General features: G+C 44.8%; 325 protein-coding genes, 5 tRNA genes, 2 rRNA genes, 2 pseudogenes and 1 riboswitch. Of the genes and pseudogenes, 198 read left to right on the top strand and 136 right to left on the bottom strand.

All coding sequences use genetic code 11. The annotated features are described in order from the left end of the window. Together R7Z41_RS05275 and rrf are read left to right on the top strand one after the other, a co-directional pair. A 23S ribosomal RNA gene (locus R7Z41_RS05275) occupies positions 1-354 on the top strand; the annotation flags it as partial. A 92-nt stretch (positions 355-446) separates the two neighbouring features. Next, a 5S ribosomal RNA gene (rrf, locus tag R7Z41_RS05270) occupies positions 447-563 on the top strand. A gap of 86 nt (positions 564-649) precedes the next feature. Here rrf and ilvY read toward each other — a convergent pair. Next, a complete protein-coding gene (gene ilvY / locus R7Z41_RS05265) occupies positions 650-1,540 on the bottom strand; it encodes an HTH-type transcriptional activator IlvY (protein ID WP_065274984.1) in 891 nt (296 codons plus the stop codon). A 143-nt stretch (positions 1,541-1,683) separates the two neighbouring features. Between ilvY and ilvC the strand changes: the two genes are divergently transcribed. Next, entirely contained in the window at positions 1,684-3,168 is a 1,485-nt protein-coding gene (gene ilvC, locus R7Z41_RS05260) for a ketol-acid reductoisomerase (RefSeq protein WP_005379098.1), read from the top strand. 266 nt (positions 3,169-3,434) lie between these two features. Here the strand turns inward: ilvC and ubiK are convergent, their stop codons facing one another. The 4 genes from ubiK to R7Z41_RS05240 form a co-directional block, all read right to left on the bottom strand. Next, a complete protein-coding gene (gene ubiK / locus R7Z41_RS05255) occupies positions 3,435-3,686 on the bottom strand; it encodes a ubiquinone biosynthesis accessory factor UbiK (protein ID WP_005379099.1) in 252 nt (83 codons plus the stop codon). Between the two features lie 131 nt (positions 3,687-3,817). Then, positions 3,818-6,940 carry a multidrug efflux RND transporter permease subunit VmeD gene (gene vmeD, locus R7Z41_RS05250; RefSeq protein ID WP_065274985.1) on the bottom strand — a complete coding sequence of 1,041 codons (3,123 nt, stop codon included), beginning with the start codon at positions 6,938-6,940 and terminating at the stop codon, positions 3,818-3,820. A gap of 12 nt (positions 6,941-6,952) precedes the next feature. Further along, the gene (gene vmeC / locus R7Z41_RS05245) at positions 6,953-8,059 is read right to left on the bottom strand and encodes a multidrug efflux RND transporter periplasmic adaptor subunit VmeC (protein WP_005379101.1); all 1,107 of its coding nucleotides are present in this window, start codon (positions 8,057-8,059) and stop codon (positions 6,953-6,955) included. 18 nt (positions 8,060-8,077) lie between these two features. Then, positions 8,078-8,659 carry a TetR/AcrR family transcriptional regulator gene (locus tag R7Z41_RS05240; RefSeq protein ID WP_005384254.1) on the bottom strand — a complete coding sequence of 194 codons (582 nt, stop codon included), beginning with the start codon at positions 8,657-8,659 and terminating at the stop codon, positions 8,078-8,080. A gap of 170 nt (positions 8,660-8,829) precedes the next feature. Here R7Z41_RS05240 and rep point away from each other — a divergent pair, with 170 nt between their 5' ends. Continuing rightward, positions 8,830-10,845 carry a DNA helicase Rep gene (gene rep, locus R7Z41_RS05235; protein WP_318136312.1) on the top strand — a complete coding sequence of 672 codons (2,016 nt, stop codon included), beginning with the start codon at positions 8,830-8,832 and terminating at the stop codon, positions 10,843-10,845. Between the two features lie 73 nt (positions 10,846-10,918). On the opposite strand, the gene R7Z41_RS05230 is transcribed toward rep, so the two are convergent. Next, the gene (locus R7Z41_RS05230) at positions 10,919-11,332 is read right to left on the bottom strand and encodes a c-type cytochrome (protein WP_005384252.1); all 414 of its coding nucleotides are present in this window, start codon (positions 11,330-11,332) and stop codon (positions 10,919-10,921) included. Positions 11,333-11,667: 335 nt separating this feature from the next. On the opposite strand from R7Z41_RS05230, the gene R7Z41_RS05225 reads away from it, so the two are divergent. The 5 genes from R7Z41_RS05225 to R7Z41_RS05205 all read left to right on the top strand — a co-directional run bounded on the left by R7Z41_RS05225 (position 11,668) and on the right by R7Z41_RS05205 (position 12,263). Next, positions 11,668-11,744, top strand: a tRNA-Arg gene (locus R7Z41_RS05225). A 33-nt stretch (positions 11,745-11,777) separates the two neighbouring features. Then, a tRNA-His gene (locus tag R7Z41_RS05220) sits at positions 11,778-11,853 on the top strand. Between the two features lie 69 nt (positions 11,854-11,922). Continuing rightward, positions 11,923-11,999, top strand: a tRNA-Pro gene (locus R7Z41_RS05215). A gap of 47 nt (positions 12,000-12,046) precedes the next feature. After that, positions 12,047-12,122, top strand: a tRNA-His gene (locus tag R7Z41_RS05210). Positions 12,123-12,186: 64 nt separating this feature from the next. Beyond that, positions 12,187-12,263: transfer RNA gene (locus R7Z41_RS05205), tRNA-Pro, on the top strand. Positions 12,264-12,601: 338 nt separating this feature from the next. Here the strand turns inward: R7Z41_RS05205 and R7Z41_RS05200 are convergent. Beyond that, a complete protein-coding gene (locus R7Z41_RS05200; protein WP_005379107.1) occupies positions 12,602-13,327 on the bottom strand; it encodes an HAD family hydrolase in 726 nt (241 codons plus the stop codon). A 662-nt stretch (positions 13,328-13,989) separates the two neighbouring features. Between R7Z41_RS05200 and R7Z41_RS05195 the strand changes: the two genes are divergently transcribed. The 5 genes from R7Z41_RS05195 (at position 13,990) to R7Z41_RS05175 (ending at position 20,606) form a co-directional block, all read left to right on the top strand. After that, positions 13,990-15,705, top strand: a complete 1,716-nt coding sequence (locus tag R7Z41_RS05195) for a dipeptide ABC transporter ATP-binding protein (protein WP_005379108.1) — start codon at positions 13,990-13,992, stop codon at positions 15,703-15,705. 92 nt (positions 15,706-15,797) lie between these two features. Continuing rightward, the gene (locus R7Z41_RS05190) at positions 15,798-17,351 is read left to right on the top strand and encodes an ABC transporter substrate-binding protein (protein WP_065274986.1); all 1,554 of its coding nucleotides are present in this window, start codon (positions 15,798-15,800) and stop codon (positions 17,349-17,351) included. A 147-nt stretch (positions 17,352-17,498) separates the two neighbouring features. Next, on the top strand, positions 17,499-18,476 hold the full coding sequence (locus R7Z41_RS05185) for an ABC transporter permease (RefSeq protein ID WP_005379110.1): 978 nt from the start codon (positions 17,499-17,501) through the stop codon (positions 18,474-18,476). Between the two features lie 2 nt (positions 18,477-18,478). After that, on the top strand, positions 18,479-19,429 hold the full coding sequence (locus R7Z41_RS05180) for an ABC transporter permease (protein ID WP_005384239.1): 951 nt from the start codon (positions 18,479-18,481) through the stop codon (positions 19,427-19,429). A 157-nt stretch (positions 19,430-19,586) separates the two neighbouring features. Further along, positions 19,587-20,606, top strand: coding sequence for an SPOR domain-containing protein (locus R7Z41_RS05175; RefSeq protein WP_065274987.1), 1,020 nt, complete (start codon positions 19,587-19,589; stop codon positions 20,604-20,606). A gap of 208 nt (positions 20,607-20,814) precedes the next feature. Here the strand turns inward: R7Z41_RS05175 and R7Z41_RS05170 are convergent, their stop codons facing one another. The 5 genes from R7Z41_RS05170 to R7Z41_RS05150 all read right to left on the bottom strand — a co-directional run bounded on the left by R7Z41_RS05170 (position 20,815) and on the right by R7Z41_RS05150 (position 28,375). Continuing rightward, entirely contained in the window at positions 20,815-23,136 is a 2,322-nt protein-coding gene (locus R7Z41_RS05170) for an acid phosphatase (protein ID WP_065274988.1), read from the bottom strand. A 263-nt stretch (positions 23,137-23,399) separates the two neighbouring features. Continuing rightward, entirely contained in the window at positions 23,400-24,959 is a 1,560-nt protein-coding gene (locus R7Z41_RS05165) for a hypothetical protein (protein WP_065274989.1), read from the bottom strand. Between the two features lie 2 nt (positions 24,960-24,961). After that, positions 24,962-25,534 (bottom strand): sigma-70 family RNA polymerase sigma factor, encoded by a 573-nt coding sequence (locus R7Z41_RS05160; protein ID WP_065274990.1) that lies wholly within the window; start codon positions 25,532-25,534, stop codon positions 24,962-24,964. Between the two features lie 2 nt (positions 25,535-25,536). Beyond that, positions 25,537-27,009, bottom strand: a complete 1,473-nt coding sequence (locus tag R7Z41_RS05155; protein ID WP_065274991.1) for a chromosome partitioning protein ParA — start codon at positions 27,007-27,009, stop codon at positions 25,537-25,539. Between the two features lie 13 nt (positions 27,010-27,022). Continuing rightward, positions 27,023-28,375, bottom strand: coding sequence for a serine/threonine-protein kinase (locus R7Z41_RS05150; protein ID WP_054575415.1), 1,353 nt, complete (start codon positions 28,373-28,375; stop codon positions 27,023-27,025). A gap of 219 nt (positions 28,376-28,594) precedes the next feature. Here R7Z41_RS05150 and R7Z41_RS05145 point away from each other — a divergent pair, with 219 nt between their 5' ends. From R7Z41_RS05145 to R7Z41_RS05130, 4 genes are all read left to right on the top strand, one after another. Further along, positions 28,595-29,602, top strand: a complete 1,008-nt coding sequence (locus R7Z41_RS05145; protein WP_047103689.1) for a substrate-binding domain-containing protein — start codon at positions 28,595-28,597, stop codon at positions 29,600-29,602. A gap of 55 nt (positions 29,603-29,657) precedes the next feature. Further along, positions 29,658-30,593: a LysR family transcriptional regulator gene (locus R7Z41_RS05140; protein WP_005379132.1), complete on the top strand. Its 936-nt coding sequence runs from the start codon at positions 29,658-29,660 to the stop codon at positions 30,591-30,593. Between the two features lie 269 nt (positions 30,594-30,862). Next, a complete protein-coding gene (locus R7Z41_RS05135; RefSeq protein WP_005379135.1) occupies positions 30,863-31,267 on the top strand; it encodes an SMR family transporter in 405 nt (134 codons plus the stop codon). Further along, positions 31,264-31,593, top strand: a complete 330-nt coding sequence (locus R7Z41_RS05130; RefSeq protein WP_005478614.1) for an SMR family transporter — start codon at positions 31,264-31,266, stop codon at positions 31,591-31,593. Before R7Z41_RS05135 ends, R7Z41_RS05130 begins: the two co-directional genes overlap by 4 nt. Before the next feature lie 1,246 nt (positions 31,594-32,839). Here the strand turns inward: R7Z41_RS05130 and edd are convergent. Together edd and R7Z41_RS05120 are read right to left on the bottom strand one after the other, a co-directional pair. After that, the gene (gene edd / locus R7Z41_RS05125) at positions 32,840-34,636 is read right to left on the bottom strand and encodes a phosphogluconate dehydratase (protein WP_065274992.1); all 1,797 of its coding nucleotides are present in this window, start codon (positions 34,634-34,636) and stop codon (positions 32,840-32,842) included. Continuing rightward, positions 34,636-35,160, bottom strand: a complete 525-nt coding sequence (locus R7Z41_RS05120; RefSeq protein ID WP_005478642.1) for a gluconokinase — start codon at positions 35,158-35,160, stop codon at positions 34,636-34,638. Before R7Z41_RS05120 ends, edd begins: the two co-directional genes overlap by 1 nt. A gap of 153 nt (positions 35,161-35,313) precedes the next feature. Between R7Z41_RS05120 and R7Z41_RS05115 the strand changes: the two genes are divergently transcribed. Further along, the gene (locus R7Z41_RS05115; protein WP_012841240.1) at positions 35,314-36,690 is read left to right on the top strand and encodes a GntP family permease; all 1,377 of its coding nucleotides are present in this window, start codon (positions 35,314-35,316) and stop codon (positions 36,688-36,690) included. A gap of 9 nt (positions 36,691-36,699) precedes the next feature. After that, positions 36,700-37,311, top strand: coding sequence for a bifunctional 4-hydroxy-2-oxoglutarate aldolase/2-dehydro-3-deoxy-phosphogluconate aldolase (locus R7Z41_RS05110; RefSeq protein WP_005394384.1), 612 nt, complete (start codon positions 36,700-36,702; stop codon positions 37,309-37,311). A gap of 105 nt (positions 37,312-37,416) precedes the next feature. Here the strand turns inward: R7Z41_RS05110 and xapA are convergent, their stop codons facing one another. Next, on the bottom strand, positions 37,417-38,241 hold the full coding sequence (gene xapA, locus R7Z41_RS05105) for a xanthosine phosphorylase (protein ID WP_025793785.1): 825 nt from the start codon (positions 38,239-38,241) through the stop codon (positions 37,417-37,419). Positions 38,242-38,362: 121 nt separating this feature from the next. Between xapA and R7Z41_RS05100 the strand changes: the two genes are divergently transcribed. Beyond that, the gene (locus tag R7Z41_RS05100) at positions 38,363-39,268 is read left to right on the top strand and encodes a LysR family transcriptional regulator (protein WP_005379156.1); all 906 of its coding nucleotides are present in this window, start codon (positions 38,363-38,365) and stop codon (positions 39,266-39,268) included. Between the two features lie 80 nt (positions 39,269-39,348). On the opposite strand, the gene gorA is transcribed toward R7Z41_RS05100, so the two are convergent. Together gorA and R7Z41_RS05090 are read right to left on the bottom strand one after the other, a co-directional pair. Beyond that, on the bottom strand, positions 39,349-40,704 hold the full coding sequence (gene gorA, locus R7Z41_RS05095) for a glutathione-disulfide reductase (protein WP_318136313.1): 1,356 nt from the start codon (positions 40,702-40,704) through the stop codon (positions 39,349-39,351). A gap of 259 nt (positions 40,705-40,963) precedes the next feature. After that, positions 40,964-41,803 (bottom strand): 23S rRNA (adenine(2030)-N(6))-methyltransferase RlmJ, encoded by an 840-nt coding sequence (locus R7Z41_RS05090; protein ID WP_225477617.1) that lies wholly within the window; start codon positions 41,801-41,803, stop codon positions 40,964-40,966. A 399-nt stretch (positions 41,804-42,202) separates the two neighbouring features. On the opposite strand from R7Z41_RS05090, the gene prlC reads away from it, so the two are divergent. Further along, complete coding sequence (prlC, locus tag R7Z41_RS05085) at positions 42,203-44,245, top strand: oligopeptidase A (protein ID WP_017635033.1); 2,043 nt, start codon at positions 42,203-42,205, stop codon at positions 44,243-44,245. Positions 44,246-44,311: 66 nt separating this feature from the next. Here the strand turns inward: prlC and asnC are convergent, their stop codons facing one another. Next, positions 44,312-44,776, bottom strand: coding sequence for a transcriptional regulator AsnC (asnC, locus tag R7Z41_RS05080; RefSeq protein WP_005389595.1), 465 nt, complete (start codon positions 44,774-44,776; stop codon positions 44,312-44,314). 113 nt (positions 44,777-44,889) lie between these two features. On the opposite strand from asnC, the gene R7Z41_RS05075 reads away from it, so the two are divergent. The 3 genes from R7Z41_RS05075 to R7Z41_RS05065 all read left to right on the top strand — a co-directional run bounded on the left by R7Z41_RS05075 (position 44,890) and on the right by R7Z41_RS05065 (position 49,643). Next, positions 44,890-48,015: an EAL domain-containing protein gene (locus tag R7Z41_RS05075; protein WP_005379161.1), complete on the top strand. Its 3,126-nt coding sequence runs from the start codon at positions 44,890-44,892 to the stop codon at positions 48,013-48,015. An 89-nt stretch (positions 48,016-48,104) separates the two neighbouring features. Then, positions 48,105-48,884, top strand: coding sequence for a class I SAM-dependent methyltransferase (locus R7Z41_RS05070; protein ID WP_005379162.1), 780 nt, complete (start codon positions 48,105-48,107; stop codon positions 48,882-48,884). A 186-nt stretch (positions 48,885-49,070) separates the two neighbouring features. Then, positions 49,071-49,643, top strand: coding sequence for a hypothetical protein (locus R7Z41_RS05065; protein ID WP_053349764.1), 573 nt, complete (start codon positions 49,071-49,073; stop codon positions 49,641-49,643). A gap of 68 nt (positions 49,644-49,711) precedes the next feature. On the opposite strand, the gene R7Z41_RS05060 is transcribed toward R7Z41_RS05065, so the two are convergent. Then, complete coding sequence (locus tag R7Z41_RS05060; RefSeq protein ID WP_065274996.1) at positions 49,712-50,590, bottom strand: carboxylate/amino acid/amine transporter; 879 nt, start codon at positions 50,588-50,590, stop codon at positions 49,712-49,714. 64 nt (positions 50,591-50,654) lie between these two features. Beyond that, a complete protein-coding gene (gene uspA, locus R7Z41_RS05055) occupies positions 50,655-51,080 on the bottom strand; it encodes a universal stress protein UspA (protein ID WP_005379165.1) in 426 nt (141 codons plus the stop codon). 282 nt (positions 51,081-51,362) lie between these two features. Here uspA and ftnA point away from each other — a divergent pair, with 282 nt between their 5' ends. The 3 genes from ftnA (at position 51,363) to R7Z41_RS05040 (ending at position 53,678) form a co-directional block, all read left to right on the top strand. Further along, entirely contained in the window at positions 51,363-51,890 is a 528-nt protein-coding gene (ftnA, locus tag R7Z41_RS05050; RefSeq protein ID WP_005379167.1) for a non-heme ferritin, read from the top strand. A gap of 91 nt (positions 51,891-51,981) precedes the next feature. Then, positions 51,982-52,305, top strand: coding sequence for a universal stress protein UspB (gene uspB / locus R7Z41_RS05045; RefSeq protein WP_005379169.1), 324 nt, complete (start codon positions 51,982-51,984; stop codon positions 52,303-52,305). Positions 52,306-52,484: 179 nt separating this feature from the next. Continuing rightward, the gene (locus tag R7Z41_RS05040; RefSeq protein ID WP_065274997.1) at positions 52,485-53,678 is read left to right on the top strand and encodes an NAD(P)/FAD-dependent oxidoreductase; all 1,194 of its coding nucleotides are present in this window, start codon (positions 52,485-52,487) and stop codon (positions 53,676-53,678) included. A 93-nt stretch (positions 53,679-53,771) separates the two neighbouring features. On the opposite strand, the gene R7Z41_RS05035 is transcribed toward R7Z41_RS05040, so the two are convergent. Further along, on the bottom strand, positions 53,772-55,115 hold the full coding sequence (locus R7Z41_RS05035; protein ID WP_005382945.1) for a sigma-54 interaction domain-containing protein: 1,344 nt from the start codon (positions 55,113-55,115) through the stop codon (positions 53,772-53,774). Positions 55,116-55,551: 436 nt separating this feature from the next. Between R7Z41_RS05035 and R7Z41_RS05030 the strand changes: the two genes are divergently transcribed. The 5 genes from R7Z41_RS05030 (at position 55,552) to R7Z41_RS05010 (ending at position 58,876) form a co-directional block, all read left to right on the top strand. Beyond that, positions 55,552-56,103: a BON domain-containing protein gene (locus R7Z41_RS05030; protein WP_005379174.1), complete on the top strand. Its 552-nt coding sequence runs from the start codon at positions 55,552-55,554 to the stop codon at positions 56,101-56,103. 45 nt (positions 56,104-56,148) lie between these two features. Beyond that, positions 56,149-56,325, top strand: coding sequence for a DUF1328 family protein (locus tag R7Z41_RS05025; RefSeq protein WP_005379177.1), 177 nt, complete (start codon positions 56,149-56,151; stop codon positions 56,323-56,325). 8 nt (positions 56,326-56,333) lie between these two features. Beyond that, positions 56,334-56,531, top strand: a complete 198-nt coding sequence (locus R7Z41_RS05020) for a hypothetical protein (protein ID WP_005379178.1) — start codon at positions 56,334-56,336, stop codon at positions 56,529-56,531. 104 nt (positions 56,532-56,635) lie between these two features. Beyond that, the gene (locus R7Z41_RS05015) at positions 56,636-57,067 is read left to right on the top strand and encodes a hemerythrin domain-containing protein (RefSeq protein ID WP_017821107.1); all 432 of its coding nucleotides are present in this window, start codon (positions 56,636-56,638) and stop codon (positions 57,065-57,067) included. A 144-nt stretch (positions 57,068-57,211) separates the two neighbouring features. Beyond that, a complete protein-coding gene (locus tag R7Z41_RS05010; RefSeq protein ID WP_053307270.1) occupies positions 57,212-58,876 on the top strand; it encodes a diacylglycerol kinase family protein in 1,665 nt (554 codons plus the stop codon). Positions 58,877-59,078: 202 nt separating this feature from the next. On the opposite strand, the gene R7Z41_RS05005 is transcribed toward R7Z41_RS05010, so the two are convergent. Beyond that, positions 59,079-59,477, bottom strand: a complete 399-nt coding sequence (locus R7Z41_RS05005; protein ID WP_005379193.1) for a hypothetical protein — start codon at positions 59,475-59,477, stop codon at positions 59,079-59,081. Between the two features lie 148 nt (positions 59,478-59,625). Beyond that, positions 59,626-60,063 carry a DUF2383 domain-containing protein gene (locus R7Z41_RS05000; protein ID WP_065274999.1) on the bottom strand — a complete coding sequence of 146 codons (438 nt, stop codon included), beginning with the start codon at positions 60,061-60,063 and terminating at the stop codon, positions 59,626-59,628. Between the two features lie 361 nt (positions 60,064-60,424). Here R7Z41_RS05000 and R7Z41_RS04995 point away from each other — a divergent pair, with 361 nt between their 5' ends. From R7Z41_RS04995 to R7Z41_RS04980, 4 genes are read left to right on the top strand one after another with little or no spacing between them, the layout of a single operon-like run. Next, entirely contained in the window at positions 60,425-60,673 is a 249-nt protein-coding gene (locus R7Z41_RS04995) for a hypothetical protein (RefSeq protein WP_005379196.1), read from the top strand. A gap of 48 nt (positions 60,674-60,721) precedes the next feature. Next, entirely contained in the window at positions 60,722-61,234 is a 513-nt protein-coding gene (locus R7Z41_RS04990) for a hypothetical protein (protein ID WP_033905884.1), read from the top strand. Continuing rightward, positions 61,224-61,550, top strand: a complete 327-nt coding sequence (locus R7Z41_RS04985; RefSeq protein ID WP_005379200.1) for a hypothetical protein — start codon at positions 61,224-61,226, stop codon at positions 61,548-61,550. The genes R7Z41_RS04990 and R7Z41_RS04985 overlap by 11 nt, the downstream gene beginning before the upstream one ends. Positions 61,551-61,595: 45 nt before the next feature. After that, entirely contained in the window at positions 61,596-62,666 is a 1,071-nt protein-coding gene (locus tag R7Z41_RS04980; RefSeq protein ID WP_065275000.1) for an AI-2E family transporter, read from the top strand. A gap of 18 nt (positions 62,667-62,684) precedes the next feature. On the opposite strand, the gene R7Z41_RS04975 is transcribed toward R7Z41_RS04980, so the two are convergent. Continuing rightward, positions 62,685-65,132, bottom strand: a complete 2,448-nt coding sequence (locus R7Z41_RS04975) for an EAL domain-containing protein (RefSeq protein ID WP_225477621.1) — start codon at positions 65,130-65,132, stop codon at positions 62,685-62,687. Positions 65,133-65,326: 194 nt separating this feature from the next. Next, positions 65,327-66,232 carry a DMT family transporter gene (locus R7Z41_RS04970; RefSeq protein ID WP_064368891.1) on the bottom strand — a complete coding sequence of 302 codons (906 nt, stop codon included), beginning with the start codon at positions 66,230-66,232 and terminating at the stop codon, positions 65,327-65,329. Positions 66,233-66,400: 168 nt separating this feature from the next. Here R7Z41_RS04970 and rmuC point away from each other — a divergent pair, with 168 nt between their 5' ends. The 7 genes from rmuC (at position 66,401) to tatC (ending at position 72,589) form a co-directional block, all read left to right on the top strand. Beyond that, positions 66,401-67,933: a DNA recombination protein RmuC gene (gene rmuC / locus R7Z41_RS04965; RefSeq protein ID WP_064368892.1), complete on the top strand. Its 1,533-nt coding sequence runs from the start codon at positions 66,401-66,403 to the stop codon at positions 67,931-67,933. Between the two features lie 77 nt (positions 67,934-68,010). Then, a complete protein-coding gene (gene ubiE, locus R7Z41_RS04960; RefSeq protein ID WP_017635022.1) occupies positions 68,011-68,790 on the top strand; it encodes a bifunctional demethylmenaquinone methyltransferase/2-methoxy-6-polyprenyl-1,4-benzoquinol methylase UbiE in 780 nt (259 codons plus the stop codon). A gap of 11 nt (positions 68,791-68,801) precedes the next feature. Further along, positions 68,802-69,437 (top strand): SCP2 domain-containing protein, encoded by a 636-nt coding sequence (locus tag R7Z41_RS04955; RefSeq protein WP_005379213.1) that lies wholly within the window; start codon positions 68,802-68,804, stop codon positions 69,435-69,437. Then, positions 69,434-71,068: a ubiquinone biosynthesis regulatory protein kinase UbiB gene (ubiB, locus tag R7Z41_RS04950; RefSeq protein WP_005379226.1), complete on the top strand. Its 1,635-nt coding sequence runs from the start codon at positions 69,434-69,436 to the stop codon at positions 71,066-71,068. The genes R7Z41_RS04955 and ubiB overlap by 4 nt, the downstream gene beginning before the upstream one ends. A 52-nt stretch (positions 71,069-71,120) precedes the next feature. Beyond that, positions 71,121-71,366 carry a Sec-independent protein translocase subunit TatA gene (gene tatA, locus R7Z41_RS04945; RefSeq protein WP_005382958.1) on the top strand — a complete coding sequence of 82 codons (246 nt, stop codon included), beginning with the start codon at positions 71,121-71,123 and terminating at the stop codon, positions 71,364-71,366. 3 nt (positions 71,367-71,369) lie between these two features. Beyond that, positions 71,370-71,768 carry a Sec-independent protein translocase protein TatB gene (gene tatB, locus R7Z41_RS04940; protein WP_033905892.1) on the top strand — a complete coding sequence of 133 codons (399 nt, stop codon included), beginning with the start codon at positions 71,370-71,372 and terminating at the stop codon, positions 71,766-71,768. 68 nt (positions 71,769-71,836) lie between these two features. After that, positions 71,837-72,589 (top strand): twin-arginine translocase subunit TatC, encoded by a 753-nt coding sequence (gene tatC, locus R7Z41_RS04935; RefSeq protein WP_005379234.1) that lies wholly within the window; start codon positions 71,837-71,839, stop codon positions 72,587-72,589. A gap of 459 nt (positions 72,590-73,048) precedes the next feature. Here tatC and R7Z41_RS04930 read toward each other — a convergent pair whose 3' ends face one another. Beyond that, positions 73,049-73,810, bottom strand: coding sequence for a TatD family hydrolase (locus R7Z41_RS04930; RefSeq protein WP_065275002.1), 762 nt, complete (start codon positions 73,808-73,810; stop codon positions 73,049-73,051). 184 nt (positions 73,811-73,994) lie between these two features. Between R7Z41_RS04930 and hemB the strand changes: the two genes are divergently transcribed. From hemB to polA, 3 genes are all read left to right on the top strand, one after another. After that, entirely contained in the window at positions 73,995-75,056 is a 1,062-nt protein-coding gene (gene hemB / locus R7Z41_RS04925; RefSeq protein ID WP_031777176.1) for a porphobilinogen synthase, read from the top strand. Positions 75,057-75,183: 127 nt separating this feature from the next. Beyond that, the gene (locus R7Z41_RS04920; protein WP_005379245.1) at positions 75,184-75,618 is read left to right on the top strand and encodes a GNAT family N-acetyltransferase; all 435 of its coding nucleotides are present in this window, start codon (positions 75,184-75,186) and stop codon (positions 75,616-75,618) included. Between the two features lie 619 nt (positions 75,619-76,237). Continuing rightward, the gene (polA, locus tag R7Z41_RS04915; protein WP_225477623.1) at positions 76,238-79,024 is read left to right on the top strand and encodes a DNA polymerase I; all 2,787 of its coding nucleotides are present in this window, start codon (positions 76,238-76,240) and stop codon (positions 79,022-79,024) included. 747 nt (positions 79,025-79,771) lie between these two features. Here the strand turns inward: polA and yihA are convergent. Next, the gene (gene yihA, locus R7Z41_RS04910) at positions 79,772-80,431 is read right to left on the bottom strand and encodes a ribosome biogenesis GTP-binding protein YihA/YsxC (RefSeq protein WP_017635019.1); all 660 of its coding nucleotides are present in this window, start codon (positions 80,429-80,431) and stop codon (positions 79,772-79,774) included. A 159-nt stretch (positions 80,432-80,590) separates the two neighbouring features. On the opposite strand from yihA, the gene R7Z41_RS04905 reads away from it, so the two are divergent. The 5 genes from R7Z41_RS04905 (at position 80,591) to hemN (ending at position 85,299) form a co-directional block, all read left to right on the top strand. After that, positions 80,591-81,208, top strand: a complete 618-nt coding sequence (locus R7Z41_RS04905) for a c-type cytochrome (RefSeq protein ID WP_005379248.1) — start codon at positions 80,591-80,593, stop codon at positions 81,206-81,208. Between the two features lie 838 nt (positions 81,209-82,046). Then, the gene (locus R7Z41_RS04900) at positions 82,047-82,685 is read left to right on the top strand and encodes a class I SAM-dependent methyltransferase (RefSeq protein ID WP_005379250.1); all 639 of its coding nucleotides are present in this window, start codon (positions 82,047-82,049) and stop codon (positions 82,683-82,685) included. Then, positions 82,685-83,227, top strand: coding sequence for a Der GTPase-activating protein YihI (yihI, locus tag R7Z41_RS04895; RefSeq protein ID WP_005379252.1), 543 nt, complete (start codon positions 82,685-82,687; stop codon positions 83,225-83,227). Before R7Z41_RS04900 ends, yihI begins: the two co-directional genes overlap by 1 nt. Positions 83,228-83,234: 7 nt before the next feature. Next, entirely contained in the window at positions 83,235-83,723 is a 489-nt protein-coding gene (locus R7Z41_RS04890) for a DUF2489 domain-containing protein (protein ID WP_005379254.1), read from the top strand. 184 nt (positions 83,724-83,907) lie between these two features. Then, positions 83,908-85,299: an oxygen-independent coproporphyrinogen III oxidase gene (gene hemN / locus R7Z41_RS04885; protein ID WP_065275004.1), complete on the top strand. Its 1,392-nt coding sequence runs from the start codon at positions 83,908-83,910 to the stop codon at positions 85,297-85,299. Positions 85,300-85,368: 69 nt separating this feature from the next. Here hemN and add read toward each other — a convergent pair whose 3' ends face one another. The 6 genes from add to glnA form a co-directional block, all read right to left on the bottom strand. Beyond that, on the bottom strand, positions 85,369-86,373 hold the full coding sequence (gene add, locus R7Z41_RS04880) for an adenosine deaminase (RefSeq protein WP_017821942.1): 1,005 nt from the start codon (positions 86,371-86,373) through the stop codon (positions 85,369-85,371). Positions 86,374-86,520: 147 nt separating this feature from the next. After that, entirely contained in the window at positions 86,521-89,067 is a 2,547-nt protein-coding gene (locus tag R7Z41_RS04875; protein ID WP_065275005.1) for an EAL domain-containing protein, read from the bottom strand. Positions 89,068-89,169: 102 nt separating this feature from the next. Further along, positions 89,170-90,573 (bottom strand): nitrogen regulation protein NR(I), encoded by a 1,404-nt coding sequence (gene glnG, locus R7Z41_RS04870; protein WP_005379267.1) that lies wholly within the window; start codon positions 90,571-90,573, stop codon positions 89,170-89,172. 57 nt (positions 90,574-90,630) lie between these two features. Next, a complete protein-coding gene (gene glnL, locus R7Z41_RS04865) occupies positions 90,631-91,677 on the bottom strand; it encodes a nitrogen regulation protein NR(II) (protein ID WP_065275006.1) in 1,047 nt (348 codons plus the stop codon). Positions 91,678-91,809: 132 nt separating this feature from the next. After that, positions 91,810-92,391 (bottom strand): DUF4124 domain-containing protein, encoded by a 582-nt coding sequence (locus tag R7Z41_RS04860; RefSeq protein WP_042522597.1) that lies wholly within the window; start codon positions 92,389-92,391, stop codon positions 91,810-91,812. A gap of 195 nt (positions 92,392-92,586) precedes the next feature. After that, positions 92,587-93,996, bottom strand: coding sequence for a glutamate--ammonia ligase (gene glnA / locus R7Z41_RS04855; RefSeq protein WP_005379275.1), 1,410 nt, complete (start codon positions 93,994-93,996; stop codon positions 92,587-92,589). A gap of 530 nt (positions 93,997-94,526) precedes the next feature. Here glnA and typA point away from each other — a divergent pair. Both typA and R7Z41_RS04845 read left to right on the top strand, forming a co-directional pair. Then, complete coding sequence (gene typA / locus R7Z41_RS04850; protein ID WP_005379276.1) at positions 94,527-96,356, top strand: translational GTPase TypA; 1,830 nt, start codon at positions 94,527-94,529, stop codon at positions 96,354-96,356. Positions 96,357-96,428: 72 nt separating this feature from the next. Next, positions 96,429-96,971, top strand: coding sequence for an AAA family ATPase (locus tag R7Z41_RS04845; protein ID WP_065275007.1), 543 nt, complete (start codon positions 96,429-96,431; stop codon positions 96,969-96,971). 31 nt (positions 96,972-97,002) lie between these two features. Here the strand turns inward: R7Z41_RS04845 and R7Z41_RS04840 are convergent, their stop codons facing one another. Further along, positions 97,003-97,644 carry a DUF2959 domain-containing protein gene (locus tag R7Z41_RS04840; protein WP_005382972.1) on the bottom strand — a complete coding sequence of 214 codons (642 nt, stop codon included), beginning with the start codon at positions 97,642-97,644 and terminating at the stop codon, positions 97,003-97,005. Between the two features lie 34 nt (positions 97,645-97,678). Between R7Z41_RS04840 and R7Z41_RS04835 the strand changes: the two genes are divergently transcribed. The 3 genes from R7Z41_RS04835 to R7Z41_RS04825 all read left to right on the top strand — a co-directional run bounded on the left by R7Z41_RS04835 (position 97,679) and on the right by R7Z41_RS04825 (position 100,053). After that, positions 97,679-98,623 carry a virulence factor BrkB family protein gene (locus R7Z41_RS04835; protein WP_005379281.1) on the top strand — a complete coding sequence of 315 codons (945 nt, stop codon included), beginning with the start codon at positions 97,679-97,681 and terminating at the stop codon, positions 98,621-98,623. Further along, positions 98,595-99,029: a D-aminoacyl-tRNA deacylase gene (gene dtd / locus R7Z41_RS04830; protein WP_005379282.1), complete on the top strand. Its 435-nt coding sequence runs from the start codon at positions 98,595-98,597 to the stop codon at positions 99,027-99,029. The genes R7Z41_RS04835 and dtd overlap by 29 nt, the downstream gene beginning before the upstream one ends. A 106-nt stretch (positions 99,030-99,135) precedes the next feature. Continuing rightward, positions 99,136-100,053, top strand: a complete 918-nt coding sequence (locus R7Z41_RS04825; protein WP_005379283.1) for a bifunctional GNAT family N-acetyltransferase/hotdog fold thioesterase — start codon at positions 99,136-99,138, stop codon at positions 100,051-100,053. Here R7Z41_RS04825 and R7Z41_RS04820 read toward each other — a convergent pair. The 4 genes from R7Z41_RS04820 to hslR form a co-directional block, all read right to left on the bottom strand. Continuing rightward, positions 100,039-102,156 carry an AsmA family protein gene (locus tag R7Z41_RS04820; RefSeq protein ID WP_065275008.1) on the bottom strand — a complete coding sequence of 706 codons (2,118 nt, stop codon included), beginning with the start codon at positions 102,154-102,156 and terminating at the stop codon, positions 100,039-100,041. The two genes, R7Z41_RS04825 and R7Z41_RS04820, sit on opposite strands and share 15 nt — an antisense overlap. A gap of 190 nt (positions 102,157-102,346) precedes the next feature. Further along, on the bottom strand, positions 102,347-103,975 hold the full coding sequence (gene pckA / locus R7Z41_RS04815; protein ID WP_005379288.1) for a phosphoenolpyruvate carboxykinase (ATP): 1,629 nt from the start codon (positions 103,973-103,975) through the stop codon (positions 102,347-102,349). 336 nt (positions 103,976-104,311) lie between these two features. After that, complete coding sequence (gene hslO / locus R7Z41_RS04810; protein WP_005379290.1) at positions 104,312-105,187, bottom strand: Hsp33 family molecular chaperone HslO; 876 nt, start codon at positions 105,185-105,187, stop codon at positions 104,312-104,314. Between the two features lie 31 nt (positions 105,188-105,218). Next, positions 105,219-105,605, bottom strand: coding sequence for a ribosome-associated heat shock protein Hsp15 (gene hslR, locus R7Z41_RS04805; RefSeq protein ID WP_005379292.1), 387 nt, complete (start codon positions 105,603-105,605; stop codon positions 105,219-105,221). Between the two features lie 253 nt (positions 105,606-105,858). On the opposite strand from hslR, the gene gspC reads away from it, so the two are divergent. Genes gspC through R7Z41_RS04745 form a run of 12 tightly spaced genes read left to right on the top strand, consistent with a single transcriptional unit; the run spans position 105,859 to position 117,167 of the window. Then, complete coding sequence (gene gspC, locus R7Z41_RS04800; protein ID WP_065275009.1) at positions 105,859-106,785, top strand: type II secretion system protein GspC; 927 nt, start codon at positions 105,859-105,861, stop codon at positions 106,783-106,785. 36 nt (positions 106,786-106,821) lie between these two features. Continuing rightward, positions 106,822-108,840 carry a type II secretion system secretin GspD gene (gene gspD, locus R7Z41_RS04795; RefSeq protein WP_065275010.1) on the top strand — a complete coding sequence of 673 codons (2,019 nt, stop codon included), beginning with the start codon at positions 106,822-106,824 and terminating at the stop codon, positions 108,838-108,840. Further along, on the top strand, positions 108,840-110,342 hold the full coding sequence (gspE, locus tag R7Z41_RS04790; protein ID WP_005379296.1) for a type II secretion system ATPase GspE: 1,503 nt from the start codon (positions 108,840-108,842) through the stop codon (positions 110,340-110,342). Before gspD ends, gspE begins: the two co-directional genes overlap by 1 nt. Continuing rightward, entirely contained in the window at positions 110,342-111,559 is a 1,218-nt protein-coding gene (gspF, locus tag R7Z41_RS04785) for a type II secretion system inner membrane protein GspF (RefSeq protein ID WP_005382993.1), read from the top strand. The genes gspE and gspF overlap by 1 nt, the downstream gene beginning before the upstream one ends. A gap of 59 nt (positions 111,560-111,618) precedes the next feature. Further along, positions 111,619-112,062, top strand: a complete 444-nt coding sequence (gspG, locus tag R7Z41_RS04780; RefSeq protein ID WP_005379298.1) for a type II secretion system major pseudopilin GspG — start codon at positions 111,619-111,621, stop codon at positions 112,060-112,062. A gap of 29 nt (positions 112,063-112,091) precedes the next feature. After that, positions 112,092-112,691 (top strand): prepilin-type N-terminal cleavage/methylation domain-containing protein, encoded by a 600-nt coding sequence (locus R7Z41_RS04775; protein ID WP_206970517.1) that lies wholly within the window; start codon positions 112,092-112,094, stop codon positions 112,689-112,691. Continuing rightward, positions 112,678-113,067, top strand: coding sequence for a type II secretion system minor pseudopilin GspI (gspI, locus tag R7Z41_RS04770; protein ID WP_017635009.1), 390 nt, complete (start codon positions 112,678-112,680; stop codon positions 113,065-113,067). The genes R7Z41_RS04775 and gspI overlap by 14 nt, the downstream gene beginning before the upstream one ends. Then, positions 113,054-113,731, top strand: coding sequence for a type II secretion system minor pseudopilin GspJ (gspJ, locus tag R7Z41_RS04765; protein WP_054574181.1), 678 nt, complete (start codon positions 113,054-113,056; stop codon positions 113,729-113,731). Before gspI ends, gspJ begins: the two co-directional genes overlap by 14 nt. Next, entirely contained in the window at positions 113,724-114,734 is a 1,011-nt protein-coding gene (gene gspK, locus R7Z41_RS04760; RefSeq protein WP_005379302.1) for a type II secretion system minor pseudopilin GspK, read from the top strand. The genes gspJ and gspK overlap by 8 nt, the downstream gene beginning before the upstream one ends. Beyond that, positions 114,703-115,905 (top strand): type II secretion system protein GspL, encoded by a 1,203-nt coding sequence (gspL, locus tag R7Z41_RS04755; protein ID WP_225477629.1) that lies wholly within the window; start codon positions 114,703-114,705, stop codon positions 115,903-115,905. The genes gspK and gspL overlap by 32 nt, the downstream gene beginning before the upstream one ends. 7 nt (positions 115,906-115,912) lie before the next feature. Beyond that, complete coding sequence (locus R7Z41_RS04750) at positions 115,913-116,404, top strand: type II secretion system protein M (protein ID WP_005383002.1); 492 nt, start codon at positions 115,913-115,915, stop codon at positions 116,402-116,404. Between the two features lies 1 nt (position 116,405). After that, positions 116,406-117,167 (top strand): type II secretion system protein N, encoded by a 762-nt coding sequence (locus R7Z41_RS04745; protein ID WP_017635007.1) that lies wholly within the window; start codon positions 116,406-116,408, stop codon positions 117,165-117,167. Positions 117,168-117,470: 303 nt separating this feature from the next. Here the strand turns inward: R7Z41_RS04745 and cysQ are convergent, their stop codons facing one another. The 4 genes from cysQ to R7Z41_RS04725 form a co-directional block, all read right to left on the bottom strand. Beyond that, positions 117,471-118,298, bottom strand: coding sequence for a 3'(2'),5'-bisphosphate nucleotidase CysQ (gene cysQ, locus R7Z41_RS04740; protein WP_005379308.1), 828 nt, complete (start codon positions 118,296-118,298; stop codon positions 117,471-117,473). 44 nt (positions 118,299-118,342) lie between these two features. Beyond that, complete coding sequence (gene nudE / locus R7Z41_RS04735) at positions 118,343-118,912, bottom strand: ADP compounds hydrolase NudE (protein ID WP_065275013.1); 570 nt, start codon at positions 118,910-118,912, stop codon at positions 118,343-118,345. Positions 118,913-119,088: 176 nt separating this feature from the next. Next, positions 119,089-119,673, bottom strand: a complete 585-nt coding sequence (gene nfuA / locus R7Z41_RS04730; protein ID WP_005379313.1) for a Fe-S biogenesis protein NfuA — start codon at positions 119,671-119,673, stop codon at positions 119,089-119,091. A gap of 97 nt (positions 119,674-119,770) precedes the next feature. Further along, the gene (locus tag R7Z41_RS04725) at positions 119,771-120,496 is read right to left on the bottom strand and encodes a phosphoribosyltransferase family protein (protein WP_065275014.1); all 726 of its coding nucleotides are present in this window, start codon (positions 120,494-120,496) and stop codon (positions 119,771-119,773) included. Positions 120,497-120,580: 84 nt separating this feature from the next. Between R7Z41_RS04725 and bioH the strand changes: the two genes are divergently transcribed. Both bioH and R7Z41_RS04715 read left to right on the top strand, forming a co-directional pair. Then, positions 120,581-121,348 (top strand): pimeloyl-ACP methyl ester esterase BioH, encoded by a 768-nt coding sequence (bioH, locus tag R7Z41_RS04720; protein ID WP_021707605.1) that lies wholly within the window; start codon positions 120,581-120,583, stop codon positions 121,346-121,348. Between the two features lie 124 nt (positions 121,349-121,472). Then, a complete protein-coding gene (locus R7Z41_RS04715) occupies positions 121,473-121,937 on the top strand; it encodes a hypothetical protein (protein ID WP_005379316.1) in 465 nt (154 codons plus the stop codon). Between the two features lie 104 nt (positions 121,938-122,041). On the opposite strand, the gene R7Z41_RS04710 is transcribed toward R7Z41_RS04715, so the two are convergent. After that, complete coding sequence (locus R7Z41_RS04710; protein WP_225477631.1) at positions 122,042-124,363, bottom strand: Tex family protein; 2,322 nt, start codon at positions 124,361-124,363, stop codon at positions 122,042-122,044. A gap of 229 nt (positions 124,364-124,592) precedes the next feature. Here R7Z41_RS04710 and R7Z41_RS04705 point away from each other — a divergent pair, with 229 nt between their 5' ends. The 5 genes from R7Z41_RS04705 to envZ all read left to right on the top strand — a co-directional run bounded on the left by R7Z41_RS04705 (position 124,593) and on the right by envZ (position 129,827). Further along, entirely contained in the window at positions 124,593-126,473 is a 1,881-nt protein-coding gene (locus R7Z41_RS04705) for a RimK/LysX family protein (protein ID WP_225477633.1), read from the top strand. 117 nt (positions 126,474-126,590) lie between these two features. Beyond that, positions 126,591-127,082: a transcription elongation factor GreB gene (gene greB / locus R7Z41_RS04700; RefSeq protein ID WP_005379321.1), complete on the top strand. Its 492-nt coding sequence runs from the start codon at positions 126,591-126,593 to the stop codon at positions 127,080-127,082. Between the two features lie 105 nt (positions 127,083-127,187). After that, the gene (locus tag R7Z41_RS04695) at positions 127,188-127,583 is read left to right on the top strand and encodes a DUF1090 domain-containing protein (protein WP_017635004.1); all 396 of its coding nucleotides are present in this window, start codon (positions 127,188-127,190) and stop codon (positions 127,581-127,583) included. A 129-nt stretch (positions 127,584-127,712) separates the two neighbouring features. Beyond that, positions 127,713-128,432, top strand: a complete 720-nt coding sequence (ompR, locus tag R7Z41_RS04690; RefSeq protein WP_005379333.1) for a two-component system response regulator OmpR — start codon at positions 127,713-127,715, stop codon at positions 128,430-128,432. Positions 128,433-128,534: 102 nt separating this feature from the next. Further along, entirely contained in the window at positions 128,535-129,827 is a 1,293-nt protein-coding gene (gene envZ, locus R7Z41_RS04685; RefSeq protein WP_017820700.1) for a two-component system sensor histidine kinase EnvZ, read from the top strand. Positions 129,828-129,899: 72 nt separating this feature from the next. Here the strand turns inward: envZ and R7Z41_RS04680 are convergent, their stop codons facing one another. The 13 genes from R7Z41_RS04680 to R7Z41_RS04620 form a co-directional block, all read right to left on the bottom strand. Continuing rightward, complete coding sequence (locus R7Z41_RS04680; protein WP_047103752.1) at positions 129,900-131,288, bottom strand: uracil-xanthine permease family protein; 1,389 nt, start codon at positions 131,286-131,288, stop codon at positions 129,900-129,902. A 232-nt stretch (positions 131,289-131,520) separates the two neighbouring features. Beyond that, on the bottom strand, positions 131,521-133,602 hold the full coding sequence (recG, locus tag R7Z41_RS04675) for an ATP-dependent DNA helicase RecG (protein WP_225477635.1): 2,082 nt from the start codon (positions 133,600-133,602) through the stop codon (positions 131,521-131,523). A gap of 253 nt (positions 133,603-133,855) precedes the next feature. Continuing rightward, the gene (trmH, locus tag R7Z41_RS04670; RefSeq protein ID WP_017635001.1) at positions 133,856-134,539 is read right to left on the bottom strand and encodes a tRNA (guanosine(18)-2'-O)-methyltransferase TrmH; all 684 of its coding nucleotides are present in this window, start codon (positions 134,537-134,539) and stop codon (positions 133,856-133,858) included. 52 nt (positions 134,540-134,591) lie between these two features. After that, on the bottom strand, positions 134,592-136,712 hold the full coding sequence (gene spoT / locus R7Z41_RS04665; RefSeq protein WP_005379340.1) for a bifunctional GTP diphosphokinase/guanosine-3',5'-bis pyrophosphate 3'-pyrophosphohydrolase: 2,121 nt from the start codon (positions 136,710-136,712) through the stop codon (positions 134,592-134,594). A gap of 39 nt (positions 136,713-136,751) precedes the next feature. Beyond that, on the bottom strand, positions 136,752-137,024 hold the full coding sequence (gene rpoZ, locus R7Z41_RS04660; protein WP_005379346.1) for a DNA-directed RNA polymerase subunit omega: 273 nt from the start codon (positions 137,022-137,024) through the stop codon (positions 136,752-136,754). A 182-nt stretch (positions 137,025-137,206) separates the two neighbouring features. Then, positions 137,207-137,830, bottom strand: a complete 624-nt coding sequence (gene gmk / locus R7Z41_RS04655) for a guanylate kinase (protein ID WP_005379347.1) — start codon at positions 137,828-137,830, stop codon at positions 137,207-137,209. Positions 137,831-138,278: 448 nt separating this feature from the next. After that, complete coding sequence (locus R7Z41_RS04650) at positions 138,279-139,502, bottom strand: tetratricopeptide repeat protein (RefSeq protein WP_005379348.1); 1,224 nt, start codon at positions 139,500-139,502, stop codon at positions 138,279-138,281. Positions 139,503-139,511: 9 nt separating this feature from the next. Further along, complete coding sequence (locus R7Z41_RS04645; protein WP_005379353.1) at positions 139,512-140,144, bottom strand: energy transducer TonB; 633 nt, start codon at positions 140,142-140,144, stop codon at positions 139,512-139,514. A 4-nt stretch (positions 140,145-140,148) separates the two neighbouring features. Next, a complete protein-coding gene (locus tag R7Z41_RS04640) occupies positions 140,149-140,556 on the bottom strand; it encodes an ExbD/TolR family protein (RefSeq protein ID WP_005379359.1) in 408 nt (135 codons plus the stop codon). Between the two features lie 25 nt (positions 140,557-140,581). Next, complete coding sequence (locus tag R7Z41_RS04635) at positions 140,582-141,109, bottom strand: MotA/TolQ/ExbB proton channel family protein (protein WP_005379363.1); 528 nt, start codon at positions 141,107-141,109, stop codon at positions 140,582-140,584. A 9-nt stretch (positions 141,110-141,118) separates the two neighbouring features. Continuing rightward, on the bottom strand, positions 141,119-142,480 hold the full coding sequence (locus R7Z41_RS04630; protein WP_065275018.1) for a MotA/TolQ/ExbB proton channel family protein: 1,362 nt from the start codon (positions 142,478-142,480) through the stop codon (positions 141,119-141,121). Between the two features lie 3 nt (positions 142,481-142,483). Further along, positions 142,484-143,248 (bottom strand): DUF3450 domain-containing protein, encoded by a 765-nt coding sequence (locus R7Z41_RS04625; RefSeq protein WP_065275019.1) that lies wholly within the window; start codon positions 143,246-143,248, stop codon positions 142,484-142,486. A gap of 65 nt (positions 143,249-143,313) precedes the next feature. Further along, a complete protein-coding gene (locus tag R7Z41_RS04620; RefSeq protein ID WP_033905922.1) occupies positions 143,314-145,914 on the bottom strand; it encodes a TonB-dependent receptor plug domain-containing protein in 2,601 nt (866 codons plus the stop codon). An 820-nt stretch (positions 145,915-146,734) separates the two neighbouring features. Between R7Z41_RS04620 and R7Z41_RS04615 the strand changes: the two genes are divergently transcribed. The 9 genes from R7Z41_RS04615 to R7Z41_RS04575 all read left to right on the top strand — a co-directional run bounded on the left by R7Z41_RS04615 (position 146,735) and on the right by R7Z41_RS04575 (position 156,180). Further along, a complete protein-coding gene (locus tag R7Z41_RS04615; protein ID WP_005384771.1) occupies positions 146,735-147,760 on the top strand; it encodes an ABC transporter permease subunit in 1,026 nt (341 codons plus the stop codon). A 1-nt stretch (position 147,761) separates the two neighbouring features. Further along, on the top strand, positions 147,762-148,805 hold the full coding sequence (locus R7Z41_RS04610; protein ID WP_005379369.1) for an ABC transporter permease: 1,044 nt from the start codon (positions 147,762-147,764) through the stop codon (positions 148,803-148,805). A gap of 37 nt (positions 148,806-148,842) precedes the next feature. Then, positions 148,843-150,669 carry an extracellular solute-binding protein gene (locus tag R7Z41_RS04605; RefSeq protein ID WP_017634997.1) on the top strand — a complete coding sequence of 609 codons (1,827 nt, stop codon included), beginning with the start codon at positions 148,843-148,845 and terminating at the stop codon, positions 150,667-150,669. Positions 150,670-150,678: 9 nt separating this feature from the next. After that, positions 150,679-151,536, top strand: coding sequence for an ABC transporter ATP-binding protein (locus R7Z41_RS04600; protein ID WP_005379371.1), 858 nt, complete (start codon positions 150,679-150,681; stop codon positions 151,534-151,536). Positions 151,537-151,571: 35 nt separating this feature from the next. Next, positions 151,572-152,411: an ABC transporter ATP-binding protein gene (locus tag R7Z41_RS04595; protein WP_005379372.1), complete on the top strand. Its 840-nt coding sequence runs from the start codon at positions 151,572-151,574 to the stop codon at positions 152,409-152,411. 168 nt (positions 152,412-152,579) lie between these two features. Further along, positions 152,580-153,005, top strand: a complete 426-nt coding sequence (locus tag R7Z41_RS04590) for a phosphate-starvation-inducible protein PsiE (RefSeq protein ID WP_025768316.1) — start codon at positions 152,580-152,582, stop codon at positions 153,003-153,005. Between the two features lie 378 nt (positions 153,006-153,383). After that, entirely contained in the window at positions 153,384-153,674 is a 291-nt protein-coding gene (locus R7Z41_RS04585) for a helix-turn-helix transcriptional regulator (RefSeq protein WP_318136314.1), read from the top strand. After that, positions 153,664-155,013: a type II toxin-antitoxin system HipA family toxin gene (locus R7Z41_RS04580; protein WP_318136315.1), complete on the top strand. Its 1,350-nt coding sequence runs from the start codon at positions 153,664-153,666 to the stop codon at positions 155,011-155,013. Before R7Z41_RS04585 ends, R7Z41_RS04580 begins: the two co-directional genes overlap by 11 nt. A 48-nt stretch (positions 155,014-155,061) precedes the next feature. After that, on the top strand, positions 155,062-156,180 hold the full coding sequence (locus tag R7Z41_RS04575; protein WP_318136316.1) for a hypothetical protein: 1,119 nt from the start codon (positions 155,062-155,064) through the stop codon (positions 156,178-156,180). A gap of 143 nt (positions 156,181-156,323) precedes the next feature. Here R7Z41_RS04575 and R7Z41_RS04570 read toward each other — a convergent pair whose 3' ends face one another. Beyond that, the gene (locus R7Z41_RS04570; RefSeq protein ID WP_318136317.1) at positions 156,324-157,637 is read right to left on the bottom strand and encodes an ATP-binding protein; all 1,314 of its coding nucleotides are present in this window, start codon (positions 157,635-157,637) and stop codon (positions 156,324-156,326) included. Between the two features lie 393 nt (positions 157,638-158,030). On the opposite strand from R7Z41_RS04570, the gene R7Z41_RS04565 reads away from it, so the two are divergent. Next, complete coding sequence (locus R7Z41_RS04565) at positions 158,031-158,273, top strand: AlpA family transcriptional regulator (protein ID WP_318136318.1); 243 nt, start codon at positions 158,031-158,033, stop codon at positions 158,271-158,273. Beyond that, positions 158,260-160,002 carry a DUF927 domain-containing protein gene (locus R7Z41_RS04560; protein WP_318136319.1) on the top strand — a complete coding sequence of 581 codons (1,743 nt, stop codon included), beginning with the start codon at positions 158,260-158,262 and terminating at the stop codon, positions 160,000-160,002. Before R7Z41_RS04565 ends, R7Z41_RS04560 begins: the two co-directional genes overlap by 14 nt. 142 nt (positions 160,003-160,144) lie before the next feature. Here the strand turns inward: R7Z41_RS04560 and R7Z41_RS04555 are convergent, their stop codons facing one another. From R7Z41_RS04555 to R7Z41_RS04480, 16 genes are all read right to left on the bottom strand, one after another. After that, complete coding sequence (locus R7Z41_RS04555) at positions 160,145-160,894, bottom strand: SprT family zinc-dependent metalloprotease (protein ID WP_318136320.1); 750 nt, start codon at positions 160,892-160,894, stop codon at positions 160,145-160,147. Beyond that, positions 160,891-164,154 carry an HsdR family type I site-specific deoxyribonuclease gene (locus tag R7Z41_RS04550; protein ID WP_318136321.1) on the bottom strand — a complete coding sequence of 1,088 codons (3,264 nt, stop codon included), beginning with the start codon at positions 164,152-164,154 and terminating at the stop codon, positions 160,891-160,893. Before R7Z41_RS04550 ends, R7Z41_RS04555 begins: the two co-directional genes overlap by 4 nt. Continuing rightward, positions 164,151-165,389: a restriction endonuclease subunit S gene (locus R7Z41_RS04545; protein WP_318136322.1), complete on the bottom strand. Its 1,239-nt coding sequence runs from the start codon at positions 165,387-165,389 to the stop codon at positions 164,151-164,153. Before R7Z41_RS04545 ends, R7Z41_RS04550 begins: the two co-directional genes overlap by 4 nt. Further along, positions 165,386-166,228: a DNA damage-inducible protein D gene (gene dinD, locus R7Z41_RS04540; protein WP_318136323.1), complete on the bottom strand. Its 843-nt coding sequence runs from the start codon at positions 166,226-166,228 to the stop codon at positions 165,386-165,388. Before dinD ends, R7Z41_RS04545 begins: the two co-directional genes overlap by 4 nt. Positions 166,229-166,337: 109 nt before the next feature. Further along, positions 166,338-167,972, bottom strand: coding sequence for a type I restriction-modification system subunit M (locus R7Z41_RS04535; RefSeq protein ID WP_318136324.1), 1,635 nt, complete (start codon positions 167,970-167,972; stop codon positions 166,338-166,340). A gap of 82 nt (positions 167,973-168,054) precedes the next feature. Continuing rightward, positions 168,055-168,285, bottom strand: a complete 231-nt coding sequence (locus R7Z41_RS04530) for a hypothetical protein (protein ID WP_005085357.1) — start codon at positions 168,283-168,285, stop codon at positions 168,055-168,057. A gap of 8 nt (positions 168,286-168,293) precedes the next feature. Then, the gene (locus tag R7Z41_RS04525; RefSeq protein ID WP_318136325.1) at positions 168,294-168,539 is read right to left on the bottom strand and encodes a DUF2188 domain-containing protein; all 246 of its coding nucleotides are present in this window, start codon (positions 168,537-168,539) and stop codon (positions 168,294-168,296) included. Between the two features lie 94 nt (positions 168,540-168,633). Next, positions 168,634-169,413 carry a restriction endonuclease subunit S gene (locus R7Z41_RS04520; protein ID WP_318136326.1) on the bottom strand — a complete coding sequence of 260 codons (780 nt, stop codon included), beginning with the start codon at positions 169,411-169,413 and terminating at the stop codon, positions 168,634-168,636. Between the two features lie 264 nt (positions 169,414-169,677). Beyond that, positions 169,678-170,379: a hypothetical protein gene (locus R7Z41_RS04515; protein ID WP_318136327.1), complete on the bottom strand. Its 702-nt coding sequence runs from the start codon at positions 170,377-170,379 to the stop codon at positions 169,678-169,680. A gap of 282 nt (positions 170,380-170,661) precedes the next feature. Continuing rightward, on the bottom strand, positions 170,662-170,820 hold the full coding sequence (locus R7Z41_RS04510; RefSeq protein ID WP_318136328.1) for a hypothetical protein: 159 nt from the start codon (positions 170,818-170,820) through the stop codon (positions 170,662-170,664). Between the two features lie 28 nt (positions 170,821-170,848). Further along, positions 170,849-173,257: a TOTE conflict system archaeo-eukaryotic primase domain-containing protein gene (locus tag R7Z41_RS04505; protein WP_318136329.1), complete on the bottom strand. Its 2,409-nt coding sequence runs from the start codon at positions 173,255-173,257 to the stop codon at positions 170,849-170,851. Positions 173,258-173,282: 25 nt separating this feature from the next. Beyond that, a complete protein-coding gene (locus R7Z41_RS04500) occupies positions 173,283-173,654 on the bottom strand; it encodes a type II toxin-antitoxin system HigA family antitoxin (protein WP_000354813.1) in 372 nt (123 codons plus the stop codon). Positions 173,655-173,685: 31 nt separating this feature from the next. Next, positions 173,686-173,988, bottom strand: a complete 303-nt coding sequence (locus R7Z41_RS04495; protein WP_129765263.1) for a type II toxin-antitoxin system HigB family toxin — start codon at positions 173,986-173,988, stop codon at positions 173,686-173,688. Between the two features lie 196 nt (positions 173,989-174,184). Then, complete coding sequence (locus tag R7Z41_RS04490) at positions 174,185-174,523, bottom strand: hypothetical protein (RefSeq protein ID WP_318136330.1); 339 nt, start codon at positions 174,521-174,523, stop codon at positions 174,185-174,187. 1 nt (position 174,524) lies between these two features. Next, complete coding sequence (locus R7Z41_RS04485) at positions 174,525-175,781, bottom strand: tyrosine-type recombinase/integrase (RefSeq protein ID WP_318136331.1); 1,257 nt, start codon at positions 175,779-175,781, stop codon at positions 174,525-174,527. 351 nt (positions 175,782-176,132) lie between these two features. Next, on the bottom strand, positions 176,133-176,999 hold the full coding sequence (locus R7Z41_RS04480) for a YicC/YloC family endoribonuclease (RefSeq protein ID WP_005384776.1): 867 nt from the start codon (positions 176,997-176,999) through the stop codon (positions 176,133-176,135). A 184-nt stretch (positions 177,000-177,183) separates the two neighbouring features. On the opposite strand from R7Z41_RS04480, the gene rph reads away from it, so the two are divergent. Then, positions 177,184-177,900: a ribonuclease PH gene (gene rph / locus R7Z41_RS04475; RefSeq protein WP_031780917.1), complete on the top strand. Its 717-nt coding sequence runs from the start codon at positions 177,184-177,186 to the stop codon at positions 177,898-177,900. Positions 177,901-178,004: 104 nt separating this feature from the next. Further along, positions 178,005-178,646, top strand: coding sequence for an orotate phosphoribosyltransferase (gene pyrE, locus R7Z41_RS04470; RefSeq protein WP_026000307.1), 642 nt, complete (start codon positions 178,005-178,007; stop codon positions 178,644-178,646). A gap of 84 nt (positions 178,647-178,730) precedes the next feature. Here the strand turns inward: pyrE and R7Z41_RS04465 are convergent, their stop codons facing one another. The 3 genes from R7Z41_RS04465 to coaBC form a co-directional block, all read right to left on the bottom strand. Continuing rightward, on the bottom strand, positions 178,731-179,681 hold the full coding sequence (locus tag R7Z41_RS04465; RefSeq protein WP_033905948.1) for a Kdo(2)-lipid IV(A) acyltransferase: 951 nt from the start codon (positions 179,679-179,681) through the stop codon (positions 178,731-178,733). Between the two features lie 6 nt (positions 179,682-179,687). Continuing rightward, on the bottom strand, positions 179,688-180,278 hold the full coding sequence (gene slmA / locus R7Z41_RS04460) for a nucleoid occlusion factor SlmA (RefSeq protein ID WP_005379386.1): 591 nt from the start codon (positions 180,276-180,278) through the stop codon (positions 179,688-179,690). Between the two features lie 171 nt (positions 180,279-180,449). Next, the gene (gene coaBC / locus R7Z41_RS04455; protein WP_017820705.1) at positions 180,450-181,649 is read right to left on the bottom strand and encodes a bifunctional phosphopantothenoylcysteine decarboxylase/phosphopantothenate--cysteine ligase CoaBC; all 1,200 of its coding nucleotides are present in this window, start codon (positions 181,647-181,649) and stop codon (positions 180,450-180,452) included. A gap of 193 nt (positions 181,650-181,842) precedes the next feature. Here coaBC and R7Z41_RS04450 point away from each other — a divergent pair, with 193 nt between their 5' ends. The 8 genes from R7Z41_RS04450 (at position 181,843) to R7Z41_RS04415 (ending at position 188,180) form a co-directional block, all read left to right on the top strand. Further along, complete coding sequence (locus tag R7Z41_RS04450; RefSeq protein ID WP_033905951.1) at positions 181,843-183,516, top strand: methyl-accepting chemotaxis protein; 1,674 nt, start codon at positions 181,843-181,845, stop codon at positions 183,514-183,516. A 114-nt stretch (positions 183,517-183,630) separates the two neighbouring features. Continuing rightward, positions 183,631-184,305 carry a RadC family protein gene (radC, locus tag R7Z41_RS04445; protein ID WP_017820707.1) on the top strand — a complete coding sequence of 225 codons (675 nt, stop codon included), beginning with the start codon at positions 183,631-183,633 and terminating at the stop codon, positions 184,303-184,305. A 302-nt stretch (positions 184,306-184,607) separates the two neighbouring features. Beyond that, complete coding sequence (gene rpmB / locus R7Z41_RS04440) at positions 184,608-184,844, top strand: 50S ribosomal protein L28 (protein WP_005384783.1); 237 nt, start codon at positions 184,608-184,610, stop codon at positions 184,842-184,844. 13 nt (positions 184,845-184,857) lie between these two features. After that, complete coding sequence (rpmG, locus tag R7Z41_RS04435) at positions 184,858-185,028, top strand: 50S ribosomal protein L33 (RefSeq protein WP_004410866.1); 171 nt, start codon at positions 184,858-184,860, stop codon at positions 185,026-185,028. Positions 185,029-185,300: 272 nt separating this feature from the next. Beyond that, positions 185,301-185,777: a hypothetical protein gene (locus tag R7Z41_RS04430; protein WP_025998646.1), complete on the top strand. Its 477-nt coding sequence runs from the start codon at positions 185,301-185,303 to the stop codon at positions 185,775-185,777. Between the two features lie 102 nt (positions 185,778-185,879). Continuing rightward, a complete protein-coding gene (gene mutM / locus R7Z41_RS04425; protein ID WP_053349744.1) occupies positions 185,880-186,689 on the top strand; it encodes a bifunctional DNA-formamidopyrimidine glycosylase/DNA-(apurinic or apyrimidinic site) lyase in 810 nt (269 codons plus the stop codon). A gap of 86 nt (positions 186,690-186,775) precedes the next feature. Then, positions 186,776-187,258: a pantetheine-phosphate adenylyltransferase gene (gene coaD, locus R7Z41_RS04420; RefSeq protein ID WP_017820709.1), complete on the top strand. Its 483-nt coding sequence runs from the start codon at positions 186,776-186,778 to the stop codon at positions 187,256-187,258. Beyond that, positions 187,245-188,180: a glycosyl transferase family 90 gene (locus R7Z41_RS04415; protein WP_065275023.1), complete on the top strand. Its 936-nt coding sequence runs from the start codon at positions 187,245-187,247 to the stop codon at positions 188,178-188,180. The genes coaD and R7Z41_RS04415 overlap by 14 nt, the downstream gene beginning before the upstream one ends. Before the next feature lie 31 nt (positions 188,181-188,211). On the opposite strand, the gene R7Z41_RS04410 is transcribed toward R7Z41_RS04415, so the two are convergent. From R7Z41_RS04410 to R7Z41_RS04400, 3 genes are read right to left on the bottom strand one after another with little or no spacing between them, the layout of a single operon-like run. Continuing rightward, on the bottom strand, positions 188,212-189,000 hold the full coding sequence (locus R7Z41_RS04410) for a glycosyltransferase family 2 protein (protein WP_053808663.1): 789 nt from the start codon (positions 188,998-189,000) through the stop codon (positions 188,212-188,214). Next, positions 188,997-189,764, bottom strand: a complete 768-nt coding sequence (locus tag R7Z41_RS04405) for a glycosyltransferase family 2 protein (RefSeq protein ID WP_054867810.1) — start codon at positions 189,762-189,764, stop codon at positions 188,997-188,999. The genes R7Z41_RS04410 and R7Z41_RS04405 overlap by 4 nt, the downstream gene beginning before the upstream one ends. 35 nt (positions 189,765-189,799) lie before the next feature. Beyond that, positions 189,800-190,855, bottom strand: coding sequence for a glycosyltransferase family 9 protein (locus tag R7Z41_RS04400; RefSeq protein WP_065275024.1), 1,056 nt, complete (start codon positions 190,853-190,855; stop codon positions 189,800-189,802). 107 nt (positions 190,856-190,962) lie between these two features. Here R7Z41_RS04400 and R7Z41_RS04395 point away from each other — a divergent pair, with 107 nt between their 5' ends. From R7Z41_RS04395 to pseI, 7 genes are all read left to right on the top strand, one after another. Then, positions 190,963-191,370, top strand: coding sequence for a diacylglycerol kinase (locus R7Z41_RS04395; protein ID WP_065275025.1), 408 nt, complete (start codon positions 190,963-190,965; stop codon positions 191,368-191,370). 11 nt (positions 191,371-191,381) lie between these two features. Continuing rightward, positions 191,382-192,089, top strand: coding sequence for a 3-deoxy-D-manno-octulosonic acid kinase (locus R7Z41_RS04390; RefSeq protein WP_065275026.1), 708 nt, complete (start codon positions 191,382-191,384; stop codon positions 192,087-192,089). A gap of 133 nt (positions 192,090-192,222) precedes the next feature. After that, entirely contained in the window at positions 192,223-193,236 is a 1,014-nt protein-coding gene (gene pseB, locus R7Z41_RS04385) for a UDP-N-acetylglucosamine 4,6-dehydratase (inverting) (protein WP_065275027.1), read from the top strand. Continuing rightward, entirely contained in the window at positions 193,233-194,408 is a 1,176-nt protein-coding gene (pseC, locus tag R7Z41_RS04380) for a UDP-4-amino-4,6-dideoxy-N-acetyl-beta-L-altrosamine transaminase (protein WP_186584530.1), read from the top strand. Before pseB ends, pseC begins: the two co-directional genes overlap by 4 nt. Continuing rightward, entirely contained in the window at positions 194,408-195,100 is a 693-nt protein-coding gene (gene pseF / locus R7Z41_RS04375) for a pseudaminic acid cytidylyltransferase (protein WP_065275029.1), read from the top strand. Before pseC ends, pseF begins: the two co-directional genes overlap by 1 nt. Before the next feature lie 15 nt (positions 195,101-195,115). Next, entirely contained in the window at positions 195,116-196,618 is a 1,503-nt protein-coding gene (gene pseG / locus R7Z41_RS04370) for a UDP-2,4-diacetamido-2,4,6-trideoxy-beta-L-altropyranose hydrolase (protein ID WP_065275030.1), read from the top strand. A 7-nt stretch (positions 196,619-196,625) separates the two neighbouring features. Further along, complete coding sequence (gene pseI / locus R7Z41_RS04365; RefSeq protein WP_065275031.1) at positions 196,626-197,672, top strand: pseudaminic acid synthase; 1,047 nt, start codon at positions 196,626-196,628, stop codon at positions 197,670-197,672. Positions 197,673-197,900: 228 nt separating this feature from the next. Here pseI and R7Z41_RS04360 read toward each other — a convergent pair whose 3' ends face one another. The 10 genes from R7Z41_RS04360 to R7Z41_RS04315 form a co-directional block, all read right to left on the bottom strand. Further along, positions 197,901-199,325: a hypothetical protein gene (locus R7Z41_RS04360; RefSeq protein WP_318136332.1), complete on the bottom strand. Its 1,425-nt coding sequence runs from the start codon at positions 199,323-199,325 to the stop codon at positions 197,901-197,903. Between the two features lie 75 nt (positions 199,326-199,400). Next, positions 199,401-200,657, bottom strand: coding sequence for a lipid IV(A) 3-deoxy-D-manno-octulosonic acid transferase (gene waaA / locus R7Z41_RS04355; RefSeq protein WP_065275033.1), 1,257 nt, complete (start codon positions 200,655-200,657; stop codon positions 199,401-199,403). Further along, positions 200,651-201,706, bottom strand: a complete 1,056-nt coding sequence (waaF, locus tag R7Z41_RS04350) for a lipopolysaccharide heptosyltransferase II (RefSeq protein WP_053303377.1) — start codon at positions 201,704-201,706, stop codon at positions 200,651-200,653. Before waaF ends, waaA begins: the two co-directional genes overlap by 7 nt. Continuing rightward, complete coding sequence (locus R7Z41_RS04345) at positions 201,703-202,425, bottom strand: glycosyltransferase family 25 protein (RefSeq protein ID WP_053307407.1); 723 nt, start codon at positions 202,423-202,425, stop codon at positions 201,703-201,705. Before R7Z41_RS04345 ends, waaF begins: the two co-directional genes overlap by 4 nt. After that, positions 202,422-203,408, bottom strand: a complete 987-nt coding sequence (gene lpxM / locus R7Z41_RS04340; RefSeq protein WP_065275034.1) for a lauroyl-Kdo(2)-lipid IV(A) myristoyltransferase — start codon at positions 203,406-203,408, stop codon at positions 202,422-202,424. The genes R7Z41_RS04345 and lpxM overlap by 4 nt, the downstream gene beginning before the upstream one ends. Before the next feature lie 126 nt (positions 203,409-203,534). Continuing rightward, positions 203,535-204,476, bottom strand: coding sequence for an ADP-glyceromanno-heptose 6-epimerase (gene rfaD, locus R7Z41_RS04335; RefSeq protein WP_005379462.1), 942 nt, complete (start codon positions 204,474-204,476; stop codon positions 203,535-203,537). A gap of 148 nt (positions 204,477-204,624) precedes the next feature. Beyond that, positions 204,625-206,817, bottom strand: a complete 2,193-nt coding sequence (locus R7Z41_RS04330) for a YjbH domain-containing protein (protein WP_225477637.1) — start codon at positions 206,815-206,817, stop codon at positions 204,625-204,627. Further along, entirely contained in the window at positions 206,814-207,572 is a 759-nt protein-coding gene (locus R7Z41_RS04325; protein ID WP_186584523.1) for a capsule biosynthesis GfcC family protein, read from the bottom strand. The genes R7Z41_RS04330 and R7Z41_RS04325 overlap by 4 nt, the downstream gene beginning before the upstream one ends. After that, positions 207,569-208,249 carry a YjbF family lipoprotein gene (locus tag R7Z41_RS04320; protein ID WP_186584521.1) on the bottom strand — a complete coding sequence of 227 codons (681 nt, stop codon included), beginning with the start codon at positions 208,247-208,249 and terminating at the stop codon, positions 207,569-207,571. Before R7Z41_RS04320 ends, R7Z41_RS04325 begins: the two co-directional genes overlap by 4 nt. 68 nt (positions 208,250-208,317) lie before the next feature. Beyond that, on the bottom strand, positions 208,318-208,539 hold the full coding sequence (locus tag R7Z41_RS04315) for a hypothetical protein (RefSeq protein ID WP_005535462.1): 222 nt from the start codon (positions 208,537-208,539) through the stop codon (positions 208,318-208,320). A gap of 404 nt (positions 208,540-208,943) precedes the next feature. Here R7Z41_RS04315 and R7Z41_RS04310 point away from each other — a divergent pair, with 404 nt between their 5' ends. The 10 genes and pseudogenes from R7Z41_RS04310 (at position 208,944) to R7Z41_RS04265 (ending at position 221,022) form a co-directional block, all read left to right on the top strand. Continuing rightward, the gene (locus tag R7Z41_RS04310) at positions 208,944-209,462 is read left to right on the top strand and encodes an outer membrane beta-barrel protein (RefSeq protein WP_047103814.1); all 519 of its coding nucleotides are present in this window, start codon (positions 208,944-208,946) and stop codon (positions 209,460-209,462) included. 64 nt (positions 209,463-209,526) lie between these two features. Continuing rightward, on the top strand, positions 209,527-212,229 hold the full coding sequence (locus R7Z41_RS04305; protein ID WP_225477639.1) for an SLBB domain-containing protein: 2,703 nt from the start codon (positions 209,527-209,529) through the stop codon (positions 212,227-212,229). A 172-nt stretch (positions 212,230-212,401) separates the two neighbouring features. Continuing rightward, positions 212,402-213,358: a Wzz/FepE/Etk N-terminal domain-containing protein gene (locus R7Z41_RS04300; RefSeq protein WP_186584519.1), complete on the top strand. Its 957-nt coding sequence runs from the start codon at positions 212,402-212,404 to the stop codon at positions 213,356-213,358. Positions 213,359-213,402: 44 nt separating this feature from the next. Next, a pseudogene (locus R7Z41_RS04295) lies at positions 213,403-214,258 on the top strand (polysaccharide biosynthesis protein); the annotation flags it as partial. Between the two features lie 158 nt (positions 214,259-214,416). Then, positions 214,417-215,664: a lipopolysaccharide biosynthesis protein gene (locus R7Z41_RS04290; RefSeq protein ID WP_213905884.1), complete on the top strand. Its 1,248-nt coding sequence runs from the start codon at positions 214,417-214,419 to the stop codon at positions 215,662-215,664. A gap of 1 nt (position 215,665) precedes the next feature. Further along, positions 215,666-217,048, top strand: coding sequence for a hypothetical protein (locus tag R7Z41_RS04285; protein ID WP_225477641.1), 1,383 nt, complete (start codon positions 215,666-215,668; stop codon positions 217,046-217,048). Then, entirely contained in the window at positions 217,049-218,146 is a 1,098-nt protein-coding gene (locus tag R7Z41_RS04280; RefSeq protein WP_186584516.1) for a glycosyltransferase family 4 protein, read from the top strand. Beyond that, positions 218,122-219,216 (top strand): hypothetical protein, encoded by a 1,095-nt coding sequence (locus R7Z41_RS04275; protein WP_225477643.1) that lies wholly within the window; start codon positions 218,122-218,124, stop codon positions 219,214-219,216. The genes R7Z41_RS04280 and R7Z41_RS04275 overlap by 25 nt, the downstream gene beginning before the upstream one ends. Position 219,217: 1 nt before the next feature. After that, positions 219,218-220,000, top strand: a complete 783-nt coding sequence (locus R7Z41_RS04270) for a glycosyltransferase family 2 protein (protein ID WP_318141603.1) — start codon at positions 219,218-219,220, stop codon at positions 219,998-220,000. A 346-nt stretch (positions 220,001-220,346) separates the two neighbouring features. Beyond that, positions 220,347-221,022, top strand: a pseudogene (locus R7Z41_RS04265) (transposase). 377 nt (positions 221,023-221,399) lie between these two features. Here the strand turns inward: R7Z41_RS04265 and R7Z41_RS04260 are convergent. Then, positions 221,400-222,335 carry a sugar transferase gene (locus R7Z41_RS04260; protein WP_263856709.1) on the bottom strand — a complete coding sequence of 312 codons (936 nt, stop codon included), beginning with the start codon at positions 222,333-222,335 and terminating at the stop codon, positions 221,400-221,402. Positions 222,336-222,646: 311 nt separating this feature from the next. Then, positions 222,647-223,963, bottom strand: a complete 1,317-nt coding sequence (locus tag R7Z41_RS04255; protein WP_213986423.1) for an MBL fold metallo-hydrolase — start codon at positions 223,961-223,963, stop codon at positions 222,647-222,649. A 1,147-nt stretch (positions 223,964-225,110) separates the two neighbouring features. Between R7Z41_RS04255 and wecA the strand changes: the two genes are divergently transcribed. The 14 genes from wecA to galU all read left to right on the top strand — a co-directional run bounded on the left by wecA (position 225,111) and on the right by galU (position 242,123). After that, positions 225,111-226,190, top strand: coding sequence for a UDP-N-acetylglucosamine--undecaprenyl-phosphate N-acetylglucosaminephosphotransferase (gene wecA, locus R7Z41_RS04250; RefSeq protein ID WP_225478088.1), 1,080 nt, complete (start codon positions 225,111-225,113; stop codon positions 226,188-226,190). 381 nt (positions 226,191-226,571) lie between these two features. Continuing rightward, entirely contained in the window at positions 226,572-227,699 is a 1,128-nt protein-coding gene (wecB, locus tag R7Z41_RS04245) for a non-hydrolyzing UDP-N-acetylglucosamine 2-epimerase (protein WP_193286116.1), read from the top strand. 37 nt (positions 227,700-227,736) lie between these two features. Next, positions 227,737-228,996: a UDP-N-acetyl-D-mannosamine dehydrogenase gene (wecC, locus tag R7Z41_RS04240; protein ID WP_193286117.1), complete on the top strand. Its 1,260-nt coding sequence runs from the start codon at positions 227,737-227,739 to the stop codon at positions 228,994-228,996. 343 nt (positions 228,997-229,339) lie between these two features. After that, positions 229,340-230,560 (top strand): oligosaccharide flippase family protein, encoded by a 1,221-nt coding sequence (locus R7Z41_RS04235; protein ID WP_318136333.1) that lies wholly within the window; start codon positions 229,340-229,342, stop codon positions 230,558-230,560. Then, positions 230,532-231,731, top strand: a complete 1,200-nt coding sequence (locus R7Z41_RS04230) for an O-antigen ligase family protein (protein WP_318141602.1) — start codon at positions 230,532-230,534, stop codon at positions 231,729-231,731. The genes R7Z41_RS04235 and R7Z41_RS04230 overlap by 29 nt, the downstream gene beginning before the upstream one ends. After that, positions 231,724-232,881: a hypothetical protein gene (locus R7Z41_RS04225; RefSeq protein ID WP_225478090.1), complete on the top strand. Its 1,158-nt coding sequence runs from the start codon at positions 231,724-231,726 to the stop codon at positions 232,879-232,881. The genes R7Z41_RS04230 and R7Z41_RS04225 overlap by 8 nt, the downstream gene beginning before the upstream one ends. Continuing rightward, a complete protein-coding gene (locus tag R7Z41_RS04220) occupies positions 232,865-233,962 on the top strand; it encodes a hypothetical protein (RefSeq protein WP_225481791.1) in 1,098 nt (365 codons plus the stop codon). Before R7Z41_RS04225 ends, R7Z41_RS04220 begins: the two co-directional genes overlap by 17 nt. An 11-nt stretch (positions 233,963-233,973) precedes the next feature. Further along, positions 233,974-235,071, top strand: coding sequence for a glycosyltransferase family 4 protein (locus tag R7Z41_RS04215; RefSeq protein WP_225478092.1), 1,098 nt, complete (start codon positions 233,974-233,976; stop codon positions 235,069-235,071). Between the two features lie 9 nt (positions 235,072-235,080). Beyond that, positions 235,081-235,878: a 3-deoxy-8-phosphooctulonate synthase gene (gene kdsA / locus R7Z41_RS04210; protein WP_225478093.1), complete on the top strand. Its 798-nt coding sequence runs from the start codon at positions 235,081-235,083 to the stop codon at positions 235,876-235,878. A 66-nt stretch (positions 235,879-235,944) separates the two neighbouring features. Beyond that, a complete protein-coding gene (gene kdsB, locus R7Z41_RS04205) occupies positions 235,945-236,694 on the top strand; it encodes a 3-deoxy-manno-octulosonate cytidylyltransferase (protein ID WP_225478094.1) in 750 nt (249 codons plus the stop codon). Between the two features lies 1 nt (position 236,695). After that, positions 236,696-237,622: an SIS domain-containing protein gene (locus tag R7Z41_RS04200; RefSeq protein ID WP_225478095.1), complete on the top strand. Its 927-nt coding sequence runs from the start codon at positions 236,696-236,698 to the stop codon at positions 237,620-237,622. 249 nt (positions 237,623-237,871) lie between these two features. Then, entirely contained in the window at positions 237,872-239,914 is a 2,043-nt protein-coding gene (locus tag R7Z41_RS04195; protein WP_258661409.1) for a YjbH domain-containing protein, read from the top strand. A 97-nt stretch (positions 239,915-240,011) separates the two neighbouring features. Then, complete coding sequence (locus R7Z41_RS04190; RefSeq protein ID WP_225478097.1) at positions 240,012-241,178, top strand: nucleotide sugar dehydrogenase; 1,167 nt, start codon at positions 240,012-240,014, stop codon at positions 241,176-241,178. A gap of 66 nt (positions 241,179-241,244) precedes the next feature. After that, on the top strand, positions 241,245-242,123 hold the full coding sequence (gene galU / locus R7Z41_RS04185) for a UTP--glucose-1-phosphate uridylyltransferase GalU (protein ID WP_021487153.1): 879 nt from the start codon (positions 241,245-241,247) through the stop codon (positions 242,121-242,123). 97 nt (positions 242,124-242,220) lie between these two features. Here galU and tpiA read toward each other — a convergent pair whose 3' ends face one another. Beyond that, a complete protein-coding gene (gene tpiA / locus R7Z41_RS04180; protein WP_005384863.1) occupies positions 242,221-242,991 on the bottom strand; it encodes a triose-phosphate isomerase in 771 nt (256 codons plus the stop codon). A gap of 269 nt (positions 242,992-243,260) precedes the next feature. On the opposite strand from tpiA, the gene R7Z41_RS04175 reads away from it, so the two are divergent. From R7Z41_RS04175 to R7Z41_RS04165, 3 genes are all read left to right on the top strand, one after another. Further along, a complete protein-coding gene (locus R7Z41_RS04175) occupies positions 243,261-243,608 on the top strand; it encodes a 5-carboxymethyl-2-hydroxymuconate Delta-isomerase (RefSeq protein WP_017820736.1) in 348 nt (115 codons plus the stop codon). Positions 243,609-243,770: 162 nt separating this feature from the next. Then, positions 243,771-244,193, top strand: coding sequence for a DUF805 domain-containing protein (locus tag R7Z41_RS04170; protein ID WP_005379526.1), 423 nt, complete (start codon positions 243,771-243,773; stop codon positions 244,191-244,193). 1,394 nt (positions 244,194-245,587) lie between these two features. Continuing rightward, a complete protein-coding gene (locus R7Z41_RS04165) occupies positions 245,588-245,881 on the top strand; it encodes a GIY-YIG nuclease family protein (protein ID WP_025768346.1) in 294 nt (97 codons plus the stop codon). On the opposite strand, the gene R7Z41_RS04160 is transcribed toward R7Z41_RS04165, so the two are convergent. The 3 genes from R7Z41_RS04160 to glpX form a co-directional block, all read right to left on the bottom strand. Further along, on the bottom strand, positions 245,875-246,225 hold the full coding sequence (locus R7Z41_RS04160) for a DUF3135 domain-containing protein (protein ID WP_054701041.1): 351 nt from the start codon (positions 246,223-246,225) through the stop codon (positions 245,875-245,877). The two genes, R7Z41_RS04165 and R7Z41_RS04160, sit on opposite strands and share 7 nt — an antisense overlap. A gap of 160 nt (positions 246,226-246,385) precedes the next feature. After that, the gene (locus R7Z41_RS04155; protein WP_005379532.1) at positions 246,386-247,006 is read right to left on the bottom strand and encodes a helix-turn-helix transcriptional regulator; all 621 of its coding nucleotides are present in this window, start codon (positions 247,004-247,006) and stop codon (positions 246,386-246,388) included. Positions 247,007-247,724: 718 nt separating this feature from the next. Beyond that, positions 247,725-248,732, bottom strand: a complete 1,008-nt coding sequence (glpX, locus tag R7Z41_RS04150) for a class II fructose-bisphosphatase (protein WP_005383180.1) — start codon at positions 248,730-248,732, stop codon at positions 247,725-247,727. A gap of 348 nt (positions 248,733-249,080) precedes the next feature. Between glpX and zapB the strand changes: the two genes are divergently transcribed. After that, a complete protein-coding gene (zapB, locus tag R7Z41_RS04145; RefSeq protein WP_005379536.1) occupies positions 249,081-249,323 on the top strand; it encodes a cell division protein ZapB in 243 nt (80 codons plus the stop codon). A gap of 135 nt (positions 249,324-249,458) precedes the next feature. Here zapB and rraA read toward each other — a convergent pair whose 3' ends face one another. From rraA to priA, 7 genes are all read right to left on the bottom strand, one after another. Continuing rightward, positions 249,459-249,965 carry a ribonuclease E activity regulator RraA gene (rraA, locus tag R7Z41_RS04140; RefSeq protein ID WP_005379537.1) on the bottom strand — a complete coding sequence of 169 codons (507 nt, stop codon included), beginning with the start codon at positions 249,963-249,965 and terminating at the stop codon, positions 249,459-249,461. Between the two features lie 76 nt (positions 249,966-250,041). Next, a complete protein-coding gene (locus R7Z41_RS04135) occupies positions 250,042-250,959 on the bottom strand; it encodes a 1,4-dihydroxy-2-naphthoate polyprenyltransferase (RefSeq protein WP_005383178.1) in 918 nt (305 codons plus the stop codon). Positions 250,960-252,236: 1,277 nt separating this feature from the next. After that, positions 252,237-253,568 carry an HslU--HslV peptidase ATPase subunit gene (gene hslU, locus R7Z41_RS04130; RefSeq protein ID WP_025768349.1) on the bottom strand — a complete coding sequence of 444 codons (1,332 nt, stop codon included), beginning with the start codon at positions 253,566-253,568 and terminating at the stop codon, positions 252,237-252,239. Positions 253,569-253,591: 23 nt separating this feature from the next. Then, positions 253,592-254,143: an ATP-dependent protease subunit HslV gene (gene hslV, locus R7Z41_RS04125; protein WP_005383176.1), complete on the bottom strand. Its 552-nt coding sequence runs from the start codon at positions 254,141-254,143 to the stop codon at positions 253,592-253,594. 115 nt (positions 254,144-254,258) lie between these two features. Beyond that, positions 254,259-254,807 (bottom strand): cell division protein FtsN, encoded by a 549-nt coding sequence (gene ftsN / locus R7Z41_RS04120; RefSeq protein ID WP_017820300.1) that lies wholly within the window; start codon positions 254,805-254,807, stop codon positions 254,259-254,261. A gap of 225 nt (positions 254,808-255,032) precedes the next feature. Next, positions 255,033-256,061 carry a DNA-binding transcriptional regulator CytR gene (gene cytR, locus R7Z41_RS04115; protein ID WP_254901949.1) on the bottom strand — a complete coding sequence of 343 codons (1,029 nt, stop codon included), beginning with the start codon at positions 256,059-256,061 and terminating at the stop codon, positions 255,033-255,035. A gap of 303 nt (positions 256,062-256,364) precedes the next feature. Beyond that, positions 256,365-258,569, bottom strand: a complete 2,205-nt coding sequence (gene priA / locus R7Z41_RS04110; RefSeq protein WP_186584494.1) for a primosomal protein N' — start codon at positions 258,567-258,569, stop codon at positions 256,365-256,367. A 296-nt stretch (positions 258,570-258,865) separates the two neighbouring features. Here priA and rpmE point away from each other — a divergent pair, with 296 nt between their 5' ends. The 29 genes from rpmE (at position 258,866) to rplQ (ending at position 273,203) form a co-directional block, all read left to right on the top strand. Continuing rightward, the gene (rpmE, locus tag R7Z41_RS04105; RefSeq protein ID WP_005379546.1) at positions 258,866-259,087 is read left to right on the top strand and encodes a 50S ribosomal protein L31; all 222 of its coding nucleotides are present in this window, start codon (positions 258,866-258,868) and stop codon (positions 259,085-259,087) included. A gap of 456 nt (positions 259,088-259,543) precedes the next feature. Then, positions 259,544-259,855, top strand: coding sequence for a 30S ribosomal protein S10 (gene rpsJ, locus R7Z41_RS04100; RefSeq protein ID WP_004410492.1), 312 nt, complete (start codon positions 259,544-259,546; stop codon positions 259,853-259,855). Positions 259,856-259,869: 14 nt separating this feature from the next. Then, a complete protein-coding gene (gene rplC, locus R7Z41_RS04095) occupies positions 259,870-260,499 on the top strand; it encodes a 50S ribosomal protein L3 (RefSeq protein ID WP_005379555.1) in 630 nt (209 codons plus the stop codon). Between the two features lie 17 nt (positions 260,500-260,516). Further along, the gene (gene rplD, locus R7Z41_RS04090; protein ID WP_005379556.1) at positions 260,517-261,119 is read left to right on the top strand and encodes a 50S ribosomal protein L4; all 603 of its coding nucleotides are present in this window, start codon (positions 260,517-260,519) and stop codon (positions 261,117-261,119) included. Beyond that, entirely contained in the window at positions 261,116-261,418 is a 303-nt protein-coding gene (rplW, locus tag R7Z41_RS04085) for a 50S ribosomal protein L23 (RefSeq protein ID WP_004398471.1), read from the top strand. The genes rplD and rplW overlap by 4 nt, the downstream gene beginning before the upstream one ends. Positions 261,419-261,433: 15 nt before the next feature. Beyond that, the gene (gene rplB / locus R7Z41_RS04080) at positions 261,434-262,258 is read left to right on the top strand and encodes a 50S ribosomal protein L2 (RefSeq protein WP_005383168.1); all 825 of its coding nucleotides are present in this window, start codon (positions 261,434-261,436) and stop codon (positions 262,256-262,258) included. Positions 262,259-262,279: 21 nt separating this feature from the next. Further along, positions 262,280-262,558: a 30S ribosomal protein S19 gene (gene rpsS / locus R7Z41_RS04075; RefSeq protein WP_004394525.1), complete on the top strand. Its 279-nt coding sequence runs from the start codon at positions 262,280-262,282 to the stop codon at positions 262,556-262,558. Between the two features lie 10 nt (positions 262,559-262,568). Beyond that, positions 262,569-262,901: a 50S ribosomal protein L22 gene (rplV, locus tag R7Z41_RS04070; protein ID WP_005383164.1), complete on the top strand. Its 333-nt coding sequence runs from the start codon at positions 262,569-262,571 to the stop codon at positions 262,899-262,901. 18 nt (positions 262,902-262,919) lie between these two features. Then, positions 262,920-263,618, top strand: a complete 699-nt coding sequence (gene rpsC, locus R7Z41_RS04065; RefSeq protein WP_005383161.1) for a 30S ribosomal protein S3 — start codon at positions 262,920-262,922, stop codon at positions 263,616-263,618. A gap of 11 nt (positions 263,619-263,629) precedes the next feature. Further along, on the top strand, positions 263,630-264,040 hold the full coding sequence (gene rplP, locus R7Z41_RS04060; RefSeq protein ID WP_005379577.1) for a 50S ribosomal protein L16: 411 nt from the start codon (positions 263,630-263,632) through the stop codon (positions 264,038-264,040). After that, entirely contained in the window at positions 264,040-264,231 is a 192-nt protein-coding gene (gene rpmC, locus R7Z41_RS04055; RefSeq protein ID WP_005379576.1) for a 50S ribosomal protein L29, read from the top strand. Before rplP ends, rpmC begins: the two co-directional genes overlap by 1 nt. After that, the gene (rpsQ, locus tag R7Z41_RS04050; protein WP_005379575.1) at positions 264,231-264,485 is read left to right on the top strand and encodes a 30S ribosomal protein S17; all 255 of its coding nucleotides are present in this window, start codon (positions 264,231-264,233) and stop codon (positions 264,483-264,485) included. Before rpmC ends, rpsQ begins: the two co-directional genes overlap by 1 nt. A 162-nt stretch (positions 264,486-264,647) precedes the next feature. Then, positions 264,648-265,019, top strand: coding sequence for a 50S ribosomal protein L14 (gene rplN, locus R7Z41_RS04045; RefSeq protein ID WP_004410450.1), 372 nt, complete (start codon positions 264,648-264,650; stop codon positions 265,017-265,019). 13 nt (positions 265,020-265,032) lie between these two features. After that, positions 265,033-265,350, top strand: a complete 318-nt coding sequence (gene rplX, locus R7Z41_RS04040) for a 50S ribosomal protein L24 (protein WP_005379574.1) — start codon at positions 265,033-265,035, stop codon at positions 265,348-265,350. Between the two features lie 23 nt (positions 265,351-265,373). After that, positions 265,374-265,913: a 50S ribosomal protein L5 gene (gene rplE / locus R7Z41_RS04035; protein WP_005379573.1), complete on the top strand. Its 540-nt coding sequence runs from the start codon at positions 265,374-265,376 to the stop codon at positions 265,911-265,913. A gap of 17 nt (positions 265,914-265,930) precedes the next feature. Then, a complete protein-coding gene (gene rpsN / locus R7Z41_RS04030; RefSeq protein WP_004410442.1) occupies positions 265,931-266,236 on the top strand; it encodes a 30S ribosomal protein S14 in 306 nt (101 codons plus the stop codon). Between the two features lie 29 nt (positions 266,237-266,265). Beyond that, positions 266,266-266,658 (top strand): 30S ribosomal protein S8, encoded by a 393-nt coding sequence (gene rpsH / locus R7Z41_RS04025; protein ID WP_005379572.1) that lies wholly within the window; start codon positions 266,266-266,268, stop codon positions 266,656-266,658. 13 nt (positions 266,659-266,671) lie between these two features. After that, positions 266,672-267,205, top strand: a complete 534-nt coding sequence (gene rplF / locus R7Z41_RS04020) for a 50S ribosomal protein L6 (RefSeq protein WP_005379570.1) — start codon at positions 266,672-266,674, stop codon at positions 267,203-267,205. Between the two features lie 9 nt (positions 267,206-267,214). Continuing rightward, positions 267,215-267,568, top strand: a complete 354-nt coding sequence (rplR, locus tag R7Z41_RS04015; protein ID WP_005379568.1) for a 50S ribosomal protein L18 — start codon at positions 267,215-267,217, stop codon at positions 267,566-267,568. 14 nt (positions 267,569-267,582) lie between these two features. Continuing rightward, on the top strand, positions 267,583-268,086 hold the full coding sequence (rpsE, locus tag R7Z41_RS04010) for a 30S ribosomal protein S5 (RefSeq protein ID WP_004745894.1): 504 nt from the start codon (positions 267,583-267,585) through the stop codon (positions 268,084-268,086). A 7-nt stretch (positions 268,087-268,093) separates the two neighbouring features. Beyond that, positions 268,094-268,270: a 50S ribosomal protein L30 gene (gene rpmD / locus R7Z41_RS04005; protein ID WP_005379565.1), complete on the top strand. Its 177-nt coding sequence runs from the start codon at positions 268,094-268,096 to the stop codon at positions 268,268-268,270. A 5-nt stretch (positions 268,271-268,275) separates the two neighbouring features. Continuing rightward, positions 268,276-268,710, top strand: a complete 435-nt coding sequence (gene rplO, locus R7Z41_RS04000; RefSeq protein ID WP_005383155.1) for a 50S ribosomal protein L15 — start codon at positions 268,276-268,278, stop codon at positions 268,708-268,710. 20 nt (positions 268,711-268,730) lie between these two features. Beyond that, positions 268,731-270,065 carry a preprotein translocase subunit SecY gene (gene secY, locus R7Z41_RS03995; protein ID WP_005379562.1) on the top strand — a complete coding sequence of 445 codons (1,335 nt, stop codon included), beginning with the start codon at positions 268,731-268,733 and terminating at the stop codon, positions 270,063-270,065. 38 nt (positions 270,066-270,103) lie between these two features. Continuing rightward, positions 270,104-270,217, top strand: coding sequence for a 50S ribosomal protein L36 (rpmJ, locus tag R7Z41_RS03990; RefSeq protein ID WP_000868186.1), 114 nt, complete (start codon positions 270,104-270,106; stop codon positions 270,215-270,217). Positions 270,218-270,366: 149 nt separating this feature from the next. Next, on the top strand, positions 270,367-270,723 hold the full coding sequence (gene rpsM, locus R7Z41_RS03985) for a 30S ribosomal protein S13 (RefSeq protein ID WP_005383154.1): 357 nt from the start codon (positions 270,367-270,369) through the stop codon (positions 270,721-270,723). An 18-nt stretch (positions 270,724-270,741) separates the two neighbouring features. Continuing rightward, on the top strand, positions 270,742-271,131 hold the full coding sequence (gene rpsK, locus R7Z41_RS03980) for a 30S ribosomal protein S11 (protein WP_001118870.1): 390 nt from the start codon (positions 270,742-270,744) through the stop codon (positions 271,129-271,131). A gap of 27 nt (positions 271,132-271,158) precedes the next feature. Then, a complete protein-coding gene (gene rpsD / locus R7Z41_RS03975; protein WP_005383146.1) occupies positions 271,159-271,779 on the top strand; it encodes a 30S ribosomal protein S4 in 621 nt (206 codons plus the stop codon). A 24-nt stretch (positions 271,780-271,803) separates the two neighbouring features. Continuing rightward, entirely contained in the window at positions 271,804-272,796 is a 993-nt protein-coding gene (locus tag R7Z41_RS03970; protein WP_005383143.1) for a DNA-directed RNA polymerase subunit alpha, read from the top strand. Between the two features lie 26 nt (positions 272,797-272,822). After that, positions 272,823-273,203, top strand: coding sequence for a 50S ribosomal protein L17 (rplQ, locus tag R7Z41_RS03965; RefSeq protein WP_005383141.1), 381 nt, complete (start codon positions 272,823-272,825; stop codon positions 273,201-273,203). 135 nt (positions 273,204-273,338) lie between these two features. Here rplQ and R7Z41_RS03960 read toward each other — a convergent pair whose 3' ends face one another. Beyond that, a complete protein-coding gene (locus R7Z41_RS03960) occupies positions 273,339-273,818 on the bottom strand; it encodes a DUF2780 domain-containing protein (protein ID WP_017820297.1) in 480 nt (159 codons plus the stop codon). A gap of 153 nt (positions 273,819-273,971) precedes the next feature. Further along, positions 273,972-274,592 carry an FKBP-type peptidyl-prolyl cis-trans isomerase gene (locus R7Z41_RS03955; protein WP_005383137.1) on the bottom strand — a complete coding sequence of 207 codons (621 nt, stop codon included), beginning with the start codon at positions 274,590-274,592 and terminating at the stop codon, positions 273,972-273,974. A 232-nt stretch (positions 274,593-274,824) separates the two neighbouring features. Between R7Z41_RS03955 and R7Z41_RS03950 the strand changes: the two genes are divergently transcribed. Further along, positions 274,825-275,421 (top strand): LysM-like peptidoglycan-binding domain-containing protein, encoded by a 597-nt coding sequence (locus R7Z41_RS03950; protein ID WP_033906006.1) that lies wholly within the window; start codon positions 274,825-274,827, stop codon positions 275,419-275,421. Positions 275,422-275,510: 89 nt separating this feature from the next. Here R7Z41_RS03950 and R7Z41_RS03945 read toward each other — a convergent pair whose 3' ends face one another. Further along, entirely contained in the window at positions 275,511-275,972 is a 462-nt protein-coding gene (locus R7Z41_RS03945; RefSeq protein ID WP_033906124.1) for a GNAT family N-acetyltransferase, read from the bottom strand. 142 nt (positions 275,973-276,114) lie between these two features. On the opposite strand from R7Z41_RS03945, the gene dbpA reads away from it, so the two are divergent. Next, positions 276,115-277,494 carry an ATP-dependent RNA helicase DbpA gene (dbpA, locus tag R7Z41_RS03940; RefSeq protein ID WP_213916451.1) on the top strand — a complete coding sequence of 460 codons (1,380 nt, stop codon included), beginning with the start codon at positions 276,115-276,117 and terminating at the stop codon, positions 277,492-277,494. Between the two features lie 54 nt (positions 277,495-277,548). Here the strand turns inward: dbpA and R7Z41_RS03935 are convergent, their stop codons facing one another. Both R7Z41_RS03935 and cpdB read right to left on the bottom strand, forming a co-directional pair. Continuing rightward, positions 277,549-278,127 carry a Crp/Fnr family transcriptional regulator gene (locus R7Z41_RS03935; RefSeq protein WP_033906009.1) on the bottom strand — a complete coding sequence of 193 codons (579 nt, stop codon included), beginning with the start codon at positions 278,125-278,127 and terminating at the stop codon, positions 277,549-277,551. 97 nt (positions 278,128-278,224) lie between these two features. Next, positions 278,225-280,186, bottom strand: a complete 1,962-nt coding sequence (gene cpdB, locus R7Z41_RS03930) for a 2',3'-cyclic-nucleotide 2'-phosphodiesterase (protein ID WP_225478099.1) — start codon at positions 280,184-280,186, stop codon at positions 278,225-278,227. 275 nt (positions 280,187-280,461) lie between these two features. Between cpdB and cobA the strand changes: the two genes are divergently transcribed. The 5 genes from cobA (at position 280,462) to cysC (ending at position 286,372) form a co-directional block, all read left to right on the top strand. Beyond that, positions 280,462-281,337: a uroporphyrinogen-III C-methyltransferase gene (gene cobA / locus R7Z41_RS03925; RefSeq protein WP_213964172.1), complete on the top strand. Its 876-nt coding sequence runs from the start codon at positions 280,462-280,464 to the stop codon at positions 281,335-281,337. A 59-nt stretch (positions 281,338-281,396) separates the two neighbouring features. Next, the gene (gene cysD / locus R7Z41_RS03920; RefSeq protein ID WP_005379592.1) at positions 281,397-282,305 is read left to right on the top strand and encodes a sulfate adenylyltransferase subunit CysD; all 909 of its coding nucleotides are present in this window, start codon (positions 281,397-281,399) and stop codon (positions 282,303-282,305) included. An 18-nt stretch (positions 282,306-282,323) separates the two neighbouring features. Continuing rightward, complete coding sequence (gene cysN / locus R7Z41_RS03915; protein WP_318136334.1) at positions 282,324-283,754, top strand: sulfate adenylyltransferase subunit CysN; 1,431 nt, start codon at positions 282,324-282,326, stop codon at positions 283,752-283,754. Between the two features lie 251 nt (positions 283,755-284,005). Next, a complete protein-coding gene (locus tag R7Z41_RS03910; protein WP_005379596.1) occupies positions 284,006-285,730 on the top strand; it encodes an SLC13 family permease in 1,725 nt (574 codons plus the stop codon). Positions 285,731-285,754: 24 nt separating this feature from the next. Further along, the gene (gene cysC / locus R7Z41_RS03905; RefSeq protein WP_005379598.1) at positions 285,755-286,372 is read left to right on the top strand and encodes an adenylyl-sulfate kinase; all 618 of its coding nucleotides are present in this window, start codon (positions 285,755-285,757) and stop codon (positions 286,370-286,372) included. A gap of 89 nt (positions 286,373-286,461) precedes the next feature. Here cysC and R7Z41_RS03900 read toward each other — a convergent pair whose 3' ends face one another. The 7 genes from R7Z41_RS03900 to R7Z41_RS03870 form a co-directional block, all read right to left on the bottom strand. After that, positions 286,462-287,367 carry a TIGR03899 family protein gene (locus R7Z41_RS03900; protein ID WP_005379599.1) on the bottom strand — a complete coding sequence of 302 codons (906 nt, stop codon included), beginning with the start codon at positions 287,365-287,367 and terminating at the stop codon, positions 286,462-286,464. A gap of 322 nt (positions 287,368-287,689) precedes the next feature. Further along, positions 287,690-288,184, bottom strand: coding sequence for a DUF3299 domain-containing protein (locus R7Z41_RS03895; protein WP_005379600.1), 495 nt, complete (start codon positions 288,182-288,184; stop codon positions 287,690-287,692). A gap of 4 nt (positions 288,185-288,188) precedes the next feature. Beyond that, complete coding sequence (locus R7Z41_RS03890; RefSeq protein ID WP_047101909.1) at positions 288,189-289,448, bottom strand: ABC transporter permease; 1,260 nt, start codon at positions 289,446-289,448, stop codon at positions 288,189-288,191. Further along, positions 289,445-290,173 (bottom strand): ABC transporter ATP-binding protein, encoded by a 729-nt coding sequence (locus R7Z41_RS03885; RefSeq protein ID WP_005379603.1) that lies wholly within the window; start codon positions 290,171-290,173, stop codon positions 289,445-289,447. Before R7Z41_RS03885 ends, R7Z41_RS03890 begins: the two co-directional genes overlap by 4 nt. 52 nt (positions 290,174-290,225) lie before the next feature. After that, a complete protein-coding gene (gene zrgA, locus R7Z41_RS03880) occupies positions 290,226-290,879 on the bottom strand; it encodes a zinc uptake protein ZrgA (RefSeq protein WP_025768357.1) in 654 nt (217 codons plus the stop codon). Between the two features lie 133 nt (positions 290,880-291,012). After that, positions 291,013-291,312: a DUF2607 family protein gene (locus R7Z41_RS03875; protein WP_005379608.1), complete on the bottom strand. Its 300-nt coding sequence runs from the start codon at positions 291,310-291,312 to the stop codon at positions 291,013-291,015. Positions 291,313-291,538: 226 nt separating this feature from the next. Then, entirely contained in the window at positions 291,539-292,090 is a 552-nt protein-coding gene (locus tag R7Z41_RS03870; protein WP_005383122.1) for a YtfJ family protein, read from the bottom strand. 215 nt (positions 292,091-292,305) lie between these two features. On the opposite strand from R7Z41_RS03870, the gene R7Z41_RS03865 reads away from it, so the two are divergent. Beyond that, positions 292,306-292,506 (top strand): DUF1107 domain-containing protein, encoded by a 201-nt coding sequence (locus R7Z41_RS03865; protein ID WP_005379612.1) that lies wholly within the window; start codon positions 292,306-292,308, stop codon positions 292,504-292,506. 70 nt (positions 292,507-292,576) lie between these two features. On the opposite strand, the gene msrA is transcribed toward R7Z41_RS03865, so the two are convergent. Then, a complete protein-coding gene (msrA, locus tag R7Z41_RS03860) occupies positions 292,577-293,215 on the bottom strand; it encodes a peptide-methionine (S)-S-oxide reductase MsrA (RefSeq protein WP_017633451.1) in 639 nt (212 codons plus the stop codon). A gap of 167 nt (positions 293,216-293,382) precedes the next feature. On the opposite strand from msrA, the gene R7Z41_RS03855 reads away from it, so the two are divergent. The 4 genes from R7Z41_RS03855 to R7Z41_RS03840 are packed head-to-tail and all read left to right on the top strand — an operon-like array spanning position 293,383 to position 299,660. Beyond that, positions 293,383-295,095, top strand: a complete 1,713-nt coding sequence (locus tag R7Z41_RS03855; RefSeq protein WP_005383121.1) for an autotransporter assembly complex protein TamA — start codon at positions 293,383-293,385, stop codon at positions 295,093-295,095. Next, positions 295,092-298,856 (top strand): translocation/assembly module TamB domain-containing protein, encoded by a 3,765-nt coding sequence (locus R7Z41_RS03850; RefSeq protein WP_225478106.1) that lies wholly within the window; start codon positions 295,092-295,094, stop codon positions 298,854-298,856. The genes R7Z41_RS03855 and R7Z41_RS03850 overlap by 4 nt, the downstream gene beginning before the upstream one ends. Before the next feature lie 44 nt (positions 298,857-298,900). After that, positions 298,901-299,248 (top strand): gamma-glutamylcyclotransferase, encoded by a 348-nt coding sequence (locus R7Z41_RS03845; protein ID WP_005379626.1) that lies wholly within the window; start codon positions 298,901-298,903, stop codon positions 299,246-299,248. 49 nt (positions 299,249-299,297) lie between these two features. Further along, a complete protein-coding gene (locus tag R7Z41_RS03840; RefSeq protein WP_005379633.1) occupies positions 299,298-299,660 on the top strand; it encodes a DUF2799 domain-containing protein in 363 nt (120 codons plus the stop codon). Between the two features lie 73 nt (positions 299,661-299,733). Here R7Z41_RS03840 and ppa read toward each other — a convergent pair whose 3' ends face one another. Both ppa and fbp read right to left on the bottom strand, forming a co-directional pair. Next, positions 299,734-300,264 (bottom strand): inorganic diphosphatase, encoded by a 531-nt coding sequence (ppa, locus tag R7Z41_RS03835; RefSeq protein ID WP_225478107.1) that lies wholly within the window; start codon positions 300,262-300,264, stop codon positions 299,734-299,736. 127 nt (positions 300,265-300,391) lie between these two features. Continuing rightward, positions 300,392-301,408 carry a class 1 fructose-bisphosphatase gene (gene fbp, locus R7Z41_RS03830; RefSeq protein WP_005383114.1) on the bottom strand — a complete coding sequence of 339 codons (1,017 nt, stop codon included), beginning with the start codon at positions 301,406-301,408 and terminating at the stop codon, positions 300,392-300,394. A gap of 312 nt (positions 301,409-301,720) precedes the next feature. Between fbp and mpl the strand changes: the two genes are divergently transcribed. From mpl to thiQ, 5 genes are all read left to right on the top strand, one after another. After that, positions 301,721-303,079: a UDP-N-acetylmuramate:L-alanyl-gamma-D-glutamyl-meso-diaminopimelate ligase gene (mpl, locus tag R7Z41_RS03825; protein ID WP_005379638.1), complete on the top strand. Its 1,359-nt coding sequence runs from the start codon at positions 301,721-301,723 to the stop codon at positions 303,077-303,079. A 5-nt stretch (positions 303,080-303,084) separates the two neighbouring features. Further along, on the top strand, positions 303,085-303,723 hold the full coding sequence (locus R7Z41_RS03820) for a flavin prenyltransferase UbiX (RefSeq protein ID WP_005379640.1): 639 nt from the start codon (positions 303,085-303,087) through the stop codon (positions 303,721-303,723). Between the two features lie 37 nt (positions 303,724-303,760). Continuing rightward, a riboswitch (TPP riboswitch) is annotated at positions 303,761-303,897 on the top strand. Positions 303,898-303,969: 72 nt separating this feature from the next. Continuing rightward, positions 303,970-304,962 (top strand): thiamine ABC transporter substrate binding subunit, encoded by a 993-nt coding sequence (gene thiB, locus R7Z41_RS03815; RefSeq protein WP_318136335.1) that lies wholly within the window; start codon positions 303,970-303,972, stop codon positions 304,960-304,962. 41 nt (positions 304,963-305,003) lie between these two features. Next, positions 305,004-306,590: a thiamine/thiamine pyrophosphate ABC transporter permease ThiP gene (thiP, locus tag R7Z41_RS03810; RefSeq protein WP_213964166.1), complete on the top strand. Its 1,587-nt coding sequence runs from the start codon at positions 305,004-305,006 to the stop codon at positions 306,588-306,590. Further along, positions 306,590-307,294: a thiamine ABC transporter ATP-binding protein gene (thiQ, locus tag R7Z41_RS03805; protein WP_005379648.1), complete on the top strand. Its 705-nt coding sequence runs from the start codon at positions 306,590-306,592 to the stop codon at positions 307,292-307,294. Before thiP ends, thiQ begins: the two co-directional genes overlap by 1 nt. 18 nt (positions 307,295-307,312) lie before the next feature. On the opposite strand, the gene R7Z41_RS03800 is transcribed toward thiQ, so the two are convergent. Beyond that, positions 307,313-308,260, bottom strand: coding sequence for a LysR family transcriptional regulator (locus R7Z41_RS03800; RefSeq protein WP_005379650.1), 948 nt, complete (start codon positions 308,258-308,260; stop codon positions 307,313-307,315). A gap of 92 nt (positions 308,261-308,352) precedes the next feature. On the opposite strand from R7Z41_RS03800, the gene R7Z41_RS03795 reads away from it, so the two are divergent. Further along, positions 308,353-309,429, top strand: coding sequence for an alkene reductase (locus R7Z41_RS03795; RefSeq protein WP_047101924.1), 1,077 nt, complete (start codon positions 308,353-308,355; stop codon positions 309,427-309,429). Positions 309,430-309,492: 63 nt separating this feature from the next. Here R7Z41_RS03795 and R7Z41_RS03790 read toward each other — a convergent pair whose 3' ends face one another. The 4 genes from R7Z41_RS03790 to argR all read right to left on the bottom strand — a co-directional run bounded on the left by R7Z41_RS03790 (position 309,493) and on the right by argR (position 314,691). Beyond that, a complete protein-coding gene (locus R7Z41_RS03790) occupies positions 309,493-309,930 on the bottom strand; it encodes a universal stress protein (protein ID WP_005379654.1) in 438 nt (145 codons plus the stop codon). Between the two features lie 45 nt (positions 309,931-309,975). Next, positions 309,976-312,555 carry a TRAP transporter permease gene (locus tag R7Z41_RS03785; protein ID WP_005383099.1) on the bottom strand — a complete coding sequence of 860 codons (2,580 nt, stop codon included), beginning with the start codon at positions 312,553-312,555 and terminating at the stop codon, positions 309,976-309,978. 291 nt (positions 312,556-312,846) lie between these two features. Further along, positions 312,847-313,815 (bottom strand): TAXI family TRAP transporter solute-binding subunit, encoded by a 969-nt coding sequence (locus R7Z41_RS03780; RefSeq protein WP_005379657.1) that lies wholly within the window; start codon positions 313,813-313,815, stop codon positions 312,847-312,849. A gap of 405 nt (positions 313,816-314,220) precedes the next feature. Then, positions 314,221-314,691 (bottom strand): transcriptional regulator ArgR, encoded by a 471-nt coding sequence (argR, locus tag R7Z41_RS03775; protein WP_005379659.1) that lies wholly within the window; start codon positions 314,689-314,691, stop codon positions 314,221-314,223. Positions 314,692-315,050: 359 nt separating this feature from the next. Between argR and mdh the strand changes: the two genes are divergently transcribed. Both mdh and R7Z41_RS03765 read left to right on the top strand, forming a co-directional pair. Then, on the top strand, positions 315,051-315,986 hold the full coding sequence (mdh, locus tag R7Z41_RS03770) for a malate dehydrogenase (RefSeq protein WP_005379660.1): 936 nt from the start codon (positions 315,051-315,053) through the stop codon (positions 315,984-315,986). 113 nt (positions 315,987-316,099) lie between these two features. Continuing rightward, the gene (locus R7Z41_RS03765; protein WP_005379661.1) at positions 316,100-316,291 is read left to right on the top strand and encodes a hypothetical protein; all 192 of its coding nucleotides are present in this window, start codon (positions 316,100-316,102) and stop codon (positions 316,289-316,291) included. A 93-nt stretch (positions 316,292-316,384) separates the two neighbouring features. Here R7Z41_RS03765 and ispB read toward each other — a convergent pair whose 3' ends face one another. Further along, positions 316,385-317,356, bottom strand: coding sequence for an octaprenyl diphosphate synthase (ispB, locus tag R7Z41_RS03760; protein WP_047101929.1), 972 nt, complete (start codon positions 317,354-317,356; stop codon positions 316,385-316,387). 256 nt (positions 317,357-317,612) lie between these two features. Here ispB and rplU point away from each other — a divergent pair, with 256 nt between their 5' ends. The 6 genes from rplU to folA all read left to right on the top strand — a co-directional run bounded on the left by rplU (position 317,613) and on the right by folA (position 321,548). After that, positions 317,613-317,924 (top strand): 50S ribosomal protein L21, encoded by a 312-nt coding sequence (gene rplU / locus R7Z41_RS03755; protein ID WP_005383096.1) that lies wholly within the window; start codon positions 317,613-317,615, stop codon positions 317,922-317,924. 20 nt (positions 317,925-317,944) lie between these two features. Then, the gene (rpmA, locus tag R7Z41_RS03750) at positions 317,945-318,202 is read left to right on the top strand and encodes a 50S ribosomal protein L27 (RefSeq protein WP_005383095.1); all 258 of its coding nucleotides are present in this window, start codon (positions 317,945-317,947) and stop codon (positions 318,200-318,202) included. Between the two features lie 212 nt (positions 318,203-318,414). Continuing rightward, positions 318,415-319,590 carry an Obg family GTPase CgtA gene (gene cgtA, locus R7Z41_RS03745; protein ID WP_005383091.1) on the top strand — a complete coding sequence of 392 codons (1,176 nt, stop codon included), beginning with the start codon at positions 318,415-318,417 and terminating at the stop codon, positions 319,588-319,590. Positions 319,591-319,785: 195 nt separating this feature from the next. After that, positions 319,786-320,586 carry a threonine/serine exporter family protein gene (locus R7Z41_RS03740; protein ID WP_065274127.1) on the top strand — a complete coding sequence of 267 codons (801 nt, stop codon included), beginning with the start codon at positions 319,786-319,788 and terminating at the stop codon, positions 320,584-320,586. Continuing rightward, positions 320,586-321,059 (top strand): threonine/serine exporter family protein, encoded by a 474-nt coding sequence (locus tag R7Z41_RS03735; RefSeq protein ID WP_005379665.1) that lies wholly within the window; start codon positions 320,586-320,588, stop codon positions 321,057-321,059. Before R7Z41_RS03740 ends, R7Z41_RS03735 begins: the two co-directional genes overlap by 1 nt. A 9-nt stretch (positions 321,060-321,068) precedes the next feature. Beyond that, positions 321,069-321,548, top strand: coding sequence for a type 3 dihydrofolate reductase (folA, locus tag R7Z41_RS03730; protein WP_005379666.1), 480 nt, complete (start codon positions 321,069-321,071; stop codon positions 321,546-321,548). A 269-nt stretch (positions 321,549-321,817) separates the two neighbouring features. Here folA and apaH read toward each other — a convergent pair whose 3' ends face one another. The 6 genes from apaH to lptD all read right to left on the bottom strand — a co-directional run bounded on the left by apaH (position 321,818) and on the right by lptD (position 328,578). Continuing rightward, positions 321,818-322,624: a bis(5'-nucleosyl)-tetraphosphatase (symmetrical) ApaH gene (gene apaH, locus R7Z41_RS03725; protein WP_047101938.1), complete on the bottom strand. Its 807-nt coding sequence runs from the start codon at positions 322,622-322,624 to the stop codon at positions 321,818-321,820. Between the two features lie 15 nt (positions 322,625-322,639). Then, the gene (apaG, locus tag R7Z41_RS03720) at positions 322,640-323,020 is read right to left on the bottom strand and encodes a Co2+/Mg2+ efflux protein ApaG (RefSeq protein WP_005379668.1); all 381 of its coding nucleotides are present in this window, start codon (positions 323,018-323,020) and stop codon (positions 322,640-322,642) included. 75 nt (positions 323,021-323,095) lie between these two features. Continuing rightward, the gene (rsmA, locus tag R7Z41_RS03715; RefSeq protein ID WP_005379669.1) at positions 323,096-323,905 is read right to left on the bottom strand and encodes a 16S rRNA (adenine(1518)-N(6)/adenine(1519)-N(6))-dimethyltransferase RsmA; all 810 of its coding nucleotides are present in this window, start codon (positions 323,903-323,905) and stop codon (positions 323,096-323,098) included. Continuing rightward, positions 323,902-324,900, bottom strand: coding sequence for a 4-hydroxythreonine-4-phosphate dehydrogenase PdxA (gene pdxA / locus R7Z41_RS03710; protein WP_225478109.1), 999 nt, complete (start codon positions 324,898-324,900; stop codon positions 323,902-323,904). The genes rsmA and pdxA overlap by 4 nt, the downstream gene beginning before the upstream one ends. Beyond that, the gene (gene surA, locus R7Z41_RS03705) at positions 324,890-326,173 is read right to left on the bottom strand and encodes a peptidylprolyl isomerase SurA (protein ID WP_206970486.1); all 1,284 of its coding nucleotides are present in this window, start codon (positions 326,171-326,173) and stop codon (positions 324,890-324,892) included. Before surA ends, pdxA begins: the two co-directional genes overlap by 11 nt. 59 nt (positions 326,174-326,232) lie before the next feature. Next, on the bottom strand, positions 326,233-328,578 hold the full coding sequence (gene lptD / locus R7Z41_RS03700; protein ID WP_206970485.1) for an LPS assembly protein LptD: 2,346 nt from the start codon (positions 328,576-328,578) through the stop codon (positions 326,233-326,235). 266 nt (positions 328,579-328,844) lie between these two features. Between lptD and djlA the strand changes: the two genes are divergently transcribed. Further along, a complete protein-coding gene (gene djlA, locus R7Z41_RS03695; protein ID WP_005383076.1) occupies positions 328,845-329,699 on the top strand; it encodes a co-chaperone DjlA in 855 nt (284 codons plus the stop codon). A 141-nt stretch (positions 329,700-329,840) separates the two neighbouring features. Here the strand turns inward: djlA and R7Z41_RS03690 are convergent, their stop codons facing one another. The 5 genes from R7Z41_RS03690 to leuA all read right to left on the bottom strand — a co-directional run bounded on the left by R7Z41_RS03690 (position 329,841) and on the right by leuA (position 335,579). Then, the gene (locus R7Z41_RS03690; protein ID WP_206970484.1) at positions 329,841-330,623 is read right to left on the bottom strand and encodes a DUF547 domain-containing protein; all 783 of its coding nucleotides are present in this window, start codon (positions 330,621-330,623) and stop codon (positions 329,841-329,843) included. 135 nt (positions 330,624-330,758) lie between these two features. Then, positions 330,759-331,361: a 3-isopropylmalate dehydratase small subunit gene (leuD, locus tag R7Z41_RS03685; RefSeq protein ID WP_005430484.1), complete on the bottom strand. Its 603-nt coding sequence runs from the start codon at positions 331,359-331,361 to the stop codon at positions 330,759-330,761. Between the two features lie 11 nt (positions 331,362-331,372). Beyond that, positions 331,373-332,773: a 3-isopropylmalate dehydratase large subunit gene (gene leuC, locus R7Z41_RS03680; RefSeq protein WP_206970483.1), complete on the bottom strand. Its 1,401-nt coding sequence runs from the start codon at positions 332,771-332,773 to the stop codon at positions 331,373-331,375. A 73-nt stretch (positions 332,774-332,846) separates the two neighbouring features. Continuing rightward, entirely contained in the window at positions 332,847-333,938 is a 1,092-nt protein-coding gene (leuB, locus tag R7Z41_RS03675; protein ID WP_005430431.1) for a 3-isopropylmalate dehydrogenase, read from the bottom strand. A 93-nt stretch (positions 333,939-334,031) separates the two neighbouring features. Continuing rightward, positions 334,032-335,579 (bottom strand): 2-isopropylmalate synthase, encoded by a 1,548-nt coding sequence (gene leuA / locus R7Z41_RS03670; protein WP_206970482.1) that lies wholly within the window; start codon positions 335,577-335,579, stop codon positions 334,032-334,034. 519 nt (positions 335,580-336,098) lie between these two features. Between leuA and R7Z41_RS03665 the strand changes: the two genes are divergently transcribed. From R7Z41_RS03665 to R7Z41_RS03630, 8 genes are all read left to right on the top strand, one after another. After that, positions 336,099-336,896, top strand: a complete 798-nt coding sequence (locus tag R7Z41_RS03665; RefSeq protein WP_042522418.1) for an SH3 domain-containing protein — start codon at positions 336,099-336,101, stop codon at positions 336,894-336,896. Positions 336,897-337,048: 152 nt separating this feature from the next. Then, positions 337,049-337,597 carry a phosphatase PAP2 family protein gene (locus tag R7Z41_RS03660; RefSeq protein ID WP_042522417.1) on the top strand — a complete coding sequence of 183 codons (549 nt, stop codon included), beginning with the start codon at positions 337,049-337,051 and terminating at the stop codon, positions 337,595-337,597. Positions 337,598-337,600: 3 nt separating this feature from the next. Next, the gene (locus R7Z41_RS03655) at positions 337,601-338,647 is read left to right on the top strand and encodes an MJ1255/VC2487 family glycosyltransferase (protein ID WP_042522415.1); all 1,047 of its coding nucleotides are present in this window, start codon (positions 337,601-337,603) and stop codon (positions 338,645-338,647) included. A 555-nt stretch (positions 338,648-339,202) separates the two neighbouring features. Next, on the top strand, positions 339,203-340,162 hold the full coding sequence (calR, locus tag R7Z41_RS03650; protein ID WP_005379693.1) for a LysR family transcriptional regulator CalR: 960 nt from the start codon (positions 339,203-339,205) through the stop codon (positions 340,160-340,162). 293 nt (positions 340,163-340,455) lie between these two features. Next, on the top strand, positions 340,456-342,264 hold the full coding sequence (locus R7Z41_RS03645; RefSeq protein WP_005383062.1) for an AMP-dependent synthetase/ligase: 1,809 nt from the start codon (positions 340,456-340,458) through the stop codon (positions 342,262-342,264). Between the two features lie 449 nt (positions 342,265-342,713). Further along, positions 342,714-344,438 (top strand): acetolactate synthase 3 large subunit, encoded by a 1,725-nt coding sequence (locus tag R7Z41_RS03640; protein WP_005383061.1) that lies wholly within the window; start codon positions 342,714-342,716, stop codon positions 344,436-344,438. A gap of 1 nt (position 344,439) precedes the next feature. Further along, complete coding sequence (ilvN, locus tag R7Z41_RS03635; protein WP_005379697.1) at positions 344,440-344,934, top strand: acetolactate synthase small subunit; 495 nt, start codon at positions 344,440-344,442, stop codon at positions 344,932-344,934. 110 nt (positions 344,935-345,044) lie between these two features. Then, entirely contained in the window at positions 345,045-346,925 is a 1,881-nt protein-coding gene (locus tag R7Z41_RS03630; RefSeq protein ID WP_206953635.1) for a GGDEF domain-containing protein, read from the top strand. A 54-nt stretch (positions 346,926-346,979) separates the two neighbouring features. On the opposite strand, the gene R7Z41_RS03625 is transcribed toward R7Z41_RS03630, so the two are convergent. Together R7Z41_RS03625 and pykF are read right to left on the bottom strand one after the other, a co-directional pair. Next, a complete protein-coding gene (locus tag R7Z41_RS03625; RefSeq protein ID WP_080659233.1) occupies positions 346,980-347,666 on the bottom strand; it encodes a GntR family transcriptional regulator in 687 nt (228 codons plus the stop codon). Positions 347,667-347,826: 160 nt separating this feature from the next. After that, the gene (gene pykF / locus R7Z41_RS03620; protein ID WP_005392243.1) at positions 347,827-349,239 is read right to left on the bottom strand and encodes a pyruvate kinase PykF; all 1,413 of its coding nucleotides are present in this window, start codon (positions 349,237-349,239) and stop codon (positions 347,827-347,829) included. A 433-nt stretch (positions 349,240-349,672) separates the two neighbouring features. Here pykF and R7Z41_RS03615 point away from each other — a divergent pair, with 433 nt between their 5' ends. Further along, on the top strand, positions 349,673-350,434 hold the full coding sequence (locus tag R7Z41_RS03615; protein ID WP_005379701.1) for a DeoR/GlpR family DNA-binding transcription regulator: 762 nt from the start codon (positions 349,673-349,675) through the stop codon (positions 350,432-350,434). 110 nt (positions 350,435-350,544) lie between these two features. Continuing rightward, entirely contained in the window at positions 350,545-352,377 is a 1,833-nt protein-coding gene (gene glmS / locus R7Z41_RS03610; protein WP_225478110.1) for a glutamine--fructose-6-phosphate transaminase (isomerizing), read from the top strand. Positions 352,378-352,532 lie beyond the last annotated feature (155 nt).

Genomic DNA, 352,532 nt, shown 5'->3' with positions numbered 1-352,532 from the left:
CTGTTCGCCATTTAAAGTGGTACGCGAGCTGGGTTTAGAACGTCGTGAGACAGTTCGGTCCCTATCTGCCGTGGGCGTTGGAGAATTGAAAGGGGCTGCTCCTAGTACGAGAGGACCGGAGTGGACGAACCTCTGGTGTTCGGGTTGTGTCGCCAGACGCATTGCCCGGTAGCTAAGTTCGGGATCGATAACCGCTGAAAGCATCTAAGCGGGAAGCGAGCCTTGAGATGAGTTCTCCCTGATACTTTAAGTATCCTAAAGGGTTGTCGTAGACTACGACGTTGATAGGCAGGGTGTGTAAGCGTTGTGAGGCGTTGAGCTAACCTGTACTAATTGCCCGTGAGGCTTAACCATACAACACCCAAGGGGTTTTGATGGACTCAATGAAAGAACATTGAATGTGTAAGAACGAGAATTAAAAACAGCTTTCCAGATTAAAGAATTTGCTTGGCGACCATAGCGTTTTGGACCCACCTGATTTCCATGCCGAACTCAGAAGTGAAACGAAATAGCGCCGATGGTAGTGTGGGGCTTCCCCATGTGAGAGTAGGACATCGCCAGGCTTTAAATTTAAGAAGCCCGCTCGAAAGAGCGGGCTTTTTTGCATCTATAGAGTTTTAAAATTAGCTCACTTTATACCTATGTTCATCTAAGGTGCGATATACTTGCTCTCTGCAACCTTCCAAAAGGCTTTAACAAGCGGATTCTCCAGCTGAGTTTTGTTGCAGCAAACACCAAGTTTAAAAGGTTTAATTGGTAAGACTTTTAAACGATTTATCTTTTCTCTTACCGGACTGTTGTTGATTACAACATCAGGTGCGATACCTACTCCACACCCCAATGCAACCATACTTACGATGGCTTCATGTCCGGAAGTTTGTGCGTAAATCTTTGGCTTTATTTTCATTTGTTTGAGCCAAGTATTGGCCCTGTCCCTTGCCGTCCCTGCTTCTGGGAGTATGAATGGAATGACCGACCAGTCTGGTTTTTCTTTTTGTAGCTCTTCAGCAAACGCACTAACCCCAACAGGTGCGATGACAGAAAGTGGGATTTCACTGATCGTTTCAAATACGATTTTATTTGGCATCTGTTCTGACTTGGCTGATATGGCAATATCGGCTTCATCTGCTAGTATTTTGTCGATCGCTTGAGCTGGATCGCCGGTTGATAGTTTGAACTCAATGAAAGGGTTCTGAATACGAAAGTCAGAGATTAGCTCCGGAAGATGGCTGTAGCTTGCAGTAACAGAACAAAAGAGACGGATTTCTCCTTTCAATTCATCCTCGGTTCCCTTCAGATGACTCTGATACTGCTGCCATTCGCCAAGAATCTTTAAGGCGACTGGGACTAGCTTTTTACCTTGGATAGTTAAATCAACGCTACGGTTGTCGCGTAAAAACAATTGTTGGCTGGTTTCCTCCTCTAATTTTTGTATCTGTCGGCTTAAGGCTGAAGGGCTAATATGCATTGCCGCTGCGGTCTTGGCGAAACTTTTACTCTCACAGAGATGAATGAAAAGTTGCAGGCTTTTGATATTCATTAAATTTTCATTTCCATGTTGCATAAATTGCAATAACTAATTGTGAATATATCACTTTAAGCAATCTCATGTCTGTTTTAGTATGAAGTTATTCGGTAAGGCAATTACTGACCTCAATGGAAGAATCTCAAAGGAGCACCCTGATGGCTAATTATTTCAATACCCTAAACTTGCGCGAGCAGTTGGACCAATTAGGTCGTTGTCGTTTTATGGACCGCAGTGAGTTCGCTTCAGAAGCGGATTATCTGAAAGGTAAGAAAGTAGTCATTGTAGGTTGTGGTGCTCAAGGTCTTAACCAAGGTCTGAACATGCGCGACTCTGGTCTAGACGTTGCTTATGCGCTTCGCCAAGCCGCGATTGATGAGCAACGCCAGTCATTCAAAAACGCAAAAGACAACGGTTTTGAGGTAGGTAGCTACGAAACGCTAATTCCACAAGCTGATCTAGTAGTAAACCTTACTCCAGATAAGCAGCACACAAACGTTGTTGAGACGGTAATGCCGTTAATGAAAGAAGGCGCAGCACTAGGTTACTCTCACGGTTTCAACGTTGTTGAAGAAGGCATGCAAATCCGTAAAGACCTAACGGTAGTAATGGTTGCACCTAAATGTCCAGGTACGGAAGTTCGTGAAGAATACAAGCGCGGTTTCGGTGTACCGACTCTTATCGCTGTTCACCCAGAGAACGACCCAAAAGGTGAAGGTTGGGATATCGCGAAAGCTTGGGCTGCAGCAACAGGTGGTCACCGTGCAGGCTGTCTAGAGTCTTCTTTTGTTGCTGAGGTGAAATCTGACCTAATGGGTGAGCAAACTATCCTTTGTGGCATGCTACAGGCTGGCTCTATCGTATGTTACGAGAAGATGATTGCTGATGGTATCGATCCTGGCTACGCTGGTAAGCTTCTTCAATACGGTTGGGAAACCATCACTGAAGCACTGAAGTTTGGTGGTATCACTCACATGATGGATCGCCTAACTAACCCTGCAAAAGTGAAAGCATTTGAGCTTTCTGAAGAGCTAAAAGAACTGATGCGTCCGCTATACAACAAGCACATGGATGACATCATCACCGGTCACTTCTCTAGCACTATGATGGCTGACTGGGCAAACGACGATGCAAATCTACTAGGCTGGCGTGCAGAAACAGGTGAAACTGCTTTCGAAAACTACCCAGAAACTGACGTAGAAATCTCTGAGCAAGAGTACTTCGATAACGGTATCTTGATGGTTGCTATGGTTCGTGCGGGTGTTGAGCTAGCATTCGAAGCGATGACGGCATCTGGCATCATCGATGAGTCTGCTTACTACGAGTCTCTACACGAGCTGCCACTTATCGCAAACACTATCGCACGTAAGCGTTTATACGAGATGAACGTGGTTATCTCAGACACTGCGGAATACGGTAACTACCTGTTCGCTAACGTAGCAACGCCGCTTCTACGTGAGAAGTTTATGCCAGCCGTAAATACTGACGTAATTGGTAAAGGTTTAGGTGAAACGTCTAACCAAGTGGATAACGCGACTCTTATCGCTGTGAATGAAACAATCCGTAACCACCCTGTAGAGTACATCGGTGAAGAGCTACGTGGTTACATGACTGATATGAAGCGTATCGCGGTGGGCGGCTAAATGACTCCATTTCGGTGTCGAAGGTGCTCGTTTACTATCGTAAAGTCCGCGCCTTCTCCTAGAAATGAAACCTTAATACAGCGTAATTTACTTAGTCTCAAGTAACGCAGTAGATAAACTCCAGGCAGACTGGAGTGATAAATACAAAATAAAACACAACATCTAATCAAAAGGCTTGGTCGCCGTTGACCAAGCCTTTTTGTTTTTAGCCGATTTATCTGCGCGCCGATAAGAAAAACGCTCCTTTGTGAGGAGCGCTTTGATACTTATTTTTCAGCAAGCTTTTCTTCAAGTTGCGCCAACTTCTGTTCCATTTCTGTTAGCTTTTGACGTGTACGTAGTAAAACTTGAGTTTGAACATCAAACTCTTCGCGACTTACAACATCTAGCTTGTTTAGCTGGCCTTGGATTACTTGACGAACTTTCTGATCGACATCAGAGCCCAATTCTTTTACAGGTTGAGGCATTGAGTCGTGAATCTGTTTAGCAATTTGCTCTAATTTCTTTGGGTCAAACATAGTGGCTAAAACTCCTTTTGATTTGTCCTCATTTTAAGTAAATGATACGTGAAAGTCGCCACTTAGATGGCAAAAAAGAGAGCGGCAATAAAAAAGGCCACCGAAGTGACCTTTTTGAATGCCTTAATAGCTTATCTGTTATCCGCTAATTCACGATGAGCTGCTTTCGCTTCGTCAACTCGCGCTAACTTCTCCAAGTCTTTGTCTTCAACAAATACTGGCAGAGGTTTGTGTTTTTCAGCTAGGTAGCTGTAAATCACAGGTAGTACGAATAGTGTGAACAGTGTACCGATTGCAAGGCCTGCAACGATGACGATACCGATACTGAAACGTTGCGCGGCACCTGCACCTGTTGCGTACATCAGCGGGATCAGACCTGCGATCATCGCTGCAGTGGTCATTAGGATAGGGCGAAGACGCACTTTCGCAGCTTCCATCACCGCATCAATACGAGACGGTTTATTATGTAACTGCTCTTCTTTGGCTACTTCACAGATCAAGATACCGTGCTTGGTTATTAGGCCGACCAGCGTGATCAAACCAACCTGCGAGTAGATGTTCATCGAGGCTGTACCCCAGGCCAATGCGATCAAGGCACCACAGATTGCCAGAGGTACAGATACCATGATGACAATAGGGTCGCGGAGTGATTCAAATTGAATCGCCAGAACGAGGAAGATGATCGCAAGTGCAAGACCGAAGGTTGCATACAAGGCACTACCTTCCGTTACAAACTGACGAGATTCGCCCATGTAATCGTGGTTATAGCCTGCAGGCAGCTTGGTTTGTGCAATATTCTCAAACCAGTCGATTGCGTCACCCATAGCAACACTAGGCGATGGTACTGCACCCACAGTCGCTGAGTTTAGCTGGTTGAAGTGTGGCAAAGAGCGAGGCTCAGCCACCACATCGATAGTAATCAGACTGCCTAATGGAACCGCTTTACCATCTACAGAGCGTACATAGTAGTTCTTCATCGATTCTGGGTTTAGACGCCATTTACGCTCAACTTGAGGAATCACCTCATACGAGCGACCATTCAGGTCGATTCGGTTTACATAACCATCTGCCATCATGGTGCTGAGAGTGATGCCAATGTCTTGCATCGTCACACCGTAGGCACCCGCTTTGTCTTTATCGATCTTGATCTTCATCGTTGCTGAATCGTAGTTCAAATCAAGGTCGGAATAGACAAACATTGGGCTACTTGCAACATCGGTTAGAATATCGCTAGCGATAGTAAACAAGCTCTCGAAGCTATTTGGTGTTGTAATTACAAACTGAACAGGTAGACCTGAGCCTGCACCTGGAAGCTCTGGCATTTGGAATGCAGTGACAGACATACCAGGCACACTTGATACTAGGCCACCCACACGTTTCGTGATTTCAGATTGGCTTGCCTCTCGTTCACTCCAAGGCTTCAATGTTGCTAGGCCAAACGCTTGGTTTGAGTTTGGTACACCATTAAAGACCTGCGCGTATTCCACCTCCGGTTGATCTGAGAGTATTTGGTTTACGTCATCCATGGTATTTTGGATATAGTCCAAGTTCGCGTTTGATGGGGCGGTACCCATCAGCATGACCACACCTTTATCTTCAGATGGTGCTAGTTCGCTAGGAATAAACTTGAACAAGACCGGTAAGCTTGCAAATACAATGATTGCAAACGCAATAACAACCGGACGATGAGCCATTACCGCTTTCAACATGCCTTCGTAACGAGTGGTCATGCCATCAAGGATATGGTGAACTTTTTGCTCAAACTTGCTTGGCTTCTCGTTCGCCTTCAGCATCTTCGAACACATCATTGGTGATAGTGTCAAAGCGATGATGCCGGATACGAATACTGAACCTGCCAGTGTCAAAGCGAACTCTTTGAACAATGAACCGGTGATACCACCCATCAATGCGATCGGTGCGTACACTGCACCTAGCGTCAATGTCATCGCGATAACTGGAACCGCAATTTCACGTGTACCAATGATTGCAGCTCGGAATGGTGATTCCCCTTCTTTGATGTGACGGTCAACGTTTTCTAGTACAACGATCGCGTCATCCACCACCAGACCGATGGCAAGCACCATCGCCAGTAGCGTCATCAAGTTCCAAGAGAAACCCATTGCCTGCATCACCATTGCCACACCAATCAATGAAAGTGGAATGGTCACGATAGGAATGATTACCGCGCGGAATGAACCTAGGAACAGTGTGATAACCACAAGTACGATTACTGCTGCTTCAAGAATCGTTTTCACTACTTCGTGAATCGATTCGTTGATGGCGATAGTTGAGTCGTACATTACGTTCATTTTGATGTTACTTGGTAGGTTGCGCTCAAGCTGAGGCAACAGTTCAAGTACGTCTGCTGCAATGTTGATTGGGTTAGCACTTGGCGCTGCGTTGATCGCCGCAACCACAGCTTCTTGACCGTTTGCACTTGCGCGATAAACGTCGTGACTCTTCTCTAGCGTTACTTTAGCGATATCACCTAGGCGGATGACATCCCCTTCACCAGTTTTCACGACCAATGCTTCAAGTTCAGCAACGTTTGATACCTGAGTATCTGCGCTACCGTTATAAAGCACGAACTCACCCGTCGCTTGACCGGTTGCAGATTGGTAGTTGTTGGCGTTAAGAACGCTCATCACATCGGTTGCGGTCAGCTTCAAAGCGCCCATTTTGGCAGGATCTAACCATACGCGCAGTGCGTACTTCATACCACCATACAGGTCAACTTTGGACACACCGTTTACGGTGAACAACTGCGGGTTGATTACACGCTCAAGGTAGTCAGTGATCTGGCTTGAAGATAACTCGTCACTCGTAAAGCCGATGTACAGTACCGCCGTTGTCGAACCTGTCGACATGGTTACGGTTGGGTCTTCGGCTTCTTTTGGTAGCTGTGAACGTACCGAGTTGGTTTTCGCCAGAATGTCAGACAACGCCGCATTTGGATCAGTATTCAACTTCATGTTGACAGTAATGGTCGATTTACCCAGTACCGATTGCGAAGTCATGTAATCAATATTATCGGCTTGCGCTACCGCTTGCTCCAATGGCTGAGTAATAAAGCCTTGGATCAAGTTGGCACTTGCACCGTAGTAACTGGTGGTCACGGTGACCACCGTATTCGTCATTTCAGGGTATTCACGAACCTGCATTTTGAACACCGCTTGCAAACCAAGCAATGCAATCAAAAAGCTGATCGATACCGCTAAAACTGGACGTTTTATAAAAACATCTGTAAAGCGCATGATGCCTCCAACTTAAAGCATTGGTGTTTCAGCAGGTGGGGTAGTTGCATCGCTTTCGACAATGCTTACTTTCGCATGGTTACTCAAACGGACTTGACCCGATGTCACCACTACATCACCTGGCTTCACGCCTTCTAGAATGTGTGCGATATCTTTAGAGCGTTCGCCAACTTTTACCACATGCTGCTTAACGCGTTTTTCGCCATCTTCTTCTGTTACGATATAAACATTGTCGCCATACAGCGTAAATGTGATCGCGGTTTGAGGTAGCGTGACCTGATTTTCTAATTTAGGCAGAATGATGTTTGCACGCGCGAACATACCACTACGTAGTTTGCCGTCACTGTTAGGGATATCCGCTTGAACTTGAATCAAACCACTTTGTACGTTTACAGCTGGTTCAATCGCAGAAATAGACCCTTTGAAAGGTTGGTCTGGATAAGCGTCAACAAAGATATCCACTTCTTGATCGATATTGATACGTGAAATATCGGTTTGTGGCACGGTGAATCGCAAGCGCATCACGCTGGTATCTTCAAGGCGAACAATATCGGTGCCCGCCTGTAGGTACTGACCGAGGTACACGTTACGAATACCTACCACACCATCAAATGGCGCTTTGATTTCACGTCGGTCGATGGTTGCTTTCAGGCTTTCAATATCCGCTTTTAAGGAGAAGTAGTTTGCTTCTGCTTCGTCATACGCTTCTTTAGAAATAGAGCCTTTTTTGAATAGGCCTTGGTAGCGTTTGTATTTCGCTTCTGCCGCTGGCAACTTAGCTTGCGAGCTCTTCAAATTTGCTTTTTCGACTTCAGAATCAAGCAACACTAATGGCTGACCCGATTTAACTTGAGTACCGGAATCAAACGCGATTTTATCGATAACACCGCTCGTTTCGTTCGCTACCGTCACGCCTTGGTTTGGCTCGATAAAACCAATTGCCTCGATGACTGGTACCCAATCCACCGCTTGCACTTCTGTCACGGTTACTGGGAACTCAGGTTCAGGACGGTTTGCCATGTATTCAGCGATCTTTTGTTGCTTAAATAAATTGAAACCTATCACGCTGCCGAACAAGAGAACGGCGATAAGTAACATAAAGAAAGTCCACTTTTTCATTCTATTAAGAACTCCAAGTTAGTGTTTAATAATTGCATCCCAACTGGCTTCAATAGCGGCCTCTAATGCCGTCTTATCCAGTTGATAAAATCCCAAAGCGTGTTTCCGAGCAAGTGCAACACTTGCCTCAAAACTTAATCCAGAAAGTACTTCGTTATCGAGAAGCTTGAATACTCCCTCGTCTTTACCCTGATTAAAAAGAAGATCTACTTGGGCAAACATTTGTCTCTCAAGTTCCCGAGCTTTGCTACTATTTGAACAGGGTAAAGACTCATATTGGACTCGGTTGCTGATCGCACTTAAGTTCGAGCTCGCTAAATTCCAAATATTGAGCCACATGGTTCGATAACGCTGTTTTAAAGGCATCTCTTCACTAACACCTAGTTGCACCGCAGTAGCAACACGCTTAGCAACGTTAAGGCGTAGTTCCTCTAAAAGATGTTCTTTATCTGAGAAATAACGGTAAATCGTCCCTGCTGCGACACCTGCCTCATTGGCGAGCTTTTGCATGGAAAGCCCTTGAAAACCAGATTCAGCAATGAGTTGTTCAGCAGCGACTAAGATTTGTTCTCGTTTATCTACAGCAGGGTTATCCTTCATAATGTCACCCTTTAGTGAATGAACGTTCATTCATTATAGCTTAAATACCCGCCATTTATGCAACAGAATATTGCACTTAATTGGTGTAAAAATTACAAGAAATCAGCATAGCTTTCACGAGGCCACCCCTTTATCATAGGCGCCACATTCATCACCCGCAGAGAATTTCTATGAAGCTGAACCCTAGTCAAGATGAAGCCGTGAAATACGTGTCTGGTCCATGCCTAGTGCTAGCTGGTGCTGGCTCGGGCAAAACTCGTGTTATTACCAATAAAATCGCTTATCTGGTTCAGCAATGTGGTTACAAAGCGCGTAACATTGCGGCGGTGACGTTTACCAACAAAGCAGCACGTGAAATGAAGGAGCGTGTAGGTCAAACGCTAGGGAAAGGTGAGTCTAAAGGTTTGATGGTATCAACATTCCACACTTTAGGATTGAACATCATCAAGCGTGAGTACAAGCATTTAGGGTTGAAAGCGGGCTTCTCACTGTTTGATGACCAAGACCAGCTAGCTCTGCTCAAAGAGCTTACTGAAAAGCAGCTTGATGGTGATAAAGATCTGCTACGTCAGCTTCTGAGTTGTATTTCCAACTGGAAAAACGACATGTTGACGCCAGAGCAAGCCAAAGCGCGTGCGCAAGGTGAACAGCAACAATTGTTTGCGTTCTGTTTTGATATGTACCAAAAGCAAATGAAAGCCTATAACGCGCTTGATTTTGATGACCTAATTTTGATGCCCGTTTTACTCTTACGTAATCATGAAGACGTTCGTCAGCGTTGGCAGAATCGTATCCGTTACCTACTGGTTGACGAGTATCAAGATACCAACACGAGTCAGTATGAGCTGGTCAAATTATTTGTCGGAGAACGTGGACGATTGACGGTTGTAGGGGATGACGATCAGTCTATTTATTCATGGCGTGGTGCGAAACCTCAGAACCTCGTGTTGCTGGGTGAAGATTATCCGAATTTGCGTTTGATTAAGCTAGAGCAAAACTACCGTTCAACGAGTCGAATCCTGCGCGCGGCCAACATTTTGATAGCTAACAACCCTCACGTCTATGAGAAGTCCTTGTTCTCTGAAATTCCTGACGGTGAAAAACTCAAAGTGTTGTTGGCTAAAAATGAAGAGCACGAAGCAGAGCGCGTAACGGGTGAACTAATTGCGCATAAGTTCCTAAACCGTACCGAATATAAAGATTATGCGATTCTATATCGTGGTAACCACCAATCACGTTTGATTGAAAAGTCTCTGATGCAAAACCGTGTACCGTATAAAATTTCTGGCGGCACCTCGTTTTTTGCGCGCGCAGAGATTAAAGACATCATGGCGTATTTGCGCGTTTTGGTTAATCCGGATGACGACAATGCATTTTTGCGCATTGTGAATACTCCACGACGTGAAATTGGCCCAGTGACGTTAGAGAAGTTAGGCAGTTATGCCAATATGCGAGGCAAGAGCCTGTTTGAGTCGAGCTTTGAAATGGGGCTCGAACAGCACCTAACGGGACGTGGCCTAGAAAACCTGCGTCGTTTCACCCAATGGCTAGTGGCGATTGCTGATCAAGCTGAGCGTGGTGATACCGTCGAAGCGGTTCGTTCGCTAGTTCGTGATATCCATTATGAAGATTGGCTATACGAAACTTCAGCAAGTCCGAAAGCCGCTGAAATGAGAATGAAGAACGTTTCTGACCTTTATTCCTGGATAGTGGCGGACCTAGAGGGTGACAACTACGATCAAGAAGAGAAAACGTTAAAAGAAGTCGTTCAACGTTTGACCTTGCGTGACATGATGGAGCGCGGTGAAGAAGATGAAGACAGTGATGCAGTACAACTGATGACCTTGCACGCATCAAAAGGCCTTGAGTTCCCATATGTATACTTAATTGGGTCCGAAGAAGGTATTTTACCGCACCAAACCAGTATTGATGAAGATAACGTGGAAGAAGAGCGTCGCCTGATGTACGTTGGTATTACTCGAGCGCAACGTGAACTGACTTTCACTATGTGCAAAGAGCGTCGGCAGTTTGGCGAGTTGATCAAACCTACTCAAAGCCGCTTTTTGGATGAGTTGCCATTTGATGACGTTGAATGGGAAGTAAACAAAAAGCCAGTATCAGCAGAAGAGCGTATGGCGAAAGGTCAAGCACACATTGCCAATATTCGAGCAATGTTTAAGAAGTAAAGTAACCTTGTTCTCACTGACTAAAAACAAAAAGACTTGCCAACTGGCAAGCCTTTTTCGTTGATGTCTTTACTTATAGACCTTCAATCATGTGGTCAATTGCTGCGATGATTTCATCGTCAGAACAGTCCATACAGGTTCCTTTGGCTGGCATCGCATTGAAGCCTTCTAATGCGTGCTTCACTAACGTATCTTTGCCTTGTGCAATACGTGGTGCCCAATCATCGGCATTACCTGTTTTAGGTGCGCCGTTTACACCAGATGCGTGACAAGCAATACAAAAAGTACCATAAACTGTGGCGCCATCACGTGGACCGGTTGGTTCTTCTTTCACTGGCTCAGAACCTGCTAGATAAACATCACCGACAGGTTGGATGCGTTCTGCGATCGCATCGTATTCAGTTTGGCTGATGTCAGAAGCTAAAGCTGCCGTAGAAAACGTTAAGGCAGCGAACAAAACGCTAATCATTTGTCGAGACATATCCATTAAACCCACTTCACATTCCCGAGGTAAGTGACTTACCTATTTATATAGTTAGAGTATTAATGCCGAGCAGAGAAATCATTAAATTCCACTGAATGGCATAGAATGATTAGACAACTTGGTTGCAGCTGTTAAATCAATGTAAATAATGGGTGATTATATCCCGATAACTTGTTGCAATAAACAACAAGTTATCCATGACAGGGCGTGAATCACATCAAAAATCCACTTTAACGGAAGATAACTGTCGAAAAAGAGACCAAACGATAAAAAAAGTAAAAAAAGTACTAGACGGCATAGTGTGATATCCGTATTATTCCACTCCGCCGATAGGGCATGCGCCCGTAGCTCAGTTGGATAGAGCGTTGGCCTCCGGAGCCAAAGGTCGAAGGTTCGAATCCTTTCGGGCGTACCATTGCCTCGGAGGATACATCGGTAAAAATCAGTGGTGGCTATAGCTCAGTTGGTAGAGCCCCGGATTGTGATTCCGGTTGTCGCGAGTTCAAGTCTCGTTAGCCACCCCATTCTTTCTTTTTTAGATTGAATGCGGTAGCATTGCTCCCAATCTTGATTTAATCAAGATAAAACATCGTCGGTGAATAGCGCAGCTTGGTAGCGCATCTGGTTTGGGACCAGAGGGTCGGGGGTTCGAATCCCTCTTCACCGACCACTATTTAGTTTATGGCTATATAGAGCGGTAAACAGAAAAAATTGATGGTGGCTATAGCTCAGTTGGTAGAGCCCTGGATTGTGATTCCGGTGGTCGCGAGTTCGAATCTCGTTAGCCACCCCATTAATTAAGGTGATTTCTTAGTTGAAGTGTCCTGTCTGATTTGAGAAAATCAGCAAATACAGTTCGGTGAATAGCGCAGCTTGGTAGCGCATCTGGTTTGGGACCAGAGGGTCGGGGGTTCGAATCCCTCTTCACCGACCACTATTAGAAAGCCTGCTTTTTAGCAGGCTTTCGTCGTTTTAGAGTTTATGATCTCGCTTGGACTGTATTAGTCGGTAATGTATCAATGGATTTGAACCCAAGTGGGGTTCGCCTGAAGTTAGAATTCGGCTCTTCACCGACCGCTATTTAGAGCCTCAGTCGAAAGACTGGGGCTTTTTTGCATCTCTCCTGAAAAGAATCGGCATTCCATTTCAATTTTTCCCCAAAGTGTACAGCTCTAGGGGCTTTTGACCACCTATGATCCAAATGCTTTTCGAGCTGACAAAATAAACCCCAGAGCAGTGTCTGGGGTTTTGTAGTTTTCTAATCCGCTGCTTTTATTGGGCGAGTGTTTTAAGGATTTCTTTCAGTTCTACCGTTTCTTGGATTTCAAAACTTGGCGTTATATCCGTTGAGTTACTTGCGCCTGTCGCATTCACCCACACACTCAAAATGCCCATATTGTTAGCGCCAGCAATGTCAGCAGGTAAAGAGTCGCCCACGTGTAGAGCCTCTTCTGGTTTTACTTCGACCAAGTCGAGCGCTTTTTGGAAAATACTTGTAGCAGGTTTCTCTTCTGGCTCTTCTCCTCCCACAATAATATGGTCCACCCAGTTGCTCATTTGTGTCGCGTTTAATTTAGGGTGTTGAGAAAAAATCGGGCCGTTAGTGATCACGACGAGTTTGTAATGTTGACGAAGGTCGCTGAGCATTTCTTTTACACCAGGGAAGAAGGTGAACGCGCCCATACGTGCAGAGTCAAAGTAGTCTTGAGCTTGTTGAGCCTCTTTTGCAGTGATGCTGACGCCTTGCTCCGCCAAGATGTTTTGGATCAGGCCACAACGGAAGGCATTTTCATCGGGTAGCAGAGCCACAAGGTGAGGGAACTCAGCATTCAGCTTTTTGTATACACCCTGTAAGTAGCGCTGCAAAAACGCTTTTGGCTCGGTAACTTGTGGGTAGGTCTTATGAATCCAAGTTGTAAACGCTTGTCCTGCAACTTTATCGGCTTGTGACGTTGCACATAAAGTCTCGTCCATATCAAAAAAAATCGCTTTAAGCACAGGGGCTCCTTTTATTTACGGCTTGGCTTTGACACTGTTCATCTATTATCCCACTCTCAATTGTGTCGTAAAGGGTTAAAACCGGCGAGTTTTCTTATGACGTACGAATGAGGATAGCGGTACTTTCCTTTTGCTTAGTCAATAAACCGCTTAAGTGACGCATATTCTGCGTTGGAGCAGGATTTGTGTGGTTTTGCTGTTTTGTTCACGTTTTGACCTATCCTTTCTCTTCCTAAGTTTGGCTTTTTGTATTTGCCGACTATTTTATTAATAGTTTTTTATGTTGAAAAAACACTTTTTGCATATGATATTGTTTGTTAAATGTTAATAAATACACATGAATAATGCGGTTAATGATTTTGTTTAGTTCATGTTTACTTTTAGAGCATTTTTCTAGTTTTATTGGTGCATGACGCACAAAAATAGTGTGATATGAAAATGGTTAAATACTTGTTAATGCATTTTTATTCGCTAATTGTGCGTTTATTTAATGTTTTTTCGGCGGAATATACTTTAATTGTTGCTTTTTTGTGTGATTTTTGCCAAATTATTTCCGCATTAAGATTTCAGAGTATTATTCTGAATTTGAACGGATTCATTCAGGTTATGAATGGTGCCTTTGGCATGATTCGATACCACAGACAAGGCAGTAGAGGTCTGAAATGTCACTATTAGAAGTGAAAAACCTTCGTATTGAATACCCATCCCGACACGGCGTTCACGCTGCCGTGAAGTCACTTTCTTTTCATATTGAACGTGGTGAAATCGTGGGTGTTGTTGGCGAATCAGGTGCGGGTAAATCCACCGTTGGTAACGCTGTTATCGATTTGCTTAGTCCCCCAGGTCGCGTTGCTAGCGGTGATGTATTCTTGGATGGAGAAAAAATTTCTGGCCTATCACCAGAAGCGATGCGTAAGGTTCGCGGCTCGAAAATAGGTTTTATTTTCCAAGATCCGATGACCTCGCTCAATCCACTTTTTACTGTTGAGCAACAGCTGAAAGAGACGATCCACGCTAACATGAAGGTCTCTGATGAAGAGGCGTATCAGCGCGCGCTTTCTCTTATGCAGCAGGTTGGTATTCCGCAACCAGAAAACCGCTTAAAACAGTACCCGCACCAATTCTCTGGTGGTATGCGTCAGCGTGTTGTCATTGCTATTGCTTTGGCTGGTGAGCCTGATCTCATCATCGCGGACGAACCAACTACGGCGTTAGACGTTTCTATCCAAGACCAAATCCTCAACTTGATCCGCGAGCTGTGTATCAAGAACAATGTCGGCTGTATGTTGGTTACTCACGATATGGGTGTCGTCTCCAACGTCACCGATCGCGTGGCGGTAATGTATCGTGGTGACTTGGTGGAGTTTGGACCAACAGCCAAAGTATTGGGTGATCCTGATCACTCTTACACTCGCAGTCTAATTTCAGCGGTACCACGTTCAGACAGAAAGCTAGATCGTTTCCCGTTAGTAAGCTATATCGAAGAAGCGGCGGAAATGGAGCCACTCGATATCAAGAACCACTGGTTAGGACAAAGCCAAGATGAGCGTGAGTACACTGGCCCGCTTTTGGACGTGAAGAACGTCAATCTTCGCTTTGTGACCAAAGACTCTTTGTTCGAGAGCCGCCGAGAATACGTGCAAGCATCTAATAATGTGAGCTTTGAAGTGCACGAAGGCGAAACCTTTGGTTTGGTGGGCGAGTCTGGTTCAGGTAAATCGACCATTGCACGTGTGATTGCTGGTTTATACCAACCTAACTCTGGTCAGGTGAAATTCGAGGGCATTGACCTGACCGCTTTAACCTCTGAGAAAGAGCGCCGCCCGATGCGTCGTCAAATGCAGATGGTGTTCCAAAACCCGTATACTTCAATGAACCCTCGTATGAAGGTATTCGATATTATTGCTGAGCCAATCCGTTTCCATAAATTGACGAAAAACGAGTCGGAAACTCGCCAAATCGTGAATGACCTATTGGATCATGTTGGTTTGGGTCGAATGGCTGGGCTTAAGTACCCTCATGAATTCTCCGGTGGTCAGCGTCAGCGTATTTCTATTGCGCGTGCGTTGGCGACTCGTCCTCGACTTTTGATTTGTGATGAACCGACCTCAGCACTGGACGTATCGGTACAGGCACAAATTCTAAACTTGCTGAAAGATCTGCAAAGTGAGCTGAACTTGACTATGTTGTTTATCAGCCACGATTTACCTGTTATTCGTCAGATGTGTGACCGAGTAGGTGTGATGCAAATGGGTACACTTTTAGAAGTGGCACCAACAGAACAGTTATTCACGGCACCTCAACACGAATACAGCAAAAAATTGATTTCTCTGATGCCGGAGTTTACTGGCTTGCGAGAAGAGATCGAAACGGCATAAACCAAGCAATTCGCTTGGCTAACCTTTAGTCATAACAAAGACGCAAACACAACAACAAGGGATCCGTATCCCCGCATGAAGGAGTTATGCAAATGAAAACCATGAAAAGCAAATTAGCAGTGGCGCTAATGGCTGCGGGCCTAAGCTTTAACGCAATGGCAGCAGATATCAAAGTTGGCTATGCAGCTGACCCAGTATCGCTTGACCCACATGAGCAGCTATCAGGTGGCACACTGCAAATGTCACACATGGTATTTGATCCGTTGGTTCGCTTTACTCAAAAAATGGATTTCGAGCCTCGCCTAGCAGAAAGCTGGGAACGTATTAACGATACGACTGTTCGTTTCAAACTGCGTGAAGGTGTGAAATTCCATTCTGGCAATACTCTAACGGCTGACGACGTCGTGTGGACGTTCCAGCGTTTACAAAGCTCTCCTGACTTTAAAAACATCTTCGACCCGTACGAAAAAATCGTCAAAATTGACGACAACACGTTCGATTTGGTTACTAAAGGTCCATACCCACTTATTCTGCAAACGGCGACGTACATCTTCCCTATGGACAGCAAGTTCTACACGGGTAAAACCGCAGACGGCAAAGACAAGTCTGAACTAGTGAAGCACGGTAACTCATTTGCATCGACTAACGTATCTGGCACGGGTCCGTTCATCGTGACATCACGTGAGCAGGGCGTAAAAGTGGAATTTGAACGCTTTAAAGATTACTGGGACAAAGAGTCGAAAGGTAACGTTGATAAGCTAACACTTGTTCCAATCAAAGAAGACGCGACTCGTGTAGCAGCGCTGCTTTCTGGCGGTGTTGACATGATTCACCCTGTAGCGCCAAACGACCACAAACGCGTTGAAGATGCTGACGGCATCGACCTAGTTACGCTACCTGGTACTCGTATCATCACGTTCCAACTAAACCAAAACAGCAACGAAGCATTGAAAGACGTTCGCGTTCGCCAAGCGATTGTTCACGCAATCAATAACGAAGGTATCGTGAAGAAAATCATGAAAGGCTTCGCAACGGCCGCTGGTCAGCAAAGCCCGGCAGGTTACGTGGGTCACGATGACAAACTGGTTCCTCGCTACGATCTGAAGAAAGCGAAAGAGCTGATGAAAGAAGCGGGTTACGAAAATGGCCTGACGCTAACGATGATCGCACCAAACAACCGTTACGTGAATGATGCGAAAGTAGCACAAGCGGCGGCGGCAATGTTGTCTAAGATCGGTATCAAGGTTGATCTGAAGACCATGCCAAAAGCGCAGTACTGGCCTGAGTTCGACAAGTGTGCGGCAGACATGCTGATGATCGGTTGGCACTCAGATACAGAAGACTCAGCGAACTTCAACGAGTTCCTAACTATGACTCGTAACGAAGAAACCGGTCGTGGTCAGTACAACTGTGGTTACTACTCAAACCCAGAAATGGACAAAGTGGTTGAAGCTGCGAACGTAGAGACGGACCCTGCGAAACGTGCAGAAATGCTGAAGGGCGTAGAAGCGACACTATACAACGACGCAGCATTCGTACCGCTACACTGGCAAAGTGAAGCATGGGGCGCGAAGTCTAACGTGAAAGCGGCAGATATCGTTAACCCAATGGTAATGCCTTACTTCGGTGACCTAGTGGTTGAATAATCACGGTTAGTCTACTTTGAGGAGGGATGGATTTCCCTCCTCAACTTAAAGCACTCGACTCAATTTTGTTTCAGTCGGATTGAGTTGGTTATTTAGACTGAATTTTCTCTCTAATTTAGAGATCTATGGATAGTTAAGGGGCAAGGAATGTTTTCGTTTCTGGTCAAGCGCCTGTTTCAGGCACTGATAGTGATGTTTGTGATCAGTTTGGTGGCGTTTGCCATTCAGGACAACCTGGGTGATCCGCTGCGTGAGCTTGTAGGTCAGTCGGTTTCGGAATCGGAGCGTCAAGCGCTACGCGACGACTTAGGCCTGAACGATCCCTTTATCACAAAGTATACGCGCTTTGTGGGTAATGCACTGCAAGGTGATTTGGGTACCTCATATTTTTTCAAGCGACCTGCGGTTGAGGTGATTCTCGACAAGCTGGTGGCTACATTAGAGCTCGTGTTTGGCGCGACGCTTATCATCATTGTTTTCTCTATTCCGCTTGGGGTGTACTCTGCGATTCATCCTAAGAGTGTTTTTACCAAATTTGTCATGGCGATGAGCAGTGTCGGTATCTCGATTCCGGTGTTCTTAACCGCAATCATGCTGATGTATGTCTTCTCCATAGAACTCGGTTGGCTGCCTTCCTACGGGCGGGGCGAGACCGCTAATGTGCTCGGTTGGGAATCTGGCTTCTTTACCATTGATGGTATCAAGCACCTCATCCTACCTTGTATTGCGCTAGCGTCTATCATGTTGCCGTTGTTCATCCGCTTGGTGCGTTCAGAAATGCTGGAAGTTCTGAGTTCGGAATACATTAAGTTCGCCAAAGCAAAAGGTTTGAACTTACAAAAGATTTATTACCAACATGCACTTAAGAACACCATGCTACCAGTATTGACAGTAGGTGGTGTGCAGATTGGTACCATGGTGGCCTACACCATTCTTACTGAAACCGTGTTCCAATGGCCGGGCACTGGCTTCCTTTTCCTAGAGGCAATCAACCGTGTAGATACACCGCTGATCACTGCCTACGTTATCTTTGTTGGTCTGATCTTCGTGGTAACCAATACCATCGTTGACTTGCTGTACGGCATCATCAACCCAACTGTGAACCTAACTGGAAAAGGAGCTTAATCATGAGCCAATCAAATTTAACACCAGCTCCTGCTCCATCAGCGTGGCAGCGTTTCAAAGAGTCAGATTTTCTGTATTACTTCAAACGCGACAAAGTGGCGATGGCGAGTTTTACCGTCTTTATGATGTTCTTAGTATTGGCATTGGCTGCACCGATTCTTGCGCCAACAGACCCGTACGATCTGACGTCTATCGACATCATGGATTCTGAGTTGCCACCTTCGTGGATGGAAGATGGCGATGAGCGTTTTGTTCTTGGTACTGATGAGCAAGGCCGTGATATTTTATCGACCATTCTTTACGGTTCTCGTTTGTCTTTGACGATCGGCTTTTTAGCCGTCGGTCTTCAGTTGATTCTGGGTATCATCATTGGTTTGTCGGCGGGTTACTTCGGTGGTCGTATCGATAGCTTCTTGATGCGCTTTGCGGATGTTCAACTATCGTTCTCGACCATGATGGTGGCGATCATCGTCTCTGCAATCTTTAAAGCCAGCTTTGGCAGTGATTTTTACAGCCAATATGCGGTGGTCATGCTGGTGGTGATCATCGGTGTGGCAGAATGGCCGCAATACGCACGGACTATTCGTGCCTCGGTATTGGCAGAGAAGAAGAAAGAATACGTCGAAGCGGCGCGTGTGATGGGCTTTAAAGCTCCGCGAATCATGTTCCGTCACATTCTGCCAAACTGTCTATCGCCAATCTTGGTTATCTCGACGGTACAGGTAGCGAACGCGATCATGTCGGAAGCGGCGCTGTCATTCCTAGGTTTGGGTCTGCCAGTCGATCAGCCGTCACTGGGTGCGCTAATCAGCATCGGCTTTAACTACATCTTCTCTGGTGCATGGTGGATTACTGCTTTCCCTGGCATCGTGCTAGTAACATTGGTTTTGGTTATCAACCTGTTGGGCGACTGGCTACGTGATGTATTCAACCCGAAACTGTACAAAGGATAAGAATTTTCCCACCAAGCGTTGTAAATTCACTTAATTCCTTCCTAAACTGAGAGCCGGATGCAAATTCCGGCTCTTTTTTTGCTAGTTATTCTTTGTTCACATTTTTTTGGCGCTTTTCCGCCATGATGACCTTACCCACTAATTTAGAGTGAAGTGTATGGAAATGAAGAAGGCCCAACGCCCATCTAACGTCTTCCAAGCAAGCCTGGCTTTGGGTTTGTTGCTGGTATGCGCCCAGTTTTCTAATCCAGTTGAGGCGGAGGAGTTCCTTTGCCAAGCCACTCAAGCCAGCGAGAAAGAATTACCGATGCTTGAGAAAACGTGCCCAATTGGTAACGGAGTATGGGGAAAGAAAGTGCCGCAGGGGGGCAACTACCTTTACTGGATTCAATGCGGATTGCTACCCAAGCCTATGTCTCTCGCGAAAGCTAAGCCTCTCTATAGTAAAATCACGACCGACGTATGGATGAAGCCTGAATCCAGAGGCTATCGCTGTTTGATTGGACCTTACAAGGCATTGTCTGATGCGAGGGATGACTTACGAGGAGTCAAAACCTTGTCGAATTACAAAGAGGCGTTCATCCGAGTAGTTGGGAAAGGGACGAAGCAACCAGTAACACCACCTACACCTAAATCTACTGTATCGTCGAAATCAGCCGCATCTTCGGTTAAGCCAACACCGATGGTGACCCCGAAACCCGCACCAGTTCCTGCAGTGCGATCTGATACCGACGCCTTTAAAGCGCGGGCAGAGAAGCCAGATACCAAGGCAAAAAGTTCACGTGATAGCTCTTCGTCTACGCCTGTTGCTAAGACCAAAGCGAAGCCAATTGTCACTGGAAATGATGACATTGAAGTTCGGTTGAGAACTTCAGTACAGGGCAAAACGTACGTGGTCCCATATTTACTCGATCACCATAATCAGTTTTACATGGAACATGGTAAGCCGTGGAACCGCCTCAACTACGAAAACTCGCACAAAGTATGTCAGCAACTGGGTATGAACTTAGCTAACCCTGCAGAGTTTAAAGCGCTGAGGGCGTCTGGGGTGATGGAAAAAAATCAATGGCCACTGCAACTGCCGTATTGGGGCAAAGATAAGAAAGGTTTGTTCGCCGATCGTGAGCCCAATCAGCTCACCGGAACCTCATTATTGAACGTGGTGTGCGTGAAATAACGACTCAGATATTGCGGTCAAAATATAGAAGAAAGCCCCGAGTTCGGGGCTTTTTTGCGGTCTCAAATATTATCGCTATTTGAGTGGCGTTTCTTTGTGACAGTTAGAGCAGATATACACTTCTTTGATGCCGACCAATCGTTCCCAAAATGTTCTGCGTCTTCTACGCAAATGCACGCTATCACAGCAAGGGTTAACGATGGTTGCTTTAGTCATCATCACCAGGCTCCAAAATCGGTAGTGAACTCGCGATGCTTGTCATGGCTTCTTTGCTGTTAGAGTACAGACCATATTCCGGTGCGGATTCATGACCGTTTTGTTCTTTACTCCAACGAATACCAATATAAAAGTCACCAAAATCGCGGTTGATGTAACGATGACGAGTTTTGTAATCTGACTCTGAGCCTGTTTCTTCTAGAATCAGCAGTTCACGGTCTTCATCATTCTGGATTTCCCAATTACCTGGAGTTTGGAATCCTGTTGGCATGAACGAAGTGTAGTTGTAAGTATCAGTGTCGTATTCGTACGCACCTGACGAGTATTTCAGGACTGTGTCGTCGCCTGTGCCATTACTTTCTACCATCAAGTCATGCTCTAACGTGCCGTGTTTGATGTGTTCTGCAACCGAAAGTGATTCTGCAAATGGGGTATTGCTTGAGTCCATCCAGAACAGCTCATCATCTGAGATTTTAACGATCATTTGAGTGCCGTTATGCTCGGTTTTGTGCTGGTACAACATTTCATACTCGTCGCCGTAGCTGTTGTATAGCTTACCGTCTTTCAGCTCAACGTCGTTACAGTCTTTATTGTTGTATTCCGTGTAACCAGTTTGTTGGTCCAGATCGGCAAGAATGGCGTAAGCATCGTGTTCCCATGTGTCTTTTAGGAAGTCACTGATGTTCGCTTTGTACTCTTGATTCATCTCATCGTGGTTTGAACCCCAGCAGAATAGTAGGCCTTCAGAATCTTGCATCAGCATGGCGTAGCCGATTTCACCGTCTTTTTGAGCGAAGCTACCCATTTTCCATTCTTGACCGTTGAAGTGCTCGTGAGTGAAGCCCAAAGTCGGTACTACTGGTGGTGGCGTGACGCCTTCGATAACCGTTGGCATGCTGAGCGCAATTTGTACCGCGGTATGGCCATCTGTTGCGCTAATCGCCAGTACTGCTCCAGCTTCACCTGCTTTTGTTGGTGTGCCTTTAATGGTGATAATTGCATTACCATCCTCAGATACTGTTAAACCTTCAATGTCTACATAGTCCGCTGAGTAGTCGGTAATTTGACCGTCTTTATCTTGGAACAAACCAGAAATATCGAGTGTTTGTTCAAACACTTCACCTTGTTGTAGGTACCAACCATCAACGATGGACTGCAGACGCGCTTGTTCTGTTTCTACAACCATTGGTGGTAAGTTTGCCGATTCGATTTCGAACTGAAATACGGTGCTTACCGTACCCAAAACCTTACCTGACGAATCAATGTCTTGCGCCGTTAGAACAATCTCAAAATCACCAGCTTTCTCTACGATTGCAGTTGGATGTAGAACAATCAGGTTGCCAGTTTGCACAACTTCAATGCCTGTGCCTGCAAAGCTGTGCGTCAGTTTGGTTGTCACAAGGTTTTGGTCTTTGTCTGCAAATAGACCTTCAATGTCTAGCTCTAAGCCATCAAAGTCCACGCCTTGTACGATTTTTGGTAGTTTTTCTAGCTTATCTTTAGCTGCCTTTTCGACGATTTTGTTTATGGTTAGCTTGTTATTAACTACCGTTTCAGGTGCTAAGGTGTCGCTGTCTGGGGTCGCGTCAGTGATGATTGGACGTAGATTTGGGTCATTGATGTTTTCGCCAGATGCAACAAGACGTTCCACTTCTTGGTTTGCCGCTTGAGCAAACTCCGTGGCTTTTTTCTCGTAGTTCGTTGGGTTTTGTGCTTTCGAGTCGGTCAGAATCTGAGCGGTTTTATGTAGTTCGGCGTTTTTTGTCGCACCTTCAACAAAATCACTGTACAGATCAATTGGTGCTTCTTCTGAGCCTCCTAGCGCTTGGTTTACTTTCGCTTTCGCATCTTCTTCACTAATGGCTGGATCTTTTGCCATTTCAATCGCCACAAGATCCGTGATAGGTGAAATCACGTTTGACGATGTTGGTGCACGGAATACGATTTCGTGCGCCATAGCTTGGCCTGGATGATCCATATCAACCGTGTATTTGCCAGCGTACTCTTTCGCATCCAAGGCGATGAGCTGTTTCTGCTTTGAACCGTTTGGTGTGATGGTCTGTAGCGCTAGAGTGCTTTCTGGTTTTGCATCCAATTTCAGTTGACCTTTCTCATCGGTCAGACCAAGGAATGTTTCTTGAGTGTCCCATTGGCCGTTGTTGTTCGTATCTTCAAAAACAACGGCATGCTTGAAGTAGCCGTCAAAACCTGTGATCACAACGCCGTCGTTAGCACTGTTTGAACCACCATCTGAACCGCCACAGCCTGTAAGAGCGATAGCCACTGACGCTGCTAGTAAACTCACCTTATTCATTATTTATTTGTCCTTGTTTCGTTTCCGAATGAGAAAGTCGCTTTTTTTATTATTTTTTTCTTTATATCTCACTAGTGAGATATAAGAGAGTGGTGTCTTTTTAATGACTATTGAGCTTAGGTTCAAGACACGAAAATCCGCACAAAACCCGTAAAATTTATTTCTATTTTTTGTCTATGGTGGAAAATTGATAATTTGATCACGGTTCCAGTTTTGTTTTTGGGATGATTGTTTTGTCAAAATAACCATCTGTAAATAAAGGTTTATTGGGTTTTGGTAAGGGCTGGGGCGTGATAAATCATGTTGATCTTAAACTCCTCAACGCGATCAGCAAATTGAGGGTGAGGTTTAAGCACATAACTGTAGACTTCGCCTGGAATGAATATGTCGTAATCTGTGTATTCAAGGTTGTAAAACATAAATGTTCGTTGCCAGTAATCATCTGGCCATTCAGCACAATGTATTGGAGTTACGCCGTCAAAATCCATTGAACTAGAGATAATATCGGCAAACTCGCCTCGCCCAGCTACGATAGAGCTGTACCAGTAAAATAAATAATCATGACAAAAGAGGTCATGTTGATTTGATTTCATATTGAGATCAGAGTCCAGTTTGTGCACTGGTTCGTTACCCTGAACACTTCTATCAAATATGTAGTTGCTAGCAGTCCCGTTTATGTAACCTCCTCCTGAAATTGGGAAGAGGTAGTCAAACGACGTTCCTTGATATTCGTACTCGCCAGTGTGGACATTGATGCGCTTTTCCATGGACTGCTTGTTCTTTTGCATGGTATAGCTTTCGAATTGTTTACCATCAAACACGGTGGTGAAGTAGTTCCGAGTATCTTCATGAACCTGAGATGGGTATTCTTTTTTGATGGTCCAAATTTGGCGTACACCTTGGACATAAACGATCAACGAGTCATCACTGATTTTGTACTTGCCCACTTTTTTCAAGTCTCCCTTTTCAGGACACTGGCGTTTGTTGTGTGAGGCGGCATAACTTACTTCGCTCCCCTCAAACTGAAAGGCCTCGCAATACACCACTTCATACGCGTACGCGATACCTGCAAGATTTTGTGTCGTCTCTAGGCGATAAACTACATCGCCAACTAACGAGTGTTCTGTGTCATTTTGATCGGGTGTGATAACGGGTAACTCAAAGCGCGTTGTGACCCATGCATGATCGTTATTACCGTGATAATCATCGCGCGCTGCTACCGCCAAATATGTGGTGGTTTTTATTTCCTCAGGCGCTCCTTGCACCATCATTTGTCCTTGGTTGAGGACTCTTAACCCATTGGCGTTTTCAAGCCAAATCTGAGTGGTGAGGAGATCGCCATCTGGGTCTTCAAAAAGCTGGTTAAGGTTGAGCGAATAACTCACCGGAGAGTTTTGTTTCAGCTCCCAAGCATAAATAATGGTTTGTAGCTGCTGTTCCACAGTGAGGTTGATGATGGGTTTATTATTCTCTGATGGGTCCTCTTGTGGTCGGCTGTTCTTATCACCCAATGCTGACTCGTAAAACGTGTTGTCTTCTGTGGTATGAAATGGATTCGTAACAGGGCCTGGTTGTCCTAAAAGGGCGGAGTTAAATGCGTCATCTCCCGCTTTTTTATGAGTGCGATCCAACGCAGAACCTGTCAACGCTTGCTTTACTTCAACTAAAGATGTGCGCTCATATTGACGATGTGCTTGCTGGGTTGACTTGTCGGCGTTGTCTGACGAGCCTTCCACAGATGCCAAATTGTGTTTGTTTGAAATGAAGTAAATACCGAACAAACCGACACATACTGCGCCGATTATCCAAAGCTTTTTGTTCATGATTACGTGTGCGCCATTCGTGATTGTAGCCAACTGCGAGAGAATTTGAGGTCTTTCTCTATCAGGCTTGCGCTGCATTCGAGTAGCTCACTGATTTCTTGGTTTTTCATGCCCATTAAATACTTGAGTTTGAGTGCGCTCGATTGGCGTGGATAGCGGCTACTGAAACTATCCAGAGCTTTATCCATGATAATCAATTGCTCGAAACGATCTTCTTCATCTCTCATCAATGTAATGTGTTGACGCTTTTGTGCTTGGTGCGAGCGTGCGTTGTCGATCAAAATTTGACGCATCACTTTGGCGGCCATCAAAAAGAAATCGCGCTTTGTTTCAATTTCACTCATGTCGCAGTTGGACATTTTCAGGTAAGCATCATGAATTAATGCCGTGGTGCTGTTGACGCTGTCTGCCAGTACTTTGTTGTCGGTGCCGTACTTTTCTGCATTTCGTTCACGCTCATGTTGGGCGATCTTACGCAACTGTAAATAAGCAAACTGATAGAGCTCGCTCTCAGCTCGTTTATCACCAGATTGCCATTGTTGAATGATTTGTGTCAGTGCTACTGCTGTTGTCATGGTTATACATCCTCGCTCACTTTGACAAATTCAGAAATGGTGTGGGTTTCAATGCGATCGGAACCGTCTTGGTTGCGCAGAACATTTTGTTGATAGCGATATAAAATGCCTTGCTCCCAAGTTGCACCAGCTGGCAAGTATTCCCAGGTGGTGTAATTGATTTCAGATGGGGTTGTTGACCAACGTACCATGACGTTCATTTGCGCGAGTTCGGCTTTGGGGGCGCTATTGTTGACCCACCACATGTCGGCAAATTCGCGGGTAACATCTTGGGTGTACAGGCTTGTATCGGTTGGGCAGGTGTCCGTATTTTGCGGCAGTCGCATGACTTGTTGATGGCGCATCAATAGGCACGATTGTGTCATGGACTGTTGGTGGTATTCGGTTTGCTGCCACACGCCGAGGTAGTCAATGTCGTGTTCGCTAGTATTGGGATACGTAAACCAGAGCATTTCTGTGCGGTTATTGTGTTGGATGTTTTTTTTACGCCCGAGACCTTGTACTTTTTCCATCAATAACTCGGTGCTCGGATCAAAATTGAGGGCAACGGAGCGGTACTTCCAGTCGCCTTCATCATCGAAGTCTTCGAGAGAGAAGCCATTCAAGTCGTTGCGGGTGCACCCTGTGATTGAACAACCAACAATATTAAACCAATCCGCAAACTTGCTTATCGGTTCGACGACATCTTCCGTGATAGGGCGCTTCATCGAGAGGAAGCAGCCTTGAAAATGGTCGCCAATGCTTGGGTGTTCAATCAATGAGTCTTTGGTGATGGTGAATCGAGTTTCACCAATAGGAGGACGATATTTGGGATGATGCTGATAGCGTAGATCGTAAGAACAAGCGCGGCCTTGCCAATCCTTCTTTTTGATGACGATGTTTTTGAACGTCACGTCGCGAGGTTCAAAAATGATCTCATCAGAGGAAAAGTTTTTTTCAATGTACTGCTGGCTTTCGTTTAGGTGCTCAATCGCCTCATTGACAGATACCCAATCGAGATTGAGGTAGCGTTTAGCGTCATCCAGGTAATTGAGATCAAGGCCTTTGAGCTGGCTTTGAAAGTGAGGATCAGACAGCACACGGTTTGCTAGGACAATTTCCTCACGATTCTCAGGCGTGCTGTCGAGAGAAAGCAGCAGACGCGTCATATTGATGCTGCGGCTAGGTTTGGTTGTCGCCATCGTCGGCGTCAGCACTTCTTGGCTTGATAAGGTCGTCAGCAGATAACCTTTATCATCGTTACCAAGGAAGAAGCTAATTACATCACCGGGTTGGTAATGAAATGCTCCTTGCTGAGTGACGCCAGTGATATTGGAACTGGTTTTGTAATACAGGCCAGTCACTGGGGCGTCGATAAAGTAGCCTTGCTTCAAGGTTGAAGCTGGTGGGTGTGAAGTGGCAACTGAAACGTCTGCTGCCAACGTGGACGTAGCCGTCAATGCAGACAGCCAAAATACCACTGAACGTGTATACATCTTGTTTTAAGCCTTATTGGTTGGTGCTGTTCTTAGACGCACAATTTGGCTGACAACTCATTGGTGTAGTTAGGTGCTTCTCTGGCACCGGTGTCATCATCGCCAACAACATTTTTTGTTTTATATGTTTGGGGATATCTGGGTTAGAGAGTATCCGCCTTCGTGTTAACTCCATCATGGAGTTCACTGAGAGATGTTCGACATTTTGCCCCTTCGCGTGGAAGATGAGGCGAGTCATTTCGTACATCATATCTTCTGCAATCTTCTTCTCTTGTTGCAGCTGGATATTCTTTTGCATCATGGCGCTGCCAAATAACACACCAGAGAGCACAATGATGCCTGACAATACCGAAGCAAGGGGACGTCGCTGTACCAAGCGAAAGGCGCTATACAATGGCCAGTTTTTTTTCTGCTCGATTGGACGGCGTTCGATAATTCGTTCGATATCAATGCGCAATGCTCTAACATTGGTATATCGCATTTGAGTGGCAGGACGCGTTGCGCGTCTTATCACCCAGTAAGCATCAGACCAAATTGTTGGTGATGGAAACATCAAAGCGAGAATTTTGCCCAAGGAGTACACGTCGCTTTGCTCTGTTAGAACCAGTCCTGCTTGCTGCTCTGGGCTGGCAAAATTTTGGCTAAACGCAATCAGCGCTGAGGGTGAATCTTCTCGGTTGGAGTGCGCTTTTTGAGTCAAGTTGAAGTCAAGCAGCTTGGGACGCTTGCTACGATCAATCAGTATATTTTCTGGTTTTAGATCGGCATGCAAAACCTGGTGCTGGTGGGCGTGCTCCATCGCCTGGCAGATCTGCTTAAACAACAGCAGCTTCTCCGTTTTTTCTAGCTTATTTTCAGATAGATACTCATCCAAAGTTTGACCAAACACCCGCTCCATCACGATGTAAACCGAATCTTGATGGAGACCGCCGTCAAACACTTTCGCGATGTAAGGATGGTTTAGACGCGCGAGAAGTTGAGCTTCATCGAAGAGTGCGCGTTGCCCTAACACATTGCTCAAATTGCTTTGAATAAACTTGATAGCCAGATCTTGCTCGAACGTTTCATCTGCACGTAGAGCTGCGTATACGACACCCATGCCACCACGCCCCAACTCATGAGTTAGGCGGTACTTACTGATGATTTCTCCGCTTAGATCGACGTCTTGGTTCGTAGCCTGATGAGCACCAAAATAAAGTAACTGCGTTAGTTGTTCTTCCGGTGTCTCGTCGGCTAAAAGAGGAACGAGTTGTCGATACAGCTCAGGTTGACTTCGTTGCAATGCTTGGAGGTATTGCTGCTTTTGGGAGTCGTCCAGATCAAGCAGGTGGTAGTAAATCTGGGTTTCGCTAGAGCCTAACTGCACTGTGACTAATGTCTTATTCTTTTAGGTACGGCATTTTATAAGAACTTTGATATAAATGTCATTTATTTATTCGGTTTTGATTCACAATCCATGAAACGCAATTTGATGGCTAGTGGAGTAATAACGTCATGATTTTGCGAATTATTTTTACTGAGCTTGTCGGCAGAGAGTCTATTCGTCATAATGTTACTTGTAACATTACTGATAAATCACATATTTATGGCTCAACAGAATAAGAAAACTCGTACGACATTGCAGGATGTCGCAGACCAGGTTGGCGTCACGAAGATGACCGTTTCACGCTACATGCGTAACCCTGAATCGGTGGCGGAAAAGACTCGGGCCAAGATTGCGACTGCGATTGAAGAGATGGGTTACATCGAAAACCGTGCACCGGCGATGTTGTCAAAGTCCTCCAGTAAAGCCATTGGTATTTTACTGCCGTCTTTGTCCAACCAAATTTTTGCTTCCTTTGTTCAGGGCATAGAGATGGTGACCAAAGCCAATGGCTATGAGACGCTTTTAGCGCATTTTAGCTACGATGAGCTTGAAGAAGAGCGCAAGATCGCGTCATTACTCTCTTATCAAGTCGATGGGCTTATTCTAACTGAAAGCCATCACACGCCGCGTACATTACAGATGATCAAAAATGCGGGCATTCCGGTGGTCGAAACCATGGAACTGCCATCGGAGCCGATTGATATGGCGGTTGGACTCGATCATGAAGATGCGTCGTACACCGTGGTTAAGCAGATGCTAGATACGGGGAAGCGTACAATCGTCTATTTTGGCGCGCGTCTGGATACGCGAACCAAATTGCGGATGCAAGGTTACGATCGCGCGATGACAGAAGCAGGGCTAGAACCCAAACATGTATTAACTGGTGATCATTCTAGTTTTTCTTTAGCGCATGATTTGCTCGAACGCGCACTGGAAACGCACCCAACGCTCGATGGGGTGTTCTGTACCAACGATGACATCGCAATTGGCACCATGCTGAGTGCGCAGCAACGTGGCATTCAAGTTCCACAGCAATTGGCAGTGGCGGGCTATAACGCGCTGGATATCGGTCAAACTATCAGCCCGAAACTGATCAGCGTTGATACGCCGCGTTTCCAAATTGGTGTAAAGAGCGCAGAGCTATTAATTGCGCGCCTGAAAGGCGAAACGCAAGAAGAAAAAGTCTTCGATATGGGGTATCAGATCACGTCGGGAGAGAGTGTTTAACTAATTGTTAACTGCTCTTTGTATTCGCTCATCAATGGTATTGGTAGGTTAGGGTATGGCACATCAGCTGGATGCATTGGATCTCAACTTAATGCGTTTATTAAAAGCCGTGGTGGAAAACCGCAGCATCAAGCTGGCCGCAATGCAGCTTGGCATTTCTCAACCGAGCGCCAGCCGCGGCGTGATGAAGTTGAAGCAAGTGTTTGATGACCCGCTTTTTGTGCGTAAAGCACATGGGGTAGAGCCATCACCCATGGCGATTCGTCTCGCCGCCGAGTTCGACAATATGGTTGCACCACTGGAAAAAGTGGTGCAAGAATTTGAAGTGTTCGACCCACTGCAATACCAAGGGCAGATTGCGATTGTAACTGACCCTTATTTGATGGATGAACAAGGGCAGCGACTGCTCACTGGCTGTCATCGAGCCTTTCCCAAAGCGCACTTTGCCTTTTCCAGCTGGAATACTTACTCGCACGATGAAATGTTAGAAGGCGAGCACGATTACTGCATTCTTGACCAAGAGACCGAGCTGTCGAAAGACATTTACATGCGCCCGTTATTCGTTGAAAAACGAGTGATTTTGGCGCGCAAAAACCACCCAACGTTGTCGAAAGTCAGCAATGATTGGGACACGGTGTCCAAACTACCACTCGTCTCTTTGCCTGCGCCTGCATCATATAAACCGCTTTGTACCGTGGAGTCCGAGTATCGACGTATGGGTTATGAGCCAGTAGTGTTACTGAAGTCCTATAATTTGCGTTTGGCTTGCCAAATGTTGCAAGAAACCGACGCGATTATGTATGCCAGTCAAAGCTCGGCATTGTTGATGCCAGAACTCGCCTCTTACGCAATGCCACCCGTTAATCGTGAGTTCAGTCAGTTTGTGGTCTCTGGCGGTTTCCTTCAAACCAACCGCAACCATCCTTTGCACAGACACCTACATAAAGTGGTGCGACAAACCCTCAATACGCCGCTGATTTTTACGCAGTGACGTCACCTGATGGCATCAGCTGAATGAGAGAGCAGATGCTTTAACCTTATCAATGTTGTGTGATTACATAGACAACTTATTTCTTAAGATATTCAAAAATGAATATCTCAATTACCTGTCTCTTTTTCCTACCCAGCGCTAACCTTATCTCAAATAGTCAGGAGAAGTGGCTCATTTTTATCTTTTTAACTTTTTGAATGTCGATACAGGTACGTGGCATTCACCATTCTCCGTTATGCATTTTTTTAATTTCTGATGGAGGATTAATCATGCTAGTTGCACGTCTATTTTTATTGCTCGCCATCGTTGCCGAAGTGGCTGGCACCAGCACTATGTCTCTTATCGGACAAGGGCACGGGTGGTGGGGCTACATCGTAATGTATGTGCTGATCGCAATCTCTTACTACTTTCTCGCGTTTGCCGCGAAGAAAATATCTATCGGTGTGGCATACGCTGTCTGGGAAGGGTTAGGTATCTCGTTGATCACCGTGGTGTCGATCATCGCCTTTGATGCCAACTTAAACCATCAAGAGTTGTTTGGTTTGATGTTAGCCGTTGTTGGCATTGTGTGTGTGACCTTAGGGGAATCACATGGTCAACCTAACGCCAAGAAAAATGCCGATAAACCGGCAAAAGAACGTTCATTTTCTACTAGTACAAGGTGCGAATCATGAGTCAATTTTTTACGATGTCATTTGGATTTGTCGTGATGGCTGCCTTGGTCGATATCATGGCCAATATGGCGCTGACACGCTCAAAAGGTTTTAAATATAAAGGCTGGGGCATTGCGGCGATTGTGTTGGTACTGACAGCATTCACGCTGTTGGCACAAGCGGTGAAAGAGATCGACTTAGCCATTGCTTATGCCTCTTGGGGTGCGATCGGTATCTTGGGTACCGCAGTGGGTGGAGCCTTGCTGTTTAAGCAGAAACTCAAGCCAATCGGCTGGTTTGGTATCTTTGTGGTGATTGCTGCCGTCGTGGTGATGAAGACCGCTTGATGTAATTTAATGAATGCTAGATATCGTCATTCTGAGTAGCAAGAGACGAGTGTGATTCAGAATCTACCAACAAAAAGTGCTGTGGAAGAGGGGTTTTCTCTGGCTTCACAGCACCTTGATATTAGATTCCTGATCTCGCCTAGGCTCGTCGGAATGACGGACTCATTCATTTTTAAAAAGAACAGAGGCCAATCCTAAAGTTCGTCATTTTGAACAGCAAGAGACGAGCGTGATTCAGAATCTACCAACAAAAAGTGCTGTGGAAGAGGGGTTTTCTCTGGCTTCACAGCATTTTGCTATTAGATTCCTGATCTCGCCTAGGCTCGTCGGAATGACGGATTCATTCGTTTTTTGGAAAGAACTGAGGCTAATCCCAAAGCTCGTCATTCTGAACAGCGAGGGACGAGCGTGATTCAGAATCTACCAACAAAAAGTGCTGTGGAAGAGGGGTTTTCTCTAGCTTCACAACACGTTGATAGTAGATTCCTGATCTCGCCTAGGCTCGTCGGAATGACGGATTCATTTGTTTAAAAAGAACCGAGGCCAATCCTAAAGCTTGCCATTCTGAACAGCGAGGGACGGGCGTGATTTAGAATCTACCAACAAAAAGTGCTGTGGCAGAGGTGTTTTCTCTGGCTTCACAGCTCGTTGATATTAGATTCCCGATCTCGCTTAGGCTCGTCGGAATGACGGATTCATTCGTTTTTAGAAAGAGCGGTGGCCAATCCCAAAGCTCGTCATTCTGAACTGCGAGGGACGAGCGTGATTCAGAATCTACTAACAAAAAAGTGCTGTGGCAGAGGAGTTTTCTCTGACGTCATAGCATGTCGAGATTAGATTCCTGATCTCGCCTAGGCTCGTCGGAATGACGGATTCATTCGTTTTTAGAAATAGCGGTGGCCAATCTCAAAGCTCGTCATTCTGAATAGTGAGGGACGAGTGTGATTCAGAATCTACCAACAAAAAGTGCTGTAACAGAGGGGGATTTTCTCTTGCTTCACAGCACGTTGATAGTAGATTCCTAATCTTGCTTAGGCTCGTCGGAATGACGGACTCATTCATTTTTAAAAAGAACCGAGGCCAATCCCAACGCTCGTCATTCTGAACAGCGAGGGACGAGCGTGATTCAGAATCTACCAACAAAAAGTGCTGTGGCAGAGGAGTTTTCTCTGGCTTCACAGCACGTTGATATTAAATTCCTGATCTTGCTTGGGCTCGTCGGAACGACGAGGTCTTTCTTCTCGCCTTAAACAATAAAGCTTGCGCCTTCTTCTGCACTCGATACGTTTTGGCGGATCACGCTAAACAGACCTCGTCCCCAAGTTTGTTGGGTCGATTCGGTATCGAAATGAATCAACTCGCGACCAGTGGTGTCGCTTAAGTTGTTCAGTTCACCCGTTTGGCAATCCAGACGAATCAAATCACCGTTGCGCACCAAACCAATCGCGCCACCACGAATGGCTTCTGGAGAAACGTGAATCGCAGACGGAATTTTACCTGATGCGCCAGATAAACGACCGTCAGTAACTAGCGCGACTTTAAAGCCCGCTTTCTGCACGTTGCCGAGGATTGGCATCAGTTTATGCAGTTCAGGCATGCCGTTTGCCGCTGGGCCGTTGTGTGTGACCACAACGATGCAGTCTTTGTTCAGCTCGCCACGTTTGTATGCGGCTTCCACTTCGTGTTGGCATTGGAATACGATCGCTGGTGCCACAATCACGCGTTGCTCTTCTTTCACCGCAGACACTTTCACCACGGCTTTGCCTAAGTTGCCAGTCAATACGCGAGTGCCGCCAGTATTTTGGAAAGTGGCATCCGGTTTGGCGATCACGTCACCGTCTTGGCTGCCTTGGCACGGTGTCCAAGTCAGTTGTCCATCGACAAGACTCGGTAGCGTTATCTGGTCTTCAAATTCACCAAACACGGGTTTCACATCGCGATGCAAAAGCTCGGATTCGTTCAAGCGGTGCAATAACGCTGGCACGCCCCCCGCGTCTTGGAACGCGTTCATATCGGCTGGGCCGTTCGGGTAAACGCGCGCTAATAAAGGAACCACATCCGACAGATCGCTGATGTCTTGCCACGTGAGCAAGATGCCAGCAGCACGCGCCACGGCGATCATATGAATGGTGTGATTGGTACTGCCGCCAGATGCGAGTAGAGCGATGATGCCGTTGACCAAGCTCTTTTCTGTGACCACTTCTGCCAACGGACGGAAGTGTGCAGAACCCGCCGTCATTGAGGCGATTTTCAGAGCCGCGTGATCGGTTAACGCTTTACGCAGTTGGGTATGGGGATGAATGAATGCTGAACCTGGCAGCATCAAGCCCATGGCTTCGAACACCAACTGGTTGGTATTGGCGGTGCCGTAAAACGTACACGTACCCGCAGAGTGGTAAGCGCGACACTCCATATCCAGCAGAGCGTCTTTGCCGACTTCTCCCGCTGCGTATTTTTGGCGCACGTCGACTTTCTCTTCGTTGCTGATGCCTGTTGCCATCAGACCCGCTGGCACAAACGCCGTTGGTAGGTGAGCGTAAGACAGCGCGCCCATCAGTTGCCCCGGTGCGATTTTGTCACAGATGCCAAGCAGTAATGTGGCATCAAAGACATTGTGACTCAAAGACAACGCCGTTGATTGAGCAATTAAGTCACGCGAAAACAGCGACATATCCATGCCTGCTTGACCTTGAGTCACCCCATCGCACATCGCTGGCACACAACCTGCGACTTGCGCTGTATGGCCGTAGTCCGCCAGCACTTGTTTGATTTGCGTTGGGTAGTCTTGGTACGGCTGGTGGGCGCTCAACATGTCGTTGTAGGCGCTGATCAGCGCGACATTGGCATGAGTAAAATCGAGAATATTTTTCTTTTCAGAAGAGCAAGAAGCGGCGACTGCATGGGCTAAGTTACCACAAGATAAACCAACACGGCCTTTGCCAGCTTCGGTTTGCACTTCGGTGCGAGCAAGAAACGCAGCGCGCGCTTCACGGCTGCGCTCGGTCAAACGTTGTGTGACCTCAAGAACAACAGAGTGAGTCATTACGCCACCTCGATCGCTTGCATTTTGATTAGCTCAGCGGCAGAGCGTTCCACCACGTCGCTGATGTCTCCGTCGATACTGATGATCAGAGTTTGAGGCTCGTTGTCTGGGCGCTCTAGCGTCTCGAATTGGCTCTTCACCATGTTTTCTTTCATGAAGTGGCCTTTGCGCATACGCATGCGATTAAGGATCAACTCCATATCGCCATCAAGGAACAGGAAGGTCACGTTGTCGTTGCCTTCGCGGATCTGATCGCGGTAAATCTTTTTCAGTGCTGAACAGACAATAATGCCGTGTTCGTTTTTGCTTTCTAGGCTGTACGCCGCATCACGAATGCGTTCTAGCCATGGCTTGCGATCATCATCGTTCAGAGGCTGGCCCGATGCCATTTTCTGAATGTTCGCTCGTGGATGAAGATCATCACCATCAATGAATTTACGCCCTAGCTTTTTCGCTAGATGCTCACCAATTGTGCTTTTACCACTAGCACAAACGCCCATAACGATGACACTACTACCAGCCATAACTTATCCTCATAACCAAATTTGCGCGTGATCTCAATTTTTGAATTCACTTTAAAATATGGGTTTATCTTATTAATGTTATCGGTAACATGTTACCGGTAACTGAAATAAATGTGAACCATAACACAAACAATAATTCTTAAAGGTGAACCTATGGAGCAATTAACCCAAGCCCCAGATCCTACGTTCCTACTGACGATTGCAGGCCTTGCCATTGCAGCGTTACTCGTTCTGATCATTAAACTGAAAGTCCATGCTTTTGCTTCTCTTACTATGGTGAGTTTAGGTACGGCAATCGCCACTGGCGTTCCTTCAGAGAAAGTCGTATCGACCATGATGGGCGGCTTCGGCGGCACGCTGGCTTCCGTGGCATTGCTGGTTGGTCTTGGTGCGATGATCGGTAAAATTCTTGAAGTGACTGGCGGTGCGAAAGTGCTGGCAGACACTTTGATTGGTCGCTTTGGTAAAGAGCGCGCACCATTTGCTTTGGGCGTCGCTTCATTACTGTTTGGCTTCCCAATCTTCTTCGATGCAGGCCTTGTAGTGATGATGCCAATCATCCTAAGTGTGGCGGCTCGTTTTGGTGGCTCACCAATTAAATACGCGTTGCCTGCTGCCGGTGCTTTTGCGGTTATGCACGCGTTTGTTCCACCACACCCAGGTCCGGTTGCAGCGGCAGAATTCCTTGGCGCAAACATCGGTCTGCTATTGGTGGTGGGTATTCTGGTTGCTATTCCAACTTGGTACCTTGGCGCTTACCTATTTGGTTTGTACGCGGGCAAAAAATTCGATATCCCACTATCTAAAGCCTTCTTTAATGGCGAAGCGATGGTGGATGAGCGCAACGCACCAAAATTTGGCACGGTTATGACCATCCTTGTGCTGCCAGTCCTGCTAATCTGTTTGGATACGGTATTGAACACACTGGCGGTTGCGGGTGTGATTGATGGTAAAACGGCACTGGTTGAGTTCCTACGTATGCTAGGTAAAACCCCAGTTGCGTTGCTGATCACTTTGATTGTCTGTCTGGCTGTGTTTGCCAAAGACTACGGCATGGCAAAACTAGAAAAATTATGTGGTGAGTCATTGGCTCCTATCTGTGGTGTTATCCTAGTAACGGGTGCAGGTGGCATGTTTGGCGGCGTACTGCGCTCAAGCGGTATTGGTGATGCACTGGCTGACGTTCTTACAGACACAGGTATGCCTGTGATTGTGGCGGCGTTTGTGATTTCAACTTGTCTGCGTGTTGCTCAAGGCTCGGCAACCGTAGCGCTAACCACTACGGCGGCTCTTATCGCGCCAGTTGTGGCAGCATCAACAGGTTTGAGTGAGCTCGACCTTTGCTTTATCGTAATCGCGATTGCGGGTGGTGCAACGGTACTGTCTCACTTCAATGACTCTGGTTTCTGGTTGGTATCTCGTCTGCTTGAGATGGATGAGAAAACCACATTAAAAACTTGGACGGTAATGGAAACGTTACTTGGCGGTATCGCGTTTATTATCGTCGCAACATTAAGCTTTATTCTTTAGAGGTTCCCCATGACAACACTTGAACAACGATTAAGAGAAATAAAAATCGTCCCAGTTATCGCAATCAACGACGTAGCACACGCTCTGCCACTGGCAAAAGTGTTGGTAGAAAACGGTTTACCATGTGCGGAAGTGACATTCCGCACCGAAGCGGCGGCGGAGTCGATTCGCATCATGCGTGAAGCGTACCCAGAATTGTTGATTGGCGCGGGCACCGTTCTGACCACAGAACAAGTGGATATCGCGATCGAAGCGGGCGTGGACTTTATCGTTAGCCCAGGCTTCAACCCAACCACAGTGAAATACTGTCAGCAACGTGGTGTGACTATCGTACCGGGTGTAAACAACCCAAGCTTGGTTGAGCAAGCGATGGAAATGGGTCTGCGTACGTTGAAGTTCTTCCCTGCTGAGCCATCAGGCGGCGTAAACATGCTGAAAGCACTCACGGCGGTTTACCCAGTGGAATTCATGCCAACAGGTGGCGTGAGCCCATCCAACGTGGAAGATTACCTAGCGCTGAAATCGGTTGTAGCTTGTGGCGGTACGTGGATGGTGCCAACCGCAATGATGGACAACGGCGATTGGGAAGGCATTGCTGAATTGGTTCGCGCAGTTAAGTAAAACGCACAAACGGCTCCGAAATACCCCCGAACGTTAGAAAAAGTGATACGAAAAAGGGTCATCAAGTTACTTGATGACCCTTTTGCTTTTTGGAATGAAACAGCTTTAGAAGTGATGCTTAATAAAGCGCTTAATAAAGCGAATGAAATCTGCTTCGGCTAGCTTCGCGCACTTCAATGTTTGGGCGTGAGACAATTCTACATCTCCCAAGCCTTCTGCCATGTTGGTGATCGCACACACTGCCAATACGGGTAAGCCGCAATGCGCCGCAGAAATCACTTCTGGCACGACCGACATACCCACCACATCACCACCGATGATTTGCATCATGCGGATTTCGGCTGCGGTCTCAAAGTTGGGGCCTGTGTAAGAGACAAACACACCTTCATTCAGGTGAATGCCATTGGCTTTTCCGACTTCAAACGCTTCTGCGCGCAGGTCTTTGTCGTACGCATTGGCGAGGCTGAAGAACCTCGGGCCGTACTCTTCATCATTCGGACCGATCATTGGCGATTCAGGCATGGTATTGATGTGATCATGAAATACCACCAGAGAGCCGACATCAATACGCTCAGGGCGAAGTGAGCCTGCCGCGTTGGTGACGAGCAGAAACTCACAGCCCAGCTTTTTAAAGGTGCGTACGGGCGTGGTCATGACCTTCATTGAGCCGTGTTCGTAGTAGTGACCGCGACCTTTCATGCACACTACGTCTACGCCGCCCATGGTGCCAAGTACCAACTCACCAGAGTGGCCTTGCACGGTGCTAACCGGAAAGCCTTCGAGCTCTTCGTATGGAATGACCACTTTGTCTTGTAGTTCGTCTGCCAATACGCCTAAGCCAGAGCCTAAAATAAACGCCGCTTTAGGTTGGAAGTTTGGTTTGCGTTCGCGAATGGTTTGTAGCGCGCCGATTACTGGATCGTGATTCATGTTAGTCACCTTCTGGTTGTGTGTTGATTCCATTGTGTGACTTTCTGCGCTGGTTATCTTTGCTTTATTCGCTACTATCATCCTTAAAAAGAGGATGATGAAATTCGCTAGGACTCAATGCATGAAGTCAGAACCATTTGAGCGCGTGACGCTGAAGATGCTGCGTTACTTTTACGAGGTCGCACAAACCAAGCATTTCACTAAGGCGGCCGAGAACCTCAATATCACCAATTCGCCGTTGAGCAATCGCATCAAAGAGTTGGAAGAGGTACTTAACGTCAAACTGTTTGAGCGTGATTCAAGAAACGTCATGCTAACGGAGGCCGGACGATTGTTGGAGTCCAAATGCCAACTGATTTTTCAGACCTTGGATGTCTCGCTCAATCAAGTGCAGCAAGTGGGGTTGAACCAGAGAAATATCCTGCGAGTTGGTGTGGTAAGTAGCGCATTTTGGGGCGGATTTGATCGTCTGTTACAGCGCTTCCATGCTGAGCATGACACTTATCACGCCGACATTTTTGACCTTAACCCAGAGACGCAAAAGAAGCACCTTAGCGAGAAGAAAATCGATGTGGGCATTGTGCGTTTTGCTGATGCACTCAACATTTATCCGTATCAGTCGGTATCTTTGGGCAAAGATGTGTTTGTGGTGGCGGTGTCGGAGCAACATGAGTTAGCCAGCAAATCTTTGCTGCGGCTCCAAGATTTAAAGACGTGTGAGTTTGCGTTTATGAGTTTGGCGAATTCAGCCTCGGCAAACTTCATCATCAATGCCTGTCTGCAAGAAGGCTTTTCACCCCATATTGGCAAACAAGTGGTGGAGCCAAGCACCTTGATGGCGTATGTGGCAAACAGCAATACCGTGACGTTGGTGCCGTCGACGTTTTCTCAGCATCATTGGCATGGGATTCGTTTTATCAAGCTGAAAGAGTCACTGCGTGCAGACTTGTGTCTGATTCATGATGGTAAGCAGGAGAGTGCTATTAAAGCCGAGTTTATTCGCACATTATTAGAGAATGCGAGTTAAGCATGGGATAACAAAAAAGGTCATCCTAAGATGACCTTTTCAAATGATTCGCTGAAATCAGCAATGCGATTAGCGCGTAATTAACGCATCGTTACGAACTCTTCTGAGCCCGTTGGGTGGATAGCCACAACAGAGTCGAAGTCTGCTTTGGTTGCGCCCATCTTCATTGCTACGCCGAAGCCTTGGATCATTTCATCTACCGTGAAACCGATGCCGTGCAGACCAACAACCGTTTCTTCTTCGCCCGCACATACAAGCTTCATCTTACATGGTTGACGGTGCTTAGTAACGGCGGTGTACATCGCCGTAAAGCCAGACGTGTAGACTTTGATATTGTCTTTGCCGTACTTCTCTTCCGCTTCTTGCGTTGTAAGACCGATAGTGCCGATTGGTGGGTGGCTAAATACCACAGTTGGTACCAAATCGTAGTCCATCTTCGCGTTTGGTTTGTTGTTGAAAAGACGCTCAGAAAGTTGACGACCCGCTTTCACTGCTACTGGTGTTAGCTCGATACCGCCTTCCATGATGTCACCCACACAGTAGATGCCTTTCACGTTAGTTTCTTGGTATTCGTCTACCTTGATGTAGCCTTTTTCGTTCGTTGCCACACCGGTTGACGCTAGGTTGATTGCGTCTGTCGCTGGGTGACGACCGATTGCCCAAATCAGTTGGTCAACGTTTTGGCTTTCACCGTTTTCTAGGTGCAGAGTTAGGCTGCCATTGGCTTCTTTTACCACTTCTTTTGGTACAGAGTGGGTGTGCAGTTTTGGACCTTCTGCGTCCATCACTTCAACCAATGTATCGATGATCATTGGATCGAAGCTACGCAGTGGTGACTCTTTACGTACGAACAGGTGCGTTTCTGTACCTAGCGCGTGCAGTACGCCAGCAATTTCAACTGCGATGTAGCCTGCGCCCACAACCGCAACGCGTTTTGGTTGCTCTGCTAGGTCGAAGAAGCCGTTTGAATCGATGCCGTATTCAGCGCCTGGAATGTTTGGAATAGTAGGACGACCACCAACCGCGATCAGTATGTGATCTGCTGTGTAGTGTTCACCGTTTACTTCGACAGTTTTTTCGTCAACAAACTTAGCAAAGCCTTTAATCACGTTTACTTTGTTGTTGCCAAGAACGCGATCGTAAGATTGGTGAATACGACCGATGTATGCCTGACGGCTCTCAACCAGTTTGCTCCAGTCGAAACCTTTCACGTCGACATCAAAACCGTAATCTTCTGCGTACAGGTTCATTGCTTCTGCGATTTGCGCGCCATGCCACATCACTTTTTTCGGTACACAACCTACGTTTACACAGGTACCGCCAAGGTCTTGAGCTTCGATTAGCGCAACTTTCGCGCCGTACATCGCCGCACGGTTTGCAGATGCGATGCCGCCACTGCCGCCACCGATACAGATATAGTCAAAATGAGTCGCCATTACTTTCTCCAAGAGCTTATAAATTTTATCTGGTACATAGATAGATTGGGATGACCTTGCCCGAACTCAATGCCACCGTTATCCCACTATCATAAATCGAATTCGACTAATTCCTAAATGGGAAAAAGCGACAATACTTATGACAAATAGCGATGAGAGGCACAAAAAGAAGAATAAGCACGATTGGAGGGAGAAGGTGAGAGCATAAAAAAGCGCAACGAGAATATCGTTGCGCTTGAAGATATCAGTACTGAAGTGCTTACTCTGGCACAATCCAGTCCACTTTCCAGTGGCCAGTTGCTGGTGAGATCGCGTCTTGCAGGAATGGCAGAATCTCTTTCATCTGGCTTTCCAGTTTCCATGGCGGGTTAATCACAATCATGCCGGATGCCGTCATGCCGCGCTCGTTGGTATCTGGTGCAACACCTAACTCGATTTGCAGAATTTTACGAATGCCCAGTGCTTCCAAGCCTTCGATCATATCTTCGATGTCGTGACGGTTTACCACTGGGTACCAAATCGCGTAGATACCGGTTGCCCAACGTTTATGGCTCTGATGAATCGCTCGCACCACATCGCGGTACTCTTTCGCGAGTTCGTATGGTGGGTCAATCAGCACCAAACCACGACGTTCTTGTGGCGGTAAGCTTGCTTTGAGGCGTTGGAATCCGTCTTCTTTGAAGATGCTCACTTGGCGATCACGATGGAATTCTTGCTCTAACAATGGGTGATCGGCCGGGTGCAACTCGGTCAGCACCATGCGATCTTGTGGGCGGATTTGCGCGCGCGCCACACGTGGTGAGCCTGGGTAGTAACGCAGCTTCTCGCCATTGTTGAGCACTTTAATGGCATCGATGTAGCTTTTGATGTCTTCGGGAATGCTTGGGTTATCCCAAATACGTGCGATGCCTTGTTTGTATTCGCCCGTTTTTTCAGACCATTCGTGAGTCAGATCGTAACGGCCCACACCCGAGTGGGTATCGTGATAAACGAATGGCTTATCTTTTTGTTTCAGCGCATCAAGAATGAGGCTTTGAACGATGTGTTTGACCACGTCGGCATGGTTGCCAGCGTGGAAGCTGTGGCGGTAACTTAACAAATTAAACTCTCGAAACACTCTTTGGTTGAGTGTGGTCTGTGATTTTCACTCTATGGCGGTATTATACTCAAGTAACTTAAAGATGTAGAACTTCCAATCAAATCTGTTCCTCTGATAAGGGGACGCTATTGAAATTTCTTTAAGTCACCCACACTTACTATTGGTAATCGAATTGAACTAGGTGAGTTTCTCGCACTCAAAAGGGTGTGAAATTTCATTTAGGTATAACAAGACTCAAGGACAGAGTAGCGCTGGTTGACTATATGATGGTCATCGCGGCATAGAGAAAGGGAACGGAGCTCCCCCAATCCATGTTGCTGGCTCGTCTGTACATTGAGTTGGCCTATCTACACAAAATAGACAGGCAATCACAGAGTCAAAACACAAAAGGAATTATTCATGTCTAATCCTCTTCTGACGTTTACGGACCTACCTCCGTTTTCTCAAATTAAACCAGAACACATCAAGCCTGCCGTTGAGCAAGCGATTGCTGACTGCCGAGCAAAAATCGATGAAGTTCTACAAGACAACGCTCACCCAACCTGGGACAGTGTGATTGCGCCAATTGAAGAAGCGGATGATCGCTTAAGCCGCATCTGGTCGCCAGTGGGTCACATGAACTCGGTAGTGAACAGCGAAGAGCTACGTGAAGCTTACGAAAGTTGCCTACCAATTTTGTCAGAGTACGGCACTTGGGTTGGTCAGCATAAAGGGTTGTACGAAGCGTACAAAACCATCAAAGCGAGCGAAGAATTTGCAACGTTAACTCGTGCACAGCAGAAAACCATCACTGATGCACTGCGTGATTTCGAGTTATCAGGCATTGGTTTGCCATCCGATGAGCAGCACCGTTACGGCGAGATCAGCAAACGTATGTCTGAGCTGAGCTCTAAATTCTCTAACAATGTGCTGGATGCCACCATGGGTTGGACCAAGCACATCACAGACGAGAAAGACCTAGCAGGTATGCCAGAATCGGCGCTGGCAGCAGCGAAAGCTGCCGCAGAAGCAAAAGAGTTAGATGGTTACCTCATTACGCTAGATATCCCATCTTACCTACCTGTCATGACGTACTGCGATAACCAAGAGTTGCGTAAAGAAGTGTACGAAGCGTACGTGACGCGCGCTTCTGATCGAGGTCCAAACGCAGGCAAATGGGATAACTCAGAAATCATTACTGAGCAGCTAAAACTGCGCCATGAAATTTCACGTATGCTAGGTTTCAATACTTACAGTGAAAAGTCGTTAGCAACAAAGATGGCTGAAACGCCAGATCAAGTGCTGGGCTTCCTGAATGACCTAGCGACACGAGCGAAACCGCAAGGTGAACGTGAAGTCGAAGAGTTACGTCAGTTTGCGAAAAGTGAGTTTGGTGTTGAAGAGCTGAACGTTTGGGATATCGCTTACTACAGCGAGAAACAAAAGCAGCACCTGTTCCAAATTTCGGATGAAGAACTGCGCCCATACTTCCCAGAGTCAAAAGTCGTGAGCGGTCTATTTGAAGTGCTAAACCGCGTGTTTGGCATGACCGTTACTGAGCGCGAAGGCGTAGACACTTGGCATGAGTCCGTGCGCTTTTTCGATATCTTTGATGCTGAAGGCACACTCCGTGGCAGTTTCTACCTAGATCTCTACGCTCGTGAACACAAACGTGGCGGCGCGTGGATGGATGATTGTCGTGGTCGTCGCGTTACGCTATCTGGCGAGCTGCAAACGCCGGTTGCGTATCTAACGTGTAACTTCAACCGTCCAGTGGGCGACAAACCAGCACTGTTCACGCACGATGAAGTCGTGACGCTATTCCATGAATTTGGTCATGGAATCCACCACATGTTGACGCAAGTTGATACAGGTGCTGTTTCAGGTATTAATGGCGTGCCTTGGGATGCGGTTGAGCTACCAAGTCAGTTCCTAGAAAACTGGTGTTGGGAAGAGGACGCTCTGGCGTTCATTTCTGGTCACTATGAGACAGGTGAGCCGCTACCGAAAGCGATGCTAGACAAAATGCTCGCAGCGAAAAACTTCCAATCTGCGATGGGTATTTTGCGTCAGCTAGAATTCGGCTTGTTCGATTTCACGCTTCACACTGAATATGACCCAGAAGTGGGTGCGCGTGTACTGGAAACTCTGGCGAAAGTGAAAGAGAAAGTCGCGGTAGTTCCTGCGGTTGAGTGGGCGCGTTTCTCACACAGCTTCGGCCATATTTTTGCTGGTGGCTACAGTGCGGGTTACTACAGCTACCTATGGGCTGAAGTGCTGTCGTCAGACGCGTATTCTCGCTTTGAAGAAGAAGGCATCTTCAACAAAGAGACGGGTCTAAGCTTCCTGAACAACATCCTAGAAATGGGGGGCAGTGAAGAGCCAATGGAGCTGTTTAAGCGCTTCCGTGGCCGCGAGCCACAAATCGATGCACTGTTGCGCCATTCGGGTATTGCGGCGTAAATTGAGCAAAAAACATCAAGGCCAACCGAACGGTTGGTCTTTTTTGTACATTTTTTATAAAAAATTTTACGGATTTACGTTGCGGTTTATCGGGTTCTGCAACGATATCAATGTCTCCGTGGACTGAACCTCATCAATGGCTTGCAGCTTGTCGATCAGTACAAATTGCAGCTCTTCAATCGATTTGCACATCAATTTGACGAATATGTTATACGCGCCCGTGGTGTAGTAAGCTTCAACGACTTCGTCGAGCGCGTTGAGTTTTTCTAACGCGGAGTGGTAATCACGAGCTGCATTGAGGTTAATACCAATAAAGCAGCACACATCGTAGCCAAGCTTTTTAGTATTGATGATCACCTCCGTTCCTTCGATGATGTCAGCCGACTTCATCTTCTCGATACGCACATGGATAGTGGCAGGGCTGACATCGAACTGCTTTGCCATTTCTGCGTAGGGCGTTCTGGCGTCAGCCATCAGTGTTTTTAATATTGCGCGGTCAAGGTCGTCGAGTTTCGGCAGGCTCGCATTCATACTATGATTTCCGTTAGGGATAGAGTTTTACCTCCCTTTTATACTCATAGCGGATAGGATTCACAAGGTTTGGCAGGAGTAACTGCGGGTTAACTCCGAGCTATGGAGATAATGTGCAGCGTTTTCTGGTTATTGCCGCGCTATGTTGGAGCGCGTTTGCTACGGCCTCAGATCCGAAGGTGTTGGTCGTGCACTCCTATCATCAGGGTTTTTTCTGGACGGACTCCATACAGCGAGGCATCGAGCAACAGCTGGGCGATCGAGCGCTGGACATGCGTGTGCTCTATCTAGACTCGAAACGTAACCAGAGTGAGCAGTTTTTTGCACAACTAAAATCCTTATATCTTACGAAATTACGCAAAGAGCGATTCGATGCCATTTTAGTGAGCGATAACAATGCGCTTGAACTCATGCAGCGTTTAGCCCCAATCATCAAAGACACCCCAGTTATATTTAACGGCATTAATAACTACCATCCTTCTTTACATCGTTCTCTGAATGCAACCGGAGTCATGGAAGATGTCGATTTGGAAGCGAATCTCGCTCTTATTGAGCGCTTACATCCGAACTACACACAAGTTCTCATCGTCAGTGACCACTCGGTGACCGGTGAGGTGTTGCGTTATCAAATCGACAATTTTGTCCTCAAGTTCCCGCAATATCGAGACAAAATCGTACAACTTGTCCCAGACAGCATCATCGATCTAAAACAACAAGTCGCAAAACTGAGTTCCGATAAAGTCGTCTTGTTCTGGACCTATTACCGAGATAAACAAGGTATGGTTGGCAGCGAGCGTGACTGGGTTGGTGTCAACAAAGTCTCAAACGCGCCGCTGTTTATGGTGCATGACATTGGTTTGGGTCATGGCGCAGTTGGAGGGGTTATTCAAAGTGGTTATCGGCATGGTATTGAGAGCGCAGAGATGCTTGAATTCGTTTTGGATAACCCTGATCAGCCTCTGCCTGCGGTGAAAAAAAGTGATTCTGAAATAAAGCTCGATTACCAAGCGGTAGCGCGTTGGGGATTGGGGGCTGAGCAAGAGGTTTCTGCGGTATTTTTTAATAAGCCAATGAAGCTTTCTGAACGTTTTGCCAAGGAAATTCGCCTGTTTGGTAGCCTGTTTGTGGTGATGTCGGTGGTCATTTTGCTGATGGGTTATTATTTACAGCGGATGCGTCGAAGTGAGAGCGCTGCGCGAGAAAGCCAGGCTATTCTAGAATCGATTTTCGATCAGAGCATGCAGTATATGGGTATTTTGGATGCCAACGGTGTGCTTAAATCGGGCAACGATCACCTTCAATCCTTACTTTATCACCAAGGACTGCGTTTAGACCGACCACTTTGGTTTCATCCCAACTGGAGTGAGAAAGCCCAAGCGCTGCTAGAGGAGTATTTCCATGCGCCTCACCATCAAGTGTCGACGTTTGAAGCTGAAATTTGGAGTAAAGAACACGGCGCCTTGGTATTAGAAGTTTCGCTCAAGCCTTTTTCTCAGCAAGTAGGGAATCATAAGCAATACTTGTTTGAAGCGCGCGATATTACCAGTCGTAAATTGATGGAGGACAAGCTCTACCAACGTGAGTCAACCCTACGCAACTATTATGAGCAGCAGCCCGTGATGATGGTGACGCTTGATAGTAATAACCGAATTCAAGAAGTGAATCGATTTGCTCAACTACTTCTTGGCTACAAACCGATGGACATGCTCGGACATCGCCTGAGGGAGTTCTATTTTGATGACAAAGTGCTGTTCCCTCGCCAAGTGTTATTGCAACCCAACCAGCAAGTGCATGGTGTTTGGCGACGTGAAGTCGAGTATCGTCATGCAAATGGTCATCGTGTTTGGGTGCGCGAGAATATTCGTCCGCTGAGTGAATCTGAGCAACTACTGATTGTGGGCGAAGATATTACCGAAACCAAACTGCTTTCCGAGAAATTGGAATACCAAGCTCGCTATGACTTACTGACGGGGACTTACAACAGAAACCATTTTGAACTAGAGCTTAAGACCGCACTGTGCGAAGTGGACAGCCATCGTCGAGTCCACGCCATGTTGTACCTCGACTTAGATCAACTAAAAGTCCTCAATGATACGGTTGGGCATGATGCAGGTGATGCGGCGATTCAATTCTGCGCCAGTATGCTGGAAGGCGTTCTGCCGTACAATTCCATCTTGGCTCGAATGGGAGGCGATGAGTTTGCGGTGTTACTCAAAGACTGTGACGAATATGGCGCCATCAATATTGCCAAACTGATCATCTCGACACTAAGCGAACATCTCTTTATTTGGGAAGACACACGCCTGTTCATCAGTTGCTCAATTGGTATCCGTATCATCGATCATACCGCTGATACGCCACAAATGGTGCACGCTCAAGCAGACTCTGCTTGTCACGCCGCTAAAGAGCAAGGCCGTAACCGCTATAATCTATTCAGCTTAGATAACGAAGAGTTGCAGCGTCGTCAGATGGAAATGCAGAGCGTCAATTTGGTGCATGAGGCATTGTCGAATCAACGTTTAGAACTGTTTGCTCAACCGATAAAAAGCTTACAAAAGCACGAGACTCAAATGTATTTTGAGATTTTGGTGCGTATTCGCAATGGGTACGGTGATTATGTTTCTCCTGCGCTGTTTATCCCTGCTTCCGAGCGTTACAACATTGCCCATTGGATTGATAAGCAGGTTATTACTCAAACACTAGAGTGGTTTGAACAGCGTCCTGAGGTGGTTGAACAGCTTGGTCGCTGTTCGATAAACCTTTCAGGTCAATCTATGGGGAATCAAGAGTTTATTGACTTCTTATTGGAGCGATTGGAAAGTTCGACTCTGCCGTGTGAAAAAATCTGCTTAGAAATCACCGAGACAGCGGCGATGAGCAATCTGGATCAAGCCATTGAGCTGTTTACCAAGCTAAAGGCTTTGGGTTGTATGATTGCATTGGATGATTTCGGATCTGGATTGTCTTCATTTGGCTACTTAAAGAAACTTCCTGTCGATATCGTGAAAATTGATGGTCTTTTCGTGCAAGATATCAACGTAAATGAAATGGACCGCGTGATGGTTCGTTCAATCAATGACTTGGCGAAGCAACTAGGTAAAGTGACGGTGGCGGAGTTTGTCGAAAATGACCAGGTTATGCAGCATTTGATAGACCTCGGTGTGGACTACGGTCAAGGCTACGGTATTGGTCATCCTAAGCCGCTTTCTGAGCTAGTGGAGCAACTGACGGTTGTATAACCTCTGCGTAGCAAGCTCAACCTAGCATTAATAGGTAACTTAGGTATACACTCAGCGCCAGTTACCTCGATTTTTATTGGAGCCTCCTTTTGCAACTGCAATTGATCTGTGAAAACCCGTCTCAACAATCTCATCTTGATGAACTCGCTGCGCGTTGGCAGCTTTCTCACACTGACGATAGCGATTTTGCTTTGGTGCTAACCACCGAGCGTTTGGAGCTACGTAAAGTGGATGAGCCAAAGCTGGGTGCAATCTTTGTGGATTTGATTGGTGGTGCGGTAGGTCATCGTCGCAAGTTCGGTGGTGGTAAAGGCCAAGCAATTGCGAAAGCTGCGGGGTTGAACAAAGGGGCAACGCCAACCGTGTTAGACGGCACGGCAGGTCTTGGTCGTGATGCGTTTGTGCTCGCCTCGCTAGGTTGTAAAGTGCAGATGGTCGAGCGTCATCCAGTCGTAGCGGCTTTGTTAGATGATGGCTTGGATCGAGCGAAACAAGACCCAGAAATCGGCACCTGGGTATCTGAGCGCATGTCGCTAATCCATGCTTCTAGCCATGATGCGCTGGAACAATTGGCGCAAGATAAAGACTTTGTCCAGCCTGATGTGGTGTATCTTGACCCGATGTATCCGCACCCAGAAAATAAAAAGAAGTCGGCGCTCGTAAAAAAAGAAATGCGCGTTTTCCAATCGTTGGTTGGCGCCGATTTGGACGCCGATGGCCTACTAGAACCAGCCATGGCGTTAGCCACAAAGCGTGTAGTAGTTAAACGCCCAGACTATGCTAACTGGCTGAACGAGAAAAAACCGACCATGGCGATTGAAACGAAAAAAAATCGCTTCGATGTCTACGTTAAAGCATCGATGGCATAACTTCCTGACGGCTCAACTTTTCTTGTCACAGTATGGTGTATCGTGCTGTGACTCAGCCTCTCTTTCCTCGTCTCTATTGATAGTTTTCTCTTGCTAATTCCCTTCCCTGACTGTATATCTAACTAAGAATTATTATTATTTCACTTGTTGTGATGCGGTCGATAACTGGGAAGCTGGAGTAGTAGAATGGCTAAACGTTTATGTAAAATGAGTCGCAAACAGATCGCGGCAGAACTTGGTGATATCCATCGTTTAGTTGTCGCACCAAAATTCGTTTGTCGTTCTTGCGCACGCTCTTCATCGGCCAAAGATACCCTTTGTAAGCCAGCCGCAATTCCTCCACAAAAATGCCAAGACAAGCCATTGAGTGAGCAACAAGCATGTGGCTTATTGGTTGAAGCTCTGCCATCACAAGCGATTCCAGTGACCACTAAACAAAGCAACGAAAAAGCCGCGATTGTGAAGCGTGTTGTTGAGCGTGTGAAAGAGAAAAAACAAGCCGAAAAATCTCCGGAGCCAGTAAGAGCCGACGCACCAGTATGGTTTGATTTAGCGGATAAAAAATCGCTCAAGAAAGCGAAAAAAGCACTGAAAAAGCACTATAAGCAGCAAAAGAAGTTGCTAAAAGTGGCGAAAAAACAACAAAAGTTACTTAAGCGTCAGCGCAAGCTTGAAGCGCGCAATGCGAAACTAGAAGTGCTGCTGCCAACGCCACCTAATGCTTTGATGAACGCAATCTCACAAGCCAAAGTGCATTAATCAAACAAAAAACGCTCTCCAGTCGGAGAGCGTTTTTTATTGTCGAAATGTTTATAGGATTAGCTGCGTTACTTATTGGCGTAACTCATCTCTACGCGCTTTTTCACCCAGGTTTCGTTAATCCATAGGGATAGCATGATGATCGCACCGCCAATGGCGAGTCGCATGACATCAACATCGCGGTTCCAAATCACAATGTTTACAATCAAGCCCGCCGGAACCAATGCATTGTTCATTACTGCCAGTGCCCCTGCGTTCACCATAGTCGCGCCTTTGTTCCAAGCAAAGTAACCAAAACCAGAAGCAATCAACCCAAGGTATGTCAGAATGCCCCATTGCGTTGTAGTGGTTGGTAGTTTGTCGAGGTTACCCATGAGCGCGAAAGCCACGGTTGCTACACAAAGTGCACCTAAGTAGAAGTAGCCAAACACGGTGTGTTGTGGCAAATCGACGGGCTCACTCTCCATGATATATTTGTAGCCCACCTGACCGATGGCAAAGCAGAGGTTTGCTCCTTGTACGACCAAAAAGCCCAGTAGGAAATCTTCATTAATGCCTGCAAATTTAATCCAGGCGGCACCAAATACGGCTATTGCAGCGGTAACTAAGTACCAAGGTGAAAAGCGACCTTTCAAGAAGTCATAGATTAGCGTGACGTAAATGGGTGTGAATACGGTGAACAGCAATACTTCTGGCACGGAAAGGAGCAAAAAAGATTGGTAGTAGAAGCAATACATCAAGCCGAGCTGGAAGCCACCGACGGTCATCAGTTTCGCGATCAGGGGTTTGCTAACGCCACGGAATTTCAAAAAGGGAATGAAAACCAGGCTCGCCAGTGCCACGCGCATGAACACCGAGAACCAAGAATCAACCTGACCGGCGAGGTAAACGCCGATCAGGCTAAATGAGAATGCCCAAAGTAGGGTAACTGCGGATAGATAAGCCATGGATGAGAATCTTTATCAACAACAAATGTGCCCGCAGTCTAACCAAGTTTTATCGCTGCGCCAATCAGTCTTTTAGCGGTACGACCAGCATATCGACTGGTGAGCAGTTAATCAGCTGTCGAGTCGAAGATAGAATCTTGCTCCAGAAATCTTGGTGATGACCACAAACCACCAAATCGATACTGTAGTCTTGAATAGTATCGCACAGCTCATTACTCAAATCGCCACTACCGACTAAAGTATGGGCAATTGGGTATTGCGCATATTCTGCGAAGTTTGCCAATTGTGTGCGCGATGCTTCCATTGCTTGATGTTGCGCTTCTGCCATATTGATATCGATAAGCCCGGTGTAGAGTTCTGCGTAGTTCACGTCGATGTGAATAAAAGAGACTTTCGCATCCAGAGGTTTAGCCAGTGATACGGCTTTCTTAATCAACACTTTACTGTCGTCTGAAAGGTCGACTGCCACAAGTATGTGTTTGTAACTCATATTGCTATCTCCTTGTAAGGTCATAGTTTTAGATTAGCACCAACCCCAAAAAAAATTTGCTGAAGTGATCTCATATCGGTGCCGTAGGTACAAAGTCTTGTCTCAGTAATCATGTTATAGTGGCGTTATACCCAAGTGACTTTGATATGCTGAAATAAGCGTAGTGTTACTGACTAGAGTTGAAGTGAAACTTCGCCGTGTCTGCCGGACCAAGCTATTCTCGCAGCGTCACTTATTTCGAGGTTACTTGGGTATATTGCATGCACAATAATAGGAGTTAACATGCTGTCTCAAACTATGGTCGAACAATTGAATGAGCAAATTAACCTAGAATTTTTCTCATCCAATCTATACTTACAAATGAGTGCTTGGTGTGAAGACAAAGGTTTTGAAGGTGCGGCTGAATTTTTACGCGCTCACGCCGTAGAAGAAATGGAGCACATGCAACGCCTATTCACTTACGTGAGTGAAACTGGCTCAATGCCAATCTTAGGCGCTATTGATGCGCCAAAGCATGACTTTGCGAGCCTAGGTGACGTTTTCCGCGAGACATTTGAACATGAGCAAATGATAACGGAAAAAATCAACAAACTGGCGCACGTTGCATTTACTAGCCAAGACTACTCAACGTTTAACTTCCTACAGTGGTACGTGTCAGAACAGCACGAAGAAGAGAAGTTGTTTAAAGGGATTTTAGATAAGATCGAACTGGTAGGTGAAGACGGTAAAGCGTTGTTCTTCATCGACAAAGATCTAGCACAAATGGCGAAAGAAGGTTCATCTTCAATCATGGATGCTCCAGCTGCGTAAACGCGTTTTGGGACGTTGTAAGTAGCGGGTAAAGACGAAGTGTTGGTCGTCTTTTTCTCTTGAGCATTGTTGAAGATGTAGGGAGGAAAAGATGATCAGTGGAGACACAATCTTATTTGCGCTAATGGTGGTAACTGGAGTTAATATGGTCCGGTATCTCACCGCTCTTCGTTCTCTAATTTATATCATGCGTGAAGCTCATCCGCTGTTATATCAGCAAGTTGATGGTAATGGTTTTTTTACCACTCATGGAAACGTCACCAAGCAGGTGAGGTTGTATCACTACATTAAAAGTAAAGAATATCATCATCACCACGATGAAATTTTTACTGGTAAGTGTGAAAGAGTGCGTGAACTGTTTGTTCTATCGACTGCGTTGCTCGGCGTGACGCTACTTGCGGCCTTCATTCTTTAAGAGTCAATAATCCAGAAGTTGTTCTGTCTGAGATTTTGCGGACATACAGAGCGCTTAGAGTTTAAGCGCTTTTCCCTTTCGGTATTTGTCGGTAGAATGTCGCGCCTAGAAAGCAAGGATGTGCAATGTGCACATCCTTTTTTATTTTGATTCGATACCAATCAGTCTAAGAGCTACCGATGAGTAAGAAATTTGATGTTGTTGTAATTGGCGCAGGCGCAGCAGGTTTAATGTGTGCTGCAGAAGCAGGCAAGCGAGGCCGCCGTGTTTTGGTGCTCGATCATGCTAAAAAGCCAGGACGTAAAATCCTTATCTCGGGCGGTGGTCGTTGTAACTTCACTAACTACGACGTTTCAGCTAATCACTATTTGTGTCAAAACCCGCACTTTGTTAAGTCGGCGCTCTCCCAATACACTAACTGGGATTTCATCTCGATGGTGTGTAAACATGGCATTGAGTTCGAAGAGCGTGATCACGGCCAGTTGTTTTGTGTCGATGCATTTACGGCCAAAGATATCGTGAAGATGTTGTTAGCTGAGTGTGACATGCCGAACATCGAGCAGCGTTACCAATGCGATGTTCATTCGATTGAAAAAATTGATGGAGGCTTTCGTTTGCATGCTGGTACTGAGATTGTCGAATGTGAGTCTTTAGTTATAGCAACAGGTGGCTTGTCGATGCCAAAACTGGGAGCGACACCATTTGGTTATAAAGTCGCGGAACAATTTGGTCTTCGAGTTATCCCAACCACGGCAGGTCTTGTACCATTTACTCTGCATAAAGAAGACAAAGAAGACTTTGCTGAGTTATCTGGTATCGCGGTACCTGCGGAAATTACGGCTGAAGATGGCACCATGTTCAAAGAAGCCCTGTTGTTCACACATCGTGGGTTATCTGGTCCAGCAGTGTTACAGATTTCTTCATTCTGGCGGGCCGGACAAAAGGTGTTGATCAATCTTGTGCCAAACGATGATGTTGCTGAGTTATTAGAACGCAGTCGTGAGAAGCATCCAAATCAGTCACTCAAGAATACGCTTGCCAAAGTGCTGCCTAAGCGTCTGGTTGAAGTCTTAATTGAACGTAAAGAGCTAGTCGATAAACCGCTAAAACAGTTCAATCAAAAGGAGCTTGCGGCGATTGTGGAGCGTCTAGAGCATTGGGATATCGCCCCGAATGGCACTGAAGGCTACCGAACCGCGGAAGTGACACTCGGCGGTGTCGATACTGATCACTTATCCTCGAAAACCATGGAATGCAAAGACATTAAAGGGCTTTATTTTATTGGTGAAGTGATGGATGTGACTGGTTGGCTAGGGGGCTACAATTTTCAGTGGTGCTGGTCGAGCGGCTTTGTTGCGGGGCAGTGGGTTTAATCAAACACCAAACGCAGCCTAACTGCATAAAAGATAAGATACAAAAAGAGCACTGAATAAAAGTCAGTGCTCTTTTTGTATTCCCATAGCGAGTTACTCGTCTTGATACTTTTCGAGTTTGTTATAGAGCGTTTTCACGCTAATGCCTAACTCCTGCGCTGATTCCGTTTTATTTCCTTGATTCTCTTCAAGGGTATTGAGAATGGCGGCTTTTTCTAGCTCTTCTAGCGAAACGCCCGCCGGAACAAGGTCTTCGATGCTGGTGCCTGTTTCCAATGGTGGTGTGTCGAAGATAAGGTGTTCATCTCGGATGGTGTCATCAGCCAAAATGAATGCACGCTCGATCGTGTGTTTGAGCTCACGGACATTACCTGGCCAGTCGTGTGCAGCGATTTTTTGGATCGCAGAGTCAAGAATCGTTTTGGTTTTTGCCTCATTGGCGTTGCGGTGCGCAATAAAGTGCTTGGCCAGACCTACGATATCACCGCCTCGTTCTCGCAGTGGCGGTATCGTTAATGGGAAATGCGATAAGCGGAAAAACAGATCTTCACGCAGGAACTGCTCCTCAATGGCGATTTTAGGATCACGGTTTGTAGCAGCAATGATGCGAGTATTAGCGATATGAACCGTATTACTGCCAACTGGGCGATACTCTCCGGTTTCTAGCACCCGCAATAGCTTCACTTGATGCTCGATAGGCATCTCGGTGATTTCATCTAAAAATAGGGTGCCGCCCTCTGCCTGCTTAAATACACCTTGGTGAGTTTTATTTGCTCCGGTAAAAGCGCCTTTCTCATGGCCAAACAGTTCACTATCAACCAATTCAGGGCTAATGGCACCACAGTTAATCGCTATAAAGGGCTGTTGTTTACGCTCACTCGCTAAGTGGATGGTCTGCGCCACCAGTTCTTTGCCTGATCCACTTTCACCGACAATAAGGACGTTGGCTTCTGTTTTAGCAACGCGCCTGATCATACGATAGAGCTGATGCATCGGAGAGGAAGAGCCGACCAAAAGACCAAATTGGTCAAGATCGCTGGTGGACACTTTACGCCCTTGATCTTGTTTGTGTTGATAGTACTGGCTGACTTCGCTCAGGGTGTCCGTCAGAATGGCAATATCAACGGGCTTTCTGTAGTGAAAAATAGCACCCAAGTTCATCAGCTTATCCAAGTTCTCGTTTGGAGCGCCTGAGCTAATGATGATCAAGTCCATATCGTAGATGTCTTCGATATTAGAAAGACGTTGATAATCTGCACTAGTAAAGTGGGCGACTTCAACAATCGCAACTTCCGGTTTGAGTTGTAGGAAATCTTCAATCCATTGGTCTGCGGCATCGATGTCATGCAGACGAAATTTGTTCAGTTCCTGGCAAGAAGCGATGGCATTTTTAAGTGATGGATCTTGTATTCTTAGAAACAGGCTTGGCATCGACATAGAAATGTCCTCTTTACTATGACAGAAACAATGTACGTGGATTATTCTCACTTCACAAGACAAAATATTGTCAGCATAGATTTAAGGATTTGTTCGGTATTTTTATGTTGTTAGCCCCTTTTTGATATATATCGGTGAGAGCCATCAGTAGATATTTCCTTTTGTTCAGATTTTTATTTTTAAAATAATAATTTTGCTATTAATTGATTCTGGAGAAATAGCCTTTCTGTTTTATCAGGTTATTTCTGCACAAGTGGCGGAGGCTTTATCACCGATTAAAAATTACATTTTTTACGTGTAAATAATTCATGCTTATACTTTATTGCTCATCTCATTTTTACCTCTTTCCTTTATTAGTCACTTAAAAACAATGAGTTATAAAGTTGGCACATGGTTTGCTCCTAGGGAAGTGCAACGTCAATAAAGGAGAATTACCATGAATAACATCGCAGCTAAAATTGTACTTACGTCAGTTCTTGCTACTTCATCTACAGCAGTCTTAGCGAGTGATAAATGGGAAAAAGAATCCATGGACGCTTGGCTAGATGGTAAAGCTGAAACCACACTACTGCTAAACAGCAATCTCAACTCTTTTGATATCAATACCGATGTAGAGAATCAGGTCGTTACCCTTTCTGGTTCGGTAAACAATGATCTTGAAAAATCACTTGCCGAAGAGCTTGTTACTGGTCTTGATGGTGTGAAAAAAGTAAACAACGAATTGTCAGTAGTGAATGAAGGCAAGAAAGAAACTGATTCAGAAGCTTTAGCTACACTGACCGATTCTAAAATCACGACTATAGTTAAAACGCGCCTACTAATGGATACCAATGTGAGTGGTACGGATATTGATGTAACGACAGAACGCAAAACGGTAACGTTGGCAGGTAAAGTTAATTCAGATGCGGAGCATGATCTTGCAATTTCAATTGCAAATAACACCAATGACGTAAATAAGGTGATTGATAAGCTAGAAGTGGTTCAATAATAGCGAGCCGAGTGATTTAACCCACTTTTATTAGGAGGTAACACTATGGTTCGTTGGATGTTTATTTTTCTGGCACTGGCACTAATTTCTGCACTATTAGGCTTTACCGGTATTGCAGGAGCTGCTGCCTCTATCGCGCAAGTGATATTTTACCTATTCCTACTGTCATTAATTGTATCAATAGTGATTGTTCTACTGGGAAGAAAAAACGTAAATAGATAGGAGATTCCATGCGACTTACGTCATTTATTTACCGTATCGCCGCAGTATTCGGTTTGGTGTTTGCGTTGGCAGCTTGTAGTGAAGAAGGGCCAATGGAACAGGCCGGCAAAAAGATAGATGAAGCCGCCGAAGAAACCCAAAATGCGATTGAAGATGAATGTGAAAACATTAAAGAAAACCTAAACGCTGAAGACCAAGACTGTTAGCCGAATTAGGTTAGGTTTTTTACGCATAGCTATGTAAGAGAGGGGCGGTCAATCACCGCCCTTCCTTTTGTCCCAATTGTTTACAATCAGATAAGGAGTCAAAGATGAAAAACATATTTGATGTACTGAAAGAGAGTCATGAAAAGCAACGCCTTTTACTCGATGCTCTGATGGAAACGTCTGGAGATTCCCCCGCTCGTGAAGAGTTTTATCACAACCTTAAAGAGGAACTCGAACAGCACGCAGCGGCAGAAGAGCGGTTTTTCTACGCGCCTTTAATAGATAGTGATAAGACCATTGATCTCACTCGCCATGGCATCGCAGAGCATCATGAAATTGATAAAGTGATTGCACAGCTTGATGCAACCGATATGAGCTCGCCAGCGTGGCTCAACCTAATGAAAACCTTGCGTCACAAAGTGTTGCACCATCTTGAGGAAGAAGAGCAGCGTTTCTTCCAGTTAGCCGGTAAGGTAATGACCGATAAGCAGAAAATGAAACTAGCGGATGGTTATGTTGAAGAGATGGTAAGCTAGGTAGAGTGTTGGACCTTTTCGTGCCATTTCGGCACGGGAAGGCACTCAATCAAGGCGTTTACTAAAGTTCATGTATCCAAGCTCAATCCCCCGCGTATTCTAACTTCCACTAAAAAGTGTACTCGCTGAAGGCAAGGAGAGCGAATGTTTATCATCAAATATTATATTCTTGGCGCTCTGATCAGTTTATTGGCCGCTATCTATACGCCTCAAATTATCGTTAGTTTGCTGTTCTTATGGATATCGCTTTCTTTAGCGTTGGTCAGCGTAGCCTACGTATTCGACATTCCCTCTATTTTTAGAAAAAACCAAGATGGCAAGATTGTCAGGTGGATTCGCTGGGCATTCATCCCATTTCTATTGGGGGCTAGAGCGTATAACGCCTGGGAAAGACGGCGTGATACAGTGCCTCCAATCCAAAAAGTCAGCGACAATTTATACCTATCTCGCCGTTTGTTTCAGAGTGACTTAGATTTTCTCGAATCCAATGAAATCTCTTGTATTGTCGATGTCACCGCAGAATTTGCAGGCCTTGAAAGTGCGATGACCGACAAGCAGTTTCATTACCTTTCGATTCCGGTACTCGACCACAAAGCCCCAACGCTAGAGCGCCTTCGCCATGCGATTAACTGGATTGATACTCAAATCTCGTGCTCGCGGGCAGTGGTTGTGCATTGTGCGTTAGGGCGTGGTCGTTCAGTGTTTGTTGTGGCGGCGTATTTACTGAGCAAAGACCCGTCACTGACGGTTGAATCCGTGATGAAAAAAATCAATGACGTACGCAGTACCGCGAGATTGAATAAATTACAGATTAGAACGTTACGAGCGATCAGTGAAAAAGGCGTACTAGGGCTGGATCAATCCACTTGGATGGTGGTTAACCCTGTTGCAGGTGGCGGAAAATGGGAGGAAAACGAACAGCACCTGATTCGTGAACTAACCAAAAAATATCGCTTGAGTATTCATCAAACCACCACAAACCTCAGCGCCGAGCAGCTAACACAACAGGCAAAAGAAAGTGGAGCTAAGCAAATCATCGTAGCTGGTGGCGATGGCACAGTAACAGAGGTGGCGAGCCAATTGGTGGATACCGACCTAAAACTCGGTATTGTTCCGCTCGGAACTGCCAATGCGTTATGTCATGTGCTCTATGGCGTTGGCGCAAAATTCTCACCGGTCGAAAAAGCGTGTGAAGCGTTGCTTGGCGGACACTGCCAACGTATTGATACTGCGGAATGTAATCAGCGGCTTATTTTATTGGTCTTAGGCATTGGGCTAGAACAGAAAATGATCGAGCACGCTCAGCGAGAAGAGAAAAATGTTTTTGGACAACTCGCTTACCTCACCGGCTTTTTTAATGCTGTAGTGGCGGAAGAAACGCAAGCTTTAACCGTATCGTTAGACGCTCCAACTGAAGATGGAAACCACGACAAGAATACACAAACGCTTGACGTCCATAGTTTTGTCGTTGCGAATATCGCTCCATTTAGTACGTTGCTTGCCCAAGGTGGTGATGCGCCGCAGCCTGATGATGGCAAGCTGCATATCACATATTTAGATAACACCGAGTCTTTAGGCGGACGTCTTATCGCCTTGTCGGATCTGACATTAACGAGCGTAGGCGCACAGGAAGAATCGACACATTTTCAATACGCGACGGCTCAGAGCGTCACTATTTCTGCGAATAAACCGATTGAATATGTGATTGATGGTGAACTGTATTCTGATGAGCAACTGGCAATCAAGCTGCGTCCAAAGTCATTGAACGTATTTGTTCCAAGCCAGAGACGTAAATCAGCTTCGCTTTAACACAGATAATCCGCGGATAACGCGCCATTTGCTTCGTATTCTACATGGCGCTTTTTCTGTGCTGTTTGATGATTTGGTGTGCGTCGTAAAAAGGCTATCAAGGTCGCTGCGTAGATGCAGCGGCTTTTGTCTATCTGCACCTTTTTATTAGGTTGATTGGGGATGAGGGTTAAACAAAGTGAAGAAAGAAGGGCGAGTATAATTACTCACCCTGAGGTAAGTGCTTTTCAATTTCATCGTTTTCAACTTGTAAAGCAGCTAACCAATAAGAAACAAGTGCGGTTAAGTTGGTGTCGTCAATGGCTCTAAGCAGGGCTTTTAAATCATCTAACAGTAATTTATTCATAAAATGCATTTCTTTGTAATTACCTAGCTCGGCAACGCCGTATTCGGTGGCATTTTCTGCAATGAATTGTTCACCATCTTGGTCGAAAAACAGCTTCGCCATCTTTTTGATCATCACTTTTTCTATTTTCACGAATCGATATGCCGCTCTTGCGAGTGTCATATGTGATTGCGGGTTAACGAGAGGCAAACACGTTTGGCGATGGTGTGTCATTTTTACGAGTAGCTCCCTTACTCGATTGTTATCCAATGTCATAGTGACCTCTTTATTTGTGATTATTGTCGTGGGACATTTCTCGTGACGGTTATGTTAATGCGCCTGTGGGCTTGTCAGAAATGGCCAAAGCAAGTTGGCCATTTCTTTGCTCAATACCGAGCTTTATTGCAAGGGCGACCACCAGGTTTTAGCTAATAAGGCTGATGCTGCTGAGTTTTTCTTTGCAACTTTTTATATCGCTACGAACTTTCAGCAGAACCGAGTTATCCGCCTGCTCTGGGTGGGAAGTAATCAAATTCTCAATCTCTTTGAGTACCTTGCTTTCGACACCTTCAAGCTGTTCTAAATACATTGACTCTTTGTCAGAGGACACTTCCTTCATCACGTCGCTGTAGACCTCACGCGCCTTGATGGTGTAGGAAACCGGAGTGTCGTCGGCAGATTCTTCATTGTTACTTCCTAGAGAGTAGGGAGTGAGCTCAATGACTGCATGCTCACGTACTCTGAGCAGTTCTACCAACACATTATTCAAAGAAGTGTTGTCAATGTTCTCGATGGCCTTGTTGTAAATTTCATTTCCGCTTTCGATAAGCTCAATGATTGAGGCGATGTTTTCATTTTTCATATGCCACTCCTTATTTACTGGTGATAGGGGTGTTTGAGCGTTTGGAATACAAACACGATGTTTCGTCTTCAGTTGCAGGTTGTATGCCAATGAATTTTAAGTCTTATTAATCAGTGACTTAATATCTTGTTTTGCAATAACTTGCTAACAGTCGGTAAGGCGCTAAGAAAAAATTACAAGAATGGCGTGGAAAGCCTGGAAAGAATTACACGTACAGATACGGCTTTTTATCGAAATAAAAATAAAATCAATAAAAAACAATAACTTAAAATTCTGGCATGGATATGGCTTTGTAGGGAGTAAGTGAGGTCAAACATTGTTTCACTTGATTCACTACTCAACTCATTAATGGAGGCTAGTTATGGCTACTACAAAAGAAAGCACAGTAAAACCTCAAGAGCAGTTAGAAGAAGCATATCACTTAGCGGAGCAAGCCACGACGGAAGCTGTTGGCGCGATGAAAGACCAAGCCAAAGAGAAGCTGGATGTAGGTGCGCAGCAAGTTCAGCAGGCGACTAAGTCGGCAGAAAATGTAATCAAGGAGCGCCCATTGCTGAGCATAGGTTGTGCCTTCCTTGCTGGTTGGGCGGTTTCGAAGCTGATCAAATAATAGTGGTCACCAAGGATTAAGGCACACAACAGAAAGGCGAGGCTTCACATGAATAACTCAGGGCAAGTTACCAATCAGCAATCAGGCTCGGCGGCTTCAGACAGCGGCCGAGCCCCTGATGGGGCAGAAGAACAGGATATCCAACAAACCATTAATGGTTTGAGCAGCATTCTTGCGCAATTGGACCAACTGACGAAATCGCTAAAAGTATGGTCAGGTTCAACGTTGGATTTGTTCCTCTTGGAGATGAAAGTTAACGTGTCCGCAGTGCGTCAGATTTTGCTGTGTACCGTTGTTTTTACTCTATTGTCGGTATTGTTCGTATTCAGTTTGTGCCTTGCCTCTGGGGTGGTGGCTTATCAGTTAACTGCCAACGTGTATGTTGCCGTGGGTGTATTTATCACATCATTAGGCTTGGCATTATTTGCTTTAGCCTGGTGGCAGAAGCGTTTAGTTGGATTTCTTGGATTCAAAAATACGACAGAACAATTACAGGAGGGGTGGGATGCGCTCGCTACAAAAGCTCAATCGAGCCATGCGGATCAAGCGGATGGAAGGTAAAGCGTCTCTAGAGCAATGCTGTTTGTCGATGGAAATGTTCACGTTTACCACCAAGAAGTTTGTGAGAGAAAACCCTTGGACGACATTAGGCATTAGTGCTGTCGTTGCCGTTACCGCTGCAAAAGCAGGTCGATTGTCTCGACTGACTTCTTCTATTTCGTCAATGGGGCTATTGGTTAGCAGCGTGTCTGATATTACCGATTCGCTCACAAAGCCGGTCGCGGCAGCTTCTCTGGATGAGTCAGATGCGGAGCAAAATGGAAATGCAGCAACACAAGTAAGCAACGCTGCGACGACAGAGGGCGAACCACTCTAATAGCGGATTTCACCGCAAAATTTTCTTACCGATTCTGAGCTTATTATGACAGCGAAATTGAACATTCCTGCCAACACTGCGATTGGTACAACGCTTCTCGTCCTGTTACTCGTCCCAGGGCTGTATTTTGCCAAGCCAATATTGTTACCTATTGTGCTTAGCACCTTTATTTCTCTGCTGTGCAGTCCTTTCATTAATTATCTTGAAGACAAAGGCTTACCACGTGCTATTACCGTCGTGTTGACGCTGTCATTCCTCGTTGGCGCCTCAATTATTGGTCTTGCCGCCATGTCGGAGCCCGCCAAGCAATGGTGGTCTGAGCTGCCCAGTATCGTGAAAAATGTGTCGCAAGAAGTAAGCGAAGTTACTAAAGCTTCGGCTGATCACCTTAATACTCCATTGAATATCGCCAACGATATGAGTATGGATGAGGTCGGGAACAACACCGTATTTTCTTTGGTAAAAACGCTCGCGACCACTACGCCGACGATTTTGACACAAGCGATGATCGTGCTGTTTATGGTTTACTTTATGCTCAATCATGGACGAAGCTTATTTCGAAAGTCAGTGTCTTACTTACATGGGTTCGCCAAACAGCGCCAAGCGATTGAGTTGGTCAAAGCGCTACAGAAAGACCTATCTCGATACATTGGCACCATCACTTTAGTGAATGCTGGGCTGGGGTTGAGTGTCGGGGCCGTGTTTTTTGTTCTAGGCCTTGAAGATCCATTTCTATGGGGCGCATTTGCAGGCGTGATGAATTTTGCGCCGTACCTCGGCCCTGTCATATCCATGATGAGCTTTGGCTTTGTTGCTTATCTTCAGTTGGAGTCGGTCAGTTTTATGCTGACGGTGGTGTCTATCTATTTACTGCTCAATTTGATTGAAAGTCAGTTTGTTACACCAACACTATTGGGGAAAAGGTTTAACTTAAACCCGTTAGTGATTTTTGTTTGGCTTGTTTTTTGGGGCTGGCTTTGGGGCGGAATGGGACTATTGATCGGTGTGCCGTTGCTGGTTTGTATCAATATTTTGGTTGATCGTCTAGAGCTATGCCAATCAACCCAAAATCAAGCAAAACAAATCACCTCCGCGGACGTGGCACCGCGAGAGTGACTTGAGGATCAAGCTGGTTCAACGAAACAGTTTTTCAGCGCTCACTGGCTGACTAAACAAATATCCCTGACCATAAATACAGCCTTTTTCGAATAAATAATCGGCTTGTTCCCGAGTTTCTATCCCTTCCGCGACGACTTTCAACGACAGCGTTTTTCCCATGGCAATAATGGCATTCACAATCGCGTTGCTGTCGCTATTACTTGGGACATCACTGACAAATGAGCGGTCAATTTTCAGTTTGTTGATTGGCAAACCTTTCAAGTAAGACAAAGACGAATAGCCAGTTCCAAAGTCATCCAGAGAAATCTCAATACCCAGTTCTCGTAATTGATTTAACGATGAAATGGCTTGTTGAGGGTCGATCAGTAAAAAGCTCTCTGTGATCTCTAAATCTAACCGTTGGGCAGGGTATCCGGTGTTATCGAGGATAGTACTTAATCGCTGAATGAAATTTGACTGCTGAAGCTGCAACGCAGAAACATTGACGGCGATTTTGCCAAACTCGATGCCTTGGTCCAGCCAAGCATTACCTTGCAAACAAGCTTGTTGTAACACCCACTCACCAATGCTTTGAATCAGCCCTGTTTTTTCTGCAATTGGAATAAAGTCTGCTGGTGGTACAAGGCCAAACTCTGGATGCTGCCAGCGTAATAAAGCTTCCACGCCGACAATCGTATTTTGTTCCAAATTGTATTGCGGTTGGAATTCTAACCGGAGTTGTTGTTTTTCTATTGCTTGATGCAAAGCGGATTGAATGCGTACATGGGATACGGATTTATCGGTCAAATTCGGTGAGTAAAACGCGTAGCCGTTGCGTCCATTTTTCTTCGCTAAGTACATCGCGGTGTCTGCGTTTTTCAGTAAGGTTTCACTGTCTTGACCATCTCTTGGGTACAAGGCAATACCAATACTGGTTGAGACACGAAGTGAGTCGTGGTTTGCCAAGTCGAATGGTTGCTGGAATACGCTTAGAATATCGCCGACGGTTTCCAGTAAGGCAACATCACTATGGATGTCTGGCAAAATAATCACAAATTCATCGCCGCCAATACGAGCCACATGCGCATTGAGGTGAAGCACATCTTGCAGACGAATCGCTAACTTAGACAGCAATTGGTCACCACAGAAGTGGCCCATGCTATCGTTGATGTGTTTGAAATGGTCGATATCTAAGAATAGGGTGGCAAACGTCTGCTGGTTTTTGTGTCCGGTTTCGATGTGTTGTTCGAGTAAGCTGAGTAAATGGGTGCGATTAGGTAGATTGGTTAATGGATCGTAAAAAGCCATGCGCTGCAGCTTTTCTTCGTGTGCCTTACGCACAGAGATATCTTCAAACACACAAATGTAGTTAATAAGGTGGTTTTTATCGTCCATTACGGCGCTAATGGTCGCTAATTGCGGATAAATGCTGCCATCTTTCTTTCTGTTGATGAATTCGCCTTTCCATTGGCCTTTGTTTTCGAGTTGATGCCACAACTGTTGATAGAAACCTTGATCATGATGGCCTGAGCGCAGAATTCGTGGGTTTTTTCCTATCACCTCTTCAGAGCGGTAGCCTGTAATTTGGGTAAAAGCCGTGTTTACATCAATGATGTTGGCATTGCGGTCTGTAATGACCATGCCTTCTTGCGAATTGTTGAAAATTTGGGACGCTAAGGAGAGCTGCGTTTCTACCATTTTTCGGCGGGTGATGTTACGTGTCATCCCCAGAATGCCGATTAAGTTTCCCGCATGATCACGGACAGGAGACTTAATGGTTTCTAGCCAAGTGGGGTTATTGTTTTCATCAATTTGACGGCATTCTTCAACAATATTTTGCGTGCCCGTGGCTACCACCAATTTATCGGCATCAATGAATTTTTCCGCACGTTCATGGCTAAACAGAGCAAAATCGTCTTTTCCAATGATTTCACTGTTGGTTTTTTGCCACGCATTTTCTACGCTTCGGTTGGTCATCGAATAAAGACCATCCATGCCTTTTATCCATACGTGGTCTTCAAGGCAGTCGATAAACTCTTGTAGTGTTGGTGTTGGCTTTATTTCCGCGCTTTGATGTCGCGTTTGTTCTTGCTGCCAGTGCAAGTTGATATCAAAGCTGATCCGCCCCGCCATTGCGCTTAGCCATGCCGAAACAACCGTTGATTGATCATTAGGGTGAGTCAGTGTCAGTACGGCAAGCAATTCGCCATTAGGTAGCCAAATCGGTCCAATGCTCAAGGTTTGCTCTTCAAAGGGGGTATGGCTAACTGTAAAATCTGTCGGCGTAAAGTGATCGACAACTTGCGTTATCACATCGACGATAGCACGATGATTTTGGGTTGAGGTGGACACCTCAGTCGATAGCCACTGCTGAGTATCGCTCAGAGTATAAAGCTGTCCCTGAGCTTGAGTTACATTACAGCATTGTCGCAGAACGTGTTGCCAGTCTGCCATCAAAGGCGAAGGAATAGCGAAGCGAAACATAATTAATAACGAGTCCTAAATCGCCCAAAGGTAATTATATTAGAATCTAGCGTAAGCTATTGGGCTTTGTGAGTATCGTATCCAACGCGTAGCTAAATCCTAGCAGCGTAAAGTGCTTTCTATCATTAAAATGTTATCTATATCTCTTTTTTATCCAACTTATTGCATCGTTTTTTAGGGCTTTTGATAGGTGATTAAGAAGCGTTTACCGCTTTGGTTTTCTTGCCCCATGAGACTTGCTGAATGACTAAGCCACTGATGATCAATACCAGGCCAATCAAGGTTGAAGGGTGAATTTCTTCGCCGATGATGGTAGCTAACAACATGAGTGAGATAAATGGAGAAGCAAAGATCAGATTACTGATACGCGCGGTGTTTTGCGTTGATTTGAGTGCGCTCAGCCACAAAACGAAAGTGATCCCCATTTCAAACAGTCCGACATACGTCACCGCTGCCCAGCCTTTAGCTGAGATTGCCTGCCAGTCAGCACCTTCATAAAGACTTAAACCAATGGCGAATGGAATAGCGACCAAAAAGCCGAGCAGAACGCCAACCACAGGGTCGGCCTTATTTTTGGTATTTAAAATCCAGTAACCGGCCCACAGCAGCGTTGATAGCAGCGCAAGACCAACACCCAACGGGCTCTCAAATTCCATGCCTAAAAGATTGCCTTGTGTGGCAATCACTATCACGCCGACATAACTAAAACCGCAAGCCAGCCAGTCCTTACCACGGATCTTTTGTCCTAAGAAAACAGCAGCCATTAGCGTTAAGGTGATGGCCCAGCTGTAGTTGATCGCTTGAGCCTGAGATGCGGGCAGCAAGTCATATGCTTTGAACAGAATAACGTAATACGCCAAAGGGTTAATCAACCCAAGCAGTAGGTAATACCAAGGGTTTGAGAAAAATGTAGCGCTTAACTGGCCCAATTTACCTTGCACACCACAGATTACTGTTAGTGCAATCGCAGAGACGATGCTGGCAATGCATAGCATTTGAATCGGCGTAAATTCTGCCAGCGTGAGTTTAAATGCGGTTGCAACGGTAGACCAAAGTAATACTGCTGAGAGCCCAAATCCTAGGGCGCGACGCTCGTTCATGATGCCTCTGCGTGATGATGTGCCGCTCGGTTTGGATAATTTGAGCGGAAGAAAGAATATTATAGGAAGGCCTAGTGTATGCGAGGATTTTTCATCCAACAAACTGGACATTTATCCAGTGTCTAAATACCATTGTTATAGATACAAAACACAGGCTAACTCGCTATTATGCAATGGATTCTTGAGTACCAATCTCTCATTCTCTCTTCTCTTTGTGCTGCCACGCTTAGTGGTGTCGCTGCCGGTTGGTGGGTGAAACAGCGTTTTATCACCCAAACTCAGCTTCTCGAGCAACAACTTGTTTCAGAAAAACAGCTTCATCAACAGCAACTTGAACAGGTCAAGCAAAGCCTTGCCGATGCTCAGCAAGAGTTGGATGAGTTAGATGATGAGCGCGATAAAGCCGCGTTTGAAGTGCGTCAAACGCACGGAAAGCTGATGGCAGCTATGGAAAAACTGCGTTACTTCGAGGCTGTAAAGCAAGAGCGCCAGCAATACTTTGATGAGCTTGGTCAAATGCGTGAACACAAATCACGTCTAGAAACGCAGCTGCGTGAACAGCAAGCTCGCCATGAGCAAATTAACCAAGCTAATGCCGAAAAACTGCAAATTTTAGAACAAGCGGAAGTACGCTTGAAACAACAATTTGAGCACTTGGCCAACCAATTGTTTGAAGAAAAAACCGCGAAGGTCGATTTGCAAAACCGTCAGAGTTTAGAAGGCTTGTTGTCACCGCTTAGAGAACAGTTAGAAGGGTTCAAAAAGCACGTTAATGACAGCTTTAGCCAAGAAGCTAAAGAGCGCCATACCTTAGTGCATGAGCTGAAAAACCTGCAACGTTTGAACGAGCAAATGACGCGCGAAGCGGTTAATTTGACCCAAGCGTTGAAAGGGGACAACAAACAGCAAGGTAACTGGGGCGAAGTGGTGCTCGCTAGGGTACTTGCCGAATCTGGCTTGCGTGAAGGGCACGAATATCAGACTCAGGTGAACTTACAAAATGAAGCAGGCAAGCGTTACCAACCTGATGTCATTGTGCATCTCCCACAAAACAAACAAGTGGTTGTGGATTCTAAAATGGCGCTGGTTGCCTATGAGCGCTACTTCAACGCCGAAACTGATGCTGAGCGCGATCAGGCTTTGAATGCGCACTTAGCTGCTCTACGTGCACATATCAAAGGGTTAAGCATGAAGGACTACCACAAACTCAAAGGTATTCAGAGTTTGGACTATGTTCTGATGTTTATCCCGGTTGAGCCGGCGTTCCAAGTCGCGATTCAAGCCGATCCGAGCTTGATTAAAGACGCGATGGAGCAAAACATCATTTTGGTGAGCCCAACAACGTTGCTGGTGGCATTGCGCACCATTGATAATCTATGGCGCAATGAACGCCAAAATGAAAACGCCAAAATGATTGCGCAGCGTGCGACAAAACTCTACGACAAATTACGATTGTTTGTAGACGACATGGAGGGGCTCGGCGGTGCGCTGGATAAGGCGAATCAAAGCTATCAAGGTGCGATGAACAAGCTTGCCACAGGGCGCGGAAATGTGATTCGCCAAGCCGAAAGCTTTAAACACTTGGGAGTTGAAATTAAACGACCGATTTCTTCCGACCTCGCGCAGTTAGCGCAGAGTGATGCATTTTCAGAAAATGACCCGTTAGTAGAAAGACATCCGGCTGAGGATAAAGTAAACTAATCGCCCGCAGTGCAGTGGGCGATTTTATTTGTCAACAAACGCCCCGTAGAGGAAAGCGCTGCCTAAGAGGAATTAGAATGACGGACACAAGTTTGCAATCCAATACAGCGTTAGAGAATGAAACCACTCACTTTGGTTTCTCTACAGTGGCAAAAGACGAAAAAGTGACTAAGGTTGCCGAAGTATTCCACTCCGTGGCAACAAAATACGACATCATGAATGACCTGATGTCTGGTGGTATTCACCGCCTTTGGAAGCGCTTCACTATCGATTGTAGTGGTGCTCGCCCTGGCCAACGTATTCTTGACCTAGGTGGTGGTACGGGTGATTTGACGGCGAAATTCTCGCGCATTGTTGGCGATGAAGGCCATGTCATCCTTGCCGATATCAATAACTCAATGCTTAACGTTGGTCGCGATAAACTGCGTGATAACGGTATTGTGGGTAACGTGCACTACGTTCAAGCCAACGCAGAAGAACTGCCGTTCCCAGATGATTATTTTGATGTCATCACCATCAGTTTTTGTTTGCGTAATGTGACTGACAAAGACAAAGCGCTTCGTTCAATGTTCCGCGTACTGAAGCCAGGCGGCCGTCTATTGGTGTTGGAATTTTCAAAACCAGTGCTAGAGCCGTTATCGAAAGTATACGACGCATATTCATTCCACTTGTTGCCGAGAATCGGTGAGCTAGTTGCGAATGACTCAGAGAGTTACCGCTACCTAGCGGAGTCAATCCGTATGCATCCAGACCAAGAAACGCTGGAAGGCATGATGCAAGAAGCAGGTTTTGAAAACACCAAATACTACAACTTAACTGGTGGTATTGTGGCTTTGCATCGCGGTTATAAATTCTAAGGGTTAACGGCATGCCATTTGAACCACTTATCACCGCTGTGATTGAAACGTCACTGAATACACTGATCAAAGACGACCCAGCATTGGGCCGTCGTTTAGCGCGTCTAAAAGGTCAAGTTATTCAAGTTCACCTGAAAGAGATCAATAAAACACTGACATTCGTTTTTAGTCAGCAAATTGATGTGCTTGGTCATTACGAAGGGCAGCCTAACTGCTATCTATCGCTCAACTTGAGTGTGTTACCAGAGCTGCGCGATCAGGCCAACATCACTCGTCTTATTAAACAAGATAAACTTGAACTCGAAGGCGATATTCAATTGGCGCAGAAATTCTCTCAGTTGATGGTGGATTGCAAACCAGATGTTGAAGAGTGGTTGTCTCGCGTGACTGGCGATGTCGCCGCACATACCTTTGTGCAAGGTTCAAAAAACATCGGCAACTTTCTTGCGTCTCAAGCAGAAAAACACCAGCGTCATCTTGCGCAAGTAGTGACTGAAGAATGGAAACTGGCTCCCGCTCCGTTAGAAGTGGCCTATTTCTGCGACCAAGTTGATGAGGTTCGCAGCCAGGCTTCTCGCATTGAAGCTCGTTTAACGGCTTTGCTGAATAAGCTGGATGCAGATAAGCCTGCATTGGAGAAACCATGACGCCAGCAGAACTAAAGCGCTTATACCACATCGCCAAAGTACAACTGGAATACGGCTTAGATGAGCTGCTTCCCGATCACCAACTGACCAAAGCTCCGCTTTTACTGCGCAAAAGCTTGTTTTGGATTAAGAACAAGCACCCAGAAAAACCACTCGGTGAACGTCTGCGTTTAGCACTGCAAGAGCTGGGGCCGGTTTGGATTAAGTTCGGTCAGATGATGTCGACGCGCCGTGACTTATTTCCTCCGCATATCGCTGATCCCCTAGCTTTACTTCAAGACCAAGTCGCTCCTTTTGATGGCGAGTTGGCAAAAAAGCAGATGGAGCAAGCATTAGGTGGTCCGTTAGAAAAATGGTTTACCGAGTTTGATATCAAACCACTGGCGTCTGCGTCGATTGCTCAGGTACATACTGCGCGCATAAAAGACACTAACCAAGAAGTGGTATTAAAGGTTATCCGCCCAGATATTCGCCCAGTCATTGATTCAGATCTAAAACTGATGCACCGAATGGCGCGTATAGTCGCCGGAGCGATGCCTGAAGCACGTCGTTTAAAACCAGTTGAAGTCGTGCGTGAGTACGAGAAAACCCTGCTTGATGAACTCGACTTGCGACGTGAGGCGGCGAATGCCATTCAGTTGCGCCGCAACTTTGAGGGCAGCGAAGAATTGTATGTTCCTGAAGTTTTTCCCGACTTCAGTAATGAAACTGTCATGGTTTCTGAGCGAATATATGGCATTCAAGTCTCTGATATTGAAGGCTTGAAAGCAAATGGCACCAATATGAAATTGCTCGCGGAACGCGGTGTGAGTGTGTTCTTCACTCAGGTGTTCCGAGACAGCTTTTTCCATGCCGATATGCATCCGGGTAATGTGTTCGTCAAACCCGAACATCCAGAGAACCCAATGTGGATAGGGCTAGATTGCGGAATCGTTGGTACACTTAATAGCGAAGACAAGCGTTATCTGGCGGAAAACTTCCTGGCGTTTTTCAATCGTGACTACCGCCGAGTGGCGGAGTTACATGTGGATTCAGGGTGGGTGCCTGCGGATACCAATGTCGATGAGTTTGAGTTCGCGATTCGCATTGTGTGTGAGCCTATTTTTGCTAAGCCATTGTGCGAAATCTCCTTTGGTCATGTGTTGTTGAATTTGTTCAACACGGCACGTCGATTCAATATGGAGGTTCAGCCACAGCTTGTACTGTTGCAAAAAACGCTATTGTACGTGGAAGGGCTTGGTAGGCAGCTATATCCTCAACTCGATTTGTGGGAGACCGCAAAACCATTCCTGGAGGAATGGATGATGAATCAAGTTGGGCCGCAAGCTCTAGTGAATGCGATTAAAGACCGCGCACCATTTTGGGCAGAGAAATTACCTGAACTGCCAGAGCTACTTTACGATAGCCTGAAACAAGGTAAAGCGATGAATCAACGTATGGATCAGCTTTATCAAGGGTATCGCCAGAGCAAGCGCCAGCAGGCGACAGGAAAGTTTTTGTTTGGCGTTGGCGCGACTTTAGTCGTATGCTCGGCAATATTGGTGAACGATGCTTTTGAGCAGCTTTCGTTGGCCTGCGGTATCGCAGGTGTCACATTTTGGCTGCTTAGTTGGCGAGCTTATCGTCAATAGACGTTAAACTCTTGAAATATTTTTGTTTGTTTAAAGACCCGAGGTAAAGAGAATGGGTGGTATCAGTGTTTGGCAACTTCTAATCATTGCTGTAATTGTTGTATTGCTATTCGGAACAAAGAAACTACGCGGTATCGGTGGCGATCTGGGTGGTGCCGTTAAGGGCTTCAAAAAAGCGATGAGCGAAGATGAACCTGCGAAAAATGACAAAGACGCAGACTTCGAACCAAAAAGTCTAGAAGAGCAGCAGAAAAAAGAAGCTGCTCCTGAAACGAAAAAAGACAAAGAGCAGGCGTAAAACGTGTTTGATATCGGTTTTTGGGAACTGGTATTAATATCTGTTGTTGGTCTGGTCGTTCTTGGGCCGGAGCGTTTGCCTCATGCTATTCGCAGCGTGTCTCGCTTTATCGGTGCCGCTAAGAGTATGGCAAATAGCGTCAAAGACGAATTGTCACACGAGCTGAAAGTCCAAGAGCTGCAAGAAAACTTGCGCAAAGCAGAACAAATGGGGATGGATGATTTGTCCCCTGAGTTGAAATCTTCAGTTGAAGAGTTGAAGAAGGCAGCGCAATCTGTAAATCGTCCTTACGCAAAGAACACCGATTCAGAGGCTGAGCCTGTAAAAACAGAGCCAGCAGCAGAAAAGGTAGAGAAAGCGCAAGAGAGCAAGGTTACAGCGGCAGATAAGAAAGCCGAATAGTCTCATTAGGAGGAGCTACTAGTGATTGGTAGCTCCTTTTTGATCTGGTTTTTAATAAGAGGTTTGCCATGTCTACCGTCGAGCAGACACAACCTTTAATTAGTCATTTGTTGGAGCTTCGCAACCGACTACTGCGCTCAATCCTCGCAGTGTTGGTCGTGTTTGTCGGACTAATTTATTTCTCTAACCACATTTACGAGTTTGTTTCCGCACCTTTAGTAGAACGTCTACCTGAAGGCGCGACCATGATTGCTACGGATGTAGCGTCACCTTTTTTTACGCCACTTAAGCTGACGTTAATTGCTTCGGTATTTATTGCGGTGCCGTTTATCTTGTATCAAGTGTGGGCATTTGTAGCGCCAGGTTTGTACAAGCATGAACGTCGATTGATCATGCCACTGCTGTTCTCTAGTTCGCTATTGTTCTACTGTGGAGTGGCATTTGCCTACTTCGTGGTATTTCCATTGGTGTTTGGCTTCTTTACCGCCATCTCTCTTGGTGGAGTAGAGTTTGCAACTGATATCTCGAGTTATCTCGACTTTGTGCTGGCGCTATTTATGGCGTTTGGTATCGCATTCGAGGTGCCTGTTGCGATTATTTTGTTGTGTTGGACTGGGGCCACTACACCAGAAGATTTAAGACAGAAACGTCCTTATATTATAGTGGCTGCGTTTGTCGTAGGTATGGTGTTAACGCCACCAGACATGATCTCGCAAACCTTACTCGCTATTCCGATGTGTTTACTGTTTGAAGTCGGTTTGTTCTTCGCGCGTTTTTATACTCGTCGAAGCGAAGAAGTAGAAGCGGAAACCGAAGAATAAGGCTAATCTAGATGTGAAAAGCGGCTCAATTGAGCCGCTTTTTTTGCGGTTGGTTTTTTCTTGGGCTAATTACTTAACTTTCATGACGTAACCACATTTTGTGCATACGTATACTTCCTTGATGCCCAGCAGCTTTTGAAAAAAACTGCGCGGTACGCGTTGTAAGTAAGCACCATGTGTACACACTTCAACTTCCATATTCATGCTGTTTTACATTTGTGCTAATTAATGGGCGTAAATCAGTATAGAAAAATAATGTGTCGAGTTGTCGACAGTTTTGCAAAGCGGACGAAGTAAAGTGACGATATGAGAAGTAAGTAGAGTTGCTAGTTAATTATTATGTTTATCAATAATTTTGTATGGATTGTTCTACTATTTCAACAGGTTGAATCGTTCATTCAATAGTTTAGGTGATAAAAAAGCGACGTTGATTTCGTCGCTTTTTTCAATTCTCGTGAATTAAATATTAAACAGCTTTTTGGCATTCTCAGTCGTTATGGCATCGATGGTTGCGATGTCGACATCACGCAAGTCGGCAACACGTTGTGCAACGAGAGAAGTGTAGGCTGGTTCATTACGTTTACCACGGTGTGGCACAGGCGCTAAATATGGACAGTCGGTTTCTAAAATGACCCACTGCATATCCAAATGTGGAATGACTTTATCCATTCCGCCATTCTTAAAGGTTGATACGCCACCTAAGCCTAAGTGGAAGCCTAGCTCATTGATTGCTTGTGCTTCTTCTAAGCTGCCTCCAAAACAGTGGAATACACCACGCAGACGACCATCTTGCTCTTGTCGTAGCAAAGTGAGTGTTTCTTCAATCGAATCACGAGTGTGGATAACGACCGGTAAATCCATCTCTTTTGCCCAGTTAAGTTGAGCTACGAACGTTATTTCTTGCTCAGCACGATAGGTTTTATCCCAATATAGGTCGATACCGATTTCGCCCACCGCAATAAACTTGTGTTTCTCAAACCAGCCGCGGATGATCTCCAACGTTTGCTCAACGTTGTTATCCACATAGCAAGGGTGCAGCCCCATCATTGAGTGGCATACGTCAGGATATGCCGCTTCGGTTTTTAGCATGGGCTCAATTGAGTCCAGATCGATGTTTGGCAACAGGATTTTATTAATGCCTTGCGTTAAGGCGCGTTGTACTACTTCATCGCGGTCGTTATCAAATTCGCTGGCATAGATGTGCGCGTGGGTATCGATCATCGTTACTCTCTGTGCTTCATGGTTGGTTTCGTATTCGAAGTATACTTGAGTGTGAGTGCTGGGTCATTTTCAGTTTTTTTCATTACCTTTTTCCAGATTGTCACTCGCAACATGCATCAAGAGTGATATGATTTTGTTCACCAGATGATTTGATCATCATAACCGTCCAGACAAGGAGAAAATGGTGTCTGTATCAATTCAAGGTCCATTCCCTGCACGCCGTATGCGTCGTTTACGTAAGCACGATTTTAGTCGTCGTTTGATGGCTGAGAACCAACTTTCTGTTAATGATCTGATTTACCCAATGTTCATTCTTATGGGTAAAGATCGTCGTGAGAGCGTGGAGTCCATGCCGGGTGTAGAGCGTTTGTCGATTGATTTAATGCTAGAAGAAGCACAATACCTTGCAAATCTAGGCGTTCCAGCAATCGCGCTTTTTCCTGTCGTAAACCAAGACGCTAAAAGCTTATGTGCTACTGAAGCCTACAACCCAGAAGGTTTGGTTCAGCGAGCAGTACGAGCGCTTAAAGAACACATTCCTCAAATTGGTGTAATCACAGACGTGGCACTCGACCCATTCACGACACATGGCCAAGACGGCATCATCGATGAAGATGGCTACGTAATGAATGATGAAACCACAGAAGTATTGGTTAAGCAGGCTTTGTCTCATGCAGAAGCGGGTGCTGACGTAGTCGCGCCTTCAGACATGATGGATGGCCGAATTGGTAAGATCCGCGAAGCATTAGAAAACGCGGGCTACATTCATACTCAAATCATGGCTTACTCGGCTAAGTACGCATCGAACTACTACGGACCATTCCGTGATGCGGTTGGCTCTTCTTCAAATCTAAAAGGCGGCAACAAGAAAAACTACCAAATGGACCCAGCAAACATTGATGAAGCGATTCACGAAGTGGCGCTAGACATCAATGAAGGTGCGGACATGGTGATGGTTAAACCTGGTATGCCATACTTAGATGTAGTTCGCCGAGTAAAAACTGAACTTCAAGTACCGACATTTGCTTATCAAGTCTCTGGCGAGTACGCGATGCATAAAGCGGCGATCATGAATGGCTGGCTCAAAGAGCGTGAAATTGTGATGGAATCACTATTGTGCTTCAAACGTGCAGGTGCAGATGGCATCTTAACGTACTTTGCGAAAGACGTTGCTGAGTGGTTGGCAGAAGAGAATGCACAAACTGCTCAACACCTAAATCGTACTCCGGAAGCGACAGAAGAGTAATTATCGCTCAGTGAGAAATACCAGACCAACAAGAGTTGTTCGTCTGTATATACCCAAGTAACCTCAGGCGGATTACAACAGTAACAATCCAAGGTGCTTGGGTATTTTTATTTTGGAGAAGAGAACAATGACAATGCTGATTCGTGAAGGCACATTGGAAGAAGCACTTCAAGTTGTGGCGCGTGTTACCGAGTTTTCGAAAGGAGAAACGGTAGACTCCATGACTCAACGTTTAGAAGAGAAAAACAGTTTAATCCTCGTTGCAGAAAAAAATGGCACGATTGTCGGCTTCAAAATAGGTTACGAATTAGAGGATGGTGTTTTCTATAGCTGGTTAGGTGGTGTTGTCCCTGAAGCTCGAAATGAAGGCGTGGCACAACTGCTTTTGGAAGCTCAAGAGGATTGGGTGGCAGAACAAGGCTACAACACATTAAAAGTGAAATCTCGAAACCAGTTTCCGGCTATGCTTCGCTTGTTATTGAGAAATGGCTATATCATTGAAAAGTTTGAAGAAAAAGTAAATCTTCGAGAATCTAGAGTGCATTTCATTAAAGCAATGTGAAAATAAATGAGATTTTTTCTCATTTAACTGTTGACTACGAAATGAGAATCATTATTATTAAACCTGTCTTAGGGAATGAGGAAAGTTCACAAGGACGTTGAGTGACTTATTAACAGAAGTTAATTAACTGAAAGTTGAGAAGTGATGAAACATTTTTCCGAGAACTTGCACGAATTCTTTTTGACACGACATTGCTCACATTGCTTCCAGTGTAATTTATAGCTTCTTGGTTAAGCTGCTCTATTTACAGAATTTGCTTTACCACTTCTGCTAGGCGACCCCATTCGGGTCGCTTTTTTCTTTTCTACGATTTCTATTTGACGTCACTATTAATATCTTTTCCACATGCGATGATCATTTTAGGATCGTTGATCTTCTCGCCGTTATGCGAATTTATTGTTATTAATCAATGGTTTGGGTTGGTGTTTTCTTGTGTTTTTTGTTATTGGATAACCAGTGGATAATTTCTATAAACAGAGTTATCCACAGGAGGTGGTGTTTTCGTGAATAAAGTCGGAAAAATTTACGCGACCTAGATCGAGCGAACAAGATAGATTCAGATCAGCAGTCATGGCATCCTAGGCAGATCTCTCAAGTACTGAATTGGATACAGACAATTATGGCAAGTATTCCTGAAAATCCGTTGATCCTTATCGACGGCTCTTCTTACCTATATCGCGCTTTTCACGCCTACCCGGGCACCATGAGCAATGGTGAAATTCCAACTAATGCCGTTTACGGCGTCGTGAACATGTTACGCAGCATGATGCGTCAGTTTGCGTCTGAGCGCATCGCGGTGGTTTTCGATGCAAAGGGAAAAACCTTTCGTGATGATATGTATGCAGAATACAAAGCGAATCGTCCGCCAATGCCGGATGACCTGCGTTGTCAAATTGAACCATTACACAATGTTATTCGTGCAATGGGTTTGCCGCTGATCTGTGTTCCTGGCGTCGAGGCGGATGACGTCATCGGTACGTTAGCATACCAAGCATCACAAAAGGGCATGCCTGTATTGATCAGTACTGGTGATAAAGACATGGCGCAGCTAGTGGATGATAACATTACCTTGATCAACACCATGACGAACGTCGTAATGGATCGTGAAGGTGTGGTTGAAAAGTTTGGCATTCCACCTGAGTTGATCATCGACTACTTAGCACTGATGGGCGATAAAGTAGATAACATTCCTGGTGTACCGGGTGTCGGTGATAAAACAGCGACCGCACTACTGCAAGGTATTGGTGGTCTGACGAAGTTGTATGAAAACCTCGATGATATTGCAGGGCTTGGTTTCCGTGGTTCTAAAACCATGGCGAAAAAGCTCATCGACAACAAAGAAAATGCCATGCTTTCGTATGAGCTCGCGACCATCAAATTGGATGTTGAGCTTGAGGAAACGCCAGAATCATTGCTGAAAGCGGAACCAAATAAAGACGAATTAGTGAAGCTGTATGGCCAACTGACGTTTAAATCTTGGTTGAATGAACTACTTGAAGGCGGTTCTGGATCTGTGGAGGCCGTAGAGCTTGCAGGATCTTCACAAGCTTCCTCTTCTCAAGCCGAGATGGAAACTTCTGCGGTAACAATCGATCGCAGCCAATATGAAACAATTCTGGATAAAGAAACCTTCAATGCTTGGCTAGATAAACTTCAAACGGCTGAGCTGTTTGCATTTGATACGGAGACCGATAACCTAGATTACATGCTAGCGAATCTAGTTGGTTTGTCATTCGCTGTCGATGAAGGTATTGCGGCTTATGTGCCAGTTGCACATGACTATTTAGATGCGCCTGAACAGCTTGATCGTGATTGGGTACTAGAACAGCTGAAGCCAATTCTTGAAGATGCAGCGAAAGCAAAAGTCGGTCAAAACTTAAAGTATGATGCGTCTGTACTCGCTCGTTACGACATTGAGCTAAAAGGTATTAAGCACGACACGATGTTGGAATCGTATATCTACAACAGTGTCGGCGGTAAACACGATATGGACAGCTTGGCGCTTCGCTTCCTACAGCACAGCTGCATTTCTTTTGAGCAAATTGCAGGTAAAGGCAAAAATCAGCTTACGTTTAACCAAATCAAACTGGAACAAGCATCGCCATACGCGGCAGAAGATGCGGATGTGACCCTTCGTCTGCACAATCGCTTGTTTGCTAATATCGAGCAGGATGAAAGCCTGAAGACAGTTTACGAAGAGATTGAAATGCCGTTGGTGCCAGTTCTTTCGCGCATTGAACGCACTGGGGTCTTTATCGATGAAATGAAGCTGAGTGCGCAGTCGGTCGAGATTACCGCTCGCCTTGATGAGCTTGAAAAGAAAGCGTACGAAATTGCAGAGCAAGAGTTTAACATGAACTCGCCAAAGCAATTACAAGCCATCCTATTTGAAAAAATGGGTTTACCGGTTGTGAAGAAAACGCCATCAGGCACACCATCGACGAATGAAGAAGTTCTGCAAGAACTCGCGCTAGACTACCCACTACCAAAACTGATTTTGGAATACCGTGGTTTGGCGAAGCTAAAATCAACTTACACCGACAAACTGCCGAAGATGATCAACCCATCAACGGGGCGCGTGCATACTTCTTACCACCAAGCAGTGACTGCAACGGGTCGTCTATCTTCTACTGATCCGAACTTACAGAACATTCCAATTCGTAACGAAGCTGGCCGTCGTATTCGTCAAGCGTTTGTCGCGCCATCAGGGCATAAAATCTTAGCGGTCGACTACTCGCAAATCGAACTTCGCATCATGGCGCACCTTTCTGGTGACCAAGCGTTATTGGATGCATTCCGTGATGGCAAAGATATCCACGCGGCAACCGCAGCAGAAATCATGGGTGTTTCTATTGAAGACGTTTCAAGTGAGCAACGTCGTCGTGCGAAAGCGGTTAATTTCGGTCTTATTTACGGCATGAGTGCGTTTGGTTTGGCGAAGCAATTAGGCATTCCTCGTGGTGAGGCTCAAGCGTACATGGATACATACTTTGAACGTTACCCAGGCGTGATGCAGTACATGGAAGACACACGCAGCACGGCAGCAGATAAAGGGTATGTTGAAACGATTTTTGGTCGACGTTTGCATTTACCAGAAATCAAATCACGCAACGGGATGCGTCGTAAAGCTGCTGAACGTGCGGCAATCAACGCACCAATGCAAGGTACGGCTGCGGACATCATTAAGAAAGCGATGCTGTTGGTTGATCAGTGGATTCAGGAAGAAGGCAATGGTCGTGTGAAGTTATTAATGCAAGTACACGATGAATTGGTCTTTGAAGTTGAAGAGTCATCATTGTCCGAAATTGAAAGTAAAGTACAGAAATTGATGGAATCTGCAGCAGAGCTAAAAGTACCGTTGGTTGCAGAAGCAGGTCACGGTGATAACTGGGATCAAGCTCATTAGTCACTTTTATACCAAAATAACCAATTAATTATGAGCCAGCGCACAAACGCTGGCTTTTTTTTGAGATTAAAAAAGCTAGCGCAAAGTTAACTTTGATGTTGCTTAATAAAAATTTCATGAAAAAAAACTACAAAAATTCTTTGCAATTCTGACCAATTGTTGTACATTAATACTCGTAGGGTACAGAGGTAAGATGTTCTATCTTTCAGACCTTTTGTTTCACGTTATTGGATTAGGCTGATTCAGCCGCCCCAGTCAGTTTTTGACTGGGGCGTTTTTTATTGGGCGAAAGAAAATTATTCTTTTGGATCAGCAGCTTAAAGTTAGCCTTCAAAAACCTTCTTTTTTGACCTTTCTAAGTCACTGCAAAATCTCGATTTTTCCTTCAAATTTATTGCGTTATTCATCCTGTAAATTTACGCCAGTCACACTATTATTTTTTCTTGAAAGAAACTAAGTTACATCTTTTTGAAGATTTGCTTGGCTTAACTGTCTGAATTGTAACGCTATTGGGTGTTTTTGGAGTGAATGTTTGGTGATACACAGGAAACAAGAGCGCTTTTTAACCTATTGAAATCGAATCTCAGTTCAGCAATGCTTCGTCACATAACAATAATTACCAATTTTTCTCTCCCGTTATCCCTGCCAGGAAGGCGGGGATTTTTATTGCCTGTTATTTAGTTCAGATAAACAAAAGCCCCACCAAATGGCAGGGCCGTGTCGAAGAAATTTAACAAATATTGTTAATTATTCTTCATCGCTCGCTGGTATCTCTTGTTCGTCTTCTTCTATCAGGTGTGCTAGTGCTGGTGCAAACCAGGTATCCAGTTTTGCACGTAGCTGATCGACACCTAATCCTTTCAGTGAAGAGAACACATCAACAGAAACGTCACCACCGAAAGTTTCTACTTGCTTACGAACTTTCAGTAGAGTTTGTTTGCGTGCACCACTTTTTAGTTTATCTGCTTTGGTTAGCAAAACTTGCACAGGAATGTGGCTATCGATGGCCCAGAAAATCATTTGTTGGTCGAGATCTTTCATTGGATGACGAATGTCCATTAGAACCACTAAGCCTTTTAGGCACTCGCGTTTCTGTAGGTATTCACCCAAAGATTTCTGCCATTTGTTTTTCATCTCTACCGGTACTTGAGCAAAACCGTATCCAGGTAGATCGACAATGTGACAACCTTCTTCTACTTTGAAAAGGTTGATTAATTGCGTACGACCAGGTGTCTTTGATGTCTTGGCTAAGCTTTTTTGATTAGTTAGACGGTTAAGTGCACTCGATTTACCAGCGTTTGAGCGTCCTGCAAACGCAATTTCGACACCTTCGTCTTCCGGCAGGTGACGAATATCGGGTGCGCTGGTGATGAAATGCGTATTTTGGTAATGAATTTTTACGCTCACTGTTAACTCCATCTCGACTTTGTGTAGTCGATTGATTACTTTTTTGTGAAAATGTGTAAAATAACCGTGCTCGGCATAAGGTCGCCTATTGTACCATGAGTGTACGCGGTATGTTCACATTCCGTGGTACTGGAAGCTTGATAATTATAATGGAATGTCATGAAGAAATTAGCGCTAATTTTGAGTCTTTTAGCCAGTTGCTCAGTATGGGCCCAAGGTAATATTGAGGCTGGTAAAGCAAAATCACAAACCTGTGTCGCCTGTCACGGAGCAGATGGCAACAGTGCAATAACAACGTACCCGAAACTCGCAGGCCAACACGCTAAGTATCTTGAGAAGCAGTTAAAAGAACTTAAGCTAGGCATGACAAGTGGTGGTAAACAAGGTCGTTACGATCCTGTAATGAGTGGTATGGCAATGCCACTGAGCGATGAAGATATCGCAGACCTATCTGCTTACTACGCTTCGCTACCAGTTTCAGAAAACTCAACACCTGAAGATGTAGTAGCAAAAGGCAAAACGCTTTATACCGCTGGTGATGCCGAGCGTGGCCTAACCGCATGTATTGCATGTCATGGTCCTCGTGGCAATGGTACTGAGCTTTCAGGTTTCCCGAAAATTTCTGGTCAGCATGCTGACTACATCAAAGCTCAGCTAGAAAAATTCCGTGATGGCGACCGTGGCAATGATATGAATGCCATGATGCGCGACATCGCGAAGAAAATGACAGACGAAGATATCGAAGTGCTGTCTAAATACGTTGGCGGTCTGCACTAATATACCTAAATCGCTCAAGATCCTGCATCTTGAGCTGGTTGGGTAGATGTCCCTACATCGTTCGAGCAACTTGTACAAAAATGCCCTAGTGAATCCACTAGGGCATTTTTGTTCGTGACAGATATCACAGTCGAGTTTGGATGCGAAAGCGATAGTTGGCTCGGCAGTTTGTGAGACATTTGCCATACTTGATGTTGGCTTTTTCTTGTTAGTGTTTTTAAGCTTTTGATTAAATGATAATTTTGATTTTTTAGAAAAATAGGCGGATTATTTTTTCAACCCATTACTTGTGAGCATAACGGGATGGCGTAAAGTAGAAGTCGTTCACAGGGAGTGAATGTAAGGATTTAAGACCACGGTTTAGGTCTCCAAGGATGTAGCTCGGATGCTTGGTGATTTAGAAAGGGATTTAGATAGGTAGGGAGCCTATCAGATAAGGATGGTCATCTCGTCTGACGGTTAAGACAGTGAAACGGATCAGGCACAGGAAGTTGCTCAGTAGACAGGAAGTAAACGGATAGCCAAAACTCATCAGGAAGATGAAAAACAACTCTTTTTGGCAGGGAAAGCTCTAAAAACAAAGGGATCATTGGTGCACCAAATGTGTGCAACACAGTTTCGCCAATTGATGGCACTTAGAAAGCGACAGTCTGACTGTCGCTTTTTTTATATCCGTTGACTTGCTCAGTCGTAACTTGAATTGAGATTACTGCACTTATTTAGCTTTATAGGTTGTAAACAAAGTTTTTTAATAAAAATTGCTGAAAAAATACTCAACAACACTCCAATCCGAGTTCACTTTCTGGTATGTTTCGCATCCCTGTTTGAGGAAGTCAGCATGCATACCTGTCCTTTATGCCAAAATCAGCGCACTCACCATTATTTTGAAGATAAGCGTCGTGAATATCTTCAATGTGAGCAGTGCAGCTTGGTATTCGTAAATCCAGACCAACGTTTGGATGCGGAAAGCGAAAAAGCTCACTATGATTTGCATGAGAACAACCCCGATGATTTGGGTTACCGACGCTTTTTGTCGCGTATTGCTGACCCGATCACAGAGCGAATTTCTCCACAATCAAATGGTATCGACTTTGGTTGTGGTCCTGGCCCAACGCTCTCCTTGATGCTGGAAGAGGCGGGGCACAACATGGCGTTGTACGATCTCTACTACCACCCTGATACGTCGGTTTTAGAAAAAACGTACGACTTCATGACAGCAACAGAGGTGATAGAGCACCTCTACCACCCAGATTTGGTGTGGAAGCAATGGTTGAATTTAGTTAAGCCAGGGGGCTGGATAGGCCTGATGACGAAAATGGTCATCGACGTGGAGGCTTTCAAATCATGGCATTATAAGAACGATCTCACTCACGTAGTGTTCTTTAGTCGTGACACGTTCCAGTTCCTAGCAGAGCGGGATAAGCTCGAACTCGAATTTATTGGTAATGATGTAATTTTACTGAGGAAACCCCAGTAATGAGCCGTAGTAAAAAATCTAGAAAACCAGGTGCCGCTGGTGCACCTGAGTTTGTTGTAACTCGTAACCGTACAGAATCTGATGTGGAAGGCCGCTTACGCAAGCGTGCTAAAAAGCGTAAAGGTCTGAAAACGGGTAACCGTAACTCAGAAGTTAACGAGCAGAAAAAGCAAGCTGCTGCACAAAATCGCGACCCGCGCTTAGGCAGCAAAAAGAAAATACCTCTGATTGTTGAACCTGCGAAGAAAATGACGAAGCAAGAGCGTCGTTTGTCGGCAGAGCAAGAACTAGAGATGCTAGAAAATGACGCGCAATTGAACGTGTTGCTAGACCGTATTGAAGCGGGTGAAAACCTGGGCACAGGTCTACAGAAATTCGTCGATGAGAAACTCGATCGCATTGAGAAGCTAATGGACCAACTAGGTTTGTTGGAACCTGAAGAAGAGGAAGACTTCACTGCACCTGCTGAGAAAAGCACGCGCAACGATGATGACTTGCTGGCAGATTTCGACGACATTAATTTCGACGACTATAAAGGATAATTAAGCTATGAATGTAACCTTATTAGCTATTGCTGGTGTTGTGATTATCATCGCACTCGCTTCTTATGCAGGTTACCTTCTGCTTCAATTGAAAAAGCAAAAGGAATTGCAGCTGAAGCATCAAAAATTGGCGATAGACAAACGTAACGCCAACATTTTTGAGAATGTGCATACCTTGTGTCAGGCGGGCATTCAAGGCCAGTGCGATTTATCTGAAATCAGTATCCGTGTGTATAACATCATGGATTATGTACAAGGTGAAGACCGCGTTGATTTCGATAAAACGTACCCTGCGATTTCTGAGCTTTACCACATCGTGAAAGATATGGCGCGTGGCGAAGAACGCCAACAACTTGCCAAGAAAGAGCGTATGCAACAGAACTTGACGCGTCATAAAGCGGAAAGCCGCCTCACTGATGCGATTATTGAGGAGCTCAAAGTGTTGCAGAAAAACGTCCAGCCACTGAATAATCAAATCAATATTCAGATGATTTAAGCGCGACCCCCAATAGTCTCCTTATGACTAATGGGGGTATCGTGATCACGCTAGCACTTCTTTAGTTTTATACTTAAAAAGCCAGTCGGCGTTGCCACGCTTGTCATCGTCGTATGGCAAAATAGCGGCTCTGAATATCGGGTGACGGCTTTCGTTGCCCTAGCATTTAACGGAAAGTACCACCATGTCGAATCAACACACTGAATCGAAACAGCAAATCGTCTGGGATCAAGCGGTATTGGATAAGTACAACTATTCCGGGCCTCGTTATACGTCGTACCCAACGGCGCTGGAGTTTCATGAAGCGTTCACCATTTCTGATTATGATATGGCATGCACCCAATACCCAGAACGCCCATTATCGCTGTACGTACACATTCCGTTCTGTCACAAGCTTTGTTACTACTGTGGATGTAATAAAGTCATTACACGCCACTCGCACAAAGCGGATGAATACCTCGACGTGCTTGAACACGAAATTCGTCAACGTGCTGCATTACTTGTTGGTCGCACCGTGACGCAATTGCATTTTGGTGGTGGTACACCGACGTTTCTCTCTGAAAAGCAAATCACGCGTGTGATGAGCCTGCTACGCCAAGAGTTTACTTTTAGTAGCGATGCTGAAATCAGTATCGAGGTTGACCCGCGTGAAATCGAGCTGACCATGCTGGATCATCTGCGTAGTGAAGGCTTCAATCGCTTGAGCATCGGTGTTCAGGACTTCAACAAAGAAGTGCAAAAGCTGGTGAATCGTGAGCAAGATGAAGAGTTCATCGTTGCGATGGTTGCGCGCGCAAAAGAGTTAGGCTTTCGTTCGACGAACCTAGATTTAATTTACGGTTTACCGAAGCAGACCAAAGAATCTTTTGCCAAGACTCTAGAACAAGTGCTAGAGATGCAGCCGGGCCGTCTATCCGTGTTTAACTACGCGCACATGCCACAGCTATTTGCAGCGCAGCGTAAGATTAAAGACGAAGACCTGCCAAAGGCAGAAGAGAAGATGGCGATTCTGCAAGATACCATCGCGACACTGACTGATGCTGGCTACCAATTTATCGGTATGGACCACTTTGCTTTGCCGGACGATGAACTTGCTGCTGCCCAGCGCGAAGGTATTTTGCATCGCAATTTCCAAGGCTACACCACACAAGGTGAATGTGACTTGGTTGGCTTTGGTGTTTCTGCAATCTCGATGATCGGCGATGCGTACGCGCAAAACCAGAAAGAGCTGAAGAAATACTACGCTCAAGTCAACGAACTTCGTCACGCTCTATGGAAAGGGGTCTCTCTGGACTCCGATGATTTGCTCCGTCGCGAAGTGATTAAGCAGCTGATTTGTAACTTCAAGTTAGACAAGAAAGCCATTGAGTCTGAGTTTAAAGTGAGGTTTGAACAGTACTTTAAAGAAGATTTGCAGCTACTTCAGACCTTTATTAACGATGAGCTGGTGGAAGTGGATGACAATGAAATTCGTGTGACGCTGCGAGGTCGTTTGTTGATCCGTAATATTTGTATGAGCTTTGATAAATACCTACGAGCAAAGGCACGTCAGCAACAGTTCTCTCGTGTTATTTAATCAGAGATACAGATTCAAGATATAAAAAATGCCAGCAGATGCTGGCATTTTTTTATGTTTTCGCTGGATTTAAGCGCGATCTTTTACTTTTTCTCTCAGTTCCGATTTTTCTGCTTCTGAAAGGAACGCAATCTCAAGGCCATTGATTTGCGCTTGGCGAATCTGGTCTTGGCTCAGGCCAGCGGCTGGTGCCGCTACTTCGTATTCGTATGGCAGTTCGATACCTTCAACCGCTGGATCGTCAGTGTTCAGACACGCAAGAACGCCATGCTCTAGGAACTGCTTGAGAGGGTGGTTTTCTAGCGTTTCTACCGTACTTGTTTGGTAGTTTGACGTCAGGCAAGATTCAATACCAATGCGGTTTTCTGCTAGGTAATCCATCAGTTTTGGATCGTGAATCGCTTTTACGCCGTGACCGATACGAGTTGCGCCCAGCTCATTGATTGCTTGCCACATGCTCTCTGCACCTGCTGCTTCACCAGCATGGACCGTTACCCCAAGGCCAGCATCGCGTACTTGCTTGAAGTGAGACACAAAGCGATCACCCGGTTGGCCTAGCTCGTCACCCGCAAGGTCGACGGCAACGATGTGATCTTTCTGGCTCAGAATGCCGTCCAGTTCTTGTTGACATGCGTCAGTGCCAAATGTGCGACTCATGATACCGATCAGGTTGGCTTTCACGCCAAAATCGCGCATACCCGCTTGCACACCGTCCACGACGGCTTCAACAACCCCCGTTACTGGTAGTTTGTGTTTCATCGCCATGTAGTAAGGAGAGAAACGCAGCTCTGCGTAATCGATTTGTGCGTTTAGCGCGTCTTCTACGTTTTCGTACGCGACACGACGACACGCATCTAGATCGCCCAGTACAGCAACACCCCAGTCGAGCTTAGAAAGGAAAGCAACAAGAGAGGGTTCCGCTTCGACAATTTGAACGTGAGGAGTGAGAGACTCAATATCGTACGCTGGTAGGGCAATGCCAAACTTTTGGCCTAGCTCAAGAATCGTTTTAGTACGAATGTTACCGTCGAGGTGACGGTGCAAATCAGTAAGAGGAAGGTTCTTCGTTATCATTTTGTCGATCCGGATAGTTATGAACTGGAATAGGGCCCAAACATCATCTGTGACAATACATGGGTAAGATTTGCAGTTAAGTATAAATAACAGTTGGGTAGATTGTCAGTAGAGGATGACTAGGAAATCAACGATTCTCGCTCTTTTCTACTTCATGTTCACCAAATGTGTTGGCCATTCTTCTAGTGGCATAGGGCGGCTGTAGTAGAAGCCTTGCACCTGATTACAGCCTAAAGAGCGCAGTAATTGTGCTTGATTGCTATCCTCGACACCTTCCGCGACGACATTAGTTTTGAGACCTGCTGTGATATTGATGACGGCAGCGACGACTGAACTGTTTAAGTTTTCTTGTGTGAGTTGATTGATGAAGGTGCGATCAATCTTCAAGCAGGTAAACGGCAGAGAGTGGAGGTAACCCAGTGATGAGTAGCCGGTGCCAAAGTCATCTATCGCGATACCAATACCCATTTCACGCAGTTTAGTCATATTTTCTAGTGTGGTCGGTGCGCTATCAATGATACGTGATTCTGTGATCTCTAGTGTGAGGTTACTTGCTGGTAATTTCGTGATATCCAATACACTTGTCACCGTATCAACAAAACTTGGGCAGGATAGTTGATTAACAGAGATATTCACATGCAGTTGGAAGTCCGACGGCCACTGTTTGCTTTCGATCGCTTGGTAAGTGTCGCGACAAGCTTGTAACAGAATCTGTTGGCCGATGGCTTTGATCATGCCGCTTTCTTCCGCGATTGGGATAAAATCTAATGGTGACACCATACCTGAGTCGCTATGCCAGCGCGCAAGTGCTTCGGCGCCACACACTGTGCCACTGACGAGATCCACAATCGGTTGGTAATGAGGAATAAACTCTCGGTTTTCAATGCCAGTTTGGATCTTGGTCAGCATTTGCGTACGAAACTTTGAAGCGCTCGCTAGTTCTGGGCTGTAGTGACATACACCAGTCAGTGAGTCTTGTTTAGCGTAACTTAATGCGATGCTGGCGTTGCGTAACCATAAAGGCATGGTTTCGTTTGGCTGGGTTTGTACAATACCAAGTGAAATCTTCATCACTACATTCTCGCCTTCCACCATAAATGGGGTGGAAAAGAGATGCTGTAATCGACGCTCGGTTTGTTTAATTTTGGTTTCAGTGTCGACATTTGAGAGAAACACCGCGAACTCATCACCACCAATCCGAGCCAATAATGCGTTGTCACGAAACTGCTGTTTTAGCCTTTCAGCGATGCTGACCAACAACTGGTCGCCGTTGTGATGACCCACACTGTCGTTGATATCTCTAAATTTGTTGATGCCAAGTAAAAATAAACTGCCGTGACAAAGATGAGACTGATTTTCACAGATTTCGACCAAACCCTGACGGCTATATAAGCGTGTTAGAGAGTCATAAACTAACTGTTCACGCAATGCTTTGAATGAAGCTCTTAGATTGTTCGCCATTTCATTAAAAGCATGAACCAGTACGGTTGTCTCATACACATAACCAGGCTTTGGCATGCCGCTATCCCAATCCCCATTTGCCAGGTGCTGAGCGGCGGCGGCCGTCGCGTTAATTGGTCTGGTAACTCGGTTGAAAATGATCCAACTGATGGCGATCCCAAATAGGCTTACAATAATGCCAACGAGCCAACTCTCTTGCTGGCTTTTTGGTAACAGGCCGAGAAGCTCAGACTCCGAAATGGAGGTGCCGATAAACCATGTTAAGCCGTCTTGGTCTCGATACGGGGTTAGCCGACTGAAAATACGTTGGCCATCATGTTCAAATGAAAAAGTATAAGGTTGCTTGGTGTTGTTGAGATCGAAAGACCGGACGCGGCTCGCACTGATTTTGATGATCGGGTCTGCGTTTTCAGCGGCAAGCAAACGCTGCCCTTTATCCGAAAATTTTGTGCCCCATGAGATGACGCTTCCCGGGCCTGAGTGAGCGATTAAACGATGATCTGGGTCCATGATGTAGACCGACGCTTTAGTGTTGTATTTTAACTCGCGCAGGAACTCGTTGAATGTATTGATACGAATGTCTGTCACCAAAACACCAGCAAATTGGTCGTGTTTGTACACCGGCGTCATGGCTGATAGCGTAATATCCTGGCGTTCATCAGCGTTGGTATAAATTTCAGACCAAGTGGCGTTTTGGCTCTCTGCAACGGGCTTATACCATGGGCGAGTGCGAGGATCGTATTGGGAGATAACCGTTCGAATGTTGTTACTCACATGGTTGGTTCCATAAATAACCAGATCACCATCGGTGTAGCGATCTTGCACCATTAAGGTGTAATCGTCGGAAAGCTCGCGGCGAAAGCCTGCAAAGTCGCCGTTTTCTGAACCAAATGCGATTACATCCAACTGCGGTATCGATTGGTAAAGATTTTTGAATGCACTCAGCAGGTAGTTTTGAATGTCTGAGGTATCGTGAGGGCGATAAAGGTTGTGATAGCTGACGTTGTGCGCGAGAGCCATAACCGCAGTAAAAGGCTTACGTAGATAGCTATTGAGGTGGTCGTGGACACTTTCGGTTAACACGGAAAGTTGCTTGTCACTGATATCCGTGACCACTTCTTCGTAACTTTGTTTTTGGACGTAGACAATGACACCGATCGCCAGTAAGAAGATCATGACAAATGGAATCAGAACAGCAGTACGCAGTGTAATTTGAGTCGTAGCAGTAGACATCGCCTAATCACATAGATGGTGGTGCGCCACAATTGTACTGATGTTTTTATTAATATCGAGTGACAAACGACGCTCGTTGTTAACGCACCACGTAAGTGATTGTCAGTACAATTCTTTTAATTTTCTGGTGAGTGTATTTCGCCCCCAGCCTAATACTTTAGCGGCATCTTGCTTATGACCTTTAGTGTGCTCTAAGGCTGCTTCTAATAAAATGCGTTCAAATTCTGGTAAAGCGTAAGAAAGTAGTTCTTTATCTCCTGCTGCGAGTGAATGCCGTGCCCAATCCGCCAATTGTTCTTGCCAACTACCATGTGCAGAGTCTGAAATGGATTTTTTCTCTTCGAGTAGTTCGCTTGGCAAGTCATTTGGTAACACTTCGCTACCACTGGCCATAACGGTTAACCAACGGCAAATATTCTCTAATTGACGAACGTTGCCAGGCCAATCAAGGCGGTTAAGAATCTCCACGGTCGACGGGTGGAGAGTTTTTGTTTCCACACCAAGCTCATCAGCCGCACGGATAAGAAAATGCTGTGTAAGCTTTTCAATGTCTTGCTTACGCTCACGCAGTGCCGGGATCTGAACGCGAATCACGTTTAAGCGATGAAATAGGTCCTCACGGAAGTCACCTTCGTGCACCAGCTTTTCTAAGTTCTGGTGTGTTGCCGCAACAATTCGTACATCGACACTGATCGGAGAGTGACCGCCCACTCGATAAAACTGCCCGTCAGCTAGAACGCGTAGTAAACGAGTTTGAATGTCTAATGGCATGTCGCCGATTTCGTCTAAAAATAGAGTGCCGCCATTGGCTTGTTCGAATCGTCCTTGACGAACATTGTTTGCTCCCGTAAATGCGCCTTTTTCGTGGCCAAACAGTTCTGATTCAATCAAGTCTTTGGGAATCGCCGCCATATTGAGCGCAATGAAAGGTTTGTTAGCACGTGGACTGTGACGGTGCAGTGCATGAGCAACGAGTTCTTTACCCGTGCCCGATTCACCGTTAATCAAGACTGAAATAGAGGAGCGAGAAAGACGACCAATGGCGCGAAACACCTCTTGCATCGCTGGTGCTTCACCGATAATTTCAGGCGTTTCTGCTGGAATGTCTTCTGGAGAGAGCTGCTCGCGTTTGTTTTCGTGGCTGTGTGCAATGGCTCGTTCAACCAGAGTTAAAGTTTCATCAATATCAAAAGGTTTTGGTAAATATTCAAAAGCACCTTTTTGGTACGCATTCACTGCCGCATCTAAATCTGAATGCGCGGTCATGATAATCACGGGAAGGTCTGGGTAATCGCGCTGTACTTGTTTTAGTAGCTCCAACCCATCAATACCTGGCATGCGAATGTCTGATACTAGAACATCCGGCACTTCGCGTTCGAGCGCCATTAACACGCTTTCTCCATCGGCATAGGTTTCACATTTGATGTTGGCAGAGGAGAGCGTTTTCTCCATTACCCAGCGAATTGAACTGTCGTCATCAACGACCCAAACATATCCTTTACTCATGTAGTAATCCTTGCAGCAAACCGAAAAACTGACGCGACTTGAAGTCCATTAGCGCAATCAGATCGGCAGATAAATAGTAAATGTTGTGTGACCAGGCCAGCTTTCTACGTCTATTTTTCCATTGTGCTGGTCGATCAAATTTTGCGAAATAGATAGCCCTAATCCAGTTCCTCCCTCGCGGCCACTGACCATGGGATAGAACAGCGTGTCTTGTAGTTCCGGTGGAATACCTGGGCCGTTGTCTGTGATTTCGACACGAGCAGCGAGTTTACAGCGTTTGCCGTGAATATTGGCTTGGTGCACCGTTCTGGTGCGAATGGTTATTTTCCCGTGTTTTTGATGGCTAAGAATTTGTGCGGCGTTGCTGACGATATTAAGCATTGCCTGTTCGATTTGGTCTGTATCCATCAAAATCTCTGGCAAGCTTGGGTCATAATCTCGTTCAATGATGATTGAGCGTTGTGACTCTAATTCAACCAGTTGGCGAACCTTTTCAAGAATTTGGTGCAGATTCTCTTGTGTCTTCTTACCTGGCTTTTGCGGTCCTAGTAATCGATCCACGAGCGCCCTTAAACGGTCTGCTTGCTCAATGATGATGTGTGTATATTCGGTGAGAGAGGGCTCTGGCAGCATTTTTTCTAGCAATTGCGCCGCACCGCGTAAGCCGCCAAGCGGATTTTTAATCTCATGTGCAAGCCCTCGGACTAACAGCTTCGCTGCTTGTTGTTGGGCGTGTTGGTTCAGTTCTTGAGAGAGTCGGCGCTGCTGATCAATTTTGCGCATCTCGACCAGAAGCATTAACTGCTTTTGCCAAGTGATAGGGCTAACCGTCACCTCTAGCATTAAAGGGCGGCCATCAACAACGAAAGTGACGTCACTGTCGGTGATGCTTTGGCCACTTTGCAACGGTTGAGTGAGCAGCGCGAGATCCAGCGACGCATGCTGAATCAATTGAGAAAGTGATTGTTCAATAATTCGTTTGGCGCTTTGAGAAAACAGCAATTCGGCAGCCGGATTGGCATAACGGATGGCCAATCCATCATCAAGAATCAGCGTTGCTGTCACCATATTGTTGAGAATGGCACTAGGAAGACTGGTATCCACATTACGTCCTTGTTTTGCTTTAAGATTGTGCGATGCACAATAATGGTGCAATTGAACGTTAAGTATGGCGAATAAATCTTAGAAGAAAAAGTGAAAAGCATCGCTGTGATGTGATTTTTTTCACCAGATATTCTATTTTGCCCCTTTTACGGTCGGCTTAACACTTGCTCTATGTAAATGCACCGTTATAGGGCTAGTAGATGCAATAAGCTTGCCGCTTCTTTTCGCGTGCACAGCAAGTGTGTGAGTGCCTCGGTCAATATTGTTTAACTGCCACACTATATGGTTTTGTGGTGCACCATAAGGTTTTCCATCGAGTAACAATTGCAATTGCTCACCGATACCAAGCTTGCGATTGGTTTCTAATTGAATATTGATGATGCCTCGATTGCTGCGGATGGTCTCGTTGTGCTTGGGAGTCAGCATCGAGAGTTGTAATGGGAGAGGCTGATCGGTTGTTTTCTCTGGCTTGTTTTGTGATGCAGTAGATGGCGTAGTCTGAGGTGCGAGCGATTCAGTACTTTCTACCTCAGGAGCTGGTGCGCTGGCTTCAAGGTTTGGCAGTGCGATCGCTTTTGCTCCTTTGTTTGGCGTATCACTAAAGTGAACCACGCCATTTTCATCTACCCACGTATACGCGACCTGCGCGAAGGCGATAGAGGCGATTAACAATCCGCTGAGTGCACACAGTGATGGAATAAGCTGAACTTTCATTGCTCACCTTCTCTTGTTCGATGATTTCACGTTTCAATGGCTTAGCTCTTTGACCTGTAAGGAAAAATTCTAAGTGTATTTTTATTATCCTCTCATGTTAAACGTCGAAGCTTGACTGGCGAATACAAAAAAGGCCCGCCTGCGAGGCGAGCCTAATATTTTATTGCTGTGTTTACATTTTACACAGTGTCGACCTTACACAGAGTAGTAAAGTTCGAACTCAACAGGGTGAGTTGTCATGTTCACACGCTCTACGTCCTGAGACTTAAGGTCGATGTATGAATCGATGAAGTCGTCAGAGAATACGCCGCCCGCTGTTAAGAACTCACGATCAGCATCTAGCTCTGCTAGCGCGTCTTTTAGTGAGTATGCAACAGTTGGGATTTCTGCTGCTTCTTCAGCTGGAAGATCGTAAAGGTCTTTATCCATCGCTTCGCCTGGGTGGATCTTATTCTTGATACCGTCAAGACCAGCCATAAGCATTGCTGCGAAACATAGGTATGGGTTCGCCGCTGGGTCACCGAAACGAACTTCGATACGACGTGCTTTCGGGCTTGGTACCACTGGGATACGGATTGAAGCAGAGCGGTTACGCGCTGAGTAAGCTAGCATTACTGGTGCTTCGAAGCCTGGTACAAGACGTTTGTACGAGTTGGTTGATGGGTTAGCGAATGCGTTGATTGCACGAGCGTGTTTGATGATACCACCGATGTAGTAAAGCGCCATTTCAGATAGACCGCCGTACTTGTCACCAGCAAATAGGTTTACGCCATCTTTTGCTAGAGACTGGTGAACGTGCATACCGCTGCCGTTGTCGCCAACAAGTGGTTTAGGCATAAACGTCGCTGTTTTACCAAACGCGTGAGCAACGTTGTGTACAACGTACTTGTAGATTTGGATTTCGTCAGCTTTGGTTGTTAGCGTGTTGAAACGAGTTGCGATTTCGTTTTGACCCGCCGTTGCCACTTCGTGGTGGTGCGCTTCAACAACAAGACCCATTTCTTCCATTACTAGACACATAGCAGAACGGATGTCTTGAGATGAATCTACTGGAGCTACTGGGAAGTAACCACCTTTAACGCCTGGACGGTGACCTTTGTTACCTTCTTCGTAGTCAGAACCTGTGTTCCATGCCGCTTCTACGTCGTCGATTTTGAAGAAAGAGCCTGACATGTCTGTCGAGAACTTCACGTCATCAAATAGGAAGAATTCTGGCTCAGGACCGATAAGTACAGTATCTGCAACACCAGTAGAACGCATGAAGTCTTCAGCGCGTTTTGCGATAGAGCGTGGGTCACGGTCGTAGCCTTGCATTGTTGCAGGCTCTAAGATGTCACAACGGATATTTAGTGTTGCGTCTTCCGTGAATGGGTCAAGCACAGCAGAAGATGCGTCAGGCATCATTACCATGTCTGATTCGTTGATACCTTTCCAGCCAGCAACTGATGAACCATCGAACATTTTACCTTCTTCGAAGAAGTCTGCGTCGATTTGGTGAGCAGGGATCGAAATGTGCTGCTCTTTACCTTTTGTATCAGTGAAGCGTAGGTCAACAAACTTAACTTCGTTTTCTTGGATCAGCGATAGAACGTTTTCTACTGACATCTTGGATAACCTCCAGTGTTAATAAGCGGTAAAAGCTCGATTTATGAATTATTCATGAAACCTGGCATTGATTAATCAATTTGACTTTTCATTAATCGATGCTGTTTTAACTAAAGCCAAAACCGTGCCAAAAAAAATATTCCATTAATTTCAAGCAATTGTGTTTTTGAATGCTAGTTTGGTGCAGTTGCTTGCACCAAAATGATCTTTGATTGCACTATTATGGTGCTAAAAATCATTGTTGCACCATAATGTGACAGGTACATTGCGTATTCAGCCCAGTTTTTGAGCAAGAGTCAATTTGAATTATGCATCGATTAGAATAAAGTTGCGTTTAATCAATTCGTTCTGAGGAAGAAAATGGGCATTAAGCGTAAAAATCGCAGAAATGCTCGGGAGTAGATCACATATTTCTAGGATTTTTGCTAAAATCTGGTACATTATGGCCGTTTTTTTAATCAGCAAATGTCGCCAGAGAGCACCCGTTCTCAGCGTGGGGGCATTTCATCTATCTAAGTGAATCAATATCCATGGCTACTCCACAGATTGATAAATTAAGAAATATCGCGATCATCGCGCACGTTGACCACGGTAAAACCACGTTGGTTGACAAGCTGCTACAACAATCAGGCACGCTTGAGTCTCGCGGTGAAGCTGAAGAGCGAGTCATGGACTCGAACGACATCGAGAAAGAGCGCGGTATTACCATTCTTGCTAAAAACACAGCAATCGACTGGAACGATTACCGTATCAACATCGTAGATACTCCGGGACACGCGGACTTCGGTGGTGAAGTTGAGCGTATCATGTCGATGGTAGACTCTGTACTACTTATCGTTGACGCAGTTGATGGTCCAATGCCTCAAACGCGTTTCGTAACACAAAAAGCGTTTGCTCACGGTCTAAAACCAATCGTTGTAATCAACAAGATTGACCGCCCTGGCGCACGTCCTGATTGGGTTATGGACCAAGTGTTCGACCTGTTCGACAACCTAGGTGCAACTGATGACCAGCTAGACTTTAAAGTAGTTTACGCATCAGCACTTAACGGTTGGGCTTCTCTAGAAGAAGGCGAAACTGGCGAGAACATGGAACCACTATTCCAAACTATCGTTGATGTTGTTGACGCGCCAAATGTTGACCTTGATGGTCCACTACAGATGCAAGTTTCTCAGCTAGACTACAGCTCTTACGTTGGTGTTATCGGCGTGGCTCGCGTAACTCGTGGTAGCGTTAAACCAAACCAGCAGGTAACCATTATTGGTGCTGATGGTAAAACTCGCAACGGTAAAGTGGGTACAGTAATGGGCTACCTTGGCCTAGAGCGTCACGAAGTTGAACAAGCTAACGCGGGTGATATCATCGCAATCACTGGTCTTGGCGAGCTGAAAATTTCTGACACTATCTGTGCACAAAACGCAGTAGAAGCATTACCACCATTGTCTGTTGATGAACCAACAGTAACAATGACGTTCCAAGTAAACACGTCTCCATTCGCGGGTAAAGAAGGTAAGTTCGTAACGTCACGTAACATCCTTGAGCGTCTTGAGAAGGAACTGGTACACAACGTTGCACTACGCGTTGAGCAAACAGACGATCCAGATAAATTCCGCGTATCAGGTCGTGGTGAACTTCACCTTTCTATCCTGATCGAAAACATGCGTCGTGAAGGCTTCGAGCTTGCGGTATCTCGTCCAGAAGTAATCATCAAAGAAGAAGATGGTCAGTTGATGGAACCGTTCGAAACGGTAACTATCGACGTAATGGAAGAGCACCAAGGCGGCATCATGGAGAACATTGGCCTACGTAAAGGTGAGCTGAAAGACATGTCTCCAGACGGTAAAGGTCGTGTGCGTATGGACTTCGTTATGCCATCACGTGGTCTGATCGGTTTCCAAACGGAATTCATGACACTGACTTCAGGTTCAGGTCTTCTTTACCATACGTTTGATCACTACGGCCCTCACAAAGGCGGTAACATCGGTCAACGTGTAAACGGTGTACTAATCGCGAACGCGATGGGTAAAGCGCTAACTAACGCACTGTTCAACCTTCAAGAGCGTGGTCGTCTATTTATCGGTCACGGTGTTGAAGTTTACGAAGGTATGGTTATCGGTATTCACAGCCGTGACAACGACCTAACGGTAAACGCACTGAAAGGTAAGCAGCTAACCAACGTTCGTGCATCAGGTACAGATGACGCACAGGTTCTTACTCCGCCAATCAAGATGACTCTTGAGCAAGCACTAGAATTCATCGATGACGACGAGCTAGTAGAAGTAACGCCTGAAAGCATCCGTATCCGTAAGAAGTTCCTAACGGAAAGCGACCGTAAGCGTGCTTCTCGTGGCGCGAAATAATTTTCGTTAAGCGATTCAATTAAGAAGAAGCCTCGAGTTATGCTCGGGGCTTTTTGTTTTCTGGAGTTGAATATGAACCCGATTATTATCACCGGTGGGCCTGGTGCGGGAAAAACAACACTGCTGAATGCGCTAGACGCGTGTGGTTACGCCACGTTTCCTGAAGGGTCTCGCGACTTGATTGAGCAGCAAAGCCAGTTAGAAAATGGTATTTTGCCGTGGACGAATTTACCTGAGTTTGCCAAGTTATGCCTTGGGTTGATGGACAAACAAAAGAGTGATGCGCGTTGTCATGATGTTGCGTTTGTTGATCGCGCCATCCCCGACATCATTGCATACCTACAAGTGGGCGGCTGTAAGGTTGACCAAGCTTTCTTAACCGAAAGCGCTGGGTACCATAGTCAGGTGTTTACTTGTCGACCTGAAGCATCCATTTACGTACAAGATGAAGTGCGTCCGCACAGCTTTGAAGAAGCATTGGAGATTCATCAGTCGTTAGTGAGTGTCTATACTGAGTTGGGTTATGAAGTGGTAGAAGTGCCATGGGGAACTGTGCCAGAGAGGGTAGGCTTTGTTCGAAGAGTCATCGGTTTACTCGGTAAGGTCGCCGACTAAAACCTCCTCGCTAGGAGGAGGTCTGAATCATTTACTTTTGATTGAGCTTTTGTAGGAATTTATCGGACTCTGCAATCGCTTCGTTCATTTGTTTGATCGCAAACTGAATGTCCTTCTCTAAGCTAGAGAACTCACCTTGCAAAGAACCAATCGCACTGGCGTTAAGGTTGTGTTTTAAGTACAACGTGTTGTCACGCAGCGTGTCCAGTACCGGTGTCATCTTTTTCTCTGCACGCTTCATAGCGCTAAGCATGGTTTTGTACGAGGCTTTGGTTTCACGTAGTTTTTGCTCGCTTGAACGACGCAGTTTCGCACTCGAGTACAGCTCTAGCTCATCTTGCCACTCATCAAACAGTGCGCCGGATACGTCTTCAATCGCAGCAATACGGTCACGTACGTCTTGAGCCGCTTTTTCGCTATCTTCGTATTTGTCATTGATGTTGTTGTAGACATTTTCTAGCTCACCACCATCAAAGTTGGTGATCGCAGACAAGGCTTCAAGTGCACTGGTGAATTCTTCTTGTGCATCTTGTTGAGATTCTTTGGCATCTTCGACGCGGTCGACCATAATATCTCGTTTATGATACCCAACCTGCTCCATTGCTGAGTAATAAGCAGATTGACACCCTGTTAAAGTGAAAATTGATAGTACAATTGCTAATAAATAAGGCATTCTTATGTCCTCGGCGCTAATTATGGGATGAACTATGAACCAGTTATCAGAGAGTTACAAGGCGAGATTAATCAATCTACTGCCAAGTTGCGTCGCGTTTTTTAAGTATCTTCTTAAGCGATTAACGCATGACCGTGTGAATGTGAACGCGGGCTATCTTGCCTACATTACCTTGTTATCCATCGTGCCAATGCTGACGGTATTGTTATCAATATTGTCGAAATTTCCCGTTTTTGCGAACGTTGGTGAGGTGCTGCAAGGCTACATTATTGAGAATTTTGTGCCAGCTTCTGGAGAAGCTGTACATACGGCATTACAGGAATTTGTGGCGAATACGGGCAAAATGAGCGCGGTTGGCGGTGGGTTTTTATTCATCGCAGCGGTCATGCTGATTTCCAACATTGATAAGAACTTAAACTACATTTGGCGAGTTAAAGACAAGCGCCGTTTAGTCTTTTCATTCTCTATGTATTGGATGGTACTCACGTTAGGGCCGATCATGGTCGGTGCGAGTATTGCGGCGACGTCGTACGTGACTTCGCTGCAAATTTTAGAGAACGAGACATTATCTGGTGCGTTTAATTTATTTCTGCGTTGGCTACCGTTGTTGCTGTCCTTTTTTGCTTTTCTTGGCTTGTATATTCTAGTGCCGAATAAAAAAGTACACCTCGCTCATGGTGCCATGGGGGCAGCAGTCGCCGCGATACTGTTCGAGTTGAGTAAAAAAGGCTTTGCGCTTTACATCACTCAGTTTCCGTCTTATCAGCTCATCTACGGCGCGTTAGCGGCGATTCCTATCTTATTTGTTTGGGTGTATTTATGCTGGATGATCGTGTTATTGGGGGCGGAAGTTACGGCTGCGCTTGGTGAGCGAGAGCACTGGAGTGAAGATTTAGACATGATACACTCGACCGCTGAATCTCAGTTAACAGATGAAGGAAGCGAGAGTAGTGATAGCGCTAATTCAACGAGTCAGTGAAGCAGCCGTCCGCGTGGATGGTGAAGTCGTAGGAGAAATTGATCGTGGTCTGCTGGTCTTATTGGGCGTAGAGAAGGACGACGATGAAGCTAAAGCAAAGCGTTTAATGGAGCGTGTTACAACCTACCGTGTGTTCGAAGATGACGAAGGCAAGATGAACCTGAACGTTAAACAGGTGGAAGGTAAAGTGCTGGTGGTTTCTCAATTTACGCTGCCTGCGGATACAAAAAAAGGCACGCGAGCTGGCTTTTCTCGCGGTGCGCATCCTGTTGATGCAGAGCGCTTGTATGATTACTTTTCTGACTTGTGTGAAGAAGTCTTACCCACACAGCGTGGCCGCTTCGCTGCCGATATGAAAGTGTCCTTGGTGAATGACGGTCCTGTGACGTTTTGGTTGCAGGTCTAATCTGGTAACACAGGCGCCATAGTCTAAGCTTTAACTCCAAGCTCATGGAATTGGCTTGGAGTAATTTTTCCGACACTGATTAGTGTTGTGCTTTCAAAGGATTGATATGTTCAAACTCATTACTCCCAAAACCGATAATCAGATAAACAAGTATTATCAGTTTCGCTGGCAACTGCTTCGTGAGCCATGGCGTATGCCGATCGGCTCAGAGCGCGATGAATACGACGAAATGAGTCATCACCGCATGATTGTTGATGGTCGAGGTCGTCCTATGGCGATTGGCCGTTTATACATTACGCCGGACAATGATGGCCAGATCCGCTATATGGCGGTTAAAAATAATCGCCGTAGCAAAGGGATGGGTTCGCTGGTTTTGGTTGCACTAGAGTCGTTAGCACGCCAGGAAGGAGCGAAACGCTTGGTGTGTAATGCCCGTGAAGATGCCATCGCCTTTTATGAAAAAAATGGCTTTGAGCGTCGAGGTGAGCTGACCGATGAGCGTGGCCCTGTGCGCCATCAGCAAATGGTGAAGCAACTGGATCCGATGGCCAATGTGTTACGTCGCCCTGAATGGTGTACTGAGCTTCAACAGCGCTGGGAGCAACAAATCCCAATTAGCGACAAAATGGGGATCAAGATTAACCAGTACACGGGTTACCAGTTTGAATGCTGTGCGCAGCTTAATCCTAACCTTAATCCGCATAACACCATGTTCGCTGGGTCAGCTTTTACCTTAGCAACCCTGACAGGGTGGGGGATGACGTGGCTGCTGCTTAAAGAGCGTGGGCTGCACGGTGATATTGTGTTGGCCGACAGCTCGATTCGCTATCGTCAACCAGTCGAACAAAACCCCGTGGCGAGTACTTCGTTGGATGGGATCAGTGGTGACCTAGACCGATTGGAGTCGGGACGCAAAGCACGCATCGTTATTCACGTAGTGATTTATAGTGGTGACACGCCAGCTGTTGATTTTGTCGGTACCTATATGCTGATACCGAACTACTCGCAGTTACTCAGTTGCTGATGGGGTAAGCGCCGACTGATCTGCTGGGCGCTTATCTGTTTCACCTTCTTGCTCTGTCGGTGAGAGGGTTTGTTCTGCTGCGGAATTCGTGTCGGGTACTTCATCTTCTTCGATAACTTCTTCGTAAAGCTCTTCCTCTTGAGTCTCCAAATTGATGTTATCAATTACGATTGGCTGCTCGATGGAAGGTTCATTTTTCTGTGGAGTCTCAATATCAGTAGGCTCGGCCAGTTTTGATGCGTTCACGCACTCATTACGGTGGGTTTCGCCACTTAGTAGATCGCCTTCAATGTTTCCGCACGACTCTTCCAATTGATAAGTAATGCCACTTAGCGGGTTGTTGGCCATATCAAATGTTCCCCAAACCTTACCACTTATGGCTTTTCCTGAGATGGTGACCGGCTTTATGGCAACTTCCCCTCGTTGCGCGCTTAAACGCAGTGGACTTAAGGTAATGGCTTTGAGCGAATGATCCGCTTGGGACTTCAAGCGGGTATCTCGGAGATTGGCTTCCACTTCACCCGATAAGCTGTAGGCCAGCATGTTGCGATCACCTGATAACCCTTGTAGATCGAGGCTAAGATCGGAAAAACCATCAATAGCCAGTGTGTCGGGTAAAAAATAATCGTGGAAGAGCGATAAGGGAATACCATCAGCATTGACGTTGAGCGCCCAAGGTTGGCTTGGGGTACTCAAATCTATCTGTCCGATGCCTTCTACGTAGCCTTCCTCGAGTGGCGCAAAAAGGCGAGTCAATTGCCAAAAGCCATCTTTGCTTTGCATGGCAAGTGCTGCGTGAGACGTGAGTATTTGGTCATAGCTGGCGTTGACAACGCTGACTTCCAATTCGCCTTGCCAAAGGCCCCAACGTTGAGCCGACTGTTTAATATCAAGCTGTTGTCCTTCGATATTTAAACCGGAAAGTTGCCAATAAGGTTCGTGAGATAGCTGGATAATTTGGCTGCGCTCAATGTCGAGTCGTTCGATTGCAACATGCTCTAACTCGCTGGTGGCGGCGTGCCACCAATTTAGGTTGTCTTCTGGCTGTGTTGCCCACTTGAGGCCTTGAATAGAGGCTTCTTTGAGCTTCCATTGTGTTGGCGTGAACAATCCAGAAACTTGCACTCGACCTTGCTGCCAATCTAAGCTGAGCTCGTTGAGCTGGATTACTCCTGGCTCGATAGCGGCACTCAAACGTGGCTCTATTGCGGTTTGCTGCTGGAATCGAACGCTATCCGCCTGCAATGACACTTGAGCTTTTGTCTTCCAGAGAGACAGTGGCAGTGTGGCGTTTTCCACAGAAAGATCCAAGTTCTGCCAGTGCCAGTCGCCCCATTCAATATCGGCGTTAAGCAAATCTAAGCTATTAATATGATTAATGCTAAATGGTAGATCGTGCCAAGGTTTTGCAAGCAGTGATTGGCGCTGCGTATTACTCAGTTTCAGCTTGTTGATGGTCACATTTACTAAAGACCAGCCTTGAGGATACTGCTCCCCTTGCCCAGATATTTGACTGTTACGCCAGTTAAAAGAGGTGCCATAAAGCGTACTGTCTTGCGGTTTGTAGTCTATATCGACTAAGACTTGATTAAAGGCTTCGCCATTCCAATAGAGTTGGTCGGCCGCAAGTTGAACTTCGCCATATGGTATTAATTGACCATTCCATTGTGGTGATTGAATTTGAAGGTCAATGCCATTGGCAGAGAACTGCTCGTCGGCGTAATCAATATTTTTGAGCGCGATTTGATGGAATAAAACGTTGTCTAAAGGTGGGAGCTTTGGTGCGCCATACTGCAAGCTCATACCATCAATCAATAAACTATCAACGATCCATTTACCATCGCGATAAACATCGGGATTCATCCATAAATCGACTTGCTCGATGTAAGACGCATCGTCTCCGCTGGTGTTCACGCGTTGTAAAGTTAGGTGATAGGGAAAGCCATAACGCACGCTTCCGGCCCGGAAGGGAAGAGAAAAGGTGTTTGACAGCAAGCGCCAGGTTGCGTCCGCGTAAGATGTTGTTAGCAGCGCAATCGTAGCGGCTGGAATGGCAACTAAGATAACCAGTAACAGAAGTAGAACTCGACGCGCTGTTTTCATCTTTGCTAGAACCTACGTGTGTTATGAAATAAAACTAGATAGGCTTTAGCTTGTATCAATATTCTGTGGTATTCAATAAAAAGCCCCTCAAAAGAGGGGCTTGAAGCAATTTTTGTAACTTGGCCTACGTAAAGGTGATAAGTTAATGCCAACTTTTCACTGCGTTTACGCGACGTCGCGGTTACTCGATTTAATCAATCTGAGGACCAGCCGCAACCAGGGATTTACCTTCAGCGTTGTCTGTGTACTTATCAAAGTTATTGATAAAGCGCGCTGCTAAATCTTTCGCTTTGCTTTCCCACTGAAGTGGGTCAACGTACGTGTCGCGAGGGTCTAGAATGCTAGGATCCACACCTGGTAGTGACGTTGGTACTTCAAGGTTGAAGATTGGAATGTGCTTAGTTGGTGCTTCTTCAATCGAACCATCAAGAATGGCATCAATAATTCCGCGTGTATCTTGAATAGAGATACGTTTGCCAGTGCCGTTCCAACCAGTATTCACTAGGTAAGCCTCAGCGCCTGCTGCTTCCATGCGTTTAACCAGTACTTCTGCGTATTTAGTTGGGTGAAGCGTTAGGAACGCCGCGCCGAAACAAGCAGAGAAAGTTGGTGTTGGCTCAGTAATACCGCGCTCTGTTCCCGCTAGTTTGGCGGTAAAGCCAGACAGGAAGTGGTACTTAGTTTGCTCGGGTGTCAATTTAGATACTGGAGGCAGTACGCCAAATGCATCGGCTGATAGGAAGATCACTTTATTCGCGTGACCGCCTTTTGATACTGGCTTAACGATATTATCGATATGGTAGATAGGGTAAGAAACACGTGTGTTTTCTGTTTTCGAACCATCATCAAAGTCGATAGAACCATCGCCACGTACTGTTACGTTTTCTAGCAGTGCATCACGACGAATTGCATTGTAGATGTCCGGCTCTGCTTCTTTCGAAAGTTTGATGGTTTTTGCGTAACAACCACCTTCGAAGTTGAAGACACCGTCATCATCCCAGCCGTGCTCATCATCACCAATTAGCGCGCGTTTAGGATCAGTCGACAGGGTCGTTTTACCTGTACCAGATAGACCGAAGAATACCGCTACATCGCCATCTTTGCCCATGTTAGCGCTACAGTGCATTGATGCGATGTCTTTTAGTGGAAGGAAGTAGTTCATCATGGCGAACATACCTTTCTTCATTTCACCGCCGTACCAAGTACCACCGATAAGTTGCATGCGCTCGGTTAGGTTAAATACGGTGAAGTTTTCTGAGTTCAGGCCTTGCTCTTCCCATTTTGGATTAGTGCATTTTGCGCCATTCATTACTACGAAGTCTGGTTCAAATGTCGCTAACTCTTCTTCTGTCGGGCGAATAAACATGTTTTTAACGAAGTGCGCTTGCCATGCGACTTCTGTGATAACACGAATGCTCAAACGTGTATCTGGGTTTGCACCACAGTAACCGTCAACAACAAACAAGCGTTTGTTAGAAAGCTGGTTTGTGACCAGTTCTTTTAGCTCGTCCCACACTTCAGGAGTGATTGGCTTGTTATCATTTTTCACTTGATCAGACGTCCACCACATATGTTCTTCTGTCGTAGCGTCTTTGACGATGTATTTATCTTTTGGTGAGCGACCAGTAAAGATGCCAGTGTCAACGGCAACCGCACCTAGTTCAGTAACCACGCCGCGCTCATAACCGGTTAGGTCTTCACGCGTTTCTTCCTCAAACAACATTTCGTAGCTTGGGTTGCGAATAACCTCTTTTACGTTATGCAGTCCGTGCTTGGTTAGATCAAGTGTTGCAGCCTTAGTATGTTCCATAACGGTCATAGGTGCTCCTTATAAGGATTTTGTAGGGATTTTGTAAGAATGTTTTAATTTTAATCTGCTCACCATGCTAGCAACGGGGCGGGGAGAAAACAGGGAGATAGCTCAAAATTTACCCATGATTTCAATAAGGTTTTAGGTAACCCGTCACATATTGGTGGGAATAGTCTATCGTGCACGCAATCCTTTGCGCTAGGGCAAAATCATTATTAATTGTTTAAAATTAAGCAGTTGTTTTATTACGCTTGAGGCTAGTTATTACGAGGGGTTGATCACAAAAAGGCCAGCATTAAGCTGGCCTTTTGTAGGGTAAATTACGTGCTTGATAAGCTATGTAAATTAATGCAGGGTTTTCTTGTCTGTAGAAGCTTGTGCATACAGTTCAGTGACTTCAGATTCGTCGAACGTATAAGTTGTGCCACAGTAATCACAATGTAAAGAAACTGATCCAACTTCTGCCAAAATGTCATAAATTTCAGCTTTCTCAACGGTGATGATTGCGGCACCGCTACGCTCACGAGAACAGCCACAATGGAACTCGACAGGTTGCGGCTCGTACAGACGTACTTTGTCTTGGTTATATAGTCGATACAATAACTCGTTCGCTTCTAAACCAAACAATTCTTCATCTTTTACTGTATCAGTGAGCTGCTCTAGATGTTCGAAATCATCTGGAGAGCCAGTGCCGTCAGGGATCACTTGAATCAACATACCTGCTGCGTGTGCTTTGCCTTCATGCTCACCAGTGCGGATCCATAGGCGCGTTTTTAACTGCTCTGAGTTTGCAAAGTAGCCTTCTAGCACTTCTGCTAAAGTGTCACCTTCTAATCCAACGACGCCTTGGTAACGCTCGCCGTTTTTCGGTTCGATGGTGATCACAAGGTAGCCCTTACCCATTAGATCGTGAATGTTTGCGTCATCGGCAACATCGCCTTCCCAGCGAGCTACGCCACGAACACGTTGGTTATGGTCACCGTTGATAACGGCAAGAGACACAGGACCGTCGCCTTGTAGCTGGATGGTGATCGAACCTTCGAACTTAAGAGTGGCAGTTAAAAGAGTAGTTGAAACGAGTAGCTCACCCAGCAGTTTCTCTATTGCTGCCGGATATTCCTTGCTGGAGATAACACGTTGGTACGCTTCATCCAATTGTACCAACTCGCCACGTACTGAAAGATCTTCGAATAGGTAGCGGTTTAAAACATTATTTGCCATGGAGTGCTTTCCTCGTTGGTAATTCCGGCTTTTATTGGTGTTTGAACTTAATGATGTCTCTGCGCTGCTTTTTATCTGGGCGGCGTTCCGGACTTGGGTTGTGGGCATTAAGCTTACGTTGAGTCGCGTGTTCCTCACGTTTCGCGATACTCTCATTGGTTTCGCGATATAAGGTTTGTGCGATGGGAGCGCCTCGGCGTTGATCTGAGATTTGTTCGATGATCACGATTTTTTCTTCGTTGCCTTGACGAAGTCTGACTTCAGCGCCCACTTCAACGATTTTACTCGGCTTGCTTCGTTGGCCATTATAGTGGACTTTACCGCCATCGACCATGTTACGCGCGATGGAGCGGGTTTTGTAAAATCTTGCGGCCCATAGCCATTTATCTAGCCTAACGGCTTCATTTAGGGAACTCATAGAACACTACGCTATCTAATCACTGCCCGAATACGGCAATGAGTGATGGATTATTCACCTACAGATGGAGTCAAGGCGTATTTTTTTCAAGGGAGTTGGCAAAAACTGCATAAGAAAAAGGTATGAAAGACAACTTGTGATATAGTTCACTGCTCTTTGTTGAGTAATAATTTTATTGCAAATTTAGCAATTTAAAGTCGATAGCTATCGTTATAGCTTAAATGACGGACGTTAGAATAAAGGAATCCATTCAGTGAAACGTTTAGAGCTAAGTGCAGGATTATCAAGCAGACCGCTACTGGCTCAGATCAAGTCCAATCATTATACCATTCAAGCCAAACTTAGCTTGTTGCTTACCTGTCTGTTTATTGCGATAACCGGATGGATACTTGGCAAAATTGTGTGGTTAGCCATACCTCAATCGTCGGAAGTGCCGCAATGGCGTCCATCGGCGAGTAGCGTTGCTGCGAGCAATAAAGGCGACGCGATAGATTTTAATGCCCTTCAGAATGCCAACCTATTCGGTAAATACACTGAGCAAAAAGCGGCGGTTGTAGAACAGCCTATTGTTAAAGACGCCCCTAAGACGCGCCTTAACCTTACGCTGGTCGGTGCGGTTGCAAGTAGTGATGCCAACACCAGCCTTGCTGTTATTGCTAACCGAGGTAAGCAAGCTACGTACGGTTTGGGTGAAGAAATCGAAGGGACACGTGCGACACTAAAAGCGGTATTGGTGGATCGCGTCATCATTAATAACCAAGGTCGAGACGAGACCTTAATGATGGAAGGTATAGAATATAAGAAGCTATCTGAATCGCCGCAGGTAGCTAGGGCGCAAGCTCAGCGAGCAGAAGCAGCGACGTCTGACGTTGGAGAGAAATTAGAGCAAATCCGCGAGGAAATTGCGAAAGATCCACAAAGCGTTTTTAAATACATCACCATTTCACCCGTCAAAAAAGACGGAGACATTGTTGGTTATCGAGTATCACCTGGTCGTGATGCCGCATTATTTAATGATGTAGGGCTACAACCTGGCGATATTGCGGTTCAACTGAACGGGATCGATTTAAGTGACCCGTCTTCTTCAGTACAACTGATGCAAGTGATGAGCGATCCGCAAGAATTAAATTTAACTGTTGAGCGAGACGGCCAACAGTACGATATCTATATCCAATTGTAAGACTTAGGCAACCGGCGTAAGTTCAGGGAGACATACGTGAAACATTGGTTCAGCAAAAGTGCTTGGCTACTAGCAGGAAGTTTACTCTGCGTACCAGGTGCAATGGCAAACGAATTTAGTGCGAGCTTTAAAGGCACTGATATTCAAGAATTCATCAACATAGTGGGTCGTAACCTCGAAAAGACCATCATTGTTGATCCTTCAGTACGCGGTAAAATCGATGTCCGCAGCTATGACGTTCTTAACGAAGAGCAATACTACAGCTTTTTCCTTAATGTCCTTGAAGTATACGGTTACGCAGTCGTAGAGATGGACAATGGGGTACTTAAGGTTATCAAAGCAAAAGACTCAAAAACCTCAGCAATCCCTGTGTTAGGTGATGGCAGCGCGCAAGGCGATAGTGTTATCACTCGAGTTGTCGCGGTGCGTAATGTGTCGGTTCGAGAGTTGTCTCCTCTACTTCGTCAGCTGATTGATAACGCCGGTGCCGGTAACGTGGTTCATTATGATCCAGCGAATATTATCTTGATCACAGGTCGTGCGGCAGTAGTGAATCGCTTAGCAGAGATCATCAAGCGTGTTGACCAAGCCGGTGATAAAGAAATTGAATTGGTGGAGCTGCGTAATGCATCTGCTGCTGAAATGGTACGCATTGTCGAAGCACTGAATAAAAGTGCGAATCAGAAAAGCACGCCAGAGTTCCTTGAACCTAAAATTGTGGCCGATGAACGTACTAACGCGATTTTAATTTCTGGTGATCCAAAAGTAAGAGCCCGCTTGAAACGTTTGATTCGTCAACTTGATGTTGAAATGGCGACAAAAGGTAACAACCGAGTTGTGTACCTGAAAAATGCGAAAGCTGAAGACTTGGTGGATGTATTGAAAGGTGTTTCCGATAACCTGCAAGCTGAAAAGCAAGCCGGTCAGAAAGCATCAGGTGCATCGCGTGGTGAGGTCGTCATTGCTGCTCACGCTGCAACTAACTCGTTAGTTTTAACAGCGCCACCAGATATTATGATGGCATTACAAGACGTCATTTCTCAACTCGATATTCGTCGTGCTCAGGTTCTTATTGAAGCGTTAATTGTCGAAATGTCTGAAGGTGATGGTATTAACCTAGGTGTTCAGTGGGGTTCATTAGAAACGGGTGCTGTAATTCAGTACGGTAACTCAGGAGCCCCGATTGGTCAGGTGATGGTTGGTCTAGAAGAAGCAAAAGATCAAACCCGCACTGAATACTATACCAACTCTAATGGCGAACGAACGCCATATGATGTTACTGAATCAGGTGACTACTCTACGCTAGCGTCAGCGCTTAGCGGAGTAAATGGTGCGGCAATGAGTATTGTCATGGGTGACTGGACAGCGCTAATTAGTGCTGTTGCTTCTGACTCCAACTCAAACATTCTATCTTCTCCAAGTATCACTGTAATGGATAATGGTGAAGCATCATTTATTGTGGGTGAAGAGGTTCCGGTTATTACGGGCTCTACGGCTGGCTCAAACAACGACAACCCATTCCAAACGGTTGACCGTAAAGAAGTCGGTATCAAACTCAAAGTAGTGCCACAAATTAACGAAGGTGACTCTGTACAGTTAAACATTGAACAAGAAGTTTCCAACGTATTAGGCGCAAACGGTGCGGTTGACGTTCGCTTTGCTAAACGACAGTTAAACACCTCTGTCATGATCCAAGATGGTCAGATGTTGGTTCTTGGTGGTTTGGTCGATGAACGCGCACTTGAAAGTGAGTCTAAAGTGCCGCTATTGGGTGACATTCCGGTACTTGGCCATCTGTTCAAGTCAACTAGCACGCAAACAGAAAAACGTAACTTGATGGTGTTCATCAAGCCGACGATTATTCGCGATGGTGTGACGGCCGACGGTATTACGCAGCGTAAATACAACTTTATTCGCGCAGAACAGCTTTACAAAGCGGATCAAGGTTTGAAGTTGATGGCTGACGAGAAGATCCCGGTTATGCCTGCCTTTGGCCAGGAGCGTCAGCACCCAACAGAGATTCAAGCGTTTATTGATCAAATGGAAAACAACTAATGGTTGATATGTTAGACACAGCGCCAAGTATGCGTCGTCTGCCATTCAGTTTTGCCAACCGCTTTAAACTGGTGCTGGAGACAGAGCATCCTGAGCGTCCACCTATTCTTTACTATGTCGAGCCGCTTAACCCTGCGGCTCTGGTTGAAGTCCGTCGTGTATTAAAGAAAAGCTTCGTACCGCAACCTATCGATAAAGAAGCCTTTGATAAAAAGCTGACTGAAGCATATCAACGCGACTCGTCTGAAGCGCGTCAGTTGATGGAAGATATTGGTGCTGATAGCGATGATTTCTTCTCTTTGGCTGAAGAACTGCCGCATGATGAAGACTTATTAGAATCGGAAGACGATGCGCCAATCATCAAATTGATCAACGCCATGTTGGGCGAAGCGATCAAAGAAGGTGCGTCGGATATTCATATTGAGACGTTCGAGAAAACCCTTTCGATTCGTTTCCGTGTCGATGGCGTATTGCGTGAAGTTCTGACCCCAAGTCGTAAGCTAGCGCCTTTGCTGGTTTCTCGTGTGAAGGTTATGGCTAAACTAGATATCGCAGAAAAGCGTGTGCCTCAAGATGGCCGTATTTCGTTGCGTATCGGTGGTCGTGCGGTGGACGTGCGTGTATCGACGATGCCGTCCTCTCATGGGGAGCGCGTGGTAATGCGTCTGTTGGATAAAAACGCGACTCGTCTTGATTTACATAGTTTGGGCATGACCCCTTCAGTGCATGACAACTTCCGTCACTTGATTGGCCGCCCTCACGGTATCATCTTGGTGACGGGCCCGACAGGTTCTGGTAAATCCACCACCTTGTACGCTGGCTTGCAAGAGATCAATAGCAACGAACGCAACATTCTAACGGTTGAAGACCCGATCGAATTTGATATTGATGGCATCGGTCAAACTCAGGTGAACCCAAAGGTCGACATGACGTTTGCGCGCGGCTTGCGTGCCATTCTGCGTCAGGACCCGGATGTGGTGATGGTCGGTGAGATCCGTGACTTAGAAACCGCACAAATTGCAGTGCAAGCGTCCTTAACGGGTCACTTGGTAATGTCGACTCTCCACACCAACACCGCAGTGGGTGCGATTACGCGTCTACGTGATATGGGTATTGAGCCATTCCTTATTTCTTCTTCGTTATTAGGGGTGCTAGCGCAGCGCTTAGTTCGAACGCTTTGTCCAAGCTGTAAAGAGCCGTATGAAGCCGATGCGGAACAGAAAAAACTGTTTGGTATGGAAGCGCATGAACCGTTAGAACTGCACCGAGCAAAAGGCTGTGAAGCGTGTAACCAAAAAGGCTACCGAGGTCGAACAGGTATCCACGAGCTCATTATGGTTGATGAGCAAGTGCAAGAGTTGATTCATCGAGAGTCTGGTGAACAAGAAATTGAGAGAGCCGTTCGCGCCCATACGCCAAGTATTCGCAGTGATGGTTTAAGCAAAGTACGTCGTGGTATTACGTCACTTGAAGAAGTGATGCGAGTGACGAAGGAAACCTAATGGCGGCATTTGAGTACAAAGCGCTAGATGCAAAAGGCAAGCATAAAAAAGGCACGATAGAAGGGGACAACGCCCGACAAGTGCGCCAGCGACTCAAAGAGCAAGGGATGATCCCGATTGAAGTGGTTGAGACGAAAGCTAAATCGGCTAAGTCTTCAGGCTCAGTCAGCTTTAAGCGCGGCATCTCAACATCTGAGCTGGCACTCATCACACGTCAATTGTCCACGTTAGTCCAATCAGGCATGCCTCTGGAAGAATGTTTGCGCGCGGTCTCTGAGCAGGCTGAAAAGCCGAGAATTCGTTCTATGCTGGCTGCGGTTCGCTCGAAAGTAACCGAGGGTTATCCGCTCGCCGACAGTTTTGCTGATTACCCACACGTGTTTGATGAACTGTACCGCTCTATGGTTGCGGCGGGCGAAAAATCAGGTCACCTCGATACCGTATTAGAGCGTTTGGCAGACTATGTCGAAAACCGCCAAAAGATGCGATCTAAATTGCTTCAAGCCATGATTTATCCTGTAGTTTTGGTGGTATTCGCGGTTGTCATCGTTTCGTTCTTATTGGCGACAGTGGTTCCTAAAATCATTGAACCCATCATTCAGATGGGCCAAGAGTTACCTCAATCGACGCAATTTTTACTGGCAGCCAGTGAGTTTGTGCAAGATTGGGGGCTGATTATTTTCGTTGTGCTGGTGGCGCTTTTCTATGGCCTCAAACTGGCGTTGCAAAAGCCAGACTTTCGCTTAGCTTGGGACAGAAAAATCTTGAGCTTACCGCTAATAGGTAAGATCTCTCGAGGTTTGAATACCGCACGATTCGCACGAACACTTTCGATCTGTACTTCCAGTGCGATTCCAATTCTCGAGGGTATGCGCGTTGCGGTAGATGTTATGTCTAACCGTTATGTGAAGCAGCAAGTCTTGCTTGCAGCGGATAACGTCCGAGAGGGCGCTAGTTTGCGTAAGGCGTTGGACCAAACTCGCTTGTTTCCACCAATGATGCTACACATGATCGCCAGTGGTGAGCAAAGTGGTGAATTAGAGAGCATGTTGACGCGGGCAGCCGATAACCAAGATCAAAACTTTGAATCAACAGTCAATATTGCTCTGGGTGTGTTTACTCCTGCGCTGATTGCATTAATGGCTGGATTAGTGTTGTTCATTGTGATGGCGACCTTGATGCCAATGCTAGAAATGAATAACTTGATGAGCGGATAATTTCGAATTAAGACGTGTCTACTAACGGCATGGCTTTAATCTAACTTTCGGAGAAAAAAATGAAGTTTAAGCGTAGTAAACAACAGGGTTTTACACTTTTAGAAGTGATGGTTGTTGTCGTTATCCTTGGTATTTTGGCAAGTTTCGTTGTTCCAAACCTATTGGGTAACAAAGAGAAGGCTGACCAACAAAAAGCGATTACGGACATCGTAGCGCTGGAAAATGCCCTAGATATGTACAAGTTGGATAACAGCGTTTACCCAACAACGGACCAAGGTCTAGAAGCATTGGTTAGCAAGCCATCTAACCCAGAGCCACGCAACTACCGTGATGGTGGTTACATCAAACGTCTTCCTAATGACCCTTGGGGCAACCAGTACCAATACTTAAGCCCAGGTGATAACGGTACAATCGATATCTTCACTCTAGGCGCAGATGGCCAAGAGGGTGGAGAAGGTCCAGCTGCAGATATTGGCAACTGGAACATGCAAGACTTCCAATAATTGAGCCTAAGCCAGCACTAATGAAACAAATGCGAAAACATAACGGTTTTACATTGATAGAAATTCTATTGGTGCTGGTTTTGCTATCTCTTACGGCTGTGGCCGTGATCTCGACGTTACCGACTAGCCAAAAAGATCTTTCCAAACAGTATGCTCAAAGCTTTTTTCAGCGTTTACAGTTGCTCAATGAAGAAGCGGTGCTGAGCGGTAAAGATTTTGGCGTTCGAGTGGATGATGCCAAATCGACCTACGTTTTACTGAGTTTAACCTCAGAAGGTTGGCAGCCTCTGAAATTAAAGCAGATTCCGAGCAAAACCAAGCTAGAAGAAGATATTGCGCTACAACTCGAGCTCGGAGGTGGTGCTTGGGATAATGATGAGCGCTTATTCAAACCAGGTTCTCTTTTTGATGAAGACATGTTCGCAGAAGAAGAGGACGAAAAGAAAATTGAGCCACCGCAAGTGTTTATCTTTTCCAGCGCTGAAGTCACGCCATTCACCCTGTCTTTTTTTCCGCAAAATGGTGATACCTTTAATGACGGTTGGCAAGTCATTGGCAAAGAAAGTGGACAAATTTTGTTATTAGCTCCGGGCGAAGAAGTGAAAGAGGATGAGAATGCGCAATTTTAAGCAAGCTCGCCCAAATTTGAGTCATCGCCGGACGAGAGGCATGACCTTACTGGAAGTATTGGTCGCACTGGCAATTTTCGCCACCGCTGCCATCAGTGTCATTCGCTCCGTGAGCCAGCATATTAATACAATCAGTTATTTAGAAGAAAAAATGTTTGCAGCCATGGTTGTGGATAATCAGATGGCAAATGTGATGTTGAATACCGGAGAACTCAAAGCGAAAAACGGCACAGAAGAGCTGGCAGGACGCACTTGGTTCTGGAAAGTCACGCCAGTCGCCACGACGCAGCCATTGCTGAAAGCATTTGATGTGAGCGTCTCGGTAGAGAAAAGCGCGAGCCCTGTAGTAACGGTACGAAGCTATGTGGCGCAATAATCATCCCCGCGCAAACACGCGCCAAAGGGTAAAAGGTTTTACACTTATTGAAGTGTTGGTATCGATTGCCATCTTTGCCAGTTTAAGTGTCGCTGCGTACCAAGTGGTATCGCAAGTACAGCGTAGCAATGCGCTATCACAAGAACGAACCCAACGCTTAAACGAAATTCAGCGTGCCATGGTGATGATGGATAACGATTTTCGTCAAATGGCGATGCGTCAAACACGTACTAATGGTGAAGAGCCTGCTAGCCGGCTAATTTTTTGGTCCGATTACCTGTTGGACTCCGATACTAAAGGGCTGATGTTTGCCCGTTTAGGTTGGCACAACCCTCAGCAGCAGTTCCCTCGTGGAGAAGTAACCAAGGTTGGCTATCGCTTAAAAGAAGAAACACTGCAGCGAGTATGGTGGCGCTATCCTGATACGCCGGTTGGGCAACAAGGTACTGTTACTCCATTGCTAACGCAGGTCGAGTCATTTGATATGCGTTTCTATGATGGTAAGCAATGGAAAAAAGAGTGGGCTGAAGAAAAAGCGCTGCCGAAAGCGGTTTCTGTTGTTCTAACTCTCAAAGACTATGGAGAAATTACCCGCACTTATCTCACTCCTGATGGCACATTGAGTCAGAAAGAGGAAAGTTCAGGAGACAGCAATAATGGTTAACCGTCAGCGCGGTGTTGCTTTGATTATAGTGTTGATGTTGCTGGCGATTATGGCGACGGTTGCCGCCAGCATGTCGGAACGTTTGTTCTTGCAGTTTCAGCGAGGCGCTAATCAAATCAATTACCAGCAAGCGTACTGGTACAGCCTTGGCGTCGAGGCGCTAGCAAAAGTGGGTATCGAACAAAGTTATAAAGACACCGACACGATTAATATGAGTCAACCGTGGGCGATAAAAGAGCAAGTCTATCCGTTAGATTATGGTCAAGCGGCGGGACGAATTAGAGACAAGCAAGCGTGCTTTAATCTAAATGTATTGAGTCGTGTGCAACCAACGGGTCAGCAAATTACAAGACCATATTTAGTGAATGTATTGCAGCGCCTATTAGAAGAGTTGGATGTCGAGCCATATCAAGCAGAAATCATTGCAGACTCTACTTGGGAATACATTGATGCTGACGACTCTGTCCGTTCGACTACTGGGGTTGAAGACAGCACATATGAAGCGATGAAGCCTTCCTATTTAGCATCAAATGGTTGGATGGCAGATGCTTCCGAGTTACGGGCTGTCTATCAGGTGAGTGGTGAAATTTTCCAAAAATTGGAGCCGTTGGTCTGTGCATTACCAAGTGATGACTGGCGTTTAAACGTGAATACGATTGATGTTGAGCAAGCTCCGATTTTGGTGGCAATGTTCTCACCAAACTTAAGCAGTAGTGATGCGATTCAGCTAATTGAAAAACGCCCATTTGATGGGTGGGATAGCATTGATGAATTTTTAGCAGAGTCAGAAATGGCTGGCTTAAGTGAAGATGTAAAGAAAAACGCCAAAGGCTATTTGGGTGTGGATAGCGCCTTTTTTGAATTGGATGCACAAGTGTTGGTGGATGAATCACGTGTACGTATCCGAAGCCTTTTGCAAAGTACAAATAGAGAAACGGTGACCGTAGTTCGCCGTCGTTTTGGAGGGATCAGTGAGCGAGTTTCTGACCGTTCGGCTGAGTAGCGAACAACAAAGTACCATTCCTTGGGGGGTGTGGTCGACAGATCAACAGGAAGTGATTGCTAGCGGTGAAATCGCCGGGTGGGAACACTTAGATGAATTGGTCTCATATGCTGGTCAGCGCCAAGTTGTGGCGCTGTTGGCGAGTAATGATGTGGTCCTGACGCAAGTGGATATACCGCCTGGTGCAACACGCCAATTCGAGGCGATGTTACCGTACTTAGTGGAAGACGAAGTTGCTCAGGACGTTGATGGCCTGCACTTTAGCGTGTTGGGTAAACAAGCGGACAAAGCGCAGATTTGCGCAGTTGAACGTGCTTGGATTCAGACTGTACTGCAACGTTTTTCAAGCCAAGGTATCGCCATTAAACGCATTTTACCCGATGTGCTTGCATTACCGGTTCGTGGAGAGCACAGCAGTGCTGCAATGATTGGCGAGCAATGGCTAATTCGTCACTCTGCGACAGAGGGCGCGGTTGTCGACGCTTCTTGGTTAGACCTTTACCTCTCTTCTTATCTACAAAATAATGAAGGTTGGAAGCTCGATTGCTTTAGCTCGGTCCCGGAATCTGCGTTACCTGAAATATGGGAGCCGCAACCAGAAGAAATGACGATGGCTTTACTGGCGAAGGGGGTGACAGAAAGCAAAGTCAATTTGCTGACTGGGATCTTCAAGCCGAAATCTTCTTGGGGTAAATACTGGAAGCTCTGGCAAAAAGCCACCATTGCTGCGGGGGTGCTTATTGTCGTCATGGTTGCGCAGCAGTTGCTCGTGGTCCACAAGTACGAAGCACAAGCTCAAGCGTATCGTGAGGAGAGTGAGCGTATTTTCCGCCAGGTGTTCCCAAATAAACGACGCATTCCTACCGTTAGTTACCTCAAACGACAAATGGATGATGAAGAGCGCCGCTTATCTGGTGGAAGTGGTCAGCAGGCAATGTTGTCATGGTTGGCGGCATTACCCGCGACGCTTGGTCAGGTCAGCGACTTGGAGATCACTAGCTTTAAATACGACGGACAACGTGGCGAAGTACGTATTCAGGCTCGTAGTTCAGACTTCCAACCTTTTGAGCAGGCTCGTGTGAAATTGGCAGAGAAGTTTAATGTTGAGCAAGGTCAGTTGAACCGTAGCGATAACGTTGTGGTTGGCAGCTTTGTTTTGAAGCGTTTGTGAGGTGATGATGAAAAATTTAATTTCTCAAGCTCAGGTTTGGTGGAGCAGCATCTCGCAGCGTGAGCAGCGTTTGGTCATGGGATGTGGCGCTATTGCCGTTATCGGTATTATTTATTGGGGTTTATTACAACCAATGAGTCAACGTGCGGAGCTAGCTCAGTCACGTATTCAAAGTGAAAAGCAGTTGCTAGCTTGGGTACAAGATAAAGCGGATGGCATCACTGCACTGCGAAAAAGCAGCGGTGTGAGCTACTCTAGTCAACCGTTGAATCAGTTAGTTTCTTCTTCAGCTCGTCGTTATAAAGTTGAGTTGATTCGAGTACAACCTCGTAATGAGAGCGTTCAAGTGTGGATCAAACCACTCGCGTTTAATCAACTAGTGGATTGGTTACGTTACTTGAAAGAGCAACAGGGTATTGAAGTCGAATTTTTAGATATCGACCGAACAGAGCAAGCGGGCATGATCGATGTAAACCGCCTTCAGTTTAAGCGAGGTTAAGGTGAAGCGAGCAGTACTTTACGTTGTTATCTTTATCGTCTTTTTTTCAGTCAGTCTTTTAATGGGATTACCAGTCTCTTGGGTGTTACAACAAGCACCAACAGTGAGAGGCCTGGACATTCAAGGAGCCAACGGTTCGGTATGGCAAGGTCAAGCTGCTAGTATTCGTTGGCAGCGCCAGAACCTTGGAGAAGTTAATTGGGATTTCCAATGGTCGAGTCTACTGACAGGTAAAGCTGAGTTTGCTGTGCGCTTTGGTCGTGGTAGTGAAATGGACGTTCGTGGGCGCGGTTTTGTCGGCTATAGCTTAAGTGATGGCCCTTATGCCAAAAACTTAGTTGCCTCGATTCCGGCGGTAAAAGTTGTTGAGCAAGCGCGCCTCCCTGTGCCTGTTGGTGTTGATGGGCAGCTTGAGCTGAATATTCGTCATGCGACTTATGCTGCGCCTTGGTGTAAGAACGGTGAAGGCACTTTAGTATGGAATGCCAGTGGTATTCAAAGCCCCGTTGGCAGCTTAGATCTCGGTCCTGTGATTGCCGATATAAACTGTCAGGATAGTGTATTGACGGCAACTGGTGAGCAGAGCAGCAAACAAGTCTCTGCGGCGTTTTCCGCTGAACTGATGCCTAATCAACGGTACTCAACCAAAGCGTGGTTCAAACCTGGTGCAGAGTTCCCATCCAGCATGGGGGAGCAACTGAAATGGTTGGGTAAGCCGAATGCTCAAGGTCAATATGAGTTTAACTACCAAGGGCGCTTCTAACCTATCGTGACAAAATCCAATATCTTAAAAGAGCTGCTATTGTGCAGCTCTTTTTGCTTTTGGATCATCGTAAGCTAAAACCTCTATTCGCTGTACATTCGATCTTGATTGGGAGTGAATGAAAGTTTAAAGTCATGATTTTTTAAGCGATTTGTTTCTTTTGTTCAGCTTTGCAAGTAACTGGAACATGGTAGGCCAAATACTCCAAGTGCTGTACAGAAGGTCAAAAAGAAAAGGCCACGAAGATATTCGTGGCCTTTCTATTGCTAGAATTTTGTGCTCTAAATTTTACCGATAGGGCGCTTAATCTTTGCGTTGTAAAATCTCATTCCAAGGTAAATCCGCATCACCAAGAACAATAAAATTCGGGTTTTCTAGTGTTTCCCGCTCGTTATATGACAGCGGTTCTAATTGCGTGCTGAGAATACGTCCGCCAGCTTCTTCAACAATGCATTGTGTCGCAGCGGTGTCCCACTCACCTGTTGGACCTAGTCGGAGATAGCAATCTACCGCCCCTTCCGCGACGAGGCATGCTTTCAATGCCGCAGAACCGAGCGGTATTAAGTCGTAATTCCAGGCGCTGCTCATACGGTTAGTAATACGATTGATGTCTTGGCGACGACTAATAGCAATTGCGATGCTTTGCTCTGGCTGTTCGTGTTTGTGTGTATGGATTTTGACGCTGTCCGACATGTCGGGAATTTTCCAGGCGCCTTTGCCATTATAAGCGTAGTAAGTCACGCCAGATACAGGACCGTAAACGACGCCCATGGTTGGTCGATTGTTGTCGACCAACGCGATAATAGTGGCAAAGTCACCACTGCGAGCGATGAATTCTTGAGTACCATCAAGAGGGTCGACTAACCAATAACGTTCCCACTGAGCGCGTTGCTCTAAGCTTATGTCTGCGTCTTCTTCTGACAACACGGGAATGTCAGGCGTCAGATCACTCAAGCGTTCAGTGATGAACTTGTGAGCTGCAATATCTGCACTTGTTACGGGAGTTTCGTCACTTTTGGTGTAGGCCTCGTATTGCTTCTTTTCATATATTTCGAGGATCATTTGCCCAGCACTGCGGGCAATCTCGATGACTTGAGGAAGTAGGTGAGATAGATCTTTTGTCATTGGCATAAGTGATAGTCCTTACTCACAGTGTTATTCGGTTCTAATGACCGTTATTGGTTATGATTGTGAGTGGTGTTTGGTAAGTGTTTCAGTGCCAACATTAGCGCTGTGATGCTTCGTGCTTCACAGAAATCCATGTGAGTTAATAACTCTTCGGCTTGCGCAAGTGGCCAACGCACAATTTCCAGTGGTTCAGGCTCATCGCCTTCTTGCTTCTCTGGATAAAGCGCCTGTCCTAAAAATAGAGTCATTTTGCTCGAAAAGTAAGATGGCGCGAGGATAACTTGTTTCAACGGGGTTAACTGATTGCAGCCAAAGCCGATTTCTTCTTTTAACTCACGATCCGCAGCTTGGTGTGGTGTTTCTCCTGGGTCAATCAGCCCTTTTGGGAAACCTAGCTCGTAACGTTCAGTTCCAGCGGCGTATTCACGCACCAGTAATAAATCGCCTTGTTCTGTTACAGGGACTACCATTACAGCATCTCGTCCACTTGGCTTCATACGCTCATAAGTACGGTGCTCACCATTGGAAAAACGAAGGTCGAGCGCTTCCACAGCAAACAGTTTGGATTTTGCAACCGTCTGGCATGAGAGTATCTCTGGTGGGGTTCGTTTCGGCATGACGCTGGCTCCTTGGTGTCGTTGGCGTTTACGAGATGCGTAAGATTCTTAATATATGAGAACTCCGCCTGAGTTTCTAGCGGATTTTACGAGTCGAGCTAAGCATCTCAGCATCACCTCAGTATCGATACAAAAATGGGAGACCGAAGCCTCCCATTTTCTGACAGTGTTTACTCTTAGTAGTAAGAGTGATCACCACGGTCATGTTCTGTAGCATCACGAACTGCGGTTAGTTCACCAATGAACTGGTTTAGCAGCTCTTTCTCGATGCCTTCTTTTAGTGTTACGTCAACCATAGAACAGCCATTACAACCGCCACCAAATGCAACAATCGCAACACCGTCTTCAGTGATCTCAACCAAGTTTACGTGACCACCGTGGCCAGCAAGTTGTGGGTTCACTTGAGTTTGGATAACGTACTCAACGCGCTCAACCAGTGGTGCGTCGTCCGCAACTTTACGCATTTTAGCGTTAGGTGCTTTTAGCGTTAGCTGAGAGCCCATTTTATCGGTAACAAAATCGATTTCAGCGTCTTCAAGGAATGGCAGGCTTAGCTCATCCACGTAAGCTGAAAAACCGCTGTAAGAGAGTTCAGTGTCGGTCGATTCTACTGCTTCTGGTGGGCAGTAAGACACGCCACACTCAGCGTTTTGTGTACCTGGGTTCACAACGAAAATACGAATGTTAGTGCCTTCAGGTTGTTGACCTAAAAGGTTAGCGAAATGCGTTTGCGCAGTTTCTGTAATAGTAATATTTGACACGACGAATACCCGAGTAAATTTGTAGGTTACTGCTGCTATTCTACTCTTGTTGACGTATGGGTCTAGTCTTTTTGATGCTAAGGCATGGCGAAGCGATCTAGAGAGAACGAGGAGCAGGTGTTCTGCAGATGCAGTAAATATCGATGCTTTCTACGCCAACTTCAAGTAGTAAATGACATAATTGTCGGACGGTACTGCCTGTGGTGACTACATCATCGACGATGGCAACATGGGAAGAGTGAGGGCGCTTATTGAGAATAAACGCGCCTTTTAAGTTTTGTTCACGGCTTGTTTTGGTATTACCACGCTGTGATTGGGCGAGCTTTACTCGACGAAAGACCTTCGCATCAAAATTAGTCTGCAATTGCTTGGCGAGGTGTCGGGCTAAAACATCACTTTGATTAAAACCCCGGCGCAGGTAACGCTGCCAGTGCAATGGCACACTGGTAATGATTGGAGCTGGCGTGGTGATGCGCAGTGCCAGTTGCTCGGTTAATGCTTTTACATGCCAAGACTCTCCGTGATCTTTAAAGCGTTGTACTTCCCGTGAAAGGGGAAAGTCGTAATCGCCTAACGTGTATAGCCTTTGCCATGGCGGTGGCTCTGAAAGACATTCACCACAAATACTATCCGTACTCATTTCTTCTTTCTGTAATGATAAACCGCAGCGTTGACATCGTTTTACTGGAGTTAGGTATTTTAAACAGTGCTCGCACCAGCGCAGAGTATTTGTGTGGCTTGGTGTTTGAATAGGGAGCCGACACAGGCCGCATTGACTGCTCAATACACGATGCATGATGTTTTGCCAGTGATGAGATAACATAGCGTTTATTCATGGTGATATTTTACTCAGCCTAACTCTTGGCTGAAGCCGTAGGGAATAAAATAAGTGGGAGAGATTGAGAGCATGAGCACGAAATTACACTGGCAGTCATTTGGTCAGGGACCAGATTTGGTGTTACTTCATGGGTGGGGCATGAATGGTGCGGTATGGCAGCAGACAGTCGAGTCTCTTCAACCTTATTTCCGAGTTCATGTGGTTGACCTTCCGGGGTACGGACATAGCGCCGAATCTCATGCTGAAGATTTAGACCATATTGCTAACTTGGTGGTGCAAGGTGCGCCAGAGAAAGCGATTTGGCTTGGTTGGTCCCTCGGAGGTTTAGTGGCGACGCATGTGGCATTAAATATGCCCGAGCGCGTGGCTAAGTTGATTACGGTTGCCAGCTCACCAAAATTTGCCGCAGAAAAACCGTGGCGCGGCATTCAACCGAATGTACTGAGTGCGTTCACCTCTCAGTTGCTAGAAGATTTCTCACTGACCATTGAGCGCTTTATGGCGTTGCAAGCGATGGGCAGCCCATCAGCGCGTAAAGACGTTAAACAGCTCAAGCAAGCGATACTATCGCGCCCTCAGCCAAACCCTGAATCGCTGTTGGTTGGGCTAAACATCCTTGCTGATGTGGATCTGCGCGATGCGTTGACGTCTCTTTCTGTTCCAATGTTGCGTCTTTATGGCCGTTTAGATGGGTTGGTGCCAATTAAAGTAGCTAACGATTTAAGTGAACAGTTGCCTCATACCCAGCAGTTTGTTTTTAATCAGTCCTCTCATGCGCCTTTTATCACCGAACATGACGAATTTTGTGTTCAAATCCGAGAGTTTGCTCACGATTGAGCAAGTGCGAGCGGAAACACCTCAAGTTGTTTAAAAAGTGGTCGATATAAAGGCTGGTGAGGTTTTATTAGCCAATAAAGCTAAGCCATATTGACGAGTTGGGCGACTCTGAGGAGGGTTCGCAATGATTGTGTCACCGACCAACGTAAGTGTGCCACTGATCGCCCCATCCGTGAATGTGCAGACGGAACAAGCAGCTCGCGACAATAAAGTCCGAGAGCCTGTAACGCCAACGGTCGCATTGGCCAAAACCAATGCAGAGCGAAAAGTAAAAGGTGATGACAAGCGCCGACGTCAGTCTTCTTGGGATCCTTCAGAGCATCCTGATTATGATATGGAAACGGAAGTCGACACGCGTTATCAAGAAGAGCCGGAAGATACACTAGAACGGCTTTTTAGTTTGCTTGCGCTCAAATCGTATAGTGAAGACCAGGGGAAAGGCTACGCGATCCGCTTTCGCTTACCAAAGCGCATTTTGGATGCTGCGATCAATGAAGGATTAATGGAAAAGCGCAGGAAGGTGATCAAGTTTCATTATGGTCATGCAGTCGCTCCCCATACCCCGTCAGAAGTGATAGCAGTATTATGACGACTCAATATCCTACTCAAACAAAAACGCTCCAAGCAGGTTGACTGATTGGAGCGTTTTCTTTTTAGTTATGAAAGCTCGTTAGCGGTGAAGCCTAGGTAAGGTTACTTTTTCGCTTTAGCAAACGCTGCAGCAAACGCACCGCCCATCGCGCTGTTCGATGACGAATCATCACGGCGAGGCTGACGACGCTGCGGTTGGTCATTACGACGTGGCGCTGCTGATGAGCGTTGGCTGCGGTTGTCTTGACCCGGTTCGTCGTTCATACGCATCGATAGACCAATACGCTTACGCTGCACGTCAACTTCCATCACTTTCACTTTGACGATGTCGCCCGCTTTCACCACTTCACGTGGGTCAGACACGTAACGATCTGTCAGTGCAGAAATATGCACAAGACCATCTTGGTGAACGCCGATATTAACGAAGGCACCGAAGTTGGCTACGTTAGACACCACGCCTTCTAGAATCATGCCCGGTTCCAAGTCAGATACCGAGTTTACACCTTCTGCAAAGGTCGCCGTTTTGAATTCTGGACGTGGGTCACGACCCGGCTTGTCTAACTCTTTGATGATGTCTGTAATGGTTGGAACGCCGAAGTTATCGTCGGTGTAATCGACCGCATGCAGACCTTTAAGGAAGCTTGAATCACCAATCAGTGCTTTGATATCTTTGTTGTTCTTCTCAGAAATCGCTTTGACCACTGGGTACGCTTCTGGGTGAACCGCAGACGCATCAAGTGGGTTCTTACCATCCATAATACGCAGGAAGCCCGCACACTGCTCGAACGCCTTAGGACCTAAACGAGGTACTTTCTTCAAGGTTGTACGTGCTTCGAAGCGGCCGTTCTCATCGCGGAAGTCGACAATGTTCTGCGCGATGGTGCTTGATAAGCCTGCTACGCGCGTCAGTAGCGCCGCAGAAGCAGTGTTCACATCAACACCAACCGCGTTTACACAGTCTTCCACAATCGCATCTAGGCGTTTTGCCAACATAGATTGGCTTACATCGTGCTGGTATTGACCCACACCAATAGATTTAGGATCAATTTTCACGAGTTCAGCCAATGGATCTTGCAAACGACGTGCAATCGACACTGCACCACGCAGTGATACGTCCATATTCGGGAACTCTTTTGCTGCAAGCTCAGACGCTGAGTAAACCGATGCACCCGCTTCACTTACGATGATCTTCTGAACTTTCAGGTTGCCACGTTTGATGACGTCTGCGACAAAGCTGTCGGTTTCACGTGAAGCCGTACCGTTACCAATCGCAATCAAATCCACGTTGTACTTACGCACCAACTGCTCAACGATTTGTGCTGACTTGTCGTATTGTTTTTGTGGTGGGTGAGGGTAGATGGTTTCGGTTGCAAGCACTTTACCTGTTGAGTCGACAACCGCGATTTTTGAACCTGTACGCAGACCCGGATCGAGACCAAGTGTTGCACGAGGGCCAGCAGGTGCTGCCATCAACAAGTCTTTTAGGTTAGTGGCGAATACTTCAATCGCTTCGATTTCAGCGCGCTCTTTCATTGCGCCCATTAGCTCGGTTTCCATGTGCATCGATACTTTGATGCGCCATGCCCAGCTGATCACTTGCTTACGCCAGGTATCCGCCGGTGCGCTGCTTAGCGTCACGCCATAATGGTCGGCGATAATCGTTTCGCAGTAAGACTGACGAGCGCCTTCTTCCTGTTCTGGATCAGCATTCATTGCCAATGTCAGGAAGCCTTCGTTACGGCCGCGTAGCATCGCCAGTGCGCGGTGCGATGGCACTTTGCTTAGGGGCTCGTTGTGGTTGAAGTAATCTTTAAACTTCTCGCCTTCTTGCTCTTTGCCTTCAACGACTCGTGAAACCAGTTCCGCATTGCGATTTAAGTGGTTGCGAATTTTTTCCAGTAAGTTTGCGTCTTCTGCGATGCGCTCCATGATGATCGCGCGAGCGCCATCCAATGCAGCTTTGGTGTCTGCGATGCCTTTGTCTGCATCAAGGTATTTGCTTGCTTCGCTTTCTGGCTCGGTTTGTGGATGATTCCAAAGCTGATCTGCGAGTGGTTCAAGACCAGCTTCAATCGCGATCTGACCTTTCGTACGACGCTTGGGTTTGTAAGGTAGGTATAAGTCTTCAAGACGAGTTTTGCTGTCTGCCTGCGCGATCTCTTGTTCTAGCTCTGGCGTCAGTTTGCCTTGCTCTTGGATTGATTTGAGGATGGTTTGACGGCGATCATCCATTTCACGAAGGTAAGACAGACGGCTGTCCAAAGTACGAAGCTGGGTATCATCAAGGCCCCCCGTCACCTCTTTGCGGTAACGTGCAATAAAAGGGACAGTGTTGCCATCATCAATTAGGGTGACAGCGGCGTTGACTTGCTCTGGGCGAACATTCAGTTCTTGAGCAATCATGCGACAGATAGCTTGGCTCATCCGTGTTTTCTCTTTTAATTCAGTTTTGGTTGTATAGAACATTGGGGTCGTTCGAAGAATTTGCAATGTTTTAAATTAACGAGGCAAAAATTTACCGGGCGCTGGTGGACATCAGTCATATTTATGTCAAAACTGTAATTAAATTGAGAACTTATATCCGCAGTTATCGACTAACCTAATTCCACGGTTGTTGATATCACTAAATGTACCTCGGCTTATACGGATAATCATGATGAAAAAAATGTCTTTGGCGTTAGCGCTTACGAGTGCCTTACTTGCCGCCCCGCTTAGTTGGGCGCAGTCTATCTCAGGAACCACACAAGCTCCCGTTTATCAGCTCGATAACAAATTGGTACTAGGGCGTGTGGAGAGCGTCTACTACAGTGACATTCCGGAACTAAAAGCAGTGCCATTTATTGGCAAGATTGATACTGGTGCAGATACGACATCGATGCATGCGGAGAATATCCATGTCAGTAGCTCACACCCAGATTACCAAGATTTGAAAGATAACGAGTTACTTTGGGCGATTGTCGATGACTTAGGTGGTACGAAGGCAAAGTGGGACGCCGACAGCTTTAAGCCATATCAAGTAAAGGTTAGCTTTACGGTTCCTCACCCTTATACAGGGAAGGAAATACAGATTACCGATGATCTGGAAAGAGTGAGCGCGATTCGCAGTCGAACAAGCAAAAAGCCCATCCTACGCCCGACAATAAAAATGCCGATGACAATCGCTGGTCACACCGTTGATACGGAAGTGAACCTGACCAAGCGTACGCAATTCTCTTCTCCTATCTTGATTGGTAAAACTTATCTCGATGATAACGCATGGGTCTTCGCTGGTTACGATTATCTTCAAGAACAGCCAAGCGCAAAAATGATTGGCAAAAAAGAGACGGTTGAAGTCGAAGGTGTGCCATATAAGATCAGCATCTCAACTTCTAGCCGTTATACCAACGTCCATGCACTGGACATCAAGGTAGACAAAAAGCATAACGAAGTCTCTTTTATGTTAGAGGGCGAGAATGGCAAGCGTCATCCAATGACATTACCCTTGGTACGAATGCTGAAAACGACCAAAAGCGATCGCCCTTTAGTCTATTTACCCGTCAAAGTCGGCGAAAATGAAACTCAACGTTGGTTGGTGTATCTGCGTGATCGCAGTAAGTTCAGTTCGCAAATTCGCTTAGGTCGGGACGTCGCGAGTCAGCACTTTGTTATTGATACGGACAGAGAAAATCTACTGGGTGGCGTAGAAAAAACGTTCAAAAGCGCACTCAAATCAAAACCTCTTGTCGTTTCACCAGAAGAACAGGTCACCATTGATGGTTATACCGTCCCTGCTTACCCCACTTTTACTGTGAAAACGCCATTACTGCGTGTAAATGGGTTTGAAGTAACAGAAAAAGGTAAGGATGAATCCGTCACGTTTTATTTAATGAACGATGAGGGGAAAGAAGAAAAAATCACCAAACCAGTGTTGAAAAAGCTCAAGGTTGGCAGCGCGGTTCGCCCTGTTGTCGAAGGAGACTTTCTTCTCGGTAGAAAAGACACATCAATGAAGTTTGCGCTCGATGTGCTTGATGAGGGTGACACTCAACCCTTTTTCGTCTTTGGTCATGACATAGCCAAGGGTGGTGTGTTGCTGAACACTCGCGTAGACCATCTACTAGATGCAAGGCCACTTTTCAAAGCTGGCCATATCGAAGTAGCTGAAGTTGAGGGGATGTCTTTCCCTGTGAAGTTAGACACGGGTGCAGATGTAAGCTCAATCAATGCTAAGAACATCAAGCAGTTTAAGAAAGACGGCAAAGACATGGTGAGCTTTACCTATGAGAACGATCTTGGCATGAAACAGGCGTTTACCAAGCCTGTTGTGGATGTCATGCGTATTAAAGCTAAGAAAGGCGAGAAAGCGAACGTACGCCCTGTGGTTGAAATGCATGTTAAGCTTGGCGAATTAGAGAATAAGATCCGAGTCAACTTACAGGACCGAGGTCGCTTCCATTACAGCATGATTTTAGGTAAAAACTTCCTAAAACATGGCGCGGTTGTTTCGAGTGATACGAATTACATCGTGACGCAAAAACCGGATTACGAAAAGTAACACTCTGGCCGCCTTATCACCTTGATACCCAAAGCCTGAACAACATTGGATCTTTGGGTATATCATCTCCTTAATGCTGCCAAAGAGCAGCATTTTTTAGTTGAGATAGGAGTTAATTTGAAAACTAAGCTGATTACACGAGAAGGTTACAACAAACTCAAACAAGAGCATGATTACCTTTGGAATGAAAAGCGCCCGGAAATCACCAAGATCGTCACTTGGGCTGCGAGCCTGGGCGATCGCTCAGAAAATGCGGATTACACCTTCAATAAACGTTTACTCCGTCAGATCGACCGTCGTGTCCGCTTCCTTCGTAAATTCCTGCCAGAAGTCACGATCGTTGACTATTCTCCGCAACAAGAAGGCAAAGTCTTTTTTGGTGCATGGGTGGAAATAGAAAATGAGGCAGGAGAAGTGAAAAAGTTTCGTATTGTCGGGCCTGAAGAGATTTATGGCGATGCGAAAGACTACATCTCTATCGATTCACCTATGGCGCGAGCGATGTTGAAAAAACAAGTGGATGAAGAGTTCACGGTACGCACCCCAGAAGGTGAAAAAGAGTGGTTCATCAACTCAATTGAATACACTCAACCGGCCTCAGAAGACTGAGGCTTTATCACCGATTCAAGTCTCATGAAGTTCACTAGAAGTGACTTGGGTCTCAACGTCAGAATATTTGGTATAAAGGCATGGTGCCTTTCTCGGAGAAGTAAAATGAACAAAGCAGTCATGTGTAGTGCTGCACTAACAATAGGTTTCTCACTTTCAGTTTTTGCTCAAGATGAAGTGAAAGGCTGTGACGCTAAAGAGTTAGCGGTAGAGCAGCAGCTTGAGTATGCAAAAGCGCAAGGTAATGAGCATCGCATTAAAGGCTTGGAGCAAGCACTTTCCGCTATCCAGAATGAATGCTCGGAAGGTGAGCTGCGCCAAGAGCTGCAAGCAGAAGTGGAAGAAAAGACTAAAGAAGTTGAGGAGCGAGAGGAAGAATTAGTCGAAGCTCAGCATTCAGGGAAAGCAGACAAAATTGAGAAAAAACGTCACAAGCTGGCTGAGGCACAGCAAGAGCTGCTTGAGGCCAAACGTGAACTGGAATGGAATTATGGTCAATAGTAGGTGCTGAAAATACCTGCTAGAGAGAGAATAAAGCGCTTAAGATAAAAAGAGTAACAATTTGCTTGAGCACGTTAGGAAAAACAGTGATACATTTTCGACAATAGACGCTTCTGAAAGGATGTTTCAATGCAAGAAAATCATAAAATTTTAGTGGTTGATGACGATGCTCGTTTACGTGCTCTATTGGAGCGTTACCTTTCTGAGCAAGGTTTTCAGGTACGAAGTGTCGCCAATGGCGAACAGATGGATCGCCTACTAACGCGCGAAAACTTTCACTTAATGGTGCTGGACCTAATGTTGCCAGGTGAAGACGGTTTGTCAATTTGTCGTCGTCTACGCCACGCGAACAATATGTTGCCAATCTTAATGCTCACCGCGAAAGGTGATGAAGTGGACCGCATCGTAGGTCTTGAGGTAGGGGCGGATGATTATTTGCCAAAACCGTTTAACCCACGCGAATTATTGGCTCGCATCAAGGCCGTATTACGACGCCAAACCGTAGAGTTGCCGGGTGCACCAAGCACGGAAGAAAAAGTGGTGGAGTTCGGGGAATTCCGACTCAATCTAGGCACTCGCGAGATGTTCCGCGGTGATGAGGCAATGCCACTCACCTCTGGAGAGTTTGCTGTTCTAAAGGCGCTCGTGATGAATGCACGTGAGCCAATGTCACGAGACAAATTGATGAACATGGCGCGTGGCCGTGAATATTCTGCAATGGAACGTTCTATTGACGTACAAATCTCACGTTTACGTCGCATGTTAGAAGACGATCCGAGCAAGCCGCGCTACATTCAAACCGTATGGGGCCTAGGTTATGTTTTCGTCCCAGACGGCAAAGAGGTGTAACCTCTTCACTCCATAGCCAGCACTTGGCTATAGCAACTTCAGCCTTCATTACCTTCCCTTTGAAGGCTGAAATTTCGCGATTAGGACCACTAGGAACGTTCCATGCGCATCCGAAGTTCACTGACACAATCTATTCTGCTGTTCATCTCTTTGCTTCTCGCGAGCCAAGTTTTCTCTTACTACGCCGTTTTTAACTACGCGTTGATGCCGAGTTTGCAGCAGTTCAATAAAATTCTCGCCCATGAGCTCAATTTGGTGCTTGATGATGAAGGACCTTTAAAGTCTGATGCACCGTTAAGGCGTCAATTGTTAGAAAGATTAGGGGTGACGGTTCATAGTCTCGATAGCGATAAGGCGATTGAATTTCATCACGCAATGTCGATTGATTTGATGTCTGAAGAAATGAGCCAAGAGCTGGGTTCGCCCACAGAAGTGCGCTTATTGCTTGGCGATGAAAGTTACATTTTGTGGATGCACATCGAAAAGTTGCCGAACTCCATCATTCGTATTCCGTTATCTGAGCTGCAAGAAGAAGATTTTGCCCCGCTGTTTCGTAACAGCTTGATTATGGCGCTGCTGATCATTGCAGGTGGTTGGTTGTTTATTCGTTTGCAAAACCGTCCACTTTTGGCTTTAGAGAGAGCCGCGAAAGACGTCGGTCGAGGTGAGATCCCGCCCCCCTTAGCAGAGAAAGGCGCATCGGAGATTCGCTCTGTAACTCGAGCCTTTAATCAAATGTCGAAAGGTATTCAAGAGCTAGAAGAAGACCGAGCCTTATTAATGGCAGGGATTAGCCATGACTTACGAACACCTCTGACGCGTATTCGCCTAGCGACAGAAATGATGTCTCCTGAGGACAGCTATCTTGCGGAGGGGATCATTAGCGATACGGAAGAATGTAATGAGATCATCAGTCAGTTTATGGATTACCTCAAACCGGTGAACCAAGAATCGTTTGAAGCGGTTGATATCAGTACGATTGCCAGTGACGTCGCCAGTTCTGAAGGTGGTTATGAGGTTGAAATTGAAACAGATCTTAATCTTAACTTGCCGCCAGCCAAAGGAAGCGCGATTGCGATTAAGCGGGCGATCAGTAACTTAGTTGTGAATGCGCTACGCTATGGCAATGGCTGGGTCAAAATCAGCACTGGTGTGACAGCAGATAAGCAGCTAGTGTGGATTTCAGTAGAGGACAACGGACCGGGTATCGAGCATTCCCAAATCGCGAGGTTATTTGAACCCTTTACGCGTGGTGACACCGCTCGCGGTAGTGAAGGCACTGGGCTCGGGTTGGCGATTGTGAAGCGTATAATCAGCCAGCATTCAGGTTCTGTGGTGATGCGTAATCGCAGTGAAGGCGGTTTAATCGCTCAAATCAGCTTTCCTACCAAGTAAGTCGATGGCCCGCACCCTTTAAAACAAAAAGCCCAACCTAAATAGGTTGGGCTTTTCTTATTCTCAATAATCTTAAGACTCTTTCACTTCCTGAGGAAGTTCATCTTCGTCTTCCAGTTTCTCTGGCAGAAGTAGATTTAAAATGATCGCTGTGATGCCACCTGCTGCAACACCAGTTGAGAAAATACTCTTAATAAATTCTGGCATAAATTGCAGGATCTCTGGTTTTTGTGCGATACCAAGTCCCATTGAGAAGGATAAGGCCATGATCAGAATTGCGCGGCGATCGAGCTCAACACGAGAGATAATACGCACACCAGCGGCAGCAATCGTACCAAACATGACAATCGTTGCGCCGCCAAGTACTGGCTCAGGAATCAGCTGAACAAAGCTAGCGACGCCAGGAAACAAGCCAAGAATCACTAACATGCCAGAAATAAAGTAACCCACGTAGCGGCTCGCGACTCCTGTTAGCATGATGATGCCGTTATTCTGGCTAAACGTTGAGTTCGGGAAGCTGTTGAAAACGGCTGCGATTGCAGAGTTTAAGCCGTCTGCTAACACACCGCCCTTAATGCGTTTCATGTACACTGGGCCTTTTACTGGCTCACCAGACACTTCAGATGTTGCGGTAATATCACCGATGGCTTCTAGTGCGGTAATAAAGAAAATCAGTACCAGCGGAATGAACAGAGACCAGTCAAACGATAAGCCATATTGCATTGGTACGGGCAGTGCTACGATCTCGGTTGCGCCTAGCTGAGAAGTATCTACCATCCCCATAAAATACGCCATGATGTAACCCACTAGCATCGCAATCACGATTGAAGCCACACGGATGTATGGATTTTTCGAGCGGTTTAAAATCACAATTAATCCAAGTACCGTCCCAGCCAGAGCAAGTTTGTCTAAGCTGCCGAAGGTTCCTTCATTTAATGCTGCGTAGCCACCGCCCATTGATACTAAGCCGACTTGAATCAGTGTGAGACCGATAAGAGTGACGACGATGCCTGAAACGAGCGGAGTGATGATTCGGCGGGCATGCTCCAATACGCGAGATAGGAAAATTTCTGCAAATGATGCGACTAAAATCGTACCAAAAATGGCAGCCATCATGGTGCTGATGTCTGCTCCACCGGCTTTCAGCGATAGGCCTGCACCAATAATAGGACCTAAAAAGTTAAAGCTGGTACCTTGAACAGAGAGTAAACCAGAGCCAATTGGGCCAATGGTGCGAATTTGAATAAACGAAGACACGCCTGACGCAAACAAAGACATGCTGATGATGGTGTTCGTTTGGTCTGCTGGTACACCCAAAGACTGACAGATGATCAGTGAAGGAGTGATAACCGCGACGAACATCGCCAATAAGTGCTGAAGTGCGGCAAAAATGGTTTGAGGCAAAGGTGGTCGATCGTTGAGTTGATAGACCAGTTCCGAAGATCGGTTTGAAGTTGTCATTGTTTGTCTCGCTAGTCGAAATATGTCCCTAGTTCTCGCTGAATGGGAGAGCAGGGTGGAGTTGACGTCGTTACCTGTGATTGCTGTTAATCAGAGTCAACTCAGGTTGGTGGAGTGTGATCTAACACACTTAAAAATTTGTGCGCGATTATAGAGAGATTTACTCAAAAAGCAAACGTTTGCTTTGTTTTTGACGCATTAAAAAACGAGCCATTTGGCTCGCTTTCAATCATTACGCTTTGGAGTAAATATCCCGCTCACCCAACCAGCGATCGATAATCGCTGTTGCGTTAGACGGGTAATTGTCATGAATATGACGCGCAATGCGCTGAACTTCGGGAATCAGACGTTGATCTCGAACTAGGTCTGCGATTTTGAAATCAGCAAGACCTGTCTGCTTTGTACCCAATAGTTCTCCAGGGCCACGAATTTCTAGGTCTTTCTGCGCAATGACGAAGCCATCGTTACTTTCACGTAGTACTCCGAGGCGTTTTTGCGCGGTTTTTGACAGCGGAGAGTGGTACAGCAGCACACAATGGCTAGCAACGGAACCTCGGCCCACGCGACCTCTTAACTGGTGTAATTGTGCCAAACCAAGACGTTCAGGGTTTTCTATGATCATCAAGCTAGAGTTTGGCACATCCACACCAACTTCAATTACTGTCGTTGCGACCAGCAAATGCAGTTTATTGTCTTTGAAATCTTGCATCACCGCTTGTTTCTCTGCCGGCTTCATTCGTCCGTGTACTAGACCAATTTTTACGTCCGGCAGTTTACGTTGAAGCTCTTCTGCGGTATCTGCCGCGGCTTGCGCTTCTAGTACTTCCGATTCATCAATCAGGGTACACACCCAATATGCCTGCTTGCCTTCGTTTAAGCAGGCATTTCGGACACGCTCGACGATGTCGTCACGTTTTGTATCAGGAATGGCAACGGTTTGAATCGGCGTTCGACCCGGTGGTAGCTCGTCAATCACGGAAGTTTCCAGATCGGCGTAAGCGGTCATCGCTAAGGTTCGAGGAATAGGCGTCGCCGTCATGATCAACTGATGAGGATAAGCGCCTTGTTTTGCGCCTTTTTCACGCAATTCTAATCGCTGATGGACACCGAAGCGGTGTTGTTCATCAATGATGACCAAAGCAAGGTGATGAAATTCAACGTGCTCTTGGAATAGCGCGTGAGTACCCACTACCATTTGCGCTTCACCACTGGCAATACGAGCCAGCTCGGCTTCCTTTGCCTTACCTTTGAGTTTGCCCGCTAACCAACCGACTTGAATGCCCATTCTCTCAAACCAGTTTGCGAAGTTGATAGCGTGTTGCTCGGCCAATAGTTCGGTTGGCGCCATGAGTGCCACCTGATGGCCATGCTCAATGGCTCTAACTGCGGCCAAAGCGGCAACCAACGTTTTCCCTGAACCAACATCGCCTTGCACTAATCGCATCATTGGGTGCGGTTTTTCTAGATCGGCTTCAATCTCTTGTGCGACTCGGGTTTGAGCGTTTGTAGGAGAGAAAGGCAGTTGGGCTAAAAGCTGCGTTTTTAGTTTATTACAAGGACCGAGAGGTAGCGCTGAATCCTTCTGACCTTTGCTACGCACCGCCAGCATCGATAAGTTTTGTGCGAGCAATTCTTCCATGATCAAGCGGATTTGGGCAGGATGTTTGCCTTCGTCAAACTCATCTAAATTAATGGTTGGTGGTGGGCGATGAATGGTGTGCAGCGCTTGCGACATCGTGATTTGATGGTCATACAACCCCGCTGGAAGTAATTCCTGCACTGCGGTTTTATCAAGCAGGGCTAAAGCTTGTTCGGTAAGGTTGCGTAATGTGATTTGACGCAATCCATCGGTGGCGGGATAAACAGGGGTTAAGCTCTGTTCTACATCGGGCTTTTGCTCGCTGACGTAAAACTTGTAGTCAGGATGAACAATTTCCAAACCCATGCCACCGCGCTTAATTTCACCGTAAGCATGCACTAACTTACCTTGCGTGAAATTGTTCTTCATGGCTGCGGTAAAGTTGAAAAAGCGCAGCGTGATAGTGCCATTACCGTCGCTGATTTTTACCGTTAGCATTTTGCGCTTACCGAAGATAGTGTCGACTGTCATGACCTTACCTTGCACGGCCGCCCAAAGGCCAGCATGCAGTTTGGCAATAGGGTAAATACGAGTACGATCTTCGTAGCGTAACGGAAGGTGAAACAGCAAATCTTGAACGCTATGTAAGCCAACTTTGGCGAGTTTTTCTGCGACTTTCGCGCCAACTCCAGAAAGGGAGGTTAATGGGACGGCAGATAACATTTGGGCGGACATAGAGGGCTCAAGAAAATGGTTAACATTGCAGTATGTTAACCATGGAGCTGTGTTTTTGTACAGGAAAAAATAGTCATGCTTTAGTTAGTGTCATGATTTGACTGATAAACTATAGTTCCGAGGAACTTTAGCGACATCAGGAGCCTATTTCCAACAAGTATGTCGCTGAAGTTAACACTATCAGCATCTGTATATTTGAGAATTAGATCCTGAACCACGCTCCTTCGCCACCGTTCAGGATGACGAAAGTCTGTTACTTGCTTTGCATCTCTTGCCACCACGCGTCATCGGCGATGATTTGACCTTCTTCATCGAGTGGTGGGTAAACGAGCCCTTTTCGTTTCGCGACTTTTGCCAGAACAGGGTGACCACGTTCAAAGAGAATACGGTTGATTGTCTCTTTAGGCAGAGCGCTTTCTTCTCGGTCGTACATGCCTGCGGCTTCACGTTGACGTTGCGCTTCATACAAAATTACGGCACTGGCAACCGATACGTTTAGTGACTGCACCATGCCCACCATCGGGATAATAATGTCTTGATCGGCAAGCTGTTTGGCTTGCTCCGAAGCGCCAACTTTTTCACTGCCTAAAATGATTGCCGTTGGTCTGGTGTAGTCGATCTCGCGAAAATCGACGGCGGTGTCCGAAAGATTGGTCACCAAAACCTGCATACCTTGCGCTTTGAGTTCGGTAATCGCAGTTTCAATCGAATCGTGAGTATCCACTTCAACCCAGTTACGCGCGCCAGCTGAGGTATGGCTCAGCGTACGCATTTTGTCTGGCCAAATTGCGTGAACTTTGTGTAAGCCTGTCGCGTCAGCGGTGCGGATCACAGCAGAGACGTTGTTTGGCTTATGTACTTCTTCGAGACAAAGTGTCAGATCAGTTTGGCGAGTTTTTAGGACTTGGTGAATACGGTTGTAACGTTCTAGGTTCATATTTATTGAGGTATAAAAAATCGCCACCTAACAGAGTAGGTGGCGATAGAGGTTAGTTCTTTCTGCGTCTGACTCGGGTTGCTTGAGGCATTGCCTTAATCTTACGCATGATACCAGCAAGGTGGACACGATCTTTCGTCGTCAACAGCACTGTCACAGTGTATAAACGACCATCACGTTCTTCCGTTGAAAGACCATGAATGTTTGACCCTGTTTTCGAGATCACGTTGGTCAGTTCTGCAAGAGCACCTTGGTTGTTAAGCATGTCGACTTTAAGTTCAGCAATGAACTCTTTATCGTAGTCTTCAGACCAAGCGACAGCCATATAACGGTCTGGCTCTTTCTGATAACCACGAACGTTCGGACATGTTTCTCGGTGAACAACCAAACCACGACCAGGCGATACGTGAGCAATGATGTGATCATCTGGGATAGGATGACAACAATTTGCAAACGTCAGCAATAAGCCTTCTGCGCCACGAATCGGAAGCTTCTTCTTCGAGTCCGTTGGGATTGAACTTGTTGTTGTGAGCTCTTCGGTGTCACCAAGGAGACGACGTGCGATCACAATGCTCATCAACTCACCCAATCCAATAGCAGCCAATAAATCATCGATGCTTTCTAGGCGAAGATCATTCAAGACTTCTTGGATATTTTCTGGATAAATTGAATCAATCGAGTGACGGCCAAGTGCGTGATTAAGTAGGCGACGACCTAAAGTAATCGACTCTTCACGACGCATCGTTTTCAGTACTTGTCGAATCTTAGTGCGGGCACGAGAAGTCACGACATAGTTTAGCCATGCCGCATTCGGACGCGCACCAGGGGCACTGATAATTTCCACCGTCTGACCGTTTTTCAATGCCTTACTCAATGGGTAAGGGTTACGATCAACACGAGCACCAACACAAGAGTTGCCTACATCGGTATGTACGGCATAGGCAAAGTCGACAGCCGTTGCGCCTAAAGGTAATTCAACGATACGACCTTTTGGTGTGAAGACGTAAATCTCATCTGGGAAAAGATCGGATTTTACGTTTTCAATGAATTCGAATGAGTTACCCGCGCTTTGTTGTAGCTCTAACAGGCTTTGCATCCAACGCTGAGCTTTTACTTGCGCAGTGGTGCCAGACTTGTCGCCTTTGTCTTTGTAAGACCAGTGTGCCGCGACACCTTTGTCCGCCATTTGATCCATATCTTCAGTACGGATCTGAACTTCAACAGGTACGCCGTGTGGACCAACCATGGAAGTGTGTAGCGATTGGTAGCCGTTCGCCTTTGGTACCGCGATGTAATCTTTCATGCGACCAGGACGTGGCTTATACAAGCTGTGTACTTGGCCTAAAACGCGATAACAAGTATCAGCGGTATCAACAACGACTCGGAACGCATAGATATCCATGATGGTGTGAAAGCGCTGTTCTTTGGTTTTCATCTTGTTATAGATAGAGAACAGGTTTTTCTCACGACCAACGACGCGAGCATTCAAGCCGAAATCTTGCAGACGGCCTTCTATTTCGCTGTGAATGCGTTGGATCATCTCTTTACGATTACCACGTGCGGCTTTAACCACTTCTTTCAGTACGCGGTAGCGGTTGGGATATAGCGCCTCAAAGCCCAACTCTTCGAGTTCGGTTTTGATATTGTGAATACCAAGACGATGAGCGAGGGGCGCGTAAATTTCTAATGTTTCACGAGCAATACGACGCTTTTTATCTGGTCGAAGCGCGCCAAGCGTACGCATGTTGTGCGTGCGGTCAGCAAGTTTGATCAGAATGACGCGGATATCTTGCACCATGGCCAGAACCATCTTACGAAAGTTCTCAGCCTGAGCCTCTTTCCTATCGCGGAATTTGAGTTTGTCCAGTTTAGATACACCATCAACCAATTCTGCGACAGTGTTGCCGAATTTCTCTTCGAGATCTTCTTTAGTTACATCACAGTCTTCAATGACGTCATGCAGCAAAGCAGCTTGGAGGGTTTCGATATCAAGGCGCATTTCGGCCAAGATACGAGCCACTGCGACAGGGTGGATGATGTATGGTTCACCGCTAGAGCGGGTTTGCCCTTCATGGGCATCTCTCGCTACCACATAAGATTGACGCAGAGCCTCAATCTGAGGCTCTGTTAGGTATTCTTGGGCAACGTCTTTGAGGCTATCGAATAGATACAAATTATAGGCCCGGGAGGTTGTTGAATTCTAAAGTCAGAATTAACGGTTGTGAGCGATGCTGCTTACTGCCGCTAGCTCTGCCGCTTCTTGCTCTTGCTGTTCTTGACGTTCACGAGCGTCTAGAACTTCTTTAGTAATTAAACCTTCTTCGATTTCGCGTAGAGCGATAACCGTTGGCTTATCGTTCTCTTCTGGCACTAGTGCATCTTTACCGCCAGTTTGCATTTGACGAGCGCGGCGAGCCGCAATCAGTACTAGGTCGAAACGGTTGCCAACTTTTTCAACAGCGTCTTGAACAGTTACGCGTGCCATGAGGACTCCAAATAGTTAACTAAAATTTTAGAATGACGAGAAAGTATACAACCTAACTACTTTATTTACTAGCAATTAGACAAGCCACCGTTTGTGGACTTTCTCAGGTAGTTTATTGTGTTTTTCGCACTGGGCAAAAAACGGGAAATTCTTTTATGTTTTACAGCGTGACTTTTTTGAAGTTACTCTGCTAACAACGCGTCAAGCATACCTTTATATTTAGCAGCTTGCTTTTCTTCCTTCAATCTTTCAGCACGCAAGATAGCTTTAAAATCCATCAAAGCGGTATCAAAATCGTCGTTTACGATCACGTAGTCGTACTCGTTGTAATGAGAGATTTCCGACTTGGCTTCAGCCATACGCTTTGCGATCACTTCATCGCTATCTTGACCACGAGTGTTCAAGCGGCGCTCTAACTCACCGTTTGATGGTGGCAGGATGAAGATGCTTTTGGCTTCTGGCATTTGTTCACGGATTTGGCGTGCGCCTTGCCAGTCGATATCTAGAAAAACGTCGATACCTTTATTTAGTGTTTCTTCAATCCATACACGAGATGTGCCGTAATAATTACCAAACACTTCTGCGTATTCTAGGAAGTCACCTTTAGCGATCAGGGCTTCAAACTCATCTTTCGCTACAAAATGGTAGTGGACACCATTTTCTTCACCAGGTCGCATGTTGCGCGTGGTGTGAGACACAGACACTTTCATTGCGTAGGTTGGGTTGCGTTCCAACATCGCTGAGATCAAGCTAGATTTACCTGCGCCGCTAGGTGCAGATACGATATAGAGAGTACCTTTGCCCATTGTACTGTTCCACTTTTGATTGGATTGATTGAGTGCCGAAGGAAAGTTCGACATTCTTATAACGATAGCACTGGCATTGAGAAATCAACCACCAAAGGGGTGGATATTGGTGATAATCCCGCCAGAAAAATGGAGGCGAAGAGTATCATGATCTCTATTTTGTTACCAGTTGATCTTTCTGTCTGTGATCGTCTTTGATGAAATAGTTACTTACGCCAGAGTGTTCCTAAACAGCGAAGAAGGAGCGTGATACAGGACTTACCATCCGCGCACTCTGTTATTAAAACCATTTCTACAACCGTTTAGTGTGCTGATTTTAGGTTTAGAGTCCCGATTTGGCTTGCGTGAGTGACTCTGGTTAAAAATAGGGGTTAATAATGATAAGACGGAAAAAAGGGGAAGCTTTCACTTCCCCAGGCGTGCGACTGACTCACACTTAATCTTCGAATTATCCTTGAGACTCTAGGAAATTTATCCAAGGGCTAACGGTTGACCTGAATTTTGGCGATTGAGCAGCGCCTTTCATCGCCTGCAAGGCCTTTTGTGGCTGCTTAAGCTCGAAATAGGCCATCCCGCGAATGTATTCAAGTTCTGCCTTTTGCTCTTTAGAGGCACTGGATGCCGCGCTTTCTACAAAACGAGTTGCTTCAGAATATTGCTTGTCTTGTATCATTAAGCGAGCAATCTGAATTTGCGTTTTAGCAGAAGGAGCGAGGTTATATGACTTTTTATAAGCGAGAATTGATTTATCTAGCTCTTTAGCTTGCTGCCAGAAACTGGCTAGGCGGTCATAGTTTTCCTTCGTCTTTTCAATGTTTCCAGCTGCCATTTCCTTTTCAAGAGTTTTGGCTGCTTTATATGGAATACCTTGGTAAGCCAAGAAGTTTACAAAGCGTAAATATTCCTTCTCTCCTTCTAGTTTCCCCATTTTGTAAACCATTTCTAGGGTGGCTAGAGAGTTGCGCTCTTGACCTAGCTCCATGTAGACACCAGAAAGTTGCATCCAGTAACGCTTTTTCTGAGGGTACTTTGAAGTCAGAGTTTTGAGTACACTGGCAACGCTTTTCAGCTGGCCTAACTCGTAGTGAGATGCAACGAGAATTAAGTACCAAGACTCACTTGGGCTCTTGCTCATCGCGATGGCTTTTTTGGTTGGCGGGATTGCATTTTTGTAATCTTCCAACTGAACATAAGCGCTCGCTAACGTGATATAAGCATGAGCTTGAGGCTTCTCTTTGGTTGTTTCTGCAACCTTGAACCATTCCTTCATCGTTTTTACAGACAACGTATACTTTTCTTCAGCTAGGTAAAGCTGAGCCAAGCTGTAGCGAACTTGTTGAGCAACAGGAACGGGAAGTGCGTCGAGCTGTAATGCTTCGGCAAAGTATTTTGCTGCTTGCACATAATTGTCTTGTAGCGAATACAAAAAGCCAGTCTGCTGAAGTAAAACTGCTCGGTCGTATTTTTTCGAACTTGTGCTTTCTAAAGCGCTTGCTAGTTTTTCTTTCGCTGCTGAATATTTTTCAGTTGCGATCAACTCTTGCACTTTGTTAACGGTTCGAAATGTCCGATCTGATAACTGAGGAGCTTCTTTTGCCATCGTAGGAGCGGCCATTGCCACTCCTGCGAAGAGAATTAAAGAAGCCACTTTGCTTTTCCATAAACTTTTCATCGTGACTCCTTAATTGGTTGAGAACTCTATTTCTTGCGATAGGCGCGAGCTAACAGGTTTCCCGTCAACCAATTTTGGTTTAAATGTCCATTTAGAGACTGTTTTTCTTGCCGCTCGACCGAGGCCTAAGCGTCGTGGTTGCTCTTTAAGAACTTTGATGTCCTCTACGGCACCACGTGCGTTGACAGTAAACTCTAATAAGACGACCCCTTTTTCTATTCCTGCTTTCGCAGCCTTCCTAGGCATTTGAGGTTGGAATGTCGCTAGAGGTGTTGGACCTCCGCTACCCGCGAGTTGCGCACCTCCACCCTGGCTATAATGTCCAAGCACCGAACCACCTGTAACATTTACGGGTAGGTCAAGCTTTGGCATATCCATTGGGGTCTGCTCCATCACCGGTTTTACTGTCGCTGTCACTTTCATTTCTGGCGGTGGCGGCGGACGCTTAGGCGGTGGTGGTTTTGGAAGTTCGCGTTTTTTCTCCTGTATTTTTTCGTCTGGTTTAATGCGAATAAACTCGACCATACGCAGGTCATCATTCGACACTAACTCGTGGCGCTCTTTGTTTACTAGCTTGTCCATCCCCCAGAACAACCCGAGGGAGACAATGAGCGCCAGTGCAATTGAGGCCAGATACCGCATAAGCTTAATCCTTATTGGTTGCGGCAATGGAGATGCTTTCTACACCTGCCATTTTGATCTGGTCCATAACCTTCACGACTACGCCAGCATTTGCTTCAGTGTCGGCTTGGATAACAACTGCGCCATCAGGGCTTTCTGCACGAAGACGTTCAATATTCGCGCGAACCGCGTCCACTTCGATGCGGCGTTTATCAACCCAAACATCACCCGCCGCACCAACTGCGACCATGATGTTACCTTTTTTCACGGTTTGCGCAGAGCTTGCTGTCGGGCGGTTTACTTCTAGACCAGCTTCTTTTACGAACGATGTTGTTACGATAAAGAAGATCAACATGATGAATACGATGTCGAGCATCGGTGTCATATCGATAGCGGTTTCATCACTGCTATCACTGCTATAGCGTCTTTTCATGACCTATACCTCTAATTCCATTTACTCAGGCAATATGCTTTAGCTTATCTTCCAGCTTTTGCGTTGTGACTTTGGCTAAATGATCAAGACGTGAACTAAAGAACAGTCCTGATAGAGAAGCCACCATCCCGGCTAAAGTTGGGATTGTTGCCTTTGAGATCCCCGAGGCCATTGCTCGAGGGCTTCCTGTTCCTGTTACCGCTAAGATGTCGAATACTTGGATCATGCCAACAACGGTGCCGAGCAAACCCAGTAAGGGACAAAGCGCAATCAACACTTTCACGATTGGCAGGCCCTTTTTATTCTCAATGTCCTGACGAGAAACAATTTCTTGTCGGATCATCTTAGCGTTCCAGCTCTGGTGCTCTGATCGCCCCTGCCATGAGCCAACGGCTTTTTTCATGGCTTTTGGAGCGACGGCAGCAAAATAGAACCAACGTTCTAACAATACTGCCCAAAGCATAAAGCTGAGGATGAAGATGGCGACGAGTACATCGCCACCCATTCCCAAGAAGCGCCTAATTGATTCAAGTTCTCCAACTAACCACCACATAACGCCTCCTTAGCTTTCGGCTTTATGTAGTTTTTCCTGATAGCGAGCGATGAAGCCTGCACTCTGTTCTTCAAGAGTTTGAACCAAACGACGACCTTTACTGTGTACGATGGTGTACAGGAACAGTAGAGGAATTGCGACAACCAGACCAAGCATCGTAGTAACAAGTGCTTCAGAGATACCGCCAGCCATTAGCTTAGGATCACCTGTACCAAATAGTGTGATTGCTTGGAACGTACCGATCATACCCATTACCGTACCCAGTAGACCTAGAAGTGGTGCTACAGAAGCGAACAGTTTGATTGAGCTGATAAAGCGTTCAATGCTCGGTGCGTTACGTAGGATGATTTCGTCCAGTTTCGCTTCAAGATCTTCAAGGTTGTCACCTTTGTGTTCTTGGTAAGCTTGGATAACTTCACCCAGAGGGTTACCAGGAATCACGGTTTCTGATTTCGCTTGCTTACGCATTTTACCGCCAATCACTTGAAGGCGTAGGAAGCAAACTAGAGCAATGATAGCGCCAACTGCACCCATACCAAGGATGACGTAACCTACAATGCCACCTTGATCAATACGTTCTTGAACGGTAGGGCTTTGTACAAGTAGAGACAGAATTACACCACGGGATGGGTCAATAAACAGTGGCTCATAGCTGTTTGACGCTGACTCAAAGCCTGCAACATGACGTGTAATATTGGTGCGAGGTTGTCGAGAGAGTTCTTCGAACTTACCTGTTTGAGGTACATAAGTAACGTACTTACCATCGGCAATCGCGTTAAATTCACCGACAAGAGTAACATCGCGAACCGCTTCTTTACCTTCGCCATAAACAACCGTTGCTTGGGTTGTTGCTGTCTCGCCTGAGGCAACCACTTGTTGAAGAATGGTATGCCAGAATGCTTCTAGCTCTTGTGTTGATGGCAGTTCTTTGCTTTCAGCCAGTTTCGTTAGTAGAGCGTCACGCTCTGGGAACTGAACAGCGTTTTGAGAGGCTGCAAATAAGCCCTTAAACTCTCCCGCATACTGGCGGACCACACCAAACATTTCGCCCAAAGTACCAGAGCGAACACGTAGGGTTTCTGTTAGTTCAGTTAGCTGCTTATCGTTTTCATCAAATGTTGCTTTAAGTTGATCGCCCAGTGCTTGCTGCGCAGCTAACTCTTCGCGAGCTTGTTGCAATAATGCCGCTTGCTTATCGCGATTGTTCTTGAACTCAGCTTCACGGGCTTTGTTCTCTTTCGACTCAACGATGCTTTCTGATTTTACGTTTTTAAGTAGTTCAGATAAGTTTTTAGGCGCTTCTGCTTGTACGCCAGAAACCATAAATAAGCTCGCTAGTAGGCCAGCGGCTAGAGTTTTGAATCCTTTCATCTCTTATTCCTCCCCAGCATATACAGGCAATTTGATTAGCGCTGGTGGCGCTTGCTTCTTCGCGATACGAAGGCCTTGCTGTACCGCTATGCGGTAGCTTTCCGGTAATGTTTCCCATTGACGTGTTTGTTGGTTCCACATACCTGTCTCACCACCGTCTGGAGATTGGAATAAAAGCGCCGTGCGACCAATACGTAGGAAGTCGTAAGTCACGATTTCCCCATTTCTATCTAGGCTAGCTTTGTAAGATTCAATTGAGCGAGAGAAGCCTTCTTCAATTTGGTAGGCTTCCATCACTTTACGGAATTTCTCAGAAGTCGTTACGTCGGCGCGATCCATGAGACGACGCAGTTCTTGGACACGTTTATTACGTTCTTTTTTCTGGAAAGGCAGATCGAGAGTCACAAACTCATCGAGTGCATCGATCATTTTAAGTGTTAGTGGCACTACTTCTGTTGCCGTTTGATCGATCTGAGCAATTTGGTTATTTAATGAGTCCAATTCACCTTGCTGTGATTGAACCATACGGTTAATTTGCTCGTTGTAGACTTTCATGCTGTCGATTTGACGTAGTAAGCCTTTGTATTCTGCCAACATGCCTTCAGTACTTTCGGCATAATTGTCGATTTTTTGTTGTGAAGCTTCTGAAGATTGATTTGCTTTTGCTTGTGTGGAAACGACAGCACCAGAGTTGGCCGCTATAGAGCTACTACTGATAGTAAGCAATGCTGCAGCTATGGCACTGAGACCAAATTCCTTGAATTTCATGGTTGCATCCTTGTCAGTGTTTTAGTCAGTCGAAAAGGGCGCGGAAAACCCGCGCCAAATATTTTTTAGAAGTCGTATGATGCCTCGACGTATAGCTGACGTCCGATTGGATCGTCATACCCAGTTGCATAGAATGGAGAGGTATCGCTTAGAGGATCTGCAGGCGGTACTTTGTCAAACATGTTGATAGCACCAAGAGTTACACGACCACTCTCGTTGAATTGGTAAGAAGCCGTTAGGTTCCACGTTGTCATACTAGCGATTTCTGCTTTGTAACCCGCTTTTTTAGCAGAATCACAGTCATCAAAGTAGTAACGGTTTGCGTAGCTTGAACACATACGGTCGCGGTATTTACCAAATAGGTTGATAGCGACATCTTCATATGCCCAGCCAAGATTTAACGTTGCGGTGTATTCAGGCATGAAATCTCTTTCATCCGTTACAGGCTCGCTGTCGTTTTCTTGATATTCAGCAATCAAGATCTTCGTTACAGCAACACGCGTGTTAAATGAACCGAACTCATTAGTGTCGTATGCGTATTTGATCGCTAGGTCAATACCAGAACGCTCTTCATACGACTGGTTCACTGGACCATAGGATACCGACTTGATGGTGCCATCTGGGTTACGAACGACTTCAGTACCTGGGTATTTACCTGGATCGTTAATTACATCTTGGTAAGTTGGTGCAGTTACGACGTCTTCCATCTTGATGTGGTACCAGTCAACAGTTACACCAAGATCATCCACAGGCTCCCACGCTAGGCCCAAGTTAATGTTTGTACTTGTTTCTTCTTTCAGCTCAGAGTTAGGGCCATTAAGCGTATCGAAGTACTGAGTATCACACTCTGGGTACTTATCTTTATCTTGTGGGCCGCTACCACCAGCGTTGGCACAAAGCTCTGGGTCAAAGCCAGAACCAAAGCCTCGAGTTTGATCACCAAATAGTCGCTTCAAGTCTGGAGCTCGGAAGCCTAGACCGTAGCTACCACGTAGCAATAGGGTGTCAGTAGGACGGTATGCTAGGGCTACTTTAGGAGTGAATGCGCCACCAGTTGCCGAGTCGTCGAAGTAGTGGTCGTAACGACCAGCGACAGTCATTTCTAAATCTTCAATGATAGGAATAAGAGCTTCAACACCAAGACCAATCTGATCACGGTCACCGCCGCCTGATGTTCCACCTAGGCCAGAGAAACCACCAGCTGCTGTTGTAGCATCAATCGTCTCATTGTAGTCAGTACGGTTCCATTCACCATAAACAGCAAAGCCAGACATACCTGCAGGAAGTTCAACCAAATCACCAGCCAGTGAGCCGTTAACAGAGTAAAGCTTTGAGTAAGCTTCTTTGCTTGAAGTGCCGCTGTATTTGTCTACAACGTCTTGAGAGATAGGCCCCAGAAGATCGACATCACCATTTTGTACAGCTTGGTCGAGAGTTAGGAAGATTGCTGGGTTGCTTGTTTCAACGCTTTGCTCAGAGTAACCAGCGGATAGGTCCCAATCATACGTATCAGCAAGCAGGCCGTTCAAGCCTAAGGTTAAGCCAAAAGAATCGGCTTCAGTGTTACTTTCGCGTGGTCCAAATTCGACCATACGGCGAGTGTATTCGCCTTCGCCGCGGAAGTGAGTGGCATCAACTTCAACGCTGTAAGGGTTAGGTTCGAATTCAGATTCTGTAGACTTGTAGCCAAAACGGGCTTCTGCCATGGCAGTGACATTGTCGTTAATGTCCATTTCACCACGTAAAAGTAGGTCTACTTGTTTGTTTTCTGGTTTTAATGTTCGGTATGCAGAGCGGTTAACACCACACTTTCCATCCGCTCGTTCAATCGCGGCATCACCAACGACTTCTTTACATGAAGAACCAGCATCAGCTGGTGTTAGAAGTGTTCCGTTTGCGCCTTCAAAGTTTGCACCGTAGCTAGAGTAGCCACTTAGCTGAGAACGGCTAGAACCGTCATCGCCAGCCCAATCATCTCGGTCAGATTGCTTTAGCATTTCGTTGCCCGCAAATTGGCCAACGAAGAGAATACGTTTGTCGTCAAAGTTTTTGCCAGCCACAACGTCTAAACGGCCGTTTTGGTAACCACCATCCGTCGCGTCACCCGCGCGTACTTTTACAGAAACGCCATCAAAGTCTTTCTTTAAAATGAAGTTTACGACACCACCGATTGCGTCGGAGCCGTAGATAGCAGAACCTGAGTCGGTCATTACTTCAACACGCTCAATAGCGGCGACAGGGATTTGGCCTATATCTTGGAAGTTAGATGTACCATCTTGTGCTAGCGGGTATTGAGGAAGACGACGGCCATCAATAAGAATCAATGTGCGTGACGCGCCAAGGCCACGTAAGTTGACTGACTGCGCTGCTGGTGTAAACGAGAAAGAGTCTGTTTGAGCCATTACACCACCTGTGTTTTGGGTCAAACTGTTCAATACGTCTTGCGCGCTGTTAAAGCCTTTAGACTCAATGTCTTTACTATTAATAACAGTAACTGGTGAAGGACCTTCCATATCCGTCGTGGAGATACGCGAACCAGTAACTTTCATCTTTTGAAGTTTTTCAACTTGCTGCTCTTCTGCCAGTGCTGTTGCTGGGGCTGCAACTGCTGCTGTCCCCAAAGCAAGGCTTATCGCAACAGATAAAGCGGTTGTGTTTTTATACATCCTTGTTGCTCCGATTATTATTATTTCCTATGTCTGGCCGCATAGCGGCCAAATGTGACGTTAATATTTCGTTAACGTTCGGCCAATGTATAACCGAGATGAAAAAAGGAAGTCAAACCAGTGGTAAACGGGGATGCTTAAATGTAAAAAAGATGTAAATAACCAGGCTTTATTTAAAAGGCGGAATAAAAAACCGAATAATGTTTATGAATCGATATTAAATTTCAATAAAACACCGTATTTTGTGTTTCTTATAAACTTTAATGACTTATCTTGCCTATGGTTTTTTAGTGGGTAATTGAATCTGGAAAAAGATATTTTTCCAGTGAATTGTTCTGAGATGAGTTTTATATCGAATCCATACTTTGTTAGCTCGAACTTATTAGGTGGTATCAAAATATGATACCCATTGCGGTTAAAGGGCTCACTCGTATTTTTAGGTCAAATATAACCTTGGATTATGTGTCTATTTATGTGTGTAGGGTGCATTTTTATGTAGGGTTTTGGCTCTAAACAGCCTAGATTGATATTCTGTATGAATTATTTTTGTGGTTTTTTATAATTTTTTACAAAAACATTTCTGTTTTTCGACATCGAAGGAAGTTTGTCATGTTTTGGTTTCAAACACTTGAAGCTGATGTGGATTCAAGATAAATATGACGCTGAAATTATTGCAGTAGTAGAAAAGTCTAGCTCTTGAGGCGCAGGGAGTGTGCTTCAACAGTTTTAGTTACTACGAGATAAATATGCACCATTTTGGGCGGAAAATATCCTCTTTCACTCCGTTTGAACTGGACAGTAGACAAGGAGCAAGTTGTATATGCTGTCGTACTTTTTACGCCGTTTGGCGTTGGTTATCCCAACGTTTCTCGGGATAACTATTCTCATCTTTGCTATCACTCGTTTCGTGCCTGGCGGACCTGTTGAACGCATGTTGTCACAAATGCAGTCTCAGGGAGATGGCGCCGCATCAATGACGTCTGCGGGTGGTAATACGGCCCTTTCTGACGATCAAATCGCGGAGCTGAATGCGTTTTATGGCCTGGATAAACCTGTAACGGAAGCGTACGTCGAGTGGTTAAGTCGTTTGGTAATGCTAGATCTTGGCGAGTCGACGCGTTACTACGAGCCTGTCTCGGACATGATCGCAGAGCGTTTGCCAGTGTCGTTGTTTTATGGCGGCATGACCTTCTTTATTAGTTATTTTATCTCGATTCCTCTTGGTTACTATAAGGCGCTCAAGCACGGTTCTGTGTTTGATTCCGCTTCTTCAGTACTCATTTTCGTAGGCTACGCGCTACCAGGTTATGTGGTGGGTGTATTGCTGATCACGTTATTTAGTTATCACTTGGAATGGTTTCCGATGGGAGGCTTTGTCGGCGATGACTTCGACGATTACGAAACCTTCTTTGAACGCGCTAAAGACATTATGTGGCATGCGGTGTTGCCTTTGATCTGTTACCTCATTGGTGATTTTGCCACGCTGACGATGACAATGAAAAATAACCTGATGGAAAACCTTTCCTCAGATTACATCCGCACCGCAATTGCGAAAGGATTACCTTTCAAAAAAGCAGTTCGTAAGCACGCGTTGCGTAACAGCTTAATTCCGATCGCGAGTCACTTTGGTAACTCTTTGTTGTTCTTCATGACCGGTGCCTTCCTGATTGAAGTTATCTTCAATATTGATGGCATTGGCTTATTGGGTTACGAATCAATCATGGAGCGTGATTACCCTGTTGTTATGGGTATTGTCGCCATTAATGCGTTGTTACTGCTCATTGGTAACATCATTTCAGATATTTGTGTTGCTTTAGTCGACCCACGTGTGAAGTTTGGAGCGTAACATGATTAAAGTTAGTCCATTAACTCAAAAGAAAATTCGTCACTTTAAAGAGATCAAACGAGGCTATTGGTCGTTTGTTGCTCTTTCTATCATGTTGATCCTTTCTCTATTCGCCGAACTTTTGATCAACAGTAAAGCGCTAGTCGTCAAGTACGATGGTAGCTACTATTTTCCTGTTGTCAGTGACGTACGTTTAGGTAGCGAATTCGGCCAAGAGTCATCCAGTGAAGCCGATTATCGTGTACTGCAAAAAGCGTTTGAGGCTGAAGGGGGCGACAACTTTGTTATTTTGCCGCTTGTGCCGTGGAACCCATACGAACAAGATTTTAGTGGTGATTTCCCGCCAACAGCGCCTAGTGCCGAAAATAAGCATTATTTAGGTACAGATGTGATAGGTCGCGATATTTTGGCGCGACTCGTCTACGGATTCAGAACGGCGATGGGATTTGCGTTGCTTACGATGGCCATTTCCTACGCGATCGGTACTGCAGTCGGTTGTGCTATGGGTTTTTGGGGCGGTAAATTTGACTTGTTTGTACAGCGACTTATCGAAATCTGGTCAATGGTCCCGTTTTTGTACGTCATTATGATTCTTGTCTCAATCGTTCAGCCGACGTTCGCTCTCTTTGTCGCTATTAACGTGCTTTTCACTTGGATGGGGATGACATGGTACATGCGGACCATGACCTATAAAGAAGCGGCACGAGAATATGTAATGGCGGCTCGTGCTTTAGGGGCATCGACCGGACGTATCTTGTTTAATCACATCTTGCCAAATACGATGGTGATGATTGTAACCCTAGCGCCTTTCACTATTGCAGCTAACATCACAGCACTGACTGCTCTCGATTACCTAGGATTAGGCTTGATGCCACCAACGCCAAGTTGGGGTGAACTACTGCAACAAGGTAAGTCAAACTTAGATTCGCCATGGATTGTTGCGTCAGTAGTGACTTCTATTGTTCTGGTTCTGGTAATGGTGACCTTTATTGGTGAAGCCATTCGAGCGGCTTTCGACCCGAAAAAATTCACACGCTATGTTTAAGCGAGCATTGTGAGCAAAACATAAAAAGGGAAGTTTTATGAAGAAATTATTTTTAGCGTCTACGCTGAGCGCCCTGAGTTTTGGTGCAATGTCAGCAACGCTTCCGACTGACTTAAACTGGCAAACAAACTGGGATGAGCCTCAATATGGTTCGCCAGAAGCGAAACGTGGAGGGACTTATCGCACCTTTATGTCAAGTTTCCCACAGACGTTACGTAGTGTTGGTCCAGACGCTAATGCAGGGCTACGTTCTTTTATCTTAGATGAAACACCAGGCTTGGTGGTCCGCCACCCAGATACTTTAGAGTTCATCCCTGAGCTTGCTAACGAGTGGGCGTTAGCAGGTGACAACAAAACGGTCTATTTCAAACTCAACCCTGAAGCCAAATGGTCGGACGGCAAACCTGTGACTGCCGACGATTTCGTGTTCATGCTGAAGTTTTATCGTTCCAAAGATATCTTGGAACCTTGGTACAACGATTACTACAACAAAACGATTGCGGATGTTATCAAGTACGACACTCACACGTTTGCTGTTAAGGCGGCGAAAGAGTTCAATCCGGAAGAATTGCTGTTACGAATGGGGGCTCTGCGCCCACGTCCCGCACATTTTTATGCTAACCCTTCAAAAGATGAAAATGGTGACGGTATACATGACAACTTTGTCCGCTACTACAATTTTAAAAGTGAACCAACGACCAGTGCATACTACCTAGATGACATTAAAAAAGGTAAAAGTGTTACCTTCAAACATGTCGGTGAAGACTGGTGGGGTTACAGCAATAAGTATTATCAACATCGTTATAATGTCGACAAAATCCGCATCACAGTGATTCGCGACAGTGATATCGCGATGAAGCACTTTGAGAAAGGGAAGCTGGACGCATTTGGTCTTGTTTTACCAAGCTTATGGCATGATAAATCGAATACGGAACCTTACCAAAAGGGATACATTCAAAAGTTCTGGGGTTACAACCAATTCCCAGTTGGGGCTGGTGGTGTATGGATGAACACCGCGATGCCTTTGCTGGATGATTTAAACATTCGCAAGGGCATTACTTACGCGATTGACTTTGATGGCATGATAGAGAATGTCATGCGTGGCGACTACTCCCGTAAACCGAACCCGACCGGTTATGGTCATGGTAAATACACCCTACCAGATGCTAAGGCACCGAAGTTTGATCCCGCAAAAGCGGCCGAGGCATTCGAAGCCGCAGGCTTTAACAAAATTGGTTCTGATGGTATTCGTGTTAATGATAAAGGTGAGCGCTTAAGCTTCGAGCTGACCTACGGAACACCTGTTCATACTCCTCGTATTGCATTTTTGCGTGAGCAAGCCAAGCTAGCAGGGCTGGATATTGAGCTCAAGTTAGTTGATGGCTCATCCATGTTCAAATACGTACGTGAGAAAAAGCACGATTTGGCTTTCTTAGATATGGGTACGTCTGAGATCCCAACGTATTGGGAGTACTTCCATTCAGTCAATGCGAACAAGCCGCAAACTAACTCTTTCACAAACTACAGCACGCCTGAACTGGATGAAAAGATCATCGAGTATCGTTTTGGCATGGATATGGATAAAAAGATCCAGCTAGGTCATGAGATTCAGCGTGACATCATTGATGCTCACGTTATCGTCCCAGGCTACATGGTTCCTTATGTCCGCTATGGTCACTGGCGCTGGTTAAAGTTTCCAGATAAACCAATGAATCGCATGACAGAGGCGCTGTTCAGTGGTGCAATCATAGGCGATGGCACTTACTGGATTGATAGTGATATCAAAAAAGAAACGAAACAAGCGATGAAGTCAGGCAAAGCTTTTGAACCTGTTGTTGTCGTAGATGACACTTATAAGCTGTAAGGATTGGTTATGGAAAACGATGTAATCCTAAGTGTTAAAGATCTCGAAGTTGAATTTACCACCGATGATGGGCCAGTGAAGGTTCTGCATGGTGTGAACTTTGATGTGAGAGCTGGACGTACACTCGGTCTGGTAGGAGAGTCAGGTAGTGGTAAGAGCGTAACCTCAATGTCGATCATGGGGCTATTACCTAAGCCATATGGCAACATTATCAAAGGTGAAGTGAATTATCGCGGCACCAACCTAGTTGATTTGCCTGCGGAAGAGATGTACGCCATGCGTGGCGATCGCATTTCGATCATCTTCCAAGACCCGATGACGGCGCTCAACCCAGTGCACACCATTGGTCGTCAAATATGTGAAGTGCTTGAGCTCCATCGACCTGAGCTCGACAAAAAGGAGCGGGAGGCGTACTCGATTGAAATGCTGGCAAAAGTAAAAATTCCAATGCCAGAGAAGCGATTGAATGAGTATCCCCATAACCTATCTGGTGGTATGCGCCAGCGTGTCATGATCGCGATGGCATTGGCCTGTAAGCCGGATATTCTGATTTGTGATGAACCGACTACAGCGTTGGATGTTACGGTTCAGGCGTCTATCCTTGAACTGATGAACGAGCTTCAGGAAGAAACGGGCATGGCGATGATCTTCATCACTCACGATCTCGGGGTTGTGGCAGAAGTGTGTGATGATGTTGCCGTGATGTATGGCGGACGTATTGTCGAAAAAGCAGAAATTTTTGAGTTGTTTGATAACCCGCAGCACCCATACACAGAGCGTTTAATGGGATTGATGCCGAGCTTAGATAATGAGCCGAAGCAGATGATCGATATCAAGCCTATTGATGCCAGTATGTTTGCCAGTTAACTGGGCAAAGTGAACCAGTCATAAAAGAGGATGTTATGGCAAAAGAAGTATTAAGAATTGAAAATCTTAAGCAGCACTTTGTTTCTGGTAAAGGGCTGTTCAAGAAAGGCTACACCATCAAAGCGGTAGACGGGGTTTCACTGTCTGTTTCTGAAGGTGAAACACTGGGGCTAGTTGGTGAGTCAGGTTGTGGTAAAAGCACCCTTGGTCGCACGATCTTAAAGTTATACGAGCCAACAGAAGGTAAGATTTTCTTTGAAGGTAAAGACATCACTAAACTGTCTGTTAAAGAGATGCGCTCGCTGCGTAAAGACATGCAAATCGTCTTTCAAGACCCAATGGAGTCACTCAATCAGCGTCATACCATCGGTATGATTCTGGAAGAACCGTTTGTTATTCATAAAATTGGCACGCCAACAGAGCGTAAACAATGGGTAAAAGAGCTTTTAATCAAAGTGGGATTACCAGAAACGGCAGTAAACCGTTATCCACATGAATTTTCAGGCGGACAACGGCAGCGTATCGGTATTGCTCGCGCGATTGCATTGAAGCCTAAACTACTGATTTGTGATGAATCGGTATCTGCGTTAGATGTGTCGGTACAGGCGCAAATCTTGAACCTATTGCTACAACTGCAACAAGAAATGAATTTGGCGATCATATTTATCTCTCACGACCTCTCGGTGGTGAAACATGTCTCTGACAAAGTTGCCGTGATGTATTTTGGTAAAGTGGTAGAAGCAGGCAGCGCTAAAGAAATTTATGCAAACCCGCAAAACGAATACACCAAAAAACTCCTATCTGCGATTCCGATCACTCACCCTAAATATCGGAAGAAAAAGCGCGTAGCTGAAAAAAAGCAGCAAGTGGCGTAAGTGATGCCACAGGTCCTATAACACAAAAGCGCTCCGCCAAATAAGCGGAGCGTTTTTATAAGCAAATGCCAGGACTTGGAGTCGATTCGCACTGATGTTTATTCTGATTGATTGAAGATCGTTGCATGCTAAACTCAAGGCCTATTTTCTTTGTTTGGATAATGGACCATGCCGTCGAATTTACCGAAATCCTTTAGTCGACCTTTCCTGAAAATCTTCCATATTTTGGAGGCGGTGTTATTAGTCTCTATTACCTTGGCGACGTTGTACGCCATGATGCAAGAGTTTGTGCACGTATTTGTAGAGAAGCGTGTCTTACTCACAGATATTCTTTTGATGTTTATCTATCTGGAAGTGCTCGCCATGGTGCAGCAGTTCGTGATGAACGGTAAAATTCCGGTACGCTATCCTATCTACATCGCGATGATGGCGATCGCCCGCTATATCACTCTCGGAATGAAAGAGCTGGATGCAGTTTTGGTTGTGTGGTTATCTCTGGCTGCGTTTATTTTGGCTGCGGCTACTTTGCTGATCAGAATTGGACATCATTATTGGCCCTACGTTGATAACAGTACCTTGGAAAAAGACGAATAAAAGAAAGCCCCGTATTAGCGGGGCTTTTTTGTTTCAATACTCGATGACTTTTAGATCATTCAATGTTTTGGATCTGCTCATTGAGTAGCGGTATAGAACCTAACAAACTCAATGATTTACCGAAAAGAAACCGTTCAGAAATGCCTGTTTGCCCACCAAACTGCCCACCACTTGCCTATGGCTTTTACTAAATCTTAGTGGTTAGCAATGGAAAAACAGTGCCGTTTTTATGCTGCTGTTAGGGTCTAAAAATAGCAGTTTTGAAGGGCTTTATCGAGTAATTTTTTCAACACTCTACGCACTGATGGATATTATAGTGTCCAAGTTCTGTTTTATTTCGCTATAATGGATATAACTGTATCCATTTGGTCTTTGCGGATGAATTTTACCTTACTTGATGATACCGATGTAAGCCAAGCTTATGCGGCCTATTTACGTGAGTTACGCAAGCAGGCAAAGCTGTCGCGCGCTGCATTGGCTGAGCGAAGCTGCGTACCTGCGGCCACCATTAAGAAATTTGAGCTGACCGGGCAAATTTCATTTCGTCAATTGCTGTTGCTATGGCAGACACTTGATTCGCTAGATAGGCTTTATCAGCTCACGCAACTTAGCAAAGAACGCGCTGCTATGCCCACGAGTATTGATGAGGTGCTAAAAGATGAGTTTTAAACCCATTCAGAAACTCACTGTAACCCGTACGTTAAGCTCAGGTGAACAGATATCTGTTGGAGTCTTGGCGCAGAATCGGCAAGGCGTTTTTTTTCAGTATACTGACGACTATTTGCAGCAGTTTGGCAATTTATCACCGTTTACCTTGCAAGCGAATACGCTAGTTCAAGCCGCACCTAAAGCGCCGCACCAAGGTGTACATGGCGTATTTGGAGATTGTTTGCCCGATGGCTGGGGCATGTTGTTACAAGATCGTATTTTCCGGCAAAAGGGTATCCTACCTAATCAATTAACGGCGATGGATAGACTGGCCTTTGTCGGTGATAAAGGCATGGGAGCGCTGCTTTTTTCTCCGGTGTCTGAGTTTTCAGCCACCACGCACGCGGATATTGATTTAGCGACGTTAGGCTTAGAAGCACAAACGCTGTTCGATGCTTCATTGTCAGATTATATGGATGATAATCATGATGAGTTAGATGGGCATACGCAACAGGTGTTGGCCGCATTAGTCGCCGGTGGTAGTTCGGGTGGAGCAAGGCCCAAGGCGCAGATTTATATGCCTGCAGGGGAAACTCAGCATTGTCGAACCTTTGCTCAGCCTGGAGATGAGGCTTGGCTGATTAAGTTTACCTCGAAAAATCTCGCGCTCGGGCATGAAGAAGGGTTGTGTGAAGCGGTTTATTTGCAAATGGCCGAGCTTGCCAAGTGCCAACCACCAGTCTGGCAACTCATTGAAGCACCAACTACAAGCGGTGCGTCTGCCTGGTTGGCGCTTAAGCGTTTTGATTATGTCACGGAGCAGGCCCGTTTAAGCGGTAATCGCAGTTCAGGTCGCCTACATATGCACAGCGCTTGCGGGCTGCTGGATGCAGACTTTCGAACGCCAAGTTTAGATTATATTGACTTGATCAAAGCCAGCCGTCAGTTGTGTAAATCCCCCGCTGCTGGGCAGCTGCAATTTCGCCGTGCCGTTTTTAACCTGCTGTCGTCTAATCAAGACGACCACAGTAAAAACTGGGCGTTTTTGCAAGCGGATGACGGTCAATGGGATCCTGCCCCTTTTTACGATGTTACCTACAGCCCGCATCCATTCAACGAACACGCCACTGCTTTCGGCGGTTATGGCAAAGCGCCACCGCTTAAGGTGATGCAAAAACTTGCTACTAGTGCTGGCTTTGCGAATTGGCATGATGCAAAGCAAGTTATTGAAGAAGTCGCAGAAGCCATCAGCCAATTTACGTATCTTGCCAAGCAACAAGGGATCAGTAAAACAACAGTGTCTGCGATTGCTAAGACATTGGCTCAGCGCAAACAGGAAAATGCAGCGCTTTTTCAATGACAGTAAAACACACTTTTCAATTCACAAAAAATAGATAGCAAGGTCATCGTGAGCGAATATCAATACTATAAATTTGAGCGTCTGGATGGGTATTTAGATGCTAAAGCACGTCAAGCACTCAGAGCCATTTCAAGCCGTGCCGAGATCAGCGCTACGTCCTTTCAGGTGTATTACACCTACAGTGATCTAAAGGCAGAGCCTTTTAATCTGATGTTAAAATACTTTGATATCGGTTTTTACTATGCCGATTGGGGCTCAATCGATGCCTACATCAAGCTACCAGCAGGAACGCTCCCTGAAGCGTTACTTGGCTTTTCAAGTGATGGGCTTCATGTTCACGAAAACGATGAGTGGCAGTTGCTGATATTTTCCCTTGAGGAGTATTACGAGTATTTTGACGATGAAGATGCTGACGACTTTTTCCAGCATTTAGCTGCTTTACGCAGCGGTTTAATGCAAGGGGATTGGCGCCTTGTGTACTTCATGTGGCTAAAAGCGTTTGATTTTAATGATGACGTTGAGCGAATGCCGTTGATTCAATTCGATTTTGAGCACCTCAGTGAAGAGTTGCAGGCCTTTGCAGCGCTGTATGAGATTTCCTTAGCCTTAGTTAAGGCGCTCGCCATGGTGCTGACCGAACAACCCAGTCATCAAGCCAAACAAACCCAGTTTCAGTTTGACAAGTGGCTAAACAACCTCTCGGAAGCCGAGAAAGACACGCTATTACGCGCGCTGTTTGAGCAAGGCCAGTTAACCCGTCACCAAGCCTTAGCGCTGACGCGAAAAGAACCAGGCAACACAGACGAGATCTATCAATATTGGTTAACACCCGCCGTCATTTCTCCTTTCATTGAGCAAGCGCAAAGTCTGTTACAGCAAGAGCAAGCCGCAGCACTCGCAAAAAAATTAGCCATCGAAAAAGCGGAAAAAGAAAAAGCGTTGACGGATATCTACAATCAGCGTGAGCACTACTGGCAGCAATCACAAGAGCAAGCGGATCGCACTTGTGCGAGTGGTTATGATGCGGCATCACGCAATTTGCATCAGCTGTGTGAGGCCTATCAGTTCAAAGCTGATGAAGCGGCGTTTGAACAACGTTTTAAGCGCTTTGTTGTGGCGAATAATAGCCGTAAAGCGCTGTTAAATCGCTTGAGTGATTTCCTTTAAACGATGAGGCAAGAGGCTGGCCAAATGACGTTAGCAAAAAACTGATTGAGGGTTAATTGAAGGTTGTAAGCCCGCCAAAAGGTCTACAAATTGTTACCTATGAAGTCACTTTGTGTAGACCTCGGGGTCTAAGCAACGCGCTTTTACCATCTCTGTGGTAAATACTGCGTGAAATACAAAGGCATCACGATATTGGTTTGCTCTAATGCGGATGAGCCTTGTGTACCCGTTAACTTAAAGGTTTTACTTGGAGTACATTTTTCAACGTAGGATGCCAACGATTTTGCTCTTGTACGTTTACCACTTTTGACCTCCACAGGGACGATATCGCCTTCATCGGTCGCCAAAATAAATTCGATTTCGGCGCGGGCGTCATTCCATGAATAGCTTGGGTCAACGCCAATGGCAGTGAGCTCTTGTTGCACAAAGTTTTCAGCCACATAACCTTTGTATTCATAGTTTTGTTGCTTAATTTCTTTATAACTGCTGCCGAGCATATGATTAAGCAGGCCCACATCAAACAGAAACAGTTTCACCATATTTTCTTTTTTATAGGCCGCTAACGGAGATTTCGGCAATCCTTCAATAGGGTAGTTTGGCAAAGCTAAGCGGCAGCAGTTAAGCCAATGGATCGCGGTTTCAAAATCGCTATAACGAGATTTACGCTCATGCACATGCTTAAATTTAAAGCGTTTAACCGACTCATCGCTGACAAGTGATAGCTGGGCTGGAATGCTATTAAATACCGATTCAATCAGTGTGGCGTCGACCTTGCCCGCGTACTTACCAAAATCGCGGCGATAACCTTCAACTAAATCGGCATGAATTTTTGTGACTTTTTCAACACGCTCTAGAATGCTTGAATCCTTAAACTGATACCAAGCAGAAACGGCTTCCGGCATACCACCGGTAAAAAAATAGTCGGTTAGTTTATCCATCAATTTAGTGTGCACCGCCGGTGTGCTTGCTTGACTATCAAATGCTTTGATCAGTGCTTGCTCGTTGGATGCGTAAATAAATTCTTGGAAGGTCAGTGGTCGTAAATCGTATTGTTCTACCTTGCCCACAGGGAAGGTGTTGAGCAAACCAATATTTGAACCGCTGGCTGCGACAAAATAGGACGGTGCTTTTTCGGCAAAATACTTCAGCGAAGTTACGGCTCGTTCACATTCGCCAATTTCATCTAATATCAGCAAGTCGGTGTCTGGATTGAACGCTTGGTTGGTTAACAACTCAATGTTCATTACTAGCTCGTCAGGTGACAACGAGCCATCGAACGCTTCTTTGTAAGCTGGGTTTTCAAGGAAGTCGATACGAAGGATGTTGGCAAAGGTATTCCCAAACAACTCTTGCAGTAGATAGGTTTTACCTGTTTGTCTTGCGCCATCGATCAATAATGGCTTGCGCACAGGTTGACTTTTCCATGCTATTAGGGCGTTGAGTAAGTTGCGCTGCATTGTCATTTCCCGCCAATTAAGACTGTTAACTGCCTGTAGTATAACTCATTCTACACTTTTACGCGCATAAAAGTGTGATATTTTACATTTTTATGCGCGTAAAAGTGTTATGGTGTTCTAATTGAGCAAGACTATCCCTTTTTGAGAAAGCTTTTGGCACTCATCCCTTGGGCTTTTGGGGCAGTTTGGGCAAAGCCTTAATTCACGCTATTTAGCAACACGCCAACCCTGCCCACAGGGTATTTATCACCTGGGGCATTATGTAAATTCTGGGGCAGGTAGCTACCTGCACCCTCAGAAAGCTGCACGATCTGGGCATTTATCTACCTACTGCGTCCGTTTAGTACTGGCAAACTCCTAACTGAACTTAACAGATCAGTGAGGAAGCAAACGATGAACCCAACGACACAATCATCCACCACATCAACACACCCAGCGCGTCAGCAGCGGATTTTGCGCTTGCCCGAGGTAAAGGCCAAAACCGGCTTTGGCCGCAGCACCATTTATGCCTTGATGGCCCACGGTGAATTTCCGCGATCTATTCGCATTGGCGCGCGTGCAGTGGGCTGGTTAGAAAGCGATATCGACCAGTGGATTGAAACCCGCCGTATCGGTGCTGCTTATGGCCGTGGATAAACCATCAGCATCAACCCCGTTACTTGCCAATGAGATGCATAACAACGCTCCAACATTACCGGCTGGTTTTGCCTATAACGCGCAAAACTGGCTGGTGATGCAACCAGCAGGGCAAGATAGCCCAGTTAAAATCTGCTCTTGGCTGCAAGTGGCCGCCCGTACTCGCGATCCGCAAGGGGACAACTACGGCTATTTATTGCACTGGTTAGACGATGACAATCGCCATCGCTACTGGGCCATGCCCGCAGAACTATTGGCCGGAGACGGCAGCGAGTACCGTCGAATCCTACTCAGCCGAGGCATGCGGCTAAGTAACAGTATCAAAGCGCGGCAGTTGCTCTCCCTGTTTATTCAACAAATGGGTGAACTGGCCACGCAAAAGGCCATTAGCGTGAACTGCATTGGCTGGCATCACCACGCTTATGTGCATCCGCGCTTCACCTTTTACCCAAGCGAACACAGCAACAACCCGCGCATGGTGCTGCAAACCATGCATCCGATAGAAGGCTTTATTCAACAAGGTAGTAGCGATAGTTGGCGGCAGCACGTTGGCCGTTATTGTCTGGATAACCCGCTATTAATCATTGGTGTCTGCGCTGCGCTGGCCGCGCCTTTGTTGTACTTGTGTGGGGTGGATGGTTTTGGTTTACACCTCTACGGTGCCAGCAGTACCGGTAAAACCGCGGCGTTGTATCCGGCATTATCGGTTTGGGGAGAGCCTAATCAGCTACGTCACAGTTGGCGTGCCACGGCCAACGGTTTAGAAGGCACAGCGCTTGCGCATAACGATGCCTTACTGGCGCTTGATGAAATGGGCGAAGTTGACCCCAAGGAGGCGGGCGATGTCGCTTATATGCTTGCCAATGGCCAAGGTAAAACCCGTGCAGGCAAATACGGTGAAATGCGCTTACCCGCTCGTTGGCGCTTGGTGTTTTTATCTACTGGCGAAGTGACGCTTGAAAGCCACCTTGCCAGTATTGGCAAGCGTGTAAAAGCAGGGCAGCAAGTGCGCGTGATTGATCTCAGTGCCGATGCCGGCGCGCAAATGGGCGTGTTCAACCATAGTCATGGCATGAACGCCGCCGATTTAGCCGACCACCTAAAACAACAAAGTCGCCAATATTACGGTAGCTTGGCCTTGGACTGGTTACGGTATTTAACGCAGCACAGCGCGCAGGTGCGCCCCGTTTTTCAAAATGTACGCCAACGCTTTTTAGCCAGCCTGCCTCCCGAGGCAGACGGCCAAGTGCGTCGAGTTGCCGAAAAATTTGCCTTACTGGCCAGTGCAGGCCTGTTAGCCATTCAAGCCAAAGTACTTGATTGGCCAGCTCAAAGTGTCGAAGCCGCCTGTTTAAGCCAGCTTAACCAATGGATACTTGCTCGCGGTGGTGTGGCCGCCAATGAAGACCAACAAGCTATTCGTCAGGTACGCAGTTTTATTGAACAGCATGGCGAAAGCCGTTTTACGCCCAAGCAAACCGGTTACAGCAGCCAAGTACGCCAGCGTGCGGGTTGGCTTGATACTACTGGCCCACAAACTCTCTACCTGTTTTACCCAACCGGCTGGCGTGAAGCCACCGAAGGCCTCAGCCCAGATCGCGCCGCCAAAGCACTGATGGCCGCAGGCTACCTAATCCCCGATGGCAACCGACCACAGCGCAAAGTCAGCCTGCCCGACAACACCCGCCCACGTATGTACTGCGTTAAAGGCAGTATTTTGGATGACTAACGAGGCGATAAATCCTGTGTAGGCTTGTCGCCTTGCAGTGCACCGACAGTCGACATAAGGGCTGGGCGAGGATTAAAGGCTAAGGCGGACAAGACTGCTAGTGCACTGGTTGTGTATTTAGCTATTCGATATAGCGTATTGACTATATCAGTGCCATTTCCAGTTTATGTTTTCGCTTCACCCAATCTGGTAAAGATCGTTCGAGTAAGCGATAAAACTCTGGGCCGTGGTTGTGGTGCTCTAGGTGACACAGTTCATGAATGATCACGTACTCAATACACTCTTTCGGTGCCTTAATTAAGTCGCGGTTTAAGGTCAGCGTTCCGCTTTTTGATAGACTGCCCCAGCGTTTTTTGAGTTGCATGATTTTAATTTTTGGCTTGTTGTCATCTGAATGTTTGAACTTGTCCCAACAATCCGAAAACACCTTATTTAAATGAAAATCGGCTTTTTCTCGATACCAATCACTGACTAGCGACTCCACATGGTCTGGTTTACAATTGGCTGACGTTACACAAAAAAAGCCCGCTTTCAGCGCTACACCGTTGTCAGTGCCTACTTCAATTTTTAGCCGATACTTTTTGCCTAGATACAAATGGCTTTCACCACTGACGTATTTGCGAGAAGGGGTTCTTGGGTCAAACTGGTCAAAGTAGCGAATTTGACGCTTGATCCACCGAGCGCGCTTCTTCACCTTGGCTTCAATGGCCTCACGATCGGTGCCTTCAGGAGCTTTCACAAAAACTGATTTATCAGGGTGCACTGATATTTCCAGCGACTTGCGTTTAGAAAAAGCCAGCTGGAAGGGGATTTCTCCCCCTCCGTATACGACCGCTAGCCTTTCAGCACTTGCCGCTGGTGCCTCGGTTTGCTTGATGGTTGACGATATCAAGAATGCCTCCGGTGCTTCGCAACCTGCATCGTTTTCTCAATGATTTCGTCCATTTGCTCTAAGCTTAGCGTCACGCCGTACTGCTCTTTGACTTCGTCATAAAGAAAATCGTCAATATCATTCATCGCTGTTTTTTGAACGTCGGCATCGTCCCAAAAATCGACTTTCCAATGAGCATCAATGATTTTTTGTATCGCTAACGATGTTTGTGCCGCAATGGCATCAAGCTGAGCATCCTCTAACTCATTGAGGGTTGTCACTTGCTGAAACTGCGGCTTAATCAAGCCAAAGTAGGCACACGCTTCGTCGTTTTCACGAATGCAATCAGGCATATCATCATGCTGCTTCGTGGCCACTTTGTTACGAATATCAATCACTCGGTTGAGATATTCTAAGTCTGAGATGCGCTTGGCCTTAAAGTCATCAATAGCAGCTTGGATCAGCTTCGAAAACTTCTCATAAAACGCAGGGTCTTCGTCCATATTCTCCGAAATACTGCGCTTTGTAGCGTGAGCGATGGTGTCCGCTTTTGACGCGGTAGTTTTGGTTTGATAAACCCCTTGCTCTTCTTTCACGGCGGTAAACATTTTTTCATCAAAAATATTCACTGACTCGTTAAGCTGAGTCACCTCATTAGCCTGAATATGGGTATCCAGCAGCTTTTTAATTTTCGGCTCGTAGTCGCGATAATCAATCGCCTCGGCGTAACGCAACTTAACCGCTGCCTTTAAGTTCTGAAAACGTTTTAAATCGTTTTTATAGGTTTGTAGCTTCTTCTCATCAGAGTTCATGATGAACTGCTCAGACGATAAAGCGATGGCTAAAGATTTACTGTATGCCGATAAACATTCGTAAAACTCTTCACGCAACTCGTCATCGGCCAACAACACCTCATAGGCTTCTTCGTCTTTTGAGTTTTTAACGGCTTTAAACAAATCCCATAAGTCAGAGTAACGCTGTGGCAGCTTAAACACTTCTTCGTTGATAGAGGTGAGCGTGCCCGCTAGGTCATCTTCGTCAAACCCTTCAAAAGCTTCGTACATGGTTAGGGCTTTATCCAGCTCGCCCAACACGCTGGCATAGTCGATGATATAGCCAAACTCTTTGCCTTCGTACAGGCGGTTAACCCGTGCGATAGCCTGTAATAGCGTGTGCTCTCGCAGGGTTCGGCATAGATACAGCACGGTGTTGCGCGGAGCATCAAAACCGGTTAATAGCTTATCCACCACAATAAGTATTTCAGGGTCATCACCATGCTTAAACTGATTGATGATTTGCTTGGTGTACTCTTCTTCAGAGCCAAAGCGCTTCATCATTTTTTCCCAGAACTTACCTACCTCATCGGTTGGCCCTTCGTCCACTTCGTCATGGCCTTCACGGGTATCAGGGCCAGAAATCACCACTTCAGTGGAGACGATGCCAATATCCTGTAGAAACTCTTGGTACTTTAATGCGGCCTGTTTACCTGGGGCAACCAACTGAGCCTTAAAGCCGGTGCCTTGCCAGTTCGCACGAAAATGCTCGCTGACATCAAAGGCGCGCATGTAAATCACTTGATCAGCTTTGTTTAGCATTTCAGCGCGGGCGTATTTCTTTTTAAGGTCAGCCTTTTGCTCTTTGCTTAAATCGGCGGTGTGGCGCTCAAACCAGAGGTCGATAGCCGACTGATTCTGCTCCATCTCAATATGTCGGCCTTCGTACAGCAATGGCAATACTGCTTCGTCGGCAACCGCTTGTTTAATGGTATAGTGCGGCTCAATCAGGCCACCAAACTTGGCAAAGTTATTCTTTTCTTTTTTCAGTAGTGGCGTACCGGTAAAGCCAAGAAAACAGGCATTGGGCAACATTTGGCGCATTCGGGCCGCCAATGAGCCAAAGTTAGTGCGGTGACTTTCATCGACCAATACAAAAATATCGTGCGACTCATCCACAAACTTCTCGGCCACCCAGCCTTTATCAAATTTATGAATAAGCGTGGTGATCAGGCCCACTTTGTTTTTCAGGTGCTTAACTAAGTTTCGGCCAGACGTAGCACGCTCGCGGCTTAAACCACAGGCCGCAAAGGTATTACCCAGTTGTTTATCAAGATCATCCCGGTCGGTAACCAAAATGATTCTTGGATTGATAAGCTGCGGCTCTAGTGCCATAGCACGGGTGAGCATCACCATGGTGAGCGACTTACCCGAGCCTTGGGTATGCCAAATAACACCGCCTTGGCGGTTTTCTTTAGCGCCATTGCCTTTATTGGTCAGGCGTTTAATTCGGGCGATGGTCGCTTTAATCACAAAATATTGTTGATAGCGCGCCACTTTTTTAATGCCACCATCAAACAGGGTAAAGCGATACACCAGATCTAATAAACGCTCCGGGCGGCACAGGCTGTGAATGGCATTGTCTTGTTCGGTCACCAAGCGTTTACCTTCCGCCTCTAGCGCATCAAAAAATGGCCGTGCGGCGGCAAACTCACCACTGAATAACTGTGCTTTAGTGTCTTCGTCTAAAGTGGTATTTACGGCTTTATCGACATCAGCGGGTTTATCTTCCTGCTCCTTCCATACGCCCCAAAACTTCTTAGGTGTGCCAGCTGTGGCGTATTGGGCGGCGTTTTTATTCACTGCCAATACTTGCTGCACATAAGTAAACAGGCGCGGAATATAGTCATCACCCTGGTTACGAATGTTTTGTGATACGGCTTGCTCTACATCCACTTTTGGTGATTTACATTCAATCACGCTAAAGGGAATACCATTTACAAACAGGACGATATCGGGGCGCACGGTATCGGTGCTGCGTGCGCGCTCAACCGAGAACTCAGCGACTACATGAAAGCTGTTGTTCGACGGCGTTTTCCAGTCGATAAAGTTTAAAGTGAAACTTTTCGAGTCCCCCTCAATGGTTTGCTCCATGGCTGAGCCTAAGGTGATTAAATCGTAAATCGACTCATTGGTTTTTTGCAGGCCATCAAACTTAATATTTTTCAGTTTTTGGATCGCGGTTTGAATGTTCTCCTCGCTAAACAGATACTCGCCACCTTTATAATTAATGCGATTAATCTTTTTTAGCTGCTGGCGAAGTACCCCTTCCAAAATCACATTCGCACTGCGCCCACCCCGTTCAACCAAGGCCTGCTCTGGGGTGAGGTACTGGTAACCTAAATTGATCAACTGTTGCAGGGCAGGGATTTGCGACAAGTACTTTTCGTTAAACTCAAAGCCCGAAGGCTCCGAGTTTGCTGCGCAATTGACTGGAGGTGTGCTCATGCGACGTTCTCCTTTGTTCGATCCTGAAGTTCACCCTCAGCACCAACCTGCGCACTGGTCACTTGCCACTCACCTGTAAGCAGTTTTTGCATCAGACCGCGTTTCTGGCTGCGGTATTTTCCAAGGAGTCCTTTTAGTAAATCAATTTCCTGTCTTGCCGTGTCTAGTTGGGAGGCTATTTTTACTTGTTCATCCATATCAGGATAAGGGATTTTAACGGTCTCGAAATCAGTAGAACTAATTTGTTTGCCGTCACGAATACCAATAACCGCAACCGACAAGTACTTTTCAATAAAAATATATGACTTGAAAAAATGTCGGTAGAAGCCGGAATGTATTTCTTTCCTTGAGCTAAGTACTGTATAAGCTGGGCTAACAATTCCACGGTAATCAGAATATTCGAGACCACCTTGGAATGAACGTAGACTAATTACAAAATTCCCCTTTTCCACTAACTTATAACCTGCTGTGCTGCCCGCAGGTGACATTACTCGGCCACTTAACATTGACCTTGGCACGACGCCTTGGTCTTGAGTTACCGATAAAAGTTCTTCGTCTGGATGCCCTTTAGAAGAAACTCCAGTAAAAAGTTCTCTTGCAAGATAATGATTCCAATCAGGACATTTTTTACTAATAAGGGATTGCGTTAACCACTCAAACTGCTTTTCCTTGACCGCAATTAACGCCTCCGTTTTTTCGATAGCGTTGTCCCAAAGAGCTAGCGCACTAGCGATCCTCTTCTGTTCACCTTTAGGCGGTATAAGGATTGGAACCTTATTGAGGTCCTTCTGGCCTATGTTTGCCCTTACCACACCTTGTGAACGCCGGATCATCTCTCTCCTAATACTGCTATTGTTGAAGCAGTAACCAGCAAATAAAGGATCTAGAAGCTCCTTTTTCTGTCTACCACGAATAACGAAACCGCCAAATGTTATTTTTGCTTCATCAAGATAAACGGATGAAAATGCAATTTCATCTGGTACTTCTGATGTACGGTTAAATAGAATGTCGCCGTATTCTACTGAGTACTCTGTTTTTTGTTTTTCAGTAATTTCCACCTTTCCAAGAATATTACACTTTTTCATGAAATTTCTTTTGAAGATGTCCATTACATTTACGAACTCAGTACCAGAGCCGTAGGCATTTTTATCTGCATTAACGCCATTTTTAAACTCCATAAAGGTGCCAAGAGTTGTTAATTCCCAACCTGAAGGCGTCGTTTGTAATTTACTCATTTATCACCCTCCAACTTCTTCTGCGCACGCGCTAACTGGGGAATGCCTTTTTCCGGTGTTGGCAAATCCTCAGGCATAGTGCCGCCCAGCTCTTCAATGGTGGCGCGCACTTTGGCACCCACTTCAAAATGGGTTTGATTGGCATGAGCTTTATTGCTGACCTGATCACGCTTTAGCTTTTCTTCCGTTTGCGTGGCACGGAACAGGTTAGCGGCAAGCTCGGTACTGCCCATATGGTCGAGGATTTTCTGGCTCTTTTTTAAGCCCTTGTGCTGGTGAATGGCTTTGTTGTCTAAGCCACCATACAAGCCTTTGTAGCCATGGTTTTGGAAAATGGCGTAGTCCAAACCAGACTCAACACCTGCATCTTTAGCAGCAGCGGCCAGTTGCTTGTTGTGGTCGGCCAATTCATTGCGCAGCATTAAGCGTTTTTGGTCTTCATTTAGTTGCTGAAAGCCAGTGTCATCCTGTAGCTCTTGGCGACGAGTCTGAATGGCAAAATAGGTCTGGCCATTGGCGATCACCGGCTTGCTGGCATCACCGTTTTGCACAATGAGGTAACAGGCGTAACGGGAAAGCTGATAATCACGGGTAGTTCGCTTAGCCCCCGAGCCAATATCGACCATTTTTCCCACCTGGGAAAAATGGTCTTCACTCGACTGGCCGGAGCCCTCACAAGCTGTGATCGCTTTTTTGATAACACGCTCAAACTTGTCCCAAGTACTGTAGTCAAGAACAGTCTGTAACTCTCTGGCATACCAAAACTCGGCACCTTCAGATTCATGCTTTAAGCTTTCAAAGCTGGTGTGTTCTGGTTGGGTAAGCTGCTTGTCACTCATAGCATACCTCCTACCATTTTCGTGACGTCACGCAATTGGTTTGTAGTGCCGTACTCACACTTAGACACCATTTTTTTGGCGTCAACAAAATGGTTGTTGTTCGTCATATTCATTCAGCCACCTCCGTTGTGTTGCTTTGCGCCTCGTTAGGCACGAGATCCTTTAACAGTGCCGCCATTTTGCCGCGAACCTCGGCAAGTTCGCTTTCAAGGGTGGTGATCTCAGCCTGTACCGCCACAATATCGACCTCAATTTCCTCTTCGAAGGTATCGACGTATCGCGGGATGTTCAGGTTAAAGTCGTTCTCTTTGATCTCGTCAAAAGTGGCTAAATGGGCGTATTTTTCTACCTCTTGACGGGCTGTTACCGCTGCAACAATTTTGTCTAAGTGCTCATCCAGCAGGACGTTTTGGTTTTTCCCTGCTTGGTAATGGTCTTTACCGCTGGCATCGACAAACAGTACGTCTTTGCGGTTTTCATTGGCGCCGCCTTTTTCACGTGAGCGGTCAAATATCAGAATTGCCACGGGAATGCCGGTACTTGGGAACAGGTTGCCGGGCAAGCCGATCACGGCATCTAATAGGTTTTCTTCAATCAGTTGTTGACGAATACGGCCTTCGGCTGCGCCTCTAAACAGCACACCATGAGGGACTACTACGGCAATGCGGCCTTCTTTTTCAACGGCAGCTTCAACCATATGGCTGATAAAGGCAAAGTCGGCCTTTGATTTAGGCGGTAGCCCGCGCCAGTAGCGGTTATATCTGTCGGATTCCACGTCTTCTGAACCCCATTTGTCGAGTGAAAACGGTGGGTTGGCAACCACGTTATCAAACTTCATCAGCCTGTCATTTTCGACCAGCGCTGGTGAGGTGAGGGTGTTACACCATTCGATACGAGCAGAGTCGGAGCCGTGCAAGAACATATTCATACGCGCAAGCGCCCAAGTGCTGCCGTTGACTTCCATGCCATAGAGTGAGTAATTGCGGTCGCCCACTTGGCGTGCGGCTTCAATCAATAGCCCGGCTGAACCACAGGCAGGGTCACAAATACGAGCCCCCGATTTTGGTGCAGACAGACGCGCAACCAGCTCAGATACTTTATGGGGAGTGTAGAATTCACCGGCTTTTTTACCTGCATCGGAGCCAAAGCGCTCAATAAGGTAGATGTAAGTGTTACCAATGACATCTTCAGACACGCGCGACGGGCTCATGTCGAGTGCGGGCTTGTTGAAGTCGTCCAGCAAGGTTTTTAGGCGGCGGTTGCGGTCTTTGGTTTTACCCAAATTGGCTTCGCTGTTGAAGTCGATGTTACGGAATACGCCTTCTAACTTGGCTTTGTTCGCGGTTTCAATATGCTCTAAAACAATGTTGATCAGCTCGCCAATGTTGGGTTCGTTTTTACGCTCTAACAATGAATAGTAGTTGGCCAAAAATGTGTCGGTAACAACGGTTTTCTTCTCTTTGGTTGCTTTGTCTTCTACTTCTTCTGTGAGTTCTACTATTGGCAGCACAAAACGCTCGCGCTCAAGTTTACGTCTGATACGGACATCGTCGTCACCGTACTGTTTTTTATATTCTGCGTAGTGGTCATTCCATACATCGGAGATGTATTTTACGAACAGCATTACTAGGATGTAATCTTTATATTGCGCAGGGTCTACCGCGCCTCGGAAAGTATCGCATGCAGCCCATGCTGCATTGTTGATGTCTTTTTGTTGAATCTTGTCGTTCATATCATTAGTCATATAAATTCCTCAAATTTGGTCAGTGTCATAAAGCGGGGCAGGCTGTCTACCTGTAGCGCCCCGCTAGCTGTAAGTTAAAAGGTTAAGAATCGAGTACGGCTGATTGAGTCCAGGTAATCGACCGCCCAAATGGAGGGTAAATCGATGTACTGTCCTTTATGGTGTACCGTGCAATGACTTCACCTTGCTCGTTTAGCTCTTCACATTCATAGGTATCAGTGTCTTGGCCTTTTCGTTGCGACCACTGACTACTTACGATGTTGAGGGTATGCGATTCAGGTACACCTATTTTCTTTTTGTATTCATCACTCATAAGGGCTCCTATCCTTTAATGCCTTTTGGGTCGTTACCGTGGCTATCTTTGCGTTGTATCTGGCCGTCTTTGCCATGAATAAACAGCTCAGTGCCTTCACGCTTGCTTTGTTCGCGCGCCGCAGCTTCGGCTTCTTTTTTGGTGCTGTGTACGCTTGAAGCGCGTTCTGCACCGCCTTTTTTGTTCGCCCATCCGTCAGAATGTGGTACGACATGTCGGGTATTGCCCTTGCTTGATGATGTATTCTTTGCCATAATTTCGGCTCCTGTTTTTTGAAATGAAACGTGGATTAAAGTTTTGCTAAAAGTGCTGTCACACTTTCGGCTCGTCTAAACCCAGTAACTGTCATTACTGGGTATTCATTGCTAAATTCATTAGTACTGCGTCAGTTAACACCTCCTTTTTCTTTGCTAATGCTTTCATTAGCTTCTGCTCGTTGGTGGATAATTGGTAAATCGCAATGATCTTTTTTTGCACATCGAGACTAGGGACTACTATCTCCAGCTCCTCAAGTGCAGGTTTGCCAATCATTCTTACTGCCGTGCCTGTTGCCTTACTTTGTAATACTGCTTGTGAAGTCGGTTGATTGATAAACCAGCATAAATACGCAGGCAAAACCGAATCACTTTCAACTCGAATTCGCAACAGTGGCGCAGCGATAACAGCATCGCTCAACTCTTGGTCAATCAACGCTGCCGTATTAGTTTGACCTCTAGAGCGAAATGCTAAGTCGTTATGTTTAACTCTGTGATGCTCCTTTAAGTCCTGCATAGCAATCTGCACTAGTTCTTGGGCATTTAGTCGGTTATCTTCAGTAAGATCCTTCATCTGGATAACAGAGATATTTCCATTAGCGTCTGGCTCAAGCTTTGACCTAAAAGAGTGTCCCATCTGTACAGAGGCAATTTTTTTCAAATTAACTTTCATTGTCACCTCAAATGCGTTGTAATGGCGTTTCTGCAGCTTGTGAATAAGCTTAAGCTGAGATTCATAAGCTGTCAACCATTTAAATTGCAAAAACGCCGTTACTGTAGATTTATTTTTTTGAGTGGCGTTTGGAAATGCTTGAATTGACCGGATACCTGGCTGTATTGAGAGGGAAGAGTGGTTATTGTCTGGTGCCGACATTTATGTCGGTACCAGGTATCTTTCTGATAAAAAAGAGTTAATTATTAAGAGTCATATAACCAAGCTGGTAGAGCTGTACAAAACGCAACCATCTGGAAATTCCGAATAGTTCAAAGTGAAGCCTGAGTAAAAACCTAACAGAGAACGCTCTAGCCAAAAACATCGAGCTATTTGGCGCTTTTGATATTAAAATCGCACCAACAACACCCCTCCCGCTACCCGTCAGATCAGCGCCCTGTGAGGGGTTACTCTTTTTTCAGGCTTCTAATTTTTGGTACCGTAATGAGTTACGGCACCAAAATTCGCTTTCAACCACACATCATTCTCCGGCCTACAAAGGTGGTGCAGCAACGCTAGGTTAATTTGGTGGCTGATCACGTTGCCGTTTCGTTTTTGGCTTTCTTTTTTCAAACCTCTCAGTAATAACCCTGTGCATGATTTTCCTATTTGCTCCGGCGAACTGGGCAGGCAAAAGGCGCGATTTTGCTGTTTGGGGTGCAAGGTAGCGCGCTTTCCTGTTTTAGATAAAGGCGTTATGCACCAAAAGATACAGGCGTTGGCAGGTGTGTTTGCTTGCAATGTGTTGGTTTGACTTGTGCCATTCCTGTCTGTCGGTAATAAATGTGCCGGTAACAAATGAGCTGGCAACAAAACTAGCCCGCCTTGCGCGTGGCCATCAATCTCAGGTAAAGGCAACCAATACAGGTTTGGCCGTTGCTCGGGGCTTTGCCACTTTTCTACGATCACTTGTGCACCAATGCTGTTTAGCCATTGATGAATCGGGCAGCCTGGGTGCGCTTGTTTAACCCGCGGTAACTGATAGGCCAGCCATCGGGTTAAACGTTCGGCGGCATTATCACATTGGCTCAATGCTGGGTAGAGGGTAAACGCGCCATGCCCAACGAGTAAATCGACCACCTGCTTTATCCATTCTCCATCCCAATCGTTACCACTTGCCCATAACACGTCACTTATCACCTTATTGGTTTTTCATGCCGTCTATTTTCAGTGGTCGGGTGCAGACTCGGTGGTGAATTAGATGAAAGAAATGGCCATCAAACTAACCAGTCAAATCAGTTTTTTCTGATGACCTGTGCGCTGCTAAATGTTTGATATACATAGTCCAATACGGCGCTGTTTGGCGTCATTCAACTAGTGCAAAAAAATCGAGACGCCAAACGATCGTTTGCATTCTGGGTTTAAAAAATCAAACGGTTTGCACTTTGGGTTCGAGGTTGGTTTAGGGTGTTAAAAATGCCAAACCTTGCTTTGAGCCAGTACTGGCAAGGCCTGCCAGCGTTGGATTTCAATCGAGAAGCCAAACAGTAAATGGGCAAATTTCCCTGTTTGGCGTTTCGATCCAAAAGCCAAACGGATAGTGGTTTTGGCGTATGGGTATAAAGGCATGGGGAAGTGTTTAATGAAGTGCTGCTGTTTATTTTGGCTTGGTATTTGGTGAAGGGATGTTTTCTAACTTCAATGAAGGTTGCTTGTTACTGTTGTCATCAATGTACTCAAGGGCATACCCCATTGCCTTGTAGCTTTTCTCGCGTTTTTTAAACATGCGTTGCAGCATAGGGAGGGCGCAGTCTACATAGTCGTGAATGGTCACTTGTGTTTTTCCTTCCGATTCACGATGAATACGACCGGCATATTGGGCCAATGTGCCTTTCCATGCGATTGGCATGGCCAAAAACAACGTATCCAATCTTGGTAGGTCAAATCCTTCGCCTACATATTTTCCTGTTGCGACGACAACTTGAGCCGATTGCAGATGATTGTCAGCGTTCTTGCGTTCGGTAGCTTTCATGGCGCCTTTAAGTACGACAGTGCTTATACCCATCTCGGTAAGTCGTGAGTGTATGTACTCTGCGTGCTCTCTACGCTCTGTAAGGACTAACGGGTGTCCACCATTTTGAACACACTGAGAGGCGTCTGAGACAATTTTTGAAGTACGCTGTTGGTTATCGACGAGCCAGCGGTAGGCATCGCTTATTTTGGGGCGCTCATCTGTTTTTATTAGCTCTGCTGCTGGTACATCGTAGAGCTGATGAATCATCACGGTTTGAGTAAATTGCTCATCAGGGCTTTGTTTCACTTTGTAGCGAATTGGCCCTGCTGTCATAAAAATGATCTTTTGATGACCATCTTGTCGTTCTGGTGTTGCTGTTAGGCCCAATACATATTTTGCTCTTACCTCGTTGAGTACCATTTCAAACCTAGGCGCAGATAGATGGTGGCATTCGTCAACAATAATGTGGCCGTAGTCTTGGATGAGAGGGGAGATAGAGTTGTCTTTTTTATCGACCAAGCTTTGGTAGGTGGCTATGTCGATAGTGCCACTCGGCTTTCTTTTCCCCCCGCCTATACTGCCAATGTTTATTTCGGGTAGGAACGTGCGTAATCGCTCTTGCCATTGTTCGAGCAGTTGCCGGCTATGAACCAGTATTAGGGTATTTACTTTGCGTTTTACGATCATACCAATGGCAGTAACCGTTTTTCCAAATGCGGTCGGCGCATGCAAAATACCGAAGTCATGTTTAGATATTGCGGCCACTGCGTCTCGCTGGTTCTTTCGCAAAGTGAACTCGGGTGTAAGTTTTAATAATGGTTTGCCGGTTTCACGCTTATCGTCAAATAGTGGCGAAATATTGTGCTCTTGTAGCAAAGCAATCGCGTCATAAAGACAGCCTCGCGGTAGTGCTAGATAACCGTTTTCAATACGAGCACAGGAAATAAACCTTGGAATGCCATGGGTTGAAAAGCGCAACGCTTGTGTTTTAAAAAACACAGGATTAGAAAAACTCGCTAATCGCTTTAGTCCTGCCAGTAGTGGCCCAGGTAACTCGCTCATCAAAAAGTAGATATGGTTGGCCAAGGTAATGGTCACGTTTTTCGGCAAAGACTCTAATTTTATTGGTGCGGCTTTGGCCGTGATTTCCCAAGGAGGGCGGTTGTCTGTTAGCCCTTGTTCGGACAGCAATAGGGTATTGGGTGAAATGGTTGTTATGAGTTGATCAATACTCGACTGAGTGAGCGTTTTAAGCCCAGCAAGGTACTGCCATTGATCATCGATGGCATTCAGATCACTGTCAACAAAGCAACTACGGCCTGAAAGGCGAGCCTCCTTTTGAAGTGGTAGCGCAATGAGATTGCCAAACCCGCCTTCAGGAAGTACATCTTGGTTAGGAAAGAGCCTGTCATAGGAGTCAAACGAAAGATTTGGAAATATTTCCATGGCTTTATCAAGCAAAGCGAAACCCAGTGCCCGAGCCTGGTTAGCGGGGATATTGGTTTCAAAAAATATCCATAAGTGCGCCCCGTTGCCAGAGCGCGAGATTTCTATCGCGTGGGGAATATTAAACGCTTGGCACGCTTTGGACATTGCTTTGACTTCTTCTTGCCAACAGCCTTTGTCAAAATCGGCTGCCAACAAATAGCACGTATTATCTTTCAGTAAGGGATACAGCCCCACCACTTGATGACCGGTAAGGTGCCTGTAAATAATGCGCTCGTTTAGTTCGCTAAACTTTCGGTGTGAACAGTCTTGGCATTTAATGCGGGGTTTGTTGCAAACCCCGTTTACCCATTCATTATCACAGGCTACGGAGTAGCCACTTCGGCCCTGTTGGTTTTGCCAACGATTGGCAAAGATATCCTCTCGTCCACGAAATCGTTGTCTGAACAGGGTGACCTTTTGTGCTGGCGTGAATGTCTGTACTGAACGCTCGTTTTGAGCGCTACGCAAAGCCTCTCTTAATGCGAGAAGCTGCTGCTTTTCGTTTTCAAGCTCAGCTAGCCTGTTATCAATAGCAGAAATGTTTGGGTAGCGAGCGTCATTCATAACAAACTAATTTTGATTCGAAGCACTATGAAGCGCGAACTTGCGGTGGCTTGATCAGCGACTCTGCTGGAATACCTAACCCTTCATGAAGTTTCCAAATCATTTTTAGCGTGAGTGATCGCTTATGGTTTAGGATTTCATAAACACGATTGCTTTTACCTATCATGGGTTCAAGATCTTTAACCGTTAAGCCTTTGCGCTCCATCTCAAACTTTATTGCCTCAACAGGGTCTGGCAAATCCATTGGAAAATGCTTTGCTTCGTACGCCTCGACTAACGTAACCAAAATGTCCAGCTTTTCGCCTTCAATGGTATCTGGCTCCGCCATCATTAGGTTTTCGATGTCGTTTAATGCCGCGCGGTAGTCGGCATCTGTTTTAATAGGTCTGATGTCCATTATATTTACCTCTTGTTACTACCTTTTGGCTTTAAATCGTTTGCACATCAATTTGATCGTATTGTGCATGGCTGCCTATAAACCTTATGTAAACCACCTTGTAGGCATAATTGATCCAAACGACTAATCGGTATTTATTACCGGCAATGTTAAACACGACACGCCCATCTTTGAGGATGCTGGCATTTCTAAAGTCCTGTTTCACATCCGCCGGTGCTCCCCAATCAGCGTTTAATGCATGCCTATACCACGCTAACGTTGGCTCTTTAGCGTCAATGTATTCTGGGCTGTCTTCCCAAAATGTTTTTAAGGTTGATAGTGCGATAATTCTCATAAACAGATGTTAGTCCCAAATTGGGACTTTTGCAAGTTTGGTATTCTTGATGCGGTTAGGAGTTGTTACCGCATCCCCAACTGCCCCATTCCTTGGGGCGGTTCAAATCCCTCTTATTCACAGTCTAAAGCTTGTGGTATCAAATGTTGCCCCATTGTCCCAACTGCCCACAGTAAGTGAGCAAATGGGTGGTTTGTTAGTTTCTCCTGATTGGCTTTTTCGGCATACGGCTGCGTTTGCCATCGAAGAACGCCAATACTCTGAACCAATAGAGGGATTCTTCATAACCTAGGCTATACGTTGGGCGTGCAGGCGGGATGAGCCCCAGTTTGCGTCCTAGGCCGACAATCACGTAGAACGTGAGTTTTAGCGTCAGCCACGGGGCGAGAACCACCAATGTCGTCAGGCAATATCGAGTAAGTGCGTAGCCTATGCCATAAGTTTGTTCGAGTAAGGCAATGCCAATACACCAACCAAGCCCTGCCAGCATGGCTATTGGAAAGGTAATGGGGGCGAGTCGCATCATCAGTCGCATGTTAACGCCCTCCTGTGTGGTGTTGTGAAGCTGGCTCAAAGTTCACCAGCGGTTCGATCACATCAGCCACGGTTTGGTGGGCAATTCGGCGCTCTTCAAAGTAATCGTGGCGGTCGTAGATGCCCTCAACGCCTTTTAGTTTATGGTTAAGACAGCGTTCGGCCACATTGCCTGCAATGCCTAAAGAGGCAGCAAGGCTGCGAAAGGTGCGGCGTAAATCGTGTACGGTGAAGTGTTCAAGTTTGCCCATTTTATTGGGTGGCTGCTTTTTGCGCCCAGGCTCGCGACCAAACAGCTTAGAAATGGCACGGTTCAGTGTATCTGGCCCCATATGTGGACGATGGCTTGCTCGTCTGGCTGGGAAAACATAAGGCGATCCACAAGCACGGATTTGCAGCTCGTTAAACCAGGTAATGGCTTGGCGCGGTAAGGGGATGCTGATTGGCACGCCTGTTTTACTTCGTTCTTTGGGAAGATCCCATACGCCCGTGGTTAAGTCCATTTCACGCCACATGGCTTCACATAGTTCGCTTTTACGTACGCCCAACACCAAAAACAGGCAGCAAGCGAGGTAATTGTCGCGGCCAAAGCTATTGATATGGGTATGAAACACGCTAAAGGCGTAGTGAATTTCATCTTTGCTGAGCATCCTGTCTTTACTGGACTCCACGCCACCTGCATCGTCCACGGTAAAGGCTGCGGCTGGGTTGTTCAGCGTTAAGTCGAGCTTTATCGCATGTCGAAACAACTGCTTCATGTACATTAATGTGTCGTTGGCAATGGTAGGGCGGTTACTTTCTCGAATGCGTTCTAATACTTCACGTACATGTGTTGGCCGCACGGCTTGGATAGGAAGTTGGCCAATCACGGGTGCAATTTCTTTGGTAAAAACACGTTTGGGTATATTCGGGTGCTTTAATCGGCGACTTAAGTCTTTGGCATACCAGTCTTGAAACAGCTGACTGACATTTTGGATCTCTGGGATGGTTTCAATAGCACGGATTGCTAATGGGTCTTCACCTTGCTGAAGTTGTAGCTGCATTTTAGACGATTCAAGTCGAGCCTCTGCTAAGGTCATGCTTGGATATTGACCGAGCGTGGCTTCTCGTCGTCCGTTTAGGCTGGTATACCTTAGCATCCAATACGGCATGCCAGATTTTCTTACGCAAAAATATAGGCCATTCCCATCACTGTATTTTTTGTTTGCTGTTGCGGTGCGAGCATAAGACTGCACCTGAGTTGCGGTTAGTTTTGCCATCGTTTGTTACTCTATATTCCTAAGAAATCGTTAAAATTTGCTCACCATTGCCCACCACTGTTTGTTTATCGATTGGTTCGATAGTTGAGTGATTGAACAATCTGCAAGCAGCACGATAAGTGGAGATGGCATAAGGCGGTGGTGAGATAGATGCAAAAATCTGCTCACCAGATACCTTGACTTTTTGCTTATTGAGTCAAAAAAACAGGTCTTGCCCACCATTTTGCCCACCACTTAAACAGCAACTGGTAACGGACATCTGCAAACCGATTTGGACGGGGAAAATAAAAAAGCCCTGTATTTACAAGCAAATAGCAGGGCTTTTAAGACATTCTTGGACGGGTAAAAAAACTATTCGATGTTTTGGATCTGCTCACGCATCTGTTCAATTAGAACTTTCAGTTCAACGCCCGATGCGGTGATGTCGGTGCTGATGGATTTCGACGCTAGCGTGTTCGATTCACGGTTGAACTCTTGCATCATGAAGTCCAGACGACGACCGACTGCGCCACCTTTTTTCAGAATGTTTGTGGTTTCTTTTACGTGAGAATCAAGACGGTCTAGCTCTTCTGCTACGTCTGATTTCTGTGCCAGAAGGATTAGCTCTTGCTCAACGCGAGATGGGTCTAGCTCTACTTTCGCATCTTCAAATTTAGAGAACAGACGCTCACGTTGCCACTCTAGTATTTCTGGCATGCGTGCGCGCACCTTCACAACTTCTGATGTGATCGCTTCTAGGCGTTGCTCAATCAGCGCCTTCATGTTCTCGCCTTCACGAGCGCGCGCTTCAATAAATTCATCCATTGCGCCATCAAATGCTTCTAGTAGCACTTTATTTACCGCATCCATGTCTTGCTCTGGCGTTTCCATTACCCCCGGCCATTGCATGACTTGAAATGGATTGATTCGGCTCAGTTCACCAGTCATGTGCATGACTTGTTCAGCGGCTTTAATTACCTGGCTAGCAAGCGCTTCATTGATGCTAAGCTCACCTTTTGCGGCAGGGTTTGCTTCAAAACGCAGATTACATTCTACTTTGCCTCGCGCTAAGCGCTTACGAAAGCGCTCACGTAAAACGGGCTCTAACCCGCGAAATTGCTCTGGCATGCGGAAGTATGTTTCTAAATAACGCTGGTTCACGCTGCGGATTTCCCATACCGCAGAGCCCCAATCGCCTTTTACTTCTTTGCGTGCATACGCTGTCATACTGTAAATCATCGAATTTTCCTGTCTTCATTTTTTGAAAATTACTTCAAGAGTGTATCATGCTGCGTCGATAGGTGCGCGGGATGTATGGATTGTTTATGTTGTGCCAGCGGCGTAACCTATGAATCCGGAATCGATTCCGTTATAATCTTCGCCCAACCAAATCGTCTTCTCCTCATATTTAAGGTAGATGCCCATGCGTCCAAACGATCGCAAGGCGGATCAAGTTCGCCCTATCAAAATTACTCGTAACTACACAGCTTACGCTGAAGGGTCAGTGCTAGTTGAGTTCGGTAACACCAAAGTGTTGTGTAATGCGACCGTCGAAGAATCTGTGCCACGTTGGCTAAAAGGTCAAGGTAAAGGCTGGGTTACAGCTGAATACGGCATGCTACCTCGAGCAACACATTCGCGTACTCGTCGTGAAGCGGCAAGTGGCAAACAAGGCGGCCGTACGATGGAAATTCAGCGTCTTATCGCGCGAAGCCTACGCGCTGTTGTCGACCTAAAAGCCATGGGTGAGTTCATGATCACCGTTGACTGTGACGTTATCCAAGCAGACGGCGGCACTCGCACTGCATCTATCAGCGGCGCAAGTGTTGCAATGGCCGATGCATTCCAACACCTAGTGGATAGCGGCAAGCTAAAAGCGAATCCAATGAAAGGCCACGTAGCGGCAGTTTCTGTCGGCTTACTAGGCGACGAAGTATTGTGTGATCTTGAATACGTTGAAGATTCAGCGGCAGACACAGACATGAACGTGGTAATGACCGAAGAAGGCAAGATGATTGAAATTCAGGGCACCGCAGAAGGTGAACCGTTCAGTCACGAACAGCTGATGGCATTGCTCGAGTCGGCGAAAGTCGGCATTACAGAAATTGTCGCAGCGCAGAAGGCGGCGTTAGCCAATTGATTTAGATAGCTCCCATTATGGGGGCTATTTTTTTATCTCGACAATAGAGAAATGAATGATTGTCGAGAAGAGACACGAGAAACCAAGGACATAGAGAGAAAATAATGAAAGCATACCAGCGTGAATTTATTGAGTTTGCACTTGAGAAAGAAGTTCTTAAGTTTGGTGAGTTTACTTTGAAATCTGGCCGTAAAAGCCCGTACTTCTTTAACGCTGGTCTTTTCAATACAGGCCGTGACCTAGCGCGTCTTGGTCGTTTTTACGCAGCCGCGCTCGCTGATTCAGGCATTGAGTTTGATGTGCTGTTTGGCCCTGCGTACAAAGGGATTCCAATCGCGACGACAACAGCAGTCGCGCTGGCGGATCATCATGACGTCGACACGCCTTACTGCTTCAACCGTAAAGAAGCGAAAGATCACGGCGAAGGCGGTAACCTTGTAGGCTCTGCGCTTGAAGGCCGTATCATGCTAGTAGATGACGTAATCACAGCAGGTACTGCGATTCGTGAATCGATGGAAATCATTCAAGCAAATGGCGCAGACCTTGCTGGTGTGTTGGTTGCGATTGACCGCCAAGAAAAAGGCAAAGGTGAGTTGTCTGCGATCCAAGAAGTGGAGCGTGATTTTGGTTGTGCAATCATCTCGATCGTTAGCCTGACTGACCTTGTGACTTTCCTTGAAGAGAAAGGCACAGACAAAGAGCATCTAGAAGCAGTCAAAGCGTACCGCGCAGAATACGGCATTTAATTCGTTACTTTTTCTGAAAAAGTAAAAAGGGCAGATGGATATTCATCTGCCCTTTTTTGTTTTTGGATTTATCGCCTTGACCACTTACTTATAGCGAATGCCTTTCTCGACATGCTCATCTTGCATGGTTTTATAGCGTTTATGGAGCCACATCCATTGCTCTGGAGCGCGTAGAATGACTTCTTCCACATACTTGTTCATATAAGCGGCAGCGGCGACTTCGTCTTTTTGTGGATAATCGGCTTCAATGCACTTATCGGCGATGATGTCGTATTTTCCTTCGTCATTGCGAAACCCTGAGCCTGGGATGATCGCACATTTTGAGGTATACGCCAGAATGCTCGTGCCTGTTGTTGTACACGCATCGTCTACGGCAAAGAAGGGCACAAATACTGATTTTTTGCGACCGTAATCGTGATCCGGTAAATAGAACAGACGCTCACCACTGCGTAATACACGAATCATCTTTTTTACATCTTTACGATCAATCAGTTTATTGCCGTTATGTGTCCGTCCCCAATACTGGATAAAGTTATAAGCAGGATTATTATGCGGACGAAACGCGCCGTACCCGGCCACGCCTAACACGGCGAAAGCACGCGCAGTGATCTCTAGATTAAGAGCGTGGACACAACAAAGTAGGACGCCTTTACCTTCTTTGGCTTTTTCACGCAGTGCGCCGAGATCTTTCTCGACGATCAGGTTTTTAAAGCGCCAAGTCGGCCAGAACCAAGTGATTCCGGTTTCTATCAGTGCCATACCGGTATTTTTGAAGTTCTCTTCAACAATATGTTGAATCTCTTCAGGTGTTTTGTCTGGAAAGGCCAATTCTAAGTTACGCTGAGCAACGTGGACACGCTTTTTACCGTAGCGCATGCCAAGTTTACCGAGTGAACGACCTAATGAAAGCAGCAGCCGATAAGGAAGAATATTGACGAGGATGGCCAACAGACCAAAACCAAGCCATACGCCCCAGTTACGAGGGTGAAGAAGTGAAAGAGAAAACTCGGGCTGCGTGTATTTGTCTTTACTCATAGTCTTTTACTTTATTTGTGCACTCAAAAGCGCCCAGTACTCGTCAAAGTTTGCAGTCGGCTGGTATTTAAAGTCGCTACGCACAAAGCGGTTTAGGCTCCCCTCAACTTGTCCCAGAATTTGCGCGGCTAGGATGCGCTCTTCGACAGGGAAAGACTTCCCTTCACGAATCTTACGTTCACGCAGGATTTGGCGCAATTGTGTTTCTATACGCTCAAAGAGTTGATTGATGCGTTCACGTAGACGTTCATTTTCAAACATTAGAGCATGACCCGACAAAATGCGTGTCAGACCTGGGTTACGTTCAGAGAACGCCAAAATAAGGTGCATCACCATACGAATACGCTCTAATGTATCTTTTTCGTCGTCTAGAATACGGTTGATACGTGTCATCAAGGCTTCTTCAATGAACTCAATCAACCCTTCGAACATGCGCGCTTTACTTGGGAAATGACGATACAGCGCGGCTTCTGAAACGCCGACTTGCTTGGCCAGTTTTGCCGTAGTAATGCGTGAAGCGCCATCTGTTGATTCAAGCATTTCTGCCAATGCTTGTAAGATCTCTTCACGACGGTTGGATTTTTTACTGCCGGCCATTAGTTACTTCCTTTCAAAATACAAAGTTGAGCGGAGGGGATTATAAGACGCTATTTCGCCTCAAACTAGACCACTAAGGGTGGAATGGGAGATTTAACACCCTTAGTTGTCATTTTTGTACCAAATTTATGCCAGCTTTTGTAAAAAATTGGCAGGGTTTTCAAACGTTAGTTACATCAATTGATGCATTTTTTCGAGAATTTTAAAGCTCAATGCTTCTTTTGATTCTAAAGCGAGCGCAAGTTCACCTTCAGGCCAGTAAAGGGTAATTGCGTTGTCGTTGCTGTTAAATCCTTGCCCTGCAACCGAAACGTCGTTTGCACAGATCATATCGAGGTTTTTCTTTGTTAACTTGCCTCGAGCATAGGTCTCTACATCATTGGTTTCAGCCGCAAAACCGACGGTAAACGGACGCTTCTCCGTCATTGCTGCCACAGATGCAACAATATCAGGATTTTTAACCATATTAATGACCATTTCGTCGTTGTCTTCTGTCTTTTTCAACTTTTGAGACGCGATCGTTTGTGGGCGGTAGTCGGCAACGGCAGCGCAGCTAATAAAGGCATCATGCTGGTTTGCATGTGTCATAACGGCTTCGTGCATCTCTTGTGCACTGGAAACATTTATGCGCTCAACACCTACGGGCGTATTTAAACTGACAGGACCGCTCACGAGGGTGACTTTTGCTCCCATCTGCGCTGCGGCGCTCGCCAATGCATAGCCCATTTTCCCGGAGCTATGGTTTGTAATGTAACGCACTGGATCAATCGCTTCGCGAGTTGGTCCGGCGGTAATGAGTATCGACTTACCTTCTAGCAATTTTGGTTGAAAGAACTGTTCACATAGATGTACTAGCTGCATTGGTTCCAGCATTCGACCTGGTCCTACATCACCACAGGCTTGCTCTCCTGCCGCAGGGCCCCAGATGTGCATACCACGACGCGCTAACGTAGCGATGTTCTCTTGGGTTGCGATATTGCGATACATCTGTTGATTCATCGCAGGAGAAACAGCAACAGGGGAATCCGTCGCGAGCACGAGCGTAGTAAGTAAATCGTTCCCCATGCCTGCGGACATGCGCGCGATTAAGTCCGCGGTCGCGGGCGCTAATAGCACTAAATCTGCCCATTTGGCCAATTCAATATGGCCCATAGAGGCTTCCGCTGCTGGGTCTAGTAAACTGTCCGAGACAGGACGGCCCGAAACGGCTTGCATGGTTAAAGGGGTAATGAACTCTTTTGCGGCTTTCGTCATTACAACTTGAACTTGCGCTCCTCTCTCTATGAGGCGACGGGTTAGCTCCGCACATTTATACGCGGCAATACCGCCACTGATGCCGAGTAGAATTTTCTTTCCTGCTAGTGTTTGCATGTGAGATCTCCAATTTGATGACCGGATTTTAACACAATTCAAAGTCTGACCGCCCGAGCATATATAACGAGAAGATAATTCACATCAAACTCCAGAGTATTAATCTGACCGAGGAAGGGAAAATTCTCGCCTACCTCACAGACAAGTTGCGCGGAGTTTGCAAGTCTGAAAAGAAAAAGAGGTAGTGGAAACCATGGTGTTGAAAAGTCGAAACAAATTGCTGCTGATAACCCTAATTCCGCTGTTGTTGATCACCACGTTGATCTCAGTGGTGTATTACATCAACAGCAGTAAAAGTTTGGAAGCAGAGCTGGCAAGAGACAGGCAAGAGCTCATCGAAACGAAAAAGAAAGAGTTACAAGCCTATATGATGATGGGCGTGACGGCGATAAAACCGTTATACGACACGGATGTAAATGGAAGTAATAAAGAGGCAGCAAAAGAAATTCTGAAAGCCATGCGCTTTGAAAGCGATGGTTACTTTTTTGCCTACGACTCTCAAGGTGTGAATACGTTGCACGCCATCAAACCTGCATTAGAGGGTAAAAACCTTTACGACTTAAAAGATGAAAATGGGGTCGCAGTTATTGCGGGCTTGATTGACGCTTCTCAAAAAGGGGATGGGTTCCTCTATTTCTCGTGGCACAAACCGACCATTGACGCACAAGCGCCTAAGTTGGGCTATGCAGAATATCTATCGAAATGGGACTGGGTTTTAGGTACTGGCGTTTATATTGATGACATCGACCAGCAAGTTGCGATGCACAGAGAGTTAAAGACTCAAGAGCTAAAAGAGCATACATTATCTGCCGTGTTGATTTCCGCTATTGGATTGATCATTACCAGTGTTCTCACCAGTATCGTGGTGTCTAAAGGCATTCAGCCATTACAACATGTCGCGGCTTCATTAAAAGATGTTGCCGCAGGCGGCGGTGACTTAACGGCTCGTTTAAAAGTCGAAAGTCAGGATGAAGTCGGTGAAGTGGCAGCGGCGTTTAATGAGTTTATGGATAAGCTGCACCCACTGATGCAGGATATCCACCGCTCTGCGACGACAGTACAAACCGTTTCCCAAAGCCTGAACACTCAGACCAGCCAAGCGAGCGGCCAAATGCAGGACCACTGTTTAGAGACGGACAAAGTCGTGACTGCGGTGACACAAATGAGCATGACTGCCAAAGAAGTAGCCAGCAATACTAATGCGACCGCGCAGGCAATTGACGATGCCAACAGTCAAGTCACCGCCGCTCAGCATGAGGTCGAGCAAGCAATAGAAGGCATTACCGAACTCGTGACGGAGATAGACAGCACGTCAGATGCAATTTCTGAGTTGAGTTTACAGACCGAAAAAATAACCAAAGTGCTGGATGTGATTGGCGAGATAGCCGAGCAAACGAATTTGTTGGCCCTAAATGCGGCGATTGAAGCGGCTAGAGCCGGTGAGCAAGGTCGAGGGTTTGCCGTCGTTGCGGATGAAGTGCGCTCGTTAGCCAGTCGTACGCAAAATAGTACTCATGAAATTGGCGACATGCTCAAGCAGCTACAAAATGGTGTATCAAGAGCGGTCAGTACGATGTCGGTGAGCCAAAAACGAGGTGTCAAAACGGCGGAAGAATCTGCGCTCATTCAGCAATCTCTTTCTGGTGTTCATCATTCTATCGGAACAATTCGAGATATGGGTATTCAAACCGCGTCTGCCGCAGAAGAACAAAGCGCGGTTGCAGAAGACATCAACCAAAACTTAGTGGCTATTCAACAGATCGTGAACAACATTAATGAGACGTTGCAGCATGCCGAGTCAATCAGCACGCAGCTATCACAGTCTGGAACAGAAATTCACGGCTTGGTTGGCAACTTTAAACTCTGATGAACTGTTAAGTTGCATGGAAAACACTGATAGTACGAAGAAAGCGAAAGTCATACTCGACTTTCGCTTTTTGTTTTGTGGAATAGGGACACTTTCCATATAAAGAGACATCAGATGATACTGAAAGCTTTGCCAAATGAGTCCATGCCCAGAGAGAAGCTACTGCAACGAGGGCCGCAAGCTTTGACCGATGCTGAGCTACTGGCCATCTTCTTGCGCACAGGCACCCGCGGAATGAACGTGATTGAGCTTGCAGACTTCCTTATTCAAGACTTTGGTTCGCTCAGACAACTATTTTCAGCATCAGAAGAAGAGTTTTGTCGTCACAAAGGATTAGGGCAAGCCAAGTATGTTCAATTGCAAGCTGTACTAGAAATGACACAACGTTACTTGGCGGAGACGCTAAAGCGTGGTGATGCCTTAACCAGCCCCGACCAAACTAAGTTATATCTGTCTTCTATTTTGAGGGATCGGCAAAGAGAGGCTTTTTATATTCTTTTTCTCGATAACCAGCACCGAGTGATAAAAGATGAAATTTTATTTGAAGGAACGTTGGATGCAGCGTCGGTGTATCCGAGAGAAGTTGTTAAGCGTGCTCTGCATCATAACGCGGCGGCTTTGATTTTGGCGCACAATCATCCTTCAGGGGTTGCTGAGCCGAGCCAAGCTGACAGAAGGATTACAAGGCGTCTCATTGACGCATTAGCATTGGTGGATATTCGTATTTTGGACCATTTCGTCATCGGAGATGGGGAAAGTGTCTCTTTTGCTGAAAGAGGCTGGATATAACTGTGCGTTTTTTAGGTTGTTAGTTGCTAAAAATCTGCTATCATCCACGCCACTAAATTTTTAACTGAATTCAGCTTGGACTGCTAAAAAAATCTGCTGTCTAAAAAAAGATCACGAAAACCTGTAAAAAGGATCTGTTCGGGTCTTGAGCAATGCATATCAAGTTAGTATAATGCGCGACCTTTGATAGCCTTGTATGGATTTTCCATAGCGGTTCTTAACCTCTAACTTCTTTTCGAGAGATAGAGAGGTTCGGCCACCAAGGTTGATATCGAGCTGAAACGATTTTGGAGAAGACATTCATGTCACGAGTATGCCAAGTAACTGGTAAGCGTCCAGTAACGGGTAACAACCGTTCACACGCACGAAATGCTACTAAGCGTCGTTTTCTGCCGAACCTACAAACTCATCGTTTCTGGGTAGAGAGCGAAAAACGTTTTGTTAAACTACGTCTATCTGCTAAAGGTATGCGCATCATCGACAAGAAAGGTATTGATACTGTTCTTGCAGACATGCGTGCACGTGGCGAAAACGTTTAAGAGGAAATAAGCAATGGCAAAGAAAGGCGTTCGTGAGAAAATCCGTCTAGTATCTTCTGCAGGTACAGGCCACTTCTACACAACTGATAAGAACAAGCGTAACATGCCAGGCAAATTTGAGATCAAAAAGTTTGATCCAGTAGTTCGCCAGCACGTTATGTACAAAGAAGCAAAAATCAAATAATTGGTTTCAGTCTCTTTGAGGAATTGAAAAACCCAACTTTCGAGTTGGGTTTTTTATTACGTGAATAAAAGTGCTGAAGAAAAGGTTCAGTACGTCATCGGGTTATAAGGCACTGCTGAAGTTATTCTACTGGTCCGACTCTATACTCGAATTTTTGATTGATCGCCTCTGCCGCTTAGTCACCACTCCCTACACACTTGCACACCGTTGTTCTAGTCAAGCTCAATACTCTTTGGTAATTTACTCATAACGATAAGAGAGTAGAGATGGTTATGCGTGTGAGTCCGGCTCGTCGCCGCCGATGGAACAATATTCTTATTCTGGGCATTATCGCATTTATAGTGATCTTAAATGCGCCGATGTGGATCAAAACTTACCTATTAACAGATCAAGCAGACCCTTACCCAAATGTACTTCGCTCCGACTATACGGTGGAGTCTTTGTACTATAGTGGCTGGGAGTTCGAGCTGCATGATGGACGGTGGCAATCCAACATCAAAGTTGATGCACCGATCAGTGAACTTGTATCACGCTGGCAATCATTGGAAGGGACCGAGCTCACCTCAGAACAGTACGATCATTTAAAACCTAACCTGGCGGTACCTGAAACGGTAGAAGTTTGGTATCAGGATCTCGAAGAGCCGCAGCGGGTGACTTTCTTTCGTTTACCTGATTTTTGGCTATTTAAAACCTGGCAAGACAAATGGGTCGCTATCTCCGTCGATGAAAACTACCTTATGCCAGAGTAGAGCCTTTTTTCGCCTATACCCCTAATAAGCTTCCCTATTTATCGTTTTTCTTTTCGATTATGCTAGCAGCGAGAACTATTAGCCGGTGAATTGGAGAATCTAATGCCTGAGTTGCCAGAAGTTGAAGTCAGCCGTATGGGGATTAGCCCCCACATGGTTGGACAAACGATCCAGTCGTTTACTTTTCGAACGCCTAAATTGCGCTGGGATATTCCTACAGAGCTTAAAAAATTGGAAGGGCAGGTGATCCGTGCGATTAGCCGTCGTGCGAAATACTTACTGATCGAGACAAACACAGGTACAGCCATTGTTCACTTGGGCATGTCTGGGTCTTTACGTGTCCTAGATGCTGACTTTCCGCCAGCAAAGCACGATCATGTGGATCTCAAACTAAGCAGTGGAAAAATACTGCGTTATAACGATCCGCGTCGTTTTGGGGCATGGCTGTGGTGTGCTCCTGGCGAGTCACATGCTGTGCTAGCAAACATGGGGCCTGAGCCTTTAACTGAAGAGTTCAATGCGGAATATGTAGCGGAGAAAGCTAAAAATAAGCGTGTCGCCGTCAAGCAGTTCATCATGGACAACAAAGTCGTGGTTGGTGTTGGGAACATCTACGCGAATGAGTCGTTGTTTAAGTCTCGAATTCACCCTTCAAGGCCCGCAGGTAAGTTGACTTCTCAAGAGTGGGGGTTACTTGTTGAAAATATCAAAATGACACTTGAGATTGCCATTACGCAAGGTGGGACTACGCTGAAAGACTTTGCGCAAGCCGATGGAAAGCCGGGTTACTTTGCACAAGAGTTATTGGTTTACGGAAAAGCCGGAGAGCCATGCCCAGAGTGCGGCGAACGACTTCAAGAGCTAAAGATTGGCCAACGTAATACCTTCTTTTGTAGTGAGTGTCAGAAGTAAGTCGAGCTATTATTGAGCTTAAGTTGTTGTAATCTTGCGTTCGAGCCTCAATAATTCAATCAGTTTCGAATAACTTAGTAAATTATATGAAAGTCATTTATCCGGGCACTTTTGATCCAGTGACTAATGGTCACCTCAATCTAATAGAACGTACTCACGAAATGTTTGATGAGGTTGTGATTGGCGTAGCCGCAAGCCCATCGAAGAACACTATGTTTTCATTGGAAGAGCGCGTTGCACTGATGCAGGACGTTGTAGCGCATTTACCTGGTGTGACGGTAAAGGGGTTCTCCGGGTTATTAGTGGATTTCGCGAGAAATGAGAAAGCTAAGGTTCTTATTCGTGGTTTACGAACAACGGTAGACTTTGAATACGAGTTTGGACTGACCAACATGTACCGAAAGCTATTACCAGGAATCGAGAGCGTATTTTTAACTCCTGAAGAAGAGTTTGCGTTTTTATCGTCGACTATCGTGAGAGAAGTAGCGATTCATGGCGGAAGTATCGAACAATTCGTTCCCAAGCCAGTAGCCATCGCGATTGGGGAAAAACTGAATGAAAGACAGTAAGTTCCCTTATTATTTCTCAAACGCTCTCTCGATACTTATCCCTCGCTTTGTATATCGAGCACAAGCCAAGCGTTTACTTTCGAATCTGACCGAAGCAGAGCAGCAACGCTGTCTTGAGCGGGTGAACTATTACAATAAGTGTGAAACGCCGTTTTCAGTTGATAGCCGAGAACAAAGTTACTCGACCATCGATACATTCAAAAAAACGAAAGGCTGGACGTATTTTTTCGATCTTCGCCAAGTTGTACGCTATTTCCCTTCCAGTTTTGCGTTTAACTACATCAACGGCGATGTTACACACATCCCCAATGTACCGAGCTTTATAAAAAGCCGCCCTATTTTTGGTAACAACCAAAATTCAGTGGTGTTGAAACTTAATCAAGTTCGTCATTTTAAATTTATTGATGATCCTGTTCGCTATCAAGATAAAAAGGACATGGTAGCGTGGCGCGGCGTGGGTTTTCAGCCGCATCGTAAAAAGGTGATTCATGCGTTTTACAACCATCCGCAATGCAATATTGGCCAGACCCGCCCGGTAGAAGGGAAACCATGGGAAAAGGGCTTTATGAGTATTGAAGAGCAACTGCAGTATAAGTTTTTGCTCTGTATAGAAGGCAATGATGTGGCCACCAACCTTAAGTGGGCTATGTCGTCTAACTCCTTGGTTATTATGTCAAAGCCAAAATATGAGACTTGGTTTATGGAAGGTAAGTTAGAGGCAGGCGTCCACTATGTTGAAGTGAAGGATGACTATTCTGATTTACCCGAAAAGATGGATTATTACCTAGCGAATGAGCAAGAAGCATTAGCGATCATTGAAAATGCGCACCAGTGGGTTGAGCAGTTCAAAGATAAACGTAAAGAGCGTTTGATCTCATTGATGGTTGCCGATAAGTACTTCGCTTTATCTCAGCAACAATAAAAAAGGGGCGAAACGCCCCTTTTTTATAATCTTAAGCTTCTAGAAATTGATCAACACCATTCTCACAGCGTTTAAGCTTGTTTTTAATGGTGTTCTCTAAAATCTCATCATTTTGTCCGAGTGACGCACGAGAGTTTTCTACGTGGTACAAGTGGTAGCCTACACCTGCGAATTTTAGGTAAAGACGTGACTTACCCGCATTCAACATGCGATGAACAAACTCGCTGTCTTCGCGTCCCCATCCAACAAAATCTTGGTTGAAGCCATTCACCTCGATGACATCTTGTCGCCAAAATGCCATGTTGCAACCGCGAGTGGCTTTATCGTTATTCCGCTCGTAAGAGAACCATTTCGATAGCAAGGCGTTGGTGATGCAGTTTTTACGATTGCGAATGCCTTTGCTGAAAATGGAAGGCACTAAGCCGTTTTCCATGATGGCCTTGCTGCAGTTTTCATCCGTTAATACACGTCCACCCTGCACAAACCAATTTGGCTTTGCGACTTGCTTATGTGATTCAATAAACGTTTGAGACAATACCATGTCGCCATCAATCATGATGAGGTAGTCACCTGATGCTTTTGCGATAGCACGGTTGCGGCTCATCGAAAGTTGAAAGCCATTATCTTCGTGCCAGCTATGGATAAGTGGCACGGGAAAGCCGTCACGAAGTTGGTCGATCATTGCTTTGGTATCGTCTCGAGAACCGTCATCTGCAACTATGACTTCATCAGGCAAAACGGTTTGACGTTTCACGCTTTCTAACACCGCTTTTAATGCTTCTTTCCAGTTGTAAGTGGTGATAATTAAAGTCGTTTTCATGATTTTTTTGCCTGTTCACGTAAGTAGAGATCGATATATTTTACAAAAGTAGAGTGCATGCTTAGCCAAGCTAGAATGAAACCATGTTTGCCATCAAGGAAGCCTCGTTTGAGAACATACATCTTCAAAAAGCTAGCAAGAGCGTGAACAATTGCAGTGGTTAAGCCGGATTTCTTTTTACCTTCACGTTCATCCGTCCAAGCCTTGAGGTAGCCAGTGGTTTTATTGATGTAATGATGAAGGTGCTCGTAAGTGTAGTGATGCAGTCGACCATCCAGTTTTTCAGTTTGATAGTTTTTCTCATCAACTTTTTCATGAACGAGCGAATCATTATATTGTGTATATTCGGTGCGATATAAGCGCACAATCCAGTCTGGAGACCAACCAGAATGGTAGATGAACTTACCAAACGCTGAGCTTAGTCGATTAAGTTTGTATAAAACGTTCGGCTTATTGGCTGATACCGCGTGTAAGATACTTTCTTTTAGCTCTGGAGTGACTTGTTCGTCCGCATCAAGCCACAAAACGTAGTCTGCCGTAACGTATTGCTGCGCAAGTTGGCGTTGTTTACCGAAACCTGGCCAATCTAGGTTGGTGTAAAACTTATCCGTGTATTGTCGGGCGATTTCTTCGGTGCGATCGGTGCTGCCCGAGTCTAGAAGGACAATCTCATCGACCCAATCTTTTACTGTGTCTAGACAAGCTTGTAAGTGCTTCTCTTCATTTTTTACAATTAAGGCAACGGCTAAGGTTGGTTTGGACAAGGTCATTTCCTTCTTAACAAATCAAGACAGTAAGTTTACTGGTATTGAGGATACAAATCTTCTAAGACTTGATCGAACATGCTCATTACTTGAGTGCTGGTAATGCGGTTCATTGCCGTTTCATCTTTTGCGCGAGTTCGCCAGTTTAACTCGTGACTGTTTTTACCTGTTTCTGCAAAGATCGTTTCTTCATAAACAGAGACAACGTATTTTAGGTAGCGGTAAGGTCCCACTCGAAGCGGATTATGGTGTGCATAGAGCCCGATGATTGGCGTTTTCATGGCATTTGCCATGTGTGCTGGTCCGGTATCGGGGGCGATGACCATTTCAACCTTATCTATTAACGCAAGCATTTGCAGAATTGAGCTTTGTCCAACTAAATTTAGACACGGTTCTTCCAAGCGAGATTGAATGGCTTCAGCCAAATCCAGTTCAACTTGAGCTGGGCTACCTGCCAGAATCACGTTCCAGCCTTTTGCTCTGGCGTGATGAATCACATCCACATAACTTTCCGCGTTCCAGTTTTTATAAGCTTTGCTCGCACCAGGCACAATCAGCAGGTTAGGTTTACTACGAGAAATATGAGACTCTGCCCAAGCTTGGTCGTGGTCTGAATAAGAAAGTACCCAGTCTAGTTCTGCCTTTGGTACCCCAATTTGATGGGCAAAGGCCATTAAGCCATCTGCGACATGCAGAGATTGCGGGGAAGGCACTTTGATATTGGTAAATAGTGTTTGAAAGTCCTGGCTTCTATCAGAAGAGAAACCAAGTTTGTATTTTGCTTTAATGCCCAACGTTGCGACACTCGCTCTAATCGCGTACTGCATATGCAATAGCGCATCAAACTCTCTGCCTTTCAGCTGTCGCCAAAGTGATTTGTAGCCATCAAGTCCCGCTTTTTTATCAAAAACAATCACTTCTACACCATCGATGGCGGCTAATAACTGGGCTTCAAGTTTACCCGTTATCCAAGTAATCTGGGTCGAAGGCCAGTGTTTCTGAATAGCTTGAATGCTGGCGATAGTATTGCAAACGTCTCCGATAGCGGACAAACGCAAGACGCATAGTGACGATGGGGCAGAAGTGAACATAATTATTGTCTGATTCGATGAATAGAAGCAGGTAAATTATGCAGACATCCACAATAAATGTAAAATACACGGCTCGAATATAGCTAAGTACTGATAAGTGTTCTGCAATGTCAAAGATAACACCGCATCAATCGCAAGAATCTGGCAAGCCGGGTAATACCGGGCTACAGCGCATCGTTAAAGCGACGGGTTATTCGATCCAAGGATTAAAAGCGGCTTTTAAGCATGAAGCCGCCATTCGACAAGAGTTGGCTCTGTTGAGTATTGCTGTGATTTTGTCTTGGCTAGTGGATGTCGGCATGGTTGAGCGTATCTTAATGATCGGGGTCGTGGTATTAGTCTTGATTGTAGAGCTTGTAAACTCAGCGATTGAGGCAGTGGTTGATCGTATCGGTATTGAACGGCATGAACTCAGTGGTCGAGCTAAAGATATAGGCTCTGCTGCCGTTATGGTTGCTTTGGCGTTTGCTGCATTTACTTGGTTGTATATATTAGCCAGCCGGTATTTAGGCTAGAGGGTGAGCGTATGATTCAACAGTATAAAAACAACAACCAAGTGATCTGGTTTGATGACGAGAACATTACAGACCCTAGCCAACCGATATTTGATGCGGAATACTGGCAGTCCTCCGACAAGGTGGTTGGCAGTGCGACGGGGCGAGGCACGACATGGTTTATCCAACTAGAGAACATGCAAGCGGCACTACGTCATTACCGTCGTGGCGGTTTGTTTGGGAAGTTAGTTAACGATCATTATTGGTTCTCTGGCTGGGATAACACCCGTTGTGCGCAAGAGTTTCAGCTTTTGTTGGCGCTAATTGAGGCTGGGGTGCACGTTCCTCGTCCTATTGCAGCAAGAGCCTTAAAGTCAGGACTCTTCTATCAAGCTGATTTATTAAGTGAGCGAATCCCAAACGCCAGAGATCTGGTTAGTATCTTGCAAGAACAGTCTTTATCGGTAGAAATGTATCAGAAAATAGGGCAAGAAATTGCCAAGATGCATCAGGTTGGCGTTAACCATACTGATTTGAATATCCACAATATCTTGATCGACGACAAAGATAAGGTATGGATTATCGATTTTGATAAGTGTCGTTTTGAAACTTCTGGTGACTGGAAGCAACAAAACTTAGATAGATTAAAGCGCTCTTTTGAGAAAGAATTAAAAAGTAAGAATATTATTTGGTCTAAAACGGACTTTGATGAACTCGTAAGTGCCGTTGTGAATTTTTAGGATATGTAAAGTGAGGACATTGCTAAGAGTTTATACCTAGTGCAACACATTTGTCTAAGTGCTAAAATATCGCAATTAGCATTCTAAATTATTTGAGGTACAGGTTTCGAACCTGAACAAGAAAGAGCATATTATGTTGAATTCAAAAACAGTCTTAATTACAGGTGGCACCGGTTCGTTCGGTAAACAGTTCATTAAAACCATTCTTGGACGCTATCCAGAAGTTAAAAAAATCATCATTTTTTCTCGTGATGAACTAAAACAGTTTGAGCTGAAACAAAAGTATCCTGCAAAAGACTTTCCTCAACTTCGCTTCTTTATTGGCGATGTGCGTGACCAAAATCGTATGATTCAAGCTTGTGAAGGCGTTGATGTCATCATCCATGCCGCGGCGATAAAGCAAGTTGATACTGCAGAATATAACCCAACTGAGTGTATACGAACTAATATTACGGGCGCAGAGAACGTTATTAATGCGGCGTTACATTGCGGTGTAAAAGATGTTGTAGCTCTTTCCACAGACAAAGCGTGCGCTCCCATAAACCTTTATGGTGCAACGAAACTGGCGTCTGATAAGTTGTTCACTGCTGCCAATAACATCAAAGGCTCTAAAGATATCCGTTTCAGCGTTGTACGTTATGGTAATGTCATGGGCTCTCGTGGTTCAGTGATCCCATTCTTTTTGAGCAAACGCGAAGAAGGTATTCTACCAATCACTCATGAAGATATGACGCGTTTCAATATCTCATTGCAAGATGGTGTGAACATGGTGATGTACGCTCTGGAAAATCACTTAGGTGGTGAGATTTTTGTACCGAAAATCCCATCTTACAAAATCTTAGATATCGCTGAAGCTATTGCTCCTGAGTGTGAAACTAAAGTTGTAGGTATTCGCCCAGGTGAAAAGCTCCATGAAGAGATGATCACCGATACTGATTCGCTAAATACGATCGACCTTGGCAAATACTACGCAATTCTTCCTTCTGTTTCGTTCACCTATACAGAGCAAGAATACCTCGAACACCACAAAGCGAAAAAAGTACCGTTTGGTTTCAAATACAATTCAGGTACGAATACAGAGTGGGAAAGTATTGAAGGCCTACGTGAGCTAATCAAAGAGCACGTTGATCCAAACTTTACAGTGTGAGAATAGTAGTGATTCCTTACGGTAAGCAAGATATTAACCAGCAAGACATTGACAGTGTTATTGACGTTTTGAAGTCGGATTTTCTGACGCAGGGCCCCCAAGTTCCTGCATTTGAGCAAGCACTTATCGATCATACAGGTGCAAGCTATGCCCTGGCTGTAAATAGCGCTACATCAGCATTACACATTGCTTGTCTTGCGCTGGGATTAGGTGAGGGGGATTGGCTTTGGACGTCGCCTATTACCTTCGTCGCGTCAGCAAACTGCGGTTTATACTGTGGTGCACAAGTCGACTTCGTAGATATTGACCCTGATACTTACAATATGTGTCCAAAACGCCTTGAGGAAAAGTTAATCAAAGCGAAAGCAGAAGGTCAGCTTCCGAAAGTTGTTGTGCCGGTGCACTTATGTGGTCAACCATGCGATATGGTGGCGATCGCCAAACTGGCGAAAGAGTACGACTTCAAAGTCATTGAAGATGCTTCACATGCAATTGGCGGCAAATATCAAGGCTTGCCGATAGGGAATTGCGAATACTCGGATATCACTGTCTTTAGCTTCCATCCCGTTAAAATTGTTACGACGGCTGAAGGTGGCGCAGCAATGACCAACCAAAAGGCTTTGTCTGACAAGATGACTTTGCTTCGAAGTCACGGTATTACTCGTGACCCTGAGCAAATGGAGGGTGAAAGCCATGGTGGTTGGTATTATCAACAGGTTGATTTAGGTTTTAACTACCGTATGACCGAGCTTCAGGCGGCACTGGGTGTATCTCAGATGCATCGTTTAGACGCTTTTATTACCGCTCGTCATCACCTTGCAGATCGTTACAATCAGCTATTGAAGTCTTTACCAGTGGTATTGCCATATCAATTGGAGAATACCTACTCGGGCCTTCACCTTTATGTAATTCGTTTGCGGTTGGACAAGATCTCTTTGACACACAAAGAGGTATTTGACGCACTGAGAGGCAAAGGTATCGGAGTCAACCTGCACTACATTCCAGTCCATACTCAACCTTACTATGAAAAAATGGGCTTCAGTGAAGGTGATTTCCCAGAATCTGAACGCTATTACCGTGAAGCTATTTCTCTTCCTATGTTCCACGCGATGAGTGAAGAGCAGCAGGATACTGTCGTTCAAGTTCTCACTGAAATATTGCAGGGGCGCTAATGAAAGTCGCGATTATTCCAGCTCGTGGTGGTAGTAAGCGCATACCAAGAAAAAATATCAAAGCATTTCATGGTAAACCTATGATTGCCTACTCTATTGAAGCAGCCATTGCCTCTGGCTGCTTTGATAAAGTGATCGTTTCGACCGACGATACAGAAATTGCAGCCGTTGCCGAGGCTCATGGTGCGCATGTTCCATTTCTCCGTCCAGCAGATATCTCCGATGACTATGCTACAACAATGGATGTCATGGCTCATGCTATCCATTGGTGTCAAGATGAAGGTTGGGATATTGACGCTGTATGTTGTTTATATGCAACGGCTCCATTTGTATTGCCGAAGGATTTACAACAAGGCTATGCACTTTTGCAAGGCGAAGGTGTGCAATTTGCTTTTAGTGCTACTTCATTTCCATTCCCAATTCAACGCGCGATTAAACTTGATTCAGACGGCTCTGTTTCGATGTTTTCCCCTGAAAATGAACAGGTAAGGTCTCAAGATCTCGAAGAGGCTTATCACGATGCAGGACAGTTTTATTGGGGGAAAACCAGAGCATTTTTAGAAAAGTACTCTATTTTTTCTCCTCATTCGAAAGCGGTACTTTTACCTCGTAATCGAGTTCAAGATATTGATACCCCCGAAGATTGGGAGCTTGCTGAATCTTTATTTTCTGTGCTAAAGCTCACCAATTAACATTTAGGATGAAGTATGAAGGTTGTTTTTCGAGTCGATGCATCTTTGTTGGTTGGTAGTGGGCATGTTATGCGTTGTCTCGTCTTGGCTGAAGAGTTTGCGCACAAAGGACATGACGTCGAATTTGCTTGTTCTCCATTAGAAGGAGACATGCGTGCGTTTATTCGTGAACGTGGATTTCAGGTGACAACTCTTGCCAAACCAAGGGAAGTTATAGAACCGCTTCACGATGCCGATTATGCAGCTTGGCTTCAAAAGAGCATATCTGAAGATGTGCAAGATTTCCTAACAGAAATCACTTATGCAGACCTTGTTGTCACTGATCACTATGCAATCGGGATTGAATGGCAAGAGCAAGTTATCGCTTCATTAGATTGTCGAATGCTTGCTATTGATGATCTCGGGCGATGCCATAAAGCTGACTTGATCTTGGATCAAACGTTAGGGCGTGATGAAGCTGCTTACTCTGCATCCCAATCTAAGGTCTTAGCGGGCAGTGAGTTTGCTTTATTGAGATCAGATTTCGCGAGCAAGCGAGAATCAGCGCTTTCTAGAGATATTTCTAACAATCCTCTGAAAGTGCTGGTATCGATGGGTGGGATTGATGCTCCTAACGCAACTTTCAAAGTATTAGAATCTTTATGTGGCAAAGTAGAGGCCAAGTTTACTGTATTGTTGTCGCCTAGAGCGCCTCACTTTGACCAAGTTAAAGAGTTGTGTGCATCTAGAGCTGACGTTTCGCATCTCGACTTTGTCTCTGATATGGCAAGTTTAATGCTAGAGCATGACATCGCTATAGGGGCTCCAGGTACCACAAGTTGGGAAAGAGCTTGTCTTGGGCTACCCAACGTAATCGTTCCTTTAGCAGAGAACCAGCAACTAATCTGTAAGCAGTTAGTAAAGCATTCAGCATCATTAAAAGTTGATATCGAGGATATCCCTAGTCGATTGCTAAGTGAGTTCTTGACAGTTCTGAAGCAGTGGCCCCAATTCAAAGATGCTAATCTTTCCCTTTGCGACGGGCGGGGGGCGCGACGAGTCTCTTATGAGGTTGAGTTGTTACTTGATGAGACGACTGATGGATTATCTCTCAAGCCTGCTTCGCAAGAAGATATCGCATTGATTTATGAATGGCAGTGTCACCCAGAGACGAGAAAGTACGCATTGACTCCTGAGGTCCCTACATGGGTTGAGCACCAAGCTTGGATGTTTAAAAAACTGAAATCAGCCTCTGACTACTTTTACATGATTGTTAGTAGGGATGACGGCAATAAAGTTGGAGCAGTACGCTTAGATAGAACAGAACCTGGACATTATTTGGTATCAATATTTCTTGACCCTAAAAGCTATGGAAAAGGGATTGCGTTTAAAGCTCTAAGTATTGTGGATGCAATTCATCCTGATGTCACTCTACATGCTACGGTATTGAAAGCAAATAGTGCATCTCAACGACTCTTCCAAAAATGTTGCTACCAACAAATCGACGAAGAAACTTACATTCGACGACCAATCGATTGAGGCAAAAATGAAACCATTTATTACCATTGACGGCCGTAAAGTTGGGCCAGACTTCCCTCCTTATATCATCGCAGAATTATCCGCTAACCATAATGGGGATATTAATCGTGCTTTCCAAATCATGGAAGAAGCGAAGAAGGCGGGTGCAGACGCGATAAAATTACAAACCTATACTCATGAAACTATTACTATGGATTGTGACTCTGAAGAGTTTCAAATTCATGGTGGTTTATGGGATGGGCAGACTTTGTATGAGTTATATAAAGGTGCTCATATGCCATGGGAATGGCATAAGCCGTTATTCGAAAAAGCTCAAGAGTTAGGTATTACTATCTTTAGTTCTCCTTTCGATTTTAGCGCAGTAGAGCTTTTGGAAGAACTCGATGCTCCGGCTTATAAGATTGCTTCGTTTGAAGTGATTGATCTACCTCTTATTAAACGCGTTGCCCAAACAGGCAAGCCAATGATCATTTCAACGGGAATGGCGAATCAAGAAGAGATTGCTGAAGCTATTAAGACAGCAAAAGATAATGGTTGTCAGGAGTTGGTTGTGCTTCATTGTGTCAGTGGTTACCCTGCACCTGCAGACCAATACAATCTAAGAACGATTGCAGATATTGCCGAGCGTTTTGATGTTCTTTCAGGTTTATCTGACCACACTATTGATAACGCGACAGCAGTGACATCTATCGCCCTTGGTGCTTGCTTAATTGAGAAGCATGTAACAATGGATCGCAATGGTGGTGGCGCTGATGATAGCTTCTCACTGGAGCCTCTAGAGTTACAGGCATTGTGTAAAGATACGAAAACAGCGTGGCAAGCTCTTGGTAAGGTTAATTATGAAAGAACTGAAGCGGAAAAAGGTAATGTGAAGTTTCGTCGCTCTCTTTACATTGTGAAAGATATTAAAGAGGGCGAAATATTAACGCCAGAACATGTTCGTAGTATTCGTCCCGGATTTGGTCTAGCACCAAAGTATTATGATGAAGTGATTGGAAAAACTGTAAAAAAGAATATTAGTCGTGGAACTCCAGTCTCTTTTGAACTTATCTAACGGTTATAACTAAGTTCAATCCTCTTTTTATATTCTAATAGCGAGTAAAAAATCACACACTCCTATCTATACTTTAAAAGTAGTGTGTGATTTTTAGAAAGTAGTAATAGATTGAAAGGTAAGACGATTAAAGAGGATTTAAGTGCTTTAATGATGAGTTTTTATTTTCTAGTCTAGACATAAGCAATACCTAGCTGAGCATTGCTTATGTTTGGTTAAAAAGTAGAACTACGATTTTATTGATTTTAAGTAATATTTTGTATATTTACTCTCTATTTTTTGTAGTAGAGACTTCTTCCTTTTTATTTCTTTGCCATTTATATAGCCTTTCTTGTTATTAAACGAATATCCGTGAACCTTGAATCCTGGATTTATCATATGGCTTGCCATTTTTAGGCAACCTAATTTATTATCTATTGGCTCCAAATCGCTTTCTATTAAGGTAATTAGTTCTTTGGTTGATGTTGGGTTGTAAGTTATATTTAAATGTCGATAGAAACAGTTACCTAATAGGATTGATGGTTTGCTCCAGTATGTCGCCTCTACACCAATACTACTACCAAATGTTATAATTGCATCGCAATTATACATTAGATTATAAGTTGAAATTTTACTTTCAGGTGGAATTACAACAAAGTTATCACTTTTTAGTGCCAATAGTTTTTCTAGGTAAGATTTTTGAGTGCCACGAAGATTTGGGTGAATCCTAAGATAGAAAATAATATTATGATCCTTCGCGTAATTAGAAATAAACGTAAGGCCTTCATATTGGTTTTTAAATAATCTGTTTTCTTCCCAGCTTCCTCCAATGGCCATAAATTCATCTTCTGAACTATTGAATATAGCGATCTTCTTTTTTTTTGGATCCCAGTTGTCAGGTAAGAGGTCTTTATTCTGCTGTTTGGTATAAGACTCTTCATTGCTAAATAGTGATTTTGCTCTATTATTGAAGAATTCTATCGCTCTTTGTTCAGTCTTTGCATAGCCCAGATTTTTAAACAAGCTTTCTACTAAATATCCATTATATGCAATATCATGAGGCATTGCATTTTCAAAAATCATTGCATTGTCTTTGCTAAAGTTTAACTCAACAACAGTAACTGGGATATTTTTTATTTTTGCTAAATCAAAAAAACTACGATAAGTATTCAAACGAGAGTTAAATAATACGAACTTATCAAATGAAAAATGTTGTTGTAACTGCACAACAGAATCGGTTAGCTTACAGGCAGTAGACAGATATTTATTTATAATTAATCTAGTTTTTTTATTACTATAGTCAATATCAACACTACGTGTAAGAGATGCATAACTAGATAAGGCTGAGTAGCCCACATTTGTACCTTTATATTTAATAGCTTTTAGTTCTTCAGTGGAATGGTAGTTAAATTTATAACTTCTTAATCCTAAAGTTTCCTCGTGTTTATAGCCACCGATAAGGTGAGACAACGCTTCTCGAGTCCGACGTTTACAAGAACGGCAGGTAGATGGAAGGCCTAGAGGATTGTATAAGCAGCTATCATCGGAACCCGAGCAAGTTAATATCGTAATATCATTACCTTGCTTAATCAGTTCATTAGTATAGCTAAGCGTTATTTCTAGGTTTGGACTATGAGCTCCAATTGGAAGTTGGACTAAGATTTTATTAGTCATTTTGCCTCTCAAATACGATAAAAACTAGAAAAGAGTTGTTCATTAATAATGGGGTTGAATTTTTATATTAGATACTTATATTTTGTTAAGAGTTCTATTTAATGCGCCTTTATTTTCTTTTAGCCACAAGTTAGCTCTATGAACACTTTTTGACGCTGTGTTACATGATAGAATGATTAGTATTGTTTCTGCTAAGGATGTAAAATCATCAATTAGGTAGATCGCCTTACATTCACGAAGACTATTTATTATTTCTATAAAGTTGAAGTAGCTTGGTCCATTGATAGTTGGTTTAGAGAGTGCAATAGGCTCTAGCACATTATGACCACCAACCTTATCTCCAATTAGGCTTCCACCCATAAAGCAGATGTCCGCTGCGCCCATCAACGTTAGCATCTCACCCATAGTATCGCCGAGATATACTTGAGTATCCGTCTCTACTGCATGCGTTGAAGTACGACGCACAGTGTTAAAGCCTTGCTGTTGGCAAAGCGTGAATACATCATCAAATCGTTCTGGATGGCGAGGAACCAAAACGAGTAAAGCATTTGGATGAGATTTTAAAACTTGTCTATGTGCATCTAATACCTGTTCGTCCTCGCCTTTGTGGGTGCTAGCTGCAATCCAAATCGGACGATCGTTTCCAAATTGGGCTCGAAGCTGCTGTCCTTGCTGTTTCACTTGCTCTGATATTTGAATATCGAACTTAATCGAGCCAGTAACGGATAGTTTCTTTTTCTCAACGCCTAAGCGTTCGAAGCGCTCTGCATCTGAATCCGTTTGGCAGAGTACTTGAGTTAGGCATGGATGAAGCTGGTTAAAAAGCCGCTGTATTTTGGCGTAGTTCTGACACGATTTTTCAGATAGGCGCGCATTCACGACAGTTATAGGGATACCCGCTTTGTGAACATTGTGAAGCGTGTTTGGCCACAGCTCAGTCTCAATGATCAACATCTGTTTTGGCTGCACTGCTTTAAGAAAACCTTTGATAGCGAACCCAAAGTCAATTGGCATATAGCGGTGTTCAATTAAATCACCCAACTTAGCAATCTGTTCAGCTCCCGTACTTGTTGTTGTTGTAACTAGAATAGATTGTTCGGGGTTTTGTTCCTTAAGGGCTTTGATTAAAGGTGTTGCTGCTATGCTTTCACCAACAGATACGGCATGTATCCAAATAGGTTTGTCGTTGCTTTTTAACTTGGGGGTTATGCCAAAGTGCTCTTTCCAGCGAGAGCCGAACTTAGGCTTATTTGGTTTGCTCTTGTACAAACCAAATAAAAGCAGCGGTGACGCTAGGGCGAGTAGTAAGGTATAAATAATGCGAACTAACATGAGCTTATCGTAATGGCGTCAAGTTTTTGGATACTATCTAGCACTTGCTTAGGCGAAAGTTCTGTCAAGCACTTAAGGTGTTTGTACTGACATTCACGCTGGAAACAAGGGCGACAATCAATATCGGTATGAACAATCTCCACTTTTTCTGCGAGTGGGGGGGTGTACTTCGGTGAAGTTGAGCCATAAACGGCAACAACATTACAACCAACCGCAGCTGCCACATGCATTAAGCCTGAGTCATTCGCGACAACAGTCTTACATGCAGCAAGGAGATCGACTGCTTCAATTAAGCTGGTTTGGCCTGCCAGAACATGAATGTGCTCATGGAATTGCGTCGGAACAAGTGCGCGAATATTGTTACAAGTCTCTAAGTCCTTTTGAGAACCAAACAACCAGATTTGATGTCCAGAATGAGCCATTTGCGTCGCAACTTCAGCGTAGTGTGTTTCGGGCCATTTTTTGGCAGGACCAAACTCTGCTCCTGGGCACAGTCCAATAATTGGTTGGTCTTGGGCTAAGTTGAACTTTTTGATCGTGGCTTGTTGCTCTGCTTCGTTGATTGCAAGGCGTGGGCGAGGTAAAGTTTCAAGCCCGCCAAGAGAGTTAGAATCCACCATTTCTGCTTTTGGATAAGCTAACGCTACATAGCGCTCTACCATATACTGAAAAGACTTCATGTTAGGGCGTAAGTCATTCAATAAACCATAGCGCATTTCTCCCTTCCAGCCAGTACGAAGAGGAATGTTGGCAAACCATGGGATCAGTGCTGATTTCGCTGATTTAGGCAAGATATAGGCGTGGTCATATTGCTTTTCACGTAATGATTTGCCAATTTCCCTGCGGCCTAATAAGTTAAACTCACCATGACCGATAGGCATTTCAATCGCTTGATGGATTTCTGGCATACGCTCAAGAATCGGTTTACACCATCCTGGAGCGATAACGTCAATTTGGCTATCTGGATGGCGTTGCTTTAATACAATATATAACGATTGCGACATTACCATATCGCCGACCCATGCAGGGCCAATGACTAAAATCTTCATGCTTTGTTTTTCCAGTATAGGAATTTCAAAATTGACTCATAAGTTCTAAAAAGTTCAGCGTATATTTTATTCGCAAGAGTCATTTTGGATTTATCTTTTCTTTTACCACCAATCGTCGAAGCAATCTCTGCTCTAGTAAAGAGATCTGGAGACACGCTGTAAACTTGAACACCATGTCTCCATGGTTTTTCCATGTAGTCATCGACTGGTTCAATAAACTCTTGAGCATGCATAACAAACTTTGAGGCTGCTTTAGGTGTGACGATATAAGCGGTGGTACCACAAGTGCCTGCTGAGTATCCCCCTAGCATATGATTATCATCAATAGGTACGATTGGGGTGAATACACGCTTCTGAGTGGCAGACAACTTGATGTAGTCATAATTAGAAGTCAATGGAAGGGTATGTTCGAGTACTTGCTTCAGCCCTTCGACGGGGTCGACGTTGTCTTCTAAGATGACGATCGGTTCATCAAGCTCAACACAGCGAACCCACAACTCGTAATGGCTTGCAAAACAGGCGACTTCACTGGTTTTTAATTGATACCCTTTGCGGCGTAGAGTAATGGTAGGACGACTTTTTTCTGAATGAAGAAAACGGTCAACAGAGCCATCTATTGCATCAAAAAATTCAAACGTAATGCCTTGTTGTTTTAACTTTTCTTCAATACGTTCTCGGCGATCCAGCGATCGAGCCAAGCTTACGACAAATACTTTCACTGCACTTTCCAGTCGCTGTTATATCTTGGTTTAAACAAATTGTAATAGTTATTGCCGCCTTCTTGAGAGTGCAGCAACTGTAGTACCCACATATATTGTTCGGGTTTATCACCGACAAAATATTCAATGGCTTCATTACAGGTACGAGCGTCTTGCTCTTCGCCTTTATCCAGCTCAAACGCTGGTAAAATCTCAATATCAAACGTACCATCTTCAGTGTTCATCGACGCAAATAGAGGCAGTACTTTTGAGCGTGATAGTTTCGCAATTTTGCCTAAACCAGGTAGCGTTGCTTTACGTGTTGCAAAAAAATCTACAAACACACTATGCTCTGGGCCGTGATCTTGGTCGGGTAGATAATACCCTACATAGCCATCTCGAATGGATTTCAGAAAAGGCTTAATGCCACCTGAGCGTTCATAAACACGACCACCGTATTGGACCCTTTGCTTGTGCATCAGCCAGTCAGCAACATCATTCTTTTGCTTCTTCGCCATTGCAGAAACTGGCATTCCCATTGAAGCGAGCAAGATAGCAGGCACATCAATAGCCCAAGAGTGGGGAACCATTAAAATTACATTTTCGTTGCTATCAATGTGCTGTCGTAAAATGTCTAGGCCGCGAATTTGGCAACGGTTCTGAAGCCATTTTGGTGAGCGTAAACTTAGTAACCCGAAGCGAAAAAAGAACATGGCCGCTGTGTAGAGTGTTTTTTCTATCAAAGCTTCACGTTCTTGGAACGATTTTTCCGGAAAACACAGCTCAAAGTTAACCCTCGCTCGATGAGCTGGACCTTTGTGGGATTTAGACAGTTTTTTGGCTATGGTTTTCGCCAACCACTTTTGTAAACCCAGTGGCATTAATGATAACGGTAAAAATAAGATAACACCTAACCACGTGCCCCAGTACTTAGGCGACAGAAAGTGGCGCTTAAACTCAGGGTTATATGCTTTGGGGTCGAAGTCATCACGTTTTATTGTCATGGCGTGTCTAGTTACCTATTCGTGTACGGGCGAAGTGGTTTAAATGAGAAAAAGATAGTTAGGAATGATACAGGCTATTGCACTTGAGTAAAGGTGGCAGGTTATGGTTCTACCACCTTGTGGTGCTTAACTGTTTTGGATAGTTAAGTATTCGGCAACGCCTTCTGCAACTGTCTTGAATTCAACATCACAACCTGCGGTGCGCAGTTTGGTCAGATCCGCTTGTGTGAATTCTTGGTAAGCGCCTTTTAGGTGCTCAGGGAATGGGATGGTTTCAATTTGGCCTTTGCCATGATGCTTGATAACTGCTTTTGCTACCTCTTCAAAAGATTCAGCACGGCCAGTACCACAGTTAAAAATGCCTGATACGCCGTTTTCTAAGAACCACAGGTTTACTTTACATACATCACCAACGTAAACGAAGTCGCGTTTGAATGATTCGCTGCCCGCGAACAATTTAGGATTTTCACCTGCGTTAAGTTGGTTGTTTAGGTGGAATGCAACTGATGCCATGCTACCTTTGTGGTCTTCACGTGGGCCATATACGTTGAAGTAGCGGAAGCCGGTGATTTGAGAAAGGGTCTCACCATGTTCTTCAGCATCTTGCCATAGGCGACGAACGTAGTTATCAAACTGCTGTTTCGAGTAACCGTATACATTCAGTGCGCCTTCGTATTCGCGTTCTTCAACGAAAGTCTCTGTATCGCCGTAAGTGGCTGCGGAAGAAGCGTATAGGAATGGAATCTCGCGATCTAAACAGTAATGCAGCAGCTCTTTAGAGTACTCGTAATTGTTTAGCATCATGTACTTACCATCCCACTCAGTCGTTGCAGAGCAAGCACCTTCGTGGAAAATTGCCTCAATCGGACCAAAATCATCGCCCGCCATAATTTGGGTCAGAAAGTCGTCACGATCCATGTAATCTGTGATGTCCAGATCAACTAAGTTCTTAAACTTTTTGCCATTTTTTAGGTTGTCGACAACCAGGATATCGTTAATACCAGCTTCGTTTAGTGCTTTAACAATGTTGCTGCCGATCATGCCAGCGCCACCAGTTACGATGATCATAGAACTTCCACCATAGATTAAAATTTTCTCAGGAATTCTAGCAAGAAACGAAAAGTAGCGCTATTGGAAGCAGGAAGATAGGTTTGAGTCTTCTATGACTCAGTATCTAGATATGAAAAAGGGAGCCGCAGCTCCCTTGATTACTTTATTATTCCACATCCGAACGGTTAGGCCTTTGATACCAAGGATTTCGCTCGTCGGTCAACTCAATCAAGCTGTATTTACGTCCGAGTTTCTGTCCTCCGTCACGAGTAAGAGGCTGCCAACTAAAGTTCGCACGATTGTTGCTTGGCTTAACGGTCATGATGTCAAATGGAATCGACAAGTAGAAACCTTTGGTAAAACTACCTTCACCAAATTCATCCGCAGACAAGTCTGTAAATGAGGCAAAGGCGCCAGCAATTACGCCACTCTTGAACTGCTTAGAAACATTGATTTGTGTACCAACATCGCCAGCTAGGAACTGACCAACATCGACTTGGATCATCAAATCTTGTAGGAATTCCCATTGAGGGTAGTAGTAACCAGATACAAAACCAGTGAAGCCTTTATCAATAACTTGGAACGGACGTCCATATTCTGGCACGTTTTGCCATTTCTCGTCGTAAACACCGAAGTAACTTTGTGGATCACGTTGAGAAATTACGTTGACGTCAGCGCCAATCGCCCAGTTAGCTCCTTGCGGTCGGTAAAGAAACTCGGTACCAACTCCGGCAAACATGCTCTCCAGATAACCCGCGTAGAATTGCTGATCCATCGTATCGGAATACTCTTGGAACCAAGTCAATTGTAAGTTTGACATGGTTACAGCATGTTCATTTTGGTAAGCGCGGAACATGGTGCGAACACGAGGAACGGTAGTGCCATCAGGTGGAGTGACATAAATAAACTTATCGTAGTTGTTATACCAATCCCAGTATAACGAACCGCCAATTTCAAGGTTGTCCGTCAGCCAGTATGAGGCATTACCGCTTAGCCCTACACTAAAGAGATAGAAATCTTCAGCGTTTCCGAGAGTTTGAACTAGTTTAGGTGCAAAGCCCCAATCAAAACGTTTAAAACCATCATAGACAGATTCTCCACTTGACTTATTGCTAGCTTTTGCGGTTGCACCTTCTATTTTGGGGTTGATGTAATTAACTTGGGCAAAGTCGCGATATTTCTCCTTGGAAATAATCGTTTGTTCGCCGACTAAGCCTCGGCTGCGTTCATTGATCGCATAGGTATCAATATCGTCAGGCATTTCATTGTGAAGTACAGCCGCCGCTTTTTCGTGTGCCTCTGTACGGTCACGATATTTCTTCTGCTCACCAACGACAGTTACTGTACTGTCATCAACATAAATACGCGTGTTTTGGTAACCAGCAATTTTGTCTAAACCTTCTGTTACACGTTCCCAATCAACATCAGACAGTTCTTCAGGCTGGCTATCTTCGATTTCTGGTGTTGGTGTGTCTCGCCAGAATGATGGCATGTCATTGAAATTAGTGTTTAGCGTTAAGCCCGCGACCAACGTGTCGCCGCGTTCATAACTTAAACGAAAGTCGGCCATTCCGATACGGTAGAGCACACCAAAGTTCCATGGCGTGTGGGGAGACATATCTACGCCACCGCTTACCACAGGTAAATCTTTGCTATAATCATTACTATCGTACTCAAGCTTGAAACGAAGAGGGGCGTGTAATGTCTGATATTCCACACCACCAAATAATGCCGTAGGCCCTTTGAATGTTCTATCAAAGTTGGTTGTGCCACCTGTTTCTAAAAAATCAGCAGGACGTTCACAAAATCGATCTGATAATTTACAAACTGGATTAGATACATTGTCACGCGTACCTAATGAACCCCATCCCATACCGAGAGTAAAATCAAAAGTACCTAAGCTTGGATTAGAGTAACGCTTGGTGGCTGCTATGTATTCCCCATCGAAAAGGCCTGTACCAGCAAAGTCTCGCACACCGAGAGATAGTTCCGGAATATACTGAGATTCTTTGAGTAATCGAACTTTGAAATCTATACCTTTATCAGTGTACTCATTATCAACATTAGGAAAAGTTGGGTCGTACGGTATTGAGGCTACTCTTGTATAACGAATAGTCGCTTCTAACCAAGGCATAATTTGTAATGTTGCATTATAAAACAGGTACTCATTACTACCTGTGACAGAAAAGTTGAATTCCCCTTCAGGGGCCATACGTCCGGTTGGCATCTGCATTAAGCCAACACCACCAAAGTCAGACTGAGAAGGCTGTAACGTGGGAGCCTCAAAGGGCATGTCTTGAGCCCAAACCAATGCTGGGCCCATTAAATAAAGGGTTAAGCTTTTTCTAATTGGCATCATTGCGGTCTCTTTGTGGAATTTGGTATCAGTTGAGTGAGTAGGCGGACAATGTCTTGGTCCATTTCCGAGTATTCAAGTTCACCAAACGGAATATATACCAATGTCAGAGGTGGTAAGTAATATTGTGTTGTTAACCAAGCTCCGTGATGCGGCTTAACTACGTGACCATCTGGGTAGATCAACACTGGCGGTGTTGATAACGTACCAATGTTACTTTTCAAATTCTCTAACTGTCTCTGCAAAGGGATGCCTGCCTGCTCCTTAATGGAATACACACTATTTAAGTTTCCCAGGTAATACACTTTTTCTTCGCGTAGAGGGCTTGCGAGAAGGAAATTGCCGCGCAACAGTGGGTTGTCGAATTTATTTAGTCGAATTTTATCAACATCTATCGCAGACAGTAAACGCGGTGCAAAGCTTTGCTGCTGAATGAACTTGTAGAATGGATGTGCGACCAAATTGTGTTGAATCATTTGATTGAGCACCGAGTTCTTTAAAGCGGTAGAAGTTTTCTCGGCGCGTTCCGATTTATCAAACAAAGTGGTACCAAGAGAGTATTGCAGAGAGACGCTTTGCTCCCTAGCAAGTGCTAACACACTTTCTAAACGAGCCGGCCCTTGAAATTGTAGCCGTTTGCCTGCTTCTAGCAATTCAACATTTAATGGTTGCATAGCAGAGGTTTCTGTTTGAGCGAAGCTAGGCATGCTCAAAAGCGGCATGACCAAACCGAGTAATGTGAGTAGTTGCTTGCTCATGATTTGCTATATCCCTTCAAAATGGTTAACTCAACCGGAATCATATTTGGCCCTAGGTGTTGTAAGGTTTTAACGACCTGACCTTGTTCATTGACCCAATAGTAGTTTTCGACCGCTCGAGAAAGGCTACTAAACTCAACAACTTCTCTATATACGTTGGTTATAGTGCTAGAAATAGGTGTTGTTAACGTTTCTTGGCCTGAGTAAGAGCGCGTTACATTTGCTGGAAAGCCATAACGGTATTGTGTCGCCCAATCGTATGAGAGTGCGTAGTTGACAGAGGTTGAATCTAAAGAAAAATCTGGAACGTCACCGTAAACGCCCGCTAAGTCCCCACTCTGTAGACCAATCGTTTTGACAATATGTCCATTTTCCGTAACGAGCATTGCTTTATCGGCGCTTACCCATTTTAGTTGTTTTTTACCACTGAGTGGGTTTCGTTCCGCGAAAGCTAAAACAACAAACACCTGTTTTTGATTTCCAAGTTTCAAGTAGGCACTGGCATATGGAACAGCATTTATTTCTTCTGGTGTCATCTCTACATCAATGTAGTTACCGTACGCTTCTTGGACGGTTGCTGAAACATCATTGAATTTCTGTGTGCAGCCAAAGAATAAACTTAGTAGCGGAAGAGTGAGGAGTGGTTGTATCCATTTAGACGTTCGGAAGATATTCATTATTCCCTCTTACAAATAAAATCGCCCTGAGTCATTCAGGGCGATTATCTTCTATCTACAAAACGAAATTAGTTTGTAGAAGTAGAAGTAGAAGTAGATGTTGAAGTAGATGTTGAGTCGCTATCTGACGCTGCAACTGCTACTACAGTTACCGCTGCTGCTGCACCTACTGCTACAGCTGTTGTGCCTGTTGCAGATGCAGAAGCTGCGCCTGCTGAACCTGCTTCTTCTGCTGCAAATGCAGTTGATGCGCTTAGAGCCATAAGAATAGCTAGAGCTGTATTCTTCATTATTAATCCTTGTATATCCGGTATAAAAACATCGATGTTTGGTAGCATAAAAAATGCTCCAAATTATATTCTAGATAAAAAAGCCTTAGCATGTAAATAGTTTCTTATTTTGCTATGGCTTACGATCTCATTTCTAACACCAGCGTGACATTGTGCGGTTATCTTGCTCCCTTGCTTGCTGATAAACTATCAAGAGTGCATAATTTGTCGGCCTATTTCCTCCAGGACTAGAGGTTTGGAGTCAATAGGTCGTTTTTACTTACACCATATAGAAAGCGATACAGTGGCTTACGCTCAACGCCTCAGGGCGGTAGCGTGCCAACTCTTCAGTATTTAATGGCCTGCATAGCACACTTAACTTTGCTTTGGCAGTCCATATTATTACCAGTACTAGGGACTTTTACGTGATAAGAAAGCAGCATTGTTTAGGAATACTTAGTGCACTGGGCTTAAGCCTGAGTTCTTTTTCAGCGTCAGCCGATTTTTATGCTGGTGCGTTAGTGAGCTACTCAAATGCAGAATTGAAAAGCTCGTCTTCTGAGTCCGTAAAAGAGGGGAGTCCTTTTCTTCTTAGTGCGCAAGCTGGTTATTTCTTTAATGACTATATCGGCTTAGAAGGGCGTTATGGGACATCAGTTCAACGTGACAGCGGTCTTGCCGTTGATAGCGTTTTGAGCGGCTTTGTTAAGTTGAATATGCCAGTTTCAGAGCGAGTTGCACTTTATGGTTTAGCTGGGTATTCAAGCGTTCAGCTCGATCTACAAAATGTAGGTTCTCACAAAGAACAAGGATTTAGTTTTGGGTTAGGTATGCACTACGCTTTAAACAACCAAAGCGCGGTGATATTTGAGTTCGTTGATAACGTCTCTGAAGACCAAGTTCGCCTTAACTCGATTACACTGGGTTTTCAGCACCGATTCTAATTTAAATACCTATAGCTCAAACTTGGGGCTAGGGGCTTTTATTCAATTATTATAGTGACATACCATGTTTAAAGGATATTTCTCTATTGCCGCTTTTATATTGGCAAGTACGTTTGCGTCTTATTCGATGGCACAAACACCCACTCCAGAACAAATAAAAATGTTTCAAAATCTACCCGCCGACCAACAACAGGCCTTGGCGAGTAAATATGGTTTCTCCAGTCCTTCTAGTTCATCTTCAAACAAGTCTCCTTACGAAAACCCGCAAGTAATCAAACCTAGGGCTGAATCTAGTGGCGCTGTATCTTCTAATATAGAGGAACAATGGCTCAAAAAAGACGAGAAGGAAGAGCTTAAACGCTTTGGTTTAGATCTTTTTGCTGGTTCTCCAAGCACTTTTGCTCCGATCAGTGATGTTCCTGTGCCAGCAAATTACACCGTGGGGGCTGGCGATGAAATCATTGTGCAGTTGTTTGGTAAGGAGAATGAAACGCATCGTTTACGCGTAAATCGTGCGGGCACAATCAACTTCCCTTCACTTGGGCCAGTAAATGTTGCTGGCATGCACTTTTCCGATGTACGTGACTCCCTGACTCAACGAGTAAAAGAACAAATGATTGGTGTGCGCAGTGATATCTCATTGGGCGAACTGCGTACCATGCAAGTGTTTGTCATGGGGGATGCATATAAACCAGGAGCCTACACGGTTAGCGCATTGACGACAATTTCACAAGCTATCTATTACAGCGGCGGCTTTGGTGAAAGTGGAGCGCTGCGAGATATTCAGCTAAAGCGTGATGGGAAAATCATTCGTAAGTTGGATATGTATGACCTGTTACTAAAAGGTGATGCAAGTAATGATGTGCGCTTACTACCGGATGATGTTGTTTTAATTGGTTCTGTTAACGATACAGTGTCTATAGAAGGCGAGATCAACCGTCCTGCAATTTATGAAGTCAAGCAAGGTGAAACATACCAGCAACTTATTCAGATGGCTGGTGGTTTTACTGCGAATGCCCATGCCGAGCAATTGGAGATAAAACGCTATGCTTCACATGGCACTCGTGAGGCTCTGACGCTTGATTTCAATAAAACGCAAGATCGACAGAGTAAAGTTAAAAATGGCGACGCCATCAAGATCTTGAAAAAAAGCGAAGAGCTTACTCGTTACGTGCAGATAGAGGGGGATGTTCGTCATCCTGGCTATGTGGAATGGCGCAATGGCCTTCGTGTTGCCGATCTTTTCAAATCTGTTGACTCAGCTTTTAATTCTACAGCTGATGTTAACTATGCGGTTGTGGTAAGAGAGATTAATCCACAGCGTGATATTGAAGTGTTCCAACTAAGCTTAGCTAACGCGATTCTATCACCAGGTAGCCAAGACAACATTAAGTTACACTCACGAGACCGTATATTGGTTTTCAACCGCTTTAATAACGAAGACTTGGATACATTAGCAACGCAAGAGTCTGTTTCAAAAGCAAAAACGCTAGAACAAGCGCAAGAGCAAGCTGAGCTAGAACAACAGAAAGAACAAGAAGTGATGAGCTCTTCTGTTGCCGTTTCGCATTCTGCAGACGGTATGGTCGTCAACCAGAACACAACTCAGCTGGATAAACCAGTTAAAATCATTTTCCGTGGTAAAGAGATTACAGAGGAAGACTTTGAAAAGCTGAAGCAAAATACTCGTCGCACTTTACTTGCCCCAGTGTTGTTACAACTTCAGCAACAGTCTCGTTTGGGGCTAGCCCCTCAAATTGCTGAAGTCTTTGGTGAAGTGAAGCACCCAGGACGCTACCCGATCACTCCAAGAATGACGGTATCAACGCTTATTGAAGCTGCTGGTGGTTTGACTTACAACGCATTCACAATTAATGCAGAACTAGCGCGAACCGCTATTAATAGTGCGGATGAGCGTGCGTATATTGATGTTGAACGTATTGATTTGCGTAAAGCAATCCAAGGCAGTGCTTCGGACGATGCAATTATCGTAGGCCGAGATCGTTTGAACATCCTAGAAAAGCCAAATGTGAAGCTACAAAGTACAGTCACTTTACAGGGTGAAGTTCGTTTCCCTGGAACCTATACCGTGCGTCAAGGTGAAACTCTGAACGAGTTATTGGAGCGAGCGGGCGGTCTAACCGAGTTTGCTCACCCTCAAGGAGCAATATTTACGCGTGAAGCATTACGCTTACAAGAGCAGAAGCTCTTAAATCAATACGCCGCAGATATGCGAAAAGAAACAGCGAAGAAGACGTTCCGAGCAGATAGCAATATAGGTTCTGTAATTTCTGACCCAGAGAAAACGTTAGCGTTTGTAGAGGAAGCAAGTCGCAGTAAAGCACTTGGTCGTATGGTGGTACAGCTAAACCGTATTTTAAAAGGCGAGCGTTCAGCAGACTTTATGCTAGAAGATGGAGACTTCCTCTTTGTGCCGACCTTCCGCAACACAGTCTCAATCATGGGAGAAGTTCAGGTTCCAATTACCTACTTGTTGGATAACAAACTCGATGTTGATGATTATCTGAATAAAGCTGGTGGTGCGAAAAAGCAAGCGGACGAAGACCGTATTTTTGTAGTACGTGCAGATGGTTCTGTTTATAAGCCTTCATCTGGCTACTGGTTTGGAAATAATAAAGAAGAGCTAAAGGCTGGTGACACAATTGTCGTACCAATTGACACTGACTACCGCGATGCGTTAAGTACATGGACAGCTGCAACGCAGATACTTTATCAAACTGGTGTGGCGATTAATGCTCTAAAATAGAAACTCAATAAGACCAAAGCTTGGCCTAAGTCTTTCTAAACACTAAAGTAAAGTTGGCTCTTCTTGATGAGGGGCCACTTTGTTTTAATACTTTCTTCTCCTTATTCCTTTTGACTAAGACGAAAAATATGTTTTTGTAGAAGGTAAACTCTTAATTCATAACACAATACATATGAATCAAAAAAAATATCCCGACAAATATCAAGATGATTTCCCATACGAAGTAAATGCAGGAGAAGCAGATCTCAAAGAAATGCTTCATGCTATCTGGAAAGGTAAGTGGATTATTATCGCCATAACTTTTGTGTTCTCTATTGGTGCAGTGGTGTATTCACTTAGTTTACCAAATATATATCGAGCGGATGCTCTACTATCTCCTGCAGAGAGTTCAAATGGTGGGGGGCTGTCAAAATTAGCTGGGCAGTTTGGTGGTCTAGCTTCATTAGCGGGTGTAAATCTAGGTAGCAGTGACTCATCACAAACGGAGCTCGCCGTTCAGGTGATGAGATCTCGTAAATTTATTGACTCCTTTGTTAAAAATCACGACTTGCTGGTACCTTTGATGGCGGCAAAAGATTGGAACTTAGGTAATGACGAGCTTATTCTGGATGATGAAATATATGACGAGACAAATAAAAAGTGGCTTCGTGAACCTGATGGTTTAAGAGGTCCTAAGCCATCGGCGCAAGAAGCGTATGATGTATTTAGAGAAGATATATTTAGTGTTAATCAAGATAAAGAGACAGGGTTGTATACAGTATCCGTTAAACACTACTCTCCTTTTATAGCAAAGCAATGGGTAAATTGGTTAATTACTGACATCAACAATGTGATGCGAGATCGTACAATCTCTGAAACTTCTCAAAACCTTGCTTACCTTAATGAGCAGTTACAAAAAACTGCGGTAGCAGATATGCAAAGTACTTTTTACAAGCTTATCGAAGAACAAACAAAAAGCCTCATGTTAGCAGAAGTTCAAGAGGAATTTGTTTTTAAGGTCGTAGACCCAGCAGTAGTCCCAGAGGTTAAATCGGATCCTAAACGAGCGCTGATTTGTGTATTAGGCGCCCTATTTGGTGGTTTATTAGGTGTTAGTTTAGTCCTAATTAGATTTGCGATCAGAAAATAGCAAACTTCTAGTGAAGTCGTTCTAGCTAGGTCTGTTACTTTTAAACTATTCTTGAGCGTTATCCAGAAGTTAAAAAAATTATTATCTTTTTCTCGTGATGAATTGAAGCAGTTTGAGCTGAAGAAAAAGTATCCGACAAAAGAGTTTTCGCAGCTCCGCTTCTTATTGGCGCTGTCCGTGACCAAAATCGTATGTCCAAGGTTGTGAAGGTGTGGATGTGATTATTCATGCAGCACTTAAGTGCGGTGTAAAAGATGTCGTGACACTTTCCACAGATAAAGCATGCGCATCTATTAACCTTTATGGTGCAACGAAGCTGGCATCAGATAAGTTGTTTACAGCTGCAAACAACATTAAAGGCTCTAAAGATATCCGCTTTCGTGTTGTACGATATGGCAACGTAATGGGCTCTCGTGGTTCAGTAATCCCGTTTTTCTTAAATAAACGAGAAGAGGGTATCTTGCCAATAACCCACGAAGATATGACACGCTTTAATATCTCATTACAAGATGACGTAAATATGGTTATGTACGCTTTAGAAAATCACTTGGGTGGGGAAATCTTCGTTCCAAAAATTCCATCTTACAAAATCCTAAATATTGCGGAAGCTGTTGCTCCTGAATTAAGCCTAAGGTCGTTGGGATTTGCCCTGGTGAAAAGCTGCACGAAGAGATGATTACAGACACAGATTCTTTAAATACCATCGATCTTGGTAAGTATTATGCGATTTTACCTTCGGTATCATTTGTGTACGTGGAAGAAGAATATCCAAAACATCATACAGCGAAAAAAGTACCATTTGGTTTTAAATATAACTCAGGTACGAACACCGAGTGGGAAGGTGTAGAAAGCTTACGTGCGCTAGTTAAAGAACACCTTGATCCAAACTTTACTTTTTAGTCTTAATATTAATTGAGAGATTCACAATATTTGAACCTCTTTAAATTCAATCTTTATTTCCTCTCTATTTATTATTTATTAACGTATTATATTCTTATGTGACATCAATAAACATAATAAATGGAAAATCTCTATTATTTTTGAAAATTGGTCTTTAGATGAATTTAAATACTGATAAGATTTATAATCTGTTAATCAAAGTTCTTATACTTGCATCTAAGTTTTTACTGATGATTTGTTTGGCCAAAAGCCTTGAAGCTTACGAGCTCGGTATTTATGGCTTGATACAGTCAATCGTAGTTTACTATATGTATTTCTGCGGTTGTGATCTGTATACATATTCAACGAGAGAGTATATTAGAACAGAAAATGAACTCATATTTATTAAGCATTCAAAAGCAATAATATTAATATCAATTGCTGGAATATTGATAACATTAGTAGCATTAAAAGGAATAAATACCTTATTTGAATATATACCTATAATAGTGCTTTTATGTTTTCTTGAGCATTATAACCAAGAAGTTGGTCGTATGTTAATTGCAAAAAAATACCAGCTCAAAGCTGGTATCCAACTTTTTATTCGAAGTTCATCTTGGTGTTATATCATAGCGGTAGTAGTTGCCCTGAACATAACCAAGATAGAGTTAATCTATGTTCTTGGTCTATGGGCCTTATGTAGCTTTTTCTCATTATTATATGGAAGTTATATTCTGTTTAGGGCAACAAAAGTAAATATTAACGATATAATGCAAGAAAAATTAACCAAAAATTGGTTGATTAAAGTCTTTAAAACCAGTTCCGTATTCTTTATAGGTACACTTGCTGTCAGGACGATATTTGTCTTAGATAAGTCATATTTTGAATATACTGACCAGCTCAATGATCTAGGTGTTTATGTCTTTTATTCAAGTTTTGCCGGTGTTTTATTATCTTTTTGTGACTCGGTAATCTTTCAATTCTCTTACCCCAAGTTAATACAGTTATATAAAGACGGTAAAAATCAACTAATGAAGAATGAGATGATCAAGATGCTAATACAGTGTTTAGCAATATTGGTTGTTTTTTCATTAGGTTCTTATATATTTTTAGGTTACTTAATAGAATTTATTGGAAAAGATGAATATGTCAATAACATCGAATATTTTTGGTGGTTGTTACTTATAAACTTTATATTGGCAAGTTCAACTATTTTTCATTACGTTATTTACGCATTTAATTATGATAAAGCTATTATGATGATAAGCATTCTTAGTTTATTATCTTTTATTGTTGTTTTAGTAATTGGCGATTTCTATAGTATATCTGCTATAAATACGGTTGTCCTTGCAGTACTTGTCTCAACACTCGTTACAGGTATTATGAAGTTGTTGAAAGTCAGAGAAGGTTTTAAAAAAGAATTTTAACATGAAAAAAATAGCTATTTTAATTAATACAGCAGCATTTTCTAAGTATTACATCAAGCTTGGTAAAGCTTTAATGGCAAAGGGAAATGATGTTAGGTTTTTAGTCATTAATGAGTTTTCTCGTGACTTATACTTCTCACCTGATGAGCTAAATAATGTTGTAACTTGTAAGTATGATGACATTATTGATCAAAGCTTTAAATTACCAGACTCGATCTGTTCTTGGGTAATGCACCCAGACTATGATCGTGGCTGCTATTATGGATTTGAAGATGAATTTAAACAAAAAAAAGGACTGCAAGAAGTAAAGCATTTGTATAAATTCTTAGAAGATAACTTGAAAGATTTCGATCCAGATTTCACTTTCTATGAAAACGTTTCTAACTGCTATGCACACCTTGCCGCTGAGGTATCGACAAATCTAGGCATTCGTTACTTGGGGATAACTGCGTCTCGACTACCTGGTAAATCTTATTTTTCTATAACCGGAAATGAAATAAAGCATCATATTAATCAAGGGATTGAAGATGATGAATTTACCAACGAAGATATTAACTACGCTTCTAAATATGTAAATAACTTAATTTCAATTCAACCAGACTACATGAAGTTCAATGGCTTATCTAAAATATCTTTGAGTTCGACTCTCAGCAAGAAAAAACCGTCATTCGGCAGCCTTATAACACATTTTAAATATCTAAATAGCGTTGGGATTCAAATGGGAGTACCTTTGAAGTCATCTGTTAAGTACAGACTTAGAGATGTTTTTAGAGTCTTCAATAAAAAAAGAATAAATAAGTTATACAGCAACGAAGTTAAATTTGAACCTAATAGTAAGTACTATTTATATCCATTACACTATCACCCAGAATCTTCGACTTCTCTTTTAGCAAAACATTATGATGAGATAGAGGTAATTAGAAATATCGCCTTTTCCTTAAGAGAAAATGAATTCTTAATAGTTAAAGATCATATCTCTGCCAGTGGTTTTGAAAGCTACGATTATTATAGAAAAATAGCTAATTTACCTAATGTTATCTTTACTAGGCCAGAGGTTAACGTTAAAAGCTTGCTGTTGAAATGCGATGCAATAGTAACACTGACTAGTACGGTAGGGTATGAAGGAGTTCTTCTTAATATTCCAGTTCTATTATTTGGAGAAGTCTTCTATGAAGACCACCCACTAGTCAAGAAGGTTGACTCTTATAAAGATATACGCAAGTTATTAGATTCCTTAGAAAAAGAAAATAAAGACTACTCTGATTATAATGTTAAGTTTGTAGCGGCATATAACAATGCATGTTTCGACTTCTCTTTCGATCTTAGAGATAAAGATACCTCTAAAGGAATTGATGGTTTAGTAGATATAATATTGGAACAATAAATGAAAATAATGTTTGTTAACCATGCAATGCATTGTGGTGGTACTGATCGAGTTGTACATTCTCTTCTAAATATTCTTGGAGATGACAAAAATATAGAATGTGAATTGCTTACAATTAGAAGTGAAACCGAAGACTTCTTTGAAGTTCCAAGCTTTGTCAAACGCCATTCTCTTGGATTCTGTAAAGATGATAATGAATTAAGTGGTTTATCTTATTTTACGCTTGATAACATAAAGCTAATTTTAAGAACTAGGAAAATTATAAAACAAGCTAATCCTGACTTTATCGTAACAAACTGGACTTCTACAAATTGCCTTACCATTTTGTCCACGCTTGGTTTGAATAAAAAAGTTATTGCTTACGAGCATATACATCATGATTTACCAAGTAAAATTTGGCAATATGCAAGACGAGCCTTGTATCCATTTGCTTATAAAGTGCTCGCTCTTACTGATTCTGATTTACAAAAATACAATAAATATTGCCGAGCGATTAAGGTTATCAATCCAGTCTCCATCTTAGAAGGCAAAACTGATAATACCACTGACTCTGCGGCAGTTACGGAAAGACCAAAGTATGTTCTTGGTGTAGGACGGTTGGAACAACAGAAAGGCTTTGATCTATTAATCAATGCCTTTTCACTTATTTCGGATAGAGTGCCAGATTGGAAACTACGATTAGTTGGTGGTGGTACATTAGAAGCAGAACTTAAAGAACAAGCTAATATATTGGGCATTAGTGATAGAATCGAATTTGTTGGTGCAGTGAAAGATGTATTGCCGTATTACCAATCATCTCAAGTATTTGTATTGTCATCTCGGTTTGAAGGTTTTGGACTTGTTATTGTTGAAGCTCAAAATGCTGGAAATGCGGTAATTTCCTTTGACTGTCCAACGGGGCCTTCTGAAATAATAGAACATGGTTTTAATGGAGAACTTGTCGAAGCTGAGTCAGTAGATAATCTTTCTGAGGCAATTTATAGCCTAATTTCAACACCTAGTAAGATTAAAGACTATTCAAGTCGTGGAAAATTAACCTCATTAAAATATGGTAAAGACAGTATAAAAAGTTTATGGCTGGAAAAAGTATTGAAATAAGATTTAATGTGGTTGTATCGTTACTTCTTATCATATTCCTATACGTATCTAATTTGATTAGTTATGTTTTAAGTTTTGAAGAATACAAGCCGATATTTGTTTCTTTACGATATATAGTAACGCTTGTTTTTATTATTTTTGCATTTACAGATTTAAAAAATATATATCAATACAAGAAGCTATTTATCATTAGCTTCATTCTTTTTGGTTTAGTTGTTGTCACCAAAAACACATTGTACTTAGATATCTCAATTTTAATACTTTTTTCTGTTTCACTATTTATAGTTTCTAGAGGCTCCTTACATCACTACTTAGGAATTGTATCTACTTTATTAATTCTATTCTTTGGTTGTTTTGTCTTCTTTACATTAATAGGTGACCTTGATAATGAAGTTTTAAAGCAACCAAGTACACACTTATTCACTCTGAAGTCATCATTAGGTTTTGTTAACCCTAATGTGGTATCAATGTTGATTTGTACGTTTACGATTGTTCTTTTGATCTACCAAAGATACCTTTTATTCTTACTGTACTTTGTTGTTTTTTCTATTTCTTCAATATTACTTGGCTCTAGGACATATATACTAGCTTTGTTTTTTTCAATGTTTATTGTTGTGTTTAAAAACAAAATAAAAAAGATAGACTTCCTTTCTGGTTTAGTTTTGATGATTCCATTATTAATTTCTGTATCGTTGTTTTTTAATATGAACTCAAGCTTTACATTAATGCTTGATGTGTTTCTAAATGGTAGAATCTATGGTTTTTATGAGCAACTTGAAAAGTTAAGCTTATTTAACTTTCTTTTCGGCCTTGGAAGTTTTGATAAGGTTGATGTAGTCTACTTTAACTTGATCTTAGGGTTTGGTGTGGTTGGATATATGATAATAGTATTTTTTATCTATTATTTATTGAAAAAAGCAAGAAATGATAATGTACTTTATTGCTTAATTTGTAGTTTACTTTTTATATGCTTTTTTGAAAATATTCTTACTATCAATTCTATACTTACAGTTCTAGTGATTTATCAATTTTTGTTGATGAAGAGCAAGAAACTAGTTGGGTGTCAATAAAATGAAGACTCATAATATGGATTCAGAAGGTCCACTTATATCAATAGTAATGCCATGTTACAACGCTGCTCAATCTATTGGTCAGTCTATACAAAGTGTGTTAGATCAAACTTATGTAAATTGGGAGTTGGTTATTGTTGACGACTGTTCAAGTGATGGTTCAAAAAAAATCGTTCTTGATATTGTTGATCCTCGAATTCATTTTTACCAACTCGAAATTAACTCAGGAAGTCCAACTGGACCACGAAACTTCGCTCTCGAAAAATGTAAGGGAAAATACGTATCTTTTTTAGATGCTGACGATCTTTGGGAGGCCGAAAAATTAGAGCTTCAAGTTAAAGCTCTTGAAAGTGGCTACGATATTGTCTGCTCTAACTATTTTGTTTTTCTTGATGAGCAAGCCGATAACGTGATCTCGCAACGAAGCTTTCCTGAAGAGTTTACTTTTCGCAACATGTTACAAAGAAACTGTATAGGAAATCTTACGGGAATCTATAATCGAGAAAAGCTTGGGATAGTTTTTCAGAAAGAGCATGGGCACGAAGATTATATCATGTGGCTAGAGTTAGTTAAAAAAGTTGGAAAGGTTCACTGTATACAGAAGCCACTAGCTCGTTATCGGGTTGCACCAAACTCAGTTTCTTCTGATAAAGTTAAAGCCGCAAAATGGCAATGGGAAATATACAGAAAAGAGTTAGGTATGGATATGATTATCAGCAGCTATTATTTTATTCATTATGTATTTAATGTAGTGAAGAGAAATTTAATCAAAGCAACGAATTGATTTTAATAAAGGGTTGGAAGTTTTATCTTTTGATAGCTATTGATGAAGTAAAGAAATTGATTTTCTTGTAGTGATGTGACGGACGCCTCGGTACTCAATTTTCGCGGTATCTGCCAAACTTGATGCTGATAGTAAACCTAAAGGATTGACATTATGGATATAAAATTTGGTGGAATTGATTTAGCCAAAAATGTATTTCAGGTCTGTGTTTGTCTTGTAGATAATTTAATTAAGAGCAATCAAAAATTTAGACGCATAAGCTACTCGAGGCTTTGTCTCCTAAATCAGGGAACTAAATCACCATTCTACGATCTGATCAGCTAAGTTCACTCAAATACTTAGACTAATGGCCAAGCCTCGCTACAAAACAACTAAACCAAGCTTTGATCAATCGTGGTTCGCTGACATTTTGGATTGATGAATATGCAATCTAACACTGGAAACAGCTCAAGCAAGGTAACCGTGGAAGACTTCGTTTGTTTAGTGACGTAGCCATTACGACTGCTCTTATGGTCAAACGAGTATTTTCAATGCCGTTGAGGGGACGATTTTCAAGCTTGCCCAACTGCCGTTGTTATGCCCTTATTACTCATGCATTAGTAAGCGAGCGAAAACGGTTGCAGCTTAGCTAAGTTTATCGAATGTGATCGACGGTGAAGCGCTTCCAAATTTTCTGAGACAGGCTCACCGAAGAATCATTGAGATATCTGGCGATGGAGCTTATGGCACAAGGTTATGTTACGAAGCGATTCATCACAAGCAAGCTATTCCGATTATTCCACCAAGGGAAGGGGTAACCTTCTGGGAGTAAGGTCATCCCCGCAATCTAGTGGTCGGTTGTCAGAAGCTATACGGTTCAACTAAGTATTGAAAAAGAAGTACGGTTACCACAAACGTTCTCTCTCAGAGACGGTGATGTTCTGTGTAAAGAAGTTTAAGAGAGTACAATGCCTTACGCCATGATAAAACCGTTAAACGAGATCACAGAGCTAGGTATGCCTGACGTGATAATGATTGCCTAATAATTCGTCATATTAGACTCGTTTTAACTGAACTCGAATTAGGAACAAAGCCTATTTTTCTCATCAGGCTTTGCAGTATTTTTCTTTAACTCTCGCCGCTTAACTTGAGTTGCTATTCTAGATAAATCCTGAGAGGTGTTGGATCACCATTTGTTTCCTGCCAGTGTTTAAGTTTCTCAGTGCAATGTATCCAGTGTGTTGGGATTTTAGGTTTGCCTGTTGGGTTATGCGGCTGCTTTAATCAAGTGGTTAAAATCACTCTGCCTCGAAAGTTTAGATAGTTGAGCTTTATGATGTATTGAAAACTCAACTATCAGCACAGTTGGCTCGGAGTAAAAATTACAAACGGTCCTATGATCATACATTCTGATAGGTATTTATCTACCCATCCCAAATAACACCGTTTTGACTGTAAGGAAAAGAATCTTCACTTCCATCATCCAGTTTTGGTGTTTGATATAGTAGACATCGTATTTATGCTTCCAAATAGCGTCTTCTACCGATGCGCCGTAAGGATATTTTACTTGAGCTAGGCCAGTGACCCCAGGTTTAACGGCGTGACGAAAGCGATAGTAAGGAATGGCTTTTTCCAACTCAGAGATGAACACTTCACGTTCTGGGCGAGGGCCAACCATCGACATCTCTCCCTTTAGTACGTTGATTAACTGGGGGAGCTCATCAATGCGAGTTTTACGAATAAAACAGCCGACTTTCGTTACGCGAGCGTCATTTTTGGTTGCCCATTGGGCTCCGTTCTTTTCTGCATCGTTTCGCATCGAGCGAAACTTAATCACTTCAAACTCTTCATTATACTGGCCAGTACGACGCTGTTTAAAGAATACCGGACCTGGCGATTCAAGCTTAATGAGCAGTGCCGTAATGAGCCCTACAGGAATAGCAACCCATGACAGCATGAAAACAAACAACAGATCGATGAAGCGTTTTTGCCAGCTGTTCTTACGATTAGAAAGGATAGAAAAAGCTTTTTGGTGTAAGAAGTAGCCGCTGTGCAAAAGCTCAGTTTCAGTATATCCGAGTGAACGGTCAAAATAGCTCACTAATGGCTCAACCCAAGCACCTAGCTCTGTCGCCGCGACAAGAAACGCTTGCTGTTCAGGATCTAGATGCGAGCTTTTGAAGTGGCAAAGCGTTTTGCTCTTGAAGTCTCTAAGAGAATAGTTATTAACCTGAGCGTTAATCTCAGGATGCCTCTTAAGTACTTGAGCAATTTTTGCTTCGTCTTCTTTTGGACAGTAGATATAAAGGCAAGCATTTGATTCACTTGCGGATAACTCGTCCAATGCTGATGTCATGCTGATAGAATTATGCTTAGTTAATTCAGAAGCTTCTCGTTCTTGAAGCGTGTCGCTCATACTGTCTGTCATAGGAATGGAATAAGTTGTTATCGACTAGCCAATTGCTTACAAGTCGGCGATTATAATTTATTTCGTATAGAAATTATATCCCTGAATCCAGAACATGCTCATAACTTTGTTAATTTTCTTGAACCTGAGTCCTTGTTCATGACTTGTTTTTGAATCTTAACGTAATTATATCAATGAACTCGAAAAACTATGTTTGCGATATATTATATTGCCTCGAAATTAAATGATTGTTCATTTCACTATATAACGCAGTTATATCCGAGGGTTATCAGTTGTTGATAAAGCGATCTTTTCGACTCTTGTTCACCATGAATAAGGTGAACTTCTTTCGGAGGAGTTGGAATGCCAGAAACAAACTGTATTAAATCGTCCCTATCCGCATGTGCAGAGTAACCTGACATGGTATGTACTTGAGCCTCCACTCTAACGCGCTTTCCTTCAATCAAGATGCTCTCTTCTCCATCCTGAATTCGCCGACCTAACGTCCCTTCTGCTTGATAGCCTGCAAATAACACATCATTTCTTTTATCTGGCAGCAATGCTTCTAAATAATTGACGACACGTCCACCTTCACACATACCAGAGGCCGCAACCACGATAGCAGCTTCTGCCGTGCTCGCGAGTCGATTGACGAGCTTTAAATGGTCAGTGTGGCTTTCGACGGTAATACATTGATCAAACGCAAGAGGGTGTCGGTGATGCTCGAGCCGCTCTTTCGCTTCAGCTCCCCAAAGCTTTTTAAATTGCCTATAGGTAGTAGTTACCTTTTTAGCCAAAGGAGAATCGAGAATAATAGGCAGAGAATCTTGCAAGGCGTGCTCATGAATAAGCTGTTCTATATCAAACAGTAACTCTTGAGTTCTCCCGACGCTAAAAGCAGGTATAACAATTACGCCACCATCCTGAAGTGCATGCTCAATAATAGAAAGCAATCGCCTACTGCGAGACTCAACATCTTCGTGAACTTTATTGCCGTATGTTGACTCGATAAACAAATAGTCAGCTTTTTCAGGCGATACCGGATCAGGTAGGAGAGGCGTGTTACGAGGTCCCAAATCCCCTGAGAACACAACAACTTCATTGTTTAATAAATGAAACTCAACATATGCAGACCCTAAAATGTGTCCTGCTGGTTGAAAGCGAAGAGAGGTATGTTCTTCTATCTCTATCCATTGGGAGTAAGAGCAAGGGCGAATAAGCGTTCGAATAAAATCGAGTACGTTTTCCCTTTGATGACGCCTCATGCCTAACTGGAGCTTTAATCCATCTTCTAACATAAGCGGTACGAGCTCAGCGGTGGCTTCTGTACAGTAGATAGGCCCCTTATAACCTGCAGCCAATAGCCAAGGTAGCCGGCCAACATGATCGATATGAGAATGGGTTAGAACAACCGCTTTGAGATCAGAGATAGAAAAGTCGATATTCAAACTCTGCTGCTGAGCATTATCTTGACCTTGTAGCAAACCACAGTCGATCAGCACACTTCCATTTTGTAATACGAGCTCGTGACAAGAGCCAGTAACCGTATTTTTCCCACCGTGGTGCAGTACTTTCATAACGAAACGACGCCTTTTCCTTTGTTAACCCACGCTTACGAGTATTTGCTTTTATATATAGCGACACCTCGCGACGTAAAGACGGCTCAGTCAATCGCGCAATGAACAAGGTAAGCAGAAAGTGGTGAATAAGTGAGCGTATTGTAGGCAAGTATAATGAGAGTAAGAAAACAGCAAAACCGAAAGTTTAGAGAGACTTAGATATTCGTCATAAATTTGACTGTGTAGCATTGCAACCTGTTGTGATGCAATTCATATTATTGCAACTATTTTCACTTAGGCTTCTGAGATTAACGCGCTAGCTATACAAACATCAGCTATGCCGGAAGGAGTTTAATAATTAGTAAGCCAATAAAAAAGCGCCACGTTTATGGCGAGTTAAGTGTCAGAAAAAGGACATTTTTTTGCAAGCTTTTTACACGTTCTACTTTTAGTTGCAACGTGTTTACTATACAATTCGTCTCCTGTTTGGAAACGCAACCATTAACCACTACGTGCTAAAACTTGCTTCTAGGAGCCAGACCTAGGGGCGGTAGCGTGCCCAAATCATCTGTTGGCCTCTTTCCTACTAGAAAAGAAACCAAGCAAGATAATTTTTAATAATAATAAGCACCTAAGTGCATTTCTGGCAAGATTGATTTATAAAAAACGAGAACTATTACAAATTTATGTAATTCCCTTTTGTCAGAGGGACGCTCAAAGCTAACAAAGTGGCGAGCAAATGTTGGTTAGGCATAGGTTACAATTTAAATCTCCATTTCTCATACCTATCAAAACCAAATACTAGGTTTATAGAAGTACATAACTACCGGCCCAAACCGTTAGTTAGTGTATTCAGCTTTGTATTTGGCCTGCCTATAAAAGGCTGAGAACCGATGACCGTCACGAGCTAGTGTCGGTGGAGCTCAGTTACTTACATATTCAATATTAGAAATTAGCGTTTGCAATGCGTTACAACCCACGTTGGCTAATGTGGTTTTGTCACGCCAAAAAATCACCTGCTCATTCTTAGAGTTCGGCGTGTCTAGATACGAGCGAAGCAAGAATCAGCAGTATCGGACCTGTGATGCAATGGAATCCGTAAAGGGAATCAGTCGGATGCGTTATAGATTTACCTCAAACTTATTTAATAACACAGTTGGCTACCATGAATAATGCATATTTATTTGTATTTATTTTGTCGTTCGTTCTACTTTTTGTTATGCGCAAAGTTGCTAAGCGCGTAGGTCTAGTAGATAAACCCAATGCAAGAAAGCTCCACCAAGGAGTAGTACCCCTTGTAGGAGGCATCTCCATTTTCTCTACTATACTGGTCGGGTTCCTTCTGTTCCTACCAATGAATGACAACCTATCACTCTACTTATCTTGTTCGGCTGTGCTTATAGTGCTCGGCGCATTAGATGACTACTACGATGTAAGTTTCAAAATTCGTCTTATTATCCAAGCCGGAATATCCCTTGCGATGATTTACATCGGAGGCCACAGCTTACACGATTTAGGCTACTTAATGGGGAGCGAAACCATTGCCCTTAATGAAGTTGCTGGCGCAGTGATCACCGTTATTGCGGTAATAGGCGCAATTAACGCATTTAATATGGTTGATGGCATAGACGGCTTGCTGGGTGGATTAGCCTCTGTCACCTTTACAGCATTAGGTATTGTATTTGTCTACAACGGAAACGAATATTTAGCTACGATCTGTTTATTGATCGTAACTGCGATGCTTCCTTACATCTTCCTGAACTTAGGTTTTCCACTTGGTCGTCGCTTTAAAATCTTTATGGGTGATGCTGGCAGCATGTTTATTGGCTTTAGCGTGGTCTGGATGCTGATTCGCGGCACGCAAGAACCAGGAGCGGTAGCCTTCAAGCCAGTCACAGCACTGTGGTTGATAGCTTTACCCTTGATGGACATGGCAACCATTATGATCCGTCGTATTCGTAAAGGTCAGTCACCATTCCAACCAGACAGAGAACATCTACACCATATTTGTCAGCGTATTGGGCTTTCTCCGGGCGCAACGTTAATTTTCATCTGTTCGATGGCATCAATTTGTGCTGCGGTAGGCTTATGGGCTGATTTTGTTGGTATTAGTGAATCAATAATGTTTGTTGCTTTCTTGATCTTATTTGCATGTTACTTTGCTGTGATTAGTTATATTTGGCGTATTTCTTCTTGGTTTAATAAGATACTTGATACTTTAGCACTGCAGTTTACGTCCAAGTAGAAGTTAATAAAAAAGGCCTATTGGGGCAGGGGGGCCAAAATAGGCCAAATCAAGCAATTCCAAAGAGTTAGTGAAAGCTGACTGTCTCAAAATGAATAAAAGCCATCTCAATCTCATCCGAAGTCTGAGATGAAATGTAGAAAAAATTCACGATTAAAAATGAAGAATTCTTCAGACACTTCTCTAAAAGCCGCTTCTATTTAACACAATGGGCATGCGGCAATAAACACAGACAACAAAAATCAGTAAGAAAAACGCTGGCTACAAACGTTGAGTTTGATAACGCCAGTAAGTTTTCTGTGCGTGTGTCTCGTGTTGGTAAATGTAAATATATTATATGTCCCTTACGTCTAGGGGCGTTAGGTTGTCTAGGAAATATTAATGACTAAAAAGAGAATCCTTACAGTTTTTGGCACTCGCCCAGAAGCTATAAAAATGGCCCCGCTTGTTCACGCGTTAGCCGCAGATGAACGCTTTGAAGCAAAATGCTGCGTAACCGCTCAGCACAGAGAAATGCTAGACCAAGTACTCGAACTGTTCGAGATCACGCCAGACTACGATCTCAATTTGATGAAAGCGGGTCAAACGCTTAATGATGTGACAGCTCGAATAGTACAAGAGCTAAAGCTTGTCCTTCAAGAATTTCAGCCAGATGTCGTTTTAGTTCATGGAGACACGGCGACGACTTTTGCTGCTAGCTTAGCCGCATATTACGAACAAATTGAAGTTGGTCACGTGGAAGCAGGCCTTCGCACGGGCAACATATACTCACCATGGCCGGAAGAAGCTAATCGTCGTCTGACAGGTGTACTCACCAACTACCATTTCGCCCCAACTGAAACTTCCAAAGAAAACCTTCTGCGCGAAAACTTTGCACTAGAGGATATTTTTGTTACGGGTAATACGGTTATTGATGCGCTACTAATGGTTAAAGACAAAATCGAATCTGACAGCGATTTGAGTGCAACATTAGCGTCGCAATTTCCGTTCTTGGATGAAAGCAAGAAACTAATCTTGGTAACAGGGCATCGCAGAGAGAGCTTTGGTGGTGGATTTGAGCGTATTTGCGAGGCATTAGCTCAAACGGCGAAACAACATCCAAATGTACAAATTCTTTATCCAATGCACTTGAACCCTAATGTTCGCGAACCTGTTAACCGAATTTTAGGAGATGTTGAAAATGTGTTGTTAATTGAACCGCAACAATACCTTCCATTTATCTATTTGATGAGTCGTTCCCATATTATCTTAACTGACTCTGGTGGCATTCAAGAAGAAGCGCCATCTCTTGGTAAACCAGTACTAGTTATGCGTGATACAACAGAACGTCCTGAAGCTGTTGCTGCCGGTACAGTGAAATTAGTTGGTACTGACGTAGAAAAAATTACGGCCAGTCTCGGTTCACTATTAAATGACGAAGAAGCATACACAGAGATGAGTTTTGCTCATAACCCTTATGGTGATGGTAAAGCATGCCAACGAATTTTAGACGCGTTAACAGCGCAGTAAGTATTAATACCAAATAAATTTTTTTAAGGTTCATATTATGTCTTTTGAAACGATTTCAGTGGTCGGTCTTGGTTATATTGGTTTGCCAACTGCAGCCATGTTTGCTTCCCGTAAGAAAAAAGTGATAGGTGTTGATGTAAATCAGCATGCTGTGGATACCATTAATAAAGGTGAAATACATATTGTTGAGCCTGATTTAGACATGCTGGTTAGCGCGGCAGTGCAACAGGGTTATCTTGAAGCGACCACGGAACCGAAGTCTGCAGATGCTTTTTTAATTGCTGTACCTACACCATTTAAACCATGTAACGAAGGTGATATTCCTGAGCCGGATTTAAGCTATATCCACAGCGCGGCTAAAGCCATTGCCCCCGTGTTAAAAAAAGGCGACTTAGTTATTCTCGAATCAACTTCACCTGTGGGGGCAACTGAGCAACTGGCAGAATGGTTAGCTGAATATCGTAATGACTTATCATTTCCACAACAAGTCGGTGAAATAGCCGACATCAACGTTGCTCACTGCCCTGAGCGAGTGTTACCAGGTAAAGTCGTTACTGAATTGGTTCAAAATGACCGTGTCATTGGTGGTATGACAAAGCGCTGTTCAGAGCGTTCTGTTGAGTTGTATAAAACATTCGTCATGGGAGAATGCGTGATTACTAACGCAAGAACTGCGGAAATGGCGAAATTAACTGAAAACAGCTCTCGTGATGTTCAAATCGCTTTTGCTAACGAACTTTCTATGATCTGTGATGAATTAGATATTGATGTGTGGGAATTAATCGCCTTGGCTAACCGCCATCCCCGCGTGAACATTTTGCAACCAGGCCCAGGTGTCGGTGGTCACTGCATAGCTGTGGACCCATGGTTCATTGTATCGAAGACACCCAAGCAAGCCAAAATCATTCACACTGCTCGTAAAGTAAATGATCACAAGCCTGATTGGGTCATTGAAAAAGTGAAAATTGCGATTGCGGATTTTTTACAAGCAAATCCAAATAAAACAGCGAAAGATGTGACCATCGCATGCTATGGATTAGCGTTTAAGCCTGATATCGATGATTTACGTGAAAGCCCAGCACTATCCATTGCGAGAGCTATTGCGATTCAGCATTCGTCGGAAGTATTGGCTATTGAACCAAATATTAAAACTTTAAATGAAGAAAATATGCGCTTAGTAACTATTGATGAATCACTTAGTAAGACTGATATTCACGTGATGCTAGTGGACCATCAACAGTTTAAAAAAATTAAGCTGAATGATGCTTTTGTGATTGATACGAAAGGAATCTGGTGATTTGATTATAATTCACTAATGGGAATTACTTTTGTTTTAACTCCTAAACCACCTATTTAATTAGGTGGTTATAGTTTTTAATTATCCTAGAAATTCAAAGTTATCAATGATGAGTTGCGTGTTCTCTAATAGAAATTAGACTTTGAAATCAACGATAAAAAGCAATTAAGTTTATTACCTGTTCTGTGATAAATAAAGCTCTTGATAAATAAATATGAAGTGATTTTATTTGACCTAAATAATATAAATTCGAACCTCATTAACCAGGTCCAATTCTCTGTCGAATACAAAGTCATATTATATATAAGAGTGTTAATTTATTAATATATCAGATGAAATTTTGATGAGTAAAACAAACAAAGAAATTGTATCAATCATAACTAATGGATTATTATCTCAAGCTTTACCTATAGCAATTATACCAATACTAGCTAGGCTATATTCACCAGATGACTTTGGGAGTTATGCCATTTATTTTAGTATGTCCGCTATCTGTTCTATGGCAATGACCTTGAGGTATGATAGCGCAATATATAATGCAAAATCTATAACGCAGACAGTAAACCTAATATTGGTTAACTTTATAACAATAGTTAGTGTTATTATAATTTTAATATCGGTGTATGTTATATTTGAATTTGATAGAGAAATGACAGTTTATACGTTGGTATATGTCTTAGTCTCGGCTGCATTTCAAGCATTATTTAGAGTAATACAAGCAACTATATTAAAAAAACAAAACTATAAAATATATAAGAAATCCCTGATAGTTAGATCTATTTTCACATCATCGCTACAACTCGTATTTTTTGAACTCCAAGATGGATTAATATTAGGAAGTGTGGCTGGTTTTATTATTTCAGTACTATATATGTGCAGTGCTAGCTGTTCAATTACTTTACTTTATAAAAACTTTAGTTTTAAAAAAATAAAATTAACCAGTGTAAGTTTTAAAAGCTTTCCTATGTATTCATTTCCTGCTGTTATGATAAACACGGTAGTAAATAATGCACTACCCATAATTATCGCCTCTATTTATGGAGTGAAAGAAGCTGGATTATATGCGTTAACACAACGAATATTGGGAATGCCTACGGCTCTTATTGGTAATACTTTAGCTCAATATTTAATGTCCAAAGTGTCTCTTGCCATACATAATAAAGGTTTTGGACTTTATAAATTTACAATGAAGTTCATAGTATTCCTATCTATTTCAGCAGTTACTCTATTTGGTTTGGTGTTGATTTTGCCTGAATTCACTTATTTATGGCTGTTTGGAGAAGAATGGGAAGGTATTAAGTCGATATTGATTTCGATAGTTGGGTTTTACTTTATGAGGTTTATCGCCTCTCCAGTCTCTGTAGTAGTCCAAGTAAAAGCTAAGAATAAAATTGAGTTATCATGGCAAATTCTTTACTCATTTTCAATTATACTCGTTACATACATTTCGTATGTTATGGAGTTTTCTATGGCGCATTTCCTAATGTTTTTCTCGGCTGTGTCAGTTTTTCTATATATGCTATTGGTGATAATAAATGTCAGAGAATCTAAGAAAATCAATTGAAAGATTATTTTTTTTTATTGGCACTATAACATTATTACATGTCACATTGCTATATAGGTTATTTGAGCCGTTATATAATGTTAGAATTCCATTTTTTATATTTCTCCCGTTGTTTTTTTTGGGTATGGGAATGTTGCTCTCACTACAAGATATCTTTAAAAGAAAACGAGAGTATTCAAATTATATATTGATAATTTCATTTATTTTCTTTGTTTTAATATTTATTTTTAATGTTTCTTTTAGCTCAAAGTATATTGAGGTAGGAACTGAACTTACGTCGACAAATTTTTATGTTGTGATTTTAATCAAATCCATATCATCGTTCCTCTGTGGTTGGGTATTATATGGCGTACTAGAAAGAAAAAGAAAAAGCCTAAATTTTATATATTTTCTAGTGATTATTTCTATTCTTTCATTTATTGATTTTACTAATCTTACGTTTGATTTTTCAGTTTATGAAGATATCAATGATAGAAATAGCTATTTAATTGTTTCGGACATGTTAGTCATATGTCATTTCTTATCAATATTTAGGGTTAGTAATATTTTAGTAAGGAGTATTCTGCATTTTATTGTACTCTTATTACTTTTTTTGTTGGGTTCGCGTACGTCATTTTATTTATTTTTTTCTTCAATATTATTTTGTGAGCTCGTGCTTAGTAGCACAAAAAGAGTTGTCATACCACTATATTTGATTGCTGTAATTACTGGGTTCCTATACCTAACTCATACAGGCTTTTGGCAGGAGTATGAAAGAATGTTTAGTATATTTACGGGTTCAGCAGACCATTCTATATCAGCAAGAAAAGAGCTTGCAAAAGCAGGGCTAAATTCAATTCAAAATAATATGATATTAGGTGACTTTATGGGGCAAGTTTCTCATGGTGGAGGAGGGACTATGTTAGGCAGTTATATCCACGACTACAGGTCATATATTCGACAATTTGGTTTGATAGGATTTATACCAATTTTAGTTTTGTTTTCATGGATTTCTGTTGTTGCTGTGAGGGTTGTTAATTTTAAAAAAACAAACTTTCATCACTATACCTACTTATCTCTTTATACTTACTTAGTCGTTGAAATGATTTTCTCTAGAGCATTTAATTATACTTTTTGGTATTTTTTAGTAGGGTATGCTGCAAATATAAATAAAAAGGCTAGCCATGAATAGAACTAAAGTTATTTTTGTATCTAATGTGACGTTAGGATATAGCTCTCCCAAATATCTAGCATTTCTAAAGTTATTACAAAAAGAACACTCTGATATTAATATAGAAACGTACGAAAGGTGGGATTTTTCAAGGAAGTATTACAATATTCAAGGGGTGAATATTTCTCGTAATGTAATGTCAAATTGGATCTCTAAAATTGGGTTCAAAAAAAATACTATATTTGTCAAACTGATTAGAAGGTTTTCATTACTTTTTTCAGAGCTTAATCTTGTGCTAAAGGTTAATAAATTGTCAAAGAGAAATAGAATTATCTTAGTTACAACTTTTGATAGTCCTTTTTGGGGATGGTTAGTAAAGGAAAATATTACCATTGTGCAAAATTATAGTGAAGTGTGGCAAGATGATCATAAAAACCCATTGTCATTTCTCACGGATAAGTTATTTTCTAACCTGATTAGTAAATATAGAAGTAGAGTTGATATATGTATCTCTCCACAGGAGGATAGGCTAAAAATCGCGGAAGGGATATACCCTTACGCGGAGCACTTTTTAGTCCTTAATTGTCCTCTAAAGTTAGAAAATATACCGAGTATTACAAAAGGTGATAATATTAAAATACTTTATCAAGGAGTAGTAGGAAAGCACAACTATCCAATTCAATTGTTAAACATGTTAATTCATTTCTCAGAAAAATATGAAGTTCATTTTGCCGGTAGAGTTGATAATTCTTACATAGAATTACTAGAAGAGGCAAAAAGTAGAGATAACTTCTTCTATCATGGTTACTTGAACCAAGATCAGTTAAGTGAACTCAGAGAAAAGTGTAATGTTGGCATTGTTTTTTGGGATGAATCTAACTTGAATACAAAGTATTGTGCTCCAAATAAACTTTTTGAATATATTGCCAATGGTTATTATGTTATTTCTTGTGAAAACCATTCATTAAATAACTTTAATGCTCTATATAAATACGGAGAACATTTACCTATCAATAAATATAACTACTTTCTTAATTCTTTAAATCCACAAAAGTTTTTTGATGTTAGAAAAAAAAACTTAGACTTACATTTTAAAGAACTTAATTTCGACGTTCAAAATGAAAAGTTAATGGATAGGTTGAAAAAGCATATCTATGACCTGGAAGAATAATAAAATTATGAGTGTTAGAGTGTTATTTTCTGAAGGTGAGTCTTATTATAGAAACCTGGGATTAAAAGATTCTTCAGAGTATGCTTTCGAATTTGATGGTTTGAAGCACTATAAGAAGAATAAACAGTTCTTCAAAAAATATGACGCTGTTGTTATGGCTTACTATACGCTACCGCATAATGCGTTACTGACAATAAAAGCCAAAGAAGCTGGCGTGAAAACAGTGCTCATAGCCGACGGTGTGTTTGAATTTGGCAACTCATTTTTAAACCCTATGGTTTATAAATATCGAATGCAACTATTCCACCCTTTAGTTCAGGATTATTTTATTTGTGTAGGCGAGTTTACGAAAAAATATTTTGCTCGCTATTCACAAACAATACAGTACATACCAGAAAGAATGATGACAAGTGATAAATATATTCCTCTTCCTCGTGATAAAAAAGTTTTAATAACTACTGCTAATACAGCATACTTTAATCATGAAGAGTTTGGTAAGCTAAAAGATTTACTGGTTTTTTCTGTTCTTGAGTTAAAGTCAAAAGGTGTTTTATTCAGTTTTAGAATATATGATGAAATGCTATTGAAGGCGGTCAATGATGAATTGGGATTCTCAACCTATAATGATATCAATAATGACTTTGAAACCACTTTGGAAAACTATTCAACTATAATTACAACACCAAGCAGTATATGTGTCACAGCCATGTATCATAAGAGAAGTGTTGCTACTTTGATATATAGAGATTACCCGATATCTGTTCAATCAGGTTGGATAATGTTCGATAAAATAAGTATTAGGCAATCTTTATCTAGTTTGATTGATATGGACGATACTAGAATGGAGATACAGACAAATTTAGTATCAATGTATATACCTTCAAATAATCTAAATTCAGCTTTAGATCTCGCTGTGAAAAATGATACTACTATTTATAGCGAAAAAAATTATTACGATAAGTCGATGATGAATATGCTTACATCTGCATTCAACTTCAATTTTGAATATCTAATTAGAAACTTTTATTTGAAGCTAAAGAAGCACGGTTTCGTTAAAAAGTTAGCCAAAATGATTAAATAGTGTTTGAGTTTATGAAAATTTTACATTTACAATTATTACCATTGTTAAGTGGTGTACAAAGAGTAACTTTGAACGAGATTTTGGATTTCAAAGATAAAGAAGATTATGAGTTTCATGTATATTGTAATTCTGAAGGTCCATTAACTGAATATTTGGCAGATATTGGCACTCACTACGAGGTTGTAACTAGTCTTAAGAGGGAAATCTCTCCGTTGGATGACTTTAAGTCTCTCATCGAGCTAATTAAAAAAATACGAAAGAATAAATTTGATGTTGTACACACCCATTCATCTAAAACTGGGGTTTTAGGTAGATTAGCAGCCAAAATATGCGGCGTTCGTAATGTTGTTCATACAGTACATGGGTACTCCTTCCCAGCAGCAAAAAACAAAAAGCAATACTATATTTTCTTTTTCATGGAATATATATCTAAATTTTTCACGGATAAGTTGATCGTTTTGAATAAAGAAGATTACGACGTTTCAATTAATAAGTTAGGATATTCTAAGGATAAGGTAAAGTTAGTTGTAAATGCCATAGATACTACTAAATTTTATCCCAAAATTGATGAACAAGATCATCGTGAGGTCAGAATTGTAATGGTTGGTCGTCTATGGGAACAGAAAAACCCGATGTGCTTACTAGAAGCATTTCTACAGTTAAACCCCGACTTAAACTGTAGATTGGATTTTATCGGAGATGGTGAGTTCCGAGGGCAGATAGAACAAATGATAACGGCTAATAATAAAAATGAATCAGTTCGGGTACTTGGCTGGAAAGATAATGTTCATGATTTGTTAAGAGGTTATGATGTTTTTGTGCTTCCTTCATTATGGGAAGGTATGCCTTTAGCTATTTTAGAGGCACAAGCTAGTGGCCTACCATGTATAGTTTCTGATATTCCAGGAAATAATCATTTGGTCCTAGATTCAGATAACGGTTTTTTATTTAAATCGAATGATACTTTAGATTTGAAGGAAAAGCTGTTGACTTTAATCAATAATAAAACGCTTCGAAGAAATATGTCTTATCGAGCAAGAGAAATAATAGAAGAATCATATTCTATGTCGGCACGACGAAGTGTTATCGAAACAATATATAGTGAATAGGGAGTATAAATGTTTTTAATCGCGGGACCATGTGTTATTGAATCTGAAGAACTTGTTTTTGAAGTCGCTTCAACAATGAAAGCTATTACAAATGAGTTAGGTATTGATTATATTTTTAAAGCGAGTTTTGATAAGGCAAATCGCAGTTCTACAGGGAGTTATCGAGGTCCAGGTATTGAGAAGGGGTTAAATATTCTTTCGAATGTAAAAAAAGAGTTAGGATTACGTATATTGACTGATGTTCACGAAGATACGCCGATTGACGAAGTTGCTTCAGTTGTGGATGTTATGCAAACACCTGCTTTTTTGGTTCGTCAAACTAATTTTATTCAGAAAGTAGCCGCAGCCGGTAAACCTGTTAACATCAAAAAAGGCCAGTTCCAAGCACCATGGGATATGGAGCAAGTGGTAAAGAAGTGTCATGAAGTCGGTAATCGAGACATTTGGCTATGTGACCGTGGTACTTCGTTTGGTTATAACACGCTAGTTTCTGATATGCGTGGTCTCTCGGTGATGCGTCAAACTGGCTGTAAAGTTGTTTTCGATGCAACGCATTCGGTGCAGCAACCTGGTGGTCAAGGCGCTACGTCCGGAGGGCAGCGCGAAATGGTTCCAGTTCTTGCGCGAGCAGCTGTTGCAGCTGGCATTGATGGTTTGTTTATGGAAACACATCCAAATCCATCGGTTGCCTTAAGCGACGGGCCAAATATGCTTCCTCTTAAACATATGAAAGAACTTCTGCAAACACTGCTAGAGATCGACCAAGTAGTAAATAAAAGAGCATTTATTGAGTCTAAGTTAGTTTAATTTTGTTAGCGATCTGCAAATCTATAAATAAACATAATTTCCGTAACAACCTAAGAGAGTAAACCAATGACGAGCAAGATAAAAGTTGTCATTCCGGCAAGATATGGCTCTTCACGCTTGCCAGGTAAGCCATTGCTTCAGTTATGTGGTAAACCTATTTTTTGGCATGTATTTCAACGTGTTGTGGAGGCAGGTGTACCATGTCAAGATATAGTGGTAGCAACTGATGATGACCGCATTTTCTCTGAAGCATCTCTATTGGCTATACCTTGTGTGATGACTGATGTGGACCATGCTAGTGGAACTGATAGGATAAATGAAGTTGCCAGTCAGCTTGGTTGGAATGATAAGGCATTAGTCATTAATGTTCAGGGAGATGAACCATTAATCCCAAGTTCGTTGATACGTCAACTCATTGGTTTTACCAAAGATAACATCTTATTTGATATTACAACGGCTATTTCACCTATCCACTCAGTGGAAGATATGAATAATCCTAATATCGTTAAAGTTGCTATGGGTGAAAACAGTCGAGCTATCTATTTCTCCCGTTCGGCTATCCCCTATAATCGTGATAAACCAAAATCAACTGATACCGTCTATCGACATATAGGGATATATGCTTATTCAGTCAAAAGTCTTCGTCAGTTTTGCCAGTATTCAGAGTCATCCTTAGAGAATACAGAAAAGCTTGAGCAATTACGTGCTTTGAGCAATGGCTTGTCCATTGGTGCAACAATTGTTGAACAGGCTCCCCCTCATGGTATTGATACTGAGCAAGATTATTTTAACGTTAAAACAATAATGGAAAACTAAAATGTCAATAGTTGAACGTGCTAGGGAAGTTATTCGCACAGAAATCAGCGGATTGGAATTTATGGCTACACAGCTTGACCTGTCTTTTGCAGTTGCTGTTGAAACGATCTTAAATACCAAAGGACGTACTATTATTTGTGGTATGGGTAAATCAGGTATTATAGGTAAGAAAATCGCAGCGTCCTTCGCAAGCACAGGGACGGCTGGTTTTTTCATGCACCCGGGTGAAGCTTTCCATGGTGATTTAGGTATGGTTAGGCCAGAGGACGTCTTTATTGCTATTTCTAACTCCGGTGAAACAGATGAAGTGCTAAAACTGCTCCCTTTTTTACGTGATAATGGGAACTTTATTATTGCTATTACTGGTCGACCTGAATCTACTCTTGCGCAAGCTGCTCACTGTCATTTAGATGTCACTGTTCCTCAAGAAGCATGTCCATTGCAACTTGCACCTACAGCCTCAACTACTGCGACATTGGCCATGGGAGATGCTTTGACCATTTGCTTAATGGAGGAACGAAACTTTAAGCCGGAGAACTTTGCTCGTTTCCACCCTGGAGGAAGTCTAGGCCGTCGTTTACTTGGTAAAGTTAGAGACGAAATGATCTCCGATGGTCTTCCTATAGTGAAGCCGGATACTCCTTTTAAAGATGTTATCAATGTTATCTCAAGCGGCCAACTTGGACTTGCAGTAATAATTGATACTCCTGAGGTCGCAATTATTACTGATGGTGATTTACGTCGTGCTATGGAAACTAATGGTAAAGATGTATTTGATTTAAGTGCTTTGGATATAGCAACTTTCAATCCAGTATCAACATCACCTGAGGTCAGTATTCAGACAGCATTCAAACTAATGGAAGACAAAAAGGTGAATGCATTATTGGTTTTCGAAAAAGATAACTTGGTCGGTTTTTTGAAAAAGTGAGCCAGTCATATTTCTGAAATCCTTTTTGTGGCATTTTTATATGTGCGTTGGTGTTTCCTTGGTCAGAGGGCTCATTAATTAAAATGAAACTTGATGCAAATATAAAGTTGATGAAAAATAAGCAGTTCGATAGAGGCACTTTGGTGCCTTTTTACGTATATCCAACTTCAGCAGCGATAATGACCAATGACAAAAAAAAAGATAACTATGGGGGCTGTGGTGTGTTCATTGCCTTTTTATGTGGGGGCAATGAACGTAACTCAACAGTTAGAGGGCTTACCTTCTAATCAGAGTTTTACGGGCTTAATGTTTACCCCTAATGCTCAAGTAAAAGAATATGGTGATTTTGGTTTATCTTTTGCGCAAGGACGTCCTTGGATTGACGAGGTTCAAGGTTTAGATTCGATCAAAGTATCTTTTGGCCTTATTGAGGGATTAGAAGCTCACGGTAGTATCGTTACCTATGATTATAACTCGAACTGTTTTCAAGAAGGCTGTGGCGGTATTCGAGACTTATCGTTGTCACTGAAGTATCAGGTGCCTAATTTTTGGGGAAATGAGTACTTAGATTTCGCTTTGGGTATGCAAGATATCGGTGGAGCTGAAACTAAGCTCATGACTAATTTTGTCGTCGCTGATTATACATTTAATGCATTTCCTTTAAGGGTTTCTGCTGGTTTTGGTCAGTCAGAAGAACGTGTAGTTGGTGTTCTAGATGGCCCTTTTGGTGGCTTTGAATACCAACCTTTTGACTTTGTTCAACTAGTAGGCGAATACGATTCAGTAGAATTCAACTCTTCTGTAAAAGTGTTTACTCCCGATGATCTACTGCCTAACGATATAACCGCTTCATTAAGCTACCAGATTTATTCTGGTCATGAATCGGATGGTTCGAGCGTTTGGAGTGCTGCACTCTCGATGCCATTGATAACGGAATACTCTCGCTCTCGCGACTACGCGAAGAATAATATGACGTTAATGGATCGTTTAGTCGTTGAGCAAAACAAAGCGCAACAAGCGTCAATTTCCTCTTTGGTTAGTGCGTTAAAAAATGAAGGCTTCGTTAACGTTCAAGTTGGCATGTCATATGACAAAGTTGTGGTGGCTTTAGAGAACCGCCGCTACAACCATAATCAAGTTGACGGACTAGGTGTAGCTCTGGGTATTGTGTCGAGTCATTTAGGTCAAAATGCGGCGCAAGATATTGGTGCTGCATCGGATCAATTTGAACTTGTGATGCTTGCCAACCAAAAACCAGTGGTCAGCGTTTTGTCTAACTCTAACTGTTACCAAAGTTTTGTCAATGGCAGCGCAGTTTGTGATGACATTCAGTTTATCACGCACGATTTACCGGAAAGATTAGGCATGGTTGATTGGAAAACGGAGCGAGTTAATTCAGGCAGTTTAGATTCGCAGATCGTACTTTCCCCTATGGTAAGGCATGGCGTAGCAACCGAGTACGGTGTGTATGATTACTCTTTTGCTATGTCTAGCAACTTATACACCTACCTATGGTCTGGCGCGGCAATTGATGTTCGTCATATTTTACCTTTAGCAGAAAGTGATGATTTTGAAGAGGGGGGGTATTTCGAAGACAGCGTATACGAGAATGAGATTGAGCGTGCAATGGTACATCAGTTCTTCCGTTTACCATATGTCGATATAGCCAACCAGGTCTCTCTAGGCTTGGTTAAATCGGACTATATCGGTGCGCGCAGTGAATCAGCTTGGTTCTCTCAATCGGGCAACCATGAGTTGGGATTAGAGATGAGCTATTTCCAACATCAAGACGAAAAAGACAAAAATGGTTATGTGAACCCAGATCGCCAAATCTTTTTAACTCGTTACACATTCTCTATGCCAGAGTGGGGTTGGCAGTTTAACGCAACTGCTGGAGAGTTTTGGAAAGGTGATGTTGGCGCAAAATTCACGACATCACATTGGTTTGAAGACATAGAAGTATCGGCAAGTTATCAGGTGACAAAGTTTAACGATACAGATGAAGAGCAGTTTGTCACTGTGTCAGTAAAGCTGCCCTTAACGCCATGGCGTGATATGTCACCGGGAGTAATACAGATTCGTGGCAACGAAGCCTATGATTTCAACATTACGACACGAGTGGGTAATGATTATAACTACTTAGTGGCAGGCCAGGGTGATGAACTCGTTATGGATAATAGTATGCTTCGCCGTTACTTTAACCGAGGTCGTTATGGTCAAGAGTACTTTGAACAGAACAAGCTGCGCATCCGCAACGCTTATTTGCGTTACTTGGGGACTCAATTGAATTAATTTGTGTAGCTAGTTAGGCTTTTAGTAAATCACCGCACTCTACCGAGAGTGTCGGTGTTTTGATATGCTAGCGTCAGTTAAATAATAGGAAATAAAAATGAAAATTGCTGTCGCAGGCACGGGCTACGTCGGTTTGTCCAATGCATTGTTATTGTCACAAAACCATGAGGTTTTGGCGGTTGATATTATCCAAGAAAAAGTGGATTTGTTGAATAACAAGCAATCTCCAATTGCGGATGCCGAAATTGAGGATTTTTTAACAAACAAAGAGTTAAATTTTGTCGCGACGCTAGATAAAGAGCTGGCTTACAAAGACGCAGAGTTTGTTGTCATTGCCACACCAACGGATTATGACCCTCAAACGAACTACTTTAACACCTCTTCAGTTGAAGCTGTGATTAAAGATGTGATGGCGATTAACCCAGATGCGGTTATGGTGATTAAGTCGACTGTACCTGTGGGTTATACTGCGCGCATTAAAGAAGAACTCGGTTGTCAGAATGTCATGTTCTCTCCAGAGTTTCTTCGTGAAGGTAAAGCACTTTACGATAACCTCCACCCGTCTCGCATCATCGTTGGTGAGCGTAGCGAACGTGCAGAGAAGTTCGCTAATCTTTTGGTCGAAGGTGCGGTAAAAGAAGATATCTCGGTTCTGTTTACTAACTCTACAGAAGCAGAAGCGGTTAAGTTGTTTTCAAACACTTACCTTGCGATGCGCGTGGCTTACTTCAATGAACTGGATTCTTATGCTGAAGCACATAACCTTGATGCGCGCCAAATTATTGAAGGTGTAGGCTTAGACCCTCGTATTGGTAACCACTACAACAACCCTTCATTCGGTTACGGCGGGTACTGTTTACCGAAAGATACAAAGCAACTGTTAGCAAACTATCAGGATGTTCCAAATAACATTATTGGAGCTATTGTTGATGCAAACCGCACTCGTAAAGATTTTGTCGCAGAGTCTATTCTCAAGCGAGAACCAAAAGTTGTGGGCATTTATCGCTTAGTTATGAAAGCTGGCTCAGACAATTTCCGCGCTTCGTCTATTCAAGGCATTATGAAGCGTATTAAGGCAAAAGGCATCGAAGTCGTGGTATATGAACCAGTACTTCAGGAAGATGAGTTTTTTAACTCACGTGTAATCAAAGATATGAATGAGTTTAAACAAAGTGCAGATGTGATTGTCTCTAACCGTATGGTTGAAGAGCTTGCTGATGTGGCTGATAAAGTTTATACCCGTGACCTGTTTGGTAGCGATTAATTAGTATTTATACTCAAATAATATAATAGGCTCCCTTAAGGGAGCTTTTTTTAGTTGGTAATGGTTATGATTAAAAAATGTTTATTCCCAGCGGCGGGTTACGGCACACGTTTCCTTCCTGCAACTAAGTCGATGCCGAAAGAAATGATGCCTGTGGTGAACAAGCCATTGATTGAATACGGTGTCGAAGAAGCGATTGAAGCCGGTATGGACGGTATGTGCATCGTCACCGGTCGTGGTAAGCACTCGTTAATGGATCACTTTGATAAAAATTATGAGTTAGAGCATCAAATTAGCGGTACAAGTAAAGAAGCGCTGCTTGATGATATTCGTTCTTTGATTGATTCTGCGAGTTACACTTACATTCGTCAGCGCGAAATGAAAGGCTTAGGTCACGCTATTCTTACGGGACGTGAACTGGTAGGTGATGAACCGTTTGCTGTTGTGCTCGCGGATGACCTTTGTGTGAATGAGGACCAAGGCGTTCTAGCTCAAATGGTTGAGCTGTACAAACAGTTCCGCTGTTCAATCGTTGCCGTACAAGAAGTTCCGGAATCAGAAACGCATAAGTACGGTGTGATTGCTGGCGAGATGATCAAAGATGATATCTTCCGCATTGATAACATGGTTGAAAAGCCAGAACCAGGCACTGCACCTAGCAATCTAGCGATTATTGGTCGCTACATTCTGACACCTGATATCTTTGAACTGATTGAAAATACAGAGCCAGGTAAAGGTGGTGAGATTCAAATCACCGATGCGCTGATGCAACAAGCTCAATCTGGTTGTGTTTTGGCATACAAATTTAAAGGTCAGCGCTTTGATTGCGGTAGCGTAGAAGGCTACATTGAAGCCACAAATTACTGCTACGAGAACCTTTATAAGAAGGATTCCAGTGCGGAGCTCGCGAAAAAGCCAACCGTGAAAATTGCCGAGCCAGCGTAGGTCGGAACTTTCTATTAGGTACTCCGACGGTACAACACAAACAAAAAGGGATGCATGATGCATCCCTTTGTTATTTTTACTCTCAGTAAAAACGAGATTACGCTTTTGCTTTAGCCGCTGCTTTAGCGATTGCTGCGAAGCTCTTAGCGTCTAGAGAAGCACCGCCAACTAGAGCGCCGTCGATGTCTGGTTGTGAGAAGTAAGCTTCAGCGTTTTCTGGTTTAACAGAGCCACCGTATTGGATGATTACTTGTGCTGCAACTGCTTCGTCTTTCGCTGCGATTAGTGCGCGGATAGAAGCGTGGATGCGTTGTGCATCTTCAGCAGTTGCTGCTTTACCAGTACCGATAGCCCAGATTGGTTCGTAAGCGATGATTGCGCCGTTTAGAGCTTCAACACCGTAAGTGTCGATAACTGCGTTGATTTGACGTGCACATACTGCTTCAGTTTCGCCAGCTTCGTTTTGCGCTTCAGATTCACCGATACAGAAAACTGGAGTTAGACCGTTTTCTTTTAGGAAGTTGAATTTCTTAGCGATGAACTCGTCAGATTCGTTGTGGTATTCACGACGCTCTGAGTGACCGATGATGATGTGAGTAGCACCGAAATCTTTCAGCATTTCTGGAGACATATCGCCAGTGAACGCACCGCTGTTGTTTAGGTCAGTGTTTTGAGCACCTAGGATGATCTTGTTACCGCCTTCAGCGATTACGCGCTCTGCTAGGTCGATGTAAAGTGCAGGTGGAGCGACTGCTACGTCAACACCTTCAACGCCTTCAAGTTCAGCGTTAAGACCAGTTAGCAGCTCAGTTACCATTGCTTTGCTGCCGTTTAGTTTCCAGTTACCCATCACTACAGGACGACGCATAGGAATATCTCCCTTATCTTTAATGTAAATAGTCAATTAATGTAAAAAATCTACGTAGGAATATAACAGAATAATGTGAACAGATCATGATTGGCGTCATGTCTTGTCCGGCTTTCTTTACTGATTCGACCAAGCATCGATCCTGTTATTTTTGTCAAAAGCAACCGATTGGTGATCGCGTAGACAGAATGATAGTTCATTCCTCGGAAATTGCTGCTGAGATTGGTATTACTACGCGCTGGAATTAATTGTTGTAGAAAGGAATCAAAATGCCAAATCTCGTTTTAGAGTATTCAAACTCAGTGGAAGAACGCGTCAATGTTCAGGGGTTGCTGGAGGACTTACATAAAACGGCGTTAGAAAGTGGCCTTTTTGAACTCGCGTCAGTGAAATCTAGAACGCTCCGGTGCCACAATTGGTTAATAGGAGAGGAGGGAGATAGCCTCGACTTTATCCATATCAACTTTGATTTGTTATCTGGTCGCTCCCAAGAACAAAAGCGAGAACTGTCACGAGCCTTGATGGCGACTCTTCAAGAGCAAGCCAGTCACGTGCACAGTTTAACGGTCAATATCCGAGACATGGATATAGATAGCTTCCAAAAGGTAGTGAACTAGGTTGCGCTTAATTACCTGAGAATAGCGAGGGGGTATTGTTACGAATTCTCAGCCTGGCTCTGCTTGTAGTAAGGTCGTTGTGGGCACCCAAGCTATCGGTGTCCTTTCCAAACTATATCGACTCGGCTAATCTATAACCTTTCTACTTTGGGGTAAAATTTGATGTCGACTAAAGAGTTACTGTTTTCTTTTCAAGGACGTATAAACCGTAAAACCTACTGGATTTGGAACGTCATTTACTATGTGTCCATTCTAGGCTTTGGTGCCGGTATCAGCCAGCTGCTTCCTACTCTCTCCTATGTGCTTCTTCCTATTTTCTTGGTGGTTCTGCTGATCCCTGATTTGGCGATCACCACCAAGCGTTGGCACGACCGCAACAAATCGATCTATTGGCTAGCACTGAATATTCCGCTGATTATCGGACGAATTGCCACGCCAATGACCAGCCCTGCCGCGCAAGAGCCGTCGACCCCACAGATGTTCGTCGCTTCCATTTCTCTGATTTGTGGTTTATGGATTCTAATTGAATGTGGTCTCTTAAAGGGGACATCAGGACCAAACCAATATGGCCCTGAGCCGGAGTAATTGCTTCAAGTATCGTGCGTGCTGAAAGTAGATTCTTAGTCTCGCTACGGCTCGCTAGAATGACGAGCTCTTTTTATTTAGAGGCTCTTAAAGTCATCGTCATTCTGAACAACGAGGAACGAGTGTGATTCAGAATCTATCATCCGATTGTACGGTGGTTTAGGTGAACGGGAAAGAATAGGAGCTTGCTGTTACGAGATTTTTAGTCTCGCTAAGGCTCGCTAGAATGACGATCCTTTTTGGTTTGGAGGCTGTTAAAGTCATCATCATTCTGAACAGCGAGGGACGAGTGTGATTCAGAATCTATCGTCCGCTTGAGCCCTGGTTAAGCTGTGTGTGAAAGAGTAGGAGTTTGCTGTTACCAGATCCTTAGTCTCGCTAAGGCTCGCTAGAATGACGAACTCTTTTGATTTAGAGGCTGTTAAACTCACCGTCATTCTGAACTGCGAGGGACGAGCGTGATTCAGAATCTATCGTCCGGTTGAGCAGTGGTTAAGCTGAGCGGGAAAGAATAGGAGCTTGCTGTGACGAGATTTTTAGTCTCGCTAAGGCTCGCTAGAATGACGAACTCTTTTGATTTAGAAACTGTTAAAGCCATCGTCATTCTGAACAGCGAGGAACGAGGTGATTCAGAATCTATCGTCCGGTTGAGCAGTGGTGAAGCTGAGCGGGAAAGAATAGGAGCTTGCTGATACCAGATTCTTAGTTTCGCTGCGGCTCGCTAGAATGACGGACTCTTTTGATTTAGAGGCTGTTAAAGCCACTGTCATTCTGAACAGCGAGGAATGAGCGTGGTCCAGAATCTATCGTCCGGTTGAGCAGTGGTTAAGCTGAGCGGGAAAGAATAGGAGCTTGCTGTTACCAGATTCTTAGTTTCGCTAAAGCTCGATTGAGTGACGAGCTCCTTTGATTTAGAGTCTGTGAAAGCCACCGTCATTCTGAACAGCGAGGAATGAGCGTGATCCAGAATCTATCGTCCGGTTGAGCAGTGGTGAAGCTGAGCGGGAAAGAATAGGAGCTTGCTGATACCAGATTCTTAGTTTCGCTGCGGCTCGCTAGAATGACGGACTCTTTTGATTTAGAGGCTGTTAAAGCCACTGTCATTTTGAACAGCGAAGAATGAGCGTGGTCCAGAATCTATCATCCGGTTGAGCAGTGGCTAAGGTGAGAGCAAAAGAATAGGAGCCTTGTTGTTACGCGATTCTTAGTCTCGCTAAGGCTCGCTAGCATGACGAACGCTTTTGACATAGAGCTTATTAAAGTCACCGTCATTCTGAACAACGAGGAACGAGTGTGATTCAGAATCTACGCATAGAGCGCTCCGAGTTCGAAATAAACTGACTGAGCTTGCGAATTACAATGGAAAAGTAACAGCGAATAATGAAGGAGAATGAATCATCGATAAGACACCTTGCGTTTATATCCTAACGTCAAATAACAACGCCGTTCTCTACATAGGTGTTACCAGTCAGCTGCCCCAAAGAATATGGCAACATAAAAATGGAGTAGTGGAAGGATTTACTAAGAAATACAACGTTCATAAGCTCGTTTACTTTGAGTTATTCGACGATATGGCTAATGCTATAAACCGAGAAAAGCAGCTCAAGCAGTGGAAGCGTGAGTGGAAGTTAGCCTTGGTAAGAGAAACGAACCCTAACTTTCTCGATCTATCTACTGAGTATCAGTAAAAGTCATTCCTATCTTTAAACGCATTTAAGCTAACCACATCCGCTTTTTGTGTCGGTGCCGCTTCCCCTTCTAGCGCTGCTTTGAACTTCACGACCTGTTTTTGCAACTCGTTCATCAATACCACATTGGTGTGATGAGGGTTTTTACACGTGCTGATGACTCTATCAATGTGGCTTTGTTGAGCCCACAATCTTTCTTTCATATCTTCTGATGCGCTTTCGATCATCTCTTTCGCCATCTCATGACGAAATTGCTCAAAAGCTTCTGGATCTCGCTCTGCCATTCGAACCATTTCATCGAATGGAGGAAGCGTTTGGGACGGGATATGACGTAGATTAGACATCGATGCTCTCCAAATCCTTATGGAAATTGCCTTTAGTTACTAAAAGCCTATACCACTAGAAAGAGGAGAGAGGATGAATTCTTCAGCCGTCTCACTTATAAGAGAAGCTTTCAAGCTTGAGATTGAATAAGTGCGGCATGTCGATGTTTGGTTGTGGTGGTTACTGCAGTTGTTGGATGCGGTAAACGCAGCGTCTTTGGCCACTAATGATGTGTTCGGTACGCTCTACTTTGGTGTCACGTCCAAGTAAAGACTGAAAGACACTTAATTCTGATTGGCACAAGCTTGGGCAGCGAGTTGCGGCTTTACAAATCGGACAGTGATTTTCGATCAAGATGAATCCGTTCTCATCTTTCTCGAGCTCTGCCATATAGCCTTCTTGCTCTCTTAATGTGACGAGTGTTTCTAGTTTGCTTTGCAGAGAGTCGCATTGCTCAAGATGCTGACGATAACTTTGTAACGTGAGTTTTTCCCTTTCTGATGTGACTTTTTCCAGTCCATCTTTGCCAAAGATATGTTCGACAGCTTCTATAAACTGAATGGTCAACTCACCGTGACGGTCAGCAAATTGCTCATGACCTTTTTGAGTGAGAGACCAATGACGAGCAGGGCGACCAACTTTTACTTTTACGTCATGGATAGAAAGAATGCCATCATCTTCTAAACTTTGCAGGTGCTGACGAGCCCCCATGGTTGTCATACCTAGCTCAGAGGAGAGTTGTTTTGCAGTGACGGAGCCATCACGCTTAACGATTTGCAATATCCTATCTACGGTCTTCATATACCCACCATTTATACGTCAGTACATATTATGCGCGATAGGGTTAGTAAAGAAAAGTGTTGACTTAATTTGAGTGTGGATTTGTAGGGGCTATGTTCATATGAGCCAATATATGTCGTCATTCTGAACGGCGAGGGACGAGGTGATTCAGAATCTATCTTTTGGTTGAGCAGTGGTTAAGGTGGTCAGGAAAGAATAGGAGCTTGTTACTATTAGATTCTTAGTCTCGCTGGAGCTCGCTAGAATGACGAGTTCTTTTAATTTAGAGCTTATTAAAGTCACCGTCATTCTGAACAACGAGGAACGAGTGTGATTCAGAATCTACTGTCCGGCTGTGCAGTGGCTTAGTTGAGCGGGAAAGAAGCGGAGTTTGCTGTTACCAGATTCTTAGTCTCGCTGGAGCTCGCTAGAATGACGAGTTTTTTCGATTTAGAGCTTGCTATGGTAGCCGTCATTCTGAACAGCGAGGAACGAGGTGATTCAGAATCTATCGTCCGGTTGAGCAGTGGTTAAGGTGACCAGCAAAGAATAGGAGCCTGCTGTTACCAGATTCTTAGTCTCGCTGGAGCTTGCTAGAATGACGAGTTCTTTTGATTTAGAGCTTATTAAAGTCACCGTCATTCTGAACATCGAGGAACGAGAGTGATTCAGAATCTACTGTCCGGCTGTGCGGAAAGAAAGGCTCAAACTCAGATTGAGCTAGAGCCTCGAGAAATGCTTAAAGAATAATATCGCGTACTTCTGGATCTTTACGATCTAAGTAGTGAGTCGATTTGATGCGGCGAATAGTTCGGCATCGACCGCGCACGAGCAGCGTTTCTGTGGTCGCTATATTGCCTTGACGAGAGATACCTTCCAGCAAGTCACCTTTAGTGATGCCTGTAGCTGAAAATACCACATTGTCGCTACGAGCCATGTCTTCCATTTTGAGGACAACATTCGCTTTTACGCCCATTTCATCGCAGCGTTTTAGTTCATCTGCACCGTAAATGCGGTTTTCTTCAGTATCGCCTTTTACCTCATGACGAGGAAGCAGGCGACCGTGCATGTCACCGTCTAGCGCTCGAATTACCGCTGCTGATACAACCCCTTCTGGCGCACCGCCAATACAGTACATCATGTCCACTTCACTGTCTGGCATACAAGTTAGAATAGAGGCAGCCACGTCACCATCAGGCACCGCAAAAACACGTACGCCCATTGCTTGCATTTCTGCAATAACGTCATCGTGGCGAGGTTTCGCAAGGGTAATAACGACTAGGGTATCAAGTGGCTTGTTCAGGGCCTTTGCTACGTTCTCTAGGTTTTCTTTTAACGGCTTTTCTAAGTCAATTACGCCTTTTGCACCAGGGCCAACAACCAGTTTTTCCATGTACATATCTGGCGCTTTAAGAAAGCTGCCTTTCTCACCTGCGGCAAGTACGGCTAGTGCGTTCGATTGTCCCATTGCCGTCATACGCGTTCCTTCAATCGGGTCGACTGCAATATCTACTTCATCACCACCAATACCCACTTGCTCACCAATGTACAGCATTGGCGCATCATCGATTTCACCCTCACCAATGACAATTTCACCACTGATATCTGTTTTGTTCAGTAGCGTGCGCATAACTTCAACAGCTGCGCCATCGGCTGCGTTTTTATCGCCACGGCCAAGCCATTTGTAACCAGCCAGAGCTGCACCTTCAGTCACACGGGAAAATGCCATTGCTAAATCGCGTTTCATGATGTCTCCAAGTAAGCAAGAGGGAAGAAGAATTTGCGCGGCGATTCTATCACAAGGTCGAGTAAACGTTTGCCTTTTTGCGAGGCTTTTACTTTATCTAACTTGAATTTGATCAATACTTAGGGCGATTTTCAGCGTAGCGAGACGCAAAATCCTTGCTCAAAAATGCTTCGGCGACAAGAAAAGTCAGCGTTTAGTGAGATTGCGCTGATTTTTTGACCGAATGATGCAAAATATCGAATATAGTGAGTGTTTCTCATCGCGACGCTGAGTAGAATGAACCTTATATAGGTTAGGTGTGCATCAATCTCGCACATCGTCCCAACGGAATAACATAGGTAGGCCAAGATGTCTTTTGAAGTACTAGAACAACTAGAATCTAAAATTCAAACTGCAGTTGACACAATCACTCTTCTTCAGATGGAAGTCGAAGAGCTGAAAGAAGATAAAGCTAAACTTGCGGAAGAAGCGAACGAGCTTCGCTCTCAACGTGAAGAGCTAGAGCAAAAAGCACAACAAGCACAGCAAGAGCACGCACAATGGCAAGAGCGCATTCGTGCACTACTTGGCAAAATGGACGAAGTGGAATAATTCGGCTTCTTCATTCCAAATTAAAAACACCCGCGTTAAGCGGGTGTTTGTGTTTTAGGGAAGTAGAAAATGTTAAGACAAGGCTAGGCGCTAAGAGCCAAGAGAAGACCCTATAACTTAGGCGCCTAAGACTCGTTATGCTTCTTCATCCAACTCTAAATCAATATTCAATGGTTCAGGCGACAGGATAATTCCGGTGCTATCAGCATAAATATAATCTTCAGGTAAGAAGCTGACGCCGCCAAAGTTGACTGGTACATCCAATTCACCAATACCCTGGCTGGTCGCTCCAACAGGAATAGAAGCGAGGGCTTGAATGCCTAAATTCATATCTTCAAGTTCATCGACTTCACGAACACAACCGTAAACGACAATGCCTTCCCACTCGTTTTCTTCCGCAATGGTTGCGATTTCTGCATCGATAAGGGCTTTACGTAGGGAACCGCCACCGTCAATTAACAAAACGCGACCAAGTCCATCTTGCTCTAATGTCTCGCGGATCAACGAATTATCTTCAAAACACTTGATGGTGGTGATTTGCCCGGCAAATGAAGCGCGACCGCCAAAGTTACTGAACATTGGTTCAACCACATCTACCTGGTCGAGGTAGATGTCACAGAGTGCTGAGGTATTGTATTCCATAGCGTACCTTTCTAAACAGAAATTGGTTGTCTTTGAGTATATCTAGGCATTAAGTCAATGCAATGACAATCCTTTTTTAACTTACTAGAGTTTGAGCTACCACAATTGTTGCAAACAAAACGTTGGTGACTAGAGAGCATTTCACGATGACTGGCATCATTGGTGCTATCTGAGCGGGCTTTTGTGTATGCCAAACTGCTTTACCATGATCGGCCACGAAATAAATACTAAGTAAAAATGGCAAGCTAATCCAAACGGGTTTGTCTTGAATTAACAAGTAAGCCGCAAAGGCAAGGATAGCTCCGCCAAGTAAGATAAAGTGGTACTGCTTGGCTTTACGTTGACCTAAGCGTACCGCCACCGTGCGTTTACCACACTCTCGGTCGTTCTCTATATCACGCATATTGTTGATATTGAGTACTGCAACGGCGAGTAAACCGCAGCCTAAAGCAGGTAAGAATAGCGTGGTGTCTACGTGACCAGTATGCAAGAAGTAGGTACCGGATACGCCGAGTAGACCAAAAAACAAGAACACTGATATATCGCCAAGCCCCACGTAACCGTATGGTTTGCTACCCATGGTATAAGCAATGGCTGCGAGAATGGCCAAAATTCCCAGCCCGATAAAAGTGACAATGCTTTCCAGTGAACTTAGTGAATAGAAAACTAACACCAAGCCTGAAATGGCGGTCAGAACGATGTTAAAGATAATCGCCTGTTTCATCTGTTTAGCACTTACCGCGCCAGACTGCATCGCTCGTAATGGGCCGAGGCGTTTGTCGTTATCTGTACCTTGAACGGCATCGCCATAGTCGTTTGCCAGGTTGGACAGAATTTGCAGCAACGTCGCGGTTACGAAAGCCATGATGGCAATTGTCAGTGAAAAATGACCTGCCGAGTAGGCGAGCACGCTACCTGTTAAGATAGAGACCAATGCCAGAGGTAATGTTTTTGGACGAGCGGCTTCAAGCCAGATCTGTAGAGATTGTTTCATGGAAATTTCGTGCTAGTAACCAATGTGCCCAGTATAAGCACAAAGAGGCAGATACGCTATTGACCTAAAACAACTCAACTAGAAGTCAAAGGGCGATTCAGAATCTATCGTCCGGTTGTGCAGTGATGAAGGTGAGTGGGAAAGAAAGGCGTTTGCTGTTAGCAGATTCTTAGTCTCGCTTGAGCTCGCTAGAATGACGAGATCTTTTGATTTAGATGTTGTCAAAGTCACCGTCATTCTGAACAACGAGGAACGAGTGTGATTCAGAACCCATCGTCCGGTTGTGCAGTGGTTAAGGTGAATGGGAAAGAATAGGCGTCTGCTGTTAGCAGATTCTTAGTCTCGTTATAATGACGAGATCCTTTGATTTAAATGTTGTCTAAGTCACCGTCATTCTGAACAGCAAGGAACGAGTGTGATTCAGAATCTATCGTCCGTTTGTGAAGTGGTTAAGGTGAGTGGGAAAGAATAGGCGCCTGTTGTTACCAGATTCTTAGTCTCGCTTGAGCTCGCTAGAATGACGAGACCTTTTTGATTTAGGTGTTGTCACAGTAACCGTCATTCTGAACAGCGAGGAACGAGGGTGATTCAGAATCTATCGTCCCAATAGTGCCGTGGTTAAGGTGAGTTGGAAAGAATAGGCGTCTGCTGTTAGCAGATTCTTAGTCTCGCTTGAGCTCTTAGAATGACGAGATCCTTGATTTGGGTATTGTCAAAGTCACCGTCATTCTGAACAACGAGTGTGATTCAGAATCGATCATCCGATTGTGCGGTGGTTAAGGTGAGTGGGGAAGAATAGGCGTTTGCTGTTAGCAGATTCTTAGTCTCGCTTAAGCTCGCTAGAATGACGAGAGCTTTTGATCTAGATGTTGTCTAAGTCACCGTCATTCTGAACAGCGAGGAACGAGTGTGATTCAGAATCTATCATCCGATTGTGAAGTGTTACGGTGAGAGAGAAAGAATAGGCGTCTGCTGTTACTAGATTCTTAGTCTCGCTTGAGCTCGCTAGAATGACGAGATCTTTTTTGATTTAGGTGTTGTCACAGTAACCGTCATTCTGAACAGCGAGGAACGAGGTGATTCAGAATCTATCGTCCCAATAGTGCCGTGGTTAAGGTGAGTTGGAAAGAATAGGCGTCTGCTGTTAGCAGATTCTTAGTCTCACTTGAGCTCGCTAGAATGACGAGAACTTTTGATTTAGGTGTTGTCACAGTGGCCGTCATTCTATACAAAAAGCCCAGAAACAAGGTTCTGGGCTTTGGTAAAATAGATTGCGATTAAAGAATAAAGCGGCTTAGATCTTCATCTTCAATTGTGTCGCCTAAGCGTGCTTTCACATAAGCGGAATCAATAACGAATTTAGCGCCAGATTGCTCCGCTGCGTCGTAAGAGATTTCATCCATTAAGCGTTCCATAACGGTGTGTAAGCGACGAGCACCGATGTTTTCTGTGCTTTCGTTGACCGTCCATGCAGCTTCCGCGATTTGCGTGATACCGTCTTCTGTGAATTCGATGTCCACATCTTCCGTTTTCATCAACGCAACGTACTGCTCTGTTAGAGAGGCTTTTGGTTCTGTCAGAATGCGTTTGAAGTCGTTGCTGCTTAGTGCTTCTAGCTCAACGCGAATTGGTAGACGACCTTGCAATTCTGGGATCAAGTCAGATGGTTTTGCCACTTGGAATGCACCAGATGCAACAAACAGAATGTGGTCTGTTTTTACCATGCCGTGCTTGGTTGATACCGTGCTGCCTTCAATCAATGGAAGTAGGTCGCGCTGAACACCTTCGCGTGAAACGTCTGGGCCTGAGCTCTCGCCGCGTTTACAGATTTTGTCGATCTCATCGATAAATACGATGCCGTTGTTTTCAACGTTGAAAATCGCTGCTTCTTTTAGCTCTTCTTGGTTTACCAGTTTCGCCGCTTCTTCTTCCGCTAACGCTTTCATTGCGTCTTTGATTTTCAGCTTACGTTTTTTCTTAGTGTCGCCTGCCAGGTTTTGGAACATGCCTTGCAGCTGGTTAGTCATCTCTTCCATACCAGGAGGCGCCATGATCTCTACGCCCATCTGCGGTGCGGCTACGTCGATTTCAATTTCTTTATCGTCTAGTTGGCCTTCACGCAGTTTCTTACGGAAGATCTGGCGAGTGTGAGAAGACTCTTCCGTTTGCTCTGCTTGACCCCAGCTATCACGTGCTGGTGGCAGTAGCGCATCAAGAATGCGTTCTTCCGCTTGCTCTTCTGCTCGGAATTTCACTTTCTCCATCGCTTGTTGATGCGTCATTTTCACAGCGACATCTGTTAGGTCACGGATGATGGTTTCAACTTCTTTACCAACGTAACCCACTTCGGTGAATTTTGTCGCTTCAACTTTGATGAAAGGGGCATTTGCCAGTTTTGCGAGGCGTCGTGCGATTTCAGTCTTACCAACACCAGTAGGGCCAATCATCAAGATGTTTTTTGGCGTCACTTCGGCACGCAAGCTTTCTTCAAGCTGCATGCGGCGCCAGCGGTTACGAAGTGCAATCGCAACCGAACGCTTGGCTTTTTCTTGACCGATAATGTGGCGGTTCAATTCATGAACGATTTCGCGAGGCGTCATTTCAGACATATTCTTTCCTTACTTCGTTACGATTACGCGGTTGGTTTTTCAGGCTCTACTGTTGAGTCTAGCTCTTCTACCGTGTGGTGATGGTTAGTGAAGACACAAATATCACCCGCGATATTGAGAGCTTTTTCCGCGATCTCACGAGCATCTAGATCTGTGTTTTCTAGTAGGGCGGTTGCGGCAGCTTGTGCGTAAGCACCACCAGAGCCAATCGCAATCAGGTCATGTTCTGGCTGTACGACATCACCATTACCGGTAATGATTAACGATGCGGTTTCGTCGGCAACGGCAAGTAAGGCTTCGAGCTTGCGCAGAGCACGATCGCTACGCCAGTCTTTGGCTAGCTCAACTGCCGCTTTGGTTAGGTGACCTTGGTGCATTTGCAGTTTGCTTTCGAAGCGCTCAAAAAGGGTGAAGGCATCCGCAGTACCGCCGGCAAAGCCCGCTAGTACTTGGTTGTTGTATAGGCGGCGAACTTTGCGCGCATTACCTTTCATTACGGTATTGCCTAGAGATACTTGGCCATCACCCGCGATGACGACTTTATTATTTCGACGTACAGATACAATGGTAGTCACAGTCGACCTCTTGATTATTTCTCTTTGGATTTAATTCAGTATATGGGGGAGGAGAAATGGGGATTCAAGGGGGCAAAAAGAAAGGCCCTAGGATCTTAGCTCCTAGGGCCTGAGTTTAAAGATTTTCTTTCCAAATCGCACACGGCTCGATTTTCGCGCGTTGCAGTTTATGACGATCACGTTCTGCATCACGTTTGAACTTATACGGACCTAGCACCACGCGATACCATGAACTGCCTTCTTTCTTACGAATCTTGCTCGACATCCCTTGGAACGCGATTGCAAGCTTGCGCTCTTCGGCTTGTGCCTGAGTTTTGTACGCGCCACACTGCATGATGTAAGGAATTTTAGAAACTTCAATTTCTTTGGCCACAACTTCAACTTCACGTTTCGGTAGTGACTCAACATATTCCCATTTTTCTTCTGGTGGTGGCGGCAAGTCTTTTTTCGGCTTTGGTTTGCTTACAGTGGTTGTTGGCTGCTTCACAACTGGTTGTTTAGGTTCTGGGTCGCTACTCAAAAGGTAAAGACCATAGCCAAAACCGCCCACGAGCAAGATAGCGAGCAGGCCACTGCGCCAAGGTTTTTTTCTTCTCGGCGGCTGTTTTTTTGTCGACTTTTTTGGGGCGCCTCGCCCCCGTCTTACATAATCTCTATTTGCCACGGTTATTTCTGGTCATCAAGGATTCTTGCAAATATGTTAATCCAGAACGAGTTGAGAAAACACCCTATTGATAGAATCTTGATAGCTAAAGCGCGACAACGCCCGAGTGTAAGAGTGTGTTTCCGTTCTCACTTACATTTATTCAGGGATACACAAAAAGCAGGAGGGGTAAATAAAAAAGCGGCGCCTTAGCACCGCTTTGGGGATGAATACCTAATCTTTAGGTTAAGGGCGCTGTGGTGGCGCTGCACTTCCACGAATGACGAGATTAGTTTCAAGCAGACGCGAGCCTGAATGCACGTCGTGGCCTTTTAACATCTCGAGCATCATTAGCATCGCTTGTCGACCAATCTCATAGCGAGGTTGAGAGATGGTGGTCAACGGTGGATCGCAGTACTGAGCGAAGTTAATGTCATCAAAGCCCACAACAGAGAGATCTTGCGGTACTCGTAAGCCAAGCTTTTTCGCTTCTTGAATTGCGCCGATGGCCATTGTGTCACAGTGACAGAAAATAGCCGTTGGTGGTTCTGGCAATTCGAGCAGTTTACGAACGGCTTTTGCTCCGCCATCAAAAGAGAACTCAGTAATGACACTATATTGTGGATCTTTATTGATGCCGGCACGGCGCAGGGCTTGTTGGTAGCCTTGCTGGCGGAACTGACACAATATTGCTGTATCTGGTCCAGAGATTTGAGCAATGCGTTTATGACCTAATTGAGTCAGGTAATTCACCGCTTCAAATGCTGAGGTCAGGTTATCAATATGTACTGTCGGAAGCTCGAGCTCTGGCGCAAATTCACACGCCATTACCATCGGAGGTAAGTTCTTTTGCTCTGGCTTACTGACATCGAATGGTAGATCTGTACCAAGCAGTAGCATTCCATCTGCCTGCTTAGTAAATACGAGGTTAACGAAAGAGCTTTCGCGTTTCTTCTGTTGTCCGCTATCGCCCAGCAGGACTAGATAGCCATGTTCCATGGCTGCATCTTCAATACCGCGAATAATTTCAGAAAAATAAGGATCACAGATGTCGGGAACGATAGTAACAATGGTTTTTGATTCGTTTCTACGTAAGTTACGCGCTAATGAGTTTGGAGAATAACCCGCTTCAAGTACGGCATCTTCTACTCTCTTTCTTGTAGAAGAAGATACTTTCTCTGGATTCATTAAGGCTCGAGATACCGTAGCCGTAGACACTCCCGCAAGCTGGGCAACATCCTTCATTGTCGCCATAGTTTTTAACCTCTCATTTATTTTTTGCCAAGATGACGTTATTCCGGTTTGAAATCAGAGTAATCAAACCGAGTTAGAGCTGTATTTGCTCTTCGCTCAGTTCGTGTTAACGAGTGGGAAAATGGATTCTTCACCGCGATATCAATTTGTGGGAATAGTCATTGTTTTAATCTAAGCCTGTGCAAACAAGTCACTTTAGACTTTTCTAATTTGGATAGTCTATTCATTTCTAAAGTGAAAGTTACGGTCTGTTTAACAAAAATTGTAATCTTGGTGTGATTCTGGTCACATTAAATGGTAATTCATTACATAGTTAAACGTTTGCTAGCTGAGATCTTGTGGTTCTATGTCTAAATTCCAGCGTACTTTCTTAGCATTTGGCAACAACTCAATAGCAGGTTTGGCACTGGTTAATAACTTTTGCATCAATGAACGATGCTGAGTTTGCAGTAATAGTTGCCAACGGTATTTACCAGCCCGCTTGGCCAAAGGTGAAGGAGTAGGGCCTAACACCATGCAGGAATCATCGAACAGAGGGTGTGACTCTAACGTAAAGCGAACCTGACGCAGGAAGTCTTCAACTACCTCACTTTGGTTCGCCTCTGCTTTAAACAGAGTCAAGAAACTATAAGGCGGAAGCTGAGCCAATTTGCGTTCTTCCAGAGCAGTCATAGCAAAGTGGCGATAGTCTTTTTGAAGCAGGGCCTGCAGCAAGCTGTGCTCAGGATGGTGGGTTTGTAGGATAACCTCGCCAGGTTTACTTGCGCGGCCGGCACGACCTGCGACTTGAATAAACAACTGCGCTAGTCGCTCGGAAGCGCGGAAGTCACTACTATAGAGAGAGCCATCAACATCCAAAAGAGCAACGAGCGTTACATTTGGAAAATGGTGCCCCTTAGCCAGCATTTGGGTGCCAATCAGAATTTGATGTTCACCTTTACGAATCGATTCAAGGGCATCTTCCAAACTACCTTTGCGACGTGTGCTGTCTCTGTCGATGCGAATGGCGTTGTATTCTGGAAATAACTGAGCCAATTGTTGTTCGAGTTGTTCCGTTCCTACGCCGACGGTAACCAATTGGGTTGAACCACACCCCTGACATTGATGAATCACCGGTTGTTGTGAGCCGCAGTGATGGCAGCGTATTTCGTTGCTGTAATGGTGGAACGTATAGTACGCATCACAGCGTTTACATTCTGCAATCCAACCGCATTCATGGCACATCAAAGCGGGCGAAAAGCCTCGGCGGTTAAGAAACAACATTACTTGATTGCCAGCTTTTAAATGCTTGCGCATCTCGGCAATCAGTTGGGCAGATAAGCCACTTTCTAAATACTGACCTTTTACATCTAACACTTTATTGGTGGTTGGCACGGCAGAGCCAGCTCGTTGGGTTAGTGTTAAATGGTGATACTTGCCTGACAAGGCATTGTGCAATGTCTCCAGTGCAGGTGTGGCTGAGCCCAGAACAATCGGAACTTGTTCTTTATGAGCGCGCATTACAGCAACATCGCGTGCATGATAACGCAAGCTATCTTGCTGTTTGTAAGAGGTGTCATGTTCCTCGTCCACAATGATAATCCCGAGATCAGCAAAAGGCGCGAGTAGGGCAGAGCGTGTGCCGATAATGATTCCGGCCGCTTTGTCGCGTGCAGAAAGCCACGCATTCAGACGCTCCGTCTCGTTTAACCCGGAGTGGATGACGTCAACTGGCACATTAAAACGGCGTTTAAAGCGGTTGATGGTTTGTGGTGTTAAGCCAATCTCTGGTACTAAAACCAAGGCTTGTTTACCTTTCTCTAAGACCGGCTTGATAAGGTTTAAGTAAACTTCTGTTTTACCAGAGCCAGTTACTCCCTCTAATAAATAGCAAGCAAAGCCTGTTTGGCTATTTACACTTGCAATAGCGAGTGCTTGTTCGTGGTTGAGCTTTGGCTTCTCGACGTCGCATTCAACGTGCTGTCCCCACTGGGTGATTACAGGCTTCTTCTCGATACGTTCAATCCAGCCTTTCTCTTCTAAAGACTTTAGTACTGTTGAGGCTATCTCTTGGTCGACAAATTCCTGGTGAGGCAAAGCGCCGTTAACCAACATTTGCAAGACCTTCTGTTGTTTGACTGCTCGACGATCAAGCCCTTGCATCAGCTTGTCTTTACCGGATTCGGTAATTTGCCACTCTTGTAGCGTCGCAAAATCTGCAGGCTTTCCTTTACGTAGAGCTGCTGGCATCGCATTGTGTAGCGTATCTCCAAGTGGGTATTGGTAGAACTGGCTGCACCAAGTCAGCAACGAATAAAGCTTTTCAGACCATATCGGCTGAGAATCAAGAACTGCTTTGATTGGCTTGAGTTGATCTTTGGGAAAGTCCGAGTGATTAACCATCGCGGTGACGATGCCAACTAACGTTTGGCGTCCAAAAGGTACGGAAACGCGTCCACCAATGATCGGAAACAGGTGCCCCGGAATGGCGTAATCAAATTGTTTGTCGAGCGGAACGGGTAATGCCACTCTAGCAATGGTTGGACGCATAAATTCTTAGCTATTAAAAAAGAGGGAAAGGAAATGAGAGTCTATTAAAATCGGTATGGAAATTCGAGTAAAGCAATGCGATTCAGCGTGAATCGTGCCTCTATGATTAGTCTGGCTAAAAAAGTGGCGAAAAAGTTGCCAAATGTGTTGATCCGAGCAATGTGATTCTTTACTATATCGCGCCTTGAGATATGGCTTCGGCAATTAGTTGATGCGGTATCCCATTTTATTATTAATTGCGTGTGGTGTGCGGCTTAGATTCGTATAGCGACACGGCCTACTATTGAGGTTATCCCATGAAAGCTGGTATCCACCCAGAATACAAAGCAGTAAAAGCGACTTGTTCTTGCGGCAACTCTTTTGAGTTCAACTCTACTCTAGGTAAAGAGTCTATCCACCTAGACGTATGTGACAAGTGTCACCCATTCTACACTGGTAAGCAACGTATCGTTGATACAGGCGGCCGTGTTGATCGCTTCAACAAGCGTTTCGGTGCACTATCAAGCGGTAAGAAATAATAGCAGCCGCTATTACGATTACAGTTTAGAAAAGGACGCTTCGGCGTCCTTTTTGTTTTAATGGCTACCAAGCGAAGAGGAATGTATGGGGTTTGGAATATTCCCGATTATTTTTCACTCAGCGCTTGCAACCTAAAGTGTGATCTGTATAATGCAGCGCACTGGTTAAGCCAGTTGTGAACCAATGAGCAGTGAGGAGCGAGCAAATCTAAGGATTTGTGAGGTAATGTATACTCAGCTTATGTTCGCGGTTAATACAATTAGCTATCTTTTCTTCGGAAAAACTATCCTCAAAGGTGACTTTGGCATATAGGGATAGTTAATCGAAAATTAACTGACAATGCGTCCTAATCTTGGATGCTACGGTTTCACATAAATCAATCGGCATTCTCTCGTCTTGACGAGTTTGAGTGGCGATATTGTTTGTGTAATTTATTAAATTTGGAGCTCTGTCTCATGCAGAACCAACGTATCCGTATCCGCCTAAAAGCTTTCGATTACAAACTAATCGATGCTTCTACAGCGGAAATCGTTGAAACAGCTAAGCGCACTGGCGCACAGGTTCGTGGTCCAATCCCACTGCCAACTCGTAAAGAGCGTTTCACAGTTCTTATCTCTCCACACGTTAACAAGAAAGCACGTGACCAGTACGAAATCCGTACTCACAAGCGTCTAATCGACATCGTTGAGCCAACAGACAAGACTGTTGATGCTCTAATGCGTCTAGACCTTGCTGCGGGCGTTGACGTTCAAATTAGCCTAGGTTAAGGGAGATTAGAAGTATGATTGGTCTAATCGGTCGTAAAGTGGGCATGACCCGCGTATTTACTGAAGAAGGCGTTTCTATCCCAGTAACAGTTGTTGAGGTTGAAGCTAACCGTGTTTCTCAAGTGAAAACTCTTGAAACTGACGGCTACGCAGCAATCCAGGTTACAGCTGGTTCTAAGAAAGCTAACCGTGTAAACAAAGCTGAAGCAGGTCACTTTGCTAAAGCTGGCGTTGAAGCTGGTCGCGGTCTTTGGGAATTCCGTTTAGAAAACGGCGAAGAGTTCGAAGTTGGTTCAGAACTAACTGTTGAACTATTCAACGAAACTAAGAAAGTAGACGTTACTGGTACATCTAAGGGTAAAGGTTTCCAAGGCGCTGTTAAGCGTTGGAACTTCCGTACTCAAGATATGACTCACGGTAACTCATTGTCTCACCGTGCTCCTGGTTCTATCGGTCAATGTCAGACTCCAGGTCGCGTATTTAAAGGCAAGAAAATGGCAGGTCACATGGGTGCTGAGCGTGTAACGACTCAAAACCTAGAGATCGTACGTGTTGACGCTGAGCGCAACCTGCTTCTTATTAAAGGTGCAGTCCCAGGCGCAACTGGCGGCAACGTGATCGTTAAACCAGCTGTTAAAGCATAACGTCTCAGGAGTAAGTAATGGAACTAATGGTTAAAGGTGCCGATGCACTAACTGTTTCCGAAACTACTTTCGGACGTGAGTTTAACGAAGCTCTTGTACACCAAGTAGTTGTTGCGTACGCAGCAGGTGCTCGTCAAGGTACTCGTGCTCAAAAAACACGTTCAGAAGTTTCTGGCGGTGGCGCTAAGCCATGGCGTCAAAAAGGTACTGGCCGTGCGCGTGCTGGTACAATCCGTAGCCCAATCTGGCGTACAGGTGGTGTTACTTTTGCTGCGAAACCACAAGATCACAGCCAAAAAGTAAACAAAAAAATGTACCGTGGTGCTATGAAGAGCATTCTTTCTGAGCTTGTTCGTCAAGAGCGTCTAATCGTTGTTGATAACTTCTCAGTTGAAGCACCAAAGACTAAAGAGCTAGTTGCTAAGCTTAAAGAGCTTGAGCTAACTGACGCTCTAATCGTGACTAGCGAAGTAGATGAGAATCTATTCCTAGCTGCTCGTAACCTATACAAAGTTGACGCACGTGATGTTGCTGGTATCGATCCAGTATCTCTAATCGCGTTTGACAAAGTTGTAATGACTGCAGAAGCAGTTAAGCAAGTAGAGGAAATGCTAGCATGATCACTGAAGAGCGTATCCTAAAAGTTCTACGTGCACCGCACATCTCTGAAAAAGCAACTATGGCAGCTGAGAAAGCGAACACTATCGTTTTCAAAGTAGCTAAAGATGCGACTAAAAAAGAGATCAAAGCAGCTGTAGAAAAGCTATTTGAAGTTGAAGTTAAGTCTGTAAATACTCTTATCACTAAGGGTAAGACCAAACGTCAAGGTCTACGCCAAGGTCGCCGCAGCGACGTTAAGAAAGCGTACGTTACTTTGAAAGAAGGTCAAGATCTTGACTTCGTTGGCGGCGCGGAATAACAGGAGTAGTTAAAAATGGCTATTGTTAAATGTAAGCCGACTTCCCCTGGTCGTCGTCACGTTGTTAAAGTTGTTAACGCTGACCTACACAAGGGCAAGCCATACGCACCTCTTCTAGAGAAAAACTCTAAGAACGGTGGTCGTAACAACAAGGGTCGTATCACAGTACGTCACATCGGCGGTGGTCACAAGCACCACTACCGTGTAGTTGACTTCAAACGTACTAAAGATGGTATTCCAGCGACAGTTGAGCGTCTTGAATACGATCCAAACCGTAGCGCAAACATTGCTCTAGTTCTTTACAAAGACGGTGAGCGTCGCTACATCCTAGCACCTAAAGGTGTTGTAGCTGGTGATGTTATTCAGTCTGGTGTTGATGCACCAATCAAAGCTGGTAACACTCTACCAATGCGTAATATCCCAGTAGGTTCAACAGTACATAACGTTGAACTTAAGCCTGGTAAAGGTGGTCAGCTAGCTCGTTCGGCTGGTGCTTACGCTCAAATCGTTGCTCGCGACGGTGCGTACGTAACTATCCGTCTACGTTCTGGCGAGATGCGCAAAGTTCTTTCTGAAGGCCGTGCAACAATCGGTGAAGTTGGTAACTCTGAGCACATGCTACGTGAACTTGGTAAAGCAGGTGCATCACGTCATCGCGGTATCCGTCCAACGGTTCGTGGTGTTGTAATGAACCCGATTGACCACCCACATGGTGGTGGTGAAGGTCGTACTTCTGGTGGTCGTCACCCAGTATCTCCTTGGGGTATGCCTACTAAAGGCTTCAAGACTCGTAAGAACAAACGCACTGACAAGTACATCGTACGTCGTCGTAACAAGTAATCTATATAAAGAGGAATCGCCATGCCACGTTCTCTCAAGAAAGGTCCTTTTATTGACCTACACTTGCTGAAGAAGGTAGAGAAAGCGGTGGAAAGCGGAGACAAAAAGCCTATTAAGACTTGGTCCCGTCGTTCAATGATCATCCCTACGATGATCGGTTTGACCATCGCTGTCCATAATGGTCGTCAGCACGTACCAGTATTTGTAACTGATGAAATGATCGGTCACAAACTGGGTGAATTCGCACCAACACGTACTTACCGCGGTCACGCTGCGGATAAGAAAGCTAAGAAGCGCTAAGGAGTAGATAATGGAAGCAATTGCTAAACATAACTTTGCTCGCATTTCGCCTCAGAAAGCTCGCTTAGTTGCGGATCTAATCCGTGGTAAATCTGTTGACCAAGCTCTAGAAATCCTAACGTTCAGCAACAAAAAAGCTGCTGCACTAGTTAAGAAAGTTCTAGAGTCTGCTATCGCTAACGCGGAGCACAACGAAGGTGCAGATATTGACGATCTGAATGTCGCAAAAATCTTTGTAGATGAAGGCCCAACCATGAAGCGTATTATGCCTCGTGCTAAAGGTCGTGCGGATCGTATCTTGAAGCGTTCAAGCCACATCACTGTTGTTGTAGCAGATCGCTAGAGACTAGGAGAGTAAGCAATGGGTCAAAAAGTACATCCAAATGGTATTCGTCTAGGCATCGTTAAGCCTTGGAATGCTACATGGTTTGCTAACACCAAAGATTTCGCTGACAACCTAGACGGCGACTTCAAGGTACGTCAGTTCCTTACAAGTGAACTGAAAAAAGCGTCTCTATCACGTATCGTTATCGAGCGTCCTGCTAAGAGCATCCGTGTGACTATTCACACTGCTCGTCCAGGCGTTGTTATCGGTAAGAAAGGTGAAGACGTTGAGAAGCTACGCGCAGCTGTAGCTAAAATTGCAGGTGTACCAGCGCAAATTAACATCGCTGAAGTACGTAAGCCTGAACTAGATGCGCAACTTGTTGGTGACAGCATCGCGTCTCAGCTAGAGCGTCGTGTTATGTTCCGTCGTGCTATGAAGCGCGCAGTACAAAACGCAATGCGCCTAGGCGCTAAAGGTATCAAAGTGGAAGTAAGCGGTCGTCTAGGCGGCGCTGAAATCGCACGTTCAGAGTGGTACCGTGAAGGCCGTGTGCCTCTACACACTCTACGTGCTGACATTGATTACGCAACTTCTTCGGCTCACACTCAATACGGTGTGATCGGCATTAAAACTTGGATCTTCAAAGGTGAAATCCTAGGTGGTATGCCAGCAGCTAACGCTGTAGAGCCTAAAGGCGACAAGCCTAAGAAGCAGCGTAAAGGCCGTAAGTAAGGAGTCGACAGATGCTACAACCTAAACGTACTAAGTTCCGTAAGGTTCAGACTGGTCGTAACCGTGGTCTAGCTAAAGGTACTGATGTAAGCTTCGGCGAATTCGGTCTTAAAGCTGTTGGCCGTGGTCGTCTAACTGCTCGTCAAATCGAAGCGGCACGTCGTGCAATGACACGTCACGTTAAGCGTCAAGGTAAAATCTGGATCCGTGTGTTCCCAGACAAACCAATCACAGAAAAACCACTTGAAGTTCGTCAAGGTAAGGGTAAAGGTAACGTTGAGTACTGGGTAGCCCAAATCCAACCTGGTAAGGTTATGTACGAAATGGGTGGTGTACCTGAAGAATTGGCACGTGAAGCGTTCCGTCTTGCGGCACGTAAACTGCCTTTCAAAACTACATTTGTAACTAAGCAGGTGATGTGATGAAAGCACAAGATCTACGCGAGAAAAGCGTTGAAGAGCTTAACGCTGAGCTAATGAATTTGCTACGCGAACAGTTCAACTTGCGCATGCAAGCTGCGACTGGTCAACTACAGCAAACTCATACTCTGAAAGCTGTACGCCGTGATATCGCACGTGTGAAAACTGTTTTGACTGAGAAGGCAGGCGCATAATGAGCGAAGTAAAACGTACTCAACAAGGTCGTGTTGTTAGCGACAAGATGGACAAGTCTATCACTGTTGCTATCGAACGTTTCGTAAAACACCCAATCTACGGTAAATACGTAAAACGTACGACTAAAGTACACGCACATGACGAGAACAACGAGTGTGGCCTAGGCGACACAGTTGAAATCGCAGAGTGTCGTCCACTGTCTAAGACTAAGTCTTGGACTTTGGTAAAAGTTCTAGAAAAGGCGAAGATTTAATCTCGTTAATTCTATGAAACTAAAGCGGCTCCAAAATATTTTTGGAGCCGTTTATTTTTTGACTACCCAATCACAAAAAAGGGTGGTACAATTCGCGTCCCTTTTAAAGAGGCAGCCCGACCCGTGATGGGTCTAGTTATTAATATTTAGCGGAGCACTAACATGATCCAAATGCAAAGTATGCTGGACGCAGCTGATAACTCAGGCGCACGCAGCGTAATGTGTATTAAGGTTCTGGGTGGCTCTCACCGCCGTTATGCACATATCGGTGACGTCATCAAAGTTACTGTGAAGGAAGCAATCCCTCGCGGTAAAGTTAAAAAAGGTGATGTTCTGAAGGCGGTGGTAGTGCGCACCCGTAAAGGCGTACGTCGTCCTGACGGTTCTGTCATTCGCTTCGACCGAAATGCTTGCGTATTGCTAAACGACAATACTGAGCAACCAATCGGTACACGTATCTTTGGTCCTGTGACACGCGAACTTCGTGGCGATAAGTTCATGAAGATCGTTTCACTGGCTCCAGAAGTTCTGTAAGGAGCACGTAGAAATGGCAGCTAAAATCCGTCGTAATGACGAAGTAATCGTTCTTGCTGGTAAAGACAAAGGCAAGAAAGGTAAAGTAACTAAGGTTCTAGCAACTGGTAAAGTTATCGTTGAAGGTATCAACCTAGTTAAGAAACATCAGAAACCTGTTCCAGCTATGGGTATCCAAGGCGGTATCGTAGAGCAAGAAGCAGCTATCGACGTTTCTAACGTGGCTATCTTTAACGCAGCTACTGGTAAAGCTGACCGTATCGGTTTCCGTTTTGAAGACGGCAAAAAAGTTCGTTTCTTCAAGTCTAACGGCGAAACCGTTTCTAACTAATAGAAGTAATTTGGAGTTCTACTATGGCGAAACTGCATGATTACTACAAGTCGTCTGTAGTCGCTGAACTGACCAAACAGTTCGGTTACACAAGCGTCATGCAAGTCCCTAGAATCGAGAAAATCACCCTAAACATGGGTGTTGGTGAAGCAATCAACGATAAGAAACTGCTAGAAAATGCAGCGTCTGATATGGCAACGATCTCTGGTCAAAAGCCACTTATCACAAAAGCGCGCAAATCTGTTGCAGGTTTCAAAATCCGTGAAGGCTACCCTATCGGTTGTAAAGTAACCTTGCGTGGCGAACGTATGTGGGATTTTCTTGAGCGTTTAATTAACATCGCTCTTCCACGTGTACGTGACTTCCGTGGTGTTAGCGCTAAGTCTTTTGACGGTCGCGGTAACTACAGCATGGGCGTTCGCGAGCAAATCATCTTCCCGGAAATCGACTTTGATAAAGTTGATCGAGTACGCGGTCTAGACATCACTATTACGACGTCTGCTGGTACTGATGAGGAAGGCCGTGCTCTGCTGGCTGCCTTTAACTTCCCATTCCGTAAGTAAGGTGAAGGGTTACTGTTATGGCTAAAAATTCAATGAAAGCACGTGAAGCAAAACGTGCGAAGCTAGTAGCTAAGTTCGCTGAAAAGCGTGCAGCGCTAAAAGCTATCATCAGCGATGTAAACGCATCTGAAGAAGATCGTTGGAACGCGGTTCTTACACTGCAATCTCTTCCACGTGATTCAAGTGCATCACGTCAGCGCAACCGTTGCAACCAAACTGGTCGTCCACACGGTTACCTACGTAAGTTCGGTCTAAGCCGTATTAAGGTTCGTGAAGCTTGCATGAAAGGCGAGATTCCGGGTCTTCGTAAGGCTAGCTGGTAATTGCCACTTAATCATTTGGAGTAAATCATATGAGCATGCAAGATCCGATTTCGGATATGCTGACCCGCGTTCGTAACGGTCAGGCAGCAAACAAAGTTGCTGTAAAAATGCCTTCTTCAAAGCTTAAAGTTGCAATTGCTGCACTACTAAAAGCTGAAGGTTACATCGTTGACTTCGCTGTTGAAGGCGAAGCAAAACCTGAGCTAGAAGTTACACTTAAGTACTTCCAAGCTAAACCAGTAATCGAGCAACTTAAACGTGTTTCTCGTCCAGGTCTACGTGTTTACAAGAAGAAAGATGAACTTCCTTCTGTAATGGGTGGTCTTGGTATTGCTATCGTTTCTACTTCCAAGGGTCTTATGTCAGACCGCGCTGCACGTAAAGCAGGTCTTGGTGGTGAAATCATCGCTTACGTAGCTTAATAAGGAGTAGACTATGTCTCGTGTTGCAAAAGCACCTGTCGCTATTCCAGCTGGCGTAGAGGTGAAACTAAACGGCCAAGAAATCACTGTAAAAGGTGCGAAAGGCGAACTAACTCGCGTTCTTAACAACGCAGTTGTAATCGCTCAGGAAGAAAATAACCTGACTTTCGGTCCTAAAGAAGGTGTTGCTAACGCATGGGCTCAAGCAGGTACTGCTCGCGCTCTAGTTAACAACATGGTTGTTGGTGTTACTGAAGGCTTTACTAAGAAGCTAACTCTTAAAGGTGTAGGTTACCGTGCTGCTATCAAAGGCAACGCTGTAGGTCTAACACTAGGCTTCTCACACCCAGTTGAGCACGAGTTGCCAGCGGGTATTAAAGCTGAATGTCCAAGCCAAACTGAAATCGTGATCACTGGTGCTGACAAGCAACTAGTTGGTCAAGTTGCGGCTGACATTCGTTCTTACCGTGAGCCTGAGCCATACAAAGGCAAAGGTGTTCGTTACGCAGATGAAAATGTGCGTACTAAAGAAGCTAAGAAGAAGTAAGGTAACACTATGGATAAGAAAGCATCTCGCATCCGTCGTGCTACACGTGCACGTCGTAAGATTGCAGAACTGGGTGCGACTCGCCTAGTTGTACACCGTACTCCTCGTCACGTGTACGCACAGGTTATCGCGGCTAACGGCTCTGAGGTTATCGCAGCAGCTTCTACTGTAGAAAAAGCGATCCGTGAGCAAGTGAAATACACTGGTAACGTTGATGCAGCTAAAGCAGTGGGTAAAGCTATTGCTGAGCGCGCTCTAGAGAAGGGCGTAACTGCAGTTGCATTTGATCGTTCTGGTTTCCAATACCACGGTCGAGTAGCGGCGCTAGCAGAATCTGCTCGCGAAGCTGGTCTGAAATTCTAAGGTAGGGTTGGAAGATGGCTAAAGAACAACAAGTTCAAGCGAATGATTTGCAAGAAAAGCTAATCGCAGTTAACCGTGTTTCTAAAACGGTTAAAGGTGGTCGAATCATGAGCTTCACTGCACTAACAGTAGTTGGTGACGGTAACGGTCGTGTAGGTTTCGGTTACGGCAAAGCTCGTGAAGTACCTGCAGCGATTCAAAAAGCAATGGAAAAAGCGCGTCGTAACATGACTACGATCGCTCTAAACGAAGGCACTCTTCACCACCCAGTGAAAGGTCGCCATTCGGGCTCTAAAGTTTACATGCAGCCTGCTGCAGAAGGTACTGGTGTTATCGCAGGTGGTGCGATGCGTGCAGTACTAGAAGTTGCTGGTGTACACAACGTACTATCTAAAGCGTACGGTTCTACGAACCCTATCAACATCGTTCGTGCAACGATCGATGCACTAGGTAGCATGAAGTCACCAGAAATGGTTGCTGCTAAACGTGGTCTAACTGTTGAATCTATTTCGGAGTAAGAACACCATGGCAACTATTAAAGTAACTCAAACTAAAAGCTCAATTGGTCGTCTGCCAAAGCACAAAGCTACTTTGCGCGGTCTAGGTCTTCGTAAAATCAACCACACAGTAGAACTTGAAGATACTCCGTGTATTCGCGGTATGATCAACAAGGTTTACTACATGGTTAAAGTTGAGGAGTAATCAGAATGCGTTTGAATACTCTAGCACCGGCTGCTGGCGCGAAAACTTCTGCGAAGCGAGTAGGTCGTGGTATCGGTTCAGGCCTAGGTAAAACTGGTGGCCGTGGTCACAAAGGTCAAAAATCACGTTCTGGCGGCAGTGTTCGTCCAGGTTTCGAAGGCGGTCAGATGCCTCTGAAACAACGTCTACCAAAATTCGGTTTCACTTCTCGTAAGAGCCTAGTGTCTGCTGAAGTTCGTCTAGCTGAGCTAGCGAAAGTTTCTGGTGACGTAGTTGATCTAAACAGTCTTAAAGCTGCTAACATCATCACTAAGAACATCGAATTTGTAAAAGTTGTTCTTTCTGGTGAAATCAACAAAGCAGTGACTGTTAAAGGTCTACGTGTGACTAAAGGCGCTAAAGCTGCAATCGAAGCTGCAGGCGGTAAAATCGAGGAATAATCTCGAGGAACGAGGTACAGATGGCTAAGAAACCAGGACAAGATTTTCGTAGTGCTCAGAGCGGCTTAAGTGAACTAAAGTCGCGCTTGTTATTCGTAATTGGTGCACTTTTAGTATTCCGAGCCGGCTCTTTTGTGCCGATTCCTGGTATTGACGCTGCTGTACTTGCCGATTTGTTCGAACAGCAAAAAGGTACCATCGTTGAAATGTTTAACATGTTCTCCGGTGGTGCTCTTGAGCGTGCATCTATATTAGCATTGGGCATCATGCCGTATATTTCGGCATCTATTGTTGTCCAATTGCTAACTGTAGTTCATCCAGCGTTAGCTGAACTCAAAAAAGAGGGTGAAGCAGGCCGTCGTAAGATAAGCCAATACACACGCTACGGCACGCTTGTACTTGCAACCTTCCAAGCTATAGGTATTGCAACTGGCCTACCAAACATGGTCGACAATCTGGTTGTTATCAACCAAACCATGTTTACGCTAATTGCTACCGTAAGTTTAGTAACCGGTACCATGTTCTTGATGTGGTTAGGTGAACAAATTACAGAGCGCGGAATTGGTAACGGTATTTCGATACTGATTTTTGCAGGTATTGTTGCTGGATTGCCTTCTGCAATCGGTCAAACAATCGAGCAAGCGCGTCAAGGTGAATTGCATGTACTTCTTCTGTTGCTAATCGCGGTATTAGCTTTTGCAGTAATTTACTTCGTTGTTTTCATGGAACGTGGTCAACGCCGAATCGTCGTTAACTATGCGAAACGTCAACAAGGTCGTAAAGTGTTTGCTGCGCAAAGCTCGCACTTGCCTCTTAAAATTAACATGGCAGGTGTAATTCCAGCGATTTTTGCATCAAGTATTATCTTGTTCCCAGGAACATTGGCTCAGTGGTTTGGTCAAAACGGTGAGAGCAGCGCGTTCGGTTGGTTAACTGACGTGTCTTTGGCTCTTAGCCCTGGTCAACCGTTGTATGTAATGCTTTATGCAGCAGCAATTATCTTCTTCTGTTTCTTCTACACGGCGTTGGTTTTCAACCCGCGTGAAACAGCAGATAACTTGAAGAAGTCTGGTGCATTCGTACCCGGTATCCGCCCAGGTGAGCAGACAGCGAAATACATTGATAAAGTAATGACACGTTTAACCCTTGCTGGTGCACTGTACATTACCTTTATCTGTCTGATTCCCGAGTTCATGATGGTCGCGTGGAACGTACGTTTCTACTTCGGCGGTACATCGCTACTAATCGTAGTTGTTGTAATTATGGACTTTATGGCACAGGTACAGACTCATCTGATGTCTCAACAGTATGATTCTGTGTTGAAGAAAGCGAATCTGAAAGGCTACGGCCGTTAATCCGGCGGTAGACTCAGTTTCATTTACGGAGTTTAGCAATGAAAGTTCGTGCTTCCGTTAAAAAAATCTGCCGTAACTGTAAAGTAATCAAGCGTAACGGTGTCGTTCGCGTGATTTGCAGTGAGCCAAAGCACAAACAGCGCCAAGGCTAATTAGCAGAAATTTTTACTTGAAAATGAAGGTTGGGTCGAGTATATTCCTCGGCCTACCTTTTGCGTGCAAAAGAAGTAGTATTCCGCAGCGTATCCATAACGGGCTTTGCTGCGGCTAATTCTTTTATAGAAACACTTAGGAGTGAATAATGGCCCGTATAGCAGGCATTAACATTCCTGATCAGAAACATGCAGTAATCGCTCTAACAGCGATCTACGGCATCGGTAAAACTCGCTCTCAAGCTATCCTAGCTGAAGTGGGTATTGCTGAAAATGTTAAGATCAGTGAACTAACTGAAGAGCAGATCGATCAACTGCGTGATGGTGTAGCTAAGTACACTGTAGAAGGTGATCTACGTCGTGAAGTATCTATGAACATCAAGCGTCTTATGGACCTTGGCTGTTACCGTGGTCTTCGTCATCGTCGCAGTCTACCACTACGTGGACAGCGTACTAAAACCAACGCTCGCACCCGCAAGGGTCCGCGTAAGCCGATCAAGAAATAATCGGGAAGGTAGAGTACAATGGCTAAACAACCAACTCGCGCTCGTAAGCGCGTACGCAAGCAAGTTGCAGATGGCGTTGCGCACATCCATGCTTCTTTCAATAACACAATCGTAACCATTACTGACCGTCAAGGTAACGCTCTTGCATGGGCTACTGCAGGTGGTTCTGGTTTCCGTGGTTCTCGTAAGTCTACTCCGTTCGCTGCACAGGTTGCTGCTGAGCGTTGTGCTGAAATGGCTAAAGAATACGGCCTAAAGAACTTGGAAGTTATGGTTAAGGGTCCTGGTCCAGGTCGCGAATCTACTGTTCGTGCACTAAACGCCGCTGGTTTCCGCATCACAAACATCGTTGATGCTACACCAATCCCTCATAACGGTTGTCGTCCACCTAAGAAACGTCGCGTATAACGTTTCTAGGACAATTGGAGAAGAATCATGGCAAGATATTTGGGTCCTAAGCTGAAGCTTAGCCGTCGTGAAGGCACTGACTTATTCCTTAAGTCTGGTGTTCGCGCGATCGATACCAAGTGTAAAATTGATAACGCACCAGGTGTACACGGCGCTCGTCGCGGTCGTCTATCTGAGTATGGCGTTCAGCTTCGTGAGAAGCAAAAAGTACGTCGTATGTACGGCGTTCTAGAAAAACAATTCCGTAACTACTACAAAGAAGCTGCTCGCCTAAAAGGCAACACTGGTGAAAACCTACTTCAGCTTCTTGAAGGTCGTCTTGATAACGTAGTTTACCGCATGGGCTTTGGCGCAACTCGCGCAGAAGCACGTCAGCTAGTTAGCCACAAAGCTATCCTAGTAAACGGTAAAGTTGTAAACGTTCCTTCTTTCAAAGTAGCGGCTAATGACGTTGTTTCTATTCGCGAGAAAGCTAAACAGCAAGCTCGTATCAAAGCAGCTCTAGAAGTTGCTGAACAACGTGAAAAACCAACTTGGATTGAAGTAGATGGTGGCAAGATGGAAGGTACATTCAAGCGTATGCCTGAGCGTTCTGATCTATCAGCTGACATCAACGAACAATTGATCGTCGAGCTTTACTCTAAGTAAGGTTTAAACTAAAGAGAGGACACAATGCAGGGTTCTGTAACAGAATTTCTTAAGCCACGTCTAGTTGACATCGAACAAATCAGCTCGACTCACGCAAAAGTAACTCTTGAGCCATTAGAGCGTGGCTTTGGTCATACTCTGGGTAATGCACTTCGCCGCATCCTTCTATCTTCTATGCCAGGTTGTGCTGTAACAGAAGTAGAAATTGAAGGCGTACTTCATGAGTACAGCACGAAAGAAGGCGTTCAAGAAGATATTCTTGAAATTCTTCTAAACCTTAAAGGTTTGGCTGTGCGCGTTGCCGAAGGCAAAGATGAAGTGTTCATTACTTTGAACAAATCAGGCTCGGGCCCTGTGGTTGCAGGTGACATCACCCATGATGGTGATGTAGAGATCGCTAACCCTGAACACGTAATTTGTCACCTAACGGATGACAACGCTGAGATCGCAATGCGTATCAAAGTTGAACGTGGTCGTGGTTATGTTCCAGCTTCTGCGCGTATCCATAACGAAGAAGACGAGCGTCCTATCGGTCGCCTACTAGTAGATGCTACTTACAGCCCAGTAGACAAAATTGCCTACGCTGTAGAAGCTGCTCGTGTAGAACAGCGTACTGATCTAGACAAGCTTGTTATCGATATGGAAACAAACGGTACTCTAGAACCTGAGGAAGCAATCCGTCGTGCAGCTACAATCCTAGCTGAACAATTGGATGCATTCGTAGATCTTCGTGATGTACGAGTTCCTGAGGAGAAGGAAGAGAAGCCAGAATTCGATCCGATCCTACTGCGTCCTGTAGACGATCTTGAACTAACAGTTCGCTCTGCTAACTGTCTGAAAGCAGAAGCGATTCACTACATCGGTGATCTAGTACAACGTACTGAGGTTGAGCTACTTAAAACGCCTAACCTTGGTAAAAAATCTCTTACTGAGATTAAAGACGTACTTGCGTCACGTGGTCTGTCTCTGGGCATGCGCCTAGAAAACTGGCCACCTGCATCAATCGCTGAAGATTAATCGATACTAGTTAGAAGGATTAGGTCATGCGCCATCGTAAGAGTGGTCGTCAACTCAACCGCAACAGCTCACATCGCAAAGCGATGTTCAGCAACATGGCTAGCTCTCTAGTACGTCATGAAGTTATCAAGACTACTTTGCCAAAAGCAAAAGAGCTACGTCGCGTAGTTGAGCCTTTGATTACACTAGCTAAGACTGACAGTGTTGCTAACCGTCGTCTAGCATTTGCACGTACTCGTGACAACGAAGTAGTTGCAAAACTATTTAACGAACTAGGTCCACGTTTTGCTGCTCGTCAGGGCGGTTACACTCGTATCCTAAAAGCTGGCTTCCGTGCTGGTGATAAAGCTCCAATGGCTTACATTGAGCTTGTAGATCGCCCAGCTGCTGAAGAAGCTGCTGAGTAATCAGTTCGTAAGAACGAGAAAGCCGAGCATTAGCTCGGCTTTTTTGTATCTGTAATTCAGTAAACCTTTATATCCAGCCTGCATTTATTTCAACCCATGCAGACTGGCAATTTAAAAAGTGATTATCACTTACGCTTATTTACTAGTATTCCACAACCCGCCCAACGAACTTAGAAGCCCTTCGCTAGCGCCTTGCTTGTTCAAGTAATCCAAGATGACTGGAGCAAACTGACTGATCATAGATGGGTCTAAACCTAACGTATCGAATGCACTTTTGACTGCACTGATATTCTCAATATTTCCTAGTAAGCTTTGTGCTCCTTGCAAGTTTGAAAGTCCAGGAATCAAAGACTGTAATTCACTACTATTTTCTTGCGAAAGCTGGCTTTGAGCCAAAGCGAGTAGCGCACCACTGCCTCCGGCTGCTTGCTCAGTGGATACTGGTAATTGGCTAGTTAGCATGTCTGTTAATGGAGATGACTCGGTGTTCAAGCTGCTGCCGACCATGTCCATCAGGCCACTTTCTTTACTTTTTTGAGTGACTGAATCTAAGAATGCGTGCGCACTACCAATGTTGATTGATAGGAGTGCTAGAGTTAGGAGTGTTTTACGCATAGTACCTCCAAAGGTTGAGCGTTTTTTAAAAGTGATTTTATTTTTAAAGGCTATCAGAGTGAAAGGTTCAGAGGTGAGAAAGTCTATTCAGTTTAGACAAAAAAACGGCGCTAGTGCGCCGTTTTATTTAATCATAATTGAAAATGGTTTCAATTAGATAATATCTAATAGTTCTACTTCGAAAACTAAAGCTGCAAATGGAGGGATAGCCGCACCAGCGCCACGCTCACCGTACGCAAGATCTTGTGGTACGTATAGCTTCCACTTAGAGCCAACAGGCATTAGTTGTAGTGCCTCTACCCAACCTTTGATTACACCTGTAACAGGGAATTCAGCAGGTTGACCGCGAGATACAGAGCTATCGAATACAGTACCGTCAGTTAGCTCACCGTGGTAGTGAACGCGAACTGAGCTTTCTGCTGTAGGAACTGCACCAGTACCTTCAGAAATGATTTCGTACTGAAGACCAGAGTCTAGAACGTTAACTTCAGGTCGTAGAGCGTTGTCTTTTAGGAACGCTTCGCCTTCTGCTGCCGCAATTTTTGCTGCTTCTTGGCGAGCTGTTTCTGCACGAGTGTGAAGTTCTTGTAGTGCTTTGTTGATTTCATCAATTTCGATTGATGGCATGTCACCAGTTAGTGCTGTTGCAATACCTGCTGCGATAGCATCAACGCTAAGACCTTCAAGACCAGAGCCTGCAAGTTGCTGACCCATTTGCAGACCAATGCCGTAGCTTGCTTTTTGTTCTGCAGTTTCAAATTTAATTTCAGACATGAATGTCGCTCTTATTAGGAGTGATAAAGGTAACAGGATATCAGTTTCGAGCTTAGGTTTAAATGATTGCGACTGAATGCTTAATTGAGGCGACCAGGTTGTGACTTATCTCTTACTCCAAGTGAAATTTCTGCTAATTTAATCCCAATTCCATTTTAGTTTGGTGAAAAACATATACTCTCCGCGTCGGTATTTTTATACTGGCCGTAGAAGTATTAAGGGACTCATTACAATGAATCGTCGCAGAAAGAAAAAGCAGCAAGTCGACTATGTCGAGTTGGTTAAACAAAAATTCGCTGCTATCGACTGGAAGCAGCCGTTCAACAAAGAGCAATGGTTGGAGCGTATACAGCCTGTTAAGCAGTTTTGGTTGCGCCTGCCTAAATTTCATCAGCGTGCTTTGATGGTCTTAGTGCCATTGATTCTGGTACTCCTTGTTATTCCTTTGCCTAATAAAACAGACCAGCCAGTTGAGCAGACTGAGGTCGATCATCAACGCGTAGCGATTGAGCTGAACGCGCAGAGTTTAAGCCAGCAGAGAACCTCTCAGAACTCTGGACCGAAATCTGAAGACTGGAAAGAGTACACGGTTAAAAATGGTGATACATTAGCGCAGGTTTTCAGAAGTAATCAGCTCTCTATGGCGGATCTTAGCGCTCTAGTCAAAATAGAAGGCAGTGATAAGCCGCTAAGCCAAATAAAGCAGGGACAGTTGATTCGCTTTAAGCTTAGTGACGAAGGCGAGTTAGATATGCTACAGCTGGAAAAAAGCGGGCGGTCCGTTATGTTTTTCCGTTTATCGGATGGGTCCTTTGGGCGTAACAAGTAAACGCTTCAAATGAAAAGACGCGAATATCGCGTCTTTTTAGTCGGTTTTTCATAGCGATTAGTTTTCATAGTAACCAATCGAATTGAAGCTTATAGCGCTACGGATTCTTTCCGCATATCCACATGAGGGATACCATCTTCAAGATAGCACTCTGAGATAACCTTGAATCCATGACTTGCATAAAACTGGATGAGGTGTTCTTGAGCACCTATATCTATTGTCTGTCCTGGCCATAATGTTTCGCATTGTGCCAAGGCCTTGTCCAATAACTTATGGCCTAAGCCACCGCCTCGCGCGGTCTGCTTTGTCACCACTCGACCAATACTCACATTGTCATACGAGGTGCCTGCGGGCAGTAATCGTGCGCAAGCAACCAGTTCATCACCGTGATAGCCTATTAGATGATAAACGCCTTCCAGTGTGTCCTTACCATCAAGTTCAGGGTAAGGGCAGGTTTGTTCAACAACGAATACATCCACACGCAATTTCATCATTTCATACAGCTGTGTGGTTGTTAGCTGAGCAAAGGGCAAAGTAATCCAAGTGAGCATGTTGTTATCCGTAATGAGAATAGAGTGACTGACTTTACTTTGTTTTGAGCTCATACTCATTAACAAAGGTTAATTAGCACTGGTTTTCCCACCAAATCTGGTGATAATGTGCCCTCTTTCCATCTCACCTGAGGATATCCCCGTGAGCAAACAAACATTCGATCAAGTTGGGCTGAACCCAGCGTTACTCGCCACACTTGATTCCCTGAACTATACCCACATGACGCCAATTCAAGCTTTGAGCTTGCCTGCAATCCTAAAACATCGTGATGTCATCGGGCAGGGTAAAACGGGCTCAGGTAAAACCGCTGTATTTGGTTTAGGGGTTTTATCGAACCTCAACGTCAAACGCTTTCGTGTCCAGTCATTAGTATTGTGTCCAACACGTGAGCTTGCAGATCAAGTAGCGAAGGAAATTCGTACTTTAGGTCGCGGCATTCATAATATTAAAGTGCTTACTCTCTGCGGTGGGATGCCAATGGGGCCACAAATTGGTTCGTTAGAGCATGGTGCGCATATCCTAGTTGGTACTCCTGGTCGTATTTTGGATCACCTTGAGAAAGGCCGAATTGATCTTAGCGAACTGAATACCTTGGTGCTAGATGAAGCTGATCGCATGTTGGACATGGGTTTCCAAGACGCATTAGATGCAATCATCGATGCAGCGCCAAAGCAGCGTCAAACTCTACTTTTCAGTGCTACTTTTCCAGAAAAAATTGAGCAAATTGCGCAGCGTATAATGCAGACACCGGAAGTGATTAAGGTGGAATCGACGCATGATACTTCAAGCATTGCGCAGTACTTCTATAAAGTTGAAGGCTCGGAAGCGCGTGATGAAGCATTGGCGAATTTGCTGCTGACTCACCAACCAGAGTCCGCGGTTGTTTTTTGTAATACCAAAAAAGAAGTGCAAAGTGTCGCAGATGAGTTGCATCACAAAGGATTCTGCGTTATTGATATCCATGGGGACTTAGAGCAGCGTGAACGCGACCAAGCATTGGTGCAGTTTGCTAACAAGAGTGTGTCTATCCTTGTTGCAACAGACGTTGCGGCGCGTGGTTTGGACGTTGATAATCTTGATGCTGTCTTTAACTTTGAGCTATCGCGCGATCCTGAGGTTCATGTGCACCGTATTGGTCGTACAGGTCGTGCGGGTAGTAAAGGTTTAGCGTTCAGCTTTTTTGGTGAGAAAGACGGTTTACGTGTAGCTCGTATTGAAGAATACCTAGAGATGGACGTGGTACCAGCAACATTGCCTGCCAAATCAAATCAGCAGCCATACCAAGCGAAGATGGTGACGATTAACATTGATGGCGGTAAGAAACAGAAAGTACGACCGGGTGATATTTTAGGTTGTTTGACAGGAAAAAATGGTATTCCAGGCTCTCAAGTCGGAAAGATTCACCTGTTCCCTGTGCGCGCTTATGTTGCCGTCGAAAAATCTGTGGCTAAAAAGGCTCTACAAACCATTAGTAACGGCAAGATGAAAGGGCGCCAGTTCCGGGCGCGAATTCTTAAATAGCTCAAATAGCAGAGAAAAAGCTCTTCGTTTGAAGAGCTTTTTTCTTTTTTGAGTTTATTTGAGAGTGTGATCTTTGGTTAAGCGTGCTTTGATTCGACTCAAACTGATTGGCGTAATGCCCAGGTAGGCCGCAATTTGACTATCGGTAATACGTTGCTTTAAATCTGGGTAATGAGCGCAAAATAATTGATATCGTTCCTCTGGAGAGTAGAGCAACATAAAGCGTTCTTTATTCTCTTTATTAACCAGTTGGTTTTCGAGTAGCTTTAAGTAAATGGCGTGCTTTTCTGCTCGCCAGTGATGCAACGTTTCAATTGGCAAGCAAAATAGCTGACAAGCGCTCAGCGTTTCCAATAAGTAAGGCGAAGGTTGGTCCTTTATTATGCTCTCAAACCCGATAACCCAGTCCTTCTCCCAATAAAATTCTTTACTGAATTCTTTGCCGTGCTCAGTGAGATAGCTTGCGTGACATAACCCCTCAATGATGAAGTAAAGGTGTGAGCTCAACTCTCCTTGGTGATTAAGAATGTGGCGTGTAGGCAGTTCGAGCAACTCACCATTTTCAATAAGTTGGTTTGCTTCTGTCTCTAAAAAGCCATGATTGACTAAGTCTGAAAAAAGATCGCTGTGCATGTGATAACTCGGAAACGGTTTTCTTTATTTTAACGGGTTTTATTGATAACAAAAAAGCGGCTCATGAGAGCCGCTTAGTGTTGCTGTCAAATCAACCTTATTTATTCAGATCGATTTGATAAATTGCGAAACCAATGTCGTCTGTTGACACGCGTTTCATTGGGTATTGTCCTTTCTCTTTGATGAACTGCGCCGCTTTATCGCTAGGGGAGGTTTCGAAACGAATATCTAGCTTGTTATCGGACTTAATCGGTGCGAAAGACCAGTTGTTGTCAGCGCTTGGTGTCACTTCTCCTTTTTCTTCACTCACGCGAGAAATATAAGTGGCGACGACAGAGCGGTTTTCATCTGGTGCGTCAAACGCAATGAAATCTGGGCCTGTACCAGGGAAAGTATTGCTATAAGCACGGTAGTTATTGGTTGCGATGATGAAATCTTGCTTCGGATTGAAAGGCTTACCGTTGAACGTCAGGTTCACAATACGCTGAGAATCTGGATTAATCACTTTACAATCCGCATCGTACTTCGGCGGTTGGGTAACGTCGATTTGGTAGTTAACCCCATCAATAACATCGAAGTTGTAAGTACGGAAATTATCCCAATCAATCAAAGATTGCGGTTTAGGATTGTTGATGTCGATGTGGTTGAATTGACCCGCACTGCACTCTAGCCATTCGCGAACTTCTTTACCTTTCACTTTCATCGCAACCAAGGTGTTTGGGTATAAGTAAAGATCGGCCGCATTACGAAAGGTGAGTTGACCGGATTCTACTTCTGTAAAGTTATTCGGATCGTTCTTACGACCGCCGACTTTAAATGGTGCTGCCGCACTCAGTACTGGAATGTCAGAAAGGTCTGGGTCGCCTTGAATAAAGCGTTCTACGTAGTCTTTCTGAGCAAGGTTAACGATTTGAATGGTGGGGTCGTCCTGCACTAATGCCAAGAAGCTGTACATGACATCATTTGCTTTGCCGATTGGTTGGTTTACAAATTCACGAGTGCCTTTGTGATCTTCTTCTAACGCTTTCACAATATCTTCATCGGCTTTAGCTAATGACTTCTTATTTACTTTATCGAAGATAGGGCGTGCTTCTGCTTGGCCTTCGATGACTTGCCATCTGCCGTCTTTCTCTTTCAGCATCAAATCCATCACACCTACGTGACTTCCCCAGCGGCCCGGCATCACGGACGTTACACCATTGATGGTCCCTTTATCTATATCAACACCAGGTAGATTTGCGAAGTCTTTCCCTGGGAAGACGGCGTGAGAGTGGCCAAAAGCAATCGCATCAATACCTTCAACTTCTGTGAGGTAGTAAACAGAGTTTTCTGCGCCTAGTTTGTATGGATCAGTAGAAATGCCCGAGTGTGGAATCGCCACAATCACGTCTGCGCCTTCTTTCTTCATTTGAGGAATCAGTTTCTCTGCTGTTTCCTTAATGTCTTTAGCAAAGACTTTGCCTTCTAAGTTCTTCTTATCCCACACCATAATTTGTGGTGGTACAAAGCCGATGTAACCCACTTTTATTTGATGCGCTTCGCCGTTTGTGTCTTTAAATGTGTGAGTTTTGATGAGGTAAGGCTTGAAGTAGTGCTCGCCTGTCTTCTTGTCGAAAACGTTAGCACTAACATAAGGGAAGTTCGCACCGTCGATAGAGTTTTTCAGGAACTCAAGGCCATAGTTGAACTCATGATTGCCAATGTTGCCCACATCGTAGTCTAGCTTGTTCATCGCTTTGTAGACTGGGTGCACGTCGTCGGGGTTAATCCCCTTTGCCGCCATGTAATCGCCCATTGGGCTGCCCTGAATTAAATCACCGTTATCTATTAGTACCGCGTTTTCTGCCTCGGACTTAGCTTGTTTCACTATTGTTGCTGCGCGACTTAAACCGATTTGCTGTGATGGTTGGTCTTTGTAGTAATCGTAATCCATTACGTTGGTGTGAATGTCGGTGGTTTCGATAATACGAAGCTTGATGGTATCGGCCATTGCTGGGCCAGCAAGCGTTAGCATGCCACTTAATACTGCGAGGGAAATAGGATGAACTGCCACTTTCATTTGGTGCTCCAATTCGATGATAAGGGGAAATCGCACTGCGTAATGTATCAAACACAGGTGCAACTCGATGATAAAGATACAGAAAACTGTGAACATTAATCAGTTTACTGAACCTTATTCATATTAACCGCCGACTTTTGCACGCTTTTGAATGAGACCAAACAAAAACTTCTTAGCAGATTTTTGAATAAAAAATGAAATTTTAGAATTTCAGGTAATATAAACGCCCCGCCATAATGCTTGCATAACGATATCAATGGACGATGAGCAAGCACATGGCAACGAACGATTCAGTCACTTCTTTTCCTAAACCAAAGCCCCGGTTAGTTTCTGACAACCCAGTCGCTGGTGTTACTCGTTTTGCAAAGCAATCGCTACAGCCTGGTGAAGTCGCCTTAGTAGGTGCAGGACCAGGCGATCCTGAACTTCTGACGGTGAAAGCACTGAACTGCTTGCAGCAAGCTGACGTGGTTTTGTACGACTACTTGGTGTCTGAAGAAATCATGGCATTGATTCCAAGCGATACGATTTTAGTGTGCGTTGGGAAGCGAGCTGGGCATCACAGTGTGCCGCAGGAGAAGACGAATCAGCTTTTGGTGGATTTTGCCAAGCAGGGCTACAAAGTAGTGCGCATTAAAGGTGGTGATCCGTTTGTATTCGGTCGTGGTGGTGAAGAGTTAGAAGTGCTTGCTGATGCTGGCATTCGTTTTCAAGTTGTCCCTGGCATTACCGCAGCAGCTGGCGCAACCGCTTATGCTGGTATTCCACTGACTCATCGTGAGTATGCGCAATCGGCCATCTTTGTGACTGGCCACTTGAAAGAAGAAAGTGATGAGATGGATTGGTCCACGTTGGCGCGTGGGAATCAGACTTTAGTGATCTACATGGGGCTGATGAAATCACACTATATTCAGAATCAACTCATTAAGCATGGCCGTTCAGCGTCGACTCCGATTGCCATTATTGAGCGTGGCACGCAGATTCAACAAAAAGTATTTACGGGAGAACTCTCCCAACTCTCTGATTTATCGAAGGAAGCACAGTCGCCATCTTTGATTGTTGTCGGAGAGGTAGTGCGACTGTCTCAAAAGTTAGACTGGTTTTTGTCTAGTACTGAATTCAACAAAAGTGCTATTGCCAACTCCATATAATTTCAGACCAAAGATTAGAGACGTAATGCGCCTTCAAGCTTAAAAAGGAAATACAAAACATGGACCAACAACGTTTAACTCACCTTAAACAACTCGAAGCGGAGAGTATCCACATCATCCGTGAAGTTGCGGCTGAGTTTGATAACCCAGTCATGATGTATTCGATTGGTAAAGACTCATCAGTGATGCTGCACCTTGCGCGTAAAGCTTTTTACCCAGGTAAGATTCCATTTCCATTGCTGCATGTCGACACCGATTGGAAGTTCCGCGAGATGATTGAATTTCGTGATCGCACCGCGGCCAAATACGGTTTTGAGCTTTTGGTACATAAGAATCCAGAAGGTCTAGCCATGGGCTGTAGTCCGTTTGTTCATGGTTCTTCTAAGCACACTGACATCATGAAGACTCAAGGCTTAAAACAAGCGCTGAACAAGTACGGTTTTGATGCGGCCTTTGGTGGTGCGCGCCGCGACGAAGAGAAATCACGGGCGAAAGAGCGCGTGTATTCATTCCGCGATAAGAACCATACATGGGACCCTAAAAACCAACGTCCTGAGCTATGGAAGACGTACAACGGTCAGGTCAATAAGGGTGAGAGCATTCGTGTATTCCCACTGTCTAACTGGACTGAGCTTGATATCTGGCAATACATCTATTTAGAAAACATCGAGATCGTGCCGCTTTACCTCGCGGACAAACGCCCAGTTGTTGAACGCGATGGCATGCTGATCATGGTTGATGATGATCGTATGGAGCTTCAACCGGGTGAAGTGATTGAAGAGAAGAGTGTGCGCTTCCGTACCCTTGGTTGTTATCCATTGACCGGGGCCATTGAGTCTGAAGCGAACACTTTAACTGGCATTATTGAAGAGATGCTGGTGGCAACGTCGAGTGAGCGCCAAGGCCGAGCGATCGACCACGATCAGTCAGGATCGATGGAGCTTAAGAAACGTCAAGGTTACTTCTAAAGGATCTAAGGAAAGATAATGAACAGTGCAGTTGAAGCTCAATTAGCCGAGCTTGGTATCGAAGGCTATTTAACACAACACCAGTACAAGTCGTTACTTAGATTCTTGACTTGTGGCTCGGTGGATGACGGTAAAAGTACATTAATCGGTCGCTTACTCCATGACTCAAAACAAATTTATGAAGATCAGCTAGCGGCAGTGCATTCAGACAGCCAACGTGTGGGTACCACGGGTGAAAAGCCCGACCTTGCGTTGTTGGTCGATGGCTTACAAGCTGAGCGAGAGCAGGGGATCACGATTGATGTGGCTTACCGCTATTTCTCGACGCAGAAACGTAAATTCATCATTGCAGATACTCCTGGACACGAGCAGTACACACGTAACATGGCTACAGGCGCATCGACATGTGACTTAGCTGTGATTCTGGTTGATGCACGTAAGGGCATTCTCGATCAAACTCGTCGTCACTCTTTCATTTCCAACCTGTTGGGTTTGAAGCACTTTGTTGTGGCGATCAACAAGATGGACTTAGTGGATTACTCCCAAGAGCGCTTTGAAGAGATCCGCGATGAGTATCTGAAGTTCTCTGAGAATCTGACAGGGGATATTGATATTCAAATCATCCCGATCTCAGCGCTTGAAGGGGACAATGTGGTGGATAAAGGCCAAAACCTGACTTGGTTTAAAGGCCCATCATTGCTTGAGCTTCTTGAAACGGTCGATGTGGATCAAGAAAAAGGCGCGGGTGAATTCCGCTTCCCTGTGCAATACGTTAATCGTCCTAACCTCGATTTCCGTGGTTTTGCGGGGACCATTTCTTCTGGTTCGATCAAAGTCGGTGATGCCATTAAAGCATTGCCATCGGGTAAAACGTCAACTGTGGCACGTATTGTGACCTTTGATGGTGATATTGAAGAAGCTCGTGCCGGATTAGCTGTCAGTCTGACGCTAAGCGATGAGATCGATATTAGCCGTGGCGATTTGATTGTTCTAGATAATGCTCAAGTGGAAACCACAAACCATTTGCTTGCCGATGTGGTGTGGATGACAGAGCAACCCCTGCAACCGGGTCGTGACTATGACATCAAAATCGCAGGTAAGAAAACCGTAGGTCATGTTGAAGCGATTGGTCATCAATATGACATTAATAATCTCTCGACTCATAGCTCGGCAGAGCTGCCATTGAATGGTATTGGTTTGTGTGAATGGTCTCTTAATGAGTCAGTCGCGCTGGACAATTATCAAGACTGTGCAGATACCGGTGGCTTTATCATTATCGATCGTCTGACGAACGTGACGGTTGGTGCCGGCATGGTTAAAGAGAGCCTCGCCGTGGTTGAGCGCGATTTGACGGACATCTCTGCGTTTGAAGTTGAGCTTAATGCGCTTGTCCGTAAACACTTCCCACACTGGGAAGCAAAAGACGTCAGCCAGTTTCTGAAAAAGTAACTGGCTCACCCAAGTACGATAATTTCAGACACTGTCTGCTGTTGTACTTGGGGCGTCGCTACCTAACTGAATTGCGAAATGTCGTTAGGTATTCTCCTAATACCAGAATGCTTCGGTGGAGCCCAAGAAAACCGAGCATTCTGATGTTCTTTTCGCTTGCGCTGATTTTTGTCTGTTTACTCGTTTGTCGGTGTCTCATGGATAAATGAGTCGTTGTTGTGCCCTTTGGGGCTATTTGGTAAGGAAAGGCTATGTGGGAACAAGGGTTTGTGTTAGCGATTTTGCTTGGCATTATCACTTGCTTGCTTGTCACGAAAATTAAGCCTAGTTACGTCTTTGCGGGTGCCGCTTTTATTGCATTCATGGCTGGGATGATGGATTCAGCCACTATCGCATCCAATTTTACCAACTCTTCATTGTTAACCCTGGTTCTATTGATTCTTGCATCCTGTGCTCTAGAAAAAACACTGCTGATCAGTTGGGTGAGCCGAAGTATCTCTGAGGGCCAGTTAGGCAGCGTGATTGCTAAGCTCGGTGTATCGACAGCCTTGCTCTCTTCATTTACGAATAATACCGCTGTGGTTGTCTCATTGATTGGGGCGATTAAGCGTAATCAGCAGCATGCACCTTCGAAATTACTTATTCCCTTGTCTTATGCCGCCATTTTTGGTGGCACGTTAACTTTGATTGGTACGTCGACTAACTTAATCATCAACAGCTTTGTCGAAGACGCAGGCTTACCGAGCCTGAGCTTTTTTACACCTACGATGATAGGTTTGGCTGTGCTGGTGGGAGGGATGCTGATTCTTATCCCGCTTAGCTACTTGCTACCGAATTATGATGATCAAAACCAAGAAGATTTACCTTACTTTCTTGAGTCTCGCGTTGAGCCAGGCTCACCGCTAGTTGGGCGTACGATCAGCGAGAATAATTTACGTGCGCTGCGCAAACTGTTTCTTGCAGAAGTGGTGCGCGATGGTGTTACTGTTTCTTCTGTGGGACCGGATTTTGTGCTCAATGCAAAAGACCGTCTGTTATTTTGTGGCGATGTTGAGAGCGTCGCTACCCTGCAAGAAATTCCGGGCCTCAAGTTGTTTGGTCAGCAGCACTTAAATGGGCAAAACTTTATCGAAGTTGTGGTGAGCTCGTCGGCGACATTTTGCTACAAAACCCTCAAAGAGAGCCGATTCCGCGACCGATTCGATGCCGTTGTTGTGGCGATTCGCCGAGGCCACGAACGCCTAGAGGGTGGCTTGGGTAGCATTACCTTAGCGCCAGGGGACACGTTAGTTCTGGTTCCAGGCAAGCGTTTTGAGTCTGAACGCCGAGCTCATCGTAAAGAGTTTGTCTTAGTGCATGACTTGGACTCTAGCGCTCGGCTTGATACGAATAAGTCTTCCATTGTATTACTGGGCTTTGCAGCCGTAATTGGATGCGCTCTATTAGAGTTAGTGCCAATTATTAAAGGTCTAGCTGCGTACCTTATCGCGCTTATTGCGTTTGGTATTGTGCAGATTTCAGAACTGCGCCGCCGTTTTCCGATCGATATCGTCGTGATTGTCGGTTCCGCTTTGTCTATTGCTCAACTGATGATCTCTTCTGGATTGTCAGAAAGAATGGGAGTGATGTTTATTGAAGCGTTTAATGGCTGGGGAGTATTTGGTGCCTTGGTGGCGACTTATATCATGACATTGGTACTCACTGAATTGGTGACAAACAATGCCGCGGCTGCGCTTTCTTTTCCTATCGGCTATAGCATGGCGGTGGGTTATGGCGTGGATCCGATGCCATTCATCATGGCGGTTTTGTTCGGCGCGAGTGCGAGCTTTATCTCTCCCTACGGTTACCAAACTAACCTGCTGGTGTACAGCGTAGGAAATTACAAATTGACCGACTACGTGAGAATTGGAGTGCCAATTTCGATTGTGTACTCTGTATTAGTACTTACTTTGATCCCGGTCTTTTTCCCGTTTTAATTCCGATATTTACAAGGATACGTTATGACTGCCGAAACGACGGTAAAAGATGAAAACATTGTTTGGCACCAGCATTCGGTTGATAAACAGTTTCGTGCTGAATTAAAGAAGCAAAAACCTGCCGTATTGTGGTTCACTGGTCTATCTGGAGCGGGTAAATCAACCGTAGCAGGGGCGTTGGAAAATCGCCTTGCAGCATTGGGTTACCACACCTATTTATTGGATGGTGACAATGTACGGCATGGTTTGTGTAGCGATTTAGGTTTTTCTGAACAGGACCGTCGCGAGAACATTCGTCGCATTGGTGAACTGGCGAAGTTGATGGCAGATGCGGGTTTAATTGTTCTGTCGGCGTTTATTTCACCGCATCGTGCAGAGCGGAAGTTAGTACGCGATTTATTGCCAGAAGGCGAGTTTATCGAAGTGTATGTCAATGCATCTCTAGAGGTTTGCGAAGGTCGAGATCCTAAGGGTTTATACCGTAAAGCCCGTGCGGGAGAGATTCCTAATTTCACTGGTATTGATTCGGAATATCAAGCGCCAGAGAACCCTGAAATCGATTTGCCCGCGGGAGAAAAGAGTGTCGATGAGCTGGTGGATTTGTGCTTAATCGATCTTAAACAACGCGGTGTGATCCGATAAAAAAGCATTTAGATCATAGGTGACCTAAAGCTCTTTGAGCAGCTTGATAAGTATTTGGATCATAGGTGATCAAATGCTTCTCAAGCTGGCTAGACGGTATGATGAACCGTACTTTTAGCTTCACTATGGACACTAAACCTATGATTTAACAGTGCAAGCATTTGATCGTAGTATTCGGCATGTGGTTTGTTACCGAGCAAGGTACAGAGCTCATTACCTGTGGGTGTGAATCGGTAATATAAAAGGCGGACACCTTTGCTGTTTACGTTCAGTGATAAGTTTTTACCTTGGTAGGTAAGGACCAACGGTGTCTCGATACTAATTTCGCCAGATTCAAGTTCGGCACTGTGCAGCAGCCCTAGTTCAATTAAGAGCAACAAGCTTGAATACGGCAGTTGAAAACTTCCCATATTTAGGCTGTTAGCGACGTCTCGCTTGCCGAAGCTAAATATGCCTCCTTGCGCTTTGTAACCAATCAGCAGTTTTCTGCTGTGATCCCCTCCAAAACTGCACGCTAAAGAGGCAGCTCTTTGCAGAGTTTGTGCTTCCTTTGGTGACATATCCTTGAGGGTTTTCAACGCTTTCATGGACGTTGAACCCGGGTTGGTCACTTCACGCTTCATCACTTGAGCCCATAGCTTTTGCATCGCGCTGTTATGGATGTCTTGAGCCATCTCAAAAAATCGATGCAACCAATCTTGGTCTGGCTCTCCCGCTGTCTCATCTCGGCATGAACTGTGCGCTAATTTTAAAATCTGTTCTAAGTTTTTTTGTCGCTGTTCTTGGCGTCGTTGCTCTCGCAATTGGGCTCTTTCAAACGCAGATTTGGCTGGCGGTTCGGTTTGCAGTAAGGCGTCAAGACCGTGTATTTGGGCTATGGTTTTTACCTTACTAGCACTGTCTTTTATGTAGCCTTGTTTCTTTTCTTGTTGCGTATTTTTTTTTGTGTCTGACTGATGTTCGATGACAACAGGTTGCTTTGTCGGGTCTGCCATTCGTTTTCCTACCAAGAACTGCGCGGTTCGCACGTTTAAATTTACACCTTATCTGACCAAGCGACCAGACAGGAGTTCTCAGTTTTTGAACGAATAGGGCTATTCAAAATGATAATGAGTTGTTAAAATTGTTATCGTTATTTTGGAGGGGCTATGAAGTTCTCAGAAGCAGGTAAACTCAAAAAGCACCTGTCGATAGCGTTTCTTTTGGTTATTTATGTGGGCGTGTTAGCGTATTTATCTCGTTATATCGTGTAGCACAAAGCTAAAAAAGGCGCCAGTGTGACGCCTTAGGTGTAGCGAGGCTTATCGACGACTTAAATTACATATCGTCGTAGGCTTCTATTTCTGATCCCTCAATAACGTAAGCCGTTTCTGCCAGTTCGTGGTTTATCGTCTCGGTTTTCAACGTTCCAACCACATATATAACATCCCACAACTCTTGAACAGGCGCGCCTTTCGGAAACTTCACGTAAATGATCTGGTTTGGAGGCGGTGGTGGCACGTGAATACAAGCTCCAAAATATGGCACCAATAAAAATTCGGTGACGGTATCGGCATCACCTTCAAGTGGGATAACAAACCCCGGAATTTTAACTTGGCTTCCGTTCAGTTCTGGTCGAACGTTACCAATCTTGGACTGCTGGGCTGCGCCACCACTGTGATCAGATGCGGGCATGCCTATACTGTCGAACAATTTACGCTCTTTTTCTGGAACAAGGTCAATCCAGTCAAGCTTTAATGGTTCTTCGCTGGCCATAACAGGCGCTGTGAATGCGACGACCAGCAAGCAACTTGCGAGTATTTTTTTCCACATTTTATTAAATCCTTATTGTCATTCCGTCACTCAGTGACTGTCGGTAGGCGCGGAGTGCGGGAATGAAACCAATCACAATACCAGCGCATTGTACGAAACCTAATAGCATCCACTCATAAGTAGATAAGATGCTTAAGGTGAGATGTATTCCATAGTGCTGTTGGATGATCGGCTGCGCGATAGTAAGAATGGCATACAGCCCAGTAACGCCAGTAATAATACCAGCAGCAGTGAGCAAGCTGGCTTCACTAATTAATAGTGAGAAAACATGACGAGGCCTTGCTCCCATGGCTCGCAAAATCGCCATTTCACGGCGGCGTTCCTGTAGGCTAGTTAATAGACTGCTTAACATACCTAACAACCCTGCGATCACGACAAAACCAGATACTGCCATTAGGGCTTGCTCTGCAACCGACATCATTCCCCATAACTCATGCAACGCAACGCCGGGCATAATGGCGCTGAGCGGCTCTTTGGGGTAGGTGTTAATTTGTCTTTGCAGGGCGAAAGTTTGAATACGAGATTTCAAACCAACGAGCATAGCGGTAATTTGTTTGGGCTGAAAGTCTCTGTTTTTGAGATCTTGTGCCTTGGGTGTCGGGCCCAAACGCGCACCACTTTCCCATCCGACGTGAATGGCTTCGATGGCTTCCAATGATACATGGACAGTTTTGTCGACTGGTGTTCCTGTAGGTGCAAGGATACCGACAACTTTAAATGGCAGATTGTCATGACGGCTAAAGCCAACGTCGCTAATGCCGTGGGCAATGATGATTTCGCTACCGATATCATAACCAAGTTGTTTAGCGACATCAGAACCTAGCACGGTTTCAAATAAACCATTGAATTCTCTGCCCTTGCTAAATGTTAGTGGTTGCTTACTTCCAAACTTGTAATGCTCAAAGTAACTGTGATTGGTTCCCATAACTCGGAAGCCTTTATGCGAGTCGCCAAGCGAGATTGGAATAGCCCAATCGACTGAACGATGATTGGCAAACTCTTGGTAGCTTTTCCAATCGATGTTGTTGGTCGCATTACCAATACGAAACACAGAATAGAGCAATAGGTTCACTTGCCCAGAGCGTCCACCAATAATGAGGTCAGTGCCTGAAATTGTATTGGCGAAGCTATCCTTCGCTTGAGTTCGGATACGCTCGACGCCCAAGAGGAGTACCACTGAAATCGCAACGGTCATGATGGTTAGAATTGCCGTCGCTTTGCGGTTCATCAAGCTTTTCCAGGCGAGCTTTACAACAGCACTCATGATATGGCTCCTAGGCTAGATACTTGATTAATGTCGGGTAGATTGAGCGTGCGATCGAATAAGGGTTCGAGTGTTGGGTCGTGGCTAACGAATACCAGTGTGGCATTGGCTTGATTCGCTTGCTCCATAAGGAGCTCAATAAATGCTTTACGATTGTCATAGTCTAAAGCTGAGGTTGGTTCGTCAGCGATCACTAACTCTGGATGTCCTATCAGAGCTCGAGCCGCAGCCACACGTTGTTGTTGACCAATACTCAATTCAGAGACAGGGCGTGTATGAAGCTCGTTTGGCAAGTGCAGTCGTTCTAGTAGGGCCTGAGCCTGTTCATTTAATGTTTGAGATGAGGCACCTAAATGGGCACGGTCACGTCGTATTTTACTGAACTGACATGGCAATAATACGTTTTCAAGTACGTTAAGGTACGGCAATAAATTGAACTGTTGAAAGATGTAGCCAATATGATTGGCGCGAAAGCGGTCTCTCTGACTGGCACTTAAACTAGCAAGGTCAGTATCGAGTACAGATAGAGAGCCTGAAGTTAATGTGTTAATCCCCGTCAACAAAGCGAGCAAGGTCGATTTACCGCAGCCACTTGGACCTTTGATAAACACATGCTCGCCTTGTGTAATGTGTAATTTGGGGATGTGGATGGTTGGGTTGGTTGAACCGGGCCAGAAAAATTGGGCATCCTCTAGCTCGACAACATTTGGTGTGGTTTCAGTCATATTAAATCACCAAAGCTGTGGCGTGTAAGTGGGTACTCACACGCCACTCGTGTTATTTGATTACGATTTGGGTGTTATCTTTGCTTAATTTAATTGCTGATTGCATGGTATCAGTGAATATATTGACGCTGATGGACTCTGTAGTTGGGAATTGGTTAAACCAATCGGTTTGGATTTGGCTAAGCTGATTAACTTGTTCGCAATTGAAGCGATATTGCACCGAAAACTCACCGTGACCGCCATGATCGTGCGCCTCATCATGATCGTCATGGTGGTCATGTTTATCATGATGTTCATTATGATCATGGTGTTCGTGTCCTTCATGATCGTGATGTGCATGGTCATCATGGTCGTGCTCACTATGATCATGTTCCTCATGAGTTTCGCTTAGGTTGTGGCTCACGTAAGCTTCTTCAACATTACAATCAGCTTGTGAGTTAATAGCGAACAATGCGTTGCTGTCTTCGAGTGTAGCGACGGCTTGTTTAAGCGCTTGCTCTTGTTGTGCGTTTTCTGGAGCATGTTCGAAACCCACAACATCAGCTCCAGGAGCTGTGATCTCTACTAACAGATCTTTGCCATCTTGGGCGATATTAAACTCGACGTGACCATGCACATGAGCACCATGCTGGCGGTATTCGTTTGCATTCGCTGCTGTCGATAAAGTGAGGCCAATAGCAAGGGCTAAAACGTGTTTTGATGACATTGTATTTTTCCTAATTTTACTGGCATTAACCAAAGGCGGTATTGCTCAGATTCGAGTTTCACTAAGTTATTGTTCCTGACACACTAGGTGCGGAAATGAACTCAATAATTTTGAGTGTGGAATAGTTTGGAAATTAAGCAAAATAAGGAGGGGCACGAGCAGCGCCAAGAACTTCTTCGCCGTACACGAGATGCAAAAAAACATGATGATGCTGGGCGCGCGTAAAAGTCGGTGTAGAGAGGGTAGGTTGTACCTTTGCTATACCGTGCTGAACACCAGAAAATAATTGGCAATGATGATGGGTATGATGGTCGGGCGTCAGATCGACTTGATGGAGTACAACCGCAAAGTTCCAAGCGATCAGCAACGCAACACTGAAAAATAAAGCAGTGCGATACCAATATCTTAGTGTTTTTTGCTGGTGGTGGTACATCTGAGCTCCTCTTACCGACTGTTATAATATAACACCCATAATGAATAAAAGTTCACTCTTTTGTTGGCTAGCAGAAAAATTTAACTCCACACATACGTGCCGAAAAATATTGGTAATACTCTCTGTGGAAGTGTCGCACTTATAAAGAGCAGAGTTGTCACTGCCCATGCTTCTAATCAAATTCATATAGCTCCTTACAACAAGAACAAGGAGCCATTCAATGAAGCTAGATGTTCTGTTTAATAAGCTCAATGACTTTTGTTATCTCATCTTGCTCAAGTGCGCCCTCTTTGACAAACAGAACTTTGCCCGTTTTGTCTTGAACAATAATGGCCGAGCTTTCTTCTTTCAGGTCCCAAGTATTGGCAACTACGCCATTTTCATCAAGAACCATGGATGACCAAGGAAACTCTTTTTTGCTGTCTTGAGCTGAAGACTTCACGAAAGAGCCTGTCCCCCAAATTGCATCATCTTGGTTGATGATAGTCGTCGTCTGGTAGCTTTCTTGTGGAAAATTTGCCGCTGTTATTGCCGACATTAAAGGGGCATTCATCTCTTTTGAACTGCTACGGCCTGCGATGGCTTGAATAACACGAACTTTGCCTTGCATATGTTGAGTTGCCCAGGGTTGGTATGCAACGCCTTCGCCTTGTAAAACAATCTCGCCGTAAGCGGCAACATTGACAGGAGGAACGCTTTTACCCACTGACAAGTTGTGTGCAAAGGTCAAGCTTGGCGTTAAGGCCAATAGCAGAGGTAGGAGAGTCTTAGTTTTCATATTGTTATATTCCGTACGAGGTTTGGAAGCTTCCAGTATATATCCAGATCTTAGAAATTTGTAGGACCGTTGATAACATTTATTTAACGTATGGAGTGGTGTAATCTTGCGTTATATTTAGAATTTGCTAAAATGATTTCCGTCGCAAATTGCGCATTAAGATTGCAGAGGAAAAATAAGCAATCCGTGTTTTCTCAAAGGAATTGAGGTGAGTTATGCTACGTGAGTTTGCTGTATATCGACCATTACAAGTGGCCCGTTTTGTTAAAACGTTGTTCAAAGGTCAATTTTTTATTGTTGGGGTTGGCTGTTTTCAGTTCGACAATGGCAAAGTGTTACTACCTGACGTCAACGATCATAAAAGGCTCACCATCTTTAAAGAAGTAAACCAAGTGATAGCATCATTATCGGCTTAGTTAGCTTGGTACCCACTTAGATTTAGAAAAGAGCGACCATATCGGTCGCTCTTTTTGTTGCTGGTTAGGTTTATCCTTGGAGGCTTGGTGGGAAGCAAACTCCCGTTCCTCCGATGCCACAGTAACCATCAGGGTTTTTCGCCAAATATTGCTGGTGGTAGGTTTCCGCAAAGTAATACGGACCTGCTGGTTGTATTTCGGTGGTGATGTTCGCGCGCTGCTCTTCTTGCAGTGCTTGCTGATACAAGAGTTTCGATTTCTCTGCGCTCTCGAGCTGCTCCGTCGAATAAGTGTAAATTGCAGAACGATATTGAGTACCTAAGTCGTTACCTTGACGCATTCCCTGAGTTGGGTCGTGTTTTTCCCAAAAAACAGCCAGTAGCTTTTCTAATGAGATGACGCGTTCATCGAAAACGACTCGTACGACTTCTGTATGACCCGTTTTACCCGTACAGACTTCTTCATACGTGGGATTGGGTGTGTAACCCCCAGCGTAACCGACCGAAGTAGATACAACGCCGTCGAGTTGCCAAAATACGCGCTCAGCGCCCCAAAAACAGCCCATTCCGAGCAAGATCTGCTGTTGGTGTGACGTCAGAGGCGCCTTTAGGTTAGATTTATTTACAAAATGATGATCGTCAATCTGCATTGGTTGATCTCTACCTGGCAAGGCATCTTCTATACTGATCAATGTTTGTTTGTTGAGCATGGTATTTGTCCTTCAATACGTGTCTTAAATTTGCGAACTTTTTCATTTCGTCTGTATCTGATGCTGTGATGACATAGACCGCGTTAAACCTATTAATATTACAGACTTAGAATCTAATTGGCGTTATCATTATTTACGTTTACTTAACCTCATTCAGCCATAAAAGCATGATAAAAAAAGCTCTCCCCACCATTGTTGGCCTGTTTGCCTTTTCTCATGGTGCCTATGCCGATGTTTCTTTGACTTTGAAAGGCATTGATGGCGCTTTAGAAGAGAATGTCAGTGCGTATCTATCATCTATTCCAGAGAAGGATTACTCCACTTCTCTGCGTTTTCAAGCGAGATTAGATCAAAGTATCACTGAAGCGCTTAACGCGCTTGGGTATTATCATGCAAAAATTTCATACTCTATTCCTGAAGCGAATGATGAGTTAATTGTGCTCATCAAGCCGGGCTTGCCAGTGAAAGTGAAAGTCATGGATGTGGTCATCACTGGAGAGGCCAAGGACGATGAAGAATTTGCAAAACTTATTGAGCGCTCTCCGCTCAAAGTTGGCCAAGTTTTGAATCAAGGCCAATACGACAGCCTTAAGTCAGGCATTCGTAACTTGGCGCTTCAGCGTGGTTACTTCAATGGTGAGTTTACGCTAAGTCGATTAGAGGTTATCCCTGATCTGAACGAAGCTAATGTCCGTTTGCACTACAGCAGTGGAATACGTTTCAATTTTGGCGACGTTTCTTTTATTGGCAACCACATCTGGGAAGACCGTGTCGCATCACTACAACCTTTTAAAGAAGGGGACCCATACAACGTTTCGAAGCTGGGCGAGTTTAACCAGAAGCTATCAAATACGGAGTGGTTTTCCTCAGTTTTTGTTGAGCCTGAATTGGATAGGCTTGATGATGGCCGAGACTTGCCAATTAAAGTGTCTTTATCTCCTGCTTCGAAGAATCAGATCGAGACGGGTATTGGTTACTCAACGGATGTTGGCGTTCGAGGAACGTTGAAGTGGAAGAAACCTTGGGTGAGCTCCCGAGGACACAGTTTCAACACTGCTTTATCCCTATCTAAGCCAGAGCAAACCGTGACTGCTTCTTACAAAATTCCTTTAGAAGATGTCGCTAACGATTATTATCAAGTTCAATATGGGCTTAAAAACCTAGACAACCGTGACACGCAGAGTATCGAGTCTAACCTTGCAGTGGAGCGTCATTGGTTAGCAGACGGTGGTTGGCATAATACCGTTTATGTTCGTCATTTGTACGAGAGCTTTACGCAAGGTTTACAAGATGATGAATTCAACTTCGTACTTCCAGGTGCGACATTTTCTCGGACTAGGGTTCGAGGGGGCAATATGCCAATGTGGGGAGACAAGCAAAGCATCACTATTGAGTATGGTGATACCGCTATGCTTTCTGAAACTAGAGTGCTCCGCTTAATTGGCTCGACATCTTGGATTCGTGGTATTGGAGAGAATCATCGTGGTTTGTTCCGCTTAGAAGGTGGTGCGAATATTACCGATGAACTTGAAAAACTATCACCGTCGCTGCGTTTCTTCGCTGGTGGTGACAATAATATTCGTGGTTACGGCTATGAATCTATTTCACCTGTGGATGAGAGTGGTGCTTTGACGGGTGGTAAATACATTGTTAGCAGTACATTAGAATATCAATATCGTGTTTATGGAAACTGGTGGGCTGCAACGTTTTACGATATTGGTGATGCGTTTAATGAAACACCAGATTGGAAATCAGGTGCTGGTGTTGGTATCCGCTGGGCGTCTCCGGTGGGCCCTGTTAGTTTTGATTTTGCATGGGGGTTGGATGCAAAACCAGAACGAGAGTTTCGTATCCACTTCTCATTGGGGCCTGAGCTATGATCAAAATGATGTTTAAGTGGACCAAATGGCTGTCGCTCAGTTTGATTGGTCTATTGCTGTTGCTCATCATTATTGTCGCGACAGTTTTATTTACCCACCCAGGCCTCAAATTTGCCTTGTGGGGAGCCGAAAAAGCACTACCACAATTGCAGATTGAAAAAGTGCAGGGTTCATTGTTTCCTCGCTTCGAACTGCATAACGTCAGTTTTTTCGATGAGTCTTTGAATATCGACGCCAAAGTCGAGCGTTTAGCATTGGCAGTGAACTTCCGCTGTTTCTTTGACCCTAAGGTCTGTGTCGATGAGTTAAGACTGCAGGGGCTTGACTTTAAGATGCCAGAGCTACCGCCAGCAAGCGAGGAGCAAGAGGAAACACCACCACTGCGTTCTATCAGTACGCCAGTGCCAATTTTTGTTAATAAAGTCAGCTTTAATGACATCAATGTCAATGTGCTGGGCAATCAAATTGATTGGCAAACATTCTCGACAGCTTTGTCGATGCAGGGTGATCGTTTGGTGATCGCACCTACCGCGTTGAAAGACATTAATGTGGCTTTAGCACCAAGTGAGGCTGAACCTGAAGCGGCTGCCGAGGAGCCGAAAGAAACTGACGTTACGCCGCAAGATATTGTGTTACCCGAAGTATGGATTCCACTGACGGTTGAAGCGCGTCGTCTTGATATTCACAATTTCAAACTGGCGGGTGAAACGCCAGTGATCGTCAATCATCTTGGTTTGGTTGCAAGAGCAGGCGGTGAACGTGTTGATGTCAAAACGTTAGAGCTCGACATGCCAGAAGTGGAAGGCAAGTTGAGCACACAAGTGACGCTTTCTTCTAATTACCCTATCAAAGCGCAACTGGACGCGTTAGTGAAGCAAGCGGATGCGAAGGGACAAAAACTGTCGCTTTCGGTCTCGGGTTCGGTTGGTGATTTGTCACTAAATGCTACGCTTTCTGAGCTTGTACAAGCGGAGATCAAAGGTGATATTCAACTGCTTAAAACGCAGTTACCGTTTGATGTCGAGATTAAAAATGTACAGGCGCAATGGCCGCTATTTGGACAAAGCGATTACCAGGTTTCTGTACCAAGCTTGGCGGCAAAAGGCTCACTTGATGGCTACGAAGTCGCATTAGAAACCAAAGCTTCGGGCAAAGATATTCCCGCCGTTGATGTCGCACTAAACGGCAAAGGTACGTTAGAGCAAATTGACCTCGAAAGCCTTGTAGTGAAAACCCTGGGAGGCGAACTCTCTGGGAAAGTCATGGCCAATTGGGCCGCGCCAATCAACTGGCAAGCTGACTTGAACCTGAAAAATATTCAACCAGGTTTACAATGGAAAGAAGCTGAAGGGGATATCAGCGGTAACCTTTCGACTTCGGGATCGTTAACAGAACAAGGCGGTTGGCAAGTCAGTTTGCCTAAGTTAGACATCGACGGCATTTTGCGAGGGTATCCGCTGAATGTTGAAGGGCAACTTGAAGCGTCTGATAAGAACGGCAAAGGCGAAGACATCCAACTTACCACTCAGGGTCTAGCGCTTTCTCATGGTCCAAACCAACTCAGTGCAAAGGGTAAGATAGATAAGCAAATTCTGATGGATGTTGAGGTTAACTTCCCTGATTTTGCGAAAAGTGTTCCGGATCTTGCAGGTAAAATGCAAGGTAAAGTCGCACTACGTGGTAGCTTGAAAGAACCAGACATCAATCTTGATCTCGCTTTAAATCAGATAAACTGGCAGCAACAGGCGAACGTAGAAACGATCACCTTAAAGGGTGATGTGAAGCCTCTGCCAGCACCAAAAGCGAACATAAGCCTAATTGCGAACAACATTACCTATGACGACATAAAAGTTGATAGTGCTGACCTTGAAGTCTCTGGGGATGAAAAACTGCATCAACTGACGCTCGATGTAGTGTCTGACCTGGTGTCGACCAGTTTAGAAATTGAAGGGACATTCCAGCAGAAACCAGAAATGATTTGGAATGGGGCGCTGCGCCGCTTGATGCTGAGCTCGCAACAAGGCCCGTGGGCGTTGCAAAAATCGACCGCGGTGAAGGTCAATATCGACAAACAGATCGCGAACGTTCAAGCGCATTGTTGGTTGCAAGCGGAGTCGAGCGTATGTCTAACCGAAGACATTAGTGTCGGTAAGAGTGGCCAGGCGAAGTTAGCCATCAATGATTTTGATTTTGACCAAATCAAACAATTCCTGCCGCCAGAAACCAAGCTGCAAGGCTCGGTTAATGCACAGGCTTTTGCTAAATGGGCACCAGAGAAAAAGCCTGAAGTAACCTTAAGTGTCAATATGCCAAAAGGCCAAGTTGAACAAGCGCTTGAACAGCCAATTAAAGTCGGTTGGGAAAGCTTCAACTTTAAAGCAGCATTAGCGAAAGACAAGCTTGATGCCGAGTGGCTATTTGATGTGAAAGATAACGGTGACTTGTCTGGTAAGGTTTCTTTACTGAATGTCTCGTCTGAAAAGCCCACTATTGATGGTAAGGTTTCACTCTCTACGTTCCACTTGGACTTCTTGGCACCGTTGATTGGTGAGTACAGCTTGTTTAAAGCAAACATGAATACTGACCTAGCGATATCAGGTGACGTTATGCATCCGAAGGTGAACGGTCAGTTCTTGATTGACCAAATGAAGCTACAGGGTGAAGTCACACCGATAGATATAAACTCAGGGCAGGTCGTCATCAACTTTAAAGGTCATCAAGCGGACTTGAATGCCGGAATTTTAACCCCGGATGGTGAGTTGAACGTTACCGGTGATGCCGACTGGCAGGACTTACAGAACTGGCGCACTAAAGCGCGTGTATTTGCTAAAGAGCTCAATGTTGATTTGCCTCCAATGGTAAAAATCAAGGTTGAGCCTGACATGACAATAGATGTGACCCCTCAGCTTGCGAAAATTGAGGGTGATATTAATTTGCCATGGGGAAGAATTGTCGTCGAAGAGCTTCCACCAAGTGCGGTAGGTGTATCGAGTGATACCGTTATTCTCGATAAAAACTTGCAACCAGTGGACGATGTGGCTGCGATGCCGTTTGATGTGGAAACGAACATCAACATTAAAATTGGTGATGACTTCCAACTTGCCGCTTTTGGCTTAAAAGGTGGGTTGAAAGGGAACCTAAACGTGACACAAAAAGACAAAGGTCCTTTCATCGTTGGTGAAGTGAATGTTGTTGACGGTTCTTATCGTTCGTTTGGTCAGGACTTATTGATTAAAGAAGGTAAGATCCTGATGAATGGTCCACCAGATCAACCTTACTTGTCTATCAAAGCGATTCGTAATCCAGACAATACCCAAGATGATGTCATTGCGGGGGTACAAGTGTCGGGCCCAGCATCTGATCCGAGTATAGAAATTTTCTCAGAGCCCGCGATGAACCAAGCCAATGCACTTTCTTATCTACTTCGTGGTCAAGATATTGATGGTGAAGCCGGTGGTAATGCAATGACGACTACCTTAATTGGTTTAAGCTTGGCGAAGAGTGGTCGTGTGGTTGGTGAAATCGGTGAAGCCTTTGGCGTACAAGATTTACAGCTGGACACTGCTGGGTCGGGCGATGATTCGCAAGTGACGGTGAGTGGTTATATTCTGCCAGGTTTGCAGGTGAAATATGGTGTCGGCATCTTTAACTCCCTAGGTGAGTTCACTGTGCGTTACCGATTGATGCAAGACTTGTATTTAGAAGCGGTATCTGGTGTAGATAGCGCCGTTGACCTACTCTATCAGTTTGAGTTCGATTAAAGTGCTTTAACCTAAGCATACACAGTCATGACTAAGGAGTGGTTATGCAGCATTTGATTTTTGTCTACGGCACGTTACGCAAGGGAGAGTACAACCATCAGTATTTGCGCTCGGCGCAGTTTCTTGGTTTACATGAAACGGATGCTCAATTTGCAATGTATGACTTAGGCCCTTATCCAGCGTTGTCTGATGGGCAACGCTCGATTCAAGGTGAGGTGTACCTGATTGACAGTGAAACCTTATCTGAGCTAGATAGGTTAGAAGATGTGCCAGTGGAGTATCGCCGAGAGAGCATCGTCACGCCGTTTGGCCAAGCTTGGATCTACTTATATCAAGATACTGAGCAATTAACCGAAGAAATCGCTTCCGGAGATTGGTGTCAAAAGGTGTGAGCTATACTGACATTATCAATAGCAACGAGCTAAACACTAAGGAGTCACGATGAAAACATTCGTAATTGGATCAATGGCGTTGCTTCTTGCTGCATGCGCACAAACAACACTACCGACTTCGAATAATGTGACCGATTGGCAAGTGTTTGGTAAGCAGTCAGCTTTAGATGGATTACGGGAGTTATCTGAGGAGCGAATTGCGAAGCTGGATGATGTTAACCATGCGACGGCAGAACTGATAATGGCTTATCAAGCGGGTTACCAGCAAGGCAAGCAAGAGTATTGCGAGCAAAGTGCTTATATGCTCGGTGTTATCGGGCGGCCGTATTTTGGCATTTGTGATGATGTTGACCCCTTCTTTCAACATGACTACGACGCTGGACGAATGTCTTCAGCAGGCGCACCTATCTAGTTGACACAGGTAAGATGAAAGCAAAAGAGCTGCCCTAGAGCAGCTCTTGTTAATTTTGTATCAGCAGTGATGCTTATTTTTTCTGAGCTCGCTCGTAAGATTCTAGGATTTCAGCTTTGGCGGCAGCAACATCTGTCCAACCATCCACTTTCACCCATTTGCCTGCTTCAAGCTCTTTGTAACGCTCAAAGAATTGCGTGATCTGCGCTTTCAGTAGTTCTGGGATATCGTCCACATCTTGGATGTGCTCGTACTCTTTCGAGATTTTTGAGTGGGGAACCGCAAACACTTTTGCATCTTCACCCGATTCATCTGTCATCTTCAAAACGCCAACAGGACGGCAGCGAATGACTGAACCTGGCATGAGTGGGTATGGTGTTGGTACCAATACGTCGACTGGGTCGCCATCAAGAGACAGGGTATTGTTCACGTAGCCATAGTTGCATGGGTAGAACATTGGTGCAGACATGAAACGGTCGACAAATACAGCACCAGAGTCTTTATCTACTTCGTACTTGATTGGATCTGCATTTGCAGGAATTTCGATCACGACATAGATATCTTCAGGCAGCGACTTGCCTGCTGGTACATGGTTTAAGCTCATTAGAATATTCCTTTTCATTAACGATGAGTCACACAAAAGCGGCTTCATCTGATGATAAATTCGCGTTTCACTTTAGCGACAAAAACGCGGCAGGTAAACACCTGCCGCGTTGGACAAAGGTCTGAAATTATTCTTCGTCGCGGTGCAGTTCAAGGAACTCTTCAACTTTGCGAACCATGTTCTTCGAACCCACAAAGAAAGGTACACGCTGGTGCAACTCAGTAGGCTTGATGTCCATAATGCGATTCACGCCGTCCGATGCAATGCCGCCAGCTTGCTCAATGAGGAATGCCATAGGGTTACATTCGTAAAGCAGGCGTAGCTTGCCTTGTGGGTGGCTTTGTGTGCTTGGGTAAAGGTAGATACCACCTTTCAGTAGGTTGCGGTGGAAATCAGCAACCAGCGAGCCAATGTAGCGAGAAGTGTATGGGCGACCGTCTTCTGGCACGTTTTCTTGGCAGTACTTGATGTACTTCTTCACCCCTTGAGGGAAACGAATGTAATTACCTTCGTTGATGGAGTAGATCTTACCATCATCAGGAATCATCATGTTTTCATGAGAAAGACAGAAGCTGCCGATAGATGGGTCGTAAGTAAAGCCGTTTACGCCGTTACCAGTTGTGTATACCAACATGGTGGAGGAGCCGTAAATTACGTAGCCCGCAGCCACTTGTTTGTGACCAGGTTGTAGGAAGTCTTCTTCAGTTGGTGGAGTACCGATTGGAGAAACACGACGGTAAATCGAGAAGATAGTACCAACAGAGACGTTCACATCGATGTTAGAAGAACCATCAAGTGGGTCCATCAGTACTACATATTTGGCGTTTTGGTTGAGTTCTTTATTGAACGCAACTGCTTCGTCTTCTTCTTCACTGGCAACGCCACACACTTGATCACGAGCTTCAAGCGCGGCTTTGAACTTATCGTTCGCGTAAACATCGAGCTTTTGCTGATCTTCACCTTGGACATTTTCCGTGCCTACAGCACCAGTGATATCACCGAGACCCGCTGCGTTGATTTCGCGGTTAACGATTTTTGCAGCTAAACGAATGGAGGCTAAAAGGGATGATAGATCACCGCTAGCGTGGGGGAAATCCGCTTGTTTTTCGACAATGAACTCGCCTAGGGTGCGCAGTCCTGACATGGTTAATCCTTACATTTTCATTTCATTGGGGGTAGTGCGCAAGTGAGCATCTCTTTATGGATGTTAAACGATTGCGCTGGATGTAAGTTTAAGTCGCAGATCTTTTTAATGGTAATGAAGTAACTGTTTGAGATCTCAATTTATTTGTAGACTTGTTTGAGGGATTCATCAGTAAGCAAGAGGTTGTACAGTCTGTGTTCAACCTTGTCATATTTGTGAAAGGGACTGCAAGAAGAAGGCTAAAGTCACTCGCTTTTCAGGCGGTAATCGCGATAATGAAAGCATTAAAAAACGCATTACAAGGTTTAGTTTATGCACATTCATATCTTGGGTATCTGTGGCACATTTATGGGCGGCGCAGCGATTCTAGCGCGCCAATTAGGACATAAAGTCACTGGTTCTGATGCCAACGTTTATCCGCCAATGAGCACACTGCTTGAGTCTCAAGGTATTGAAATTATTGAAGGCTTTGACCCGTCTCAACTCGACCCTCAACCAGATCTTGTGGTGATTGGTAATGCGATGAGCCGTGGCAACCCTTGTGTCGAGCATGTGCTCAACACTAACATGCGTTACACCTCTGGCCCGCAGTGGCTCAACGAGTTTTTGCTGCATGATCGTTGGGTATTGGCGGTATCGGGTACACATGGGAAAACGACCACGTCGAGCATGCTTGCTTGGATACTTGAAGATTGTGGTTATCAACCGGGTTTCTTAGTCGGTGGGGTACTCGGTAACTTCGGAGTGTCTGCTCGTTTGGGTGAAAGTATGTTTTTTGTCGTTGAAGCGGACGAATATGACAGTGCTTTTTTCGATAAGCGTTCTAAGTTTGTGCATTACCATCCTCGCACTTTAATCATGAACAATCTTGAGTTTGATCATGCTGATATCTTCGATGATCTAGAAGCGATCAAGCGCCAATTCCATCATTTAGTGCGAACTGTACCGGGCAATGGATTGATCTTAGCGCCGAGAAAAGATCAGGCGTTAGCGGATGTATTAGAGCGTGGCTGCTGGACTGAAAAACAGTTCTCTGGTGAGAATGGTGACTGGCAAGCGCACAAATTAGTGCTTGATGGCTCAAAATTTGACGTTGCGTTGCAAGGCGAGAAGGTTGGTACCGTCGAATGGAATTTGGTGGGTGACCACAATGTGGATAATGCGCTGATGGCAATCGCTGCTGCACGACATGTTGGAGTCACTCCGGATCTTGCTTGCCAAGCATTAGGGCGTTTCATCAATACCAAGCGCCGTTTAGAGCTGAAAGGTGAAGAACAAGGTGTGACGGTTTACGATGATTTTGCGCATCACCCAACGGCAATTGAACTTACTGTCGGTGGTTTGCGTAACAAGGTAGGTGAAAAACGCATCCTAGCTGTGTTAGAGCCGCGTTCTGCCACCATGAAGCGTGGCGTACACAAAAACACACTTGCAGAGTCACTACACAGTGCAGATGAAGTCTTCTTGTTCCAGCCAGATAATATCGAGTGGTCTGTGCAAGACATTGCCGACCAATGCACACAGCCAGCGTTTGTCGATGCGGATATAGATAACTTTGTAGCCAAGATCGTCGAACGTGCGCGACCAGGTGACCAAATTCTAGTCATGAGCAACGGTGGCTTTAGTGGTATTCACGGAAAACTTCTTGAGCAGTTAAAACAAAAAGCCTGATTGATATGCAAAACAAAACACAACCCTCTCATAAAAAAGCCATCACGTTGGCATTAACGGGTGCTTCTGGTGCTCCCTACGGCCTTCGTCTTTTAGAATGCTTGGTTGCGGCGGATTATCATGTCTACGTTCTGATTTCTTCGGCGGCTCGTGTTGTGATGGCAACCGAGCATAATCTTAAGCTACCAAGTGGCCCAGAAGCGGCGCAGCAAGCATTGGTAGAGCACCTGAACTGCAATCGAAATAACATCACCGTTTGCGGTAAAGATGACTGGTTCTCACCGGTTGCGTCTGGTTCTGCTGCACCAAAGCAAATGGTGGTTTGCCCATGTTCTGCGGGAAGCGTTGCAGCGATTGCGCATGGTATGTCAGATAACTTGATCGAGCGGGCCGCTGATGTGGTAATGAAAGAGCGCGGGCAGCTGTTGCTCGTGGTTCGCGAAACACCATTTTCAACGCTACATCTGGAGAACATGCACAAACTGTCGCAAATGGGCGTCACCATCATGCCAGCAGCTCCAGGGTTCTATCATCAGCCAAAGAGTATTGAAGACTTAGTGGATTTTATGGTGGCGAGAATTCTTGACCACTTAGGTATTGAGCAAGGTTTGGTGCCTCGTTGGGGTTATGACCAGCGCTCGTGAGCTGATTGTGTAACCACTCAAATACCTTTACAATCCATCCAACTCATCGGGGAGCAAACCCATTTAGCATTGAGTCAATCAATGCATTGGGGCGCTGAGACCTAAGTGTTTAACTAGGGACCCGTATTACCTGAACCAGATAATGCTGGCGTAGGAATTGAGTCTGGATATTGGAAGTCCTTAATAGCCGCCTCAAACCCTGTGCCGCTCAACTTATTTCTCTGAAATACTCATGGAGAGCGAGCAGTGAAACCCACTCTAAATCTGATTGCCCTAGCTGCAATCACCTCTACTTCAGCGTTTGCCGCTGAAAACACATTAACCATCTATACCTACGACTCTTTTGCCGCAGATTGGGGGCCGGGTCCTAAAATCGAGCAAGCTTTTGAAGCAAAATGTGGCTGTGACGTTAACTTCGTAGCGTTGGACGATGGTGTGTCGATTCTGAATCGTCTTCGTCTTGAAGGCGGTAATAGCAAAGCGGACATCGTATTAGGTTTGGATAACAATCTGATGGCAGAAGCGAAGAAAACCGATCTGCTTGCCGAGCACAATGTGGATACGGCTAACACAGTGTTACCAAACGGTTGGAGTGACACGACGTTTGTACCGTACGATTACGGCTACTTCGCGTTTGTGTACAACAAAGAGAAACTGGCTAATCCGCCGAAAAGCATGAAAGAGCTGGTGGAAACGCGCGACGATCTGAAAGTGATTTACCAAGATCCGCGGACTTCAACGCCGGGCCAAGGCTTAATGCTATGGATGAAATCTATTTATGGCGACGATGTGACGCAAGCGTGGCAGAAGCTAGCGAGCAAAACCGTAACGGTCACGAAAGGTTGGTCTGAGGCGTATTCTATGTTCCTCAATGGTGAGTCCGATTTAGTGCTTTCTTACACCACTTCACCTTCGTACCACTTAATTGCGGAAAACGATTCGAAGTTTGCTACGGCGAATTTTGCTGAAGGCCACTACATGCAAGTTGAAGTAGCCGCCAAAGTGAAAGGGGCAAAAAATTCAGAACTTGCTGATCAATTTATGAGTTTCATTTTAAGTGATGAGTTCCAATCGGCGATGCCAACGGGTAACTGGATGTACCCAGTCACTGACGTTGAGTTACCTAAAGGTTTTGAAACTTTGAGTGTTCCAAGCAAGTCGTTGAGCTTTAGTGCTGATGAAGTGGCAAAAATGCGTAAGTCTTGGATTCGCGAATGGCAAAGCGCATTGACGTTTTAGCTGACGTTTCCATCCTCATCTGAATGAGATAGGTTTTACCTTTGAATTCTGTTCCAAAAATAGGTTTAGGGGTCGCGATGATCATCGCGACCTTTGTTATTTCTGCCCTAGGTGCTTTGATTGTTCAAGCCCCTTCACTTGATGTGTCTGTGGTATGGGGCGACCCGTACTATCAACATGTCACCAAGTTCAGTTTCTACCAAGCGTTTCTTTCCACATTGCTCAGTGTTGGCTTTGCCATTCCAGTAGCGCACGCACTTTCGCGTCGCCAATTTATTGGTAAATCATTACTGCTTAAGCTGTTTGCATCGACACTGGTTTTGCCGGTTTTGGTTGGTGTTTTTGGGCTGTTAGCGATTTATGGCAACAGTGGTTTGTTGGCGCAGTGGTTGCAAAGTTTCGACACTAAACTGCCATTCTCTATTTACGGTTTGAACGGCATTTTACTCGCCCATGTGTTCTTTAATTTACCTTACGCGGCACGATTGCTTCTGCAAGCCTTGGAGTCTACTCCTGCCGAGCAGCATAAGCTTTGCGCGCATCTTGGGATGAGCCATTGGGATAAGTTTCGCTGGGTAGAATGGCCGCGTTTAAGGCAGCAGCTTCCCCACGTTTGTGGGTTGGTGTTTATGTTGTGCTTTACCAGTTTTGCCACTGTAATGGCGTTGGGGGGCGGGCCAAAATCCACCACCATTGAATTGGCCATTTACCAAGCGATTAAGTTTGATTTTGATTTACAAGCTGGGGCGTTATTGGCGCTGTGGCAGATGCTGTTATGTGGACTGCTTGCTATTGGAGTGCAGAAGTTAACAAGGCCTGTTTCTATCAGTGCTGGAAGCACATCGGTACAGCAATATTTAACGAAGGATCATGGGTGGTCAAAAGCTTGGGATAGCTTTTGGATCATAGGTGCCTTTTTACTGGTAATACCGCCGTTATTGATGGTGTTACTGAGTGGCATCAACCAACAAGTTTGGACAGTATTAACCGATGAGCGTTTTTGGTCTGCGCTATTGAACTCCCTCAAAGTCGCCTGTGTCGCTAGCGCGCTTGCGGTCGCTGCAGGGGTGTCCATACTATTGACCAGTCGCCGTTGGCGGTTGCAGTACAAAAACACGCGAGCCGATCAGATTGAGTTAATCGGCACCGTTATTTTGGTGACTCCAGGTCTGGTGATTAGCACCGGTTTATTCTTACTACTGCGCGCATTTACCGATGTTTTTAGCTTGGCATTTTTTGTCGTGATTTTGGTGAACGGTTTGATGGCTTTGCCTTACGTGATCAAAACGCTAGCGCAGCCAATGCTGCACATTGAACAACAGTATCAGTATGTATGTGCCAGCTTAGGCATGCGTGGCTGGCAACGGTTTAAAGTGGTGGAGTGGCAGGCGCTACGCAAGCCGTTTGCACATGCGTTTGCGATCAGCTTTATGTTTGCGATTGGCGATTTAAGTGCTATTGCGTTGTTTGGCGGACAAGAGTTCCGCACTTTACCTCTGTATTTATTCCAGCTGCTTGGCAGCTATCAGATGGACGCGGCTGCGGTGGTATCGGTGACCTTATTGTTGTTGAGTGTGGGCTGTTTTGCCTTGATTGAGAAAGTATTGAAAACGAAGGAGAGAGCGTAATGTTAGTGTTGGATGATGTGCAGTACACCTACCAACGTGAACTGTTTCGTTTTGACTTAACGATTGAGCAAGGACAGATTGTGTCGCTGATGGGACCAAGTGGGGCAGGGAAGTCAACCTTGCTGGCGTTGGTGGCAGGATTCATCCATCCTGACCGTGGTGATATTTGTGTTGATGGTGAGTCCATTGTGCGTAAAGAGCCTTATCTGCGTCCGTTCTCTATGTTGTTCCAAGAGCACAATTTGTTTGCTCACTTATCGGTGCGTGACAACATCGGTTTGGGCTTACACCCAGGGCTAAAGCTTACGGTGGACCAAAATCGTCAGATTGAACAAGCCGCGCAGCAAGTTGGTGTTGCAGAGTACCTCGACCGTTTGCCAGAGCATCTTTCTGGTGGCCAGCGTCAACGTGTTGCCTTAGCGCGTTGTTTTGTTCAGCCTCATCCCATGTGGCTATTGGATGAGCCGTTCTCGGCGCTTGATCCGGTGTTGCGTGAAGAGATGCTGAGCTTGGTAAAAAAACTCGCAGCAGAGCGGGGAATAACCGTATTGATGGTCACGCACCATTTAAGCGATGCCAAAGCGATTGCCAGCCACTTTGTGTTTGTGGCAGATGGTAAAGTGGAAGCCGCGGGTGATATGTCTGCATTGAGTGAACAGCATGCTAGTGAGAAGCTTGCGGCATTTATCCGAGCAGCATGCTAGTGCCTGATAGTTGCTAGGTTATGCTTCTCCGCAACACAAACCATGCCGAGGGCCAAATTCAAATTGAGATCTTAAGCTCATGATATGGTCAATCATTGCTTGTACACGCCGTGGGCGGTTTGCTCCAGGACGATAGACTAAATAAATAGGCATTGGTACCGTGTGCCATTGCGGTAACACTCTGACTAAGGTGCCACTTTCTAGCTCTTGCGTCATGTTCTGCACAGGTAAGTTAGCGATGCCTAGTCCTTTAAGTGCGCCTTTCAATATTGCTTCTACAGTTGTACTTGAGAAGTTACTGGTTATTGAAACATTGACGGTATTATCGTGTGAGATCAGCGTCCAAGGCCCTATTTCTGAAACATATTGATACCTCAAACAGTTGTGTTTTGTCAGATCTTCTGGCGTTTCAGGTACGCCGAACTCAGCTAAATACTCAGGGCTAGCAGCCAGGACTCGAGTGGTATAGCCTAATTTTTTTGCGATCAATCGATCATCAACTATCTGACCGACTCGAATTGCCATATCAAAGCCGTGTGAAAACAGATCAACAAAATCGTTCGATGCTTCTAACGCAATTTGTACTTTTGGCCATTGTTTTAAAAATGGCAAAAAGATGTGTTCCGCCATATACGCATCCAACGCTGGTGGCGCGGAAATACGCAGCCGGCCTTGGATCTGTTGTTCCATCTCCTGTACGTCATGGCCAATTGAGTGGAATTCCTCAACTAAGCTTGCAGCACGCTCTAAAACCATTTGGCCAGCTTCGGTGATCACTAACTTTCGGGTTGTGCGCTCTAGCAGTTTGGCTTCAAAGTGTTGTTCGAGTTTGGTTATGGCTTTACTAACAGTAGATTTTGGTAGGTTTAACTCCAGCGCGCACTTGGTTAAGCTCAGTAGTCGACAGCTTGTGACAAAGATAGAAAGCGTTCTAAAGTCAATTGTTTCTAAATTGCGAACAATCACTTTCAATTATCCATATTGTTTCAATATTAATCTGATTATAGTCTGGCACCTCATCCTTAGCCATCAAGTTATTGTCATTTGAGGTAAACACCATGTCCAACTCTGTAGACTTATTTTCTCCTATCGAACTCGGTCAATTAGCATTAGATAACCGTGCCATTATGGCGCCTTTAACGCGAGCTCGTGCTGGTGCGGACCATATTCCTAATGACCTTATGGTTGAATACTACGCTCAACGTGCGAGTGCCGGACTTATCATTGCTGAATGCACCATGGTGATGGAAGGTACGTCTGCTTTCATGGCAGAGCCGGGCATTTACAGCGAAGAGCAAATCGCAGCTTGGAAAAAGGTAACGGATGCGGTTCATGAGAGAGGCGGTAAGATTGTACTGCAAATTTGGCATGCGGGACGAGCTTGTCATCCTGATCTGAATGAAGGAAAAACACCTGTAGCGGCGAGCGCATTGGCCATTCGTGATGAATTAGTCCATACCCCTTCGGGTAAGCAAGCATATACGGTACCACGAGCACTCGAAGTGGATGAGATAGCTTCCATTGTTGCGGCGTTTAAACAAGGTGCAGAAAACGCCAAGAAAGCCGGCTTTGATGGGGTCGAGATACATGGCGCCAATGGTTATCTTATTGATAACTTCCTTCGTGACGGCTCAAATTTACGTACCGATGAATACGGTGGCTCGGTTGAAAATCGTGCTCGATTTTTACTTGAGATAGTGAAAGAAGTCGTTGAGGTGTGGGGACCCGGAAGAGTCGGTCTGCGCACATCTCCGCTAAATGGATTTAATGACATGAAAGACAGTGATCCAGTTGGCTTGATGCGTTACTTAGCAGAGCAACTTAATTCTTTCGATCTTGCTTATTGGCACGTGATGCGTGCGGATCTGAAAGGCGTACAAAAAGCAGATGTTCTCAAGCCAGCACGCGAAAACTATAAAGGTCACTTAATGGCGAACGTGGGCTACAGTGCACAAGAAGCGGCAACAGCAATTGCAGAAAACAAAGTTGATGTGGTCGCATTTGGCGTTCCCTTTATCGCAAACCCAGATTTAGTTGAGCGATTTAAGAAAAATGCACCTCTTAATGAGGCGAAACCAGAACACTTTTATTTGGGTGGAGCAGAAGGTTATACCGATTACCCAGTGATGGCATAACCCTTACTTGTTTAATATAAAAAGGACGCTAATGTTAGCGTCCTTTTTCGTTTCTGTATTTACTTAGCCTTGCGGTTTTACGACCATCACATTGATTGGAGAATATTCCACAACCTTACTCGCGACAGAGCCAAGCATTACTTTATTGATTTTAGAGCGCTTGTGACTTGGCATAATGATGAGATCTGCGCCTAAACGTTCTGCATAATCAAGAATGGTCGCGTAGGCCTTGCCTTCAGCAACATGCACTTGGTAAACCACATCTTCAGCAATATGCTCATTAGCGAAAGTTTTTAGTTGCTGCTTCACGTCTTGCTTCATTTTGGCCGCAGCATCTTTCGGAAAGTATGTGGCAACCATCGACATGTGAATACCAGGTAGTACCGTCAGAAGATGGATTTGAGCATTTGCTTGCTTTGCCTGCCAAACCGCTAGTTCAACCGCTCGGTCTGAAAAGCCTTGGTCATTTAGATCAACCGGAACAAGAATTTGTTTGTACATTCAATGTCTCTCATTAAGGCCCCTTTATCCTCGGGGCCAAATCGGTTATGCGCTCAATTGTTCCTTACGAGCACGACGTTTTTGGTTCATTGCAAGCACCAGCAAAATCATTAAGCATGGTACAAACACCCACTCTTTCATCGGACGGTCTGCATCCTGGATAACCCACTTGATTTCCCAATCAAAGTCGATACCTGCGGACTCTGCTGGACTACCAAATTCAACCATATCGACAATCATTTTGTTGTCACTTTCGGTCAGCATTAGACCCATAGATGAAATACGTGCGTCTGCTGTTGTCGCACTGTCTTCGAATGGAAGACGAACCGTTTTCTCAATGTAGTCGCCCTCAAGGTTTTCACCGGCAACACGTAACTCCAATGATTCTCCTACATTTAGTGTTTCCGTGATTTGAGCTACCTCAACGCCAGGAGAAAGAACTTTCGCTGGGTACAGCATGTCCCACCAAAAACCTGGACGGAAAAACGAAAACGTCAGTACTAATAATAGGACTGTTTCCCACCACTTGTTACGCGTGAACCACCACCCTTGAGTTGCCGCAGAGAATATCAGCATTGCAATGATCGATGAGATGACCGTGAGCGCCAAATGCCACCAAGAGTCGATCCCCATTAACAATAGCTGGGTATTGAACACAAACATGAACGGCAAAATAGCGGTTCGAATATCGTAAGTAAAACCTTGGATACCGGTACGAATTGGATCTGATTTCGCAATTGCGGCTGCTGCAAAAGCTGCAAGACCTACAGGTGGGGTATCGTCGGCCAAAATACCAAAGTAGAAAACGAATAAGTGCACCGCTATCAACGGAATAATCAAGCCATGCGCCGCGCCGAGCGTAACAATAACCGGCGCCATTAGCGTAGAGACCACGATGTAGTTCGCCGTTGTTGGCAGACCCATCCCCAGAACCAAGCTAATGATGGCGGTAAACAGCAGCATAAGAATGATACTGCCACCAGAGATAAACTCGACGAAGTCGGTCATCACTAGGCCGATACCCGTTAGTGTAACAACACCAACAACGGTGCCCGCTGCCGCGGTTGCAACGCCGATACCAATCATATTACGCGCACCAGAAACTAAGCTCTCGGCAAGATCGACAAAGCCATCTTTGGTTTGCTGAAGCATGTCACCTTGCTTTGACAGCAGTGCAATCAACGGACGTTGAGTAAGCAAAATGAAAATCATGAATACCGTTGCCCAGAATGCCGAAAGGCCAGGTGAGAAACGTTCGACAGTCAAACACCAAACTAATACGACGATAGGGAGTAGGTAGTGCAAGCCTGACTTAACGGTTGGGCCAGGATCAGGTACTTCTGTTAATTCTGCATCAATCTCAATTGCGCCATCTTGCACGTGATTTGCTGAGACTTTCACCAACCCAACGTACGCGATTAATAGTGCGACGGTAACAATTGGTGTCGCGGCATCACCAAAGACGTCTTTTGTCCAACCCACTCCGTAGTAAACCAATGCGCTGATCACACACAATCCTAAGATTGTGCCAGTAAAGGACAGCAGACTTTGTACTAGTGTTGGGTTGTGGCGACGAGGAAGGCCCGTCATGCCTGCTTTACATGCTTCAAGGTGAACAATGTAAATTAAAGCAATATAAGAGATTAGCGCTGGAAGTAGGGCAGCTTTAATCACCTCAACGTAGGAGATACCGACGTATTCCACCATCAAAAATGCGGCTGCACCCATGATTGGCGGTGTTAACTGACCATTGGTTGAAGCCGCTACCTCTACCGCACCCGCTTTTGTGCCGGGAAAGCCAACACGCTTCATCAGTGGAATGGTAAAGGTGCCAGTTGTTACTACGTTTGCGATTGAAGAACCAGAAACCAGACCAGATAAACCTGATGCAACAACGGCCGCTTTAGCTGGACCACCTTTCATATGGCCAAGCAACGAGAAGGCAACTTTAATGAAGTAAGCACCAGCACCAGCGCGTTCCAGCATTGCTCCAAACAATACAAACAAGAAGACAAAAGAGGTAGAAACACCTAGCGCAACCCCAAATACGCCTTCTGTTGTTAGCCACAAGTGAGACATGGCCTTGTTCAAGCTTGCCCCTTTGTGCGCGATAACGTCAGGCATGTAAGGGCCTGCAAAGGTGTAAGTAAGGAAAACAGCAGCCACGACCATTAATGGTGGACCAAGAGCTCGGCGTGTTGCTTCTAAAAGGAGGATCATACCGATAACAGCAACAACGATATCAACCGTTGTCGGTGCGCCTGAGCGTCCTGCTAGCTCGGTATAAAAAAGGTATATATAGGCTGCTGAAAAGCTGCCAGCCAACGCGAGTATCCAATCAACAAGAGGGATATGATCGCGAGGAGAATTCTTCATCGCTGGATAAGCAGTGAAAGCCAAAAAGATCGCGAAAGTAAGGTGGATAGATCGCGCTTCCGTGTCGTTCAGTACGCCAAAATTGAAAATAAATGGTAACGGGGATGCGTACCATAATTGAAATAGTGACCAACACAGAGGAACAAACCAAAGGATTCGTCCTTGCATTCCCGAAGGGCTACGTGCACCTGTGTCTGCCTGAGCCACCATTTCTTGCACATCTTGTGACGGAGCTTGATTCGTCGCCATGTACTTTTTCCTTATTATTGATGGTCCTGTCTGATTTTTATCGAGAACCACACTTCGCCTCTATCAGTGTAGTGAATGGAGCGAAGTTTGCTTTCGAGTATTTTGCTGCCTGAACTCAAAGTGTTGATTGTTGGATACTCTGTTAGGCGGCGTTTAAGTTTTCTTGGGTATGAGCTCGCAGTTTTCAGAAGAAAACTGGCGAATGAAGCATACAGTTAGAACGTGCTACAACCTGTATGCTCAAACAGGCAGAAAATATTCTTTCCTGCCTGTATGTAGAGTCTGAGGAAATTACTTAATTAGACCCATTTCTTTGTAGTATTTTTCTGCACCTGGGTGAAGAGGAATAGAAAGACCAGCTTTCACCATGTCTTCTTTCTTCAAGTTTGCGAATGCAGGGTGTAGACGTTTGAAGGTATCAAAGTTTTCAAACACAGCTTTTGCCACGTTGTAAGCGACATCGTCTGAAACATCAGAGGTCGTTACCATTGTTGCTGCAACACCAAAGCTGTTTACGTCTTTGTCTGTACCGCGGTACATACCAGCCGGTACTGAGCTAAAGGCGTAGTATGGGTTGTCGGCAACAATTTTATCGATTTTAGGGCCTGTTGCTGAAACTAGCTTCGCATCACATGATGTGGTTGCTTCTTTGATTGAACCGTTCGGGTGGCCGACCATGTAAATGAAGGCGTCAATTTTGTTATCACAAAGTGCCTGAGAGCGTTCAGAGCCTTTTAGCTCAGACGCCAACTTGAAGCTGTCGTTTGTCCAACCCATCGCTTCCATGACAACGCCCATCGTTGCACGGTCACCAGAGCCTGGATTACCGATGTTTACGCGCTTACCTTTCAGGTCTTCAACGTTTTCAATACCTGAATCTGCACGCGCAATGATGTTGAAAGGTTCTGTATGAAGAGAGAACATTGCGCGTAGCTTCTTGTACGGGCCTTGTTCTTCAAACTTGCTCGTACCGTTGTAGCCGTGGTACTGCCAATCCGATTGCACGATACCAAAATCTAATTCGCCTGCACGGATAGTGTTAACGTTGTAAATTGAGCCACCAGTCGATTCTACTGAACAACGGATGTTGTGGTCTTTACGACCTTTATTTACCAACTTACAGATAGCACCACCAGTTGGGTAGTAAACACCTGTCACAGAGCCAGTACCGATGGTAATAAACTCTTGAGCGTTAACTGCGCCTGCGCCCATTACGGCTGCAGCGATAGCGCCTACTTTGAGAAGTTTGTTAAATGCCATGAATTTCCCTTCCTTATATTCATTATTTACCCGGAAATAACCATAAATCACTTCTGGAGTTTCCTATTTGGAAACGGCACCTTTTTCAATCCAATCGTTTGAAAAAGCGAGCGAATCATAACAAAAAATTGGCAGAAAATTATCCAATTGTTAAATGTTATAGTTGATAAGTCTGAATTTTGTATCAGGGGATAGGATTCAATTTGTGATTTAATTCTTTTTAAAACAATTGCTTAATTAACGTTTAGTGACTGAAATGAAAAAGATCAATTGCGTGATGTTAATCACAAAATGGATGGTTGAAGAATGAGCGGAGTAAGCAAAAAATTTACATAAATTATGGGCTACAAAATGAGACTTCTTTTATAACCCACAATGAGTTAGCTGATTGAAGCTTTATAGAACTTAACCAGTATATTCGAACAGCTCGCACACTGATTTGAAGAGTTGCTCAGTCGTAATTGCCATGGTTGGCGTAATGAAAATGGTATCGTCACCTGCGACAACACCAAGAATACCTTCGGATTTACCGAGTGAATCAAGCAAGCGAGCAATCAACTGTGCTGCACCTGGGCCAGTGTGAATTACCACTAACGCTGCGTTACGATCGATGTCTAGTACTAGTTCACGCAGAGAGCTGCTGACTGTTGGGACACCTAGCTCAGCAGGAAGACAGTAAACCATTTCCATTTTTGCATTGCGCGTACGGACAGCGCCAAATTTAGTCAGCATACGTGAGACTTTAGATTGGTTGATACTCTCAAATCCTTGCTGTTTGAGTGCGTCAACAATCTCGCCCTGTGAGCCAAAGCTTTCTTCTTTTAACAGGGCTTTAAAGGCGCGAACTAAGTTGTCTTGTTTTTCTGAATTGCGCATAGTCATTACAAATCTCTTATTACGGGTCAGCAATTTTGCATATTCTCGCATATATATTCAGGCGATGCCAAAGAGTCCCAGGATTATGTTAGATGCGTCACTGTAAACTATATACCACATAGAATTCTTTAGCGCGCTGAAGTAGGGCTGTATCTGTTTTCTTGAATTCCTTGTCATTTCAACAGAATAAAAGAATAATCCAAGCCCCATTTGTAGCACGGTAACAGCGAGTTGCGCGAGGTCGCAAAGCTAGCGTTAATTGATTGTAATCAAGTTGTGATTCCGATAGCTTTATTTAAGTTGGTTACAAACTACCCTACGAATACGTTTATAAGAGAAATACTCTCAAGGAGAACTACATGAAAGTAGCCGTTATTGGTGCCGCTGGTGGCATCGGTCAAGCCCTGGCCCTTCTACTTAAGAACCGTCTTCCTGCTGGTTCTGATCTAGCCCTATATGATATTGCTCCAGTAACTCCTGGTGTGGCCGCTGATCTTAGCCACATCCCTACGCCAGTTTCTATCAAAGGTTACGCTGGTGAAGATCCTACTCCAGCACTAGAAGGCGCGGATGTTGTGCTAATTTCTGCTGGTGTTGCGCGTAAGCCAGGTATGGATCGTGCGGATCTATTTAATGTAAACGCTGGTATCGTTAAATCGCTAGCGGAGAAGATTGCGGTTGTTTGTCCGAAAGCTTGTGTTGGTATCATCACAAACCCTGTAAATACAACAGTGCCAATTGCTGCTGAAGTTCTTAAAAAAGCGGGTGTTTATGATAAGCGTCGTCTATTTGGTGTAACAACGTTGGATGTTATCCGTTCAGAAACGTTTGTTGCTGAGCTAAAAGACAAAGATCCAGGTGACGTTCGCGTGCCAGTTATTGGTGGTCACTCTGGCGTAACGATCTTACCTCTACTGTCTCAAGTAGAAGGTGTTGAGTTTACAGCTGAAGAAGTAGAAGCATTAACGAAACGTATTCAAAATGCAGGTACTGAAGTTGTAGAAGCGAAAGCGGGTGGTGGTAGTGCAACACTATCAATGGGCCAAGCTGCATGTCGCTTTGGTCTGTCTCTGGTTCGTGCTCTTCAAGGTGAAGAAGGCGTAGTTGAGTGCGCTTACGTTGAAGGCGACGGCGAACACGCGACGTACTTCGCGCAACCTGTGAAACTGGGTAAAGAAGGCGTTGAAGAAGTACTAAGCTACGGCAAACTCAGCGATTACGAAAAGTCTGCATTAGACGGTATGCTAGAAACACTAAATGGCGACATCAACATTGGTGTTGAATTCGCAAAGTAATCTAGAAAGCCTATATAAGAAGAAAGCCGATCATTTTGATCGGCTTTTTTGATCCTTGATTTCTCAACTTCGTAAAAATGATCGAATAAAACGACGTAGTGAAGGAGAAGATGATGGAAGCGAGTCGAATCCGTAAAGGCATGGTTGTTGAGTGCCAACAAGGCGTCGGTACGATATTAGTGGTCGACCATGAAGCAGAGACGGTATTGTTGTCCAAACAAGGGACTGAACAGCAGCTCGCCGTTAGCTTTGATGAAATAGAAGATGATCCACAACTGCATGGCGGTAGTGACAGATATTACTAGCGTCTCGGGCGTCGTCATTAGGTATCAAACGTAAAAAAGGAAGAGCATGCTCTTCCTTTTAGCTATAAGCCTTGCGTTATGGGTAGCTATTGATTACTTCGTGCGTTGTACTGCGACATGAGCCAAAGTAACAAGCGCTTGTTTGTATTCAGACTCTGGCAACACTGATAGTTCTGCGATTGCTTTGTCTGCTTCTTCTAGAGCTTTTTGCGTTGTGTACTCCAGAGAGCCTGCTTTTTTCATGACCGCAAGAATTTCTTCTAAGCGATCCATGCCATTCGCTTTCTCAATTGCTTCACGAATCATGATGGCGTTTTCTGGTGTGGTATTACGCATAGCATGGAGTAGAGGTAAAGTTGGCTTGCCTTCGGCCAAGTCATCACCCACATTTTTACCCATGTCTTCGCCATCAGAAGTGTAATCCATGACGTCATCAATGAGCTGAAACGCAGTGCCTAGATACTTACCGTAATTTTGCATTGCGATTTCCACATGCTCAGGAGCATCATTTAAGATTGCACCGATTTGAGTTGCGGATTCAAATAAGCGCGCAGTCTTAGAGTAGATGACTTGCATGTAGCTTTCTTCTGTCGTGTCAGGGTCGTTACAGTTCATCAACTGCTGTACTTCACCTTCGGCGATCACGTTTACGGCATTGCTCATTAGTTTAAGGATCTTCATGGATCCTAGTTCCGTCATCATCTGAAATGAGCGTGTATAGATAAAGTCCCCAACTAATACGCTAGCCGCATTGCCAAATGCTGCATTCGCAGTGGCTTTACCACGGCGCATGTCTGATTCATCTACCACGTCATCATGCAGCAAAGTCGCTGTATGGATGAACTCAATAAACGCAGCTGCCATTGTATGACCATTGCCTTGGTAACCAAGTGCACGGGCTGACAGTATCGCTAAAAGCGGTCTTAGACGTTTGCCTCCACCACTCACGATATAAAAACCGAGCTGGTTGATTAAAGAGACATCAGAATTAAGTTGGGCTTGAATTGTTTCATTCACTTTTGCCATGTCATCGGCAGTAAGCGCTTGGATAGTTTTAAAATCCATCGTATATCCGGCTGAAGTTAGACCCTGCAAGGCTTATTCGATTTATATAATTGTCGAATAATACACTAAAAAACGTTGATTAATACATTACTAAAGGGCATGATTGCCGCACTTTTCTTTGGCGATTAGCTTTTCGCCAATTTTTTCAAAATATGGCTTGTCATAGGAGCATCTATTCTGTAGAATCTGCGCCCTATTGATGATTAGTTTAGCGCACACCCTCAAGAAAGGCTGTGCGGAAAAAGCGGAGTAAAATATGTACGCTGTTTTCCAATCTGGTGGTAAACAACACCGTGTAAGCGAAGGTCAAACTCTTCGTTTAGAGAAATTAGACGTTGAAACTGGTGCAACTGTAGAATTTGATAAAGTTCTTCTTGTTGCTAACGGCGAAGACATCAAAGTTGGTGCTCCTCTTGTAGAGGGCGGCAAAATTGTTGCTGAAGTTGTACAACACGGTCGTGGCGATAAAGTTAAAATCGTTAAGTTCCGTCGTCGTAAGCACTCTCGTAAGCAACAGGGTCACCGTCAGTGGTTCACTGAAGTGAAGATCACTGGTATCAACGCTTAATCTATTAGGAGAGTTTAACAATGGCACACAAAAAAGCTGGTGGTTCTACTCGTAACGGCCGCGATTCAGAAAGCAAACGTCTAGGTGTTAAGCGTTTCGGTGGTGAATCTGTACTTGCAGGTAACATCATCGTTCGTCAACGTGGTACTAAGTTCCACGCTGGTAACAACGTAGGTATCGGTAAAGACCACACTCTATTCGCTCTTACTGAAGGTAAAGTGAAGTTCGAAGTGAAAGGTCCTAAGAACCGTAAGTTTGTAAGCATCGAAGCTGAGTAATTAGGTTTTTAACCAAATTACTTAATAGCTTTAAGCTGAATTCAAAAGCCCTGCCGAATCGGCGGGGTTTTTTATTTGTGGCAGTCGACATATCGAAGTTTCTCGCTAAGATCCTAAGCGATTTGAATCTGGGAGCTTAGATCTGTCATCTGCTAAAATTGTCGGATGACATAGTAAGATTTAATCCACGCACGAAGTAGTCGGAGTAAAAGATGAAGTTCGTAGATGAAGCGGTAGTAAAAGTTCAGGCTGGTGATGGCGGTAGTGGCGTTGTCAGTTTCTGGCGTGAAAAATTCATCACTAAAGGTGGCCCTGATGGCGGTGATGGCGGTGACGGTGGTGATGTTTATATCCAAGCCGATGAAAACCTAAATACCCTGATTGATTACCGTTTCCAGCGCTTCTACGAAGCTGAGCGTGGTGAAAACGGTCGCGGTGGTAACTGTACAGGTAAGCGTGGTAAAGACATCGTTCTTCGTGTACCTGTGGGTACGCGCGCTGTGGATATCCACACAAATGAAATCGTGGCGGAAGTTGCTGAACACGGTAAGAAAGTGATGATCGCAAAAGGCGGTTGGCACGGTCTAGGTAACACGCGTTTCAAATCTTCAGTAAACCGCGCGCCTCGTCAGAGAACATTGGGTACAAAAGGTGAAGTACGCGAAATTCGCCTTGAGCTATTGCTTCTTGCTGATGTGGGTATGCTTGGTCTACCTAATGCCGGTAAATCAACCTTTATCCGCGCAGTATCAGCAGCAAAACCGAAAGTCGCTGATTACCCATTCACGACTTTGATCCCAAGCTTGGGTGTCGTAAGTGTCGTACCAGAGAAAAGTTTTGTTGTTGCAGACATCCCTGGTTTGATCGAGGGTGCAGCAGATGGCGCTGGCCTTGGTATTCGATTCTTGAAGCACTTAGAGCGTTGTCGAGTGTTGCTGCACATGATCGATATTATGCCAATTGATCAGTCCGATCCGGTGCAAAATGCATTGACGATCATTGATGAACTAGAACAATACAGCGAGAAACTGGCAAGTAAGCCGCGCTGGTTAGTGTTCAACAAAGTTGATCTAATGCCTGAAGAAGAAGCGAATGAGAAGATCCAAGAAATCTTAGACGCACTAGGTTGGGAAGACGAGTACTTTAAGATCTCGGCGATCAATCGTAACGGTACTAAAGAGCTTTGTTACAAACTGGCTGACTTTATGGATAACCTACCTCGCGAAGAGGAAGAAGTGGCTGAAGAAGATAAAGTTAACTTCATGTGGGATGATTACCATAAAGATGCGATGGCGGGTAAAGACGTTATCACTGAAGATGACGACGACGATTGGGATGACTGGGACGATGAAGAAGATGACGGTCACGTTGTCTACGTTCGTGACTAATCAGAACGGTCAAACAATGCCTGTTTGCCTATAATTCATTAAGCCGCAATTATCTATTGCGGCTTTTTTTGTATCTAAATCATATTTAGGTGATGTGATTTACGGCACAATAACCGATACGTCGTGTTTTTTGAGGGTTAGTTTGGCCCTCGCGCGTATGAATGAGTAACACCCTAAAAGGAATTAGACTTATTTATGACTCTAGAAACCATACCGCATAGAGAGTTGGCGGTATCTACTCAACGATCGATTTCTCGTCTTGTCGCCCAAGCCGGACAAATGCTACTCGCTCATGGTGCTGAAAGTACTCTTGTGAGCGATATTATGCGTCGTATTGGCCTTGCTTGTGGGGTGAATGAAGTTGCGGTAGCACTATCAGCTAATGCATTGGTTGTGACGACGGTAATGGATGGGCATTGCATCACCACCACCCGAAGCTGCGCTGATCGTGGCATCAATATGCGCGTTATTACGCAAATTCAACGAATCTGTATCATGATGGAACGTGGTTTGCTCGATTCAACCATGGCGCAGAAAAAGCTGAACGCTATCAGTCCAGAGCGTTATAACCGCTGGTTGGTGGTGTTTATGATTGGCTTGTCTTGTGCGGCATTCAGTCATCTTGCTGGTGGTGATTGGGGAGTATTCATCATGACCTTTTTAGCTTCAGCTGGTGGCATGATCGTTCGCCAAGAAATTGGTCATCGTCATTTCAACCCTCTATTGAACTTTGCTGCGACCGCTTTTGTGACTACCTTAATTTCAGCACAGGCGGAAATTTACCAAATCGGTAATCTACCTACCGTAGCAATGGCATCGTCGGTATTAATGCTTGTACCTGGTTTCCCACTCATTAACTCTGTCGCAGATATGTTGAAAGGCCACATTAATATGGGCATTGCTCGATTTGTGATGGCTAGTTTACTAACGTTGGCGACATGTTTGGGGATCGTTGCTGCGATGAGTGTAACTGGAATTTGGGGGTGGGCTATCTAATGAGTTTATTTGATTTGATGTTTGGCCTTTTGAATGACATGTTTTTTGCGGCGATTCCCGCCGTAGGATTTGCATTGGTTTTTAACGTGCCACAAAGAGCCTTAGTGTATTGCGCTGTTGGTGGCGCGATTGGTCATGGTAGCCGCTACTTGATGATGCAGTTTGGCATTCCTATTGAGTGGGCAACCTTTTTTGCCGCGACGTTAGTTGGGATGATTGGTGTGTACTGGTCTCACCGTTTTCTCGCGCATCCAAAAGTGTTTACTGTGGCTGCTTTGATCCCGATGGTGCCGGGTGTGTTTGCGTACAAAGCAATGATCGCTATGGTAGAGATCAATCATGTTGGCTACTCACCCGAGCTTGTCGCAACCTGTATGGAAAACTTTCTTAAGGCCATGTTTATTATTGCAGGTTTAGCTGTTGGTCTTGCGGTTCCAGGGCTGTTATTCTATCGCCGCAGACCAATTGTATAAGGACCTAACATGATCATTAGTATGATTGCCGCGATGGCCGACAATCGCATCATTGGCAAAGACAATCAAATGCCTTGGCATCTTCCCGCCGATTTCGCTTGGTTTAAGCGTTGTACCATGGGAAAACCGGTTGTGATGGGACGCAAAACCTATGAGTCTATTGGTCGCCCTTTACCAGGTCGCTTGAATATTGTTATTAGCCGTGATGAGACACTAAAGATCGAAGGTGTCACTACCGTAACATCGATTGAGCAGGCTCTGGAAGTCGCAGGTGATGTGGAAGAAGTGATGATCATTGGTGGTGGTGCGATTTACACCACTTGTCTGCCTATGGCCAATAAACTGTATGTAACACACATTGAAGCGGCCATTGATGGTGATACTCAGTTCCCAGATTGGGGAGACGAGTTTAAGGAGACTTACTCAGAAATGTATCAAGCCGATGAGAAGAACGCCTATAACATGCGCTTTACTGTGTTAGAAAAGTAATTCGAGATTAACACCGCGTAGTTAATACGGTAATGCCGTTCGTGTAACAGCGAGCGGCCATCCCAACCTACCGTCATCCTGAAAAGCGACGAAAGAGCGAGATTCAGGAGCCTCTATACGAGTACCTTGTTGTCAAAGGTATTTCTATCTATTCGCAGCGCGAGGATATTAGATTCCTAGTCTCGTTAAGGCTCGTTGGAATGACCCTACAGGAAGTGTTAAGTGACAGGTATTCCTCCTACTATGGATTATCGACTGTTATTCAGTGTTTAACTTAACGCATCCTGAGTAAAAATTTTCTTATCTTCCCAACGGATCATGGTTAGGCTTCCGCCCCAAACGCAGCCAGTATCTAGCCCGATGACTTCGTTGTTCATATAGCCTTGTAGTGCAGCCCAGTGCCCAAAGAGCACCGCTTTATTTAAGTGAATACGTTTAGGCACATCAAACCATGGAATAAGTTCGTTACCGGAAACTTGTTGCGGTGGCAATTTACAATCCATATCCAAACGACCATCAGGGAAACAAAAGCGCATCCGCGTAAAAGCATTGATAATATAGCGGTATCGGTCCAAACCCTGTAGAGAGTCATCCCAGGAATCCGGTTGATTGCTGTACATGTTTTTTAATAGCCAAGGCAGCTCTTCACTTTGGATGATGCGCTCAACTTCACGGGCACACTTTCTCGCTGTTTTTAGATTCCACTGCGGTGATATGCCAGCGTGACACATCACGAACTCGTCATGCTCGGCCAATAGAGGTTGCTGAGCTAGCCATGTCAGTAATTCCTCTTTGTCGGGGGCCGTGAAAATAGGTGCGGTTTTATCTTTGTCTTTGACCTTTTTTATCCCGTGAGCCACAGCGAGAAGATGGAGGTCGTGATTACCAAGCACCACGATTGCGCTTGCGCCAAGTGACTTCACAAAGCGTAACGTTTCTAGTGATTTAGGCCCTCTGGCGACCAAATCACCAGCAAGCCAAAGTTGGTCTTTTTTCGCAGAGAAAGATACTTTTTCTAGTAGTCGCTGCAGTTCATCAAAACAGCCTTGGATGTCACCAACAATATAGGTAGCCACTGAATCTCCAATTTACTAATTTAAAACATTTGGAACAGCCAAGCGAAATGGTTCAATTTCGGTGATGAACTCTTGCCCTTTCTCATCCAGCATTTTGTAGTGTCCTTGCATAACGCCGACAGGGGTTTCTAACGCGGTTCCGCTACTGTACGTGTATTCATCATTGCTTGGAATAAAGGGCTGCTGGCCTACCACTCCGTCACCTTCAACCGTCATTTGCTTGCCATTCGAGTCTGTGATTAGCCAGCGGCGGCTCACTAACTGTACGGTTTGTTGGCTAAGGTTTTTGATGGTGATGATATAAGCGAAAACGTAGCGTTGTAGCTCTGGGTTGGACTGTTCTTCGATGTATTTGGTGTGAACTTGAATTTTGATGCAAGGTTGAATGACGTCCATGTGCACTCCTCAGAAACGTAATATCCCAATAATAATAAGCCAAACCTACAAGGGTTTGGCTCATTGTTTGAGTTCTTAGTGCTGCGGGTTATCCGCAAGCCAGTTCGCCATTGCGACGAATTGTTCTAGCGTCAGGTTCTCTGGACGCATGCTTGGATTAACACCTAGCTCTTCTAGTACTTCTGTGCTTAACAACGATTTGTAGCAGTTACGAACTGTTTTACGACGTTGGTTAAAGCCTTCACGACAAACGCGATCGAGCAAACGCAGATCTTTCGCCGGGCATGGCAACTCTTCGTAAGGCACTAAACGAACAACGGCAGAATCCACTTTCGGTGGTGGAACGAATGCCGTTGGCGGTACTTCCAGTACCGGTACCACTTTACAGTAGTACTGAGCCATTACCGTTAAACGGCCGTAAGCTTTGCTGCCAGGGCCGGCGGCTAAGCGGTTTACCACTTCTTTTTGCAGCATAAAGTGCATGTCTTGAATGTCTTTATGGAACTCGAAAAGGTGGAACATCAATGGTGTAGAGATGTTGTACGGTAAGTTACCAAAAATGCGCAGCTTGTTGTTTGGCTTCACTAGTTGAGTGAAGTCAAAACGCATAGCGTCACCCTCATGGATGGTCAACTTATCTGCCAGTTCAGGGTGAGTACGTAGGCGTTCCGCCAGATCGCGGTCTAATTCGATAACTGTGAACTTATCTACTTCACGACCTACTGGCTCAGTGATTGCACCAAGACCAGGACCGATTTCAACCAGGTTTTGACCTGGTTTTGGGTTAATCGCTGATACGATTCCATCAATAATGTATGGATCGTTCAGGAAGTTTTGACCAAAACGTTTACGCGCTTTGTGTCCTAAATGGACATCATTTCTCATTGTTTCTTCTCTACCAAATCTATCGCATGCGTGAGCGCTGTTCGGAAACTCCCTGTATCCGCTTGACCTGTCCCTGCCAGATCTAATGCAGTACCGTGGTCCACCGATGTTCTAATAAAAGGTAGACCAAGAGTAATATTTACTGAACGACCAAAGCCTTTGTATTTTAATACTGGCAATACTTGATCATGGTACATGCCTAAAACAGCATCAGCATCATTTAAATATTTTTCATTGAAAATGGTATCAGTCGGCAGAGGGCCGATCAGGTTGATACCTTTTTCTTGTCGAATTTTTTCCAGTGTTGGAGTGATGGTTTCGATCTCTTCACGACCTAAGCAGCCATCTTCGCCAGCATGAGGGTTAAGCCCGCAAACGTAGATGTTTGGTTGTGCGATAGCAAACTTTTCTACAAGGTCTTTATGAAGAATATCGATGATTTTTTCTAATCGCTCTTCGGTGACAGCTTTGGACACATAAGCTAAAGGAATATGTGTTGTAACCAGCGCCACGCGTAGTCCTTCCGTTGCTAGCATCATTACGACTAGCGGCGTTTGTGACTTCTCGGCGAAAAATTCAGTATGACCACTGAATGCAACACCTGCGCGATTAATCACCCCCTTATGAACAGGGCCGGTGACAATAGCATCAAATTCATCATTCATACAGCCTAAAGCCGCTCTTTCTAGCGTTTTTAGTACATAGTGGCCATTCGCTTCATTGAGCTCGCCTGCGACCGCAGGTTCCGATATTTGGATATGGTCAACGATAAGCGTGCCCGCTTTTTGTGCTTTAGGTGCTTCTTCTGGATTGTAATCAGACAGTTGGACTTCGATGCCAAGCTGCTTGGCTCGCTCCGTCAGCATATTCTTATCGGCACAGACGACAATTTGGTGCGCCCAATCTTCTTTCGATAGGGCAAGCACTAAGTCTGGGCCGATACCCGCAGGTTCCCCTGCGGTTACGACAATTCTACGAATTGTATTAGTTGTCATTGTTGTCATCCACGATTTCAACAAACGCACTTGCGCGTAGCTCTTGCATCCATGCGCCCGCTTCTTCATTAAATTTACGGTTAAATAGAATACGGTAAGCTTTGTTCTTCATCGCTGAGTCAGTACGGTCAACTTGGCGACGATCCAACACTTCAACGATATGCCAGCCGTGAACGGTTTTGAACGGTTCGCTGATTGAGCCAACTGGCAGAGTTTCTACTTGGTGCTTGAATTCTGGCACGTAAAGATCTGGTGTTTGATAACCTAGTTCACCGTCTTGTGCTGCCGAGCCAGGATCTTGACTGTATTGTGTTGCCAATTGAGCGAACGTTGCTTCACCGGCTTTGATGCGGCGTACAAATTCATTCAGTTGCTTCTTCGCCCCTTCGTCGCTCAGAATCACGGTTGGTTTAATCAAAATATGACGCGCATTTACTTCCGTTACCGCAACCATTTCTAGGCCTTTGACATCCTCTATTTTTAGGATGTGGAAACCAACGCCACTACGGAATGGACCAATAATGCTGCCTTTGTTTTGCATCTTGATCTGATCAGCAAAGATGGTTGGCATCTCTTCTTTACGCATCCAGCCCCAATCACCACCTTGTAAAGCTTTAGGACCTTTAGAGTAGGTGTAGGCCATCTCCGTAAAATCTGCACCTTCGTTTAGCTTTTTCGCGAGCGCTTTAGCTTCTGCTTCTACAGCAGATTTTTCTTTATCGTCAGAGAAGCGCAGTTGAATGTGTCCAATTTTGTATTGAACAGTTGCATTGGTTTCTTGTGATAGTTGCTCAGCAAGGCTATCGACCTCTGCTGGAAGGATATTAATACGGCGACGAACCAGTGCGTTGCGAGCTTCTGATGCGGCGATTTCCTTACGAATTTGTTCGCGGAATTCTGGGTAGCTTAAACCTTCACTTTCTACAGAAGCAGCGAGTTGTTCTACCGATTGCTCATTATTACGTGCGATCTCTGCAATCGCTTGGTTTAAACGGTTGTCGTCAATACGCACACCAATACGGTCTGCTTCTTGGCCTTGCAACGTATCAATGATAAGTTTTTCAACGACTTGTTCTTTTAACACGCTGGTAGAAGGTAAGCTCTTTCCACTTTGACGAGCGTTGGCTTGCAGCGTTTTCATCGCTGTTTCGATGTCGCTTTGTAGAACTACACCGTCGTTCACGATGACCGCAACCTTATCGATCTCTACTGGTGCTGCAACCGCTCCGCAAGAGAGTAGGGTCGTGAATAAGATTGATTTCCAAATTTTCATTTAAAATTCCGTCAGTATTTTTGAATAGGCGTCTTATTCATTTAAGACGCCTATTTTGATTAATTGTTCAGATAGAATGGGCGGCCGTACTTAATCGCGTTGTCAGAACCATCCAGTTCTTTGACAGCAGTGTCTTCACGCTGGTTGGTCGCAAAGCCTTGAATACCGAAGTTAACGCTGAAGTTATTTTCGTATTCAGGTGATGCCCCGGTGCTGCCGATAGCTTGGTCTTCCCAACCAAGCAATTGGTTTGAGTAAGTGACGCCAATGTACCAACAGTCAGATTGGTAACGTAGGCTCGCTAACCATTCTAGGTCCGCATTTTCATTGAGGTCGTAGTAGTATTGACCACTCGCAGACCAGTTCGGGTTGAACTCGTAGGCCGCTACAATACCTGCTTGAGAAATACCTTTACGAGTAATTGTGTCTAGGTTTTCGAGAATGATCGTATCTTCGATGTATTCACGCGTAACGTAGCGATAGTTACCCTGAATAAAGCCGCCGTTGAATTGGTATTCCAAGGTACTGTTTGCCAACTGCATGGAGCTCAAATCAATATCGTATTGAATTCCACCGTGATAGAACAAGTAATCGTTGTAGTTGAAATCAGCTTCAATCGCCCATGATGAGTAATTGGTGGTCTCATCCGGAAGATTTGGACTATTGCTCAGTTTGGTCTTTTTATCGAAGTAGTAAATCTGACCAAATGAAACGTTAAGACGCTCTTTATAGTCATCATCAAAGAAGCGAGTACTCGCACCGTAGCTTAACTGGTTCGCCGAGGCGATTTTATCAATGCCACTGTACTTACGACTGCGGAATAGCCCATAGTAGTCGGTTTGTAGCAAGGTGGTATCGTAGTTGTAGATGTTGGTCTGATCTTCTTCAGGTACGTACAAGTACTGTAGCTGAGGCTCCAGTGTTTGTGTGTAGCCCTTGATCCAGCTTGTATCTCGCTCTAAGTAAAGTTGCGCATGCGTACGGAACTCAGGAATAACACGAGAAACTTCATCATCCAACTGGTTTTGCAAGTTTACATCTGTCAAACCCGTTAAGTCTTGAGAGTAATACGTAGAGAGCACACGCGCTTCTGATGTCCACGTTGCCCATGAGTTTGAGAGTGGTAATGTAAGCCCTGGTTCAATGTGAACACGGGTCGCATTTGGTCGCGCAGCATCGCTGGTATCGAAGCGGCTCACTTGGCTCTTCACGTCAAAGTTAAGGTAGTCTCCCCACAATGGCGTGTAGTAGTTCAAGTCTAACTGAGGAAGCAGGCGATAAGGGCGGTTCTCTTCTTTCAATAAGATTTGGAAGTCACGAACGGTTAACGAAGCATCCCAGAAATCAGAACGATATTGTACTTGTCCTTCTTGAACCAGTTGACCATCTTCACGGTTACCAATATCGGAGTCGAGATCGAGGAAGTAATCAATATCACTCACTTTTGAGTAATCGACTTTGACTATCCACTGTTTATTGATGATACCGTCGTGTTTAACTTGGTAGCCCCAACGAGACTCGTCCTGATATTTGCGATCACTATTGAGGTATTCGCCTTTGATTTCCCCATTTCCCCAACCATCTGTTAGGTAGCGGAAATCAGTATCGAGTTTTGTACCACGTTGCTGCATATAGAGCGTGGTGAGTGTCATGTCATATTGAGGCGCGATGTTCCAATAGAATGGCACCTCGACTTCCATACCATCACTAGAACCGTACGATAAAGAAGGGAAGAGGAAACCCGTTTTACGCGTATCTCCAATTGGCATGGTTAGATACGGCACATAGAAAACAGGCACATCTAACACTTCAAATCGAGGGTGGTGCAGCGTCGCTGTCTCTTCATCTTGGTCAACATCGATGCCTGACGCAACCAATCGCCATGAATTATCGCCTTGAGGGCACGATGTGATAGAGCCGTCTTCGAGTTCATAAACCGACTGACCTGTGCGAGCGATATAGGCTGCAGTGCCTCGGCCTTGTTGGCAAAGGAACTGATAATCGGTGTTCTCAAGTGAAAACGTATCTTGATTAATGTCGTTAGTAACACGATCAGATCGAGCTTTGACTTGGCCGTCATTGAAAGTCACGTTGCCTTCGGCAACCACGACGTTGTCTTGTTGGTGCAGCGTTACGCTATCTGCGGTAATTTTCTTCTGGCCTTGGGTGACTTGTACATTACCTGAGTACTGAGCTTTGTCACCATTGATGGCTTGCAGGGTGTCAGCTTCTACCACTACTGGGGTATTAAGAGCGTCCTCCTCGCCACTTGTATCGACCAAACATTGATCTGTGGCGGGCATTTCCTGCACACTATCATGGATATTCGCTTCAGCTTGAGTGGTGGGTACAAACAAGGCGGTGCTGATAGAGGCCGCTAAACATGTGCGGGAGAAATGTTGCATTGAATTGAACTTTCCTGTGTCACTACTACTCGATGGCTATAGGGCTTGTTGTACCCTAGCGTAATAGCCAAATGAATCAACTATAGTCGCATTTATCCCAGCGTATTGATTCACTGTGGCATAATGACGACAAAATAGCTGCAAAGATAAGCAGGCGAAATGGCCTAGCCGAAATAAAACTAATTCCATTATCATAAAGGAAATCGTTGCATCCGGCACTATAAGACCGCCGTCGTCGATAAAAATTCATTGATAGAGAACACATAATGCATATTTTTGGCAAAATTCTGGGTGCCTTTTTTGGCTTGTTACTTGGCGGGCCGCTAGGTTTACTCTTTGGCTTATTTATTGGCCATCAATTCGATAAAGCACGTCGCTTGAGTCAAGCCGGGTTCTCTACTGGCGGCTTTGGAAAAGGGCCAAGTCAAGCTCAGCGCCAAGAAGAGTTTTTTAAAGCGGCGTTTGCGGTAATGGGACATGTGGCAAAAGCGAAAGGCCAAGTCACCAAAGAGGAAATCCAACTGGCTTCTGCCATGATGGACCGCATGAATTTGCATGGCGAACAGCGTCGCGCAGCGCAAGACGCGTTTCGTGAAGGTAAAGACAGCGACTTTCCGTTAGAAGATGTTCTTGTTCGTGTGAAAATTTCGACAGCTGGTCGCTTTGACTTGTTGCAATTTTTCTTAGAGCTGCAAATCTCGGCGGCCTTTGCAGATGGCTCGATTCATCCTAGTGAACGAAATGTGTTACACAAAATAGCACGTGGTTTGGGTTTCTCTTCTGAGCAGCTAGAGCGTCGCTTGCAAATGCAAGAAGCCGCATTCCGTTTCCAAAGCCAGGGTGGTTTTCATGGTCAGCATCAAGGCCAATCTTCTGGTGGTAGCTGGCAACAAGCTTCACAAGCGGATCAGTTGGCCGACGCGTACAAAATTCTGGATGTGTCTTCAGATGCCGACAGTAAAACCGTTAAGCGTGCTTATCGTAAACTGATGAACGAGCATCACCCGGACAAATTGATGGCTAAAGGTTTACCACCAGAGATGATGAACGTCGCGAAAGAGAAATCTCAAGAGATTCAAAACGCTTACGATCTGATTAAGAAAGTCAAAGGCTTCAAGTAGTCGGACGTTTTCTATCAGGTATTGGATTTAAAAAAGGGCACAGAGTGCCCTTTTTTTCATGTCTTAGTCTTTGAGTTGCCGGTGTCTTTAGCTTTTGGCCTATCATGATCCTAACGCTAATTGACCTCAAATCTCCGCAGTTTAGTTGGCTTGATTCAAGTCCCAATCGTATTCGTATTTCACTTTACCAGAGAAATTTTTGTATTGCGGTGCGTACTTTGCGATGTGGTTGAAGACTTGTTTTTCTCCACCAAAGTCCGTTGCAAACCAATCATAAATAGAAGACAACTGTGCCGTGTTACCTTGGATAGATACGCCTTTGCTGCTGTTAATAAATGTTTTAGCGGCACTATCCAGTAGAACTTGCGTGTTGTCAGCAGTGAATGCTTGAGACTGCAGATTAGGGCATCCCAAGCTGGCACAGTTAACCGCGTAATGTGTTCTCGGGTCATTCCAAATTGGACGTAAAATGCGATGTTCAATATCGTTTAAAGTCAGATCCTTCCCGTTGACCACGACCACATCATCCCCCCAAGGGCCAAAGCTAAATAGCCCACCCAGTTTGGTAATCGATTCGACAGGATAGTTATCTAGGATTAAGTCTACAGTGATGGCATTGTAAAGGTTTACCCAGTAGGCGTATTGCTCCGCTTGGTTGTATTGTCGAGGATCGAGTTTTGCCAAACGTTGGATGTATTGTTTCAGCTTAGTTTTATCGGCTGAGGTGACTTGGCTGTAACGAAATAAGGTATTCTCGCCTTGTTCAACTAAATAAGCATCGAGCAATTGCTGCCAATCTTGATGAGAGATTTGACTTTGATTGGCTTGATTCGATTGTTTCCAATACGGCCATAAGTCGGATTTAGGTGCGGCAAATGTCGAGAAAGAAACGAGCGCACATAAGAGTAATAACAGACGTTTCATAGAGATACCTTTGGGTCAAAACCTTATTGATATTGTAGACCTGCATAAGGCGAAGTTTCTTTCTTGAGGCAATGAAAATAAAAGAAAAAAGGTTGGCATAAGCCAACCTTTTGTTTGTTTAAATTACGATTTTAATTAGCTTAAGAAGCTTGGGATATTCGCTTCGTACTCGGCAATCTTATCTTCGTGTTGAAGGGTTAGGCCAATATTGTCCAAACCGTTTAGTAAGCAGTGACGACGGAACGAATCGATTTCAAAACCATATTCTTTGCCGTTGGCGCGAACCACATTCGCTTCTAGGTCTACTTCCACTTCTGCGCCTTCGTTAGCCTCAACAAACTGGAAGATTTCATCCACTTCTTGCTCCGTCAAACGAACTGGCACCATTTGGTTGTTGATCGAGTTACCGTAAAAAATATCGGCAAAGCTTGGTGCGATCATCGCTTTGATGCCGTAATCCGCTAGTGCCCACGGTGCGTGCTCACGAGAAGAACCACAACCGAAGTTTTCACGCGCTAGCAAGATAGATGCGCCTTGGTAACGCGGAGCGTTCATCACGAACTCTGGGTTTGGTTGTTCGCCAGCATCATCTAGGAAGCGCCAGTCATGGAATAGGTGCTTACCAAACCCTAAGCGAGAGACCTTTTGTAGGAACTGCTTTGGAATGATGGCATCAGTATCTACGTTCGCTGCATCTAGAGGAACAACTAAGCCTGTATGTTGTTTAAAGCCTGACATTTGTTTGCTCCTTAGTCTAGTTCACGAATATCTACAAAGTGACCAGCAATTGCTGCTGCCGCTGCCATCGCAGGGCTCACTAGGTGGGTACGGCCATCACGACCTTGGCGGCCTTCAAAGTTACGGTTTGAAGTAGACGCACAACGTTCATGTGGACCCAAACGGTCGTTGTTCATTGCTAGACACATTGAACAACCTGGTAGGCGCCACTCAAAGCCCGCTTCTTTAAAGATGACATCTAGGCCTTCTGCTTCTGCTTGCGCTTTTACTTGCTCAGAGCCAGGAACAATTAGTGCTTGAACGTGAGACGCGACTTTGCGACCTTTCGCTACTTCAGCGGCTGCGCGCATGTCTTCGATACGTGAGTTAGTACAAGAACCAACGAAGACTTTATCGACGTTGTAATCAGACAGTGACTTGCCTGCTTCTAGGCCCATGTAAGCCAACGCTTTTTCAGCAGAAGCTTTTTCTACTGGATCGGCAAAGCTTTCTGGTGCTGGAATCGGTTGGTCTACTGCGATAACTTGGCCTGGGTTAGTACCCCAAGTGACTTGTGGTTTAATGTCTGCTGCGTTTAGCGTCACAACCGCATCAAACTGAGCGTCATCGTCAGTTTTTAATGTCTTCCAGTATTCTACTGCTGCATCAAAATCGGCACCTTGAGGTGAGAATTTACGGCCTTTGATGTATTCGTACGTGGTTTCATCTGGCGCAATCAAACCGGCTTTAGCACCTAGCTCAATTGCCATGTTACATACGGTCATACGGCCTTCCATTGAAAGGTCGGTGATCGCCTCACCACAGAATTCAACCACGTAGCCTGTACCGCCCGCTGCTGTAGTTTCACCGATGATCGCTAGCACGATATCTTTCGCTGTGATCCCCGGAGCTACTTTGCCTTTCACTTCGATCTTCATCGTTTTAGCGCGTGCTTGTTTTAGCGTTTGAGTGGCTAATACGTGCTCAACTTCAGATGTACCAATACCAAAAGCGAGAGAACCGAACGCACCGTGTGTAGCCGTGTGCGAGTCACCACAAACAATGGTCATGCCCGGTAGTGTAATACCAAGCTCTGGGCCCATAACGTGCACAATTCCTTGGTATTTGTGGTTAATGTCGTAAAGCGTAACACCAAACTCTTCACAGTTTTTCGATAGCGTCTCCATCTGGATACGAGCCATCTCACCGGATGCGTTGATGTCTTTGGTGGTTGTCGAAACGTTGTGGTCCATGGTGGCAAAAGTTTTGCTGACCTGACGCACTTTACGACCTTTTTCACGCAAGCCGTCAAATGCTTGCGGAGACGTCACTTCGTGTACCAAGTGACGGTCGATGTACAAGATTGGGTTTTCCCCTTCTGCTGCGACGGCAACGTGTGCGTCGTAGACTTTTTCGTATAGTGTTTTGCCCATTGTTTGCTATCTCGTGTATAGCTCCCGACAACGGCTCATCAGGAGCAAATAATTATTATCAAGTCGTGCTGTATTAAGAGTTTAAGATGTACTCAGCGATCTTATCGCCCATCTCAGACGTCGAAAGTGCTGGGTTGTCACCAGCAAGGTCACCCGTAAGCTCACCCGCTGATAGTGCTTTTGAAACTGCCGTTTCGATGTCTTGTGCCGCAGTTTCTTCACCTAGGCTGTAACGCAGCATCAGTGCAGCTGATAGGATTTGTGCCACTGGGTTAGCGATGTTCTTACCTGCGATATCCGGAGCACTGCCGCCTGCTGGCTCGTACAGACCGAATTTGCTTTCGTTTAGGCTCGCTGAAGGCAACATACCCATAGAGCCAGTGATCATCGCGCACTCATCAGAAATGATGTCGCCGAAGATGTTTGAACATAGCATTACGTCGAACTGTGCTGGGTCTTTGATAAGCTGCATAGTTGCGTTATCAATGTACATGTGTGACAGCTCGACATCTGGGTAGTCTTTTGCGATTTCTTCGACCACTTCACGCCATAGGATAGAGCTTTGTAGAACGTTCGCTTTGTCGATAGAGCACACTTTCTTACGACGTAGGCGAGCAGACTCAAAAGCGATTTTTGCAATACGTTCGATTTCGTAACGGTGGTACACCTCAGTGTCGAACGCTTTCTCTGTTGGACCTTCACCTTCACGACCTTTTGGTTGGCCGAAGTAGATGCCGCCCGTCAGTTCGCGAACAACAACGATATCAAAACCACGACCTGAGATGTCTGCGCGTAGTGGTGAGAAAGCTTCAAGACCTGAGTGAATTTGTGCTGGGCGTAGGTTACAGAATAATTGGAAGTGCTTGCGTAGCGGCAGTAGGGCACCGCGCTCAGGTTGGTCGTTTGGTGGTAAGTGTTCCCACTTAGGGCCACCAACTGAACCGAATAGGACTGCATCAGACTCTTCACACGCTTTTACTGTGCTTTCTGGAAGTGGACAGCCGTGATTATCAATCGCGATACCACCTACATCGTGCTCGTCACGCTCAAACGCAATGCCGTGTTTCTTCTCGATTGCATCTAGCACCTTGTGTGCTTGCGCCATTACTTCTGGGCCGATGCCGTCGCCTGGTAAAACGGCGATTTTGTATGATTTGTCTGTCATGGTAATCCTTTAATTTTTCTAAATTTTTTAGCTTGTCTAAACGAATTGGGTTGGAGCCTGAGTAGTGAGGCTCAAGCTCCGATGAATTAATGATTAAACCGTCGCAATTCTCTTTTGCTTCATCTCTTCAATCTTATCGGCACGATGAATGCTGTTGATAACGTGTAATAGCGCTTGGCCAGATGCTTCTACGATATCGGTAGAAACGCCGGTACCGTGGTACTTACGGCCTTTGTAGTTAGCGATGATGTCTGCTTGACCAAGACCGTCTTCACCTTCGCCTTTTGCGGTTAGGTCAAACTTGTCTAGAACGATTTCGTAACCTGTCACGCGGTAGATACATTGGTATAGCGCATCAACAGGGCCATTACCGACCGCTGCTTCACACATTTCTTCATCACCGCATTGCATTTTGATGCTGGTGGTAGCCATTACGCTGCCAGACTGCACGCTTAGGTAGCTCAATTTGTAGAAGTCATCTTCTTCACGCAAGTTCGAGAAGTGCATTAGGGCTTCTAGGTCGTAATCGAACACTTGGCCTTTGCGATCAGCAAGTTTCAAGAAATCCGCATACAGCGCGTCTAGGTTGTACTCGTCTTCGTTGTAACCCATGGTATCCATATGGCTCTTCACGGCAGCGCGACCGCTGCGGCTGGTTAGGTTCAGAGCTTGGTTTTTTAGGCCAATAGACTCAGGGGTCATGATTTCGTAGGTATTCTTATTCTTCAACATGCCATCTTGGTGGATGCCTGAAGAGTGGCTAAACGCATTTGCACCCACAATTGCTTTGTTGCTTTGAATAGGCATATTGCATAGCTGGCTAACCAACTTACTGGTGCGGTGAATTTCATCATGCTTAATGCCAGTGTGAACGCCCAAAAACTCTTGACGAGTCTTGATGATCATTGCGATCTCTTCAAGTGAACAGTTACCCGCTCGCTCTCCAATGCCATTGATCGTGCCTTCTATCTGACGTGCGCCAGCTTGAACGGCGGCAATAGAGTTGGCAACTGACATCCCCAAATCGTCGTGACAGTGAACGGAGATGATCGCTTTATCAATGTTCGGAACGCGGTTAAATAGGGTTTCAATAATCCCACCAAACTCACTTGGTACGGTGTAGCCAACGGTATCTGGAATGTTGATTGTACTCGCACCTGCATTGATGGCGGCTTCTACCATGCGACATAGGTTGTCGATTGGAGTACGACCAGCATCTTCACAAGAAAACTCGACATCATCAGTGTAGTTACGTGCATGTTTAACGGCGTTGACTGCCATTTCTAGTACATCGTCATAGCTGCGGCGTAGTTTGTCTTCTACGTGAATGGTGGAAGTGGCTAAAAACGTGTGGATACGGAATTGGTCAGCCACTTTTAAGGCTTCAGCGGCAGCATCAATGTCTTTCGCAACGGCACGCGAAAGGGCACAAACTCGACTGTTTTTTATGTTTTTTGCGATGGTTTGTACAGACTCGAAATCACCTGGTGAAGAGATTGGGAAGCCAGCTTCGATAACATCAACGCCGAGTCTTTCCAGCGCATAGGCAATCTGCAGTTTTTCTTTAACCGTCAAGCTTGCTGACAACGCTTGCTCGCCATCACGCAATGTGGTGTCGAATATAATGACCTGATCGTTCATGTTTGCTTCCTTCCTGATTTCTGCACTTTCGCGCAAGTGAATCGTTTACTTCCAGTATTTAGATATAAAAAAACCCGCATTCTCATGCGGGTTCTTAGAAATTGGTGTGGTTATTTTTCTTCCACAGCCTACCCGCGCGAACTGGTCACGATCAGGAGGAGGCTAAGCAGGATAGAAAAATGAGCTGACATAGTTGTTAAGCTTTCCACATAATTAAGTTAACAAATTAGTACCGCACTCCATGAAGCGCGTCAACCCTAAAGTCGATTTTTTATTCATATCGGATGAGTCTTTTCGTTTGCTTGAAAAAAATGATGCACTAAGTGAAACGACATGATGCGATAGAAACGTGCTAGAAGAAGTAAGTTCTCATCAAGTTTGCGACGTTTAATTACCAAAACAAGCATCGGGATTGCGACTTGTCACACAAAGGTCCGAATTGTTTGGCAAAAGTTTTGAATGACCATTTATAGTAGTGCAGTTGCACTAGGTAAAAGAAATATAAGGGTTAGGGAAAGAATGAGGTTAACAAAACAATTTGGACGTTCAGCCATAGTATTTACTCTGGTCAGCTTGTCGGGTTGTCAGCTGTTTCAATCGCAGACCTATGTGGAAGTGGCTTCCCCCGTTGTTATGAATGATCACTCACAGAGCGTCATGGTCATCAATGATCAAATGGATCGATTTTTGAGTAATGAAGGACGCGAATCGTTCTTGAATCAGATGCTTGTTGCCCTTGAGTCTGACAGCCGAAATAAGTTTAAAGGTAAAGATCCGGAAACGTATTCTTGGTGGAAGATCCGTGTCCAGCCTAGTGAGAAACAGCAAGCGGAAGTTTTCCGACCAACCACTGAAGGTGTCGATACCTCAAACCCAGTAGAGTTTATGGATGTCTCTTACCGCTCTAAGACCACATTAAACCTACGCTCCAAACCGAGTCTTGAAGGGGAAAAGCTTGGCGTATTATCGAAAGGGGAAGTCTTTAATGTGCTAGCAAAAGTGGTTGATCAACCTTGGTTTCTCGTTGAACAGAAAGGAGTGATAAAAGGTTATGTCCATAAGGATTATGCGCGCAGCAATGTGATAAATCGTGACATTTTATCTACACAGCCTAACCCTTTACTAGAGCCTAACTCGAGTAAAACGGAGCAAACGAGTATAGAGCATGAACTGTCGGGAAACTATACTTGCCGCTCACTGAGCTATGAGCTTACAAAAGATGGCGACATGACGACGGGCTCTTTGCGCGCCTGCCGCAAGAAGAGAAAAGTCTGGTATATAGACACCCCTCAACCGCAACTATCAAACCCTTCTTAATGTTCTATTTTTATGGTTATGCCCAATAGATAAATTGTTGGGCACACTTTAATTTGGCCTTTGTCATTAATTGTCCAAACTCCCGTCATGCTGTTGTCACCTAAACCTCCTACTTTTCACACAAAGGCGTTGTCAAAGTAAGGAAAGGTCACATGCGAACCATAGAGACAATTACACAGCCAATTGCAACCATTGCTAAGTTTGATTTAGCGCTCTCTAGTGTTTGTCTTAAGCACCGTTTTAATCAACAAGTCGCCAATATCAGCAAAGGAGTCTCCCACAGTGGTGACGGGCATCTTTACTTGGTGTTGGGTTTATTAGCTTGGTATTTAGATAAGGAGCAAGGAGTCTGGTTTTTACTGGCGGGTTTACTTGCTTTTGCTATCGAGCTACCAATTTATTGGACGCTGAAAAATAGTTTTAAGCGTCGTCGCCCTGAAGAGTTTAGTGCACTCCTTCCTGCTTTTATTACTCCCTCTGATCGCTATAGTCTTCCTTCAGGACACACTGCCGCTGCGTTTGTCATGGCGACGCTGATTGATCATTTCTATCCGAGCCTAGGCGTTGCTGCATTCTTTTGGGCAAGTTTAATCGGAACCGCGCGAATCTTATTGGGTGTGCACTTTTTTACTGATGTCATCATTGGTGCACTGCTTGGCAGTCTTTGTGGTGGATTAGCGATTGCGATGTTGGGAGGCTAATTGATGAAAATCTTGTACGGTGTTCAAGGGACAGGAAACGGACATATTGCACGCGCAAGGGCGATGAGTCATGCGTTTAAAGAGCACGATGTTGAGGTCGACTTTTTGTTTTCTGGGCGAGCGCCGGAAAAATACTTTTCAATGGAAGCATTTGGCGATTACCAGACTCGCCGAGGCTTCACCTTTATTACCGAAAAAGGCTCTGTAAACTACGCGAAAACAGCATTGAATAACAATTTGGTGCAGTTTTTCAAAGAAGTTAAGCAACTCGATCTGTCGTCCTACGATCTTATCATTAATGATTTCGAACCTGTGACTGCGTGGGCAGCGAGACAACAAAATAAGCCTTCTATTGGTATCAGCCACCAAAATGCTTTCCGTTATCCGGTGCCACTAAAGGGAGCAAGTTGGTTAGATAAATCCGTCATTGAATACTTTGCGCCTTCTCAACATCACCTTGGTTTGCATTGGCATCATTTTGATCAACCTTTGTTACCACCGATAGTGCATACCGTCGATAGCCAAGCAGAAAACGACGACTTCGTGTTGGTGTATCTACCGTTCGAATCGATTGAAGATATCTCAGACTTATTGTTCCACTTTAATCAACAAGCGTTTATCTGTTATCACCCGGATGTGATCGAATGTGAGCTGGTAGAAAACATAGAACTGCGCCCTTTATGCCACAGCAACTTCCAGCATCATTTGCATCGCTGTAGTGGTGTCATTGCTAATGGTGGGTTTGAGCTTCCTTCAGAAGCCTTGTCTTTGGGGAAAAAATTGTTACTAAAGCCACTCGCGGGTCAATTCGAGCAGCAGAGCAATGTTGCGACCTTAGAAGATTTAGGGCTTGCGATGTCGATGGAGAGCTTAGACATTTCCGCAGTACGCCAGTGGCTAAAGGAGCAACAAGCCGAAAGTGTGAAATACCCAGATGTTGCTCAGGCTATTGTTCATTGGGTACTGCAAGGTGCATGGGATTCAAAAGCAGAGTTATCCAGACAACTGTGGGAGCAGGTTGATTTTCCAAGTTACGTGTCGAACATTTAAGTACGTTGTTCTAAGTACATTGTTCCTTCCATTTTTGACACGATTTTGTTGCAGCCTTTCTGTTTGGAAGGCTGCATTTTTATTCTTCCTCTCTCATTTCTATTCAGTGTGTATTTGCTGATAATTTGACTGATAAGTGCAAAATTCAATCAGAGATATAGCTGTCATCTGTTGTTCTTATTTCAACTAATAACTGAGCTAAATGCATGCTTGTGTTGACCGCCTGTCCTATCAATTTGCTAAATACGTCCTCAAAGAATGCATTTTTACGTGTTTTATAGTTTTTTATGTTTTTATCAAGCTTTTGTTATTTAACGAATAAATACCTAATTGGCTAAAATTTACTGATTAAATATCAATCTAGTTGCGAAACCGCAATCGATTAGTTGATAGTACAGTTCGAGCCGGAAGTATCCGGACGATAAATATAATAAAAAGTTAGGTTATCTATTCGTAAAATGATTCGAATCCAGCCGCCGTCTTTTGTGCGAGATGGGATTCTATTCGTTATGAATTTAATGAACAAAGTTGACGATTACAAAAGAGGCGCACTCAATGTTAGAGAAGAAAGACGCGATGAGCGCAATTGCTAGCTACCGTATGGAAAGCACTTTGCGTGGTGTAGATTTAAACCTACTGACTGTATTTGATGCTGTAATGCAAGAGCAAAATATTACTCGTGCAGCACATAACCTAGGCATGTCTCAACCGGCAGTAAGTAACGCCGTGGCACGCTTAAAAGTGATGTTTAACGACGAGCTATTCATGCGCCAAGGCCGTGGTATTCAGCCTACGCAACGAGCTCGTCAACTGTTTGGCCCTATTCGCCAAGCACTGCAGCTGATTCGCAATGAACTTCCTAGCTCTGTATTCCAACCAGAATCCTCGACTCGCTTATTCAAGCTTGCGATTTGCAGCCCTTGTGACATGCGTTTTGCTCCGAAGATCATGGCAAAAGTGAATCAACAAGCACCAAACGTTCAGCTTCACCTAGATGCAGAATTTGACCGTTTGTTGTCTGAGCGTATGCGCTACCAAGAAATTGATTTCGTGATCGACTACGCTCGTTTTGATGAGCAAGGTTTCTCAAGTACTGAAATCTTCAAAGATGAATTAGTGGTTATCGCGTCAAAAACCCACCCACGCATTCAAGGTGGTGTGACGGCTGAGCAACTGCTTAACGAAAAGCATGCGAAGTTATCGAAAGTGCATGGCCAACGTAGTTTCTCAGAGCAAGCGTACCGTGAACTGGATTGCCAAGCGGCGTATGAAGGTTCTAGTTTAAGCAACCTACTATACGTGGTGGGTCAATCTGAGCTTGTGACTATTGCACCACGTTGGATGGCGGAAAATGCGGTAAACAGCGATCAACTGCAAATTCTTGATTTCCCATTTGCAAACAAAGAAATCAGCGGCTTCTTAAGCTGGCATGAATCAAGTGAAAAAGATAAAGGCCACATTTGGCTACGCGATCAACTGATGATCACTTGTGGTGAAGTCGTTGCCGCAAAATAAGATGACGTTTGGTCTTCTCGATTAGACCATATTGGTAATCATCAATTTTTACAATTCATTGGTCCCCGAGCGATTTTTGTCTCTCGGGGCTTTTTGTTTTCGTAATCAACAATCGAAACAGTAAGTTAAATAGAGTAATCATTCAGCAATTTGAGGTACGTTCGCGACGTATAAGTGATAGTTGTCTCTTATTAGTGATAAGTTTGATACTGGTCAGTTGCGTTTTAGCAAGCCGTGAGTACACTTGTTCGCTCAATTAGCTTACGCCTGTAAGCCAAAAGGTAAGTAAAAGAATGGCCAAGTTAGATTTTCATATCGTTAAACGTATTCGTGAACAAATTGCGAACGGTGGTACACGCGTTGCACTCAAGCATAAAGTGGGTGAGGAGTGGCAAGGTATTACGTGGACGCAATTTGGTCAGCAAGTTGATGCTTTATCACTTGCACTTTTGGCTCAGGGATTAGGAGTCCAAGATAAGATCGGCATTTTCTCGAACAACATGCCGCAATGGACGATCGCTGATATCGCAGCACTGCAATTACGCAGCGTGACAGTACCTATTTACCCAACCAATACTGCCGCCCAGTCGGCGTACATCATTAACAATGCAGACGTAAAAGTTCTGTTTGTTGGTGAACAGCCTCAATTTGATGCAGCAGTGAGCATTTTCGACCAGTGCGAACAGTTAGAGCTCATTGTTGCGATGTCTGATGATATAGAACTTGGCGATCATGATTTCGTTATCTCTTGGCAAGCATTTGTTGCCAAAGGCGACGCTATATATCAAGTTGAATTGGACGCGCGTTTAGATCAGGCAAAAGAAGATGATCTACTCACGCTGATCTACACCTCGGGTACAACAGGCCAGCCAAAAGGCGTTATGTTGGACTACGCAAACATTGCGGCGCAATTGGAAGGGCACGATCAGCGCTTGAGCCTTTCTCAAAGTGACGTGTCATTATGTTTCCTTCCGTTGTCACACGTATTTGAGCGCGCTTGGACCTTTTATGTATTGTACAAAGGGGCGACCAACTGCTATTTGCAAGACACCATGCAAGTACGTGATGCACTGAGCCAGGTGCGACCTACCGTGATGTGTGCCGTACCGCGTTTCTATGAGAAGATCTTCTCTGCGATTCACGAGAAAGTGTCTCGCGCGCCGATTCACCGTAAGATCATGTTTACTTGGGCAGTCAACATGGGCGCAAAAATGGCCGCTTGTCATCAAGAAAAACGTCAGCCATCGCTCTTGCTGCGTAAGTCATACGCTTTGGCGGATAAGTTGGTTCTGAGCAAACTGCGTGCGCTACTTGGCGGGCAAATCAACTTTATGCCTTGTGGCGGTGCAAAGTTGGATGAAACCATCGGTCGATTCTTCCATGCGATTGGTATCAACGTTAAGTTGGGCTACGGCATGACTGAAACCACTGCGACAGTATCGTGTTGGGATGATAAATGTTTTAACCCCGACTCTATTGGTATGTCGATGCCTGGCGCACAGGTTAAGATCGGCGAAAACAACGAGATTCTGGTTCGTGGTCCAATGGTGATGCGTGGCTATTACAAAATGCCAGAAGAGACGGAAAAGACCTTTGATGAGCACGGTTTCCTAAAAACGGGCGACGCTGGTTACATTGATGAAAATGGCAATTTGTTCATCACCGATCGTATCAAAGAGTTGATGAAAACTTCAGGTGGTAAATACATCGCTCCACAAATGATTGAAGGTGCGATTGGTAAAGACCACTTTATCGAGCAAATCGCAGTCATTGCGGATACTCGTAAGTTTGTTTCTGCGCTTATCGTGCCTTGTTATGACTCGCTAGAAGAGTACGCGAAAGAGCTGAATATCAAATATCACGATCGCGTTGAGTTGATTAAGCACCACCAGGTGGTCGAAATGCTTGAGAAGCGTGTGAACGATCTTCAAAAAGAGTTGGCAAAGTTTGAACAAGTGAAGAAGTTTAAACTGTTACCAAGAGCTTTCTCTATGGATGATGGTGAGTTAACGCCAACTCAAAAACTTCGTCGTAAAGTCATCAATGACAAATACCAAGATGAAATTGAAGAAATGTATAAGGAAAAGTCGGATAAAAAGTAACTTAAGCTGACTTAGATTTTATATTGATGAAAAAATCCCCAGTGATGTGATCGCGCATTGCTGGGGATTTTTGTTTGTATTGATTTTTTCTGTTCTGCTCGTCAAATAACGCTATTTAGCACCCTGTAGCTAAAAGCTTATGAAATAATGTTCTTTTTTTAAGCGTTAATTTTTTAGGTTGTACTGTGAAATAGGAGATGTGTGGCTGCTATTCCTACTAACATTCTAATTACTAGTATCTTGTTTAAAAAGTAGACCAATCTCTCATTAGACCCTTTGATAATAAAACGTTACATTTGTTGGGTAACCTTGCGGGATGTTATGACGAACGCAAGACATAGCCGAAAACGTGGAAGTATTTCGATTAGGCTACGAATAAGACCTAGACTATGTAAAACCAGACCAATCCGTTGACCTTACGGTGAGGAAACTGGCTAAGGAGAGCAATTATGACAGCAATGTTGTCAGGCGCAGAGATGGTGGTTCAATCTCTGATAGAAGAGCACGTAGAGCAGATCTTTGGCTACCCAGGTGGCTCTGTTTTGGATATCTACGATGCACTGCATGCCAAAACCGATCAAATCAAACACGTACTTGTAAGGCATGAGCAAGCCGCCACTCATATGGCAGATGGTTACGCTCGAGCTACCGGTAAACCGGGTGTCGTACTTGTGTGCTCGGGGCCGGGCGCGACCAATACCATTACGGGTATTGCAACAGCATATATGGACTCTATCCCAATGATCGTTATCTCGGGTAACGTACCGAATAGCCTAATTGGTAATGATGCTTTCCAAGAGTGTGACATCGTCGGTGTCTCCCGCCCAGTGGTCAAACACAGCTTTTTAGTAAAAAAAGCGGAAGATATTCCTGAAACAATCAAAAAAGCGTTTTATATTGCGACTACGGGTCGACCTGGTCCAGTTGTGATTGATTTGCCAAAAGATGTGATGAACCCGCAAATCAAACTGCCTTATCAATATCCAGAAACGCTTTCAATGCGTTCTTACAAGCCGACAACTTCGGGCCATAAAGGCCAGATTAAAAAAGCGCTTAAATCGTTATTAGAAGCGAAAAAACCAGTGCTTTATATCGGTGGTGGTGCAGTGATTTCTGGCGCCCATGAACATATTTTAGAGCTTTCCGACAAACTGAACCTACCAGTAGTGAGTACTTTGATGGGCTTGGGGGCATTCCCGGGTACACATAAAAACTCACTGGGCATGTTGGGTATGCACGGCACTTACGAAGCTAATATGGCAATGCATGAAGCGGATCTTATTTTTGGTATCGGTGTGCGTTTTGATGACCGTACAACCAACAACCTTGAAAAGTACTGCCCAAACGCAAAAGTGATGCATATTGATATCGATCCGTCATCGATCTCGAAAAACGTGAAAGTGGATTTGCCGATCGTAGGTTCTGCGGAAAAAGTGCTGACAACCATGCTCGGGCTGCTTGCAGAGCAAGGTAGTGAAAATGATCAAGATGCTATCACCGCATGGTGGGATGACATTCAAGTGTGGCGTGATCGCAACTGCTTGTCTTATGAAACGTCTCCAGAACGAATCAAGCCACAGCAAGTAATTGAAACGCTGCACAAGCTAACTAATGGCGACGCGTATGTGGCGTCTGATGTGGGCCAGCATCAGATGTTTGCGGCACTGTACTACCCATTCAATAAGCCGCGCCGTTGGATAAACTCTGGTGGTCTTGGCACCATGGGATTTGGTCTTCCGGCTGGCATGGGCGTGAAGTTTGCCATGCCACAAGAAGAGGTCGTGGTTGTGACTGGTGACGGCAGTATTCAGATGAATATTCAAGAATTGTCGACAGCCATGCAATACGACATTCCAGTGAAGATCATCAACCTGAACAACCGATTCTTAGGCATGGTAAAACAGTGGCAAGACATTATTTATCAAGGCCGTCACTCTAATTCTTACATGAGTTCTGTTCCTGATTTTGCAGCGATTGCAGAAGCTTATGGTCACGTCGGTATTCGTATCGAAACGCCTGATCAGCTCGAAGAAGGGCTACAAAAAGCGTTGGATATGAAAGATCGTCTGGTGTTTGTGGACATCAACGTAGACGAAACCGAACACGTATACCCGATGCAAATCAAAGGTGAGGGTATGGATAAAATGTGGCTAAGCAAAACGGAGAGAACTTAATATGAGACACATTATTTCATTGCTATTGGAAAACCAACCAGGTGCGTTGTCTCGTGTTGTTGGTTTGTTCTCTCAACGTGGTTACAACATTGAATCTTTGACGGTGTCACCGACTGATGATGAAACCTTGTCGCGAATGAACATTACCACGACATCTGATGAGATGCAGTTGGAACAAATTCAGAAGCAGTTACACAAATTGATCGATGTGCTGAAAGTACAAGAAGTCACCGAGTATGAGCACATTGAGCGTGAACTGATGATGGTGAAAGTGAAAGCCAGTGGTTTTGCGCGAGCAGAAGTGAAGCGGACGGCAGACATCTTCCGTGGCCAGATCGTGGATGTCACGGCTTCCCAATACACCGTACAACTTGCGGGTACGAGTGAAAAGCTAGATGCCTTCATTCAAGCGATATCCGAAGTGACCGAAGTTGTCGAAGTTGCTCGTAGTGGTGTCGTTGGCATTGCGCGAGGAGAGCGAGCCCTCAAACCTTAACTCTCTGATTGCATATAGAAAAGCCACTTAATCTAAGTGGCTTTTTTGTTTAGAAAATAACAATTAATGATATAATTGTCGTTTTAGTAAGCATGATAGGCATTAGACGTGTGAAAGTACCTAAGCGAGTCGGCACCTTATTGGCGACAGCACTATTTTTTAGTGCACTCACTGCCGCTTACTACTATCAGAAATATCTGACGTTGTTAGAAAACAATGTTGAGAACACCGCTCAAGAAGCGTTACATCAATTGGCCTATACTGGCCGTGAATACAGCAATATTCAGGATCAAATCGAAACGATCAGTGACCTACTTGGTCACAGCCAAAGTCTGTATGAATATCTGCGCCAACCTAACCGGGTGAACCGTTCCATCTTAGAAGACATGTGGATCTCGGTCGCAATCAATCAAAAGTTGTATAAGCAAATTCGCTTTCTTGATGTTTCTGGTCGAGAAAAAGTGAGGATTAATTATGAGATTGAAACAGGCGCTGCGTTGCCCGCGATCAAATTGCAAAATAAGTCAGAGCGAGATTACTTTCAATTCGCTAAGAACTTAGACGATGGCGAAATCGCTTCGTGGGGGATAGGTTTAGAACGAGAGTATGGCGAGTTAGTCTATCCCTATAGCCCGTCACTGCGTATTTTGATGCCTATTTCGCTTAACGGAAAGCGCGAAGGGTATCTTGTGCTTAATGTTGATATTGACTATTTATCCTCTCGACTCAACTATTCGTCAGTGCTTGATTTCCATATTGAGCTGATTAAGAGTGACGGATTTTACATTGATAGCCCTAAATCAGCTCGTTTGTATGGCCATATAATTCCCGCTCGCTCTCAATTTAATTTTGGCCGGATGTACCCAAACATTTGGCGTAGTTTAAATTCAAAAGATTCGGGCTATGCTTACAATGGTTCGAATTTGGTCGCGTATCGCACCATCCAGTTTGTTTCTAGCGAACCTCTTCATCTGGTTATTGATCTTACCAATGAGCAGTTATTATCCCGAGCTCAGAGGGATATTGATGACTTAATCCAAGAAGCGTTTTTTGTTCTAAGTTTGGTGCTCGGCTTCACTTTGCCGACGGCAGCCCTTGCTCTGCATTATCGGCGTCATAGTATGGAATCGAAGTTGGCTCGAGCTGCTCTTGATGGTATGACTGCGGTGATGATCTCGGATGCTTCACATAGAATCATCATGGTTAATCAAGAGTTTGAAAACATGATGGGTTACTCAACCAAGCATGCCCAAGGTTGGAGTGCACATCATTTAATTTTTCTACCTGAAGATCTCGAAGCAAACCTGAGTATCTGGAAAACACTGAAGAGTGAACACGTATGGGAAGGGGAGATTCGTTGTCGAACTAAGTTTAATCAAGTCTTTACTGCAATAATGCGTATTCAGGCGAATTTAACCAAATCAGGTAAAGTGAGTTATTACATTACGTCGCTAGTGGATATCTCTGGGCAAAAAGAGTTAGAAGAAAAATTACGAAACCTAAGCGAAAAAGATGGCTTGACGGGGTTGTGGAACCGCCGAAAATTTGAAGAGCAATTGGCGCAATATGCGGGGATTATTGAACGCTATCCTGATAGCCCTCCTGCTTGTTTGGCGTTGTTTGATATTGACCATTTTAAACGTATTAATGACGAGCTTGGCCACGACGAAGGAGACAAGGTGATTTGTAGTGTCGCAGAAACCCTCCTAGAAGAAGTCCGCAGCACAGACTTTGTATCTCGTGTCGGTGGTGAGGAATTTGCAGTGATTATGCCGCATACAACACTAGAAGAGGCTGAAATTGTATTGAACAGGCTACGTGTCGCGGTTCAAATGCGTAGTGATAGAGGCATTACTGTCAGTGCTGGGTATAGTGATTTAACCTCTGATCGTACAAGAACGTATAAATGTGCTGATATTGCTTTGTATGAGTCAAAAAGTGCAGGGCGTAACTGCGTATCGCTATGTCATAGTTATGATGATATTGCTTAGTGCTTTTACAAAAACGAAAAAACGGGGATAGACCCCCGCTTTTTAGTCTCAGCGTTATTCGCTAGCCAGTATGCGACATTGGTTGTCGATGGCGGCTTCGATACACTGTATTGACTGTCTCAAATAACGCTCTAGATAACCTAAAGCATCCTGACTCTTTTTGTCTAGCGATGCCTTCATCAGTATTTCTTGCTCATCGAGATTACAGTGCCCAGGGTTCCCTGTGCCTAAAATCTGCATCGCGAAGTATTGGTAGCGTTTAATTTGCGTGAGTAGATCGCGGAAAAAACCAAACATATTGACAGAGCCAGCACCTTCAAACAGCGCAGTAAGAAACTGATTTTGGCGCTCTTCCCATTCCCTCCAACAAAAGCTTTCGCCAGGTTTTACTCGGGATAACTTGTGATAAGCAGTTAGTACATCCAGTTCCCATTTTTCATCGCCAATCATAATTGCCTTACTGAGTAAGCATGCGGAGACCATTTGCAGGCTTTCGTACAAGTCATGTAACTCATCTTTACATACAGGTGCAACCCAGCAGCCTTTTTGCGGCTCGAGTTTGACGTATTTGCTCCAAGATAATTGCACCAATGCTTCTCGAATGGGTGACGCTCCTACGTTGTACTTCTCTTTGAGTTCGGCAACCACGAGTTTTTGACCTGGTTTAAGCTCGCCATCGAGAATATCCTGACGGATCATTCTTAATACTTTGTCGGTAAGAGTGGGACTAGACACATACACCTCATAGAAGAAACTTTAATCGTGACGATAAAATTAAACAGTACGAAATTCTGATAGAGGTGAATAATACAATTAGCCTATTATGAGAGCAAGAAAGCCATATAAAAAAGGAGGGCATAAGCCCTCCTTCTCAAGAAACTGAAGTGTTAAAAGTTCAGTCTTATAGTACGTGTACAGAAGCTGTGTTCGTAGTACCTGAAGCAACTAGAGCGCCAGAAACCATAACAACGATATCGCCTTTGTTACCTAGACCTGATTCTAGAGCAAGTTCTTTACCCGCTACGTAGAATGCGTCAGTGCTTTCGATTGAATCAACAACTACAGGAGTAACACCTTTAGTTAGAACTAGCTGTGCAGCAGTTTTCTTGTTAGTTGTTAGCGCTAGGATGTTTGCAGTTGGGAAGTACTTACGTACTGAACGTGCAGACTTACCGCCTTCAGTTGCAACAACGATAAGTGGAGCTGCTAGTTTCTCAGCTGTGTCTACAGCGCCTTTACATACTGCTTCAGTGATGCGAAGACGTGGGCTGTCTAGACGAGAACCTAGTTCAGCTTTTAGCGCTGAGTCAGTACGGTTCGCGATTTGAGCCATGATAGTTACCGCTTCAACAGGGTATTTACCTTTCGCCGTTTCACCAGAAAGCATTACTGCGTCAGTACCGTCCATTACTGCGTTAGCAACGTCGCCTGCTTCCGCACGAGTAGGACGTGGGTTGTTGATCATAGAATCAAGCATTTGAGTTGCAGTGATAACCATCTTACGTGCACGGTTACACTTCTCGATCATCATTTTCTGAGCGAAGATTACTTCTTCAGCTGGGATTTCAACACCTAGGTCACCACGAGCAACCATGATGCCGTCAGAAAGCTCTAGGATCTCGTCGAAGTTATCAACACCTTCTTGGTTTTCGATCTTAGAGATGATGTGGATGTTCTCGCCGCCGTTTGCAGCAAGTACTTCACGGATTTCTTGAACGTCAGACGCTTTACGGATGAAAGAAGCTGCTACGAAGTCAACGCCTTGCTCACAACCAAATTTTAGGTCGTTCTTATCTTTTTCAGATAGTGCAGGTAGGTTTACAGAAACGCCAGGAAGGTTAACACCTTTGTTTTCGCCTAGTGCACCGTTGTTAAGAACTTTACATTTAACTTCAGTTTCAGTCTTAGAGATAACTTCCATCTCGATTAGACCGTCGTCTACTAGGATAGTGTTACCTACGTTTAGGTCTGCTGCGAAACCAGCGTAAGTTACTGCAACTTTATCTTTGTTACCTACAACTGAAGTGTCAGTTGTGAAAGTGAATTCTTGACCTGCTACTAGATCAACATCGTTACCGCCTTCTAGCTTGATAGTGCGGATTTCTGGACCTTTAGTATCTAGAAGAATTGCTAGTGGTTTGCCAGTAGCTTCCATTACTTTACGGAAGTTCGCGATACGAGTGCCGTGTTCTTCGTAGTCACCGTGAGAGAAGTTAAGGCGCATTACGTTCATGCCTGCGTTAACTAGTTCAGTTAGCTTCTCTACAGATTCTGTTTTAGGGCCAATCGTACATACGATTTTGGTCTTTTTCATGGAAGATACTCTCCGGTAAGTATAGTTACAATTTGAAAGTCGGTTATTTGCTCTGAAGTCAGGACGTTTTTGATGACATTTAGTACCTGTCACCCACCGATTTTTCGTCTCATTATTAGAACTTCAGATTCTGAAAGTCTTTCACCAAGTTTAGTCATTTTATGACTAAAAGATCGGCGATTTTGGTTACCTTTTTGTGACTAATCCCACTTTATATGCAGAAAGTTGCAAAAAAATAGCCTTCAATTCTGTAATTTTTTTTCTTTTCGGTGGCGAATTCTACCACTGAATGAATCCAATATCACTGTTTAAGAATTGTCTTAGGACAAGGTTTTATCGAGAAATATTAATTTTTTGGATCGAAATAAATGGACTTGAAAGTTTCGGTTTGACTATAATAAGTTTCACATCGAAACTTAAAATAAAAACTTAAATGTCGAAACGAAACACTCAATTAAGAAGACACGCCATTTCTAACTTGGTTTCTGAACTAGGAGAAGTCAGCGTTGATGAACTTGCTCAGAAATTCGAAACCTCAGAGGTCACGATTAGAAAGGATTTAGCTTCTTTAGAGAAAAACGGCCAACTTCTACGCCGCTATGGCGGTGCGATTGCTATCCCAAAGGAAGTCATTCACGAAGAATTGGGCGCTAATGTTTCGACTCGAAAGTTAAGCTTAGCAAAAGCAGCAGCATCATTGATTCGCGATCATAATCGCATCGTGATCGACAGTGGCAGCACGACTGCCGCGCTGATTCAACAGTTGAATGACAAACGTGGCTTAGTGGTCATGACCAACTCGTTGCATGTTGCTAACGCCCTAAATGAATTAGAGAGCGAACCGACACTGCTGATGACTGGTGGTACTTGGGATACGCACTCAGAGTCCTTTCAAGGCAAAGTGGCCGAATCTGTATTACGAGCTTACGACTTTGACCAACTATTCATCGGTGCGGATGGCATCGATCTCGAGCGTGGAACCACGACATTTAATGAGTTGGTTGGCTTAAGTAAGGTAATGGCAGAAGCGTCACGTGAAGTGATCGTAATGATCGAGTCCGAAAAAATCGGCCGTAAGATCCCAAACTTAGAGCTCGCTTGGCATCAAGTTGATGTGTTGGTGACCGATGCAGATATCCAAGCAGAGCATAAAGTACAGATAGAACAACATGGCGTGAAAGTCATTTGCGCCTAATAATGTAATCAGTTTCATATTTTACTTCCCTCTGGATAAAGGCCTTTGCTTGCTGCCTCTATTTGAAATCATGGCTAGGGAAGAACAAAACTACAAACGGAGATAAACACATGTGTGGAATCGTAGGTGCAGTAGCACAACGAGATGTTGCAGAAATTTTGGTTGAAGGTCTACGCCGCTTAGAGTACCGCGGTTACGACTCTGCTGGCGTTGCGGTTGTTGATGGCGAATCAAACCTAACGCGCGTTCGTCGCTTGGGTAAAGTACAAGAATTGGCTGATGCAGTAGAAGAAGCAAAAGTGATCGGCGGAACTGGTATTGCGCACACTCGTTGGGCGACGCACGGTGAACCTTCTGAAATCAACGCTCACCCACACATGTCTGGTGATATCGCAGTGGTCCATAACGGCATCATCGAAAACCATGAAGAGCTGCGTGAGCTGCTTCAATCTCGTGGCTACGTGTTTGAATCGCAAACGGATACAGAAGTTATCGCACACATGGTTGAGTGGGAACTTCGTACTTCAGAAACGCTATTAGAAGCGGTACAAAAAACAGCAAAACAACTTGAAGGCGCATACGGCACCGTAGCGTTGGATCGCAAAGATCCTTCACGCATCGTAGTAGCGCGTTCAGGCAGCCCGATCGTGATCGGTTTTGGTGTAGGTGAAAACTTCCTAGCGTCTGACCAACTTGCATTACTTAACGTTACGCGCCGTTTCATGTACCTAGAAGAAGGGGACGTAGCAGAAATTACTCGCCGTGAAGTCACTGTGTTTGATGCAACGGGTGAGCCAGTTGAGCGTGAAATTGTTGAATCTAACGCAGAGCATGATGCAGGTGATAAAGGCCAATACCGTCACTTCATGCAAAAAGAAATCTATGAGCAACCTAAAGCGTTGATCAACACAATGGAAGGTCGTATCACGGCAGACTCTGTTGTGACAGACGCGATCGGTGTGCACGCGGCAGACATTCTAAGCAAAGTAGAACACGTACAAATCGTCGCGTGTGGTACGTCTTACAACGCAGGTATGACGGCACGTTACTGGTTTGAAGACATTGCTGGCGTTAGCTGTGATGTAGAAATCGCGTCTGAGTTCCGTTACCGCAAGTTTGTGACTCGTCCAAACAGCCTATTGATCACGTTGTCTCAGTCTGGTGAAACCGCTGATACCCTAGCAGCACTTCGCCTAGCAAAAGAGAAAGGTTACATGGCGGCGATGACCATTTGTAACGTAGCAGGCTCTTCTCTGGTTCGTGAATCAGATTTTGCGTTCATGACTCGCGCTGGTGTTGAAATCGGTGTGGCTTCAACCAAAGCGTTCACGACTCAACTTTCTGCACTACTTATGTTGGTAACGGCACTAGGTAAAGAGCAAGGCCGCATCAGCAAAGAGAAAGAAAAAGAGATCGTTGAAGCGCTGCATGTACTTCCTAAGCAAATCAACGCGGCACTTTCTTTCGAGAAAGAAATTGAAGCACTAGCAACGGATTTTGCAGACAAGCACCACACATTGTTCCTAGGCCGTGGCGAGTTCTACCCAATCGCGATGGAAGCGTCTCTAAAACTGAAAGAGATCTCGTACATCCACGCAGAAGCGTACGCGGCGGGTGAACTGAAACACGGTCCTCTTGCGCTGATTGATGCTGACATGCCTGTTGTTGTAGTTGCACCAAGCAACGACCTACTTGAAAAGCTAAAATCAAACGTTGAAGAAGTGCGTGCGCGTGGCGGCCTTCTATACGTATTCGCAGATGCAGACGCAGGCTTCGAAGGCGATGAGACAATGAAGATCATCACTATGCCTCACGTTAGTGAAATCACGGCGGCGATCTACTACACCATCCCAATGCAGTTGCTGTCTTACTACGTAGCACTGATCAAAGGTACGGACGTAGACCAACCACGTAACCTAGCGAAAGCGGTAACGGTTGAGTAATTACGCTTAACAGCAAAAATCCTGAGCGGCACATGCGAGAGTATGTGCCGCTTTTTTATTTAAGCCCACTTTAAGGGGGCAATGTAGATCAGATAAGGATCAGTTGACCGATCCTTCTGATGAGAGACAATCGGAAACCTGTTTATAGGTTTCCG

Source organism: Vibrio sp. 1457, from assembly GCF_033340195.1.
GTDB lineage: Bacteria > Pseudomonadota > Gammaproteobacteria > Enterobacterales > Vibrionaceae > Vibrio > Vibrio alginolyticus.
The sequence above is the reverse complement of the archived record's forward strand: the minus strand, read 5'-3'. Positions and strand labels throughout refer to the sequence as shown.

Bases quoted from the DNA above. Each gene is read 5' to 3' on its own strand.
- ilvY (WP_065274984.1), bottom strand. From the start codon at position 1,540: ATGAATATCAAAAGCCTGCAACTTTTCATTCATCTCTGTGAGAGTAAA.
- ilvC (WP_005379098.1), top strand. From the start codon at position 1,684: ATGGCTAATTATTTCAATACCCTAAACTTGCGCGAGCAGTTGGACCAA.
- ubiK (WP_005379099.1), bottom strand. From the start codon at position 3,686: ATGTTTGACCCAAAGAAATTAGAGCAAATTGCTAAACAGATTCACGAC.
- vmeD (WP_065274985.1), bottom strand. From the start codon at position 6,940: ATGCGCTTTACAGATGTTTTTATAAAACGTCCAGTTTTAGCGGTATCG.
- vmeC (WP_005379101.1), bottom strand. From the start codon at position 8,059: ATGAAAAAGTGGACTTTCTTTATGTTACTTATCGCCGTTCTCTTGTTC.
- R7Z41_RS05240 (WP_005384254.1), bottom strand. From the start codon at position 8,659: ATGAAGGATAACCCTGCTGTAGATAAACGAGAACAAATCTTAGTCGCT.
- rep (WP_318136312.1), top strand. From the start codon at position 8,830: ATGAAGCTGAACCCTAGTCAAGATGAAGCCGTGAAATACGTGTCTGGT.
- R7Z41_RS05230 (WP_005384252.1), bottom strand. From the start codon at position 11,332: ATGGATATGTCTCGACAAATGATTAGCGTTTTGTTCGCTGCCTTAACG.
- R7Z41_RS05195 (WP_005379108.1), top strand. From the start codon at position 13,990: ATGTCACTATTAGAAGTGAAAAACCTTCGTATTGAATACCCATCCCGA.
- R7Z41_RS05190 (WP_065274986.1), top strand. From the start codon at position 15,798: ATGAAAACCATGAAAAGCAAATTAGCAGTGGCGCTAATGGCTGCGGGC.
- R7Z41_RS05185 (WP_005379110.1), top strand. From the start codon at position 17,499: ATGTTTTCGTTTCTGGTCAAGCGCCTGTTTCAGGCACTGATAGTGATG.
- R7Z41_RS05180 (WP_005384239.1), top strand. From the start codon at position 18,479: ATGAGCCAATCAAATTTAACACCAGCTCCTGCTCCATCAGCGTGGCAG.
- R7Z41_RS05175 (WP_065274987.1), top strand. From the start codon at position 19,587: ATGGAAATGAAGAAGGCCCAACGCCCATCTAACGTCTTCCAAGCAAGC.
- R7Z41_RS05170 (WP_065274988.1), bottom strand. From the start codon at position 23,136: ATGAATAAGGTGAGTTTACTAGCAGCGTCAGTGGCTATCGCTCTTACA.
- R7Z41_RS05165 (WP_065274989.1), bottom strand. From the start codon at position 24,959: ATGAACAAAAAGCTTTGGATAATCGGCGCAGTATGTGTCGGTTTGTTC.
- R7Z41_RS05160 (WP_065274990.1), bottom strand. From the start codon at position 25,534: ATGACAACAGCAGTAGCACTGACACAAATCATTCAACAATGGCAATCT.
- R7Z41_RS05155 (WP_065274991.1), bottom strand. From the start codon at position 27,009: ATGTATACACGTTCAGTGGTATTTTGGCTGTCTGCATTGACGGCTACG.
- R7Z41_RS05145 (WP_047103689.1), top strand. From the start codon at position 28,595: ATGGCTCAACAGAATAAGAAAACTCGTACGACATTGCAGGATGTCGCA.
- R7Z41_RS05140 (WP_005379132.1), top strand. From the start codon at position 29,658: ATGGCACATCAGCTGGATGCATTGGATCTCAACTTAATGCGTTTATTA.
- R7Z41_RS05135 (WP_005379135.1), top strand. From the start codon at position 30,863: ATGCTAGTTGCACGTCTATTTTTATTGCTCGCCATCGTTGCCGAAGTG.
- R7Z41_RS05130 (WP_005478614.1), top strand. From the start codon at position 31,264: ATGAGTCAATTTTTTACGATGTCATTTGGATTTGTCGTGATGGCTGCC.
- edd (WP_065274992.1), bottom strand. From the start codon at position 34,636: ATGACTCACTCTGTTGTTCTTGAGGTCACACAACGTTTGACCGAGCGC.
- R7Z41_RS05120 (WP_005478642.1), bottom strand. From the start codon at position 35,160: ATGGCTGGTAGTAGTGTCATCGTTATGGGCGTTTGTGCTAGTGGTAAA.
- R7Z41_RS05115 (WP_012841240.1), top strand. From the start codon at position 35,314: ATGGAGCAATTAACCCAAGCCCCAGATCCTACGTTCCTACTGACGATT.
- R7Z41_RS05110 (WP_005394384.1), top strand. From the start codon at position 36,700: ATGACAACACTTGAACAACGATTAAGAGAAATAAAAATCGTCCCAGTT.
- xapA (WP_025793785.1), bottom strand. From the start codon at position 38,241: ATGAATCACGATCCAGTAATCGGCGCGCTACAAACCATTCGCGAACGC.
- R7Z41_RS05100 (WP_005379156.1), top strand. From the start codon at position 38,363: ATGAAGTCAGAACCATTTGAGCGCGTGACGCTGAAGATGCTGCGTTAC.
- gorA (WP_318136313.1), bottom strand. From the start codon at position 40,704: ATGGCGACTCATTTTGACTATATCTGTATCGGTGGCGGCAGTGGCGGC.
- prlC (WP_017635033.1), top strand. From the start codon at position 42,203: ATGTCTAATCCTCTTCTGACGTTTACGGACCTACCTCCGTTTTCTCAA.
- asnC (WP_005389595.1), bottom strand. From the start codon at position 44,776: ATGAATGCGAGCCTGCCGAAACTCGACGACCTTGACCGCGCAATATTA.
- R7Z41_RS05065 (WP_053349764.1), top strand. From the start codon at position 49,071: ATGGCTAAACGTTTATGTAAAATGAGTCGCAAACAGATCGCGGCAGAA.
- R7Z41_RS05060 (WP_065274996.1), bottom strand. From the start codon at position 50,590: ATGGCTTATCTATCCGCAGTTACCCTACTTTGGGCATTCTCATTTAGC.
- uspA (WP_005379165.1), bottom strand. From the start codon at position 51,080: ATGAGTTACAAACACATACTTGTGGCAGTCGACCTTTCAGACGACAGT.
- ftnA (WP_005379167.1), top strand. From the start codon at position 51,363: ATGCTGTCTCAAACTATGGTCGAACAATTGAATGAGCAAATTAACCTA.
- uspB (WP_005379169.1), top strand. From the start codon at position 51,982: ATGATCAGTGGAGACACAATCTTATTTGCGCTAATGGTGGTAACTGGA.
- R7Z41_RS05040 (WP_065274997.1), top strand. From the start codon at position 52,485: ATGAGTAAGAAATTTGATGTTGTTGTAATTGGCGCAGGCGCAGCAGGT.
- R7Z41_RS05035 (WP_005382945.1), bottom strand. From the start codon at position 55,115: ATGTCGATGCCAAGCCTGTTTCTAAGAATACAAGATCCATCACTTAAA.
- R7Z41_RS05030 (WP_005379174.1), top strand. From the start codon at position 55,552: ATGAATAACATCGCAGCTAAAATTGTACTTACGTCAGTTCTTGCTACT.
- R7Z41_RS05025 (WP_005379177.1), top strand. From the start codon at position 56,149: ATGGTTCGTTGGATGTTTATTTTTCTGGCACTGGCACTAATTTCTGCA.
- R7Z41_RS05020 (WP_005379178.1), top strand. From the start codon at position 56,334: ATGCGACTTACGTCATTTATTTACCGTATCGCCGCAGTATTCGGTTTG.
- R7Z41_RS05015 (WP_017821107.1), top strand. From the start codon at position 56,636: ATGAAAAACATATTTGATGTACTGAAAGAGAGTCATGAAAAGCAACGC.
- R7Z41_RS05010 (WP_053307270.1), top strand. From the start codon at position 57,212: ATGTTTATCATCAAATATTATATTCTTGGCGCTCTGATCAGTTTATTG.
- R7Z41_RS05005 (WP_005379193.1), bottom strand. From the start codon at position 59,477: ATGACATTGGATAACAATCGAGTAAGGGAGCTACTCGTAAAAATGACA.
- R7Z41_RS05000 (WP_065274999.1), bottom strand. From the start codon at position 60,063: ATGAAAAATGAAAACATCGCCTCAATCATTGAGCTTATCGAAAGCGGA.
- R7Z41_RS04995 (WP_005379196.1), top strand. From the start codon at position 60,425: ATGGCTACTACAAAAGAAAGCACAGTAAAACCTCAAGAGCAGTTAGAA.
- R7Z41_RS04990 (WP_033905884.1), top strand. From the start codon at position 60,722: ATGAATAACTCAGGGCAAGTTACCAATCAGCAATCAGGCTCGGCGGCT.
- R7Z41_RS04985 (WP_005379200.1), top strand. From the start codon at position 61,224: ATGGAAGGTAAAGCGTCTCTAGAGCAATGCTGTTTGTCGATGGAAATG.
- R7Z41_RS04980 (WP_065275000.1), top strand. From the start codon at position 61,596: ATGACAGCGAAATTGAACATTCCTGCCAACACTGCGATTGGTACAACG.
- R7Z41_RS04975 (WP_225477621.1), bottom strand. From the start codon at position 65,132: ATGTTTCGCTTCGCTATTCCTTCGCCTTTGATGGCAGACTGGCAACAC.
- R7Z41_RS04970 (WP_064368891.1), bottom strand. From the start codon at position 66,232: ATGAACGAGCGTCGCGCCCTAGGATTTGGGCTCTCAGCAGTATTACTT.
- rmuC (WP_064368892.1), top strand. From the start codon at position 66,401: ATGCAATGGATTCTTGAGTACCAATCTCTCATTCTCTCTTCTCTTTGT.
- ubiE (WP_017635022.1), top strand. From the start codon at position 68,011: ATGACGGACACAAGTTTGCAATCCAATACAGCGTTAGAGAATGAAACC.
- R7Z41_RS04955 (WP_005379213.1), top strand. From the start codon at position 68,802: ATGCCATTTGAACCACTTATCACCGCTGTGATTGAAACGTCACTGAAT.
- ubiB (WP_005379226.1), top strand. From the start codon at position 69,434: ATGACGCCAGCAGAACTAAAGCGCTTATACCACATCGCCAAAGTACAA.
- tatA (WP_005382958.1), top strand. From the start codon at position 71,121: ATGGGTGGTATCAGTGTTTGGCAACTTCTAATCATTGCTGTAATTGTT.
- tatC (WP_005379234.1), top strand. From the start codon at position 71,837: ATGTCTACCGTCGAGCAGACACAACCTTTAATTAGTCATTTGTTGGAG.
- R7Z41_RS04930 (WP_065275002.1), bottom strand. From the start codon at position 73,810: ATGATCGATACCCACGCGCACATCTATGCCAGCGAATTTGATAACGAC.
- R7Z41_RS04920 (WP_005379245.1), top strand. From the start codon at position 75,184: ATGACAATGCTGATTCGTGAAGGCACATTGGAAGAAGCACTTCAAGTT.
- polA (WP_225477623.1), top strand. From the start codon at position 76,238: ATGGCAAGTATTCCTGAAAATCCGTTGATCCTTATCGACGGCTCTTCT.
- R7Z41_RS04905 (WP_005379248.1), top strand. From the start codon at position 80,591: ATGAAGAAATTAGCGCTAATTTTGAGTCTTTTAGCCAGTTGCTCAGTA.
- R7Z41_RS04900 (WP_005379250.1), top strand. From the start codon at position 82,047: ATGCATACCTGTCCTTTATGCCAAAATCAGCGCACTCACCATTATTTT.
- yihI (WP_005379252.1), top strand. From the start codon at position 82,685: ATGAGCCGTAGTAAAAAATCTAGAAAACCAGGTGCCGCTGGTGCACCT.
- R7Z41_RS04890 (WP_005379254.1), top strand. From the start codon at position 83,235: ATGAATGTAACCTTATTAGCTATTGCTGGTGTTGTGATTATCATCGCA.
- hemN (WP_065275004.1), top strand. From the start codon at position 83,908: ATGTCGAATCAACACACTGAATCGAAACAGCAAATCGTCTGGGATCAA.
- add (WP_017821942.1), bottom strand. From the start codon at position 86,373: ATGATAACGAAGAACCTTCCTCTTACTGATTTGCACCGTCACCTCGAC.
- R7Z41_RS04875 (WP_065275005.1), bottom strand. From the start codon at position 89,067: ATGTCTACTGCTACGACTCAAATTACACTGCGTACTGCTGTTCTGATT.
- glnG (WP_005379267.1), bottom strand. From the start codon at position 90,573: ATGAGTAAAGGATATGTTTGGGTCGTTGATGACGACAGTTCAATTCGC.
- R7Z41_RS04860 (WP_042522597.1), bottom strand. From the start codon at position 92,391: ATGAAAGTTCAGCTTATTCCATCACTGTGTGCACTCAGCGGATTGTTA.
- glnA (WP_005379275.1), bottom strand. From the start codon at position 93,996: ATGTCAGTAGAAAACGTTCTATCGCTGATCCAAGAAAACGAAGTTAAG.
- typA (WP_005379276.1), top strand. From the start codon at position 94,527: ATGGCTACTCCACAGATTGATAAATTAAGAAATATCGCGATCATCGCG.
- R7Z41_RS04845 (WP_065275007.1), top strand. From the start codon at position 96,429: ATGAACCCGATTATTATCACCGGTGGGCCTGGTGCGGGAAAAACAACA.
- R7Z41_RS04840 (WP_005382972.1), bottom strand. From the start codon at position 97,644: ATGCCTTATTTATTAGCAATTGTACTATCAATTTTCACTTTAACAGGG.
- R7Z41_RS04835 (WP_005379281.1), top strand. From the start codon at position 97,679: ATGAACCAGTTATCAGAGAGTTACAAGGCGAGATTAATCAATCTACTG.
- R7Z41_RS04825 (WP_005379283.1), top strand. From the start codon at position 99,136: ATGTTCAAACTCATTACTCCCAAAACCGATAATCAGATAAACAAGTAT.
- R7Z41_RS04820 (WP_065275008.1), bottom strand. From the start codon at position 102,156: ATGAAAACAGCGCGTCGAGTTCTACTTCTGTTACTGGTTATCTTAGTT.
- pckA (WP_005379288.1), bottom strand. From the start codon at position 103,975: ATGACCGTTATGGAACATACTAAGGCTGCAACACTTGATCTAACCAAG.
- hslO (WP_005379290.1), bottom strand. From the start codon at position 105,187: ATGGCAAATAATGTTTTAAACCGCTACCTATTCGAAGATCTTTCAGTA.
- hslR (WP_005379292.1), bottom strand. From the start codon at position 105,605: ATGAGTTCCCTAAATGAAGCCGTTAGGCTAGATAAATGGCTATGGGCC.
- gspE (WP_005379296.1), top strand. From the start codon at position 108,840: ATGGTTGATATGTTAGACACAGCGCCAAGTATGCGTCGTCTGCCATTC.
- gspF (WP_005382993.1), top strand. From the start codon at position 110,342: ATGGCGGCATTTGAGTACAAAGCGCTAGATGCAAAAGGCAAGCATAAA.
- gspG (WP_005379298.1), top strand. From the start codon at position 111,619: ATGAAGTTTAAGCGTAGTAAACAACAGGGTTTTACACTTTTAGAAGTG.
- R7Z41_RS04775 (WP_206970517.1), top strand. From the start codon at position 112,092: ATGCGAAAACATAACGGTTTTACATTGATAGAAATTCTATTGGTGCTG.
- gspI (WP_017635009.1), top strand. From the start codon at position 112,678: ATGCGCAATTTTAAGCAAGCTCGCCCAAATTTGAGTCATCGCCGGACG.
- gspJ (WP_054574181.1), top strand. From the start codon at position 113,054: ATGTGGCGCAATAATCATCCCCGCGCAAACACGCGCCAAAGGGTAAAA.
- gspK (WP_005379302.1), top strand. From the start codon at position 113,724: ATGGTTAACCGTCAGCGCGGTGTTGCTTTGATTATAGTGTTGATGTTG.
- R7Z41_RS04750 (WP_005383002.1), top strand. From the start codon at position 115,913: ATGAAAAATTTAATTTCTCAAGCTCAGGTTTGGTGGAGCAGCATCTCG.
- cysQ (WP_005379308.1), bottom strand. From the start codon at position 118,298: ATGCCAATGACAAAAGATCTATCTCACCTACTTCCTCAAGTCATCGAG.
- nudE (WP_065275013.1), bottom strand. From the start codon at position 118,912: ATGCCGAAACGAACCCCACCAGAGATACTCTCATGCCAGACGGTTGCA.
- R7Z41_RS04725 (WP_065275014.1), bottom strand. From the start codon at position 120,496: ATGTTATCTCATCACTGGCAAAACATCATGCATCGTGTATTGAGCAGT.
- bioH (WP_021707605.1), top strand. From the start codon at position 120,581: ATGAGCACGAAATTACACTGGCAGTCATTTGGTCAGGGACCAGATTTG.
- R7Z41_RS04715 (WP_005379316.1), top strand. From the start codon at position 121,473: ATGATTGTGTCACCGACCAACGTAAGTGTGCCACTGATCGCCCCATCC.
- R7Z41_RS04710 (WP_225477631.1), bottom strand. From the start codon at position 124,363: ATGAGCCAAGCTATCTGTCGCATGATTGCTCAAGAACTGAATGTTCGC.
- R7Z41_RS04705 (WP_225477633.1), top strand. From the start codon at position 124,593: ATGATGAAAAAAATGTCTTTGGCGTTAGCGCTTACGAGTGCCTTACTT.
- R7Z41_RS04695 (WP_017635004.1), top strand. From the start codon at position 127,188: ATGAACAAAGCAGTCATGTGTAGTGCTGCACTAACAATAGGTTTCTCA.
- ompR (WP_005379333.1), top strand. From the start codon at position 127,713: ATGCAAGAAAATCATAAAATTTTAGTGGTTGATGACGATGCTCGTTTA.
- envZ (WP_017820700.1), top strand. From the start codon at position 128,535: ATGCGCATCCGAAGTTCACTGACACAATCTATTCTGCTGTTCATCTCT.
- R7Z41_RS04680 (WP_047103752.1), bottom strand. From the start codon at position 131,288: ATGACAACTTCAAACCGATCTTCGGAACTGGTCTATCAACTCAACGAT.
- recG (WP_225477635.1), bottom strand. From the start codon at position 133,602: ATGTCCGCCCAAATGTTATCTGCCGTCCCATTAACCTCCCTTTCTGGA.
- trmH (WP_017635001.1), bottom strand. From the start codon at position 134,539: ATGAACCTAGAACGTTACAACCGTATTCACCAAGTCCTAAAAACTCGC.
- rpoZ (WP_005379346.1), bottom strand. From the start codon at position 137,024: ATGGCACGCGTAACTGTTCAAGACGCTGTTGAAAAAGTTGGCAACCGT.
- gmk (WP_005379347.1), bottom strand. From the start codon at position 137,830: ATGGGCAAAGGTACTCTCTATATCGTATCTGCACCTAGCGGCGCAGGT.
- R7Z41_RS04650 (WP_005379348.1), bottom strand. From the start codon at position 139,502: ATGAAAAGTTTATGGAAAAGCAAAGTGGCTTCTTTAATTCTCTTCGCA.
- R7Z41_RS04645 (WP_005379353.1), bottom strand. From the start codon at position 140,144: ATGCGGTATCTGGCCTCAATTGCACTGGCGCTCATTGTCTCCCTCGGG.
- R7Z41_RS04640 (WP_005379359.1), bottom strand. From the start codon at position 140,556: ATGAAAAGACGCTATAGCAGTGATAGCAGTGATGAAACCGCTATCGAT.
- R7Z41_RS04635 (WP_005379363.1), bottom strand. From the start codon at position 141,109: ATGTGGTGGTTAGTTGGAGAACTTGAATCAATTAGGCGCTTCTTGGGA.
- R7Z41_RS04630 (WP_065275018.1), bottom strand. From the start codon at position 142,480: ATGAAAGGATTCAAAACTCTAGCCGCTGGCCTACTAGCGAGCTTATTT.
- R7Z41_RS04625 (WP_065275019.1), bottom strand. From the start codon at position 143,248: ATGAAATTCAAGGAATTTGGTCTCAGTGCCATAGCTGCAGCATTGCTT.
- R7Z41_RS04620 (WP_033905922.1), bottom strand. From the start codon at position 145,914: ATGTATAAAAACACAACCGCTTTATCTGTTGCGATAAGCCTTGCTTTG.
- R7Z41_RS04615 (WP_005384771.1), top strand. From the start codon at position 146,735: ATGCTGTCGTACTTTTTACGCCGTTTGGCGTTGGTTATCCCAACGTTT.
- R7Z41_RS04610 (WP_005379369.1), top strand. From the start codon at position 147,762: ATGATTAAAGTTAGTCCATTAACTCAAAAGAAAATTCGTCACTTTAAA.
- R7Z41_RS04605 (WP_017634997.1), top strand. From the start codon at position 148,843: ATGAAGAAATTATTTTTAGCGTCTACGCTGAGCGCCCTGAGTTTTGGT.
- R7Z41_RS04600 (WP_005379371.1), top strand. From the start codon at position 150,679: ATGGAAAACGATGTAATCCTAAGTGTTAAAGATCTCGAAGTTGAATTT.
- R7Z41_RS04595 (WP_005379372.1), top strand. From the start codon at position 151,572: ATGGCAAAAGAAGTATTAAGAATTGAAAATCTTAAGCAGCACTTTGTT.
- R7Z41_RS04590 (WP_025768316.1), top strand. From the start codon at position 152,580: ATGCCGTCGAATTTACCGAAATCCTTTAGTCGACCTTTCCTGAAAATC.
- R7Z41_RS04585 (WP_318136314.1), top strand. From the start codon at position 153,384: ATGAATTTTACCTTACTTGATGATACCGATGTAAGCCAAGCTTATGCG.
- R7Z41_RS04580 (WP_318136315.1), top strand. From the start codon at position 153,664: ATGAGTTTTAAACCCATTCAGAAACTCACTGTAACCCGTACGTTAAGC.
- R7Z41_RS04570 (WP_318136317.1), bottom strand. From the start codon at position 157,637: ATGCAGCGCAACTTACTCAACGCCCTAATAGCATGGAAAAGTCAACCT.
- R7Z41_RS04565 (WP_318136318.1), top strand. From the start codon at position 158,031: ATGAACCCAACGACACAATCATCCACCACATCAACACACCCAGCGCGT.
- R7Z41_RS04560 (WP_318136319.1), top strand. From the start codon at position 158,260: ATGGCCGTGGATAAACCATCAGCATCAACCCCGTTACTTGCCAATGAG.
- R7Z41_RS04550 (WP_318136321.1), bottom strand. From the start codon at position 164,154: ATGAGCACACCTCCAGTCAATTGCGCAGCAAACTCGGAGCCTTCGGGC.
- R7Z41_RS04545 (WP_318136322.1), bottom strand. From the start codon at position 165,389: ATGAGTAAATTACAAACGACGCCTTCAGGTTGGGAATTAACAACTCTT.
- dinD (WP_318136323.1), bottom strand. From the start codon at position 166,228: ATGAGTGACAAGCAGCTTACCCAACCAGAACACACCAGCTTTGAAAGC.
- R7Z41_RS04535 (WP_318136324.1), bottom strand. From the start codon at position 167,972: ATGACTAATGATATGAACGACAAGATTCAACAAAAAGACATCAACAAT.
- R7Z41_RS04530 (WP_005085357.1), bottom strand. From the start codon at position 168,285: ATGAGTGATGAATACAAAAAGAAAATAGGTGTACCTGAATCGCATACC.
- R7Z41_RS04525 (WP_318136325.1), bottom strand. From the start codon at position 168,539: ATGGCAAAGAATACATCATCAAGCAAGGGCAATACCCGACATGTCGTA.
- R7Z41_RS04520 (WP_318136326.1), bottom strand. From the start codon at position 169,413: ATGTCGGCACCAGACAATAACCACTCTTCCCTCTCAATACAGCCAGGT.
- R7Z41_RS04510 (WP_318136328.1), bottom strand. From the start codon at position 170,820: ATGCCTTTATACCCATACGCCAAAACCACTATCCGTTTGGCTTTTGGA.
- R7Z41_RS04505 (WP_318136329.1), bottom strand. From the start codon at position 173,257: ATGAATGACGCTCGCTACCCAAACATTTCTGCTATTGATAACAGGCTA.
- R7Z41_RS04500 (WP_000354813.1), bottom strand. From the start codon at position 173,654: ATGGACATCAGACCTATTAAAACAGATGCCGACTACCGCGCGGCATTA.
- R7Z41_RS04495 (WP_129765263.1), bottom strand. From the start codon at position 173,988: ATGAGAATTATCGCACTATCAACCTTAAAAACATTTTGGGAAGACAGC.
- R7Z41_RS04490 (WP_318136330.1), bottom strand. From the start codon at position 174,523: ATGCGACTGATGATGCGACTCGCCCCCATTACCTTTCCAATAGCCATG.
- R7Z41_RS04485 (WP_318136331.1), bottom strand. From the start codon at position 175,781: ATGGCAAAACTAACCGCAACTCAGGTGCAGTCTTATGCTCGCACCGCA.
- R7Z41_RS04480 (WP_005384776.1), bottom strand. From the start codon at position 176,999: ATGATTTACAGTATGACAGCGTATGCACGCAAAGAAGTAAAAGGCGAT.
- rph (WP_031780917.1), top strand. From the start codon at position 177,184: ATGCGTCCAAACGATCGCAAGGCGGATCAAGTTCGCCCTATCAAAATT.
- pyrE (WP_026000307.1), top strand. From the start codon at position 178,005: ATGAAAGCATACCAGCGTGAATTTATTGAGTTTGCACTTGAGAAAGAA.
- R7Z41_RS04465 (WP_033905948.1), bottom strand. From the start codon at position 179,681: ATGAGTAAAGACAAATACACGCAGCCCGAGTTTTCTCTTTCACTTCTT.
- slmA (WP_005379386.1), bottom strand. From the start codon at position 180,278: ATGGCCGGCAGTAAAAAATCCAACCGTCGTGAAGAGATCTTACAAGCA.
- coaBC (WP_017820705.1), bottom strand. From the start codon at position 181,649: ATGCAAACACTAGCAGGAAAGAAAATTCTACTCGGCATCAGTGGCGGT.
- R7Z41_RS04450 (WP_033905951.1), top strand. From the start codon at position 181,843: ATGGTGTTGAAAAGTCGAAACAAATTGCTGCTGATAACCCTAATTCCG.
- radC (WP_017820707.1), top strand. From the start codon at position 183,631: ATGATACTGAAAGCTTTGCCAAATGAGTCCATGCCCAGAGAGAAGCTA.
- rpmB (WP_005384783.1), top strand. From the start codon at position 184,608: ATGTCACGAGTATGCCAAGTAACTGGTAAGCGTCCAGTAACGGGTAAC.
- rpmG (WP_004410866.1), top strand. From the start codon at position 184,858: ATGGCAAAGAAAGGCGTTCGTGAGAAAATCCGTCTAGTATCTTCTGCA.
- R7Z41_RS04430 (WP_025998646.1), top strand. From the start codon at position 185,301: ATGCGTGTGAGTCCGGCTCGTCGCCGCCGATGGAACAATATTCTTATT.
- mutM (WP_053349744.1), top strand. From the start codon at position 185,880: ATGCCTGAGTTGCCAGAAGTTGAAGTCAGCCGTATGGGGATTAGCCCC.
- coaD (WP_017820709.1), top strand. From the start codon at position 186,776: ATGAAAGTCATTTATCCGGGCACTTTTGATCCAGTGACTAATGGTCAC.
- R7Z41_RS04415 (WP_065275023.1), top strand. From the start codon at position 187,245: ATGAAAGACAGTAAGTTCCCTTATTATTTCTCAAACGCTCTCTCGATA.
- R7Z41_RS04410 (WP_053808663.1), bottom strand. From the start codon at position 189,000: ATGAAAACGACTTTAATTATCACCACTTACAACTGGAAAGAAGCATTA.
- R7Z41_RS04400 (WP_065275024.1), bottom strand. From the start codon at position 190,855: ATGTTCACTTCTGCCCCATCGTCACTATGCGTCTTGCGTTTGTCCGCT.
- R7Z41_RS04395 (WP_065275025.1), top strand. From the start codon at position 190,963: ATGTCAAAGATAACACCGCATCAATCGCAAGAATCTGGCAAGCCGGGT.
- R7Z41_RS04390 (WP_065275026.1), top strand. From the start codon at position 191,382: ATGATTCAACAGTATAAAAACAACAACCAAGTGATCTGGTTTGATGAC.
- pseB (WP_065275027.1), top strand. From the start codon at position 192,223: ATGTTGAATTCAAAAACAGTCTTAATTACAGGTGGCACCGGTTCGTTC.
- pseF (WP_065275029.1), top strand. From the start codon at position 194,408: ATGAAAGTCGCGATTATTCCAGCTCGTGGTGGTAGTAAGCGCATACCA.
- pseG (WP_065275030.1), top strand. From the start codon at position 195,116: ATGAAGGTTGTTTTTCGAGTCGATGCATCTTTGTTGGTTGGTAGTGGG.
- pseI (WP_065275031.1), top strand. From the start codon at position 196,626: ATGAAACCATTTATTACCATTGACGGCCGTAAAGTTGGGCCAGACTTC.
- R7Z41_RS04360 (WP_318136332.1), bottom strand. From the start codon at position 199,325: ATGACTAATAAAATCTTAGTCCAACTTCCAATTGGAGCTCATAGTCCA.
- waaA (WP_065275033.1), bottom strand. From the start codon at position 200,657: ATGTTAGTTCGCATTATTTATACCTTACTACTCGCCCTAGCGTCACCG.
- waaF (WP_053303377.1), bottom strand. From the start codon at position 201,706: ATGAAGATTTTAGTCATTGGCCCTGCATGGGTCGGCGATATGGTAATG.
- lpxM (WP_065275034.1), bottom strand. From the start codon at position 203,408: ATGACAATAAAACGTGATGACTTCGACCCCAAAGCATATAACCCTGAG.
- rfaD (WP_005379462.1), bottom strand. From the start codon at position 204,476: ATGATCATCGTAACTGGTGGCGCTGGCATGATCGGCAGCAACATTGTT.
- R7Z41_RS04330 (WP_225477637.1), bottom strand. From the start codon at position 206,817: ATGATGCCAATTAGAAAAAGCTTAACCCTTTATTTAATGGGCCCAGCA.
- R7Z41_RS04325 (WP_186584523.1), bottom strand. From the start codon at position 207,572: ATGAGCAAGCAACTACTCACATTACTCGGTTTGGTCATGCCGCTTTTG.
- R7Z41_RS04320 (WP_186584521.1), bottom strand. From the start codon at position 208,249: ATGAATATCTTCCGAACGTCTAAATGGATACAACCACTCCTCACTCTT.
- R7Z41_RS04315 (WP_005535462.1), bottom strand. From the start codon at position 208,539: ATGAAGAATACAGCTCTAGCTATTCTTATGGCTCTAAGCGCATCAACT.
- R7Z41_RS04305 (WP_225477639.1), top strand. From the start codon at position 209,527: ATGTTTAAAGGATATTTCTCTATTGCCGCTTTTATATTGGCAAGTACG.
- R7Z41_RS04300 (WP_186584519.1), top strand. From the start codon at position 212,402: ATGAATCAAAAAAAATATCCCGACAAATATCAAGATGATTTCCCATAC.
- R7Z41_RS04290 (WP_213905884.1), top strand. From the start codon at position 214,417: ATGAATTTAAATACTGATAAGATTTATAATCTGTTAATCAAAGTTCTT.
- R7Z41_RS04285 (WP_225477641.1), top strand. From the start codon at position 215,666: ATGAAAAAAATAGCTATTTTAATTAATACAGCAGCATTTTCTAAGTAT.
- R7Z41_RS04280 (WP_186584516.1), top strand. From the start codon at position 217,049: ATGAAAATAATGTTTGTTAACCATGCAATGCATTGTGGTGGTACTGAT.
- R7Z41_RS04275 (WP_225477643.1), top strand. From the start codon at position 218,122: ATGGCTGGAAAAAGTATTGAAATAAGATTTAATGTGGTTGTATCGTTA.
- R7Z41_RS04270 (WP_318141603.1), top strand. From the start codon at position 219,218: ATGAAGACTCATAATATGGATTCAGAAGGTCCACTTATATCAATAGTA.
- R7Z41_RS04260 (WP_263856709.1), bottom strand. From the start codon at position 222,335: ATGACATCAGCATTGGACGAGTTATCCGCAAGTGAATCAAATGCTTGC.
- R7Z41_RS04255 (WP_213986423.1), bottom strand. From the start codon at position 223,963: ATGAAAGTACTGCACCACGGTGGGAAAAATACGGTTACTGGCTCTTGT.
- wecA (WP_225478088.1), top strand. From the start codon at position 225,111: ATGAATAATGCATATTTATTTGTATTTATTTTGTCGTTCGTTCTACTT.
- wecB (WP_193286116.1), top strand. From the start codon at position 226,572: ATGACTAAAAAGAGAATCCTTACAGTTTTTGGCACTCGCCCAGAAGCT.
- wecC (WP_193286117.1), top strand. From the start codon at position 227,737: ATGTCTTTTGAAACGATTTCAGTGGTCGGTCTTGGTTATATTGGTTTG.
- R7Z41_RS04235 (WP_318136333.1), top strand. From the start codon at position 229,340: ATGAGTAAAACAAACAAAGAAATTGTATCAATCATAACTAATGGATTA.
- R7Z41_RS04230 (WP_318141602.1), top strand. From the start codon at position 230,532: ATGTCAGAGAATCTAAGAAAATCAATTGAAAGATTATTTTTTTTTATT.
- R7Z41_RS04225 (WP_225478090.1), top strand. From the start codon at position 231,724: ATGAATAGAACTAAAGTTATTTTTGTATCTAATGTGACGTTAGGATAT.
- R7Z41_RS04220 (WP_225481791.1), top strand. From the start codon at position 232,865: ATGACCTGGAAGAATAATAAAATTATGAGTGTTAGAGTGTTATTTTCT.
- R7Z41_RS04215 (WP_225478092.1), top strand. From the start codon at position 233,974: ATGAAAATTTTACATTTACAATTATTACCATTGTTAAGTGGTGTACAA.
- kdsA (WP_225478093.1), top strand. From the start codon at position 235,081: ATGTTTTTAATCGCGGGACCATGTGTTATTGAATCTGAAGAACTTGTT.
- kdsB (WP_225478094.1), top strand. From the start codon at position 235,945: ATGACGAGCAAGATAAAAGTTGTCATTCCGGCAAGATATGGCTCTTCA.
- R7Z41_RS04200 (WP_225478095.1), top strand. From the start codon at position 236,696: ATGTCAATAGTTGAACGTGCTAGGGAAGTTATTCGCACAGAAATCAGC.
- R7Z41_RS04195 (WP_258661409.1), top strand. From the start codon at position 237,872: ATGAACGTAACTCAACAGTTAGAGGGCTTACCTTCTAATCAGAGTTTT.
- R7Z41_RS04190 (WP_225478097.1), top strand. From the start codon at position 240,012: ATGAAAATTGCTGTCGCAGGCACGGGCTACGTCGGTTTGTCCAATGCA.
- galU (WP_021487153.1), top strand. From the start codon at position 241,245: ATGATTAAAAAATGTTTATTCCCAGCGGCGGGTTACGGCACACGTTTC.
- tpiA (WP_005384863.1), bottom strand. From the start codon at position 242,991: ATGCGTCGTCCTGTAGTGATGGGTAACTGGAAACTAAACGGCAGCAAA.
- R7Z41_RS04175 (WP_017820736.1), top strand. From the start codon at position 243,261: ATGCCAAATCTCGTTTTAGAGTATTCAAACTCAGTGGAAGAACGCGTC.
- R7Z41_RS04170 (WP_005379526.1), top strand. From the start codon at position 243,771: ATGTCGACTAAAGAGTTACTGTTTTCTTTTCAAGGACGTATAAACCGT.
- R7Z41_RS04160 (WP_054701041.1), bottom strand. From the start codon at position 246,225: ATGTCTAATCTACGTCATATCCCGTCCCAAACGCTTCCTCCATTCGAT.
- R7Z41_RS04155 (WP_005379532.1), bottom strand. From the start codon at position 247,006: ATGAAGACCGTAGATAGGATATTGCAAATCGTTAAGCGTGATGGCTCC.
- glpX (WP_005383180.1), bottom strand. From the start codon at position 248,732: ATGAAACGCGATTTAGCAATGGCATTTTCCCGTGTGACTGAAGGTGCA.
- zapB (WP_005379536.1), top strand. From the start codon at position 249,081: ATGTCTTTTGAAGTACTAGAACAACTAGAATCTAAAATTCAAACTGCA.
- rraA (WP_005379537.1), bottom strand. From the start codon at position 249,965: ATGGAATACAATACCTCAGCACTCTGTGACATCTACCTCGACCAGGTA.
- R7Z41_RS04135 (WP_005383178.1), bottom strand. From the start codon at position 250,959: ATGAAACAATCTCTACAGATCTGGCTTGAAGCCGCTCGTCCAAAAACA.
- hslU (WP_025768349.1), bottom strand. From the start codon at position 253,568: ATGTCTGAAATGACGCCTCGCGAAATCGTTCATGAATTGAACCGCCAC.
- priA (WP_186584494.1), bottom strand. From the start codon at position 258,569: ATGCGTCCAACCATTGCTAGAGTGGCATTACCCGTTCCGCTCGACAAA.
- rpmE (WP_005379546.1), top strand. From the start codon at position 258,866: ATGAAAGCTGGTATCCACCCAGAATACAAAGCAGTAAAAGCGACTTGT.
- rpsJ (WP_004410492.1), top strand. From the start codon at position 259,544: ATGCAGAACCAACGTATCCGTATCCGCCTAAAAGCTTTCGATTACAAA.
- rplC (WP_005379555.1), top strand. From the start codon at position 259,870: ATGATTGGTCTAATCGGTCGTAAAGTGGGCATGACCCGCGTATTTACT.
- rplD (WP_005379556.1), top strand. From the start codon at position 260,517: ATGGAACTAATGGTTAAAGGTGCCGATGCACTAACTGTTTCCGAAACT.
- rplW (WP_004398471.1), top strand. From the start codon at position 261,116: ATGATCACTGAAGAGCGTATCCTAAAAGTTCTACGTGCACCGCACATC.
- rplB (WP_005383168.1), top strand. From the start codon at position 261,434: ATGGCTATTGTTAAATGTAAGCCGACTTCCCCTGGTCGTCGTCACGTT.
- rpsS (WP_004394525.1), top strand. From the start codon at position 262,280: ATGCCACGTTCTCTCAAGAAAGGTCCTTTTATTGACCTACACTTGCTG.
- rplV (WP_005383164.1), top strand. From the start codon at position 262,569: ATGGAAGCAATTGCTAAACATAACTTTGCTCGCATTTCGCCTCAGAAA.
- rpsC (WP_005383161.1), top strand. From the start codon at position 262,920: ATGGGTCAAAAAGTACATCCAAATGGTATTCGTCTAGGCATCGTTAAG.
- rplP (WP_005379577.1), top strand. From the start codon at position 263,630: ATGCTACAACCTAAACGTACTAAGTTCCGTAAGGTTCAGACTGGTCGT.
- rpmC (WP_005379576.1), top strand. From the start codon at position 264,040: ATGAAAGCACAAGATCTACGCGAGAAAAGCGTTGAAGAGCTTAACGCT.
- rpsQ (WP_005379575.1), top strand. From the start codon at position 264,231: ATGAGCGAAGTAAAACGTACTCAACAAGGTCGTGTTGTTAGCGACAAG.
- rplN (WP_004410450.1), top strand. From the start codon at position 264,648: ATGATCCAAATGCAAAGTATGCTGGACGCAGCTGATAACTCAGGCGCA.
- rplX (WP_005379574.1), top strand. From the start codon at position 265,033: ATGGCAGCTAAAATCCGTCGTAATGACGAAGTAATCGTTCTTGCTGGT.
- rplE (WP_005379573.1), top strand. From the start codon at position 265,374: ATGGCGAAACTGCATGATTACTACAAGTCGTCTGTAGTCGCTGAACTG.
- rpsN (WP_004410442.1), top strand. From the start codon at position 265,931: ATGGCTAAAAATTCAATGAAAGCACGTGAAGCAAAACGTGCGAAGCTA.
- rpsH (WP_005379572.1), top strand. From the start codon at position 266,266: ATGAGCATGCAAGATCCGATTTCGGATATGCTGACCCGCGTTCGTAAC.
- rplF (WP_005379570.1), top strand. From the start codon at position 266,672: ATGTCTCGTGTTGCAAAAGCACCTGTCGCTATTCCAGCTGGCGTAGAG.
- rplR (WP_005379568.1), top strand. From the start codon at position 267,215: ATGGATAAGAAAGCATCTCGCATCCGTCGTGCTACACGTGCACGTCGT.
- rpsE (WP_004745894.1), top strand. From the start codon at position 267,583: ATGGCTAAAGAACAACAAGTTCAAGCGAATGATTTGCAAGAAAAGCTA.
- rpmD (WP_005379565.1), top strand. From the start codon at position 268,094: ATGGCAACTATTAAAGTAACTCAAACTAAAAGCTCAATTGGTCGTCTG.
- rplO (WP_005383155.1), top strand. From the start codon at position 268,276: ATGCGTTTGAATACTCTAGCACCGGCTGCTGGCGCGAAAACTTCTGCG.
- secY (WP_005379562.1), top strand. From the start codon at position 268,731: ATGGCTAAGAAACCAGGACAAGATTTTCGTAGTGCTCAGAGCGGCTTA.
- rpmJ (WP_000868186.1), top strand. From the start codon at position 270,104: ATGAAAGTTCGTGCTTCCGTTAAAAAAATCTGCCGTAACTGTAAAGTA.
- rpsM (WP_005383154.1), top strand. From the start codon at position 270,367: ATGGCCCGTATAGCAGGCATTAACATTCCTGATCAGAAACATGCAGTA.
- rpsK (WP_001118870.1), top strand. From the start codon at position 270,742: ATGGCTAAACAACCAACTCGCGCTCGTAAGCGCGTACGCAAGCAAGTT.
- rpsD (WP_005383146.1), top strand. From the start codon at position 271,159: ATGGCAAGATATTTGGGTCCTAAGCTGAAGCTTAGCCGTCGTGAAGGC.
- R7Z41_RS03970 (WP_005383143.1), top strand. From the start codon at position 271,804: ATGCAGGGTTCTGTAACAGAATTTCTTAAGCCACGTCTAGTTGACATC.
- rplQ (WP_005383141.1), top strand. From the start codon at position 272,823: ATGCGCCATCGTAAGAGTGGTCGTCAACTCAACCGCAACAGCTCACAT.
- R7Z41_RS03960 (WP_017820297.1), bottom strand. From the start codon at position 273,818: ATGCGTAAAACACTCCTAACTCTAGCACTCCTATCAATCAACATTGGT.
- R7Z41_RS03955 (WP_005383137.1), bottom strand. From the start codon at position 274,592: ATGTCTGAAATTAAATTTGAAACTGCAGAACAAAAAGCAAGCTACGGC.
- R7Z41_RS03950 (WP_033906006.1), top strand. From the start codon at position 274,825: ATGAATCGTCGCAGAAAGAAAAAGCAGCAAGTCGACTATGTCGAGTTG.
- R7Z41_RS03945 (WP_033906124.1), bottom strand. From the start codon at position 275,972: ATGCTCACTTGGATTACTTTGCCCTTTGCTCAGCTAACAACCACACAG.
- R7Z41_RS03935 (WP_033906009.1), bottom strand. From the start codon at position 278,127: ATGCACAGCGATCTTTTTTCAGACTTAGTCAATCATGGCTTTTTAGAG.
- cpdB (WP_225478099.1), bottom strand. From the start codon at position 280,186: ATGAAAGTGGCAGTTCATCCTATTTCCCTCGCAGTATTAAGTGGCATG.
- cobA (WP_213964172.1), top strand. From the start codon at position 280,462: ATGGCAACGAACGATTCAGTCACTTCTTTTCCTAAACCAAAGCCCCGG.
- cysD (WP_005379592.1), top strand. From the start codon at position 281,397: ATGGACCAACAACGTTTAACTCACCTTAAACAACTCGAAGCGGAGAGT.
- cysN (WP_318136334.1), top strand. From the start codon at position 282,324: ATGAACAGTGCAGTTGAAGCTCAATTAGCCGAGCTTGGTATCGAAGGC.
- R7Z41_RS03910 (WP_005379596.1), top strand. From the start codon at position 284,006: ATGTGGGAACAAGGGTTTGTGTTAGCGATTTTGCTTGGCATTATCACT.
- cysC (WP_005379598.1), top strand. From the start codon at position 285,755: ATGACTGCCGAAACGACGGTAAAAGATGAAAACATTGTTTGGCACCAG.
- R7Z41_RS03900 (WP_005379599.1), bottom strand. From the start codon at position 287,367: ATGGCAGACCCGACAAAGCAACCTGTTGTCATCGAACATCAGTCAGAC.
- R7Z41_RS03895 (WP_005379600.1), bottom strand. From the start codon at position 288,184: ATGTGGAAAAAAATACTCGCAAGTTGCTTGCTGGTCGTCGCATTCACA.
- R7Z41_RS03890 (WP_047101909.1), bottom strand. From the start codon at position 289,448: ATGAGTGCTGTTGTAAAGCTCGCCTGGAAAAGCTTGATGAACCGCAAA.
- R7Z41_RS03885 (WP_005379603.1), bottom strand. From the start codon at position 290,173: ATGACTGAAACCACACCAAATGTTGTCGAGCTAGAGGATGCCCAATTT.
- zrgA (WP_025768357.1), bottom strand. From the start codon at position 290,879: ATGTCATCAAAACACGTTTTAGCCCTTGCTATTGGCCTCACTTTATCG.
- R7Z41_RS03875 (WP_005379608.1), bottom strand. From the start codon at position 291,312: ATGTACCACCACCAGCAAAAAACACTAAGATATTGGTATCGCACTGCT.
- R7Z41_RS03870 (WP_005383122.1), bottom strand. From the start codon at position 292,090: ATGAAAACTAAGACTCTCCTACCTCTGCTATTGGCCTTAACGCCAAGC.
- R7Z41_RS03865 (WP_005379612.1), top strand. From the start codon at position 292,306: ATGCTACGTGAGTTTGCTGTATATCGACCATTACAAGTGGCCCGTTTT.
- msrA (WP_017633451.1), bottom strand. From the start codon at position 293,215: ATGCTCAACAAACAAACATTGATCAGTATAGAAGATGCCTTGCCAGGT.
- R7Z41_RS03855 (WP_005383121.1), top strand. From the start codon at position 293,383: ATGATAAAAAAAGCTCTCCCCACCATTGTTGGCCTGTTTGCCTTTTCT.
- R7Z41_RS03850 (WP_225478106.1), top strand. From the start codon at position 295,092: ATGATCAAAATGATGTTTAAGTGGACCAAATGGCTGTCGCTCAGTTTG.
- R7Z41_RS03845 (WP_005379626.1), top strand. From the start codon at position 298,901: ATGCAGCATTTGATTTTTGTCTACGGCACGTTACGCAAGGGAGAGTAC.
- R7Z41_RS03840 (WP_005379633.1), top strand. From the start codon at position 299,298: ATGAAAACATTCGTAATTGGATCAATGGCGTTGCTTCTTGCTGCATGC.
- ppa (WP_225478107.1), bottom strand. From the start codon at position 300,264: ATGAGCTTAAACCATGTACCAGCAGGCAAGTCGCTGCCTGAAGATATC.
- fbp (WP_005383114.1), bottom strand. From the start codon at position 301,408: ATGTCAGGACTGCGCACCCTAGGCGAGTTCATTGTCGAAAAACAAGCG.
- mpl (WP_005379638.1), top strand. From the start codon at position 301,721: ATGCACATTCATATCTTGGGTATCTGTGGCACATTTATGGGCGGCGCA.
- R7Z41_RS03820 (WP_005379640.1), top strand. From the start codon at position 303,085: ATGCAAAACAAAACACAACCCTCTCATAAAAAAGCCATCACGTTGGCA.
- thiQ (WP_005379648.1), top strand. From the start codon at position 306,590: ATGTTAGTGTTGGATGATGTGCAGTACACCTACCAACGTGAACTGTTT.
- R7Z41_RS03795 (WP_047101924.1), top strand. From the start codon at position 308,353: ATGTCCAACTCTGTAGACTTATTTTCTCCTATCGAACTCGGTCAATTA.
- R7Z41_RS03790 (WP_005379654.1), bottom strand. From the start codon at position 309,930: ATGTACAAACAAATTCTTGTTCCGGTTGATCTAAATGACCAAGGCTTT.
- R7Z41_RS03785 (WP_005383099.1), bottom strand. From the start codon at position 312,555: ATGGCGACGAATCAAGCTCCGTCACAAGATGTGCAAGAAATGGTGGCT.
- R7Z41_RS03780 (WP_005379657.1), bottom strand. From the start codon at position 313,815: ATGGCATTTAACAAACTTCTCAAAGTAGGCGCTATCGCTGCAGCCGTA.
- argR (WP_005379659.1), bottom strand. From the start codon at position 314,691: ATGCGCAATTCAGAAAAACAAGACAACTTAGTTCGCGCCTTTAAAGCC.
- mdh (WP_005379660.1), top strand. From the start codon at position 315,051: ATGAAAGTAGCCGTTATTGGTGCCGCTGGTGGCATCGGTCAAGCCCTG.
- R7Z41_RS03765 (WP_005379661.1), top strand. From the start codon at position 316,100: ATGGAAGCGAGTCGAATCCGTAAAGGCATGGTTGTTGAGTGCCAACAA.
- ispB (WP_047101929.1), bottom strand. From the start codon at position 317,356: ATGGATTTTAAAACTATCCAAGCGCTTACTGCCGATGACATGGCAAAA.
- rplU (WP_005383096.1), top strand. From the start codon at position 317,613: ATGTACGCTGTTTTCCAATCTGGTGGTAAACAACACCGTGTAAGCGAA.
- rpmA (WP_005383095.1), top strand. From the start codon at position 317,945: ATGGCACACAAAAAAGCTGGTGGTTCTACTCGTAACGGCCGCGATTCA.
- cgtA (WP_005383091.1), top strand. From the start codon at position 318,415: ATGAAGTTCGTAGATGAAGCGGTAGTAAAAGTTCAGGCTGGTGATGGC.
- R7Z41_RS03740 (WP_065274127.1), top strand. From the start codon at position 319,786: ATGACTCTAGAAACCATACCGCATAGAGAGTTGGCGGTATCTACTCAA.
- R7Z41_RS03735 (WP_005379665.1), top strand. From the start codon at position 320,586: ATGAGTTTATTTGATTTGATGTTTGGCCTTTTGAATGACATGTTTTTT.
- folA (WP_005379666.1), top strand. From the start codon at position 321,069: ATGATCATTAGTATGATTGCCGCGATGGCCGACAATCGCATCATTGGC.
- apaG (WP_005379668.1), bottom strand. From the start codon at position 323,020: ATGGACGTCATTCAACCTTGCATCAAAATTCAAGTTCACACCAAATAC.
- rsmA (WP_005379669.1), bottom strand. From the start codon at position 323,905: ATGAGAAATGATGTCCATTTAGGACACAAAGCGCGTAAACGTTTTGGT.
- pdxA (WP_225478109.1), bottom strand. From the start codon at position 324,900: ATGACAACTAATACAATTCGTAGAATTGTCGTAACCGCAGGGGAACCT.
- surA (WP_206970486.1), bottom strand. From the start codon at position 326,173: ATGAAAATTTGGAAATCAATCTTATTCACGACCCTACTCTCTTGCGGA.
- lptD (WP_206970485.1), bottom strand. From the start codon at position 328,578: ATGCAACATTTCTCCCGCACATGTTTAGCGGCCTCTATCAGCACCGCC.
- djlA (WP_005383076.1), top strand. From the start codon at position 328,845: ATGCATATTTTTGGCAAAATTCTGGGTGCCTTTTTTGGCTTGTTACTT.
- R7Z41_RS03690 (WP_206970484.1), bottom strand. From the start codon at position 330,623: ATGAAACGTCTGTTATTACTCTTATGTGCGCTCGTTTCTTTCTCGACA.
- leuD (WP_005430484.1), bottom strand. From the start codon at position 331,361: ATGTCAGGCTTTAAACAACATACAGGCTTAGTTGTTCCTCTAGATGCA.
- leuC (WP_206970483.1), bottom strand. From the start codon at position 332,773: ATGGGCAAAACACTATACGAAAAAGTCTACGACGCACACGTTGCCGTC.
- leuB (WP_005430431.1), bottom strand. From the start codon at position 333,938: ATGACAGACAAATCATACAAAATCGCCGTTTTACCAGGCGACGGCATC.
- leuA (WP_206970482.1), bottom strand. From the start codon at position 335,579: ATGAACGATCAGGTCATTATATTCGACACCACATTGCGTGATGGCGAG.
- R7Z41_RS03665 (WP_042522418.1), top strand. From the start codon at position 336,099: ATGAGGTTAACAAAACAATTTGGACGTTCAGCCATAGTATTTACTCTG.
- R7Z41_RS03660 (WP_042522417.1), top strand. From the start codon at position 337,049: ATGCGAACCATAGAGACAATTACACAGCCAATTGCAACCATTGCTAAG.
- R7Z41_RS03655 (WP_042522415.1), top strand. From the start codon at position 337,601: ATGAAAATCTTGTACGGTGTTCAAGGGACAGGAAACGGACATATTGCA.
- calR (WP_005379693.1), top strand. From the start codon at position 339,203: ATGTTAGAGAAGAAAGACGCGATGAGCGCAATTGCTAGCTACCGTATG.
- R7Z41_RS03645 (WP_005383062.1), top strand. From the start codon at position 340,456: ATGGCCAAGTTAGATTTTCATATCGTTAAACGTATTCGTGAACAAATT.
- R7Z41_RS03640 (WP_005383061.1), top strand. From the start codon at position 342,714: ATGACAGCAATGTTGTCAGGCGCAGAGATGGTGGTTCAATCTCTGATA.
- ilvN (WP_005379697.1), top strand. From the start codon at position 344,440: ATGAGACACATTATTTCATTGCTATTGGAAAACCAACCAGGTGCGTTG.
- pykF (WP_005392243.1), bottom strand. From the start codon at position 349,239: ATGAAAAAGACCAAAATCGTATGTACGATTGGCCCTAAAACAGAATCT.
- R7Z41_RS03615 (WP_005379701.1), top strand. From the start codon at position 349,673: ATGTCGAAACGAAACACTCAATTAAGAAGACACGCCATTTCTAACTTG.
- glmS (WP_225478110.1), top strand. From the start codon at position 350,545: ATGTGTGGAATCGTAGGTGCAGTAGCACAACGAGATGTTGCAGAAATT.